Origin of the sequence: Burkholderia sp. JP2-270 (assembly GCF_003233675.1) — a bacterium.
GTDB classification, from domain to species: domain Bacteria; phylum Pseudomonadota; class Gammaproteobacteria; order Burkholderiales; family Burkholderiaceae; genus Burkholderia; species Burkholderia pyrrocinia_C.
Map to the genome: position 1 here is coordinate 1,023,875 of NZ_CP029824.1, position 450,081 is coordinate 1,473,955.

General features: G+C 67.6%; 414 protein-coding genes, 2 tRNA genes, 6 pseudogenes and 1 riboswitch (1 of these 423 running past the window's edge). Of the genes and pseudogenes, 231 read left to right on the forward strand and 191 right to left on the reverse strand.

Features of this window, described 5'->3' with window-relative positions; translation table 11 throughout:
• Positions 1-291: 291 nt before the first annotated feature.
• Positions 292-516: a hypothetical protein gene (locus tag DM992_RS42600; protein ID WP_072437498.1), complete on the reverse strand. Its 225-nt coding sequence runs from the start codon at positions 514-516 to the stop codon at positions 292-294.
• A gap of 413 nt (positions 517-929) precedes the next feature.
• Here DM992_RS42600 and DM992_RS04905 point away from each other — a divergent pair, with 413 nt between their 5' ends.
• Positions 930-1,481: a cupin domain-containing protein gene (locus DM992_RS04905; protein ID WP_034179449.1), complete on the forward strand. Its 552-nt coding sequence runs from the start codon at positions 930-932 to the stop codon at positions 1,479-1,481.
• 83 nt (positions 1,482-1,564) lie between these two features.
• The gene (locus tag DM992_RS04910; protein ID WP_111015942.1) at positions 1,565-3,055 is read left to right on the forward strand and encodes an aldehyde dehydrogenase; all 1,491 of its coding nucleotides are present in this window, start codon (positions 1,565-1,567) and stop codon (positions 3,053-3,055) included.
• Positions 3,056-3,118: 63 nt separating this feature from the next.
• On the opposite strand, the gene DM992_RS04915 is transcribed toward DM992_RS04910, so the two are convergent.
• Entirely contained in the window at positions 3,119-3,319 is a 201-nt protein-coding gene (locus DM992_RS04915) for a heavy-metal-associated domain-containing protein (protein WP_021162112.1), read from the reverse strand.
• A gap of 347 nt (positions 3,320-3,666) precedes the next feature.
• Between DM992_RS04915 and DM992_RS04920 the strand changes: the two genes are divergently transcribed.
• Both DM992_RS04920 and DM992_RS04925 read left to right on the forward strand, forming a co-directional pair.
• Positions 3,667-3,999 carry a cupredoxin domain-containing protein gene (locus DM992_RS04920; RefSeq protein WP_111015943.1) on the forward strand — a complete coding sequence of 111 codons (333 nt, stop codon included), beginning with the start codon at positions 3,667-3,669 and terminating at the stop codon, positions 3,997-3,999.
• Between the two features lie 12 nt (positions 4,000-4,011).
• The gene (locus tag DM992_RS04925; RefSeq protein ID WP_111015944.1) at positions 4,012-4,848 is read left to right on the forward strand and encodes an FTR1 family protein; all 837 of its coding nucleotides are present in this window, start codon (positions 4,012-4,014) and stop codon (positions 4,846-4,848) included.
• Positions 4,849-4,940: 92 nt separating this feature from the next.
• On the opposite strand, the gene DM992_RS04930 is transcribed toward DM992_RS04925, so the two are convergent.
• The 7 genes from DM992_RS04930 to DM992_RS04960 form a co-directional block, all read right to left on the reverse strand.
• Positions 4,941-5,159, reverse strand: a complete 219-nt coding sequence (locus DM992_RS04930; RefSeq protein WP_111015945.1) for a hypothetical protein — start codon at positions 5,157-5,159, stop codon at positions 4,941-4,943.
• Positions 5,159-5,605: a hypothetical protein gene (locus tag DM992_RS04935; protein WP_111015946.1), complete on the reverse strand. Its 447-nt coding sequence runs from the start codon at positions 5,603-5,605 to the stop codon at positions 5,159-5,161. The genes DM992_RS04930 and DM992_RS04935 overlap by 1 nt, the downstream gene beginning before the upstream one ends.
• Positions 5,606-5,663: 58 nt before the next feature.
• Positions 5,664-7,481 carry a glutamine--fructose-6-phosphate transaminase (isomerizing) gene (glmS, locus tag DM992_RS04940; protein ID WP_111015947.1) on the reverse strand — a complete coding sequence of 606 codons (1,818 nt, stop codon included), beginning with the start codon at positions 7,479-7,481 and terminating at the stop codon, positions 5,664-5,666.
• 54 nt (positions 7,482-7,535) lie between these two features.
• A complete protein-coding gene (glmU, locus tag DM992_RS04945; RefSeq protein ID WP_111015948.1) occupies positions 7,536-8,897 on the reverse strand; it encodes a bifunctional UDP-N-acetylglucosamine diphosphorylase/glucosamine-1-phosphate N-acetyltransferase GlmU in 1,362 nt (453 codons plus the stop codon).
• A gap of 135 nt (positions 8,898-9,032) precedes the next feature.
• Positions 9,033-10,025 carry a tRNA 2-thiocytidine(32) synthetase TtcA gene (ttcA, locus tag DM992_RS04950; protein WP_111015949.1) on the reverse strand — a complete coding sequence of 331 codons (993 nt, stop codon included), beginning with the start codon at positions 10,023-10,025 and terminating at the stop codon, positions 9,033-9,035.
• A complete protein-coding gene (locus DM992_RS04955; protein ID WP_111015950.1) occupies positions 10,022-10,426 on the reverse strand; it encodes a dihydroneopterin aldolase in 405 nt (134 codons plus the stop codon). The genes ttcA and DM992_RS04955 overlap by 4 nt, the downstream gene beginning before the upstream one ends.
• Positions 10,427-10,501: 75 nt before the next feature.
• Positions 10,502-11,245 carry an SDR family oxidoreductase gene (locus DM992_RS04960; RefSeq protein ID WP_111015951.1) on the reverse strand — a complete coding sequence of 248 codons (744 nt, stop codon included), beginning with the start codon at positions 11,243-11,245 and terminating at the stop codon, positions 10,502-10,504.
• Between the two features lie 13 nt (positions 11,246-11,258).
• Here DM992_RS04960 and DM992_RS04965 point away from each other — a divergent pair, with 13 nt between their 5' ends.
• Both DM992_RS04965 and DM992_RS04970 read left to right on the forward strand, forming a co-directional pair.
• Positions 11,259-12,455, forward strand: a complete 1,197-nt coding sequence (locus DM992_RS04965; RefSeq protein WP_111015952.1) for an SAM-dependent methyltransferase — start codon at positions 11,259-11,261, stop codon at positions 12,453-12,455.
• A gap of 7 nt (positions 12,456-12,462) precedes the next feature.
• Entirely contained in the window at positions 12,463-12,657 is a 195-nt protein-coding gene (locus DM992_RS04970) for a DUF2905 domain-containing protein (protein ID WP_006484654.1), read from the forward strand.
• Between the two features lie 25 nt (positions 12,658-12,682).
• Here DM992_RS04970 and DM992_RS04975 read toward each other — a convergent pair whose 3' ends face one another.
• From DM992_RS04975 to DM992_RS05000, 6 genes are all read right to left on the reverse strand, one after another.
• Positions 12,683-12,904 (reverse strand): hypothetical protein, encoded by a 222-nt coding sequence (locus DM992_RS04975; protein WP_096471929.1) that lies wholly within the window; start codon positions 12,902-12,904, stop codon positions 12,683-12,685.
• Between the two features lie 111 nt (positions 12,905-13,015).
• Entirely contained in the window at positions 13,016-13,924 is a 909-nt protein-coding gene (locus DM992_RS04980) for a carbohydrate kinase (RefSeq protein WP_111015953.1), read from the reverse strand.
• The gene (locus DM992_RS04985) at positions 13,921-15,201 is read right to left on the reverse strand and encodes an AGE family epimerase/isomerase (RefSeq protein WP_111015954.1); all 1,281 of its coding nucleotides are present in this window, start codon (positions 15,199-15,201) and stop codon (positions 13,921-13,923) included. Before DM992_RS04985 ends, DM992_RS04980 begins: the two co-directional genes overlap by 4 nt.
• Positions 15,198-16,217 (reverse strand): LacI family DNA-binding transcriptional regulator, encoded by a 1,020-nt coding sequence (locus DM992_RS04990; RefSeq protein WP_111015955.1) that lies wholly within the window; start codon positions 16,215-16,217, stop codon positions 15,198-15,200. The genes DM992_RS04985 and DM992_RS04990 overlap by 4 nt, the downstream gene beginning before the upstream one ends.
• Before the next feature lie 367 nt (positions 16,218-16,584).
• A complete protein-coding gene (locus DM992_RS04995; protein ID WP_111015956.1) occupies positions 16,585-18,435 on the reverse strand; it encodes a phosphodiesterase in 1,851 nt (616 codons plus the stop codon).
• Positions 18,436-18,686: 251 nt separating this feature from the next.
• Entirely contained in the window at positions 18,687-19,721 is a 1,035-nt protein-coding gene (locus tag DM992_RS05000; RefSeq protein WP_111017806.1) for a bile acid:sodium symporter family protein, read from the reverse strand.
• A gap of 348 nt (positions 19,722-20,069) precedes the next feature.
• On the opposite strand from DM992_RS05000, the gene DM992_RS05005 reads away from it, so the two are divergent.
• From DM992_RS05005 to DM992_RS05015, 3 genes are all read left to right on the forward strand, one after another.
• On the forward strand, positions 20,070-20,564 hold the full coding sequence (locus DM992_RS05005) for a peptide-binding protein (protein ID WP_111015957.1): 495 nt from the start codon (positions 20,070-20,072) through the stop codon (positions 20,562-20,564).
• 344 nt (positions 20,565-20,908) lie between these two features.
• Positions 20,909-21,985 carry a porin gene (locus tag DM992_RS05010; protein ID WP_111015958.1) on the forward strand — a complete coding sequence of 359 codons (1,077 nt, stop codon included), beginning with the start codon at positions 20,909-20,911 and terminating at the stop codon, positions 21,983-21,985.
• A gap of 187 nt (positions 21,986-22,172) precedes the next feature.
• Entirely contained in the window at positions 22,173-23,135 is a 963-nt protein-coding gene (locus DM992_RS05015; RefSeq protein WP_111015959.1) for a LysR family transcriptional regulator, read from the forward strand.
• Between the two features lie 123 nt (positions 23,136-23,258).
• Here DM992_RS05015 and DM992_RS05020 read toward each other — a convergent pair whose 3' ends face one another.
• Entirely contained in the window at positions 23,259-24,218 is a 960-nt protein-coding gene (locus DM992_RS05020) for a nitronate monooxygenase family protein (protein ID WP_111015960.1), read from the reverse strand.
• A gap of 279 nt (positions 24,219-24,497) precedes the next feature.
• Here DM992_RS05020 and DM992_RS05025 point away from each other — a divergent pair, with 279 nt between their 5' ends.
• Positions 24,498-25,394 (forward strand): alpha/beta hydrolase, encoded by an 897-nt coding sequence (locus DM992_RS05025; RefSeq protein ID WP_111015961.1) that lies wholly within the window; start codon positions 24,498-24,500, stop codon positions 25,392-25,394.
• A gap of 30 nt (positions 25,395-25,424) precedes the next feature.
• Here the strand turns inward: DM992_RS05025 and DM992_RS05030 are convergent, their stop codons facing one another.
• Positions 25,425-25,916 (reverse strand): Lrp/AsnC family transcriptional regulator, encoded by a 492-nt coding sequence (locus DM992_RS05030; protein WP_111015962.1) that lies wholly within the window; start codon positions 25,914-25,916, stop codon positions 25,425-25,427.
• A gap of 112 nt (positions 25,917-26,028) precedes the next feature.
• Here DM992_RS05030 and DM992_RS05035 point away from each other — a divergent pair, with 112 nt between their 5' ends.
• Entirely contained in the window at positions 26,029-26,931 is a 903-nt protein-coding gene (locus DM992_RS05035) for a DMT family transporter (RefSeq protein WP_111015963.1), read from the forward strand.
• Between the two features lie 244 nt (positions 26,932-27,175).
• On the opposite strand, the gene DM992_RS05040 is transcribed toward DM992_RS05035, so the two are convergent.
• From DM992_RS05040 to DM992_RS05055, 4 genes are read right to left on the reverse strand one after another with little or no spacing between them, the layout of a single operon-like run.
• Positions 27,176-27,382, reverse strand: a complete 207-nt coding sequence (locus DM992_RS05040; protein ID WP_111015964.1) for a DUF1289 domain-containing protein — start codon at positions 27,380-27,382, stop codon at positions 27,176-27,178.
• Positions 27,379-27,885 carry a YbaK/EbsC family protein gene (locus DM992_RS05045; RefSeq protein ID WP_034179210.1) on the reverse strand — a complete coding sequence of 169 codons (507 nt, stop codon included), beginning with the start codon at positions 27,883-27,885 and terminating at the stop codon, positions 27,379-27,381. Before DM992_RS05045 ends, DM992_RS05040 begins: the two co-directional genes overlap by 4 nt.
• Before the next feature lie 26 nt (positions 27,886-27,911).
• Positions 27,912-28,844, reverse strand: a complete 933-nt coding sequence (locus DM992_RS05050; protein WP_111015965.1) for a hydroxymethylglutaryl-CoA lyase — start codon at positions 28,842-28,844, stop codon at positions 27,912-27,914.
• Positions 28,845-28,868: 24 nt separating this feature from the next.
• The gene (locus tag DM992_RS05055) at positions 28,869-29,810 is read right to left on the reverse strand and encodes a glyoxylate/hydroxypyruvate reductase A (RefSeq protein WP_111015966.1); all 942 of its coding nucleotides are present in this window, start codon (positions 29,808-29,810) and stop codon (positions 28,869-28,871) included.
• Between the two features lie 294 nt (positions 29,811-30,104).
• On the opposite strand from DM992_RS05055, the gene DM992_RS05060 reads away from it, so the two are divergent.
• On the forward strand, positions 30,105-30,728 hold the full coding sequence (locus tag DM992_RS05060) for an alpha/beta hydrolase (protein WP_111015967.1): 624 nt from the start codon (positions 30,105-30,107) through the stop codon (positions 30,726-30,728).
• Positions 30,729-30,779: 51 nt separating this feature from the next.
• Here DM992_RS05060 and DM992_RS05065 read toward each other — a convergent pair.
• From DM992_RS05065 to DM992_RS05075, 3 genes and pseudogenes are all read right to left on the reverse strand, one after another.
• A pseudogene (locus DM992_RS05065) lies at positions 30,780-31,136 on the reverse strand (phospholipase domain-containing protein); the annotation flags it as partial.
• A 22-nt stretch (positions 31,137-31,158) separates the two neighbouring features.
• Positions 31,159-31,443 carry a hypothetical protein gene (locus DM992_RS05070; RefSeq protein WP_111015968.1) on the reverse strand — a complete coding sequence of 95 codons (285 nt, stop codon included), beginning with the start codon at positions 31,441-31,443 and terminating at the stop codon, positions 31,159-31,161.
• A gap of 160 nt (positions 31,444-31,603) precedes the next feature.
• Entirely contained in the window at positions 31,604-32,524 is a 921-nt protein-coding gene (locus DM992_RS05075; RefSeq protein ID WP_111015969.1) for a LysR substrate-binding domain-containing protein, read from the reverse strand.
• Positions 32,525-32,635: 111 nt separating this feature from the next.
• Here DM992_RS05075 and DM992_RS05080 point away from each other — a divergent pair, with 111 nt between their 5' ends.
• Positions 32,636-33,274, forward strand: a complete 639-nt coding sequence (locus DM992_RS05080) for a glutathione S-transferase N-terminal domain-containing protein (RefSeq protein WP_111015970.1) — start codon at positions 32,636-32,638, stop codon at positions 33,272-33,274.
• 56 nt (positions 33,275-33,330) lie between these two features.
• Here the strand turns inward: DM992_RS05080 and DM992_RS05085 are convergent, their stop codons facing one another.
• A complete protein-coding gene (locus tag DM992_RS05085; RefSeq protein ID WP_111015971.1) occupies positions 33,331-34,602 on the reverse strand; it encodes an MFS transporter in 1,272 nt (423 codons plus the stop codon).
• A 97-nt stretch (positions 34,603-34,699) separates the two neighbouring features.
• Between DM992_RS05085 and DM992_RS05090 the strand changes: the two genes are divergently transcribed.
• Positions 34,700-35,767 carry a LysR substrate-binding domain-containing protein gene (locus DM992_RS05090; RefSeq protein WP_111015972.1) on the forward strand — a complete coding sequence of 356 codons (1,068 nt, stop codon included), beginning with the start codon at positions 34,700-34,702 and terminating at the stop codon, positions 35,765-35,767.
• Between the two features lie 181 nt (positions 35,768-35,948).
• Here DM992_RS05090 and dapA read toward each other — a convergent pair whose 3' ends face one another.
• Positions 35,949-36,842, reverse strand: coding sequence for a 4-hydroxy-tetrahydrodipicolinate synthase (gene dapA, locus DM992_RS05095; protein WP_111015973.1), 894 nt, complete (start codon positions 36,840-36,842; stop codon positions 35,949-35,951).
• Between the two features lie 452 nt (positions 36,843-37,294).
• Here dapA and DM992_RS05105 point away from each other — a divergent pair, with 452 nt between their 5' ends.
• Both DM992_RS05105 and DM992_RS05110 read left to right on the forward strand, forming a co-directional pair.
• Positions 37,295-38,314: a sulfate ABC transporter substrate-binding protein gene (locus DM992_RS05105; RefSeq protein ID WP_047899176.1), complete on the forward strand. Its 1,020-nt coding sequence runs from the start codon at positions 37,295-37,297 to the stop codon at positions 38,312-38,314.
• Between the two features lie 190 nt (positions 38,315-38,504).
• Entirely contained in the window at positions 38,505-39,467 is a 963-nt protein-coding gene (locus tag DM992_RS05110) for an ion channel (RefSeq protein WP_111015974.1), read from the forward strand.
• A 37-nt stretch (positions 39,468-39,504) separates the two neighbouring features.
• Here DM992_RS05110 and DM992_RS05115 read toward each other — a convergent pair whose 3' ends face one another.
• Positions 39,505-40,119 (reverse strand): glutathione S-transferase, encoded by a 615-nt coding sequence (locus DM992_RS05115; RefSeq protein WP_111015975.1) that lies wholly within the window; start codon positions 40,117-40,119, stop codon positions 39,505-39,507.
• Between the two features lie 414 nt (positions 40,120-40,533).
• Between DM992_RS05115 and DM992_RS05120 the strand changes: the two genes are divergently transcribed.
• Both DM992_RS05120 and DM992_RS05125 read left to right on the forward strand, forming a co-directional pair.
• Positions 40,534-41,091 (forward strand): sugar O-acetyltransferase, encoded by a 558-nt coding sequence (locus tag DM992_RS05120; protein WP_111015976.1) that lies wholly within the window; start codon positions 40,534-40,536, stop codon positions 41,089-41,091.
• Between the two features lie 1,735 nt (positions 41,092-42,826).
• Complete coding sequence (locus DM992_RS05125) at positions 42,827-46,399, forward strand: indolepyruvate ferredoxin oxidoreductase family protein (protein ID WP_111015977.1); 3,573 nt, start codon at positions 42,827-42,829, stop codon at positions 46,397-46,399.
• 84 nt (positions 46,400-46,483) lie between these two features.
• On the opposite strand, the gene DM992_RS05130 is transcribed toward DM992_RS05125, so the two are convergent.
• Positions 46,484-48,151, reverse strand: a complete 1,668-nt coding sequence (locus DM992_RS05130) for a Na+/H+ antiporter (RefSeq protein WP_105389578.1) — start codon at positions 48,149-48,151, stop codon at positions 46,484-46,486.
• Positions 48,152-48,447: 296 nt separating this feature from the next.
• On the opposite strand from DM992_RS05130, the gene DM992_RS05135 reads away from it, so the two are divergent.
• From DM992_RS05135 to DM992_RS05150, 4 genes are all read left to right on the forward strand, one after another.
• Positions 48,448-49,734 carry an EAL domain-containing protein gene (locus DM992_RS05135; RefSeq protein WP_111015978.1) on the forward strand — a complete coding sequence of 429 codons (1,287 nt, stop codon included), beginning with the start codon at positions 48,448-48,450 and terminating at the stop codon, positions 49,732-49,734.
• 174 nt (positions 49,735-49,908) lie between these two features.
• The gene (locus DM992_RS05140; RefSeq protein ID WP_111015979.1) at positions 49,909-50,295 is read left to right on the forward strand and encodes a hypothetical protein; all 387 of its coding nucleotides are present in this window, start codon (positions 49,909-49,911) and stop codon (positions 50,293-50,295) included.
• Positions 50,292-50,696 (forward strand): hypothetical protein, encoded by a 405-nt coding sequence (locus DM992_RS05145; RefSeq protein WP_111015980.1) that lies wholly within the window; start codon positions 50,292-50,294, stop codon positions 50,694-50,696. Before DM992_RS05140 ends, DM992_RS05145 begins: the two co-directional genes overlap by 4 nt.
• An 83-nt stretch (positions 50,697-50,779) precedes the next feature.
• Positions 50,780-51,505: a copper homeostasis protein CutC gene (locus DM992_RS05150; protein WP_111015981.1), complete on the forward strand. Its 726-nt coding sequence runs from the start codon at positions 50,780-50,782 to the stop codon at positions 51,503-51,505.
• Positions 51,506-51,646: 141 nt separating this feature from the next.
• Here the strand turns inward: DM992_RS05150 and bioB are convergent, their stop codons facing one another.
• From bioB to aceK, 9 genes are all read right to left on the reverse strand, one after another.
• Positions 51,647-52,666 (reverse strand): biotin synthase BioB, encoded by a 1,020-nt coding sequence (bioB, locus tag DM992_RS05155; protein ID WP_111015982.1) that lies wholly within the window; start codon positions 52,664-52,666, stop codon positions 51,647-51,649.
• 41 nt (positions 52,667-52,707) lie between these two features.
• On the reverse strand, positions 52,708-53,427 hold the full coding sequence (bioD, locus tag DM992_RS05160) for a dethiobiotin synthase (protein ID WP_111015983.1): 720 nt from the start codon (positions 53,425-53,427) through the stop codon (positions 52,708-52,710).
• On the reverse strand, positions 53,424-54,614 hold the full coding sequence (gene bioF / locus DM992_RS05165; RefSeq protein ID WP_111015984.1) for an 8-amino-7-oxononanoate synthase: 1,191 nt from the start codon (positions 54,612-54,614) through the stop codon (positions 53,424-53,426). Before bioF ends, bioD begins: the two co-directional genes overlap by 4 nt.
• A complete protein-coding gene (gene bioA, locus DM992_RS05170) occupies positions 54,614-55,957 on the reverse strand; it encodes an adenosylmethionine--8-amino-7-oxononanoate transaminase (protein ID WP_111015985.1) in 1,344 nt (447 codons plus the stop codon). Before bioA ends, bioF begins: the two co-directional genes overlap by 1 nt.
• Before the next feature lie 496 nt (positions 55,958-56,453).
• Positions 56,454-57,728 carry a prolyl oligopeptidase family serine peptidase gene (locus DM992_RS05175; RefSeq protein ID WP_111015986.1) on the reverse strand — a complete coding sequence of 425 codons (1,275 nt, stop codon included), beginning with the start codon at positions 57,726-57,728 and terminating at the stop codon, positions 56,454-56,456.
• 107 nt (positions 57,729-57,835) lie between these two features.
• The gene (locus tag DM992_RS05180; protein ID WP_111015987.1) at positions 57,836-58,273 is read right to left on the reverse strand and encodes a YchJ family protein; all 438 of its coding nucleotides are present in this window, start codon (positions 58,271-58,273) and stop codon (positions 57,836-57,838) included.
• A gap of 39 nt (positions 58,274-58,312) precedes the next feature.
• Positions 58,313-58,990 carry an SDR family oxidoreductase gene (locus tag DM992_RS05185; RefSeq protein WP_111015988.1) on the reverse strand — a complete coding sequence of 226 codons (678 nt, stop codon included), beginning with the start codon at positions 58,988-58,990 and terminating at the stop codon, positions 58,313-58,315.
• 90 nt (positions 58,991-59,080) lie between these two features.
• Complete coding sequence (gene can, locus DM992_RS05190; RefSeq protein ID WP_111015989.1) at positions 59,081-59,848, reverse strand: carbonate dehydratase; 768 nt, start codon at positions 59,846-59,848, stop codon at positions 59,081-59,083.
• A gap of 56 nt (positions 59,849-59,904) precedes the next feature.
• Entirely contained in the window at positions 59,905-61,722 is a 1,818-nt protein-coding gene (gene aceK, locus DM992_RS05195) for a bifunctional isocitrate dehydrogenase kinase/phosphatase (RefSeq protein WP_111015990.1), read from the reverse strand.
• 304 nt (positions 61,723-62,026) lie between these two features.
• Between aceK and DM992_RS05205 the strand changes: the two genes are divergently transcribed.
• Complete coding sequence (locus DM992_RS05205; RefSeq protein WP_111015991.1) at positions 62,027-63,109, forward strand: MBL fold metallo-hydrolase; 1,083 nt, start codon at positions 62,027-62,029, stop codon at positions 63,107-63,109.
• A 13-nt stretch (positions 63,110-63,122) separates the two neighbouring features.
• Here DM992_RS05205 and DM992_RS05210 read toward each other — a convergent pair whose 3' ends face one another.
• The 6 genes from DM992_RS05210 to argS all read right to left on the reverse strand — a co-directional run bounded on the left by DM992_RS05210 (position 63,123) and on the right by argS (position 71,255).
• Positions 63,123-64,751, reverse strand: coding sequence for an ATP-binding cassette domain-containing protein (locus DM992_RS05210; protein ID WP_111015992.1), 1,629 nt, complete (start codon positions 64,749-64,751; stop codon positions 63,123-63,125).
• Positions 64,752-64,940: 189 nt separating this feature from the next.
• Entirely contained in the window at positions 64,941-66,536 is a 1,596-nt protein-coding gene (locus DM992_RS05215) for an ABC transporter substrate-binding protein (protein WP_111015993.1), read from the reverse strand.
• A 437-nt stretch (positions 66,537-66,973) separates the two neighbouring features.
• Positions 66,974-67,747 carry an SDR family oxidoreductase gene (locus tag DM992_RS05220; protein ID WP_111015994.1) on the reverse strand — a complete coding sequence of 258 codons (774 nt, stop codon included), beginning with the start codon at positions 67,745-67,747 and terminating at the stop codon, positions 66,974-66,976.
• Positions 67,748-67,766: 19 nt separating this feature from the next.
• Entirely contained in the window at positions 67,767-68,405 is a 639-nt protein-coding gene (locus tag DM992_RS05225) for a thiol:disulfide interchange protein DsbA/DsbL (RefSeq protein ID WP_111015995.1), read from the reverse strand.
• A gap of 69 nt (positions 68,406-68,474) precedes the next feature.
• Positions 68,475-69,368: an SPOR domain-containing protein gene (locus DM992_RS05230; RefSeq protein WP_111015996.1), complete on the reverse strand. Its 894-nt coding sequence runs from the start codon at positions 69,366-69,368 to the stop codon at positions 68,475-68,477.
• A 105-nt stretch (positions 69,369-69,473) separates the two neighbouring features.
• The gene (gene argS / locus DM992_RS05235; RefSeq protein ID WP_111015997.1) at positions 69,474-71,255 is read right to left on the reverse strand and encodes an arginine--tRNA ligase; all 1,782 of its coding nucleotides are present in this window, start codon (positions 71,253-71,255) and stop codon (positions 69,474-69,476) included.
• A gap of 201 nt (positions 71,256-71,456) precedes the next feature.
• Here argS and DM992_RS05240 point away from each other — a divergent pair, with 201 nt between their 5' ends.
• Complete coding sequence (locus tag DM992_RS05240; protein WP_111015998.1) at positions 71,457-71,780, forward strand: DUF1840 domain-containing protein; 324 nt, start codon at positions 71,457-71,459, stop codon at positions 71,778-71,780.
• A 112-nt stretch (positions 71,781-71,892) separates the two neighbouring features.
• Here DM992_RS05240 and metH read toward each other — a convergent pair whose 3' ends face one another.
• The 6 genes from metH to DM992_RS05275 form a co-directional block, all read right to left on the reverse strand.
• Complete coding sequence (metH, locus tag DM992_RS05245) at positions 71,893-74,610, reverse strand: methionine synthase (RefSeq protein ID WP_162631592.1); 2,718 nt, start codon at positions 74,608-74,610, stop codon at positions 71,893-71,895.
• Between the two features lie 42 nt (positions 74,611-74,652).
• Positions 74,653-75,720: a homocysteine S-methyltransferase family protein gene (locus DM992_RS05250; protein WP_034179166.1), complete on the reverse strand. Its 1,068-nt coding sequence runs from the start codon at positions 75,718-75,720 to the stop codon at positions 74,653-74,655.
• Between the two features lie 201 nt (positions 75,721-75,921).
• The gene (locus DM992_RS05255; RefSeq protein WP_006477667.1) at positions 75,922-76,179 is read right to left on the reverse strand and encodes a DUF3567 domain-containing protein; all 258 of its coding nucleotides are present in this window, start codon (positions 76,177-76,179) and stop codon (positions 75,922-75,924) included.
• A 241-nt stretch (positions 76,180-76,420) separates the two neighbouring features.
• Positions 76,421-77,689 (reverse strand): DUF3108 domain-containing protein, encoded by a 1,269-nt coding sequence (locus DM992_RS05265; RefSeq protein ID WP_111015999.1) that lies wholly within the window; start codon positions 77,687-77,689, stop codon positions 76,421-76,423.
• Positions 77,690-77,799: 110 nt separating this feature from the next.
• Complete coding sequence (locus DM992_RS05270) at positions 77,800-78,666, reverse strand: IclR family transcriptional regulator (protein WP_162631593.1); 867 nt, start codon at positions 78,664-78,666, stop codon at positions 77,800-77,802.
• A 140-nt stretch (positions 78,667-78,806) separates the two neighbouring features.
• Positions 78,807-79,859: an RNA-guided endonuclease TnpB family protein gene (locus tag DM992_RS05275; protein ID WP_111017809.1), complete on the reverse strand. Its 1,053-nt coding sequence runs from the start codon at positions 79,857-79,859 to the stop codon at positions 78,807-78,809.
• Positions 79,860-79,946: 87 nt separating this feature from the next.
• Here DM992_RS05275 and DM992_RS05280 point away from each other — a divergent pair, with 87 nt between their 5' ends.
• From DM992_RS05280 to rfaE2, 6 genes are all read left to right on the forward strand, one after another.
• The gene (locus DM992_RS05280; protein ID WP_111016001.1) at positions 79,947-80,939 is read left to right on the forward strand and encodes a fumarylacetoacetate hydrolase family protein; all 993 of its coding nucleotides are present in this window, start codon (positions 79,947-79,949) and stop codon (positions 80,937-80,939) included.
• A gap of 109 nt (positions 80,940-81,048) precedes the next feature.
• Entirely contained in the window at positions 81,049-81,876 is an 828-nt protein-coding gene (locus DM992_RS05285; protein ID WP_047899145.1) for an enoyl-CoA hydratase/isomerase family protein, read from the forward strand.
• Positions 81,877-81,958: 82 nt separating this feature from the next.
• Positions 81,959-82,708 (forward strand): PhaM family polyhydroxyalkanoate granule multifunctional regulatory protein, encoded by a 750-nt coding sequence (locus DM992_RS05290; protein WP_111016002.1) that lies wholly within the window; start codon positions 81,959-81,961, stop codon positions 82,706-82,708.
• 24 nt (positions 82,709-82,732) lie between these two features.
• The gene (locus DM992_RS05295) at positions 82,733-83,959 is read left to right on the forward strand and encodes a patatin-like phospholipase family protein (RefSeq protein WP_111016003.1); all 1,227 of its coding nucleotides are present in this window, start codon (positions 82,733-82,735) and stop codon (positions 83,957-83,959) included.
• Between the two features lie 474 nt (positions 83,960-84,433).
• Entirely contained in the window at positions 84,434-85,312 is an 879-nt protein-coding gene (locus tag DM992_RS05305; protein ID WP_011353352.1) for a diiron oxygenase, read from the forward strand.
• A gap of 172 nt (positions 85,313-85,484) precedes the next feature.
• Complete coding sequence (rfaE2, locus tag DM992_RS05310; RefSeq protein ID WP_034179159.1) at positions 85,485-85,970, forward strand: D-glycero-beta-D-manno-heptose 1-phosphate adenylyltransferase; 486 nt, start codon at positions 85,485-85,487, stop codon at positions 85,968-85,970.
• Positions 85,971-85,986: 16 nt separating this feature from the next.
• Here the strand turns inward: rfaE2 and DM992_RS05315 are convergent, their stop codons facing one another.
• The 3 genes from DM992_RS05315 to DM992_RS05325 all read right to left on the reverse strand — a co-directional run bounded on the left by DM992_RS05315 (position 85,987) and on the right by DM992_RS05325 (position 88,159).
• On the reverse strand, positions 85,987-86,229 hold the full coding sequence (locus DM992_RS05315; RefSeq protein WP_111017810.1) for a hypothetical protein: 243 nt from the start codon (positions 86,227-86,229) through the stop codon (positions 85,987-85,989).
• Positions 86,230-86,453: 224 nt separating this feature from the next.
• Positions 86,454-87,242, reverse strand: a complete 789-nt coding sequence (locus DM992_RS05320) for a type III pantothenate kinase (protein WP_111016004.1) — start codon at positions 87,240-87,242, stop codon at positions 86,454-86,456.
• A complete protein-coding gene (locus DM992_RS05325) occupies positions 87,239-88,159 on the reverse strand; it encodes a biotin--[acetyl-CoA-carboxylase] ligase (protein WP_111016005.1) in 921 nt (306 codons plus the stop codon). Before DM992_RS05325 ends, DM992_RS05320 begins: the two co-directional genes overlap by 4 nt.
• A 244-nt stretch (positions 88,160-88,403) precedes the next feature.
• On the opposite strand from DM992_RS05325, the gene DM992_RS41505 reads away from it, so the two are divergent.
• Both DM992_RS41505 and DM992_RS05330 read left to right on the forward strand, forming a co-directional pair.
• Positions 88,404-88,913: a hypothetical protein gene (locus tag DM992_RS41505; protein ID WP_162631594.1), complete on the forward strand. Its 510-nt coding sequence runs from the start codon at positions 88,404-88,406 to the stop codon at positions 88,911-88,913.
• Positions 88,914-88,945: 32 nt separating this feature from the next.
• Positions 88,946-89,455 carry a hypothetical protein gene (locus DM992_RS05330; protein ID WP_111017811.1) on the forward strand — a complete coding sequence of 170 codons (510 nt, stop codon included), beginning with the start codon at positions 88,946-88,948 and terminating at the stop codon, positions 89,453-89,455.
• 41 nt (positions 89,456-89,496) lie between these two features.
• On the opposite strand, the gene DM992_RS05335 is transcribed toward DM992_RS05330, so the two are convergent.
• On the reverse strand, positions 89,497-90,342 hold the full coding sequence (locus DM992_RS05335; protein WP_111016006.1) for a tetratricopeptide repeat protein: 846 nt from the start codon (positions 90,340-90,342) through the stop codon (positions 89,497-89,499).
• Between the two features lie 8 nt (positions 90,343-90,350).
• Entirely contained in the window at positions 90,351-92,414 is a 2,064-nt protein-coding gene (locus DM992_RS05340; RefSeq protein WP_111016007.1) for a bifunctional 2',3'-cyclic-nucleotide 2'-phosphodiesterase/3'-nucleotidase, read from the reverse strand.
• A 282-nt stretch (positions 92,415-92,696) separates the two neighbouring features.
• Here DM992_RS05340 and DM992_RS05345 point away from each other — a divergent pair, with 282 nt between their 5' ends.
• The 10 genes from DM992_RS05345 to DM992_RS05395 all read left to right on the forward strand — a co-directional run bounded on the left by DM992_RS05345 (position 92,697) and on the right by DM992_RS05395 (position 101,984).
• Positions 92,697-93,821 carry an ABC transporter permease gene (locus DM992_RS05345; protein ID WP_111016008.1) on the forward strand — a complete coding sequence of 375 codons (1,125 nt, stop codon included), beginning with the start codon at positions 92,697-92,699 and terminating at the stop codon, positions 93,819-93,821.
• Positions 93,818-94,777 carry an ATP-binding cassette domain-containing protein gene (locus DM992_RS05350; protein WP_204356102.1) on the forward strand — a complete coding sequence of 320 codons (960 nt, stop codon included), beginning with the start codon at positions 93,818-93,820 and terminating at the stop codon, positions 94,775-94,777. Before DM992_RS05345 ends, DM992_RS05350 begins: the two co-directional genes overlap by 4 nt.
• A gap of 27 nt (positions 94,778-94,804) precedes the next feature.
• The gene (locus DM992_RS05355; RefSeq protein WP_105389601.1) at positions 94,805-95,734 is read left to right on the forward strand and encodes an MlaD family protein; all 930 of its coding nucleotides are present in this window, start codon (positions 94,805-94,807) and stop codon (positions 95,732-95,734) included.
• Positions 95,735-95,822: 88 nt separating this feature from the next.
• Positions 95,823-96,446, forward strand: coding sequence for an ABC-type transport auxiliary lipoprotein family protein (locus DM992_RS05360; protein WP_111017813.1), 624 nt, complete (start codon positions 95,823-95,825; stop codon positions 96,444-96,446).
• Between the two features lie 19 nt (positions 96,447-96,465).
• The gene (locus DM992_RS05365) at positions 96,466-97,617 is read left to right on the forward strand and encodes a VanZ family protein (protein ID WP_111016009.1); all 1,152 of its coding nucleotides are present in this window, start codon (positions 96,466-96,468) and stop codon (positions 97,615-97,617) included.
• 150 nt (positions 97,618-97,767) lie between these two features.
• The gene (locus DM992_RS05370; protein ID WP_011694422.1) at positions 97,768-98,085 is read left to right on the forward strand and encodes a ferredoxin; all 318 of its coding nucleotides are present in this window, start codon (positions 97,768-97,770) and stop codon (positions 98,083-98,085) included.
• Between the two features lie 13 nt (positions 98,086-98,098).
• Complete coding sequence (locus tag DM992_RS05375) at positions 98,099-98,743, forward strand: alpha/beta hydrolase (protein ID WP_111016010.1); 645 nt, start codon at positions 98,099-98,101, stop codon at positions 98,741-98,743.
• Positions 98,744-99,372: 629 nt separating this feature from the next.
• Entirely contained in the window at positions 99,373-100,701 is a 1,329-nt protein-coding gene (locus tag DM992_RS05385) for a D-alanyl-D-alanine carboxypeptidase family protein (RefSeq protein WP_111016012.1), read from the forward strand.
• A gap of 48 nt (positions 100,702-100,749) precedes the next feature.
• On the forward strand, positions 100,750-101,676 hold the full coding sequence (locus DM992_RS05390; protein WP_111016013.1) for a D-amino acid aminotransferase: 927 nt from the start codon (positions 100,750-100,752) through the stop codon (positions 101,674-101,676).
• A complete protein-coding gene (locus DM992_RS05395; RefSeq protein WP_011546305.1) occupies positions 101,676-101,984 on the forward strand; it encodes a YbeD family protein in 309 nt (102 codons plus the stop codon). The genes DM992_RS05390 and DM992_RS05395 overlap by 1 nt, the downstream gene beginning before the upstream one ends.
• Here DM992_RS05395 and DM992_RS05400 read toward each other — a convergent pair.
• Positions 101,981-102,946 carry a transcriptional regulator GcvA gene (locus tag DM992_RS05400; RefSeq protein ID WP_111016014.1) on the reverse strand — a complete coding sequence of 322 codons (966 nt, stop codon included), beginning with the start codon at positions 102,944-102,946 and terminating at the stop codon, positions 101,981-101,983. The genes DM992_RS05395 and DM992_RS05400 overlap by 4 nt on opposite strands.
• A gap of 102 nt (positions 102,947-103,048) precedes the next feature.
• Here DM992_RS05400 and DM992_RS05405 point away from each other — a divergent pair, with 102 nt between their 5' ends.
• The 7 genes from DM992_RS05405 (at position 103,049) to DM992_RS05435 (ending at position 109,969) form a co-directional block, all read left to right on the forward strand.
• On the forward strand, positions 103,049-103,375 hold the full coding sequence (locus DM992_RS05405) for a DUF2917 domain-containing protein (RefSeq protein ID WP_034179443.1): 327 nt from the start codon (positions 103,049-103,051) through the stop codon (positions 103,373-103,375).
• A gap of 83 nt (positions 103,376-103,458) precedes the next feature.
• Complete coding sequence (lipB, locus tag DM992_RS05410) at positions 103,459-104,205, forward strand: lipoyl(octanoyl) transferase LipB (protein ID WP_111016015.1); 747 nt, start codon at positions 103,459-103,461, stop codon at positions 104,203-104,205.
• Positions 104,198-105,190 (forward strand): lipoyl synthase, encoded by a 993-nt coding sequence (lipA, locus tag DM992_RS05415; RefSeq protein ID WP_111016016.1) that lies wholly within the window; start codon positions 104,198-104,200, stop codon positions 105,188-105,190. Before lipB ends, lipA begins: the two co-directional genes overlap by 8 nt.
• Before the next feature lie 254 nt (positions 105,191-105,444).
• On the forward strand, positions 105,445-106,461 hold the full coding sequence (gene tauA / locus DM992_RS05420; protein ID WP_111016017.1) for a taurine ABC transporter substrate-binding protein: 1,017 nt from the start codon (positions 105,445-105,447) through the stop codon (positions 106,459-106,461).
• A gap of 36 nt (positions 106,462-106,497) precedes the next feature.
• Positions 106,498-107,295 (forward strand): ABC transporter ATP-binding protein, encoded by a 798-nt coding sequence (locus tag DM992_RS05425; RefSeq protein ID WP_111016018.1) that lies wholly within the window; start codon positions 106,498-106,500, stop codon positions 107,293-107,295.
• Entirely contained in the window at positions 107,292-108,260 is a 969-nt protein-coding gene (locus DM992_RS05430; RefSeq protein ID WP_111016019.1) for an ABC transporter permease subunit, read from the forward strand. Before DM992_RS05425 ends, DM992_RS05430 begins: the two co-directional genes overlap by 4 nt.
• Positions 108,261-108,553: 293 nt before the next feature.
• Positions 108,554-109,969, forward strand: a complete 1,416-nt coding sequence (locus DM992_RS05435; RefSeq protein ID WP_111016020.1) for an amidase family protein — start codon at positions 108,554-108,556, stop codon at positions 109,967-109,969.
• Positions 109,970-110,007: 38 nt separating this feature from the next.
• Here DM992_RS05435 and DM992_RS05440 read toward each other — a convergent pair.
• Both DM992_RS05440 and DM992_RS05445 read right to left on the reverse strand, forming a co-directional pair.
• A pseudogene (locus DM992_RS05440) lies at positions 110,008-110,115 on the reverse strand (gamma-glutamyltransferase); the annotation flags it as partial.
• Positions 110,116-110,189: 74 nt separating this feature from the next.
• Positions 110,190-110,372, reverse strand: a pseudogene (locus tag DM992_RS05445) (YadA C-terminal domain-containing protein); the annotation flags it as partial.
• A gap of 20 nt (positions 110,373-110,392) precedes the next feature.
• On the opposite strand from DM992_RS05445, the gene DM992_RS05450 reads away from it, so the two are divergent.
• Entirely contained in the window at positions 110,393-111,052 is a 660-nt protein-coding gene (locus tag DM992_RS05450) for a pyridoxal-phosphate dependent enzyme (protein WP_239511324.1), read from the forward strand.
• Between the two features lie 38 nt (positions 111,053-111,090).
• On the opposite strand, the gene DM992_RS05455 is transcribed toward DM992_RS05450, so the two are convergent.
• Positions 111,091-111,726 carry a LysE family translocator gene (locus DM992_RS05455; RefSeq protein ID WP_111016021.1) on the reverse strand — a complete coding sequence of 212 codons (636 nt, stop codon included), beginning with the start codon at positions 111,724-111,726 and terminating at the stop codon, positions 111,091-111,093.
• Between the two features lie 160 nt (positions 111,727-111,886).
• Here DM992_RS05455 and DM992_RS05460 point away from each other — a divergent pair, with 160 nt between their 5' ends.
• The gene (locus DM992_RS05460; RefSeq protein ID WP_239511312.1) at positions 111,887-112,342 is read left to right on the forward strand and encodes a ParB N-terminal domain-containing protein; all 456 of its coding nucleotides are present in this window, start codon (positions 111,887-111,889) and stop codon (positions 112,340-112,342) included.
• Positions 112,343-112,473: 131 nt separating this feature from the next.
• Here DM992_RS05460 and ggt read toward each other — a convergent pair whose 3' ends face one another.
• Both ggt and DM992_RS05470 read right to left on the reverse strand, forming a co-directional pair.
• Positions 112,474-114,348, reverse strand: a complete 1,875-nt coding sequence (ggt, locus tag DM992_RS05465) for a gamma-glutamyltransferase (RefSeq protein ID WP_111016022.1) — start codon at positions 114,346-114,348, stop codon at positions 112,474-112,476.
• Positions 114,349-114,419: 71 nt separating this feature from the next.
• Complete coding sequence (locus DM992_RS05470) at positions 114,420-115,382, reverse strand: LysR family transcriptional regulator (protein WP_111016023.1); 963 nt, start codon at positions 115,380-115,382, stop codon at positions 114,420-114,422.
• A 154-nt stretch (positions 115,383-115,536) separates the two neighbouring features.
• On the opposite strand from DM992_RS05470, the gene DM992_RS05475 reads away from it, so the two are divergent.
• From DM992_RS05475 to DM992_RS05515, 9 genes are all read left to right on the forward strand, one after another.
• On the forward strand, positions 115,537-117,663 hold the full coding sequence (locus tag DM992_RS05475; protein ID WP_111016024.1) for a 3-hydroxyacyl-CoA dehydrogenase NAD-binding domain-containing protein: 2,127 nt from the start codon (positions 115,537-115,539) through the stop codon (positions 117,661-117,663).
• Between the two features lie 29 nt (positions 117,664-117,692).
• Positions 117,693-118,901, forward strand: a complete 1,209-nt coding sequence (locus tag DM992_RS05480) for an acyl-CoA dehydrogenase family protein (RefSeq protein ID WP_111016025.1) — start codon at positions 117,693-117,695, stop codon at positions 118,899-118,901.
• A gap of 14 nt (positions 118,902-118,915) precedes the next feature.
• On the forward strand, positions 118,916-120,055 hold the full coding sequence (locus DM992_RS05485; protein ID WP_111016026.1) for an acyl-CoA dehydrogenase family protein: 1,140 nt from the start codon (positions 118,916-118,918) through the stop codon (positions 120,053-120,055).
• 30 nt (positions 120,056-120,085) lie between these two features.
• On the forward strand, positions 120,086-121,291 hold the full coding sequence (locus tag DM992_RS05490; RefSeq protein ID WP_111016027.1) for a CaiB/BaiF CoA-transferase family protein: 1,206 nt from the start codon (positions 120,086-120,088) through the stop codon (positions 121,289-121,291).
• Positions 121,292-121,579: 288 nt separating this feature from the next.
• A complete protein-coding gene (locus tag DM992_RS05495; protein WP_014895931.1) occupies positions 121,580-121,885 on the forward strand; it encodes a DUF485 domain-containing protein in 306 nt (101 codons plus the stop codon).
• 11 nt (positions 121,886-121,896) lie between these two features.
• Entirely contained in the window at positions 121,897-123,582 is a 1,686-nt protein-coding gene (locus DM992_RS05500; protein ID WP_111016028.1) for a cation acetate symporter, read from the forward strand.
• Between the two features lie 350 nt (positions 123,583-123,932).
• The gene (locus DM992_RS05505; RefSeq protein ID WP_111016029.1) at positions 123,933-125,222 is read left to right on the forward strand and encodes a dicarboxylate/amino acid:cation symporter; all 1,290 of its coding nucleotides are present in this window, start codon (positions 123,933-123,935) and stop codon (positions 125,220-125,222) included.
• Between the two features lie 4 nt (positions 125,223-125,226).
• Positions 125,227-127,236 (forward strand): ATP-binding protein, encoded by a 2,010-nt coding sequence (locus DM992_RS05510; protein WP_111016030.1) that lies wholly within the window; start codon positions 125,227-125,229, stop codon positions 127,234-127,236.
• 80 nt (positions 127,237-127,316) lie between these two features.
• Positions 127,317-128,672 (forward strand): sigma-54 dependent transcriptional regulator, encoded by a 1,356-nt coding sequence (locus tag DM992_RS05515; protein ID WP_111016031.1) that lies wholly within the window; start codon positions 127,317-127,319, stop codon positions 128,670-128,672.
• A gap of 97 nt (positions 128,673-128,769) precedes the next feature.
• Here the strand turns inward: DM992_RS05515 and DM992_RS05520 are convergent, their stop codons facing one another.
• Positions 128,770-129,306, reverse strand: a complete 537-nt coding sequence (locus tag DM992_RS05520) for a TlpA disulfide reductase family protein (protein ID WP_111016032.1) — start codon at positions 129,304-129,306, stop codon at positions 128,770-128,772.
• 168 nt (positions 129,307-129,474) lie between these two features.
• On the opposite strand from DM992_RS05520, the gene DM992_RS05525 reads away from it, so the two are divergent.
• The gene (locus DM992_RS05525; RefSeq protein WP_111016033.1) at positions 129,475-130,047 is read left to right on the forward strand and encodes a hypothetical protein; all 573 of its coding nucleotides are present in this window, start codon (positions 129,475-129,477) and stop codon (positions 130,045-130,047) included.
• Between the two features lie 335 nt (positions 130,048-130,382).
• Here the strand turns inward: DM992_RS05525 and DM992_RS05530 are convergent, their stop codons facing one another.
• Positions 130,383-131,987: a YifB family Mg chelatase-like AAA ATPase gene (locus DM992_RS05530; protein ID WP_111016034.1), complete on the reverse strand. Its 1,605-nt coding sequence runs from the start codon at positions 131,985-131,987 to the stop codon at positions 130,383-130,385.
• A gap of 247 nt (positions 131,988-132,234) precedes the next feature.
• Positions 132,235-132,486 (reverse strand): accessory factor UbiK family protein, encoded by a 252-nt coding sequence (locus DM992_RS05535; RefSeq protein WP_034179125.1) that lies wholly within the window; start codon positions 132,484-132,486, stop codon positions 132,235-132,237.
• Positions 132,487-132,841: 355 nt separating this feature from the next.
• On the opposite strand from DM992_RS05535, the gene DM992_RS05540 reads away from it, so the two are divergent.
• From DM992_RS05540 to ptsP (DM992_RS05570), 7 genes are all read left to right on the forward strand, one after another.
• Positions 132,842-133,180, forward strand: coding sequence for a P-II family nitrogen regulator (locus tag DM992_RS05540; protein ID WP_006398175.1), 339 nt, complete (start codon positions 132,842-132,844; stop codon positions 133,178-133,180).
• Between the two features lie 37 nt (positions 133,181-133,217).
• Positions 133,218-134,732: an ammonium transporter gene (locus DM992_RS05545; RefSeq protein ID WP_111016035.1), complete on the forward strand. Its 1,515-nt coding sequence runs from the start codon at positions 133,218-133,220 to the stop codon at positions 134,730-134,732.
• Positions 134,733-134,975: 243 nt separating this feature from the next.
• Positions 134,976-136,265, forward strand: coding sequence for a glutamate--cysteine ligase (gene gshA / locus DM992_RS05550; protein WP_034179123.1), 1,290 nt, complete (start codon positions 134,976-134,978; stop codon positions 136,263-136,265).
• Between the two features lie 27 nt (positions 136,266-136,292).
• A complete protein-coding gene (gene gshB, locus DM992_RS05555) occupies positions 136,293-137,249 on the forward strand; it encodes a glutathione synthase (protein ID WP_111016036.1) in 957 nt (318 codons plus the stop codon).
• A 233-nt stretch (positions 137,250-137,482) separates the two neighbouring features.
• The gene (locus DM992_RS05560) at positions 137,483-137,953 is read left to right on the forward strand and encodes a PTS fructose transporter subunit IIA (protein WP_034179121.1); all 471 of its coding nucleotides are present in this window, start codon (positions 137,483-137,485) and stop codon (positions 137,951-137,953) included.
• 74 nt (positions 137,954-138,027) lie between these two features.
• Positions 138,028-138,297 carry an HPr family phosphocarrier protein gene (locus DM992_RS05565; RefSeq protein WP_031401331.1) on the forward strand — a complete coding sequence of 90 codons (270 nt, stop codon included), beginning with the start codon at positions 138,028-138,030 and terminating at the stop codon, positions 138,295-138,297.
• Between the two features lie 201 nt (positions 138,298-138,498).
• Complete coding sequence (ptsP, locus tag DM992_RS05570; protein WP_111017815.1) at positions 138,499-140,277, forward strand: phosphoenolpyruvate--protein phosphotransferase; 1,779 nt, start codon at positions 138,499-138,501, stop codon at positions 140,275-140,277.
• Between the two features lie 88 nt (positions 140,278-140,365).
• On the opposite strand, the gene moeB is transcribed toward ptsP (DM992_RS05570), so the two are convergent.
• The 3 genes from moeB to gpmA all read right to left on the reverse strand — a co-directional run bounded on the left by moeB (position 140,366) and on the right by gpmA (position 143,805).
• Positions 140,366-141,118: a molybdopterin-synthase adenylyltransferase MoeB gene (gene moeB, locus DM992_RS05575; RefSeq protein ID WP_111016037.1), complete on the reverse strand. Its 753-nt coding sequence runs from the start codon at positions 141,116-141,118 to the stop codon at positions 140,366-140,368.
• Positions 141,119-141,239: 121 nt separating this feature from the next.
• A complete protein-coding gene (locus DM992_RS05580) occupies positions 141,240-142,790 on the reverse strand; it encodes a S41 family peptidase (protein WP_111016038.1) in 1,551 nt (516 codons plus the stop codon).
• Positions 142,791-143,058: 268 nt separating this feature from the next.
• Complete coding sequence (gene gpmA / locus DM992_RS05585; protein ID WP_111016039.1) at positions 143,059-143,805, reverse strand: 2,3-diphosphoglycerate-dependent phosphoglycerate mutase; 747 nt, start codon at positions 143,803-143,805, stop codon at positions 143,059-143,061.
• 134 nt (positions 143,806-143,939) lie between these two features.
• Here gpmA and DM992_RS05590 point away from each other — a divergent pair, with 134 nt between their 5' ends.
• From DM992_RS05590 to DM992_RS05610, 5 genes are all read left to right on the forward strand, one after another.
• Positions 143,940-144,362, forward strand: a complete 423-nt coding sequence (locus DM992_RS05590) for a rhodanese-like domain-containing protein (protein ID WP_057926481.1) — start codon at positions 143,940-143,942, stop codon at positions 144,360-144,362.
• A complete protein-coding gene (gene grxC / locus DM992_RS05595; protein ID WP_034179116.1) occupies positions 144,359-144,619 on the forward strand; it encodes a glutaredoxin 3 in 261 nt (86 codons plus the stop codon). Before DM992_RS05590 ends, grxC begins: the two co-directional genes overlap by 4 nt.
• A gap of 107 nt (positions 144,620-144,726) precedes the next feature.
• Complete coding sequence (gene secB / locus DM992_RS05600) at positions 144,727-145,206, forward strand: protein-export chaperone SecB (RefSeq protein ID WP_034179115.1); 480 nt, start codon at positions 144,727-144,729, stop codon at positions 145,204-145,206.
• Between the two features lie 25 nt (positions 145,207-145,231).
• Positions 145,232-146,230 (forward strand): NAD(P)H-dependent glycerol-3-phosphate dehydrogenase, encoded by a 999-nt coding sequence (locus DM992_RS05605; RefSeq protein WP_111016040.1) that lies wholly within the window; start codon positions 145,232-145,234, stop codon positions 146,228-146,230.
• A gap of 92 nt (positions 146,231-146,322) precedes the next feature.
• A complete protein-coding gene (locus DM992_RS05610) occupies positions 146,323-146,847 on the forward strand; it encodes an O-acetyl-ADP-ribose deacetylase (RefSeq protein WP_111016041.1) in 525 nt (174 codons plus the stop codon).
• 22 nt (positions 146,848-146,869) lie between these two features.
• On the opposite strand, the gene trmL is transcribed toward DM992_RS05610, so the two are convergent.
• Together trmL and DM992_RS05620 are read right to left on the reverse strand one after the other, a co-directional pair.
• Positions 146,870-147,340 carry a tRNA (uridine(34)/cytosine(34)/5-carboxymethylaminomethyluridine(34)-2'-O)-methyltransferase TrmL gene (gene trmL / locus DM992_RS05615; protein ID WP_111016042.1) on the reverse strand — a complete coding sequence of 157 codons (471 nt, stop codon included), beginning with the start codon at positions 147,338-147,340 and terminating at the stop codon, positions 146,870-146,872.
• 107 nt (positions 147,341-147,447) lie between these two features.
• Positions 147,448-148,251: a phosphoribosyltransferase family protein gene (locus DM992_RS05620; RefSeq protein WP_111017816.1), complete on the reverse strand. Its 804-nt coding sequence runs from the start codon at positions 148,249-148,251 to the stop codon at positions 147,448-147,450.
• An 83-nt stretch (positions 148,252-148,334) separates the two neighbouring features.
• On the opposite strand from DM992_RS05620, the gene DM992_RS05625 reads away from it, so the two are divergent.
• The 8 genes from DM992_RS05625 to DM992_RS05660 all read left to right on the forward strand — a co-directional run bounded on the left by DM992_RS05625 (position 148,335) and on the right by DM992_RS05660 (position 155,390).
• Complete coding sequence (locus tag DM992_RS05625; protein ID WP_111016043.1) at positions 148,335-149,300, forward strand: methyltransferase domain-containing protein; 966 nt, start codon at positions 148,335-148,337, stop codon at positions 149,298-149,300.
• 195 nt (positions 149,301-149,495) lie between these two features.
• On the forward strand, positions 149,496-150,020 hold the full coding sequence (locus DM992_RS05630) for a DUF2244 domain-containing protein (RefSeq protein ID WP_111016044.1): 525 nt from the start codon (positions 149,496-149,498) through the stop codon (positions 150,018-150,020).
• Between the two features lie 56 nt (positions 150,021-150,076).
• Entirely contained in the window at positions 150,077-151,672 is a 1,596-nt protein-coding gene (coxB, locus tag DM992_RS05635) for a cytochrome c oxidase subunit II (protein WP_111016045.1), read from the forward strand.
• Between the two features lie 43 nt (positions 151,673-151,715).
• Positions 151,716-153,323, forward strand: a complete 1,608-nt coding sequence (gene ctaD, locus DM992_RS05640) for a cytochrome c oxidase subunit I (protein WP_111016046.1) — start codon at positions 151,716-151,718, stop codon at positions 153,321-153,323.
• Positions 153,324-153,392: 69 nt separating this feature from the next.
• Entirely contained in the window at positions 153,393-153,533 is a 141-nt protein-coding gene (locus DM992_RS42230; protein ID WP_006760728.1) for a cytochrome oxidase small assembly protein, read from the forward strand.
• Positions 153,534-153,568: 35 nt separating this feature from the next.
• Positions 153,569-154,177 carry a cytochrome c oxidase assembly protein gene (locus DM992_RS05650; RefSeq protein WP_072437278.1) on the forward strand — a complete coding sequence of 203 codons (609 nt, stop codon included), beginning with the start codon at positions 153,569-153,571 and terminating at the stop codon, positions 154,175-154,177.
• Between the two features lie 16 nt (positions 154,178-154,193).
• A complete protein-coding gene (locus tag DM992_RS05655; RefSeq protein WP_047899090.1) occupies positions 154,194-154,394 on the forward strand; it encodes a DUF2970 domain-containing protein in 201 nt (66 codons plus the stop codon).
• Positions 154,395-154,532: 138 nt separating this feature from the next.
• Positions 154,533-155,390: a cytochrome c oxidase subunit 3 gene (locus DM992_RS05660; protein WP_111016048.1), complete on the forward strand. Its 858-nt coding sequence runs from the start codon at positions 154,533-154,535 to the stop codon at positions 155,388-155,390.
• A 193-nt stretch (positions 155,391-155,583) separates the two neighbouring features.
• Here the strand turns inward: DM992_RS05660 and DM992_RS05665 are convergent, their stop codons facing one another.
• A complete protein-coding gene (locus DM992_RS05665) occupies positions 155,584-155,793 on the reverse strand; it encodes a twin transmembrane helix small protein (RefSeq protein WP_034179103.1) in 210 nt (69 codons plus the stop codon).
• A gap of 84 nt (positions 155,794-155,877) precedes the next feature.
• Here DM992_RS05665 and DM992_RS05670 point away from each other — a divergent pair, with 84 nt between their 5' ends.
• From DM992_RS05670 to DM992_RS05690, 5 genes are read left to right on the forward strand one after another with little or no spacing between them, the layout of a single operon-like run.
• Positions 155,878-156,588, forward strand: a complete 711-nt coding sequence (locus DM992_RS05670) for an SURF1 family protein (RefSeq protein WP_239511313.1) — start codon at positions 155,878-155,880, stop codon at positions 156,586-156,588.
• 60 nt (positions 156,589-156,648) lie between these two features.
• Complete coding sequence (locus DM992_RS05675) at positions 156,649-157,275, forward strand: cytochrome C oxidase subunit I (RefSeq protein ID WP_111016050.1); 627 nt, start codon at positions 156,649-156,651, stop codon at positions 157,273-157,275.
• 25 nt (positions 157,276-157,300) lie between these two features.
• Positions 157,301-158,413: a COX15/CtaA family protein gene (locus DM992_RS05680; protein ID WP_034179100.1), complete on the forward strand. Its 1,113-nt coding sequence runs from the start codon at positions 157,301-157,303 to the stop codon at positions 158,411-158,413.
• A gap of 8 nt (positions 158,414-158,421) precedes the next feature.
• Positions 158,422-159,324, forward strand: a complete 903-nt coding sequence (gene cyoE, locus DM992_RS05685) for a heme o synthase (protein ID WP_111016051.1) — start codon at positions 158,422-158,424, stop codon at positions 159,322-159,324.
• Positions 159,325-159,342: 18 nt separating this feature from the next.
• Positions 159,343-159,960 carry an SCO family protein gene (locus tag DM992_RS05690; protein ID WP_111016052.1) on the forward strand — a complete coding sequence of 206 codons (618 nt, stop codon included), beginning with the start codon at positions 159,343-159,345 and terminating at the stop codon, positions 159,958-159,960.
• A 126-nt stretch (positions 159,961-160,086) separates the two neighbouring features.
• Here DM992_RS05690 and DM992_RS05695 read toward each other — a convergent pair whose 3' ends face one another.
• The gene (locus DM992_RS05695; protein WP_034179097.1) at positions 160,087-160,377 is read right to left on the reverse strand and encodes a YciI family protein; all 291 of its coding nucleotides are present in this window, start codon (positions 160,375-160,377) and stop codon (positions 160,087-160,089) included.
• Between the two features lie 210 nt (positions 160,378-160,587).
• On the opposite strand from DM992_RS05695, the gene DM992_RS05700 reads away from it, so the two are divergent.
• Together DM992_RS05700 and DM992_RS05710 are read left to right on the forward strand one after the other, a co-directional pair.
• The gene (locus DM992_RS05700) at positions 160,588-162,225 is read left to right on the forward strand and encodes a methyl-accepting chemotaxis protein (protein ID WP_111017817.1); all 1,638 of its coding nucleotides are present in this window, start codon (positions 160,588-160,590) and stop codon (positions 162,223-162,225) included.
• Positions 162,226-162,434: 209 nt separating this feature from the next.
• Positions 162,435-163,250, forward strand: a complete 816-nt coding sequence (locus tag DM992_RS05710; RefSeq protein WP_034179096.1) for a MetQ/NlpA family ABC transporter substrate-binding protein — start codon at positions 162,435-162,437, stop codon at positions 163,248-163,250.
• Between the two features lie 110 nt (positions 163,251-163,360).
• Here DM992_RS05710 and DM992_RS05715 read toward each other — a convergent pair whose 3' ends face one another.
• Positions 163,361-163,669: a VF_A0006 family four-cysteine protein gene (locus DM992_RS05715; protein ID WP_105393575.1), complete on the reverse strand. Its 309-nt coding sequence runs from the start codon at positions 163,667-163,669 to the stop codon at positions 163,361-163,363.
• A gap of 333 nt (positions 163,670-164,002) precedes the next feature.
• Between DM992_RS05715 and DM992_RS05720 the strand changes: the two genes are divergently transcribed.
• The 11 genes from DM992_RS05720 to nagE all read left to right on the forward strand — a co-directional run bounded on the left by DM992_RS05720 (position 164,003) and on the right by nagE (position 180,186).
• Positions 164,003-164,968 (forward strand): ABC transporter substrate-binding protein, encoded by a 966-nt coding sequence (locus DM992_RS05720; protein WP_111016053.1) that lies wholly within the window; start codon positions 164,003-164,005, stop codon positions 164,966-164,968.
• A gap of 142 nt (positions 164,969-165,110) precedes the next feature.
• Positions 165,111-166,007, forward strand: coding sequence for an ABC transporter permease (locus tag DM992_RS05725; RefSeq protein WP_111016054.1), 897 nt, complete (start codon positions 165,111-165,113; stop codon positions 166,005-166,007).
• Between the two features lies 1 nt (position 166,008).
• A complete protein-coding gene (locus DM992_RS05730) occupies positions 166,009-166,803 on the forward strand; it encodes an ABC transporter ATP-binding protein (protein ID WP_111016055.1) in 795 nt (264 codons plus the stop codon).
• 303 nt (positions 166,804-167,106) lie between these two features.
• Positions 167,107-167,814, forward strand: coding sequence for a translesion DNA synthesis-associated protein ImuA (imuA, locus tag DM992_RS05735; RefSeq protein WP_111016056.1), 708 nt, complete (start codon positions 167,107-167,109; stop codon positions 167,812-167,814).
• Entirely contained in the window at positions 167,747-169,234 is a 1,488-nt protein-coding gene (locus tag DM992_RS05740; RefSeq protein ID WP_111016057.1) for a DNA polymerase Y family protein, read from the forward strand. The genes imuA and DM992_RS05740 overlap by 68 nt, the downstream gene beginning before the upstream one ends.
• 5 nt (positions 169,235-169,239) lie before the next feature.
• Positions 169,240-172,458: an error-prone DNA polymerase gene (locus DM992_RS05745; RefSeq protein WP_111017818.1), complete on the forward strand. Its 3,219-nt coding sequence runs from the start codon at positions 169,240-169,242 to the stop codon at positions 172,456-172,458.
• 327 nt (positions 172,459-172,785) lie between these two features.
• Positions 172,786-173,520: a GntR family transcriptional regulator gene (locus tag DM992_RS05750; protein ID WP_047899075.1), complete on the forward strand. Its 735-nt coding sequence runs from the start codon at positions 172,786-172,788 to the stop codon at positions 173,518-173,520.
• A 98-nt stretch (positions 173,521-173,618) separates the two neighbouring features.
• Positions 173,619-174,722 (forward strand): N-acetylglucosamine-6-phosphate deacetylase, encoded by a 1,104-nt coding sequence (nagA, locus tag DM992_RS05755; RefSeq protein WP_034179088.1) that lies wholly within the window; start codon positions 173,619-173,621, stop codon positions 174,720-174,722.
• Positions 174,715-175,731 carry an SIS domain-containing protein gene (locus DM992_RS05760; protein WP_096471829.1) on the forward strand — a complete coding sequence of 339 codons (1,017 nt, stop codon included), beginning with the start codon at positions 174,715-174,717 and terminating at the stop codon, positions 175,729-175,731. The genes nagA and DM992_RS05760 overlap by 8 nt, the downstream gene beginning before the upstream one ends.
• A 15-nt stretch (positions 175,732-175,746) precedes the next feature.
• Positions 175,747-178,329, forward strand: a complete 2,583-nt coding sequence (gene ptsP / locus DM992_RS05765; RefSeq protein ID WP_111016058.1) for a phosphoenolpyruvate--protein phosphotransferase — start codon at positions 175,747-175,749, stop codon at positions 178,327-178,329.
• Between the two features lie 87 nt (positions 178,330-178,416).
• Positions 178,417-180,186, forward strand: a complete 1,770-nt coding sequence (nagE, locus tag DM992_RS05770; protein WP_111016059.1) for an N-acetylglucosamine-specific PTS transporter subunit IIBC — start codon at positions 178,417-178,419, stop codon at positions 180,184-180,186.
• Between the two features lie 166 nt (positions 180,187-180,352).
• Here the strand turns inward: nagE and DM992_RS05775 are convergent, their stop codons facing one another.
• From DM992_RS05775 to rpoH, 6 genes are all read right to left on the reverse strand, one after another.
• Positions 180,353-182,836: a family 20 glycosylhydrolase gene (locus tag DM992_RS05775; RefSeq protein ID WP_111016060.1), complete on the reverse strand. Its 2,484-nt coding sequence runs from the start codon at positions 182,834-182,836 to the stop codon at positions 180,353-180,355.
• Positions 182,837-183,401: 565 nt separating this feature from the next.
• Positions 183,402-183,524 carry a cytochrome bd-I oxidase subunit CydX gene (gene cydX, locus DM992_RS05785; protein WP_034179083.1) on the reverse strand — a complete coding sequence of 41 codons (123 nt, stop codon included), beginning with the start codon at positions 183,522-183,524 and terminating at the stop codon, positions 183,402-183,404.
• A 54-nt stretch (positions 183,525-183,578) separates the two neighbouring features.
• Complete coding sequence (cydB, locus tag DM992_RS05790) at positions 183,579-184,715, reverse strand: cytochrome d ubiquinol oxidase subunit II (protein ID WP_111016062.1); 1,137 nt, start codon at positions 184,713-184,715, stop codon at positions 183,579-183,581.
• Positions 184,716-184,746: 31 nt separating this feature from the next.
• The gene (locus DM992_RS05795; protein WP_111016063.1) at positions 184,747-186,327 is read right to left on the reverse strand and encodes a cytochrome ubiquinol oxidase subunit I; all 1,581 of its coding nucleotides are present in this window, start codon (positions 186,325-186,327) and stop codon (positions 184,747-184,749) included.
• A complete protein-coding gene (gene cydP, locus DM992_RS05800; RefSeq protein WP_204356110.1) occupies positions 186,317-186,601 on the reverse strand; it encodes a cytochrome oxidase putative small subunit CydP in 285 nt (94 codons plus the stop codon). Before cydP ends, DM992_RS05795 begins: the two co-directional genes overlap by 11 nt.
• A gap of 357 nt (positions 186,602-186,958) precedes the next feature.
• Positions 186,959-187,894: an RNA polymerase sigma factor RpoH gene (rpoH, locus tag DM992_RS05805; protein ID WP_111016065.1), complete on the reverse strand. Its 936-nt coding sequence runs from the start codon at positions 187,892-187,894 to the stop codon at positions 186,959-186,961.
• Between the two features lie 360 nt (positions 187,895-188,254).
• Here rpoH and DM992_RS05810 point away from each other — a divergent pair, with 360 nt between their 5' ends.
• Positions 188,255-188,824 carry an acyloxyacyl hydrolase gene (locus tag DM992_RS05810; protein ID WP_111016066.1) on the forward strand — a complete coding sequence of 190 codons (570 nt, stop codon included), beginning with the start codon at positions 188,255-188,257 and terminating at the stop codon, positions 188,822-188,824.
• 45 nt (positions 188,825-188,869) lie between these two features.
• Positions 188,870-189,253: a nuclear transport factor 2 family protein gene (locus DM992_RS05815; RefSeq protein ID WP_072444707.1), complete on the forward strand. Its 384-nt coding sequence runs from the start codon at positions 188,870-188,872 to the stop codon at positions 189,251-189,253.
• A 131-nt stretch (positions 189,254-189,384) separates the two neighbouring features.
• On the opposite strand, the gene leuA is transcribed toward DM992_RS05815, so the two are convergent.
• The gene (leuA, locus tag DM992_RS05820) at positions 189,385-191,034 is read right to left on the reverse strand and encodes a 2-isopropylmalate synthase (protein ID WP_111016067.1); all 1,650 of its coding nucleotides are present in this window, start codon (positions 191,032-191,034) and stop codon (positions 189,385-189,387) included.
• 380 nt (positions 191,035-191,414) lie between these two features.
• Positions 191,415-192,389 carry a DNA-binding protein YbiB gene (gene ybiB / locus DM992_RS05825; RefSeq protein WP_111016068.1) on the reverse strand — a complete coding sequence of 325 codons (975 nt, stop codon included), beginning with the start codon at positions 192,387-192,389 and terminating at the stop codon, positions 191,415-191,417.
• A 193-nt stretch (positions 192,390-192,582) separates the two neighbouring features.
• Between ybiB and maiA the strand changes: the two genes are divergently transcribed.
• Positions 192,583-193,227, forward strand: a complete 645-nt coding sequence (gene maiA, locus DM992_RS05830; RefSeq protein WP_111017819.1) for a maleylacetoacetate isomerase — start codon at positions 192,583-192,585, stop codon at positions 193,225-193,227.
• 71 nt (positions 193,228-193,298) lie between these two features.
• Here maiA and ftsY read toward each other — a convergent pair whose 3' ends face one another.
• A complete protein-coding gene (gene ftsY / locus DM992_RS05835) occupies positions 193,299-194,453 on the reverse strand; it encodes a signal recognition particle-docking protein FtsY (protein WP_111016069.1) in 1,155 nt (384 codons plus the stop codon).
• A 216-nt stretch (positions 194,454-194,669) separates the two neighbouring features.
• Between ftsY and rsmD the strand changes: the two genes are divergently transcribed.
• The 3 genes from rsmD to DM992_RS05850 all read left to right on the forward strand — a co-directional run bounded on the left by rsmD (position 194,670) and on the right by DM992_RS05850 (position 196,219).
• Positions 194,670-195,284 carry a 16S rRNA (guanine(966)-N(2))-methyltransferase RsmD gene (gene rsmD, locus DM992_RS05840; protein WP_111016070.1) on the forward strand — a complete coding sequence of 205 codons (615 nt, stop codon included), beginning with the start codon at positions 194,670-194,672 and terminating at the stop codon, positions 195,282-195,284.
• Between the two features lie 111 nt (positions 195,285-195,395).
• Positions 195,396-195,893, forward strand: a complete 498-nt coding sequence (gene coaD, locus DM992_RS05845; RefSeq protein ID WP_006398238.1) for a pantetheine-phosphate adenylyltransferase — start codon at positions 195,396-195,398, stop codon at positions 195,891-195,893.
• 59 nt (positions 195,894-195,952) lie between these two features.
• A complete protein-coding gene (locus DM992_RS05850; RefSeq protein ID WP_111016071.1) occupies positions 195,953-196,219 on the forward strand; it encodes a YfhL family 4Fe-4S dicluster ferredoxin in 267 nt (88 codons plus the stop codon).
• Between the two features lie 81 nt (positions 196,220-196,300).
• Here DM992_RS05850 and hisC read toward each other — a convergent pair whose 3' ends face one another.
• The 8 genes from hisC to DM992_RS05890 form a co-directional block, all read right to left on the reverse strand.
• Positions 196,301-197,368: a histidinol-phosphate transaminase gene (hisC, locus tag DM992_RS05855; protein ID WP_111016072.1), complete on the reverse strand. Its 1,068-nt coding sequence runs from the start codon at positions 197,366-197,368 to the stop codon at positions 196,301-196,303.
• A 118-nt stretch (positions 197,369-197,486) separates the two neighbouring features.
• Positions 197,487-198,086 (reverse strand): aminoacyl-tRNA hydrolase, encoded by a 600-nt coding sequence (gene pth / locus DM992_RS05860; RefSeq protein WP_034179071.1) that lies wholly within the window; start codon positions 198,084-198,086, stop codon positions 197,487-197,489.
• 120 nt (positions 198,087-198,206) lie between these two features.
• On the reverse strand, positions 198,207-198,815 hold the full coding sequence (locus tag DM992_RS05865; RefSeq protein WP_034179070.1) for a 50S ribosomal protein L25/general stress protein Ctc: 609 nt from the start codon (positions 198,813-198,815) through the stop codon (positions 198,207-198,209).
• A gap of 161 nt (positions 198,816-198,976) precedes the next feature.
• Positions 198,977-199,933: a ribose-phosphate pyrophosphokinase gene (locus tag DM992_RS05870; protein ID WP_034179069.1), complete on the reverse strand. Its 957-nt coding sequence runs from the start codon at positions 199,931-199,933 to the stop codon at positions 198,977-198,979.
• A 44-nt stretch (positions 199,934-199,977) separates the two neighbouring features.
• A tRNA-Gln gene (locus DM992_RS05875) sits at positions 199,978-200,054 on the reverse strand.
• 55 nt (positions 200,055-200,109) lie between these two features.
• A complete protein-coding gene (ispE, locus tag DM992_RS05880; protein ID WP_111016073.1) occupies positions 200,110-200,991 on the reverse strand; it encodes a 4-(cytidine 5'-diphospho)-2-C-methyl-D-erythritol kinase in 882 nt (293 codons plus the stop codon).
• A gap of 28 nt (positions 200,992-201,019) precedes the next feature.
• Positions 201,020-201,640 (reverse strand): lipoprotein insertase outer membrane protein LolB, encoded by a 621-nt coding sequence (lolB, locus tag DM992_RS05885; protein WP_111016074.1) that lies wholly within the window; start codon positions 201,638-201,640, stop codon positions 201,020-201,022.
• Positions 201,640-203,463: a tetratricopeptide repeat protein gene (locus DM992_RS05890; RefSeq protein WP_111016075.1), complete on the reverse strand. Its 1,824-nt coding sequence runs from the start codon at positions 203,461-203,463 to the stop codon at positions 201,640-201,642. Before DM992_RS05890 ends, lolB begins: the two co-directional genes overlap by 1 nt.
• Positions 203,464-203,549: 86 nt before the next feature.
• On the opposite strand from DM992_RS05890, the gene mutM reads away from it, so the two are divergent.
• The gene (mutM, locus tag DM992_RS05895; protein WP_111016076.1) at positions 203,550-204,377 is read left to right on the forward strand and encodes a bifunctional DNA-formamidopyrimidine glycosylase/DNA-(apurinic or apyrimidinic site) lyase; all 828 of its coding nucleotides are present in this window, start codon (positions 203,550-203,552) and stop codon (positions 204,375-204,377) included.
• Positions 204,378-204,401: 24 nt separating this feature from the next.
• The gene (gene mutY, locus DM992_RS05900) at positions 204,402-205,508 is read left to right on the forward strand and encodes an A/G-specific adenine glycosylase (RefSeq protein WP_111016077.1); all 1,107 of its coding nucleotides are present in this window, start codon (positions 204,402-204,404) and stop codon (positions 205,506-205,508) included.
• 97 nt (positions 205,509-205,605) lie between these two features.
• Here mutY and DM992_RS05905 read toward each other — a convergent pair whose 3' ends face one another.
• The 11 genes from DM992_RS05905 to kdsD form a co-directional block, all read right to left on the reverse strand.
• Complete coding sequence (locus tag DM992_RS05905) at positions 205,606-206,241, reverse strand: LON peptidase substrate-binding domain-containing protein (protein WP_111016078.1); 636 nt, start codon at positions 206,239-206,241, stop codon at positions 205,606-205,608.
• Between the two features lie 27 nt (positions 206,242-206,268).
• Positions 206,269-207,177: an RNase adapter RapZ gene (gene rapZ, locus DM992_RS05910; RefSeq protein ID WP_111016079.1), complete on the reverse strand. Its 909-nt coding sequence runs from the start codon at positions 207,175-207,177 to the stop codon at positions 206,269-206,271.
• Between the two features lie 75 nt (positions 207,178-207,252).
• Positions 207,253-208,221, reverse strand: coding sequence for an HPr(Ser) kinase/phosphatase (hprK, locus tag DM992_RS05915; RefSeq protein WP_006483133.1), 969 nt, complete (start codon positions 208,219-208,221; stop codon positions 207,253-207,255).
• 129 nt (positions 208,222-208,350) lie between these two features.
• Entirely contained in the window at positions 208,351-208,863 is a 513-nt protein-coding gene (locus tag DM992_RS05920) for a PTS sugar transporter subunit IIA (RefSeq protein ID WP_034195643.1), read from the reverse strand.
• Positions 208,864-209,060: 197 nt separating this feature from the next.
• Entirely contained in the window at positions 209,061-209,420 is a 360-nt protein-coding gene (raiA, locus tag DM992_RS05925) for a ribosome-associated translation inhibitor RaiA (protein ID WP_006477786.1), read from the reverse strand.
• A gap of 159 nt (positions 209,421-209,579) precedes the next feature.
• On the reverse strand, positions 209,580-211,085 hold the full coding sequence (locus DM992_RS05930) for an RNA polymerase factor sigma-54 (protein ID WP_111016080.1): 1,506 nt from the start codon (positions 211,083-211,085) through the stop codon (positions 209,580-209,582).
• A 160-nt stretch (positions 211,086-211,245) separates the two neighbouring features.
• Positions 211,246-212,022, reverse strand: coding sequence for an LPS export ABC transporter ATP-binding protein (lptB, locus tag DM992_RS05935; protein WP_111016081.1), 777 nt, complete (start codon positions 212,020-212,022; stop codon positions 211,246-211,248).
• Positions 212,019-212,684, reverse strand: coding sequence for a lipopolysaccharide transport periplasmic protein LptA (gene lptA, locus DM992_RS05940; RefSeq protein WP_111016082.1), 666 nt, complete (start codon positions 212,682-212,684; stop codon positions 212,019-212,021). Before lptA ends, lptB begins: the two co-directional genes overlap by 4 nt.
• 20 nt (positions 212,685-212,704) lie before the next feature.
• Positions 212,705-213,319: an LPS export ABC transporter periplasmic protein LptC gene (gene lptC, locus DM992_RS05945; RefSeq protein WP_111016083.1), complete on the reverse strand. Its 615-nt coding sequence runs from the start codon at positions 213,317-213,319 to the stop codon at positions 212,705-212,707.
• A 3-nt stretch (positions 213,320-213,322) separates the two neighbouring features.
• Positions 213,323-213,859, reverse strand: coding sequence for an HAD family hydrolase (locus DM992_RS05950; RefSeq protein ID WP_111016084.1), 537 nt, complete (start codon positions 213,857-213,859; stop codon positions 213,323-213,325).
• Positions 213,859-214,842 carry an arabinose 5-phosphate isomerase KdsD gene (gene kdsD / locus DM992_RS05955; protein WP_111016085.1) on the reverse strand — a complete coding sequence of 328 codons (984 nt, stop codon included), beginning with the start codon at positions 214,840-214,842 and terminating at the stop codon, positions 213,859-213,861. The genes DM992_RS05950 and kdsD overlap by 1 nt, the downstream gene beginning before the upstream one ends.
• Before the next feature lie 126 nt (positions 214,843-214,968).
• Here kdsD and DM992_RS05960 point away from each other — a divergent pair, with 126 nt between their 5' ends.
• From DM992_RS05960 to purU, 5 genes are all read left to right on the forward strand, one after another.
• On the forward strand, positions 214,969-216,975 hold the full coding sequence (locus tag DM992_RS05960; RefSeq protein WP_111017820.1) for a monovalent cation:proton antiporter family protein: 2,007 nt from the start codon (positions 214,969-214,971) through the stop codon (positions 216,973-216,975).
• Positions 216,976-217,052: 77 nt separating this feature from the next.
• Positions 217,053-217,619: an adenine phosphoribosyltransferase gene (locus DM992_RS05965; protein ID WP_040141994.1), complete on the forward strand. Its 567-nt coding sequence runs from the start codon at positions 217,053-217,055 to the stop codon at positions 217,617-217,619.
• A gap of 65 nt (positions 217,620-217,684) precedes the next feature.
• Positions 217,685-218,299 (forward strand): LysE family translocator, encoded by a 615-nt coding sequence (locus tag DM992_RS05970; protein ID WP_111016086.1) that lies wholly within the window; start codon positions 217,685-217,687, stop codon positions 218,297-218,299.
• A 5-nt stretch (positions 218,300-218,304) separates the two neighbouring features.
• Positions 218,305-219,159 (forward strand): DUF4743 domain-containing protein, encoded by an 855-nt coding sequence (locus DM992_RS05975; RefSeq protein ID WP_111016087.1) that lies wholly within the window; start codon positions 218,305-218,307, stop codon positions 219,157-219,159.
• A gap of 74 nt (positions 219,160-219,233) precedes the next feature.
• A complete protein-coding gene (purU, locus tag DM992_RS05980; protein ID WP_034179051.1) occupies positions 219,234-220,118 on the forward strand; it encodes a formyltetrahydrofolate deformylase in 885 nt (294 codons plus the stop codon).
• Between the two features lie 98 nt (positions 220,119-220,216).
• On the opposite strand, the gene DM992_RS05985 is transcribed toward purU, so the two are convergent.
• Entirely contained in the window at positions 220,217-221,299 is a 1,083-nt protein-coding gene (locus tag DM992_RS05985; RefSeq protein ID WP_162631595.1) for an AI-2E family transporter, read from the reverse strand.
• A gap of 252 nt (positions 221,300-221,551) precedes the next feature.
• On the reverse strand, positions 221,552-224,437 hold the full coding sequence (gene uvrA / locus DM992_RS05990; RefSeq protein ID WP_072444665.1) for an excinuclease ABC subunit UvrA: 2,886 nt from the start codon (positions 224,435-224,437) through the stop codon (positions 221,552-221,554).
• Positions 224,438-224,702: 265 nt separating this feature from the next.
• Here uvrA and DM992_RS06000 point away from each other — a divergent pair, with 265 nt between their 5' ends.
• The 5 genes and pseudogenes from DM992_RS06000 to DM992_RS06020 all read left to right on the forward strand — a co-directional run.
• A complete protein-coding gene (locus DM992_RS06000) occupies positions 224,703-225,890 on the forward strand; it encodes an MFS transporter (protein ID WP_111016088.1) in 1,188 nt (395 codons plus the stop codon).
• 102 nt (positions 225,891-225,992) lie between these two features.
• On the forward strand, positions 225,993-226,544 hold the full coding sequence (locus DM992_RS06005) for a single-stranded DNA-binding protein (RefSeq protein ID WP_111016089.1): 552 nt from the start codon (positions 225,993-225,995) through the stop codon (positions 226,542-226,544).
• Between the two features lie 584 nt (positions 226,545-227,128).
• Positions 227,129-227,452 (forward strand): hypothetical protein, encoded by a 324-nt coding sequence (locus DM992_RS42235; protein WP_204356103.1) that lies wholly within the window; start codon positions 227,129-227,131, stop codon positions 227,450-227,452.
• 308 nt (positions 227,453-227,760) lie between these two features.
• Positions 227,761-227,940, forward strand: coding sequence for an MbcA/ParS/Xre antitoxin family protein (locus DM992_RS42605; RefSeq protein WP_239511325.1), 180 nt, complete (start codon positions 227,761-227,763; stop codon positions 227,938-227,940).
• A gap of 40 nt (positions 227,941-227,980) precedes the next feature.
• Positions 227,981-228,457: pseudogene (locus DM992_RS06020) on the forward strand (FAD-dependent oxidoreductase); the annotation flags it as partial.
• A gap of 134 nt (positions 228,458-228,591) precedes the next feature.
• Here DM992_RS06020 and DM992_RS06025 read toward each other — a convergent pair.
• The 5 genes from DM992_RS06025 to DM992_RS06040 all read right to left on the reverse strand — a co-directional run bounded on the left by DM992_RS06025 (position 228,592) and on the right by DM992_RS06040 (position 233,415).
• A complete protein-coding gene (locus tag DM992_RS06025) occupies positions 228,592-230,205 on the reverse strand; it encodes a hypothetical protein (protein WP_111016092.1) in 1,614 nt (537 codons plus the stop codon).
• A gap of 9 nt (positions 230,206-230,214) precedes the next feature.
• Entirely contained in the window at positions 230,215-230,412 is a 198-nt protein-coding gene (locus tag DM992_RS41510) for a hypothetical protein (protein WP_155638018.1), read from the reverse strand.
• Between the two features lie 264 nt (positions 230,413-230,676).
• Positions 230,677-231,021, reverse strand: coding sequence for a DUF6527 family protein (locus tag DM992_RS42610; RefSeq protein ID WP_083265922.1), 345 nt, complete (start codon positions 231,019-231,021; stop codon positions 230,677-230,679).
• Positions 231,011-232,384 carry a ThiF family adenylyltransferase gene (locus tag DM992_RS06035; protein WP_239511314.1) on the reverse strand — a complete coding sequence of 458 codons (1,374 nt, stop codon included), beginning with the start codon at positions 232,382-232,384 and terminating at the stop codon, positions 231,011-231,013. Before DM992_RS06035 ends, DM992_RS42610 begins: the two co-directional genes overlap by 11 nt.
• A gap of 20 nt (positions 232,385-232,404) precedes the next feature.
• Positions 232,405-233,415 (reverse strand): multiubiquitin domain-containing protein, encoded by a 1,011-nt coding sequence (locus DM992_RS06040; protein WP_111016094.1) that lies wholly within the window; start codon positions 233,413-233,415, stop codon positions 232,405-232,407.
• A gap of 1,054 nt (positions 233,416-234,469) precedes the next feature.
• Here DM992_RS06040 and DM992_RS06050 point away from each other — a divergent pair.
• The 5 genes from DM992_RS06050 (at position 234,470) to DM992_RS06070 (ending at position 239,851) form a co-directional block, all read left to right on the forward strand.
• Entirely contained in the window at positions 234,470-236,149 is a 1,680-nt protein-coding gene (locus tag DM992_RS06050; RefSeq protein WP_162631596.1) for an AAA family ATPase, read from the forward strand.
• Positions 236,142-237,218 carry a hypothetical protein gene (locus tag DM992_RS06055; protein WP_111016097.1) on the forward strand — a complete coding sequence of 359 codons (1,077 nt, stop codon included), beginning with the start codon at positions 236,142-236,144 and terminating at the stop codon, positions 237,216-237,218. The genes DM992_RS06050 and DM992_RS06055 overlap by 8 nt, the downstream gene beginning before the upstream one ends.
• 605 nt (positions 237,219-237,823) lie before the next feature.
• Complete coding sequence (mug, locus tag DM992_RS06060) at positions 237,824-238,375, forward strand: G/U mismatch-specific DNA glycosylase (RefSeq protein WP_111016098.1); 552 nt, start codon at positions 237,824-237,826, stop codon at positions 238,373-238,375.
• On the forward strand, positions 238,362-238,985 hold the full coding sequence (locus tag DM992_RS06065; RefSeq protein ID WP_111016099.1) for a DNA-3-methyladenine glycosylase: 624 nt from the start codon (positions 238,362-238,364) through the stop codon (positions 238,983-238,985). Before mug ends, DM992_RS06065 begins: the two co-directional genes overlap by 14 nt.
• Positions 238,986-239,086: 101 nt before the next feature.
• On the forward strand, positions 239,087-239,851 hold the full coding sequence (locus DM992_RS06070; RefSeq protein ID WP_034179044.1) for a ParA family protein: 765 nt from the start codon (positions 239,087-239,089) through the stop codon (positions 239,849-239,851).
• Between the two features lie 72 nt (positions 239,852-239,923).
• On the opposite strand, the gene DM992_RS41515 is transcribed toward DM992_RS06070, so the two are convergent.
• Entirely contained in the window at positions 239,924-240,076 is a 153-nt protein-coding gene (locus DM992_RS41515; RefSeq protein WP_162631597.1) for a hypothetical protein, read from the reverse strand.
• A gap of 288 nt (positions 240,077-240,364) precedes the next feature.
• On the opposite strand from DM992_RS41515, the gene phaP reads away from it, so the two are divergent.
• From phaP to DM992_RS06095, 4 genes are all read left to right on the forward strand, one after another.
• Positions 240,365-240,952 carry a TIGR01841 family phasin gene (gene phaP / locus DM992_RS06080; RefSeq protein WP_111016100.1) on the forward strand — a complete coding sequence of 196 codons (588 nt, stop codon included), beginning with the start codon at positions 240,365-240,367 and terminating at the stop codon, positions 240,950-240,952.
• Between the two features lie 303 nt (positions 240,953-241,255).
• The gene (locus tag DM992_RS06085) at positions 241,256-242,437 is read left to right on the forward strand and encodes an acetyl-CoA C-acetyltransferase (protein WP_111017822.1); all 1,182 of its coding nucleotides are present in this window, start codon (positions 241,256-241,258) and stop codon (positions 242,435-242,437) included.
• A 217-nt stretch (positions 242,438-242,654) separates the two neighbouring features.
• Positions 242,655-243,398, forward strand: coding sequence for an acetoacetyl-CoA reductase (gene phbB, locus DM992_RS06090; RefSeq protein WP_111016101.1), 744 nt, complete (start codon positions 242,655-242,657; stop codon positions 243,396-243,398).
• A gap of 109 nt (positions 243,399-243,507) precedes the next feature.
• Positions 243,508-243,714 (forward strand): hypothetical protein, encoded by a 207-nt coding sequence (locus DM992_RS06095; RefSeq protein WP_111016102.1) that lies wholly within the window; start codon positions 243,508-243,510, stop codon positions 243,712-243,714.
• A 90-nt stretch (positions 243,715-243,804) separates the two neighbouring features.
• On the opposite strand, the gene DM992_RS06100 is transcribed toward DM992_RS06095, so the two are convergent.
• From DM992_RS06100 to DM992_RS06145, 10 genes are all read right to left on the reverse strand, one after another.
• On the reverse strand, positions 243,805-244,134 hold the full coding sequence (locus DM992_RS06100; protein WP_111016103.1) for a hypothetical protein: 330 nt from the start codon (positions 244,132-244,134) through the stop codon (positions 243,805-243,807).
• Positions 244,131-244,634, reverse strand: a complete 504-nt coding sequence (locus DM992_RS06105; RefSeq protein WP_111016104.1) for a hotdog family protein — start codon at positions 244,632-244,634, stop codon at positions 244,131-244,133. The genes DM992_RS06100 and DM992_RS06105 overlap by 4 nt, the downstream gene beginning before the upstream one ends.
• Positions 244,634-245,449, reverse strand: a complete 816-nt coding sequence (locus tag DM992_RS06110) for a beta-ketoacyl synthase chain length factor (RefSeq protein ID WP_111016105.1) — start codon at positions 245,447-245,449, stop codon at positions 244,634-244,636. The genes DM992_RS06105 and DM992_RS06110 overlap by 1 nt, the downstream gene beginning before the upstream one ends.
• A gap of 8 nt (positions 245,450-245,457) precedes the next feature.
• A complete protein-coding gene (locus tag DM992_RS06115) occupies positions 245,458-246,669 on the reverse strand; it encodes a beta-ketoacyl-[acyl-carrier-protein] synthase family protein (RefSeq protein ID WP_111017823.1) in 1,212 nt (403 codons plus the stop codon).
• A 63-nt stretch (positions 246,670-246,732) separates the two neighbouring features.
• A complete protein-coding gene (locus tag DM992_RS06120) occupies positions 246,733-247,623 on the reverse strand; it encodes a polysaccharide deacetylase family protein (protein WP_111016106.1) in 891 nt (296 codons plus the stop codon).
• Positions 247,620-250,091: an MMPL family transporter gene (locus DM992_RS06125; RefSeq protein ID WP_111016107.1), complete on the reverse strand. Its 2,472-nt coding sequence runs from the start codon at positions 250,089-250,091 to the stop codon at positions 247,620-247,622. Before DM992_RS06125 ends, DM992_RS06120 begins: the two co-directional genes overlap by 4 nt.
• Positions 250,091-250,726: an outer membrane lipoprotein carrier protein LolA gene (locus DM992_RS06130; protein ID WP_111016108.1), complete on the reverse strand. Its 636-nt coding sequence runs from the start codon at positions 250,724-250,726 to the stop codon at positions 250,091-250,093. The genes DM992_RS06125 and DM992_RS06130 overlap by 1 nt, the downstream gene beginning before the upstream one ends.
• On the reverse strand, positions 250,723-251,700 hold the full coding sequence (locus DM992_RS06135) for an acyl-CoA synthetase (protein ID WP_111016109.1): 978 nt from the start codon (positions 251,698-251,700) through the stop codon (positions 250,723-250,725). The genes DM992_RS06130 and DM992_RS06135 overlap by 4 nt, the downstream gene beginning before the upstream one ends.
• Entirely contained in the window at positions 251,697-253,451 is a 1,755-nt protein-coding gene (locus DM992_RS06140) for an acyl-CoA synthetase family protein (RefSeq protein WP_111016110.1), read from the reverse strand. Before DM992_RS06140 ends, DM992_RS06135 begins: the two co-directional genes overlap by 4 nt.
• Before the next feature lie 64 nt (positions 253,452-253,515).
• Positions 253,516-254,169, reverse strand: a complete 654-nt coding sequence (locus DM992_RS06145) for a hypothetical protein (protein WP_111017824.1) — start codon at positions 254,167-254,169, stop codon at positions 253,516-253,518.
• Positions 254,170-254,739: 570 nt separating this feature from the next.
• Here DM992_RS06145 and DM992_RS06150 point away from each other — a divergent pair.
• From DM992_RS06150 to DM992_RS06170, 5 genes are all read left to right on the forward strand, one after another.
• Positions 254,740-255,000: a phosphopantetheine-binding protein gene (locus DM992_RS06150; protein ID WP_034179433.1), complete on the forward strand. Its 261-nt coding sequence runs from the start codon at positions 254,740-254,742 to the stop codon at positions 254,998-255,000.
• 110 nt (positions 255,001-255,110) lie between these two features.
• Positions 255,111-255,827 (forward strand): 3-oxoacyl-ACP reductase FabG, encoded by a 717-nt coding sequence (gene fabG, locus DM992_RS06155; protein WP_111017825.1) that lies wholly within the window; start codon positions 255,111-255,113, stop codon positions 255,825-255,827.
• Between the two features lie 87 nt (positions 255,828-255,914).
• Complete coding sequence (locus DM992_RS06160; protein WP_204356104.1) at positions 255,915-257,234, forward strand: endoribonuclease L-PSP; 1,320 nt, start codon at positions 255,915-255,917, stop codon at positions 257,232-257,234.
• A 125-nt stretch (positions 257,235-257,359) separates the two neighbouring features.
• Positions 257,360-258,142 (forward strand): glycosyltransferase family 2 protein, encoded by a 783-nt coding sequence (locus tag DM992_RS06165; protein ID WP_111016112.1) that lies wholly within the window; start codon positions 257,360-257,362, stop codon positions 258,140-258,142.
• A gap of 199 nt (positions 258,143-258,341) precedes the next feature.
• Positions 258,342-259,103, forward strand: a complete 762-nt coding sequence (locus DM992_RS06170) for a M48 family metalloprotease (protein ID WP_111016113.1) — start codon at positions 258,342-258,344, stop codon at positions 259,101-259,103.
• Between the two features lie 97 nt (positions 259,104-259,200).
• Here DM992_RS06170 and DM992_RS06175 read toward each other — a convergent pair whose 3' ends face one another.
• Genes DM992_RS06175 through DM992_RS06190 form a run of 4 tightly spaced genes read right to left on the reverse strand, consistent with a single transcriptional unit; the run spans position 259,201 to position 263,944 of the window.
• Positions 259,201-260,907, reverse strand: a complete 1,707-nt coding sequence (locus DM992_RS06175) for a lactate permease LctP family transporter (protein ID WP_111017826.1) — start codon at positions 260,905-260,907, stop codon at positions 259,201-259,203.
• A 57-nt stretch (positions 260,908-260,964) separates the two neighbouring features.
• Entirely contained in the window at positions 260,965-262,410 is a 1,446-nt protein-coding gene (locus DM992_RS06180; RefSeq protein WP_111016114.1) for a LutB/LldF family L-lactate oxidation iron-sulfur protein, read from the reverse strand.
• Entirely contained in the window at positions 262,407-263,147 is a 741-nt protein-coding gene (locus tag DM992_RS06185; protein ID WP_111017827.1) for a lactate utilization protein C, read from the reverse strand. The genes DM992_RS06180 and DM992_RS06185 overlap by 4 nt, the downstream gene beginning before the upstream one ends.
• A complete protein-coding gene (locus DM992_RS06190; protein ID WP_111016115.1) occupies positions 263,144-263,944 on the reverse strand; it encodes a (Fe-S)-binding protein in 801 nt (266 codons plus the stop codon). The genes DM992_RS06185 and DM992_RS06190 overlap by 4 nt, the downstream gene beginning before the upstream one ends.
• 134 nt (positions 263,945-264,078) lie before the next feature.
• Between DM992_RS06190 and DM992_RS06195 the strand changes: the two genes are divergently transcribed.
• From DM992_RS06195 to DM992_RS06215, 5 genes are all read left to right on the forward strand, one after another.
• Entirely contained in the window at positions 264,079-264,795 is a 717-nt protein-coding gene (locus DM992_RS06195; protein ID WP_111016116.1) for a FadR/GntR family transcriptional regulator, read from the forward strand.
• A gap of 245 nt (positions 264,796-265,040) precedes the next feature.
• Entirely contained in the window at positions 265,041-266,666 is a 1,626-nt protein-coding gene (locus DM992_RS06200) for a phospholipase D family protein (RefSeq protein ID WP_111017828.1), read from the forward strand.
• Positions 266,667-266,811: 145 nt separating this feature from the next.
• The gene (locus DM992_RS06205; protein ID WP_111017829.1) at positions 266,812-267,585 is read left to right on the forward strand and encodes a class II aldolase/adducin family protein; all 774 of its coding nucleotides are present in this window, start codon (positions 266,812-266,814) and stop codon (positions 267,583-267,585) included.
• A 399-nt stretch (positions 267,586-267,984) separates the two neighbouring features.
• Positions 267,985-268,419 (forward strand): CHRD domain-containing protein, encoded by a 435-nt coding sequence (locus DM992_RS06210; RefSeq protein ID WP_111016117.1) that lies wholly within the window; start codon positions 267,985-267,987, stop codon positions 268,417-268,419.
• 89 nt (positions 268,420-268,508) lie between these two features.
• The gene (locus DM992_RS06215) at positions 268,509-269,471 is read left to right on the forward strand and encodes an alpha/beta hydrolase (protein WP_111016118.1); all 963 of its coding nucleotides are present in this window, start codon (positions 268,509-268,511) and stop codon (positions 269,469-269,471) included.
• Here the strand turns inward: DM992_RS06215 and DM992_RS06220 are convergent.
• Positions 269,441-270,283, reverse strand: a complete 843-nt coding sequence (locus DM992_RS06220; protein WP_111016119.1) for an EcsC family protein — start codon at positions 270,281-270,283, stop codon at positions 269,441-269,443. The two genes, DM992_RS06215 and DM992_RS06220, sit on opposite strands and share 31 nt — an antisense overlap.
• A 109-nt stretch (positions 270,284-270,392) precedes the next feature.
• On the opposite strand from DM992_RS06220, the gene DM992_RS06225 reads away from it, so the two are divergent.
• On the forward strand, positions 270,393-271,988 hold the full coding sequence (locus DM992_RS06225) for an MDR family MFS transporter (protein WP_111016120.1): 1,596 nt from the start codon (positions 270,393-270,395) through the stop codon (positions 271,986-271,988).
• A gap of 34 nt (positions 271,989-272,022) precedes the next feature.
• Positions 272,023-272,469: a MarR family winged helix-turn-helix transcriptional regulator gene (locus DM992_RS06230; RefSeq protein ID WP_111016121.1), complete on the forward strand. Its 447-nt coding sequence runs from the start codon at positions 272,023-272,025 to the stop codon at positions 272,467-272,469.
• A gap of 106 nt (positions 272,470-272,575) precedes the next feature.
• On the opposite strand, the gene DM992_RS06235 is transcribed toward DM992_RS06230, so the two are convergent.
• Together DM992_RS06235 and DM992_RS06240 are read right to left on the reverse strand one after the other, a co-directional pair.
• Complete coding sequence (locus DM992_RS06235; protein WP_034179017.1) at positions 272,576-273,157, reverse strand: DJ-1/PfpI family protein; 582 nt, start codon at positions 273,155-273,157, stop codon at positions 272,576-272,578.
• A gap of 167 nt (positions 273,158-273,324) precedes the next feature.
• On the reverse strand, positions 273,325-274,605 hold the full coding sequence (locus DM992_RS06240; protein WP_111017830.1) for an amino acid deaminase: 1,281 nt from the start codon (positions 274,603-274,605) through the stop codon (positions 273,325-273,327).
• 119 nt (positions 274,606-274,724) lie between these two features.
• Here DM992_RS06240 and DM992_RS06245 point away from each other — a divergent pair, with 119 nt between their 5' ends.
• The 3 genes from DM992_RS06245 (at position 274,725) to DM992_RS06255 (ending at position 277,665) form a co-directional block, all read left to right on the forward strand.
• Positions 274,725-275,663 carry a MurR/RpiR family transcriptional regulator gene (locus DM992_RS06245; protein ID WP_111016122.1) on the forward strand — a complete coding sequence of 313 codons (939 nt, stop codon included), beginning with the start codon at positions 274,725-274,727 and terminating at the stop codon, positions 275,661-275,663.
• A gap of 2 nt (positions 275,664-275,665) precedes the next feature.
• A complete protein-coding gene (locus tag DM992_RS06250) occupies positions 275,666-277,147 on the forward strand; it encodes a D-aminoacylase (protein ID WP_111016123.1) in 1,482 nt (493 codons plus the stop codon).
• 131 nt (positions 277,148-277,278) lie between these two features.
• Positions 277,279-277,665 (forward strand): Rid family hydrolase, encoded by a 387-nt coding sequence (locus DM992_RS06255; RefSeq protein WP_006751946.1) that lies wholly within the window; start codon positions 277,279-277,281, stop codon positions 277,663-277,665.
• Positions 277,666-277,764: 99 nt separating this feature from the next.
• Here DM992_RS06255 and queF read toward each other — a convergent pair whose 3' ends face one another.
• The gene (queF, locus tag DM992_RS06260; protein WP_111016124.1) at positions 277,765-278,589 is read right to left on the reverse strand and encodes an NADPH-dependent 7-cyano-7-deazaguanine reductase QueF; all 825 of its coding nucleotides are present in this window, start codon (positions 278,587-278,589) and stop codon (positions 277,765-277,767) included.
• Positions 278,590-278,601: 12 nt separating this feature from the next.
• Positions 278,602-280,125, reverse strand: coding sequence for a threonine ammonia-lyase, biosynthetic (ilvA, locus tag DM992_RS06265; protein ID WP_111016125.1), 1,524 nt, complete (start codon positions 280,123-280,125; stop codon positions 278,602-278,604).
• Positions 280,126-280,702: 577 nt separating this feature from the next.
• Here ilvA and DM992_RS06275 point away from each other — a divergent pair.
• The 23 genes from DM992_RS06275 (at position 280,703) to DM992_RS06385 (ending at position 308,475) form a co-directional block, all read left to right on the forward strand.
• Entirely contained in the window at positions 280,703-284,728 is a 4,026-nt protein-coding gene (locus tag DM992_RS06275) for a DUF3683 domain-containing protein (RefSeq protein ID WP_111016127.1), read from the forward strand.
• An 85-nt stretch (positions 284,729-284,813) separates the two neighbouring features.
• Positions 284,814-285,257, forward strand: a complete 444-nt coding sequence (locus DM992_RS06280; RefSeq protein WP_111016128.1) for an HIT family protein — start codon at positions 284,814-284,816, stop codon at positions 285,255-285,257.
• The gene (locus tag DM992_RS06285) at positions 285,254-285,667 is read left to right on the forward strand and encodes a DUF971 domain-containing protein (protein WP_034179009.1); all 414 of its coding nucleotides are present in this window, start codon (positions 285,254-285,256) and stop codon (positions 285,665-285,667) included. The genes DM992_RS06280 and DM992_RS06285 overlap by 4 nt, the downstream gene beginning before the upstream one ends.
• A gap of 52 nt (positions 285,668-285,719) precedes the next feature.
• A complete protein-coding gene (gene ubiE, locus DM992_RS06290) occupies positions 285,720-286,451 on the forward strand; it encodes a bifunctional demethylmenaquinone methyltransferase/2-methoxy-6-polyprenyl-1,4-benzoquinol methylase UbiE (RefSeq protein WP_111016129.1) in 732 nt (243 codons plus the stop codon).
• Positions 286,452-286,492: 41 nt separating this feature from the next.
• Positions 286,493-287,533 carry a TIM44-like domain-containing protein gene (locus DM992_RS06295; RefSeq protein ID WP_111016130.1) on the forward strand — a complete coding sequence of 347 codons (1,041 nt, stop codon included), beginning with the start codon at positions 286,493-286,495 and terminating at the stop codon, positions 287,531-287,533.
• A 163-nt stretch (positions 287,534-287,696) separates the two neighbouring features.
• On the forward strand, positions 287,697-288,323 hold the full coding sequence (locus DM992_RS06300; RefSeq protein ID WP_162631598.1) for an SCP2 sterol-binding domain-containing protein: 627 nt from the start codon (positions 287,697-287,699) through the stop codon (positions 288,321-288,323).
• A gap of 12 nt (positions 288,324-288,335) precedes the next feature.
• Entirely contained in the window at positions 288,336-289,913 is a 1,578-nt protein-coding gene (ubiB, locus tag DM992_RS06305; RefSeq protein ID WP_072443505.1) for a ubiquinone biosynthesis regulatory protein kinase UbiB, read from the forward strand.
• Positions 289,914-289,930: 17 nt separating this feature from the next.
• Positions 289,931-290,557: an SAM-dependent methyltransferase gene (locus DM992_RS06310; protein ID WP_111017831.1), complete on the forward strand. Its 627-nt coding sequence runs from the start codon at positions 289,931-289,933 to the stop codon at positions 290,555-290,557.
• Positions 290,558-290,652: 95 nt separating this feature from the next.
• The gene (locus tag DM992_RS06315; protein ID WP_111016132.1) at positions 290,653-291,000 is read left to right on the forward strand and encodes an FmdB family zinc ribbon protein; all 348 of its coding nucleotides are present in this window, start codon (positions 290,653-290,655) and stop codon (positions 290,998-291,000) included.
• 61 nt (positions 291,001-291,061) lie between these two features.
• Positions 291,062-291,712 carry a DUF502 domain-containing protein gene (locus DM992_RS06320; protein WP_162631599.1) on the forward strand — a complete coding sequence of 217 codons (651 nt, stop codon included), beginning with the start codon at positions 291,062-291,064 and terminating at the stop codon, positions 291,710-291,712.
• 67 nt (positions 291,713-291,779) lie between these two features.
• Positions 291,780-293,582 (forward strand): aspartate--tRNA ligase, encoded by a 1,803-nt coding sequence (gene aspS, locus DM992_RS06325; RefSeq protein WP_034179002.1) that lies wholly within the window; start codon positions 291,780-291,782, stop codon positions 293,580-293,582.
• A gap of 158 nt (positions 293,583-293,740) precedes the next feature.
• Complete coding sequence (nudB, locus tag DM992_RS06330) at positions 293,741-294,235, forward strand: dihydroneopterin triphosphate diphosphatase (RefSeq protein WP_034179429.1); 495 nt, start codon at positions 293,741-293,743, stop codon at positions 294,233-294,235.
• Positions 294,232-295,506: a cardiolipin synthase ClsB gene (gene clsB / locus DM992_RS06335; RefSeq protein ID WP_111016133.1), complete on the forward strand. Its 1,275-nt coding sequence runs from the start codon at positions 294,232-294,234 to the stop codon at positions 295,504-295,506. Before nudB ends, clsB begins: the two co-directional genes overlap by 4 nt.
• Positions 295,507-295,706: 200 nt before the next feature.
• A complete protein-coding gene (locus DM992_RS06340; protein ID WP_034179000.1) occupies positions 295,707-296,306 on the forward strand; it encodes a TetR/AcrR family transcriptional regulator in 600 nt (199 codons plus the stop codon).
• 58 nt (positions 296,307-296,364) lie between these two features.
• Positions 296,365-298,152, forward strand: coding sequence for an acyl-CoA dehydrogenase C-terminal domain-containing protein (locus tag DM992_RS06345; RefSeq protein ID WP_111016134.1), 1,788 nt, complete (start codon positions 296,365-296,367; stop codon positions 298,150-298,152).
• 113 nt (positions 298,153-298,265) lie between these two features.
• A complete protein-coding gene (locus tag DM992_RS06350) occupies positions 298,266-300,701 on the forward strand; it encodes a 3-hydroxyacyl-CoA dehydrogenase/enoyl-CoA hydratase family protein (protein WP_111016135.1) in 2,436 nt (811 codons plus the stop codon).
• 22 nt (positions 300,702-300,723) lie between these two features.
• Positions 300,724-301,923: an acetyl-CoA C-acyltransferase gene (locus DM992_RS06355; protein ID WP_034178997.1), complete on the forward strand. Its 1,200-nt coding sequence runs from the start codon at positions 300,724-300,726 to the stop codon at positions 301,921-301,923.
• Between the two features lie 93 nt (positions 301,924-302,016).
• Positions 302,017-302,784, forward strand: coding sequence for an enoyl-CoA hydratase (locus DM992_RS06360; RefSeq protein WP_111016136.1), 768 nt, complete (start codon positions 302,017-302,019; stop codon positions 302,782-302,784).
• A gap of 563 nt (positions 302,785-303,347) precedes the next feature.
• Positions 303,348-304,238, forward strand: a complete 891-nt coding sequence (cyoA, locus tag DM992_RS06365; RefSeq protein ID WP_111016137.1) for a ubiquinol oxidase subunit II — start codon at positions 303,348-303,350, stop codon at positions 304,236-304,238.
• 3 nt (positions 304,239-304,241) lie between these two features.
• Entirely contained in the window at positions 304,242-306,260 is a 2,019-nt protein-coding gene (cyoB, locus tag DM992_RS06370) for a cytochrome o ubiquinol oxidase subunit I (protein ID WP_111016138.1), read from the forward strand.
• Positions 306,260-306,871 carry a cytochrome o ubiquinol oxidase subunit III gene (gene cyoC / locus DM992_RS06375; RefSeq protein ID WP_111016139.1) on the forward strand — a complete coding sequence of 204 codons (612 nt, stop codon included), beginning with the start codon at positions 306,260-306,262 and terminating at the stop codon, positions 306,869-306,871. Before cyoB ends, cyoC begins: the two co-directional genes overlap by 1 nt.
• Complete coding sequence (cyoD, locus tag DM992_RS06380) at positions 306,872-307,204, forward strand: cytochrome o ubiquinol oxidase subunit IV (protein WP_111016140.1); 333 nt, start codon at positions 306,872-306,874, stop codon at positions 307,202-307,204. It begins immediately after the preceding gene.
• A gap of 95 nt (positions 307,205-307,299) precedes the next feature.
• Complete coding sequence (locus DM992_RS06385; protein WP_111017834.1) at positions 307,300-308,475, forward strand: fatty acid desaturase; 1,176 nt, start codon at positions 307,300-307,302, stop codon at positions 308,473-308,475.
• On the opposite strand, the gene fdhD is transcribed toward DM992_RS06385, so the two are convergent.
• Positions 308,460-309,296, reverse strand: coding sequence for a formate dehydrogenase accessory sulfurtransferase FdhD (gene fdhD / locus DM992_RS06390; RefSeq protein ID WP_111017833.1), 837 nt, complete (start codon positions 309,294-309,296; stop codon positions 308,460-308,462). The genes DM992_RS06385 and fdhD overlap by 16 nt on opposite strands.
• 126 nt (positions 309,297-309,422) lie before the next feature.
• On the opposite strand from fdhD, the gene DM992_RS06395 reads away from it, so the two are divergent.
• Positions 309,423-309,905 (forward strand): nitrate reductase associated protein, encoded by a 483-nt coding sequence (locus DM992_RS06395; protein WP_047898989.1) that lies wholly within the window; start codon positions 309,423-309,425, stop codon positions 309,903-309,905.
• A gap of 37 nt (positions 309,906-309,942) precedes the next feature.
• On the opposite strand, the gene DM992_RS06400 is transcribed toward DM992_RS06395, so the two are convergent.
• A complete protein-coding gene (locus tag DM992_RS06400; protein ID WP_111016141.1) occupies positions 309,943-310,338 on the reverse strand; it encodes an acyl-CoA thioesterase in 396 nt (131 codons plus the stop codon).
• Between the two features lie 11 nt (positions 310,339-310,349).
• Positions 310,350-310,514: an acyl-CoA hydrolase gene (locus tag DM992_RS06405; RefSeq protein ID WP_111016142.1), complete on the reverse strand. Its 165-nt coding sequence runs from the start codon at positions 310,512-310,514 to the stop codon at positions 310,350-310,352.
• Here DM992_RS06405 and DM992_RS06410 point away from each other — a divergent pair.
• The gene (locus tag DM992_RS06410) at positions 310,513-312,384 is read left to right on the forward strand and encodes an ABC transporter ATP-binding protein/permease (RefSeq protein WP_111016143.1); all 1,872 of its coding nucleotides are present in this window, start codon (positions 310,513-310,515) and stop codon (positions 312,382-312,384) included. The two genes, DM992_RS06405 and DM992_RS06410, sit on opposite strands and share 2 nt — an antisense overlap.
• Positions 312,385-312,477: 93 nt before the next feature.
• Here DM992_RS06410 and murU read toward each other — a convergent pair whose 3' ends face one another.
• Together murU and DM992_RS06420 are read right to left on the reverse strand one after the other, a co-directional pair.
• Complete coding sequence (gene murU / locus DM992_RS06415) at positions 312,478-313,197, reverse strand: N-acetylmuramate alpha-1-phosphate uridylyltransferase MurU (protein ID WP_111016144.1); 720 nt, start codon at positions 313,195-313,197, stop codon at positions 312,478-312,480.
• A 22-nt stretch (positions 313,198-313,219) separates the two neighbouring features.
• On the reverse strand, positions 313,220-314,269 hold the full coding sequence (locus DM992_RS06420; RefSeq protein ID WP_111016145.1) for a phosphotransferase: 1,050 nt from the start codon (positions 314,267-314,269) through the stop codon (positions 313,220-313,222).
• Positions 314,270-314,492: 223 nt separating this feature from the next.
• On the opposite strand from DM992_RS06420, the gene DM992_RS06425 reads away from it, so the two are divergent.
• The 4 genes from DM992_RS06425 to rsmA are packed head-to-tail and all read left to right on the forward strand — an operon-like array spanning position 314,493 to position 320,138.
• Positions 314,493-316,853: an LPS-assembly protein LptD gene (locus tag DM992_RS06425; protein ID WP_111016146.1), complete on the forward strand. Its 2,361-nt coding sequence runs from the start codon at positions 314,493-314,495 to the stop codon at positions 316,851-316,853.
• 51 nt (positions 316,854-316,904) lie between these two features.
• Positions 316,905-318,263, forward strand: coding sequence for a peptidylprolyl isomerase (locus tag DM992_RS06430; protein ID WP_111016147.1), 1,359 nt, complete (start codon positions 316,905-316,907; stop codon positions 318,261-318,263).
• Between the two features lie 11 nt (positions 318,264-318,274).
• A complete protein-coding gene (gene pdxA, locus DM992_RS06435; protein ID WP_111016148.1) occupies positions 318,275-319,261 on the forward strand; it encodes a 4-hydroxythreonine-4-phosphate dehydrogenase PdxA in 987 nt (328 codons plus the stop codon).
• Positions 319,262-319,310: 49 nt separating this feature from the next.
• Positions 319,311-320,138 (forward strand): 16S rRNA (adenine(1518)-N(6)/adenine(1519)-N(6))-dimethyltransferase RsmA, encoded by an 828-nt coding sequence (rsmA, locus tag DM992_RS06440; protein ID WP_111016149.1) that lies wholly within the window; start codon positions 319,311-319,313, stop codon positions 320,136-320,138.
• 108 nt (positions 320,139-320,246) lie between these two features.
• Here the strand turns inward: rsmA and DM992_RS06445 are convergent, their stop codons facing one another.
• Positions 320,247-321,182 carry a DMT family transporter gene (locus tag DM992_RS06445; protein WP_111016150.1) on the reverse strand — a complete coding sequence of 312 codons (936 nt, stop codon included), beginning with the start codon at positions 321,180-321,182 and terminating at the stop codon, positions 320,247-320,249.
• A 390-nt stretch (positions 321,183-321,572) separates the two neighbouring features.
• Here DM992_RS06445 and gloA point away from each other — a divergent pair, with 390 nt between their 5' ends.
• Positions 321,573-321,962, forward strand: a complete 390-nt coding sequence (gene gloA / locus DM992_RS06450) for a lactoylglutathione lyase (RefSeq protein ID WP_031401084.1) — start codon at positions 321,573-321,575, stop codon at positions 321,960-321,962.
• A 107-nt stretch (positions 321,963-322,069) separates the two neighbouring features.
• Here gloA and DM992_RS06455 read toward each other — a convergent pair whose 3' ends face one another.
• Genes DM992_RS06455 through glyQ form a run of 5 tightly spaced genes read right to left on the reverse strand, consistent with a single transcriptional unit; the run spans position 322,070 to position 327,512 of the window.
• Positions 322,070-322,957 (reverse strand): SprT family zinc-dependent metalloprotease, encoded by an 888-nt coding sequence (locus tag DM992_RS06455; protein ID WP_034179426.1) that lies wholly within the window; start codon positions 322,955-322,957, stop codon positions 322,070-322,072.
• Between the two features lie 46 nt (positions 322,958-323,003).
• The gene (locus DM992_RS06460) at positions 323,004-323,768 is read right to left on the reverse strand and encodes a lysophospholipid acyltransferase family protein (protein WP_111016151.1); all 765 of its coding nucleotides are present in this window, start codon (positions 323,766-323,768) and stop codon (positions 323,004-323,006) included.
• A gap of 43 nt (positions 323,769-323,811) precedes the next feature.
• A complete protein-coding gene (gene gmhB / locus DM992_RS06465) occupies positions 323,812-324,375 on the reverse strand; it encodes a D-glycero-beta-D-manno-heptose 1,7-bisphosphate 7-phosphatase (protein ID WP_111016152.1) in 564 nt (187 codons plus the stop codon).
• 10 nt (positions 324,376-324,385) lie between these two features.
• Positions 324,386-326,485: a glycine--tRNA ligase subunit beta gene (glyS, locus tag DM992_RS06470; RefSeq protein WP_111016153.1), complete on the reverse strand. Its 2,100-nt coding sequence runs from the start codon at positions 326,483-326,485 to the stop codon at positions 324,386-324,388.
• Between the two features lie 22 nt (positions 326,486-326,507).
• Positions 326,508-327,512: a glycine--tRNA ligase subunit alpha gene (gene glyQ / locus DM992_RS06475; protein WP_111016154.1), complete on the reverse strand. Its 1,005-nt coding sequence runs from the start codon at positions 327,510-327,512 to the stop codon at positions 326,508-326,510.
• A gap of 322 nt (positions 327,513-327,834) precedes the next feature.
• On the opposite strand from glyQ, the gene DM992_RS06480 reads away from it, so the two are divergent.
• On the forward strand, positions 327,835-329,490 hold the full coding sequence (locus tag DM992_RS06480) for a hypothetical protein (RefSeq protein ID WP_111016155.1): 1,656 nt from the start codon (positions 327,835-327,837) through the stop codon (positions 329,488-329,490).
• 78 nt (positions 329,491-329,568) lie between these two features.
• Here the strand turns inward: DM992_RS06480 and lnt are convergent, their stop codons facing one another.
• The 8 genes from lnt to DM992_RS06515 all read right to left on the reverse strand — a co-directional run bounded on the left by lnt (position 329,569) and on the right by DM992_RS06515 (position 337,888).
• Positions 329,569-331,260: an apolipoprotein N-acyltransferase gene (gene lnt / locus DM992_RS06485; RefSeq protein ID WP_111016156.1), complete on the reverse strand. Its 1,692-nt coding sequence runs from the start codon at positions 331,258-331,260 to the stop codon at positions 329,569-329,571.
• 52 nt (positions 331,261-331,312) lie between these two features.
• Positions 331,313-332,200 carry a transporter associated domain-containing protein gene (locus DM992_RS06490; protein ID WP_034178974.1) on the reverse strand — a complete coding sequence of 296 codons (888 nt, stop codon included), beginning with the start codon at positions 332,198-332,200 and terminating at the stop codon, positions 331,313-331,315.
• 306 nt (positions 332,201-332,506) lie between these two features.
• Positions 332,507-332,656 (reverse strand): hypothetical protein, encoded by a 150-nt coding sequence (locus DM992_RS42240; protein WP_175962013.1) that lies wholly within the window; start codon positions 332,654-332,656, stop codon positions 332,507-332,509.
• Positions 332,657-332,726: 70 nt separating this feature from the next.
• Positions 332,727-333,359 (reverse strand): gamma-glutamylcyclotransferase, encoded by a 633-nt coding sequence (locus DM992_RS06495; RefSeq protein ID WP_034178973.1) that lies wholly within the window; start codon positions 333,357-333,359, stop codon positions 332,727-332,729.
• Between the two features lie 12 nt (positions 333,360-333,371).
• Positions 333,372-334,148: an rRNA maturation RNase YbeY gene (ybeY, locus tag DM992_RS06500; RefSeq protein WP_111016157.1), complete on the reverse strand. Its 777-nt coding sequence runs from the start codon at positions 334,146-334,148 to the stop codon at positions 333,372-333,374.
• A 143-nt stretch (positions 334,149-334,291) separates the two neighbouring features.
• On the reverse strand, positions 334,292-335,335 hold the full coding sequence (locus DM992_RS06505) for a PhoH family protein (protein WP_034178971.1): 1,044 nt from the start codon (positions 335,333-335,335) through the stop codon (positions 334,292-334,294).
• A gap of 30 nt (positions 335,336-335,365) precedes the next feature.
• A complete protein-coding gene (miaB, locus tag DM992_RS06510; RefSeq protein ID WP_111016158.1) occupies positions 335,366-336,739 on the reverse strand; it encodes a tRNA (N6-isopentenyl adenosine(37)-C2)-methylthiotransferase MiaB in 1,374 nt (457 codons plus the stop codon).
• Between the two features lie 216 nt (positions 336,740-336,955).
• Positions 336,956-337,888, reverse strand: coding sequence for a LysR family transcriptional regulator (locus tag DM992_RS06515; RefSeq protein ID WP_111016159.1), 933 nt, complete (start codon positions 337,886-337,888; stop codon positions 336,956-336,958).
• 146 nt (positions 337,889-338,034) lie between these two features.
• On the opposite strand from DM992_RS06515, the gene DM992_RS06520 reads away from it, so the two are divergent.
• The 3 genes from DM992_RS06520 to ribB all read left to right on the forward strand — a co-directional run bounded on the left by DM992_RS06520 (position 338,035) and on the right by ribB (position 341,275).
• A complete protein-coding gene (locus DM992_RS06520) occupies positions 338,035-339,210 on the forward strand; it encodes an MFS transporter (RefSeq protein WP_111016160.1) in 1,176 nt (391 codons plus the stop codon).
• 217 nt (positions 339,211-339,427) lie between these two features.
• Positions 339,428-340,111 carry an XRE family transcriptional regulator gene (locus DM992_RS06525; RefSeq protein ID WP_111016161.1) on the forward strand — a complete coding sequence of 228 codons (684 nt, stop codon included), beginning with the start codon at positions 339,428-339,430 and terminating at the stop codon, positions 340,109-340,111.
• 186 nt (positions 340,112-340,297) lie between these two features.
• Positions 340,298-340,446, forward strand: a riboswitch (FMN riboswitch).
• 118 nt (positions 340,447-340,564) lie between these two features.
• Positions 340,565-341,275 carry a 3,4-dihydroxy-2-butanone-4-phosphate synthase gene (gene ribB / locus DM992_RS06530; RefSeq protein ID WP_006489272.1) on the forward strand — a complete coding sequence of 237 codons (711 nt, stop codon included), beginning with the start codon at positions 340,565-340,567 and terminating at the stop codon, positions 341,273-341,275.
• 52 nt (positions 341,276-341,327) lie between these two features.
• On the opposite strand, the gene DM992_RS06535 is transcribed toward ribB, so the two are convergent.
• From DM992_RS06535 to DM992_RS06555, 5 genes are all read right to left on the reverse strand, one after another.
• On the reverse strand, positions 341,328-342,014 hold the full coding sequence (locus DM992_RS06535) for an HAD family hydrolase (protein ID WP_111017835.1): 687 nt from the start codon (positions 342,012-342,014) through the stop codon (positions 341,328-341,330).
• A 185-nt stretch (positions 342,015-342,199) separates the two neighbouring features.
• Entirely contained in the window at positions 342,200-343,186 is a 987-nt protein-coding gene (gene iolG, locus DM992_RS06540; protein ID WP_111017836.1) for an inositol 2-dehydrogenase, read from the reverse strand.
• A 132-nt stretch (positions 343,187-343,318) separates the two neighbouring features.
• Entirely contained in the window at positions 343,319-344,146 is an 828-nt protein-coding gene (locus DM992_RS06545; protein WP_111016162.1) for a TIM barrel protein, read from the reverse strand.
• Positions 344,147-344,184: 38 nt separating this feature from the next.
• Positions 344,185-345,219, reverse strand: coding sequence for a xylose isomerase (locus tag DM992_RS06550; protein ID WP_111016163.1), 1,035 nt, complete (start codon positions 345,217-345,219; stop codon positions 344,185-344,187).
• A gap of 146 nt (positions 345,220-345,365) precedes the next feature.
• Positions 345,366-346,430: a LacI family DNA-binding transcriptional regulator gene (locus DM992_RS06555; protein WP_111017837.1), complete on the reverse strand. Its 1,065-nt coding sequence runs from the start codon at positions 346,428-346,430 to the stop codon at positions 345,366-345,368.
• Positions 346,431-346,608: 178 nt separating this feature from the next.
• Between DM992_RS06555 and DM992_RS06560 the strand changes: the two genes are divergently transcribed.
• Genes DM992_RS06560 through DM992_RS06570 form a run of 3 tightly spaced genes read left to right on the forward strand, consistent with a single transcriptional unit; the run spans position 346,609 to position 349,291 of the window.
• Complete coding sequence (locus tag DM992_RS06560) at positions 346,609-347,691, forward strand: fatty acid desaturase family protein (RefSeq protein WP_111016164.1); 1,083 nt, start codon at positions 346,609-346,611, stop codon at positions 347,689-347,691.
• Between the two features lie 36 nt (positions 347,692-347,727).
• The gene (locus tag DM992_RS06565; RefSeq protein ID WP_111016165.1) at positions 347,728-348,036 is read left to right on the forward strand and encodes a non-heme iron oxygenase ferredoxin subunit; all 309 of its coding nucleotides are present in this window, start codon (positions 347,728-347,730) and stop codon (positions 348,034-348,036) included.
• 4 nt (positions 348,037-348,040) lie between these two features.
• Positions 348,041-349,291, forward strand: coding sequence for an FAD-dependent oxidoreductase (locus DM992_RS06570; protein WP_111016166.1), 1,251 nt, complete (start codon positions 348,041-348,043; stop codon positions 349,289-349,291).
• Between the two features lie 77 nt (positions 349,292-349,368).
• Here DM992_RS06570 and DM992_RS06575 read toward each other — a convergent pair whose 3' ends face one another.
• The 3 genes from DM992_RS06575 to glpD form a co-directional block, all read right to left on the reverse strand.
• Positions 349,369-350,085: an MIP/aquaporin family protein gene (locus tag DM992_RS06575; protein WP_034178959.1), complete on the reverse strand. Its 717-nt coding sequence runs from the start codon at positions 350,083-350,085 to the stop codon at positions 349,369-349,371.
• Between the two features lie 81 nt (positions 350,086-350,166).
• Complete coding sequence (glpK, locus tag DM992_RS06580; protein WP_111016167.1) at positions 350,167-351,669, reverse strand: glycerol kinase GlpK; 1,503 nt, start codon at positions 351,667-351,669, stop codon at positions 350,167-350,169.
• 105 nt (positions 351,670-351,774) lie between these two features.
• Positions 351,775-353,298: a glycerol-3-phosphate dehydrogenase gene (gene glpD / locus DM992_RS06585; protein WP_111016168.1), complete on the reverse strand. Its 1,524-nt coding sequence runs from the start codon at positions 353,296-353,298 to the stop codon at positions 351,775-351,777.
• 162 nt (positions 353,299-353,460) lie between these two features.
• Here glpD and DM992_RS06590 point away from each other — a divergent pair, with 162 nt between their 5' ends.
• On the forward strand, positions 353,461-353,829 hold the full coding sequence (locus DM992_RS06590) for a hypothetical protein (protein WP_204356105.1): 369 nt from the start codon (positions 353,461-353,463) through the stop codon (positions 353,827-353,829).
• 97 nt (positions 353,830-353,926) lie between these two features.
• Here DM992_RS06590 and DM992_RS06595 read toward each other — a convergent pair whose 3' ends face one another.
• Both DM992_RS06595 and DM992_RS06605 read right to left on the reverse strand, forming a co-directional pair.
• Positions 353,927-354,124 (reverse strand): hypothetical protein, encoded by a 198-nt coding sequence (locus DM992_RS06595; protein WP_034179421.1) that lies wholly within the window; start codon positions 354,122-354,124, stop codon positions 353,927-353,929.
• 314 nt (positions 354,125-354,438) lie between these two features.
• Entirely contained in the window at positions 354,439-355,218 is a 780-nt protein-coding gene (locus DM992_RS06605) for a DeoR/GlpR family DNA-binding transcription regulator (protein ID WP_006493999.1), read from the reverse strand.
• A 230-nt stretch (positions 355,219-355,448) separates the two neighbouring features.
• Between DM992_RS06605 and DM992_RS06610 the strand changes: the two genes are divergently transcribed.
• From DM992_RS06610 to DM992_RS06620, 3 genes are all read left to right on the forward strand, one after another.
• Entirely contained in the window at positions 355,449-357,089 is a 1,641-nt protein-coding gene (locus tag DM992_RS06610) for a gamma-glutamyltransferase family protein (protein WP_111017839.1), read from the forward strand.
• A gap of 313 nt (positions 357,090-357,402) precedes the next feature.
• Positions 357,403-358,230, forward strand: coding sequence for a ferritin-like domain-containing protein (locus DM992_RS06615; protein ID WP_111017840.1), 828 nt, complete (start codon positions 357,403-357,405; stop codon positions 358,228-358,230).
• Between the two features lie 77 nt (positions 358,231-358,307).
• Entirely contained in the window at positions 358,308-358,814 is a 507-nt protein-coding gene (locus DM992_RS06620; protein ID WP_072443440.1) for a hypothetical protein, read from the forward strand.
• Here the strand turns inward: DM992_RS06620 and DM992_RS06625 are convergent.
• From DM992_RS06625 to DM992_RS06635, 3 genes are all read right to left on the reverse strand, one after another.
• On the reverse strand, positions 358,808-360,259 hold the full coding sequence (locus DM992_RS06625) for a DEAD/DEAH box helicase (RefSeq protein WP_111016170.1): 1,452 nt from the start codon (positions 360,257-360,259) through the stop codon (positions 358,808-358,810). The genes DM992_RS06620 and DM992_RS06625 overlap by 7 nt on opposite strands.
• 127 nt (positions 360,260-360,386) lie before the next feature.
• Positions 360,387-361,685 carry a cytochrome c gene (locus DM992_RS06630; protein WP_111016171.1) on the reverse strand — a complete coding sequence of 433 codons (1,299 nt, stop codon included), beginning with the start codon at positions 361,683-361,685 and terminating at the stop codon, positions 360,387-360,389.
• Positions 361,686-361,704: 19 nt separating this feature from the next.
• Positions 361,705-362,469, reverse strand: a complete 765-nt coding sequence (locus tag DM992_RS06635; protein WP_111016172.1) for a c-type cytochrome — start codon at positions 362,467-362,469, stop codon at positions 361,705-361,707.
• A 378-nt stretch (positions 362,470-362,847) separates the two neighbouring features.
• On the opposite strand from DM992_RS06635, the gene DM992_RS06640 reads away from it, so the two are divergent.
• Complete coding sequence (locus tag DM992_RS06640; protein WP_111016173.1) at positions 362,848-363,780, forward strand: CopD family protein; 933 nt, start codon at positions 362,848-362,850, stop codon at positions 363,778-363,780.
• A 166-nt stretch (positions 363,781-363,946) separates the two neighbouring features.
• Here DM992_RS06640 and dgoD read toward each other — a convergent pair whose 3' ends face one another.
• On the reverse strand, positions 363,947-365,095 hold the full coding sequence (gene dgoD / locus DM992_RS06645; protein WP_111017841.1) for a galactonate dehydratase: 1,149 nt from the start codon (positions 365,093-365,095) through the stop codon (positions 363,947-363,949).
• A gap of 155 nt (positions 365,096-365,250) precedes the next feature.
• Here dgoD and DM992_RS06650 point away from each other — a divergent pair, with 155 nt between their 5' ends.
• Positions 365,251-365,934, forward strand: a complete 684-nt coding sequence (locus tag DM992_RS06650; protein WP_111016174.1) for an FCD domain-containing protein — start codon at positions 365,251-365,253, stop codon at positions 365,932-365,934.
• Between the two features lie 18 nt (positions 365,935-365,952).
• On the opposite strand, the gene DM992_RS06655 is transcribed toward DM992_RS06650, so the two are convergent.
• Entirely contained in the window at positions 365,953-366,201 is a 249-nt protein-coding gene (locus DM992_RS06655) for a DUF1272 domain-containing protein (RefSeq protein WP_111016175.1), read from the reverse strand.
• Positions 366,202-366,353: 152 nt separating this feature from the next.
• On the opposite strand from DM992_RS06655, the gene DM992_RS06660 reads away from it, so the two are divergent.
• Positions 366,354-366,701, forward strand: a complete 348-nt coding sequence (locus DM992_RS06660) for a GFA family protein (RefSeq protein ID WP_111016176.1) — start codon at positions 366,354-366,356, stop codon at positions 366,699-366,701.
• A gap of 34 nt (positions 366,702-366,735) precedes the next feature.
• Here the strand turns inward: DM992_RS06660 and DM992_RS06665 are convergent, their stop codons facing one another.
• Entirely contained in the window at positions 366,736-369,843 is a 3,108-nt protein-coding gene (locus tag DM992_RS06665; protein WP_111016177.1) for a transglycosylase domain-containing protein, read from the reverse strand.
• 420 nt (positions 369,844-370,263) lie between these two features.
• On the opposite strand from DM992_RS06665, the gene DM992_RS06670 reads away from it, so the two are divergent.
• Positions 370,264-370,656, forward strand: coding sequence for an MAPEG family protein (locus DM992_RS06670; protein WP_111016178.1), 393 nt, complete (start codon positions 370,264-370,266; stop codon positions 370,654-370,656).
• Positions 370,657-371,014: 358 nt separating this feature from the next.
• Positions 371,015-371,299 carry a PAAR domain-containing protein gene (locus tag DM992_RS06680; RefSeq protein WP_111017842.1) on the forward strand — a complete coding sequence of 95 codons (285 nt, stop codon included), beginning with the start codon at positions 371,015-371,017 and terminating at the stop codon, positions 371,297-371,299.
• Between the two features lie 25 nt (positions 371,300-371,324).
• On the opposite strand, the gene DM992_RS06685 is transcribed toward DM992_RS06680, so the two are convergent.
• Together DM992_RS06685 and DM992_RS06690 are read right to left on the reverse strand one after the other, a co-directional pair.
• On the reverse strand, positions 371,325-371,636 hold the full coding sequence (locus DM992_RS06685; RefSeq protein ID WP_111016179.1) for a cupin domain-containing protein: 312 nt from the start codon (positions 371,634-371,636) through the stop codon (positions 371,325-371,327).
• Positions 371,637-371,694: 58 nt separating this feature from the next.
• Positions 371,695-372,378 carry a DJ-1/PfpI family protein gene (locus DM992_RS06690; protein WP_111016180.1) on the reverse strand — a complete coding sequence of 228 codons (684 nt, stop codon included), beginning with the start codon at positions 372,376-372,378 and terminating at the stop codon, positions 371,695-371,697.
• A 116-nt stretch (positions 372,379-372,494) separates the two neighbouring features.
• Here DM992_RS06690 and DM992_RS06695 point away from each other — a divergent pair, with 116 nt between their 5' ends.
• Positions 372,495-373,466, forward strand: a complete 972-nt coding sequence (locus DM992_RS06695; RefSeq protein WP_111016181.1) for a GlxA family transcriptional regulator — start codon at positions 372,495-372,497, stop codon at positions 373,464-373,466.
• A gap of 174 nt (positions 373,467-373,640) precedes the next feature.
• Complete coding sequence (locus tag DM992_RS06700; RefSeq protein WP_111016182.1) at positions 373,641-374,615, forward strand: LysR family transcriptional regulator; 975 nt, start codon at positions 373,641-373,643, stop codon at positions 374,613-374,615.
• A gap of 183 nt (positions 374,616-374,798) precedes the next feature.
• Here the strand turns inward: DM992_RS06700 and DM992_RS06705 are convergent.
• The 4 genes from DM992_RS06705 to DM992_RS06720 form a co-directional block, all read right to left on the reverse strand.
• Positions 374,799-374,875, reverse strand: a tRNA-Met gene (locus tag DM992_RS06705).
• A gap of 158 nt (positions 374,876-375,033) precedes the next feature.
• Complete coding sequence (locus tag DM992_RS06710) at positions 375,034-376,692, reverse strand: MFS transporter (protein ID WP_111016183.1); 1,659 nt, start codon at positions 376,690-376,692, stop codon at positions 375,034-375,036.
• Between the two features lie 226 nt (positions 376,693-376,918).
• A complete protein-coding gene (locus DM992_RS06715; protein ID WP_111016184.1) occupies positions 376,919-378,466 on the reverse strand; it encodes a sensor histidine kinase in 1,548 nt (515 codons plus the stop codon).
• A 17-nt stretch (positions 378,467-378,483) separates the two neighbouring features.
• Positions 378,484-379,212 carry a response regulator transcription factor gene (locus DM992_RS06720; RefSeq protein ID WP_034178938.1) on the reverse strand — a complete coding sequence of 243 codons (729 nt, stop codon included), beginning with the start codon at positions 379,210-379,212 and terminating at the stop codon, positions 378,484-378,486.
• Positions 379,213-379,402: 190 nt separating this feature from the next.
• Here DM992_RS06720 and recA point away from each other — a divergent pair, with 190 nt between their 5' ends.
• The 9 genes from recA (at position 379,403) to DM992_RS06765 (ending at position 388,593) form a co-directional block, all read left to right on the forward strand.
• Positions 379,403-380,473 carry a recombinase RecA gene (gene recA, locus DM992_RS06725; RefSeq protein WP_111016185.1) on the forward strand — a complete coding sequence of 357 codons (1,071 nt, stop codon included), beginning with the start codon at positions 379,403-379,405 and terminating at the stop codon, positions 380,471-380,473.
• Positions 380,473-381,333, forward strand: a complete 861-nt coding sequence (recX, locus tag DM992_RS06730; protein ID WP_111016186.1) for a recombination regulator RecX — start codon at positions 380,473-380,475, stop codon at positions 381,331-381,333. The genes recA and recX overlap by 1 nt, the downstream gene beginning before the upstream one ends.
• 146 nt (positions 381,334-381,479) lie before the next feature.
• Positions 381,480-382,118 (forward strand): DUF2889 domain-containing protein, encoded by a 639-nt coding sequence (locus tag DM992_RS06735; RefSeq protein WP_111016187.1) that lies wholly within the window; start codon positions 381,480-381,482, stop codon positions 382,116-382,118.
• Positions 382,119-382,186: 68 nt separating this feature from the next.
• On the forward strand, positions 382,187-383,353 hold the full coding sequence (gene sucC / locus DM992_RS06740) for an ADP-forming succinate--CoA ligase subunit beta (RefSeq protein ID WP_034178934.1): 1,167 nt from the start codon (positions 382,187-382,189) through the stop codon (positions 383,351-383,353).
• 64 nt (positions 383,354-383,417) lie between these two features.
• Positions 383,418-384,299, forward strand: a complete 882-nt coding sequence (sucD, locus tag DM992_RS06745) for a succinate--CoA ligase subunit alpha (RefSeq protein ID WP_034178933.1) — start codon at positions 383,418-383,420, stop codon at positions 384,297-384,299.
• A 156-nt stretch (positions 384,300-384,455) separates the two neighbouring features.
• Positions 384,456-385,160: a TerC family protein gene (locus tag DM992_RS06750; protein ID WP_111016188.1), complete on the forward strand. Its 705-nt coding sequence runs from the start codon at positions 384,456-384,458 to the stop codon at positions 385,158-385,160.
• A 97-nt stretch (positions 385,161-385,257) separates the two neighbouring features.
• Complete coding sequence (locus tag DM992_RS06755; RefSeq protein WP_111016189.1) at positions 385,258-385,854, forward strand: pilin; 597 nt, start codon at positions 385,258-385,260, stop codon at positions 385,852-385,854.
• Positions 385,855-386,007: 153 nt separating this feature from the next.
• Positions 386,008-387,786 (forward strand): Wzy polymerase domain-containing protein, encoded by a 1,779-nt coding sequence (locus tag DM992_RS06760; protein ID WP_111016190.1) that lies wholly within the window; start codon positions 386,008-386,010, stop codon positions 387,784-387,786.
• Between the two features lie 456 nt (positions 387,787-388,242).
• Positions 388,243-388,593: a TonB family protein gene (locus tag DM992_RS06765; protein ID WP_034178929.1), complete on the forward strand. Its 351-nt coding sequence runs from the start codon at positions 388,243-388,245 to the stop codon at positions 388,591-388,593.
• Positions 388,594-388,690: 97 nt separating this feature from the next.
• On the opposite strand, the pseudogene DM992_RS43490 reads toward DM992_RS06765, so the two are convergent.
• From DM992_RS43490 to moaC, 3 genes and pseudogenes are all read right to left on the reverse strand, one after another.
• Positions 388,691-389,873: pseudogene (locus DM992_RS43490) on the reverse strand (hypothetical protein).
• A pseudogene (locus DM992_RS06775) lies at positions 389,803-390,512 on the reverse strand (phage late control D family protein); the annotation flags it as partial. The pseudogenes DM992_RS06775 and DM992_RS43490, both read right to left, overlap by 71 nt.
• Positions 390,513-390,625: 113 nt before the next feature.
• Positions 390,626-391,114, reverse strand: a complete 489-nt coding sequence (gene moaC, locus DM992_RS06780) for a cyclic pyranopterin monophosphate synthase MoaC (RefSeq protein WP_111016191.1) — start codon at positions 391,112-391,114, stop codon at positions 390,626-390,628.
• Positions 391,115-391,292: 178 nt separating this feature from the next.
• On the opposite strand from moaC, the gene DM992_RS06785 reads away from it, so the two are divergent.
• Positions 391,293-392,987 carry a M48 family metalloprotease gene (locus DM992_RS06785; protein WP_111016192.1) on the forward strand — a complete coding sequence of 565 codons (1,695 nt, stop codon included), beginning with the start codon at positions 391,293-391,295 and terminating at the stop codon, positions 392,985-392,987.
• Positions 392,988-393,026: 39 nt separating this feature from the next.
• Here the strand turns inward: DM992_RS06785 and DM992_RS06790 are convergent, their stop codons facing one another.
• From DM992_RS06790 to DM992_RS06815, 6 genes are all read right to left on the reverse strand, one after another.
• Positions 393,027-393,614, reverse strand: a complete 588-nt coding sequence (locus DM992_RS06790) for a DUF2946 family protein (protein ID WP_111016193.1) — start codon at positions 393,612-393,614, stop codon at positions 393,027-393,029.
• Entirely contained in the window at positions 393,607-394,644 is a 1,038-nt protein-coding gene (locus tag DM992_RS06795) for a hydrolase (protein ID WP_111017843.1), read from the reverse strand. Before DM992_RS06795 ends, DM992_RS06790 begins: the two co-directional genes overlap by 8 nt.
• 34 nt (positions 394,645-394,678) lie before the next feature.
• Positions 394,679-395,125 carry a nuclear transport factor 2 family protein gene (locus DM992_RS06800; RefSeq protein ID WP_034178922.1) on the reverse strand — a complete coding sequence of 149 codons (447 nt, stop codon included), beginning with the start codon at positions 395,123-395,125 and terminating at the stop codon, positions 394,679-394,681.
• Between the two features lie 115 nt (positions 395,126-395,240).
• Positions 395,241-396,278: a lipopolysaccharide heptosyltransferase II gene (gene waaF / locus DM992_RS06805; RefSeq protein WP_072442744.1), complete on the reverse strand. Its 1,038-nt coding sequence runs from the start codon at positions 396,276-396,278 to the stop codon at positions 395,241-395,243.
• A 139-nt stretch (positions 396,279-396,417) separates the two neighbouring features.
• The gene (locus DM992_RS06810; protein WP_006749970.1) at positions 396,418-396,612 is read right to left on the reverse strand and encodes a zinc-finger domain-containing protein; all 195 of its coding nucleotides are present in this window, start codon (positions 396,610-396,612) and stop codon (positions 396,418-396,420) included.
• A gap of 50 nt (positions 396,613-396,662) precedes the next feature.
• Positions 396,663-397,586, reverse strand: coding sequence for a branched-chain amino acid transaminase (locus DM992_RS06815; RefSeq protein ID WP_111016194.1), 924 nt, complete (start codon positions 397,584-397,586; stop codon positions 396,663-396,665).
• Between the two features lie 194 nt (positions 397,587-397,780).
• Between DM992_RS06815 and DM992_RS06820 the strand changes: the two genes are divergently transcribed.
• The 3 genes from DM992_RS06820 to DM992_RS06830 all read left to right on the forward strand — a co-directional run bounded on the left by DM992_RS06820 (position 397,781) and on the right by DM992_RS06830 (position 400,333).
• Positions 397,781-398,536, forward strand: coding sequence for an AzlC family ABC transporter permease (locus tag DM992_RS06820; RefSeq protein ID WP_111016195.1), 756 nt, complete (start codon positions 397,781-397,783; stop codon positions 398,534-398,536).
• Positions 398,533-398,856, forward strand: a complete 324-nt coding sequence (locus tag DM992_RS06825) for an AzlD domain-containing protein (RefSeq protein ID WP_111016196.1) — start codon at positions 398,533-398,535, stop codon at positions 398,854-398,856. The genes DM992_RS06820 and DM992_RS06825 overlap by 4 nt, the downstream gene beginning before the upstream one ends.
• A gap of 280 nt (positions 398,857-399,136) precedes the next feature.
• Entirely contained in the window at positions 399,137-400,333 is a 1,197-nt protein-coding gene (locus tag DM992_RS06830) for a phosphoglycerate kinase (protein WP_111016197.1), read from the forward strand.
• Positions 400,334-400,490: 157 nt separating this feature from the next.
• Here DM992_RS06830 and DM992_RS43355 read toward each other — a convergent pair whose 3' ends face one another.
• A complete protein-coding gene (locus DM992_RS43355) occupies positions 400,491-400,619 on the reverse strand; it encodes a hypothetical protein (RefSeq protein WP_275427574.1) in 129 nt (42 codons plus the stop codon).
• On the opposite strand from DM992_RS43355, the gene pyk reads away from it, so the two are divergent.
• The 6 genes from pyk (at position 400,618) to DM992_RS06860 (ending at position 407,402) form a co-directional block, all read left to right on the forward strand.
• A complete protein-coding gene (gene pyk, locus DM992_RS06835; protein ID WP_111016198.1) occupies positions 400,618-402,054 on the forward strand; it encodes a pyruvate kinase in 1,437 nt (478 codons plus the stop codon). The genes DM992_RS43355 and pyk overlap by 2 nt on opposite strands.
• 307 nt (positions 402,055-402,361) lie before the next feature.
• Positions 402,362-403,426 carry a class II fructose-bisphosphate aldolase gene (gene fba, locus DM992_RS06840; RefSeq protein ID WP_034178916.1) on the forward strand — a complete coding sequence of 355 codons (1,065 nt, stop codon included), beginning with the start codon at positions 402,362-402,364 and terminating at the stop codon, positions 403,424-403,426.
• 229 nt (positions 403,427-403,655) lie between these two features.
• The gene (locus DM992_RS06845) at positions 403,656-404,546 is read left to right on the forward strand and encodes a phosphoribosylaminoimidazolesuccinocarboxamide synthase (protein WP_027785305.1); all 891 of its coding nucleotides are present in this window, start codon (positions 403,656-403,658) and stop codon (positions 404,544-404,546) included.
• 16 nt (positions 404,547-404,562) lie between these two features.
• Positions 404,563-405,084, forward strand: a complete 522-nt coding sequence (gene purE, locus DM992_RS06850) for a 5-(carboxyamino)imidazole ribonucleotide mutase (protein WP_006763511.1) — start codon at positions 404,563-404,565, stop codon at positions 405,082-405,084.
• Between the two features lie 81 nt (positions 405,085-405,165).
• Positions 405,166-406,362 carry a 5-(carboxyamino)imidazole ribonucleotide synthase gene (locus DM992_RS06855; RefSeq protein WP_111016199.1) on the forward strand — a complete coding sequence of 399 codons (1,197 nt, stop codon included), beginning with the start codon at positions 405,166-405,168 and terminating at the stop codon, positions 406,360-406,362.
• Between the two features lie 11 nt (positions 406,363-406,373).
• On the forward strand, positions 406,374-407,402 hold the full coding sequence (locus DM992_RS06860) for an L-threonylcarbamoyladenylate synthase (protein ID WP_111016200.1): 1,029 nt from the start codon (positions 406,374-406,376) through the stop codon (positions 407,400-407,402).
• A 122-nt stretch (positions 407,403-407,524) separates the two neighbouring features.
• Here DM992_RS06860 and DM992_RS06865 read toward each other — a convergent pair whose 3' ends face one another.
• The 3 genes from DM992_RS06865 to dacB form a co-directional block, all read right to left on the reverse strand.
• On the reverse strand, positions 407,525-408,664 hold the full coding sequence (locus DM992_RS06865; RefSeq protein ID WP_111016201.1) for an SGNH/GDSL hydrolase family protein: 1,140 nt from the start codon (positions 408,662-408,664) through the stop codon (positions 407,525-407,527).
• A 94-nt stretch (positions 408,665-408,758) separates the two neighbouring features.
• The gene (locus DM992_RS06870) at positions 408,759-409,673 is read right to left on the reverse strand and encodes a sterol desaturase family protein (RefSeq protein WP_111016202.1); all 915 of its coding nucleotides are present in this window, start codon (positions 409,671-409,673) and stop codon (positions 408,759-408,761) included.
• Between the two features lie 386 nt (positions 409,674-410,059).
• On the reverse strand, positions 410,060-411,595 hold the full coding sequence (gene dacB, locus DM992_RS06875) for a D-alanyl-D-alanine carboxypeptidase/D-alanyl-D-alanine-endopeptidase (RefSeq protein WP_111016203.1): 1,536 nt from the start codon (positions 411,593-411,595) through the stop codon (positions 410,060-410,062).
• Positions 411,596-411,796: 201 nt separating this feature from the next.
• Between dacB and DM992_RS06880 the strand changes: the two genes are divergently transcribed.
• The 6 genes from DM992_RS06880 (at position 411,797) to DM992_RS06905 (ending at position 417,176) form a co-directional block, all read left to right on the forward strand.
• On the forward strand, positions 411,797-412,459 hold the full coding sequence (locus DM992_RS06880) for a response regulator (protein WP_009691805.1): 663 nt from the start codon (positions 411,797-411,799) through the stop codon (positions 412,457-412,459).
• 3 nt (positions 412,460-412,462) lie between these two features.
• Positions 412,463-413,809 carry an ATP-binding protein gene (locus DM992_RS06885; protein WP_111016204.1) on the forward strand — a complete coding sequence of 449 codons (1,347 nt, stop codon included), beginning with the start codon at positions 412,463-412,465 and terminating at the stop codon, positions 413,807-413,809.
• A gap of 111 nt (positions 413,810-413,920) precedes the next feature.
• Positions 413,921-415,405 carry a DegQ family serine endoprotease gene (locus DM992_RS06890; protein WP_111016205.1) on the forward strand — a complete coding sequence of 495 codons (1,485 nt, stop codon included), beginning with the start codon at positions 413,921-413,923 and terminating at the stop codon, positions 415,403-415,405.
• Between the two features lie 104 nt (positions 415,406-415,509).
• Positions 415,510-415,947, forward strand: coding sequence for a carboxypeptidase-like regulatory domain-containing protein (locus tag DM992_RS06895; RefSeq protein WP_111016206.1), 438 nt, complete (start codon positions 415,510-415,512; stop codon positions 415,945-415,947).
• Between the two features lie 136 nt (positions 415,948-416,083).
• Positions 416,084-416,440 carry a DUF427 domain-containing protein gene (locus DM992_RS06900; protein ID WP_111017844.1) on the forward strand — a complete coding sequence of 119 codons (357 nt, stop codon included), beginning with the start codon at positions 416,084-416,086 and terminating at the stop codon, positions 416,438-416,440.
• A 28-nt stretch (positions 416,441-416,468) separates the two neighbouring features.
• The gene (locus DM992_RS06905) at positions 416,469-417,176 is read left to right on the forward strand and encodes an SRPBCC domain-containing protein (protein WP_111016207.1); all 708 of its coding nucleotides are present in this window, start codon (positions 416,469-416,471) and stop codon (positions 417,174-417,176) included.
• Between the two features lie 57 nt (positions 417,177-417,233).
• Here the strand turns inward: DM992_RS06905 and DM992_RS43360 are convergent, their stop codons facing one another.
• The gene (locus tag DM992_RS43360) at positions 417,234-418,241 is read right to left on the reverse strand and encodes a helix-turn-helix domain-containing protein (protein ID WP_111016208.1); all 1,008 of its coding nucleotides are present in this window, start codon (positions 418,239-418,241) and stop codon (positions 417,234-417,236) included.
• A gap of 152 nt (positions 418,242-418,393) precedes the next feature.
• Between DM992_RS43360 and DM992_RS06915 the strand changes: the two genes are divergently transcribed.
• Complete coding sequence (locus DM992_RS06915) at positions 418,394-419,059, forward strand: cysteine hydrolase family protein (RefSeq protein WP_111017845.1); 666 nt, start codon at positions 418,394-418,396, stop codon at positions 419,057-419,059.
• A 107-nt stretch (positions 419,060-419,166) separates the two neighbouring features.
• Here the strand turns inward: DM992_RS06915 and DM992_RS06920 are convergent, their stop codons facing one another.
• Positions 419,167-419,808: a TetR family transcriptional regulator gene (locus DM992_RS06920; protein ID WP_111016209.1), complete on the reverse strand. Its 642-nt coding sequence runs from the start codon at positions 419,806-419,808 to the stop codon at positions 419,167-419,169.
• A gap of 397 nt (positions 419,809-420,205) precedes the next feature.
• Between DM992_RS06920 and DM992_RS06925 the strand changes: the two genes are divergently transcribed.
• The 3 genes from DM992_RS06925 to DM992_RS06935 are packed head-to-tail and all read left to right on the forward strand — an operon-like array spanning position 420,206 to position 426,222.
• The gene (locus DM992_RS06925) at positions 420,206-421,483 is read left to right on the forward strand and encodes an efflux RND transporter periplasmic adaptor subunit (RefSeq protein ID WP_111016210.1); all 1,278 of its coding nucleotides are present in this window, start codon (positions 420,206-420,208) and stop codon (positions 421,481-421,483) included.
• A gap of 15 nt (positions 421,484-421,498) precedes the next feature.
• On the forward strand, positions 421,499-424,699 hold the full coding sequence (bpeB, locus tag DM992_RS06930; RefSeq protein WP_111016211.1) for an efflux RND transporter permease BpeB: 3,201 nt from the start codon (positions 421,499-421,501) through the stop codon (positions 424,697-424,699).
• Positions 424,699-426,222, forward strand: coding sequence for an efflux transporter outer membrane subunit (locus DM992_RS06935; protein ID WP_111016212.1), 1,524 nt, complete (start codon positions 424,699-424,701; stop codon positions 426,220-426,222). Before bpeB ends, DM992_RS06935 begins: the two co-directional genes overlap by 1 nt.
• Positions 426,223-426,354: 132 nt before the next feature.
• On the opposite strand, the gene DM992_RS06940 is transcribed toward DM992_RS06935, so the two are convergent.
• Positions 426,355-427,731 (reverse strand): nucleobase:cation symporter-2 family protein, encoded by a 1,377-nt coding sequence (locus DM992_RS06940; RefSeq protein ID WP_162631600.1) that lies wholly within the window; start codon positions 427,729-427,731, stop codon positions 426,355-426,357.
• Positions 427,732-428,180: 449 nt separating this feature from the next.
• Between DM992_RS06940 and DM992_RS06945 the strand changes: the two genes are divergently transcribed.
• The 3 genes from DM992_RS06945 (at position 428,181) to fghA (ending at position 431,831) form a co-directional block, all read left to right on the forward strand.
• Complete coding sequence (locus DM992_RS06945) at positions 428,181-429,617, forward strand: FGGY family carbohydrate kinase (RefSeq protein ID WP_111016214.1); 1,437 nt, start codon at positions 428,181-428,183, stop codon at positions 429,615-429,617.
• A gap of 242 nt (positions 429,618-429,859) precedes the next feature.
• A complete protein-coding gene (locus DM992_RS06950) occupies positions 429,860-430,966 on the forward strand; it encodes an S-(hydroxymethyl)glutathione dehydrogenase/class III alcohol dehydrogenase (protein ID WP_006406473.1) in 1,107 nt (368 codons plus the stop codon).
• 16 nt (positions 430,967-430,982) lie between these two features.
• Positions 430,983-431,831, forward strand: a complete 849-nt coding sequence (gene fghA / locus DM992_RS06955) for an S-formylglutathione hydrolase (RefSeq protein WP_111016215.1) — start codon at positions 430,983-430,985, stop codon at positions 431,829-431,831.
• A 127-nt stretch (positions 431,832-431,958) separates the two neighbouring features.
• On the opposite strand, the gene DM992_RS06960 is transcribed toward fghA, so the two are convergent.
• From DM992_RS06960 to DM992_RS06975, 4 genes are read right to left on the reverse strand one after another with little or no spacing between them, the layout of a single operon-like run.
• Positions 431,959-432,741 (reverse strand): metal ABC transporter permease, encoded by a 783-nt coding sequence (locus tag DM992_RS06960; RefSeq protein ID WP_111016216.1) that lies wholly within the window; start codon positions 432,739-432,741, stop codon positions 431,959-431,961.
• A complete protein-coding gene (locus DM992_RS06965) occupies positions 432,734-433,621 on the reverse strand; it encodes an ABC transporter ATP-binding protein (RefSeq protein ID WP_111016217.1) in 888 nt (295 codons plus the stop codon). The genes DM992_RS06960 and DM992_RS06965 overlap by 8 nt, the downstream gene beginning before the upstream one ends.
• A gap of 14 nt (positions 433,622-433,635) precedes the next feature.
• Positions 433,636-434,550, reverse strand: a complete 915-nt coding sequence (locus tag DM992_RS06970) for a zinc ABC transporter substrate-binding protein (RefSeq protein ID WP_111016218.1) — start codon at positions 434,548-434,550, stop codon at positions 433,636-433,638.
• Between the two features lie 46 nt (positions 434,551-434,596).
• Entirely contained in the window at positions 434,597-435,058 is a 462-nt protein-coding gene (locus tag DM992_RS06975; RefSeq protein WP_011546084.1) for a Fur family transcriptional regulator, read from the reverse strand.
• 328 nt (positions 435,059-435,386) lie between these two features.
• Between DM992_RS06975 and DM992_RS06980 the strand changes: the two genes are divergently transcribed.
• The 8 genes from DM992_RS06980 to ugpC all read left to right on the forward strand — a co-directional run bounded on the left by DM992_RS06980 (position 435,387) and on the right by ugpC (position 443,725).
• Complete coding sequence (locus DM992_RS06980) at positions 435,387-436,163, forward strand: L-iditol 2-dehydrogenase (RefSeq protein ID WP_111016219.1); 777 nt, start codon at positions 435,387-435,389, stop codon at positions 436,161-436,163.
• A 96-nt stretch (positions 436,164-436,259) separates the two neighbouring features.
• Positions 436,260-437,216, forward strand: a complete 957-nt coding sequence (locus DM992_RS06985) for a sugar kinase (protein ID WP_111016220.1) — start codon at positions 436,260-436,262, stop codon at positions 437,214-437,216.
• A complete protein-coding gene (locus DM992_RS06990; protein ID WP_111016221.1) occupies positions 437,204-438,565 on the forward strand; it encodes a D-tagatose-bisphosphate aldolase, class II, non-catalytic subunit in 1,362 nt (453 codons plus the stop codon). The genes DM992_RS06985 and DM992_RS06990 overlap by 13 nt, the downstream gene beginning before the upstream one ends.
• 61 nt (positions 438,566-438,626) lie before the next feature.
• Positions 438,627-439,952 (forward strand): sugar ABC transporter substrate-binding protein, encoded by a 1,326-nt coding sequence (locus tag DM992_RS06995; protein ID WP_111016222.1) that lies wholly within the window; start codon positions 438,627-438,629, stop codon positions 439,950-439,952.
• A gap of 114 nt (positions 439,953-440,066) precedes the next feature.
• On the forward strand, positions 440,067-441,014 hold the full coding sequence (locus tag DM992_RS07000; protein ID WP_111016223.1) for a sugar ABC transporter permease: 948 nt from the start codon (positions 440,067-440,069) through the stop codon (positions 441,012-441,014).
• Positions 441,011-441,862 (forward strand): carbohydrate ABC transporter permease, encoded by an 852-nt coding sequence (locus tag DM992_RS07005; RefSeq protein ID WP_111016224.1) that lies wholly within the window; start codon positions 441,011-441,013, stop codon positions 441,860-441,862. Before DM992_RS07000 ends, DM992_RS07005 begins: the two co-directional genes overlap by 4 nt.
• On the forward strand, positions 441,859-442,557 hold the full coding sequence (locus DM992_RS07010; protein WP_111016225.1) for an HAD family phosphatase: 699 nt from the start codon (positions 441,859-441,861) through the stop codon (positions 442,555-442,557). Before DM992_RS07005 ends, DM992_RS07010 begins: the two co-directional genes overlap by 4 nt.
• 58 nt (positions 442,558-442,615) lie before the next feature.
• Positions 442,616-443,725: a sn-glycerol-3-phosphate ABC transporter ATP-binding protein UgpC gene (gene ugpC, locus DM992_RS07015; RefSeq protein WP_111017846.1), complete on the forward strand. Its 1,110-nt coding sequence runs from the start codon at positions 442,616-442,618 to the stop codon at positions 443,723-443,725.
• A gap of 13 nt (positions 443,726-443,738) precedes the next feature.
• Here the strand turns inward: ugpC and DM992_RS07020 are convergent, their stop codons facing one another.
• A complete protein-coding gene (locus DM992_RS07020) occupies positions 443,739-444,623 on the reverse strand; it encodes a LysR family transcriptional regulator (protein ID WP_111016226.1) in 885 nt (294 codons plus the stop codon).
• 114 nt (positions 444,624-444,737) lie between these two features.
• Between DM992_RS07020 and DM992_RS07025 the strand changes: the two genes are divergently transcribed.
• Both DM992_RS07025 and DM992_RS07030 read left to right on the forward strand, forming a co-directional pair.
• Complete coding sequence (locus DM992_RS07025; protein WP_111016227.1) at positions 444,738-445,934, forward strand: serine hydrolase domain-containing protein; 1,197 nt, start codon at positions 444,738-444,740, stop codon at positions 445,932-445,934.
• A complete protein-coding gene (locus DM992_RS07030; protein ID WP_111016228.1) occupies positions 445,931-447,142 on the forward strand; it encodes an MFS transporter in 1,212 nt (403 codons plus the stop codon). The genes DM992_RS07025 and DM992_RS07030 overlap by 4 nt, the downstream gene beginning before the upstream one ends.
• Before the next feature lie 16 nt (positions 447,143-447,158).
• Here the strand turns inward: DM992_RS07030 and DM992_RS07035 are convergent, their stop codons facing one another.
• The 3 genes from DM992_RS07035 to dalD form a co-directional block, all read right to left on the reverse strand.
• The gene (locus tag DM992_RS07035) at positions 447,159-448,166 is read right to left on the reverse strand and encodes a sugar-binding transcriptional regulator (RefSeq protein ID WP_111016229.1); all 1,008 of its coding nucleotides are present in this window, start codon (positions 448,164-448,166) and stop codon (positions 447,159-447,161) included.
• A gap of 57 nt (positions 448,167-448,223) precedes the next feature.
• Positions 448,224-449,705, reverse strand: coding sequence for a xylulokinase (xylB, locus tag DM992_RS07040; RefSeq protein WP_111016230.1), 1,482 nt, complete (start codon positions 449,703-449,705; stop codon positions 448,224-448,226).
• A gap of 104 nt (positions 449,706-449,809) precedes the next feature.
• Positions 449,810-450,081, reverse strand: partial view of a D-arabinitol 4-dehydrogenase gene (gene dalD / locus DM992_RS07045; protein ID WP_111016231.1) — the 3' end only. It continues 1,123 nt past the right edge of the window; only the last 272 of its 1,395 coding nucleotides appear in the window; its start codon lies beyond the right edge, outside the window — the gene reads right to left on this strand; its stop codon occupies positions 449,810-449,812.

Sequence of the window (450,081 nt, forward strand, 5' to 3'; positions counted from 1 at the left end):
ACGTCAATCAGTAATCCATAGGGCTGTGGCGTGCGTCGGGTCGGATACCGCAAAACGCAGGCACGACACGGCCCCGCAGCCTGGCGCAGAGCGCAAGGCCGCTGATGAATGGGCGCAGCGGGATGACGTGGCGATCCGCGCTGCGCGCGACGATCAGGCCGTCGTTCGTTTTGTTGCGATACGTGACGCGAGCGACGCGGCAACGAATGCGCGAACGCGTTCCGTCACCGCATGGACGATGCGGTTGGCGAATCGGCAAACGAAACGAACGACGTAAAGAAAGGAGAGGCGCTACGGCAGCAGCGACGCCACTTCGTCGGTATCGACGGCGACGAATGCGCGTGCGGAAACGGCGTTGTGGCGCCGAACGGAACGACGAGAAAGGATTGTGTAGATCGACAGATGCTGCAGGCGAGGACTATGCCAGCCGCAACTGCCATCGGAAGGGGACGCCGCGCTGCGCGAACTTCGCGCCACGCTTCGATCCCACCTCACCAGAGGGCCACGGACTCTCACGATTACACTCGACTGGGTTGTTGAAAGTATTGAACACCTGACCGTTTCAACGCGCTGAGCGTTTAAAATAATCAAGGCGCCGGTCCCGCGTCATTTACATTGACGGGCATCAATTTTTGCGTTGCGGTAACGCGTTTTGCTGCCTGTGAAAGCCAAATGACGCTGACCTGAGAGCCAGCATATACGAGCCAAAAACGGCGTCAAATGTTTTTTAACGGTCCTGTATCAGGGCTTTCCCGAGCAATGCGAACAAAAGATTCGCAAAAGGAATAGTCGGCGAGGTGTTCATTATTTCGAACGCCTTTCAGGGTTTTCCCCGCTGATGCACGGCATAAAGTGATTAGAATATTCAACGGCTGTCCACCGCGTCGTTTCACTTTGTCATCGCACTTATCGTGTCCGAAACCGAATCGATGTCCACCGAAGTCGCCGAGCGCCTGCGTTTCGTGCGCAACAAGCATGGCCTGTCGCAGCGCGAACTCGCGAAGCGCGCCGGCGTGACCAACGGCACGATCTCGCTGATCGAACAGGGCCGCGTGAGCCCGTCGGTCGGTTCGCTGAAGAAGTTGCTCGAATGCATTCCGATGAGTCTCGCGGAATTCTTCACGTTCGAGCTCGTCGAATCGCGCACGGTCGTCTCGCGTCGCGACGAGATGCCGAACCTGGGCAACGACACGCTCGCGTTTCATCTGGTCGGCGCGAGCGTGAAGGACCGCAACATGTGCATCCTGCGCGAGATCTACCAGCCGCACGCCGATACGGGGCCCGAGATGCTCGTACACGCGGGGCACGAGGGCGGCGTCGTCGTATCGGGCCGGCTCGAGCTGACCGTCGACGGCGCGACGTGGCTGCTCGACCCCGGAGACGGCTACTACTTCGAAAGCCGTTTGCCGCACCGTTTTCGCAATCCCAGCGCGGAACAGATCTGCGAGGTCGTATCGGCCAATTCGCCGGCAACCTTCTGACCGCGCGTCACCGCATTCGCGGCCGGCCGCGCATGATGCGCGCGGCGCGTCGCACCGCGAATGCCACAACATAAGGCATCCTGATGAACAAGTTGACTTTGGCTGACTGGCAGGACAAGGCGGCGTCGCTCGCGATCGAAGGGCGCGCATTCATCGACGGCGCGTTGCGCGACGCGCAGGGCGGCAAGACGTTCGACTGCGTGAGCCCGATCGACGGCCGCGTGCTGGCGAAGGTCGCAGAATGCGGCGAAGCCGACGTGAATGCGGCGGTGGCGGCCGCGCGCCGCGCATTCGACGCGGGCGTGTGGGCCGGCCTGAATCCGCGTGCGCGCAAGGCCGTGCTGCTGCGCTGGGCCGCGCTGATGCACGAGCATCTCGACGAACTGTCGCTGCTCGAGACGCTCGACGCGGGCAAGCCGATCGGCGACACGACGACGGTCGACGTGCCGGGCGCCGCGTACTGCGTCGAGTGGTTTGCGGAAGCGATCGACAAGGTCGGCGGCGAAGTTGCGCCGGCCGATCATCATCTCGTCGGCCTCGTCACGCGCGAGCCGGTCGGCGTGGTGGCGGCCGTCGTGCCGTGGAACTTCCCGATCCTGATGGCCGCGTGGAAATTCGGCCCCGCGCTCGCGGCAGGCAACAGCGTGGTGCTGAAGCCGTCGGAGAAATCGCCGCTGACCGCGATCCGCGTCGCGCAGCTCGCATACGAAGCCGGCATCCCGGCCGGCGTGTTCAACGTCGTGCCGGGCGCAGGCGAGCCCGGCAGGCTGCTCGCGCTGCATCGCGACGTCGACTGCATCGCGTTCACCGGGTCGACGGCGGTCGGCAAGCTGATCATGCAGTACGCCGCGCAATCGAACCTGAAGCGCGCGTGGCTCGAACTCGGCGGCAAGTCGCCGAACATCGTGCTGCCCGATTGTCCCGATCTCGACCGCGCCGCGCAGGCTGCGGCCGGCGCGATCTTCTACAACATGGGCGAGATGTGCACGGCCGGCTCGCGGCTGCTCGTGCATCGCGACATCAAGGACGTATTCATCGAGAAGCTCGTGGCGGCCGCGCGTGCTTACGTGCCCGGCAATCCGCTCGACCCGTCGGTGTCGATGGGCGCGATCGTCGACGGTATCCAGCTCGAGCGCGTGCTCGGCTATATCGAGGCGGGGCGCAGCGAAGGCAGGCTCGTCACGGGTGGTGCGCGCGTGAAGGAGGAAACGGGCGGCTTCTACGTCGAGCCGACGGTGTTCGAGGTGAAGCCCGATGCGAAGATCGCGCGCGAGGAGATCTTCGGGCCCGTGCTGTCGGTGATCGTGTTCGACGACGTCGACGAGGCCGTGCGGATCGCGAACGACACCGAATACGGGCTGGCCGCGGCCGTATGGACGTCGAACCTGACGACCGCACACGACGTGTCGCGCCGGCTGCGCGCGGGCACGGTGTGGGTGAACTGCTACGACGAGGGCGGCGACATGAACTTCCCGTTCGGCGGCTACAAGCAGTCGGGCAACGGCCGCGACAAGTCGCTGCATGCGCTCGAGAAGTACACCGAACTGAAGTCGACGCTGATCCGGCTGCGCTGACGCGATGCCGTGGGCGCAGCGCCGCTCGGCGGTGCGCCCGCGGCCCGCAGCCGGAAGCCCGCGTTATGCGGTGCGCAGCGCGGGGTGGAAGCCGGCGGCTTCGATGATCGACTGCACGCGCTCGGCGCCTTGCGCCGATTCGACCTTGACGATCTTTGCCGCGACGTCGATGTCGAGCTTCGCGGCGGGATCGGCGGCCGTCACCGCGCGCGTGATTGCATTGGCGCAGCCGCCGCAGGTCATGTCCTGGACTTCGAATTCCATCGTGTTCTCCTGAGTTGACGATTGACGAGCAGGGCCAGCATGAAGCTTGCCATGGTGGGAAGGTCAAGCACATTCATGCAGCCCGATGCATGCGTTGTCGCCCGGCGCGGCGAAATGATTCGTCAGGGTGAGGTCAGACGAATAAGAGGGCAGTCGCATGTGTCAGTCGGAATCTTTCCCGATTGACGTCGATGCGCGGCCGCCGCCGTGCGATGAGCGCCTTGCCTGGCAACGCGCGGCACGTGCTTATGAAGCGCTATCTCCATAACGCAAGTGAGGGTACGCGATATGGAAATGCGAATCGATCTTAGTATCAATATTCTTCGAAATTTCATTTCATTACATACATGAACCGTTTCGCACTGGGTTTCGCCGCTGTCCTGCTGGGCGCGTCGGCCGCCACCGCATTCGCCGCCGATGACGTCGTCAACCTGACGCTGAAGGACCACAAGTTTTCGCCCGATGGCGTGACGATTCCGGCCGGCAAGAAAGTGAAGTTCGTCGTGAAGAACCTCGATGCGACGCCCGCGGAATTCGAGAGCGACGACTTCAAGGCCGAGAAGATCATTCCCGCCGGCAAGTCGGTCGAAATCCTGGCCGGGCCGCTGAAGGCCGGCACCTACGAGTTTCACGACGAGTATCACGAAGCGCAGTCGAAGACCCACCTGACCGTCAAGTAAGCGAATCCCGCCATGCTGTCTACCGCGCTGATTGTCTTTCGTGAAGTGCTCGAGGCCGCGCTGGTGGTCTCGATCGTGATGGCCGCCACGAAGGGCGTGCCGCGGCGCGGCTGGTGGGTCGGCGGCGGGCTCGTCGGCGGCGTGGTCGGCGCGGGCCTGATCGCGGCGTTCGCCGACGTGATCTCGCAGTGGGCGTCCGGCATGGGGCAGGAAGTATTCAACGCGGGCGTGATGTTCGTCGCGACGCTGATGCTGGCCTGGCACTGCATCTGGATGAGCCGGCACGGCCGCGAGATGGCGCTGCACATGGGCGAAGTCGGACGGGCCGTCGCGGCCGGCAGCCGGCCGCTGACGGGGCTGGCGATCGTGGTCGCCGTCGCGGTGCTGCGCGAAGGCTCCGAGGCCGTGCTGTTCCTGTACGGTATCGCCGCGGGCGATCCGGGGCAGACGCCGCAGATGATCGTCGGCGGGCTGCTCGGCGTGCTCGGCGGGGCCGGGCTCGGCTACGCGATGTACGCGGGGCTGCTGCAGATTCCGCTGAAGCGCCTGTTCTCCGTCACCAACGGGCTGATCGTGCTGCTGGCGGCCGGGATGGCGAGCCAGTGTGTCGGTTTCCTGCTGGCGGCCGGCCTCGTGCCGTCGTGGGGCGATGCGATCTGGGACACGTCGTGGCTGCTGAAGGAGTCGAGCATCGTCGGCAAGGCGCTGCATACGCTGATCGGCTATACCGCGCGTCCGGCGGGCATCCAGATCGCCGTGTACGTCGCGACGCTGGCGGCGATCGTCGTGCTGATGCGGCTCGTCGGCCGTCCGCAGGCGACGATGAGGCCGCCGCGGCCTGTCGTGTGAGTTTTCCGGGGTTCGAACGAAAGAAGGGGCGTCCATGACGCCCCTTCTTTCGTTTGCGGTTCGCGGTCAATCCGCGGTCGGCTGCGCGCCGGTCAGCGGTGGCTGTCGATCCACGCGCGGGCCCATTCGAGCCCGGCCTCGCGCGCGTCATCTTCGGTGTCGAATACGCCGAGCACGCCGGACGCTTCGACGAGCCGGTTGTTCTGCGTGATCGTGCCGCTCGCCGCGAAGCGTTCGGGCTGCAGGATCTCGTCCTGCTGCAGGATCGCGTGGCCCCAGATCTGGTAGCCGTGGTAGGTTTGCGCTTCCATTATCGAGTCACCTCCGCGGAGCGGTTGTGCGTGCCGACTCGCAGCACGTTGCCGTCCGGCGTGTATTGCCGCGGAATGTCGGAGAAATTGAGCGCGTGCGTCGCGTCGGGGCCGGCGGGCTGCATCACCGTGAGACGGCCCGGCGCGGGCTGCGCGACGGGGCGCGGTGCGGCCGGCGCCTCGGCAGCGGCGGGCGGGCGACGCGAGGCGGCTTTCACGGTTTGCGCGACACGACGCTTGTGCGGCTTCGCGGCGGCTTTCGGCGCTGCGCTCGCGTGCTTCTCGGCGCCCTTGCCCGCGTGCGCGGCTGGCGTACGGGCTTCCGGCGTGCGTGCCGCCGGCTGTCGCGCCTCGGGCGGGTTCCAGACCTCGACGTAGTGCTCGGCGGCCCAGCCCGTCGACGCGAACGTCAGCGCCAGCAATCCGCATCCAAACAGTCTTACCATTGTCTCTCCGTCTGTTTCGTTGGTGCGCCGGGCCGGCTGCGCCGATCGGTCTCTTGCCTTACTCCACCGTCACCGATTTCGCGAGGTTCCGCGGCTTGTCGACGTCGGTGCCGCGCGCGCACGCGGTGTGATACGCGAGCAGCTGCAGCGGCACGACGTGCAGGATCGGCGACAGTTGCCCGTAGTGTTCCGGCATCCGGATCACGTGCAGACCGTCGTCGTTGACGATCTGCGTATCGGCATCGGCGAATACGTACAGCTCGCCGCCGCGTGCCCGCACTTCCTGCATGTTCGACTTCAGCTTCTCGAGCAGCGTGTCGTTCGGCGCGACCGTGACGACCGGCATCGCTTCCGTGACGAGCGCGAGCGGCCCGTGCTTCAGTTCGCCGGCCGGATAGGCCTCGGCGTGGATGTACGAGATTTCCTTAAGCTTCAGCGCGCCTTCGAGCGCGATCGGATAGTGCAGCCCGCGGCCGAGGAACAGCGCGTTTTCCTTGCGCGCGAATTCCTCCGACCACGCGATGATCTGCGGCTCGAGCGCGAGCACGCTGTTCAGCGCGGCCGGCAGGTGGCGCAGCTGCTTCAGGAATTCGGCTTCCTGCGCGGCGTCGACGTGCCCGCGCAGCTTGCCGAGCGTCGCGGCCAGCACGAACAGCGCGACGAGCTGCGTCGTGAACGCCTTCGTCGACGCGACGCCGATCTCGGTGCCCGCGTGCGTCAGGAACTGCATCTCGGTGAGGCGCACCATCGCGCTCGTCGCGACGTTGCAGACCGCGAGCGTATGCGTGTGGCCGAGCGACTGCGCATGCTTGAGCGCCGCGAGCGTGTCGGCCGTCTCGCCCGACTGCGAGATCACGAGCACGAGCTGGCGCGGGTTCGGCACCGACTCGCGGTACCGGTATTCGCTTGCGATCTCGACCTGGGTCGGGATTTTCGCGATCGATTCGAGCCAGTACTTCGCGGTGAGGCCCGAGTAGTAGCTCGTGCCGCACGCGAGGATCAGCAGGCTGTCGATGTCCGCGAACGCGGCGGGCGCGGCGGCGCCGAACAGCGTCGCGTCGAACGCGTCGGTTTGCGGCACGGTATCGCCGATCGCGCGCGGCTGCTCGAAGATTTCCTTCTGCATGAAGTGGCGATAGGGCCCAAGCTCGACCGCGCCGCCGTATGCGCTGACGACGCGGATTTCGCGCTGCACGGTGGCGCCGTGGCGATCGACGATCTTCACGCCGTCGAGCGACAGCTCGCACACGTCGCCTTCCTCGAGGAACGTGAAGCGGTCGGTGCTGCCCGCGAGCGCAAGCGCATCGGATGCGAGGAAGTTCTCGCCTTCGCCGTGGCCGACGACGAGCGGCGAACCCTGGCGCGCGCCGACGACGGTGTGCGGCTGGTCCTTGTGGATCACGGCGATCGCATACGCGCCGTGCAGCTGCTGCACGGCTTCGCGCACCGCGTCGAACAGGTTGCCGCGATACAGGCTGTGCACGAGGTGCGCGATCACTTCGGTGTCGGTCTGCGACACGAATTCGTAGCCCTTCGCGCGCAGCGCTTCGCGCAGCGGCTCGAAGTTCTCGATGATGCCGTTGTGGACGAGCGCGAGCGCGTCCGACGAGAAGATCGGGTGCGCGTTGTGCGTGACGGGCGCGCCGTGCGTCGCCCAGCGCGTGTGCGCGACGCCGGTCGTGCCTTCGAGGTGCGATTCGCGCACCTGCGCGTCGAGATCGGCGACGCGCGCGACGCTGCGCGCGCGCTTCGGCGCGCCCGGCTCGAGCACGGCGACGCCGCACGAGTCGTAGCCACGGTATTCGAGGCGCCGCAATCCTTCGATCAGCACCGGAACGATATTACGCTGCGCAACTGCGCCGACAATGCCGCACATGAATGGTCAGTCCTGTAAGTCGACGCGGGCGCCGCCGGGGCGCCCGCAAAGGGTTCAGCTCTTCTTCTTGACCGGGCGGACGTAGCCGCTCTTCGTCGTCTGGGTCTTCTCGTTCAATACGAGCAGGCCGTCGGCAACGTCCTTCCAGATCGTCGTGCCGGCCGCGATCGTCACGCCGCGGCCGACGCGCACGGGCGCGACGAGCTGCGTGTCGGAGCCGACGAACACGTCGTCGTCGATCACGGTGCGGAACTTGTTCGCGCCGTCGTAGTTGCAGGTGATCGTGCCCGCGCCGATGTTCACGCGCGCGCCGATGTCGGCGTCGCCGATGTACGTGAGGTGGTTCGCCTTCGAGCCGTGGCCGATCACCGCGTTCTTCACCTCGACGAAGTTGCCGACGTGCGCTTCGTCCGCGAGCTGCGCGCCGGGGCGCAGCCGCGCGTACGGGCCGATCACGGTGTTCGCGCCGAGCTCGGCGCCGTCGATGTGCGAGAACGCGTCGATGCGCGTGCCGGTGCCGACCGACGCGTTGCGGATCACGCAGTTCGCGCCGATCGTCACGTTGTCCGCGAGCGTCACGTTGCCCTCGAACACGCAGTTCACGTCGATCGACACGTCGCGGCCGCAGCGCAGCGTGCCGCGCACGTCGACGCGCGCCGGATCGGCGAGCGTGACGCCGTCGACGAGCAGCGCTTGCGCGACATTGCGCTGGTGGATGCGCTCGAGTTCGGCGAGCTGCGCCTTGCTGTTCACGCCGAGCGTTTCCCATTCGTCGTCGGGCTGCGCCGTGACGACCTCGAAGCCGGCCTCGATCGCGAGCTCGACGACGTCGGTCAGGTAGTACTCGCCCTGTGCGTTTTCGTTCTTCAACGCGCCGAGCCACATCGACAGCTGGGCCGTGGGCGTGACGATGATGCCGGTGTTGATCTCGGCGATCTTCAACTCTTCCGGCGACGCGTCCTTCTGCTCGACGATGCGCGTGACGAAGCCGGCCGCGTCGCGCACGATGCGGCCATAGCCGGTCGGATCGTCGAGCGTGACGGTCAGAATTCCGTAGCGGCCGTCGCGCGCGGCGTCGACGAGTTGCCGCAGCGTCGACGCGCGGGTGAGCGGCACATCGCCGTACAGCACGAGCGTCGGCTGCGCGGGATCGAGCAGCGGCAGCGCCTGGCGCACCGCGTGGCCGGTGCCGAGCTGCTCGGCCTGCACCGCGAACTGGACGTCGGGCGCGGCGACGGCAGCCTGGACCCGCTCGGCGCCGTGACCGACGACGACGACGAGCCGGGACGGCTGCAGCGTGCGCGCGGTGTCGATGACGTGGGAGAGGAGCGGCCTGCCGGCCAGGGGGTGAAGCACTTTCGGCAGCGCGGAACGCATGCGCTTGCCGGTGCCTGCCGCCAAAATCACGATATTCATGGCGCCAGCTTGTCAGAGGAGTTCGAAGCCGTCCATTTTAGCATGCGGCCCCTGTCGTTCCGGGCCTGTCGCGGCGGGGCGACAGCGCCGGAAAAGGGCTGGGCGGCCCCGTTCCGGCGGGTCTTCCGACCCCGCTTACAGATCGTCGAACTGGACGATCGAGATCGGTTGGGCGGCGCCCGGCGCCGCTGCGTCGTCGCCCGACGCGCACGGCTCCTCGTCGAACGCGATGTCGCCCTGCGGATCGGCAACGCCTGTCGCGCGCAGCGACGTGAACGGGAACAGCGTCGTATCCATCAGGTGCGACGGCACGACCTTCGCGAGCGCGTTGAACATGTTGTCGACGCGGCCCGGGAAGCGCTTGTCCCATTCGCGGATCAGCGCCTTCATTTCCGCGCGCTTCAGGTTCGGCTGGCTGCCGCACAGGTTGCACGGGATGATCGGGAATTCGCGCAGCTCCGCGTATTTCTCGAGATCGGTTTCCTTCACGTACGCGAGCGGGCGGATCACGATGTTCTTGCCGTCGTCCGACTGCAGCTTCGGCGGCATCCCCTTCAGCTTGCCGCCGTAGAACATGTTGAGCAGCAGCGTCTGCACGATGTCGTCGCGGTGGTGGCCGAGCGCGATCTTGGTCGCGCCGAGCTCGCCGGCCACGCGGTACAGGATCCCGCGGCGCAGCCGCGAGCACAGCGAGCAGGTCGTCTTGCCTTCGGGCACGAGCCGCTTGACGATGCTGTAGGTGTCCTGGTTCTCGATATGGAACGGCACGCCGACCTGCTTCAGGTATTCGGGCAGCACGTGCTCGGGGAAGCCAGGCTGCTTCTGGTCGAGGTTCACCGCGACGATGTCGAAGTCGATCGGCGCGCGCTCGCGCAGGCGCAGCAGCACGTCGAGCATCGCGTAGCTGTCCTTGCCGCCCGACAGGCAGACCATCACCTTGTCGCCGTGCTCGATCATGTTGTAGTCGCCGATCGCCTGGCCGACCTGGCGCGCGATCCGCTTGAACAGCTTGTTGTTCTCGTACGCTTCCTTCTGCTCGCGGCGCGTCAGCGCCTGGCGGCCGGCCGGGGCGGCGGCGTCGAGGGGGGCGGCGTCGGCCGCCGTGTCGTTCATGTGGGGGGCGTTCATGCGCGCTCCTCTTCCTTGATGCGAAAGACTTCGACGCCGACGGCGTCGCAGTCCGGATAGGCGTCCGGTTTCTCGGTACAGACGCGTACCGCGCGCACGGCATCGTGCGCCAGCAGGTGCGCGGCGATCGCGTCGCACAGCGTCTCCTGCAGGTGGATGTGGCCGCGCGCGATGCATTGCGCGACGCTCTGCTTCATCAGGTCGTAGTCGACGACTTCATGGAGACGATCGTCGACGGGGGTGGACAGCGCGAGCGGCACGAACAGGTCGACGTTGATGACGACGCGCTGCTCGCCGCGCTTCTCGTGTTCGAAGGCACCGATGTTGATGTGCACCTCGTAATCGCGCAGGTAGAGCCTGCGGCAATCCGCGAGGCGGGGGTGCAGGAGAGCGGAAAACATGGTCGTCCCAGTCAAATTGGCGTGCGCGCACGCAAAGCGGCGCGGGCGGCGGCAGTCAGGCCGCGCGCCCGCGGTTCATTCATTCGGGCCGGCGGCGGGCGGCACGAGGTGCTCGCCGCCGTCGACGGTCAGCGTCGCGCCCGTGACGCCGGGCGCGCTCGCGAGATAGCAGGCGGCTGCCGCGATGTCGTCCGCGTGCGCCGCGTGGCCGCGCACCAGCGCCGCGACCCGCACCTGCGGCGCGAGCGCGAGCGCCAGCGCCGACGTCGCGCGGTTCAGCGCGGCCTGCATCAGCGCGTGCGACAACTGCCCCGGCGCCGGGTGAAACAGCGCCTGGTCCAGCACGTGGATCGCGCACGCGCGCAGCGCTTCGTGCTCGCGCGCGGCGTCCGGCGTCGCATCGGCGAGCGCGCGGGCCAGCGCGAGCGGCGCCGTCACGTTGCGCGCGAGCGCGCCGGCGAGCGACGCGCCGTCCACCGTGTGCGCGTCGTCGGCGCCCGCACTGGTGCTCACGAACACCGCGCACGCGGGCCGGCCGAGCGCCGCGCCGCACGCGGCGACCAATGCGGCCGCGTCGGTTTCCAGGGCCAGATCGGCGTCGAGCGCGGCGGCGCGTCGGCCGAGCGCCGCGACTTCGGCGACGATCGCATCGGCGGCCGCGCGCGGCGCGCCGTGGCAGCGCTGCAGCGCGACGTCCCAGCCGCGGCGTGCGAATTCCGTTGCGAGCGCACGACCGATCGACGCGGCGTCGGCCGCGCTGCCCAGGGCGCCCGCGACGAGCACCACGCGCGGGGTCGACGTATCGGCTGAAACGGTCATTTACAATGCCGGGATGAACCCGAAAGCTCACGAACCCGCTAGTTTACCTGCTCCCGGCCCTGACGCGCTCGCGCAGTCCGAAACCCTTGCCGCGCAACTGCGCGACGAGATCGCGGCGGCCGGCGGCTGGCTGCCGTTCGACCGCTTCATGGAGCGCGCGCTGTACGCGCCGGGCCTCGGCTATTACAGCGGCGGCGCGCGCAAGTTCGGGCGCCGCGCCGACGACGGCAGCGACTTCGTCACCGCGCCCGAGCTGTCGCCGCTGTTCGCGCAAACTCTGGCGCAACCGGTCGCCGAAGCGCTCGCGGCGAGCGGCACGCGCCGCGTGATGGAATTCGGCGCCGGCACGGGCAAGCTCGCGGCCGGGCTGCTCGCGGCGCTTGACGCGCTGGGCGTCGAACTCGACGAATACCTGATCGTCGACCTGTCCGGCGAACTGCGCGAACGGCAGCGCGACACGATCGCCGCCGCCGCGCCGGCGCTCGCCGCGAAGGTGCGCTGGCTCGACGCGCTGCCCGAGCGGTTCGAGGGCGTCGTGGTCGGCAACGAGGTGCTCGATGCAATGCCGGTGCGGCTGTTTGCGAAGGCAGGCGGCGCATGGCACGAGCGCGGCGTCGCGCTCGACGCGCGGCAGGCATTCGTGTTCGAGGATCGGCCGGCCGCGCCGGCCAGCCAGCCGCCGGTGCTCGCGGGGCTCGCCGCCGATGTCGCCGACGGCTACGTGACCGAGACGCACGAGGCCGCGCTGGCGTTCACGCGCACCGTCTGCACGATGCTCGCGCGCGGCGCGGTGCTGCTGGTCGACTACGGCTTTCCCGCGCACGAGTACTACCATCCGCAGCGCGACCGCGGCACGCTGATGTGCCACTACCGCCACCACGCGCACGACGACCCGTTCCTGTACCCGGGCCTGCAGGACATCACCGCGCACGTCGAATTCACCGGCATCCACGACGCGGCCATTGCCGCCGGCGCCGACCTGCTCGGCTACACGTCGCAGGCGCGCTTCCTGCTGAATGCGGGCATCACCGACGCGCTGGCCGCGATCGATCCGTCGGATATCCGGCAGTTCCTGCCGGCCGCGAACGCGGTTCAGAAGCTGATCTCCGAAGCCGAGATGGGCGAGCTGTTCAAGGTGATCGCCTTTTCGCGCGGCATCGACGGCACGCTCGACGCGTTCGCGCGCGGCGACCGCTCGCACGCGCTCTGAGGCCGCCATGCTGCGCTGGCTGATGGCGTCGTTCGTCGCGGTGATGATCCTGACGCGCTGCTGGCCGTGGCTCGGCAAGCTCGGCATCGGGCGGATGCCGGGCGACGTCACGCTGACGCTCGGCGGGCGGCGCTACCCGTTCCCGTTCATGTCGACGCTGGTGCTGACGATGCTGGTATCGATGGTGGCGCGGCTGCTCTGAGCCGCGCCGGAAAGGGCGGTGCGCGTTACAGCTCGATTTCGCCGAGGATCCGGTGCGCGAGCGCTTTCGCCTCGTCGAACGCTTCTTCCTCGCTGGGGCTCGTCGAGTGGACGTCGTAGCGCGTGTTCTCGGTGTCGTCCCCGTCGTCCCGCGCGAGGATCACGTAACCCTGGAACTGCCCGTTGGCCGAATGCTGGGTATGCGCCTTGGCCGTGTAGATGCCCTTCGTGAACGTGTTCGTGTCCATCGTGCCTCTCCCGCAAAAGGACACTTCATCGTAGCACTGCGGCGCAGCATGTACAGCGCGGCTTATCGGTGACCGAACGGTGTCGGGTCGCGGCGTTCGGTCACCGTTCTATCAGCCCTCGATCAGCGCGACGACCTCGTCGAGTGTCGGCGCGTGTGCGCCCGTATGCCGGCACGCGGCGGCGCCCGCCGCCAGCGCGAACGCGAGATGCTCGCGCCACGCTCGCTGCGGCGCGGCCATCAGGCTGAACAGCATGCCGCCGATCGACGCGTCGCCCGCGCCGACGGTGTCGGCGACCTCGACGCGTGGCGGGCTGGCCTCGTGCACGTCGCCGTCCGCGTAGAGCGTCGCCGCCTGCGCGCCGCGCGTGACGAGCACGGCCGCGCGCGGGTTCAGTGCGCGCACCGCCGCGACCGCGTCGGGGCCGTCGCCGCCGAACAGGTGCCGCAGGTCCTCGTCCGACACCTTGATCAGGTCGGCGAGGGCGGCCATCTTCGCGAGCGTCGGCCGGTACGCGGCCGTCATCAGGTTGCGGACGTTCGGGTCGAAGCTGATCTTCACGCCGCGCGCGTGCAGGTCGGCCGCGAGCGCGGCCAGCGTGCCCGCGAGCGGTTCGCGCACGAGGCTGATGCAGCCGAAATGCGCCCATTTCACGTGGTCGGTCCAGCCGGCCGGCAGCCGCGCGGGATCGAACGCAAGATCGGCGCTCGCTTCGCCGATGAAGAAGTACGCGGGCGGGCGCGTCTCATGGACGATCGCGAGCAGCGGCGGCCGTGCGACGCGCTGCAGGAAGCGCAGGTCGAGCCCGGCCGCTTCGCTCGTGCGCCACAGCACGTCGGAGAAGCAGTCCTCGCCGATCGAGCCCGCGAGCGCGCTCGGCACGCCGAGCCGCGCGACCGCGCGCGCGACGTTCCAGCCGGCGCCGCCCGGCACCGACGTCCACTGCGCATCGCCCGCGCGCACCATGTCGGTCAGGATGTCGCCTGCCGACACGAAAGCCGGAAACGTGCCGCCGCTCATTGCGTCGGCTCGCTGCGCGCCGTGCGCGCAAGGGTCGCGAGCACGTCGTAGCACGCGCCCATCGTGTGATAGTCGGTCTTGCCGGCCGGGCTCTTCTCGTCGCTGTACTTGCGGTTGTCGCAGGTGAGGATCCGGTACCACGCGCCGTAGCGATGATCGACGAAATGCGCCCAGCTATAGCGCCAGATCTCGTCGTACCAGTCCCAGAAGCGCTCGCTGCCGGTGCGCGCGCCGAGCATCGCGGCCGCCGCGAAGGTTTCCGCCTGCACCCAGAAGTACTTGTTGTGGTCGCAGATCGTGAAGTCGGGGCCGAAGCCGTAATACAGGCCGCCATGATCGGCGTCCCATGCGTGCGTGAGCGCCGCGTCGAACAGTTCGGCCGCGCGCGGCACGAGCCAGTCGAGCGGGCGGTGCCGCTCGAGGATCAGCAGCAGCTTCGCCCATTCGGTCTGGTGCCCGGGCTGGAAGCCCCACGGACGGAAGATGTTCGAGCTGTCTTCCTTGTTGTAGTCCCAGTCGACCGACCAGTCCGCATGGTAGTGCTCCCATACGAGCCCGCCCGACAGCGCGGCCTGGCGCTGCGTGATGTGGCTTGCGAGCTTTTCCGCGCGATCGAGGTACGTGAGGTGGCCGGTCGCCTCGTAGGCCGCGAGCAGCGCTTCCGTCATGTGCATGTTCGCGTTCTGGCCGCGGTACGACGACACGATCCAGTTCGGCGTCGCCTCGTCCGCATACAGGCCCGCGGCCGCATCCCAGAAGCGGTGCTCGGCCAGCTCGTAGGTCGCCGCGATCAGCGGGCGTGCCTCGTCGATGCCGGCCATCGTCGCGTGCGCGGCCGCCAGCAGCACGAACGCGAGCCCGTAGCAGTGGCGCGTGCCGTCGAGCGTCGCGCGCTTCGCGCCGTCGCGCCAGTCGAGTTCCCAGTCGTAGCCCTGCAGTTCGTCGTCCCAGTGCGCGTCGCGCAGGAAGCGCAGCCCGTGGCGCGCGTAGTCGAGGTGACGCGGATCGCCGAAATGCCGGTACGCCATCGCGTAGTTGAAGACGAACCGGCAACTGCTGACGAGGTGGCGCGACGTGCGGTTGTAGATGCTGCCGTCGTCGCGGAAGTAGTGATAGAAGCCGCCCGTTGGGTCGAACGCGTTCGTCGCGTAGAAGCGCAGCGTGTCTTCGATATGCGACAGCAGGAACGACGGATCGCGGAAATTCGCGACGAGCGGCGCGGCTTGCGTGTGGGCGGCCGGCGCGGCCGTGCAGGGTTGGACCGGGGGCATGTTCATGATTCGGTGACCGTGGCGGTATCGAGTGCCGGAGAGCCGGCGGGCTGGCTGCTGGCCCGTACGATCAGCTCGACGGGCAGGGAGATCTCGGTGCGCTCGGGCGCCTCCGCGAGCAGCAGCTCGACGCCGCGGCGCCCGAGCGCTTCCTTGTCGACCGACAGCGTCGTGAGCGGCGGGCTCGCGTGCGCGGCGGCCGGGATGTTGTCGAAGCCGACGATCGCGATGTCGTCCGGAATCCGCAGGCCGCGTGCGATGCACACGCGCTGCGCGGCCAGCGCGGCCGCGTCGTTGTATGCGAAGACGGCGTCGGGGCGCGGGCCCGGCGCGTCGAGCAGTTGCTCCATCGCACGCGCGGCGCCGGTGTCGGGATCGAGCCCCGCGTCGATCGTCACTTCGTACGCGGGATCGAACAGCCGCCCGGCCTCGAAGAACGCGCGCCGGTAGCCGATCGCACGCTGCGCGATGCTGTAGTGCGCGGGCGAACCGCCGATGAACGCGATCCGCGAGCGGCCGGTGGCGAGCAGGTGGCGCATCGCGAGCGCGGCGCCCGTTGCGTTGTCGATGTTGACCGAGCGCAGCCCGGGCGCCCACAGGTCGATCAGCACGAGCGGCCGGCCGGTCGCGGCGAGCGCCTCGATCGTCTCGGGCTCGATGAAGCCGGCCACCGCGATCGCGTCGGGCGCGTGCGGGCGCATCTGGCGCAGCACGTCGTCATTCGGGCCGACCGTGAGCAGCGTCGGCACGATGCCGCGCTCGCGGCATGCGTCCTCGACGCCGTGCAGCACGTGCGAGAAGAACGGGCTCGCGGGGAAGCGGTTGTGCTGGCGGTGCAGCAGGAAGGTGAGCCGGCGGATGCGCGGCCGCAGCTGCGCGGGATCGTAGCCGAGCTGCTGCGCGATCTCGACGATGCGCGCACGCGTTGCTTCCGACAGGCCCGGCTGGTTTTTCAGCGCGCGGGAGACGGTGCCGATCGAGACCTCTGCCGCCCGCGCAACATCGCGAATGGTGGTGCCCATCGTTCGGGGTTCGGTTTGTTTAGGGTGAAGACGATTGTATAGTAAAACATGCCCCGAAATTTGGGCCGGATAACCGGGGAATACCCGAGAATGACGGGTTTTTAAGCGCTAATCTGCGAAAACGCCGTTACTAAAAATACTAAACAAAGCGCGAAAAAGGCAAGGTGGTCGTGCGGGTGCGCGGCGGCGCGGGAAAGGGGCGGAGAGAGGCCGGAAAGCGGGACTGTTTCGAGCGTCCGCGCAGTGTGCTCGGCAGCCTGCACGGGTGGCCGTAAGCTGACGCGCAACGATCGGCCGGTTGACGGCTGAACGCTCGTCCCCGTCGCCCGGAGCGCAGCCGTGTCCGCGCTCGACGATTGCCCGCGGTTCAGTCCGCCGCCACCGTCACCGCTACCGCCGGCGGTTCGCCGCGATTGCGCAGCGCGGCGCGGCCCGCATCGAGATCGACGACCGCGAGCCCGCCCGGCTGCTGTTTCGCGCGCCGCTTCGCGAGCGCCGCGACCGATGCGATCTCGTCGCTGCCGTAGCGTTTCGCGCCGTGCGCGCCGGCCGGCACGCCGACCGCGCCGATCGCCATCGTCACGAAGCCGAAGAACGCCGGGTTGCCGTGGCGGTCCTCGCCACGCAGCCCGCCCGCCTGCCGGTCGGCCTGCGTGTAGAAGCGCTGCGCGCCGTCGTTGAAGCGCGCGATCGCGTCGGTCGCGCGCACGTGCCAGTCGTCGCGCTGGAACAGCACGAGGAAATCGTCGCCGCCGACGTGCCCGAGAAAGTCGCGCTGCGGGTCGCACACGCCGGCCAGCACCGTCGCGGCGAACTTCAGCACCTCGTCGCCCTGCCAGTAGCCGTACTGGTCGTTGAACGGCTTGAACTGGTTCAGGTCGACGTAGCATGCATGAAAGCCGGCATCGCGCTGGAGCAGGCGGTCGATATGCGCGCTGATCGGGATGTTGCCGGGCAGGAACGTCAGCGGGTTCGCGTAGCGCGCGGCTTCGATGCGCATCTCGGTCACCGCGCGCACGAGGCTCTCGCCGGTGCCGAGTCCGACGTAGCGGCCGTGTTCGGTGATCACGAAGCCGTCCGCGAGATAGCGCTGGTCGTGGCTCGCGAGCAGCATCGCGAGCTGCTCGAACGTCGTCGCGTTGTCGATCATCAGCGGCGCGTCGTTCGCGAACTGCAGGCACGGCTTCTTCCCGAACACCTCGCGGTGATACGGCAGCGCGAAGCGGTCGATGAAGCCGCGGCGATCCACGAGCGCGACGGGCCGCCCGCGCTCGACCAGCGCGACCGCGTGCAGGTCGGGCATCCGGTTGAACAGGTCGAGCACGTCGTTGCTGGTCGCGTCGCGCGGCAGTGCCGGCGCGGGGACCAGCATCTTCGCGGCGATCGTGCCGGCCGGCCGCGCGGTGCGCGTCGCGCCGGGAAACACCGCGATGTGCGGCGCTCGGATCGCATCGCGCGCGGCCGGCGCGACGACCCGCGACGGCTGCGCGTCCGGCCGGCCGAGCAGGAAGCCCTGCACGCAGCAGATGCCCATGTCGCGCACGACGATCAGGTCGCATTCGTTCTCGATGCCTTCCGCGATCAGTTGCGCGCCGCTCGCCTGCGCGAAGTGCTGCATCGCCCTCACGGCCTCGAACTTGAGCGGGTCGCGCGCGATGTCGTGGATGAAGAAGCGGTCGATCTTCACGACGTCCGGATGCAGGCGCAGCCACAGGTTCATGCTCGCGTTCGCGGTGCCGTAGTCGTCGAGCGCGAACTGGATGCCCGCATCGCGCAGCGACGCGACCGCCGGCCCGATCTGCGCGACATCCGGTATCGCGTTCTGCTCGGTCAGCTCGATCACGATGCGTTCGGCGCCGACCCGCGCGCGGCCAAGGAACTGGCGCGCGCGTTCGCGTTCGCGGGCGAGCTGCAGGATCGTGCCCGCGCTGAAATTGAGGAACAGCTTGCCGTCGCAGCCGAACGCGGCGAACGCGTCGAGGCAGGTGAGCGCGGCGGCCTGTTCGAGCACGATGGTCGCGCCTTCGCGCGCGGCCTGCGCGAACAGCGCGGCGGGCGGCTCGAGGTCGGTGCCGCGCGGGCCGCGTATCAGGCCTTCGTAGCCGACGACCGTCCCCGACCCGAGATCGACGATCGGCTGGAAAACGGCGGCGAGCGCGCGATCCGCGATCAGGCGCGTGATGCTGGCGGCAGCGGAGTCGGGGTGGAGCGCGGGCATGGGCGAGGGCAGCCGAATCGACGGGACGCCCGGCTTAACGGCAGCGCTCGCGGGGAATTGAATGAAGATTTTGTGACGCGATGGGCACTGATGGTGCATCGCGTCGGGCGCGCACCGGTGCGCGTTTGGAAGGCGGAAAGGCGGAAAGGCGGAAAGGCGGAAAGGCGGAAAGGCGGAAAGGCGGAAAGGCGGAAAGGCGGAAAGGCGGGAGAGCGGGCGCGCCACCAATGACCGTCCCGCCTCCCGTCCCGTCAGCGCTTGCCCGCGCTCAGCGCGCCGGGCGCCGATGCCGCGCCGTCCTGCCCGCCGCGCTCGCCGCTCGTGTCGCGCGCGCCCCAGCGCTGCGCGAGCGCCGCGCACGCCATCAACTGGATCTGGTGGAACAGCATCAGCGGCAGCACGATCGCGCCGACCGCGTTCGCCGAGAAGATCACCTTCGCCATCGGCACGCCGGCCGCGAGGCTCTTCTTCGATCCGCAGAAGATGATCGTGATCTGGTCGGCCCGGTTGAAGCCGAGCCGCTTGCTGACGAACGTGGTCAGCAGCAGCGCGATCGCGAGCAGCACGAGGTTGACGATCAGCAGGCCGCCGAGCGCGCGCGCCGGGATCTGGTGCCACAGACCCTCGTTGACGGCCTCGCTGAACGCGACGTACACCACGAGCAGGATCGAGCCCTGGTCGACGAAGCGCAGCACGCCGCGGTTGCGTTCGATCCAGCGGCCGATCACGGGCCGCAGCAACTGGCCGGCAATGAACGGCACGAGCAGCTGCATCACGATGCTGCCGACGGTGCTCCACGGCGACGCCGCGGCGGCCGACTGCGACGTGATCATCAGCCCGACGAGCGCCGGCGTGACGAAGATCCCGAGCAGGCTCGACGCCGATGCCGCGCACACGGCGGCCGGCACGTTGCCCTTCGCGATCGACGTGAACGCGATCGACGACTGGACCGTCGACGGCAGCGTGCACAGAAACAGCACGCCCGCGTAGAGCGCCGGCGTGACGAGCGGCTGCAGCACGGGTTTCAGCGCGAGGCCGAGCAGCGGGAACAGCGCGAACGTGCTGAGCAGCACGACCGCGTGCAGCCGCCAGTGGGTTGCGCCCGCAACGACAGCTTCCCGCGACAGCTTCGCGCCGTGCAGGAAGAACAGCAGGCCGACGGCGATGTTGGTCGCCCAGTTGAACGCGTGGGCGGCCGGGCCGCGGCACGGCAGGAGGCTCGCGAGCACGACGGTGCCGACCAGGGCGAGCGTGAAGTTGTCGGGAAGAAAACGGGGACGGGCCATCGGGAACTCGATTCGGAAACGACGGAGGCGCGCGTCGCGCGCGCGGATGGCGCTATTGTCCCGGTTGGCCATTCACTACACAAATTCATTGTGAGAATCGATTGATGAATCGACTGCATGCGACAACGGTTGTCGTAGCCGCCCCGGACATGCGCTAAACGGCAGAAGAATGTTCTGTCGCGTTCGCGCCCTGAAGTGAAAAAACCTAGCAGTAACATGGTGTTACACCGATGCCGGCGACCTAACACTTTTTGGCTCGACACAGTTTCGGGCCGCTCATAAATTACTGCTGAAAGCCTTGCGTCGGCTGAAAGGAGCCGGCGGCGGGCATGGACAGGCAACTGAACGATGACGGAACGGGTGAAACGGAAGATCGGACGATGGGTGGCAGGCGTGCTCGGCGCGCTGCTGATGCCGCTTGCGCTCGCGCAGCCGCCACACGGCGGTCATGGGTTCGGCGGCCACGGTTTCGGTGGCGGCGACATGCGTGCGTACGGTCAGCAGGCTGGCGGCGGGTTCGGTGGCGGGCCCGTCTGGCGCCGCGTTCCGCCCCCCGCCGGTGCACGCGCCGGCGGCGTGAGCAACTACGGCTCCCGATGGGGGCTGCGGCCGACGCCGTCGTACGGTCATTACGCCGCGCAAAGCCCGTATCGCCCGATCAGCGCCGACGCGCGCCAGATGCCGCGCCCGCCGGGTGGCGGCAACGTGCCGCTGCGCGCCGGTTCGATCCGCGCCGACGTCGCGCGCTACAACGAGGAGCGCGGCGGCCGTCCGATGCCGCCGCCCCGCTCGCAGGAAGAGCCCTCGCACTCGCCGTATTTCTCCCCGTTCTACCGAAACTGAGCGCCCACGCGCTCGTCCTATGCCGGCTGATGCGAATTCGCCACAGTCGCGCGCAGATTTCCGCTGATTTTCCCGTCGCATTGCGCTATCTTTCGCGCCCGGCTCGCGTGCGCCACGCCGCCGTCCCGTCGCGCAACCGCTTTCGCGCGGGGCCGCCGCAGTGCATCCGGCCACGTATCGATTCCGCGAAGTTAATGCTGGCGCTATACCAGCAATAAGTGTGCGCAATTTTGACCGGACAAATGATCCGTAAAGATGGCTGCGCCCCATACGACGCAAGCACTCGGCTCCAAAAAACAACGCTCGCGCCACTTATCGACTATCCGACAAAACCTGGAGATCCCATGAAAGCATTCGCTCGCCGTGCGTCGCGCACGTCCGTCAAGCTGATCGCCGCGGCCGCCTGTGCGGCGGCGGCCGCACCCGTTTATGCGCAATCGAGCGTGTCGCTCTACGGGCAGGTAGACGAATGGGTCGGCGCGACCAAGTTCCCGGGCGGCGATCGCGCATGGAACGTGTCGGGCGGCGGGATGTCGACGTCGTACTGGGGCCTGCACGGCGCAGAGGATCTGGGCAACGGCTACAAGGCGATCTTCACGCTGGAAAGCTTCTTCCGTGCGCAGAACGGCCAGTTCGGCCGCTTCCAGGGCGACACGTTCTTCGCCCGCAACGCGTACGTCGGCATCAGCTCGCCGTACGGCACGGTGACGGCAGGCCGCCTGACGACGCACCTGTTCCTGTCGACGATCCTGTTCAACCCGTTCTACGATTCGTACACCTTCTCGCCGATGGTGTACCACGTGTTCCTCGGCCTCGGCACGTTCCCGACCTATCCGAGCGACCAGGGCGCGGTTGGCGATTCGGGCTGGAACAACGCGGTGTCGTACACGTCGCCTTCGTTCGGCGGACTGAATGGCAGCGCGATGTACGCGTTCGGCAACCAGGCCGGCGACAACGGCTCGAAGAAGTGGAGCGCGCAGTTCAACTATGCGAACGGCCCGTTCGCGGCGACTGCCGTGTATCAGTACGTGAACTTCAACAACGGCCCGCGCGACCTGAGCGCGCTCGTCGCCGGGATGAAGAGCCAGGGCATTGCGCTGGTCGGCGCGACCTACGACCTGAAGCTGGTGAAGCTGTTCGGCCAGTACATGTATACGAAGAACGATCAGGTCGCGGGCAGCTGGCACGTGAACACCGCGCAGGGCGGCGTGTCGGTGCCGCTCGGCGTCGGCAACGCGATGGCGTCGTACGCGTATTCGCGCGACGCGGGCGGCCTCGACCAGACGCGCCAGACCTGGGCCGTCGGCTACGACTATCCGCTGTCCAAGCGCACGGATATCTACGCCGCGTACATGAACGACCACATCAGCGGCCTGTCGACCGGCAATACGTTCGGCGCAGGTATCCGCGCGAAGTTCTGACGCGCACGCGCGATCGGCGCGCCGGACGCGCGCGGAAATCGCGCGTTCCCGCTGCATGTTTTCCCGCCCGAAACGGCGCCGCCACCCGCGGCGCCGTTCGTTTTGCCTTTGTTGACCTTTCTGTTTCCTCGCCTTTGTTACCCTATCTCGTAATTGGACCATTCCCCCGTCATTACGAGCTAGTTCGATGGATACCCTCGTCAGCATGAATGTGTTTCGCTACGTCGTCGAAGTGGGCAGCTTCGTCGGCGCGGCCGAGCGCATGCAGATGTCGGCTGCGATGGCGAGCAAGCATGTGATGCATCTCGAGCAGCAGCTCGGCGCGCGGCTGCTGCATCGCACGACACGACGCGTCGCGCCTACCGAGGCGGGACGCGAATATTACGAGCGCCTCGTGCAGGCGCTGTCGGAACTCGACGAAGCCGGGCAGGCCGTCGGCGCCGCGAGCGTGGTGCCGCAGGGCCGCCTGCGCGTGACGTCGCTGTCCGCGTTCGGGCTGCGGCACGTGATGCAGGCCGTCACCGATTACGCGGGCCGGTTCCCGGACGTGACCGTCGACATGACGCTGTCCGATCGCGTGGTCGACCTGATCGAGGAAGGCTACGACGTCGCGGTGCGCGCGGCGCCGAACGGACTGAAATCGTCGTCGCTGGTCGCACGGCAGATCGCGACCGCGCACATCCTGCTCGTCGCGTCGCCCGAGTATCTCGACAAGCACGGCACGCCCGCGACGATCGCCGATCTCGCGCACCACAACTACCTGCGGCGCGACTCGAATTCGTCGATGCTCGACTCGCTCGTGATCGACGCGGCGGCCGCGTCGCGCGTGACCCTCAACGGCAACCTGATCGTGAACCATCTCGAAGGGCTGCGTGCGGCCGTGCTCGCGGGCGCGGGCATCGCGCTGCTCGGCACCGAGGTGGTCGGCGACGACATCGAATCCGGCCGGCTCGTGCCGGTGCTGCTCGATTCGGTGCCGCCGCACGAGGCGCCGATCTATGCGGTGTACGCGAGCCGCCGTCACGTATCCGCGAAGGTGCGTTCGTTCGTCGATTTCCTCGCGGCGCGCTTCGAAGGCCAGTCGCTGTGTCCGTCGATCGAGTCGCGCCTGCGCGTGCTGCCGATCACGCGGATCAAGCGCGCAGGCTGAGCCGCGTGTTCCGCCGCGGCGGGCGATAAAAAAGCGCGAACCGCAGCGGTTCGCGCTTTTTGTTTTGTCCGACGGCATTTGCGGCGGCGGTCGCGCATGCGGCCGCAACGACCGCCGCATCCGTCAGCGTGCGATGCCGAGCCGCGCCTTCGCGTCGTCGTACTCGCGCTTCAGGCGCTCGACGAGCGCACCCACGCTCGGCAGGTCGTCCATCAGCCCGACGCCCTGGCCGGCGCCCCAGATGTCCTTCCACGCCTTCGTCTTGTCGCCGCCGAAATTCATCTTCGTCTTGTCGGATTCCGGCAGCGCTTCCGGATCGAGGCCGGCTTTCTCGATGCTCTCGCGGATGTAGTTGCCGTGCACGCCGGTGAAGAGGTTCGTATAGATGATGTCGGACGATTTCGCGTTCAGGATCGCGTGCTTGTAGTCGTCGATCGCGTGCGCTTCCTGCGTTGCGATGAAGCGTGTTCCCATGTACGCGAAATCGGCGCCCATCGCCTGCGCGGCGAGGATCGAGCCGCCGTTCGCGATCGAGCCGGACAGCACGATCGGACCGTCGAAGATCTTGCGGACTTCGCCGACGAGCGCGAACGGCGACGTCGTGCCCGCGTGGCCGCCCGCGCCGGCCGCGACGAGGATCAGCCCGTCGACGCCGGCTTCGAGCGCCTTCTGTGCGTGGCGCAGGTTGATCACGTCGTGCAGCACGATGCCGCCGTAGCTGTGCACCGCGTCGACGATCTCGCGCGCCGGCGCGCGCAGGCTCGTGATGAAGATCGGCACCTTGTGCTCGACGCATACGCGCACGTCGTGCTCGAGCCGCGCGTTCGACTGGTGGACGATCTGGTTGACCGCGATCGGGCCGATTACCGCTTCGGGGTGTTTCGCCTTGTGGTCGGCGAGCTCCGACTGGATCTGCGTGAGCCACTCGTCGAGCAGTTCGGCCGGACGGGCGTTGAGCGCAGGGAACGAACCGACGATGCCCGCCTTGCATTGCGCGAGCACGAGTTCGGGGTAGCTGACGATGAACATCGGCGACGCGATGACGGGCAGCGTCAGGTTCTGCAGGACGGTGGGCAATGCCATGTGATGTCTCCAGTCTCCAGGGAGGGCCGGCATCCGCGCGATCGCGTTGACGCCGACACCATGCTTTGCGGTCGAACGATGATTCGAGTGTAGCTGCGGAACGAGATCGTTCATATTAATACGAACGGTCGTGCGATTCTACGCGAGCTTAACAAAATGCGCGGTGTGGCCGCAATCGAGTGAGTGTTCTCTTTCTACGGATTCTGGCTGCTGCCCCGCTGTGAAGATGCGCGAGCGCTCCTAAAATAGCCGCCATAACAAACCAACGAGAAACAAACCATGTCGTTTGAGGCGTTTGCACCGTTTCGCGTGATGGTGCAGGACACCGACATCTTCGGTGTCAAAGGAGGCGCGGGCCCGCCGCTCCTGTTGCTGCACGGGCATCCGCAAACCCACATGATCTGGCATCGCGTTGCCGCGACGCTCGCGAATCACTTCACGGTGATCGCCACCGACCTGCGCGGATACGGCGCGTCGGGCCGGCCGCCGAGCGACGCGCAGCACGCGCCGTATTCGAAACGCGCGATGGCGGCCGACCAGGTCGCCGTGATGCGGCATTTCGGCTTCGAGCACTTCCATGTATGCGCGCACGATCGCGGCGCGCGTGTCGCGCACCGGCTCGCACTCGATCACGCGGATGCCGTCGAGCGGATGATGCTGCTCGACATCGCGCCGACGCTCGCGATGTACGAGAAAACCGATCGCGCGTTCGCGACCGCGTATTTCCACTGGTTCTTCCTGATCCAGCCGGAGCCGCTGCCCGAGACGCTGATCGGCGGGCATACCGATGCGTACATCGAGCGTGTGATGGGCAACCGGTCCGCCGGGCTCGCGCCGTTCGCGCCCGAGGCGCTCGGCGCGTACCGCGCCGCGCTCGCGCAGCCGGGCGCCGTGCACGCGATGTGCGAGGACTACCGCGCATCGGCGACGATCGACCTCGAGCACGACCGTGCGGATCTCGAGCGCGGCAACAAGATCGCGTGTCCGCTGCGCGTGCTGTGGGGCGAGAAAGGGATCGTCGGTCGCTGCTTCGATCCGCTCGACGAATGGCGTCGCGTCGCGCGCGACGTCAGCGGCCGTGCGCTCGAATGCGGGCACTACATTCCGGAAGAGGCGCCCGTCGCGTTGATCGACGAACTGCTTGCGTTCTTCGAGGCGCGCGACCCGTCCGCATAAGGGAGCGTGCGGGCGGCGCGGGCCGGCCGCTCAGCGGTGTGCGCTGTCGTCGTCGGCGAGCGGCGGCAGGCGGCGCGGCACGGGCGTCGATTTCACGATCGCGGTGCTCGTCTCCGCGCGCTCCGTCACCTTCGACAGGATGTCGTCGAGGTGCGCGATCGTGCGCAGGTAGAGCCGGCAGATGAAGCAGTCGTCGCCCGTCACCTTGTCGCATTCGACGAATTCGGGAATCCGCCGCAGCAACTCCTCGACCAGGTGCAACTGGCCGGGCAGCGGCTTCACCCGGACGATCGCCTGCAGCGTGTAGCCGAGCGCGCGCGGGTCGAGCTCGACGGTGAACGCGGCGATCACGCCTTGTGCCTCGAGCCGCCGCACGCGGTCGGCGGTCGCGGGCGCCGACAGCCCGATCTGCCGCGCGAGCTCGCTGGTCGCGATGCGCGCGTCGTCGGCCAGCGCGGCGAGGATCGCGCGGTCGGTCGCGTCGAGCGACGCGACGGCGGGTGTGGAAAGGCGTTTCGGCATGATCGCTTTGCTTTCGAAGGTGAATCGGCTGATTCACTTCAGTTTAGCCGTGGTTTCGGCGAAAGCAAATTTCTAGAATCGAAGTCATCCACTCTCATCGACGGAGTTCATGATGGCTTCGAATGAAATTCGCCGCGGCGCCGCCGAGATGGTTGTCGCGATGATGATGTCCGGCACGATCGGCTGGCTCGTGATGTCGTCGCAGCAGCCGCTGACGAACGTCGTGTTCTTCCGCTGCCTGTTCGGCGCCGCGACGCTCGCGCTCGTCTGCGCGGCGTTAGGCTTCCTGCGCCGCTCGCTGTTCTCGCCGCGGATGCTCGCACTCGCGACGCTCGGCAGCGTCGCGATCGTCGCGAACTGGCTGCTGCTGTTCGCCGCCTATTCGCGCGCATCGATCTCGATGGCGACCGCCGTCTACAACACGCAGCCGTTCATGCTCGTCGCGCTCGGCGCGATCGTGTTCCGCGAACGGGTCACCGCGTCGACGGTCGCGTGGCTCGCGCTCGCGTTCGCCGGGCTCGTCTTCGTGGTGCGCGTCGAGCCGGCCGTGCTCGCGGTGCCGGGCGAATATCTGGAAGGCGTCGCGCTGTCGCTCGGCGCGGCGTTCCTGTACGCGATCTCGTCGATCGTCACGAAGCACCTGAAGGGCACGCCGCCGCATCTGCTCGCGCTGCTGCAGGCCGGCCTCGGGATCGTGCTGCTCGCGCCGTTCGCGCACTTCGATACGCTGCCCGCGACTGTCGGGCAATGGCTCGACCTCGTCGTGCTCGGCGTCGTGAACACGGGCCTGATGTATGTGCTGCTGTACGGCGCGATCCAGAAGCTGCCGACCGCGATGACCGGAGCGCTGTCGTTCGTCTATCCGGTCGTCGCGATCGTGGTCGATCGCGTTGCGTTCGGGCAGACGCTTGCGTGGACGCAGGTGTTCGGTGCGCTGCTGATCCTGCTCGCGGCGGCCGGTGTGAATCTCGGCTGGCGCATCGTACCCGCGCGTCGCGAGGCGGTCGGCAACTGAAACGGTCGTACGATTTGGCGCCGCGACGGGGGCGCCGCCGCGGGGATTTCAGGAACGCGGATTGCGTTTGGATTGCGTTCGAAACGGGCCCGCGCGCACGCGCGAAAGATGCTGTAAGAAGTTGTAGGGAAACACCCGATGCGATGCGGCCGCGTCGCTCGTATGATGCGGTCTGTGACGTTGATCACGTTCACAGGATTCCGATCTCGACGCCGTTCGCCCGTGAGGCTGAACGGCTCTTTTTTTATGTGCCGCTCCCGGCGAGCATGCGCCGCCGCGCATCGAGCCGCGCGAGCAGCGCGCGCCTCGCATCGTCGTCCGACGCGCGCCATCCCTTGATCTCGTCACGCGTGCGCAGGCAGCCCGCGCACCAGTCGGTGCGCGGATCGATCCTGCATACGTCCGTGCACGGCGATGCGACCGTGCCGACCGGCACCGGCACGCCGCTCATGCGTTGTCCCGCAACGCGACGTCCGCGACCGGTGCGCCCGTCAGCGACACGAGTTCGTGCGGCGACAGGTTGAACACCGCATGCGGATGGCCGGCGGCCGCCCACAGGCTGTCGAGCTCGAGCAGGTCGGCATCGATCAGCGTGACGGGTTCGACAAGATGGCCGATCGGGCAGACGCCGCCGATCGCATAGCCTGTGTTGTCGCGCACGAACTTCGCGTCCGCGCGGCCCACCTCGCCGACCTGCGCGGCAACCTTTTTCTCGTCGACGCGATTGACGCCGCTCGCGACCACGAGCACGGGCGCGCCGTCCGACTGCCGGCGAAACAGGATCGACTTCGCGATCTGCGCGACCTCGCAGCCGAGCCCGGCCGCGGCTTCGGCCGACGTCTTGCCGGTTTCGGCGAGCATCACGATGCCTTTTGCATGACCGCGCTCGCGCAGCAGCAGCGCGACTCTTCGCGCGGAATCGGGGAGGGAATCGAATGAAGCAGGTGTCGTCATGTTGAGCAATCCATGGAGTGCAGGGGTCAGACGCAGTTCGCGGCGTCGTCCGCGCTCTGCGCCTTGGCGAGCAGAGCGCGACCGGCGCGCGACACGTTCGTGCGGCCGATCGCGTTCGAGATGAAGTCGCCGGCGGCGACGACCTGCGCGAGATCGACGCCGGTGTCGATGCCGAGGCCCTGCATCAGGTACAGCACGTCCTCGGTCGCGACGTTGCCGGTCGCGCCCTTCGCGTACGGGCAGCCGCCGAGGCCGGCGACCGACGCGTGAAAGATCTCGATCCCTTCGAACAGCGCAGCGTAGATGTTCGCGAGCGCCTGGCCGTAGGTGTCGTGGAAATGGCCCGACAGGCGTTCGCGCGGGAACACGCGCGTGACGGCCGAGAGCACTTCGCGCGTGCGCTTCGGCGTGCCGACGCCGATCGTATCGGCGATGTCGATCTCGTCGCAGCCGAGCGCCGCGAAGCGTTCGACGACGTCGACGACCGACGCGACCGGCACCTCGCCCTGGTACGGGCAGCCGAGCGTGCACGACACGCTGCCGCGCAGCCGCAGGCCCGCGTCCTTCGCGGCCTTCGCGACGGGCTCGAAGCGCGCGATGCTCTCGGCGATGCTGCAGTTGATGTTCCGCTGCGAGAACGCCTCGCTCGCCGCGCCGAAGATCACGACTTCGTCGGCGCGCGCGGCGAGCGCGTTCTCGAAGCCCTTCAGGTTCGGCGTGAGCACCGAGTACACGGTGCCCGCGCGACGCTCGATGCCGGCCATCACGTCGGCGCCGTCGGCCATCTGCGGCACCCATTTCGGCGACACGAACGACGCGGCCTCGATGTTGCGGAAGCCCGCGCGCGACAGGCGGTCGACGAGCGCGATCTTCACGTCGGTCGGCACGAAGGTCTTCTCGTTCTGCAGCCCGTCGCGCGGGCCGACTTCGACGATCTTGACGGCGGTGGGGAAGCTCATGGTTGTCTCCGGTTTTGTCTGTATTCAGTAGCCGCGCGCGTAGTCGACGATGCCGCCGACGCGCTCGCCGCGCTCGAATGCGCGGATCTTGCCGGCGATCTGCTCGACGGCCTCCGCGCGCAGCGTTTCGGCCGAGCTGTGCGGCGTGATCGTGATGCGCGGCGCGCGCCAGAACGGATGGTCGTCCGGCAGCGGTTCGTGCTGGAACACGTCGAGCGTCGCCGCGGCGATCCGGCCGCTCGCGAGCGCGTCGAGCAGGTCGGCCTCGACGAGATGTGCGCCGCGCGCGACGTTGACGACGTACGCGCCGGGCGCGAGCCGCGCGAACGCGCGCGACGACAGGATGCCGTCGGTGTCGGGCGTGCTCGGCAGCAGGTTGACGAGCACTTTCGCACCGTCGATGCACGCATCGAACGCGCCGTCGCCGGCGAAGGTCGCGATGCCGTCGAGCTGCTTCGCGCTGCGGCTGTAGCCACGCACGGGCAGGCCGAGCGCGGCGAGCGCGAGCGCGACCTGCGCGCCGAGCACGCCGAGGCCGAGCACGGCAACGGTGAACGTTGCGCGCGGATGCGGTTCGAGCGGGTGCCAGCGGCGCTCGCGCTGCTGCGCGTCGTATTCGTCGAAACGGCGCAGGTAGCGCAGCACCGCGTGCGTCACGTATTCGACCATCTGCTGCGCCATGCCCGAATCCTCGAGCCGCACGAGCGGCACGTGCGCGGGCAGCGTGCCCGGATGCGTGCGGTCGAGCGCGAGCAGCGCGTCGACGCCCGCGCCGAGGTTGAAGATCGCGCGCAGGCCGTCGCGCGGCGCGAAGAACTCGCGCGGCGGGCGCCATACGAGCGCGTAGTCGGCGGCGGCCGTGTCGCCGGGCTGCCATGCGCGTAGCTCGGCTTCCGGCAGCGCGTGCGCGATCTCGTCGCGCCACGCGCCGGCTTCCTGGTGCGGCGAATAGAACAGGATCTTCATTGCGTGACTTCGCGCGCGCCGGCGAGGCTCGTCACGGGAACGGCGAGAGGGAGCAGGCGCAGCGCGCAGGCGGGCGTAGCGGACATCGGGCGTCTCCTGACGACCGGGCCCGGCGCGTCGGCGCCCGGCCCGCTTTCGTATGAAGCTGACGGGAAGCCCACATTCTACGGTTTCGACGCGAATTGCGCCGTCGCGCGGGCCGGCCCGCGCAAAAGCAAAGCACAAAATATTGGTTCGGCCGCCGGGCGCCGCGCGCCACAATCGAAACTCGTCTTCAAGCAAGCGAGGGCAATCATGCGCGCATGCAGCAAATCGGCGTGGCCGCCGCGGCTCGTCACCGTTCCGGGCCTGCACGGCAGCGAAGGCGCTCACTGGCAGACCTGGCTCGAGCGGCAGTTCCCGCGCTCGCTGCGCGTCGAGCAGGACGACTGGGACGCGCCCGATCTCGCGCGCTGGGCGCAGTCCGTGCGCGCGCTGCTCGATCGCGAGCGCGGCCCGTTCGTGCTCGCCGCGCACAGTTTCGGCTGCCTCGCGGCCGCGCATGCGCTCGCGCAGTGGCCGCGTACGGGCGATGTCGCGGGCGTGCTGCTCGTCGCGCCCGCCAGTCCGAAGAAATTCACGTTTGCCGGGCCGTTCGACGCGTGCCGGCTTGCGGTGCCGTCGATCGTGATCGGCAGCGAGACCGATCCGTGGATGCCGCTCGCCGATGCGCGTACGCTCGCGCAGCGCCTGGGCAGTGCGTTCGTGAACCTCGGCGATGCCGGGCACATCAATACGGCGGCCGGCTTCGGGCCGTGGCCGCGCGCCAAGTACTTCGTCGACACGCTCGTCCATTGCGCGGCGCCGCTGCGCTTTCGCGATGCGGACGACGGCTTCGACGCCGCGCTCGTCGACCGCGCGCTCGCGCACGCGGTCTGACGGGCGGCATGCGCTGCGCGGCGGTTGCCGCGCCACGCAGCGCCGTCGCGGTTACGACGCGGAGACGGGCCGCACCGCGGCCGGGTCCGAATAGCTCGGACGGCCGTTCTCGACGTGACCCTCGAAACGGCGCGAGAACGTGCCGTTTGCGCCGTCGCTTACCGTCACGTCATACCATTGGTGGTTCGATGCGGGCACCCACTGCTCGATCTGCTCGTCGCCGCCGTGCAGCGTCACCTGCCGCGATGGCGCGCCGTACGCGTTGTCGGTCAGCGTCACCTGCCGCGATGGCGCGCCGTACGCGTTGTCGGTCAGCGTCAGCGTGACGTGGGCTGCGCCGTGGTTGCGCAGCCTCACGTACAGGTTTCCGCTCGCGACGTCGTAGCCGGCCTTCACCTCCGGCTGCGCCGGGTTGCGGTGACGAGCGCGATCAGCCTGGCGACGAAGCGGCGGTGGCCGATGCGGCCGCGTTCGACGCGGGCTTCGCGTCGTCGTCGTCATCGGGCGGATAGTGCACGACGGGCGGTGCGAGCGGCGCGGCATCGGACGCGGCGGCGTTCGCGGTCGCATTGCTGTTGAACGCGCTGGCGGAGCCGCTCGATGCGCCGGCTTGCTGCGAGGCGTCGGCCGCGTGCGCGTCGTGCGGCGCGTCGTCGCTGCAGGCGGCGATCAAAGCGGCGGCACAAAGAACGACGACGACGGAAACGCGACGCATGACTTCTCTCCTGGCAGGCTGATCGGGAAACGCTTTCGAGTATGCCGATACGATGCGACGTTTCGGTGAATCGTTTGCGACCGGTGTGTGATCGCGAAACGCTTTCGTCAAACTAACGAACTACTTTTGCGTGCGTGCCGCCATTGCCGACCGCCGCCTGTCAGCGCCGCGGCGTCCTGCGCCGCACTTCGCTGCGCAGCCAGTCGAGCCAGGTGCGGATCGCCGCTTCGTGCGGATGGCCGGGGCGCCACACGACGTAGTGCGCATACACGTCGGTCACGCGCACCGTCGACACGCGCACGAGCGTGCCGGCCGCGAGTTCGGGCTCGATCAGCGAGCGGCGTGCGAGTGCGACGCCGCGCCCTTTCAGCGCCGCGTTGATCAGCGCGTTTGCGTCGGTGAAGCGCGGCGCGCGCGCGGATTCGGTGAGATCGAGCCGCGCGGCCTGGAACCACGGTTCCCACGGCTGCGCGGGATGGCGCAGCAGCGTCGCGCGCACGAGATCGGCCGGCGCGCGCGGTGCAACGCCGTCGCGATTGCGGTACACGGGGCTCGCGACCGGGAAGATCGTCTCGTTCATCAGCTTCTCGGCGACGACGCCCGGCCACGTGCCGGGCCCGTAGCGCAGCGCGACGTCGATGCGGTCGCGCTTGCGCAGCGGCGCGAGCGTCGCGTCCGGGTGCAGCGCGATCGCGATGTGCGGATGCGCGGCCGAGAAGCGCGGCAGGCGCGGCGCGAGCCAGCGCTCGGCGACGCTCGGCAGCACGCTGACGTTCAGTGTGACGTCGCAGGTGCGCGGGCGGCTGCGCACGGCGAGCGTCGGCTCGAATGCGCGTTCGAGCACGCTCAGGCCCTGGCGCACCTGCAGCGCGAGCGTGTGCGCGGCGTGCGTTGGTGTCGCGCCGTTGCGCTCGCGCGTGAAGAGCGGATAGCCGAGCTGCGCCTCGAGCGTGCGGATGTGCTGGCTGACCGCGCCTTGCGTGAGTGCGAGTGCGTCGGCCGCGCGCGTGAAGCTCTGCAACCGCACGGCAGCCTCGAACGCGCGCAGCGTCTGCAGCGGAGGGAGGTGGATGCGTCGCATGCGGGTATTAGTAACACTAATGTCCGAGCACGACAATTCATCGTTTGCGGCGCCCGGCCACGCGTTCCTACACTCGGTTCCGTCTTCCACAGCCCGGTCGGGCCCACCATCATGAACGCATACCGTCTCTATCTTTCGCCGGGCGCCTGCTCGCTTGCCGCTCACATCGCGCTGGAGGAAACCGGCGCGCCGTTCGACGTCGAGATCGTCTCCGTGCAGAAACAGCAGAACCTCGAAGCGCGCTATCTCGCGATCAACGCGAAGGCGCGCGTGCCCGTGCTCGCGATTCCGGGCGAGCCGCGCGTGCTCACCGAAACGCCCGCGATCCTCACGTATCTCGCACGCCGTTATCCGGATGCGCGATTGCTGCCGCTCGACGACCCGCTGCGCGAGGCGCGCTGCCACGAATGGCTCGCCTGGCTGGTCGGCTGGGTGCATGGCGTCGGCTACGGCGCGCTGTGGCGGCCGGGCCGCTTCATCGGCGACCCGGCCTTGCACGGTGCGGTCAGACCGCACGGGCGCGGCACGATCGATGCCGCGAACGAGACCATCGAAACCGCGCTTGCCGACGGTCGCACGTGGGCCGAACCGGGCGGCCATTCGATCGTCGATCCGTTCCTGCTCGTGCTGTATCGCTGGGGCGTCGCGATCGGACTCGACATGACGCGGCATCCCGCGTGGACGGCCCATGCGCAGCGCGAGGCCGAACGGCCGGCCGTGCGGCGCGCGCTGGCGCGCGAGGCGGGCTGACGGATGCGCGGGCGTCGTTGCGTGCGCGGCGACGCCCGGCGTGCAACATGCGGCCGCTATCGCGCGGCGAACAGCGGATAGGTCGCGCCGGCGACCAGCGCGGCCGCGAGCCAGACCACGCTCCACGAACTGACGGCGAGCAGCGGCGGAATCGCGAGCGGCGTCGCGAACAGCCCGAGGTAGACGATCGTGTTCGCCATCCCGAGCGCGGTGCCCGCATGGTTCGCGCCTGCGAGCGTCGCGAGCTCCGTGTACGCGACGCCGTGCCACGCCGATACGCAGATGCCCGCGAACACGAGAATCGCGACGATCGCCGCGAGCGGCACGTGCGGGCTGCCGGCCGTCGCGGCTGCAAGCAGCGCGAACGACCCGGCGGCGACGAGCACCGAACCGCGCAGGTACGCGCGGCGGTTGCCGTGCCGGTCGGTATGGCGGCCGCTCCAGACGCGCATCACCATCGCGCCGAACTGCAGCGCGACCATCGCCGCGCTGATGCCGGGGAGACCGAGCCGGCCGAAGTCGTGCAGGAACACCGTCGCGAACGTGAGCACCGCGAACTGCGGCGTGCACAACAGGCCCATGCCGAGCACGATGCGCCACACGCGGCCGCTCGCGAGCGGGCCGCGCGCGTGCCGGGCGGGCTGCTGCTGTTCGACAGGACGATGCACGGTGCCGTGCACGGCGGCCGGCACGGCGGGCGGTTCGTGCAGCCAGCGCCAGGTCAGCGCGGCCGATCCCGCGCACAGCAGCATCAGCGCACCGAACACCGCGGCGAAACCCAGGTGCGACGCGAGCGACGGCAGCAGCGCCGCGCCGACGCCGCCGCCGAGCGGCACGGCCGTCTGGCGGATGCTCATCGCGAGGCCGCGTTCGCGCTCGCCGAACCAGCGCATCACCGCGCGCCCGCTCGATCCGTTCACGCTGCCGCCGAGCAGGCCGACGCAGCTCATCATTGCGACGACGCGCATCAGCGGCGGCACCGCGTGCGCGGTCGGGGCGATCGTGCACACCATCAGCGCGAGCATTGCGGCTGTCGCGACGAGCCCGGTCAGCAGCACGCGGCGATCGCCGAAGCGGTCGGCGGCGATCCCCCACGGCAGCTCGGACAGCGCGACGCCGAAGCCGAGCGCGCCGAGCACGAGGCCGAGCGCGCCGTTGTCGAGGTGATAGGCCGTGCGCATCCACACGGCGGTGGTCGGAATGCCGGCCGCCGCGGCCGAAAAGCTCATGTTCGCGGCGACACCGGCCGCCAGCACGCGCCAGCGGTGAGCCGGCCCGCGCGCGTCGCGCGCGGGCGAGGAGGGGGAAGCGATGCAGGTGGTATCCATGGCGGCAGGCCCGGTTGGAAATTGACATCGACAGTCTGGCGGCCTACATTCATCCTGAAAATCGGAAAGTTTTTGATGAATCGTTCGATAAATCAGGATGGTTGACGTGCCCAGACAAGACATTCCGCTCGCAATGCCCGATGCCGCGCAGGCCCGCCCCAATTTCGACGTGGCGGCGTTGCGCAGCCTCGTCGCGGGCGTGGATCTCGGCAGTTTCGCGAAGGCGGCCGAACGCGTCGCGCGCTCGTCGTCGGCGGTGAGCGCGCAGATCCGCAAGCTCGAGGAGCAGGCCGGCACACCGCTGTTCGTGAAAGCCGGGCGCGGGCTCGCGCTGACCGACGCCGGCGACGCGATGCTGCGCTATGCGCGGCGGCTGATCGAGCTGAACGACGAGGCAGCCGCGGCCGTGCGCGGCGTGAATCTCGACGGCTGGGTGCGCGTCGGGCTGCAGGAAGATTTCGGCGAGGCGATCCTGCCCGACGTGCTCGGGCGGTTTGCGCGCGCGCATCCGAAGGTGCGGATCGAGGCGCGCGTGGCGCGCAATGCCGAACTGCTCGACCGGCTCGACGCGAACCAGCTCGATCTCGCGCTCGTGTGGGGCGACCCGGCGTCGGCGGCGCTCGTGTCGCGGGCAGGGATCGACAGCGAAGCGATCGCGCAGGTGCCGATGCAATGGATCGGCGCGGTGGGCGCGGGCGGTTTCGGGATACCGGACGGCGGCGGGGAGGGCGCGGAAGACGGTGCGGCACCGGTTGCGCGCGGCGAAACGGGCAGCGAAGCGGGCGGCCGTGCCGTGCGCGCGCCTGGCGAGCCGCTGCCGCTCGTCGTGTTCGACCGGCCGTGCCGGTTCTTCGGTGCGGCGACCGATGCGCTCGACCGCGCGGGCGTGCCGTGGCGCGTCGCGTTCACGACGCCGAGCCTCGCCGGGCTATGGGCGGCGGCGGCGGCCGGCCTTGGGCTGACGGTGCGCTCGCACTACGGGCTGCCCGCGTCGGTGCGCGTGCTCGACGCGGCGTCGTCCGGGCTGCCGGAGCTGCCGAGCCTGCCGCTGATCCTGCTGCGGCGCACGTCGTCGGCGACGCCGACCGTCGACCGGCTCGCGCGGATCGTGACGCAGGCGGTGCGGGATGCGACGGAGGGGGCGGTGGCGGCGCTGGCGGCCTGACGAAACGTTCGATTGCCGCAGCGGGCGGCGACTCGGCAGCCCGTCGGCTGATCGGCCGAATGGATCGATCAGGCGAACCTGACTATATTGCACGGTACGGCCTGTCTCTGGTTCTGACAGTTTGAAATAATCCGTCGGGTTGAATTTCATCTGTCGCCAGCGCCTCACGCGGTGTAGAGCCTTATGCTGCCGCGAGGTCAGGCTCGATTTCGTCGAGTGCCGTGCAGATGGCTGCCAACCGCTCCCGCAACCCGTCGCTCGCTGGTACGAACGGCAGCCGCAACCCGTCCTCGCACCATCCTTGCGCAGCCAGCACGGCCTTCACCGGCGCCGGGTTCGGCTCCGCGAACAGCGCCGCGACGAGCGGCTGCAGTGCGACCGACAGGCGCCGCGCATCGGCGAGCCGCCCGTCGCGCAGCAGTGCATGGATGCGCACATGCCATTCAGGCAGCACGTGCGCGCTGCTCGCGATCGCACCGTGCGCACCGGCGCACAGTGCCGCGAAGTTCTGGTTGTCGTCGCCGGACAGGATCGCAAGCGGCGTGTCGTGCACGAGCCGGCTCATCCGGTCGAGCGTGCCGCCGCATTCCTTGATGCCCGCGACGCGCGGGTCGCGCGCGAGCACCTGCAGCGTTTCCAGTTCGACGGTTACCCCGGTGCGGTACGGGATGTTGTAGACGAGCACCGGCAGGTCGGCCGCGTCGACGATCGCCTCGACATGGCGGCGGATGCCGTCCTGCGTCGGCCGCACGTAGACGGGCGGCGTGACGAGCAACCCGTCGGGCCGCAGCGCGGCGAGTTCGCGTGCGCGTGCCGCCGCGAAATGCGTTGCGCTCGCGGTCAGCCCGACGACGATCGGCAGGCCAGGCGCCGCGTCGCGCAGCGTCGCGAACACGGCGTCCTGTTCGCGCGCGTCGAGCAGCACGCCTTCACCGGTCGTCGCGCCCGCGACGAAACCCGCGATGCCCGCGGCCGCATAGTGGCGCGCGAGCCGCGCGAGTGCCGCATGATCGACTTCGCCGTGGTGGAACGGCGTGATGATCGGCAGCCAGATACCTTCGAAACGTGTGTGCATGCAAAGCCTCATGGTGGAAACGGAGTGGGAAGGAACCGTTCCGCCGGCGGAGCGCCGGAGCGAGGCATGCGGGCAAGGAGAAACAAACGACCTGCGGGCATCCCGTCCGGCATTCGCCTGACGGGACGCGACGTCCCCGTCAGTCGAGGAGTCGTTTTTTCAGTTTCAGCCCGGCCGCGCGCGCACCTGCCGCGACGGCGGCGAGGATCGAGAGCGAGCGCAGGGCAGCGGACATGGATGAACCGTGAAGTGGGCTGAACGGCGATCTTAACACCGGATCGGACCCGCACGCGAGCGTCCGCCGCCGTTTAGCAGGATTCGAGATTTGCTTTCCACGACTGATTGGAAAGCGCGCCGCGGCCGGCCGCTAGAATGCCCGCTTACGTTTCGATGACAGCGCGCACGCGTGCCGTCACGCACATTCACCACCACTGGAAACGGGGCATATCACGATGGCAAGCATCAAGGGGATCGGCCGCTGGCTGCACACGGGCGCGGCGGCGGCGCTGGTCGTGGCGGCGACGGCTGCGCACGCGGATACGTCGATCCTGAACGTGTCGTACGACGTGACGCGCGAGCTGTACAAGGACATCAATGCGAGCTTTGCCGCCGCGTACAAGCAGAAGACCGGCGAGACGGTCGCGCTCAAGCAGTCGCACGGCGCGTCGAGCGCGCAGGCACTGTCGGTGCTGCAAGGGCTGCAGGCCGACGTCGTGACGATGAACCAGCCGAACGACATCGACCTGCTCGCCGAGCGCGGCCAGCTGCTGCCGAAGGACTGGCGCGCGCGCTTCCCGGACAACAGCTCGCCGTACTCGACGACGATGGTGTTCCTCGTGCGCAAGGGCAACCCGAAGGCGATCAAGGACTGGAGCGATCTCGCGAAGCCGGGCGTCCAGGTGATCATCGCGAACCCGAAGACGTCGGGCAACGGCCGCTACGCGTATCTCGCCGCGTGGGGCTTCCAGAAGCAGAAGGGCGCGACCGACCAGCAGGCGCTCGACTTCGAGAAGGCGATCTTCCGCAACGTGCCGGTGCTCGACTCGGGCGGCCGAGGCGCTACGACGACGTTCACGCAGCGCGGCATCGGCGACGTGCTGGTCACGTTCGAGAACGAAGTCGCGCTGATGGACACCGGCGCGTCGGGCGCGCAGTTCGACGCCGTGTATCCGTCGGCCAGCATCCTCGCGGAGCCGCCCGTCGCCGTCGTCGACAAGGTCGTCGACAAGAAGGGCACGCGCAAGGTCGCGCAGGCGTATCTCGACTACCTGTACACGCCGGAAGCGCAGGAGATCATCGCGCAGCACCATCTGCGCCCGCGCGACGCGAACGTGCTGAAGAAGCATGCGGCCGAGTTCAAGTCGCTGAAGACATTCAGCGTCGAGCAGGTCTTCGGCAGCTGGGCGAACGCGCAGAAGACCCATTTCGCCGACGGCGGCACTTTCGACCAGGTGATCGTCGACCGGAAGTGATAGTGGCGCGCACCGCGCGTCCCACACGATGACGATGCAGCCGGCTGCTTTCATGCGGCCGGTTTTGTTTCAACGCTGCGCGGCCGCACGCGTCCGGCCGCGCGGCAAATTTCCATTCCGAATCGGCACGCATTCCCGGCCGCCGCCGCGCGTGCTACGCTCATCGCCTTCCTGCAACCGGCACCGCGCGATGAACGTCGATTCGCCCTCCCCCGCCTCCCGCGGCCGTGGCCGCAAGATCTGGTCGGGCACCCGCCCGGTGATCGCGTACGGGATGCCGCCGCTCGGCTGGCGCGACTTCTATCACCGCGCGCTGACGGTGAGCTGGCCCGTGTTCTTCCTGTCGCTCGCGGTGCTGTTCCTGCTGCTCAACGGCGGTTTCGCGATGCTCTACATGCTCGGCCACGCGCCGATCGCGAACCAGTCGCCGGCCGGGTTCGGCGGCGCGTTCTTCTTCAGCGTCGAGACGCTCGCGACCGTCGGCTACGGCGACATGCATCCGCAGACTACTTATGCGCACCTGGTCGCGACATTCGAGATCTTCGTCGGGATGTCGAGCATCGCGCTGGCCACGGGGCTCGTGTTCGCGCGGTTTTCCCGGCCGCAGGCGAAGATCCTGTTCGCGCGCTATGCGATCGTGCGGCCGCTGAACGGCCGGATGACGCTGATGGTGCGCGCCGCGAATGCGCGCCAGAACGTGATCGCCGAGGCGCAGGCGAAGTTGCGGCTGATGCGCGTCGAAGGCACGCACGAGGGCTACTCGCTGCGCAAGATCCACGACCTGCCGCTCGTGCGCAGCGAGCATCCGATCTTCCTGCTCGGCTGGAACCTGATGCACGTGATCGACGAATCGAGCGCGCTGTTCGGCGAGACGCCCGAATCGCTCGCCGCGCGCGACGCGTCGCTGCTGATCACGATCGAGGGCTCGGACGAAACGACCTCGCAGGTCATGCAGGCGCGTCACTCATGGGCGCATGGGGAGATCCGCTGGCGTCACCGCTATGTCGACCTGATGCACGACGAAGACGGCATTACGCACATCGACTACACGCATTTTCACGACATAGTGCCGGTCGACGCCGACACCGACGAGCGCGGTTCGCCGGGCGTGGTGGTCGAAGCGGGCGCCGCGACGCAGGGGCCGGCTGCGTAGGTGTGCTCGCGGGGCGGCGGGCGCCGCCCCGCATGCGTCACGCGTGCAGCAGCCGCGCCGCTTCGCGTTGTTCGATCGCGACCGCGCGGCGGAACGCGTCGCGGTCCTCGGCTCGTGCGACGTAGTCGCCGAGCACGCCTTCGTGCGGCAGCAGATGCGCGTCGAACGCGATCTTCAGCGTGCTGGCGAGCAACAGGTCGGCCGCGGTGAAGCGGTCGCCGACGAGCCAAGGGCAGTGGGCGAGCGTCTGCGCGAGCGCGCGCTGCACGCGCGCGATGTTGCCCCAGCCGAACGCGACCGGATTGCCCGACGCGCCCGTGAATTTCTCGGCCATCGCCGGTTCGAGGCAGGTCGGCGTGAAGAACATCCACTGGAGGAAACGGCCGCGCAGCGGATCGTCGGGTGCGATGCCGAGCCCGGCGCCCGGGCAACGGTCGGCGAGATAGAGCAGCACGGCGCCCGATTCGGCGAACGGCGCGCTGCCGTCGTCGAGCGCGGGCAGCTTGGCCATCGGGTTGACCTGCACGAACGCGTCGCTGCCCTGTTCGTGCGAGCGCAGGTCGATCGGCACGAGTTCGTACACGACGCCGATTTCCTCCAGCATCCACAACGCCCGGAATGCCCGGGTCTTCGGCCAGTAGTAGAGCTTCATCGCGCCTCCGCGTTTGGGTGCAGGCAGGGTCCGGTGGATGCTCAAGCGTACCCGAGCGCAGGAGGTTCGGACAGGGGCGCCCGGCCAGGGGCGCCCGGCCAGGGGCGGCCCGCTGTATGTCTCGTCCGGTATGTTGTGTCGGACATGAATCGGGTGGAGGGCCGGGGCGAAGCCCGTTGTTACAAGAGTTTGGTGAATAACTAGTTATATATAAACTAGTTATGAATAGAGTTGAAAAATCCCGGCGTAAGCCCGCATTACTACAATGCACGACCGATCCCGCGGCACTTGCGCACATGGCAGTGCAAGCATTCATTCGTGATCGCAACGCTTCGCGAAACGCGGGAATCTTCAACCCGGCGCCGCTGCCGCGCGCCCACCGCCGGTTCCACCGCGCATGGAGACAAGCAACGAATGGCAAACGACGATCGCACCACGATCATTCCGCGAAGAACGCCGGAATCGGTCGCCATGGTGGCCGAGGTCAAGCGAGCGATGGCGATCACCGCGCGGCTCAACCGTCTGACGTTCGACGATGCGGCAGAAGTTCGCGCATTGTTCAGTGAACTGATCGGCACGCAGGTGGACGACGGCTTCATGTTGATCCAGCCGTTCCATGCGACGGGCGGCGCCGGCATGAAGATCGGGCGCAACGTGTTCGTTAACCAGAACTGCACGTTCTACGACCTGGGCGGGCTCGAGATCGGCGACGACGTGATGATCGGGCCGAACGTCAGCCTCATCACGTCCGGCCATCCGGTCGAACCTTCCCGGCGGCGCGATTTCGTCGTCGCGAAGCCGATCGCGATCGAACGGAACGTGTGGATCGGCGCGGGTGCGACGATCATCGGCGGCGTGACGGTGGGCGAGCATTCGGTCGTCGCGGCCGGGGCCGTCGTTACCAGGGACGTCCCGCCGAATACGCTGGTCGGCGGCAATCCGGCAACGGTCATCCGTTCGATTGCCGAGTGAGGTTGCCCGGAGCGCGTGCCGGCTTGAGTCAGCGCAATGGGGCGGATGTGGACAACTCACCCCCAAGGCGACTCGAAACGCTGTGCAATTGAATGGTGAGGGTGCCGCCAAGGCTGTCTGGACAAGGCTTTCCGGCTATCGCCCGATTGTTGCGCGTCGATGCGCAGACCGCTTTCGCTGATGTGTCGATGAAGGTTCCTTCGCGCGATCCGTTGTGGATATCCGCGCACGGAAACGACTCGCAGCCCTGTGCATTTCACCGGTGAGGATGACCGGATGCCGCGTAATGCATCAAGAGGGTTGTGGATAACCGATCCACTCAACGACGCGAAATGCTGTGAAATTCAGCGGTGAGTGTCGGCGCCTGATCGCGCGACGCGCCTGCTCCGGCGTGGTTTCCCGACCCTTGGTGCGATTCGGAGCGCCGCGCATTCTAGCCGAACGCGCGCACGCGTGACCGAACCGCTAATGCGTCGCGGAGTGGATATCCGGTCCCGGAAGTCACTCGAAGGGCGGTGCATTCTAACGGTGAGAGCGGACGTGTGGTCCGCAACGAGCAGATTTCAATGCGCGTACCAACCTTCTCAAGCGACTCGAAGCGCTGTGCAATTCAATGGTGAGCGTGAGTGCGCCATCGGCGGACAGCCGGTCAAGACGCGGCCGTTCGGCTGACAACGCCGTCTGAAGTGCCGCGCAATTCAGGCCCGGAAGCGAGCATGCTATCGAGGGCAACGCGGATTCCCGTGTGGATGTCCGGCCAACCAAACGATTCGCGGCACTGTGTATTTCGAAGGTGAGTGTCGACGCCCGATCGGACAGCGTGCCGATGCCTGCGTGGACTTCCGGTCGTCGTGGCACCCGGAAACGTACTTCGCCGGCCGACTCACGGAGTCTCGTCCATGTGGATATCCGCCTCTCAAAGTCACTCGAAGCGCTGTGGTTTTCAACGGTGAGGGTGCGTGCGAGACCGGACGGCAGCGTCGGTTCGAGCATGGACAACCGCCGCCGCAACCACTCGAAGCCCTGTGGTTTTCAACGGTGAGTGCAGGCCTGCGATTGCGCAGCGGACGTGTTCCGGTGTGAATATCCGGCCAACGAACCCACTCGCGCTCCTGTGTATTCGATCGGTGAGGGTGAACGGCGGATCGACGAAACGAGCCGATCCCGATGTGGATATCCACCGCCGAAATCCACTCGCCGCGCTGTGAATCTCAACGGTGAGCATCGGCGCCCGAGTGAACCGGATACCGATTTCGGATGTGGACATCCCGGCCCCAACGCCACTCGAAACGCTGTGCATTCGAACGGTGAGCGCACGAGCCCGATCGGCCGAAGGGCGCAGCATTGTGGACATCCCGCGCTCCCGACCAATCGGAATGCTGTGCATTTCAATGGTGAGAGTGACGCCTGCGGCCCCCGAAACCCTTGTCACAAGGGGCGCGAGCGCCCGCCCGCCGCGCCGGCCGGTTGCCTTCGGACCCGCACCGGTTGTTCCACCAAGCCGCCCGACCGTCCCGACCCCCCGCCCATCCCGCTGCGCCACCGCGCGCGAAAACTCTCTCAAATCCCGATAAAAAGCTGCACAGTTTTTCTCGCTGAGGGCCCGCCCGAGCAAGAAGAGAAAAAACATTCTCGTCTGCGCGCGAAAAAATAGAGCCATTCGCTGCCGCCGATCACGCGTCATCCGACGCCCCCGCCGCGCAGCCCAGAACAGCACAATCAGGAGACTTCCCCCATGACCGCCCGCTTGCCCGTCGACGGCCCGCCCGCCCTGTCCGACTACCGCCTGACCGACAACCTGACCGCGACGCGTGGCCGGATCTTCCTGACCGGCACGCAGGCGCTGGTCCGCCTGCTGCTGATGCAGCGCGCGGTCGACACCGAACAGGGGCTCAACACGGCCGGCTTCGTCAGCGGCTATCGCGGCTCGCCGCTCGGCATGGTCGACCAGCAGCTGTGGAAGGCGAAGAAACTGCTCGACGGCAGCGACGTGCGCTTCCTGCCCGCGATCAACGAGGAACTCGGCGGCACGGCCGTGCTCGGCACGCAGCGGGTCGAGGCCGATCCCGAGCGCACGGTCGAGGGCGTGTATGCGATGTGGTACGGCAAGGGCCCGGGCGTCGATCGCGCCGGCGACGCGCTGAAGCACGGCAACGCGTACGGTTCGTCGCCGCACGGCGGCGTGCTCGTCGTCGCGGGCGACGACCACGGCTGCGTGTCGTCGTCGATGCCGCACCAGAGCGACTTCGCGATGATCGCGTGGCACATGCCGGTCGTGAACCCGGCGAACATCGCCGACATGCTCGAATTCGGCCTGTACGGCTGGGCGCTGTCGCGCTACTCGGGCGCCTGGGTCGGCTTCAAGGCGATCTCGGAAACGGTCGAGTCGGGCTCGACCGTCGACCTCGACGGGCTGCAGACGCAGTGGCCGGCGCCGGCCGGCTTCACGCCGCCGGCGGGCGGCCTGCACAACCGCTGGCCCGACCTGCCGAGCCTCACGATCGAGGCGCGTCTCGCCGCGAAGCTCGACGCGGTCCGCCATTTCGCGCGCACCAACAGCATCGACAAGTGGATCGCGCCGAGCGCGCAGGCGAACGTCGGCATCGTCACCTGCGGCAAGGCGCACCTCGACCTGATGGAAGCGCTGCGCCGTCTCGACCTGACGGTGGCCGACCTCGACGCGGCCGGCGTGCGGATCTACAAGGTCGGCCTGTCGTATCCGCTCGAGATGACGCGCATCGAGACCTTCGTCGACGGGCTCGCCGAAGTGCTCGTGATCGAGGAGAAAGGCCCGGTCATCGAGCAGCAGATCAAGGATTACCTGTACAACCGCACCGAAGGCGCGCGCCCGCGCGTGCTCGGCAAGCATGACGCGGCCGGCGCCAGCCTGCTGTCCGAACTCGGCGAGCTGCGCCCGTCGCGGATCCTGCCGGTGTTCGCCGACTGGCTTGCGCGGCACAAGCCGGCGCTCGACCGCCGCGAACGCGTCGTCGAACTCGTCGCGCCGCAGATCCTGTCAAACGAGGCCGACGCGGTGAAGCGCACGCCGTACTTCTGCTCGGGCTGCCCGCACAACACGTCGACGAAGGTGCCGGAAGGCTCGATCGCGCAGGCCGGCATCGGCTGCCACTTCATGGCGTCGTGGATGGAGCGCGACACGACGGGGCTGATCCAGATGGGCGGCGAGGGCGTCGACTGGGCCGCGCATGCGATGTTCACCAACACGAAGCACGTGTTCCAGAACCTCGGCGACGGCACCTACTTCCACTCGGGCATCCTCGCGATCCGCCAGGCAGTCGCCGCGAAAGCGAACATCACGTACAAGATCCTCTACAACGACGCGGTCGCGATGACGGGCGGCCAGCCGGTCGACGGCAGCATCTCGGTGCCGCAGATCGCGCGGCAGGTCGAGGCGGAAGGCGTGTCGCGCTTCGTCGTCGTGTCCGACGAACCGGAGAAGTACGACGGCCATCACGGGTTGTTCCCGAAGGGCACGACGTTCCACCACCGCAGCGAGCTCGACACGGTGCAGCGCGAGTTGCGCGAGACGCCGGGCGTCACCGTGCTGATCTATGACCAGACCTGCGCGGCCGAGAAGCGCCGCCGCCGCAAGAAGGGCGAATTCCCCGACCCGGACAAGCGCCTGTTCATCAACGACGCGGTGTGCGAAGGCTGCGGCGACTGCGGCGTGCAGTCGAACTGCCTGTCGGTCGAGCCGCTCGAGACGCCGCTCGGCCGCAAGCGCCGCATCGACCAGTCGTCGTGCAACAAGGACTATTCGTGCGTGAACGGCTTCTGCCCGAGCTTCGTGACGGTCGAAGGCGCGGCGCTGAAGAAGGCCGCGGGTGCCGCGTTCGACGAAGCGGCGCTCGCCGTGCGTGTCGACGCGCTGCCGGTGCCGGCGACGCATCTCGATGCGGCGCCGTTCGACATGCTCGTGACGGGCGTCGGCGGTACCGGCGTCGTGACGGTCGGCGCGCTGATCAGCATGGCCGCGCACCTCGAAGGCAAGAGCGCATCGGTGCTCGACTTCATGGGCTTCGCGCAGAAGGGCGGCTCGGTGCTGTCGTTCGTGCGGATCGCCGCGAGCGACCGCTGGCTGAACCAGGTGCGCATCGACACGCAGCAGGCCGATGTGCTGCTCGCGTGCGACATGGTCGTCGGCGCGAGTGCGGAAGCGCTGCAGACGGTGCGTCACGAGCGTTCGCGGATCGTCGTCAACACGCACCGGATCCCGAACGCGTCGTTCGTGCAGAACCCTGATGCGAACCTGCATGCGGACGCGCTGCTCGAGAAGATGCGTCACGCGGCCGGCGACGGCTATCTGTCGAGCTGCGACGCGCAGGCGCTCGCCGCGAAATTCCTCGGCGACTCGATCGGCGCGAACATCCTGATGCTCGGCTACGCGTGGCAGCTCGGCCTCGTGCCGGTGTCGCTCGCCGCGATGATGCGCGCGATCGAGCTGAACAACGTCGCGGTGCCGATGAACAAGCTCGCGTTCTCGATCGGCCGGATGGCGGCCGGCGACGCGGCGGGCCTCGACGCGTTGTGGAACGCGCGTCACGCGGTGGCCGCGCACGCCGTGCCGGAGACGCTTGCCGAACTGATCGCCGATCGCGAAGCGCGTCTCGACGCGTACGGCGGCGCCCGCTACGTCGAGCGCTACCGGGCGCTGGTGAACGCGGCGCGCGCGAAGGGCGACGACGCGCTGACGCGCGCGGTCGCGACGACGTTCTACCGGCTGCTCGCGGTGAAGGACGAATACGAGGTCGCGCGGCTTTACGCGGACGACGCATTCCGCACCGCGCTCGAAGCGCAGTTCGAAGGCGTGCCGGGTCACGCGTATCGCGTGAAGTTCAACCTCGCGCCGCCGACGATCGCAAAGGCCGGCCGCGACGGCGGCGTGCCGAAGAAGCGCGTGTTCGGCCAATGGATGTGGCCGGTGTTCGGCATGCTGGCGCGCGTGCGCAGCCTGCGCGGCACGTGGCTCGATCCGTTCGGCCGCACGGTCGAGCGCAGGATGGAGCGCGCGCTCGCCGACGACTACGAGACGACGCTCGCCCGAGCGCTCGCCGCGACGACGGCCGGCAATGCGGCGCAGGTCGTGCAGCTGGCCGACCTGCACGCCCGCGTGCGCGGCTTCGGTCACGTGAAGGTGCGCAATCTGGCCGGCGTGAAGCGCGCGGAGCGCGAGCTTGCGCTGCAGCTCGGCATCGACGCGGCGACGAGCGCGGCCGTGCAGCACGCGCTCGACGAGATGAAGGGTGCGGGCATGCTGAAGGGAATTCCCGTCGTCGTCGCGAAGTAACGCGAACGCGGGCGGATGTGAAAACGGCGACGCTTCGGCGTCGCCGTTTTTATGGGCGGTTGCTTCCGGGCATCGAGCGGCCCGTCAGAGAATGCCTTTCTTGCGCGTCGACAGCGCGGTTTCCGACAGGTCGATCTCGCGGATCAGCTTCGTCAGCGTCTCGTCGGAAATCTTGCTCTCGCTGCGCAGCCGATACAGCACCGAGCGTTCCGCGCGCACGGCCGCGATCCGCATCTGCAGCTCCATCGTCTCGGACTGCTTCGCTTCCGCGCGCGGCGTGGGGCCGTCCTCGGCGAGCGCGGTGAGCCGGCGGCGATACTGGTCCATCACGCGCGCCGAGATGTCCGCGCAGCGCGCGGCGCCCGATTCGTCGAGATCGGCCGAGATCGCGTCGTGCGACGAGTCGATCGCGCGGATCGCGGCCTGCGCGGCGGCTGCGCGCGCGGCGCGCTCCTCGTCGGCGAGCGGGTTGCGCGACGAGCGCACGCCGCGCAGCAGCAGCGGCAGGCCGATCACCGCGACGACGAGCGAGCCGAGGATCACGGCCGACGCGACGAAGATCGCGGTGTCGCGCCCCGGCAGCGGCGCGCCGTCGGCGAGTGCGACCGGGATCGACAGCACGCCGGCGAGCGTGACCGCGCCGCGCACGCCGCCGACCGTCATCACCGCGATCGTGCGCACGCCGGCCATCGTGCCCGCGAGGCCCTGGCGCGCCGCGCGGCGGCTCGCGAACCAGCGCAGCAGCCAGACCCACAGGAAGCGGATCGCATACAGCGCGAGCATCATCGCGCACACGTTGAAGATCATCCGGCCGACCAGCGCGTCGCTCGTATGGTGCGCGTCGACGAGCGCGCGGCCGATGATGTGCGGCAACTGCAGCCCGAGCATGATGAACACCATGCCGTTGAACACGAACTCGATCATCGCCCACGTGCTTTCGGCACGCACGCGCGACGCGACGGTGCTTTTGCGCGAGAAGCTCGTGTAATTCATCATCATCCCGGCCGACACGGCCGCGAGCACGCCCGACAGGTCGAGATGCTCGGCGAACAGGTAGGCCGCGAACGGCACGAGCAGCGTCATCACGATGCCGGGGGCCGGGTCGCCTTCCTGCTCGGCGTTCAGGAAGCGCGTCGACAGCGCGCTGAACACCCACGACACGATCGCACCCGTCGCGAGCCCGCCGGCGGCGACGATCACGAACGTGACCGACGCGGCGCGCAGCGAGAACACGCCGGTCAGCGCGGCCGCGATCGCGAACTTCAGCGCGACGAGGCCCGACGCGTCGTTCATCAGCGCCTCGCCTTCGAGGATGTGCATCAGTTGCGGCGGGATTCTGCCGCGGCCGGCGATGCCCGACAGCGCGACCGCATCGGTCGGCGACAGCACGGCCGCGAGCGCGAACGCGATCGGCAGCGGCAACTCGGGAATCAGCCAATGCGCGAAGTAGCCCACCGCGAGTACCGTCATGAACACGAGCCCGAATGCGAGCATCAGGATCGCGCGGCGCTGCAGGTAAAGCTCGCGTTTCGGAATCCGCCAGCCGTCCGCGAACAGCAGCGGCGGAATGAACAGCAGCATGAAGATTTCGGGATCGAACGTGACGTGCAGGTTGAACTTCGGCCACGCGAGGATCGCGCCGAATGCGATCTGCATCAGCGGCAGCGGCAGTTGCAATGGCAGGTTGCGCGTGACGGCGCCGGACAGTGCGACGGTCAGCAGCAGGATCAGGACTGTAAAGACGATTTCCATCGATACGGCGAATGCGGGGAATGAAACGATCGTACGGAGTGTAGCGTGCCGCAGTAACGGTTGCGCTCAAGCGGCCGGTGCGTGCGCACGAAAATGGTGCGTCGGACGCGCGCCACGCTGGTGCGGCAGCCCCGCTCACCCGCGCGGCGCATGGGTTGTTCGCCCCTTGCACGGAGCTTGCTTGATGCTGGGCAGCCGTCCGGCACCGACCGGACAACCGAGGGTCCAACCAAGACATTGCACGCGCCGTCCGTTTCGTCGGTCGGTGCGTTCGAGTGCTTCACCAGGAGGAAGGTATGACGATCGTGCAACAGGAGCGTCCGGCCGCCGCGTCGCCGTACCGGTTCGAGCGGGAGATGAGCTCCGGCCTCGAGCGTCTGGCGACGCAGCATCGCGACCTGACGCTCACGACCGTGTTCCAGCCGATATTCAGCCTGTCGCACCAGCGTGCGGTCGGCTACGAGGCGCTGTTGCGCGCGCACGATGCGCTCGACCGCCCCGTGTCGCCGCTCGACGTGTTCGGCGAAGCCGCGCGCCAGGGCGAACTGCTGCAGCTCGACCGGCTCGCGCAAGCGCTGCATCTCGAGAACTTCGCGCTGTTCGGCGCCGAGCGCGAGTGGCTGTTTCTCAACGTCCATCCGGGCGTGCTCACCGACCCGTTCCAGGCGGCCGCGCTGCTCGCGAACCTGAAGCGGCTCGGCATGCCGCCGCGCCGCGTCGTGCTCGAGGTGCTCGAACAGCGCGCGGACGACGTCGAGCGGCTCGCCGAGGCCGTGCGCGAATTCCGCACGCACGGCTTCCTGATCGCGCTCGACGATTTCGGCGCGGGACACTCGAACCTCGAGCGGATCTGGCAACTGAACCCGGACATCGTGAAGCTCGACCGCATCATGCTGTCGCACGCGGCGCACCGCACGGGGCTCACCGCGATCCTGCACGGGCTCGTGACGCTGCTGCACGAGGCCGGCAAGCTCGTGCTCGTCGAAGGGATCGAGACCGAGCACGAGGCGCAGATCGCGCTGTCGTGCGAGGCCGATTTCGTGCAGGGCTACTACTTCGGCCGCCCGGCGCCGGGGTTGCCCGACAGCGCGGCTGCGACGAGCTGCATCGGCGAGCTGACCGAGCGCTTTCGTCAGCAGACCGAAGTGCGCGAGCGGCGCGATGCGCAGCGAATCGCGCCGTACCTGCGCGCGTTCGAGCGTGCGGCCGAGCGCCTCGCGGCCGGCGAGCCGCTCGACGAGGTGTGCTGGAACTTCCTCGCGCTCGACGCGGCCGCGCGCTGTTTCCTGCTCGACGCGCACGGCCGGCAATCGGGCCGCAACGTCGTGCTGCGCGCCGATCGCGCGCTGAGCGAGGCGCGGTTCTCGCCGCTGGCGGACGCGCAGGGCGCGAACTGGCTGCGCCGGCCGTATTTCCGCTCGGCGATCGCCGAGCCGGGGCGCGTGCAGGTCACGCGGCCGTACCTGTCGATCAACGAGGCGCAGCCGTGCGTGACGCTGTCGGTGGCCGTGCGCGTCGGCGATGCGCAGCGCGTGCTGTGCGGCGATATCGACTGGGTCGATGACGAAGCGGACGCCGGCTAGCGCTGCGCGCACCGCATGCGGCGATTTCGGTGATTTCGGTGATCGGGACGCGGCGGCGCCGGCCGGCCGTTGCGTTCCGCGCGTGCTTCCCCGAAAATGGCGCGATCGCGGCCGTCGTGACCGCGATCGCGCCGTCCCGGGGGCCACCATGGCGGCGAATAAAAGGACAACACAATGAAAAGACCGATTTCGCTGACCATCCTCGCATGGGTCATCATCGTGACCAACGCGATCACGTGCGTCTATACGCCGTTTTCGATCGGCATGCCGACCACCCAGGCGCTGCTGTCGCACTACCTGCTGCCCGTCTGGGCGACGCTCGGCATCAGCGTGATCATCGAAGCCGCGAACGTCGTGATCGGCATCGCGATCCTCAAGGGCCGCGAATGGTCGCGCAAGGCGTACATCGCGACATCCGTGCTCGGCTTCGCGTTCTCGTTCGTCAACATGCCGCCGTCGATGTTCGCGATGCTGATTCCCGGCTTCCTGCTGTTCGCGCTGTTCGTCTACCTGCTGTTCCGGCGCCCCGCGACCGCGTATTTCCGCCAGGCACTCGCGTGAGCTTCGTGCGCAACGCGCTGGCGGTCGTGCTGTTTACGATCGCGGGCATGTGCGTGATCGCTGCGCAGATGGTCGCGTTCACGAAGATCGGCCATACCGGTGCGATGTTCGTCTTCGTTGCCGTGCTGTTCGCGTTTTCGGCCGCGCTCCTCGCCGCGGGCGCGTTCGCCGGAGCGTTCCGGCCGCGTGCGCGGGGCGCGGGCATCGCGGTGCTCGTCGCGACCGCCGCCACCGCATTCGGGATGATGGGCTGGGCGTCGCTGCTGCTGTCGCCCGGGATCGTCGACGTGATGCAGCAGCAGGGCGTGGAAGTGAACGCGCGAATGTTCCGGTTCGCGCCCGGTGCCGTGGCGACGGCGTTGTCCGCGCTGGCCGGCGTCTGGCTCGTGCGGCGCGGCTGATACGCGCGGCGGCCGGCACGCTGGCGCCCGTCGCGCCGCTCGGCTAGGATGCGCGAATTGTCCTGACGAATCGCGAGCCGCCGATGAACCGAAACGCCGCTTCTTCCGTCCTCCTCGAAGTGATCGCCACGACCGTCGGCGATGCGAAGGCCGCCGCCCGCGCGGGCGCCGACCGCCTCGAACTCGTGACCGCGATCACCGAAGGCGGGCTGACGCCGAGCGTCGGCCTGATCGAGGCCGTCGTGGCCGCCGTGCCGATTCCCGTCAACGTGATCGTGCGCCCGCACAGCCGGTCGTTCGTCTATGACGCCGACGATCTGCGCGTGATCGAACGCGACGTGCGCGCGGCCGTTGCGGCCGGCGCGAACGGTGTCGTGTTCGGCGCGCTCGACGCGCGCGGCGACGTCGATCTCGGCGCACTGGCGCGCATCGCCGCCGCCGCGGATGGCCGCGCGCTGACGTTCCATCGTGCATTCGACGTGTCGCGCGACCTCAACGCCGCGTTCGACGCGCTGCTGCGCGTGCCGGCCGTCACGTCGGTGCTGACGTCGGGCGGCCATCCGTCGGTGCTCGACGCGGCCGCGACGATCGCGCGGATGGTGCGGCAGGCCGAAGGGGCGACATGCACGGTGCTGGCCGGCTCGGGGCTCACCGTCGATGCGGTCGGCGATTTCGTCCGGGCCACCGGCGTGCGCGCGGTGCATTTCGGCTCGGGCGTGCGGCCGCGCGGCGAGGTGCTGGCGCCCGTCGACGCACAGCTCGTCGAGCGGGTGCGCGCGGCGCTCGACGGCGCGGCGTCGCACGTGTGACGCTCGACGGCGTGCGCAGGCGCGTCGCGAAGACCGTGACCCGAGCCACGAGAACCAACGCGGTGCAGACGATCGGGTGAAAAAAAGCCGGGGCACGCCCCGGCTTTTTCGTTTGCAGGCGCGGCCCGCCGGCCGTTTCGCTTACGCGTTGTCCGACAGCGCGTCGGCCTGGCTCGCGCGGATGCCGAGGCGCTCGAACAGCGCGCGGTCGCGCTGCGTCTGCGGGTTGCTGGTCGTCAGCAGCTGGTCGCCGTAGAACATCGAGTTCGCGCCGGCGAGGAAGCACATCGCCTGCATCGCGTCGTCGAGCTGCTCGCGGCCGGCCGACAGGCGCACGACGGCCTTCGGCATCGTGATGCGCGCGACCGCGATCGTGCGCACGAATTCGAACGGGTCGAGCGGCGCGGTGCCTTCGAGCGGCGTGCCTTCGATCGCGACGAGGTTGTTGATCGGCACCGATTCCGGATACGGGTTCAGGTTCGCGAGCTGCGAGATCAGGCCCGCGCGCTCGCGGCGCGATTCGCCCATCCCGATGATGCCGCCGCAGCACACGTTGATGCCCGCATCGCGCACGCGGTCGAGCGTGTCGAGGCGATCCTGGTACGTGCGCGTCGAGATCACCTGGCCGTAGAACTCCGGCGACGTGTCGAGGTTGTGGTTGTAGTAGTCGAGGCCAGCGTCGGCGAGCTGCTGCGCCTGTTCGTCCTCGAGCATGCCGAGCGTCATGCAGGTTTCGAGGCCGAGCTCCTTCACGCCGCGCACCATCTCGGTCAGCGCCGGCATGTGACGCTCCTTCGGGTTGCGCCACGCGGCGCCCATGCAGAAGCGGCTCGCGCCGTTCGCCTTCGCCGCGCGCGCGGCGTCGAGCACCGTGTCGACATCCATCAGCTTCTCGGCCTTCAGGCCCGTGTCGTGATGCGACGACTGCGAGCAGTAACCGCAGTCTTCCTCGCAGCCGCCCGTCTTGATCGACAGCAGCGTCGACAGCTGCACCGCGTTGGCATCGAAGTGCTCGCGATGCAACTGCTGCGCGCGGAAGATCAGGTCGTTGAACGGCAGCGCGAACAGCGCGACGACGTCGGCGACGCGCCAGCGCTGCGGGGCCGGTGCGGCCACGGGAATCGCGTCGGGTTGCACGGCGGCGGTCTGGGCTTGGGTCATTTCGTTTTCCTGTCCTGGGCGGGAGTGGGGATTCGGTTAGGTCAATGCTGCGCGGTGCGCAGCGACTCGACGAGCGCGGCGATGTCGAGCATCGCCGCGGCGGATTCGGGAGCGGCCGGCGTCATGTACGGAATGCGGCCGACGAGCGGCGCGCGATGCTCGCGAGCGAGCCAATCGCGGATCGTCGCGACGTTCTCGTCGGCGAACGACATGGCCGGGTCGACATGGTTCGCGACCCAGCCCGCGAGCGTGAGGCCGCGTTGGCGAATCGCGTCGGCCGTCAGCAGCGCGTGGCTGATGCAGCCGAGCCGCACGCCGACCACGAGCACGACGGGCAGGCCGAGCGCGACCGCGAGATCGGCCGTGTCCTGCGTGTCGTTCAGCGGCACGCGAAAGCCGCCGACGCCTTCGACGACGACGATGTCCGCACGCGTCAGCGCTTCGCGGTGGCACGCGACGATCGTGTCGAGCTCGAGCGTCACGCCTTCCTGCGCGGCGACGATATGCGGCGCGGCCGGTGCTTTCAGCAGGAACGGCGTGCGCAGCTCGGGCGGCAGCACGACGTTTGCGGCTGCGTCGAGCTGGTCGGCATCCTCGTTGTGCCAGATGCCGTCGCGCTCGTATGCGCCGGCCGCGACCGGCTTCAGCGCGGCCGCGCGCAGGCCGTGCCGCGCGAAGCCGTGCAGCATTGCGGCCGACACGAAGGTCTTGCCGATTTCGGTGTCGGTGCCGGTGACGAACAGCGAGAGCGGGGCTGTCATGCGGCTGCCTCGCTGGCTTCGATCAGCGCGGTTTCGAGCCGCGCGAGATCGTCGAACGAATGCGCGGCCGACAGCGACACGCGCAGCCGCGACGTGCCGGCGGGCACCGTCGGCGGCCGGATCGCGGGCACCCACAGGCCGTGCGCGTCGAGCGCGCGCATCGCAGCGAGCGTCGCGTCGTTGCTGCCGATCACGAGCGGCTGCACGGCCGTGTGCGAATCGACCGGCTGCCAGCGCGTGTTGCGCAGCAGCGTGCGCGTGCGCTCGATCAGCGCGGCGAGATGCGCGCGGCGCGCGTCGCCTTCGTCGCCCGCGATCACCTTCAGGCTGGCCGATACCGCATGCGCGACGGCCGGCGGCGCGGCCGTCGTGAAGATGTAGCTGCGCGCGCGCTGGATCAGCCATTCGATTACGGTCTCGTGCGCGATGACGAACGCGCCCGCGACGCCGGCCGCCTTGCCGAGCGTGCCGACGTAGACGAGATTCGGCGAACGCAGCGCGGCGGCCGCGAGTGCACCGCGGCCCTGCGGGCCGAGCACGCCGAAGCCGTGCGCGTCGTCGACGACGAGCCATGCGCGGTGGCGTTCGGCCAGCGCGACGAGTTCGGCGAGCGGCGCAATGTCGCCGTCCATGCTGAACACGGTGTCGCTGACGATCAGTTTCGTTTCGGCATCCGACGCTTCGAGCAGCGCGGCGAGCGCGGCCGTGTCCGCATGCGGGTAGACCTGCACGTTCGCGCGCGACAGTCGCATGCCGTCGATCAGCGATGCGTGGTTCAACGCGTCGGAGAAGATCGTCGCGCCTTTGCCGGTCAGCGCCGTCATCGCGGCGAGGTTCGCCATGTAGCCGGTGCTGAAGTACAGCGCGCGCGGCGCGTCGCAGAAGCCGCCCGAGAAGCCCGCGAGTTCGTCCTCGAGCTTTGCGTGCGCGCGCGAATGGCCGCCGAGCAGGTGCGAGCCGCCGCTGCCGGAACCATAGCGCTGCGCGCCTTCGGCGAACGCGGCGACGAGCGCCGGGTGCGCGGCGAGGCCGAGGTAGTCGTTGCTCGCGAAGCCGACGATCTCACGGCCGTCGACGGTCATGCGCGCGTCGCACGCGGTGTCGGCGATGCGGCGCACGCGGCGCAGCCCTTGCGCGTCGAGATCGGCGAGGCCGCGCTGCAGCGTGTCGAGCAGGGATGTCGTCATCACGCAATCTCCGCGAGCGTTGCGTCGAGCGTATCGCGCGTGTGCTGCGCGAGCCACGCGATGTCGTCGTCGCTCATCACGTACGGCGGCATCAGGTACACGGTCGTGCCGATCGGGCGCAGCAGCAGCTCGCGTTCGAGCGCGCGTTCGAAGAAGCGCCGCGAGAAGCCGCGCGCCGCGTCGCCGTCGAGCGCGACGTCGAATGCGAACAGCGTGCCGCGTTCGCGCAGGTGGCGCACCTGCGGGTGTGCGTCGAGCGGCGCGAGCGCGGCGCGCATCGCGGCCGACTTGCGTGCGTTTTGCGCGAGCACGTCGTCGCGCGAGAACAGGTCGAGCGTCGCGACCGCCGCGCGGCACGCGAGCGGGTTGCCGGTGTACGAATGCGAATGCAGGAAGCCGCGCGTCGTATCGTCGTCGTAGAACGCCGCGAACACGTCATCGCGCGTGAGCACGAGCGACAGTGGCAGGTAGCCGCCGCTGATGCCTTTCGACAGGCACATGAAATCGGGCCACACGCCGGCCTGTTCGCACGCGAAGAAGGTGCCCGTGCGGCCGCAGCCGACCGCGATCTCGTCGGCGATCAGGTGCACGCCGAATTCGTCGCACAGCGCGCGCAGCCCGCGCACGTAGGACGGGTCATGCATCGCCATGCCGGCCGCGCACTGCACGAGCGGCTCGACGATCAGCGCGGCGATCCGGTCGCCGCGTTCGACGAACAGGCGCCGCACGTCCGCGAGCGCGCGGCCCGCGACGTCGGCGGCCGTCTCGCCGGGCAGCGCGCCGCGCGCATCGGGCGACGCGACGACGTGCGCATGGCGGATCAGCGGATCGTACGCATCCTTGAACAGCGCGACGTCGGTCACGCCGAGCGCGCCGATCGTCTCGCCGTGATAGCTGTTCGCGACGCAGACGAATTCCTGCTTGTTCGCGCGGCCGCGGTTGCGCCATGCGTGGAAGCTCATCTTCAGCGCGATCTCGACGGCCGACGCACCATCCGACGCGAAGAACGCATGGCCGAGCGTGCGCGCGGTGAGCGCATGCAGCCGCTCGGCGAGCTCGATCGCGGGCTCGTGCGTGCAGCCGGCGAGCATCGCGTGTTCGAGCGTGTCGAGCTGGTCCTTCAGCGCCGCGTTGATGTCCGGGTTCGCATGGCCGAACAGGTTGACCCACCACGAGCTGATTGCGTCGAAGTAGCGACGGCCGTCGCGGTCGTACAGCCACACGCCCGCGCCGCGCGCGACCGGGATCAGCGGCAGGCGCTCGTGGTGCTTCATCTGGGTGCAGGGGTGCCAGACCGCGCGCAGGCTGCGCGCGACCCAGTCGTCGGTGGCTGGCGTACTCAAGGCAACTCCGAAGGGTATAACGGCCGCGCGGCATCGACGGGACGCCGCGCGGCAGATTCCAAAACGCGCTGAGATTAGCGTGTTCCGCGACACGTTGCACTAGAGGTTACAAACGTCGCAAAGCCTTGCGGGGCGGGAGTTCGGCGCAGATCGGGGCTGCTCGGAACGGTACGGTTCAGATGCCCTGAAATGAGAGCAGATGACGACGTTCGAGTGAGCCCCCCCCCCCGACAGAAAAAATCACGGGGGTGGCGCGCGGTGCGATCGCGAAAAATCGGGGATCGAACGGGGCGGCGAAGCGGGGCGATGCCACGCGCGAACCGCGGTGGCGGAATGGCCTGCGGAAATCCGGGGGATCAGGCTGCCGGAACGACAGGCGATGGCGGGATGGCGCGAACGCGCGAATACGGCGACGCGCAATGCGATCGCGCACGGAAGAGTGCGGCGGGACGCGGGAAGGGAGGCGTAAAAGGCGCGGCGTACGGCTCGCCGCGCGTCAGCGCGAAGCCAGCGCGTGCGTATCGGTGTCGGCCGTGCTGCCGTCGCCGTTGTCGGCCGTCTGCGTCGTGTTTGTGTTCCACACGACGCGGTCGTTGACCGCATATAGCCGGCAGGCGCCCGCGCCCTGTTTCGCGCAGTTGTCGAGCGCGAGCGCCATCGGGTCGTCGCCGCCTTCGGCCCACGACCACGCGCCTTCCGACGACACCGCGAACGCGCGGCTCGGATGCTGGTTCAGGAAGCGGCGATAGCCTTCGCGGCCGGCTTCGTCGACGTAGGGCACCGCGTTGACCGCGTCGATGGCCGCATAGCCGGTGGCCTTCGGTTCGTGCGGGTTCGCGACCGCGTAGCGCACCGAGGTCGGCAGGTTCAGCTTCTCGAGGAACGCGTTGACGGCCGGCCACCAGACCGGCACGCCGTCGCGATCGACGATCAGTCGGTGCGCGTCGTCCTTGTAGCGGCCGAAATCGATGAACTGGGCCTGCGTGCCATGTGACACGTACGCGTCGTGCATTTGCGCGACGAGCCCGGGCGTCCACACCGAATCGTTGTCGCCGTACAGCCACAGCGACCGCACGGCCGTGCGTGCGCCGTACTGGTCGAATGCATCGACGAGGTTGCGCTGCCAGCCGTCGCACAGATCCTGGCGCAGCCCGCCGGAGAAATTGATGATGCCGCGCACGCCCGGTGCGGCTTCGGTGCCGTACGCGACCGACGCGAGGCCGCCGTGCGACGTGCCGGCGACGACGATGCGCGACGCATCGACATACGACTGGCGCGACATGTAGCGCACCGTCGCATCGACGTCGGCCGCCTGAGCGAGACCGTTCTTGCCGACGTTGCAGCCTTCCTGCTGGTAGGTGCCGCCCGAACCGGCGAAGCCCTGGCGGTTCGGCGCGATCACCGCATAGCCGCGGCGCACGAATTCGCGCGCGAACGCGAGCGGCCGGCTGCGCGGCTGCAGATGGAGATCGCCGGTGTTCTTGCCGTGGTTGAAGACGACGAGCGGGAACGGGCCGGGGCCGTCCGGCTTGAAGAGCGTCGCCTCGAGCGTGATGGAGCCCGACGCATCGGCCGGAATGCGAAGGATCTGTTCGTTGAGGCCGGCCGCGACCTGCGGAAGGTTCGAGCCGCCGTAATCGAAGCGTTCGGCGTGGGCGAGCGACCCGCTGGCGGTGCCGGCACCCGTATTAGCGTTCGGCAGCGTACCGGCCTGAGCGGCCGACAGCGCACCGGCCGCCATCCATCCCACCAATACTTTGCTGAACGCCATTCGTAAGCCCTGCCATGCAACATGACCAATCTGATGGCCATCCTAGCCTGACAAAATCAGGTTGTGCAATGCGGGAATTACCCGGCGTCTGACACAGCAACTATTTGTCAGCGTTCGCTTACTTCGCCGTCGACATAGCGCCAGAAACCGTGCTCGTCGCGCTCGAAACGGCTCGTCTCGTGGAGCCGGTAAGCGCGTCCGCCAACCTTGTAGCGGGCCACGAATTCGACCTCCGCGTGCCGTTCGCCGAGCGGCACATGGCGTTTTACCGCGAGGCCGAGCCAGCGCGGCGCGTCGGGCGCTTCGGGATCGGTGTCGAGATCGGGCGGGCAGGTCCGCGCGGCCCATGTCGCGCGCAGGTAGCCGGTCGCGCCGAGCACGTAAGCGCTGTACCGCGAACGCATCAAATCGAGCGCCGTCGGCGCGGCTTCGCCGCCGTCGATGAAGCGGCCGCAGCAGGCCGCGTAGCGCGGGGCCGGCGCTTTGCCGGCGGGAGCAGGGGACGCGCCGCCGCACGGGCACGCGTCAGGTCGGTTCAAATTCATGCGGAACGGGAATTAACGACGCTCGGTTGTGACCGCGGCTTACCAGCTCAGCTCGATGCCGTCGTACTGGAAGAAACGGCCGTTCGCCTGCGACACGTCGGCGCCGGCTTCCGCGATCACGCGGCGCATGCCGGTCACGCTGGTTTCCGGATCGATCGCGGCCTGCGCGCCGCCCATGTCGGTGCGCACCCAGCCGGGATGCAGCGAGATGCACGCGGCGTGGCGCGTCTGCAGCGACGCGATGCGCAGCACGTCGTTCAGCGCGGCCTTGCTCGCGCGGTACAGCCAGCCGGTCGTGCCGGTCGCCTCGGCGATGCTGCCCATCCGGCTCGATACGACGGCCAGCACGCCGCGCGCATTCTCGACGAGCGGCAGCAGGATCGGCAGCAACTGCATCGGCCCGCGTACGTTGGTGTGCATCACCGCGTCGAAATCCTCGGCGGTGATCGTCTCCACGCCTTCGGTGCGCGGCCCGTAGACGCCCGACACGAGCACGGCCGCATCGAGCCGTTCGCCGTCGAGCTTCCAGCCGAGCGCCGCGATCTGCTCGGGCTGCGCGATGTCGAGCGCATGCGCTTGCGCGCCGAGCGCGCGCAGCGCGGCGAGCGACGCGTCGTCGCGCGCGGTGGCGATCACGTTCCAGCCGTCGCGCCGGTATTGCCGGACGAATTCGCGGCCGAGGCCGCGCGATGCACCGACGATCAGTACGGTTTTCACGTTCGCCGCTCCTTTGCAGTGCCGTGGTGACGGCGTCAGGTCAGTTCGATGCAGGTTGCCGTTGCGTCGCCGCCGACGCGCAGCGCGTGCTTACTCCGCGTCCGTGCAGGGCTTCAGCGTATCGACCACCGCCTGTGCGACTTCGTTCATTTGCGCGGCATCGGCGGCGACCATGTCGTTGTCGGGCGCATGCTGGCCGCCCGCGGTCAGCGCGGCGACGCAGCGCTTGTAGGTTTCGTCGAGCGCTTCGAAGTTCGACACGGCCATCCCGAGGTTGCGCATCCGGCCGTCGTGCACGCCGTACACGAGCCCGTGCACGGTGAGCGACTGGCCGCGCGCCCATGCGTCGTTGACGATCGTCGTGCGGCACACGTTGACGACCTGCTCGATCGCGTTCAGCTCGATCAGACGGCGATAGCGCGCCTCGCCCACCGGCCATTCGTCGAGCAGCGCCGCATGGCGCGCGCGCACGTCCTGCACGTGATGCAGCCAGTTGTCAGCGAGGCCGACGCGCCGGTTGTGCAGCGCCGCGTTCACGCCCGAGCAGCCGTAGTGGCCGACGACCATGATGTGCTTCACGCGCAGGATGTCGACCGCGAACTGGATCACCGACAGGCAGTTCAGGTCGCTGTGCACGACGACGTTCGCGATGTTGCGGTGGACGAACACTTCGCCCGGCGGCAGGCCGATGATCTGGTTCGCGGGCACGCGCGAATCCGAGCAGCCGATCCACAGATATTCCGGTGCCTGCTGGTCGGCGAGGCGCGTGAAGAACTCGGGATCGTCGGCGAGCTTGCGCCTGACCCAGGCGTCGTTGTTGTCGAACAGGTGCGAGAGCGGGTTGACTGGGGTATTCATCGGTGTGGATTCCGTTTTCGGAAATCGGGTCGATATCGGGTTCGGTATAACCGGTGTCAGGCGGCGCGCTGAGCGTCGCCTTCGCCGTCGTTCTGGTCCGTCGCGCCGAAGCGCGCGGGGTAGCGCACGCAAAAACGCAGCGCCGCGTCGTACGGATAAAAATCGGGCAATTCGCCCTGCAGCAGCTTGTCCTTGCTCGCCTGCCACAGCACGGGATCGAAAAAGTCCGCGTGATGCTTCATGAATACGTTCCGCACGCGCGGGTCGCCGAGCAGGAACGGCCCGTAGGTTTCCGGAAAGATGTCGTGCGGGCCGACGGTATACCACGGTTCGCCGGACAGCTCGTCTTCCTCGTTGCGCGGCGGCGGCACGCGGCGCACGTTGCAGTCGGTCAGGTACTCGATCTCGTCGTAGTCGTAGAACACGACGCGGCCGTGGCGCGTGACGCCGAAGTTCTTGTACAGCATGTCGCCGGGGAAGATGTTCGCCTTCATCAGCTCCTTCACCGCGTTGCCGTACTCCTTCACGCCGTGCTCGATGTCCGCGTCGGTGCCGTTCTGCAGGTACAGGTTCAGCGGCGTCATCCGGCGCTCGATGTACAGGTGCTTGATCACGAGATTGTCGTCCTCGTATTCGAGCAGCGACGGCACTTCCTTCTCGAGCTCGCGCACGAGTGCATGGTCGAGCCGCGCGAGCGGCAGCGCGACGCTCGAATACTCGAGCGTGTCGGCCATCCGCCCGAGGCGGTCGTGGCGCTTCACGAGCTGGTACTTCTCCATGATCTGCGCGCGCGTCGTTTCCTTCGGCGGCGGGAAGTGATCCTTGATGATCTTGAACACGTACGGGAACGACGGCAGCGTGAACACCAGCATCACGAGGCCCTTGATCCCGGGCGCGACGATGAAGCGGTCGCTCGAGTGCGACAGGTGGTGCAGCAGGTCGCGGTAGAACAGGTTCTTGCCCTGCTTCTGCAGGCCGACCGACGTGTAGATTTCCGCCTTCGGCTTGCCGGGCATGATCGTGCACAGGAAGTCGACATACGCGGACGGCACGCCCATGTCGACGAGGAAATACGAGTGCGAGAAGCTGAAGATGATCTGCAGCAGGTCGCGGCGCAGCAGCACGGTGTCGAGCGCGAGCAGGCCCGGGCGCACGTGGCGGATCGGCACCGCGAACGGCAGCACGCGGTCGGCATTGATGATGCGGCCGACGATGTATGCGCTCTTGTTGCGGAAGAACAGCGACGACAGCGCGTGGATCTGGAAATTCGGCGCTGCGTCGAAGTGGCCGAACTCGTCGTGGATCGCCTGCATCACGCACGCGATGTCGCGCTCGAGATCCTCGAACGGCGGCTCCAGCTGAAAATTCGTGACGACGCGCTCGAGCGTGACCGCGAGCCCGTCGGTGCTCGGGTAATACGCGCGGTAGGTCGGTTTCGCGGCCGGCTCGTCGTTCTCGAGATACTCGGTCGAGATCGCCGGGCGCACGAAGATGAAATCGTTGTTGAAATACGAGCGGTGCAGGATCTTGCAGCACACCGAATTGAAGAACGTCTCCGCGCACTCGGGCTGGCGGTGCGACGTGAGCAGGCCGATATAGTGCAGCTTGATCTGCTGCCAGACCTCGTCGTCGATGTTCTCCGCGTCGTATTCGTCTTCCAGCACCTCGACGCACTCCTGCACGCGATCGTCGTACGACGTGATCCGTTCGCGTGCGAGCCGCTGCAGCCCGTGCCAGTCGGCGCGCTCATACAACGTCTTCGCCTCGACGGCCGCTTCGCGGAAGATCCGGTAGTGGCGGTCGAAGTTTTCGAGCATCGTCTGCGCGACGTCGAAACCGATCTGCGACGACAGCAGTTTGGGGAAGTGATTCATTGCGTGCAGGCTCGTTCAGGAGGGGCTGTAAGCACTCGCCATTTTAGCGCCCAAGCGGGCGGATCAAAGACTTTGCGGCGACGCGTGGCCGGCCGGCAAGCTGCGGGTTATCCGTCGTTGAGCGCCGTTCGGTGCATCTTCGCGTAAAGATACGGGTACGGAACCGATTCTGGCACGAACTTTTTTTGACCGCCCTGCGGCTGTCGGGCACGCGTTTCGCGCGACGGCGATAGAATCGACGCGACGCCCTCCGCGGCCTGCCGCCGGCGCGCATTCGCACCGATAACGACGAGACGCCCCACCGATGAACGCACTGGAACACCAACTCGACTATCCCTTCGCCGACACGCTGCCCGCCGCGGGCGACACGTTCGAGGTCGCGCCCGGCGTGCGCTGGCTGCGCATGCCGCTGCCGTTCTCGCTCGACCACATCAACCTGTGGCTGCTGCGCGACGAGATCGACGGGCAGGCCGGCTGGACGATCGTCGATTGCGGGATCTCGTCGGACGCGATCCGTACGCACTGGGAGCAGATCTTCGACACGCATCTCGACGGCCTGCCCGTGCTGCGCGTGCTCGTCACGCACTGCCACCCCGATCACTTCGGGCTCGCGAACTGGCTGTGCGAAGGCGGCGACAAGGGCCGCTGGAACGTGCGGCTGTGGATGACGCTCGGCGAATACATGTTCGGCTGCCTGATGGCGGCCGGCAACGGCTCGAACGCGGGCGGCGCGGCCGCCGCCGATCATTTCGCGCGCCACGGGCTGACCGATCCGGCCGCGCTCGACAAGCTGCGCAACCGCCGCAGCTACTACTCGGATCTCGTGCCGGCCGTGCCGCCGCGCTACCGGCGCCTGCGCGAAGGCGATGCGGTGACGATCGGCGCGCGCACGTGGCGCGTCGTCACCGGCTACGGCCATTCGCCTGAACATTGCGCGCTGCACAGCGAAGCGGACGGCGTGCTGATCTCCGGCGACATGGTGTTGCCGCGCATCTCGACGAACGTGTCCGTGTTCGACCTCGAGCCGGAAGCGAACCCGCTCGCGCTGTACCTGCAGTCGCTCGGCCGCTACGAGACGATGGCGCCCGACACGCTCGTGCTGCCGTCGCACGGCAAGCCGTTCCGCGGCGTGCGCACGCGCATCGCGCAACTGCGCGAGCACCACGACGCGCGGCTCGACGAAGTGCGCGTCGCGTGCGCGGAGAAGCCGATGAGCGCGGCCGACATCGTGCCGATCATGTTCCGCCGCCGCGAGCTCGACATCCACCAGATGACGTTCGCGCTCGGCGAGGCGCTCGCGCATTTGAACCTGCTGTGGCTCGCGGGGGAACTCGTGCGCGAGCAGGGCGAGGACGGTGTGCTGCGGTTCCGCATCACCGGCCAATAGCGCTTCGTTCTCCTCACACGACGGGTTCGTAGCGCCACCCGTCGCGATGCCATTGCATCGTGTGCGTCGGTTCGAGCGCCGCGAGAAACGCGGTGTCGTGCGACGCGACCACGATCGCGCCCGGGAAGCCGGCCAGCGCGGCTTCGATCGCACGTACCGATTCGAGATCGAGGTGATTGGTCGGTTCGTCGAGCAGCAGCAGTTGCGCGGGCGTGCCGCGCCACAACGCGCACGCGAGCGCGGCCTTCAGCCGCTCGCCGCCGGCCGGCTGCGTCGCGCGTGTTGCGTCGAGCTGCAACAGCGCGAGACGGCCGCGCAGGTCGCCTTCGGCGAGCGGCGTATCGAGCAGCCCCAACTGCTCGACGATCGAGCGTTCTGGGTCGAGCATCGCGAGCCGCTGGTCGAGATACGCGGCGCTCACGTGCGTCGTGCATGTGCCTGAACGCGGCGCGAGTTCGCCCGCGAGCATCCGCAGCAAGGTCGATTTGCCGCAGCCGTTCGGGCCCGTCAGTGCGATGCGCACGGCACCACTCGCCGACCACGTGATCGCATCGGCATCGCCGGCCACGCGCCACGGCAGTTGTGCCCGTTCGAGCGTGAACAGCTGGCGGCGCGCGCTGACCTCGGTGCCCGGCAGCGACACGAGCACGGGGGCATCGGCTTCGACGCGCGCGGCCGCCTGCTGCACGCGTTCGTCGAGCGTCGCCTTGAATTCGTCCTGATGGCGCCGGACTTGTCCCATGATGTTGCGCGCCGCACCCTTGCGGCTCTGTTTCGCCATCGACGACAGGTTGGCCGTCTTCGCATCGCGCAGCGAGCCGGCCGCGTGACGCTGGATCGTGTCGTGCTCCTGTTCGAGCCTGCGCCTGACGCGTCCGCGCTCGGTGCGTGCATGATCGAGCGCCGCCTGCGCGGCGTCCTGTTCCACGTCGCGCTGCGTGCGGTAGAGCACGTAGTTGCCGCCGTACGAGCGCACGCGTTGCGGTGTCAGCTCGACGATGCGCTGCACGCCGGCGAGCAGCGCACGGTCGTGGCTCACGATCACGAGCCCGCCGCGCCAGCCGTCGAGCGCCGCGCGCAGCCATGCACGGCCCGGCGCGTCGAGATGATTGGTCGGTTCGTCGAGCACCAGCAGGCCGGCGCCGGACAGCAGTGCGCCGATCAGCGCGACGCGTGCGAGCTGGCCGCCGCTCAGCGCGTGCGCCGGCGTGTCGGGTCGCACGTCGTGCAGGCCGGTCGCGTCGAGTGCCGCGCGCAGCCGCTCGGCGAGATCCCAGCGATCGCCGATCAGGTCGAAGTCGTGCGGCTCCGCGCGGCCGTTCGCGAGACGCGCAAGCGCGCCGAGCGGCGCATCGAGCGCGGCGATCTGCGCGGCGGTCCGTGGGCCGGCCGCAGCGTCGTTGTGCTGCTGCGCGACGTAGACGACCGGCACATGCCGGTCGATCGTCCCCGAACTCGGCGCGCAGCGGCCCGCGATCAGTTGCGCGAGCTGGCTCTTGCCGATGCCGTTGCGACCGACGATGCCCGTCGGCGTGCGATCGATGGAAAGGTCGAGCGAATCGAACAGCGTGAAGCCGTCGTCGAAGCGGAAGGAAACGTGATGAAGCGCGACGAGCGCGCCGGTGGGCGTGGCTGCAGCCATAAGCACCTCCGAAAATGCGTGAAGACCTTCGCGCGGCGTGCGTGGCACGGCGGCGAAAACATTTTGGGAAGGCTTAGTTGTTCACTTTGGCTGGCGTCCGGTATGAGGAATAGGAGCGGAGTGTAGCAAGCGGGGTGCGCGGGCCGCAAGCGAGCGGCGCGAACGCCGTCGCTTGCGCGCCACGCGCTGTTACTGCACGGCGACCGCCGTGAAGTTCTGCCGTCCGAACGGGCTCACGCGATAGCCGCTCACGTTCGTACGCATGAGCGCCGCGGCGGTCGGGTAGCCGAGCGGGATCCACAGCGCCTGGTCGTGGATGATCTTCTGCGCGGTTTCATACAGCTTCGCGCGCTTGGCCTGGTCGGCGGTCGACTTGCCGTCGGCGATCAGCTTGTCGAGCTGCGCGTCGCAGAAGCGCGCGAAGTTGATGCCCGACTTCACCGCATTGCAGCTGAACTGCGGCGACAGGTAGTTGTCCGGATCGCCGTTGTCGCCGGCCCAGCCCATGAACAGCATGTCGTGCTGGCCGAGCTTCGCCTGCTTGATCAGCTCGCCCCATTCGATCACCTTCACGTCGGCCTTCACGCCGATCTTCGCGAGGTCGGCCTGCAGCAGCTCCGCGCCGACCTTCGGGTTCGGGTTCAGCACGCTGCCGGTCGGGCGCGTCCAGATCGTCGTCGAGAAGCCGTTCGGGAAGCCGGCCTGCGCGAGCAGCTGCTTCGCCTTCGCGGGATCGTACGCATACGGCGCGACGTCCTTCGCGTAGCTCCACGTGTTCGGCGGATACGGGTTGTTCGCGGCCGTAGCGGTGTTGTCGAACACGACCTTCAGGTAGGTCGCACGATCGAATGCGAGGTTCAGCGCCTCGCGCACCTTGTTGTTGTCGAGCGGCTTCTTCTGCGTGTTCAGCGCGACGAACGCGGTCATGAACGCGGGTGTCTGCACGACCTTCAGCGCGCTTTCGCCCTTCGCGGCGAGCACGTCCTGAGGTTTCGGCGACAGCGCGATCTGGCATTCGCCGGCCTTCACCTTCTGCAGGCGCACCGACGGGTCGGGCGTGATCGCATAGATCAGCCGGTCGACCTTCGGCTTCGCGCCCCAGTACGTCGGGTTCACGTCGTAGCGGATCAGCGCGTCCTTCGTATAGCTCTTCAGCACGAACGGGCCCGTGCCGACCGGCTTCGCGTTCAGGTCGGCCTGCTTGCCGGCCTTCAGCAGCTGGTCCGCGTATTCGGCCGAGTAGATCGACGCGAAGCCCATCGTCAGGATCGGCACGAAGGTCGCGTTCGGTTCGTTCAGCACGAATTTCACGGTGCTGTCGTCGACCTTCGTGACCGACTTCACGAGCTTCACGAGGCCCATCGACTGCGCGTGCGGGAAGCCGCTCGCGCCGGCCACCTTGTGCCACGGGTTCGCATCGTCGAGCATCCGCGTGAACGTGAACACGACGTCGTCCGCGTCGAGCGCGCGGCCCGGCTTGAAATAGTCGGTGGTCTGGAACGCGACGTTCGGGCGCAGGTGGAACGTGTAGGTGAGGCCGTCGGCGCTCGCTTCCCATTTGTCGGCGAGCGCGGGCACGACCTTTTTCGCGGCTTCGTCGTACGACACGAGCGTGTCGAAGATCACGTCGGCCGATGCGTTGGTCGTGACGAGCGAGTTGTACTGCACGACGTCGAAGCCGTCCGGGCTCGATTCAGTGCAGACGGTGAGCGGCTTGGCGGCGGCGAGGCCGGGGGCGGCGAGCGCGGCGGCGACCGCCGCCGCGGCGAACAGCTTGACGTGCATAGGATCTCCCACGTGGCTTGTGCTTTTTGCTTGGTGACGGGACGCGGGCGCGGCCCGGAAGCGGGCGGGGCCGGCGCGGCTGGCGAACAGCATAACGTCAAAGCGCGCGGCGCGTGAAAAAAGGCGCCGGAACGCGGCGAATTGACCGAAAAACGGCTGCGTTCGCGACGGAACGGCTGTTGGGGCGGCGCAGGCGCCGCAAATGGGGTTGGCCGGGCGCGTGCGTACGGGAGGCGGCGGCCGGACCGGCGAAAGAGGGGCGTGGAGCCGGCACGGGAATCAGGTCCGGCTGCGAACGCGGGGCGGGCGCGCTGCCCCGGGGTGAGCCGGCGGGAAGAAGGCGCGGGGAGGGGGGCAAAGATGTTTGTGCCGCCGGAACCGGAGCGCCTCGCGACGCTCGAATTGCCGAACGAGCCGCGTGGCGGCCCGGCAACCGTTCAGTGCGCGCCGGCCTTCGGCTTGCGCGGCGCCTTCTCGAACAGGCGGTCGTACAGCCAGCGCGGCAGCACGTGCAGCACCTTCGCGACGACGCCCATCTGCCACGGAATCACGCGGAACGCGTGCTGCCGCGCGATCGCTTTCGCCGCGCGCGCGGCGAAGCGGTCGGCATCCATCAGGAACGGCATCCGGTACGGGTTGTGCGCGGTCATCGGCGTGCGGATATAGCCGGGCGCGATCGTCACGACGCCGACGCCGGCCGGGCGCAGCTCGACGCGCAGCGATTCGAGATACTTGATCGCGGCCGATTTCGACGCGCTGTACGCGCCGGAGCCGGGCAGGCCGCGCACGCCGGCGACGCTCGCGACGCCGACCAGCGTGCCGTGGCGCGAGGCCGTCATCGGGCCGACGAACGGCTCGAACGTCGCGACCATCCCGTAGTAGTTGATGTCCATCACGTTGCGGAACGTCGCGAGATCGCCCTGGCCCGTGACGGCGCCCTGGCTGATGCCCGCGTTCGCGATCACGACGTCCGGGCAGCCGTGCGCCGCAATGAACGACGCGGCGGCCGTCGCGAGCGCGTCGGCGTCGCGCACGTCGGCGGAATAGACGGAGATGGACAGCTTGGGGAAACGCCGCGCGAACGCATCGAGCGCCTCGGTGCGTCGCGCGACGAGCGCGAGCGTGGCGCCCTGGCGGGCGTATTCCTCGGCCATCGCGAGGCCGAGGCCGCTCGACGCGCCGGTGATGAAGACCTTCAGCGGAGTAGTCATGCCGGCGCGCGGGCGGGGGTCAGAGCTTCTTGTCCTGAACCTGCTTCACGAGGAAGTCGAGCACCTGGGCGGTACCCGGGATGCTGTTCGCGTAAGCGGGGCCCGTCTTGTACTTGCCCTGGACGACGACCGTCGGCACGCCGTCGATCGCGTAGTTCTTCAGCAGCTCGGCCGACTGCTTCACCTGGCCCTGCACGCTGAACGAGTTGTACGCGTCCATGAACTGCTTCTTGTCGACGCCCTGCGTGGCCAGGAAGTCGGCCTGCGCCTGCGGCGTCAGCAGGTAGTTCTTCTGCTTGTGGATCGCGTTGAAGATCGCCGGCGTGACCTTCTCGGAGATGCCGAGCGCGGCCACCGCATAGAACAGCTTCGAGTGCGGGATGAAATCGTCGCGGAATGCGACCGGCACGCGCTTGAAGTCGATGTTGTTGCCCTGCTTCTTCACCCAGGCCTCGATCGTCGGCTCGAATTCGTAGCAGTGCGGGCAGCCGTACCAGAAGAACTCGATCACCTCGACCTTGCCGGCCGGCGCGGACACCGGCTGCGGCGACTTCATCACCTCGAAGTCCTTGCCGGCGACCGGTGCGGCAGGCGTTGCCTGGGCGAAGCCGGCCGCGAGGCCCAGGGACAGAAGGAGCGTGCTAAGCAGTTTTTTCATGTTGTGAACGTCGAATCAGTTGCTCGGGTTACGAAACGTAACGGGTTCTGCGTGGGCTCGACCGGCTGCCTACTGCTTCGTGAAGCGGATCACCGCCGTGTCGACACCTGCATCGGACAAGCGCTGACGGGCCGAGTTCATATCCTCGAACTTCGAGAACGGGCCGACGCGCACGCGGAAATAGGTCACGCCGCTGACATCGCGCTTCGACACCTTCGATTCGAAGCCCTGGAAGCCGAGGCGCGCGCGCTGCTGCTCGGCGTCGCCTTCCGTCTTGTACGCGCCGACCTGCAGGAAGTAGCCGGTATTCGCGTCGCTCGCGGTCGGCGGCTTCGCTGCCGCGGCGGCGGCCGACGACGTCGGCTTCGGCGTGTTCGCGGCCTGCTGCTGTTGCTGCTGCTTTTGCGCGGCGGCCTGCTGCGCCTGCTTCTGCGCGGCGAAGCGCGCGAGGTCGTCCTCGCCGGCCTGCTGTTGCTGCTGCGGCTGCGTCTTCTTCGGCGGCGTGGTGTCGGCCGGCTTCGGCGCGACGGCGACGCCGTTACCCGACGACGTATTGTTCGACGCGGTCGTGTTGTTCGAGCTGCCGGTGTTGTTCGGGCCGCTCGACCCGTTGGCCGACGGCGGCACTTCGACGATCTGCGGCTCGGGCAACAGGCCGCCCTGGGTCTGGTTCGCGGCCTGGCCGGGCGCGGTGTTGGGCGGCGCGGGCTGCGCGGCCTGCGGCACCGGCTGGCCGGGCGTCTTGCCCTGCAGCGCGCGGTTCGGGTCGAACTGCTGCGGCTGGCTCGCGCCGTTGTCGGCCGGCGGCGGCGCGACCTTCGACACGAACGGCGACGGCGAACGCGTGATGTAGAGCGCCACCACCACGGCGATCGCGAGGCCGACGATCAGGCCCAGCACGATTCCAAGAAATGTCCCTCCGGCTTGTTTCGATTGTTTCGAAGTGCGGCGTGGTTGTGCCATTGCTTGAGTCACCTGCAAAAAGAATCGTGAAAAGGCTGCGGCAGGCGCTCCTGCGGGCGGGCGCTGCCGCGGCCATTCGCTGCCCGGTTCGGGCCGCTTGCGTCCTTACATCTTGGCGGGCGCGGACACGCCGAGCACCGCCAGGCCGTTCTCGAGCACCTGCCGGGTCGCCGCGAGGAGCGCGGCGCGCGCGTTGCGCGGCGCTTCATCGTCGACCAGCACGCGCTCCGCATTGTAGAACGAGTGGAATTCGCCAGCGAGATCGCGCAGGTAGAACGCGACCGCGTGCGGCGCCAGCTCGTTCGCCGCGTGCGTGAGCATGTCCGGATACTCGGCGAGCTTCTGCATCAGCGACGCGGCTTGCGCGCTAGTCAGTTGCGACAGGTCGGCGCCCGGCAGTTGCGCGGCGTCGACGTTGTAGCGCGACTTCAATTCGTTGAGCACCGAGCAGATCCGCGCATGGGCGTACTGGACGTAATAGACCGGGTTCTCGTCGTTCTGTTTCAGCGCGAGGTCGATGTCGAACACGAACTCGGTATCGGCCTTGCGCGAGATCAGGAAGAAACGCACCGCGTCGCGGCCGCGCGTGATGGTCGCCTCGTCGATCAGGTCGGGCGCCGCCTCCTGGCCCGCCGCCGCGCCGCCCGACCATTCGATCAGGTCGCGCACCGTTACGTAGCTGCCCGCGCGCTTCGAGATCTTCACTTCCTGGCCGTCGCGCATCACGGTGACCATCTTGTGCAGCACGTAGTCGGGATAGCCCTTCGGGATCCCGACGTGCAGCCCCTGCAGGCCCGCACGCACGCGCGCGATCGTGCCGTGGTGGTCCGAGCCCTGGATGTTGATCACCTTCGTGAAGCCGCGCTCCCACTTGGTCACGTGGTACGCGACGTCCGGCACGAAGTACGTGTACGTGCCGTCCGACTTGCGCATCACGCGATCCTTGTCGTCGCCTTCGTCGGTCGTGCGCAGCCACAGCGCGCCGTCCTGCTCGTAGGTCATGCCGGCCTTGATCAGCGCGTCGACCGTCTTCTCGACGCGGCCTTCGCTGTACAGCGACGATTCGAGGTAGTACTGGTCGAACTTCACGCCGAACGCCTGCAGGTCCATGTCCTGTTCGCGACGCAGGTAGGTGACCGCGAACTTGCGGATCGCGTCGAGATCCTCGACGTCGCCCGTGCCCTTGACGGGCTCGCCGTCCGACGCGGCGACCGTTTCGCCGTTCAGGTAGTCGCGTGCGATGTCGGCGATGTATTCGCCGTTGTACGCGGCTTCCGGCCAGCCCGCGTCGCCCGGCTTCAGGCCGCGCGCGCGCGCCTGCGTCGAGATCGCGAGGTTGCCGATCTGCACGCCTGCGTCGTTGTAGTAGAACTCGCGGTGCACCGCGTAGCCCTGGCTCGCGATCACGTTCGCGAGCACGTCGCCGAGCGCGGCCTGGCGGCCGTGGCCGACGTGCAGCGGGCCGGTCGGGTTCGCCGACACGAATTCGAGCAGCACCTGCTTGCCTTTCTCGCGATCCGACGTGCCGAACGCGCGGCCCTGGTCGAACACGGCGGCGATCACCGCCTGCTTCGCGGCGGCCGACAGGCGCAGGTTGATAAAGCCGGGGCCGGCGATTTCGGCGGCTTCGACGAGCCCTTGCGCGGCCGGCTGCGCGGTGAGCGCGGCGACGATCTGCTCGGCGAGCTGGCGCGGGTTCGCGCCGAGCGGCTTGGCGAGCTGCATCGCGACGTTGCACGCGACGTCGCCGTGCGCGGCGACCTTCGGGCGCTCCAGCGTGATGGCCGGGGCGACGAACGCTGCGTCGGCGCCTTTCAGCGCGTGTGCGACCTGCTTGACGCTATCCGCGAGCAGGGCTTCGAGGGTCTGTTTGTGTGCTGGCAGCATGCTGGTAGAAGGCTTCGTTGGTGGCGGCCGGAAACGCCGGGCCGCCGGCGCGCTTTTTAAGCGCGCGTTTCAGGGATCGCAGAATTTTAACAGGTGCTAATATGCCGCTCAGGCGCCCCGCGTCCGCGAGGCCGGACGCCGGTCTGCCGGCGTTCCCCCAACCTCGCCGCGCAGGCACAACAAGATGAAAAGGGAATTGTCATGATTACGTTCAAGAGCAAGGCGGCACAGGATCTCGACGTGCTGAAGGATTTCGCCGTGTATGTGCTGGGCCTCGTCGGCAAGCAGCTGGGCGAGCGCGGTGTGATTACGCACGACGAACTGGACCACGCGATCGCGAAGCTGGAAGGCGCAGTCGCGCAGGCGAAGCAGGCGCGCGCCGAGCACGCCGGCCACTTCCACGAGGACGAACACGATCACGCGCACCACGAAGTGCCGCCTAGCCTGGCCCAGCGCGTCGCGCCGTTCCTCGCGATGCTGCGCGAGGCGAAAGCCGGCGAAGCCGACGTGCACTGGGGCTTCTGAGCTTCCTTGCCCGGCAGTACGAAAGGTGAGTAAGGCAGGAAAAAGCCCGCTATCGAGCGGGCTTTTTCTTTTTGTCTGACCAAACGGGCGGTCGGCCGCCCGTCTGCATCGATCAGAGCTGCGGCGCAAGCGCGCGGCGCGCGTCGTCGAGCGACAGCGCCATGCGCCGCGCGTAGTCCTCGAGCTGATCCTGCCCGATTTTTCCGACCGAGAAATAGCGGCTGTCCGGATGCGCGAGGTAGAAGCCCGATACGCTCGCGGCCGGCAGCATCGCCAGCGAGTCGGTCACGCTCATGCCGATCTCGTCCGCGTGCAGCACGTCGAACATGTCGCGCTTCACGAGGTGGTCGGGGCAGGCCGGGTAGCCGGGCGCCGGGCGGATGCCCGCGTACTTTTCGGCGATCAGCGCGTCGTTGTCGAGCGTCTCGCCGCTCGCGTAGCCCCACAGCTCGCGTCGCACCCGTGCATGCATCGCCTCGGCGAACGCTTCCGCGAAGCGGTCGGCGAGCGCCTTCAGCATGATCGCGCTGTAGTCGTCGTGGTCGGCTTCGAACTGCTTTTCCTTCACGTCGACGCCGAGACCGGCCGTCACCGCGAACATCCCGATGTAGTCGGCGACGCCCGATTCCTTCGGCGCGATGAAATCGGCGAGCGAGCGGTTCGGCCGCATCACGCCGTCGACCACCGGGCGCACGCTCTGCTGGCGCAGGTTGCGCCATGTGAGCAGCACTTCCGAGCGCGACTCGTCGCTGTAGATCTCGATGTCGTCGTCGTTGACGGTGTTCGCCGGCAGCAGCGCGATCACGCCGTTCGCGCTCAGCCAGCGGCCCTGGATCAGGCGCGCGAGCATCGATTTCGCGTCGGAGAACACGCGCCGCGCCGATTCGCCGACGATCTCGTCGTTCAGGATCGCCGGGTACGGGCCTGCCAGGTCCCACGTCTGGAAGAACGGGCCCCAGTCGATGTAGTTCGCGAGTTCGTTCAGGTCGTAGTTCTTGAACACGCGGCGGCCGATGAACTTCGGCTTCACGGGCGCGTAGCCGGCCCAGTCGACCTTCGTCTTGTTCGCGCGCGCTTCGGCGAGCGTGACCATCGGCTGCGCCTTGCGGTTCGCGTGCTGGTCGCGGATGCGCTCGTAGTCGGACTTCAGTTCGTCGAGGTACTTCGCCGCGCCTTCGTCCGACAGCAGGCTCGATGCGACCGATACCGAGCGCGACGCATCGGGCACGTAGACGACCGGGCCCTCGTAGTGCGGCGCGATCTTCACGGCCGTGTGCACGCGCGACGTGGTCGCGCCGCCGATCAGCAGCGGGATCTTCTTCACGCGGAAGTAGTCGTCGCGCTGCATTTCCGACGCGACGTATGCCATTTCCTCGAGGCTCGGCGTGATGAGGCCCGACAGCCCGATGATGTCCGCACCCTCGACCTTCGCCTTCGCGAGGATCTCGTTGCACGGGACCATCACGCCCATGTTGACCACTTCGAAGTTGTTGCACTGGAGCACGACCGACACGATGTTCTTGCCGATGTCGTGCACGTCGCCCTTCACGGTCGCGATGACGATCTTGCCCTTCGCGCGCACGTCGCCGCCCGCTTCCGCGAGCAGGCGCTTCTCCTCCTCGATGAACGGGATCAGGTGCGCCACGGCCTGCTTCATCACGCGCGCCGACTTCACGACCTGCGGCAGGAACATCTTGCCCTGGCCGAACAGGTCGCCGACGATGTTCATCCCGTCCATCAGCGGGCCTTCGATCACGTTGATCGGGCGACCGCCGGCCGCGTCGATCTTCGCGCGCACTTCTTCGGTGTCCTCGACGATGAAGGTCGTGATGCCGTGCACGAGCGCATGCGAGAGCCGTTTCTCGACCGGCTGGTTGCGCCACCCGAGGTTCTCTTCCTTCTTCGCGCCGCCCGCCTTGAACTTGTCGGCGATCTCGAGCAGGCGGTCGGTGGAATCCGCGCGGCGGTTCAGGATCACGTCCTCGACGCGCTCGCGCAGCTCGGCGTCGAGGTCGGCATACACGCCGAGCTGGCCGGCGTTCACGATGCCCATGTCCATCCCGGCCTGGATCGCGTGATACAGGAACACGGTGTGGATCGCCTCGCGCACCGGGTCGTTGCCGCGGAACGAGAACGACACGTTCGACACGCCGCCGCTCACCTTCGCGTACGGCAGGTTCTGCTTGATCCAGCGGGTCGCCTCGATGAAGTCGACCGCGTAGTTGTTGTGCTCCTCGATGCCGGTCGCGACCGCGAAGATGTTCGGGTCGAAGATGATGTCTTCCGGCGGGAAGCCGACTTCGTTCACGAGGAAGTCGTACGAGCGCTTGCAGATCTCGGTCTTGCGTTCGTACGTATCGGCCTGGCCCTTCTCGTCGAACGCCATCACGACGGCTGCCGCGCCGTAGCGGCGGATCAGGTTCGCGTGGCGGCGGAACGCTTCCTCGCCTTCCTTCAGCGAGATCGAGTTCACGATCGCCTTGCCCTGCACGCACTTGAGGCCGGCCTCGATCACGTCCCACTTCGACGAGTCGATCATGATCGGCACGCGCGCGATGTCCGGCTCCGACGCGATCAGGTTCAGGAAGCGCACCATCGCCGCCTTCGAATCGAGCATCGCCTCGTCCATGTTGATGTCGATCACCTGCGCGCCGTTCTCGACCTGCTGGCGCGCGACGGCGAGCGCCTCGTCGAACTGGCCGTTGAGGATCATCCGCGCGAACGCCTTCGAGCCGGTGACGTTGGTGCGTTCACCGACGTTGATGAAGAGCGTTCCGGACGTGACGTTGAACGGCTCGAGGCCGGCAAGGCGCATCATGTGATCGGTCATGGCGGTGCGAATTCGTGTAATGAAGGGCGTGGGGCGGTCGGGTCAGGCGTTGTCGCTGTACTGGTTCGGCCAGCGGCGCGGCTTCACGTCGGCGAGCGCCTTCGCGATCTCGGCGATGTGCTCGGGCGTCGTGCCGCAGCAGCCGCCCGCGAGGTTCACGAGCCCGGCCTGCGCGAATTCCTTCAGCAGGCCCGACGTGACGTCCGGCGTTTCGTCGAAGCCGGTGTCGCTCATCGGGTTCGGCAGGCCCGCGTTCGGGTAGCACGACACGTAGGTGTCGCACAGCTTCGCGAGCTCGGCGATGTACGGGCGCATCAGCGCCGCGCCGAGCGCGCAGTTCAGGCCGAACGTGAGCGGCTTCGCGTGGCGCAGCGAATTCCAGAACGCCTCGACCGTCTGGCCCGACAGGATCCGGCCCGACGCGTCGGTGACGGTGCCCGAGATCATGATCGGCAGGCGCTCGCCGGTGTCCTCGAACAGCTCGTCGAGCGCGAACAGCGCGGCTTTCGCGTTCAGCGTGTCGAAGATCGTCTCGACGAGGAACAGGTCGACGCCGCCGTCGAGCAGCGCCTTCGCCTGCTGGTAGTACGCGTCGCGCAGCTCGTCGAACGTGACGTTGCGGGCGCCCGGATCGTTGACGTCCGGCGAGATGCTCGCCGTCTTCGGCGTCGGCCCGATCGCGCCCGCGACGAAGCGCGGTTTGTCCGGCGTCGCGTATTTCGCGGCCGATTCGCGCGCGAGCTTCGCCGATTCGACGTTCATCTCGACGACGAGATCTTCCATCCCGTAGTCGGCCTGCGCGACCGTCGTCGCGCCGAACGTGTTGGTTTCGACGATGTCGGCGCCGGCCGCGAAGTACTGGTCGTGGATCTCGCGGATGATCTGCGGCTGCGTGAGCGACAGCAGCTCGTTGTTGCCCTTGATGTCGCGCGGGAAATCCTTGAAGCGTTCGCCGCGATACGCGGCTTCGTCGAGCTTGTAGCGCTGGATCATCGTGCCCATCGCGCCGTCGAGGATCAGGATGCGCGATTTCAGCAGCGCGGGCAGTGCGGCGCCGCGCGTGTAGGGCGCGTCGAGCGGGACGGAAGCGGCGAGAGGAGTCGCAGACATGGGCGGAGGACCGGCGAAGACGGGAAAACCGTCATTGTAGCCGGTGCGCCTGGCCGCCGCCCGGCCTCGCGCCGCGCCGGGCGGCGGCCAAATGAAAACCCCCGCCGGCGAACCGGACGGGGGCATGATCGGAGTGCTCGCGGGCGCCGCGTCGGTGCGCGGCGAATGGCCCGGCCGCGCGAGGCGGCGGGCCGCGGGTCGTCAGTGCAGCACGACGGGCATCATCATCAGGCTGTCGAATTGCCCGAGGAATTCGTCGACTTCGTCGAGCGACGGTTCATCCTCGATCAGTTGCTTGACGTGCGCTCGAAAGCGTTCGGCAAGTTCGCCGTCGATGAAGATCTCGCGCTGCGCGTTCTTGTCGACGATTTCGTATCCGCCGGCATTCATCAGATGATGGCCGGCCTGCGGCGCAAATTCGACGACGCAGTAGTTGGGGCTGTTGTAGATCATTTGCATGGCGGCACTCCTCTTCGCAGTGGCATCTGGCCTTGTTGTCCCCTAGGTGGGGCGAGCCTTGCCGGTTTCAAGGGGCTTGCGCAGCACACCCCGTTCCCGTTGCGTGGGGTGTATCGGTTAGAAGCCGATGTCTATGAAACGTTTCTTATTGTCTGCCGGTGGACTGAAATAGTTGTTAAAGAATGTCATCGGCCATTTCGCGGAAATCTGTAATCGGTCGAAATTGCCGATCCACGCGCGTTCACTGTGTGACGGGCGACGATGCCGGCGGTGCAGCCGGTTGCGCGGTGGCCGGCGGCGCGGGTTGTGCGGGTTCCGCGGGCGGCGCGGCGGCCGATGCATCGGGCGTCGATGCGCCGGCGGGCGGGTTCGTTGCGCCGCCTGCCGGCGCGGCATCGGACGGCGTGGCCGGCGCCGCGAGCCGGCCGTGCCACAGCAGCTCGATCTGCGCGCCGTTCGGTTCGCTCTGCACGAGCCGCGCGGGCAGCCAGCCGAGCGACGGCGCGAGCCACATGTCGATGCGGCGCGTGTCGCCGTCGCGGCGCGGCAGGCGCATGAAATGCCGCGCGTCGATGATGCCGGCCTGCGTCTGCACCTGCTCGTCGCCGATCACCGTGATCGGCCAGGTCTCGCCGCTGTTGTTGTCGATCACGAAGAACTGCTGCGTGACGCCCGGCTTGTAGGCGGACGGGTTGCCGCGCAAGAGCCCCGACAACTGCATCAGCATGCTGAAGCGGTCCTGCACGCCGTCGGGCAGCGGCGCATTGTTCGGCGTGCGCGTGAACACGACCTGCCGGATCTCGCGGTTGAAGATCGCGATGTCTTCCGGCCGCTTGCCGCGCTTCTCGACGTAACGGTCGGGCGCGACGCCGAACGCGTCGATGCGGCCTTCGCTGCGATAGGCGAACGGGCCGACGAACGGCACCGGCATCGATACCGACAGGTCGTAGGTGTGCCCGTCGGTGCGCCAGTGGATCGTGCCGATCATGTTCTGCATCCCGTTGTAGAACGTGTCGTACTGCAGGTCGCCGGACGGCGGCGCGGCGAACTTCACGCCGTCGGCCGCGGGGCCCGGTGCTGCGGCGCTGCTGGCGCCGGCGGCCGATGCGGCGTGCGCGTCCGATGCGCCCGATGCACCCGGTACGCCGCTCGCCGCGGATGCGGATGCGGCGGCCGGCGGCGGCTCGCCGTGTTCGGCCGTCTGCGTCGACGTGAGGACCGGCTCGGGTGACGGTGCGGGCTTCGGTGCAGCGGCCTTGGGCGCGGCCGGATGCTCGACCGGCTTCGGCGCAGGCGGCGCGGGCTGGCGCTCGATCGGCTGCGGCTTCAGCAGCTCGATCTGCACGGGGACCTCGGCGGACGCGGGCGGCGTGAACGATTCGCGATTGCGCATCAGCCAGATCGCGGCGAGCGCGTGCAGCACCAGCACGACGACGAGCGCGCCGCCCGCGCGCAGCCAGCGGCGGGGCAGGGCGTGACGCGGGCGGATGTCGGCAGGCTGCATGGGCATCGGAACGGGGTCGGGGCGGTCGCGTGATGTTGGACGCGTAGCGCGCCACAGGAATCGGACCGTCGGAGGCGCCGCGCGTTCGCGCCGTGTACCGGGGTGTATCGCGTACGTCAGGCGTCGCGTGCGTCGGGACTATAGCCGAGTTCGTAAGACAGTTTCCGCGCGCACACGCGCAACGCAGTGTCGATCTCGCCGCCCCACGCGATATCGAACGAGCCTTCCTGGCCGAGCGCGACGATCGCGAGCGCGAGTTCGCCGACCGCGTCGAACACGGGCATGCAGAACGCGTGGATCGTCGGCAGCAGCATCCCTTCGACGCGCGCGGCCTCGTGCTCGCGCACGTCGGCCAGCACCGCATCGACTTCGTCGAGCGTGCGCGGGCCGCCGTGATGCGGTGAGCGGCGCGTATCGGCGAGTTCGCGCTCGAGCATCGCGGCGGTCTTGCTGCGCGGCAGGTACGCGGCGAACAGCAGCCCGGTCGCGGAGCCGAGCAGCGGCATCACGTCGCCGAGCTTCAGCGACGCCTTCGCCGGATGGCTCGATTCCATCCAGTGCACGATCGTCGGCCCCTGGTTGCCCCACACCGCGATGCCGACCGTCTGGTCGAGGCGGTCGCGGAATTCGGTCAGCGCGATCCGCGCGAGCTTCACGCCGTCGACGCGCGCGAGCCGCGCGAGCCCCATCTGCAGCGCGAAGCCGCCGAGCTCGTAGCGGCCCGATACGGGATCCTGCGATACGACGCCGAGCCGCGAGAAGCTGACCAGGTAGCGGTGCGCCTTCGCAGGACTCATGCCCGCGCGCTGCGCGAGGTCGCGCAGCATCATCGCGCGCGGCTCGCTCGTCAGCACGTCGAGCAGGCGGAAGCCGACCTCGATCGACTGGATGCCGGAGCGGACCTTCTCGCCGTGCTCGCCGGAAGCGGCGTCGTCGGTGTCGGAGTCGGCGAGATCGTCGTCGGGAAGCTGGCTGGCGGGCATGGGCAGCGGGTGCGGAAATGCGGCAAGGATCGGGCGAAAACGGCGTGCGTGATCGTGCGCGCCGCATGGATTCACCATCGTAAAATAGATTCCCTCCATCGTCACTACAACGCAGATTCCCCTTTGACGTCCTCCCCCCGCTAAAGGCGGGGGATTCCCACTTCTGGCGATGCACGCCCGCATCGGAGAATGTTCAACGCAGCGTTGGTATCACGATCATGCTCGACGCCACTGTCACTGCAGGTCCACTCTCTTACTCGCAGTCCCGCGATACCTTTCGGCGGCGTCGCGCTGTCTGTCGACCCGCACGCCGAACAGGACTGGGTAGAACCGCTTTCGTCGACTTCCTCGAACGTAGCCCCGTGCGCCATCGCCTTGTAACGGAGCTTGTCCCGGAAGGACGACCAGGATGCGTCGTAGACGCTTTTCGCCATCCTGGTCTTGGCGAGCTTAGCGGCCGACACGTTGCCGACCGCGATGTAGTCGAAGCGTCGCACCAGATCGAGTGCGAGCTTGTGCTGGAAGTCCGCGCGAGCGTTTGCCACCTTGGCGCGCAGCTTCGCGATGTGCCGCTTGTGCGTTCGCGCACGCTGCGCTTTCGCCAGTTTTTCGGCCGCGCGCTGGCCGAACCGGTCGTTAGGCAGCTTCTCGCCGGTCGAAAGCGTGGCGAAGTCTTTCAGACCGAGATCGAGGCCGACGCCGGAACGGATCGGGCGCGCCTGAACATCAGGCATCTCGATCACGATGTTGAGAAACCAGTTGCCGCGCGCATCCTGTGCAAAGTCAGTTCCGTCCTTGATCTTCCCTTCGGGAAGCGGCCGGCTACTGAATACACGGAAAGTGTTGCCGGCAAAGCGAAACGCGTCGCCCTCGCGTTTCAGGTCGCGGCCCTTCAGCGGCACCCAGCCAGGCGATTTCCTGCCGCGATAGCGCAGGTAAGGGCGCCGGTGCTGGCTGCGCGACTTCGCGTACTGCTCGCACGTTGCGTTGACCGTTCCCGAGTGAATGCCGAGTTCCTTGCTGCTGCCAGTCGTCAGCACGTTCAGGTCGAAACCCGTCGGCCACTTCTTGCTCCACTTGAGCGCGTGCTTCTGCGTGTCACTGCAGAAGTTCCAGACGTAGTTCACCGCACGGCACTGCTTGTTAAGCAGTCCGTTGAGCGACTTGACTCGATAGCGATAGACAAGAATCATGCCGGTCATTCTAACGATGGAATGACGTTTGCCGACGAGCGTCCCTTTCCTCCTCGCCATGCATGGCGAGGTTTCTAGGAGTAACTGATGAAACTTGCTTCGCTGAAGGACGGCACGCGCGACGGCCAGCTGATCGTCGTGTCGCGCGACCTGCACACCGCGGCGATCGCCGACGCGATCGCACCGACGCTGCAGCGCGTCCTCGACGACTGGGCGTTCTACGCGCCGCAGCTGCGCGACCTGTACGACGCGCTGAACCATGGCCGCGCGCGCAACGCGTTCTCGTTCGATCCGGCCAACTGCATGGCGCCGCTGCCGCGCGCGTTCCAGTGGGCCGACGGCTCCGCGTACGTGAACCACGTCGAGCTCGTGCGCCGCGCGCGCGGCGCGGAGATGCCGCCCGAGTTCTGGACCGATCCGCTGATGTACCAGGGCGGTAGCGACGATTTCCTGGGGCCACGCGACGACGTCGTGTGCCCGTCCGAGGAATGGGGCATCGATTTCGAGGCGGAAGTCGCGGTGATCACCGGCGACGTGCCGATGAGCGCATCGCCCGACGACGCGCTGAAGGCCGTGCGGCTCGTCACGCTCGTGAACGATGTGTCGCTGCGCAACCTGATTCCGGCCGAGCTCGCGAAGGGCTTCGGCTTCTTCCAGAGCAAGCCGGCCACCGCGTTCGCGCCGGTCGCCGTGACGCCCGACGAGCTCGGCGACGAATGGCGCGACGGCCGCGTGCACCGGCCGATGATCGTCCACTGGAACGGCAGGAAGGTCGGCCAGCCCGATGCGGGCACCGACATGGTGTTCCACTTCGGCCAGCTGGTCGCGCACGCGGCGAAGACGCGCAACCTGCGCGCCGGCTCGATCGTCGGTTCGGGCACGGTGTCGAACAAGGATGCGAAGCGCGGCTACTGCTGCATCGCCGAGAAGCGCTGCCTCGAGACGATCGAGCATGGCGCGCCGCAGACCGAATTCATGCGCTACGGCGACACCGTGCGCATCGAGATGTTCGACGCGGCCGGCAAGTCGATCTTCGGCGCGATCGAGCAATCGGTCGCACCGCCCGACGGCGCGGCGTAAGCGAGGCGCGCGAAACCCGGCTCCGGCCCGCGCGCCGGGTTTCGCCTGATGTTTGCCCGCGCGGGCTTGGCTACACTCGATTCAAGAGCCTCGAGCAAGGAGCAGGCGCATGGCTGATCTCGCCGCGTACGGCGGTTATGAAGCACTGAAGGTGACGCGCCGCGACCATGGCGTGCTCGACATCGTGATGAGCGGCGAGGGCGCGAACCGCAGCGGCCTCGCGACCGCGAACGCGCGCATGCATCGCGAGCTCGCCGACATCTGGCGCGACGTCGACCGCGATCCCGACACGCGCGTCGCGGTGATCCGCGGCGAAGGCAAGGGCTTTTCGGCGGGCGGCGATCTTGCGCTCGTCGAGGACATGGCGAACGACTTCGACGTGCGCGCCCGCGTGTGGCGCGAGGCGCGCGACCTCGTCTACAACGTGATCAACTGCAGCAAGCCGATCGTGTCGGCGATGCACGGGCCGGCCGTCGGCGCGGGGCTCGTCGCCGGGCTGCTCGCCGACATCTCGATCGCCGCGAAGGATGCGCGCATCATCGACGGCCACACGCGGCTCGGCGTCGCGGCCGGCGACCACGCAGCGATCGTGTGGCCGCTGCTGTGCGGGATGGCGAAGGCGAAGTACTACCTGCTGCTGTGCGAGCCCGTGAGCGGCGCGGAGGCCGAGCGGATCGGGCTGGTATCGCTCGCGGTCGAGCCGGCCGACCTGCTGCCGAAGGCGTACGAAGTGGCCGAGCGGCTCGCGCACGGTTCGCAGTCGGCGATCCGCTGGACCAAGTACGCGCTGAACAACTGGCTGCGTACGGCCGGGCCGACCTTCGACACGTCGCTTGCGCTCGAATTCATGGGCTTCTCGGGGCCTGACGTGCAGGAAGGCATCCGCTCGCTGCGCGAGCGGCGTCCGCCCGACTTCCCCGGCGACGCGCCGTTCTGACGACGCGCGCTATGATCGAATCACGCGCGGCTGCACGACGCATGGCGGCCGCCTCGCTCCCCCAGTCAACCAGGATGCCCGTATGACGACCGATGCCTCCGGCTCCAACCCTTTCGCCGGCTTTGCCGGCTTCAAGCCCGCCGACATGATGGACCGGATGTGGGACATGATGCGGATGTCGCCGTTCGGCGGGATGACGTCGTTTCCGGGCGCCACGCAAGGGCTGCCGCCGTCGCTGTCGAGCATGTCCGACATGATGGCGCCGCTCACGAGCGTCGAGGAACTCGACAAGCGGATCACCGACCTGCGCGCGGTCGAGCAGTGGCTGAAGCTCAATCTCGGGATGCTGCAGTCCGCAATCCAGGCGCTCGAGGTGCAGCGCGCGACGCTCGCGACGCTGCGGGCGTTCGGCGCGTTCGCGCAAAGCTCGATGTCGGCGGCCGAGGAAGCGGCCGTCGCGGCGGCGCAGGCGGCGAACGCCGCGTCGGCGCCGCCGGGCGATGCAGCACCGGCGACGGACGGTGCGGACGCGCCGCCGGAAGGCGATGCCGCGCAGCAGGCGTTCGACCCGGCCGGCTGGTGGAACCTGCTGCAGTCGCAGTTCAACCAGCTCGCGAGCCTCGCGATGGCGCAGCCGGGCATGCAGCCCGCGGCGCCGGGCGACGCGCCGCCGGACGCGGCCGCCCCGCCGGAGCAGGCCGCGAAGCCGGCACCGGCCGCCGCCGCGCCGCGCAAGCCCGCTGCGAGGCGCGCGAAGCCGGCCGGCTCGGCCGCGGTGCGCGCGGCGGCCGCTTCGTCGCCCGAAACCCGTCCGCCGAAGCGCTCGACGTGACGCGGCGCCGGTAGCAGGTCGATCATGCGGCTCGCGCTCGTTCTGATGGGAGGCGGCGCGCGCGCCGCCTACCAGGTCGGCGTGCTGAAGGCGCTGGCCGAGATCGCGCTCGAGGCCGATCCGGACCGGCACACGCTGCCGTTCGCGGTCGTGTGCGGCTCGTCGGCCGGCGCGATCAATGCGACGTCGATCGCGAGCCACGCGGACGACTTTTCCCACGGCGTGCGCCGCCTGCTCGAATTCTGGGAGCACCTGCGCCCCGACTACGTGTACCGCACCGACTGGCTCGGCATCGCGGCCGCCGGCGCGCGCTGGCTCGCGACGATGACGTTCGGCTGGGCGGCCCGCCGTTCGCCGCGCGGGCTGCTCGACAATACGCCGCTCGCGCACCTGCTGCAGCGCGAACTGAGCTTCCACCGGATCGAGCAGATGCTCGAGGCGCGGCTGCTGCACGCGCTCGCGGTGACGGCGCTCAGCTATTCGAGCGGCCGGCATCTCACGTTCTACCAGGCGGCCGAGCCGATCCAGGCGTGGCGGCGCGCGCAGCGCACCGCGCGGCTCGTCGATCTGTCCGCGTCGCACCTGCTCGCCTCGTCGGCGATTCCGTTCGTGTTCCCGGCCGTGCCGCTCGTGCTCGACGGGCAGATCGAGTACTTCGGCGACGGTTCGATCCGGCAGATCGCGCCGCTGTCGCCGGCGATCCACTTCGGCGCGCACCGGATCGTCGTCGTCGGCGCGGCCGACCCGCGGCCCGAGATTCCGGCCGCGAACGGCGCCGGCCGCGTGCGCGGCTACCCGACGCTCGCGCAGATCGGCCAGCAGGTGCTTGCGAGCGTGTTCCTCGACTCGATCGGCTCGGACATCGAGCGGATCGAGCACATCAACCGGATGATCGAGCACCTGCCGCACCAGGTCGAGGTCGACAGCGGCTGGCGGCACGTCGACGTGCTCGCGATCGCGCCGTCCGAGCGTATCGAGCTGATCGCCGCGAAACACCTGAAGCAGATGCCGGCGGCGATGCGCGGGCTGCTCGGCGCGGTCGGCGGCAGCCAGCCGGCCGGCGCGTCGTTCGCGAGCTACCTGCTGTTCGAGGAGGCGTTCACGCGCGAACTGATCGAGCTCGGCTACGGCGACGGGCGCGCGCAGCGCGACACGCTCGCCGGCTGGATCGCGCAGGCGGACGGCGGCAGCGCACCGGCAGCCGGCGTGCCGCCGGAAGACGGCCTCGCGACGGGCGAAATACGGGTCTGATCACGTGGATGGCGGGCGGTTGCGCGAGGTTGCGTTTCCGCGACGGTCGGGCGCGACCGATCGCCGCACCGGGATTGACGGCGCGCGACCGGGCAGGCGTCTCGGAAGCGTCATGCACGCGTGATATCATGGCCGCCGCCGTATACACCACATCGAGCAGCCCGCCGATCCGGCATCCGCACGGGACCCTACGGGGAACCCGCCTGGGGGCAGGGGACGGGCTCGCCAACGAGCCGGCCAGCGCCGGCCCCAACTCAGGCAAGCGCCGCCGGTTCCGTTCGAACGGAGCGTGGCTGCGGCGAGCCCAACGGCGGCGGCGCGGCCGCCCGGCTGCCGGACACGGAATCAGCGTCCGGCGGGTCGGTTTCACGCGTAAAATTACAGTCTTGGCTGCAAAAAGCGCGCTGGGCGCGCCTTTGTGGCAACAGTCACGTTTAGAGAAGTCGCATTGCGCAGAACAGGGGTGGGACCATCATGAACACGATGCTTTATCCGGAACTTTACAGGTCGCTCGAAGCCGTCCGCTGGGACATGGAGAAGGACATTCCGTGGGACAAGTTCGACGCTTCGCTGCTCACCGACGAGCAGGCGAAGACGATCAAGATGAACGCGATCACCGAATGGTCGGCGCTGCCCGCGACGGAAATGTTCCTGCGCGACAATCAGCACGACAGCGACTTTTCCGCGTTCATGAGCGTGTGGTTCTTCGAGGAGCAGAAGCATTCGCTCGTGCTGATGGAATACCTGCGCCGCTTCAAGCCGGAAATGGTGCCGACCGAAGAGGAACTGCACGCGGTGCGCTTCCAGTTCGACCCGGCGCCGCCGCTCGAGACGCTGATGCTGCATTTCTGCGGCGAAATCCGTCTGAACCACTGGTACCGCTGCGCGGCCGACTGGCACACCGAGCCCGTCATCAAGCAGATCTACGAAACGATCTCGCGCGACGAAGCGCGCCATGGCGGCGCGTACCTGCGCTACATGAAAAAGGCGCTGAACAACTGCGGCGACGTCGCACGTGCCGCGTTCGCGAAGATCGGCGTGCTGATGGCGTCGGCGCGCCGCACCGAGAAGCCGCTGCACCCGACCAACCTGCACGTGAACCAGGCGCTGTTCCCGCGCGACACCGTGCAGTCGCGCCTGCCTGATCCGGAATGGCTCGAGCGCTGGCTCGACGAGCAGATCCGTTTCGACGGCGAGTGGGAGAAGAAGGTCGTCGAGCGCATCCTGCACAACCTGTCGATCCTGTTCGAACGCACGTTCGCGACCGCGCAGGAATTGAACCGCTACCGCAAGGAAGTCACCGGCCGCCTGCAGGCCGAAAGCGGCCCGTCGTCGGCCGCGCAGCCGGCCTGAGGCCGCAACGCGCCGCAGCCGGCGTGAGTCGCGCCGGCCGCATTGCGCCGTTTCGTGTCCGTTGCATGAAGCCCGCCCGGCCGGTCCGGCGGGCTTTTTATCTGGCGCCGCCATCGCATCCCGCCGTCTGGGCCGCCGCGCGCGCCATCGTTCATTCCGTCCGATCGCCATCATGTCCGCCACCTTCGAACGCAAGCTGATCACCCGCGACGCCCTCGTCGCCCTGCGCGCGTCGCTGCCGTCGCCCGTCGTGTTCACCAACGGCGTATTCGACATCCTGCATCGCGGCCACGTCACGTATCTCGCCGACGCGAAAGCGCTCGGCGCATGCCTGATCGTCGGCGTGAACTGCGATGCGTCGGTGCGCATGCTCGGCAAGGGCGATGATCGGCCGATCAACCGCGAGGACGATCGCGCGGCGCTGCTCGCGGCGCTGGAAAGCGTCGACTGGGTCGTGAAGTTCGAGGAAAAGACGCCGGTGTCGCTGATCGAGGCGATCCGTCCGGACATCCTCGTGAAGGGCGGCGACTACGACATGGATGCGCTGCCGGAATCGGCACTCGTGCGCAGCTGGGGCGGCCGCGCGCTGGCGATTCCGTTCGCGCACGACCGCTCGACCACCGCGTTGCTGAAGAAGGTCCGCGCGCAGCAGTCCTGAGCGCAGCCCGGCGCCATCAGGGCGCGGACGCCGCAAGCGGCGCGGCCGTGACGGCCGGCGACGCGATCGGGCCGCCGACGACGGGCTGGTCGGCCGCGTGCGCCAGCGGCGTCACGCGCAGCGCGTCGGGCTGCACTTGTCGCGACAGCACGCCAGGTTCGCGCGGGCCGGCTGCCGGCAGCGGCCCGAACACACCGCGCGCCACCACGAACGCGAGCATGTTGGCGAGAAAGAGAACAGCGATCAGCCAGCGCAGCATCGTCGACACTCCTTTTCGTTCAGTCGGACCCGCCGCATGGCCGGCCTGTTCGTTGTTTCTGTGACAGTTCGCAACAGTCAGGCAATGCACGTGCGAACTTTGCCGCGCGGTGGCCTGCCGTCTGTTCGCCGCGGCGGCGTGCGTTTCCCCACCGTCACCGTGACGAAGCCCTGCATGGGCATTCGCCGATACCGTCAGTGTGGCGCGAAGCCGGCGAATTTCCGTCAATCCTGCGCGGCAGCTTCCGCGGCGATCAGCGCGAGCCCGGACAGGATCAACGCGTCATGCCGCGTATGCGGCAGCGTCAGCGCGCGCGCGACCTCGTCCGCCGCGCCGCCTGCCAGCACGAGCCGCACGGGTGCCTGCCATGCGTCGGCGAGATCGCGCCAGGCGCGTTCGATCAGCCCCGCCTGCGCGTACAGGCAGCCTGCCGACAGCGAGCGCGGCGTGTCGACCTGAAACGGCTCGGCCTGCGCGCCCGCGAGCAGCCCGCTCGCGATGTCGGTGGTCAGCGTCGGCAACTGCGCGGTGTGCGTGCCGAGCGCGCGCATCATCAGCGCCCAGCCCGGCGCGATCAGGCCGCCCGTGAAGCGGCCGTCCGCGCGCAGTGCCTCGAGCGTCGTCGCGGTGCCGAACGTCGCGATCAGCAGATGCTCGCCCGGAAAGGCCGCGCGCGCGCCGATCAGGCCGGCCCAGCGGTCGCTGCCGAGCTGTTCGGGCATTGTGTAGCCGTTCGTCACGCCGCATTGCGCGGGGCGCGAGCGTATCGTCGTGCGCGGCAGGCCGGGCCAGCGCGCGTCGAGCAGCGCGTCGATCCGTGCGGCCACGTCGGCGCCCGCGACGTTCGAGATCCATGCGCCGCGCGGACGCGGCAGGCTCGACCAGTCGGGATCGCCGCCGCCGTCGCGTGCGTGGCCGAACGCGCCGGTCTGGACAAGCGTGCGCTGCGCATCGGCGAGCGCCCACTTGATCCGGCTGTTGCCGGCGTCGATCAGCAGGTACGGCTCGTTCATTGCGCTTCGCGCAGCGACACGTCGCCGGCCGCGATTGCCTGCACGCCGTTCGGCGTGTCGAGCAGCAACTGGCCGGTCGCATCGATACCGGTCGCGATGCCGCGCGCGCGTTCGACGCCCTGTTCGAGCAGCACGACTTCGCGCCCCGCATAGGCGTGCAGCGCGTGCCAGCGCGGCAGGAACGGCGCGAGCCCGTCGGCGCCGAACTGCGCGAGCGCGGGCGTGAGCGCGTTCAGCGACGCGGCGAGCGTATCGGTGAGGTTGGCCGATGCGCACGCAATCGACAGCGCGGCGGGGGGCAGCCCGCTCGCGAGCGTCGCTTCGCGCGCGCGCAGCGCGTCGACCTGCGCGGCGACGGCTTCCGCGCCGCGCACGTTGATGCCGAAGCCAATCACGACGGCGGTCGCATCGGCGGTGGTCCAGACGGTTTCGATCAGGATCCCGGCGAGCTTGCCGACGATGCGCGGCGTGCCGTCGTCGGTGGCCGTCAGCAGCAGGTCGTTCGGCCATTTGAGCACGACGCGCATGCGGGCGTCGAGCGGCAGCGTGGCCAGCCCTTCGGCGAGCGCGACGCCGATCGCGATGCTCAGGCCGCCGAGCGCGTCGACGGCGCGCGGCACGATGCAGCCGACCGAGCACAGCAGCGCATTGCCGGGCTGCGCGAACCACGGGCGGCCCTGCCGGCCGCGGCCGGCCGTCTGCTCGAACGCAACGCGCACGAGCGGCGCGGGCAACGCGTTCGCGCTGCGCGGCAGCGCCTTGAGCCGCGTCGCGACGTCGGCGTTGGTCGAGCCGGTGGCGGCGACGATGTCGAGCGGCCACGCACGCGGCGCGGCGTCCAGGTGCGCCTCGAGCCGGTTGCGCGCGATGTGCGCGTCGCCGGAATCGGGCGTGTCGGAAGAGGTAGGGGCGTTCATGGTGGCTATTGTAGCGACAGGGGGCGGGAGGCGAGTCGGGAAGCGGGGAAGCGGAGCGTAGCGGGGAACAGGTACGTACCGATATGGCGCGTGCCGCGCAAGTTCAGAATCCCGGGATTTCGCGGGACCGAATCAACATCGATACAAAGATCTGGCACAACGATTCGCTCATTCTCCCGAGCCAGTGCAACCGGATCGAGATCGAGTTCATTCCCGCCGGTTCGCGTAGCGGCTGCGAGACCACTTGCGGCACAACCATGCACCGGCAGAAATCTCGACGGTGATGGCCGCGCATCCGGCGCGGCCGTTTGTTTGCAGGCTCGGCTTCACGGACACGCAGGCGCTTGCAGTCGGCGTTCTGCTCGACCACGGGCCTGTTGCAGCTTTCGTCTGCAGAACCCGGCATCGTTGCGCACCGGCGCCAGCCGGCATCTTGATATTCCCGATCGGCGCGACTACGTTCGAAGTATCCGCTCCGGCGACGTGTTTCGACGGGTTTGCCAGCAGCAACGCAGACGAATCGGTGCGCGCCGGCGCGTTCTCGTCGTTGCTGCATCGAGGGAAAAAGGCGATGGGCAAGCTTCATTCATGTTCGAACCTGTCCAGCCTGTTCGAGCGCTTCCACCTCAAGACACCCCGGGTCTCCGACACCGTCGGGCCCCCGATGACGCGCGCCTGTCGCCGGTGGATGGACGCGCTCGCGTCGGCATGGTCTTCGGTGCGCTCGGGTATGTCGCATACGCACCGGCACTGACGCGGCAGCGGACCGTTTTCAAGGAGGTGGCCATGCAACTCCACATGCATTCGCACCATTACGCGCGCCGCATCCCGGTGTGGCGCGCCGCCGTGATCGGCGGGTGCGTGGCCGGTGCGGTTTTCCTCGTCATCCAGGTCGTCGCGGCGGCAATCATCGGACACGACGCGTGGGCGCCGCTGCGCATGATCGCGGCCATCTACTTCGGCGACGACGCGCTCGCGCCGTCGATCACGGTCGAAGTGGGGACGCTGCTGGCGGCGCTGGGCGTGCACTTCGCGTTGTCGATCGTATTTGCGCTGATTCTGGCCGTGATCATCGCGTGTTTCAGCCTGGATTCGAGCGTCGGGATGGCCAGCGTGGCGGGGGCCGTATTCGGCGTGCTGCTGTACGTCGTCAACTACTACGGCATGACTCAGTTGTTCCCGTGGTTCGCCGACGCGCGAGGCTGGGTGAGCGCGCTCGATCACGTTGTCTTCGGACTGATCGTGTCCGACGCGTACATGCGTCTGGAGCGACCCGCGCAGAGCGGTGCCGCCTGACGGGATGCCGCGACGGCGCCCAGCCAGGCGGCAGGGCCGCGTCACGGAGCGACGACCGGATGCTTCAGCGCATGCGCGGTCTCGATCCACTGCGCGTGGAATTCGTCCGCGTCAGGCCGGAGCCCCAGCTCGCCGTTGCGATAGGCCATCGCGAGCGTCTGTACGGCTTCCGGCAGCTCGTGCTCGGCGGCCCGGCGATACAGCGCGAGCGCGCGCGCGTCGTCGCGCGGCACGCCGCTGCCGTCGCGGTACGCGTTCGCGAGCATGAAGTCCGCGGCCGGGATGTCCGCGCGCGACGCGACGTCGAACCAGTGCGCGGCCTGCACCGGATCGGCGGCGATGCCGTAGCCGCTGCGATAGATCAGCCCGAGGTAATACGCGGCGGCCGGGTCGCCCTGTTCGGCCGCTTCGCCGAGCAGGGCGCGGGCGCGTGCGTAGTCCTTCGGGATGTCGCCGCTGCCGAGCAGCAGTGCCTTGCCGAGCGCGAGCTGCGCGCGCCGCGCGGCCGGTGCGTCAGCCTTGCCGTCCGCCTGCGCGGCGGTTTCCAGCCAGCCTCGCCCCTCGTCGCGCAGCCCCGGTTCGCGCGCGTCGACGAGCGCGATGCCGAGCGCCGCCTGCGCGGCGCCCGACCCGCGGCGCGCGAGCGTGCGCAACTGCGCGAGCGCGTGCGGCTCGGTGGCCTGCGTGACCATCGCCTGCCATTCGTCGAGCTGCGCGGCGCTCGGCGCGGGGCCGGCGCCGCGCAAGCCGGTCGCAGCTACCACGGCCGCGACGGTCACGGCCGCCGCCGCGAGCAGCGCGGCCGGCGGGAGTTTCGCGCGCAGCAGGCGCCGCGCGGCGGCGGCGAAGCCGGTTTCGGCCGGCCGCATCGTCCGGATCGGTTGCATCGCGTGTCTCATTGCGTGAGGTCGATCTCGTAGGTGGCGAGGTTCTTGCCCGAACCGTCGTCGGCCACGACCTGCGTGATGCCGGCCAGGCCGGCGGCGGCAGCATCACCGAGACGGTTCGGCGCGGACGCGAACTGCACGTGCGCGACCGAGCTCGCGAGCTTCGTGAAGCGCCAGCTGCGCTGCGCGCCGTCGGCCGTGCGCGTGATCGCGCCGCGCTTCTTGATGAACGAGATCAGCACGTCGCGGTTCGCGTCCGGCGACGCGAAGATCGTCTTGCTGCCGTCGAGGCCCGGGAAGTTGCCGCCGCCGCTCGCGCGGTAGTTGTTGGTCGCGACGATGAACTGCGCGTTCGGGTCGATCGGCGTGCCCTTGTACGTCAGGTTCCTGATCCGGCTGCCGAGCGGCTGCGTGACGTCGATCTCGTACGACAGATCGGCGGACGTGAACATGTCGAAGTTGTAGCCCGGGAAGCTGCTGACGAGCTTCTGCACGGTCGCTTGCGTCGGGTCGATCCGGTTGAAGCGCTTCGCGGCGGTCTCGAGCCAGTTCTTCACGTCGGCGCCGCTCACCTTCACCGCGTACACGGTGTTCGGATACAGGTACAGGTCGGCCGCGTTGTTGATCGCGAGCGCGCCCGGCGCGACGTCGGTGTAGTCGCTGCCGCCGCCGAAGCCGCTCTTGAACGGCGCGCTGACCGACAGCACCGGCAGCGACGCGTATTGCGGCAGGTTCGCCTGCACGTAGGTCTTCACGTAGTCGGCCTGCGCCTCGTTGACGATCTGGATCGCGCCCGGATCGCCGACATCCGCGAAGTACGAGTTCATCCGGTAGTCGGTCGAGCCGATCGGCGTCTTCACGTAGTCGATCGTCGCCTGGTGCTCGGCCGCGATCGCAGCGGATACCGACGGGTCGGCCGCGACATAGGTCTTGTCGGCGTTCTGGATCGGCCGCGCCTCGACGGTCGTCTGCGACTTGTCGACGCTCCACGTCTTGCCGTCGAACTTCAGGCCGAGCTTGATCACGCCGAGATGCTTGCCCCAGTAGTTGGCCATCACGGTCGGCACGCCGTTGACGGTGCCCTTGACCTTGTCGACGCCCGGCAGGTTGAACTGCGATACGGTGCTGTTCGCGTCCGGGAACACCTGGTGCGAGTGGCCGATCAGCATCGCGTCGATGCCGGCTACCGTCGACAGCCACCAGCTGCCGTTTTCCATCGTCGGCGAATACGCGGAATTGTCGAGGCCGCCGTGCGAGATCGCGACGACGAGATCGGCGCCCTTCGCGCGCATCTCGGGAATGTACTTCTCGGCGGCTTCCTTCAGGCCGGTCGTGTAGACCTTGCCGTCGAGCCAGCGCTTGTCCCAGCTCATGATCGCGGGCGGCGTGAAGCCGATGATGCCGATCTTCACGGGTGCGCTGACCGTCTTGCCGTCCGGCGTGGTCGCCGTCACCGTGCGGGTCAGGATCGTGTACGGCGTGAACAGCGGCGCGTTGGTCTTCGCGCTGATCACGTTCGCGAGCACCTGCGGGAAGTTCGGGCCCGCGCACTTCTTCTGCTGGGCCGGAGCAGGCAGGCCGTCGACCTCGAACGTGTTGCCGGTCACCTGCGACAGGTACGGCAGCCCGTAGTTGAACTCGTGGTTGCCGATCCCGCCGCCGTCGAATTTCGCGGCGTTCATCACCTTGTAGATCGCCAGCGTCTGGTCGCAGCCGATCGGCTTCACGAGCGCCTGGTAGTCCGACAGCGCGGTGCCCTGGATCGTGTCGCCGTTGTCGAGCAGCAGCGTGTTCGGGTACTGCGCGCGCGCTTGCGCGATCAGCGTCGACACACGCTCGAAGCCGAGCGAATTGTCGACGGCGAGCTTGAAATAGTCATACGACAGCACGTTGGTGTGCAGGTCGGTCGTCTCGAGCAGCGCGAGCGTGGCCGTCGTGCCGACGGGCGCCTGGGCCTGCGACGGCGGCGGGGCGGTGACGTCGTCGCCGCCGCAGGCGGCGAGGGCAAAGGCCAGACTGGCGAGCGCGGCGGCAGCCGGTACGCGGCGGCGGGAAAGCGGGGGGAAACGCATCGGTTGTCCTGTTTAGTGTTCTGTTCTGTTATGGCGAGGTGCGCAACGAAATGGCGGCGCGGGGCGCCGACGGCCTGAAGTGCGGCGCGTGAGAGTATCGAAAGGAAACGTGACGGAAGAATGAAAGGCGATGACACCGGCAGCGGGCCGCGATGGGCGGCGGCCTCCGGACAGGCCCGGGCCGGGCGCCTTCGGCTGGGCACCCCCACTGAAATCCTCACGTCGCTGCGCCGGGCGGTTCGCTACAATGGCCGCTGTCATCCTATTGCATACAACCTGCCCTTGGACTTCGAGACTCCTCCCGGCCTGTCGGTCGACGCCGGCAGCCAGGGCCAGACGGTGCGCCTGACCGGCCAGTGGACCGCCATCGCGCTTGCGCGCAATCGCGGCGCGGTCGCGCGCCGCGTCGCGAGCATCGGGTCCGGGCGCGTGAGCGAATGGGATCTGTCCGGCATCGAGCGGCTCGACCACGTCGGCGGCCAGGCGCTGTGGCGCGTGTGGGGCCGCAAGCTGCCGGCCGGCGTTGCGCTGAGCGACACGCAGCGCACGATCTTCGAGCGCATCGAGCGGCTCGACAGCGGGCGCGAGGCGCCCGAGCGCGTCGTGCGCGTCGATCCCGTCACGCGGCTCGGCCGGGCGATCTTCACGTTCGGCGAACACCTGCAGGGCGGCATCGCGATGTTCGGCCTCGTGATCCTCGACGCGCTGTCGGTGCTGCGCCGCCCGCAGACCATGCCGTGGAAGGAAACCTCGGCGAACATCTACAGCGCCGGCGCGCAGGCGCTGCCGATCACCGCGCTCGTCGCGTTCCTGATCGGCATCGTGCTCAGCTACCTGTCCGCGCAGCAGCTGCAGATGTTCGGCGCGAACCGCTACATCGTGAACATCCTCGGGCTGTCGGTGATCCGCGAGCTCGGCCCCGTGCTGTCTGCGATCCTCGTCGCGGGCCGCTCGGGCTCGGCGATCACCGCGCAGATCGGCGTGATGCGCGTGACCGAGGAGCTCGACGCGATGCGCGTGATGGGCATTCCGCACGGGCTGCGGCTGGTCCTGCCGCGCGTGCTCGCGCTCGGCGTCGCGATGCCGCTGCTCGTGATGTGGACCAACATCATCGCGCTGACGGGCGGCGCGCTCGCCGCGAAGCTCGTGCTCGGGATCGACGTCAACTATTTCGTGCGCTCGCTGCCGGGCGTCGTGCCGATCGCGAACCTGTACATCGGCGTCGGCAAGGGCGTCGTGTTCGGCATGCTGATCGCGCTGGTCGCCTGCCATTTCGGCTTCCGGATCAAGGCGAACTCGCAGAGCCTCGGCGAAGGCACGACCACGTCGGTCGTGTCGTCGATCACGGTCGTGATCCTCGCCGACGCGGTGTTCGCGATCCTGTTCCAGAACGTGGGGCTAGGATGAACGCATCGAACGAATCGGCGGCCGGTGCCGCGCCGGCCGATGCCGCGCCGGCGGGTGCCGCAGCGGCCCACACCGCGGCAGTCGGCGTCGCCTCGGTCAGCACGCCGCCGGCCGCGGCGGCGGATGCCGGCGACCTCGTGATCGAGGTGCGCAACCTGACCAAGCGCTACGGGCGCAACATCGTTCACCAGAAGCTCGACTTCGACGTGCGGCGCGGCGAGATCGTGTCGGTCGTCGGCGGCTCGGGCTCCGGCAAGACGACGCTCGTGCGCCAGATCCTCGGCCTCGAGCGGCCGACGTCGGGCACGATCAAGGTGTTCGGCGAAGATACCGCGACGATCGACGATGCAAGCGCGCGGATGATGCGCACGCGCTCGGGGATGCTGTTCCAGCAGGGCGCGCTGTTCTCGTCGATGACGGTGTTCGACAACGTCGCGCAGCCGCTGCGCGAGCTCGGCCGCGTGCCGCCGGACCTGCTGCACGACATCGTGATGCTGAAGCTCGAGATGGTCGGGCTGCCGTGCAAGCACGCGTCGAAGATGCCGGCCGCGCTGTCGGGCGGGATGGTGAAGCGGGTCGGCATCGCGCGCGCGATCGCGCTCGAGCCGGAGCTGCTGTTCCTCGACGAGCCGACGGCCGGCCTCGATCCGCAGGCGTCCGACGAATTCGTCGAGCTGATCGCGACGCTGCACCGCACGCTCGGGCTGACCGTCGTGATGATCACGCACGATCTCGACACGATGGTTGCGCTGTCGACGCGCGTCGCGGTGCTGGCCGACCGCAAGGTGCTGGTCGCCGCGCCGGTCGAGGAGGTCGCGAACGTCGACCATCCGTTCATCCACGAATATTTCCTGGGGCTGCGCGGGCGCCGCGCATTGCAGGCGCTGCCGCCCGAGCGGCGCGCGAAGCTGCCGAAGGCGGCCCTCGAACCGGCGCTGTCGAGCGTCGAGCTGTAGGCAACGCAAGGAGCAAGGAACCCGCGAATGGAAAACAAATCACATGCGTTCTGGGCCGGCCTGTTCACGATCGCGCTGACGCTCGCGATCGCGGGCACCGTGTTCTGGTTTAACGTCGACCGTACCGTGCGCGTGCCGTACGACCTGCTCGCGCGCACCAACGTGACGGGGCTGTTCCCGGACGCGGCCGTGCGCTTTCGCGGCCTCGACGTCGGCAAGGTGCAGTCGATCGGCTTCGATCGCACGCACCCGGGCCAGATCCGGATCCGGATTCTCGTCGACCACGACGCGCCGATCACGCAGTCGACCTACGGCAGCCTCGGCTTCCAGGGCGTGACGGGCATCGCGTTCGTGCAGCTCGAGGATACGGGCCGTGACCTGGCGCCGCTGCCGTCGTCGCCTAAGGCGATTGCGCAGATCCCGATGCGGCCGAGCCTGTTCGACCAGATCCAGGAGCGCGGCGACGTGCTGCTGCGGCAGCTCGAACTGGCCGCGAAAAGCGCGAACGCGCTGATGTCGCCCGAGATGCGCGAGCAGTTGCGCGCGACGGCCGAAAGCCTGCAGCACGCGGCCGATGGCGCGACGACGCTGTCGAAGCAACTCGCCCCGGCCGTCGCCGCACTACCGGAAACGATGCACCAGGTGAACCGCACGATGGCGTCGGCGAACACGCTGCTGCAGCCGAACGGGCCGCTCGTGTCGAACCTGAACAAGGCCGGCACGGCCGCCGAGCAGGTCGGCGTCGCGCTGAACGATCTCAATGCGCGCGTGCAGTACGACACGCTGCCGCGCTTCAATGCGCTGGCCGGCAGCGTCGGCGACGCGTCGCAGCAATTGAAGGACGTCGCCGGTGAACTCGGCCGCAACCCGCGCAGTCTGTTGTTCGGTTCGCCCGGCGCGGCGCCGGGGCCCGGCGAAGCGGGCTTCGTGTGGCCGGGTGCGACGGCCGGGAAGTGAAGCAGGCCGGAAACCCGTCGATCGGCTGGCCGGAAACGGCCGGGCAGTGACGTCCATCGAAACCGGAAACATCATGCAGGAACATGCCATGCCACGAATCCTTGACCGCGCGCTGCGTCCGGCTGCGACCGCGCTCGCCATGCTGTCGCTTGCGCTTGCGGCCGGCTGCGCCGGCAACAGCGCGGTGCTGTCGAATGTCCGCTACGACCTGGGGCCGGCCGCGCCGGTCGTGACGGCCGGTGCGGGCCCCGCGCTGAAGGTGCTCGACGTCGCCGCACCCGATGCGCTCGATTCGGACAAGTTCGCGTACCGCCTCGCGTACGCGGATGCGCAGCACGTCGCCGTCTATCGCGACAGCCGCTGGACCGCTCCGCCCGCGCAACTGCTCACGCAGCGGCTGCGCGGCGCGCTGTCGTCGCGCGGCGCGGTGCTCGAAGGGTCCGACGGCGTGCGCGCGCCGACCCTCAAGGTCGACCTGAACGAATTCGAGCAGGTGTTCGACGGGCGGTCGCAAAGCCACGGTGCCGTCACCGCGCGCGCGACGCTGGTGCTCGACGGCAAGGTACTCGGCCAGCGCACGTTCGTCGCGCGCGCGCCGTCGAGCACGCCCGACGCGGCCGGCGGCGCGAGTGCGCTTGCGACGGCGAGCGACGAGCTCGTGGCGCAGATCGCCGCGTGGGTCGGCATGCAGGCGTACGCGGGCACGCCGTGACGCACGCCGCGCAGCCGCGATGAACGCGACCGGCGCGCATCGCGCATCGCCGCTCGCGCGGCAGGCCTTTGCCGCCTACGCGGCGCTCATCGTCTACGCGTCGCTGTATCCGTTCGAAGGCTGGGTGTCGCTCGGCATCGGGCCGTTCGACTACCTGTTCGCGCCGATGCAGCGCTACGTGACCGCGTTCGACGTGGTCACGAACGTGCTCGGCTATTTGCCGTTCGGCGCGCTCGGCGTGCTTGCGCTGCACCCGCGCTGGCGCGGGGTTGCCGCGACGCTGATCGCGGGCGCGCTCGGCGTGCTGCTGTCGGGCTCGATGGAGGCGCTGCAGACCTACCTGCCGACGCGCATCGCGTCGAATCTCGATCTCGCGGCCAACGCGCTCGGCGCGCTGCTGGGCGCGGCGCTCGTCGCGCCGGCCACCGGTGCGCTGCTCGACCGCGGCGCCCTGCGCCGGCTGCGCTTCGCGTGGTTCGAGGCCGATGGCGCGACCCCGCTGCTGCTGGCCGTGCTGTGGCCGTTCGCGATCCTGTTTCCGTCGCCGTTCCTGTTCGGCATCGGCGACTGGCCGGCCGCGCTGTGGGAGCGCGCCGACGCGTCGATGCAGGACACGCTGCTCGCGTGGCTGCCGGCCGCGTGGCACGTGAGCGAATGGCCCGAGCGCGTCGACGGCTGGCTGTCCGATTCCGCGTGGGAGGCCGCGCTCGGCGGGTTGATGCTGTTCGCCGTGCTGGCGATCGCGTCGCTCGCGATGCGGCCGAGTGCGCCGCGCATCCGGCTGCTGATCGCGTTCGTCGCCGCGACGCTCGTGTTGAAGGCGGCCGCGACGTTCATGCAGTCGGCCACCGGCCTCGTCGTCGTGTGGGCGACGCCCGGCGCGCGGCTCGGCATCGAGCTCGGCTTCGCGGCCGCACTCGTCGCGCTGCACGTGCCGGCGACCTGGCGCGCAACGCTGGCGGCACTCGCGCTGCTGGCCGGCGTGGCGCTCGTCAACCTGCTGCCGGTCAATCCGTTCTTCGACTTCACGCTGTCGGGCTGGCGGCAGGGGCGCTACGTGCACTTCAACAGCATCGCGCGCTGGCTCGCCTGGATCTGGCCGTACGCGGCGCTGATCTGGCTCGGCCAGCGCGTCGAGCGCGCGTGGCTGCCGGCCGCGGCGCGCCGCTGACGGTGCAGGCCGGGCAGCGCAGTCCCGGCCGCATCGCGGGCAGCGGCGCGCGCCGGTCGCTATAATCGTCCGGACCATCATCCGTTGCACCGCGCAACGGCTATCGCCCCTCTTTCCGCCCGGCATCGCGCCGGGCCGCTCGTCACCATCATGGATTCCTACTACCAGCACCACGTCTTTTTCTGCCTGAACCAGCGCGAACCGGGCGCCGAGCGTCCGAGCTGCGCGCAATGCGACGCGCAGACCATGCAGGAATACGCGAAAAAGCGCGTGAAGGAACTCGGCCTCGCGGGGCCCGGCAAGGTTCGCATCAACAAGGCCGGCTGCCTCGACCGCTGCGAGGAAGGGCCCGTGATGGTCGTGTACCCGGAAGGCACGTGGTACACGTACGTCGACCAGGCCGACATCGACGAGATCGTCGAATCGCACCTGCGCGACGGCAAGGTCGTCGATCGCCTGAAGATCTGAGCGGGACGGCCGAATGAACGTTCATACGCAGAAATCGCTGATCGCGGGCCCGGTCGGGCAGATCGAAATCGCGGTCGACCTGCCCGACGCCGTGCGCGAAGGCGGCGCCGCGCCGCGCGGCATCGCGCTCGTCGCGCATCCGCATCCGCTGTTCGGCGGCACGATGGACAACAAGGTCGCGCAAACCCTGGCGCGCACGCTCGTGCAGCTCGACTACGTCGTCTACCGGTCGAACTTTCGCGGCGTCGGCGCGACCGAAGGCGTGCACGACAACGGCAACGGCGAGGCCGACGACCTGCTCGCGGTGCTCGCGCACATGCGCGCGCAGCCCGCGTACGCGGACCTGCCGCTCGTGCTCGCGGGCTTCTCGTTCGGCACCTTCGTGCTGTCGCATGTCGCGAAGCGGCTGCGCGACGCGGGCGAGTCGATCGAGCGGATGGTGTTCGTCGGTACGGCCGCGAGCCGCTGGCAGGTCGCCGACGTGCCGGAGAACACGCTCGTGATCCACGGTGAAACCGACGACACCGTGCCGATCGCATCGGTGTACGACTGGGCGCGGCCGCAGGAGCTGCCGGTCGTCGTGATCCCCGGCGCCGAGCATTTCCTCCATCGCAAGCTGCATGTGCTGAAGCGCATCATCGTCGACGCGTGGCGCTAGCCGGCACGCGGGCGCCGGCGTAACGACCGGCGGCTCGCGTTGCGCACCGGCACCCGCCGAATGCGCGATCGACCACACGACATCGCGCCGCACCGCGCGCGCAACCGGACTTGCACACCGCCTGCGCGCCTTTCGCGCGGCTTCGGGCGATTTTCCGCAGCATGCCCGCGCTATCCTCCCGAAGCCGGCGTGCGGCCGCCCGCGATCGTGCGGTGTCCGGCGCCCATCGGCACCGACGTGCTGCGCGTTCGCGCCCGTGGCGGCGCTGCAAATCCTCGCGATGCCGCCGGATATCGCTGCGGTTTGTGCGTTGTCACGAACACGATTGCGCCGGCACGTCGGCGCCGCGCGGCACGGGACACGACACCCGGTTCGCGAAAACGCCGTTCGCGGCCACGTATAATGGCCGCATTTCGCGTCGCCCGCGGCCCGGCTGGGCGCATGCGGCGCTCGTTTCGCCGCCTGTCCGCCCGCTCGCGACGGCCGCGAACCGAACGCGTCCGCACGAGTCCAACCGGCGCGTTTCGCGTCGCCCGACGATGTCGGGCGAGTGACCGGAACGCCCGCCGCCTTGCCGTTCAACCCTGCGCGTTTCGCACCGCACTTTCTGCCATCAGCCTGAATCGATCATGCGTCTGTCTCCCCAAGGCCTCAAGTCCCTCGCTTCCTCCATCGCCTTCGGCACCGCCGCGCGCAACGTCGCGCGCAACGTCGCGCTCGGCGTGATGCTGCCCGTCGCGCTCGCGTCGACGATCGTCGTCGCCGAGGCGAAGCCGGCCGCCAAGGCCAAGGCCGCGCATGCGGCACCGGCCGCCGCTGCCGAGCAGTTCACCGGCGCGCCCGCGGTCTACATGCCGGGCGCGGTGCCGCCGCCGGGCGTGAATGCGCGTTCGTGGGTGCTCGTCGACGCGACGAGCAACACGGTGCTCGCATCGGGCAACGCGGACGAGCGCGTCGAGCCCGCGTCGCTGACGAAGCTGATGACGGCCTACCTGGTGTTCGAGGCGCTCGACAAGAAGAAGATCTCGATGGAGCAGATCGTCACGCCGAGCGATGCGGTGCGCCGCGTCGGCCGCGACGAGTCGCGCATGTTCATCGAGGCGAACAAGCCGGTGTCCGTGCACGACCTCGTGTACGGGATGATCATCCAGTCGGGCAACGACGCCGCGATCGCGCTGGCCGAACTCGTCGGCGGCAGCGAAGGGCAGTTCGTCACGCTGATGAACGACGAGGCGCAGCGTCTCGGCATGAAAGGCACGCACTTCGCCGACGTGAACGGCATGCCGGACCCGAACCACTACACGACGGCCGGCGACCTCGCGAAGCTGTCCGCGCACCTGATCCGCGATTTTCCGCAGTACTACGGCATCTTCTCGGAGAAGGAATTCAAGTACAACAACATCCGCCAGGGCAACCGCAACCGTCTGCTGTGGCTCGACCCGACGGTCGACGGCCTGAAGACGGGCCATACGCAGGCAGCCGGCTACTGCCTGATCGCGTCGGCGAAGCGCGCGATTCCGGGTGTCGACGGCCAGCGCCGCCTGGTGTCGGTGATGATGGGCGAACAGAAGGAAGGCGAGCGCACGCAGGACAGCATGAAGATGCTGAACTACGGCTACAGCGCGTTCGATTCGGTGCGCCTGTTCAAGGGCGGCCAGGCGATCTCGACGCCGCGCATCTACAAGGGCAAGGAAAACACCGTGCAGGTCGGCGTGAAGGGCGACCAGTGGGCGACCGTGCCGCGCGGCCTCGGCGACAAGGTCAAGACGGAAGTCGACGTCAACGCGCCGCTGATCGCGCCGCTCGCGGAAGGCCAGCAGGTCGGCACCGTGAAGATCGTCGCCGACGGCAAGACGCTGTCCGAATTCCCGGTCGTCGCGCTGCAGGCCGTGCCGGAAGCCGGTATCTTCGGGCGTATCTGGGACTCGATCCTGCTGATGTTCAGCAAGAAGAAGTAAGCACGACGGGCCTTTGTTTTTACGACTTCATCCCCATCTGTCATAGCCATGAGCCAAGCCGAATTCGAACCGATCGTCTACCTCAGCGTCTCGTCGCAGGAGGAACTGGTGCCGCTGTCCGAAGCCCGTGTGCCGGTGCTCGACCGCGGGTTCATCTTCGGCGACGGCGTGTATGAAGTCGTCCCCGTTTATGCGCACGACGGCGCGCACGTGCCGTTCCGGATCGAACAGCATCTGGAGCGGCTCGCGCGCAGCCTGAAGAAGATCGGCATCGACAACCCGCACGCCGCCGCCGGCTGGCGCGCGCTGATCGAGCGCGTCGTCGCGGCGAATGCCGAAGGCCTCGGCGACGGCAATGCGCTCGTCTACCTGCAGGTGACGCGCGGCGTCGCGAAGCGCGGCCATGCGTTCCCGGCGAACGCGGTGCCGACGGTGTTCGCGATGACGAGCCCGCTGCGCCTGCCGTCGGAAGAAGAGCGCGCGAAGGGCGTGCGTTGCGTGACGGCGGAGGATCGCCGCTGGCTGCATTGCGACATCAAGTCGATCTCGCTGCTCGGCAACGTGCTGATGGCGCAACACGCGGCCGAACGTGACGCGTTCGAGACGCTGCAGTTGCGCGACGGCTACCTGACCGAAGGCTCGTCGTCGAACGTGTGGATCGTGAAGAACGGCGAGCTGATCGCGCCGCCGCGCAGCAACAAGATCCTCGAGGGGATCCGTTACGCGCTGGTCGAGCAGCTGGCCGTCGAATGCAAGATCCCGTTCACCGCGCGCGAGATCGGCGAAGCGGAGTTGCGCGCGGCCGACGAGATCATGATCACGTCGGCCACGAAGGAAGTGCTGCCCGTCACGTCGCTCGACGATCTGCCCGTGCAGGGCGGCAAGCCGGGCCCCGTGTTCGCGGCGCTGTACGACGCGTACCAGCGTGCGAAGGCACGCGAGTTTGAACAGTTTGACCTAACCCGGAGAAAATGATGAGCGAACCGACCAAAACCGTCGAGGTCACCGGCGCGATCGAGACCCGGAAGGAGTCGCTGCTGGAGTTCCCGTGCGATTTCCCGATCAAGATCATGGGCAAGGCGCACCCCGAGTTCAAGGACACGATCTTCAAGGTCGTCGCCGTTCACGACAACGAGATCGATGTCGAGAAGATCGAGGAGCGCGCGTCGAGCGGCGGCAATTACACGGGCCTCACGATCACCGTGCGCGCGACGAGCCAGGAACAGCTCGACAACATCTACCGCGCACTGACCGGCCATCCGATGGTCAAGGTCGTACTCTAAGCGCCTCCTTCCTGCGCGCACTCGGCGGGGGTCTTCCCCGCCGCGCGCCGCGCGTCCAGTTCGTTGCACAGCCGCTTGTATTCGGCGACCTCCTCGAGCAGCCAGGTCCTGAATGCCTGCACGCGCGGCGTGTTCAGCAGCGGCGGCGGACACACGAAAAAATAGTGCCACGGGCTCGGCCCGTCGATGTCGAACAGGCGCACGATGCGCCCGTCCAGCAGGTCGTGCACCGCGAGCGAGCGGCGCACCAGCGCGATGCCCTGGCCGTCGATCGCGGCCAGCAGCAGGTTCGACGAATCCTGGTACAGAATCCCCCGCTTCGGCTCGGTCAGCGTATCGAGCCCGGCCGCGTCGAACCACGGCCGCCACAGCTCGTCGTCCGAGCGCAGCAGGTTGTAGTGCACGAGATCGGCGGGCGTCTGCGGCAGCTTGCCGCCATTCAGCGTCGGTGAGCACGCCGGAAAAAACACTTCCTCGAACAGCGGCTCGACGTGCAGCCCAGGATAGCTGCCGAAGCCGAAGCGGATCGCGAGATCGACGTCGTCGCGCGCGAAATCGGTGAGCGAATTGGTCGACTGCAGCTCGACGTCGATTTCCGGATGCCGCTCGATGAACGAGCCGATGCGCGGCGTGATGAAGCGCGCGGCGAACGACGACAGCATCGACACCACGAGCCGCCGGTCGCGGTCGCTCGCGCGCACGTCGCGCGTCGCGTCGGCGATCACCATCAGCGCGGTGCGGATCTGCTGCGCGTAGCGCATGCCGGCGTCGGTCAGGCACAGCCGCTTGCCGTTGCGCGTGAAAAGCTGCACGCCGAGCTCCTCCTCGAGCGCGCGCACCTGGTGGCTCACCGCGCCGTGCGTGACGTACAGCTCGTCGGCGGCGCGCGAGAAATTCTCGTGACGGGCGGCGGCTTCGAACGCGCGAATCGCGTTCAATGCAGGCAGCTGGCGGAGGTCCATTTGCTAATTTTCCTCACATCGACGTGAAAATTGGTCGTTTGGTCGGACGCCTTGAAGTGACTACGATTGTAGCCATCGAAGCATTTATTGGCGGAGTCGATCATGCAAGAAATTTCTTCAAGCATCACGTTCGAAATCCCCGCGGGCGAAACCGTGCCGATGAAGGTGCAACGCAGCACGCGGCTGATTGTCCAGTGCGGGCCGATCTGGGCCACGCGCAGCAACGACGTCGACGACTACTTCCTGGTCGATGGCGAGACGCTGAAGCTGCGCCGCGGCGAGCGGCTGTGGCTCAGCGCGGAAGGCCGGGAGGGCGCGTGCGTCGCATTCTCGGTGTCGCGGCCGACCAGGGAAGTCGCGCTCGGCGGGCTGGCACGGCTGCGCGAACGCGTCGCCGCGCTGTTCCACGACGGATGGCGCACGGTTTGACCGCCATTTCCTCCGACGGATACTGACCATCCGTCCCTTTCCCCGGCCGGCGAGACGCATGGGTTTTCGGTAAACTAACGCCCATGTCCGTTTCGCCGGTTTCCATCGTGTCCACGCCTGTCGCCGTCTCCGCATCGCCCGCCGAATCGCCGGATCACCCGGTCACCGTGCGCTGGCGGGGCGTCGAGGCCTACGAGACGAGCTTCGACGCGATGCGCGCGTTCACCGACACGCGCACGGCCGACACCGGCGACGAGCTCTGGGTGGTCGAGCATCCGCCCGTCTACACGCTCGGCCAGGCGGGCGACCCGGCCCACCTGCTGGTGGCCGACAGCGGCGTGCCGCTCGTGAAGGTCGACCGCGGCGGGCAAATCACTTACCACGGCCCCGGCCAGATCGTCGTCTACCTGCTGCTGGACTTGCGCCGGCGCAAGCTGATGGTGCGCACGCTCGTGACGAAGATCGAGGAGGCCGTGATCGAAACCCTCGCGGCGTATAATCTCGCTTCGGTCCGCAAGGCGGGCGCGCCGGGGATCTACGTGGCATCCGGCGTGCACGAAGGCGCGAAAATCGCGGCCCTCGGCCTGAAGATCCGCAACGGCTGCAGCTATCACGGGCTGAGCCTGAACGTGAAGATGGATCTGCGCCCGTTTCTTGCGATCAACCCGTGCGGCTATGCCGGACTGGAAACCGTCGACATGGCGAGCCTCGAGGTTGCCGCCGACTGGAACGACGTCGCCCACACGCTGGTGCGCCGTCTGATCGCCAACCTCGACGGCGCATCCGCAGCCGCCGACAAGCCGCAGGCACTGGAACAATCGAATGACTGACGTTACCGCTTCTCCCGCACCGGCCGATTCGGCCGCGACCGCTGCCTACGATCCGACCGCCAAGCAGAAGGCGCAGGCGAAGACGGCGCGCATCCCGATCAAGGTCATTCCGATCGAGAAGCTGAAGAAGCCCGAGTGGATCCGCGTGAAGGCGGCCACCGGCAGTTCGCGCTTCAACGAGATCAAGACGATCCTGCGCGAGCACAACCTGCACACCGTGTGCGAGGAAGCGAGCTGCCCGAATATCGGCGAATGCTTCGGCAAGGGCACCGCGACGTTCATGATCATGGGCGACAAGTGCACGCGCCGCTGCCCGTTCTGCGACGTCGGCCACGGCCGTCCCGATCCGCTCGACACCGATGAGCCGAAGAACCTCGCGCGCACGATCGCCGCGCTGAAGCTCAAGTACGTGGTGATCACGAGCGTCGACCGCGACGACCTGCGCGACGGCGGCGCCGCCCACTTCGTCGAATGCATTCGCGAAACGCGCGCGCAGTCGCCGGAAACGCGCATCGAGATCCTGACGCCGGACTTCCGCGGCCGCCTTGACCGCGCGATCTCGATCCTGAACGCCGCGCCGCCCGACGTGATGAACCACAACCTCGAAACGGTGCCGCGCCTGTACAAGGAAGCGCGCCCGGGTTCGGACTACGCGCACTCGCTGAAGCTGCTGAAGGACTTCAAGGCGCTGCATCCGGACGTCGCGACGAAGTCGGGCCTGATGGTCGGCCTCGGCGAGACCGAAGAGGAAATCCTGCAGGTGATGCGCGACCTGCGCGCGCACGACGTCGACATGCTGACGATCGGCCAGTATCTGCAGCCGTCCGAGCACCACCTGCCGGTGCGTGCGTACGTGCATCCGGATACGTTCAAGATGTACGAGGAAGAGGCGTACAAGATGGGCTTCACGCACGCGGCAGTCGGCGCGATGGTGCGTTCGAGCTATCACGCCGATCTGCAGGCGCATGGCGCCGGGGTGGTCTGAGCGCCGCGTTGGCGTTACCGCAGCCTTTACGCAGTCGAAAAAGCCCGCAGCGATGCGGGCTTTTTTGCTGGTGCGGCTGAGATCCCTGCATTCGCACGACAATCGCCATCCGACCGGACGGACGATCCGGTTCAGCGTGGAAAGCAAAGCTGAAACGGCATCGATAGCTTCGCAGGATAAGTTCGCTCCCGCCGCGCGCAAAGCTCCTATAGTCGGCTCTCCCGCAGCAATGCCCGCATCCGAAGGAGAGCCGCATGTCCCGTTTCAGCTTCATTCGCCGCGCCGTCGTTGCGCTGACCGCCTTGGCCGCGTTCGGCGCGGCGCACGCCGAATCGCGCGAAGTCGTGATCGCGTACCAGGACATGGTCGTGCCGTGGCGCTACGCGCAGGCGAGCGGTGAAGTCGAAAAGGCGACCGGCTACAAGGTCACGTTTCGCAAGCTCGACAGCGGCGCCGACGTGATTCGCGCGCTCGCGTCGGGCTCCGTGCAGCTCGGCGAAGCCGGGTCGAGCCCGATCGCGGCCGGGCTGTCGCAAGGGCTCGACATCTCGCTGTTCTGGGTGCTCGACAACATCAACGACGCCGAGGCGCTCGTCGCGCGCAACGGCTCGGGCGTCACCAGCATCGCGGCGCTGAAGGGCAGGAAGATCGGCGTGCCGTTCGTGTCGACGTCGCATTTCCATACGCTCGTCGCGCTGCAGGCCGCGGGCGTCAATCCGAACGACGTGAAAATCGTCAACCTGCGTCCGCCCGAAGTCGCGGCCGCCTGGGCGCGCGGCGACATCGACGCGACCTATATCTGGGATCCCGTGCTGGCGAAGGTCAAGCAGTCGGGCACCGTGCTGACGACGTCGGGCCGGGTTGCGAAAGAAAGCGGCAAGGCAACCTTCGACGGCTTCGTCGTGAGCCGCAAGTTCGCGCGCGAGAACCCCGAGTTCGTCACGCGCTTCGTGAAGGTGCTCGCCGCCGCCGATGCCGACTACCGCACGCATGCGGCTGCGTGGAAAGCCGGCTCGCCGCAGGTCGCAGCGGTGGCGAAGGTGTCGGGCGCGAACGTGCAGGACGTGCCGGCCAGCCTCGCGCTCTACGCATTCCCGACGGCGGCCGAGCAGGCGTCGCCGATGTGGCTCGGCGGCGGTGCGCAATCGGGCGCCGCGAAGTCGCTCGCGGCCACCGCCGCGTTCCTCAAATCGCAGGGCACGATCCAGACGGTGCTGTCCGACTATTCGGCCGGCGTCGATCCGCAGTTCGTGCAGAAGGCCGCGCGCTGAGCGCGCGGCCACGCAACGTATCGCGGAGCATCTCTCATGAGCACGCTGGAAGTCCGTCAGGTATCGGTTGCCTATCCGGGCGAGCGCGGTCGGCCGACGACGCACGCGCTCGCGCGCGTCGACCTGCGCATCGATGCGGGTGAATTCGTCGTCGCGCTCGGCGCGTCCGGGTGCGGAAAGACGACGCTTCTGAACTGCATGGCCGGCTTCGTCGCGCCGACCACTGGCGACGTGCGCGTCGACGGCGTGCCGGTCACGGGCCCGGGCGCCGATCGCGGTGTCGTGTTCCAGAAATATGCGCTGTTGCCGTGGCTCGACGTGCTCGACAACGTCGCGCTCGGGCTGCGCTTCGCGCGCGTATCGAAGGCCGAACGCGAAGCACGGGCGCGGGAGATGCTTGCGCTGGTCGGGCTCGACAAGCATGCGCATGCGCGCGTGTACGAACTGTCGGGCGGGATGCAGCAGCGTGTCGGCATCGCGCGTGCGCTCGCGAGCGACCCGCGCGTGCTGCTGATGGACGAGCCGATGGGCGCGCTCGACGCGATGACGCGCGGCACGATGCAGGCGCTCGTGCTCGACGTGTGGGCACGCACCGGCAAGACGGTGTTCTTCATCACGCACGACGTCGAGGAGGCGCTGTTCCTCGCGACGCGTCTCGTCGTGATGACGCCGGGCCCCGGCCGGATCGCCGAAACCTTCGAGTTGCCGTTCGCGCGTCGCTATGTCGAATCGCGCGATGCGCGCGCGGTGAAGTCGTCGCCCGATTTCATCGGGTGGCGCGAGCGGCTGATCGCGTATCTGCATCGCGACGAAACCGTCGGGGAAGCCGCGTGACGCGCGAGCTGGCGCGGCAGGGCGCGTCCGTCGGGCGCGGCCGGATCAGCACTTTGCACAGGCAGGACAGCATGAGCACGCAGGATTCGTGGGCGGCCGATCGCACGGCCGCGGGTTTGGAGCAGGACGAGCGCACGACGCGGTGTCCCGCGGCGGCGCGCCTCGCGCGCGCGTCGCACCGTTACCGCTTGCCGGGGCAGGGAAAGACCGCGGGGCTGAGCGCGGCGATGGTCGCGGCGCTGGCCGTGCTGTGGTGGGTCGCGACGCATCGGCAGTGGCTGCCGCCGCTGTTCCTGCCCGCGCCGGAAGCCGTATGGACGGCCTTCGTCGACGCGTGGCACGGCCGCATCCAGGGCGGCCTGCCGCTGTCCGAGCATCTGCTGTGGAGCGCCGCGCGCGTGTTCGGCGCATTCCTGCTCGCGACCGCGATCGGCGTGCCGGCCGGCATCCTGATGGGTGTGAGCCGCGTCGCGCGCGGCGTGCTCGATCCGCTGCTGGAGTTCTACCGGCCGCTGCCGCCGCTCGCGTACCTGCCGCTCGTCGTGATCTGGTTCGGCATCGACGAAACGGCGAAGCTCGCCGTGATCTTCCTCGCGTGCTTCGCGCCGATCGCGATGGCCGCGCGCGCCGGCGTGCGCGCGGCGACGGTCGAGCAGATCAACGCCGCGTATTCGCTCGGCGGCAGCTTCGCGCAGATCGTGCGGCACGTGGTGCTGCCGGCCGCGCTGCCGGAGATCCTCACGGGGCTACGGATTGCGATCGGCTTCGGCTGGACGACGCTCGTCGCGGCCGAGATGGTCGCCGCGACGGCCGGGCTCGGGCAGATGGTGCTCAACGCATCGAGCTTCCTGCGCACCGACATCGTCGTGATGGGCATCCTGATCATCGGCGTGATCGCGTGGCTGTTCGATCTCGCGATGCGGTGGGTCGAGCGGCGGATCGTGCCGTGGAAGGGCAGGGGCTGAGCGGGCGTCGAGATCGTCCTCGCGTTCCTCGATCCGATCGCGTTGCCGACTGCAGCCTGGCTCGGTGCAGGTTGCGCGCGGCGGCCGGCCCGAATGCCGCCCGCTCCGACCAGCCGCAGCCGTGCCTTCGGTGGCTGGTCCGCGATTCCTCCGTGCAAAACGAACTCGTGGGCGGCAACTGCTGGCTGTCACGCCCAAAAACAAATTGTCTGTCGGTGCGCGCCAATTCTTCATAAGATACTTTTATCTCAAGCAAAGAAGGCGCAGCGCAGCGCATCGAGGAGACGATACGGATGGACAAGGAACTGTGGCGCCTGAGCGCAACGGAGGTCGTGGCAAATCTGACGCAACGCGAATGCCTGGCCCAGGAGGTCGTCGCGAGCTGTCTCGCGCGGCACGATGCCGTCAATCCGCAGACCAACGCGGTCGTCGACGTGCTTGCTGACGACGCGATGCGGGCCGCGGCTGACGCGGACGCGCGGATCGTCCGAGGGGCACGGGTCGGCCCGCTGCACGGCGTGCCGGTGACGGTGAAGGTCAATGTCGACATGACCGGGCGTGCGACGAGCAATGGCGTCGCCGCCTATCGCGACGTCGTGGCGGTCGCCGACAGCCCGGTCGTTGCGAATCTGCGCAAGGCAGGCGCGATCATCATCGGCCGTACCAATACGCCCGCGTTTTCGCTGCGCTGGTTTACCGACAACGAGCTGTACGGCCGGACGCTGAATCCGTGGGTGCCCGGCCTGACATCCGGCGGATCCAGCGGCGGTGCGGCTGTCGCGGTGGCGACCGGCGTGGGCGCGATCGCGCACGGCAACGATCTGGGCGGCTCGATTCGATATCCGGCGTATGCGTGCGGCGTTGCGGGATTGCGCCCGAGCCAGGGGCGCGTGCCTGCGTTCAATCCGAGTCAGGCGCACGAGCGGACTCCGGCCGTTCAGCTTGCGTCGGTGCAGGGGCCGCTTGCACGCACGGTGGCCGATCTGCGTCTCGCGCTGCGGGCATTCGCTGCGCCGGATCTCAACGATCCCTGGTGGGTGCCGGCGCCGTTGAGTGTCGACGCGGGGCCGACGCGCGTCGCGTTGTGCCGGCAGATGGACGGCATCGAGGCCGATCCGGCGGTGCTCGACGCGCTCGATTTCGCCGCCGGCTGCCTCGATGCGGCCGGCTATTCCGTCGTGTACGCGACGCCGCCGGCGCTGCAGGAAGCGGCCGATCTGTGGCTCGCGTTGACGACGGCCGAAATGGCGGCCGGCATGGGCGATGCGATCGATGCCTACGGCGACGACGCGGTCCGGGCCGCTTACGCGAGCATGATGCATCTCGCGACGTCGCTCGACACGGTCGGCTACATGAACGCGCTGTCGCGGCGATCGTCGGTGCTGCGCCATTGGCAGGGCTTTTTCGCCCGTCATCCCTTGCTGCTGATGCCGGTGTCCTGGCAGCGCCCGTTCCCGATCGATGCGGACCGCCGCGGAGACGACGCGATGCGGCGCATTCTGGATGCGCAAAGCCCGATGCTCGCCACCGCGATTCTCGGCCTTCCGGGCCTGTCCGTGCCGGTTGGCGCGGTGGATGGGCTGCCGGTCGGCGTGCAGCTGGTGGCCGGGCGCTTTCAGGAAGGCCGTTGCCTCGCGGCTGGCGAGGTGATCGAGGCGCGTTGCGGTGTGACGACGCCGATCGATCCGCGACGCGGTCCGTTGCACTGAACGGCGCGCCGCGCAGGCAGACGCTGTTGATCGGCATGCGACATCGCCGAGCGCGGCCGCTTGCCGGGCTGCACGCGATTCGCGACCGGCCGGCCGTTGTCGTTCGACACGAACGAGAAATCGGTGAGCTGGTTGTTCAGCATGAACAGAACGGGCCGGGTTTCGTGTCGATCGAAACCCGGCCCGTACTGAATGATGCTGTCGGCAATGCCGCGACGGCTTACCAGCGATAGCCGGCGCCGACTGCCACGGTGCCTCGTGTATTGGTCGACCCGGACGCCTTGGCGACCCAGCGACCGTTGCGGGTAGCGGTCGACAGGCCGAACGCGACGGCCGACTGACCGCTGTACGCGCCGCCGGCAATCGACACCATGCTTTCTCCCGCCAGCGATGCCTGCGGCACTCGGTTCGGTCTTGAATCACGTGCTGTTGCATCAGACGATCGTCGGTCAGGAAGCGCTGATGCAGATGGAAATGGCCGTCGATGATCCAGACGTCATCATTGCATGCACGGGTGGAGGTTCGAATTTCGCGGGCCTGGTTTTCCCGTTCCTCGGTCGGCAATTACGCGGTGGACGAACCCGTCGCTACATCGCGGCAGAACCGTCGGCGTGCCCTTCATTGACGCGCGGACAGTACGCTTATGACTTCGGCGACACAGCCGGCATCACGCCGCTCGCGAAGATGCACACGTTGGGTTCGACTTTCATCCCACCGGGACCCCATGCCGGGGGGCTTCGCTATCACGGCATGGCGCCGTTGGTGTCGCACGTCCGCGAGCTGGGCCTTATCGAGGCCATGGCTTTTCCGCAAACCGAGTGCTTTCGCGCAGGGCAATTGTTCGCGCGTTGCGAAGGCATCATTCCCGCGCCGGAAGCCACGCATGCCGTCGCCTGCGCCATCCAGGTGGCGTTGCGATGCAAGCGGGACGGTCGGTCGGAGAGCATCCTGTTCAATCTGTCAGGGCATGGTCATTTCGACACGAGTGCATATCAGAGCTTCAGCGCGTCGAAGCTGAGTGACCGCGCTCATGATGAAGCCGATATGGCGACTGCGCTCGCCAAGCTGCCGGTCATCGCTTGACGTCGCGCCGACGCGCGGGGCGTCGGCGCGGCATCGTTTCAAGCCGCATTGCCGCGGCGATAGAGGCTGAGGGCAATCGCCAGTCCGGCCAGCATGCTGGCGCAGCCGCGATTGAGCCATTTAAGCGCTTGTCCGGACATTACTTTCATCACGTGGTAACCGCTCACTGCGTAGATACCCATCAACAGGATGTCGATCAGAGCGGTGAGGATCGCTAACGTCGCGTACTGCGTCGAGACGTTCGATTGAGGTTGGATGAACTGAGGCAGAAATGCCGAGAAGAACAGCAGCCCCTTCGGATTCGACAAGGCGACGAGCAGCGAGCGCTTGAATGCGGAGCGGCCGTCCCGCGCACCGTCCGCTCGCACGGCGTCGGTTGATGGCACGGTCGCGGGGGCGTGCCAAAGCACCCATGCGAGATACAGCAAGTATGCGGCGCCTGCCCACTTAAGCATGACGAACAGGTGTTCCGAAGCCTGCATGATCGCGCCGAGCCCGCACCCGACTGCACCGATCAGGATCAAATCGGACAGCGCTGCCCCGGCGATTCCATAAGCCGCGATGCGCATGCCGCGCGTGGCGCCGTTATTCAGCGCCAACAGCATCGTGGGGCCTGGTGTGACCGTGACGGCGGATACAGCAATGACGTACAGCAGGAGTGTCGTCGAATTCATGTCACGGCTCCTGAATGGGGGCACAGATAGCCGGTTTAATGCCGCAAGTTCGGACAGGATACCTTTACTTTGCATCTGCCCGGACTGTCGAGGCGGTGGTGGGTTTTCGAGTCTGGTTGATATCAATCATCGTTGTTATTGCACGAAATGGAGGGGAATCTTGAGCGACATAGTCGTCATGAAGAAAATCATTAAGCGCAGTGACCTTACGCTGTTGCGGCCTGAACAACTGCTGCCCATTGAGGAGTTCATCAAGGCTCGCGTACAAGACGTTTCCCGCGAGATCGAGGCGCTGGGTTGCTGGCGCTATCCATTGCTGATTGAGCAGGACACGCACGTCATCATGGACGGCCATCATCGGTGGGAATTCGCGTTGCGGTCCGCGTTGTCCCGGGTACCATGCCTGTTGCTCGACTATTCCCGCGTGATCCTTGCCTCACGTCGTGCGGAGCTCGCGCTCTCGCCTGCGGACGTGATCGCGCGCGGGCTGCAGCGTCATCCGTATCCCGCGAAGACGACCCGCCACCAATTGCGCACCCCTGTCGAATTTCAATGCGATGTGGCGCATGCCGAGTTGCGAGGCGATGACACCGAGCGCGAGGTTGTCGTCCGGTAGTCATGTTCTGTCGCCACGGTCTTGTCGTGCAACCCGCGTCGCCGATCATTGGTGCGCTTGCGCGATGCGCCGCCGGATCGAACGCCACGCAAGCCAGTCGAACCGGGCGCGGGCCGCGTCGGGCCCGCCCGTCAATCCCCCATCGCAACCCCTTCACGCCGCGGGTCCGCGCCGCCGAACCACACCGTTTGCCCCTGCACGTTCAGCCGCTGGATCCCCTGCAGCCCCGAGTTCATCTCGACGACCTGCACGTCGTGCCCGCGACCCTTCAGCCCGTCGGCAAGCGCATCCGACACGCGGCCGCGCTCGAGCTGCGTCGGCCCGTTCATCGACCCGAAGTTCGGCAGCGCGATCGCCTGCTGCATCGTCATGCCCCAGTCGAGCACGCCGACCAGCGTCTTCGCGACGTGATTGATGATCGCGGGGCCGCCGGCCGAGCCGACGATCATCGTCACCTGCTTCGTCTTCTTGTCGAACACGAGCTCCGGCGACATCGCCGAACGCGGCCGCTTGCCGGGCTGCACGCGGTTGGCGACCGGCCGGCCGTTGTCGTTCGACACGAACGAGAAATCGGTGAGCTGGTTGTTCAGCATGAAGCCGCGCACCATCAGCCGCGAGCCGAACGCGTCCTCGATGCTCGTCGTCATCGACAGCGCCTGGCCGTAGCGGTCGACGATCGCGATGTCGGACGTCGACGGCAATTCGGGGCTGCGGTCGTCGGCCATCGCGAGCGTCGCGCCCTGCGGCGCGCCGGCCTGCACGACGCCCATGCTGCTGTCGCCGATCAGCCGCGCGCGCTGCGCGAGGTAGGTCCTGTCGGTGAGGCTTGCCCAGTTGCCGCCCGGCAGCGGCACGAAATCGGGATCGGCGACATAGCGCGCGCGATCCGCATACGCGAGGCGCCCGGCTTCGCTGAACAGGTGCGCGGCGAACGGCGTCGGCTCGTAGCCGACGTCGTTGCGCACCGGCTTCTGCGCGCCGATCTGCTGCCAGTCGGGCATCGCTTCGAGGATGCCGAGCATCTGCGCGATCGCGAGACCGCCGGACGACGGCGGCGGCATCCCGCAGACGACCGAGCGCCGGTAGTCCGCGCACAGCGGCGTGCGCACCTTCGTCTTGTAGCGTGCGAGATCCTGGAGCGACAGCAGGCCCGGATTGGTCGGGTGCTTGCGGACCTTGGTGACGATGTCGCGCGCGATCGCGCCGGTGTAGAACGCGTTCGCGCCGCGGTCGGCGACCTGGCGCAGCACGGTCGCGAGCGCGGGGTTCTTCAGCACCGTGCCGGCCGCCTTCGGCGTGCCGTCCGGATTGTAGAAGTACGCACGCGCCGCTGGGTCGTTCTTCAGGTACTTGTCGTTCGCGATCAGCGTCGCGAGCCGCGGGCTGATCGTGAAGCCGTGCTCGGCGAGCCGGATCGCGGGCTGGAACAGCCGGCGCCACGGCAGCTTGCCGTGCGCGCGGTGCGCGGCGTCGAGCATGCGCAGCACGCCCGGCGTGCCGACCGAGCGCCCGCCGACGACGCCTTCGTAGAAGCCCATCGGCTGGCCGGTCGGCCCGTAGAACAGGCGGTCGGTCGCGGCGGCCGGCGCGGTTTCGCGGCCGTCGTACGCTTGCGTTGCCTTGCCGTCGAAGTACAGCATGAACGCGCCGCCGCCGATCCCCGACGATTGCGGCTCGACGAGCGCGAGCACCATCTGCGTCGCGATCGCGGCGTCGATCGCGGTGCCGCCGGCCTTCAGCATCTCGTAGCCGGCCTGCGTCGCGAGCGGGTTCGCGGCCGCGATCATGCTGTGCTGCGAGGTCCAGCCCGGCTTGTCGACCCAGCCGGACGACAGCTCGGGCGCATGGAAGCCGGGCAGCGGCACGGCGGCGCCCGATGCGGCGGCCACCGGGACGACGGCGCCCGACGGCGCGGACGGGGACGTGCAGCCGGCGTTGAGAGCGATGAGCGCGACGGCGGCGAGCAGCGTCCAGGGACGCGAATGCGGACGAATCCGGTCGAACATTGAACCCTCGGCAGCAGTGAATTCGAATGAAGCGATGGTGCGGGCGCAACGGGGCTGCGCGCCCCGGCGCGCTATTGTCGCCGCGAGGCCGGCGGATTGTCATCCGACAGGAAACCCTGACGCATCGCGCCGGGCCCGCCCCGGCCGGTCTTTCCGGCCTGTTCGAGGATGAACTCTATGAACGTCGACGTCGCACGCGTGTGGTGCCGGTTCGGCATGTAGAGCATGTACATGTGCGTGCCGAAGATGCTGAGCCGGTATGCGTCGAGCGACGTGACGACGGCGCCGCGCCGCATGTCGTCCTGCATCACGTAGTCGGGCACGATGCCGACGCCGATCCCCGCGAGGATCGCCTGGCGCAGGAACAGGAAGTTCTCCGAAATCAGTGTGGGCTCGAGCAGCACCTCGTGCCGCTCGTCGCCGAGATACGCGGCGATCCTGAGCTGGCGGCCCATCACCGTCGCGGTGACGACCGGCGCGGCGGCCAGCGCGCCGAGGCTCGCGGGCATCCCGTGCGCGGCCGCGAACGCGGCCGACGCACACGCGACGTAGCGCACCGCGCCCATGTCGCGCGCGACGAGGTTCTGCGGCGGCTCGGGCATCACGCGCACCGCGATGTCGATCTCGTCGCGCATCAGGTCCTCCACGCGGTTCTCGAACACGACGTCGAGCACGATGCCCGGATGCAGCCGCTTGAATGCGAGCAGCCATTCGGACATCACCATCTGCCCGTAGCCGCTCGGCACCGACAGCCGCACGCGCCCCTGCAGGTCCTGGCCGAGCGTCGTCACCGATTCCTCCGCGGCGAGCAGCTCGTTGCGGATGCGCCGGCCGTGCTCGTACAGCTTCAGCCCGATCTCGGTCGGCTCGATGCGCCGCGTCGTGCGCCGCACGAGCTGCTGGCCGATCGAGCGCTCGAGCTGGTTCAGCCGGTAGCTGACGTTCGCCCGGCTCATCTTGAGCCGCTGCGCGGCCTTGCTGAGATTGCCGGCGTCGAGGATCTCGACGAGCAGCGTCAGCGCGTTCAGGTCCATGCGTTCGCTCCTGATCCGTCCCGTTTAACGGTCGGAAAGCATTCAGTGTCAAGTCAGATTTGACAGCTTGTAAAGGCGTGCGGGAATTGTCAATGAATCTCGATCAATCGAGAATCGGTGCATGTCTGGTGCATATGACAGGACAGGAGACACCATGAATTCATCTGCAACACCCCAAGCCGGCACGGTCACGCGCGAGCGGCGCGACAAGGTGCTCGTCGTCACGATCGACCATCCGCCCGTCAACGCGCTGTCGGCCGACGTGCGGCGCGGCCTCGCCGACGCACTCGACGCCGCGCAGGCCGACGACGCGATCCGCGCGGTGCTGATCGTCGGCGCCGGCCGCAACTTCATCGCGGGCGCCGACATTCGCGAATTCGGCAAGCCGCCGGTGCCGCCGTCGCTGCCCGACGTGTGCGAGCGGATCGAGTCCGGCGCGAAGCCGGTCGTGGTCGCGCTGCACGGCGCGACGCTCGGCGGCGGCCTCGAAGTCGCGCTGGCCGCGCATTACCGGCTCGCGGTGCCTGGCGCGAAGCTCGGGCTGCCCGAAGTCACGCTCGGCCTGCTGCCCGGCGCGGGCGGCACGCAGCGTGCGCCGCGCCTGATCGGTGCGAAGGCCGCGCTCGACCTGATGCTGACGGGCCGCCACGCGAGCGCGGACGAAGCGCTCGCGCTCGGCCTCGTCGATCGCGTCGCGCACAGCGACGACACGCTCGCCGAAGGCCTCGCGTATGCGCAGGAACTCGTGTCGCTCGGCGCGCCGGTGCGCCGCACGCGCGATGCGCAGGGGCTCGCCGATCGCGCGGCCGCGCAGGCCGCGATCGACGCGGCGCGCGCGGAACTGCCGAAGAAGTCGCGCGGGTTGTTCTCGCCGGCGAAGATCGTCGAAGCGGTCGAGGCCGCGCTCACGCAGTCGTTCGACGCGGGGATGAAGTTCGAACGCAGCCTGTTCCTGCAGTGCATCGACAGCCCGCAGCGCTCGGGCCTCGTGCATGCGTTCTTCGCGGAGCGCGAAGCCGCGAAGGCACCCGAGGTGCGGCGTGCGAGCGCGCGGCCGGTCGAGCGGATCGGCGTGGTCGGCGGCGGCACGATGGGCGCGGGCATCGCGGTCGCGGCGCTTGACGCCGGGCTGCCGGTGACGATGATCGAACGCGACGAAGCGTCGCTCGCGCGCGGCCGCGCGCACGTCGAGAAGGTGTACGACGGCCTCGTCGCGAAAGGCCGGATGACGCCGGCCGCGCACGCGGCGCGGCTCGCGCGCTTCAAGGGCAGCACGTCGTACGACGCGCTCGCGCAGGCCGACGTCGTGATCGAGGCCGTGTTCGAGGACATGACGGTGAAGCAGGCCGTGTTCGCCGAGCTCGCGCGCGTCTGCAAGCCGGGTGCGGTGCTCGCGACCAACACGTCGTATCTCGACATCGACGAGCTGGCCGCGAGCATCGACCGGCCGGCCGACGTGATCGGCCTGCATTTCTTCTCGCCGGCCAACGTGATGAAGCTGCTTGAGATCGTCGTGCCGGCGCGCGTCGGCGCGGACGTCGTCGCGACCGCGTTCGCGCTCGCGAAGCAGTTGAAGAAGACGCCGGTGCGTGCGGGCGTATGCGACGGCTTCATCGGCAACCGGATCCTCGCCGTCTATCGCACGGCGGCCGACTACCTGATGGAAGACGGCGCGTCGCCGTACCAGATCGATCGTGCGGTGCGCGAATTCGGCTTCCCGATGGGGCCGTTCCAGGTGGTCGATCTCGCGGGCGGCGATATCGGCTGGGCGACCCGCAAGCGCCGCGCGGCGACGCGCGATCCGCGCGCGCGCTACGTGGAGATTTCCGACCGGCTGTGCGAGCGCGGCTGGTTCGGGCAGAAGACGTCGCGCGGCTACTACCTGTATCCGGACGGCGCGCGCGTCGGCATGCCGGACCCGGAAGTCGAAGCGATCGTCGCGGCCGAACGCGCGAAGAAGGGCGTCACGCCGCGCACGTTCACCGATGACGAGATCCTGCGCCGCTACCTCGCCGCGATGATCAACGAAGGCGCGAACGTCGTGCACGAGAAGATCGCGCTGCGCCCGCTCGATGTCGACGCGGTGTTCCTGTACGGCTACGGCTTCCCGCGCTATCGCGGCGGCCCGATGCACTACGCGGACACGCTCGGCCTCGCGAACGTGCTCGCCGATATCCGCGCGTTCGCGAAGGAAGATCCGCTGTTCTGGAAGCCGTCGCCGCTGATCGTCGAACTCGTCGCGCGCGGCGCGGATTTCGCGAGCCTGAACCGCGTCGACTGAACGCCAACCGCATTCGCAACGGACCGAAGATGGACCTCAATTTCACTCCCGAAGAGGAAGCCTTCCGCACGGAAGTGCAGCGCTTCCTGCAAGCCGAACTGCCCGAGCGCATCGCGCGCAAGGTGAAGGGCGGCCTGCACCTCACGCGCGACGACATGCGCGAATGGCACGCGACACTCAACGCGCGCGGCTGGCTCGCGAGCCACTGGCCGCGCGAATACGGCGGCCCCGGCTGGAGCGTCGCGCAGAAGTTCCTGTTCGACAACGAATGCGCGCTCGCCGGTGCGCCGCGGATCGTGCCGTTCGGCGTGAACATGCTCGGCCCGGTGCTGATCAAGTACGGCAACGAAGCGCAAAAGCGCCGCTGGCTGCCGCGCATCCTCGACGGCACCGACTGGTGGTGCCAGGGCTACTCGGAGCCGGGCGCCGGTTCCGATCTCGCGGCGGTGAAGACGAGCGCGGTGCGCGGAATCGACGCGCAGGGCGAGCACTACATCGTGAACGGCCAGAAGACGTGGACCACGCTCGGCCATTACGCGAACATGATCTTCTGCCTCGTGCGCACCGCGACCGACGTGCGCAAGCAGGAGGGCATCAGCTTCCTGCTGATCGACATGAACACGCCGGGCGTCGACGTGCGCCCGATCATCACGCTCGACGGTGAGCATGAAGTGAACGAGGTGTTCTTCACAGACGTGCGCGTGCCGGCGGAAAACCTCGTCGGCGAAGAGAACCGCGGCTGGACCTACGCGAAATTCCTGCTTACGTACGAGCGCACCAACATCGCGGGGATCGGCTTCTCGACGGCCGCGCTCGACCGGCTTCGCGCGGTTGCCGCGAAGGTGACGAAGAACGGCAAGCCGCTCGCGGACGATCCGTTCTTCGCGGCGCGTGTCGCGCGCGTCGAGATCGAGCTCGAGAACATGCGCACGACCAATCTGCGCGTGCTGGCCGCGGTCGCGGGCGGCGGCGCGCCGGGCGCGGAAAGCTCGATGCTGAAGATCCGCGGCACGCAGATCCGCCAGGAGATCGCGTCGCTGATGCGGCGCGCGATGGGGCCGTACGCGCAGCCGTTCGTCGACGAAGCGCTCGATGCGGACTACGACGGCGAGCCGGTCGGCCCGGACGAAGCCGCGAGCGCCGCGCAGCAGTACTTCAACAACCGCAAGCTGTCGATCTTCGGCGGCTCGAACGAGATCCAGAAGAACATCATCGCGAAGATGATGCTCGGGCTGTAACGAGGGACGCGACGATGGATTTCCAGCACACAGAAGACCGCCGGATGCTGGCGGACACGTTGAACCGCTTCATCGCCGAACAGTACGCATTCCCGGTGCGCGATCGCATCGCGCAGTCGGCCGAAGGCTTCGATCGCGCGATGTGGCAGCGCTTTGCCGAGCTCGGCACGATCGGCGCGCTGTTTCCCGAAGCAGACGGCGGTTTCGGCGGCGCGGGTTTCGACATCGCCGTGGTGTTCGAATGCCTCGGGCGCGGGCTCGTCGTCGAGCCGTTCCTCGGCGCGCTGCTGGCTGGCCGCGCACTGTCGCTCGCCGGCGGCGATGCGCATCGCGGCAAGCTCGCGGCGCTGCTCGACGGCAGCGCGAGCGCCGCGTTCGCGCACGACGAGCCGGGCTCGCACTACGAACTGACGACCGTGCGCACGCGTGCCGAACGCTCGGGCGACGGTTGGGTGCTGACGGGCGCGAAGGGCGTCGTCGACCAGGCCGCGCAGGCGGCGTTCTTCGTCGTCAGCGCGCGCGTGTCGGGCCATGACGACGATGCGGCCGGCATCGGCCTGTTCGTCGTGCCGGCCGATGCGCCGGGCGTATCGCTGCGCGACTACCGGAAAATCGACGGCGGCCGCGCGGCCGAGGTGCGCTTCGATCGCGTTGCGCTGCCGGCCGATGCCGCGCTCGGCGGGCCGGGCGGCGGCGAAGCGGGCGCGGCGCTGCTCGAACGCGTGCTCGGCTACGGGCTGCTTGCGCTGTCGGCGGAAGCGCTCGGTGCGATGGACGTCGCGAAGGAGCACACACTCGAATACCTGCGCACGCGCAAGCAGTTCGGTATGCCGATCGGCAGCTTCCAGGTACTGCAGCACCGGATGGCCGACCTGCTGCTCGAAGTCGAGCAGGCGCGCTCGGCCGTGATCAACGCGGCCGCGCAGCTCGATGCGCCGCGCGCGGTGCGCGAACGCGCGCTGGCGGCAGCGAAATACAGCATCGGCCGGATCGGCACGCTCGTCGCGGAGGAGAGCATCCAGCTGCACGGCGGGATCGGGATGACGTGGGAGCTGCCGCTGTCGCATTACGCGAAGCGCCTCGTGATGATCGATCACCAGCTCGGCGACGAGGATCACCATCTCGCGCGCTACATCGCGCTGTCGAGACAGTAAAAGCGCACAGCGCGAATGGAGGAGACAAGGATGACGAACGAACCGCGCGCATTGCCGCTGGCCGGCGTGAAGGTGCTCGATTTCTCGCGCGTGCTCGCGGGCCCGTGGTGCGCGATGGTGCTCGCCGATTTCGGCGCGGAAGTGATCAAGGTCGAGCATCCGGCGCGCGGCGACGACACGCGCGACTGGGGGCTGCGGATCGGCGATACCGAGACGACCTACTTCAACAGCGTGAATCGCAGCAAGCGTTCGATCTGCGTGGACCTGCAGACCGAAGCCGGGCAGCGCGTCGCGCGCGAGCTGGCCGCGCAGGCCGACGTGCTGATCCACAACTTCAAGTTCGGCGGCGCGGAAAAGCTCGGCCTCGGCTACGACGCGCTGGCCGAACTGAACCCGCGCCTCGTGCATTGCGCGATTTCCGGCTACGACCGTTCGGGCGCCGAGGCCGCGCGGCCCGGCTACGACCTCGTCGTGCAGGGCGAGGCCGGGCTGATGGCGCTGAACGGCGAGGCCGGCCAGCCGCCGCTGAAGTTCGGCGTCGCGGCGGTCGATCTGTTCACCGGCATGTATTCGGCGCAGGCGATCCTCGCCGCGCTGTACGAGCGCCATGCGACCGGGCGCGGAAGACGCATCGAGATGGCGCTGTTCGACTGCGGGCTGATGATCACCGCGTACTACGGGCTCGACGCGCTGCTGATGGGCGAGGACCCGCCGCGCTACGGCAACGCGCATCCGTCGATCGTGCCTTACGGCGTGTTCGACGCGGCCGACGGCCCGCTCGTGATCACGGTCGGCAACAACACGCAGTTTGCGCGCTTCTGCGATGCGATCGAGCGACCCGACCTCGCGACCGACGCGCGCTACAAGACCAACCTCGGCCGCTCGGAAAACCGCGCCGACCTGCTGCCCGAAATTCGCCGCGAACTCGCGCGGCGGTCGCGCGCGACGCTGCTTGCGGCGCTCGCCGATGCGGGCATCCCGTGCGGCGAAGTGCTCGGACTGCACGAAGCGCTGAGGTCCGAGCGTGCGACCAGCGCGGGGCTCGTCACGCGGCAGCCGCATCCGGTCGCGGGCGGTGTCGACGTGCTCGCGCCGCCGTACCGCTTCGACGGCGCGCGGCTGCCGGTGCGCGGCGCGCCGCCGGTGCTCGGCGCGGATACGGACGCGGTGCTCGGCGGCTGGCTCGGGATGTCGGCCGACGAGGTCGCGCGGCTGCGTGCGGATCGCGTGGTCTGAATCGATATTTGCCGCCGCGGCGCGGGCGGATCGGTTGACGCGCCGGCCATCTACAAAACAATCCTCGCGAAACGACGAGGTCGCCCTGCGGGGACCGGAGTCAGCGCCGAAGCGCTGACCCCGGTCGACCGCGAAGCATGGGACCGGAATAAGCGCTAAAGCGCCAACTCCGGTCGACCGCGAAGCATGGGACCGGAATAAGCGCTAAAGCGCCAACTCCGGTCGACCGCGAAGCATGGGACCGGAATAAGCGCTAAAGCGCTAACTCCGGTCGACACAGGAGACACCATGGAGCTTTCCGTCATCGAATCGGTCACGGCGCGCCGCGACTACCAGCAACTCGTGCGCGCGCGGCGCCGCTTCAGCTTCACGCTGACGGCGCTGATGATCGCGACCTACTACGGCTTCATCCTGCTCGTCGCGCTCGCGCCGCACGTGCTCGCGGCGCCGCTGTACCGTGGCGCGACGACGACGGTCGGGATCGCCGCGGGCGTCGCGATCATCCTGGTCGCGATCGGCCTGACTGCGTGCTACGTGCTGCGCGCGAATCGTGCGTTCGACCGCCGGGTCGACGCGATCCTGCAGCGTTCCTGACGGAGGCCGACATGCGACGCACATCGATCGCGCTCGGCGCGCTTGCCACTCTCGTTTCCTCCGCCGCGCATGCGGTATCGGTCGCGGGCCCGATGCCCGACAAGGTCGAGCTGAACCCGGTCGCGATCGGGATGTTCTTCGCGTTCGTGTTCGCGACGCTCGCACTCACGCGCTGGGCGGCGCGCCGCACGCGCTCGACACGCGACTTCTACACGGCCGGCGGCGGCATCACCGGGCTGCAGAACGGCCTCGCGATCGCGGGCGACTACATGTCGGCCGCGTCGTTCCTCGGGCTGTCGGGGATGGTGTTCATGTTCGGCTTCGACGGGCTCATCTATTCGATCGGCTTTCTGGTCGGCTGGCCGTTCGTGATGTTCCTGATCGCCGAGCCGCTGCGCAACCTCGGCAAGTTCACGTTCGTCGACGTCGTCGCGTACCGCTTCGCGCAACGGCCGATCCGGCTGCTGACTTCAGCGAACGCGCTGACGATCGTCGTGCTGTACCTCGTCGTGCAGATGGTCGGCGCGGGCAAGCTGATCCAGCTGCTGTTCGGGATGTCGTACGGCACGGCGGAGCTGATCGTCGGCATGCTGATGGTGGTCTACGTGTTCTTCGGCGGGATGACCGCGACCACCTGGGTGCAGGTGATCAAGGCCGTGCTGCTGCTGTGCGGCGCGACGCTGCTGGTATTGCTCGCGCTCGGCGAATTCGGCTTCAGCGTCGACGAGATGTTCCGCCGCGCGGTGGCCGTGCATCCGGGCGCGCTCGGCATCATGGGGCCCGGCAAGCTGATCCGCGATCCGGCCAACGCGCTGTCGCTCGGCATCGCGCTGATGTTCGGCACGGCCGGCTTCCCGCACATCCTGATGCGCTTCTTCACGGTGCCGAACGCGAAGGAGGCGCGCAAGTCGGTGCTCTACGCGACCGGCTTCATCGGCTACTTCTACCTGCTGACCTTCGTGATCGGCTTCTCGGCGATCGTGCTGCTCGCGCAGCATCCCGAGTTCTTCAAGCTCGGCGCGAACGGCACGTTCAACCTCACGCACGACCTGCTCGGCGGCTCGAACATGGTCGCGGTGAAGCTCGCGCAGGCGGTCGGCGGGAACTGGTTCTACGGCTTCATCGCGGCCGTCACGTTCGCGACGATCCTCGCGGTGGTCGCGGGCCTGACGCTCGCCGGCGCGACGACGATCTCGCACGACCTGTATGCGCAGATGTGGGCGCGCGGCAAGCCCGACGAGCGCCTGGAGATGCGCATCTCGCGCGCGGCGACGATCGCGCTGTCGGCCGTCGCGATCGGGTTGTCGATCCTGTTCGAGCACGTGAACGTCGCGTTCATGGTCGGGCTCGTCGCGGCGGTGGCCGCGAGCGCGAATTTCCCGGTGCTCGCGATGTCGATCTTCTGGCGCGGGATGACGACGCGCGGCGCGGTGCTCGGCGGCGGCCTCGGCCTCGTGTCGGCGGTGGTGCTCACGGTGCTGTCGAAGTCGGTATGGGTCGACGTGCTGCACCACGCACACGCGCCGGTATTCCTCGACAACCCGGCGCTCGTGTCGGTGCCGCTCGCGTTCATCGGGATCGTCGTCGGCTCGCTCGCGGATCGCGGCGAGCGCGCGCGGCGCGAGCGCGACGCGTTCGCGCAGCAGGAGTTCTACGCGCAAACCGGCCTGCTGGCCGGCGAGGCCGTCCAGCACTGATTCGTCTGATCAAATTGCCCATCCGTCCGGATCGCCGGACGGATATTTTCCGGAAATCCGGAATCCCGGATTTCCTTGTCTGCCGCATTATGAGAAATACAATGAAAACAATGGTTTGAGGGGTTACGGAAACCTGGCATCGACCTTGCGATATAAAACGCACGGCCGCCCACTCGGCCTGACTATTAAACCAAGGAGACAATCGATGACCACAGCCTTCCTCCCCCTCCGGATGTCGTGAGGCATCGCTTGTTGCGGCACGGCAGCCGCGCGGGCGAGTGACTCCCCTGGCATTCGCCCGCGCGCGTGACGCCGTTTCCACCGGCTCATCTACTTCAGCAGGAACCATCGTGAAGAAGAAACCCTTCTACAAAGTGCTCTATGTGCAGGTGATCTTCGCCATCATCGTCGGCGTGATCCTCGGCCACTTCTACCCGGCGCTCGCCACCGACATGAAGCCGCTCGGCGACGGGTTCATCAAGCTGATCAAGATGGTGATCGGTCCGATCATCTTCTGTACGGTCGTCACCGGCATCGCCGGCATGGAGGACATGAAGAAGGTCGGCCGCGTCGGCGGCAAGGCGCTGCTGTACTTCGAGGTCGTGTCGACCTTCGCGCTGCTGCTCGGCCTCGCGGCCACGCACATCCTGCGTCCGGGCGTCGGCTTCAACATCGATCCGGCGACGCTCGACGGCAAGGCCGTCGCGTCGTACGCGGCGAAGGCGCACGGGCAGTCGACGGTCGACTTCCTGATGCACATCATCCCGAACACGATGGTCGACGCGTTCGCGCAAGGCGAAATCCTGCAGATCCTGCTGATCGCGCTCTTGTTCGGCAGCGTGCTCGCGCACCTCGGCGAACGCGGCAAGGTCGTCACCGACTTCATCGACGGGCTCACGCGCGTGCTGTTCGGCATCGTGCACATCGTCACGAAGCTGGCGCCGATCGGCGCGTTCGGCGCGATGGCGTTCACGATCGGCAAGTACGGCGTCGGCTCGCTGGTGCCGCTGCTCAAGCTGATCGGCACGTTCTACCTGACGTCGGTCGTGTTCGTGCTCGTCGTGCTCGGCGCGATCGCGCGCGTCACGGGCTTCTCGATCATCCGCTTCGTGTCCTACATCAAGGAAGAGCTGCTGATCGTGCTCGGCACGAGCTCGTCGGAAGCCGCGCTGCCGCAGCTGATGGAAAAGCTCGAGAAGGCCGGCTGCTCGCGTTCGGTCGTCGGCCTCGTCGTGCCGACCGGCTATTCGTTCAACCTCGACGGCACCAACATCTACATGACGATGGCCGTGCTGTTCATCGCGCAGGCGACCAACATCGAACTGACGTGGATGCAGCAGCTCACGCTGCTGGCGGTCGCGATGCTGACGTCGAAGGGCGCGAGCGGCGTGACGGGCGCGGGCTTCATCACGCTCGCCGCGACGCTGGCCGTCGTGCCGACGATCCCGCTGTCGGGGATGGTGCTGATCCTCGGCATCGACCGCTTCATGAGCGAATGCCGCGCGCTGACCAACATCGTCGGCAACGGCGTCGCGACGGTCGTCGTGTCCGCCTGGGAGAAGGAGCTCGACCGCAACAAGCTGCGCCAGGCGCTGAAGGGCGGCGGCGAAGTCTCGGCGACCGAGACGGCCGGCGTCTGACGTCGTGAAGGAGCAGGCGGCGGCACCGCCCGCCGGCGGCGCGGCACGCGGCGGCCGAGGCGTTGACAGCGAGGCCTATGACACAATAGGCGATCCGCATCGCCAGGAAGCCTCGACCGTGAAGCGCCGCCTGCTCATCCTCGTCGTGCTTGCCGCCGCGCTCGTCGCGGCGTGCGCGCTGACGTGGACGATTACCTGGCAACGCGGCGTCGCCGAGCTGCAGCGCAACGCCGCGGTGCGCGTCGACCGCACCACCAACGCGCTCAAGAGCACGCTCGACCGCTACGAATCGCTGCCCTATCTGCTCGGCAGCCATCCGTATGTGCAGGACCTGCTCGCCGAGCCGAAGCGCGGCGACTACACCGCGCGCGTCAACCGCTATCTCGAAGATCTCAACGAACACGCGCACGCGACCGTCACCTACGTGATCGGCGCGGACGGCCTGTGCGTCGCCGCCAGCAACTGGCGCGCGCCCGACAGCTTCGTCGGGATCGAATACCGTTTCCGCCCCTACTTCCTCGACGCGATGAACGGCCGGGTCGGCCGCTTCTTCGGGATCGGCACCATCTCGCGCGATCCCGGCTACTACATCTCGCAGCCCGTATGGCGCGACGGCAAGATCGCGGGCGTCGTGGTCGTGAAGCTCAATCTTGAATGGTTCCAGGGCGCCGATGCGTCCGAGCCGCTCGTCGTCGCGGACGATCACGGCGTCGTGTTCCTGTCGTCGGTGCCCGCGTGGAAGTACCACACGCTGCGGCCGTTGACGGGGCCCGTGGCCGCGTCGATCTACGAGACGCGCCAGTACGCGCAGCAGCCCGTCACACCGCTGCCGCTGCGCATCGAGCAGACGCTCGGCGCCGATGCGGAGATCGTGCGCCTCGGCGCGGGCCTGCGCGCGCCGCGCTTCCTGGCCAGCAAGCGGCGGATCGGCGAGCCCGACTGGCTGCTCGTCACGCTCGCGCCGATCGCGCCGATCGACGCCGATGCGCGCAACGCGACGATCGTCACGGGCTTCGGTTTCGTGTCGGTCGCGCTGCTCGCGTTCTACTGGCGGATGCGCCGCGCGCGCGTGCGCGAAATGATCCGCGGCCGCGCGCTGCTGCAGCAGGCGTACGCGGAGCTGAACCGGCGCGTCGAGGAACGCACGGCCGACCTGTCGGAAGCGAACGAGCAGTTGCAGAAGGAAGTCGGCGACCGGATCCGCGCGGAGCAGGAGCTGCGCGCCGCGCACGACGAACTGATCCAGGCGAGCAAGCTGGCCGCGCTCGGCCAGATGGCGGCCGGCATCACGCACGAACTGAACCAGCCGCTCGCGGCGCTGCGCAGCTTCTCGGACAACACGCGCGTGCTGCTCGATCGCGGCGAGCAGGCGGCCGCGCGCGAGAACCTCGAGGCGATCGCCGCGCTCACCGAGCGGATGGGCAAGATCACGAACCAGTTGAAGCTGTTCGTCGGCCGCGCGAAGCCGCGCAACGAGCGGGCGCTCGTCGTGCGTGCGCTGCGCAGCGTGCTGGCGCTGCTCGGCGATCGCCTGCGCGGCGTCACGCTCACGCTGACGCTGCAGGACGCGACCGTATCGCCCGTGCACGGCGTGCCGCTCGATCTGGCGCGCGACTACCCCGAGCTCGTCGCACGTTGCGAGGACCTGCGCCTCGAGCAGGTGCTGATCAACCTGCTCGGCAACGCACTCGACGCGGTCGCGGGCATCGCGGCGCCCGCGATCGAAGTGACGATCGTGGTGTCGGCCGCGACGCTCGCGGTCGAGGTGCGCGACAACGGCCCCGGCATCGCGCCCGACCTGTTGCCGCGCCTGTTCGAGCCGTTCTTCACGACCAAGGAAATGGGGCGCGGGCTCGGGCTCGGCCTCGCGATTTCGTCGTCGATCGCGAGCGACGCGGGCGGTGCGCTGACCGCGCGCAACGCGCCGTCGGGCGGCGCGCTGTTCGTCTTGACGCTGCGGCGCGCGCGCACGCATCATCCGGACTCCGTGTCCGAGCCGGCGGGCTCGCACTAGGCCCGGTCGGCGAACGACCGGCATCAACGCCGCCGCGCACGCAACACTGCCGCGCGGCCCGTCAGGAGCAAGTGAGTACGATGGCCAACCGGCTGCAAGTGATCTATATCGAAGACGATGCGCTCGTTCGCCGGGCGAGCGTGCAGAGCCTTCAGCTGGCGGGCTTCGACGTCGCCGGCTTCGAGTCGGCCGAAGCGGCCGAGAAGGCGATCGTCGCGGACACCGCGGGCGCGATCGTCAGCGACATCCGGCTGCCCGGCGCAAGCGGGCTCGACGTGCTCGCGCAGTGCCGCGAGCGCGTGCCCGACGTGCCCGTGATCCTCGTCACCGGGCACGGCGACATCTCGATGGCCGTGCAGGCGATGCGCGACGGCGCATACGACTTCATCGAAAAGCCGTTCGCGGCCGAGCGCCTGATCGAGACGGTGCGCCGCGCGCTCGAGCGGCGCGAGCTCGTGCTCGAGAACCATGCGCTGCGGCGCGAGCTGGCCGGGCAGAACGTCGTCGCGCCGCGCATCATCGGCCGCAGCCCCGCGATCGAGCAGGTGCGCAAGCTGATCGCGAACGTCGCGCCGACCGACGCGTCGGTGCTGATCAACGGCGACACGGGCGCCGGCAAGGAACTGATCGCGCGCAGCCTGCACGAGCTGTCGCCGCGCCGCGACAAGCCGTTCATCGCGGTGAATTGCGGCGCGCTGCCCGAGCCGATGTTCGAGTCGGAAATGTTCGGCTACGAGCCCGGCGCGTTCACCGGCGCCGCGAAGCGGCGTGTCGGCAAGCTCGAATACGCGTCCGGCGGCACGCTGTTCCTCGACGAAATCGAAAGCATGCCGCTCGCGCTGCAGGTGAAGCTGCTGCGGGTGCTGCAGGACGGCGTGCTGGAGCGGCTCGGCTCGAACCAGCCGATCCGCGTGAACTGCCGCGTCGTCGCGGCCGCGAAGGGCGACATGAGCGAACTCGTCGCGGCCGGCACGTTCCGGCGCGACCTGCTGTACCGGCTCAACGTCGTGACGATCGCGCTGCCGCCGCTCGCCGAGCGCCGCGAGGACATCGTGCCGCTGTTCGAGCACTTCATGCTCGACGCGGCCGTGCGCTACGGGCGGCCCGCGCCCGTGCTGACCGACCGGCAGCGCGCGAGCCTGATACAGCGGGACTGGCCCGGCAACGTGCGCGAGCTGCACAACGCGGCCGACCGCTTCGTGCTCGGCGTGGCCGACATGCCGCAGGAAACGGGCGCGGGCGGCGACGATGCCGACAACGAGCAGACGCTGAAGGAGCGCATCGAGCAGTTCGAGCGTGCGGTGATTGCCGAGGCACTGAACCAGACGGGCGGGGCGGTCGCCGCGACCGCCGACCGGCTGCATGTCGGCAAGGCGACGCTGTACGAGAAGATGAAGCGCTACGGGCTGTCGGCGAAAGGCGAAACCGAGCGCTGAAAAGCAAACGGACCGCGGAACCGGGCTGGCCGGTCGTGCGGTCCGTTGTCGGGGAAGGGCGCTGCGCGCGGCCCTTCGAGTTGTTGTCGGGCGGCGCTCAGGCCGCGTTGCTGTCGAGCGCCTTCTTGAGCAGCGCGTCGAGTTCCGCGAACTGCGGTGCGCCGACGTAGCGCTTCAGGATCTTGCCGTTCCTGTCGACGACGAAGGTCGTCGGCGTGAGCTGCACGTTGCCGAACTGCTTCGCGACGCTGCCGTCGTCGAGCGCGACCTTGAACGGCAGCTGGCGCGTCTGCGCGTAGTTCGCGACGTACATCGGCGGATCGTAGTTCATCGCGACCGCGACGAATTCCAGCCCCTGACCCTTGAAGCGGTTATAGGTATCGACCATCTGCGGCATTTCCTGCATGCAGGTCGCGCAGCTCGTCGCCCAGAAGTTCACGAGATAAACCTTGCCCTTCAGGTCGCCGGCGGTCGAGACCTTCTGGCCCGACAGCAGCGTGAACGTCGCGTCCGGCGCGCTGGACTTGCCGTTGAACGCGAAGAAGCCGGCTACGGCGATGGCCGCGACGACGACGGCCGCGACGATGTAGCGGGCGGGGCCGGCGCTGCGGCGGGCGGGAGGCGTGGTGTTCATCTGCGGTGCTCTCGGAGTCGGTCGATGACGCGGATCAATGCAATGCAAAGGACGTCGAAATTCGGCGCCCATTTTAGCGCGAATGCGGCGCGCGCACCGGCGGCTGCCACGCATCCCGGTTTTCACGTTCGGCGGATAATGGCCCTTTTTGCCTGCCCGACCCACGCCATGCCGAAGGAAGTCTTCGATTCGTTGCGCCCCCTGTTTCGTCCGCTGCGACACTTCGCCGCGCTCGCCTGCGCGAGCGCCGTGCTGGCCGCGTGCTCGCCGTCGTACGACTGGCGCACGCTGCACAACGACGCCGGCTACACGATCGACCTGCCGGCGAAGCCGACCGTCGAGGAGCAGCCGGTTGCGATCGGCGGCACGTCGATGCCGATGCGGATGCAGGCCGCGCACGTCGACGGCGCGGTGTTCGCGGTCGGCACGCTGACGCTGCCCGACGACCGCGACGACACGCGCCGCGCGGCGCTCGAGTTCTTGCGCGCCGGGCTGTCACGCAACCTCGAAGGCGCGCCGCAGACGGCTTCGGTGCCCGTGCCGCTCGCGGCCGGCGGCGCGGTGAACGGGCTCGAGCTGCGCATCGCGGGCGCGGCGGCAGGCGGCGATCGCGCGCGCAAGACGATCGTCGCGCGGCTTGCCGCGCGCGGCCGGCACGCGTACCAGGCTGTCGTGATCGCCGACGGGCCGCTCGCCCAGGAGCAGTTCGACCAGTTTTTCGGCTCGTTCAAACTCGACTGACGACGGCCGGAGAGGGCGCTCAGACACTGTGTGACAACTGAAAGTTCATTCGTAGCTTTCGGCGCTAGTCAGCGGATTTTGCGAGTTTTTTTTTCGGCTATCCACAGCGCATGTGGATAACTTTGTTGAAAAGTCGGCCGGATTTCCCGCTGAGCCGCACCGGGTGGCCCTCCGGCCCGTTTTCCTGCTCGTTCTGTTTTTGGGGAAATTCAATAAAAACAAAGGGATACGAATTTTGCGATGGGCGGGCCCCGGCAAGCCATGATCCGCGGCCAGATTAGCTAAATTGTGCATAAGTCAAGTCTTGACAGCCGGATTTTGTCCTCCGAAGGCGCTCAGAGCGACGTAAGCACGCGCCGGTAGCGGATCGCCTCGGCGATCTGCGCGGCCGTCGGCAGCGGGTCGCCGGCCAGGTCGGCGATCGTCCGCGCGACCTTCAGCACGCGAAAATACGCGCGCGCCGACCAGCCGAAGCGCTCGCCGGCTTCGCGCAGCAGCCGCTCGCCTTCGTCGGTCGGCCGGCACAGGTCGTCGGTCTCGCGGCCGCTCAGCATGTGATTCGTCTTGCCCTGCCGGCCGAGCTGCAGCGCGCGCGCCTGAGCAACCCGCGCGGCCACCGCTGCGCTCGGCTCGCCGGGTGTCGACGCGCGCGACGCGAGTTCGGCCGGCGACAGCGCGGGCAGGTCGATCTGGATGTCGATGCGGTCGACGAGCGGCCCCGACAGCTTGCGCAGGTAGCGCGCGGCGACGTCCGGCGTGCAGCGGCAGCGCCCGGACGGATCGCCGTGCCAGCCGCACGGGCACGGGTTCATCGCGGCGATCAGCTGGCACGCGGCCGGGAAGTCGGCTTGCTGCGCCGCGCGCGAGATCGTGATGCGGCCGGCTTCCAGCGGCTCGCGCAGCATCTCGAGCACGTGCCGGTCGAATTCCGGCAGTTCGTCGAGGAACAGCACGCCGAGGTGCGCGAGCGTGATTTCGCCCGGCTGCGGCGGGTTGCGGCCGCCGACCAGCGCGGCGGCGCTCGACGAATGATGCGGCGCGCGGAACGGCCGCCGGCGCCACTGCGCGGGCGAGAAGCCGAGGCGGCTCGCGGAAAGGAGCGCGGCCGACGTCAGCGCCTCGTCGTCGGTCAGCGGCGGCAGGAGGCCGGCCAACCGCGCGGCCAGCATCGACTTGCCCGCCCCCGGCGGGCCGACCATCAGCATGTGATGACCGCCCGCGGCGGCGACTTCCAGCGCGCGCCGGGCACCGCGCTGGCCGACCACGTCCGCGAGGTCGGGCGCGGCCGGTGCCGGCAGGCCGTCGAGACAGGGCGCCGCGACCGGCATCAGTCGCCCGTCGGGCGCATCGGCGAGGTGTGCGCACAGCGCGGGCAGGTCGGGCGCGCCGAACACCGTGACGCCCGGCACGAGCGCCGCCTCGGCCGCGCTGTCGAGCGGCAGGTACAGCTCGGGCGGGCGCGCCGTTGCCGCGGAGCCGGACAGGGCGACCGAATCCGGGCCCGGGCCGGAACCGAGGCCCGATCCGGGTTCGCCCGCGCGCCAGTCCCGTGCCGCGCCGCACGCCATCGCGAACGCGCCGCGCATCGGCCGCAGCGCGCCGGTCAGCGACAGCTCGCCCGCGAATTCGCGGCCGGCCAGCGCGTCGGCCGGGATCTGGCCGTTCGCGGCGAGGATGCCGAGCGCGATCGGCAGGTCGAACCGGCCCGACTCCTTCGGCAGATCGGCCGGCGCGAGGTTGACGGTGATGCGGCGCACGGGGAATTCGAAGCCGCAGTTCTGCAGCGCGGCGCGGACGCGCTCGCGGCTTTCGCGGACTTCGAGATCGGGCAGGCCGACGATCGAGAACGACGGCAAGCCGTTGGCGAGATGGACTTCGACGGTGACGTCCGGCGCGCGGCCGGATGCGGGCGCGCGACTGCGCACCACGGCGAGCGACATGGCGAGGCTCCTGTAAACAGACGGGCGACGGCCGTTCGGGGCCGCACGCCGCGGGAATCGGAGGAATCGGTGCGCGCTTGCCGGCGTGGCGCGGGGAAAGAACGAGGGACTGCGGAACGACGGACTGCGAAGAGCGACGGACTACGAAGAACGACGGACTACGAAGAACGACGGTACGGCTTCGGGGCGGCGGGCGCGGGCCGCGCGAGGCGGCCCGCGCCCGGACCTTGCGGTCGGGTGGCGGGCGTCAGGCCTGCGGTGCCGCGAGCTTCTGCTCGAGCTCCGCGACGCGCTTTTCGAGTTCCTCGAGGCGCACGCGGGTGCGGGCGAGCACCTGCGCCTGCGTGTCGAATTCCTCGCGCGTGACGAGATCGAGCTTCGAGAAGCCTTGCGACAGCATGGCCTTCACGTTGCGCTCGACGTCCTTGGCCGGCGAGTTTTTCAGCAGGTCGCTGACGCGCGACTGCAGATCGTGGAAAACGTCGCTGGGTTGCTTCATGTGATTCCCCTTCCTTGCACAAAAATTGTGCATCTTCAGTTGCGTACGTGCCCATGATGCACGCATGACCGGAAATGGTGCGCCCGGAGCGCGAATTCCGGGCATGGCGCCCGCATGGGTGAATGTCCCGGCGAGCCGGGACGTGCGTGCACTCTAGCAACGATCCTTTCGCCGCGCCAGCAAACCGGGCCATGTTGGCCATTCGGCCGGGCTTCCGCGCCTTACATCACGGGATGCGACCCCGTTACAGAGCCCTTCGAGCCGGCACTCGGACGAACATGGCATGCGAGTTGCTGAGAAGAGTCCGTTACAACATTCCAACCAATTCGACGGGACAACCCAGCGAGAGGACTTCATGAAACTCATTACCGCAATCATCAAGCCGTTCAAGCTCGATGAGACGCGCGAAGCGCTGTCGGCGCTCGGCGTCTCGGGTATCACGGTGACGGAGGTGAAAGGGTTCGGGCGCCAGAAGGGGCATACCGAGCTGTATCGCGGCGCCGAATACGTTGTCGATTTCCTGCCGAAGATGAAGATCGAGGCGGCCGTGTCCGACGATCTCGTCGACCAGGCGGTCGAGGCGATCGAGCGGGCCGCGCGCACCGGCAAGATCGGCGACGGCAAGATCTTCGTCACGCCGATCGAACAAGTGATCCGGATTCGCACCGGGGAGACAGGCGCTGACGCGCTGTAACAGAACAGACAAGACAAGCGACAAGAGGAAACCCAAGATGCGCAAACTTCTGATGTCCCTGCTGATGGCCGGCTCGCTGATCGCGGCCGGCGTCGGCCCCGCGCTCGCCGACGACGCGGCGTCCGCCGCGGCTGCGTCCGCGCCCGCCGCAACGGCTTCCGACGCATCGGCTGCCGCTGCTCCGGCAGCTTCGGCGCCGGCTGCAACCGACGCATCCGCCGCAGCAGCTGCCGCCGCACCGGCTTCGGGCGCCGCCGACGCGTCGGCCGCCGCCGCCGCGTCCGCGCCGGCCGCCCCCGCCGCGCCGACCGCCCCGTTCTCCGTCGATTCGTCGAAGATCAGCGCCGGCGACACCGCGTGGATGCTGACCTCCACCGCGCTCGTGCTGTTCATGACGATCCCCGGCCTCGCGCTGTTCTACGCCGGCATGGTCCGCAAGAAGAACGTGCTCGCGACCGTGATGCAGAGCTTCGCGATCACCGCGGTGATCACGGTGCTGTGGACGGTGGTCGGCTACAGCCTCGCGTTCACGCCGGGCAACGGCTTCATCGGCGGCCTGTCGCGCGTGTTCCTGCACGGGATGAACTACATCAAGGGCGACAAGGCGACGACGCTGACCGTCAGCCACCTGGCGACGACGATTCCGGAATCGGTCTACTTCGTCTACCAGATGACGTTCGCGATCATCACGCCGGCGCTGATCTGCGGTGCGTTCGCCGACCGGATGAAGTTCTCGGCGATGCTCGTGTTCATGACGCTCTGGTCGCTGATCGTCTATGTGCCGATCGCGCACATGGTGTGGGAGCCGACCGGCTGGCTGTCGGCCGACGGCGTGCTCGACTTCGCGGGCGGCACGGTGGTGCACATCAACGCCGGTATCGCGGGCCTCGTGTCGTGCCTGGTGCTCGGCAAGCGCGTCGGCTACGGTCGCGAATCGATGGCGCCGCACAACCTCGTGCTGACGATGATCGGCGGTTCGATGCTGTGGGTCGGCTGGTTCGGCTTCAACGCGGGCTCCGCGGTCGCAGCCGACGGCCGTGCCGGCTTCGCGATGCTGACCACGCAAGTGGCGACGGCCTGCGCGGCGCTCGGCTGGATGTTTGCCGAATGGATCGCGAAGGGCAAGCCGTCGGTGCTCGGCATCGTGTCGGGCGCGGTCGCGGGTCTCGTGGCGATCACGCCGGCCGCCGGCTTCGTCGGCGTGGCGGGCGCGCTCGTGATCGGCATCGCGGCGGGCGTGATCTGCTTCTGGTCGGCCACGTGGCTCAAGTCGAAGCTCGGCTACGACGATTCGCTCGACGCGTTCGGCGTGCACGGCGTGGGCGGGATTCTCGGCGCGCTGCTGACGGGCGTGTTCGCGGTCAAGGACATCGGCGGCTTCGACGGCAGCCTGCTGCTGCAGGCGAAGGGCGTGCTGATCACGCTGGTCTACAGCGGCGTGCTGAGCTTCGTGCTGCTGAAGCTGATCGACCTGACGATGGGCTTGCGCGTGTCCGAAGAGGAAGAGCGCGAAGGCCTCGACGTGATCCTGCACGGCGAGCATGTCGAATAAGTCATAAGGATGCACGGCGGGCAGCCGCGGAGACGGTGCCCGCCACGAATGAGCGCAGCGACTTCGGCCCGCCCACCCGGCGGGCTTTTTTTCTCCTGCCGCGTGCTGCCGTAGCGCATAACCCTTCGCGCTATCGGGTCAATAGCCGAAAACTTCCTCCAAACCCTTGCGAAGCCGGGAACAATCCCCAAATGGACAGGGCAATTGCTCTACAATCTTCATTCTCCCGCTCGCGAGTGATTCATGGTTCCCCACCTCGTTACCGCGCTGAACGGTCCGCTGCTCGAACTCGAGCGGAAGATCCTCGACGCGACGCCTGCGATCGAACGCTGGTTCAGGCTCGAATGGCAGGAACACACCCCGCCGTTCTATTGTTCGGTGGACCTGCGCAACGCCGGCTTCAAGCTGGCGCCCGTCGACGCGAACCTGTTCCCCGGCGCGTTCAACAATCTGCCGTCCGAGGTGCTGCCGCTCGCCGTGCAGGCCGCGATGGCCGCGATCGAGAAGATCTGCCCGGACGCGAAGAACCTGCTCGTGATTCCCGAGCTGCCGACCCGCAACGCGTTCTACCTGGAAAACGTCGCGCGGCTCGCGACGATCATGCGCCAGGCCGGCCTGAACGTGCGCTTCGGCTCGCTCGACCCGAGCATCACCGACATGACGCCGATCACGCTGGCCGACGGCCAGAAGATCGTGCTCGAACCGCTCGAGCGTTCGCAGCGCCGCCTCGGCCTGAAGAATTTCGATCCGTGCTCGATCCTGCTGAACAACGACCTGTCGGCCGGCATCCCGGCCGTGCTGGAAAACCTGCACGAGCAGTACCTGCTGCCGCCGCTGCACGCGGGTTGGGCCGTGCGCCGCAAGTCGACGCACTTCTCGTGCTACGACGACGTCGCGAAGAAGTTCGCGAAGATGGTCGGCGTCGATCCGTGGATGGTGAATCCGTATTTCGCGCACGTCGAGGGTGTCGACTGGCAGGCGCATGAAGGCGAGCAGGCGCTCGCCGACGCGATCGACGGCGTGCTGAAGAAGATCGCGCGCAAGTACCGCGAATACGGGATCAGCGAGAAGCCGTACGTCGTCGTGAAGGCCGACGCGGGCACGGCGGGGCGCGGCGTGATGACCGTGCACGACGCAGCCGAGATCGGCCGCATGTCGAAGGCCGAGCGCGCGCAGATGGCCGAGTCGAAGGCCGGCCTCGCGGTGCGCGACGTGATCGTGCAGGAAGGCGTCTATACGTTCGAGCGCGTCGGCGACGAAGTGGCCGAGCCCGTCGTGTACATGATCGACCGCTACGTGGTCGGCGGCTTCTACCGCACGCACGGCGGCCGCGAGCGCGACCAGAACCTGAACGCGCCCGGCATGCACTACGTGCCGCTCGGCTTCGAGCACACCGCGCTGCCGGATGCCGGCGCCAAGCCGGGCGCCGCGCCGCCGAACCGTTTCTACATGTACGGCGTCGTCGCGCGGCTGTCGCTGATCGCGTCGTCGATCGAACTGGAAAAGACCGATCCCGAAGCCATCCAGGTGTAACGGACCTTCGCTACGTACAGGACCCGCATGGACATTCTCTTTATCGCCGACCCGCTCGAGCGCTTCAAGATCTACAAGGATTCGACCTACGCGATGATGGCGGAGGCTGCGCGGCGCGGGCACGTGATCTACACGTGCGAGCCGCACCAGCTTGCGTGGACGGGGTCGGGCGTCGAGGCGGACGTGCAGCGCGTGACGATCGTCGGCGATACGGCCGACCTGCATCGCCATCCGTGGTACGAGGCGGCCGCGCACGAATCGCGTCTGATGACGTCGTTCGGCGCGGTGCTGATGCGCAAGGATCCGCCGTTCGACATGGAGTACGTGACGGCCACGTGGATGCTCGAACTTGCCGAGCGTGCTGGCGCACGCGTGTTCAACAAGCCGCAGTCGATCCGCGACCATTCGGAGAAGCTGGCGATCGGCGAGTTTCCGCAATTCGTCGCGCCGACGCTGGTCACGCGCGATGCCGCGCGGTTGCGCGCGTTCCACGCCGAGCACGGCGACGTGATCGTGAAGCCGCTCGACGGGATGGGCGGGATGGGCGTGTTCCGCGTGAAGGCCGACGGGATGAATCTCGGCGCGATCATCGAGATGCTCGGCCACGACGGCACGCGCTCGCTGATGATTCAGAAGTTCATTCCCGAGATCAAGGCCGGCGACAAGCGGATCCTGCTGATCGCGGGCGAGCCCGTGCCGTATTCGCTCGCGCGGATTCCGCAGGGCAGCGAGGTGCGCGGCAATCTCGCCGCGGGCGGGCTCGGCGTCGCGCAGCCGCTGACTGCCCGCGATCGCGAGATCGCCGGGACGCTCGGGCCCGTGCTCGCGTCGCGCGGGCTGCTGCTGGTCGGCCTCGATGCGATCGGCGACTGGCTGACCGAGGTGAACGTCACCAGTCCGACGTGTTTCCGCGAGATCATGGAGCAGACCGGCTTCGACGTCGCCGCGATGTTCATCGACGCGCTGGAGCGTGCGGCCGCGTAGGCCGTTTTCCCGCGCAACCCCGGCGGCGGCCCGCGCAGGTCCCCCGTCGCCGGAGCAGCTTGACCGGCCTGCTACAATGCCCGCTTGCCCGGTGCCGTGATCGGCGCACCGAAGGCCCGGCGGTCGGGCCGACACTGTTGCAAGGCTGAACATGAAACGTTTCCCACACTCGCTACGCTCATTGCCCCGCCGCGGGGTATCGGCCCGCCAGGGGCGGCAGGGAGCGATCTGACATGGCCGGGATCCTGATCATCGCGCACGCACCGCTCGCCACCGCGCTGCGGGACTGCATCGCGCACATCTACGGCGGCGTGCCCGCGCGCATCGGCTGTATCGACGTGATGGCGGACAGCGATCCGACCCAGGTGATGGCGTTCGCGCACGCGGAGCTCGCGCGTCTCAAGGAAGAGAACGGCGTGGTCGTACTGACCGACATGTACGGCGCGACGCCCGCCAACATCGCGGGCCAGCTCGCGAAGATCGACAACGTGCGCGTGCTGGCGGGCGTGAACCTGCCGATGCTCGTGCGGGCCGTCTGCTATCGCACCGTGCCGCTCGACAAGCTCGTCGACAAGGCGCTGTCCGGTGGCGCGAAGGGCGTCCACGAAGTGGCGGCCGGCACGCCGCCGCCGCCGACGGAAGCCGGCTGCGGCCAGTGCGCGCCGATTCCGCCCGAACCGCAACCGCGCACCGAATCGCACTGATCACTGCGTTTTTCGTTTTAGACAGCACCGCCGACGCGCACCGCCGGCGGCTCCGACCGACCCGACCGAGAATCATGCTTCAACAAGAAACCACTATCGTCAATAAATTGGGGCTCCATGCGCGCGCATCGGCCAAGCTTACGCAACTGGCCGGCAATTTCCAGTCGGAAGTCTGGATGACACGCAACGGGCGCAAGATCAATGCGAAGAGCATCATGGGCGTGATGATGCTGGCGGCGGGCATCGGCAGCACCGTGACGATCGAGACCGAAGGGTCCGACGAGCGGGAAGCGATGGACGCGCTGCTGAAGCTGATCGCCGACAAGTTCGGCGAAGGCCAGTGATCGTCGCGCGGGATCGTTGCCGTTTCCAGCCAGAATGCCGCGGATTTCGCGGCATTTTTTTCGCCGGAAGCATTGGTGCCGAATGCGCAATGCTGCGCTGCATGCAGTCAACAGGGAGTCGCGGAATTTATAATCGCTAACCGGGGTCATAAGCGCATCGCAGCAGTGTGCCGCGGCTTTACTTGTACAGAGGAGGTGCGCGTGTCCTTCACGCTGCAAGGCATTCCCGTCTCAAGAGGTATCGCGATCGGGCGAGCGTATCTGATCGCGCCGGCGGCGCTCGACGTCGCCCATTACCTGATCGAGGCGAACCAGATCGACGCCGAGGTCGAGCGTTTCCGCACGGCGCTCGAAGTCGTGCATCACGAACTCGAAGCGCTGCGCGCCGACCTGACCGACGATACGCCGAGCGAAGTGGGCGCATTCATCGACGTCCACATGATGATCCTGAGCGACGCGATGCTCGTGCAGGAAACCATCGACCTGATCCGCACGCGCCGCTACAACGTCGAGTGGGCGCTGACCGAGCAGCTCGAGCTGCTCACGCGCCACTTCGACGACATCGAGGACGAATACCTGCGCGAGCGCAAGGCCGACATCGAGCAGGTGGTCGAGCGCGTGCTGAAGGCGCTCGCCGGTGCGCCGTCCGCGTCGCAGGCGCTCGACCGCGCGGCCGCGAACGGCACCAACGAGATGATCGTCGTCGCGCACGACATCGCGCCGGCCGACATGATGCAGTTCAAGACGCAGTCGTTCCAGGCGTTCGTCACCGACCTCGGCGGCCGCACGTCGCACACGGCGATCGTCGCGCGCAGCCTCGGCATTCCGGCCGCGGTCGGCGTGCAGCACGCGAGCTCGCTGATCCGCCAGGACGACCTGATCATCGTCGACGGCGACCAGGGCATCGTGATCGTCGATCCCGCGCCGATCGTCCTCGAGGAATATTCGTACCGCCAGTCCGAGAAGCTGCTCGAGCAACGCAAGCTGCAGCGCCTGAAATTCTCGCCGACGCAAACGTTGTGCGGCACCAAGATCGACCTGTACGCGAACATCGAGCTGCCCGACGATGCGAAGGCTGCCGTCGACGCCGGCGCGGTCGGCGTCGGCCTGTTCCGCTCCGAATTCCTGTTCATGCATCAGAAGGAGATGCCGGAAGAGGAGGAGCAGTTCGCCGCATACAAGCGGGCCGTCGAGTGGATGAAGGGCATGCCGGTGACGATCCGCACGATCGACGTCGGCGCGGACAAGCCGCTCGAGGCGCTTGACGAGGGCTACGAGACGGCGCCGAACCCGGCGCTCGGCCTGCGCGCGATCCGCTGGAGCCTGTCCGAGCCGCAGATGTTCCTGACGCAGTTGCGCGCGATCCTGCGCGCATCCGCGTTCGGCCAGGTGAAGATCCTGATCCCGATGCTCGCGCATGCGCAGGAGATCGACCAGACGCTCGATCTGATCCGCGAGGCGAAGCGCCAGCTCGACGACGCGGGGCTCGCATACGATCCGAACGTGCGCATCGGCGCGATGATCGAGATTCCGGCCGCGGCGATCGCGCTGCCGCTGTTCCTGAAGCGGTTCGATTTCCTGTCGATCGGCACGAACGACCTGATCCAGTACACGCTCGCGATCGATCGCGCGGACAACGCGGTCGCGCACCTGTACGACCCGCTGCATCCGGCCGTGCTGCACCTGATCTCCTATACGTTGCGCGAAGCGAAGCGCGCGGGCGTGTCCGTGTCGGTGTGCGGCGAGATGGCGGGCGATCCGGCGCTCACGCGCCTGTTGCTCGGGATGGGGCTCACCGAGTTCTCGATGCACCCGAGCCAGCTGCTCGTCGTGAAGCAGGAGATCCTGCGCGCGCACCTGAAGGCGCTCGAGAAACCGACGGCCGACGTGCTTGCCGCATTCGAGCCGGAGGAAGTGCAGGCGGCGCTGAAGCGGCTGTCGGTCGCCGAGCCGCGCGCGGATGCGGACGCGGCCGCTTAGGCCGCTTATGCCACGCAGGCGCCCGCGTCGCCGCTAACTGCCGTGAAGTGTCATGCATGTGCCGGCCGGCGCATGCATCCGACGCGCGTCAGTGCCGGCCCCCGCACACGGGGCAGTCGGCCTGGCGCGCGATTTTCATCGTCGTCCATTCCATCCGCAGTGAATCGAGCATCATCAGCCGTCCGCTGAGCGTCGTGCCGATTTCGCCGATCACGCGCAGCGCTTCGGCGGCCTGCATCGCACCGATGATCCCGACCGTCGGCGCGAACACGCCCATCGTCGCGCACGCGACTTCCTCGAACGGCTGGTCTTCCGGAAACACGCACGCATAGCAGGGCGCGGCCGCGTCGCGGAAATCGAACGTGCTGATCTGGCCGTCGAAGCGCAGCGCGGCGCCCGACACGAGCGGCACACCGTGCGCGACGCACGCGCGGTTGATCGCGTGCCGCGTCGCGAAGTTGTCGGTGCAGTCGAGCACGACGGTCGCGCCCGGCACGTGCGCGTCGAGCCACGCGTCGTCGACGCGCTCCGCGACCGCGTTCACCTTCACCTCGGGGTTCAGTTGCGCGAGCGCGTCGCGCCCCGATTCGACCTTGGCGCGGCCGACCGATGCCGTCACGTGCAGGATCTGCCGCTGCAGGTTCGTGAGGTCGACCGTATCGGCGTCGACGAGCGTGATCGTGCCGACTCCCGATGCCGCGAGGTACATCGCGGCAGGCGAGCCGAGGCCGCCCGCGCCGACGACGATCGCGTGCGCATCGAGAAAGCGCTGCTGCGCGTCGATGCCGATTTCATCGACGAGGATGTGGCGGGAGTAGCGAAGGAGTTGATCGTCGTTCATGGGGAGATCGGGCGAAGCATGCCGCCGCCGGCGGCGCGGACGTATCTGCGTATTCTAGGCGCACATGAAAAACGGGCCATCGCGGTCTTCCCGCGATGGCCCGTCGGATGCCGGCCGGCGCTTACTTCGGCGCCGACGCGGGCTTCGGTGCGGAAGCCGGCTTCGCGTTCGCGCCCGATGCCTTCGAGACCGCGGCAGCCTTGCCGGCCGGGCTCTTCGTCGTGCTCTCGGCGAGCAGCGACTTCGATTCCTGGACGGTCTTGCCTTCGAGCTTGTTGAGCGCCTGCTGCATCATGAAGTCGTCGGCGCTGCCGAACTCGATCGGCTTGCGATCGCGATCCTTCTGGCGTTGCTCCGGCGTCTTCTTGTCGTTCTGCTCTTCGAGGATGCGCAGTTGATCCATCCGGCGCTGCTCGCGTTCTTCCTGCTCCTTCTTCTCGTTCGGGTCCTGCGTGTTCGCGAGGTGGTTCGTGTAGTCGACCTCGCGCGTCACGAGCACGTCGTCCGGATCGCCGTCCGCGTACTGATCGACCGGCACGTCGGGCGTGATGCCCTTGTTCTGGATCGAGCGGCCGCTCGGCGTGTAGTAGTACGCGGTCGTCAGGCGCAGCGCGGTGTCGGCCGTCATCGGGCGGACCGTCTGCACCGAGCCCTTGCCGAACGTCGTCTTGCCCATGATCTGCGCGCGCTTCGAATCCTGCAGCGCGCCGGCGACGATTTCCGACGCGGACGCCGAATACGCGTTCGTCAGCACGATCATCGGCACGGTCTTGAAGACCGGCGGCAGGTTCTTCAGCGGATCGCCGTCGAAGGACGGCAGGCGATAGTTGTCGTACGTATCGCGGTAGACCTGCTTCGAATCGGGGATCTGGCCGTTGGTCGACACGACGACGGAGTCGGGCGGCAGGAACGCGCCGGCAACGCCGACCGCGCTCTGCAGCAGGCCGCCGCCGTTGTTGCGCAGGTCGAGGACCAGGCCCTTCAGGTTCGGCTGCTGGCGCGCGATGTCCTGCAGCTTCGCGGCGAGATCGGGCGTCGTGCGCTCCTGGAAGCTCGTGATGCGGATGTATGCGTAGCCGGGGTCGAGCATCTTCATCTTCACGCTCTGGACCCTGATGATCGCGCGCGTGACCGTGACCGGGAACGTGCGGTCGTCGCTCTTGCGGAAGATCGTCAGCGTGACCTTGGTGCCCGGCTCGCCGCGCATCTGCTTGACGGCCTTGTCGAGCGTCATGCCGCGCACCGGCTTGTCGTTGATGCGCGTGATCAGGTCGCCCGGACGGATGCCGGCGCGGAATGCGGGGGTGTCCTCGATCGGCGAGATCACCTTGACGAGGCCGTCTTCCTGCGAGATCTCGATGCCGAGACCCGCGAAGCGGCCCTTCGTCTGCTCCTGCAGCTCGTCATAGTCGGTCTTGTCGAGGAACGACGAGTGCGGGTCGAGGCTCGACACCATGCCCTTGATCGCCGCCGTCAGCAGCTTCTTGTCGTCGACCGGTTCGACGTACTCGCGCTTGATCTGGCCGAATACTTCCGCGAACAGGCGCAGCTGGTCGAGGGGAAGCGGTGCCGTGGCGGTCTGCTCGGCCGACGCGGAAATCTGCAGCGTGGCGAACACGCCCGTGGCGAGGCCCGCGGCAATCAGGCCGATGTTCTTCAATTTCATTCGCATAGAGAGTCTGGTGCGGTCGGGAAGCGCGTGGCGGTAGCGGGGATTTAGCGGACAAGTATAACTGTTCGTCCGATAACTCAGTGGAACGCCGCGAAAAGCGGCGAACAGGTGCCATGAGCCGGGCCCGGAGCAGGCCCGGCGGGGCGCCGCCGGGCGCGCTGCGGGTTCGAAAGCGGATTCGACCGCAGCGGGGCCGCGAAGGTTCGCGCGGCGTGCCGGGCCGGCCGGACGCGCCGCGCCGGACGCGGCCCGCCCGGCGCGACGGGCGTCAGCCCGCCTTGCCCTGCTTCGCGACGGCGGCCTGCGCCTGCGCGATCGCGTCCTGGTCGCCGAGGTAATAGTGCTGGATCGGCTTCAGGTCCTCGTCGAGTTCATACACGAGCGGCACGCCGTTCGGGATGTTCAGGCCGACGATGTCGCTGTCCGAGATGCCGTCGAGGTACTTGATCAGCGCGCGCAGCGAGTTGCCGTGCGCGGCGATCAGCACCTGCTTGCCGGCGCGGACCGCGGGCGCGATCGACTCGTTCCACAGCGGCAGCACGCGCGCGACCGTGTCCTTCAGGCACTCGGTGAGCGGCAGCTGCTCGCGCGGCACCTTCGAATAGCGCGGGTCGTTGAACGGCGCGCGCTCGTCGGTCGGTTCGAGCGCGGGCGGCGGCGTGTCGTAGCTGCGGCGCCAGACGAGCACCTGGTCGTCGCCGAACTTCGCGGCCGTTTCCGCCTTGTTCAGCCCCGACAGCGCGCCGTAGTGGCGCTCGTTCAGGCGCCACGAGTGGACGACCGGCAGGTACATGAGGTCCATCCGGTCCTGCACGTGCCACAGCGTGCGGATCGCGCGCTTGAGCACCGACGTGTACGCGATGTCGAACGTGTAGCCGGCCTCCTTGAGCAATTCGCCGGCCTGGTAGGCTTCGTTGCGACCCTGTTCGGTCAGGTCGACGTCGACCCAGCCGGTGAAGCGGTTTTCCTTGTTCCACGTCGATTCGCCGTGGCGGATGAGAACGAGTTTGTACATGGATCTTGCGGTCGGTAGTGAAGGAAGCGGTGCGCGTCGCGCGGCACCCGACCCGGGCCCGCCATCGCGCAAGGCGGTTATTTTATAATGGCAAGATTGTCCTCATCCGATTTCTCTTTTTCCGGCGGAATTCCGTGACGTTCTTTACCAATTACACGAACCTGGCCCTCATCGCGATCCTGCTGGTATCCGGCGGCCTGCTGGCGTGGCCCGCCCTGCGCCGCGGCCGCGGCGGCCTGTCGGCCGCGGAGGCCACCCAACTCATCAACCGCCGCAATGCGGTCGTGATCGATGTGCGCGCCGCGTCCGATTTCGCCGCCGGCCACCTGCCGTCGGCGCGTCAGGTCGCGGCGGGCGAGATCGGCGCGAAGATCGCGCAGGTCGCGAAGAACAAGAGCACGCCGGTGCTGCTCGTTTGCCAGAATGGCCAGCAGTCGCAGAAGGCGGCGCGCGAGGTCGAGGCGGCGGGCTATGCCGAGGTGCACGTGCTCGAGGGCGGCGTGGCTGCCTGGCAGCAGGCCGGGATGCCGGTCGTCAAACAAGGAGTGGCGAAGTGAACAAGGTTTTGATGTACAGCACGCAGGTGTGTCCGTATTGCATGCAGGCCGAGCGCCTGCTGAAGCTGCGCGGTGTCGAGCAGATCGAAAAGGTGCTGATCGACCGCGATCCGGCGCGCCGCGAGGAAATGATGACGCGCACGGGGCGCCGCACGGTGCCGCAGATCTATATCGGCGACACGCACGTCGGCGGCTACGACGACCTGTCGAAGCTCGACCGCGAAGGCGGGCTCGCGCCGCTTCTGCAAGCGGCCTGATTAGGGCAGAATGGCCGCCGGCCGCGCCGCGGCTTGGGCGCGCAGGATTCATCCGTGGCGGCCGGCGAGAAGCCGGGCCGCTCCGTCACCACTTTTAGGGAAACACCATGTCCGACGTCGAAAACCAACCGTTCTTCAACATCCAGCGCGTCTACTTGAAGGATATGTCGCTCGAGCAGCCGAATTCGCCGGCTATCTTCCTCGAGCAGGACATGCCGTCGGTTGAAGTCGAAGTCGACGTCAAGGCCGACCGCCTCGCGGAAAGCGTGTTCGAAGTCGTCGTGTCGGGTACCGTCACCGCGAAGGTGAAGGACAAGGTCGCGTTCCTGATCGAAGCGAAGCAGGCCGGCATTTTCGACATTCGCAACATTCCGGACGAACAGCTCGACCCGCTGGTCGGCATCGCTTGCCCGACGATCCTGTTCCCGTACCTGCGCTCGAACATCGCCGACGCGATCACGCGCGCGGGCTTCCCGCCGATCCACCTGGCGGAAATCAACTTCCAGGCGCTGTACGAGCAGCGTCTCGCGCAGCTTCAGCAGCAGGCCGGCGCCGCAGGCGCGCCGAACGGCACGACGCTGAACTGACGTTTCACACGGACCGGTGCTGGGTATGAAAGTAGCCGTTCTCGGCGCCGGTGCCTGGGGCACCGCGCTCGCGGGCCATCTGGCCGCGCGGCACGATACGCTTCTGTGGGCGCGCGACGCCGCGCTCATCGCCGGGCTGCAGGCCCGGCACGAAAATTCCCGCTATCTGGACGGCATCGCGCTGCCTGACGCACTGCGCTACGACGCCGATCTCGGCGCCGCGCTCGCGCATGGCGCCGCGGACGACGCGCTGTGCGTGATCGCCGCGCCCGTGGCCGGGCTGCGCACGCTGTGCCGCGCGATGCGCGACGCAGGCTGCGTGCCCGCGCACATCGTCTGGGTCTGCAAGGGCTTCGAGGCCGACACGCATCTGCTGCCGCATCAGGTGATCGCGGCCGAGCTGCCCGAACAGCGCAGCAACGGCGTGCTGTCGGGGCCGAGCTTTGCGCGCGAAGTCGGACAGTCGCTGCCCGTCGCGCTGACGGTGGCGAGCGCGTCCGCCGCATGCCGCGAGCGCACGCTCGCCGCGTTCCATCACGGCGCGATGCGCATCTATACGGGCGACGACGTGGTCGGCGTCGAGGTCGGCGGCGCGGTGAAGAACGTGCTCGCGATCGCGACCGGCATTTCCGACGGCCTCGGCCTCGGGCTGAACGCGCGCGCCGCGCTGATCACGCGCGGCCTCGCCGAAATGTCGCGGCTCGGCGTCGCGCTCGGCGGCCGCGCGGAAACCTTCACCGGCCTCACGGGCCTCGGCGACCTGATCCTCACCGCGACGGGCGACCTGTCGCGCAACCGCACGGTCGGCCTGCAACTGGCGGCCGGCCGCACGCTGAACGACATCCTCGGTGCGCTCGGCCACGTGGCCGAAGGCGTGCGCTGCGCGCAGGCCGTGCTGGCGATCGCGCACGCGCAATCGATCGAAATGCCGATTACCGAAGCCGTGTGCGGCGTGCTGTTCGACGGCATCGCGCCGCGCGACGCCGTCAGCGGCCTGCTGCGGCGCGACGCGCGCGCCGAGTAGCGCGGCCGGGCGCCACCCGGCGCGGTCGCGCCAGGCGCGCGGCGCCAAAGCGCACTACGCTTGAACGGTGTCCGGCGTTTCGGGAGGTCGTCATGCTGCAGATCCGTTCCACCACGCTCGACGCGCAACTCGTCGACATCACGACGCTCGATGTCGACGCGATCGTCAACGCCGCGAACGGCTCGCTGCTCGGCGGGGGCGGCGTCGACGGCGCGATTCACCGCGCGGCCGGCCCCGGCCTGTTCGCCGAGTGCCGCACGCTCGGCGGCTGCGATACGGGCGACGCGAAGCTCACGCGCGGCCACGGGCTGCCGGCGCGCTACGTGATCCATGCGGTCGGGCCGGTGTGGCACGGCGGCGGTCGCGGCGAGCCCGACCTGCTCGCATCGTGCTACCGGCGCGCGATCGAGCTGGCCGAAGAGGTGGCCGCGACGTCGATCGCGTTCCCGGCGATCAGCTGCGGCATCTACCGCTATCCGGCCGGCGAGGCCGTCGACATTGCAGTCGGCACCGTCGTCGAAATGCTGCCACAGGCGCCGAGCCTCGCACGCGTGGTGTTCGCGTGCTTTTCCTCCGACATCTACGACCTGTATCGCGCGCGGCTCGCGCGGGCCTGACGCAGCCGGCGCCGCGCACGCATCATGCGCCGCCTTCGAAGCCGGCCTGGCGCCATGCCTCGAACACGACCACCGCGACCGTGTTCGACAGGTTCAGGCTGCGGTTGTCCGGCCGCATCGGCAGGCGCACGCGCTGTTCGTTCGGGAAGCGTTCGAGCAGCTCGGTGGGCAGGCCGCGCGTCTCCGAGCCGAACACGAACCAGTCGCCCGGCAGGAACGCATGATCGTGGAAGCGGCCCGAGCCGCGTGTCGTGAACGCGAACATCCGTGCGGGATCGGGCGATTCGGCCGCGACGAATGCGTCCCAGTCGCGGTGCACGCGCATCTGCGCATATTCGTGATAGTCGAGGCCGGCGCGGCGCATCCGTGCGTCGTCGAGCGGGAAGCCGAGCGGCTCGATCAGGTGCAGGTGCGCGCCGGTGTTGGCGCACAGGCGGATCACGTTGCCGGTGTTCGGCGGAATTTCGGGAGCGACGAGGACGACGTTGAACATGTTTCGGTTTGGCTGGGCCGGCCGGGGCGGAGCAACGCGCGCTCGTTCCCGGCCGGCCGGTTCGTGACGGCCGCGGCCGCGCTTGGGCGGCCGGCCTCTCTATTTAATTAATCCCTGGCAGTGCGCAGCGCAACCAGATTCGTCACGCGCGCGGCGCCCGCCGCCTTCAGTGCGTGCGCGGCGGCCGCGAGCGTCGCGCCGGACGTCATCACGTCGTCGACGAGCGCGACGTGGCGGCCCGCGACGTCGCCGGCAACCGAGAACGCCGACATCACGTTGTTGCGCCGCGCGCGCAGGGCGAGCCGCGACTGCGGCGCGGTGTCGGCGACGCGCGCGAGCAGTGCCGCATCCGCGCGCACGCCGAGCCGGCGCGCGAGCGGCCGCGCGATCGCCCATGCCTGGTTGTAGCCGCGCCCGACGAGCCGCCGGTGCGACAGCGGCACCGGCGCGATCAGGTCGAAGCCGCCGGTGCCGCGCGTATCGTCGACGAGCCGGGCGAGCCGGGCCGCGAATTCGGCGCCGAGCGCGAGCCGCGCATGAAACTTCAGGCTGCGCGCGAGCCCGTCGAGCGGCGCGCGGTAATCCGCGAGCGCGAGTGTCGCATCGAACGGCGGCATCGCGGTGCGGCACGCGTCGCACCGATACGCGGCCGCGCGGCCGGCGCCGGCTTGCCCGCCACGGAGCGGGCGCGAACGCGGTTGGCCGACACCCAGCGGCAGCGCGCAGACGTCGCAGCGCAGCCGCGCTTCATTCCAGTACGCGGCGTCGCAGGCAATGCAAATCACGGCGTGTGACAAATTGCCGCACAGCGCGCAGCGATTCGGCAGCGCGACCGAGGCGACGCACGCGGCCAGCGCGCGAACCTGCGACAAAACGACGCGCATCGTGCGCGGAGCGGAACTGCGGATCATCGCGAACACTCCTGGCGGCCCCGTCTCGATGAAGCCTGCGGGGCGAGCGAGTATACTTCGGGCTCTTCGCCAGTGTGCCCGACATGTCCCCAGCTTCGACTTCAACCGGCCGTCCGGCCAATGACGCCAGGCGCCTGCGGCGGATCTTCGATCGCCGTGCCGCCACGTTCGACGCGGTCGCGTTCCTGCCGCGCGAGATCGCGCAGCGGATGAACGAGCGTCTCGAATACATCAAGGTGAGCCCCACGGCCGTGCTCGATGCGGGCTGCGGCCCGGGCGACGATCTTCCGGCGCTGCGCGCGCGCTTTCCTGAAGCGCCCGTATTCGGCGTCGACCTGTCCGGCGCGATGCTTGCGCGGGCCGGTCAGCGCGAGGTCGAGCAGGCGAGCTGGCGCCGCTGGCTGCCGGCCTCGCTCGGCCGGGCGCTGGGCCAGCGCGGCCCGCGCGTCGCGCAGGCCGACTTCGCCGCGCTGCCGTTCCCGGGCGGCGCGTTCGACCTGATCTGGTCGAATCTCGCGCTCCACTGGCATTCGCGCCCCGACGCGGTGCTGCCCGAGTGGCAGCGCGTGCTGCGCGTGAACGGGCTGCTGATGTTCAGCACGCTCGGCCCCGACACGCTGCGCGAGCTGCGCGCGGCCTGCGCGGACGCCGAAGCGGCGCTCGGCATCGCGCCTCCCGCCGCGCGCGTGATCGATTTCGTCGACATGCACGACCTCGGCGACATGCTCGTCGAGAGCGGCTTCGAGATTCCCGTGATGGACCAGGAAGTGCTGACCGTCACGTACAAATCCCCCGATTCCCTGCTGGCCGACGTGCGCCGCTGGGGCGCCTATCCGTTCGAGCGGGCGGCGCCGCAGCGCGCGACGCGGCGCTTTCGCGCGACGCTCGGCGACGCGCTGGAAGCGCGCCGGCGCGCGGACGGCACGATTGCGCTGACCTTCGAGGTGATCTACGGCCACGCATGGAAGGCCGTGCCGCGCACGACCGCCGAAGGGCACGGGATCGTGCGCATCGAGGACATCGGAAAGGGGCGTCCGAAGAATCGGTAAAGCGGTAAAGAGGGGTTTTGTTATGTCTGAAATTAGCGGCGCAAAGCGGGGGCGAAGTGGCGCCAAAAATGGCCGGAAAGCTTGTCGCGCTTGGCTTGCGGGGCGATAGGCGCTTGCTTGTGGATGCCATTGAACCCGCCTATAATGCGTCAGCTTGTCGTCCCGGGGTCCCCGCAATACGGGGCGACGAGTCCGATGCAGGCATGCATCGCATGCCATTCGCGTGAGGCGGCGATGGAAGCAGCGAGGGTTTTGGCGGAGACGACGAACGGCGAGCCGGTCCTCGAAGACTGGCTCATGAAACGCAACTGTTCGGCGTCGCCGCGCCAGTTCGTGCTGTTTTACGCGTCGCTCGCAGGCTTCTCGCTGGTGATCGCGACGTTGCTGATGTGGCGGGGGGCTTGGCTCGTCATGCCCTTCACCGGAATCGAGTTGCTGGCTGTGGGTGTCGCATTCGCGATCTATGCTCGCCATGCGGTCGATTACGAACGCATCAGGCTGTTCCCGCACCGGCTCGTGATCGAGCGGATGGATGCGGAGCGGTTCACGCAGATCGAATTCAACCCGCGCTGGGTGCGGGTCGAGCCGGGCGCGACGCCACGCGATCCGATTCGGCTGGTATCGCGCGGGCAGACCGTCGTAATCGGGCAGCATCTCGCGCAGTACAAGCGTGCGCAGTTCGCCGACGAACTGCGCATGTCGCTCAGGCGCTGCGGCTGACGAGGCGCGGGCACCGGCCGGGAACAGGCCGGCGGCTTGCGACGGGGAGGGTTTGAATGGAAATTTTGGGTAAGGATGCTATGAAAACAATCAAGCGAGCCCTCACGGGCGTGCTGGCATGCAGCGGATTGCTCTTTGCCGGTGCCGCCCTGGCGGTCGGTGATAGCCCGGGCGGCCCCCGCGTCAACGAGATCAACTTTCAGCCGCCGGTCACGAAGATCGCCGAGGAGCTCTACGATCTCCACACGATGATGCTGATCCTGTGTACGGTGATCTTCGTCGGCGTGTTCGGCGTGATGTTCTATTCGATCTTCGCGCACCGCAAATCCAAAGGCCACAAGGCCGCCAATTTCCATGAAAGCACGACCGTCGAGATCATCTGGACGATCGTGCCGTTCGTCATCGTCGTGCTGATGGCGCTGCCGGCGACGAAGGCCGTCGTCGCGATGAAGGACACGACGAACGCCGATCTCACGATCAAGGTCACCGGCTACCAGTGGAAGTGGGGCTACGACTACGTGAAGGGCCCGGGCGAGGGCATCGGCTTCCTGTCGACGCTGACCACCCCGCGCGACGAAGTGATGGGCAAGAAGCCGATCACCGACACCTATCTGCAGGAAGTCGACAACCCGCTCGTCGTGCCGGTCAACAAGAAGATCCGCATCATCACGACCGCGAACGACGTCGTCCACTCGTGGTACGTGCCCGCGTTCGGCGTGAAGCAGGATGCGATTCCCGGCTTCGTGCGCGACACGTGGTTCAAGGCCGACAAGGTCGGTACCTTCCGCGGTTTCTGTACCGAGCTGTGCGGCAAGGAACACGCGTACATGCCGGTCGTGGTCGAAGTCCTGTCGGAAGACGACTACGCGAAGTGGGTCACCGCGCAGAAGGCCAAGCTGGCCGGCGCGGCGGTCGATCCGAACAAGGTCTACACGATGGCCGAACTCGTCGCGCACGGCGAGGAAGTCTACAAGGCGAACTGCGCGGCCTGCCACCAGGTGAGCGGCAAGGGCCTCGGCGCATTCCCGGCGATGGACGGCAGCCCGATCGTGAACGGCCCGATCGCCGGCCACGTCGAGCGCGTGCTGCAGGGCAAGGGCGCAATGCCGTCGTGGGCGTCGCTGTCGGACCTCGACATCGCATCGGTCATCACGTACGAGCGCAATTCGTGGGGCAACCACAAGAACGACCTGCTGCAGCCGAAGCAAGTGGCTGACGCGCGCAACGGCAAGATGCCGGAAGACACGGCAGGCGCAGCGGCGCCGGCCGAAGCGGCTTCGGCACCGGCGCAAGCCGCTTCGGGCGCAGCCGAGCAGCCGGCGGCAGCGTCGGCATCGGCCGCGCTGTCGACGATCTACTTCGAGACGGGCAAGAGCGTGCTGCCGGCCGACGCGAAAGCGGCGATCGCCGCCGCGGCCGACTATGCGAAGGCACATCCGGACGCGAAGCTCGCGCTGTCGGGTTTCACCGACAAGACGGGCTCGGCCGACGCGAACGCCGAACTGGCGAAGCACCGCGCACAAGCCGTGCGCGACGCGCTGAAGGCAGCAGGCGTGGCGGAAGACCACATCATCATGAAAAAGCCGGAAACGATCACGGGCGGGGCTGACGCTAAGGAAGCCCGGCGTGTCGAGATCGGTCCGGCGGCTTGACGTGTCGCTGAGTTAGTCGACGTATTCGCATTAGGAGATTCTCATGTCTAGCATCGGGCACGACGTAGCCGCGGACCACGCGCACGACGACCACGCGCACGAAACCCCGCATGGCTGGCGGCGCTGGCTGTTCGCCACCAACCACAAGGACATCGGTACGCTGTACCTGCTGTTCTCGTTCATCATGTTCCTGTCGGGCGGCGTGATGGCGCTCGGCATCCGTGCCGAACTGTTCGAGCCGGGCCTGCAGATCATGCGTCCGGAGTTCTTCAACGAACTCACGACGATGCACGGCCTGATCATGGTGTTCGGCGCGATCATGCCGGCGTTCGTCGGCTTCGCGAACTGGATGATTCCGCTGCAGATCGGCGCGTCCGACATGGCGTTCGCGCGGATGAACAACTTCAGCTTCTGGCTGCTGCCGGTCGCGGCAGTGCTGCTGGTCGGCTCGTTCTTCGCGCCGGGCGGCGCGACGGCCGCCGGCTGGACGCTGTACGCGCCGCTGTCGACGCAGATGGGCCCGGGCATGGACTTCGCGATCTTCGCGGTGCACATCATGGGCGCGTCGTCGATCATGGGCGGGATCAACATCGTCGTGACGATCCTGAACATGCGCGCACCGGGCATGACGCTGATGAAGATGCCGATGTTCGCGTGGACGTGGCTGATCACGGCCTACCTGCTGATCGCCGTGATGCCGGTTCTGGCAGGCGCGATCACGATGGTGCTGTTCGACCGCCACTTCGGCACGTCGTTCTTCAACGCGGCAGGCGGCGGCGACCCGGTGATGTACCAGCACATCTTCTGGTTCTTCGGCCACCCCGAGGTGTACATCATGATTCTGCCGGCGTTCGGGATCGTGTCGCAGGTGATCCCGGCGTTCTCGCGCAAGACGCTGTTCGGCTATAGCTCGATGGTGTACGCGACGGCTTCGATCGCGATCCTGTCGTTCATGGTCTGGGCGCACCACATGTTCGCCACGGGCATGCCGGTCACCGGTCAGCTGTTCTTCATGTACGCGACGATGCTGATCGCCGTGCCGACGGGCGTGAAGGTGTTCAACTGGCTCGCGACGATGTGGCGCGGCTCGATGACGCTCGAAACCCCGATGCTGTTCGCGATCGGCTTCCTGTTCGTGTTCACGTTCGGCGGCCTGACGGGCCTGATGCTCGCGATGGCGCCGCTCGACATCCAGTATCACGGCACCTACTTCGTGGTGGCGCACTTCCACTACGTGCTGGTGGCCGGCTCGCTGTTCGCGCTGTTCTCGGGCTGGTACTACTGGGCGCCGAAGTGGACGGGCTGGATGTACAACGAGACGCGCGGCAAGATCCACTTCTGGGCGTCGATGATCTTCTTCAACCTGACGTTCTTCCCGATGCACTTCGTCGGCCTCGCGGGCATGCCGCGTCGTTATGCGGACTACCCGGCGCAGTTCACGGACTTCAACCAGGTTGCGACGATCGGCGCATTCGGCTTCGGCCTCGCGCAGGTGTACTTCCTGTTCGCGGTCGCGCTGCCGGCCTACCGTGGCGGCGGCGACCTGGAAAAGGCGTCGGACAAGCCGTGGGACGGCGCGACGGGCCTCGAGTGGACGGTGCCGAGCCCGGCTCCGTTCCACACGTTCGAGCAACCGCCGCACGTCGAGTAAGTTTCACAGTGCGCTTAGCCGCTGCCTGCCGTGCAGGCAGGCGCGGCGGGCGCCGAACCGAAGTTTCAGATGAACCGGAATCCACAGGAAAGACGAACGCCCGAGCAGATTCGCGCGGGCAACAAGCGGCTCGGCCTCATCCTGCTCGTCATCGCCGCCGTTTTTTTTGTGGGTGTCGTGATCAAGCAGTGGTGGCTGTCCACTCACTGATGCAGTAACTGACGCAGTAGCGAGGAAGTTGTCGTATGTCGAAGCCGGAAGAGGGCGCCGTCGATCGCGCGTTCAATCGTTCGATGCTGGTGAAGCTCTTCGTCGTGGCCGGGCTGATGTTCGGTTTCGGCTTCGCGCTGATCCCGATGTATCGGGCGATTTGCCAGATCACCGGCATCAACAACCTGGTGCAGCGCGACGTCAGCGAGCGCGAGGTGAAGAACTCGCAGGTCGACACCAGCCGCACGGTGTCGGTCGAGTTCGATGCGAACGCGCGCGGCCCGCTCGGTTTCAAGCCGGAGCACAACAGCCTCGACGTGCACCCGGGCGAACTGACGACGATCGTGTACGACGTGACGAACGGGCAGGGCCGGCCGGTCGTTGCTCAGGCGATTCCGAGCTACGCGCCGAAGCAGGCGACGGAGTTCTTCAAGAAGATCGAATGCTTTTGCTTCACGCAGCAGACGCTGGCCGCGAACGAGTCGCGCAAGATGCCGGTGGTGTTCGTGATCGATCCGAAACTGCCGAAGGACGTGAAGACGATCACGCTGTCGTACACGTTCTTCGAGCTGAATACGCCGGCTGCGCCGGCGCCGGCGACGCGCAGTACCGCGGCGCAGGGCGCGGCGAAGCCGGATGCATGACGACGGAGACGGGGCGATGACGGAGGGCAAGCGGGGCGGGTCGTTCGGCCAGGCGGTGAAAGCGGTGCTGTGGTCGTTCTTCGGGGTGCGCAAGCGGCGCGACCTGGAGGCCGACGCGACGCAGCTCAATCCGCTGCACGTGCTGATCGTCGCGTTGATCGCGGCCGGCGTGTTCATCGGCGTGCTGATCCTGATCGTGCGTGCCGTCGTGGGCTGAGGCCCGCGGCCACGAAAGAATGCAGTGCGCAGCGCCGCGGCGCTGCGTGCAGGAAAGAGCGGTGGCGGTCGCGCCGCGCAAGAAATAAAGCCGGAGCGGTTTCCGGTACACAAATTGGACTGAAGTGGAGAATCAAGCATGAGCGGTCAAAACCAGACCCCGTACTATTTCGTGCCGCATCCGTCGCAGCATCCGATCAGCGCGGCCGTCGGCCTGCTGGTCATGCTCGGATCGGTGGCGCTGTGGATCAACGGTCACGACTGGGCGCCGTTTACGGCGCTGCTCGGCCTGCTGTGGTTGCTCTTCACGCTGTATCACTGGTTCGGCGACGCGATCGCCGAATCGGAAGGCGGCCATTACGGCAAGAACGTCGACAAGTCGTACCGCTGGAGCATGAGCTGGTTCATCTTCTCCGAAGTCATGTTCTTCGGCGCGTTCTTCGGCGCGCTGTTCTATGCGCGTGAAATCGCGCTGCACCAGCTCGGCAGCCTCGACTACAAGCTGATCTGGCCGGACTTCTCCGCCGTGTGGCCGAACGAAGGCCCTGCCGCGCTCGCCGGTCACTTCAAGACGATGGGCCCGTGGCCGATCCCGACGCTCAACACGGCGTTCCTGCTGTCGTCGGGCGTGACGCTGACGATCTCGCACCACGCGCTGCGCGACGATCATCGCAAGAAGGCGATCGCATGGCTGGCCGCGACGCTCGCGTTCGGTATCTGCTTCCTGTTCCTGCAGGGTTTCGAGTACTTCCACGCGTACAACGAACTGAACCTGACGCTGAACTCGGGCGTGTACGGTTCGACGTTCTTCCTGCTGACCGGCTTCCACGGCTTCCACGTGTTCCTCGGCGGCACGATGCTCGCGGTGGTGCTGGTGCGGATGATCCGCGGCCACTTCAAGCCCGATCACCACTTCGCATTCGAAGGCGCCGCGTGGTACTGGCACTTCGTCGACGTCGTCTGGCTCGGCCTGTACGTCGTCGTCTACTGGCTGTAAATGGAAAAACGGCCCGCGCAGCAATGCGCGGGCCGTTTTCATTGGTGTTGGCGCCGCAGCGGATGGCTGCGAGCCGACACCGCCCTGGCGCCGCCGCGACTCAGTCAGGCGGCGCTTTTACTTGGTGGCGCGGCTGTGCGGCGAAATGCCACAGCGGTCACATCGGTTGCAGCGGGCCGCGGGGGCAAATGCGTCAACGCCCGATCGGCAGGCCGGTCGAATGGATCCAGCCCATCCAGTTCGCGAGCAGGATGAACAGGAACAGCGAGACCGACAGCCCGACGCGGGTGGCGAGCGACCAGACCATGCGTTTCGTGTGGCCGCGGTCGTGCATCATGAAGTAGAGCGCCGAGCCCATGCTGGCGATGATGAGGACGAAGGCGATGGGAACGAGTATGTGCATGACGCGAACCGGACGACGGCAATTCGAAAGGAAGAGGATAATTATCGCACTTCGCTTTCGCGAATGTGCCCGGCGGGCCGCACGATGAAGATTCGCTGGCTGCCTGCGCTGCTGATTCTCGTCGTCGTTGCGGTCACGATCCGTCTCGGTTTCTGGCAGCGCGACCGCGCGCACCAGAAGGAAGCGCTGCAGGCGAGCATCGAGCGCTACGAGCATGCGGCGCCGGTCGAGGTCGGCGCGCAGCCGATTCCGCTCGCGTCGATCGAGTTTCATCGCGTGCGTGCGAAGGGCCGCTTCCTGCCCGAGCAAGCGGTGTTTCTCGACAATCGGCCGTATAACGACCAGCCGGGTTTTTACGTCGTGATGCCGTTTAAACTCACGGGCGGCGGTGTCGTGCTCGTCAACCGCGGCTGGCTGCCGCGCAACATCGCCGATCGCACGGCGATCGAGTCGTTCGCGACGCCCGCGGGCGACGTCGAGATCGTGGGCATCGCGCGCGCCGACGCGTCGCGTGCGTTCGAACTCGGCGAAGGCGGCTCGGCGGCGCACCAGAAGATCCGGCAGAACCTGGACGTCGCCGCGTATGCGAAGGAAACGGGGCTGCCGCTGCAGCCGTTCGTGATCCAGCAGACGAGCGACGGCGGCGACAAGCTCGTGCGCGACTGGCCGGTGGCGACGACCGGCGTCGAGCGCAATTACGGTTACATGTTTCAGTGGTGGGCCATGGCGGCGGCTGCGCTCGGCTTCGGCCTGTACGCCGCGCGGCGTGCGGCGAAGAAGTCGGCCGGCGCGTGAGCGCCATGCCAGGACGCGGCGCAAGCGCCGCGGGTTCGTTTCGAGAGGTCTGATTTGTCCATGCAATCTTCCCGTCAGGGTCCGGCCGCTGCGCCGATCTCGCCGGCGGCCCGCAAGCGCGGCCGCTGGATGCTCGTGCTGCTGGGTCTCGTGTGCGCGGCGCCGATGCTCGCGTCGTACTTCACCTATTACGTGATCAAGCCGAAGGGCGGTTCGACGAACTACGGCACGCTGATCGAGCCGCAGCGGCCGATCCCGGCCGATCTGCAGGTCACCGACGAAACCGGCAAGACGGTGCCGCTGTCGTCGCTGCGCGGCGTGTGGCTGTTCGTGATGACGGACCGCAGCGCGTGCGACGACGCGTGCGCGAAGAAGCTCTATTTCATGCGCCAGATCCGCGTCACGCAGGCCGGCGAACGGCACCGGCTCACGATGGTGTGGCTGCGCAGCGATGCGGGCGCGATGCCGCAGAAGGTGCTGGAAGCCTATCCGGACACGCGCCGGCTCGTCGCCGCTCCGGCCGCGGTGGCCGCATGGCTGCCGGCCGACGCCGGCACGAAGGACAGCGACCACATCTATCTGGTCGATCCGAACGGCAACCTGATGATGCGTTTCCCGAAAGACCCGAATCCCAGCAAGATCAAGGCGGACGTGACGAAGCTGCTGAAGTGGTCGAGCATCGGTTAAGGCAAGAGAGCGAGGCACCATTCCGATGTCGTATCTACTGCAACTCGGCCTGATCGGCTTCTGCATCGCGCTGCTGCCGCTGTCGTACGTGTGGGTGAAGGCCGACGACAACAAGTTCCGCAAGCTCGTGTGGATCACCACGTTCCTGACCCTCGACCTGGTGATGTTCGGCGGCTTCACGCGGCTGACCGATTCGGGGCTCGGCTGCCCCGACTGGCCCGGCTGCTACGGCACGTCGTCGCCGTTCATCGCGCATGCCGCGATCACGGCCGCGCACCAGGCGATGCCGACCGGCCCCGTCAGCATGACGAAGGCGTGGATCGAGATGATCCACCGCTATTTCGCGATGGCGATCGGCGTGCTGATCATCGCGCAGGTCGTGATCGCGTGGGCCGCGCGGCTGCGCCGCCGCCCGCTGCACGTGTCGCCGTGGTGGCCGACGAGCCTGCTGCTGCTGATCGTCGTGCAGGGCGTGTTCGGCGCATGGACGGTCACGATGAAGCTGCAGCCGGTCATCGTCACGACCCACCTGCTGCTCGGCCTCGCGCTGCTCGGCACGCTCGGCTGGCTCGCGGCGCGGCAGACGCCGCTGCCGTCTCACGACCCGGAAGCAGGGCGCTATCGCGCGGCCGCGCTCGCGGCGCTCGTGCTGCTGGTCGTGCAGATCGCGCTCGGCGGCTGGGTGAGCACCAACTATGCGGTGCTCGCGTGTACCGATTTCCCGACCTGCAACGGCCAGTGGATTCCGCCGATGGACTTCGGGCACGGCTTCCACCTGTGGCGCGCGCTCGGGATGACGAAGGACGGCGACGCGATCACGCAGGATGCGCTGGTCGCGATCCACTGGACGCACCGCACGTTCGCGTTCGTCGTGGTCGCGTACCTGGTCGCGTTCGCGCTGAAGATGCGCCGCTTCGAATCGCTGCGGCGGCCCGCGAACGGCGTGCTGCTGGTCGTCCTGCTGCAGTTCGTGACGGGCCTGACCAACATCGTGCTGCAGTGGCCGCTGCCGGTCGCCGTCGCGCACAACGGCGGTGCCGCGATCCTGCTGCTGCTCGTCGTCATGTTAAACTTTCGCATCCTTTCAAGCCGCCCCGGCCGTGTCGCGCAGCCTGCGCGCGACGCCGCCCCGGCGTGACCGCCCCCATGCAAAGCACCCTCTCCCAATCGCCCGGTAGCCGCTTTTCCCAGTACATGGCGCTGACGAAGCCGCGTGTCACGCAGCTCGCGGTGTTCTGCGCGGTGATCGGCATGTTCCTCGCGACGCCGGGCATGGTGCCGTGGCATGTGCTGATCGGCGGCACGGTCGGCATCTGGCTGCTGGCCGGCGCCGCATTCGCGATCAACTGCCTCGTCGAACAGAAGATCGACGCGTTGATGCGCCGTACCGCATGGCGCCCGTCCGCGCGCGGCGAGATCACGACGCCGCAGATCCTGGTGTTCTCGGCCGTGCTCGGCAGCGCCGGCGCATGGACGCTCTACACGTTCACGAACCCGCTGACGATGTGGCTGACGATCGCGACGTTCGTCGGCTACGCGGTGATCTACACGCTGCTGCTCAAGCCGATGACGCCGCAGAACATCGTGATCGGCGGCGCGTCGGGCGCGATGCCGCCGGCGCTCGGATGGGCTGCGGTCACCGGCGCGGTGCCCGGCGACGCGTGGATCCTCGTGCTGATCATCTTCGTGTGGACGCCGCCGCATTTCTGGGTGCTCGCGCTCTATCGCCGCAAGGATTACGAGAGCGCGGGGCTGCCGATGCTGCCCGTCACGCACGGCGAGAAGTTCACGCGGCTGCACATCCTGCTGTACACGGTGATCCTGTTCGCGGTCACGCTGATGCCGTTCATCTCCGGGATGAGCGGGGCTGTCTACCTGACGAGCGCGGTGCTGCTCGGCGCGGTGTTCCTCGCGTATGCGTGGAAGATCTACCGCGACTACTCGGACGAACTCGCCCGCAAGGCCTTCCGCTATTCGATCGTCTATCTGTCGCTGCTGTTCGCCGCGCTGCTCGTCGATCACTATGCACGCCCGCTGCTCGGCGTGTAACCGCACGGTTTGAACGAAATGCTCCATACCCGGTTCGGGCGCCGCGCGCGCCAAGGCTGGATGCTCGCGTGCGCATTCACGGCAGCGCTGCTGCTCGCCGGATGCGACAACGCGCCGAAATTCCAGAATCTCGACATCACCGGCAACACGCAGTTCGGCAACGACTTCTCGCTGCCCGATACGGCCGGCAAGATGCGCACGCTCGCCGACTTCAAGGGCAAGGCTGTCGTAATGTTCTTCGGCTATACGCACTGCCCGGACGTGTGCCCGACCACGATGGCCGAACTGTCCGAGGCGCTGAAGCAGCTCGGGCCCGATGCCGCGAAGCGCGTGCAGGTGCTGTTCGTCACCGTCGATCCGGAACGCGACACGCCGGCGCTGCTCGGCCAGTACGTGCCCGCGTTCGATCCGTCGTTCATCGGCCTGCGGCCGGCCGACGAAGCGGCGCTGAAGAAGGTCACGAAGGATTTCCGCGTGTACTACGCGAAGGTGCCGGGCAAGACGCCCGGCAGCTACACGATGGATCACACCGCCGCGAGCTACGTGTTCGATCGCGACGGCAAGCTGCGCCTGTTCGTGCGCGACGGCCAGGGCCCCGGCCCGTGGGTCCACGACCTGAAGCTGCTGGTCGACTGACCGGTATCCGCCGGGCGCCCGGCCCGGCGTTTCGCGTGACGGCCGTCTCGCGCCGTCACGCTGTCTCTCTTCCCTTTTCGTTTGCATGCGCCCCGCCGTGCGGAGCGTCGGCGCGCGCGTGCCGCGTTACGGCAGCGCAGGCACGTTGAAGCCGGATGCGGCGCGCGTGATCCGGAATTCCGTCACGCGATACGTCGCGAGCCCCTCGGTGACGAACGGGTCGGTCTTCAGGATCGCGTCGAGTTCGTCGCGATCGATGCGGGCCGCGAGGATCACGCCGCCTTCGCGCGGCACCTTCGGCCCCGCCGCGATGAAGATGCCCTTGTCGAACAGCGGCTGCAGATACGCACGGTGGCGTTCGAGCGCGTCGTCGATGCGCTCGAGCGATGCGGTGTAGTGGATGTCGATGACGTACATGGATGGCCCTGGAATGGCGCCGGCGCGTCGCGCGCCGGCCAGCCGGTCTTTGTAGCACAGCGGATGCGGGCTGTCGCGCCGAGGCCGTCCGTTGCGCTCCGGCGCGTATTCAAGTTGTAAGCCTCGATGCCGTAAATAAAAGGGCAACCGTTTGCGCGCGGCAGGCCGTTCGCGCGCATCGTGTGCATCGACATCGATAAAGGCACGCAGATGAGCAGAATGAGTTTGAACCGCAAGCTGTGGCTCGCGCTTGCGCTGGTATGGATCGGTCTGCTGGGCGTCGGCGCATGGAGCGCCTACGAGACGCGCGCGACGATGCTCGCCGAACGCCAGGCCGGCATCGCGAATCTCGTCGACTCGGCGGCCGGCATCGTGAAGTCGTATCACGCGCTCGCGCAGAGCGGCACGCTGCCCGAGGCCGACGCGAAGCGCGACGCGCTCGCGAGCCTTGCCGCGATGCGCTACGGCGATTCGGGCTACGTGTTCGTGATGGATTCGAAGCCGGTCGTGCTGATGCATCCGACGCTGCCGAAGCTGGTCGGCACGCAGGTCGGCGACTATCTCGACCCGGACGGCAAGCCGCTGTTCGTCACGATCCTGAACGCCGCGAAGGCGACCGGCAGCGGCTTCGCCGAATATCGCGGGCGGCTGCCGCACAGCGAAACCGCCGTGCCGAAGATCAGCTACGTCACGCGTTTCGCGCCGTGGGACTGGAACATCTCGAGCGGCGTGTTCCTGAAGGACATCGACACCATCTACTACCGCACGCTGCTCGGCCACCTCGCGGTCGTGTTCGTGATCGGCTTCGTGATCAGCACGGCGATGCTGGTGATCATCCGCAACGTGCGCGCCAGCCTCGGCGGCGAGCCCGACGAAGCGGCCGCGCTCGCAACGCGCATCGCGCAGGGCGACCTGACGCAGCCGGTGCTCGTGCGCGCGGGCGACCGCACGAGCATGATGGCCGCGATGCGCGACATGCAGGCTAGGCTGCAGGCGACGATCGGCGGGATTCGCCAGTCGGCCGAATCGATCGCGTCGGCGAGCCGCGAGATCTCGGCCGGCAACGACGACCTGTCGCAGCGCACCGAGGAGCAGGCCGCGTCGCTGGAGGAAACGGCCGCGAGCATGGAGCAGCTGACCGCGACGGTGAAGCAGAACGCCGACAACGCGCGGCAGGCGAGCGGGCTCGCGAACAACGCGTCGGACATCGCGCGCACGGGGAGCGACGTCGTGAACCGCGTGATCGGCACGATGGGCGAGATCGACGACAGCTCGCGCAAGATCGCCGACATCATCGGCGTGATCGAGGGCATCGCATTCCAGACCAACATCCTCGCGCTGAACGCGGCGGTCGAGGCCGCGCGCGCGGGCGAGCAGGGCCGCGGCTTCGCGGTGGTCGCGGGCGAGGTGCGTTCGCTCGCGCAGCGCAGCGCGACGGCAGCGAAGGAGATCCGCGCGCTGATCGTCGACTCGGTCGAGCGCGTGCGCAACGGTTCGACGCTGGTCGGCCAGGCCGGCACGACGATGGGCGAAATCCTGCAGGCCGTCGCGCGCGTGACCGACATCATGGGCGAGATCGCGGCCGCGTCCGAGGAGCAGGCGAGCGGCATCACGCAGGTCGGGCGCGCGGTCACGCAGATGGACCAGGTGACGCAGCAGAACGCGGCGCTCGTCGAGGAGGCTGCTGCAGCCGCCGCGTCGCTGCAGGAACAGGCCGCGCGGCTGCGCGACGCGGTCGGCGCGTTCCGGGTCGGCGGCGCAGGCGGCATATCGTCGCGGCGGGCCGGCGAGCGGGCGGCCGAATCCGCGTTCGGCACGAAGGCGGCCGACGACGCAGTGGTGGCATGACGCGTACGACCGAGGCCGATGCGCGACAGGCGAAAACGCAACTAACGGCCAAGTCGCGCGACATCTGCCAGCACCGCTGCGGTGCATACCCATATGAGCGGGATGTATTTCACTTCCCGCCGATCCTGTGACACCATTTGCCCCTTCCAGCGAGTCGGGGGATACCCGTATCGCGCCCCATTTCCAGTAAGCAAGAAAGCGAGAAACAGATGAAGCGTCGCAGTCTCCTGAAGGTATTTTCCGTGCTGGCCGCCGGTGCAGCGCTGACGCTGTCGGCGGGCGCGCACGCCGAGGACAAGGTGATCAAGGTCGGCACGGTTGCCGGCCCGGATGCGGAAGTGTGGCAGCTCGTGCAGAAGGTCGCGAAGGAGAAGGAAGGCCTGAACGTGAAGGTCATCGAGTTCAACGACTACGTGCAGCCGAACGCGGCGCTCGATTCGGGCGACCTCGACGCGAACAGCTTCCAGCACCAGCCCTACCTCGACAGCCAGGTGAAGCAGCGCGGCTACAAGATCGTCAGCGCGGGCCTGACCTACATCTCGCCGATCGGCGTGTACTCGAAGAAGTTCAAGTCGCTGAAGGACCTGCCGCAAGGCGCGAAGCTCGCGGTGCCGAACGATCCGTCGAACGAGAACCGTGCGCTGCTGCTGCTGCAGACGCAAGGCGTGATCAAGCTGAAGTCGGGCGCCGGCACGGGCGGCAACAACGCGACGGTGCTCGACATCGCCGAGAACCCGAAGAAGCTGAAGATCTCCGAACTCGACGCCGCGCAACTGCCGCGCGTGCTGTCGGACGTCGACGCGGCCGTGATCAACACGAACTACGCGCTGGCCGCGAACCTGCAGCCGACCAAGGACGCGATCGCACTCGAAGCGCTGACGAGCCCGTACGCGAACCTGATCGCCGTGCGCGCGAAGGACAAGGATCAGCCGTGGGTGAAGAAGCTGGTCAAGGCGTACCAGTCGCCGGAAGTGCGGGAATTCATCAAGAAGCAGTTCAAGGGCTCGATGGTCGCGTCGTTCTGAACGCCGCACACCGGTCGGACCGCTGAACGAAAAGGGCCTGCATCGCGCAGGCCCTTTTTCATTGGCACGGCCGGTGGACGGCCGCGCGGTGCGCCGCGTTCAACGCCGGACTACATGTCGCCGCGCCGCGAGCAGATCGCCATGATCTGCTGGATCGCATAGTTGTCGCGCACGCCCGGCAGCGACTGCACGACGCACTCGTGAAAGCGCCGCTCGCGCGGCAGCAGCATCGCGTTGTTGCGGTACAGCGCGTCGCAGGAGCGCTGGATCAGCTGGGCCGCGGCGCCGTTGCGGCTTTCGCGCAGCGCGCCGAGCATGCACTCGTCGTATTGCGCATAACCGTCGGTCAGCGCGAATGCCGCGCCCGGCAGCGCCAGCGCGACGGCGGCGAATACGATTGCACGGACTCCCCGTTTCATGTGCCCTCCGATGGTGTCGCCTGGATCGGCCGACAGCTTAACGTAAAGCCGTCAACGCGGCTGACGCGTTGCGCCGATGCCGGCCGGAGCTGCCGCCGGCCGGGCTTCGCGCGCGGTCGCGGGCGCCGGCGGGCGGCGCAATCCGGCGTGCCGGGCGAAAGCGCGGAGTCAGGCGGTGGTCTGCGGAAATGGTATCCTCGTGCGTTCGCCGCTACGCACCTTCCCGGGGGGCGCGCGGGCCGGCCGCCGCCGAGTTTTACGCGCGGCGGCGCCCGCCTGACGGCGGCGGGAATCCATCATCCAGAACCGACACAATACGGGGGAGACTCACCCATGAAGCGATTCAAGACTTTCGCGATCCGTTCGATCACGGCCGGCGTGGCCGCACTCGCGCTGGCAGGCGCCGCGCACGCGCAGACCGTCAAGGTGCTGTCGATCGTCGACCATCCGGCGCTCGACGCGATCCGCGACGGCGTGCGCGCCGAACTGAAGGCGGAAGGCTACGGCGACGACAAGCTCAAGTGGGAATACCAGAGCGCGCAGGGCAACACGGGCACGGCCGCGCAGATCGCGCGCAAGTTCGTCGGCGACAAGCCCGACGTGATCGTCGCGATCGCGACGCCGGCCGCGCAGTCGGTCGTCGCGGCGACGAAGAGCGTGCCGGTCGTCTATTCGGGCGTGACCGATCCGGTCGCCGCTCAGCTCGTGAAGGGCTGGGGCCCGTCGGGCACCAACGTGACGGGCGTGTCCGACAAGCTGCCGCTCGATCGCCAGGTCGCGCTGATCAAGCGCGTCGTGCCGAATGCGAAGACGGTCGGCATGGTCTACAACCCGGGCGAGGCGAATTCGGTCGTCGTCGTGAAGGAGCTCAAGGAGATCCTCGCGAAGCAGGGGATGACGCTGAAGGAAGCGGCCGCACCGCGTACCGTCGACATCGGCCCGGCCGCGAAGAGCCTGATCGGCAAGGTCGACGTGATCTACACGAACACCGACAACAACGTCGTGTCCGCGTACGAAGCGCTCGTGAAGGTCGCGAACGAAGCGAAGATCCCGCTCGTCGCCGGCGACACCGACAGCGTGAAGCGCGGCGGCATCGCGGCGCTCGGCATCAACTACGGCGACCTCGGCCGCCAGACGGGCAAGGTCGTCGCGCGCATCCTGAAGGGCGAGAAGCCGGGCGCGATCGCGTCGGAGACGAGCAGCAACCTCGAGCTGTTCGCGAACACGGGCGCGGCCGCGAAGCAGGGCGTCACGCTGGCGCCGGATCTCGTCAAGGAAGCGAAGACGGTCATCAAGTAAGCCGCGGCCGGCCGACCGCCGCGCTTGCGGGCCCGATCCGGGCCCGAACGACACCGCCGGACGGGCGGCTCCCACCCGGGGCCGCCCGTTCGCTTCACCCGGCCGTACACGTCCGGCCGGGAAGCAACAGGATTTCCCCATCATGTCTCTGTTCTCGTTTCTGGGCGCGCTGGAGATCGGCCTGATCTTCAGTCTCGTCGCCCTCGGGGTGCTGATCTCGTTTCGCATCCTCAACTTCCCCGACCTCACCGTCGACGGCAGTTTTCCGCTCGGCGGCGCCGTCGCCGCGACGCTGATCTCGGCCGGCCACGACCCGTTCTCCGCGACGGTGCTCGCGATCGTCGCGGGCGCACTGGCCGGCTTCATCACGGGCTGGCTCAACGTGCGCCTGAAGATCATGGATCTGCTCGCCAGCATCCTGATGATGATCGCGCTGTATTCGGTGAACCTGCGGATCATGGGCCGGCCGAACGTGCCGCTGATCACCGAGCCGACGCTGTTTACCGTGCTGCAGCCCGACTGGATGCCCGACTACGTGCTGCGCCCGGCGCTGCTCGCGATCGTCGTCGTGGTCGCGAAGCTCGGCCTCGACTGGTTCTTCTCGTCGCAGCTCGGCCTCGCGATGCGCGCGACCGGCGCGAACCCGCGGATGGCGCGTGCGCAGGGCATCGCGACCGGCCGCGCGACGCTTGCCGGGATGGCGCTGTCGAACGCGCTCGTCGCGCTCGCCGGCGCACTGTTCGCGCAGACGCAGGGCGGCGCGGACATCTCGATGGGGATCGGCACGATCGTGATCGGGCTGGCCGCGGTGATCATCGGCGAGACGCTGCTGCCCGCGCGCCGGCTCGTGCTGACGACGCTCGCCGTCGTGCTCGGCGCGATCGTCTACCGCTTCTTCATCGCGCTCGCGCTGAACAGCGAATTCATCGGCCTGAAGGCGCAGGACCTGAACCTCGTGACGGCCGCGCTCGTCACGATCGCGCTGGTGCTGCCGGCGACGCGCAAGAAGCTGTTCGCGCGCAAGAACGGAGGGGCATGACATGCTGTCCGCACAAGACCTGAAACTCACGTTCAATCCCGGTACGCCGATCGAGACGCGCGCGCTGCGCGGGCTGTCGCTCGAGATTCCCGACGGCCAGTTCGTCGCGGTGATCGGCTCGAACGGTGCCGGCAAGTCGACCTTCCTCAATGCGGTCAGCGGCGACCAGCGCGTCGATGCGGGGCGGATCTCGATCGATGGCGCGGACGTCACGCGCCAGCCCGCGTGGGACCGCGCGCACCTCGTCGCGCGCGTGTTCCAGGACCCGATGGCCGGCACCTGCGAGGCGCTGACGATCGAGGAGAACATGGCGCTCGCGACGGCGCGCGGCGTGCGGCGCGGCTTCCGGGCCGCGCTCGACCGTCCGTCGCGCGAGCTGTTCCGCGACAAGCTGCGGCTGCTGAATCTCGGCCTCGAGAACCGGCTGACCGACCGGATCGGGCTGCTGTCGGGCGGCCAGCGGCAGGCCGTGAGCCTGCTGATGGCGTCGCTGCGGCCGTCGCGGATCCTGCTGCTCGACGAGCACACGGCCGCGCTCGACCCGAAGACGGCCGCGTTCGTGCTGGAACTGACCGCGCGCATCGTCGCCGAGAGCCGGCTGACGACGATGATGGTCACGCACAGCATGCGGCAGGCGCTCGACTACGGCGACCGCACGGTGATGCTGCACCAGGGGCAGGTCGTGCTCGACGTGTCGGGCGACGCGCGCAAGGGGCTCGACGTGCCGGACCTGCTGCAGATGTTCGAGAAGGTGCGGCACGAGCAGCTCGACGACGACGCGTTGTTGCTGAGTTGACGTGACGGGCGGCACGCGGCGAGCCGGCGCGATGTGGTGTTGCGTCGTGCCGGTTTGCGTGAGGGTTGGCGTGCCGATCCGGCCGGGCGATTCGGCCTGCGTGCGTCGCATCGGACCGTATGGCCGTGGCGGCGGGCGTTCGGGCGGCCCGATCCGGCCGCGCCCGATCCGGCGCGCCGCAACATGACGGGCGCGCCGGCTTTCCCCCTGTTTTTCCTCTGACAAAAACCGGTTTCGCACCGGCGCTGTGCGACGCGAGCACATTGCCATATACTGTATATCCATACAGTTGTGGGTGGCGTCATGCTCGCATCCTCCATTTCTCCCGAATCCCTTCATCCGTCGCTCTGGCGCGGCTCGCAGCTCGCTCGCGGCGGCCCGCGCACGATCGATACCGGCTTCGCGCCGCTGTCCGCCGAGCTGCCGGGCGGCGGCTGGCCGGTCGGCGGGCTCGTCGAGCTGCTGGCCGCGCAGCCGGGCTGCGGCGAGATGCGGCTGCTCGCGCCGGCGCTCGCACGCACCGTCAGCGCCCGGCGTCCGCTCGCGCTCGTCGCGCCGCCGCAATCGCCGCATGCGACCGCGCTCGCCAGTCTCGGCGTGCCGGCCGACGCGCTGCTGTGGCTGCGTGCCGGCAGCCGCACGGATGCGTTGTGGGCCGCCGAGCAGGCGCTCAGGACCGGCTGTTGCGGTGCGCTGCTGCTCTGGCAGGACGCGCGGCCCGATGCGCTGCGGCGCCTGCATCTCGCGGCCGCGCGCACGGGCGACACGCTGTTCGTGATGCTGCGCCCGCTGTCGGTCGCGCGGCAGCCGTCGCCGGCCGTGCTGCGCGTCGCGCTGTATCCCGTGCCGGGCGGCGTGTCGCTCGACATCGTCAAGCGTCGCGGGCCCGCGCGCGGCGAGCCGCTCGTGCTCGACCTGCCGTCGCCCATCGTGGAGAGTCGTTATGCGCGTCTTGCTCGGCATCCATCTGCCGCGCCTGCCGCTCGACGTGTGCGTCCCGCAGCCGTCTGACGCAGCGGCCGGCGGTGCCGGCTGCGCGGTGCTCGAGCAAGGCGTCGTGCTGATCGCCGATGCGGCCGCGCGCCGGCAAGGCGTGCGCGCGGGCATGAAGCGCGGCGGCGTGCTGACGCTCGCGCCCGACACGCAGCTCGTCGAACGCGATCCCGCGCGCGAGGCCGATGCGCTGCGCGCGGTCGCGCTCGCGTTGCTGCGCTTCTCGCCGTGCGTCGCGCTCGACGACGAAGCCACGCTGATCGTCGACGTCGGTCCGAGCCTGCGCCTGTTCGGCGGCCTGCCGTCGCTGTGCCGCCAGGTGCGCGCGACGCTCGCGGCGCTCGGTTATGCGGCGCGCCTGTCCGCCGCGCCGACCGGGCGCGGCGCGTGGCTGCTCGCGCGCGTGTCGGCGCGCGCGCGCATCCGGCGCCGCGTCGCCGGCCACGCGTCGCTCGTCCGCTCGCTCGACGGACTGCCCTGTGTGCTGCTGCCCGATGCGCGTCCGTATGCGGGCTGGTTCGACGGCCTCGGTTGCCGCACGCTCGCCGATCTGCGCCGCCTGCCGCGCGCGGGGCTGCAGCGCCGCTGCGGTCCCGCGTTGCTGGCCGCGCTCGATCGCGCGTACGGCGATGCGGTCGAGCCGCTTGCGTGGATGGCGGTGCCGCCCGTGTTCGACGTGCGGCTCGAATTGCCGGAGCGCGTCGAATACGCGGAAGCCGTGCTGTTCGCCGCGCGGCGGCTCGTCGTGCAGCTCTGCGGCTGGCTGGCCGCGCGGCAACTGTCGCTGGCCGCGCTGACGTTCGATCTCGAGCACGAGCGCGGCCGCCAGGCCGTGCCGCCGACGCCGCTCGAACTCGCGTTCGCCGCACCCGTGCGCGACGAGGCGCACTTCATGCGGCTGCTCGGCGAGCGGCTCGCGCGCGTCGAGTTGCCGGCCGCGGTGATCGCGGTGCGCCTGAAGGCCACGCGCGTCGAATCGGTCGCGCCGCCGGTCGACGATCTTTTTCCCGAGCCGGGCGGCACGCGCGAGACGCGCGCGCGGCTGTTCGAGCTGCTGGTCGCGCGGCTCGGCGCGGAGAACGTGCTGCGCGCGGCGCCCGTCGCCGATCACCGGCCCGAAGCCGCGAACCGCTGGCTGCCGCTCGATGCGCAGGCCGGCAAGCCGGCCGCTGGTCCGCCGGCCGTGCCGCCGCGTCCCGCGTGGCTGCTGGCCGAGCCGCTGCCGTTGTTGATGCGCGGGGAGCGGCCGGTATTTCATACGCCGCTCAGGATGATGTCGTCGGTGGAACGGATCGAGGCAGGGTGGTTCGATGGTCAGCTCGCTGCGCGCGATTACTGCGTCGCGCAGGACGAGGCCGGTGCGTGCTACTGGGTATTCAGGGAGCGGGGGGCGAGCGAGTCCGAGCTGCGCTGGTTTCTGCACGGTCTGTTCGGGTGAAGGCGATGGCTATGGAGTACCAGTTTCTTCCCGACTACGTGGAGCTGTTCTGTCGCTCGAACTTTTCGTTCCTGCATGGCGCGTCGCATGCGGAGGAATTGGTCGAGCGTGCGTTCGAGCTCGGCTATCGCGGGATCGCGATCACCGACGAATGCTCGCTCGCAGGCGCGCCGCGCATGCATGTCGCGGCGAAGGCGAAAGGGCTGCCGCTCGTCATCGGTTCGTATTTCGAAGTAACACCGGATGAAGTCGCACCAGGCCACGATCCTGGCCCCGGCGCGTTCGGGCTCGTGCTGCTCGCGCAGAACCGCGAGGGTTACGGCAACCTGTCCGAGCTGATTTCATGGCGGCGAATGGCATCGCCGAAGGGCACGTACCGACTGACGTCGAGGATGCTGTCGGTGCCGCCCGAGGAGTTTGCGCACTTGCGCGGCATGCCCGACTGCTTCGTGATTCTCGTGCCTACGTATCCGGTGCGTGCGGACGTACTCGATGCGCAGGTCGCATGGTTTCGCGCGACGTTCGGCGAGCGTGCGCGGCTCGGGCTCGTGCAACTGCAGCGTGCGCTGGACGGTGCGCAACGCGAGGAGATCCGTGCGGCCGGCGCGCGGCGCGGCGTGCGCATCGTTGCGCTTGGCGACGTGACGATGCACCGGCGCTCGTGCAAGGCGTTGCAGGACGTGATGACGGCGATCCGCGTCGGGATGCCGGTTTCGGAGTGCGGCTATGCGCTCGCGCCGAATGCCGAACAGCACCTGCGTTCGCGACAGCGTATCGGGCAACTGTTTTCGCCGGAAGAGATCGCGGAAACGTGCGCGATTCTCGATGCGTGTCATTTCGAACTCGATTCGCTGCGCTACGAGTATCCCGACGAGATCGTGCCGAAGGGGCTCACGCCGACGAGCTATCTGGAGCAGGAAACCAGGGCAGGGGCGGCCGAGCGCTATCCGCAGGGTATTCCGGAGAAAGTGGAGAAACAGATCCGGTATGAACTCGACCTGATCGCGAAGCTGAGCTACGAACCGTTCTTCCTGACCGTCTACGACATCGTCAAATACGCGCGCAGCCAGAACATCCTGTGTCAGGGCCGAGGCTCGGCAGCGAACTCGGTCGTCTGTTTCTGCCTCGGCATCACCGAGGTCGATCCCGATCAGAGCACGATGCTGTTCGAGCGTTTCATCAGCGAGGAGCGTGGCGAGCCGCCCGACATCGACGTTGACTTCGAGCATCAGCGCCGAGAGGAAGTGATTCAGCACATCTACGAAAAATACGGCAAGGACCGCGCCGCACTCGCGGCCGCCGTATCGACGTATCGTCCGCGCGGTGTGCTGCGCGAAACCGGCAAGGCGCTCGGCGTCGATCCGATGCTGATCGATCGCGTCGCGAAGGGGCATCGCTGGTTCGACGGCAGCCGTGACCTGCTGCAGCAATTCGCGACGACCGGGCTCGATCCGGCGACGCCGATGATTCGCGCATGGGCCGAATTGTCGGGGCGATTGCTCAACTTTCCGCGCCACCTGTCGCAGCACTCGGGCGGCTTCGTGATCAGCCGCGGCAAGCTCACGCGGCTCGTGCCCGTCGAGAACGCGGCAATGGACGGGCGTCGCGTGATCCAGTGGGATAAGGACGATCTCGAATCGCTCAAGCTGATGAAGGTCGACGTGCTCGCGCTCGGCATGCTGTCGGCGCTGCATCGCGCGTTCGACATGCGCACCGCATGGCGCGGGCCGCCGGAACCGGACGGCGAGCCATTCACGCTGAAACACATTCCGCAGGATGACGAAGCAACCTACGACATGATCTGCCGCGCCGACACGGTCGGCGTGTTCCAGATCGAATCGCGCGCGCAGATGTCGATGTTGCCGCGCCTGCGGCCGCGCAACTACTATGATCTCGTGATCCAGGTATCGATCGTTCGGCCGGGGCCGATCCAGGGCGGCGCGGTGCATCCGTACCTGACGCGGCGCAGGATCATCGCTGGCGAGGAAGAGGGCGAGGTGACGTATCCGAGCGAGGCACTCGAGGAGGTGCTCGTGCGTACGCTTGGCGTGCCGATCTTCCAGGAGCAGGTCATGCAGATCGCGATCGTCGCCGCGGGTTTCACACCCGGCGAAGCGGATGAATTGCGTCGCGCGATGGCCGCATGGAAGCGCAAGGGCAATCTCGAGAAGTATCACGACAAGATCGTCCACGGCATGCTAGAGCGCGGCTACACAAGCGAATTCGCCGAGCAGATCTTCGAGCAGATCAAGGGCTTCGGCGAATACGGTTTCCCCGAAAGCCACGCGGCGAGCTTCGCCAAACTGGCCTACGCCAGCAGCTGGCTCAAATGCCACGAACCGGCGATCTTCCTCGCCGCATTGCTGAACAGCCAGCCGATGGGTTTCTACCCGCCGTCGCAACTCGTGCAGGACGCGAAGCGCCACGGCGTGCAGGTCCTGCCGATCGATGTCACGCAAAGCGACTGGGAAGCATCGCTCGAAGCGCTGCCCGGCCAGCCGCCGCCGCACGGCCAGCCTGCCGTGCGGCTCGGCCTGTCGCTCGTGCGCGGCCTCGGCGAAGCCGCCGCGCGCCGCATCGAAGCCGCACGCGCGGCGGGCCCCTTCGAGAACGTCGACACCCTCGCGCGTCGCGCGCAGCTCGAACGCCGCGACCTCGAAGCGCTCGCTGCCGCGAACGCGCTCGCGACGCTCGCCGGCCATCGTCGCGATGCATTGTGGCAGGCCGTCGCCGCGGCGCCGGAGCGCGACCTGCTCGCCGCCGCGCCGATCGACGAAGCGGAGAAGCCCGCGCTCGGCGCGCCGTCGGAGGCCGACGACATCCTCGCCGACTATCACACCACCGGCCTCACGCTGAACCGCCATCCGGTTGCGCTGCTGCGGCCCGCGCTGCGCGCGCGGCGGCTGTCGTCCGCGGCCGAACTGCGCGACCGCCCCGACGGCCGGCTCGCACGCGCGTGCGGGCTCGTGACCGCGCGGCAGATGCCGGGTACCGCGAAAGGCGTGATGTTCATGACGCTCGAGGACGAAACGGGTTGCGTGAACGTGATCGTCCGGCCCGAACTGCTCGCGCGGCAGCGCCGCGAAACCCTCGATTCGCGGCTGCTCGCGGCGTCCGGCGTGTGGCAGGTCGTGAGCGACGTGAGGCACCTCGTCGCGCAGCATTTCGAGGATCTGACGCCGCTGCTCGGCGGCCTGCGCACGTCGAGCCGCGAATTCCACTGACTCCCCCGACGCGTGCCGCCGGCCCGCGCGGCGCTTCGCCCCACGATGCATACCAGTCGGCTCAACTGGTTCTATTTCGGTCTCATATTTGCACCCGAAACCTGGCTGAAACATGCATTGGAACTGTCCCCTTGCATACCACTTCGGGTAAATCCCTATCTCGCACTGCATTGTAAACAAAGGATTTCCCGGTACTAAAACGCTTGCGCAGCAAGGCTTCCGGCGATTTCGGCGCATCTAATACCAGTTCGTTGACTGGTATTATTGTGGTTATATAATGCGTTCACTTTCGACGGCCCGAGATCGTCGTCCGACACCCGGAGGCACATGGAAACCGGCTGGTCCGAACTGGCGCCCGATCCCCTCAGCGATACGCCGCTCTATCTGCAGCTCGCCCGCAACCTGGCGAGCGCGATTCACGGCGGCGCGTGGCGGGCCGGCGAGGCGCTGCCGTCGGAGCGGCTGCTGTCGGTGTCGGTCGGCGTATCGCGGATCACGGCCCGTCGCGCACTCGCGCTGCTGGTCGAGCAGGGGCTGATCACGCGGGCGCGCGGTGCGGGCAGCTTCATCACGCCGCGCGTCGCCGATCCGCTGTCGCGTCTCGTCGGTTTCACCGCGAAGATGCAGCAGCGCGGCTTCATGCCCGATTCGGTGTGGCTGTCGCGCAAGCTGCGCGCCGCGAGCCGCGACGAGATCGTGCATCTCGGCCTCGCGCCGGGCGCGACGGTTGCGCGGCTCGAACGGCTGCGCCGCGCGGACGGCATCGTGATGGCCGTCGAGCATTCGACGCTGCCGGCCGCGGTGGTGCCCGATCCGCAGGCGCTCGGCGCGTCGCTGTACGAATACCTCGAAGCGCGCGGCATGGTCGTCGTGCGCGCGCTGCAGCACTTTCGCGCGGTGAACGCGACGCGCGAGATCGCGAAATGGATGGCGGTGAAGCCGGGCGCGGCGCTCCTCGTGATCACGCGCATCGGCTACGGCGCCGACCAGCGCGCGATCGAAGTGACCGAATCGTATTGCCGCGACGACTATTACGACTTCGTCGCCGAACTGAAACGCTGACGCGCGAGACTGCCCGCGCGCGACATGCGTGAAGCAACGACACGGATTTGCAAATCACGACGCGGATGCCCGCGTCACCAGATCATCAAGAGAACGTCATGCTGACTGGAAACATCCTCACCCCCGACGGCTGGATTCACGGTTCGCTCGATAGCGAGAACGGCCGCATCACCACGCTCGACGGTACGCCCGCCGATCCCGCGCAGAACGACGCGCCGTACATCCTGCCCGGCTTCATCGACCTGCACGTGCACGGCGGCGGCGGCGCCGACGTGATGGAAGGCGGCGACGCGATCGAGACGATCGCCCGCACGCACGCGCAATTCGGCACGACGAGCCTGCTCGCGACGACGATGACCGCGCCGCGCGACGAACTGATGAAGGTCGTCGGCAACCTCGGCAGCGTCGCGCGCACCCGCACGCCGGGCGGCGCGCGCGTGCTCGGCGTGCACCTCGAAGGGCCGTACATCAACCCCGGCAAGCTCGGCGCGCAGCCCGACGCGGCCGTGTCGGCCGTGCTCGACGAAGTGCTGAAGTACCTGTCGATCGCGCCGATCCGCGTCGTCACGCTCGCGCCGGAAATCGCCGGCCACATCGAGATCATCGGCGAGATGGCCGCGCGCGGCGTGCGCGTGCAGCTCGGCCACTCGCTCGCGACCTACGACGATGCCGTCGCCGCGCTCAAGCACGGCGCATGCGGCTTCACGCACCTGTTCAACGCGATGTCGCCGCTGCATCACCGCAACCCGGGCCTGGTGGGCGCGGCGCTTGCGCATGCCGAATACGCGGAAATCATTCCCGACCTGCTGCACGTGCACCCGGGCGCGATTCGTGCTGCGCTGCGCGCGATCCCGCGCCTGTACGTCGTGACCGACAGCACGTCCGCAACCGGCATGCCCGACGGCGAATACCGGCTCGGCAGCCAGCACGTGACGAAGTGCCTCGGCGGCGTGCGGCTCGCGGACGGCACGCTCGCCGGCAGCACGCTGACGATGGACCAGGCGCTGCGCAACCTCGTGTCGCTCGGCCTGCCGATCGCCGACGTGTCGAACCGGATGTCGCGCTATGCCGCCGACTACCTCGGCGTCGCCGACCGCGGCCGCCTCGAGCGCGGCGCATGGGCCGACCTCGCGGTGTTCGATCGCGACCTGAACCTCACTGCGACCTATGTCGAAGGAGAATCGATTGTCGAATATGCTTAAGGAAGCGCGCGAGTCCGCCCAGGTCGTTGCCGCGCAAATCGCCGACACCACGCGCGTCGAAGCGCTCGCCGGCCAATTGCTCGATCACCCGCCGGCCGTCGCGCTGACGGTCGCGCGCGGCAGCTCGGATCACGCCGCGAGCTATTTCGCGAGCCTGACGATGAGCCGCCTCGGCGTGCCGGTCGCGTCGCTGCCGATGTCGGTCGCGACGCTGCAGCAGGCGCCGCTGAAGGTGCAGGATCAACTCGCGATCGCATTCTCCCAGTCGGGCAAGAGCCCCGACCTCGTCAACACGATGGCCGCGCTGCGCGAAGCCGGCGCGCGCACCGTCGCCGCCGTGAACGTGCTGCCGTCGCCGCTCGCCGATGCGTGCGAGCACCAGTTGCCGCTGCTCGCCGGCCCCGAACTGTCGGTCGCCGCGACGAAGAGCTATATCGCGATGCTGTCGCTGTCCGCGCAGATCGTCGCTTACTGGCAGCGCGACGCCGCACTGGTGACCGCGCTGCGCGGCTTGCCCGACGTGCTCGCGCAGGCCGGCCGGCTCGACTGGTCGCAGGCCGTTGCCGCGCTCGCGGGCGTCGAGCGGATGATCGTGATCGGCCGCGGCCTCGGTCTCGCGATCGCGCAGGAAGCCGCGCTGAAGCTGAAGGAAACGTCCGGCATCCAGGCCGAGGCGTTCTCGAGCGCCGAAGTCCGTCACGGCCCGATGGAACTGATCGACCGCGACTATCCGCTGCTCGTGTTCGCGCCGCCGGGGCCGGAACAGGCCGGCCTGCTGCAGCTCGCGCAAGACATGCGCGCACGCGGCGCCGCCGTGCTGCTCGCGGCGCCCGCCGGCACGCCCGGCCTGTCGGGCACGGTGCTGCCGCTCGCGCAGTCCGCCCATCCGGCGCTCGACCCGATCGCCGCCATTCTTTCGTTCTACGTGATGGCGGCGGATCTCGCCGTCGCGCGCGGCCGCAATCCCGACACGCCGCGCCACCTGAACAAAGTCACCGAAACGCACTGATAGCCGAGACAGCCGATGAGACGCGCCGAGGAGTCCCAGTTGAAGAGCCCCACCCACGATCAGATCGTCCTGCTTGCCCCGCTGACGGGGCCGATCGTCGCGCTGGCCGACGTGCCCGATCCGGTGTTCTCCGGCGGGATGTTCGGCGACGGCATCGGCATCGACCCGCTCGCGGGCAAGCTCGTTGCGCCGTGCGCTGGCATCGTGTCGCATCTCGCGCGCACGGGCCACGCGGTGACGATCACGACGCCGCAAGGCGCGGAAGTGCTGCTGCACATCGGCATCGACACCGTCGAGCTGAACGGGCAGGGCTTCGCCGCGCACGTCGAGGCCGGCGCACGCGTCGAAGCGGGCGATCTGCTGATCGAGTTCGACCAGGACGCGGTCGCGCGCAGCGCGCATTCGCTCGTGTCGGTGATCGCGATCGCGAACTCCGACGCGTTCGAGGTCGTCGACCGCGCGAGCGGTTTCGCGACGGCCGGCGAGACGCCACTGCTCGCGCTGCGCGGCAAGGGCGAAGCGGCTGCGCAGGCGGCGCAAGCCGGCGCGGCGGCACACAACGAAGTGCGCCGAGAAATCGTGCTGGCGCAGCCGGGCGGCCTGCATGCGCGGCCGGCCGCGCGTGCGCGTGAGGCCGTGCGCGGGCTCGACGCGACCGTCGACGTGCTGTTCGACGGCCGCAAGGCGTCGATCGCGAGCGTCGTCGGCCTGCTCGGCCTCGGCGCCGGCGAAGGCGCGACGGTCGAACTGGTCGGCCGCGGCGCGCACGCGCAGCAGGCCGTCGATGCGGTCGAGCACGAGCTGCTGCGCGAAGCGCACGGCGAGGTCGAGGAAAAGCCGGCACGGCTGAGGTCGCCTGCGCCGCAGACGGTCGCGCGCAACGTCGGTGCACCGATCGACCCGAACTCGCTCGCGGGCGTATGTGCGGCACCCGGCATCGCGGTCGGCACGCTGGTGCGTCTCGACGATGCGGAAATCGTGCCGCCCGAGCAGGCAGCCGGCACGCCGGCCACGGAAAGCCGCCAGCTCGACCAGGCGCTGAAGGCCGTCGACGGCGAACTCGACGAAACGGTGCGCAGCGCATCGGCGCGCGGCGCGGTCGGCGAAGCGGGCATCTTCGCGGTGCATCGCGTGCTGCTGGAGGACCCGACGCTGATCGACGCGGCACGCGACCTGATCAGCCTCGGCAAGAGCGCGGGCTTCGCATGGCGCGCGACGATCCGCACGCAGATCGACACGCTGTCGAAGCTCGACGACGCGCTGCTCGCCGAACGTGCGGCCGACCTGCGCGACATCGAGAAGCGCGTGCTGCGCGCGCTCGGCCACACGAACGGCGCGGCGCGTGCGCTGCCTGACGAGGCCGTGCTCGCGGCCGAGGAATTCACGCCGTCGGACCTGTCGTCGCTCGATCGCCAGCGCGTGACCGCGCTCGTGATGGCGCGCGGCGGTGCGACGTCGCACGCGGCGATCATCGCGCGGCAGCTCGGCATCCCGGCGCTGGTCGCGGTCGGCGATGCGTTGTATGCGATTCCGGACGGCACGCAGGTCGTCGTCGATGCGAGCGCGGGCCGTCTCGAACACGCGCCGACCGCGCTCGACGTCGAACGCGCGCGGCATGAGCGCCAGCGCCTGGACGGCGTGCGCGAGGCGAACCGGCAGCTGGCAGGCGTTGCCGCCGCGACGGCCGACGGCCGCGCGATCGAGGTCGCCGCGAACATCGCGACGCTCGACGACGCGAACACCGCGGTCGACAACGGTGCGGACGCGGTCGGCCTGCTGCGCACCGAGCTGATGTTCATCCATCGCCAGGCCGCGCCGACGGTCGCCGAACACCAGCAGAGCTACCAGTCGATCGTCGACGCGCTGCAGGGCCGAACGGCGATCATCCGCACGCTCGACGTCGGCGCCGACAAGGAAGTCGATTACCTGACGCTGCCGCCCGAACCGAACCCGGCGCTCGGCCTGCGCGGCATCCGCCTCGCGCAGGTGCGCCCCGATCTCCTCGACGATCAGTTGCAGGGCCTGCTCGCGGTGAAGCCGTTCGGCGCGGTGCGCATCCTGCTGCCGATGGTCACCGACGCGGGCGAGATCGTGCGGCTCAGAAAGCGCATCGACGAGTTCGCACGCGCGCAGGGCCGCACCGAGCCGATCGAGGTCGGCGTGATGATCGAGGTGCCGTCGGCCGCGCTGCTGGCCGACCAGCTCGCGCAACACGCGGATTTCCTGTCGATCGGCACCAACGACCTGACGCAGTACACGCTTGCGATGGACCGCTGCCAGGCCGACCTGGCAGCGCAATCCGACGGCCTGCATCCGGCCGTGCTGCGCCTGATCGACATCGCGGTGCGCGGCGCCGCGAAGCACGGCAAGTGGGTCGGCGTATGCGGCGCGCTCGGTGGCGATCCGCTTGCGGTGCCGATTCTGGTCGGCCTCGGTGTGACCGAACTGTCGGTCGACCCGGTAGCGGTGCCGGGCATCAAGGCGCGTGTGCGCCGTCTCGATTACCAGTTGTGCCGTCAGCGCGCGCAGGATCTGCTCGCGCTCGATTCGGCACAGGCGGTAAGGGCAGCAAGCCGCGAGGTCTGGCCGCTCGACTGAACGTCGAAGGCAGGCTCGCGACCCGTTTCACTACGAAAGCAATTAGGTCAACGACGATTCATGACGAGACAAGGATTGGAGGACTGAATGAACGGGAATCCGTTTCTGAAAATACAGGGCCTGGGCCGGGCGCTGATGCTGCCGATCGCGGTATTGCCGGTCGCCGGCATCCTGCTGCGGCTCGGACAGCCGGACGTGTTCAACATCAAGATGATCGCCGACGCCGGCGGTGCGATCTTCGACAACCTGCCGCTGCTGTTCGCGATCGGCGTGGCGGTCGGCTTCGCGAAGGACAACAACGGCGTTGCTGCGCTCGCGGGTGCGATCGGCTACCTGATCGAAACCGCGATCATGAAGGACATCGATCCCAAGCTGAACATGGGCGTGCTGTCCGGGATCATCGCGGGTGTCGTTGCGGGCTTGCTGTACAACCGCTACAAGGACATCAAGCTGCCGGACTATCTCGCGTTCTTCGGCGGGAAACGGTTCGTGCCGATCATCACGGGGCTGGCCTGCGTGGTACTCGGCATCGTGTTCGGGTACGTGTGGCAGCCGGTCCAGCATGCGATCGACGCGGCAGGCCAGTGGCTGACGACGGCGGGCGCGATCGGTGCGTTCGTGTTCGGCTTCCTGAACCGCCTGCTGCTCGTCACGGGGCTGCACCACATCATCAACTCGCTCGCGTGGTTCGTGTTCGGCAACTTCACGCCGCCCGCCGGCGGCGACATCGTGCACGGCGACCTGCACCGCTTCTTCGCGGGCGACCCGACCGCGGGCACCTTCATGGCCGGCTTCTTCCCGATCATGATGTTCGGCCTGCCGGCTGCGTGTCTGGCCATGCTGCACGAAGCGCCCAAGGAGCGCCGCGCGATGGTCGGCGGCCTGCTGTTCTCGATGGCGCTGACGTCGTTCCTGACCGGTGTGACCGAACCGATCGAGTTCAGCTTCATGTTCCTCGCGCCGGTGCTGTACGTGATCCACGCGGTGCTGACGGGGCTGTCGCTCGCGATCTGCCAGATCCTCGGCGTGAAGCTCGGCTTCACGTTCTCGGCCGGCGCGATCGACTACGTACTGAACTACGGGCTGTCGACGAAGGGCTGGATCGCGATTCCGCTCGGTATCGCATACGGCGCCGCGTACTACGGGCTGTTCCGCTTCTTCATCCGCAAGTTCAACATGGCGACGCCGGGCCGCGAGCCGGCATCGGCCGATGCGGCGGCGGAATCGTACGCATCGGGCGGCTTCGTCGCGCCGGCTGCGGGCGCCGCATCGGCTGCAGTTGCACCGCGCGCGCAGCGCTACATCGCCGCGCTCGGCGGCGCGGGCAACCTGACGGTCGTCGACGCATGCACGACGCGCCTGCGCCTGACCGTCGTCGATCCGGAAAAGGTATCGGAGCCGGAACTGAAGTCGATCGGCGCGCGCGGCGTGCTCAAGCGCGGCGGCAATAGCGTGCAGGTGATCATCGGGCCCGAGGCCGACCTCATTGCCGACGAGATGCGTACCGCGATCGGCAGCGGCGCGACCGGCACGGCGTCGACGGCGACGGCCGCCGCGGCGCAGCCCGTCACGGGCGCGGCCGCCGGCCCGCTCGATCCGGAGCCGGCACGCTGGCTCGCGGTATTCGGCGGGGCGACCAACGTCGCGTCGCTCGACGCGGTTGCGACCACGCGCCTGCGCGTCGTCGTGCGCGATCCGTCGGCGGTCGATCGCGATCGTCTCGGCGCGCTCGATGTCGCATGGGTGTCGCTCGACACGTTCCACATCGTCTGCGGCAACGCGGCGGCACGCTATGCCGAACAGCTCGGCGCACGCCTGCCACCGGCGGCAGGCGGGGCGGCAGCGCAACCGGCATAACGCAATAAGGCCGGCAGGACCCGTGTTGCGGGTTCGGGCCGGTCGGCAGAAACGAAAACGGCTTGCGACGCGTCGCAAGCCGTTTTTCTTTGGTGGGGCGATTGCGCGATGCGTTCGTCCGCATCGCGCATTGCTCAACTGCTCGATCGTACAGTCATCCAGCCGTTCACGGGTTCGTCAGCGTGAAGGTCGGCTTCCGATAGCCGATGCCCGCGCGGTCGAGCTTCGGCAATTCGCGTTGCGTGAGCAGCGTCGCGAAACCGGCCCAGTCGCGCTGCAGCGCGGCCGCGTCGACGTGATGCGTATCGCCGCGCTTGTAGCGCACGCCGGCCGCGTACGGCAGCTCCCAGTCGGCCCGGTGCCACGCGCGCTCGGCGAGCGCGAGCAGCCGCGGGTAGGCCATGTATTCGAGGAAGGTGTCGTTGCGCATCACCTCGCCCCATGCCTGCCCCTGCATGCCTTCGATGCGCGGCGCGGGGCCCGTGCCCGTTGCCTCGAATGCGTTGCCGCCGCGGTCGCCCATCACTTCGGCGTTCTGCGGCAGGTTCTCCGGCGCGAGCGAGAACACCTTGTACTCGTCCGTCGCGTGCGAGCCCCAATAGTAGCCGCGCTCGCGCGGGTTGAGCGTGTACGGGAAGTCGAAGTACAGGTAGTCGGGCAGCGCCAGCACCGTCAGGTAGCCCTTGCCGCTCAGGTCGCGCGCGCTGTCCGATGCGCCCCAGAAGATCGTATCCCACAGCGACACCATCACATGGCGCGTGCCGAAGTCCTGCGGCCCGTTCGCATGCTTGATGCCGTCCTGCCACGCGGCCATCGTGTCGATCCCGTTCGCGTTGACGGCCGCGCTCACCTGTTGCGCGAAACGCGTCGGCAGTTCGTCGATCGATTTGATCTCGCCGCGCTGGAGCAGCGCCGTGCATGCGGGCGAACGCGCCCACGGCTTGTCCTGCGCGGCGAGATCGATGCGGCCCTTGTTCGGGTCGGTGCCGTTCAGCGGCTGGAAGCCCGCGCCGAGCAGGATGTTCTTCGCCTCGTCGCCGCCGTAGTGCCAGATGTGCAGCGGCGCCTGCGCGTCCGCATGCATCGCCGCGATCTCGCGGATCACCTTCGACGCGAAATTGAGCGCTCCCGGCACGCACGGGTTCAGGTCGCTGCGCCGGTCGTAGAACTGCACCGTCAGCAGGTTCGACGTGTCCTGCGGATCGAGCAGCCGGTATGCGTTCGCTTCCTGTTCGCGGCCGGCCGCATGCAGCCGGCGGTAGCGCGCCTCCATCGTCACGACGGCCGCACGCGCGTGCGCGGGCATGTCGATCTCCGGGATGATCTCGACGAAACGCGCGGCCGCGTAGCGCACGAGCGCCACGTAGTCGTCGCGCGTCAGGTAGCCGCCGCCCGAGCGGTTGTCCGGGCCGGAGCCGAGCTGCGGCAGCAGGCAGCGCGTCTCGCTCGGGTCGTGGCAGCGGCGCGAGCCGATCTCGGTCAGCTCGGGCAGGCCGGGAATCTCGATGCGCCAGCCTTCGTCGTCGGACAGATGCAGGTGCAGGCGGTTGAGCTTGTACGCGCTCATCTGGTCGATCAGGCGGCGCAGCGTCGCCGGGTGCTTGAAGTTGCGCGCGAGGTCGACGTGCATGCCGCGATGCGTGAAGCGCGGCGCATCCTCGACCAGCATCGCCGGGATCGGGCCGCCGCCGGCCGGCGCGAGCGAGAAGAGCGTCTGCACGCCGTAGTAGAGGCCTGCGCGATCGTAGGCTTCGATGAACACGCCGCGCGGCCCGATCGCGAGCCGGTAGCCTCCCGGCGTCGCGATGTCGGCCGGCAGCCGGCGCGGCGCGACCGCGCCCCACACCGGCACGCGCGCGCCGTCGAGCCCGAGCGTCGCCGCGCGCTCGCGCAGCGCCGCGACCTGCGCGTCCGGCAGGTTCGGCAACGCGAACTCGACGCCGCGCAGGTCGAGCGTGCCGGGCAGCGGCTGCTCGCGCTTCACGCTCGGCAGCGCACGGCTCGCGTCGGGCCGGGCGGCTACCGGCGGCGCATTGCCGGTCGAGTTGTTCTGCGCGTCGGCCGGCAGCGATTCGACGTAGCGCAGCTCGTCGTCGGTGTCGTTGTAGCGCAGCACGGCGGGCGGCGCGCCGTCGACGACGACGTACGGGCGCGGAATCACGTCGCTGTACCGCAGCAGCCAGTATTCGGCGACGAACGGCAGCTCGATGCGCTCGCCGGGCGCAAGCCGCACCGAGCCCGGCTGCGGCGCCAATTCGTACAGGTCGCCCGTGAGCCGCCGCAGCGCGAAGCCCGGACGATCGATCCGCAGCAGGCGGCGGATGCTATGCAGATAGAGCTTCCAGCCGCCGTCGGCGATCGCCTGGTGGCCGCGGTTCTGCAGGATCAGGCGACCCGTCGCGCAGGCCGCGCCGTCGGCGCCGAGATCGGCGCACGGCACGCCGGCCGCGGCCGCGTGGTTGTTGTCGACGGCGACGCGCAACGCGAGGCCGGTCGACAGCAGCGCCGCGAGACTGGCCGCTTGCGCGGTGGGCTGCGCGATGCCTGCGGTTGCGCCGGCCGCGGCCGACGCCGGCTGGGCGCCGATCGCGGCCGGCGACAGCGCTGCGATCAGCGCGCCGGCAAAGAGGGATGACAAGGTGCGCTTCATTCGAACTCCTGATAAAAAGGGGGCGTGGCGGCGTCGTGGAGCGACGTCGCTGCGATCGGATCTTTCATTGGAGCTGCGGGAGATACCAGCGCGCGGGGCGATGCGGCCGCACCGCGCGTTTTCGGCACGCGGGGGCGTGCGTTACGGAACGGGAGGCGGGCAGGCGTGCCGATCGGATCGGCGGGGCGGTGTACGCGCGTTCATCGGCGGCGCGCGGCAACGGCCGCAATGGCGAAGCGGCCGCGGTCGGCTGCGTTCGTCCGGCCGCGCACACTGGCGACAACAGGCGCCGCCGAACGGCAACCGGCCGCCCGACGACACGGCGCGCAGGCGCGCGCCATAAACGGGATTCGCATGTCTGCCCCACCCAGAAGGATTCGGCCTGTCAGCGACCGTGTCCAACGATCTTATGAAACCTTTTATTGGTATTCAAGTGGTATCAATCTGGCGCTAAATTGGCATCGGCGTGCGGTGCCTGTACGGACGGCCGGGACGAAAAAAAACCTCGCGCGAAGCGAGGTTCGTTCTGGACGGCGGCGGCGCGATCCGCCGCATGCGTCACGCGTCAGTCGCGGCGCACGCGCGCGGGCGCTTCCTGCGTCTTCTGCCGCGCTTCGAGCCACATCGCGTTGACGATGCCGAACGACAGCGCGACGCCGATACCGAGAATCCAGCTGAAATACCACATGATCCGACTCCTTGCGAAACGGTGGACGGGGGCGCCTGCGCGCCCCGGCCCGGTTCAATACATCGAGTGATTGTTCTCTTCGAGCGTCTGGTGCGTGACCTTGCCGCGCATCACGCGATACACCCAGCCCGTGTAGATCAGGACGATCGGCAGGAACACGATCACCGCGAACAGCATCACCTGCAGCGTCTTGTGGCTCGACGTCGAATCCCACACAGTCAGGCTGCTGCGCGGGTCGAGCGACGACGGCATGATGAACGGGAACATCGAGAAGCCCGCGGTCAGGATCACGCCGACGATCATCAGGCCCGTGCAGAAGAACGCCGTCTTCTCCTGCTTCGAGCCGGCGAGCAGCAGCGCCAGCAGGCCGCCCGCGATCCCGACGACCGGCGCCGCGATCATCCACGGAAACTCGCCGTAGTTCGCGAGCCACAGGCCCGAGCCGGCGGCGACGTCCTTGAGCAGCGGATTCGCGACCGTGTCGGTCGGCGCGGCGTTTGTGATGTGGAAGCCGCCGATATACGACGCGATCAGCACGCCGGCCAGCACGAACAGCACGACCGCGAGGAACGACGCCACACGCAGCGCGATCGATGCGCGGCGCGCGATCACGCCGTCGGTCTTCATCTTGATGAACGCGGCGCCGTGCGCGACGAGCATCGTGAGGCTGACGAGTCCGCACAGCAGCGCGAACGGGTTCAGCAGCGCCCAGAAGCTGCCGTAATAGGTCACGCGCAGGTCGCTGTCGAACTTGAACGGCACGCCCTGCAGCAGGTTGCCGAACGCGACGCCGAACACGAGCGCCGGCACGAAGCCGCCGGCGAACAGGCCCCAGTCCCAGCCCGCGCGCCAGCGCGGGTCCGGCCGCTTGCTGCGGTAGTCGAAGCCCACCGGCCGGAAGAACAGCGCGAACAGCACGAGCAGCATCGCGAAGTAGAAGCCGGAGAACGACGCGGCATAGACGAGCGGCCAGGCCGCGAACATCGCGCCGCCGGCCGTGATCAGCCACACCTGGTTGCCTTCCCACGTCGCGCCGACTGTGTTGACGATGATGCGGCGCTCCTCGTCGGTCTTGCCGAGGAACGGCAGCAGCGCGGTCGCGCCCATGTCGAAGCCGTCGGTGACGGCGAAGCCGATCAGCAGCACGCCGACGAGCAGCCACCAGATCAGCTTGAGAGTTGCATAGTCCATAGCGATTCCTTGTTCCGTTTCGGGGGCGTGCTCAGGCCGGGGCGCGCTCGCTGGCGGCCGCGAGTTCGTGGTGATAGCGGCCGGTATGCAGCGACGACGGGCCGAGGCGCGCGTACTTGAACATCAGCTTGATCTCGATGACGAACAGCGCGGTGTAGAACAGGATGAAGCCCGCGAGACTCAGGTACAGATCGGTCGGCGTCAGGCTCGACGCGGACAGGTGCGTCGGCAGCACGCCCGCGATCGTCCACGGCTGGCGGCCGAGCTCGGCGACGATCCAGCCGAATTCGATCGCGATCCACGGCAGCGGGATCGCCCATACCGCATAGCGCAGGAACCAGCGGCGGTTGTCCTGCAGCAGTTCGCGGCGCGCGCAGAACCAGAACGCGGCAACGAACGTCGCGACGAACAGGAAGCCGAGGAACACCATGATCCGGAACGAGAAGAACACGGGCGCGACCGGCGGGATCGTCTTCTTCGCGGCAGCCTTGATCTGCTCCGGCGTCGCGTCGGTCACGTTCGGCGTGAACTGCTTGAGCATCAGCCCGTAGCCGAGATACTGCTTGTGCTGGTCGAACAGTTCGCGCGTCGCGGCGCTCGTGTCGCCCTGCTTGATCTTCTGCAGCGCGCCGTACGCGATCATCCCGCTCTGGATGTGCTCCTCGCTGTGCTTCGCGAGATCACGCAGGCCGATCACCGGCTCGTCGATCGAGCGCGTCGCGATCAGGCCGAGCGCATACGGGATCTTGATCGCGTAGTCGGTACGCTGCTCTTCCTGGTTCGGAATGCCGATCAGCGTGAACGATGCGGGTGCCGGCTGGGTTTCCCATTCGGATTCGATCGCGGCAAGCTTCATCTTCTGCACTTCGCCGGTCGTATAGCCCGATTCGTCGCCGAGCACGATCACGCAGAGCGTCGCCGCGAGGCCGAAGCCGGCCGCGACCGCGAACGAGCGCAGCGCGAAGTCGATGTCGCGCTTCTTCAGCAGGTACCACGACGACACGCCGAGCACGAACATCGCGGCCGACACGTAGCCGGCCGACACCGTATGCACGAACTTCACCTGCGCGACCGGGTTGAACAGCACGTCGAACAGGCTCGTCATCTCCATCCGCATCGTCTGGTAGTTGAACTCGGCGCCGACCGGGTTGTTCATCCAGCCGTTCGCGACGAGGATCCACAGCGCGGACAGGTTCGAGCCCAGTGCGACAAGGAACGTGACCATCAGGTGCTTGACCTTCGACAGGCGGTTCCAGCCGAAGAAGAACAGGCCGACGAACGTCGATTCGAGGAAGAACGCCATCAGGCCTTCGACCGCGAGCGGTACGCCGAAGATGTCGCCGACATAGTGCGAGTAGTACGACCAGTTCGTGCCGAACTGGAATTCGAGCGTGATGCCGGTCGTCACGCCCATTGCGAAGTTGATGCCGAACAGCTTGCCCCAGAACTGGGTCATGTCCTTGTAGACCTGTTTGCCGGTCATCACGTAGACGGCTTCCATGATGACGAGCAGCCAGGACAGGCCGAGCGTCAGCGGCACGAACAGGAAGTGGTAGAGCGCCGTGATGCCGAACTGCAGGCGTGATAGATCGACGACTTCACTACTTATCATGGTGGTCTCCCTCGGTGGGTGCAGGCGCCGGTACCGAGAGCAGCTTCTCGGCGACGGCGGCAGGCGGAAGCGACATGTGCTCGGCCTGCGGATGATTGAAGAATGCGTATTTGAGCGACATCAGGAGGATCAGCTTGACGATCAGCACCAGGGTGATGTCGCGGGCGAGGGTCGGTCCGCGAGCCCACGCGGCGATGCGCGTGCGCCAGCCGATCGTGCCGGCCGGCCGCTGGGGAGGCGGCGCAGGCTCTTTATTGATCGAGATCAAGGCGATTATCCTGAATCGATTTAGGTCGGATTGAGGGCGACTTTACGTCGGATTTATGACGGCCGTGAAGCTGTTTTAATCCTTTTGCGCCTGACATGCCAATTTTAAAAGGACTGCTTTCCGATGCCGAGTGCTGCGCTGCGGCAGACCGTCGCTAACTACGGCCTGAAACTTGAGGCAGATCAAGGTTATGCGGAAGGGGCCCGAAAACGGCCTAATACCTGATGAATCAGGTCAATTAATCGGCGCAGAAACGGGCGGTAAAGCGGATGAAACGCAGCGGGAAAAGCAGAAAAAGCAGACGAAAAAAAACCGCTGCCGGTCGGGCAGCGGTTTTCGATGCAGCGCTCTGAATCGCCGGATTTATGCGTATTCGGCGAGGGCGGTGCGCATCTTTTTCATTGCGCTCGCTTCGATCTGGCGGATGCGTTCCGCGGACACGCCGAACTCGGCGGCGAGATCGTGCAGCGTCGAGCCGCCCGAGCCGTCGTCGTCGACGTGCAGCCAGCGCGCCTCGATGATGCGGCGGCTGCGCGCGTCGAGCGCGTCGAGCGCCTGCGCGATGCCGTCCGTCTGCAGCGTGTCGCGCTGACGCGCGGCAAGCACGGCGGTCGGCTCGTTGTGCGAGTCGGCCAGGTAGGCGATCGGCGCGTACGACTCCTCGCCGTCTTCCACCTGCCCTTCGAGCGCAATGTCGCCGCCCGACAGGCGCGTTTCCATCTCGGTCACGTCTTCGCGCTTGACGTTGAGCTCCTGCGCGAGGCCGTCGATTTCCTCGGGCGTCATCGCCTGCATGCTCTTCTTGTGGCTGCGCAGGTTGAAGAACAGCTTGCGCTGCGCCTTCGTCGTCGCGACCTTCACCATGCGCCAGTTGCGCAGGATGTACTCGTGGATCTCGGCCTTGATCCAGTGGATCGCGTACGACACGAGGCGCACGTTCTGGGCCGGATCGAAGCGCTTCACGGCCTTCATCAGGCCGATGTTGCCTTCCTGGATCAGGTCGCCGTGCGGCAGGCCGTAGCCGAGATAGTTGCGCGCGATCGACACGACGAGACGCAGGTGCGACAGCACGAGGCGGCGCGCCGAGTCGAGGTTGTTGTTTTCGCGGAATTCGGTTGCGTACTGGCGTTCCTCTTCGGCCGTCAGCAGAGGAATGCGATTGACGGCCTGGATATACGCGTCGATGTTGCCAAGCTGGCCCGGCAACATCGATTGAGCTGCGAGCGCCAGCGAGCCTGCCGATTCGGCCTTGGCCGGCGTCGGGCTCAGGGTATTCGGAAGGGTCAGGGCGTTGCTCACTAAAAACTCCTTTGGAATCAGGGACAAACCCCGGGTCTCGGATGAGATTCCGGGGCCAATCTTAGCACTCCCGCAAACCGAGTGCTAATTCCTTAGAGCGGGCGTGGGCATCTGAGTTCCCGATTTTTCTATCGGGATAGTCGAGTCGATAGTCTAATCTGCGACCAAGGCGGCGGATCGAAGTTCCGTAAACCATTGTTTCTGATGGGAATCAGTAGACGATTTCGATTTTTGTCGTTTTAGAAGGAAGCCATTTCGCTTCGTGATGCCGATCCGGAAAGTCCTTTACCATACCATTCAGTTCGCTCGGGCCAGGCCGTCGCGGCAGGCTCCATTCAACCCACAAAGTTGGAGTGTCAGATGAACAATAAGAAGAATCGCCGGCCCCGCAGCCGGCTTGCGCTGCATGCGATGCTGGCGGCGTCACTTCTGGGCGGATCGGGTGCGGCGTTCGCGGATCGATGGGGTATCCAGGCGGGCGGCGGGTTTTCGGATCGTCACGGGATCGACAAGGCCGATCTCGGCGTGGTGTGGGATCCGGGCTGGAACTGGTGGGAAATCGGCGGCTGGCACTTCGCATTCGTGATGGAGGGCCACGTCGGCTACTGGCACACGGGCGGCAACGTCCACGGCAACATCGGCGAGATCGGCGCGCAGCCGATGTTCCGCTTCGTCAAGAGCGCGGGCCAGGTGCGCCCGTTCGTCGAGGCCGGCGCCGGCATCCGGTTCCTGACTTCCCCGACGATCTCCAACAATCTTTCGCTCGCGACGTCGTTCCAGTTCGTGGATGTCGTCGGCGTCGGCGCACAGTTCGGAGAACGGCAACAGTATCAGGTCGGTTACCGTTTTCAACATGTGTCTAACGCGGGTATCAAAGAGCCGAATCCTGGTATAAATTTCCACCAGTTCTACGTGCAGTACAACTTCTGATCCGCATGCCCGCGCACGGCGTGCGCGTTGCCGAGGAGTCAGGCGATGGCGAAGGTGGTCGATGCGATCCGCGCGCTCGAGCGCGATCGGTTCCGGGCGATGGTGGACGGGGACGGCGAGGCGCTCGACGCGCTGCTGTCGGACAAGGTGTTCTTCGTGCACACCAACGGCAAACGTGAAACCAAGCAGCAGTTCATCGACGCCATCGTCGCCGGCCGCCGCCGCTATCGTCAGATCGAAATCCAGTCGCAGGACGTGCTGCCCGTCGGCGGCGATACCTGCGTCGTCACCGGGCGCGCATTGATCGAGATGGAAACGAACAACGGCGGCCTGGTCTTTCCGATTGCCTATACGTCCGTCCACACCGAGGAGCAGGGCCGCTGGTGCCTGCTCGCATGGCAGGCGACGCGGTGCGCGACCGAGACATGAGCGCGCGTGGCGCCCTTTTTCATGTCCCCACCGAAGCGGCCTTATGGGCCGCTTTTTGCTGGCCCGTGCGGCGCGGATCGCGCGGCGCACGGGCGGTCACGCCCTGCTCGCTGACTGTCGAACCCTGAGCGTCAGGCTGCCGCGCGCCGGTCCGTGCAATACCATGCCGAACGGTTGATTGCGCTGACGATTGCATCGAGCGCGGCGCTCGCCGCATCGGCGTGCAGGCCGACGCCGTGGCGCAGCGGCGCATCGCCGACCCGGCAGCCGACCGATACCGCGATCCGGCCGTCCGTCGTGCGCGCGTGTTCGTACGATGCGATGTCGATCGCGGCGCCGGCGGCCGCCGCGAATGCCGCGGCCAAATGTCGCACGGCGTCTTCGGGCGTCGCGTCGGCCGCTGCCGGCGCTGCCGCGATCTCGCGGTTCTGCCAGCGCGCACCGCTGCCATGGCGCGCGGCCGGGCCGTCGGTCTCGAAGAATTCGCGGGCGAACAGTGCGCAGATCGCGTCGCCCGTCACTTCCTCGCCGGACGCGTCGGCGAGCGTCTGTACCGCGTGGCTGAATTCGATCTGCACGCGGCGCGTCGGCGTGAAGCCCATCCCGCGTTCGAGCAGGAACGTCGCGCCGCCCTTGCCGGACTGGCTGTTCACGCGGATCACCGCGTCATAGCTGCGGCCGAGGTCGGCCGGGTCGATCGGCAGGTACGGCACTTCCCAGACCGCGTCGGGGCGCTGCTGCGCGAAACCCTTGCGGATCGCGTCCTGGTGCGAGCCCGAGAACGCGGTGAACACGAGGTCGCCCGCGTACGGATGGCGCGGATGCACGGAAATCTGGTTGCAGCGTTCGACGACGCGGCGCACCGCATCGATGTCGGAGAAATCGAGGCCCGGGTCGATGCCCTGCGTGTACAGGTTCAGCGCGAGCGTGACGAGATCGACGTTGCCGGTGCGCTCGCCGTTGCCGAACAGGCAGCCCTCGATGCGATCGGCGCCCGCGAGCAGCGCGAGTTCGGCCGCCGCGACCGCGGTGCCGCGATCGTTGTGCGGATGCACGGACAGTACGATGCTGTCGCGATACGCGAGGTTGCGGTCCATCCATTCGATCTGGTCGGCGAACACGTTCGGGCTCGCGGCCTCGACGGTGGCCGGCAGGTTGACGATCATCTTGCGGTCGCGGGTCGGCCGCCAGGTTTGCGCGACCGCATCGCAGATCTCGCGCGCGAACGTCAGCTCGGTCATGCTGAAGGTTTCCGGCGAGTACTGGAAGGTCCAGTGCGTGTCGGGGCGCGCGGCGGCGTGTTCCTTGATGATGCGCGTGCCGTCGACCGCGAGCGCCTTCACGTCGTTCTTCGACATTCCGAACACGATGCGGCGGAACGACGGGCACACCGCGTTGTACAGGTGCACGATCGCGCGCGGCACGCCTTCGAGCGCGTCGAACGTGCGCGCGATCAGGTCTTCGCGCGACTGCACGAGCACCTCGATCGTCACGTCGTCGGGAATCCGCTTGTCGTCGATCAGCTTGCGGACGAAATCGAAGTCGGTTTGCGACGCCGACGGAAAACCGACTTCGATCTCCTTGAAACCGATCGCGACCAGCATCTCGAAGAACTCGAGCTTCTGCTCGATGCTCATCGGCTCGATCAGCGACTGGTTGCCGTCGCGCAGGTCGGTGCTCATCCAGACGGGCGCGCGCTCGATGGTGCGGGTCGGCCAGCGGCGGCCATTGATGCGGACGGGCTCGAACGGACGGTACTTGTCTTGCGGATTGCGCTTCATCTTCTGGACCTCGGGTCTCAAGTCGCGAGCGAAGACGGGCGGCAGGGGCGACGGTTGGCGCTGCCTCGCACCGCGGCGCGCGATCGCGCTGCGGATGCGGATGATCTTCGCGAATCGACCGACGGATAGACGGACGAATGCTGACGACTTCGGGTTGTAAAAACTGCGAGAGGGGTACTGCGAGGAACTGCTGGGAGGGACCGTGCGGACAGCACACGGCGCTACGACAGCCTTAGGCTAGTCGTAGCGATAGCGGCCGCGCTAGGCGGCCGGAGGTAATTCGGAGGGTGTTCGGAAAGGAACGCATGACGGCAACTCTATGCCAGGATGCGGGTGCGTGTCAAATGGTCGGGCCGCGGGGGCGGGTCGTCGCCGCGCCGTCAGCGCGTGGTGCGGGCGATCTGCACGATCGTTGCGACTTGCCGCGCGACCGTGTCGGGCACCGGCACCTCGCCGCGCAACACGGCGTCCGTCCACGCGGCCGTCGTCGCTGCATCGCGCGATTCGGGCAGCGCGACGGGCGGCGTATCGGCCGACGAACGCTCGGCCTCGATCAGCGTGTCGCATACGCCGTCGTGCAGCCAGTCGACCTGCACCTGGCGCCGCGTATCGGCGACGGCCTCGCCCTCCGTGCCGCGCGCGAGCAGCGCGCCGCCGAGCGCGGCGTCCGGATGGTCGCGGAACAATTGCGCGAGGCTGTCGCGGTACGGCGGATGCGTGTAGTTGACGAGCCGCAGGCCGGCCGGCGCGAACGGCTGCAGGATCTTCACGAGCGTATGCGTCGAGTTGCGCACGCCGAGCACGCTGCGCATCGACAGCAGGTGCGCGATGCGCGGCGCCAGCGCCTCGATCGGCGCGAACGCGACGCGGCGCTCGGCGAGCATGTCCTCGATCGCATCGTGCGACGTCGACGGCGTGAGCGACAGCGCCGAGAAGATCTCCGCGCTCGTCACGCGGCCCGGGTCGCGCTCGACCCCGTGCACGAGCACCGGCACGCCTTCGCGCGCGAGCAGCAGCGCGAGCAGCGGCACGAGATTCGGCTGCTTGCGCGCGCCGTTGTAGCTCGGGATCGACACTGGGCGGAACGCGGCGTCCTGCACGTGCACGGGCTCGAACGACGCCTGCGCGGCGGCGAGCATCGCGGCCAGTTCGTCGGACGTTTCGCCCTTCAGCCGATAGGCGATCAGGATCGCGCCGAGTTCGACGTCCGACACGCGCGCGTCGAGCATCGCGCGATAGAGCTCGAACGTTTCCTCGGCGGACAGCGCGCGCGCGCCGTGCGGGCCGCGGCCGATCTCCTTGATGAAGCGGGCGCAACGGAACGGAACGGCGGCGGGATCGTGGGAAGCGGTCATCGGGATGTGGGGCGGGCGGCCGGCATCTGGCCGCGCGGTGAGCGTAAGGAATGCCCCGAGTATCGCACGGGTGCGGCCGGCGCAAGCGCGGCCGCGCATCGCGTCGCGCTACACTCTGGTTACCGGCGGTGGGCGCGCCGGCTGCGCCGCGCCTGTGCCGTTGCCGGCCGAATACGACTACGAGAGACATCCCATGAAGCTCTACAGCTATTTCCGCAGTTCTGCGTCGTACCGCGTGCGGATCGCCCTGAACCTGAAGCAGCTGCCGTTCGACTATGTCCCCGTGCACATGCTGCGCAACGGCGGCGAGCAACTGAAGGACGAGTACCGTGCACTGAATCCGGATGCGGTCGTGCCGACGCTGACCGATGGCGACGCGACGCTGCAGCAGTCGCTCGCGATCATCGAATATCTCGAAGAAACCCATCCCGAGCCCGCGCTGCTGCCGAAGCAGCCGGTCGACCGCGCGTATGTGCGCGCGGTCGCGCTGCAGATCGCGTGCGAAATCCATCCGCTCAACAACCTGCGCGTGCTGAAGTATCTGAAGCACATGTTGCAGGTGCCTGAAGAGGCAAAGAACGCGTGGTACCGGCACTGGATCGAGGCGGGCTTCGAAACGCTCGAGACGCGCCTCGCGAACGATCCGCGCACCGGCAAGCTGTGCTTCGGCGACACGCCGACGCTCGCCGACCTGTGCCTCGTGCCGCAGGTGTTCAACGCGAACCGCTTCTCGATCGACACGACGCGCTATCCGACGATCCAGCGGATCGTCGACCATGCATCGACGCTCGACGCGTTCAAGGCCGCCGAGCCCGGCGCGCAGCCCGACGCCGAATGAGCGCGGCGCGCCCCGGGCGCGCATGAAAAAGGGCGCCCGAAGGCGCCCTGGGCGATGCGGGCCGGCGGCGTTCAGCCGAGCAGCGCGTCCGCGAATTCCACGGCGCTGAACGGCTGCAGGTCCTCGACCTTTTCGCCGACGCCGATGAAGTAGACGGGCACCGGGCGCTGCCGCGCGATCGCGGCGAGAATCCCGCCCTTCGCGGTGCCGTCGAGCTTCGTGACGATGAGGCCCGTGAGGCCGAGCGCGTCGTCGAATGCCTTCACCTGCGTGAGCGCGTTCTGGCCGGTGTTCGCGTCGATCACCAGCAGCACTTCGTGCGGCGAGCCGTCGTGCGCCTTCGAGATCACGCGCTTTACCTTCTTCAGCTCTTCCATCAGGTGGAGCTGCGTCGGCAGGCGGCCGGCCGTGTCGGCCATCATCACGTCGATCTTGCGCGCGCGCGCGGCGCTGACCGCGTCGAAGATCACCGCGGCCGGATCGCCGCTTTCCTGCTGCACGACCGTCACGTTGTTGCGCTCGCCCCAGACCGCCAGCTGTTCGCGCGCGGCCGCACGGAACGTGTCGCCCGCGGCCAGCAGCACCGACTGGTCGAAGCTCTGCAGATGCTTCGCGAGCTTGCCGATGCTGGTCGTCTTGCCCGCGCCGTTCACGCCGGTGATCATCATCACGAGCGGCTGCGCGCGGCCGAGCATCAGCGATTTCTCGAGCGGCTTCAGCAGCTCGACGAGCAGGTCGTGCAGCGCACTCTTCACCTGCTGCGGGTCGGTCAGCCGGCCGGTGCGCACCTTTTCGCGCAGTGCGTCGAGCAGGTACTCGGTCGCGTCGACGCCCGCATCGGACATCAGCAGCGCGGTTTCGAGCTCCTCGTACAAATCCTCGTCGATCTTCGTGTTGACGAATACGCCGGTGATGCTGGAGCCCGTTTTCGCGAGCCCCGTTTTCAGGCGCGCAAGCCACGATTTCTTCGCGGATGCGTCCTGCAGCGGCGGCGGGACGATCTCGACCGTCTCGACGACTTCGTCGCGACCGTCGTTGGTCGGCGTGACCGTCATCACGACGGCCGGCGCGGCCGGTTGCACGGGCGCCTGCGGCACGTCGGCCGCGAGCGGAGCCTCAAGCGTGGGCGCATCGGACGGCTCGTCCGTTTGCGACGCGTCGGCCGATTGCGATTCCGCGGGATCGGGCTCCTGCGTTTTCTTGAATCGTTTGAAGAAGCTGAACATGGTCTGACGTCGGGAAGAGGGTGGGCCGCCGCCAGGAGCGGGGCGCCGGACGGGCCGTTTTGCGTTCGCGCGGGCGCGGCGCACGGCGGCCGAAACCGTGCATTTTATCAGTGCGGCGTGGCGCTCGCGTCAGTGCGCGTCGCCGCTGTGGTAACGTGCGCCTGTTTGGCGATGCGCCCCGGTGCGCGTCCGCTCCCTCCGTTGCCTATATTCCGTATGTCCCGTTCCTCTTCCGGCCGCCCGGCGGCCCCCCCTGGCCGCGGCAAGCCGCACACGATCCGCATCATCGGCGGCGACTGGAAACGCACGCCGCTCGCGGTGCTCGATCTCGACGGCCTGCGGCCGACGCCAGATCGCGTGCGCGAGACGCTGTTCAACTGGCTCGGTCAGGATCTCGAAGGCCGGCGCTGCCTTGACCTGTTCGCGGGCACCGGCGCGCTCGGCTTCGAGGCCGCGTCGCGCGGCGCGGCGAGCGTCGTGATGGTCGAGCGCCATCCGCGCGCCGCGCAGCAACTGCGTGCGATCAAGGACAAGCTCGGTGCCCGCACGGTCGAGGTCGCGGAGGCCGATGCGCTGCGGCTCGCGGCCGGGCTCGCGCCGGGCGCGTTCGATATCGTGTTTCTCGATCCACCGTTCGGCGATCCGGCCGCGCTGGAGCGCGCGATCGCGCTGTCGGCGCCGCTCGTCGCGGCGGACGGCGCGTTGTACGTCGAGACGGGGGCGGAACTCGATCCGGCCGCGCACGACGCGCTCGCGGGCTGGCAGGTCGTGAAGCACGGCAAGGCGGGTGCGGTTCACTATCATTTGCTGCGGCGCGAAAATGATGAATAATGCGCGTTCCATACGAGGCGGCGCGCCGCAAAGGCGACGCATGCCCATCTCGGCAGCGGCGTGCGTGTCGCACGGCTGCCTCCCCGTTTGCGTGATGACAGGAGGAGCGACATGGTAGTCGCCGTGTATCCCGGTACGTTCGATCCGCTGACGCGCGGGCACGAAGACCTCGTGCGGCGTGCGTCGAGCATTTTTGATACGCTGGTGGTCGGCGTCGCCGACAGCCGCGCGAAAAAGCCGTTCTTCTCGCTGGAAGAACGTCTGAAGATTGCGAACGAGGTGCTCGGCCATTATCCGAACGTGAAGGTGATGGGTTTCAAAGGCCTTCTGAAGGACTTTGTCCGCACCAACAACGCACGCGTGATCGTGCGCGGCCTGCGCGCCGTGTCCGATTTCGAGTATGAGTTCCAGATGGCGGGGATGAACCGCTATCTGCTGCCCGACGTCGAGACGATGTTCATGACGCCGTCCGATCAGTACCAGTTCATCTCGGGGACGATCGTGCGCGAAATCGCGCAGTTGGGCGGCGATGTCAGCAAGTTCGTGTTCCCGTCCGTCGAGAAGTGGCTGACCGAGAAAGTCGCTGCGATGGGAGGCCCTGCCGCGTGACGCGGCGCCGGCCGGTTTCGTTGCGAAGCCGGCCGCCGGCCTGAAGAAGTGAGATCAGTATGGCTTTGATGATTACCGACGAGTGCATCAATTGCGACGTGTGCGAGCCCGAGTGCCCGAACGGCGCGATTTCGATGGGCCCGGACATCTACGTGATCGACCCCAGCAAGTGCACCGAGTGCGTCGGCCATTTCGACGAACCGCAGTGCCAGCAGGTGTGTCCGGTCGAATGCATTCCGCGCGATCCGCAGCATGACGAATCGCACGCGCAATTGATGGAGAAGTATCATGCGTTGATCGCCGGGAAGGGCGACGACGCGTCGTGACCCTGCGGTGACGCGCGCGCTTTGGTTTATCGGCGCACGCGACACGCTTCCCGAGCGGCGCCGTCCGGCGCCGGTTCTTCGTTAGACAAGCAGCTCGCGCAGCGCCGCGACGAGCGCGTCGCATTCGGCGTCGGTGCCGACGGTGATGCGCAGATGCTGGTCGATCCGCGGCAGCCGGAAGTGCCGCACGAAAATTTCCCGTTCCTTCAGCTTTGCCGCAATCGCGCCCGCATCGTGCGCGGGATGGCGCGCGAACACGAAATTCGCGGCTGACGGCACGACGTCGAAGCCGAGCGTGTCGAGCGCGTGCGTGAGCCGCGTCCGGCTGTCGATCACGCGCCGGCAGGTCGCGTCGAAATAGTCGGTGTCCTCGTACGCGGCCTGCGCGGCGACCTGCGCGAGCCGGTCGAGCGGATAGGAGTTGAAGCTGTCCTTCACGCGGTTCAGCGCGTCGATCAGTGCCGCATCGCCGAACGCAAAGCCGACGCGCATGCCCGCGAGAGAGCGCGCCTTCGACGTCGTGTGCACGACAAGCAGGTTCGGATGGCGGTCGATCAGCGTAATCGCGGACTGCGCGCCGAAATCGACATAGGCCTCGTCGATCACGACGACCGACGACGGATTCGCGGCTGCGATCCGCTCGACATCCGCGAGCGGCAGCGCGCGCCCGGTCGGCGCATTCGGGTTCGGAAACAGCACGCCGCCGGCGTCGTCGAGATAGTCTTCGACGCGGATCGAGAAGTCGTCCGCGAGCGGCACGACCGTGGTCTGTACGCCGTACAGGCGAGCGTAGGTCGGATAGAAGCTGTACGTGATGTCGGGAAACCGCAGCGGCCGGTCGTGCTTCAGCAGCGCCTGGAACGTGTGCGCGAGCACCTCGTCGGAGCCGTTGCCGACGAACACCTGTTCTGGCTTGATGCGGTGATGGGCCGCGACCGTCTCGCGCAGCGCGCGCGCGACCGGATCCGGATAGCGGCGCAGCGTGTCGCCGGTCTCGCCGAGTTCGCGTGCGATCGCCGCGACGACGCGCGGCGACGGCGGATAGGGATTCTCGTTGGTGTTCAGCTTGACGGGGTGCGCGAGCGCGGGCTGTTCGCCCGGCACGTAAGGCACGAGTTGCTGAACGACGTCGCTCCAGTAACGGCTCACCGCTTGGCTCCTGTCGGGCAAAACGACGAGATTACCGCATGTGCGCGTCAAGGTGGGGAGGGCGGTGCCGCCCGGCGGCGCCGGACGGCCCGATGCACCGGGCCGGTGCGATGTGCGGTCAGTTGCGATGCAGTTGCATCGTCGCGCGGTCGAGTTCGCCCTTGACGACCATCGGCATCACGGCGAGCGCGCGTTCGATCGACGCGTCGATCACGTCCTGTTCCTCGCGGCGCGGCGGCTTCAGCACGAAGTTCGCGACGTCGGGCTTCGCGCCCGCGCGCGCGCTTTCCGGAATCAGGTCGCGCGGATGGCCGATGCCGATCCGCAGTCGCCAGTAATGCTGCGTCGACAGGTGCGCGGAGATGTCCTTGAGGCCGTTGTGGCCGCCGCTGCCGCCGCCGAGCTTCAGCTTCACGGTGCCGGGCGGCAGGTCGAGCTCGTCGTGCGCGACGAGAATCTGGTCGGGCAGGATCTTGAAGAATTGCGCGAGCGCGACGACCGACTGGCCGGAGCGGTTCATGTAGGTCTGCGGCTCGAGCAGGTGGACTTCCTCGCCGTGCAGGCGCGCTTTCGCGTAGAAGCCGTGGAAGCGGCGCTCGTCGCGCAGCGTCGTGCCTGCTTCGCGGGCGAGCTGGTCGATCAGCCAGAAGCCGGCGTTGTGGCGCGTCGCGGTGTATTCCGCCCCGGGATTGCCGAGGCCGACGATCAGTTTGATCATGACGTTTCGAAGGCGGCGGCTGCCGCCTGGGCGCAGAAAAAGAAAAACCCGCCGGGCAAGCCGCGGCGGGTTGCGTCGACCGTTTCGTGAAACGGATCGATCGGGCGCGTAGGCAGCCGCTTAGGCAGCCGGCGTTTCGCCTTCGCCTGCTGCGTCCGACACGGCACCAGCCGGGACCGTCGCCGATGCGACAACCGGGTTTTCCGCATCGATGTGCGCGACCAGCGCGACGCCCTTCGGCAGCGCGATGTCCTTCGCGTGCAGCGACTGACCGGCTTCGATCTTCGACAGGTCGACTTCGAGGAACTCCGGCAGCGCAGCCGGCAGGCACTCGATTTCGATTTCCGTCGCGACGTGCGAAACGACCGCGCTCGACAGCTTCACGGCCGGGCTGACTTCAGCGTTCAGGAAGTGCAGCGGCACCTTCGTGTGCAGCTTCTTCTTCGCGTCAACGCGCTGGAAGTCCACGTGCAGCACCAGTTGCTTGAACGGGTGGTATTGCACGTCGCGCAGCAGAACCTGCTGCGACTGGCCGGCCACTTCGAGGTCGAGGATCGACGAGTGGAAGGCTTCCTTCTTCAGCGCGTGCCACAGGGCGTTGTGATCGAGTTCGATCTTTTGCGGGGCTGCTTCGCCACCGTAAACGATACCCGTGGTCTTACCGGCGTTGCGCAGGCGGCGGCTCGCACCCGTACCTTGCTGTTGGCGCTCGAAAGCGACGACTTTCATGTGATTCTCCAATGGCTGCCCGCGACCAGGCAGTAAAACGGGGCCGTCAAACGGCGGCCCCCGATGAAACGGCCGGGGTTTCGTCTATCCCGTCCGATTGTGCAAAAAGCGAAGCGTTGCCGCTTCGCTTTCTGCGCATGCTTTGTTGTGTCGACTCGCGATCAGGATTCCGCGAACAGCGACATCACCGAATCGCCGCGGCGGATCCGCGAGAACGTCTCTGCCAGCAGGCTCGCGCTCGTCAGCGAGCGGATCTTCGAGCACGCCAGCGATTCGGCCGACAGCGGGATCGTATCGGTGACGACCAACTCGTCGAGCGCCGATGCGGCGATGCGGTCGGCGGCGCCGCCCGACAGCACGGGGTGCGTCGCGTATGCGAACACCTGCTTCGCACCGCGGTCCTTCAACACTTGCGCGGCCTTGCAGAGCGTGCCGGCCGTATCGACCATGTCGTCCATGATCACGCAGGTGCGGCCTTCGACTTCACCGATGATGTTCATCACTTCGGCGACGTTCGCCTTCGGACGACGCTTGTCGATGATCGCGAGATCGCAGTTGAGCTGCTTCGCGAGTGCCCGGGCACGTACCACGCCGCCGACGTCCGGCGACACGACGAGCAGATCCGAGTAGTTCTGCTTGCGCAGGTCGCCCAGCAGGATCGGCGTTGCGTAGATGTTGTCGACCGGGATGTCGAAGAAGCCTTGAATCTGGTCGGCGTGCAGATCCATCGTGATGATCCGCTCGACGCCGGCGATTTCCAGCATGTTCGCGACGACCTTCGCCGAGATCGCGACGCGCGCCGAACGCGGGCGGCGATCCTGACGGGCGTAGCCGAAGTAGGGGATGGCTGCAGTGATCCGGCCGGCCGATGCGCGCTTGAGCGCGTCGACCATGATCATCAGTTCCATCAGATTGTCGTTCGCCGGCGCGCACGTGGATTGCAGGACGAAGACGTCCTTGCCACGCACGTTTTCCTGGATCTCGACCTGGATCTCGCCGTCGGAGAAACGGCTGACCATTGCTTTGCCGAGGGGGATTCCAAGAATGTTGACGACTTCCTGGGCGAGCGCGGGATTCGCGTTGCCAGTAAAAACCATCAGGCCGTCATGGCTGCTCATCGTGCACCTGCTTCAGGCTTAGGCGGGAAATGCGGGAAAATTTTTGGCAGGGGAGGAAGGACTCGAACCCTCGCATGCCGGAATCAAAATCCGGTGCCTTGACCAACTTGGCGACTCCCCTACACTTAACTGATAACTTCACCGGACTCGTGTAGGCCATCCGGCAAAGTAAAACTTCATGACGCGAAAGCGAAGAGCGGATGCTCGTTCAGACTCTCGGCAACTGCGCCGTTCCAACTGGCGGGCAGTCTGGCTTTCGCCGCTTCTGCCTCATGCTTGCTGCGAAACGCTGCAAACACGCTTGCTCCGGAGCCGGTCATCCTCGCGGGGGTCACATCATACAACCATTTGACCACCTGCGCAACTTCCGCGTACTTACTTGTCACAACTTGCTGCATATCGTTCCGGCCGAAGCTGTCTGGCCATCCCGCATCGCTGTTTTGCTGTGCAAGAAAGTCAGCAATTGTGACGGGCTTCGAATCTCTTGTCAACAACTCATCTGAAAATATTTCAGCGGTCGGGACATGAACGCGTGGCGTCACAACCAAGAACCAGCGAGTCGGCAATTCTACCTCAGCTAATTCTTCTCCGATACCCTCTGCGAACGCATTTTTTCCAAAAATAAAAAACGGGACGTCTGCGCCGAGTTTCACCGCGAGCGACTGAAGCTCCGTGCGCGGCAGGTCGAGTTGCCACAGGCGGTTCAGCGCGAGCAGCGTCGTTGCCGCGTCGGAGCTGCCGCCGCCGAGGCCGGCGCCCATCGGCAGGCACTTGTCGATCTCGATGTCGACGCCGAACGCGGCGCCCGTGTGCGCCTTCAGCAGGTTGGCTGCACGCACGACGAGATCGCTTTCCTCGGGCACGCCGGGCACGTCGGTGACACGCGCAACGCGGCCGTCGTCGCGCAGCGTGAAGTGCAGCGTGTCGCCCCAGTTCAGCAGCTGGAACACGCTCTGCAGATCGTGATAGCCGTTGGGGCGGCGGCCGGTGATGTGCAGGAACAGGTTGAGTTTCGCGGGCGCAAGGCAGTTGCGCAGCGAGCGGGTCGAATCGGTCATGCGTATGTCGGGGCTAGGCGCTCGTGCTTCACTGATCGAGCACGAGCTTGATGTCGAGCGGCGGTGTCGCGCGCACGAGGTTGACGCGTTTGACGCCCGTGGCCGGAGCGTCAGCGTAGGCAAGATAGTCGATCGTCCAGCCGTCCTGGCGGATCTGCTTGACGTGCGTGTCGTCGGCCGGATCGCGTACCGTCTCCGCCGGCGTCGCGGGCGCGGGTGTCGGCAGCAGCCAGTAGCGCAGGCCCGCGAGCGGCAGTGCGAAGCCGAGCGTTCGCTGCATCAGGTCGCCGACGTCCGTCGCAAATTGCGTCGGACGGTTCGGCAGCTCGAGCGACGCCGCCTGCGGCGTCGATTTCACGACCGCGAGCGTCTGGCCGAGCGGGCTGCGCAGCTCGAGCGACACGTCGTCGCCGTGCTCCTGCCAGTCGAAGTTGCCGTACACGTTCTGCTGCTTGCCGAGACGGTCGTCGTACTGCACCGCGAAGCGGCCATGGTAAGCGTGCGTCGCGGCGGTCTGCAGCACCGCGCCCGTCGGTGCGCTTGCCGACGGCGGCGTGCTCGCGCAGCCGGCGAGCGCGAGCGCCGCGCCGGCCGCGGCCAGCGTGCGCTGCGCGCGGGAGGACAGGGAAAGCATCGGGAACATCTGCATCAGAGGCCGTTGATCTGCAGGCGCTTCAGCGTCTGCACGAGCGTTTCGTTGTCGGGCTCGAGCTTTTGCGCGGCACGCCACGCGGAACGCGCGTCGTCCTGCGCGCCGCTCTTCCACAGCACTTCGCCGAGGTGCGCGCCGATTTCGGCGTTCGGCTGCAGTTCGTACGCGTGCCGCAGGACCTTCGCCGCGCCGGCCGTGTCGCCCATCCGGTACTTCACCCAGCCGAGGCTGTCCATGATGTAGGCATCGTTCGGCGCGAGCGTCATCGCCTTGTCGATCAGCTTGCTGGCTTCGGGCAGGCGCTGGTTGCGGTCGGCAAGCGAATAGCCGAGCGCGTTGTACGCCTGCGGGTTGTCGGGCTGCGTGCGGATCAGCTCGCGCAGCTGCTTTTCCATCGTCGTGTAGTGGCCGGTCTTTTCGGCCGCCATCGCGTAGTCGTAGCGCAGGTCGGGATCGTCCGGGAAGTCCTGGACCGCCTGCCCGAGCCGTGCCTCGGCTTCCGGATAGCGCTTCGCGGTGAACAGGATCGACGCGTCGGTGCGCGCGACCACGGCCGCGTCGCGCGGATCCGTGATCGGCAGGTCGTCGAGCACCTTGCGCGCCTCGTCGGTCTTGCCCTGTTTCTGCAGCAGCTGCGCGCGCGTGATCTGCGCGGGGAGATAGTGCTGGCTCGTCTGGTCGACCTTGTCGAGCCATTGCGACGCCTGCGCATCGTTGTTCTGGTCGATCGCGATCTGCGCGAGGTAGATGTAGCCCTGGCCGACGTCGAGGTTCTGCTGCTTGTCGCCGAGCTGCACGTACTGCTTCAGGTAGGCGGTCGCTTCGTCGAGTTTCTTCTGCTGAATCTTGATCAGCGCGAGCGCCATCAGCGGCGTCGGATCCTTCGAGTCGAGCTTGCGCATCGTCTCGAACTGCTTCTGCGCGTCGTCGAGGCGATCGTCGGCGAGGTAGAGCTGCGACAGCGCGAGCCGCGCGTCGCGCGACTTCGGATTCTGCTGAACATATTTCTCGAACGACGCGATGCCCGCCGCGCGTTCCGCCGGCCCCATCTGCGACAGCATCAGGGCCGCCGGCAGGTAGTCGGGACGGAGCTGCAGCGCCCGCTTCAGCGATTGCGCGGCGCCGTCCTTGTCGTCGACCGCGAGCTGCTGCCGCGCGATCGCGAGCTGCGCCTCGGGCCGGTTCATGTCGTTCTTCAGCATGTCCTTCAGCACCGCGAGGCCGCCGACGCGGTCGGAGCCGCGCACGAGCAGCGCCTGCAGCGCGAGGATCGCGGGCCCGCGCGTCTCTCCGGTTGCGCGGGCCAGCTCGCGCGCAAGCATCGGCTGCGCGTCGGCCGGCTTGCCGGCGAGCACCAGCAGCGCGGCGTCGACCTGCGACGCCCGGTTCGAATCCGGTGCGTACTGGCGCCACAGGTTCGCGGCGGACAGCGCGTCGGCCGGGCTCTGCGCGCCGAGCGCGATCTCGGTCGCACGCTGCGCCATGCGCGGATCGCGCGTGTCGCGGGCGAGCGCGAGGTAGGTCTGGTACGCCGGCGCCGGCTGGTTGCGCTGGAGCGCGACCTCGGCGGCGAGCACCTGGTAGACGATCTGGCTCGTCAGCGGGACACCGGGGAGATTCTTCTGCTCATCCGGCATCACATGCTCGAACGCGCCCTGCGGCTCCGCGTCGTCCGATGCCGGATCCTGCGCGTGAGCCGGGAAGGCGGTGAGGGTCCAGGCGGCAAACAGCGCAGCGCCGAGTGCACGACGGACCGGGAAGGCGCGCGCGCCGCGCGCGGCGGCGGGGCGCTTCTGAAGCAGCTTCGAGGGCAGAGTCATGGAAATCCGTTCGATGTTTCAACCGATTGTAACGCGCTCGCTACAATACACGCACGATCGTGAATCCAGTCTCAGACCCGCTTAACATGCCAGAGTTGCCAGAAGTCGAAGTCACGCGCCGGGGCATCGAGCCCTTTGTCGCGGGCCGCCGCGTCGAGCGTGTCGACGTCCGTACCGCGATGCTGCGCTGGCCCGTGCCGGCGGGGCTCGCCGAGCAGTTGCGCGCGCGCGAGGTGCTCGCGGTCGAGCGTCGCGGCAAGTACCTGCTGTTCGAGGTCGACGCGGGCTGGTTCATCGTCCATCTTGGCATGACGGGCACGCTGCGCGTGCTGCCCGCGGCCGGCGTGCCCGTTGCCGCGAAGCACGACCATATCGACTGGATCTTCGACGAATTCGTACTGCGGTTCCGCGATCCGCGCCGCTTCGGCGCCGTGCTGTGGCACCCGCGCGAAGCGGGCGACGTGCATATGCATCCGCTTCTCGCGAGCCTCGGCGTCGAGCCGTTCTCGCCGGCGTTCACCGGTGCGCTGCTGCACGCGCGCACGCGCGGCCGCACGGTGTCGGTCAAGCAGGCGCTGCTCGCGGGCGACATGGTCGTCGGCGTCGGCAACATCTATGCGTCGGAGAGCCTGTTTCGCGCCGGCATCCGGCCGACGACGGCCGCCGGCAAGGTGTCGCTGCCGCGCTACGAGCGACTCGCCGACGCGGTGCGCGCGACGCTCGCCGATGCGATCGAACGCGGCGGCAGCACGCTGCGCGATTTCGTCGGCAGCAACGGCGAAAGCGGTTATTTCCAGCTCGACTGCTTCGTCTACGACCGTGCCGGCCAGCCTTGCCGCATATGCGGCACGCCGATCCGCCAGATCGTGCAGGGCCAGCGGTCGACCTATTTCTGTGCGACCTGCCAGCGTTGAAACCTTTTTCCGCGATTAGATAACTTGAAGCCGCCCCGCATCGCCCCCGCTCCGTTCCCCGTCACGCCGCTGCACCGCACGTTCGCCACGCGCCTGATCGCGTGGCAGCGCGAGCACGGCCGCCACGACCTGCCGTGGCAGAACACCCGCGATCCGTACCGGATCTGGCTGTCGGAAATCATGCTGCAACAGACCCAGGTGTCGACCGTCATCCCGTATTACGCGCGCTTTCTCGAACGCTGCCCCGACGTCGCCGCGCTCGCGGCCGTGCCGGTCGACGACGTGATGGCGCTGTGGGCGGGGCTCGGCTACTACTCGCGCGCGCGCAACCTGCACCGCTGCGCGCAGGCCGTCGTCGCCGAGCACGGCGGTGCGTTTCCGGCGACACCCGACGCGCTGGCCGAACTGCCGGGCATCGGCCGTTCGACGGCCGCGGCGATCGCGTCGTTCGCGTACGGCGCGCGCGCGACGATCCTCGACGGCAACGTGAAGCGCGTGCTCGCACGGGTGTTCGGCGTCGAGGGCTTTCCGGGCGAGAAGCGCGTCGAGAACGACATGTGGGCGCTCGCCGAATCGCTGTTGCCCGACGCCGCGCATGCGGCGGACGTGAGCGCCTATACGCAGGGGCTGATGGATCTCGGCGCGACACTGTGCGTGCGCGGCAAGCCCGATTGCGCGCGTTGCCCGTTCGCGGGCGACTGCGTCGCGCAATCGACGGGTCGGCAGCGCGAATTGCCGGCCGCGCGGCCGAAGAAGGCCGTGCCGACGCGCAAGACCTGGATGCTCGTGCTGCGCGATGGCGACGCCGTGCTGCTCGAGCGGCGGCCGCCGGCCGGCATCTGGGGCGGCCTGTGGAGCCTGCCGCAAGCCGACGGCGACGCGGCGCTCGCGGAGCTTGCGCAGGGCTTCGGCGGCGGCGGCCCGGTGCCGCTTGCGCCGTTCACGCATACGTTCACGCATTTCCGGCTCGAGATCGAGCCGCGGCTGAGCGATATGGCGGACGGCGGCGGCCTGCCGTCGCAGGCACGGGACGCTGAGACCGCGTGGGTGCCGCTGAGCCGGCTCGATGCGTACGGCGTGCCGGCGCCCGTGCGCAAGCTGCTCGATGCACTGAGCGGGCCGCTGCTGTAACGAAGAGGAAAGGGCGCGGCGCAGACCGCGCGCTCGAGAAAACGCCGGGCCGTCCGGGCTTTCCGCACCGAAGGACGCCCCGCCCGGAGGGAGGCGCCTACAGCCAGCCGTGCCGGTCGAGCACGTGGTGCACGGCGTCGATGCGCGCGCCGACGTCCGGAAACTCCATCAGCTTTTGCCGCGCGCGTAGGTCGAGCGGCAGCAATTCCGCGAGGCGGTTCGACACCCAGCTCGGATCGTCGAGGCGGAACGGTTCGCCGAACGGCAGCTTGCCCGGCTCGGATTTCTTCAGCGCGTCGATGATGCGCTCCAGCACCTCGGCGCACGAGCCGAACTGCGCGAGCGCCTGCTCGCCCTCAAGCGGGATGTCGTCGGGCAGCGGCTCCGCGATGCCGACCAGCAGCCCGTTGCCTTCGACGCGATACGACAGCAGTTCGAAACGCTGCGTGCCGACCGCCTGCAGGTACAGCATCCCGAATTCGCCGGTATCGCACTCGGTGATGCGTGCCATGCAGCCGATGGTTTCGGGCACCGACACGGCGCCGTCCTGTGCGACTTCGGGCCCGCTCTTCAGCAGGCACACGCCGAACGGCGCGTCGTCGCGCAGGCACGCGCGGGACATGTCGAGGTAGCGTGCCTCGAACACCTTGAGCGGGAGCAGCCCCCCCGGAAACAGCACCGTGTGCAGCGGAAACAGCGGCAGGTCGATCAGGGTAGTCGATAGGGAGGACATGGCGCGCTGACGAAGGGGCGGGTGTCGCTAGGGTCGGTCGACCTCGGAGACGAGCCGCGACGACGCGTCGACATCCACTGGCGCGTCACGATGCCGCACGATCACGTTCGCCTCGTGCGCGAGGCGCGCGGCGAGCGTTTCCGCGATGAACACCGAGCGATGCTGGCCGCCGGTGCAGCCGATGGCGACGGTCAGGTAGCTGCGGTTGTCATCGCGAAAGTGCGGCAGCCATTTCAACAGGAACGCATGGATGTCGTCGATCATCTGGTGGACGATCGGCTGTGCGTCGAGAAAGGCGATGACCGGCTGGTCGAGCCCGGTGAGCGGGCGCAACTCGTGGTCGTAGTACGGATTCGGCAGCGCGCGCACGTCGAACATCAGGTCGGCGTCGAGCGGTACGCCGCGCTTGAAGCCGAACGACTCGAACATCACCATCAGGTCGTTGTTCTTCTGCTCGATGAAGCGCTTGACCCACGTGCGCAGCACGTTCGCGCGCAGCGTGCTCGTATCGATCTGGTGGCCGAACTCGGCGAGCGGCGCGACGAGGTCGCGTTCGCGCTCGATCGCTTCCTCGAGCGACGACAGCAGGCCTACGTCCGCATCGTGCGACAGCGAGCCGGACAGCGGATGGCGGCGGCGCGTTTCTGAGAAGCGCTGGATCAGCGCCTGGGTGCTTGCGTTGAGGAACAGCACGCGCACGTCGTGATCGCGCGACAGCTCGCGGATCAGGCCGGGCATTTCGTCGAGCGATGCGCTCGAGCGCGCGTCGATCGCGACCGCGAGCAGGCGCTTGCCTTCCTCGGCGAGGTAGCGGGCGAGTTCGGGGAGCACATGCGGCGGCAGGTTGTCGACGCAGTAATAGCCTGCGTCTTCGAGCGCGTTCAGCGCGACGGATTTGCCTGAGCCGGAGATGCCGGTGATAAGGACGATGCGCATGGGAAGCAGAGAATCCTGACGTTTCATCATAGCACCGGCTCGACGCGTCGGCGTTGCGCAGCCGGCGCGTGCGGCTTACACCAGTTTGCCGGGGAACTGACTGTCGGGATCTTGCATCGCGAGTCGTTGCCGATCCATGAAATCGCGCAACGTGTCGATTCCGCGCAACTGCAGGATCGTGTTCCGGACGGCGGCCTCGACGAGCACCGCGAGGTTGCGGCCGGCCGCGACCTGGATCGTGACCTTGCTGATCGGCAAACCGAGCACGTCGACGGTCTGGCTTTCGAGCGGCAGGCGCTGGAATTCGCCGTCGGGGCGCCGCACGAGCTGGACGATCAGCTTCAGCTTCATTTTCCGCCGCACGGCGGTCTCGCCGAAAATCGTCTTGATGTCGAGCAGGCCGAGGCCGCGCACTTCGAGCAGGTTTTGCAGCAGCGGCGGGCAGCGCCCTTCGACGAAATCGGGGCCAAGACGGACGAAGTCGACCGCGTCGTCGGCGACGAGGCCGTGGCCGCGGCTGATCAGTTCGAGGCCGAGCTCGCTCTTGCCGAGGCCCGAATCGCCGGTCAGCAGCACGCCCATCCCGAGGATGTCGAGGAATACGCCGTGCAGCGTCGCGCGCGGCGCGAGGATGCGGGACATATACAGCCGCAGGCTGTCGATCACCGCGGCGGCCGACATCGGCGTGGTGAACAGCGGGGTCGACGAGCGCGTGCAGCGCAGCACGAGTTCGGGCGGCGCCGCGGCGCCGCCGGCGACGACGAGGAACGGCGGTTCGAGCGCGATCAGCTCGGCCATGTGGCGCGAGCGGTCTTCGTCGGTCTGGCGCTGGTAGTAGTCGATTTCGGCTTCGCCCAGCACCTGGATCCGGTTCGGGTGGATCAGGTTCAGGTGGCCGACGAGGTCGGCGCTCGACGTCGCGTTGCCGACCGTGTCGGCCGAAAAGCCGCGCTCCCAGCCTTCATGCCCCGTGAGCCAGCTCAGTTTCAGCGTGGCCGCGTTGTCGTCGAAGATGCTCTGGGCGTTGATGCTGGACGTATCCATGACTCTCGTCACTCCAATGGGCCGGTGCGTGCGCGCGGCGACGGACGTCGCCATGCCGGGCCGGCGCCGGGCGGCCCTGGACGGCAGCGCGTGCCGCCACGTACGGGAAAATATTCCGCCCGGATCAACTCAAGGTTGCCACTGAGTGAGCAGGCGATGCAACTCGGCGATATCCGTTTCGTTGTGCAGACGCTCGCGCGCGTCGCGATCGGACAGCAGTTGCGCGATTTCCGACAGGATTTCGAGGTGCTGCTGGGTGGCTTGCTCGGGGACGAGCAGGAAAATCAGGAGGCCGACCGGCTGGCCGTCGGGCGCTTCGAACGGGATCGCATCGGCGAGCCGGACGAACGCGGCGAGCGGATGCTTGAGACCCTTGATGCGCCCGTGCGGAATCGCGACGCCTTCGCCGAGCCCGGTCGAGCCGAGGCGTTCGCGCGCGAACAGGTTGTCCGTGACGGTGCTGCGGGCGATGCCGTTCTGATTCTCGAACATCAGCCCGGCTTGTTCGAACACGCGTTTCTTGCTGGTGACCGAGAGGTCGATGACGACGTTCTCTATGGGCAGGATTTTGGCTAGGCGATTCATGTTGGCAGGCGATTGGGCGGCCTGGGGTCTCCTTGCGGCGGCAGACTGATTTTCCATGTTCGGCGATATCAAGGTATTTGGTATCGGCAACCTGCAACGCAGCTACCGCACCCAACGCCCCCCCGGCGATAACCGGGACATTATAGAGCACAGCCGCGTGCGTGGCGCAGCATGGACGGACCGGTCGCACCACGGGCGCGGAGTCGCAAAAAAAACGCCCGGCGAACCGGGCGGCGTGCGTGTTGCGGTGACGGTTATTGCGGCGGAAGTTCGATCTGGTCGATCGACGGTTGAAGTTTGATCGGGTCGTGCGCGTGCGTTTGCAGGCGCTCCATGTGCTTGACGACCTGGCGATCCAGCTTGTCGATCAGCAGATCGATCGCGGCGTACAGGTTGCCGTTCGCGCTTTCGACGAAGATGTCCTTGCCCTTCAGGTGCAGATTGATTTCCGCGCGCTGCTGCTTGTCCTTTTCCTTGTGGTTGTCGACCGAGAGGATCACAGTGCCATCGATCACCTGATCGCTATGCCGTAGCACCCTGTCCAGCTTGGTGATCACGTATTCGCGAATTGCAGGCGTGACTTCGAGATGATGTCCACTGATCTTCAGGTTCATAGTGCTTCTCCAAGCGAGTGACCACCCGGCCGCATCGAGGCGGCGCTCCGGTCGACTTGCCCGTACCGCATAGAGGCGGTGTATCGCGGACAGGTCGCCCGGCCTGTTCCCCGTGTGCGCGGTGGCCGGAACACGCCTGCCGCCGGGCAGGCAGCAGGCCTAAAGAGACTTGCGCAGATTCACTGCCGGGATCTTGAGGGCTTCGCGATATTTGGCAACCGTGCGGCGCGCGACCACGAAACCCTGTTCTGCCAGCAGCTCGGCAATGCGGCTGTCCGAAAGTGGCGATTTTGGGTCTTCAGCTCCTATCAGTTGCTTGATGAGGGCTCGGATGGCGGTCGACGAGGCGGCGCCACCGGTGTCGGTCGAAACGTGAGATCCGAAGAAGTACTTAAATTCAAGCGTCCCGAACGGGGTCAGCATGTACTTCCCGGTTGTCACACGGCTGACAGTCGACTCGTGTAGGCCCAGCGTATCAGCTATTTCCCGCAAAACCAAGGGGCGCATGGCAATTTCGCCATGTGCAAAGAAATTCTTTTGACGCTCGACAATAGCCTGCGCGACACGCAGGATCGTGTCGAAACGCTGCTGGATGTTCTTGATCAGCCAGCGTGCTTCCTGAAGCTGCTGTTTCAGCGAACCGGTCGACGGATCGCCGCGGCTGTTGCGCAGGATGTTCGCGTAGAGGTTGTTGATCCGCAGGCGCGGCACGACCTCCGGATTGAGCTCCGCGAGCCATCCCTGGCCGGCCTTCTTCACGATGATGTCGGGCACGACGTAGTCGGCCTCGGCCTTGCCGTACGCGGCGCCGGGGAACGGCTCGAGCGAGCGGATCAGCGCGTGCGCGTCTCGCAGCGCGTCGTCGCTCGCCTTCAGGTGCTTGCGCAATCGCGTGAAGTCGCGTGCGGCGAGCAGTTCCAGATGCTGCGACACGATCTCGAGTGCGAGCGTGCGCGTCGGGGACGGATCGAGGCGCAGCAACTGCAGCTTCAGGCATTCCGATGCCGAGCGGGCGCCGACTCCGGCCGGGTCGAAGCTGTGCAGCAGCGCGAGCGCCGCGTTCAGTTCGTCGCAGTCGATCTCCAGCTCGGGCGGCAGGTCGGCGAGCACTTCGTCGAGCGTGGCGGTCAGGTAGCCGTCGTCGTCGAGCGATTCGATCAGGAACATCACGAGCGCGCGATCGCGCGGGCCGGCCTGCGTGACGCGCAACTGCGCGGACAGGTGGTCGCGCAGCGACGTCGCGGCTTCCTGCACCTGCAGCGGCGGGAGGTCGTCGTCGTCGGACGCTCCGCTCGAGCGGCCGAATTCGTCGAGATTCCATTGCGGGCCGTCGTTGCCGTCGCCGGACGCGTAACTGTCGTATTCGTCCGCGCCGGCCGGTTCGTCGCGCTCCGCGCGATCGCCCGACGTGCTGCTGTTGTTTGCCGGGGCCGGCTCGGTGTTCTGGCCGGAAGGTGTCTGCGCGATCAGCGATCCGTCCGCAGCGACGCGCAGCGGGCTCACGATCCATTCGTCGTCGTTCTCGAGCAGCGGGTTCTGCGCGACTGCCATCGCGACTTCCTGCTGCAATTCGAGCGTCGACAACTGCAGGAGCCGGATCGACTGCTGTAGCTGCGGCGTCAGCGCCAGATGTTGCGACAGGCGGAGTTGAAGGCTGGCTTTCATGGCAAGGAGGGAGTCATACCGGCAGTTTGCCACGACCCAGGCGCGTTGAGCCATCCGCGATTACGCGCGGCGCGCCGCCCGGCCGCAGGCATGGCCGCGAAGCGGGGCGCGGCCCCGCACGGCGATGCCGGGCGGGGGGCAGCCAGCCACGAGGAGGAAGTTACATGCGGAAGTGTTCGCCGAGATACACGCGGCGCACGCTTTCGTTTTCGATGATTTCGCTCGGCGCGCCGGCGGCGAGCACCGAGCCGTCGCTGATGATATAGGCGTGATCGCAGATGCCGAGCGTTTCTCGGACGTTGTGATCGGTAATCAGCACGCCGATGTTGCGCTGCTTCAGGAACTTGACGATCTTCTGGATCTCGAGCACCGCGATCGGGTCGACGCCGGCGAACGGTTCGTCGAGCAGGATGAAGCTCGGGTTGGTCGCGAGCGCACGCGCGATCTCGACACGGCGTCGTTCGCCGCCCGACAGCGACAGCGCCGGGTTCTCGCGCAGGTGGCCGATCTGCAGCTCGTCGAGCAGCGCTTCGCTGCGCGACGAGATCGCGTCCTTCGACAGCCGCTTGCCGTCTTCGCCGTATTGCAGCTCGAGCACCGCGCGGATGTTTTCCTCGACGGTCAGCTTGCGGAACACGGACGCTTCCTGCGGCAGGTACGACAGGCCGAGCGACGCGCGCTTGTGGATCGGCAGCAGGCTGATCGAGCCGCCGTTCAGCGAGATCTCGCCCGCGTCGAGCGGCACGAGGCCGACGATCATGTAGAACGACGTGGTCTTGCCGGCGCCGTTCGGGCCGAGCAGGCCGACGACTTCGCCGCTCTTCACGTCGAGCGACACGTCCTTGACGACCGTGCGCGAGCCGTAGCGCTTCTTCAGGTTGCGGACGACGAGCGAACTCGTGGTGCCGGCCGGCTGGCGGTTCGGTAGCGCGTTCATTGGCCCGGCGCTCCCTGGATCGTGGTCGACGGCGACAGCTTCGCCGGCGCGCCGGTCAGCGGCGCGGGGCCGCCGTTCTTCGGCGACAGCATCGCGCGCACGCGGCCGTTCGGGTTGCCCGGCGCCGCCACGTCCTTGCCGCCCTTCGCGGTGTAGAAGTCGCGCTGGCCGTCGTACGTGATCACGCTGCCGTGCACGGTGTCGGCGACGGTCGACGTGCCCTGCAGGCGGCGCACGGTCGCGGCGGTCGTCAGCGTGGTCAGGTCCTGCTTGCCGTCGTAGTCGATGCGCTCGGCGTCGCCGTCGATGTATTCGTCGAGGCCTTCGCGCTTCTGGCGGAACGTCGCGTGCTTCTTGCCGCTGCCGAACGACGTCGCGTACTGATAGCCTTCCGGATCCTGGCGCACTTCGACGCGATCGCCCTTGATGATGATCGTGCCCTTCGTGATCACGACGTTGCCGGTCGCGACCGTGACCTGCTTCAGGTCGTCATAGGTCAGGTTGTCGGCCTCGACGTTGATCGGCTTGTTCTGGTCGGCCTTCTCGGCATGGGCGAGCGGCGCCAGCCCGATCAACGGGAGCGCCACGAGCGTCGCGGCGAGCGCGGCGCGGACGGCGCGCGCAGCGCCGCCGGAAATCTGTCGAGGGAACGGTTCGTTCATGCAGTCACGTGAGGGAAGCGTCACTTGGGTTGACCTTTCGAGCCGCCGGACGTGTCCGCCGCGGCGATCGTGCCGCGCACGTTGCCGTAAAGCTCGATGACCCGGGTGACGTTGTTGTACTTCATGCCGTCGGTCGCGTTGACGAGCGACAGGCCGCGCTGAAGTTTAACCGGCTTTTCGGTCTGGATCACATCGTCATTGACGAAGATCCGGAAATGCTGGGAATCGGCCTGCATTTGCGGATCGCCGCCGCCGGCCGCGCGCAGGATGCGCGCATCGTCGTACAAATCGACGATCGACACGTCGCCGTTGACGGTGCCGCGCTTCGCGGTGGTCGTCACGACCGGCTTGCCGGGCTGGAATGCGCGCATGGCCGGATCGGTCAGGTCGCTGTTTTCGGTGTCTTCGTAATGGACCAGCTTCGCGGCCGTCAGCCGGTACTGGGTCGTGCCGGACTGGTCGAGCTCGGTGACCGAGAAGTTGTCCGCGAAATAGTCGGGCGTATGGCGCTTCGGCTGCGCGGTGCCCTCGCCGGGCGGCGGCAGCGTCGCCTGCAGCAGCCACCACGTGATGCCAGCGAGCGCGGCGACCGCGGCGAGCGGCAGCAGATGGGTCCAGCGGAAATGCGTATTCATCCGTCAGGCTCCGCAGGCGGCTGCGAGCAGCGCGTCATAGCGGCGCTGAGCGCGCAGGATCGCGTCGCAGACTTCGCGCACGGCGCCGTGGCCGCCGCGAGCCTCGGCCACCCAGTGCGCGCGGGCAATCACGTCGGGGTGCGCGTTCGCGGGCGCGGTCGCGAAGCCGCAGCGCAGCATCACCGGCAGGTCGGGCCAGTCGTCGCCCATGTAGCCGCACGCGTCGGCGGTGAGGCCGAGCGATGCGATCAGGTCGGCGAACACCGCGAGCTTGTTCTCGACGCCCTGGAACAGGTGCGCGATCTTCATTTCCTTCGCGCGCGCCGCGACGATCTCCGAGCGGCGGCCCGTGATGATCGCGGTCGCGATGCCGGCTTCGCCGAGCAGCTTCACGCCGTGGCCGTCGAGCGAATTGAACGACTTCATCGCGTCGCCGGCCGCGGTAAACAGCAGGCCGCCGTCGGTCAGCACGCCGTCGACGTCGAAAATCATCAGCTTCACGCGGTTCGCGCGTTCGGCCGCAGTCAGCGCTGCGCTCATCAGATCACCTTCTTCGAAAACAGGTCGTGCATGTTCAGCGCACCGATCAGCGCGCCGTCGGCATCGACCACCAGCATCTGGTTGATCCGGTGGCGCTCCATCAGTTCCACGGCCTCGACCGCCAGGTGATCCGGCCCGATCGTGCGCGGGTTGCGCGTCATCACGTCGGTGATCGGCAGCGTGCGGAAGTCGCCGTCGCGCGCGAGCACGCGGCGCAGGTCGCCGTCCGTGAAGATGCCCGCGACCTTGCCGTCGGCGTCGACCACGGCCGTCATGCCCAAGCGCTTCGCGGTGATCTGGAACAGCGCGTCCGACAGCGTCGCGTCGAGCCCGACGGACGGGACGTCGTCGCCCGCGCGCATCACGTCGCGCACGTAGGTGAGCAGGCGCCGGCCGAGCGCGCCGCCCGGGTGCGAGCGCGCGAAATCTTCCGAACCGAAGCCGCGCGCGTCGAGCACCGCGACGGCGAGCGCGTCGCCGAGCGCGAGCGCGGCGGTCGTGCTCGCGGTGGGCGCGAGGTTCAGCGGGCACGCTTCCTTCGAGACCGCGGCGTTCAGGTTCACGTCGGCGAGCGTGCCGAGGCTCGACTCCGCGCGGCCCGTGATCGCGATCAGCTTCGCGCCGATCCGCTTGACGAGCGGCAGGATCGCGACGAGCTCTTCCGATTCGCCTGAATAGGAGATGCCGATGAAGACGTCGTTGGAGGTGACCATCCCGAGGTCGCCGTGGCTGGCCTCGGCAGGATGGACGAAAAAGGCCGGCGTGCCGGTGCTGGCCAGCGTGGCCGCGATCTTGCGGGCAATGTGCCCCGATTTGCCGATACCGGACACCACCACGCGGCCGCGGCAGCCGAGCAGCAGCGCGACGGCCTGGACGAAGCCGCCGTCGAGCTGGTCGCGCAGTGCGCGCACGGCGTCCGCCTCGATGTCGAGCACGTCGCGGGCGAGCGCGAGCGCCCGATCATCATTGATTTTCGCTATCATGCGCGGAGTATAGCAAAGGCGTTTGTTCGCCGCGCCGGGCCTTCGGACTCGTCCGATGTCGCCTATCCCACGCTACGCCATCGCGCCCGCTTCGCGGTGGCCCCGACGAACGAGGACGCTCCGCCCGTGATTTCCCCGCTCGAAATGACGCTCATGCTGCTGCTGGCTTCGGTGGTGGGCGTCGTCGTATTCCGCTCGCTGAACCTCCCGCCGATGCTCGGCTACCTGACCGTCGGCATCCTGGTCGGCCCGCACGCGCTCGGGATCGCGGCGGATCTCGAGCGGGCCGAGCATCTCGCGGAATTCGGCGTGGTGTTCCTGATGTTCTCGATCGGCCTCGAATTCTCGCTTGCGAAACTGAGGTCGATGCAGCGGCTCGTGTTCGGCCTCGGGCTGCTGCAGGTCGTCGCGACGCTTTTGCTCGCGCTGTTGCTCGGCGCGCTGTTCGAGCGCTGGGTGCACATCACGTGGCAGGGCGCCGTCGCGCTCGGCGGCGCGCTCGCGATGTCGTCGACGGCGATCGTGTCGAAGATGCTTGCCGAACGTCTCGAGATCGAGACCGAGCACGGCCGCAACATCTTCGGCGTGCTGCTGTTCCAGGATCTCGCGGTCGTGCCGCTGCTGATCGTGATCGCCGCGTTCGGCGCCGAATCGTCGAAGGACCTCGCGCTGACGCTTGGCTTCGCGGCGGTCAAGATCGTGATCGCGCTCACGCTGCTGCTGGTCATCGGCCAGCGCTTCATGACGCGCTGGCTCAACGTCGTCGCGCGGCGCCGCTCGCAGGAGCTGTTCGTGCTGAACCTGCTGCTCGTCACGCTCGGCGCCGCGTTCATCACCGACAAGTTCGGCCTGTCGCTCGCGCTCGGCGCGTTCATCGCGGGGATGCTGATCTCCGAGACGCCGTTCCGCCATCAGGTGGAGGAGGACATCAAGCCGTTCCGCGACGTGCTGCTCGGCCTGTTCTTCGTGACGACCGGGATGCTGCTCGATCCGCGCGTGATCTGGGAGCATCCGTTGCTCGTGCTCGGCTTCTTCGTCGGGCAGATCCTGTTCAAGGGGACGATGATCGCCGGGCTCGCGCGGCTGTTCGGCGCGACGCCGGGCGTCGCGATGCGCACGGGCATCGGCCTCGCGCAGGCCGGCGAATTCGGCTTCGTGCTGCTGAACCTGATCCTCGACCGGCATCTCGTCGATTCGACGCTGCTGCAGGCGATCCTCGCGTCGATGCTGCTGTCGATGCTCGCCGCGCCGTTCCTGATCCAGAACGCCGACCGGATCGTGATGCGGCTGTCGTCGACCGAATGGATGCAGCAGTCGCTGCAGATGACGCGGATCGCGACGCAAAGCCTGAAGCAGCGCGGCCACGTGATCATCTGCGGCTACGGCCGCGCGGGCCAGAACCTGGCGCGCATGCTCGAACAGGAAGGCATTTCGTATGTTGCGCTCGACCTCGACCCGGACCGCGTGAGCGCGGCCGCGGCGGCCGGCGAATCGGTCGTGTTCGGCGATGCGGCGCGCCGCGAGTCGCTGCTCGCGGCCGGTATCCACCGCGCGGCGGCAGTCGCGATCACCTATGCGAACACGCCGTCCGCGCTGCGCGTGCTGCATCACGTGCACGAGCTCGAGCCGACGCTGCCGGCGATCGTGCGCACCGTCGACGATGCCGACCTCGAGAAGCTGCTCGCGGCCGGCGCGACCGAGGTGATTCCGGAGATCGTCGAGGGCAGCCTGATGCTCGCGTCGCATACGCTGGTGCTGGTCGGCGTGCCGATGCGCAAGGTCGTGCGGCGCGTCGAGGAAATGCGCGACGAGCGCTACAGCCTGCTGCGCGGCTATTTCCGCGGCGCGGACGACGCGGACGACGACGACCACGAGCAGGTGCGGCTACAATCGGTGCCGGTCGATGCGCGCGCGGACGCGGTCGGGCGCTCGCTTGAGGAACTCGGGCTGTATGCGCTCGGGCTGGAAGTCACGGCGATCCGCCGGCACGGCATCCGCGGCGTCGAACCCGATCCGCAGACCAAGCTGCGCGCGAGCGACATCGTCGTGCTGCGCGGGCTGCCCGAGGCGCTCGCGCTCGCGGAGGAGCGGCTGTCGCGCCATCGGCGCGATCCGCCGGCCGCGGCCGCGTGAGCGCCGATTCAATAACCTGACCCGTATTTTTCGAAACGGTGCCCGATCTTCGCGCACCGTTTTTTTCGGAGAGTTTCATGCCGCATTCGTCGTCGGGCGCGCCGCTCGATCCGGTCGCCTTCATCCACAGCCAGATCCGCACGGTGCCCGACTGGCCGCAGCCGGGCGTGATGTTCCGCGACATCACGACGCTGCTGCAGAGCCCGAAGGCGCTGCGCATCCTCGTCGACCTGTTCGTCGAGCGCTATGTCGATGCGAAGCTCGACTACGTCGCGGGCCTCGACGCGCGCGGCTTCATCATCGCGCCGATCGTCGCGTACGAGCTGAGCGTCGGCTTCGTGCCGATCCGCAAGGTCGGCAAGCTGCCGTACAAGACGCGCTCGGAATCGTACGACCTCGAATACGGCAGCGCGACGGTCGAGATTCACGAGGATGCGTGCCGCCCCGGCGACCGCGTGATCATCATGGACGACCTGATCGCGACCGGCGGCACGATGATGGCGGGGCGCAACCTGCTGCAGCGGCTCGGCGCGGTGGTCGTCGAGGGCGCGGCGATCATCGACCTGCCCGATCTCGGTGGCTCGGCGCTGCTGCGCAACGCGGGACTGCCCGTCTATACCGTTACCGAATTCGCCGGCCACTGAACGCCGGCCGGGCTTGCTTGCCAGCCTTACATACCGCCTTATACACGTTACGCAGCGAGGTCACGATGCCCAACTTCATGCTGTTTCTCGCCACGTCGATCGCGATCACGTTCGCGCCGGGGCCCGACAACCTGCAGGTGCTCGCGCGCGGCATCTCGCAGGGCCGCGCGGCCGGCTTCGTCGCCGCGCTCGGCTTCACGGCCGGGATCCTGTTCCACACGACGCTCGCGGCGCTCGGCGTCGCGGCCGTGCTGCGTTCGTCGCCGGTCGCGTTCGAGATCCTGAAGCTCGCGGGCGCCGCGTACCTCGTGTGGATCGGCATCAGGGCGCTGCGCAGCCAGGGCCTCGCGAACGCGCACGCGCGCCCGCCGCAGCCGCTCGGCACGATCTTCCGGCAGAGCGTGATCGGCAACCTGATGAACCCGAAGGTCACGCTGTTCTTCGTCGTGTTCCTGCCGCAGTTCGTCGATTCGCACGGCGCGCAGAGCGTGACGCTGCAGATGTTCGAGCTCGGCGCGCTGTTCATGCTGCAGACGGCCGCGATCTTCTCGCTGTTCGGCGTCGGCGCCGGCATGATCGGCGCATGGCTGAAGCGCCGCCCGAAGGCCGGCGTGTGGCTCGACCGGATCGCCGGCGCGACGTTCATCGCGATCGGCATCCGCGTCGCGCTGAAGGACTGACGGCGATGACGTTTCCGTGCATCGCGGCCGCGCGCCGCTTCGATCCGGCCGCGCACCTGCGCTTCGAGATCGCCGGCCAGGCGGTCGGCTGGGTGCGCCGCCAGGATGTCGCGAAGCTTGCGCGCTGGCCCGACGTGTTCGAACTGACCGCCGAGCGCGTCGTGCTGTCGGCGCGCTACGACTCGGTCGACGCGCGCAGCATGGCGCTGGCGAGCGCGATCGGCGCGCTCGCGGCCGAAGGCGCGATTCCCGGCTGGCGCGACGAGATCTATGCGATTCGCAACCGCTTCGACGATGCGCCGCTCGCGTATATCGAGCGCGCCGCGTCGCGGTTCTTCGGGACGCAGACTTATGCGGTGCATCTGAACGGCATCGTAGAATATGCGGCTGCGCCCGCCGCGGCCGTGCCGCAGATGTGGCTCGGCCGCCGCAGCGCGACCAAGGCAACCGACCCCGGCATGCTCGACAATGTCGTCGCGGGCGGCATCGGCTGGGGCCTGGGCGTTCACGAGACGCTCGCGAAAGAGTGCTGGGAAGAAGCCGGCATTCCGGCCGAACTCGCGGCGCGCGCGATCGCGGGCCGCGCGGTGCAGGTGCTGTGCTCGCTGCCGGAAGGCACGCAGTCCGAACTGATCTTCGTGTACGACCTGCCGCTGCCGCACGACTTCGCGCCGCGCAACCAGGACGGCGAAGTGGCCGAGCATCTGCTGGCCGGCGTGCCCGAGGTGATCGGCTGGCTGCGCGAGGGCCGCGCGACGATGGACGCGAGCCTCGCGACGCTCGACACGCTGCTGCGCCACCGCTGGCTTGCTGCGGCCGACGCGGCAGGCATCGACGCGCTGTTCGCGCCGGCCGCGTGACGCGCGCGGCGACGCGCAGCCCGGCGGCGCGAACGGGCAATTTGACGAATACGGAAACAAAGGGAGTAGCGGTCATGCCGACCGATCACAGCTTTATCTTGAAACTGTCGTGCCCCGACCGGCACGGCATCGTCCACGCGGTCTCGGGCTTCCTGTTCGAGCGCAGCAACAACATCCTCGATTCGGCGCAGTTCGGCGACAGCCGCACCAGCGAATTCTTCATGCGCGTGCACTTCGAGCAGGACGGCAACGGCACGGATGCCGCGTCGGCGCTCGACACACTTCGCAAGGAATTCGCGCCGCTCGCCGAGCAGTTCTCGATGCGCTGGGAACTGCACGATGCGGCCGTGAAGCCGCGCGTCGTGATCATGGTGTCGAAGATCGGCCACTGCCTGAACGACCTGCTGTTCCGCTATCGCACCGGCCAGCTGCCGATCGAGATCCCGGCGATCGTGTCGAACCACAAGGAGTTCTACCAGCTCGCCGCGAGCTACAACATCCCGTTCCATCACTTCCCGCTGATCGGCGGTTCGTCCGATGCCGCGAAGGCCGCGCAGGAAGCGCGCGTGCTGGAAGTGATCGACGAGCACCAGGCCGATCTCGTCGTGCTCGCGCGCTACATGCAGATCCTGTCGCCGAACATGTGCCAGCAGCTCGCCGGGCGCGCGATCAACATCCACCACTCGTTCCTGCCGAGCTTCAAGGGCGCGAAGCCGTACTATCAGGCGTTCGACCGCGGCGTGAAGCTGATCGGCGCGACCGCGCACTACGTGACGACCGATCTCGACGAAGGCCCGATCATCGAGCAGGAAGTCGAGCGCGTCGACCACAGCATGACGCCCGACCAGTTGACCGCGATCGGCCGCGATGTCGAGTGCGTGACGCTCGCGCGCGCGGTGAAGTGGCACGTCGAGCACCGGATCGTGCTGAACGGGACGAAGACGGTCGTGTTCCGCTGATCTGAATCGGCCGGCCGCCGGTTGGCCGGCTCCCGGAAACAAAAACGCCGCGCCTCCTTTCCGGGGCGCGGCGTTTTTTGTCGCCTGAGACGCGGGTTTCAGATCAGCCGCAACAGGTACAGCTCTCGTTTCAGATACGCGTAGAAGATCGGCGCGGCGATCACGCCCGGCAGCCCGAACGCGGCCTCCATGATCAGCATCGCGAGCAGCAGCTCCCACGCGCGCGACTCGATCTGGCCGCCGATGATCTTCGCGTTCAGGAAGTATTCGAGCTTGTGGATGATCACGAGAAACGCGAGCGACGCGATCGCGGTGCCCATGCTGACCGACAGCGACACGGCGACGATCAGCGTGTTGGAGATCAGGTTGCCGATCACGGGCAGCAGGCCGACGATGAACGTGACGAGCACAAGCGTCTTCGACAACGGCAGCCGCTGGTGGAAGATCGGCAGAGCGACGAGCAGGTAGACGGCCGTGAACGCAGCGTTGATCGCCGAGATCTTGATCTGCGCGAACACGATCCGGCGGAATGCGTCGGAGAAGCGCGACACGCGCGTGACGAGCGCGGTCGACAATGGCCGGCGCACCTTGCCGTGCTCGACGCCGATCGCGATCATCGCGCCGATGATCATCCCGAACAGCACGTGGCCGAAGCCGCGCGCGACGCTCTTGCCGCTCTGCTGGAGCTGGTCCATGTGCGAGTGCATCAGCAAGGCCGCCTTCGTCTTCATCTGCTCGACGTCGACCGGCAGCAGGTTCGCGATCCACGCCGGCGTGCGCGCGCGGGTTTGCTCGACGATCTGCATCAACTGGCCGAGCAGGCTCTGCAGGTTCGGTACCGTGTGCTCGAAATGCTCGATGATGCCGATCGTCAGGCCCGTGAGCCCGCCGACGATCGCGATCGCCAGCAGCACGACGGCGACCCAGCGCGCGCGCATGCTCGTCGTGTGGCGTTCGATCACGGGCGCGATCGTGTGGATCAGCTGGTAGACGAGCAGGCCGGCCAGCAGACCGCCGAGTAGCTTGAGGTCGAGAACGAGCCACATCATGACGATCGTGAGGAAATAGCTGCCGATCTCGAGTGCCGACAGCTTCGGCAGGCTGAAGTCGCTCGTCAGCCGCACGCTGCGCAGGTGCAGCTCGCGGCTCTGCGCATCGCGCGACTCTTGTTGCTTCTCCATCGTGGATTCCTGTCGTTCGTGTGTCATGCCGCGCAGCGCTCGGCAGAGCCGGGGTCGCCCGGTGCCGCACCGGATTGGTGCAGAAGGCGAACCTTACGACCGTAAAGTATAGCCGCCATTATGGTCCGCAAACGGGCCGTTTGGCGCGTGGTGTAAACGCAGAAGGGAAAACGAGGGGGCGGGCGGCACTGCGGAAGGACGCGCGCGGCCGGGCGGCCGCGCGCGGGAAGGGTCGGGAGGGCCGAAAGCGCGTCAGCCGGCGGCGACTTTGCGGGTCGGACGCTTGAGCAGCGGCGCGAGGTACTTGCCGGTGAAGCTCGCCTTCGTCTTCGCGACCTGCTCGGGCGTGCCCTGCGCGATGATCTGGCCGCCGCCGGCGCCGCCTTCGGGGCCGAGGTCGATCACCCAGTCGGCCGTCTTGATCACGTCGAGGTTGTGCTCGATGATCACGACCGTGTTGCCCTGGTCGCGCAGCCGGTGGATCACCTCGAGCAGCAGCGCGATGTCGTGGAAGTGCAGGCCGGTGGTCGGTTCGTCGAGGATGTACAGCGTGCGGCCCGTGTCGCGCTTCGACAGCTCCAGCGACAGCTTCACGCGCTGCGCCTCGCCGCCCGACAGCGTCGTGGCCGACTGGCCGAGGCGGATATAGCCGAGGCCGACGTCGAGCAGCGTCTTCAGCTTGCGCGCGATGACCGGCACCGCGCTGAAGAACTCGTACGCATGCTCGACCGTCATGTCGAGCACTTCGCTGATGTTCTTGCCCTTGTACTGCACTTCGAGCGTTTCGCGGTTGTAGCGCTTGCCGTGGCACACGTCGCACGGCACGTAGACGTCCGGCAGGAAGTGCATCTCGACCTTCAGCACGCCGTCGCCCTGGCACGATTCGCAGCGGCCGCCCTTCACGTTGAACGAGAAGCGGCCCGGATCGTAGCCGCGCTCCTTCGAGGTCGGCACGCCCGAGAACAGCTCGCGGATCGGCGTGAACAGGCCCGTGTACGTGGCCGGGTTCGAGCGCGGCGTGCGGCCGATCGGCGACTGGTCGACGTTGATCACCTTGTCGAAGTGCTCGAGGCCCTCGATCGCCTCGTGCGGCGCCGGCTCGGCCGACGAGCCGTACAGGTGGCGCGCGACTGCGTGGTACAGCGTGTCGTTGATCAGCGTCGACTTGCCGGAGCCCGACACGCCGGTGATGCAGGTCAGCAGGCCGACCGGCAGCTCGAGATCGACGTGCTTCAGGTTGTTGCCGTGCGCGTCGACGATGCGCAGCATCCGCTCGGCGTCGGGTGCGATCCGCTCGTCCGGATACTCGATCGTGCGCTTGCCGAGCAGGTACTGGCCCGTCAGCGACTGCGGGTTCGACTGCACCTGCTTCGGCGTGCCTTCGGCCACCACCACGCCGCCGTGCTCGCCCGCGCCGGGGCCCATGTCGACGACGTAGTCGGCCGTGCGGATCATGTCCTCGTCGTGCTCGACGACGATCACCGAGTTGCCGAGGTCGCGCAGGTGCTTGAGCGTCCCGATCAGGCGGTCGTTGTCGCGCTGGTGCAGGCCGATCGACGGCTCGTCGAGCACGTACATCACGCCCGTGAGGCCAGAGCCGATCTGCGACGCGAGCCGGATCCGCTGCGCCTCGCCGCCCGACAGCGTTTCGGCGCTGCGTTCGAGCGACAGGTAGTCGAGGCCGACGTTGTTCAGGAACGTCAGGCGCGCGACGATTTCCTTGATCACCTTGTCGGCGATCTCGCGCTTCGCGCCTTCGAGCGTCAGCCCGTCGAAATAGCCGAGCGCATCGCGCAGCGGCCAGCCGCTGATTTCATAGATGCCGCGCGCGTAGTCTCCCGTGCCGATCCGCACGTGGCGCGCCTCGCGACGCAGGCGCGTGCCTTCGCACGACGGGCACGGCTGGTTGTTCTGGTACTTCGACAGTTCTTCGCGCACCGCGACCGAATCGGTTTCGCGGTAGCGGCGCTCGAGGTTCGGGATGATCCCCTCGAACACGTGCTCGCGGATCGTCGTGCGGCCGCGCTCGTTGATGTACGAGAACGGGATCGTCTGCTTGCCCGAGCCGAACAGCAGCACCTTCCTGATCTTTTCCGGCAGATCCTCGAACGCGGCGTCGATGTCGAACTCGTAGAACGCCGCGAGGCTCTGCAGCATCTGGAAGTAGAACTGGTTGCGGCGGTCCCAGCCCTTCACGGCGCCCGCGGCGAGCGACAGCGACGGGTGCGCGACGACCCGCTTCGGGTCGAAGAACGTGATCTGGCCGAGGCCGTCGCATTCCGGGCACGCGCCCATCGGGTTGTTGAACGAGAACAGGCGCGGCTCGAGCTCCTGCAGCGAGTACGAGCAGATCGGGCATGCGAACTTCGAGCTGAACAGGTGCTCGTGGTCGGTATCCATCTCGAGCGCGATCGCGCGGCCGTCGGCGAGGCGCAGCGCCGTCTCGAACGATTCGGCGAGGCGCTGCTTCATGTCCGGGCGCACCTTCAGGCGATCGACGACGACGTCGATCGTATGCTTGTCGTTCTTCTTGAGCTTCGGCAGCGACTCGACCTCGTAGATCTTCGCGACGCCTTCGTTCGCGGTGCCGCCGCCCGAGCGCACGCGAAAGCGCACGAAGCCCTGCGCCTGCATCTCCTCGAACAGCTCGACGTGCTCGCCCTTGCGGTTCGCGACGACGGGCGCGAGGATCATCAGCTTGGTTTCCTCGGGCAGCGCGAGCGCGGCGTCGACCATCTGCGACACGCTCTGCGCCTCGAGCGGGATGTCGTGGTCGGGGCAGTACGGCGTGCCGACACGTGCGTACAAAAGTCGCAGGTAGTCGTGGATTTCCGTGACCGTGCCGACGGTCGAACGCGGGTTGTGGGATGTCGCCTTCTGCTCGATCGAGATCGCGGGCGACAGGCCCTCGATCAGGTCGACGTCCGGTTTCTCCATCAACTGCAGGAACTGGCGGGCATATGCGGACAGGCTTTCGACGTAGCGGCGCTGGCCCTCGGCATAAAGGGTGTCGAACGCAAGCGACGACTTGCCCGACCCTGACAACCCGGTAATCACGATCAGCTTGTGGCGCGGCAGGTCGAGATTGACGTTTTTCAGGTTGTGGGTACGTGCCCCACGGATACGGATCTGTTCCATGAACCTGGCGAAAATGGAGGGAACCAAACCTGCTACTATAACGGCTTTTCGAGACCGTCGTTCGGGGTCCCCAGCCTTTACAGCAGGTGGCAACAAGGCGGCGCCTGCGCCGGGGAAAGCGGTCGCGCCGCGCGGTTCCGGCGGCCTGCAGGGCCGCCAGCATCCTGCCCCGACGTGTCGCCCGTCAGGCCTCCCGGGCCGCCGGTCCTGATCTTCCGCCGCCCGCTGCCGGGCGGACATTCCGATCATTCGAAATTCATTCCCGATGTCCAATCCGTCTGCCACGTCTTCCCGCATGACTGCGCCCGAGCTGCGCGCGACCACGTCGCTCGCGGCGATCTTCGCGCTGCGCATGCTCGGCCTGTTCATGATCATGCCGGTGTTCTCGGTCTACGCGAAAACCATCCCGGGCGGCGACAACGTGCTGCTCGTCGGCATCGCGCTCGGGGCCTACGGCGTCACGCAGTCGCTGTTCTACATTTTCTACGGCTGGGCGTCCGACAGGTTCGGCCGCAAGCCGGTGATCGCTGCGGGCCTCGTGATCTTCGCGCTCGGCAGCTTCGTCGCCGCGTTCGCGCACGACATCACGTGGATCATCGTCGGCCGCGTGATCCAGGGGATGGGCGCCGTGTCGTCCGCGGTGCTGGCGTTCATCGCCGATCTGACCTCCGAGCAGAACCGCACGAAGGCGATGGCGATGGTCGGCGGCTCGATCGGCGTGTCGTTCGCGGTCGCGATCGTCGGCGCGCCGATCGTGTTCCACTGGGTCGGGATGAGCGGGCTGTTCACGATCGTCGGCGTGCTGTCGATCCTCGCGATCGGCGTCGTGCTGTGGATCGTGCCCGACGCGGCGAAGCCGGTGCACGTGCCCGCGCCGTTCGCCGAGGTGCTGCACAACGTCGAGCTGCTGCGCCTGAACTTCGGCGTGCTGGTGCTGCATGCGACGCAGACGGCGCTGTTCCTCGTCGTACCGCGCCTGCTCGTCGACGGCGGACTGCCGGTCGCCGCGCACTGGAAGGTCTACCTGCCGGTGATGGGGCTCGCGTTCGTGATGATGGTCCCGGCGATCATCGTTGCGGAAAAGCGGGGCAAGATGAAGCCGGTGCTGCTCGGCGGCATTCTGGCTATCCTGATCGGCCAATTGCTGCTGGGCAGCGCGCCGCATACCATTCTGATTGTGGCGGCGGTCCTGTTCGTGTACTTCCTCGGGTTCAACATCCTGGAAGCGTCGCAGCCGTCGCTCGTGTCGAAGCTCGCGCCGGGTTCGCGCAAGGGCGCGGCCACGGGCGTCTACAACACCACGCAGTCGATCGGGCTCGCGCTCGGCGGCATCATGGGCGGCTGGCTGCTGAAGCACGGCGGCGCGAACACCGTGTTCTACGCGTGCTCGGGGCTCGTTGCCGCGTGGCTTATAATCGCGGCCAGCATGAAAGCGCCGCCGCGCAAGGCCTGAACCTATTTTTCGGGCAGGCACCGGCGGCGTTCGCCGGCTTGCCCGGCGGGCCGCTCCGACGCATGCGCGGGCGGCCCGGCATCGAATTTACTGGAGAAACACATGGCATCCGTCAACAAGGTCATCCTCGTCGGCAATCTCGGCGCCGATCCTGAAGTCCGTTACCTGCCGAGCGGCGACGCGGTTGCGAACATCCGTCTCGCGACGACCGACCGCTACAAGGACAAGGCAAGCGGCGATTTCAAGGAAATGACCGAGTGGCATCGCGTCGCGTTCTTCGGCCGTCTGGCGGAAATCGTCAGCGAATACCTGAAGAAGGGTTCGTCGGTCTATATTGAAGGCCGCATCCGCACGCGCAAGTGGCAAGGCCAGGACGGCCAGGATCGTTACTCGACCGAAATCGTCGCCGACCAGATGCAGATGCTTGGCGGTCGCGGCGGTGCGGGCGGTGGCGGCGGCGGTGGTGACGAAGGCGGTTACGGCGGCGGCTACGGTGGTGGCGGCGGCCGCGGCGAGCAGGCGGAGCGCGGCGGTGGTGGCGGCGGTCGTGCCGGCGGTGCGGCGCGCGGCGGTGCCGGCGGCGGCGCGCAGAGCCGTCCGAGCGCACCGGCAGGTGGCGGCTTCGACGAGATGGACGACGATATTCCCTTCTAGGAGGAACGTTAGTTCCTAGTGTAAGGATAGACCCGAATTTTCGAGCTAAATCAACGATTTAGCTTGGATCTTCGGGTCTTTTTTCGTTTACACATTTTTCGATCTAGGCGGAACATGCCTAATCAGTAAAAAATGGGTTCCATTCGTCGAATGGAGCCTAGTGTGACCCGATACGCAATTCGTGAAGTTCGTTTTGAGAACGGCGAACGCTTACCCCTCTTGGTGCACGGAGACCCACTGGGTTTGCCAGTTCCAGAGATCGTGGAATATTCCATTGCGAAGCTACGTGCGCGTGGGCTTCGACTAAGGAGCATTCACCATCGAGCCGAAGCGCTCGGGCTCACGACCCGAAGCTTAGTACCCTCATGTTGAGGGGTTCGGTCGACGTTTGGTGCCACGGCGAATACATCGCTGTTCCGTTTCATCGGCTTCCTGAATGGTTTAGAGACCCAACGGCCCTCGCGGCCGAGCATTACCGGATCAGCGAAGCTACGTTTCGGCGGTGGGTCGATCAGGAATCCGATGGCGGTGTCGGCGTGATATCGCTACCGTGCAATCATCGCAACTGTCGGCAGACACGGACATTGACCTTCTACGATCCGCGCGAGATGCAAGTTGCGGAATCCAAAGCAACCTCTGGAATTTGGTATTGTCACCACCATCGGATGTCGGCGTGGCAGACAGAGGAAGCTCTTGGCGATGAGCATTTGGGGATCCTTCAGCGTGTACACAACACACCCGGTTGTACCCGACAACGGCTCGGAGCAAAGAAGGGCGATACGGACTTCCTCATTTCGATTGGTTTGCTGTCGGAAAAATTGCCTGGAACAGGCGGGAATGGTCGCGCGCTCGCTTTTCACTTAACAGACGAGGGGCAAAGAGTCGCCATCGAACGGTCTGACAAATGAGGGATCGCCTGCGCCGTACTACCCGATCTTGATCCCCTGTGATATTCGGCAACGCTGCGTCGACCGGCAGCGCACCATGCGCGGATTCAGCCGTATGTGTTGGAAGAACGACTTTTTGCGAAGAGATTGATGTTGCGCCGCGTTCAGCTTTGGATCGGGCATAGACGTGCGACCTGCGCCAAAACGGATGGGAGGTGTATATGCTTATCACTAGGAGAGGCGATAGCAGGGACTTGACACTATTGGGTTCATATCCACCAGACATCTCCCGTGCAGTCATTGAAATGCTTGCCATTCAGGTGCAGAGCATGGTCGACGAATCCGGGAATCCGGATGGCTTTGACGTGCAGTCGTGGCTATTCGACTGGCTTCGTTCACCAGTTCCGGCTCTCGGAGGTCAGCGTCCAGTAGACTGCCTTCACACTCCAGAAGGAATAGATCTAATCTCGAGACTGCTAGCGAGTGCTCAAACCGGGGCGTACTGGTGAACCTTTTGAACAGGCAGTGGTACTAATAAATTCCGTCGTGATGCTGCGGAACTGCACGGCGGAGCGCTATGCGGTGAACAAAGCGCGCATGGTTCGCCTGGCCGAGTACAGCCGTGACTGCTTGCAGGCACTGCGTGCCGACGCCGGGATCGAATACGAGGGTCGCGCCGGCGGCACGCTGCAGGTGTTTCGGACGCAACAGCAGCTCGACGGTGCGGCGAATGATATCGCCGTGCTGAAGGCGGCGAACGTGGCGTATCAACTGTTGATGCCGGCGGATCTCGCGCGGGTCGAACCCGCACTTGCGGCGACGTCGCACAAGCTGACCGGTGGACTGCGCCTCCCGGGAGATGAAGCCGGCGACTGCCAGCTCTTCACGACCCTCCTTGCAGAGCAGCTCGGCGTGACATTTCGATACAACACCGTTATCGATAGCCCTGTCGTCGAAGGCGGGCGTGTCATCGGTGCACGGCATGGCAGCAAGCTCGTGCATGCAGACGCATTTGTTGTCGTGTTGGTGGGACTTCGGCATTTATCCCGCGAACTTGATTGAGAAATATATCGCCGGTTGTCTCGTATGCGAAGATGCGGTGCGAACTCAGGCACGGCAGTGATCCGCTCTGATGCAAGCTTGCGGGGCACTTGCAGTTATCAGCCCGGTGCCCCTGCTTGATCTGGCTGCTGTGGGATCGGTGAGTATGAAAATCTCTTGAGAATCGCGCGAACTTGAGGCCGGGCAATCTCGCCTGGCAAAGTGGTCGCTACTAGAGCGAGTACAGCGAGGAGTTGCGAATAACCAGTCTTGGCGGAAACAGCGTGGACGAGCAAATCATCGTGCGCGACACCCGTGGCATCGAACAGAAAGTCGAGTTGCAGCAGGCCGTCGACGCGCGCAATGACTCGCCATACAAAACGTGGGAGATCGGCCAAGAGCGACGGCATAATATCGACATCGAGGTGCGCATAATCTTCGGACGCGGTAGCCTTATATTCGTCTGATGTCGTGAGGAAAATGTCCCACTCCGCACGATTCACGGCGGCTAACTGTGACCTCAATCCCTCCAACCCCGCGTCCAGCGCGAGCATTGCATCGTGAATATCGATGAAGGGAATGCGAATCTTGTGATATAGAGGCAGCAAGATGTTGGCCGGATTTGCGCAGATATCGCCACTCCAAGATGTCTTGAGCGTATCGATAGGTGGCTCCGCTGTACCGTTCGCGGGATCAACTGGTAAATGCCTTCGCTCCCACACCATTCGTGCAAACGGGCCAACTTGGTCATCATGCCCATACACGCGGCCAATACGACTGGCGCGAAGCAGAAACCCTGTTTCGCCATAGGGTACAGCCGGCACGTTCTCGAGCGAGAATCCCGTAAGGGCGATAGCATGCGCCCCCATAAATTGCTCGGTAGGGGTACCAAGCTCTGATACGAGCGACACGACGAGGATCGAGGGGATTTTCCCTCGCAAGTACCCGTACATCGCACCGTTCAGACTATATCGGGTGCTTGCCTTCACCACAAACGGTTCAAGGCCAACCTGCTTAACCGCATGCGCCATTTGCGTAAGCGTCAATCCGGCGTTCGGAAAGGGGCGCGCGCTTGCAAGGAGCAGGTTTTCCGGCAAGTGGTCGCCAGCCCACTTTGTAATTTCCACGGGCGGAGGAATGACATGTTGAAACAACATGCCCGTGCCCTGAAAGCATGACCAAAGCGCACTTGTCGCGCAAGCTGCAACTACCGTGTCTTGTTCCTGATAGGCCAAACTACGAACCTTGAGCTCGAGTCCATAAAGATGGACATGATAGGTTCGCAGGCTCGGAAATTGCCGCCGACCATTGTCGGCCGGATAGGTACTCAGGCAGGTCCGACCAATGATTGTCTGAGGAAGCGGCTTGACGACAATGAATCCGAGATAAGAATCAACAAGATGATCCCGGCGGACTGGCCCATCCTGCGCGCGCAGCACGCTCTCGAATTGGCCACGGTCAAACTGTGTCGTAAAGAAATGAAGGCGGGTGGTGCGCCGCTGATAGCTCTTAAAGCAGCGATCGTAGTAGGAGGCGTAATCCCCGAGATAGTCTCGGTCGATATAGTCACGCTCGACGACAATGGTCGCAGCAGCCAGTTCGCGAAAATACTCTTCGAAGTAGACGCGATGGCGCTTCGCCTCGATTGCATCTTTCCTGGTCTCACGCGATGCTGCCGCGAAGCAGGCAACCAGATTCTCAACGCTGTACGGAAGAACGTCGAACGTCGACAAACTTCCCCCTTACAGCGTGACCGGTTGATGCAACTCCTCGCGCGTGACTTCCCGCTCCTTGTTCAGGTCCGCGATTGCACGTTCCGCAGCATCGGCCGCTACGCCAATCGCTCGACGTCCCTCTGCCGATTGAGCCCAATCGACGAGGTTCTGAGGAACGGCGGTGAAAAGTGTCACGTAAGCACCTTGGGAGGGAGCAGGTTTCATTTTTTCTCCGAAAAAACACTCGGAAAAACGTACCGATCGCCACGTTCGATGCTCTCGGTAGGGCTCCGGGCGGGCGGGGGCGATGTTACTACATAACGGCGCGCGACGATCAAACTTTATGCGGTTCCGCATAAAACTTCAATCAGGTGCTCAAATTCGATGAATTATGGCGGAACCATGAAACATCGGACAAAATTTTCAATCGAAAAAAGGGCCGCTTGATGCGACCCTTTTTGAGCTTCGATGGAGATGTTGCTTGAGTGCCTACTCACACCATCTGATGCGTCCATCGCGAACGAAGAAATGCGATCGACATCCGTCGGCCAGCCAAACTGACGGAGCGAGTGTGACGGGCGCGTTGATGTCTGACACAAGCGTCCAGCGAGGCTCGGCCTCCTCGATCAGCAGTAGCTCAATCTTACGTCCACAGCCGCAGGGGCAGAGAAACCCTACGCACCAGTTTTCATCATCGTCGCGTGCCAAGATAACACGTCTTCGTGGCAACTTGAGCGGCAAACTGTCGCCGTGAATGACTCGCAGTCGTCGGCGAGGCAACACATATTCCAACACTTCAAGCACTTTGCGCTTCCACGAACGATCAAGCCACATGGCTCACCTCCGTTGTGGGGGAACGGAGCGAAGGCAACCCCAGGAGAGGCTCTTCATCACCTCGTGCCAAGGCGATGTTCGTGCTGCGCGAAAAGCTACTTTCCGCAAATCGTTCCTCTTCGCCATCGGCGAGACTAAAAGCAGTACGAACGTATTCGGAGTTTGGGTCGTGCCGAAACGGATAGGCCCTCGCAACAAATTCCATCACACATGCGGAGGCGGCTCGCATGTTGAGGGTGATAACCGACGGTGCCTGTTCAACCACACCCTTCAAATACCCGTTCTGAACCTCCTCTTCATGACTCTGTGGCGAGACCGAGGATAGGTACTCTGCGCGTAGTGTCTCCGGCGTGTACACGCCCCGGTCCTGCAGCGTGCAGCCCCCCGGCCTCACATAATCGATTCGGCCGCATACGTCAGCAATAGCCGAGCCATTGCCGTGTCGTCGCGTAGGTATCGCGACCCCCACATCAAAAAATGGGATGAGGAACGAGGCAGCGATCAGATCGCAAATGTACCGAGCCTCAAGGGTGTCCACGCAACAAAATAGAACGTCTGCTTGGCTCGCTAGCGCTACGGCGTCGCGACTATTGATGCTGCTTGCCAACGGAATCGCAACCTGATCTCCGCGGTAGCTAGCGATCGCATTTGCGAAGACGTCGACCTTCAGGCGTTCGCTCGTAGCATCAGCGGACGTGGCATTGATAATTCGATTCAGATTGCGTGCCTCGACTCGGTCGAAGTCGATCAGTTGCACTTGCCCAAAGCCAAGCCGCGCGAGTTGTTCCGCGACAAGTGACCCCGTCCCGGAAACACCCACGACACACGCAACCAGTCGAGAGAGCTCTTCCTTTGTCTCGTTAGTAAAGGCGAGCGGCCGTTGTTTATGTTTGCCGTCACTCCACCACCAACGCAGGTCATCGCCTGCCACTGACACAACATCCAGCACTTCGGGCGACATATCGCACCCGTAAACACGCGCTAGCATTGCGCCGTCAGGGGTCATGATCGCCGAGCCGTGATGCGTACCGTGCGAATGAAAAATATTCGGTATCGTTAGTTGATCACTTCTGTCGTCCAAGTCGGAAAATTCGAACATTCCACCGGGATGCGAATGAACCAACATCAGCGTTAGGTCTTTCGAGTCGGCTCTATCGATTGCCTCCTCGATTGCACTACCCGGCCAGACGATCTGATCGGGCTCGCGCACGGCACACTCTGCGTACGGTACGAGCACGACATCTTGTACAAGGAGTCGCAGCCGCGACGCAGGCACCTTTGTACAGATGATCACTGCTGCGGCCTCCAGGCCATCACCTGGAAACAGATGACGGTATATGCGTGCGTAGTGCTCAGCGCTCATGCTCAACGCCGTGGCGGGGATCATTGCTGTACCTCTTTCAGAAGACACGACTCCACCAACGCCAGATGCGTGACAACACTGTCGACACCAGGTCGCCACTGCGATTCGATTCCGCGATGACGGGACCACCGCTGATATTGGACGGACTGAATGGTTTCGCGGGCCTCCGTATTCGGCAGCGGTCCCCCGGACAACAACTGCACCACCGGCGCTACATAAAACATATCGATCTGGGCTCCCGGGTACAACGGAGGTACCTCGAGCGCAAGTTGCACGGACCGAGTGGTGTAACCATCCGGAAGAGGGTAATTGTGGATCAGCAACCATCGACGTCCACCTTCGAGGACTGTTTCCCAGTCGGGGTGATTCTGATCGAGGTACCGCTCATCCGAGTCGAGGAGAGCGAACGACTTGCGCAGCAGCGTGCTAGCCTCCCCATTGTTCACGTCGCGCGGAGTGAGGCGCAGCTTCTCGATTCCCGGTGCGCGAAGGTCAATGATTGTTGCGAGATCCACGGCCCTTTTCGGTTGACCGACGATCTTCAGGAAAATGTGCCATCCCTGGTCCGGATTGAACCCAGCCAGAATGAGCGCCTGGCGTACAACGATGGTCGGCTCTTCAAGTTCAAGTCGAACACCTTGGACGTTGAGGAACCAGTGCTCCTTTCGGCTGTAGAAGTGTTCGACTCCAGGCTCGCTGAGGTCAATTACGGTATGGTCGTGAACAATCTCATCGGGTTGGTGATGTCGCTCGATGAGGAGCACCTTATCCGCCGGAATGCGACCAAGACGTCGGATGATCTCCCCCGATATTTTTCGTGCGGGCCAGTCGATGCGGACGCCGTCGATCACGCAGCGATAGCTGGCGTCACTTTCGGCTACGATGAAGTGTCCACGACGTCGCGAGAGATCTACTACCTCCGTCGGACGAATGTCCTCCAGCTCGCCAGTCGGGAGCAGCAACAGGACGCTGGCGTCATCAATGCGGTGGAAACCAGCAGCCTGAGCGATCTGCGCGCCGGTGGGCGTCATATCGTCGATACTGATGGTGCGAAAAACCAGATCTGCCCCAGCGATCTCAATTTCGATCGGAGAGCAGTCGGGGCGGATGCTGCAAGGGTGTTTGTGGTGTTCATGCTGTGCGTCTCAGAGCGAGTTGATTGAGATGTAGGACTTGCTACATCGACCTGTAATTGCTATAAAGCAACCACGGGAGCAACTGTACTCCTCCGTTTGCCAACAAGCAAACAATTGCTCATGAGCAATTGTTACTAAATGTTACTGCTATGAGCGCGAAAGAATTTGATGGAGACGGCTTCTATGCCGCTCTCGAGAGAACGGTACGAGCGAGGGGCTCGTCTTGGAAATCGGTGAGTCAAGCCACTGGCGTGAGCCAAACGACGCTCACACGCATGGGGCAGGGCCGACGACCTGACGCTGCAAGTATGGCCAGCCTGTCAGCTTGGGCGGGCATCAACCCGGCTGACTATGTTGTCGGGGCGAAACCCGTGGACACGGCCGCCCCTCAGCTGTCGCCTGACACGTTAGGGATGATTGGCAAAATCCTGAGACAAGACCCAACTCTGTCGCCGGATGGCCGCCAGAAGCTCGAAACCATTGTGGCGTCGGCCTATACCGCGTTGAAGGGCTAGACCTCAGCCCATGAGGAGACTGATAGGCGACAGCCGTAGAATAGTCAGAGCCTGGATAACAATTGTGGACGGGTTCAACAGCCTGCAACCCCTACTAGGGCTGAAATCTGCGAAGGCAATTCAGCGTTAAATCAAGCCCCACGGATTATAGAAGCTCGTGTTGAATTGGAGCGGAGTTGGGCGTGCAGCCATCGGCTATCGTTTTGTCGATTGTGGACGGCGAGACGCGTGCTGGAGTGTTGATGGGGCCGGAGAGTTGCAGTCTATGTTAGATGACGAGGTGGCTGGCGTAGTCCGCAACGTTGGGGATGCCTGCGGGCTTCAAGAGAAGTGCTTAATCTTCGACCGCAACGTGCCCGGGAAGCTAAGGCCACTTCGAGAATACGAAACGCGAAAACCGTCGCGGCGCAGAAAAAAATAAAGCGGGAATGCTAATGAAGATCTTATATATCTGGGCGGACAAGTATAAAAATCTAGACGGATTCGGCGTCAATCTTGGAAGCGATATCAAGTTTATCTATTCGCGCGGTGAAAATCGCCTGAGTCAGGTCTTCAAGTCTTCATTGCCGGATGATTTTTTTCCGAAAAACATTGTCGATGTTGCCGCCATCGTTGGGGAAAACGGCGTCGGGAAGAGCAATGTTCTAGAGATGATCTGTCGGGCGTTAGGTGGTGTAGGGCGCAGCGGCCTGCGCTCGGATTTTCTCGTGGTCTATGAGTCAGAGGGCGAAATTGTCTGCAAGTATAGGTTTTTAGAATATTCTCGCCCGGACGTTGCACGTGGTATCCGTCTCGTTGCCATTGAAAAGGGCGCGCCCGTTCAGGAAATGCGGATAGTTTACTTCTCGAATGTAGGCGTTAATAGACCTCGGAATCTCGGGCCACACGTCACGGATATTTCCCCCGAACAAGGGTACCCAGGTGATCGCTTTCGGGCGCCTAAGATTACTGAATTCGAAAAGCAGCTATTTTTTATCCTGAACACAAAGCGATTGGATGAGTTGGACGTCGAGGCTCCGACACATGTCTCAATTAGTTTTAGGGACGTCGCTAGAATGGAGCTTCTGAACAAATATGTGGTTGGTAATGATATAGAATCTAGGAAGATCGTTCGTTCATATTTACGCGATTGCGAGCGGGTGGTTTCTCGTTTGAGTGGATCGGAAAAATTTGTTTTTCTGATGGCGCACAATTTTCTGTTTAGCGTCATGAAGAGGCGGATTGATTCCCGACTGCTTGAGGAGAAGTTTTTCTTTCGGTCGATTGATGCGGACAATGCTATGTCGTCCGTGAATTTGATGCTTGATTTCCTGAGGCGCGAAATAGAAATTCGCGAGATGGAGGGGGAGGGATATCAAGAAATTGGAGTGGATCGAGGGAGTCTGAGGCAGAAGGTAGATTTATTGGAGAGGTTGTGTGAATGGGGGCACATTATAGGTGTTGAGGAGTCTCGGGATAATTATTCCGAGAGTCGCACACATATGTTTAATATCGATTTGAAAGTAGCAAGTCACCGCTACATCGAAGATATTCTCTTTGCATTTCGTGATGTAAGCTCGGTAGTGGTGGAGTGGATTGGCATGAGCTCAGGGCAGCGTGCTTACCTCAATCTTTTCTCGCTGATTTCTTTCGAGCTGATGGGTTCGTCTGATGTCCCTGTCCTCCTCTGTATTGACGAGGGCGATCTTTATCTGCATCCGCGCTGGCAGATCGAATTTCTCAATAGACTCCTCAATAAGGTATCAGTGCTCTCCGAAGCTGGGGTGCAACTGGTGCTTACTTCGCATTCCCCATTCCTTGTGGCGGATCTGCCCAAACAGAGTCTCACCGTAATGACGAAAGGCGAGCAGCAGCCATCGCAGGACGGTTACAAGCTTGAACGCGAAACGCTCGCGGGAAATCTTTATCGGTTATATCAGAGTCCATTCAACGTAGATATCTTCGAAACGAGCGCATTCGCGTCTCGCAAGATTGCCGCACTTGCGAAGCGAATCGACCAGCGTTCTGATTCGGGGGGGGAGCGTGAGGCGCTACTCCGTGAGTTGAATCTCATCGGAGACGAGATGATTAAGCAGGCGCTGCTGAGTGAGCTGAAGGGGCCCAAAGATGATTAAAATTCAGCGGCATATTGACTCGGACCCCAAGGTGGCACTTCGGAAAATTCGAGCGTTGGCGGAAGGTCATTGGCTATTTATGAATAAAATAAAAAATGCTGGCGATCCGCTCGATAAAAATTCGCTGGTCGAGCGTTGTAAAAGCATGCGCGACGATCTGGCGAATAAAAAATTTCTCACCGATAACAAGTTGTCTGCGGACGATGCGCTTAAGGCGAAAAGCCTACTCGACATTCTGTTGAGAGGGAATTCTCATTTGTTGAGGCGGCTTGTCGTAGATTCCCCAGAAAACTTAGATAAACTGCGTAAACAGCTCGAGCGTGTGGTCCCGCCGCCTGTTCTTTGGAAGCTCGAAAATGGCGTAGTAGCGCAAACAAAAATCGGAAAATTGTTCACTTCGCGAGTATTTCGTTACGAATGGTTCAGGGAGAGCAAGTATTGTGCTGAGCTTTATGATAAAGCCATGAATTCAAATTTATTTACTTGTGTGTACTGCAATCTCGAGAAGATTTACGTTGCCGATATCTCAAGTGTTGGTGATCCGGTAGTGAGGAGGCGGGCTTATATGGATATCGATCATTTTTTTCCGAAATCAAAATATCCATATATGGCAATCTCATTCTTTAATTTGATTCCGTGTTGTCATAATTGCAACTCTCGTGCGAAGTTGGTCAAGGAGTTCACGTTGACCGATCATGTGCATCCGTACGTAAAGAACTTCGATGATTTATACGAATTTTCATACGATCATGCAAAGCTCGCGAGTGGAGAAAAGCAGTTCCTCAGAATCCGTCATCGAAGTGTGTCGAGTCAAGTCGACAAGACTGCGGGTGATTTAAATTTGCTCAATCGATATAATTCTGACACAACTGATTTCCGGGAAATGATTGAGCAGTATCATGTTCATCGGGCGTTGTTTTCTAAAAATCTGGGGGCATATGAGAAAATGTTCCAGACTTGGTTTCCTAAAAATGGTGATCATATTCTCAGGAAATCTCAGAGCAAGGCTTTGCGCGATGTCTTTATCTCAATCGATGGGGAGAATCTGCTAAAATCGCAATTGATTTAGTGGTGATTCGAAGTTTTATTCTTGTCGTTTACGCAATAGACTTGGTGATGAAGGCAAACGGACGAAGGCGTCAAGTATGCGTGTGGATTGGGACCAGAGCTCTTTGCAAGCAGCGCTTGACGACCAGGCGGCTAGCGTCGCCTGCGACAAGGGGATACCGTTGTGAGCCTCTGCAGGAGTGTTTGATCTTCCGCTGAACTCAATCACGAAGCAATCGCTGCGCCGAGAGTATGATGCGCTTGTTATCGTATACAGCTGCCTATAGGATATGAACCTTGAGCGACGTAGTCGATTCGGTGGTGAACAGCCCACCGTTCGAGGCGCGAGGGTTCACGATTCCGACCGCATCGGTCAGCATACAAAGGGCTTGCCAAGGCTTTGCTGGAAGGCTCGTTACATGTGGCCACCGTCGGTCATTGGAATTTGTGGCGCTTCAAGAGGTTGGCAGATTTTTTTACGGTGGCATGTTCCGCTAACCCTTCTGACCGGCAAGTCGGCATCCCGCATCACGATGGGCCCGAATGTCCGAGTCAAGCCAGTCGCTTGGCCCGGGTATTCGGGCCTTGCTTCGTTTACGTTCTTGTACGTCGCACTCCAGATGAATCGTGGCTGACGAACTCCCCGACCTCATCGCTCCGCATCTCGACGTGCTGTTCTGCGGGATCAACCCCGGCATGACCGCCGCCGCGACCGGGCATCACTTCGCGGGGAGAAGCAACCGCTTCTGGCGCGTGATTCATCTCGCGGGTTTCACGCCAACGGAAATTCCTCCGCAGGACGATCGCGCGATACTCGGGTACGGCTGCGGCCTGACGGCGGTGGTGAAGCGGCCGACCGCGAGTGCCGGTCAGCTTTCGCGCGCGGAATTCCTCGCCTCGGCCGCGGAGTTCGAACGGAAGGTAGCGCGTTACGGGCCGCGCTTTGTCGCGTTTCTCGGCAAGGCGGCGTACTCGGCACTTTCGGGGCAACGTGAAGTCGCGTGGGGATTGCAGCCGGCCCGCATGCAGCGCGCGAGCGTCTGGGTGCTGCCCAATCCCAGCGGGAGAAATCTTGCGTTCGGCCTCGACGATCTGGTCGATGCGTACCGTCAGCTTTATCTGCACGCGCGGACCGCTTCCGGTCGTCAGCCGGAGGGGCAGCCGGATGCGACTCGGTAAGACGGCATCCCCGTGGCCGGGCACCGTATTGCCGCGTGCGTTCTTCGATCGCGCAGCTACCGACGTCGCGCCGCAACTGCTCAACAAGATTCTCGCGGCAGCTGACGGCCGGGCGGGCCGCATCATCGAAGTGGAGGCCTATGCCGGCGCGATCGACCCGGCGGCGCATACTTATCGCGGCAAGACGCCGCGCAATGCGACGATGTTCGGGCCGCCCGGGCACCTGTACGTCTATTTCACGTACGGCATGCACTGGTGCTGCAATTGCGTGTGCGGCCCCGACGGAGCGGGAACGGGCGTGCTGATCCGTGCGCTGGAACCGCTGCACGGGCTCGAACGGATGCGCGCGGCACGGCCGCCGCTGACGCGCGATCGCGATCTGTGCCGCGGGCCGGCGCGGCTGACCCAGGCGATGGGGATCGGCGGCGCCCAGGATGGCGTCGATCTGGTCGGCGCGCGCGAAGGGTTCGCGGTCGTGGACGACGGCATCGCGCCGCCCGCGGATCTGGCGGGCGGGCCGCGCATCGGCATTCGCGTCGGCAGGAATTTCCCGTGGCGGTGGAGCGTGCCCGGCAACCGATATGTGTCGGGGGCGCTGCCGCGCACCTGATGCGTGCCGTCCACAATCGCGCGTAATTCGATCTGCGTCACGCAGCCGCCATTATTGACCGGCTAAGCTGATCCTTTCGACGTTTCGATCGAGGAGACACCATGCGGCGGGTCGTATTCAACCAGAAGGGCGGCGTGGGCAAGTCGACGATCGTCTGCAACCTGGCGGCGATCAGCGCGAGCGAAGGGCTGCGCACGCTGGTCATCGACCTCGATGCGCAGGCGAACTCCACGCGCTACCTGCTCGGCGACGCCGCGGCCGACGCGCAACCGGGTGTGGCCGGCTTCTTCGAAACCGCGCTGACCTTCAACTTCCGTCCGGTCGACGTCGCGTCGTTCATCCATCCGACCCCATTCGAAGGGCTCGACGTAATGCCCGCGCATCCGGACCTCGACACGCTGCACGGCAAGCTCGAATCGCGCTACAAGATCTACAAGCTGCGTGACGCGCTGAACGAGCTCGACACCTACGACGCCGTGTACATCGACACGCCGCCCGCGCTGAATTTCTATACGCGCTCGGCGCTGATCGCGGTGGAGCGCTGCCTGATCCCGTTCGATTGCGACGACTTCTCGCGCCGCGCGCTGTACACGCTGCTCGAGAACGTGAAGGAAATCCAGCAGGACCACAATGCGGCGCTCGAGGTGGAAGGAATCGTCATCAACCAGTTCCAGCCGCGCGCGAGCCTGCCGCAACGGCTGGTCGACGAACTCGTCGACGAAGGGCTGCCGGTGCTCGCGTCGAGGCTGTCGGCGTCGGTGAAGATCCGCGAGTCGCATCAGCAGTCCAAGCCGGTGATCCATCTCGAACCCGGGCACAAGCTCGCGCAGGAATTCCGCGCACTGCATCGCGAACTGGCTGGCTGATCCCCCCGCACGCCGGCGCCGGCCGCGGCCGTTTCATACGGCCGCGCCAGTTTTTCCGTTGCGACCCGCAATTCATCCGATCATTGATTTTGTCATTAATAATCCCGGAAACGATTTCATAATAAATCCAGGAAAAACGATTACATAAGTGCCTGCTCCATTTTCAATGACCGCCGGTTTTCTAATAAACGGAATAACGAATGGGTAAATGTTGAGCGGCGTCACGATGCGCTATGCTGTAAAAAGGTAAAAGGAAAATGCGGGACAGAGTGCCGCGGTATTTTTTTCTATGTGATGTCGGTGCGCCGCAGGCTTAGGCGGCCGATCGAAATGAAATAAGGGTTTACACCTATCATTAATGCCATTTTATTGACAATTAATCGATCTAGAATGACGTCCTTCAACTTCCCGTGCTCAAAATGAGTGGCGGGTTGTCAATAAGTAAGCCGGCTTTCGATCTGGCTTCTATTTTTCTTTACGTCGTCTCTCGCATTGCCAACAGGAGCGTGCCCGATGTCCGTATTTGCCCCCGAAAAATTCGCCGCCGATTATCAAGCCGGTATCGCTGCGTGGTTCGCGATCGCCCGTCCGGCGATCAAGGGTTTCGAGGCTGTCGTCGAACTCAACCTGCAAGCGGCCCGGACGGCGCTCGAGGAATACGAAGACAAGCTGAAGAACGCCTTCAACAGCAGCAATCCGGCCGCGGGTTTCGCGCAGCAGGCGGCCGTACCGCAGGAAGCGGCCGGCAAGGTCGTGTCGTACGGCCGCCATCTGTTCGACATCGCGGTGTCGACGCAAGCCGAATGGGCGAAGGTCGCGCAGGCGCAATACGAACAGAACGACAAGCGTCTGAAGGACGTGATCGGCGAACTGTCGAAGCATGCGCCGGCCGGCTCGGCGCCGGTGGTGGCCGCACTGAATTCGGCGCTGTCCGCGGCGACGGCAGCGGCCGACTCCGTGCGCGCAGCGACGGGGCAGGCGATCGAAGCCGCACAGAGCAGCTTCGATGCGGTCAGCGAAACGGCCACGCGTGGCGGCAAGCAGACGGCTGCCGCCGCACGCAAGGACGCAGCTGCGGCTGCGCGCGAATCGGCCGCATAACGACGTAACCGCGGACGCAACCGCGAACGTGAGCGCGTGTCGCGCGCAGGCGCGACACGATTGATCGGCGTCGGATGGCGCCGTGTGCCGCGCGGTGCACGGCGGCCCTCCGGTTTGCCGCAAGGTGCCGGTGCATGTGCGGGCCCTGCCGGTGTGCCGCCGGCGCGTCCCGCACTGCTCGTGGCGTGTCGGCGTGCGACCTGACCTTTATCGCGCCGAATGGCCCGACGTGCGCCATCGCCAATTGCAGCCGGCTCGTGCCGGCGTCAGAACGACGAACTGATTTCGATGCAGGAACTGAACATGACGGACGTAGTGATCGTATCGGCCGCGCGGACCGCGGTCGGCAAATTCGGCGGCTCGCTTGCGAAGATTGCGGCGCCTGAGCTGGGCGCGACGGTGATCCGCGCGGTGCTGGAGCGTGCGGGCGTGAAGCCCGAGCAGGTCAGCGAAGTGATCATGGGCCAGGTGCTGACGGCCGGCTCGGGGCAGAACCCGGCGCGGCAGTCGCTGATCAAGGCCGGGCTGCCGACGGCAGTGCCGGGGATGACGATCAACAAGGTGTGCGGCTCGGGCCTGAAGGCCGTGATGCTGGCGGCGAACGCGATCGTCGCGGGCGACGCGGAGATCGTGATCGCGGGCGGCCAGGAGAACATGAGCGCGTCGCCGCACGTGCTGCCGGGCTCGCGCGACGGGTTCCGGATGGGCGACGCGAAGCTGGTCGACACGATGATCGTCGACGGGCTGTGGGACGTGTACAACCAGTACCACATGGGCATCACGGCGGAGAACGTCGCGAAGGAATACGGCATTACGCGCGACGAGCAGGACGCGTTCGCGGCGCTGTCGCAGAACAAGGCTGAAGCGGCGCAGAAGGCCGGGCGCTTCAACGACGAGATCGTTCCGGTGTCGATTCCGCAACGCAAGGGCGAGCCGCTGCAGTTCGCGACCGACGAGTTCGTGCGTCACGGCGTGACGGCGGAATCGCTGGCGGGGCTGAAGCCGGCGTTCTCGAAGGACGGTACGGTGACGGCGGCGAACGCGTCGGGCCTGAACGACGGCGCGGCGGCGGTGCTGGTGATGTCGGCGCAGAAGGCGGCGGCGCTGGGTCTGACGCCGCTGGCGCGGATCAAGGCGTATGCGAACGCGGGCGTGGATCCGAGCGTGATGGGGATGGGCCCGGTGCCGGCGTCGCGGCGGTGCCTGGAGCGCGCGGGCTGGACGCCGGGCGACCTGGACCTGATGGAGGTCAACGAGGCGTTCGCGGCGCAGGCGCTGGCGGTGCACAAGCAGATGGGCTGGGACACGTCGAAGGTGAACGTGAACGGCGGGGCGATCGCGATCGGTCACCCGATCGGCGCGTCGGGCTGCCGGATCCTGGTGACGCTGCTGCACGAGATGGCCAAGCGCGATGCGAAGCGCGGGCTGGCGTCGCTGTGCATCGGCGGCGGGATGGGCGTCGCGCTCGCGGTCGAGCGCGTCTGAGCCGGGTCTGAAGACACGACCCGCCTGGGGCGCCGGCCGGCGCCCCAGGCGGGCGAAGCGAGTGTCGCGCACGACAAGCAGCCAACAACAAGCGCGATGTTCCGGTGCGTGCCGCGCCCGCGACGCGGGCGGCTGCGCATCGAAGCGGTGGGGCGGCAGCATGTGCGATGCCGTCGCCCTGCATTCATCGATTACTTTTTTGTCGGTAATTTATAGGATGACTAAGCGAATTGCAGTTGTGACAGGTGGAATGGGCGGTCTCGGCGAAGCGGTCAGCATCAGGTTGAACGACGCGGGCCACCGGGTAGTCGTCACGTATTCGCCGAACAACACCGGCGCCGACCGCTGGCTGACCGAGATGCACGCGGCCGGCCGCGAGTTCCATGCGTACCCGGTGGACGTGGCCGATTACGATTCGTGCCAGCAATGCATCGAGACGATCGTGCGGGAAGTCGGCCCGGTCGACATTCTCGTGAACAACGCGGGCATCACGCGCGACATGACGCTGCGCAAGCTCGACAAGGTGAACTGGGATGCCGTGATCCGCACGAACCTCGATTCCGTGTTCAACATGACGAAGCCCGTCTGCGAAGGCATGGTCGAGCGCGGCTGGGGTCGCATCGTCAACATCTCGTCGGTGAACGGCTCGAAGGGTTCGGTCGGCCAGACCAACTACGCGGCCGCGAAGGCCGGCATGCACGGGTTCACGAAATCGCTCGCGCTCGAGGTCGCGCGCAAGGGCGTGACGGTAAACACGGTGTCGCCGGGCTACCTCGCGACGAAGATGGTCACGGCGATCCCGCAGGACATCCTCGACACGAAGATCCTCCCGCAGATTCCGGCGGGCCGGCTCGGCAAGCCCGAGGAAGTCGCGGCGCTGGTCGCTTACCTGTGCTCGGAAGAGGCGGGTTTCGTGACGGGCTCCAACATCGCGATCAACGGCGGCCAGCACATGCACTGACGCGCGGCGGCCCGGACCGCGTTCGCGTGCGGGTGGGGCCGCGTTCCGCTGTATCCAGTGCCGGAGCGGCGGCAGGCGCGCCGCTTCGGCCTCGCATTCCGGAGAAGGCATGGGTGAAACCTGGATGGGACTCTTGATCGGCGGCTCGGCACTGGCCGTCGCGCTGACGATGGCGATCTTGCTCTACTGGCTGGAGCGGCGCCGCGCGCGGTTGCTGCGGAACTTCGATCATCGCGATTGCTGGTTCGTCGCGTACGGCAAGTGCTTCGCGCGCAGGACGGCGAGGCCGGCACGCCGCATGCGCGGCGCGCGCTGACGGCCGCGACGCCGTGGTAACGCGGCGTCGCGATTGGCGGACGGTCACGCATCGCGCGCATGCAGTCGGTGATGCGCGCGATGCGCGTGCTCAATCGCTCTTTTCGCTCTTGCTACCCGACTCGCCCGAGTCGTTCTTGTGGAAGATCCGCTTCGTCGTGCGCTTGGTGGCATCCCAGCCTTCGCGCGACGCGTGTGCAACCCCGTGCCCGACCGCCTTCGCGGCGCTCGCGGTTGCGTGGCCGAAGCTGCGCGCAGCTTCGCCCGTCTTGTGCGCGGCTTCCTTCGAATCGCGCTTGATGTCCTGCTTCACTTCCGACATGTCCGCATGCGCGATCGGGCTGAGCAGCGCCAGAACGAGTGCGGTGCCCATGAACTGACGAACTTTCACGACCTGGTTTCCTTGTATAAGTCTCTTCATCGAGGATTCGAATTGCCGGCGGGCGGCGGGGCAAACGCTCCGGCCGCCGATGCGTCGAGCATCACCGCGGCGCGGCCGGTCAGCAGCACGCGATCGCCGCAGCTCAGCGCGAAGCCGTACAGCACCGAGCGGCCGTCGCCGCTCATGCGTTCCGCGTCGACGGTGAGCGGCAGGTCGAACGCGTCGAGCCGGTCGACGAACGCGTCGACGTTGCGCACGCTCGCCAGATAGCCGACGCGCGGGCGTTCTTCTTGCGCACCGAGCAGCGCGCCGTGCACGGCCATCGCCTGCGCCGCGTATTCGATGCCGCAGACCGACGCGAGCCGGCCGTGCGAGCGCAGCGGGTTGTGCGGATCGCGGTGGCTCGTCGCGGTGCAACGGATGCGTTCGGCGTCCCACGCATCGACCGTATCGAGCACGCACATCGTGCCGCCGTGCGGAATGTGCGCTGCGATCCACGCGTGGTCGAGCGGCGGCGTCAACGCGATCGTCGTGGCCATCATGCGCGCTCCGCGAAGGCATCCGGGATCGCGACGTCGACCTGCACGCGCGTATCGGCCAGGTAGTCGAGCACGACGCGCGTCGAACGCCGTGCGGCCAGCGCGTCGAGCAGCGGCAGCACGCGCGCGGCCGGATTGCCCGCGCGAAGTGCGTCGAGCTCGGCATTTGCGAGCGTCGTGGCGGGTGCGTCCGTGAGCTGCACGTCGATGCGGGCGAGCGCGCGCGCGCTCGCTTCGGGTGCGAACACGAGCGCGACGCCGAATGCGTCGTCGATCGGCCGCACCGCGCGCAGCGGCTCCGGATAGTCGGTGTCGTACGCGATCAGCAGGGTCGGCACGCGATCGACCGCGACCTGGCACAGGCTCTCGAGCAGGCCCGCGGCAAAGCTGCCGTCGTGCGCGCACAGCACGTTCGACGTCGCCATCGCGCGGGTCGCGATGCTCCAGTAGCCGGCCGGTGCGTTGTGCACGGAGTTGTGGAAGCGCGTAGGCGACAGCTGGCGATCGTCGCCAGCGAGGGTTTCGCAGATCGCGTGGCAGTTCTGGCCGTCGCCGCCGGACGCGCTGAACACGGTCGCGAGCGTGGCCGCATCGCGTCCGCTTGCCGCGACCGCTTCGTGGCCGACCGCGAGCGCGACGCGCACGACGGGGCTCGTGCGGCGCCGCTCGGCCGACGGCAGGCCGGCCGGCGGCGGCGGCACGGTGCGTGCGCTTGCATAGGCCGCGCGGCCCGCGAGCACGTCGGCCGCGTGCGGCCAGTCGTTCAATCCCGGCCCGACGAGGCCGATGCTTTCGATGAAGGCGGTGAGCGTCATGTCGGGCCTCAACGGCGTACGTGGCCGGCGCGGCCGAGGATCAGGCTGCAATTCGTGCCGCCGAAGCCGAACGAATTGGAAAGCACGGTACGCACGCGCATATCGCGGCTCGCGAGCACGTAGTCGGCGGCGAGCGCCGGGTCGGGCTGCGTCGTGTTGACGCCGGCCGGCACGAACTGCTCGCGCAGCGCGAGCGCGGCGACGACCGCTTCGAGCGCGCCGGCCGCGCCGAGCGTATGGCCGGTCGCGCCCTTCGTCGAGCTGCACGGCGTGCGCGCGAGCAGCGCGCCGACCGCGCGGCTTTCGGCCGCGTCGTTGCTCGGCGTCGCGGTGCCGTGCAGGTTCACGTAATCGATGTCGTTCGCGTCGAGGCCGGCGGACGCGAGCGCCTGCTCGATCGCGATGCGAGCGCCGAGCCCGTCCGGATGCGGCGACGACATGTGGTGCGCATCGCTCGATTCGCCGATGCCAAGCAGCAGGACCGCGTTGCCGTCGAGCGCGGCGGGCGGTTCGGGCACGCGTTCGACGAGCGCGAATGCCGCGGCCTCGCCGATCGAGATGCCGTCGCGTGCGACGTCGAACGGCCGGCACGGTCGGCGCGACAGCAGTTCTAGCGAGTTGAAGCCGTACAGCGTTGTCAGGCACAGCGAATCGACGCCGCCGACGACGGCCGCGTCGATCAACCCGGCCTCGATCATGCGGCGCGCGGAGCCGAACACCTTCGCGCCGGACGAGCACGCGGACGAGATCGCCATCGCCGGCCCGCGCAGCGCGAAATACGCTCGCACGAACGCGGCCGGCGAATACGGGTTGTGCGTGTGCGCATAACGAAAATCGGCGGGCAGTGCGCCGCTCGCCGGATCTCGATGCTGGTACGCGAGTTCGGTCTCGAGGATGCCGGCCGTGCTTGTGCCGACGAACACGCCGACGCGTGCGGCGCCGTAGCGCGCGACGGCTGCCGCGACGCGTGCCGCGAAGCCGTCCTGCGTGAGGGCGAGTTGCGCGAGGCGGTTGTTGCGGCACTCGAAGTCGGCGAGGTCCGCGCGCACGGGTTGCTCGTCGACGCCGTCCACCGCGCCGATCCACGTGTCGAGATCCGCACGCTCGAAGTCGCACGGCGCGAGCCCGCCGCGGGCGTCGCGCAGCGCGTCGAGGGTCGCATCGAGGCCGCGGCCGATGCAGCTGGTGGCGGTGAAGTGCGAGAGCAGGAGAGGTTTCACGAGGGTCGCATCCGGTGGCCGGAACGGGCGCCGCAGCAAGGCTGGCAGGCGCGCCGTTCGAGTTCAGATTTTATCAAACGGGGGTGCCGGAACGCCCGGCTGGCCGGGCGGTTCGGGCGCGAGCGCCGCGCGCAGCGTGGTCCAGTGCAGTTGCGCATCGGCGGCTGCGCGCAGCACCGCTTGCAGTACGTCGAGCACGATCGGTTCGCCGCGCGCGTCGCGTGCCGCATGACCGTCGTGCACGAGCAGGATGTCGCGCGGCGCGAGGCCGTGCAGCAGGCGGCGCGTGACGGTCGCGGCGCCGTGCGCGCGCGTGTCGAAGCCGCGCCGCGTCCAGCTCGCAAGCTGCAGGCCGAGTTCGCACAGCACCGGTTCGAGAAACGGATTGCGCAGGCCGGCCGGCGCGCGGAAGAACAGCGGGCGCGTGCCGGCGATCTCGGTCAGTGTCTGCTGCGCGGCCGCGATCTCGCGCCGCAGCGCGGCGGGCCCCGACAGCGAGAACGTGTGCCGGTGCCGCTGGCTGTGGTTCTCGATCGCGTGACCGCGCGCGACGATCGCTTCGACCCACCGCGGATGACGGCGCGCCAGATCGCCGATGCAGAAGAACGTTGCGCGCGCGTCGTAACGGTCGAGCAGGTCGAGTACGCGCGGCGTGACGTCCGGGTCCGGGCCGTCGTCGATCGTCAGCGCGATCCGGCGGCCGGCGCCGGCCGGCAGGCGCGTCCAGTTCGGGCCGAGCAGCGTGCTGCGCGGCCACAGGCCGGCAGCGGTCAGCGCGAGATGCGACGCGACCACGCTGCCGACGGCCCACGGCCACGCGGCTGGCTGAGCGACGGCGGCGGCCGCCGCGCCCGCGTGCAGCGCGGCCGTGCCCGCGATCAGCGGCGTCGGTTTCCAGCGGCGCACGCCGGATTGGCCGGGCTGTCGAGGCGGAGCGGACGACGGTGCGTTCATGCCTGGCTCCGTTGACGACGACCGCCGGCCGCCGCGGCGCGCGGCGCGAGTATCGCCGCGAACGCGAGCGCGAGTATCGCGCCGGGGCCGACGGTCAGCCCGAAGGTTTCGAGCAGCGGCACGCGCGACAGCGCCAGCAGCCCGAAGCCGGCGACCGTCGCGAGGTTCGCGACCAGCAGCGACACGAGCGTGTACGGCGTGACGGGCTGCGCGTCGTCGCGCTTGCAGAAGAACAGCGCGTAGTTCGAGCCGACCGCGACGATCAGCAGCATGCCGACCAGGTGCAGGATCGTCAGTTGCACGCCGGCGAGCGCGAAGCCGGCCGTCACGACCAGCACGGCCGCGACGAGCGGCGCGAGCGCGCGCACGGCACGGCGCGGCGAGCGCAGCGCGATCAGCAGCAGCACGGTGATCGCCGCGAAACCCGCGAGCGACAGCCGGATGTCCTCGTGCACGTAGCTCACGTACAGGCGGTCGGCTTCGGCCTTCATGTCGACGAACAGCGCATCGGGCACGCCCGCGCGCGCGACGGCCGCGCGTATCGGCGTGGCGTCGATCCCTTGCGCCGATTGCGCCGCGCGTGCGGCGTCCGGCGCGCGCAGCGACAGCATCGCGTTCCAGCGGCCCTCGCGTTCGGTCAGCAGCGCATCGACCGCGAGCGCCATCGACGTGCCGCGCAAGTCAGTGCGCGTCAGCAGCGGCGCGTGGCGCGCGGCTTCGACATCGGCGATGAACGGCGCGAACAGGTCGGGTTTCACCGCGATCGGCTGGTTCGCGACGGCGTCGCGCATTCGCGCGGCGAGCACGTCCGCATCGGGCAGGCTCGCCTGGCGCGCGCGCTGCGCGGCGTCGCTCGGCAGGTAGCGCGCGGGGCTTTCGAAACCCGCGAGCGCGCCCCGGTCGACGAGCGGCTGCAGTTGCGCGGCGACCTTTTCGGCGCCTTCGAGCGCGGCCTGCGCGGTCGGTGCGGAAATCACGACGAGGTAGCGTACGTCGGGCGCGCCGACATCGGCGCGCAGCCGTGCGTCGAGCGCCTGCGCCTGCGCCGGCACGGGGCTGAGCGAGGCGAGCTCGCGGCTCCACAGGCCGTCGCGATGCAGCACGAGCGTCGCGCACGCGGCGACCACGAGCATGGCGAGCGGCCAGCGCAGCCGCGGCGCGGCGTCGGCCGCGCGCGCGAGCACGGCGCCGACGCGCGACACGTCGCGGATCGCGACATGCTCGCCGCGCAGGTGCGGCAGCACGAAGCGAGTGACGAGCGCGGCGGCCGTGAGCCCGGCGATCGAATACAGCCCGAGTTGCACGAGGCCCGGGAATCCGGAGAACAGCATCGACGCAAACCCGCACACGGACGTCAGCACGCCGAGCCGGATCGTCGGCCAGTACGCAGCGAGCCATGCGCGCGTCGCGTCGGCCGGGTGCGCGGCGCCGCGCGTGCCGGCCTGCGCCGATTGCACGAACAGGTAGATCGAATAGTCGACGGCTTCGCCGATCAGCGTCGTGCCGAAGCCGAGCGTCAGCCCGTGGACCGTGCCGAACGCGACGCTGACCGCCGCGATTCCGGCCGCGACGCCCGTCAGCACCGGCAGCAAGCCGAGCGCGAGCGTGCGCGGCGAACGGTACAGCGTCAGCAGCAGCGCGACGATCAGCACGACACTCGCCGTCGACAGCCGTTCGACGTCGTGCCGGATCGTGTCGCGCATGTCGACCGAGAACACGCCGGGGCCCGTCATCGCGAGCGTGGTCGCGGCCGCGTTCGGCACGGCCTGCGTCGCGGCGGCGAATGCGCGGCGCACCGTGTCGATCGCGCGCGCCTGCGCGTCGGTGTCGGAGCCGGCCGCGGCCGTCTGCACGACGAGCACCGCGCGCGTGCCGTCGCGCGACGCCCACACGCCGTCGCGGTTCGCCGGCTGCGCCGCGCTGTCGAGCTGGTCGACGAGCGCGGTGACTTCGCCGGTCGGGTCGCGCGGCAGCATCGCCTTGGCGACGAGGCCGGCCGACGAGCTCAGCAGGTCGAGGCTGTCGCCGAGCGCCTGATGCAGGCCGTCGGCGCTGAAGCGTTGCGGCGTGACGGCCGGGCTCAGCAGGTAGCGGTGATCGAAGACGAACTGCCGGTCGCGCGCGTCGTTCGCGGCTTCGCCGTTGTGAACCGCCGCGAACTGCGGATCGGTGCGCAGCGTGCCGGCGATGCGCCGCGACATTGAGGCGCGCGTATTTGCATCGCCGCCGTCGATCGAGACGAGGATCAGCCGCGACACGATGCCGTCGCGCAACTGGTCGACGAGCACGCGCTGCCCGGCGCTCGGCGAGCCGGGCAGGAACGCGGACAGGTCGGCCGTGAAGTGCGCGCGGCCGATCGCGACGCCGCACGCGACGAGCGCGAGCAGCCACACGAGCACCGCGCGCTGCCGCAACGCGTGCAGGCGGCGCGTGACGGGTGACGATGAAGGTCGCGTGCGCTCGTCCATCAGTTCGGATTCGCCGGAACGGGTTGCAGGCGCATCACCGAATGATCGCCGTCGGCCTGCCGGATCGCGACGCCGCGCAACACGTCGCGCGTGCCGTCGAGCGTGATCGTGCTGACCACCTTCAGCATCCGCGAGTCGAGCGGCGTGAGCGTCAGCGTCCAGTCGTCGCCGCGCCCGGCGAGCGCGACCTTGTACACCTGTTCGAGCGCGAAGCGGTTGCCGGCGAGCGTCGCGCGGATGCTGTCGATGAACGCGCCGAGTTCCGGATAGCGCGCGAGCGCGAGCGTGTACTTGCGGTCGTTGCGCTCGACGGTGAGCATGTCGCCGTCGACGACGAGGTGTTCGGGCTTCGGGCTCAGCGTGTGCTTTTCCAGATGATCGGGCGCGACGAAGACGAGTTCGCCGGACGATTCGACCGGCTGCGTGGCGATCGACAGGTACTTCGTTTCGGTGAACGTCGCACGCCCCGACTTGTGCTGCGCGAGCGTCGACATCAGCCGATCAAGGTTCCAGGCCGAACCCGTGTCGGCCGCATGCGCGGGCACGGCCAGCGCGATCGCGGCGGCGGTTGCGGCGAGCAAGCGGGCGCTGCGGTGCAGCGCGAGCGGGAGCAGGAGGCGGCGAACGGCGGTCATGCGTCGGAATCCCTCGTGGCGGGCAGGTCGGCGGCGGCGCGCGCAACGTCGCGGCGCGCGGCCGCGGCGTTGCCGACTTGCCAGAAATCGAAATAGTTGAACCAGTTGTACGGCGCTGCTCGGCAATACTTGTCCAGCAGCGCGACGTAGCGCGCGAGTGCCGCGTCGACGGCAGCCGCGCGTGCGTCGCGCCGCACGTCGGAGAAATCGGCGAGCGTTTCGAAGTGCACATCGTAGCGATTGCCGTCGCGATAGAGGCCCGTCATGAAGATCACCGGACGCCGCAGCATCGCGGCCATGTAGAGCGGGCCGAGCGGGAACGCGGCCGGCGTGCCGAGCAGCGGCAGCCGCCGCAGCGACGCGGCCGCGTCGTCGCGCAGCGTACGGTCGGCGAGCATGCCGACCATGCAGTTCGCGTCGAGGCGCTCGCGTACCTTCAGCATCGAGTCGACCTGCCCGAGCGGAATCACTTCCGGCGTCGCGGCCGGATTCACCGCGGCGAGCGTCGCGTTGATCTTGCGCGCATTGTTCTCGTACATCGTGACGACGACGCGCAGGTCCGGGTGCGTGCGGCCGATCGCGCGCACGACCTCGAAGCTGCCGAGGTGCGCCCCCATCAGGAACGCGCCGCGTCCGCCCGCGAGCGCATCGTCGACGAGCGTTTCGCCGTGCAGCCGGATGTCGAACAGGTCGAAGCGCCCGTTCATCAGATAGATGCGGTCGTGGATCGTCGCCGCGAATGCGAACACGTGCCGGTACACGTCGCGCCAGCGTGCGGGGCGGCCGAGCACGCGACGCAGGTAGTCGCGCGACGCCGCGCACGCGACCGGCGAGAACAGCACGAAATACGTCGCGATCAGATGCAGCACGATGCGCGCGCGCTGCCGGCCGAAGCGCAGCGAGATCCACGTCATCGCGCGCAGCAATCCCGCGTTGCTGCGCTCCTGGCGCTCGGCCCACGCGGTGCGCTTCATGGCTGGGCACCGTCCGGCACGGCGGGCGGAGCGGACAGCACGCCGGTCGCGACATCGCGCGACCCGGCGCGCAGCGTGAAGCGGATTGCGCCGCTGGCCGAGGCGTCGAACGCGAGATCGAGCGGTTCGCCGGGCGCGACGGGGCTGAGGAATTTCGCGGAACCGAGCCGCCATGCGTGCAGCGGGCGGTTCAGCGCGGCGCCGATCGCGTGGATCGCGTGATCGAGCAGCACGACGCCCGGCACGACCGGATGGCCGGGGAAGTGGCCGGGCAGCGCCGGATGGTCGGCGGGAATCGTGAACGCGAGCGCGGGTGTGCGGGCCGCGTCGCGCGCGGGCAGCGGTGCGGCCGCGGCGCGTGCGTGTCGTGCGACGAGCGCGGCCAGCACATCGCGCGGCAGCTTGCCCGTTTCGTTGCGCGGCAGCGCGTCGACGAACACGAGCGGGCGCGGCATGAATGCGGGATCGATCCGCTCGCGCAGCGCGCGCTGCAGATCGGCGGCGGCGAGCGTCGGCGCGACGACGAGCGCGACGAGGCGCGTGACCGGTTCGAGGCCGGTGTCGGCGTGCGCGGCCGCGGTTTCGTCGGGCATGAAGAAGACGCCGTCGACTACATCCGGAATCGCGTTGAGTTGATGGTTCAGGTACGCGAGCGACGTGCGCTTGCCGGCGATGTTGACGAGGTCGGCCTTGCGGCCGTGCAGCAGGAAGCGGCCGCCGCCGAGCAGTTCGAGCGCATCGCCCATCGGCACGGGCGCCTCGACGTGCCCGCCCGACACCCAGACGGTCGGCCCGCCGTCGTCGCCCGCGCCGTCGCTTGCGGGCTCGTCGCGCGCGTCGAGCCGGATGCCCGGGAACAGCTGCCACGCTGCGCCCTGCGACGTGCGGCGGGTCGCGATCTGGCCGGTCTCGGTGCTGCCGTAGATCTCGACGAGCGGTGCGTCGAGCTCGGCCTCGGCTTCGCACGCGAGCTTTTCCGACAGCGGCGCGGTGGCCGACAGCACGAGTGCCGCGCGCGGCAGTGCATGGCCGGCCGACAGCAGCGCACGCAGGTGGATCGGCGACGTGACGAGCACGCGCGGCTGGGGGATCGCGTCGAGTTCGTCGCGAATGTCGACCGGGTAGAACGGCTGGCGGTTGCTGAACGCGAGGCCGCCGATCAGCGCGAGCAGCACCGTCGATTCGAAGCCGTACATGTGCTGCGCTGGCACCGTGCCGATCAGCGTGGCCGCGCGGCCGTCGAGCAGCCCGAGGCGGTCGGCCGCCGCGCGCACGCAGCCGACCAGGAAGCCCCAGGTCTTGCGGTGCGGCACCGGCGCGCCGGTCGAACCGGACGTAAACACGTACGCCATGATCCGCGCCGCATCGATCTGCGGCACGGCGAACGGCGCATCGTCGGCGAGGTCGCCGGGGGCGGCGTCGGGATACGCGAACCGCGGCAGGTCGATCGCGCAGTCGGGCGCGTCGTGCAGGCAGAACGCATCGGGCGCGAACGACGCGAGCTGGCGGACCATTTCCGGCGTGTGCGTCGACGGCAGCAGGCTGATCCTGCCGGCCACGAGCGCCGCGCACAGGCTGACCGCGAAACGGTAGCGGTCGCGGCACACGTTGAACACGTGGCCGCCGGCGGGCAGCGCGGCGGCGACGCGCGCGACATCGGCGACGAACGTGCGCACGGTGACGGGCGCGCCGTCGCGCCAGGCGATCGTCTGGTCCGGCGACGAATGGAATACCAGCGGATGAGTCGGCATAAATCGGTAAAAGCGGGAGCGAAGGCCGGCGCGGCCGCGTTGCGGCGCCGCGCCGGCCGTGAATTCATCGTGACGCCTGCGACGCGTGGGTTGTCGCGCGATACGCGCGCACCGCGTCGACCATCCGCGGCTGCGGCTCGTGCGGCAGCGCGAAGCGCCGGCAGGCATGCTCGGCGGCGAACATCACGGCGACGAGCGGCAGCGACAGATAGTTCGCGAACGTCGACCACGTGACGATCGGCGCGGTCGCGAACAGCAGTGTCGACACGGCGGCGATCGCGACGAAGAACAGCGTCCACGCGAGCGTGATCTGCCGCGTATAGCGCGCGACGGCCGGCGTGACCGTGCCGTGGATCATCGCGGCGAAACGCGTGCACAGCGGCACCTCGCCGGCCGCGAGCGTGCGGCCGAACAGCAGCGCCATCGCGACGTTGAAGCTCGCGTGCTCCAGATACAGGCCCCATTCGAAGTGCTGCGCGAGCGGCACGCGCGCAGCCCACAGCACGGCGGCGGCCAGCAGCCACGCCGGCACGAACCATGCATGTCGCGGCGAGCGCAGCGCCGCGCCGAGCGCGAGCAGCAGCGGCGGCACGAGCGCCATCGCGAGGCCGAAGCCGTGTGCGCCGGGCGTTGCGGCCGCGTAGTGCGCGCCGGCCTGGTAGGCTGCGACGGCGCCTACCGCGGCGACGCCGCGCGCGATGGACGGCAGCCTGCTCATCGGCGGCCTCCGTGCGGGCGCGGGCTCGCGTCGCCGGCGGCCGCCAGGCGGCAGCAGGCGGACGGGCGAACCGGAACGGAGCGGAAGGACGGACGCGGCATGACTGGAGACATCGGGCGGATCGTGGCCGAACGCGGTGGTCGGGCCGTCAAACATCATATGAATGGCGGCCGGGATGCGGGTCCGGGCCGGTAGTCGAGTGCGCCCATTTTAGGGCCGCGGCACGGCGTGTTCGGGGCGGGCGTGTGCGGGTTTTGTAACCGATTGTATGGCACCGGACGAACGGTTTCGCGGGGTCGGTCCATTTCCATCCAAAGCGGCTCAAGCGTCTCGTGCATTCGTGTCACGAAACGGGCCGCGGCGCCGGCCCGCCAGTCTGTAACCATTCCCCGTATACGGCCCGATACCCATCGTCTAGAATCCGCGTAACTTTTACAACGATCCCCAAATAACGCAGGCGGGGACGCCGGCAGACGCCGGAGGGACGGAGATTTGCACGCGCCGGGCGTGCACGACGGTTGCCGTTTCCGGGCGCCTCCCGCTGCCGTTGGCCGCCTGCTCGCACGCATGATGAACGCACTGGAACAAGAGCTCGCCACGCTGATCATCGGCGAACTGAATCTCGAAGACGTCCCGCTCGAAACAGTGACGGTCGAGACCCCGCTGTACGGCGAAGGTTTCGGGCTCGACTCCATCGACATCCTGGAAATCGCGCTGCTGATCTCGAAGAAATACGGCTTCGAACTGCGCTCGGACAATCCGGATAACCAGAAGATCTTTGCGACGCTCGGCGCGCTGGCCGCATACGTCGCCGCGCATCGTACGAAGTGACGGCGCGGCGCACGGGCGCGGCGCGCAGGTGATGACGGTATGCGGCGGCGATCGGCAGACGATGCGCCGCCGCGTCGATCGAGGTGAAACGCGATGAACGGAGCAATTCGATGCGCTCGCTCGTGACGGGCGGCAGCGGCGCACTCGGGCAGGCGATCTGCATGGCGCTCGCGCAGGCCGGCCATGAAGTTTGGGTCCATGCGAACCGCCATCTCGCGCAGGCGGAGGCGGTCGCGCAGCAGATCGTCGCGGCCGGCGGCACCGCGCGCGCGATCGCGTTCGACGTGACCGATGCCGACGCGACGCTCGCCGCGCTCGCGCCGCTTGCCGACGAAGCGCCGGTGCAGATTCTCGTCAACAACGCCGGCATTCACGACGACGCGCCGATGGCCGGCATGTCGCGCCGGCAGTGGCACAGCGTGATCGACGTGACGCTCAACGGTTTTTTCAACGTCACGCAGCCGCTGCTGCTGCCGATGATTCGCACGCGACGCGGGCGGATCGTCAACATCGCATCGGTGGCCGGCGTGACCGGCAATCGCGGGCAGGTCAATTACGCGGCCGCGAAGGCGGGGCTGATCGGTGCGACGAAATCGCTGTCGCTGGAGCTCGCGTCGCGCGGCATTACCGTGAACGCAGTCGCGCCCGGCATCATCGAATCGCCGATGGCCGAACAGGCGTTTCCCGCCGACCGGATCAAGCAGCTTGTGCCCGCGCAGCGCGCGGGCCGGCCCGACGAAGTCGCGGCGATGGTCGCGTATCTGGTGTCCGACGCCGCGGCCTATGTGACGGGGCAGGTGATGTCCGTCAACGGCGGGCTCGCATGACGAAACGCGCGGCGTCGGCCTGACGTCGTGCAACGCGATGCTGACCGCGATGTCGCGCGGCCTGCATCGCATAGTGAGGAAATCGAAGTGTCCGTGCATCCAGTCGACGCCGAACGGCGCCCGTGTTCCCCGTCGTCAGCCACCGCGCCGGTCGCGCGCGGGCAGGCGGCCGGCGGGCCGGGCGCATCGCGATCGGGCGCGCCGCTCGCGCACGGCCGCGACCGCGCACTGCAGCTCGTCCAGATGAGTCATGCGCGGCTCGCTGCGTTGCTGCACGATGCGCGCATGCGTGGCGATGGAATCGACCGCGCGTTTCCGGGCGCGTTGGGCGCGGTGTGCATCGGCGCGGCAGGATTGCAGCACCCATCGTGCACAGAATCGCGGGCCGAATCGCACGCCGATGCGGCGGCACGAATGCTGGCCGATGCCGCCCCCGACCTGCCGGTTGCACCGGTGCAGATGGCGCTGCTCGGCGCCGGCGCCGCACCGGGCGATGCCGTCTGCGAAATCTGGCAGTGCAATGCGCGCGACCTGCGCAGCGAGCGGCGCGGTGCGCTGCACTATCGCTACAGCGAAGCAGCGGGGCTCGTGTTCGGCAGCATCGTCGTGCACGAAACGCACGAAACGCACGAAACGCAGCGCGACGGCGGCACGCCGCTCGAACGCGCGACACACGATGCATACCGCACGCTGTTCGACGTGCTCGATACGCTCGGCATGCCGCATCCGCTGCGTATCTGGAATACCATGCCGGCGATCAATGCCGTGCAGTTCGGGATCGAACGCTATCGTCAGTTCAATATCGGCCGACAGCACGCGTTCGATGCGTGCCGCCGCGCCCTGACGGGCGGTGTGCCGGCCGCGTGCGCGCTCGGTTCGGCCGTGCCGGTCGCGGGCGACGCGTTGCCGGCCGCGTCGCTCGCGATCCATTTCATCGCGAGCCGCACGCCCGCAGATCCAGTCGAGAACCCGCGCCAGGTCAGCGCGTATCACTATCCGGCGCAATACGGCCCGCGTGCGCCGACGTTCGCGCGTGCAGCCGCCTGGGCGGACGGCGGTGCCGCGCCGGTGCTGTTCGTATCGGGCACCGCGAGCATCGTCGGGCACCGCACCGTGCATCGCGGCGACGTCGTCGCGCAAACGCGCGAGACGGTCGCGAATCTCGCGGCGGTGCTCGAGCAGGCCGCGCGGCAGGGGCATGGCCCGTTCTCGCTGGCCGACCTGAGCTATCGCGTCTACGTGCGCGACGCCGGCGATGCCGCGGCGCTTGCCGAGATCGATCGGGTGCTGCGCGATGCGGCCGGCCCCGGCGTGCGGCCGCTTTTCGTCCACGCGGACGTATGCCGCGACGACCTGCTGGTCGAGATCGAGGCGAGCGCGGGTCATGCGATGGAGCGGCTGTCATGAAGCGGGAGAACTTCACGATCCGGCAACCGGCACCGCATCCGGGCGGCGTCGACGACGCCTGCCGCCAGTCGCCGGCAAGTCATAAACTTTTGTCAGGATCCCTGTCTTCGCAATCGGCCGTTCCCATGTCCAAGCTGCACGCCTCGTCCACCCATCTCGTCCTGATTCCGAGCTACAACCCGGGCGCCAAGGTCGACACGACCGTGCGCAATGCCCGCGCGCAGTGGAATCCGGTGTGGGTCGTCGTCGACGGCAGTACCGACGGCAGCGCCGAGCGGCTGCAGGCGATGGCCGAGCACGACCCCGGGTTGCGCGTGATCGTGCTGCCGGAGAATCGCGGCAAGGGCGCGGCAGTGCTCGCGGGGCTCGACGCGGCTGCCGCGAGCGGCTTCACGCACGTGCTGACGATGGATTCCGACGGCCAGCATCCGGCCGACCTGATTCCCGCGTTCATGGCCGCGTCGCAGGCCGCGCCCGATGCGATGGTGCTCGGCGTGCCGAAGTTCGACGCGAGTGCGCCGCAGCTGCGCGTGCAGGGACGCCGGCTGTCGAACGCCTGGGCCGACCTCGAGACGCTGTGGGCCGGGATCGGCGATTCGCTGTACGGCTTTCGCGTGTATCCGGTCGCACCGCTCGCCGCGATCATGCGGCGCCAGCCGTGGATGCGCGGCTTCGACTTCGATCCCGAAGCGGCCGTGCGGCTGTGCTGGGCCGGCGTGCGTCCGATCCGCATCGACGCGCCGGTGCGCTACTTCGGCCGGCACGAGGGCGGCGTGTCGCATTTCCACTACGGCCGCGACAACGCGCTGCTTGCATGGATGCACCTGCGGCTTTTCACCGGCTTCGCGGTGCGGCTGCCGATGCTGGTCGCGCGGCGGCTGACGCGCCGCCGCGACCAGGCGGCCTGAGCGGCGCGCCCGTTTTTCCGTCCCGATCGTCGCCCGCCCGCGGCGATTGCTTCGGTTTTGACCTTCAATTCCGCTGAAAATCGCCGCTTCGCGTCAATCCTATGAGTAATTAAGGTGTCATCGGATGTAAACATCTGGTAATTTTCTGCCGGATTATGCAAAATCGCCGCTCCCAAATACAACTATCGAGGGATCCGGGATGCAACTCAAGAAAGCGGTGGCAGCGTGTGGCGTGGCGTGTCTGTTGAGCGCGTGCGGCGGGGTACAGAGCCTCGACGCGAACAGCCTGACGTCGGCGGGGACGAACCTGTTCAAGGCAGCGACGCTGTCGGATTCGGACATCGCCGCGCTGTCGAACGACTCGTGCAAGTCCAGCGACGCCGAATCGAAGATCGCGCCGGCGAACAGCGCGTATTCGAAGCGCCTGACGAAGGTGATGAAGGGCTTCGGCGACATGACGCTGAACGGCCAGAAGGTCAACTACAAGGTCTACGTGACCAAGGACGTCAACGCGTGGGCGATGGGCAACGGCTGCGTGCGTGTGTACAGCGGCCTGATGGACATGATGAACGACGACGAACTGCGCGGCGTGATCGGCCATGAAATGGGCCACGTCGCACTGGGTCACTCGAAGAAGGCGATGCAGACGGCGTACGCAGTGAGCGCGGCGCGCAGCGCGGCCGGCGCGGCATCGCCGGGCGTGGCGGCGCTGACGAGCTCGCAGCTCGGCGACATCACCGAGAAGTTCATCAACGCGCAGTTCTCGCAGACCCAGGAAAGCGCGGCGGACGACTATTCGTTCGACCTGATGAAGCAGAAGGGCATGAGCCAGAAGGGCCTCGTCACCGCATTCCAGAAGCTCGCGAAGCTCGATGGCGGCCAGAGCTCGATGATGAGCTCGCACCCGTCTTCGACGAGCCGTGCGCAGCACATCGAGGATCGCATCGCGAAGGGCAGCTGATCGCGCAGCCGCTCGCCGGCCGGCGAGCGGCAGGCGAAATGAAAAACCCCACGCTCTTCCGGGCGTGGGGTTTTGTTTTTTGGGGACGGCGTGCCGCTTACGGCACCATCCCCGGCAGCACGTACGCCTGCACCAGCGTGATCAACCCGACGATCACCGCGAACAGCAGGCTGTGCCGCACCGTGAAGCGGAACAGCGCCGACTCGTTGCCGACGAGGCCCGTCGCCGCGCACGCGACCGCGATCGACTGCGGCGAGATCATCTTCGCGGTCACGCCGCCCGTCGTGTTCGCGGCTACCGCGAGCGTCTCGGGCACGCCGAGCTGATGGGCCGTAGCTTGCTGCAGCGAGCAGAACAGGGCGTTCGACGACGTGTCCGAGCCGGTCAGGAACACGCCGAGCCAGCCGAGGAACGGCGAGAAGAACGGGAACGCGGCGCCGGTCGCGGCGAGCATCAGCGCGAGCGTCGACGACATCCCCGAGTAGTTCGCGACGAACGCGAACGCGAGCACGAGGCCGATCGACAGGATCGGGCGCGTCAGTTCCTTCAGCGTTTCGCCGAACGTGACGAGCGCGTCGCGCGGCTTCATCCGCAACAGTGCCATCGAGATCAGCGCGGTCACGAGGATCGCGCTGCCCACCGCCGACACCAGATCGATCTTCAGCACGGCTTCGAGCGCCTTCGGCGTCGCGGCGATCGGTGCGGTCTTCACGACGAGCTGGTCGAGCCCCGCCACGTGAAACTTCAGCACGGTCGACGCGAGCGCGCCGTGCGCGGCGAACAGCGCCTTGAACGGCGCGATGCTCCACACGGTGACGACGGCCGTCAGGATCAGGAACGGCGACCACGCGCGCACGGTCTGCACGAGCGTGTACGGCGACGCCTGCCGGCTCGTGCCGGTGCCGAAGCCGTTGCCACCCGCGCCGAAGCCGGCCAGCGCCGCGCCGCCGCCGGTCGCGACGATGCCGCCGGCCGGCTGCTGCGCGGTGCGCGGCTGCCACACCTTCAGGAACGCCGCGAGCGCGACGAGGCTGACGAGCGACGACGTGATGTCCGGCAGCTCGGGCCCGATGTGGTTCGACGTGAAGTACTGCGTGACGGCGAAGCTGCCGCCCGCGACGAGCGCGGCCGGCCAGGTCTGCCGCACGCCGCGCAGCCCGTCCATCATGAACACGAGCCAGAACGGCACCGCGAGCGACAGCAGCGGCAGCTGGCGGCCGGCCATCGCGCCGATGTGGAACGGGTCGATGCCCGTCACCTGTCCGGCGACGATGATCGGGATGCCCATCGCGCCGAACGCGACCGGCGCAGTGTTCGCGATCAGGCACAGCCCGGCCGCGTGCAGCGGCTTGAAGCCGAGGCCGACGAGCAGCGCGGCCGTGATCGCGACGGGCGCGCCGAAGCCGGCCGCGCCTTCCAGGAACGCGCCGAACGAGAAGCCGATCAGCAGCATCTGCAGGCGCTGGTCGTCGGTGATCGACAGCACGGACGCGCGGATGACGTCGAACTGGCCCGTCTTCACGACCATCTTGTACAGGAACACGGCCGCGACGATGATCCACGCGATCGGCCACAGGCCGTATGCGAAGCCGAAGCCGGCCGCCGCGAGCGCCTGCGGCACGGGCATCCCGTACGCGAGGATCGCGACGCCGAGCGACAGCAGCAGCGTGATCGCGGCCGCGACGTGGCCCTTCATCCGCAGCGCGGCCAGCGCGACGAAAAAGAAGATGATCGGGATCGCGGCGACGAACGCCGACAGCCCGAGGCTGCCGAGCGGGGTGTAGATCTGATGCCAAACCTGCATGGTTGTCTCCTCCATCTGTGTCTGTATCTCTATGGGTACGGTCGGGAAAGCGGTGTCTTATTCGGGCTGGCCGCGTGCGCGCAGCAGGTCGGACAGGCTGCGCGGCGCCGGTTCGAGCGGCGTGCGGTGCTGCGTCCAGCCCATCTGTTTCGCGGGCGTCAGCGCGCGCAGGCGCGTCGCCGTCCAGCGGAACGCGCGGTACGCGCGCGGATGCGCGAATGCGCCCGACCAGAAGCGCCACACGAGGTCTTCCGCGCGGTTGTAGTTCGCGCCCTGGCCGCGCAGCGGATGCGCGACGGGTTCGTCGGGCTTGCGGTTCGCCTCGGTGCGCAGTCGCACGAGCAGTTCCGGGATCGGGATCCGGACCGGGCATACCTCGCCGCATGCGCCGCACAGCGTCGACGCGGTCGGCAGGTCGGCCGTCGCGTCGAGGCCGAGCAGGTGCGGCGAGATGATCTTGCCGATCGGCCCCGGGTAGGTCGTCCCGTACGCGTGGCCGCCGATGCGCGTATAGACGGGGCAGTGGTTCATGCATGCGCCGCAGCGGATGCACTGCAGCGTCGTGCGCAGCTGTTCGTCCGCGTAGGCCTGCGTGCGGCCGTTGTCGAGCAGCACGAGATGCAGTTCGCGCGGGCCGTCGCGTTCGTCGCCGCGGCGCGGGCCCGAGATCAGGTTGAAGTAGGTCGTGATCGCCTGCCCGGTGGCCGAGCGCGTGAGCAGGCTCGACAGCGGCACGATGTGCTCGAGCTTCTCGACGACCTTCTCGATCCCCATGATCGCGATATGCGTGTCGGGCACCGTCGTCGACAGGCGGCCGTTGCCTTCGTTCTCGACGAGCCACAGCGTGCCCGTGTCGGCCGCCGCGAAGTTCACGCCCGACAGGCCGATGTCCGCGTCGGCGAACGCGCGGCGCAGCGCGCGCCTGCCGGTCTGGATCAGCTCGTCGACGTCTTCCGTGTAGCGCGTGCCGGGGATGTGTTTCTCGAACAGTTCGGCGATGTCGCCGCGCGTCTTGTGGATCGCCGGCATCACGATATGCGACGGCTTCTCGCCCGCGAGCTGCACGATGAACTCGCCCATGTCGGACTCGATGCAGTCGACCCCATGATCCGCGAGGTAATGGTTCAGCTCGATTTCCTCGCTCGCCATCGATTTGCCCTTGATCACGCGGCGCGCCTTCTTCGCCTGCGCGATGCCGAGCACGATCGCGTTCGCGTCGGCGGCCGTCTCGGCCCAGTGCACGTGCACGCCGGCTTCGGCGAGCTTCGCCTCCAGCCGCTCGAGCAGCGCGGGCAACTGCGCGAGCGCGTGCTGGCGCACGGCTTCGCCGAGATCGCGCAACTGCTGCAGCTCGGCGTCGTCGGGGAATTGCGTCGCGCGCTTGCCCTGCAGGAAATCCATCGCGCCGCGAAAACTCCGGCGCAGCGCGGGATCGTCGAGCGCGGCGCGCGCGCGGGCCTTGAAGTCGCCGGGGGCGACGAATTGCAGCGTGTGGTCGCTCATCGCGGCAGGTCCTCGCAAGCGGTTGCGGCCGGCCGGGCGGCCGCCGTATTGGCAGCCGGATCGGTGACGATCACGACCCACAGGCGGCGCGGGCCGTGCGCGCCATAGGCGAGCGTCTGCTGGATATCGGACGTCTTCGACGGCCCCGACACCAGCACGAGGTTGGTCGGCATGCCGGCGTGCCAGCGCTCCGCGTGCACGGCGGCGTGCAGGTCCGCATGCAGCGTGTTCGCGTGGACGAGCGCGACATGCAGCGGCGGCACCAGCGACACCGTGCGCGGCGTGCCGGCATCGGGTGCGAGCACGACGGTGCCGGTTGCCGCGATGCCCGAGCGGGCGACGGTGAAGCCCGCGTCGATCGTGTCGAACAGTTCGGTCTTCCACGCGTCGATCGGCCGGTCGAACGGCACGGGCGCGACCGCGTCGGGCAGCGCGCGCGCGAGCGCCGCCGATTCGGCGCGGGCCGGGTCGAGCAGCAGGCGACGCACGCCGGCGTCGGCGAGGCGCGCGGCAAGCTGCGCGGGCCATTCGTCGTCGGTCGCGCACCAGGCTTGCGCGTGCGAGGCGGCGAGCGCGGCCTGCAGCGCCTGGGCGAGCGCGTGCGGATCGCGCGCGGCCGATGCGCGGCGCGTGTCGTAATGCGTGTCGATGCGTGCGTCGAGCGCGGGGGCGGCCGTCGCGGCGACGCCCGGGGCGGCGCCGCGCAGGCGCGCAAGAATCGCGGCGCGCGCGCTCATCGCTTGTCTCCGCGCAGCGACGCGGCGCCGGCCGTGCGCCGCCACAGGAAGCTTGCCAGATGCTCGACCGGCAGCCGCGCGCCGGCCTTGGTCGCAGCGTGGCCGATGTTCAGCAGGCAGCCGCAGTCCGCGGACACGAGCCGGTCGCAGCCGGTCGCGCAGGCCGACGCGACCTTGTCGCGCACCATCGCGCCGGAGATGTCGGGATGCTTCAGCGAGAACGTGCCGCCGAAGCCGCAGCATTCGGATTCGCGTTCGTGTTCGATCCGCGTCACGCCCGGCAGCGCGTCGACGAGCGTGACGCCGTGCCCGCGCGTGCCCATTTCGCGGCGCGCCGCGCACGACGTGTGCAGCACGACGCGCTCGTCGGGCCCGGCGCTTGCCGCGGCCGCGTCGAGCTGCACGTCGAGCACATGGACGAGGAATTCGGCGAGTTCGTAGGTCCGCTCCGCGATCGCGCGCGCCTTCGGGCCGTGGACGGGATCGTCGGCGAACAGCGCCGGCCAATGGTGACGGATCATGCCCGCGCACGAGCCGGACGGCACGATCACGGGCCACGGTTCGGCGAACAGGTCGAGCTGCGCGGCCGCGACGCGGCGGGCTTCGTCGGGATTGCCGCTGCTGTAGGCCGGCTGCCCGCAGCAGCTCTGGCCGCGCGGATAGTGGACGGTCAGCCCTTCGCGCTCCAGCAGGCGGACCGCGTCGAGCCCCGCTTCGGGGACGAACAGGTCGACCAGGCAGGTCGCGAACAGATAGACGTGCGCGGGGGCGGCGGCGGGGTACTGCCTTTCGTTCATGTCTCGCTCCAGTGGCGACGGCCCGGCATGCGGATGCGGGACGACGTTTTCGCTGCATAATTCCCGCGACGGCGCCGTAGCTCAAATTGGTTGGGCCAATCGGCGCGACGGGCATTCCGAGGGGAGACGCGACGATGGCAGCGATGACGGCACGGGGCCGGACCGAGGTGGTGATGCGCAAGATCGAGACGGCGCTGCTCGACGGCACCTGGCCGGCCGGCGCGCGCCTGCCGGCCGAGCGCGTGCTCGCGCAGCAGTACGGCGTCGCGCGCAACACGGTGCGCGAGGCGACCCAGCGGCTAGTCGCGCGCGGGCTGCTGCAGAGCCGGCGCGGTGCGGGCGTCTACGTGACGGATCAGTTGCGCGCGGGCATCGCATCGCCGTGGGGCCAGCTGGTCGCCGATCATCCGGCGCTGCGCGACGACATCCTCGAATTCCGCCGCGTGCTCGAAGGCGCGACCGCGTATTTCGCCGCGCTGCGGGCCGATGCGAACGACCGGCGCCGGATCCGTGCGCTGCTGCGCGAACTCGAGACCGCGCATGCGAACGACGACGCGGCCGTCGAAGCCGCGACCGACGCGAAGCTGCACGAGGCGATCGCGCTCGCGTCGCACAACACGATGTTCCTGCACCTGCATACGAGCGTGATCGGGATGCTGCGCGAGCACATCTCGATCAACGTGGCGGGCATGACGACGCACGACGAGCAGGCGTCCGAGCTGCTGTTGCTGCAGCACCGTGTCGTGTGCGACGCGATTTGCGCGCATCGGCCCGAAGAGGCGCGCACCGCGATGCAGACACATATCGATTATGTGCGCAGCCATTTCGAGCGCAGCGGCGACGGCGCATGAGATTGGTCGGACCGTTTGGGTGCGCGGGCCGCCCGGCGGGCGGATCCGGGGCGGTCGGACCTCGACGTCAGGTACGCGGCCGATCGCCGGCCACCCGCGCCCCCCGCTGCCGCGGCAGGGCGCGGCCTGCGCCACCCGCGCGATTGACCGGTTTATCGGGCGCCCACTAGAATCGGTTGGAACCGCCCGCCAGCCGCGCGCCGCGGCGAATGCGGACCGTTGTTCCGCCAGTCGAGGAAGCTTCCGTGCTCACGTCTTTCATCCGGCGCGCGCCGGCCGCGCTGTCGTGGCGCGCCGCATGCGGCCCGGCCCGTGCGCTGGCCGTCTGCGTGCTGCTGTCGCTCGTCGCCGCGTGCGCGACGCATCCGCCCGCCACCACGCTCGATCGCCCGGTTTCCCATGCATTGTCGTCCGGTATCGCGACGCCGCTGCGCGATGCGCTGGCCGCACCCGAGGCCGCGCATCCGGGCCAGTCGGGCTTCCGGTTGCTGGCGGACGGCGCCGAGGCGCTGCAGATGCGCATCGCGCTCGCGCGTGCCGCGACGAAGACGCTGGACATGCAGTACTACATCGCGACCGAGGACACGACGGGCAAGCTGCTGCTTGCCGCGGCGCTGTACGCCGCCGATCGCGGCGTGCGCGTGCGGATGCTGGTCGACGACCTGAACTTCCGCGACATCGACCGCATCATGGCCGCGCTGAACACGCACCCGAACATCGAGATCCGCGTGTTCAACCCGTTCGGCGCGTCGCAGCAGGGCATGGTCGAGCGCACGACGAATTTCTTCACGAGTCTCGACGGCTTCACGCGCCGGATGCACAACAAGGCGATGATCACGGACAACCAGATCGCGATCGTCGGCGGCCGCAATCTCGGCGACGAATATTTCAGCGCGAGCCCGACGCTGCAGTTCCGCGATCTCGACGTGCTCGCCGCCGGCCCCGTGACGCACGACATCTCGGCGAGCTTCGACACCTACTGGGCGAGCGCGAGCAGCTATCCGCTGCGTGTGCTGAATCACCAGTCGTTCGATCCGAAGGATCTCGACGCGATGCGCGACGAGCTGCGCAACCACTGGCGCCAGAACGCCGATCCGTACAACGCGAAACCGCTGAACGCGACGCCGCTCGCGCAGCAGATCGCGCGCGACGAGCTCGCGCTCGTGTGGGCGCCGGCCGAGTTCAAGGCCGACGCGCCCGACAAGGTCGCGCAGCCGACCGACGCGTACGTGAGCCCGCCGATGCGGCGCCTCGTCGAACTGACGCGCGGCGCGCAGCAGGAATTCCTCGCGTTCTCGCCGTATTTCGTGCCGCACGACGCGGGCGTGAAGATTCTCGGCGACACGACCGCGCGCGGCGTGCGCGTCGCGATCCTGACGAATTCGCTCGCCGCGACCGACGCGGTTGCCGTGCAGGCCGGCTACGGGCCGTACCGCGTGCCGCTGCTGCGGCACGGCGTCGAGCTGTACGAGTTCAAGGCGCAGCCCGGCCGGCAGCGCGCGCGCCTGTTCGGGTCGCGCTCGCGCGCGAGCCTGCACGCGAAGGCGTACGTGATCGACCGGAAGATTCTCGTGATCGGCTCGATGAACCTCGATCCGCGCTCCGCGCACCTGAATACCGAACTGGCGCTCGTGATCCACAGCCCGGCGCTCGCGCAGCAGGTCGCGACGATCTTCGCGCGCGTGACGCAGCCGGACGAAAGCTATCGCGTGAGCCTCGCGACGCCGGCGGGCGGCGGCGCGCCCGAACTCGAGTGGACGGGCACGGACGACGGCCGGCCGACCATCTATCACGTCGATCCGCACGCGGGGCTGCTGCGCAACCTGATGACCGGCATCTTCACGCTGCTGCCGGTCGACGACCAGCTTTAGGGACGGAAGCGCTCCGGCTAAACCCGCGTTACCGGGGCGCGGGGGAAAGTGATATGGTTGTGCGCGCAACTATCGTGGCAGCGTGATGGTGCCGCCGGACGGCCCGCGCCACGCGCACCGTTCACACCTGCAACCGGAGTTCCCCATGCAACGTGTCCCGAACCAGCCGTTCACGCGTCCCGCCCGCTTCTCCGAAGCCGAATGGCAGGCGCGCGTGCAGCTCGCGGCGGCCTACCGCATCTTCGATCATCTCGGCTGGACCGAGTTGATCTACAACCATATCTCGCTGCGCGTGCCGGGCGAGGACGGGCATTTCCTGATCAATCCGTTCGGGCTCCATTACCGCGAGGTGTGCGCGTCGAACCTTGTGAAGATCGACATCGACGGCAATGTGATCGGCCATTCCGACTGGCCGATCAATCCGGCCGGCTTCACGTTCCACAGCGCGATCCATGCGGCGCTGCCCGACGCACACTGCGTGATGCACGTGCACACGACACCCACGATGGCCGTGTGCTGTTCGCGCGACGGGCTGTCGTTCTCGAATTTCTATTCCGCGCAGTTGTACGGGAAGATCGCATATCACGACTTCGAGGGCATCACCGTGCATCTGGATGAGGGGCGGCGCATCGTCGAGAGTGCCGGCGGGCGGCCCGTGCTGCTGCTGCGCAACCACGGGCCGGTGACGATCGGCACGACGCTCGCGCAGACGTTCTCGCTGATGTGGCTGCTCAACCGTGCGTGCGAGGTACAGGTTGCCACGCACGCGATCGGCGACGCACTGCCGATCGCACCGCCCGTGCTCGAAGCGTGCGTGCGCGATTCGCTGAATTTCGATCCGAAGCATGGCGCGGGGCAGGACGCGTTCGACGCGCTGCAGCGCATCGTCGATCGCATCGATCTCGGTTATCGTGCGTGACATCGAAGTGCTGTTGTGCCGCGAGCGGTGGCGGACTCGCTTCGTCATGCTCGGGACGGCGCGAACCGGATCCGGCCACACACGCAAAAAAAACGCGGCCGGGTGGCCGCGTGAATACTCGCAGACTCCTTCGGACGAAGGAAACAAGCAACTGTGAGACGAAGTGTAGCGAAAGGCCGCGCGCGGATTCAGGCGTCAGGCTGGAAAGGTCTGTTCCAGGTTGACGCAGACTGACGCGACCTGCGTCGCGCGAGATGACCTGCCGCGCGCGGCGCGCCGATGGGCATGCGGCGATTCGCGGCATGGCCGTTCGGCGGACTCCCGGATCAGCCACGATCGACTACCATCATGTGTAACGCTCCCGTTCGGGCGGCGTACAACGTCGTGCAAGGAGAGTCCATGCTCAAGCTGCGTTTGCTCCAGGTCGCGTTACTCGCGGGCGTGCTGGCTGCCGGCAGCGCCGCCGCCGAAACGGTGCGCCTGTCCGCCAGTCTCCAGCCGTCGAGCGAAGTGCCGCCGACGGCGACCAAGGGCTCGGGCGCCGTCGACGCCACCTACAACACGGCCAGCCGCACGCTGCAATGGATGGTGACTTACGAACACCTCACCGGCCCGGCGACGGCCGCGCACTTCCACGGGCCCGCGCCGGTCGGCCAGAACGCCGGCGTGCAGGTGCCGATTCCGAAGGACGAGCTCGCGAGCCCGATCAAGGGCTCGAAGGTGCTGACCGACGCGCAGGTCACCGACCTGATGGGCGGCAAGTGGTATTTCAACGTCCATACGAAGGAGCATCCGGCCGGCGAGATCCGCGGCCAGCTGATGCCGGCGAACTGAGCGCCGGCGTTTGATATAGAGGCTCCGTTCGAGCGGCGCCGGAACGATCGCACGTACCATCGTCACACTGTGATTACGGAGCGCGTCCGATGAGTTGGCAAAGCAAGTTCGCCTGCTGGCTGCTGCGCTGGCAGTTCCGTCCCGAGACCACGCGCGAGCTGCTCGATCCCGCCCGCGCACGGCGCTTTACCGACCTGCGGATGGTCGTGCCGCGCCGTGCGCCGTCGGGCTACCGGCTGCGCGAATGCCATGGCGCGGGCGACGCGCCGTTGCGCGGCGAATGGCTCGAACGCGCCGACGCGGGCGCGGGTCGCGGGCCCGGCCGCACGCTGCTGTACTTTCACGGTGGCGGCTATTACTTCTGTTCGACGAAGACCCACCGGCCGCTCGTGTTCGGCCTGACGAAGCGCGCGGGCGTGCGCTCGTTCTCGCTCGACTACCGGCTCGCACCCGAAAACCGCTTCCCGGCCGCGCTCGACGATGCGCTGGCCGCTTACCGACAACTGCTGGCGCTCGGCACGCCGCCCGAGTCGATCGTGCTCGGCGGCGATTCGGCGGGCGGCGGTCTCGCGCTCGCGACGCTCGTCGCGCTGCGCGATCGCGGCGAGCCGTTGCCGGCCGGCGCGATCCTGTTCTCGCCGTGGACCGACCTGGCCGGCACGGGCGATACGATGCGCACCAACGACGGCGCCGATCCGATGTTCGCCGGCGCCGCGCTGCCGAAGGCCGCGAAGCTGTACCTCGGCGACGCGCCGGCGACGAATCCGTACGCATCGCCGCTCTATGCGGATTTCGCGGGCCTGCCGCCGCTGTATATCCAGGTCGGCAGCACCGAGGTGCTGCTGGACGATTCGCGCCGTGTCGCGGAGAAGGCGAAGGCGGCCGGCGTGCCGGTCGAGATCGAGGTGTGGCCGGACATGCCGCACGTGTGGCAGCTTTACGCGCCGATGGTGCCGGAAGCGCGCGATGCGCTCGACCGCGCTGCCGCGTTCCTGCGCCGCGTCGCGGTCGAACGGGCGGTTCAGCGCGTCGGCGAGGCGTCGATCGCCTGATAGGCGGCCTGGACGGCCGGCGGGCCGTACTTGCGCTCGAGGCGGCGCACGGTGAAGTGGCCGTGCGCCATCTGCTGGAAGTGGTCGATGAACAGCGTGTTGACGGTCGCGCCGAGCACGGCGCCGATCGCCGGGATCGACTTCGCGGCCATCTGCTCGGTCACCTGCACCGAGAACCGCGATGCCACGGTCTGCACGAGCTTGAACACTGCCGCCGAGCTGTGCGCGGCGATGCCTTTCGTCGTGATGTCGGAAGACGCCTTCGAGATCGCCTGCGCGAGCGCGCCGCGCAGCACGAAATAGCCGAGATCGGCGTCCTCTTCCTGCTTGTCCGGGTTGCCGCCCATGCCGAGCACGGCCAGGCATTGCAACTGCGACTCCACCGACGCGAGATCTTCGCCCTCGCTGCGCGCGATGTCGCACACCGAGCGGAAGATCAGCGTGGTCGTCACCGGCAGCTCGACCGGCAGTGCGAGAAAGCCGAAGGCGCCGCCCGCCGCGCCGGTTGTCGCGACGGCGAGCTTGTGCAGCAGGTTGCTGGGTTTCTCGGGCTCGGCGTCCGGCGCCTGCGGCTTGCCGAGCGTGCGCAGCGCGATGTTCAGGCACTTGCGCAGCGCGAGCTGCGTCGCATCGTTGATCTTGCCGGTCGCGAAATCAGGCAGCCGCGCGATCATCTTCTCGACCGGCGCGCCGAGCACGCCCGTCAGCTTCATCGTCAGCGACGGGCTTTCCAGCACTTGCTTCGCGCGCCGCAGCGCGTCCCGGTCCTCCGGCGACAGCATCGTCGCGGGGGTGATTGAAATCGGTTCCATCTTTCTCCTTGGCGGCCGGGGGGGGCGGTTTGACCGCGCCGGCCTAGATTACTCCGACATGCTAGAATTTTACGATTGATTGACTCGTCAAAAGTTGCATCAACAAAAAATGGCCGTCCATACTGCCGCCCACCATTCGAGCGGGCAAGTCTTGCCGTTCCGCGAATCGCTGCTGGCGATGATCGGGATCTCGTTCGTCACCATGCTCGTCGCGCTCGACCAGACCGTCGTCGGCACCGCGCTGCCGACCATCGTCGCCGAGTTGAGGGGCTTCGACCTGTACGCGTGGGTCGCGACCTCGTACCTGCTCAGTTCCGTGATTACCGTGCCGATCTTCGGCCGCCTCGGCGACTATTACGGCCGCAAGCCGTTCGTGATCGTGTCGATCGTCGTGTTCACCGGCGCGTCCGTGCTGTGCGGGATGGCCAACGACATGCTGACCCTCGTGCTCGCGCGCGGACTGCAGGGGATCGGCGGCGGCATGCTGGTCGGCACCGCGTTCGCGTGCATTCCCGATCTGTTCCCTGATTCCGTCGTGCGGCTGCGCTGGCAGGTGCTGATGAGCTCGGCCTTCGGCATCGCGAACGCGGTCGGCCCGTCGCTCGGCGGCGTGCTGACCCAGTCGTTCGGCTGGCGCTCGGTGTTCTACGTGAACCTGCCGGTCGGCCTGCTGTCGCTGCTGTTCGTGTGGCGCTACCTGCCGCACCTGCGCCACGTCGAGCACGATCGCAAGATGCGGCTCGACTGGCCGGGCGCGCTGCTGATCGCGCTGTCGCTCGGCGCGCTGCAGCTGTTCGTCGAATGGCTGCCAAAGTACGGCGTCGCGAGCTGGGCGTCGCTGCTGCTCGTCGTCGCGGTCGCGGCCGGCATCGGCCTGTGGCACTGGGAGAAGCGCTGCGCGCAGCCGATTCTGCCGTTCGACATGTTCGGCAACCGCGCGCTGTCGGCGCTGTTCGTGCTCGCGATCCTCGCCGGCTTCTCGATGTTCTCGCTGCTGTTCTACGCGCCGCTGCTGTTCCAGGGCGGGTTCGGGATGTCGCCGAAGGAGGCCGGACTCGTGATCACGCCGCTCGTCGTGTTCATCACGATCGGCAGCATCATGAACGGCCGCGTCGTCACGCGCATCCGCAATCCGAACGCGATGCTGCACGTCGGCTTCGTATTGTTCGCGATCGCATGTGCGGGCATCGTCGTGTCGACGCACACGACGCCGACCTGGATGCTGATGGCGCTGATGGTCGCGGGCGGCATCGGGCTCGGCTTCGTGCTGCCGAACCTCACCGTGTTCGCGCAGCAGGCGGCCGGCCGCGAGCATCTCGGCATCGCGACGGCGCTGCTGCAGTCGCTGCGGATGGTCGGCGGGATGATCGGCACCGCGCTGACGGGCACGCTCGTCAACCAGATGTATTCGGGCGGCGTGCGCAATGCACTCGCGGCCGACCATGCAATGCAGTGGCATGCGCAGCTCGCCGATCCGCAGATCCTGATCGACCGCACAGCGCAAAGCGGTCTCGTCGCGGAGCTGACGCGTGCCGGGCATAATGGCGCGCTGCTGCTGGAAGCGGCCCGCGAATCGCTCGTCGGCGCGATTCACCTGGGCGTCGCGATGGCGGCCGTCGTCGCCGTGGTGTCAGTGTGGCAGTGCCGCCGCGTGCCGCCAATCGCGCTGCGGCGCAAGATCGAGCCGCACGTCGCGGCCGATTAACGGTTCAACGATTCACCGGAAACGAAATCAGCGCATGGAAGAACAGGACCGCATCGCGATCTTGCAGCAATTCGGACGCACGTATCGTGCGTTCATGACCGCGTTCGAAGCGCACGTCGGGCAGCCGATGCCGCGCTGGCGCATCATGGTCGCGTTGCACGCGATGGGCGGGCATTCGTCGCAGAAGAAGCTCGTCGAAGTGCTGCGCATCGATCCAGGCGCGCTCACGCGCCAGCTGAAGTCGCTCGACGCGCTCGGCTGGATCGAGCGCGAATCCGACGCACGCGACAACCGCGTGACCAACGTGACGCTGACGGACGACGGCCGCGCCGCGTTCGACGCGTGCCTGCCGCGCCGCAAGGCGTTTCTCGAGCAGACGGTGGCGCAGGTGCCGGACGACGTGCTGAATGCGCTGTCGGGTGCGCTGGCGATGCTGGAATCGCGGATCGCGGACGTCGGTTCGACGCCGGCCGCGCGCTGAAGCGCGGCGCGGGCACGCGCGCACGCCGCGCCCGATCGCGGCCGGCAAGCGGGCATGAAATCCCGCCGCCGGCCGGCGCTTCGTCTCATGTCAATTCACATCACGTTCACAGCTCGATGCGCGTGCCCAGCAGCGCGAGGAACTGCGCGAGCCATGCCGGATGCGCGGGCCACGCGGGTGCGGTGACGAACGGTGCGTCGGTCACGGCCGCATCGACCGGGATGTCCGCATATTCGCCGCCCGCGAGCTTCACCTCGGGCGCGCAGGCCGGGTAGGCCGAGATGCGCTTGCCGCGGATCACGTCGGCGGCCGCGAGCAGTTGCGCCGCGTGGCAGATCGCGGCGATCGGCTTGCCGGCCGCAGCGAACTCGCGCACGAGCGAAATCACCTTTGGGTCGAGTCGCAGATATTCGGGCGCACGGCCGCCCGCGATTGCGAGCGCGTCGTAGCGCGATGCGTCGACGTCGTCGAACGCCGCGTTCAGCGTGAACTGGTGGCCGGGCTTCTCGGTGTAGGTCTGGTCGCCCTCGAAGTCGTGGATCGCGGTCTTGATCTTGTCGCCCGCGCGCTTGCCCGGGCAGACTGCGTCGACGTGATGGCCGACAGCCTGCAGCGCCTGGAACGGCACCATCGTTTCGTAGTCTTCGGCGAAATCGCCGGTCAGGAACAGGATCTTCTTCGCGGCCATGGCTTTCTCCAGTGAAGCAGCGTTGAGGGCCCGTTCGCGCCGCGTGCGGCAGACCGACGCAACGGCCGCGAGGGGCCCCGGGGACGAAAGCGCAGTGTACTCCGGCAGATTGAAGCGCGCGTGACGGCCGCCCCGCGCGAGCGGCGGGGCGGCGCGCGCAACGTGCGTCAGAAGAAGGTTTCGACCACTTCCGTCACGCGGAACTGCGGATCGAGCACGAGCACCTGGCGCCACTTGTCGAACGTCAGGCACGGGTGCGAGATGTCGAACGCGACCATGTCGCCGACCTTCACGTCGGCGCCCGGCGGAATCTGCAGGTATGCGTGCTGGTCCATCATTCCGGTCACGGCCCAGCCTTCGGTGGCGGCGACGTCGCGCGGCGCGGTGTCGCGGCCCGGGCGGAAGTGGCGCGCCGGCTCGGGCAGGCCCGCGTCGAATGCCGCGTCGCGCTTGCCGAGCGCGACGATCGCGCGATTTTGCTCCGGCACCGACTGCACGTACGCCCACAGCTGCAGCGCGGGCAGCAGCCCTTCGCCCATCTTGCGTGCGATCGGGTTGCGCGCGAACACGTCGGTCTGCGCCTTCTTGTAGATGCCGACATCGTGCGTCAGGTAGCAGCCCGGACGCAGCACGACTTCCGCGAAGCCCGCGTCGGACGCGTTCGCGAATTCTTCCGCGACCACGTCGTACCATGCCGAACCGGCGCCGGACAGGATCGCCGGCGTGCGCGCGAAGCGGCCGGCGTCGGCCAGCTCGCGCGTGAGCGCGACCGCGTCCTGCAGGAACGCGCGGATCTCGCCTTCCTCCTTCAGCACGCCTTCGTAGAGTTCGATGCCGGCCAGCTTCAGTGTGTCCGGATAGCGCGCGAGCGCGGCGAGCACGGCCTCGCGCTGCGCGGCGTCGCGCACGCCCGCGCGGCCGCCCGGCACGCCGAGCTCGAGCAGCACGTTCAGCGTTTTTTTCGCGTCGCCGAAGAAGCGGCCGAGCTGGTCGACGCTCTCGGCGGAATCGACGAGACAGAAGAATTCGAAATCGGGATCGGACAGCAGCCCGGCGATGATCGTCATGTTCTGGCGGCCGACGAGCTGGTTCGCGAGCAGCACGCGCCGCACGCCGCCGTGATACGCAGCCTGCGTCTGGTGCGCGGTCGCGAGCGTGATGCCCCACGCGCCCGCATCGAGCTGGCGGCGGAACAGTTGCGGCGCCATCGTCGTCTTGCCGTGCGGCGCGAACTTGACGCCATACTGCTGGACGAACGCCTGCATCCAGTTCAGGTTGTGTTCGATGCGGTCCTCGTAAAGCACGGCAGCCGGCAGGCTGACGTCTTCCGCGAGCAGGTTCCACTCGAGGCGGCCCGCATCGCCGAGCGGCACGCTGGCGCTCGGCAGGTTGCCGAGGCCCTTGCCGAAAGGATCGATCGTCGCTTCCTGATAGTTTGTAACTTTCATGTCATCCCGCTCCATCATCACTATGCATTGCACTGAAGTTGACATGCCGATGGTACAGAAAGTAGCATCGGCGCGGTGATGTTATTTAGTAACATCGAGCTTCGAGCCCTTTTCCGCAGATGAATACGCCCGCCATCCCTTCCGCTCCGCTCGCGGCCGAGCCCCATCCGGCTACGGCCGCCCCGCCGGTCCTCGACATCGTCGCGAGGATCGCCGAATGCGCGCCCGAGCTGCGCGAAGCCGAGCGCAAGGTCGCCACGTTCATCCTCGCCGATCTCGCCCGCGCTGCGCACGCGAGCATCGGCGCGCTCGCGCGCGACGCGGAGGTCAGCGTCGCGACGGTCACGCGTTTCGCGAAGGCCGTCGGCTGCCGCGACGTGCGCGAATTGAAGGTGCTCGTCGCGCAGGCGGCGGCCGTCGGCCAGCGTTTTCTGGTGCCGTCCGACGACACGCCGACCGCCGACGCGAGCCCCGCGTCGGTCGTCTACGACGAGATCCGCGTGGCGCTCGCGCACAACCACCAACTGCTGCGCAACACGTCGTTCGACCCGGCTGCCGACCTGCTCGCCGGCGCGAAGATGATCTACGTGTACGGGCAGGGCGGCGGCTCGACCATGCTCGCCGACGAGCTGCGCTTCCGGCTCGTGCGCTTCGGCCGGCCGGTCGCGAGCTACCAGGACAGCCTGCTGCAGCGGATGGTGTCCGCGACGCTGTCGCGCGACGCGGTCGTCGTCGCATTGTCGGTGAGCGGGCGCGTGCCCGAGCTACTGGAGAGCTGCCGCCTCGCGAAGCGCTACGGCGCGAAGCTGATCGCGATTACCGCGCCGGCTTCGCCGCTCGCGAAGCTCGCCGATCACCTGATCCCGGTCGTCGCGTTCGAAACCGATTTCATTTACAAGCCGTCGACATCGCGCTACGCGATGATGATGGCGATCGACGTGCTCGTCACCGGAGTCGCGCTGCGGCTCGGCGACGTGGGCCGAGAATCGCTGCGCCGCATCAAGCATGCGCTCGATGCGCATCGCGGCGGCGGAGACCGTCAACCGGTAGGAGACTGACCATGCATTCGCATCCCGAAGCCGCCGATACGCTGATCGTCGGCGCGCAGCTTTACGACGGCACCGGCGCACCGCCCGTCACGCGCGACGTCGCGATCCGAAACGGCGTGATCGCGGCGATCGGCAACCTGTCGAACTGGCTTGCCGAAACCGTCGTCGATGCGAACGGCCGCGCGCTCGCACCGGGCTTCGTCGACGTGCACACGCACGACGACACGCACGTGATCCGCGCGCCGCAGATGCTGCCGAAGATCTCGCAGGGCGTGACGACCGTGATCGTCGGCAATTGCGGGATCAGCGCGTCGCCGGTGACGCTCGCGGGCGATCCGCCCGACCCGATGAACCTGCTCGGCGAGCGCGGCGCGTTCGTGTACCCGACCTTCGCCGACTATGTCGCGGCCGTGAACGACGCGCGTCCGGCCGTGAACGTCGCGGCGCTCGTCGGCCACACGGCGCTGCGCAACAACCAGATGGACCGCCTCGACCGCGCGGCGACCGGCGGCGAGATCGCCGCGATGCGTGCGCAGCTCGAGGAGGCGCTCGCGAACGGCGCGCTCGGCTTGTCGTCGGGCCTGGCGTACGGTTCCGCGTTCGCGGCGCCGACCGAGGAGGTGATGGCGCTCGCCGAGCCGCTCGCGAATGCGGGCGCGCTGTACACGACGCACATGCGTACCGAGTTCGACGCGATCCTCGACGCGATGGACGAGGCGTATCGCGTGGGCCGCCATGCGCAGGTGCCGGTCGTGATCTCGCACCTGAAATGCGCGGGTCCGTCGAACTGGGGGCGCAGCACCGAAGTGCTCGAGTCGCTCGAAGGCGCGCGCCGCTACCAGCCGGTCGGCTGCGACTGCTATCCGTACAGCCGCAGTTCGTCGACGCTCGACCTGAAGCAGGTGACGGGCGACATCGACATCACGATCACGTGGTCGGAGCCGCACCCGGAAATCGCGGGCAAGCTGCTGAAGGCGATCGCGGCCGACTGGGGCGTGACCGAGCAGGAAGCCGCGCAGCGCATCCGCCCGGCGGGCGCCGTGTACCACAACATGTCCGAGGACGACGTGCGGCGGATCCTGTCGCACCCCGCGACGATGGTCGGCTCGGACGGCCTGCCGAACGATCCGCTGCCGCACCCGCGGCTGTGGGGCGCGTTTCCGCGCGTGCTCGGCCATTACGTGCGCGACACGAACCTGCTGCCGCTCGAGGAAGCGATCCGCAAGATGACGTCGCTGTCCGCGCGCCGCTACGGGATCGCGCGGCGCGGCGAAGTGCATGTGGGCTACCACGCGGATCTCGTGCTGTTCGATCCGGCGCGCGTGATCGACGCCGCGACGTTCGAGAAGCCGCAGCAGCCCGCACACGGGATCGACGCCGTATGGGTGAACGGCGTGCTGACCTACGAGAACGGCCAGCCGACCGGCGAGCGCGCCGGCGGCTTCGTCGCGCGCGGCGAGCGCGTGCCGGCGAGCGCCGAAGCTGCGTTCTGAGTCCGGACGCGGCGATTGTTCCGGTCTTCGCGCGCGCCGCTGCCGGCGCGCGCATCCGCAACCGAGCGTTGCACGGGATCCGGGGCGGTGCGGAAGCGCCGGCCCGGGTCGACAAAACAAGGAGTGAAACGATGAAGCGATATGGCGTAGGCGAAGCGAAGGGTACCGGCGGCCAGGTGATGCCGTTCGCACGTGCGGTCGAGGCCGACGGCTGGCTGTACGTGTCGGGCCAGACGCCGATGGTGAACGGCGAGGTCGTCGAGGGCGGGATCGTCACGCAGTCGAAGCAGACGATCGAGAACGTGATTGCGATCCTGAAGGAAGCCGGTTACGGCCTCGAGCACGTCGTGCGCTGCGGCGTGTGGCTCGACGACGCACGCGATTTCGCGTCGTTCAACAAGGTGTTCGTGTCGTACTTCGGCGAGCATCCGCCGGCACGCGCGTGCGTGCAGTCGAGCATGGTCATCGACTGCAAGGTCGAGGTCGACTGCATCGCGTACAAGGCGCCGGCGAAGTAACGCGGCTGCGCTTCCCCGCGCACAGGAGAACAGCCCGTCCGGCGCGAGCCGAACGGGCTGTTCTGTTTGGGGCTCGCGTCTGCCGCTCGCCGGCCGCCGTTACTGCCGCGCAGTCCGCGCGTTGTCCGGCATCGGCTGGTTGTAGTTCGTGCGGAACGGGTTGATGTCGAGCCCGCCGCGGCGTGTGTAACGCGCATACACCGCGAGCTTCACCGGTTTGCACGCATGCAGGATGTCGAGGAAGATCCGCTCGACGCACTGCTCGTGAAAGCCCGTGTGATTGCGGAACGAGATGATGTAGCGCAGCAAGCCGGCATGATCGATCTGCGGCCCGACGTAGTGGATCTGCACGCTGCCCCAGTCGGGCTGGCCCGTGACCGGGCAGTTCGAGCGCAGCAGGTCCGACACGAGCGTCTCCTCGACCGGCGCTTCGTTCTCGGCGGCCGACAGCAGCGACGGATCGGGTTCGTACACGTCGGTGTCGAGGTCGAGCCGGTCGAGCGACAGCCCGTCGAGCTCGTCCATTTCCAGCTTGCCGAAATCGTGCGCCGACACGAGCTGCACGGAGACGCTCGCGCCGCATGCGGCCGACACGTCGCGCTTCAGCGTGTCGCGCACCGCGTCGATCGAGTCGAACTTCGACTGCGCGAACGAGCCGAGATACAGCTTGAACGACTTCGATTCGACGATGTTCGGCGATTCGGCCGGCACGTAGAAGGTCGCGACCGCGACCTGCGGCTTGCCGCGCGCGTTGAGCCACGACAGCTCGTACGCGTTCCAGATGTCGGTGCCGAAGAACGGCAGCGCCGACGCGATGCCGAGCTGCTCGCGCGCGCCCGCGCGCGGGATCGGGAACAGCAGCGACGCATCGTACTGGGCTGCGTAGACGGTGGCCTTGCCGAGCGGGGAATGTTCGGGATTCATTGCGTGACGCCTTTACGACAGGAAGAGGCGGTAAGCCGGGTTGGCGCTCTCTTCGACATACGGATAGCCGAGTGCCGCGAGGAAGCCCTCGAACTCGGCGTGATCGGCCTGCGGCACCTGCAGCCCGACGAGGATCGAGCTGTAGTCCGCGCCCTGGTTGCGGTAGTGAAACAGGCTGATGTTCCAGTCCGGCGCCATCGACGACAGGAACTTCATCAGCGCGCCCGGCCGCTCCGGGAATTCGAAGCGGAACAGGCGCTCGTCGAGCGCGAGCGGCGAGCGGCCGCCGACCATGTAGCGGATATGCTCCTTCGACAGCTCGTCGTGCGTCAGGTCGACGGTCTTGAAGCCGTGCGACTCGAAGTTCGCGGCGATCTCCGCCGATTCGCCGCGCCGGCGGATCTGCACGCCGACGAAGATGTGCGCGGACTGCGCATCGGCGATCCGGTAGTTGAACTCGGTGACGTTGCGGTCGCCGACGAGCGAGCAGAAGCGCTTGAAGCTGCCGCGCTCCTCGGGAATCGTGACCGCGAACACGGCTTCGCGCGCCTCGCCGACCTCCGCGCGCTCGGCGACGAAGCGCATCCGGTCGAAGTTCATGTTCGCGCCGGACGTGACCGCGACGAGCGCCTGGTTCTCGATCCCCTCGCGTTCCGCGTACAGCTTCGCGCCCGCGACCGCGAGCGCGCCGGACGGCTCGAGCACGCTGCGGGTATCCTGGAACACGTCCTTGATCGCCGCGCACAGTGCGTCGGTGTCGACGGTCACGACGCCGTCCAGGTATTCGCGGCACAGCCGGAAGGTTTCCTCGCCGACGAGCTTTACCGCGGTGCCGTCCGCGAACAGGCCGACCTCGGTCAGCTCGACGCGTTCACCGGCCTTCAGCGACTGCGCCATCGCGCACGAATCCTCGGCCTGCACGCCGATCACCTTGATCTCCGGGCGCACGGCCTTCACGTATGCGGCGACGCCGGACGCGAGACCGCCGCCGCCGATCGGCACGAAGATCGCGTGGAGCGGGCCCTGGTGCTGCCGCAGGATCTCCATCGCGATGGTGCCCTGGCCGGCAATCACGTAAGGATCGTCGAACGGGTGGACGAACGTGAGGCCGCGCTCTTCCTGCACCTTGACCGCATGCGCGTATGCGTCGCTATACGACTCGCCGGCCTGGATCACCTCGACGCCCGGGCCGCCGTGCGCGCGCACCGCGTCCACTTTCACCTGCGGCGTCGTGACGGGTACGACGATCACGGCCTTGATGCCCATCCGGGCCGCCGAGAACGCGACGCCCTGCGCGTGGTTGCCGGCCGACGCGGTAATCACGCCGCGCGCAAGCGCGTCGGCCGGAATGTGCGCCATCTTGTTGTACGCGCCGCGCAGCTTGAACGAGAACACCGGCTGGTTGTCCTCGCGCTTCAGGTACACGGCATTGCGCAGCCGGGCCGACAGGTTGCGGGCGGGTTCGAGTTCCGTCTCGATCGCGACGTCGTAGACGCGCGCGGTGAGGATTTTCTTCAGGTAATCGTGGGATGCCATGGGCGCTCGCGTGCAGTGCGGAAGCAGATGGTAAAGGATCAATGATAGCGCCAAGGGTCCGCCCGAATGCAAGCGGCATGCCGGGCGCGCGGTCGCGGGGCTGCGCGGGCGGCGCATTTGCGACGCCGGGCGTCCCGTTTTTACCGGTTTAACCGCGCGGTTACCGACCGGACGGGCGGCGAATGATCGCACGAATCCGCGCCGAACCAGGCCTGGCGCGGCTGGCGGGGATAGCCCCACGACCTGTCCGGCGTGTCACGCATGGCCCGATCATGGGTTAGAATTCCGTTTTGAATCAAGGATCGGAAGATGCAGAGGCACCCTCGGATCGCCCCGTTGAAGCCGACGCCGCGCGCAGCCAGCCCCGCGGCCGAACGGCATGCGCGCCGCGCGCGATCGTGCTGATGGTTCCGAGTGCCGCCAGGCCCTGTCGCCGGCCAGGAGGGGCGAGTCAACGCCCGCTCCGGCCCCATGAAGGACAGCCGCGCGCCTGGTAATAGAACAGATTTCCCAAGATTGCGCCCACGCGCTTGCCGACGCCCGTGCATGGGGTATCGGCCCTCCGAGTCGTCCGAACATGAACGCACCACAAGTTTTCGATCCGAATGGCGCGGCCGCCGCCGTCGCCGCCGACCCCGCGCCCCGGTTGCGCGAGATCCCCTACAACTACACGTCCTTCTCGGATCGCGAGATCGTGATCCGCCTGCTCGGCGAAGAGGCGTGGTCGGTGCTCGACGAACTGCGCGCCGAACGCCGTACGGGTCGCTCGGCACGGATGCTGTATGAAGTGCTCGGCGATATCTGGGTCGTGCGCCGCAATCCGTACCTGCAGGACGACCTGCTCGACAACCCGAAGCGCCGCGCGCTGCTGATCGAGGCGCTGAACCACCGCCTGACCGAGATCGGCAAGCGCCGCAGCGCGGATCTCACCGAACACCGCGACGACGCGGGCCGCGAGCGCGCGGTGCGCGTCGAGATGCTCGAAGCCGCTGCGCAGCGGGCGGTCGACGAGTTCGCCGACGAATTCGGGAAAATGGCCGAACTGCGCCGCCGCGCGACCAAGGCGCTCGGCCGCTGCACGCAGAAGGACAACATTCGCTTCGACGGGCTGTCGCGCGTGTCGCACGTGACCGACGCGACCGACTGGCGCGTCGAATACCCGTTCGTCGTGCTGACGCCCGATACCGAAGCCGAGATCGCGGGCCTGATCAAGGCCTGCTTCGAGCTCGGCCTGACGGTAATCCCGCGCGGCGGCGGCACCGGCTACACGGGCGGCGCGGTGCCGCTCACGCCGTTCTCCGCGGTGATCAACACCGAGAAGCTGGAACAGCTCGGCGCGGTCGAGCTGACCGAGCTGCCGGGCGTCGCGCACAAGGTGCCGACGATCTTCTCCGGCGCGGGCGTCGTCACGCGCCGCGTGACCGAAGCGGCGGAAGCGGCCGGCTACGTGTTCGCGGTCGATCCGACGTCGCTCGACGCATCGTGCATCGGCGGCAACGTCGCGATGAATGCGGGCGGCAAGAAGGCCGTGCTGTGGGGTACCGCGCTCGACAACCTGGCCTGGTGGCGGATGGTCGACCCGGACGGCAACTGGCTCGAAGTCACGCGCCACGAGCACAACCAGGGCAAGATCCACGACATCGCGGTCGCGCGCTTCGAGCTGAAGTGGTTCGACGGCGCGTATGCGCCGGGCGAGAAGCTGCTGCGCACCGAGATGCTCGAGATCGAAGGCCGCCGGTTCCGCAAGGAAGGGCTCGGCAAGGACGTGACCGACAAGTTCCTCGCCGGCTTGCCGGGCGTGCAGAAGGAAGGCTGCGACGGGCTCATCACGTCCGCGCGCTGGGTGCTGCACAAGATGCCCGCGCACACGCGCACCGTCTGCCTCGAATTCTTCGGCCAGGCGCGCGAGGCGATCCCGAGCATCGTCGAAATCAAGGACTACCTGTTCGAAACGTCGAAGCAGGGCGGCGCGATCCTCGCGGGCCTCGAGCACCTCGACGAGCGCTACCTGCGCGCGGTCGGCTACGCGACCAAGAGCAAGCGCAATTCATTCCCCAAGATGGTGCTGATCGGCGACATCGTCGGCGACGATGCAGATGCGGTCGCGCACGCGACGTCCGAAGTGATCCGGATGGCGAACGGCAAGAGCGGCGAAGGCTTCGTCGCGGTCAGCTCGGAGGCGCGCAAGCGCTTCTGGCTCGACCGCAGCCGCACGGCCGCGATCGCGAAGCACACGAATGCGTTCAAGATCAACGAGGACGTCGTCATCCCGCTGAACCGGATGGGCGAGTACACCGACGGCATCGAGCGGATCAACATCGAGCTGTCGCTGAAGAACAAGCTGCAGCTCGTCGACGCGCTGGAAGCGTTTTTCCGCGGCGGCAACCTGCCGCTCGGCAAGACCGACGACGCGAACGAGATCCCGAGCGCCGAGCTGCTCGAAGACCGCGTCCAGCAGGCGCTGGAGCTGCTCAGGCGCGTGCGTGCCCGCTGGGAATTCGTGCGCGACCGGCTCGACCAGCCGCTGCGCGAGGCGCAGCACTACCTCGTGCAGCTCGGCTACGAGGCGCTGGCCGAGAAGTTCGCGGATCGCGCGGACGAGCAGCCGGGCGCGACCGTGTTCCACATCACGCAGGACCGCACGGTCCGCATCTCGTGGAAGCAGGAGATCCGCGCGGAACTGCGTGCGATCTTCAACGGCGGCGCGTTCAAGCAGATCCTCGACGAAGCGCAGGCGATCCACAAGCAGGTGCTGCGCGGCCGCGTGTTCGTCGCGCTGCACATGCACGCGGGTGACGGCAACGTCCACACGAACATCCCGGTCAACTCCGACAACTACGAGATGCTGCAGGACGCGCACGCGTCGGTTGCACGCATCATGAAGCTCGCGCGCTCGCTCGACGGCGTGATCTCCGGCGAGCACGGGATCGGCATCACGAAGCTCGAGTTCCTGACCGACGACGAGATCGCCGAATTCCGCGCGTACAAGCAGCGCGTCGACCCGAACGGCCGCTTCAACAAGGGCAAGCTGCTCGACGGCGCCGATCTTCGCAACGCGTATACGCCGAGCTTCGGGCTGATGGGCTACGAGTCGCTGATCATGCAGCAGTCCGACATCGGCGCGATCGCCGATTCGGTGAAGGACTGCCTGCGCTGCGGCAAGTGCAAGCCGGTGTGCGCGACGCACGTGCCGCGCGCGAACCTGCTGTACAGCCCGCGCAACAAGATCCTCGCGACATCGCTGCTGGTCGAGGCGTTCCTGTACGAGGAACAGACGCGCCGCGGCGTGTCGATCAAGCACTGGGACGAGTTCAACGACGTGGCCGACCACTGCACGGTGTGCCACAAGTGCGCGACGCCGTGCCCGGTGAAGATCGACTTCGGCGACGTCACGATGAACATGCGCAACCTGTTGCGCAAGATGGGCAAGAAGAAGTTCAACCCGGGCAGCGCGGCGGGCATGTTCTTCCTGAACGCGACCAATCCGCAGACGATCAACGCCGCGCGCAGCGTGATGATGGGCGTCGGCTACAAGGTGCAGCGCTTCGCGAACGACATGCTGAAGAACGTCGTGAAGAAGCAGACGCAGCACCCGCCGGCGACCGTCGGCAAGCCGCCCGTCGTCCAGCAGGTGATCCACTTCGTCAACAAGAAGATGCCGGGCAACCTGCCGAAGAAGACGGCGCGCGCGCTGCTCGATATCGAGGACAACAAGATCGTGCCGATCATCCGCAACCCGAAGTCGACGACCGTCGATTCGGAAGCGGTGTTCTACTTCCCGGGCTGCGGCTCCGAGCGCCTGTTCTCGCAGGTCGGTCTCGCTACGCAGGCGATGCTGTGGGAAGCCGGCGTGCAGACGGTGCTGCCGCCGGGCTACCTGTGCTGCGGTTATCCGCAGCGCGGCGCGGGGCAGTACGACAAGGCCGAGAAGATCGTCACCGACAACCGCGTGCTGTTCCATCGCGTCGCGAACACGCTGAACTACCTCGACATCAAGACGGTGGTCGTGTCGTGCGGCACCTGCTATGACCAGCTCGCAGGCTACGAATTCGACAAGATCTTCCCCGGCTGCCGGATCATCGACATCCACGAGTTCCTGCTCGAGAAGGGGATGAAGCTCGACGGCGTGACGGGCACGCGCTACATGTATCACGACCCGTGCCACACGCCGATCAAGACGATGGACCCGGTCAAGCTCGTCAACGAGCTGATGGGCACGGAGAAGGACGGCTACAAGATCGAGAAGAACGACCGTTGCTGCGGCGAATCGGGCACGCTCGCAGTCACGCGCCCGGACGTGTCGACGCAGGTCCGCTTCCGCAAGGAAGAGGAGATTCGCAAGGGCGCCGCGAAGCTGCGCAGCATTCCGGTCGTGGCCGACGGCGCGAGCGCACCTGCGCCGGCTGCGAACGCCGGCCCGGACGTGAAGATCCTGACGAGCTGCCCGTCGTGCCTGCAGGGCCTGTCGCGCTACAACGAGGATGCGAACATCGAGGCCGACTACATCGTGGTCGAGATCGCGCGCCAGGTGCTCGGCGAGAACTGGATGGCCGATTATGTCGCACGTGCGAACCATGGCGGGATCGAGCGCGTGCTGGTCTAATGCGGGCATGACGACCGCCCGGCCGGGCTTGGGATGAGCGGGCGCCGGCGCCGATGAGCGGGCGCCCGCCCACATGGGAGCGACGATGGAATGCGTGTTTTGCCGTGAAGACGGCGGCGAGGTGCTCTGGCGCGACGACGCGCTGCGCGTCGTGCTGGCGACGGGCGAGCACGACTACCCGGGCTTCTGCCGGGTGATCTGGGGCGCGCATGTGGCCGAGTTTTCCGATCTCGGCGAACCCGAGCGGGCACACCTGATGCGCGTGGTCTACGCGGTCGAGCGGGCCGTGCGCCGCGTGATGCAGCCGAACAAGGTGAATCTCGCGAGCCTCGGCAACATGGTGCCGCACGTGCACTGGCACGTGATCCCGCGCTTCTCGAACGATGCCCATTTCCCGCAGCCCGTGTGGGCGCCGCGCCAGCGCGGCGTGTCCGAGGCGCTGCTGCGCACGCGCGCCGCGCAGGCCTCGCTGCTGCACAATGCGGTGCGCGAGGAAATTCAACGAACGACCGATTCGAGGCAGCCATGAGCGGTTTGACTTCCACGACGCCGATTCCGTCCGGCGTCGTCGTGCACGCGGTGTCGCGCGTGCTCGAATTGCAGTACCCGAACGGCGACAGCTACCGGATTCCGTTCGAGCTGATGCGCGTCTATTCGCCGTCGGCCGAGGTGCGCGGCCACGGGCCCGGCCAGGAGACGCTGCAGACGGGCAAGCGCGAGGTGACGATCACCGCGCTCGAAGGCGTCGGCAACTATGCGCTGCAGCCGACGTTCTCCGACGGCCATTCGACCGGCATCTACTCGTGGGACCTGCTGTACGAACTGGCGACGCAGCAGGACGCGCTGTGGCGCGACTATTTCGACAAACTGAAGGCGGCGGGCGCCGATCGCGACGCCCCGATGCAGGCGGCCGCGGCGCCGCACGGCCACTGCCACTGAAATCGACGGCGCCCGTTCGGCGCCGTCTTGCCATTTACTGAGGATCAACGCGATGAGCAAAACCCACTTCGGCTTCGAAAGCGTCGAGGAAAATGAAAAAGCGAAGAAAGTGGCGGGTGTGTTCCATTCGGTCGCGAGCAACTACGATCTGATGAACGACCTGATGTCGGCGGGCATGCACCGCGCGTGGAAGGCGTTCACGATCGCACAGGCGAATGTGCGCCCCGGCTTCAAGGTGCTCGATATCGCGGCCGGCACCGGCGACCTGACCAAGTCGTTCGCGAAGGCGGCCGGGCCGACGGGCGAGGTCTGGCATACGGACATCAACGAATCGATGCTGCGCGTCGGCCGCGACCGGCTGCTCGACAAGGGCATCGTGACGCCGTCGCTGCTGTGCGACGCGGAGAAAATTCCCTTTCCGGACAACTACTTCGATGTCGTCACGGTCGCGTTCGGGCTGCGCAACATGACGCACAAGGACGCCGCGCTGGCGGAAATGCGCCGCGTGACGAAGCCCGGCGGCCGCGTGATGGTGCTGGAATTCTCGAAAGTCTGGGATCCGCTGAAAAAAGCGTACGATCTGTATTCTTTCAAAGTATTACCGTGGCTTGGCGACAAGTTCGCGAAAGATGCTGAAAGTTACCGGTATCTTGCTGAATCTATTCGGATGCACCCCGATCAGGACACGCTGAAGACGATGATGGAACAAGCGGGCCTCGATGCCGTCAAATATTACAATTTGTCAGGTGGCGTGGTAGCTTTACACATGGGAACCAAGTACTAAGGGGTTCTTTCCATACATTCGCCTTACATCTGGAGAAAGTGATGTCCGAATCGCGTTCGTTGTTCAACCGTAGCAAGCCGTCGAAGCCGTGGGCTCGACGGGTCGGCACGCTGCTGATGGTCGGCCTGCTCACGGCCGGCACGTTCGCGTCGCTCGACGCCGAAGCCAAGCGTATGGGCGGCGGGCGCAGCATCGGTCGCCAGAACTCCACCGTCACGCAGCGCCAGGCCACGCCGCCCGCGCAGCAGCCGATGCAGCAGGCCGCGCCGTCGCAGGCGCAGCGTGCGAACCCGGCCGCGCCCGCGCCGGCCGCGCAGCCCAACCGCTCGCGCTGGCTCGGGCCGATCGCCGGCCTCGCGGCCGGTCTCGGCATCGCGGCGCTGCTGTCGCACTTCGGTCTCGGCGAAGCGTTTGCCGGCATGATGTCGAACATCATCGTGATCGCGCTGCTCGCGATGATCGGCATCTGGCTGGTGCGCAAGTTCATGAACCGCCGTCGCTCGCAGGAGCCGGCGTATTCGGTCGGCGGTTCGGCGTCGTCGTCGGGCGGCTACTCGCAAAGCCCGTCGTTCCAGCAGGGCAACACCGGCAGCAACCAGGCGGGCAGCGGCAGCAGCTATGCGAACGAAGCGCAAGGCGTGTTCGGCGGCGGTGCCGCGGCTGCCGGCGCGGCAGCGGGTGCGATGGCCTCGGCCGCACCGCTCCAGGTGCCGGCCGGCTTCGACACCGAAGCGTTCCTGCGCAGCGCGAAGGTCTATTTCGTGCGCCTGCAGGCTGCGTGGGACCAAGGTAACCTGGCCGACATCCGCGAGTTCACGACGCCCGAAATGTTCGCCGAGATCAAGATCGACCTCGATTCGCGCGGCAGCGAGTCGAACCAGACCGACGTCGTGCAGCTCGACGCGGAACTGGTCGCGATCGAGGATCGCGGCATCGAGCAGTCGGCGAGCGTGCGCTTCCACGGCCTGATCCGCGAATCGGCGAATGCGTCGGCCGCGCCGTTCGACGAAGTGTGGAACCTGTCGAAGTCGGGCAGTCAGGGCTGGCTGCTCGCGGGCATCCAGCAGCTCAACACGCACTGAGCGTGACCGGCGTCCCGCGCCGCGGGACGCCCGGGCGAGCGCCGCCGCACTGCGACCGCTTGCCGCCCGGGTGTACGGTCGGGCGCGGTCTGCCGACGATCCGACGTTACAATAGAAACCCGCGTGGGCGCCCGGCCTGCGCGGGTTTTTCTTTCCCAGCCCGATGACCTTTGCCGCCAAGCCTTTTGCTGCTGCTGTCAATCACCTGCTCGCGCGCGAATCGTGGGCGCGCGACCGCCTGATTCCGTATGCGGGCAAGACTGCCCGGATCGACGTGCCCCCCGTCACGCTCACGCTGCTGGTGGCGCCCGACGGCTATCTGTCGGCTGTCGACGCGCACGATGCGCAACAGGTCGACGTGTCGATCGCACTCGCGGGCGACACGGTCGCCGCGTTCCTGCAGGGCGGCCAGGCGGCCGTGATGAAGCACGTGAAGATCGACGGCGATGCGGAGTTCGCGACGCAGATCGCGAAGCTGGCCGAGCACCTGCGCTGGGAACCGGAAGAAGATCTCGCGAAGCTGGTCGGCGACGCGGCGGCGCACCGGATCGCGACGGTCGTGCGCGACGCCGGCGCACGCGCGCGACGCACTGGCCGCAACGTGCTCGATTCCGTCGCCGAGTACTGGCTCGACGAGAATCCGCAAGTCGTCCGGCGCACGGCGCTCGGCGGCTTCGACGCCGAACTGGCGCGCGCGCGCGATGCGCTCGCGCGGGTCGAAAAGCGGGTCGAGCGACTCGAACAAAAAATCGGCGCGCGCACGGGTTCAGGCCCGCGCGGCGCGCACTGAGGGCCGCAGGGCATGCGCATTTTCCGTTTCATCAAGATTGTTTACACCGTCATCCGCTTTGGTCTCGACGAAGTGATGCTGTCCCGGATCGACGACCGTCGCGTGAAGCTGCTGCTGCGGATCACGACGATCGGCCGCCGCTATTCCGATCCGCCCGCCGTGCGGCTGCGTCATGCGCTCGAAAGCCTCGGCCCGATCTTCGTGAAGTTCGGCCAGGTGCTGTCGACGCGCCGCGACCTGCTGTCGGTCGATTTCGCGAACGAACTCGCGAAGCTGCAGGACCAGGTGCCGCCGTTCGATTCGGCGGTCGCGATCGCGATCATCGAGAAGTCGCTCGGTGCGCCGGTCGACGAGCTGTTCGACGAATTCGAGCGCGAGCCGATCGCGAGCGCGTCGATCGCACAGGTGCATTTCGCGAAACTCAAGCAGGGCTTGCACGCGGGCAAGGCCGTCGCCGTGAAGGTGCTGCGCCCGAACATGCTGTCCGTGATCGATTCGGATCTCGCGCTGATGCGCGACATCGCCATCTGGACCGAGCGCATGTGGGCCGATGGCCGGCGCCTGAAGCCGCGCGAGGTCGTCGCCGAATTCGACAAGTACCTGCACGACGAGCTCGATCTGATGCGCGAGGCCGCGAACGGCAGTCAGTTGCGCCGCAATTTCGCGGGCCTCGACCTGCTGCTCGTGCCCGAGATGTTCTGGGATTTCTCGACGTCGCAGGTGCTCGTGATGGAGCGCATGACCGGCGTGCCGATCAGCCAGGTCGAGACGCTGCGATCGGCCGGCGTCGACATCAAGAAGCTCGCGCGCGAAGGCGTCGAGATCTTCTTCACGCAGGTGTTCCGCGACGGCTTCTTCCATGCGGACATGCATCCCGGCAACATCCAGGTGAGCCTCGACCCGAACACGTTCGGCCGCTACATCGCGCTCGATTTCGGGATCGTCGGCGCGCTGTCCGATTTCGACAAGAATTACCTCGCGCAGAACTTCCTCGCGTTCTTCAAGCGCGACTATCATCGCGTCGCGACGCTCCACCTCGAGTCGGGCTGGGTGCCGCCCGAGACGCGCGTCGAGGAGCTCGAAAGTGCGATCCGCGCAGTGTGCGAGCCGTATTTCGACCGTGCGCTGAAGGACATCTCGCTCGGCCAGGTGCTGATGCGCCTGTTCTCGACGTCGCGCCGCTTCAACGTCGAGATCCAGCCGCAACTCGTGCTGCTGCAGAAGACCATGCTGAACGTCGAAGGGCTTGGCCGCTCGCTCGACCCCGAACTCGACCTGTGGAAGACCGCGAAGCCTTACCTCGAGCGCTGGATGACCGAGCAGATCGGCCTGCGCGGCTGGTACGAGCGCTTCAAGGTCGAGGCGCCGCAGTGGAGCAAGACGCTGCCGCAACTGCCGCGCCTGATCCATCACGCGATGGCCGCGCGTCATGACGCGCCGCGCGCCGCGAGCGAGGACCTGATGCGCCAGGTCCTCGTCGAGCAGAAACGTACGAACCGGCTGCTGCAGGCGCTGCTGATCTTCGGCCTCGCCGTCGGCGTCGGGGCGCTCGTCGCGCGCGTGCTGCTGGCGCTCGCGTACGGCGCATGACCGAAAGGAGCAGCGCGATGTCCGATCCGAAGCAACCGGCCGCGCCGGCCGCCGCCGATTTCGCGACGCGCGACCCGGGCAGCGCATCGTTCTGGGACGAGCGTTTCGAGCGCGGCGTGACGCCGTGGGAATTCGGCGGCGTGCCGGACGGCTTTCGCGTATTCGCGCACCGGCTCGAGCCGTGCGCGGTGCTGATTCCCGGCTGCGGCAGTGCGCAGGAGGCCGGGTGGCTCGCGCAAGCCGGCTGGCCCGTGCGTGCGATCGATTTCTCCGCGCAGGCGGTGGCTTCCGCGAAGGCGCAGCTCGGCGCGCATGCGGACGTCGTCGAGCAGGCCGATTTCTTCACGTACCGGCCGCCGTTCGACGTGCAGTGGGTGTACGAGCGCGCGTTCCTGTGCGCGCTGCCGCCGAGCCTGCGCGCCGGCTATGCAGCACGGATGGCCGGGTTGCTGCCCACGGACGGATTGCTGGCCGGCTATTTCTTCCTGACGGCGAAACCGAAGGGGCCGCCGTTCGGGATCGAGCGTGCCGAACTCGACGCGCTGCTTGAGCCGCACTTCGAACTGCTCGAGGATTTGCCCGTGACCGATTCGCTGCCGGTGTTCGAAGGGCACGAGCGCTGGCTCACATGGCGCCGCCGCTGATGCCCGGGCGTCACGGCCATTGCCGGGGCGCGCCAGGGTTTCGGCTATAATTCAAGGTTTTGCAAGCCGTTTCCAGTTTCTGCGGGAAAAATATCATGCCGATCTACGCCTATCGATGCGAAGCGTGTGGTTTCGCGAAGGACGTGCTCCAGAAGATGAGCGACGCGCCGCTGTCGCAGTGCCCGGAATGCGGGAAGGATGCGTTTCGCAAGCAGGTGACTGCCGCGGGCTTTCAGCTGAAGGGTTCGGGTTGGTATGTCACCGATTTTCGCGGCGGCTCGGGCGGCGCCAGCGCACCGGCGACGGCGTCGGGCGACGCGGCGCCGGCAGCCGCTGCGGCGGCCACGCCCGCAGCAGACGCGCCGGCTGCATCGAGCAGTTCCGAAAGCACGACGACGAGCGCAGCGCCCGCCCCGGCCGCAGCGCCCGCCGCCAGCAGTTGACCGTCGCGGCCCGGCCGGGTCGCGACCACCCCGCGCCGCCGGCGCGGTTCATTGACGGCAGATGATGAAAAAGACGACCCTGAAATCGGTGTTTCTGACCGGCCTGCTGGTTCTCGTCCCGCTCGCGATCACGCTGTGGGTGCTCGGCCTCATCATCGGCACGATGGATCAGACGCTGCTCCTGCTGCCCGAATCGTGGCAGCCCGAGCGGCTGCTCGGCTTCCACCTGCCGGGGATCGGCGCGGTGCTGACGCTCGCGTTCATCTTCGTCGTCGGGCTGGCCACGCGGAATTTCATCGGCCAGAAGCTCGTCACCTGGTGGAATGCGGTCGTGCGCCACATCCCGGTCGTCGGGCCGATCTACACAAGCGTCAAGCAAGTATCGGACACGCTGCTGTCGAGTAGCGGCAACGCGTTCCGCAAGGCGCTGCTGATCGAATACCCGCGCCGCGGCTCGTATACGATCGCGTTTCTGACCGGCACGCCCGGCGGCGACGTGCTCAATCATCTGACGGAAGAATACGTGAGCGTGTACATCCCGACGACGCCGAACCCGACGTCGGGCTTCTTCCTGATGCTGCCGAAGAGCGAAGTCATCGAACTCGACATGTCGGTCGATGCCGCGCTGAAGTACATCGTCTCGATGGGCGTCGTGGCGCCCCTGGCGCCGGCTCCGGCGCCCGCCCGCCGCCCCGTCGAGCCGCCGCTGTAAGTAAAGAATCATCGCCCGGGCCGCGCGTTGCGGCGCCCGTTGATCAAACCGAACGAAAGCAAACATCATGTCGATGCGTACTGAATACTGCGGTCTCGTGACCGAACACCTGCTGGGCCAAACCGTGTCGCTGTGCGGCTGGGTGCAGCGCCGCCGCGATCATGGCGGTGTGATCTTCATCGACCTGCGCGATCGTGAAGGCCTCGTGCAGGTGGTGTGCGACCCGGATCGCGCGGAGATGTTCGCGACCGCCGAAGGCGTGCGCAACGAGTTCTGCGTGCAGATCAAGGGCCTCGTGCGCAACCGTCCGGACGGCACGGTCAACGCCGGCCTGAAGAGCGGCAAGATCGAAGTGCTGTGCCACGAACTGAACGTGCTGAATGCGTCGGTTACGCCGCCGTTCCAGCTCGACGACGACAACCTGTCGGAAACGACGCGTCTCACGCACCGCGTGCTCGACCTGCGCCGTCCGCAGATGCAGCACAACCTGCGCCTGCGCTACCGCGTCGCGATCGAGGCGCGCAAGTACCTCGACGAGCAGGGCTTCATCGACATCGAAACGCCGATGCTGACGAAGAGCACGCCGGAAGGCGCGCGCGACTACCTCGTGCCGTCGCGCGTGAACGCCGGCCAGTTCTTCGCGCTGCCGCAGTCGCCGCAGCTGTTCAAGCAGCTGCTGATGGTCGCGAACTTCGACCGTTACTACCAGATCACCAAGTGCTTCCGCGACGAAGATCTCCGTGCCGACCGTCAGCCGGAGTTCACGCAGATCGACTGCGAGACGTCGTTCCTCGGCGAACAGGAAATCCGTGACCTGTTCGAAGACATGATCCGTCACATCTTCAAGACGACGATCGACGTCGAGCTCGACGCGACCTTCCCGGTGATGCCGTACTCGGAAGCGATGGCGCGTTTCGGTTCGGACAAGCCGGACCTGCGCGTGCAGCTCGAATTCACCGAGCTGACCGACGCGATGAAGGACGTCGACTTCAAGGTGTTCAGCACGCCGGCCAACGCGAAGGACGGCCGGGTCGCGGCGCTGCGCGTTCCGAAGGGCGGCGAGCTGTCGCGCGGCGACATCGACGGCTACACGGAATTCGTGCGCATCTACGGCGCGAAGGGCCTCGCATGGATCAAGGTCAACGAGAAGGCGAAGGGCCGCGACGGCCTGCAAAGCCCGATCGTCAAGAACCTGCACGACGCGTCGATCGCGGCGATCCTCGAGCGAACCGGCGCTGAAGACGGCGACATCATCTTCTTCGCGGCCGACCGCGCGAAGGTCGTCAACGACAGCCTCGGCGCGCTGCGCCTGAAGATCGGCCATTCGGAATTCGGCAAGGCGAACGGCCTCGTCCAGGCCGGCTGGAAGCCGCTGTGGGTCGTCGATTTCCCGATGTTCGAATACGACGACGAAGATGCGCGCTACGTCGCTGCGCACCACCCGTTCACGAGCCCGAAGGACGAGCACCTCGAGTACCTCGAGACCGACCCGGGCCGCTGCCTCGCGAAGGCATACGACATGGTGCTGAACGGCTGGGAAATCGGCGGCGGCTCGGTGCGTATCCATCGCGAGGAAGTGCAGAGCAAGGTGTTCCGCGCGCTGAAGATCGGCGCGGAAGAGGCTCAGCTGAAGTTCGGCTTCCTGCTGGACGCACTGCAGTACGGCGCGCCGCCGCACGGCGGTATCGCATTCGGCCTCGACCGGATCGTCACGATGATGGCCGGCGCCGACTCGATCCGCGACGTGATCGCGTTCCCGAAGACGCAGCGTGCGCAGGATCTGCTCACGCAGGCGCCGAGCCCGGTCGATGAGCGTCAGCTGCGCGAACTGCACATCCGCCTGCGTCAGCCGGAGCAGCCGAAGGCGTAACGCGCTGCTCGCAGGTCGTGTGTGCGGCGACGCGCACACGACACAACTGAAAAAGGCGCCGCGATGCGCCTTTTTCATTTTTTGCGGTACAGTCGCAGCACTTGCCGCACGTTCGGAGCACATGCCCGGCGCGCGGCCCCGTGCCGCATGAAACCAAGATGACGAAGCCGCCGAAAATCCCCGAATCCGTTCTCGTCGTGATCTACACGCCCGACCTCGATGTGCTGGTGATCAAGCGTGCCGACCAGCCCGATTTCTGGCAATCGGTGACCGGATCGAAGGATGCGCTCGACGAGCCGCTCGCGGTCACGGCCGCGCGCGAAGTGGCCGAGGAAACCGGCATCTCGGTCGGCACGCCGGACGTGCCGGCCACCGCGCTGGTCGACTGGCGCCACCGGATCGAATACACGATCTATCCGCAATACCTGCACCGCTACGCACCCGGCGTCACGCGCAACACCGAGCACTGGTTCGGCCTGTGCGTGCCGCGTCGCGTCGACGTGACGCTGTCGCCGCGCGAACATGTGGATCACGCATGGCTGCCGTTCCGCGAGGCGGCCGCACGCTGCTTCTCGCCGTCGAACGCGGAGGCGATCCTGCAATTGCCCGTGCGCGTCGCACTCGCGCGCACGCCGCACGGCTCGTCCGCATGAATGCGGAGACCCGCAAGCGCTTCGCGCAATTGCGGCAGATGTTCCTGCAGGAACGCGGCTCCGCGTCGCGGCTCGCGTTCACGGCGGGTAACACGGTGCGGCTGTGCGAGGGCGGCGGCGAATTCTTCCGGGCGCTGATTGAACGGATCGATGCCGCGCGCGAGCAGGTGATGCTCGAAACCTATATCTTCTGCGACGATGCGGCCGGCCGGCCGGTATCGGACGCGCTGATCCGCGCGGCGCAGCGCGGCGTGCGCGTGCGCGTGATCACCGACGGCGTCGGCACCGCGCGCCTGCCGCTGTTCGACACGTGGGCAGAGGCCGGCGTCGAGCACTGCATCTACAACCGTTTCCTGTTCGGCCGCTTCGGCTTCTCGCGCACGCACCGCAAGCTCGCGGTGATCGATCACGCGGCCGCGTTCTGCGGCGGCATCAACATCATCGACGACTACGCGCAAAACGGCACGACGCTGCCGTTTCCGCGCTGGGATTTCGCGGTCGAGATGGCGGGGCCGGCAGTGTCCGACGTGCGCGCCGCTTTCGAGCTGCAGTGGCACCGGATCCTGTTCGGCCACAAGCCGTACGCACAGTACGCGGCCGGGCTGCATGGCGGCGAAGCGTTTCCCGACATGTTCCGGCGCTGGATACGCAGCCACCGGTGGATCAAGGCCGGCGCGCTGCGGGTCGTGACGGAGCCGAGCGTCGCGTTTGTCGCGCGCGACAACATCGTGAACCGCCGTGCGATCGAAAAGGCCTATCTCGCGGCGATCGGCCAGGCGCGTCAGCGGATCCTGGTCGCGAATCCGTACTTCATGCCCGGCCGCAAGCTGCGCCGCGCGCTGACGGGCGCCGCGCGACGCGGCGTCGACGTGCGGATTCTGATCGGCCGCAAGGAGTTCGCGGCGCTCGATACGGCCGTGCCGTTCCTTTATCACACGCTGCTGCGCGCGGGCGTGCGCGTCGCCGAATACGACAAGACGATGCTGCACGGCAAGGTGGCCGTGATCGATGACAACTGGGCGACAGTCGGCTCGTCGAATCTGGACGCGCTGAGCCTGATGCTGAACAATGAGGCGAACGTCGTGCTGGTGCGCTACGATTCGGTCACGAACGAACTGCGCGACGCGATCGCGGCCGCGTTCGCCGACGGCCGGGAGATCGACGCCGCGCGATTCGCCGCGCGCCCGCGCATCGAGCGTATGCTGAACTGGCTCGCCTATACCGTGTATCGCGTCGTGATGAAGGCGCTGACGGTCGGCAGTTACGACTGACGCAGACTAAGCATTCGCTTCAAAAAATCTGTCCGCACGTTCGTGCGGAAAAGCCGCTCCGGTCCCGCCGGAATCGCGCAAAATAGCGGCTCGGTTAGACACCGGTTTCTAATAATTTCCTTGTTTCGCGAGCGGCCGCACTCAATAATAGTACGGCCGTTCGATTTTATTCGAACCCCCGAACGGTTACAGAAATAGCTATGCGAAAAGGCGAACAGACGCGTGCCGCGATACTTGAAGCTGCTTTGGACCTCGCCAGCCGTGACGGGCTGGAGGGGCTGACGATCGGCCTGCTGGCCGAGCGCATGCAGATGAGCAAGAGTGGCGTGTTCGCGCACTTCGGATCGCGCGAGGACCTGCAGGTGGAGGTCGTCCGCGAGTATCACCATCGTTTCGAAAACGAGGTGTTCTTTCCGAGCCTGCGCGAAGCGCGCGGTCTGCCGCGTCTGCGGGCGATGCTGGCGCGCTGGATCGAGAAGCGCATCCAGGAGGTGACGACTGGATGCATCTACATCAGCGGCGCAGTGGAGTACGACGACCGGCCGGACAGCCCCGTGCGCGAGCAGTTGATCGCGAGCGTGACGGCCTGGCGTGCCGCGTTGCTGCGCGCTATTTCGCAGGCGATGGAAGAGGGGCATCTGCGCACGGATACCGATCCGGACCTGATGCTCTTCGAGTTGTACAGCTTCACGCTCGGCCTGCACCACGACGCACGTTTCCTGCATTCGCCGGATGCCGTGCGCCTCACGTGGGCCGCGCTGGAAAAGACGATTGTTTCGTATCAGAGCGAGAGCCGTTAGCGGCGCGTGATCCGCCCGCCAGGAGCTCGAGCCGTTTTGCCCACCTTTGGAGAGAGTCATGGGACAGTACGCCGCGCCGCTGCGCGACATGCAATTCGTGTTGCACGAGCTTCTGAACGTCGAAGCCGAAGTCAAGCAAATGCCCAAGCATGCGGACCTCGACGCCGACACGATCAACCAGGTCCTCGAGGAGGCGGGCAAGTTCTGCTCCGAGGTACTGTTCCCGCTGAACCAGGTCGGCGACCGCGAAGGCTGCACGTATGAAGGCGACGGTGTCGTGAAGACCCCGACCGGCTTCAAGGAAGCCTACCGGCAATACGTCGAGGCCGGCTGGCCGGCTCTCGGCTGCGATCCGGACTACGGCGGCCAGGGCCTGCCCGCGTTCGTGAACAACGCGCTCTACGAGATGATGAACTCGGCGAACCAGGCATGGACGATGTATCCGGGCCTGTCGCACGGCGCGTACGAATGCCTGCACGCGCACGGCGCACCGGAACTGCAGAAGGCCTACCTGCCGAAGCTCGTGACGGGCGAATGGACCGGCACGATGTGCCTGACCGAGCCGCACTGCGGCACCGACCTCGGCATCCTGCGCACCAAGGCCGAACCGAACGGCGACGGCTCGTACTCGATCAGCGGCACGAAGATCTTCATCTCGAGCGGCGAACACGACATGGCCGAGAACATCGTCCACCTCGTGCTCGCGCGCCTGCCGGACGCGCCGCAGGGCACGAAGGGCATCTCGCTGTTCATCGTGCCGAAGTTCATTCCCGATGCAGCGGGCGAGCCGGGCGAGCGCAACGGCATCAAGTGCGGCTCGATCGAGCACAAGATGGGCATCCACGGCAACTCGACCTGCGTGATGAACCTCGACAACGCGAAGGGCTGGATGGTCGGCGAGCCGAACAAGGGCTTGAACGCGATGTTCGTGATGATGAACGCGGCCCGTCTCGGCGTCGGCGCGCAGGGCCTCGGCCTCACGGAAGTCGCGTACCAGAACTCGCTCACGTATGCGAAGGAGCGCCTGCAGATGCGCTCGCTGACGGGCCCGAAGGCGCCGGACAAGCCCGCCGACCCGATCATCGTGCACCCGGACGTGCGCCGCATGCTGCTCACGCAGAAGGCGTACGCGGAAGGCGCGCGCGCGTTCACGTACTGGTCCGCGCTGCAGATCGACAAGGAGCTGTCGCACGCCGATGAAGCGGTGCGCAAGGAAGCGGCCGACCTCGTCGCGCTGCTCACGCCGATCATCAAGGCGTTCCTGACCGACAACGCGTTCGAGTGCACGAACCACGCGATGCAGATCTACGGCGGTCACGGCTTCATCTCCGAGTGGGGCATGGAGCAATACGTGCGCGACGCGCGGATCAACATGATCTACGAAGGCACGAACTCGATCCAGTCGCTCGACCTGCTGGGCCGCAAGGTGCTCGGCGACATGGGCGCGAAGCTGAAGAAGTTCGGCAAGCTCGTCACGGAATTTGCGGAAGCCGAAGGCGTGAAGCCGGAAATGGCCGAGTTCATCAACCCGCTCGCCGACATCGGCGACAAGGTGCAGAAGCTGACGATGGAAATCGGCATGAAGGCGATGCAGAACCCCGACGAAGTCGGCGCTGCCGCCGTGCCGTACCTGCGCACCGTCGGCCATCTGGTGTTCTCGTACTTCTGGGCACGGATGGCGCGCATCGCACTCGACAACGAAGCGTCGGGCGATCCGTTCTACAAGTCGAAGCTCGCGACGGCCCGTTTCTACTTCGCGCGCCTGCTGCCCGAAACGGCATCGACGATCCGCGCCGCGCGCGCCGGCTCGAAGACGCTGATGGAAGTCGACGAATCGCTGTTCTGACGCGAGTCCGGGCGGTGCGCGATGCGCGCCGCCCGAACGCAACGGTTCCTGGTACTCACTTCTCCGTGCAGCCCTCACAACCCGCGCTGCACGACACTATCCGGAGACATCCCGTGAGCAATTTCCTGATTCGCAAGGTCGCCGTGCTGGGCGCCGGCGTGATGGGCGCGCAGATCGCCGCGCACCTCATCAACGCGCGCGTGCCGGTGCTGCTGTTCGACCTGCCGGCCAAGGAAGGCCCGAAAAACGCGATCGCGCTGAAGGCGATCGAGAACCTGAAGAAGCTGTCGCCCGCGCCGTTCGGCGTGAAGGACGACGCGAAGTACCTCGAGGCGGCGAACTACGAAGACGACATCGCGAAGCTGGCCGAATGCGACGTCGTGATCGAGGCGATCGCCGAGCGGATGGACTGGAAGCACGACTTGTACAAGAAGGTCGCGCCGCACATCGCGCCGAACGCGATCTTCGCGACCAACACGTCGGGCCTGTCGATCACGAAGCTGTCCGAAGGTTTCTCGGACGAGCTGAAGGCGCGCTTCTGCGGCGTGCACTTCTTCAACCCGCCGCGCTACATGCACCTCGTCGAGCTGATCCCGACCGCGCATACGCGCCCGGAGATCCTCGACCAGCTCGAGACGTTCCTGACGAGCATCGTCGGCAAGGGCGTCGTGCGCGCGAAGGACACGCCGAACTTCATCGCGAACCGCGTCGGCATCTTCTCGATCCTCGCGGTGATCACCGAGGCCGCGAAGTTCGGCCTGCGCTTCGACGAAGTCGATGACCTGACGGGCAGCCGCCTCGGCCGCGCGAAATCAGCGACGTTCCGCACCGCGGACGTGGTCGGCCTCGACACGATGGCGCACGTGATCAAGACGATGCAGGACAACCTCGCCGACGATCCGTTCTTCCCGGTCTACCAGACGCCTGCCGTGCTCGCCGAACTGGTGAAGCAGGGCGCGCTCGGCCAGAAGACGGGCGGCGGTTTCTACAAGAAGGAAGGCAAGGCGATCAAGGTGCTCGACGCGAAGACGGGCGCCTACGTCGATTCGGGTGCGAAGGCCGACGAAACGGTCGGCCGCATCCTGAAGCGTCCGCCGGCCGAGCGCCTGAAGCTGCTGCGCGAGACGGACCATCCGCATGCGCAGTTCCTGTGGTCGATCTTCCGCGACGTGTTCCACTATATCGGCGTGCATCTCGAGTCGATCGCCGACAACGCGCGCGACGTCGACCTCGCGATCCGCTGGGGCTTCGGCTGGAACGAAGGCCCGTTCGAAGGCTGGCAGGCTGCCGGCTGGAAGCAGGTCGCCGAGTGGGTGCAGGAAGACATCGCGGCCGGCAAGGCGCTCGCGAACGTGCCGCTGCCGTTGTGGGTGCTCGAAGGCCCGGTCGCCGAGCAGGGCGGCGTGCACACGGCCGAAGGCTCGTGGGCGCCGGCAGCGCAGCGCTTCGTGCCGCGTTCGGACCTCGCGGTCTACAACAAGCAGGTGTTCCGCGCGCCGCTGCTCGGCGAAACCGGTGCCGATCCGAAGACCTACGGCAAGACGCTGTTCGAAACCGACGCGGTGCGCGCCTGGGTCGACGACCGTGCGGGCGAGGACGACGTCGTGATCGTGTCGTTCAAGTCGAAGATGAACACGATCGGACCGAGCGTGATCGACGGTCTCGTGCAGGCGATCGAGCTCGCGGAGAAGGACTACAAGGGCGTGGTGATCTGGCAGCCGACGTCGCTGAAGCTCGGCACGCCGGGCGGCCCGTTCTCGGCCGGCGCGAACCTCGAGGAGGCGATGCCCGCGTTCATGATGGGCGGCGCGAAGGGGATCGAGCCGTTCGTGAAGAAGTTCCAGGAAGGCATGCTGCGCGTGAAGTACGCGAACGTGCCGGTCGTTGCGGCCGTGTCGGGCATCGCGCTCGGCGGCGGGTGCGAGCTGATGCTGCACAGCGCGAAGCGCGTCGCGCACGTCGAGAGCTACATCGGTCTCGTCGAAGTGGGCGTCGGCCTCGTGCCGGCGGGCGGCGGCCTGAAGGAAGCGGCGCTGCGCGCGGCGGATGCCGCAACGGCCGCGAACGCGACCACCGACATCCTGAAGTTCGTCACGAAGTCGTTCGAGAACGCGGCGATGGCGAAGGTGTCGGCGTCCGCGCACGATGCGCGTGCGATGGGCTACCTGAAGCCGTCCGACACGATCATCTTCAACGTGTTCGAACTGCTCGACACCGCGAAGAAGGAGGCGCGTGCGCTGGCCGCAAGCGGCTACCGCGCACCGCTGCGGGCGAAGGACGTGCCGGTCGCGGGCCGCTCGGCGATCGCGACGATCAAGGCATCGCTCGTCAACATGCGTGACGGCCGCTTCATCAGCGAGCACGACTACCTGATCGCGAGCCGCATCGCCGAAGCCGTGTGCGGCGGCGACGTCGAAGCCGGCAGCCTCGTTGACGAGCAGTGGCTGCTCGCGCTCGAGCGCCGCGCGTTCGTCGAGCTGCTCGGCACGCAGAAGACGCAGGAACGGATCATGGGCATGTTGCAGACCGGCAAGCCGGTGCGTAACTGAGCGAGCGGACAAGGAGTCTGAAATGAGCAAACAATTGCAAGACGCATACATCGTCGCCGCCAGCCGCACGCCGATCGGCAAGGCCCCGCGCGGTGTATTCAAGAACACGCGCCCGGACGAGCTGCTGGTCCACGCGATCAGGTCGGCGGTCGCGCAGGTGCCCGGCTTCGACACGAAGCTGATCGAGGACGCGATCATCGGCTGCGCGATTCCGGAAGCCGAGCAGGGCCTGAACGTCGCGCGGATGGGCGCGCTGCTCGCGGGCCTGCCGCAGACGGTCGGCGGCGTGACGGTCAACCGCTTCTGCGCGTCGGGCATCACGGCGCTCGCGATGGCGGCCGACCGCATCCGCGTCGGCGAGTCGGACGCGCTGCTCGCGGGCGGCTGCGAATCGATGAGCATGGTGCCGATGATGGGTAACAAGCCGTCGATGTCGCCGCACATCTTCGATCGCAACGAAGACTTCGGCATCGCTTACGGGATGGGCCTGACGGCCGAGCGTGTCGCCGACCAGTGGAAGGTGAGCCGTGAAGACCAGGACGCGTTCTCGGTCGAGTCGCACCGGAAGGCGCTCGCCGCGCAGCAGGCCGGCGAGTTCAACGACGAGATCGCCGCGTACACGCTCACCGAGCGTTTCCCGAACCTCGCGACCGGCGAAGTCGACGTGAAGACGCGCGAGATTGCGCTCGACGAAGGCCCGCGCGCGGACACGTCGCTCGAAGGCCTCGCGAAGCTGCGCACGGTGTTCGCGAACAAGGGCTCGGTGACGGCCGGCAACAGCTCGCAGACGTCGGACGGCGCGGGTGCGCTGCTCGTCGTGTCGGAGAAGGTGCTCAAGGAATTCAACCTGACGCCGCTCGCGCGCTTCGTGAGCTTCGCGGTGCGCGGCGTGCCGCCGGAAATCATGGGCATCGGTCCGAAGGAAGCGATTCCGGCCGCGCTGAAGGCCGCGGGCCTGAAGCAGGACGATCTCGACTGGATCGAGCTGAACGAGGCGTTCGCCGCGCAATCGCTGGCGGTGATCCGCGATCTCGGCCTCGACCCGTCGAAGGTCAACCCGCTGGGCGGCGCGATCGCACTCGGCCACCCGCTCGGCGCGACCGGCGCGATCCGCGCGGCGACCGTCGTGCACGGCCTGCGCCGCCGCAACCTGAAGTACGGGATGGTCACGATGTGCGTCGGCACCGGCATGGGTGCCGCGGGCATCATCGAACGCCTGTAAGCGGGACGCGACGAAAAGCGACGACGGTGCGCGGGCCACGAGCTCGCGCACCGTTTTTTTCATTCCGATAGAGGAAAGTCAAAGGAGACGGTTGTGGCCGAAATTCAAGTGGAACGCGCCGACGGCGTGATGACGATCACGATCGCGCGCCCGGCGAAGAAAAACGCGCTGACGGCGGCGATGTACCAGACGATGGCCGATGCACTCGCCGAAGCGCAGGAAGACAAGGCGGTACGCGTGATCCTGCTGCGCGGCGGCGACGGCAATTTCAGCTCGGGGAACGATCTCGAGGATTTCGTGAAGGCGCCGCCGAAGGACGAGAACGCACCGGTGTTCCAGTTTCTCGCGCAGATCAGCAGCGCGCAGAAGCCGATCGTGGCCGCGGTGCCGGGCATCGCGGTCGGCGTCGGCGTGACGATGCTGCTGCACTGCGATCTCGTCTATGCGGCCGACACCGCGACGTTCTCGCTGCCGTTCGCGCAGCTCGGGCTGTGCCCGGAAGCCGCGTCGAGCGTGCTGCTGCCGCGCCTGGCCGGCCATCAGGTCGCCGCCGAGAAGCTGCTGCTCGGCGAGGCGTTCGATGCGCTGGAAGCGCACCGGATCGGCATCGTCAACCGCGTGCTGCCGGCCGCCGAGCTCGACGCGTTCGCGGCGAAGCAGGCGGCGAAGCTCGCGGCGCTGCCGGCGTCGTCGCTGCGCGTGACGAAGGCGCTGCTGAAGGATACGGGCGGCGTGGCGACCGCCGCGCGGATGGCCGAAGAGGCGGGCCACTTCTCCGCGATGCTGCGCGCGCCGGAAGCGCGCGAGGCGATGACCGCGTTCTTCGAGAAGCGCAAGCCGGATTTCCGTCAGTTCGACTGACACCGGGCACACGTGCGTTGCCGCCGCGGATTCCTTCGCCGTCCGAGGCGCCACGCTAGCCCCCGCGAGCCGCCGACCGCGCGGCTTCCGTTCGGTCTTCACGGCCGATGCGTCAATCGACGCGTCGGCTCGAACCTGCGCCGCTGCGCGTTCGGGCGGCGTTCCGCGTTTCCCAGCGCCGTTCTGCGGCCGCACTGCACTCGCAACGCGCGTCGGTGTCGACGATGGCGTGGCGTGATGCCGCGGCCGGCGTCTCTCATGTCCTGGCGCAGCGCCGTCATGTTTCCCGTTCCGCCATTGCCGCCCGCTATCCGCGGTGCCTGAGCGACGGCTCCATATTCGTTGCGCGATAGGCCATCGCCGGCAATCGTGCGGGGGTGCCGGCGCACCGACTCGCTCCGCTCGGGGCGGTTCCGGCTCACCTCGGCAAAGCTTGTCCGCCGTCAAGTTGCACTGCGGCAATTTTCCGTACAGTTCGCGCACAGGTCGCCGCGGCCGGATGCGTCGCGCGATGGCGGCGTACGGCCAGCAGTTCTTCTCAACGACAATCAGGCGAACGAACAATGATCGGACGAATCACCGGCGGAGCGCGTGCGGCGCCCGTCATCGGGCTGCTGGCGGCACTCGCCGGATGCAGCGACCTTCACGTGCTCGATCCGAAGGGCGCGGTGGGCGTCGCCGAGAAATCGCTGATCGCGACGGCGACGTGGGCGATGCTGATCGTCGTCGTGCCGGTGATCCTGCTGACGCTTTACTTCGCGTGGCGTTACCGCGCGTCGAACCGCAACGCAACCTACGCGCCGAACTGGTCGCACTCGACCGCGATCGAAGTCGTGATCTGGACGGTGCCGACGCTGATCATCCTGTTCCTCGGCATCCTCACGTGGCGGACGACGCACGAGCTCGACCCGTACAAGCCGCTCGAATCGTCGGTCAAGCCGATCGATGTCGAGGTTGTCGCGCTCGACTGGAAGTGGCTGTTCATCTATCCGGAGCTTGGCATCGCGTCGGTCAACCAGCTCGCGATTCCGGTGGGTACGCCGGTGAATTTCCGCATCACGTCGGACTCGGTGATGAACTCGTTCTTCATCCCGCAGCTCGGCAGCCAGGTCTATGCGATGGCCGGCATGCAGACGCGCCTGCACCTGATCGCCGACGAGGCGGGCAGCTACGCGGGCGTGTCCGCCAACTACAGCGGCCGCGGCTTCTCCGACATGAAGTTCCGCACGCTCGCCGAGCCGCGCGAGCAGTTCGACGCGTGGGTGAAGAAGGTGAAGGCGTCGTCCGACCGGCTCGACATGACCGCATACGGCGCGGTCGCGCAGCCGAGCGAGAAGGCGCCGGTGCGCTACTTCTCGTCGGTGGATCCGAAGCTCTTTCACAACATCATCGCGAAATACAACAACGGCCACGTCCTCGACCCGAAGGACGCCGCCTGCACGACGAAGGGGTAACGCATGTTCGGCAAACTCACACTATCGGCGATCCCGTTCGATCAGCCCATCATCATGGGGGCGAGCGCCTTCATGGGGCTCGTCGTGCTGGGCATCGTCGCCGCGCTGACGGTCACCGGCCGATGGAAATGGCTGTGGAGCGAATGGCTGACGTCCGTCGATCACAAGAAGATCGGCGTGATGTACCTGGTCGTCGCGGTGCTGATGCTGCTGCGCGGCTTCGCGGACGCCGTGATGATGCGCGTGCAGCTCGCGCTCGCGTACAACGGCCCCGGCTACCTGCCGCCGCATCATTACGACCAGGTCTTCACCGCGCACGGCGTGATCATGATCTTCTTCATGGCGATGGCGCTGCTGGTCGCGTTCTTCAACCTGATCGTGCCGCTGCAGATCGGCGCGCGCGACGTCGCGTTCCCGTTCCTGAACTCGCTGAGCTTCTGGATGACGGCGATGGCCGCGATCCTGATGAACATCTCGCTCGTGATCGGCGAATTCGCGCAGACGGGCTGGCTCGCGTATCCGCCGCTGTCGGAGCTGCAGTTCAGCCCGGGCGTCGGCGTCGACTACTACCTGTGGGCGCTGCAGATCTCGGGCGTCGGCACGCTGATCACGGCGATCAATTTTTTCGTGACGATCATCAAGATGCGCGCGCCGGGCATGACGCTGATGAAGATGCCGGTGTTCACGTGGACCGCGCTGTGCTCGAACGTGCTGATCATGGCCACGTTCCCGATCCTGACGGTTGCGCTCGCGCTGCTCGGCCTCGACCGCTACCTCGACATGCACTTCTTCACGAACGATGCCGGCGGCAACGCGATGCTGTACCTGAACCTGATCTGGGCATGGGGGCATCCGGAGGTGTACATCCTCGTGCTGCCCGCGTTCGGCATCTATTCGGAAGTCATCGCCACGTTTGCGAAGAAGCCGTTGTTCGGCTACAGGACGATGGTCTATGCGTCGTGCGTGATCATGGTGCTCGCGTTCCTGGTGTGGCTGCACCATTTCTTCACGATGGGTTCCGGCGCGGACGTCAACGCGTTTTTCGGCATCATGACGATGGTCATCGCGATTCCGACCGGCGTGAAGATCTTCAACTGGCTGTTTACGATGTACCGCGGACGCATCGAATTCACGGCGCCCGTGCTGTGGACGATCGGCTTCATGGTCACGTTCACGCTCGGCGGCATGACCGGCGTGATGATGGCGATTCCCGGCGCGGACTTCGTGCTGCACAACAGCCTGTTCCTGATCGCGCACTTCCACAACGCTATCATCGGCGGCGTCGTGTTCGGCTACTTCGCGGGCGTGCATTACTGGTTCCCGAAGGTGTTCGGGTTCCGGCTCGACGAGAAGTTCGGCAAGCGCGCGTTCTGGTGCTGGTTCCTCGGCTTCTACGCGTCGTTCGTGCCGCTGTACGTGCTCGGCTTCATGGGCATGACGCGGCGACTCAACCACTACGACAACCCGGCCTGGCATCCGTGGCTGGTCGCCGCCGCGTTCGGCGTCGCGCTGATCGCGATCGGCGTGCTGTGTCAGGTGGCGTCGGTGTGGGTCGGCTGGCGCAATCGCAACCAGCCGCAGTATCGCGATGCGACGGGCGATCCGTGGAACGGCCGCACGCTCGAATGGGCGACGAGTTCGCCGCCCGCCGTCTACAACTTCGCGGTGATCCCGAACGTTCATGAACTCGATGAGCTCGCGTATCGCAAGGCGAAGGGCCTCGGGCTCGGGCTCGGCCTCGGCAAGAACGTCAGGTACCAGGACATCCACATGCCGTCGAACACGAGTGCGGGCTTCTTCGTCGGCCTCTTCAGCCTGCTGCTCGGCTTCGCACTCGTCTGGCACATCTGGTGGCTCGCGATCGCCGCGCTCGTCGGCATCGTCGCGACGGTGGTGCTGTACAGCGCACAGGACAACGACGGCTATTACATTCCGGCGGATACCGTCCGCACGATCGAGGAACAACGCGCGGGCGTGCGGATCGGCACACCGGCGCCGCAAGCCGAACTGGAGGCGAACTGATGTCGTATCAATCTCTCGCGGGCGCCGGCCATCAACCGGCGGCGCACCACCATCCGCCGTCGCATTCGGTGTTCGGCTTCTGGCTGTACCTGATGACCGACTGCGTGATCTTCGCGTCGCTGTTTGCGACGTTCGCGGTGCTCGGCCACCAGTTTGCGGGCGGGCCGATCGCGAAGGACCTGTTCGATATCCCGGGCGTCGCACTCGAGACCGCCGCGCTGCTGCTGTCCAGCATCACGTACGGCTTCGCGATGCTCGGCGCGCAGCGCCGCCGACGCGGCACCGTGTTCGTCTGGCTCGCGGTGACGTTCGTGCTCGGCACAGCGTTTCTCGCAATGGAACTGCGCGAGTTCTCGCACCTGATCGCGGAAGGCGCAGGCCCGCAGCGCAGCGCGTTCCTGTCGGCGTTCTTCGCGCTGGTCGGCACGCACGGATTGCACGTGGCTGCGGGCCTGTTATGGATGGTCGTGCTCGTGGTGCAGATCGCTCGTGGCCCCGGCATGACGGAACGCGACTTCCGGCGCCTCGCCTGCCTGAGCCTCTTCTGGCACTTCCTCGACATCGTCTGGATCTGCGTGTTTTCCTTCGTCTATCTCGCGAGCGTGATCTAAATGGCTCATTCGGAACTCATCCACCACGATGAAGCGCACGGCACGGCCGGCGGCTACATCGTCGGTTTCGTGCTGTCGGTGCTGCTGACGGCCGCGTCGTTCGGCCTCGTGACGGGCGGCGTGCTGGCGCCGAAGGCGGCGCTTATCGCGCTCGCGGTGCTCGCGTTCGTGCAGATTCTCGTGCACCTCGTGTGCTTCCTGCACATGAATACGTCGTCCAGCCAGCGCTGGAACGTGATGGCGTTCAGCTACACGGTGCTCACCGCGCTGATCCTGATCTTCGGGACGCTGTGGGTGATGCACAACGTCAGCATGAACATGATGTCGCGTTAGCCGGCCCGGGCCGTGGTTTGGTCCGACCTTCCGCGCCGTGCCCGCCGCACGGCTTTTTTCCTTTCGGGCGTGCGGTTCGCGCGCCTTTGCGCATCATGATCAACAACGATTCCCAGACCCCGGTACGTGCCGACGAGCCGATCCCGCATCGCAAGGTCATCCGCGCGTGGCTCGTGCCGTTCGCCACGCGCGAGATCGTGCGCCCGATCTCGCTGCTCGTGCTCGACTACCTGCTGCTGTTCGCGGCGTTCGCCGGCGCGCTGCTGATTCCGTCGATCATCGGCAAGATCGTCTGCGGGATGGCCGCCGGCTTCGTCACCGGGCGGCTCTTCATCATCGGGCACGACGCGTGTCACCAGAGCCTGACGCCCGATCGCCGGCTGAACCGCTGGCTCGGCCGCATCGCATTCCTGCCGTCGCTGACGCCATACAGCCTGTGGGAAGTCGGGCACAACGTCGTGCACCACGGTTATACGAACCTGAAGGGCTTTGACTTCGTGTGGGCGCCCCATACCCCGGCGGAATACGCCGCACTGTCGCCGGCGCGCCGCTTGCTGGATCGCGTCTACCGAAGCGGCTGGGCGCCGGGGCTTTACTACCTCGTCGAGATCTGGTGGCTGCGGATGTATTTCCCGACCAGGACCTATATCGGCACGTCGCGGCCCGTGTTCCGGCGCGACTGCCTGCTGGTGACGGGCTTCGCGGCCGTGTGGATCGCCGCCGTCGTCTGGGTGGCGATCGCGACAGGGCAACCCATCGCGCTGCTGCTCGCAACCGCGGTGCTCGTGCCGTTCCTGTTCTGGTGCTCGATGATCGGCTTCGTCGTGTATGTCCACCACACCGATCCGCGCATCGCGTGGCACGCGAACCGCGCGGAATGGTCGAATGCCGCGCCGTTCGTGTCGACCACGCTGCACCTGACGTTCCCGTTCGGTATCGGCGGCCTGCTGCACCACATCATGGAGCACACGGCGCATCACGTCGACATGAGCGTGCCGCTGTACCGGCTCAAGCCCGCGCAGGCAAAACTGGAGGACATGCTGCCCGGGCGGATCGTCGTGCAGCGCTTCAGCTGGCGCTGGTATTTCGATACGGCGCGCCGCTGCAAGCTCTATGACACCGACCGCAAGCTCTGGACGGACTACCTCGGAAACCGGACGAGCGATGCGGCATGCGAGGCGCTCCCGCCGGCTGCCGCGGACGAACTGCCGGGTGCGGTTCCCGAACCGGCGGGCAAGGCGCCCGCCGCGAGCGCTCACGCGGTGCCGTAATCCACGTGGCCGGTTTCGCGGCAGAAGCTGACGAGCCGCAAACCGGCCGCCTTCGCGATCTCGATCGCGAGCGACGACGGCGCGGAGATGGTTGCGACCATCGGGATGCCGACCCGTGCGGCCTTGCGCACGAGCTCGTAGCTCGCGCGGCTCGACAGGAACACGAAGCCGTCGGTCGCGTCGGCGCGCGACAGCACGAGCGAGCCGATCAGCTTGTCCAGCGCGTTGTGGCGGCCGACGTCCTCGAACGCGATCCGGATCGCGCCTGTTGCGTCGCACCATGCGGCCGCATGCAGGCCGCCCGTGAGCTGCGTGAGCGTCTGGTGGGCCGGCAGCGCATGCGCCGCGCGCGCCAGCGCGTCGGGCGCGAGGCGCGCGAGAAAGCCCGTGTCGGGCACGCGTTCGGGCGCGAGGTCGAGCAGGTCGATGCTTTCGATCCCGCATACGCCGCAGCCGGTGCGCCCCGCGAGCGCGCGGCGCCGGTCCTTCAGCGCGGCGAACGCCTGCTGGACGACTTCCAGATGAACTTCCGCGTGCGGCAACGGCGCGTCGGCGTGCAGGATCACCTCGATGTCCTTGATGTCGCTGCCGCGCGCGACGATCCCTTCCGAGATCGCGAAGCCGACCGCGAACGCTTCGAGGTCGCACGGCGTGCACATCATCACGGCGTGCGAGATGCCGTTGAAGACGAGTGCGACGGGCCATTCCTGGCCCACGTAGTCGTGCGCGGTTTCGACGGCGCCGCCGCGCGTGCGGCGCACGGACAGTTCGATCGCGCCGCGCGGTTCGTCGCGCGGTTCGCCGGATTCGGTCGGATTCACGAGCACTCCCGTTGATTCGAGGCACGGCCGGCGGACTATCAATCGCGTCCGCCGCCCGCGCGCAGAGGTTCTAAAATACCCCAGGCAGGCCGGCCGCGCCGGCAACCGTCACGTCAGGTAACGACCATGGGACTCAGCGACGCTCCGTTGCTATTCAACTTCGAACACGATTCGTCGGAAAACTTCACGTACATCCCGATGATCGTGCGTTTCAACCTCGACCGCTTCGGTTTGCGGATTTCGCTTGAGCAGTGGCAGTTGCTGCCGCTCGAGGACCGCAAGCTGCTCGCGCGCTTTCCGGCCGACGACGACACCGCGATCGAGCCCAACTTCGATCATGCACTGTTCGAGATGCTGCGCACGCACGCCGATCTGGAACCGTCGTGGTTCCAGCCGGACGAGCAGCCGACCTGGCGCGCCACCGACACGGTGCCGGAGTCGCTCGTGCAGCAGAGCGCGCTGGCCGGGCTGTCGGCGCCGGCGCTCGCACAGTGGCAGCGGCTCGCGCCGTTCCAGCGCTACGTGCTGGTGAAGCTGTCGCGCAAGCCGAAGCTGAATCACGATTTCCTGCCCGCGATGCGGGAGTTCGGGCTGACGGCCACGCACTGACGGGCCGCATGCCGCGCCGCAGCGCGGCGCTCGCCCGTCAGAGCGGCGGCAGTTGCCGCGGCTTGCGGTCCGCGCCGGTCGCGACGTACGTGAGCGTCGCTTCGGTGACCTTCACGATTTCGCCCATCAGGCGCATGCGCTGTGCATACACCTCGACGTCGACCGTGATCGACGTGTTGCCGGTGCGCATGATGGTCGCGTAGAAGCTCAGAAGATCGCCGACGAACACCGGCTGCTTGAACACGAACGAGTTGACCGCGACCGTCGCGACGCGGCCGTTCGCGCGCTGGCTCGCGGGGATCGAACCGGCGATATCGACCTGCGACATGATCCAGCCGCCGAATACGTCGCCGTGGACGTTTGCGTCGTGCGGTTGCGGGACGACGCGCAGCGCGGGCTGCTTTTGCGGAAGTTCGAGGGTCGAATCGGTCATGGCGGGAGCTTTCATCCTGTAATAAATTCGCCGCCGCGCGCAGGCTGGCCGGCAAGGGCGCCGGCAGCGGCGCGAAGCGGCTTCTGCGACAATACAACGTTCGCAAATTGTACGAGAAAGCGGGCGAGCCGGCCGCCGATGCACGCGTCCGGCACCGCCGCCGATCCTTCCCCCATGCGCCGATTTCCTGCTTCCGGCGAGCCCGCGCCGGCTTCGACCGGGCACCGCAACGACTGGCAGACCATCCGGTCGCTGCTGCCGTACCTGACCACCTACAAATGGCGCGTCGCGCTCGCGCTCGCCTGCCTGATCGGTGCGAAGGTTGCGAACCTCGGCGTGCCGGTCGTGATGAAGCGCATCGTCGACCACCTGTCCTACGTGCAGCAGCTCACCGCGCTCGGCCGCGCCGAGCAGTCGGCTGGCATCGTGCTCGCGGGCGGCGTCGGCCTGCTGGTCGTCGCGTATGCGCTCGTGCGGCTGTCGACGTCGCTGTTTACCGAGCTGCGCGAGATCCTGTTCTCGAAGGTCACCGAGAGCGCGGTGCGCCAGCTCGCGCTGCAGGTGTTCCGGCACCTGCACGGGCTGTCGCTGCGATTTCACCTGGAGCGCCAGACGGGCGGCATGTCGCGCGACATCGAGCGCGGCACGCGCGGCATCCAGCAACTGATTTCGTATTCGCTGTACAGCATCCTGCCGACGCTCGTCGAGGTCGGGCTCGTGCTCGGCTTCTTCGTGATCAAGTACGAGGCCTATTACGCGTACGTGACGTTCGCCGCGCTGGTCACGTACATCGTGTTCACCGTGAAGGTCACCAACTGGCGCACGCACTTCCGCCGCACGATGAACGAACTCGATTCGCGCGCGAACGCGCGGGCGATCGATTCGTTGATCAACTACGAGACGGTGAAGTACTTCGGCAACGAGGAGTGGGAAGCGCAGCGCTACGACGAGAACCTGAAGCGCTACCGCAAGGCCGCGATCCGCTCGCAGAACTCACTGTCGGTGCTGAACTTCGGCCAGCAGGCGATCATCGGCACGGGGCTCGTGTTCATCCTGTGGCGCGCGACGCAAGGCGTGCTCGCGGGCAAGCTGACGCTCGGCGATCTCGTGCTGATCAACACGTTCATGCTGCAGCTCTATATCCCGCTGAACTTTCTCGGCGTCGTCTATCGCGAGCTCAAGCAGAGCCTCACCGACATGGACCGGATGTTCGGGCTGCTGTCGGCCGCGAAGGAAGTCGCGGACCTGCCCGACGCACGGCCGCTCGCGGTGGCCGGCGCGCAGGTGCGCTTCGAGCACGTGAACTTCGCGTACGAGCCGGCGCGGTCGATCCTGCACGACGTGACGTTCACGATCGACGCGGGCACGACGACCGCGGTGGTCGGTCACAGCGGTTCCGGGAAGTCAACGCTGTCGCGCCTGCTGTTCCGCTTCTACGATCTCGACCGGCAGGCGGGCGGCGCGATCCGGATCGACGGCCAGGACATTCGCGACGTCGCGCAGGATTCGCTGCGCGCATCGATCGGGATCGTGCCGCAGGACACCGTGCTGTTCAACGACTCGATCTACTACAACATCGCGTACGGCCGGCCGACCGCGACCCGCGACGAGGTGGTCGCGGCCGCGCGCGCCGCGCATATCCACGATTTCATCGAAAGCTTGCCGAAGGGCTATGACACGCCGGTCGGCGAGCGCGGACTGAAGCTGTCGGGCGGCGAGAAGCAGCGCGTCGCGATCGCGCGCACGCTGCTGAAGGATCCGCCGATCCTGCTGTTCGACGAAGCGACGTCGGCGCTCGATTCGCGTTCGGAACGCGCGATCCAGCACGAGCTCGACCAGATCGCGCGGCATCGCACGACGCTCGTGATCGCGCATCGGCTGTCGACGGTCGTGCATGCGCAGCAGATCCTCGTGATGGATCACGGACGGATCGTCGAGCGCGGCACGCACGACGAACTCGTGCGCGCGGACGGGCTGTATGCGCAGATGTGGGCGCTGCAGCAGCAGCGCGCGGCGGCGGGCGGGGAGGAGGCCGAGGCCGCGTGAGCGGCGATGCTGCGCGCGGTGGCGCGTAGCGGTCCGTTGGGAGGGCGCGCGGACGGCACGATGCGGCGTCGTGCCGTGCCGTCCGTCGTCCGGTCAGCCCGCGGCGCGCAGCCGCGCGTCGAGCTCGCCGAGTTGCGCGGGCGTGCCGACGTTCTCCCAGATGCCTTCGTACAGTTCGCCGCTCGCGCGGCCGGCTTCGATCGTCGCGCGGAAGTACGGCGTCAGTGCGCGTCGCGTGCCGGGCGCGAGATCGCGGAACATCCGCGTGTCGTACAGGCCGATGCTGCCGAACGTGACGCGCTCGCCGCCGTCGAGCGACAGGCGCCCGTCGCCACCGAGCACGAAGTCGCCGGACGGATGGAATGACGGATTCGGCACCATCACGAGATGCATCGCGGGCGCGTCGAGCGCCGACATGCGCGCGGCGGGGGCGGCGAGCTTCCCGTAATCGAACTCGGCGAACACGTCGCCGGCCACCGCGACGAACACCGTCGAGCGCCCGTCGTGTTCCAGCAGCGGCAGCGCCTGCGCGATGCCGCCGGCGGTCTCCAGCGCTTCGCCCTCGGCCGAATACGCGAGCCGCACGCCCCAGCGCGAGCCGTCGCCGAGCGCGGCCTCGATCCGTTCGCCGAGCCACGCATGGTTGATCACGATCGTCGCGATGCCCGCGCGTGCGAGCGCTTCGATCTGCCAGACGATCAGCGGCTTGCCGCCCGCTTCGAGCAGCGGCTTCGGGCGGGTGTCGGTCAGCGGGCGCATCCGTTCGCCGCGCCCGGCGGCGAAAATCATCGCCGTGGTCAGGGTGTCGCTCATGTTCGGCCGGGTATCAGGACAGTCAGAACGTATAGCCCACGTCGGCCGGCGCGTTGCCCTCGAGTTCGTCGAGCAGCTTCGCGAACGGCACGAGCGGGCGGTAGCGCAGCGCGACCTTGCGCGCATATGCGAGGAAGCGCGGCAGGTCGTTCAGGTAGTGCGGCTTGCCGTCGCGGTAATTGATGCGCGCGAACAGGCCGAGGATCTTGATATGGCGCTGCAGCCCCATCCATTCGAGCTGACGGTAGAACTCGCCGAAATCCGGATCGACCGGCAGGCCGGCCTTTTTCGCCTTTTCCCAGTAATACGCGAAGCAGTCGAGCTCGAACTCCTCGTCCCAGCTGATGAATGCGTCGCGCAGCAACGACACGACGTCGTACGTCAGCGGCCCGTAGACGGCGTCCTGGAAATCGAGCACGCCCGGGTTCGGCTCGCAGACCATCAGGTTGCGCGGCATGAAGTCGCGCAGCATGAAACCCTGCGGCTGCGCGTGCGCGCTGGCGACCAGCAGTGCGAAGGTGCGCTCGAGCGTGCCGCGCATCGCGTCGGTGACCGGCTTGCCGAGGTGGCGGCCGACGAACCATTCGGGCAGCAGCTCCATTTCGCGGCGCAGGAACGCTTCGTCGAACGGCGACAGGACGTCGGGCTTCGACGTGAGCTGGAAGCGGATCAACGCGTCGAGCGCGTCGCGCATCAGCGGCCGCGCGGCGGCCGGGTCGGCCGGATCGAGCACCGAGATGTACGACGTGCGGCCGAGGTCCGTCACGAGCATGAAGCCCGCATCGAAATCGTGGGCCAGGATGTCCGGAACGTGATCGCCGGCCGCGGCGAGCAACTGCGCGACCTGGACGAACTCGCGGCACTTCTCGGGCGGCGGCGCGTCGACGGCGATCAGCGTGCCGCCGGCGCTCGTGGCCGACGCGACGCGGAAATAACGACGGAAACTGGCGTCCGACGACGCTGGCGCGAGGGTCGACAGGTCAAGGGCGTAGCGCCCGGCGAGCGGGCGCAGCCACGCGGTGAGTGCTTCGAGGCGGGCGTCGGGCTGGGATGCGGCGGATGGGGGCGTCATGAAACTCGGGGGAGGGGGGAACGTCTTGCCATATAATACCCCACGACTTTTTTGACGCGCCCTGCGTCAGCTTCCGCCGTACAGGCCCGCTGCCTGTCGCGCCGTCCGCCCGATCGCCTCCCCGGTTTGCGCTCAGCCGCAGTCGCGGTTCGACGGCGCGGCCCGCCGTGCGCGAGTGTGCCGTGAAGGCGCGGTTGACAAGGGGCGATTCGCCAAACGATAGATGCCGCCCAAACCGCTATTCCCGAATGTTTTCCCCGGTGACGGGGCGCCGCGCAAACGGCGGCTCGCGCTCGCGCTCCTGGCCGTGCCCGGCCTCGTGCCGGCCGTGTCGTACGCGCAGCTGTCGGGCGCGGCTGCGCAGCCGCAGCCGCTCGACTCGCCGTGGGATCTGCGTCTCGCACCCCAGCTCGAGGATCATCCGCTGAAGGACGGCGCGAAGCCGGCCGCCTTCGTGATCGCCGACCACACGAGCGGCACGGCCGAGCAGGATCTGGCCGCGAAGGGTTCGGCCGAACTGCGGCGCGGCGACGCCGTCGTGAAGGCCGACGCGATCCACTACGATCAGGATACCGACATGGCCGATGCGTACGGCCAGGTCAGGATAGTCAATGGCGGCACGTCGTTCGCGGGCCCCGAGGCGCATCTGAAGATCGAGGCGAACCAGGGCTTCATGACGGCGCCGAAGTACCACTTCAACGTGACGGGCGGGTCGGGCAGCGCTGAGCGCGTCGACATGGTCGACAACGAGCGCTCGGTGTTCGTCAACGGCACGTACACGGCGTGCCAGTGCTCGACGAACCCCGCGTGGTACATCAAGGGCAGCCGCTTCGACTTCGATACGGGCGCCGACGAAGGCACCGCGCGCAACGGCGTGCTGTTCTTCCAGGGCGTGCCGATCTTCGCGAGCCCGTGGCTGACGTTCCCGCTGTCGGGCGAGCGGCGCAGCGGCCTGCTGCCGCCGACGTTCTCGATGAACTCGAACAACGGCTTCGAGCTGTCGCTGCCGTACTACTTCAACATCGCGCCGAACCGCGACCTGACGCTTACGCCGCGCATCATCTCGCGGCGCGGCGTGATGGCCGAAGCGACGTTCCGCTACCTGTCGCCGTCGTATTCGGGCACGCTGACGGCCAATTACCTGCCGGATGACCGGCTCGCGCACCGCAACCGCTACGCGATCTACTGGCAGCACCAGCAGAACTTCGGCGGCGGCTTTGGCGGCTACGTCTACTACAACAAGGTCTCGGACAACACCTATCCCGAAGATCTCGGTTCGGCGAACCAGTTCATCAACGGGACGCAGACGCTGTACCAGCAGGAAGCCGGCCTCACGTACAACAACGGCCCGTGGTCGGTGCTTGCGCGTTACCAGCACTGGCAGACGCTGCCGCCGTCGATCGCGCCGTACAGCCGCGAGCCGCAGTTGAACGTGAAGTACACGAAGTACAACGTCGGCGGCTTCGACTTCGGCGCGGAAGCCGACTATTCGCGGTTCCGCATCACGACGGCCGATGCGACCGAAGGCGACCGGATCGTCTTCAACCCGTACATCGCATACGGCGTGTACGGCCCCGGCTACTTCGTCGTGCCGAAGGTCCAGTACCACTTCGCGTCGTACGACCTGAGCCACCTGTCGTCGGGCACGCCGAACAATCCGAAGCGCTTCACCGAGTCGATCCCGACCGTGACCTTCGACTCGGGCCTGATCTTCGACCGCTCGGTGCGCCTGTTCGGGCAGGACTTCATCCAGACCCTCGAGCCGCGCCTGTACTACGTGTACACGCCGTATCGCGACCAGTCGAACGCGCCGCTGTTCGACACCGCGGAATCTGACTTCGGCCTCGCGGAGATCTACCAGCCGAACACGTTCGTCGGCAACGACCGGATCGCCGATGCGAACCGGATCACGGCCGGCCTCACGTCGCGCTTCATCGATCCGCGCACCGGCGACGAGCGTGCGCGCTTCGTGATCGCGCAGCAGTACTACTTCGCCGATCAGCGCGTCACGCTGAATTCCGGGCAGACCGCGGTGCAGGCACGCCACTCGGACCTGATCGTCGGCGCCGCGCTGAAGCTCGGCTCGGGCTTCATGTCGGAGACGGCGTTCCAGTACAACCAGAACAACAACCAGCTCGTGAAGTCGAGCATCGGTTTCGGCTACAGCCCGGGCGAGCGCCGCGTGATCAACGTCGGCTACCGCTACACGCGCGCGAACACCACGCTCGACAACCAGCCGATCAACCAGTTCCTGGTGTCCGCGCAGTGGCCGCTCACGCGCCGCCTGTATGCGATCGGCCGCTTCAACTACGATCTCGCCGGCGATCGCGTGGTCGACGGTCTGCTCGGCTTACAATACGACGCGGATTGCTGGGCGCTCGGGGTCGGGGTGCAGCGGGCGGCGAACGGCATAAATTCGTCGGGACAGCAGAACTCGTCGACGCGCTTCATGATGCAACTGACGCTCAAGGGCTTGTCGACGGTCGACAACGGCCTCGTGTCCGCATTCCGCGCCGGGGTGCCGGGTTATACGCCGCTGCCGCCGCCGCCGCCGCCGATGTCCCGCTTCAGCAACTACGAGTAACGCCGGCTTGTCTGCACCGGTCAGCACGATTTCAATGGAGTATCAGTGGCAATGAAGAAAACCCTTCGTTTCGCGGCAGTCGTGTCCAGCCTCGCCGCGTCCGCCGCGCTGCTCGCCGCCGCGCCGGCCGCGGCTCAGGCGCTCGGTTCGCGAGGTGCGCAGCTCGCCGACGAAGTCGTCGCGGTCGTCAACAACGACGTGATCACGGGCCGCGAACTCGACCAGCGCGTCGGCCTGATCGCGCGCCGTCTGCAGCAGCAGAACGCGCCGGTGCCGCCGGCCGACCAGTTGCGCGCACAGGTGCTGAACCAGATGGTGCTCGAGCGGATCCAGGTGCAGAAGGCCAAGGACGACGGGATCCGCGTCGACGATGCGACCGTGCAGTCGACGCTGCAGCGTCTCGCGCAAGCGAACGGCATGACGCTCGAGCAGTACCGCGCGCGTCTGGAGTCGCAAGGCGTGCCCTGGAGCATCTTCACGAGCGATGCGCGTACCGAGCTGATGCTGTCGAAGCTGCGCGAGCGCGAGGTCGACGGCAAGATCACCGTGTCGGACGCCGAGGTCGCGAACTACATCGCGAGCCAGCGCGGGCCGAACGCGGCACAGCAGCAGGACCTGCGCTTCCAGCACATCTTCATCAAGGCGCCGACCAACGCGCCGCAGGCCGACATCGAAGCCGCGCAGAAGAAGGCCGATGCGCTGCTGCAGCAAGCGAAGTCGGGCGCCGATTTCGAGCGGCTCGCGAAGAACAACTCCGAAGCGAACGACGCGAAGAAGGGCGGCGACCTTGGCTTCAAGGCGCCGAGCGCGCTGCCGGCCGAAGTCGTCGATGCCGCGTCGAAGCTGCGCCCGGGCCAGGTCAACCCGACGCTGATCCGCGTGCCGGACGGCTTCGAGATCGTGCGTCTCGTCGACCGCCGCCAGAGTCAGGGCGTTTCCGCAGCGGCGCCGAAGATCGTCCAGACGCACGTGCGCCACATCCTGCTGCGCGTGGGCGAAGGCAAGTCGGAAGGGCAGGCGCGCCAGCAACTGGCCGACATCCGCAACCAGGTCGAGGCCGGCGGCGATTTCGCGAAGTTCGCGCGCACCTACTCGCAGGACGGTTCGGCGTCGCAGGGCGGCGATCTCGGCTGGATCAGCCCGGGTGAAACCGTGCCGGAATTCGAGCGTGCGATGAACAACCTGCAGGACGGCCAGATCAGCCAGCCGATTCGTACCGAGTACGGCTACCACCTGATCCAGGTGCTGAGCCGCCGCGAGGCGGAAGGCTCGGTGCAGCAGCAAATGGACATCGCGCGTCAGGCGATCGGCCAGCGCAAGGCCGAGCAGGCATATGCCGACTGGCTGCGCGAGCTGCGCGACTCGTCGTACGTGCAGTACAAGATCGGCGGCGCCGGCCCGGCGAACTGAACGAGCTTCCGATGACCACGCCCGCGCTGCAGATCGCGATCACGACCGGCGAACCCGCGGGCGTCGGCCCTGAGCTGACTGTGCAGGCGCTGCGTGATGCCGCGCAGCGCTGGCCCGACGCGCATTTCACCGTGCTCGGCGATGCTGCGCTGCTCGACGCACGGGCGGCGGCGGTCGGCGCGGACCCGGCAACGCTCGCCGGCGGGCAGGTGTCGGTCGCGCATCACGCGCTCGCCGCTCCCGTGCAGGCGGGCAAGCTGGACGCAGCGAACGGCCGGTACGTGCTCGACTTGCTCGACGCGGCGATCGACGGTGCGCTGGCAGGCCGGTACGACGCGATCGTTACCGCGCCGCTGCAGAAGAGCACGATCAACGATGCGGGCGTGCCGTTTACCGGCCATACCGAATACCTGGCCGAGCGCACGCATACGCCGCGTGTCGTGATGATGCTGGCGGGCACCGGCGCCAAGCCGCTGCGCGTCGCGCTCGCGACTACGCACCTGCCGCTGAAGGACGTGTCGGCCGCGCTGACGATCGACGGGCTCGTCGAGACGCTCGCGATCATCGATCGCGACCTGCGGCGCGACTTCGGCCTCGCCGCGCCGCGCATCCTCGTGACGGGCCTGAACCCGCACGCGGGCGAGAACGGTTATCTCGGCCGCGAAGAGATCGACGTGATCGCGCCGGCGCTGGCCCGCGCGAACGCGCAGGGTATCGACGCGCGCGGCCCGTATCCGGCCGACACGCTGTTCCAGCCGCGCCATCTGGCCGATGCCGATTGCGTGCTCGCGATGTTCCATGACCAGGGGTTGCCCGTGCTGAAGTACGCGACGTTCGGCGAGGGCATCAACGTGACGCTCGGGCTGCCGATCATCCGCACGTCGGTCGATCACGGCACCGCGCTCGATCTGGCCGGCACGGGCCGCGCGGATCCGGGCAGCATGGTCGCCGCGCTCGATACGGCCGTCACGATGGCGCGCCATCGCCGCGCGGCCTGACGCGGCCCGACCTCACCCCATTCGTCGTATTTTTCGTTTTACTGAGTCGATGTCGAACAGCAGACAGCACCAAGGCCACTTCGCGCGCAAGCGCTTCGGGCAGAACTTCCTCGTCGATCACGGCGTGATCGATTCGATCGTGTCGACGATCGGTCCCGCGCGCGGCCAGCGCATGGTCGAGATCGGCCCCGGGCTCGGCGCGCTGACCGGGCCGCTGATCGAGCGTCTCGCGACGCCCGAGGCGCCGCTGCACGCGGTCGAGCTCGATCGCGACCTGATCGGGCGCCTGCAGCAGCGCTTCGGCGCGCTGCTCGAACTGCACGCGGGCGACGCGCTCGCGTTCGACTTCGGTTCGCTCGCGGCGCCCGGCGGCAAGCCGTCGCTGCGGATCGTCGGCAACCTGCCGTACAACATTTCCAGCCCGCTGCTGTTTCACCTGATGACGTTCGCCGACGTGGTCATCGACCAGCATTTCATGCTGCAGAACGAAGTCGTCGAACGGATGGTCGCGGAGCCGGGCACGAAGGCGTTTTCGCGGCTGTCGGTGATGCTGCAGTACCGCTACGTGATGGAAAAGATGCTCGACGTGCCGCCGGAATCGTTCCAGCCGCCGCCGAAGGTCGATTCGGCGATCGTCCGGATGATTCCGTACGAGCCGCACGAACTGCCGGACGTCGATCCGGTGCTGCTCGGCGAAATCGTCACCGCCGCGTTCTCGCAGCGCCGCAAGATGCTGCGCAATACGCTCGGCGACTACCGCGAGACGATCGATTTCGATGCGCTCGGCTTCGATCTCGCGCGCCGTGCGGAGGACGTGAGCGTGGCCGAATACGTCGGCGTCGCGCAGACGCTCGCGGCGGTGCGCAAGGCCGGGTAACGCGCATGGCGCGGGCCGGACCACCGGATGTCGCGACGAGGCTGCCCCGCGGGGCAGCTTTTTTATTGCGCTCGTGCCTTTCTTCGCATGTGCGGCTGCCGCCTGCCGTCACGCCCGCTTGCGCGGCGGCGCGTTGACGAGCGCGATGCCGGTCAGCACGAGCGCGGCCGCGGACATGAAGCGCCAGCCGACCGATTCGCCGAGCAGCAGCACGCCGAACGCGACGCCGAACAGCGGCGACAGGAACGTGAATACGGACAGCCGCGACGCGCTGTAGCGCGTCAGCAGCCAGAACCACGACAGGTAGCTGACGAACGCGACGATCACCGACTGGTACGCGAGGCTTGCCACCGCGACCGGCGTCACATGCGCGAACGACATCTGGCCGAACAGCGCGGCGAGCGCGACCAGTACGACCGCCGACACCGCGAGCTGGTAGAACAGCGTCTTGCTCGCACTTGCGCGCGCGAGCGCCGTCGAACGCACGACGACCGTCGTCGCGGCCCACATCGCGCCGCCGAGAATGCCGAGCGCGTCGCCTGCCAGCCCCGCCAGCATGGATGCGCCGGGCGCGCGCGGCGTCAGGAAGCCGTCCGCGAAAGCGAGTGCGATGCCGGTGAACGCGAGGCCGACGCCGGCCCATTGCGCGCGCTGCAGCCGTTCGCCCGGCGCGAACAGGTGCAGACCGAGCGCGGTGAAGCAGGGTGCCGTGTACAGGAAGATCGCCATGTGCGATGCGCTTGTCAGCGTCAGCCCGAAGAACACGCAGACGAATTCGCCGGCGAACAGCGCACCGGCAGCGAGGCCGGCGCCGAACGTGCCGTCCGCGTGGAACAGCGGCGTGCCGCGCGCGCGGGCCCAACCCCACAGCAGCAGCGCGGCGATCACCGAGCGCAGTCCGGCCTGGAACATCGGCGCGATGGCGGCATTCGTGCTCTTGATCGCGACCTGCTGGAAGCCCCAGATCGCGCACAGCAACAGCATCAGGCCGACCGCGCGCATGTCGAGCGCGCGGCGCATGGGCGTGGCGGCAAGCGTGGTCATCGGCGGGCCTCGCTGATTCGATGCGGCAGCAGCAGCGAGATCGGGGGGGCGGCGCGTTCGGCGCGCTCGAATCGGCGGTTTCGCACGGCAGTGTGGCTGGTTGGGAGAGTGGTCGCGTTCGGGCGGCGGGCCGCATGCCCGATTTTGGTGCGAAGTGGCAGGATGTTACCCGATCGGCCGGCCTGAAGGGGGCGCGTCGAGTGTGCGGCCGGTTCTGCCGGCGTACCCCCGTGCTCGGGTATAGGATCGATGCCCTGTATCGGCCGCCCAGGCACGGCGTCCCCGACTGGGCGTCCCCGACTAGGCGTCCCCGACTGGGCGTCCCCGACGAGTTTCACCCGACTCTGGTAGAGTTTCCGGTTCTGGAAAGTCCCCACAGGAGTACATAACATGCGTTTGCTGCATACGATGCTGCGAGTCGGCGATCTCGACCGCTCGATCAAGTTCTACACCGAATTGCTCGGCATGAAGCTGCTGCGTCGCGAGGATTATCCGGAAGGCAAGTTCACGCTCGCATTCGTCGGCTACGAAGACGAAAGCACGGGCACCGTGATCGAGCTGACCCACAACTGGGACACGCCGTCCTACGATCTCGGCAACGGCTTCGGCCACCTGGCGGTAGCGGTGGAGGATGCCTACGCGGCGTGCGAGAAGATCAAGGCGCAAGGCGGCAAGGTCACGCGCGAAGCGGGGCCGATGAAGCACGGCACGACCGTGATCGCCTTCGTCGAGGATCCGGACGGCTACAAGATCGAGTTCATCCAGAAGAAGGCGCACTGAGCGCCGGATGAACAGGCCGCGGCGCGCGATGCGCGCGGCGGCGGTGCGAACGGGCGGTGCGGGGTGACCCGCATCGCCCGTTCGCGTTGATGGGGCAACGCTGCGCGTTACAGCGACGGCAGCAGCTCGGGCGGGTGATGCTTGAGCGTGTGCCGCGCTTCGCGGAACTCGGGGAAGATCGATTCGACGGTCTGCCAGAAGGCCGGGCTGTGGTTCATCTCGCGCAGGTGTGACAGTTCGTGCGCGACGACGTAGTCGACGATCGACATCGGGAAATGGATCAGCCGCCAGTTCAGGCGGATCTTGCCGTCGCTCGAGCAGCTGCCCCAGCGCGTCGCGGCCGACGACAGCGCGTACATCGAATACGTGACGCCGAGCTTTTCCGCGTAGACCGCGAGGCGTTCGCCGAAGATCCGCTTCGCCTCGCCCTGCAGCCAGCCCTGCACGCGGTCCTTGATCTGCTGCATGTCGGCCTGCGCGGGCAGCGGCAACGACAGCCGCAGCGCATCGGCGTCGAACCCGACGGCGCCCGCGCCGAGCGCGATCGTCACCGTCTTGCCGAGATACGGAAGCTGCGCGCCGTCGCGCCAGTCGATCTGCGGCAGCGCGCGCTGCTCGGTGCGCGTTTTCCACTCCGCGAGCTTCGCGAAGATCCAGCGTTGTTTCTCGGAGATCGCGGCTTCGATATCGGCGAGCGTGACCCAGCGCGGGGCGGTGATCGACAACCCGCTGCCGTCGATCGTGAAGCCGATCGTGCGGCGCGCCGAGCGCTTCAGGCGGTATTCGAGCACGCGGCTGTCGAGTGCGAACGTGCGCACGCGCGAGCGGTCGGGCGCCGGGCCCGGATCGAGCGGTGCGGCGGGCGCCGCCTCAGGCGGGGCCGGCGGCGTGGCGGGCGCCGACGGTGCGGCGGCCGGCCCGTCGAAGAGCGGCAGATCCATCTGGCGATGATCGAGAGCCACGACGGCTGGCCGTGGCCGCGGACGCTGTTTCATCAGTTCGCTTCTTTTTGACGTACGCAACGGCTGCAATCCGCGGGATTCAGACTCGCGCGGCATCGCGCGTGCCGGCATTGCCCGCCTGACGATACGCATCGGGATCGATACGGCGCATTTCCGCTTCGATCCATGCTTCGACCTGCGAGTTCAATGCGTCGGGAGTCAACCCGTCGACGGGAATCGGCTTGCCGATCGACACGGTAACGACGCCCGGGAATTTCATGAACGAGTTGCGCGGCCACACCCGTCCTGCATTGTGCGCGATCGGCACGACGGGCGTGCCGGTTTCGATCGCGAAGCGCGCGCCGCCCGTCTTGTACTTGCCCTGCTTGCCGACCGGCGTGCGCGTGCCCTCGGGGAACATGATCATCCATGCGCCTTCCGACAGCCGCTTCTTGCCCTGGCGGATCACCGAGTTGAACGCGTTCTTGCCTTCCTTGCGGTTGATGTTGACCATGTGCAGCAGCCCGAGCGCCCAGCCGAAGAACGGCACGTACAGCAGCTCGCGCTTGAACACGTAGCAGAGCGGCTTCGGCATCAGCGCCGGAAACGCGAGCGTCTCCCACGCGGACTGGTGCTTCGACAGCAGCACGGCCGGCCCGTCGGGCAGGTTGTCCATCCCTTCGATCCGGTAGCGGATGCCGTTCAGCCAGCGCACGACCCACAGCGTCGACTTGCACCAGCCGGCCGCCATCCAGTAGCGCGCATCGGGGCGCATGAACGGGAATGCGATGAAGCACGCGGTGGCGTACGGCACCGTATACAGGATGAAGTAGATCAGCAGCAGCAGGGAGCGGACGAAGCGCATCGGCGTGAGTCTGGTGTTGGGGAGGATGCGCGCGGCAGCCGCATCACTCGTGTTCGTGTGAAAGGAAATCGAGCGCAAACGCGCGCAGGTCGTCGTGGACCTTCGTGCCGGGCGGCAGATTGCCGGCAGCGAGCGTCTTCTTGCCCTTGCCGGTCAGCACGAGGTGCGGCTGGAAGCCGACCGCGATACCGGCCTGCAGGTCGCGCAGCGAATCGCCGACGGCCGGCGTGTGACCGGGATCGATCTCGAAGCGCTCGGCGATCATCTGCATCATGCCGGGCTTCGGCTTGCGGCAGTCGCAGTGATCCTCGGCCGTATGCGGGCAGAAGAACACCGCGTCGATGCGCGCGCCGACCGCGGCCGCCGCGCGATGCATCTTCAGGTGCATCTCGTTGAGCGCGGCCATGTCGAACAGCCCGCGACCGATGCCGGACTGGTTGGTCGCGACGACCACGCGGTAGCCCGCATGATTGAGCCGGGCGATCGCCTCGAGGCTGCCGGGCAGCGCGATCCATTCGTCGGGCGTCTTGATGAACGCATCCGAATCGACGTTGATCACGCCGTCCCGGTCGAGGACGACGAGCTTTCGGGTGGGGCTGGTCGGCATCGTGCGGCCCTTATGCGGCGAGCTTCGAGATGTCGGCGACGCAGTTCATCTGCTGGTGCAGCGCCGACAGCAGCGCGAGTCGGTTCGCTCGCAGCGCGGGATCTTCCGCGTTGACCATCACGTCGTTGAAGAACGTGTCGACCGGCGCGCGCAGCGCGGCGAGCGCCGACAGCGCGCCCGTGTATGCACGCGCCTCGAGCTGCGACTGCACGTGCGGCGTCACGGCCGCGAGCTGTTCGTGCAGCGCCTTCTCGGCGGCTTCGACGAGCAGCGCCGGCTGTACCGCGCCGTTCACGCCGCCTTCCGACTTCTTCAGGATGTTCGAGATCCGCTTGTTCGCGGCCGCGAGCGCTTCGGCTTCCACGAGAAGCGTGAATTCGCGCACCGCGTCGAGGCGTGCGACGAGATCGTCGACGCGTGTCGGGTTCAGGCTCAGTACCGCGTCCACTTCGCCGGCCGAATAGCCGCGCTCGCGCAGCAGGCCGCGCAGGCGATCCATGAAGAACGCGAAGATCGCATCGGTCGCTTCGGCGACGCCCGGCACGCCTTCGAAGCGCGCGTGGGCCGTGCGCAGCAGCGACACGAGATCGAGCGGCAACTGCTTCTCGAGCAGCAGGCGCAGCACGCCGAGCGCATGGCGGCGCAGCGCGAACGGATCCTTTTCGCCGGTCGGCGCGAGGCCGATGCCCCAGATGCCGACGATCGTCTCGAGCTTGTCGGCGAGCGCGACGGCGGTCGATACGGGCGTGGTCGGCAGCGCGTCGCCGGAGAAGCGCGGCTGGTAGTGCTCGGCGCACGCGAGCGCGACGTCGTCGGCTTCGCCGTCGTGGCGCGCGTAGTACGTGCCCATCGTGCCCTGCAGTTCCGGGAATTCGCCGACCATGTCGGTCAGCAGGTCGGCCTTCGCGAGGCGCGCGGCGCGCTTCGCGTGCACGGCGTCGGCGCCGATCGCGGGCGCGATCTCGCCGGCCAGCGCCTCGAGGCGCTCGACGCGCGCGAGCGCCGAACCGAGCTTGTTGTGATAGACGACGTTCGCGAGCAGCGGCACGCGGTCGGCGAGCGGCTTCTTCTTGTCCTGCTCGAAGAAGAACTTCGCATCGGCGAGGCGCGGGCGCACGACGCGCTCGTTGCCTTCGACGATCTCGTCCGGCGTCTTCGTCTCGATGTTCGACACGATCAGGAAGCGCGAGCGCAGCTTGCCGCCGATATCGGTCAGCGCGAAATACTTCTGGTTGGTCTGCATCGTGAGGATCAGGCATTCCTGCGGCACCTGCAGGAATTCGTCCTCGAAGCGGCACGGATAGACGACCGGCCATTCGACCAGCGACGTCACTTCGTCGAGCAGCGATTCGGGCATCACGACCGTGTCGCCGTTCGCGTGCTCGTTCAGTTGCGTGCGGATCGTTTCGCGGCGGTCGGCGAAGTGCGCGATCACGCGACCCTTGTCGCGCAGCGTGTCGGCATAGGCGCGCGCATGCTGGATCGCGACGAGGCCGTCGGACAGGAAGCGGTGGCCGAGCGTGGTGTCGCCGGCGTCGATGCCGAACGCGGTGACGGGCACGATGCGATCGTCGTGCAGCACCGTCAGGCGATGCACGGGGCGCACGAACTTCACGTCGGAGCCGTCCGGGCGCTGGTAGGTCATGAACTTCGGGATCGGCAGCTTCGCGAGCGTTTCGTCGAGCGCGGCCTGCAGGCCGTCGGCGAGCGTCGCGCCGGCCGCCGAATAGTTGATGAAGAACGCTTCGGCCTTGCCGTCCTGCGCGCGCTCGAGATCGGCGATCGACAGGTTCGGGTGGCCGAGCGCCGCGAGCTTCTTCGCGAGCGGGGCCGTCGGTTTGCCTTCGGCGTCGAGCGCGACCGACACGGGCAGGACCTTTTCGCGGACCTGTTTTTCAGGTGCGACGGCGCGCACGTTCTGCACGACGACGGCGAGGCGGCGCGGCGTGGCGTAGCGTTCGAACACGAGTTCGCCTTCGACGAGGTCGCGCGCCGCGAGGCGTTGCGCGAGACCTTCGGCGAATGCGTCGCCGAGGCGCGCGAGGGCCTTCGGCGGCAGCTCTTCGGTCAGCAGTTCGACGAGCAGGGAAGCGGGATGATTGTGCGTCATGTTTGGAAGAAATCTCGTCTCGTCAGTCTTGGTCGATCTTGCGTTCGACCTTGAGCGGCGGCGCCCATGCCGGCTGCGCGGCGTCCTGGGCGTCGGTGGTGAGGCCCGGCACGCCCGGCGGGTTGCCGAGCATCGGGAAGCCGAGCTTCTCGCGCGAGTCGTAATAAGCCTGCGCGACGAGACGCGACAGCGCGCGGATGCGGCCGATGTACGCCGCGCGCTCGGTCACCGAGATCGCGCCGCGCGCATCGAGCAGGTTGAACGTGTGGCCGGCCTTCAGCACGAGCTCGTACGCGGGCAGCGCGAGCTGCGCGTCGATCATCTTCTTCGCTTCCGCTTCGTAGCTGTTGAAGAACGTGAACAGCAGGTCGACGTTCGCGTGCTCGAAGTTGTAGGTCGACTGCTCGACCTCGTTCTGGTGGTAGACGTCGCCATACGACAGGCGGCGGAGCTCGGGGCCGTTCGGGCCGTGCTCTTCCCACTCGGTCCACACGAGGTCGTACACGTTCTCGACCTTCTGCAGGTACATCGCGAGGCGCTCGAGGCCGTACGTGATTTCGCCGAGCACGGGCTTGCATTCGAGGCCGCCGACCTCCTGGAAATACGTGAACTGCGTGACTTCCATCCCGTTCAGCCACACCTCCCAGCCGAGGCCCCATGCGCCGAGCGTCGGGTTTTCCCAGTCGTCCTCGACGAAGCGCACGTCGTTCTGCTTCAGGTCGAAGCCGAGCGCTTCGAGCGAGCCGAGGTACAGGTCGAGGATGTTCTCCGGCGCCGGCTTCAGCACGACCTGGTACTGGTAGTAGTGCTGCAGGCGGTTCGGGTTCTCGCCGTAGCGGCCGTCCTTCGGGCGGCGCGACGGCTGCACGTATGCGGCGCGCCACGGCTCCGGGCCGACCGCGCGCAGGAACGTGTGGACGTGCGACGTGCCCGCGCCGACTTCCATGTCGATGGGCTGGAGCAGGGCGCAACCCTGCTTGTCCCAGTAGGACTGCAGCGTCAGGATGATTTGCTGAAACGTAAGCATGAAGAGCCTTCGAGGCGCTGGCGCTCCGTTGCGGGCGGCGCTCCGGGCGGGGCCCGGAGGGTCGGCTCGCGCGGCGGCGCGGCTTGTTAGTGTGCTGAAACGCGTAATTTTACCGGATCGGCGACCGGATGCGGCCGGAACGCGGGCGAGGCCGCCGCCGGCCCGCTCCCTGCGGCCTGCGCAAGCGTGGCCCCGTGCGCTCCGCGCGGGCGCATACGGCCCGTCGCGGCGCGCGTGCCGCGCCGCTTCGCGCGGGCGTTAAGATGCGCGTATTGCGGTTCGCGCGACGCGTGCCGCGTCACCGCTTGCAGGCTCCGATCGCATGGACGACCCGACCGACATCCTCATTCCGCTGCTTCCGCCGTTTCTCGCGCTGCTCCGGCAGGCCGCCGATGCGCAGGCGCGCGGCGAGCGCGCCGCGCACGATCTATGGCTCGCCGCAGCCGCCCATCTGCATGCGGTCGACGCCGATGCGCTCGCGCAGCTCACATCGACGCTCGTTGCGCGGCAGCGCACGGCCGATGCGCTCGCGCTCGCCGAATGTGCGGCGCGCGTGCAGCCGGGCGCGGCCGCGCACTTCAGTCACGGCTATACGCTGCAGATGGCCGGCCGTCACGCGGACGCGGTCGCGCCGTACCGTGCGGCGCTGGCGGCCGATGCCGGCTGGCCGTCGCTGCGCAACAACCTCGCGATCGCGCTGCGGCTGTCGGGCGGCGACCGCGCGGAGGAGATCGCGCTGCTCGACGCGGCCGTGAACGCCGATCCGCGCGACGTGCAGGCGTGGATCAACCTCGTCGTCGCGCGGCTCGCCACGCACGACCTCGATGGCGCGCTCGCGTGCGCCGCGCGGCTCGCCGACCTCGCACCCGACAACGCGCTCGCGATGAACAACGTCGCGATGGCGATGAAGGAGGCGCAGCGCTGGGACGACGCCGAGCGTTATGCGGCGCGTGCGTGCGAGCTGGCGCCCGACGACGCGTCGTTCCGTTTCAACCTCGCGATCATCCAGCTCGTGCGCGGCAACCACGCGGCCGGCTGGCGCGGCCACGAGGCGCGCTGGGACGGCGCGGGCGAGCTGCGCGGCCGCCGGCCGGCGCTGCCGGGCCCGCGCTGGCAGGGCGAGCCGCTCGCGGGCAAGACGCTGCTCGTGTGGGGCGAGCAGGGGCTCGGCGACGTGCTGCAGTTCTGCCGCTTCGTCACGCCGCTCGCCGAGCGCGTGCATCGCGAGGGTGGCCGGCTCGCGTGGAATACGTTCCCGCAGGTGGGCACGCTGATGCAGCGCAGCCTGGGCGCGCAGGCGGACGCGTTCGGTGCGGGCGGCGGTGTCGACGCGCTGCCTGCATTCGATTACGAAGTGCCGCTGATCGGCTTGCCGCTGATGCTGGGCATGGAAGCGTCGACGCTGGCGTCGTCGGTGCCGTACCTGCGGGCCGATCCGGATGCGCGCGATGCATGGCGCGCGCGGCTCGCGGGCGACCGCCGGCTGAAGGTCGGGCTCGTGTGGACGGGCAGTGCGGGCCACCAGCGCAATCCGTTCCGGCGCGTCGGGCTCGAGCGCTATGCCGACGCGTTCCGCGGGATCGACGGCGTCGCGTTTTATTCGCTGCAGCCTGGCGCGGATGCGGATGTCGCGGCGGCGCGTGCAGCCGGCTTCGCGATCGAGGACTTCACGGCGGAACTGAAGAGCTTCGACGATACGGCCGCGTTCATCGGCGCGCTGGATCTCGTGATCACCGTGTGCACGTCGGTTGCGCACCTGTCTGGCGCGCTCGGTGCGCGCACCTGGGTGCTGCTCGACGTGAATCCGCACTGGCCGTGGCTGCTCGAACGCAAGGACAGCCCGTGGTATCCGACCGCGATGCTGTATCGGCAGCGGACCTTCGGCGCGTGGGAGCCGGTGATGGCGGAAGTGAGCCGCGATCTGCGGAGCCTGGCCGTGCAGCCGGCTCGGTCGGACCGATCGGCCCGGCAGGCCTGAGCGGCCGACCGCGTTGCGGTTGCGGGCCGCGTCGCGCGGCGGCGGCCTCCGCGCAGCGCGACGCGGCCGCCTGTTGCGTCATGCGTGCCGGTCGTCGTCGTGTTTCGGGCCGTTGCGCCGGCGCAGCCCCGGCCCGAACGTGAAGCCGAACGCGAGCAGCACGAACGACACCGCGAGCACGATGTTGTTGCCGCTTGTCACATACGGCGTGAAGCCGCTCGTGCCTTCGATCCGCACGTCGAGCGAGCCGATCGTGAACGGCTTCAACTGGCCGAGCACGCGGCCGTGCGCGTCGATCGCGGCCGTCATCCCGGTGTTGGTCGAGCGCAGCATCGGCCGGCCCGTTTCGAGCGAGCGCATCCGCGCGATCTGCAGGTGCTGGTCGAGCGCGATCGTGTCGCCGAACCATGCGAGGTTCGTCACGTTGACGAGCACGCCCGGCGGCTGCGGATTGTCGCGGATCGTCGCGGCGATTTCCTCGCCGAACAGATCCTCGTAGCAGATGTCGGCCATCACGGGCTGGTTGTGCACGAGGAACGGTTTCTGCACCGGCGCGCCGCGCGCGAAATCGCCGAGCGGCATCTTCATCAGGTCGACGAACCACCGGAAGCCCCACGGGATGAATTCGCCGAAGGGCACGAGGTGGTGCTTGTCGTAGTGATAGATGTCGCGCGAGTTCGGCGTCACGCCGTACAGGCTGTTCGTATAGTCGACGTAGCGGCCGTCCTCGGTCACCGACGCGCCGACCGCACCGAACAGCACGGCCGAACCCGTCGTGTCGCTGAACTTGCGGATCGCGACGGCGAACGGCTCGGGCAGCTCCTGGATCATCACCGCGATCGCGGTCTCGGGCGTGACGATCAGGTCGGCCGGCTTCTCGACGATCATCTGCTGGTACATCTTGATCGCCGCGTCGATGCCTTCCTGCTCGAACTTGATGTCCTGCTTCACGTTGCCCTGCAGCAGCCGCACGGTGAGCGGCGCGTTCGCGGGCACGGTCCACGTGACCTGCGACAGCCCGAGGCCGGCCGCGACGAGCGCGACGGCGACGCCGGCAGGCGCGGCGATGCGCACGCGCGCGTTGCCGGCGGTGCTGCCTTCACGCGCGGGCGACGGGCGCGCGGCGGCGAGCGCCTGCACGACCAGCGCGGCGAACAGCGCGAGCACCCACGCGATCCCGTACACGCCGACGACCGGCGCGAAGCCCGCGAACGGGCCGTCGACCTGCGGGTAGCCGCTCGCGAGCCACGGGAAGCCGGTGAACAGCGTGCCGCGCAGCCATTCGCCGAAGGCCCATGCGCTCGCGAACGCGAATGCGCCGTGCCAGGTCGGCGAGAACGGCCGCGGGTCGGGCGCGCGGCGATGCCACGCATGGCCCGCGCAGAACGACCACAGCCCGGCCGAGAACGCCGGGTACAGCGACAGGTACAGCGAGAACAGCACGAGCGCACCGCCCGCGAGCGGCGCGGCCATCTCGCCGTACACGTGCATGCTGATATAGAGCCACCAGACGCCGCTGATGAAGTTGCCGAAGCCGAACGCGCCGCCCGTGAGCGCGGCGCCGCGCCAGCTCGACGTGCGCGTCAGTTGCGCGAAAAACCAGACGAATACGGCGAGCTGCAGCCAGCCGCCGTGCGGCGTCGGGGCGAAGCTGAGCGTATTGGCCGCGCCGGCGAGCAGCGCGGCCGGGTAGTGCCAGCGCGGCAGCGCACGGCCGGGTGCCGGCGCGAGAAGGCCGCCAGCCGGGCGGGACGGGATCGGATCGTCCATGTGAAGCGGAAGTGGGCGAGCGGTTGAAGGAGACGCGGCTGGCGCGGGACGGTCAGTCCTCGTGCGAGGTTTCGGCGCGACGGCTGGCGAGCGGGTTGCGGCGTACCAGCAGCACATGAACCTGGCGCGCATCGCCGCGCTGGATCTCGAATACGAGGTTGCCGAGCTGCAGCTTCTCGCCGCGGTGCGGCACGCGTCCGAAATGATGGGTGATCAGGCCGCCGATCGTATCGACTTCGTCGTCGGGGAAATCTGTGCCGAACGCCTCGTTGAACTGTTCGATCTCGGTAAGCGCGCGCACGCGGTAGCGGCCGTCCGGCCCCGCGATGATGTTGCCGGCTTCCTCGTCGAAGTCGTATTCGTCCTCGATGTCGCCGACGATCTGCTCGAGCACGTCCTCGATCGTGATCAGGCCCGCGACGCCGCCGTATTCGTCGACGACGATCGCGAGGTGGTTGCGGTTCACGCGGAAGTCGTGCAGCAGCACGTTCAGGCGCTTCGATTCGGGAATGAACACGGCCGGGCGCAGCATCCCGCGCACGTCGAACTCTTCTTCGGCGTAGAAGCGCAGCAGATCCTTCGCGAGCAGCACGCCGATCACGTTGTCGCGGTTCTCCTCGAACACGGGGTAGCGCGAATGCGCCTTTTCGAGGACGAACGGGATGAAATCCTCGGGTTTGTCGGCGATGTTGATCGCGTCCATCTGCGCACGCGGCACCATGATGTCGCGCGCGCACAGGTCGGATACCTGGAACACGCCTTCGATCATCGACAGCGAATCGGCGTCGATCAGGTTGCGTTCGTGGGCGTCCTGGAGAATTTCCAGCAGCTCGCCGCGGGATTCGGGCTCGGGCGAGATGAAGTCGGTCAGGCGCTCGAGGAGCGAGCGCTTTTCTTGCGGTTTGTCGGTTGGCTTACGACTGGGATACGAATCGTTCATGGTGGTGCGCCCGGGTCGTGCCGGGGCGCGCTGTCACGGAGTAGGCAAGGATACACCAAGGGCACGACGCGACCGTGTCACCCCGGCCGACCGGCCAGGGTGCGCAGCCCGCGCGAGCCTGCTCGCGGACGGCCGCGCCGGGCGCGGCATCGTCCTCGTGTCCATCCTATCCCAGAAAAGGGCGGCGGCGCAGCCGCGGCAAAAATCGGGTGTGGGCAGGGCGGGGGCGGCGCGTAAAGGCGACCGGCCGGCCGGTCGGTACCGGGGGCGGCATTCTGCCGCATGCGATCGCGCCCGGCGCGCGGCTCAGAACCGCATGCCGGTCGAGCAGCCGCCGGCGGCCGCGCCGTTGGTCGCGGCGCCGCCGCAGCCGAGTATTCCGCAGCCGGACAGCGCGACGCTTGCGGCGACGATCAGCGCGGCGACCTTGCAGCGCGACCAGTGTGACGGTTTCATCGGCAGGAGCCTCGTTCGAATGCGCAGGGAGCGCGGTTTCGCGCAGCGGCAAGCCGGGCGTCGCGTTGCGTCACCGGCATCGCGCGAGCAGCCCTTCCAGCGCGCGATCGGGGATGCCGCTCGCGCGCAGCGCGTCGACCGTGCGGCTCACGTAGTCGAGCGTCGTGCCGTAGCGGCCGGCCGCGCAGCCGAACACTTCCTTCACGACGGAGTCGGACAGCTTGCCCGTATAGGTCGGCGCGTCGCGGCGCATCACGAACGCGAGCGCGTTCACGCGTTCGCCGTTCTCGAGCGAGCACGGCAGCCACGCGGGCCGGTACGAACCCATCGGCATCTCGCGCTTCCACAGCGTCTCGAGGTGCGGCTGCGCGGTCGGGCCCGAGAGCCGGAACGCGATGCCCGAGCACGAGCCGCCGCGATCGAGCGCGAGCACGAGGCCCGGACGTTCGGGTGTGCCGCGGTTCACGCGTGACCACAGATAGAGCCCGCGATGATAGCCGTGCACCTTGCCGCGCACGGCGGCGACGGTCGGCAGCCCCGGGTTCCAGATCAGCGAGCCATAGCCGAACAGCCAGAGGTCCTGCCGGCCGTCCCAGTCGCGCATCGTGTGCGCGAGCGACGCCGCGAGCTCGTCTTCCGTCAGCAGCCGCCCGTCGCCGATCGACGGCGGGTAGGCGGGCGGGAGCATCGCGGCGTTGCGCATCGTGCGGCTGGCTTACTGGTACGGGTTCGGGAAGCCCAGCTTCGCGAGGATGTCGACTTCGAGCGCTTCCATTTCGGCTGCGTCCTCGTCGCTCGTCTCGTGGTCGTAGCCCTGCGCGTGCAGCGCGCCGTGCACCAGCAGGTGCGCGTAATGGGCCGTGAGCGGCTTGGCCTGGTCGTGCGCTTCCTGCTCGACGACCGGGCAGCACAGCACGAGGTCGCCGATCACGGTGCCGTCGGGCGCCGCGTCGTACGCGAAGGTCAGCACGTTGGTCGGGTAGTCCTTGTGGCGGTAGCCGGCGTTCAGCGTGCGGCCTTCGTTTTCGCCGACGAAGCGCACGGTGAGCTGCGCGTTGGCGAACAGCGCCGGCTCGATCCATTCGGCGATCAGCTTGCGCTTGGGCAGCGTCTTGCGCACGGCGCTCGTGATTTCGTCGCCGTATTGCACGGACAGGTCGAGTTCCGGCTCGCGCAGTGCGTCTTCGATTTCGTCTTCGCGCGGCGCGGGCTCGGCGCCCACGTGCAGCGTCACGCTGTCGTAGTGCTCGGGCTGCAGCGCCAGCTTGGCGCGCATCGCCGGATCGTTGTGCTGCGCGACGATCGCGACGGCTGCCTCCCCCGAGCTGCCCGACAGGTCGAACATCAGGCTGCGGCCGTCCGGAAAGTCGATTCGCAGCCCCTGCGCGTTGACGGTCCGGGCCTTGCCCTTCGCATCGAACAGCGAAAGACGGGGGGATTCGGGCGCGGCGGACTGGGCGCGCCCGGACTTGCGGGAACGGGAGGATTTCATGACGCGTGCGGCGATTGGAACGCGTTGAGGATACACCAAACGGCCGATCGCGCCCGAATTCGCGCGGGCGAAAAAAAAGCCCGGCGCGCCGTCTGGCGGGCCGGGCCGGCAGGCCGGGGCAGCGCGCGGGCGCTGCCGGCCGGTCAGCCGTCCTGGTGCTGCGCGTGGAACTCGTCGTACGCCTCGACGATGCGCGCGACGAGCGGATGGCGCACGACGTCCGCGCTCGTGAAACGCGTGAGCGCGATGCCGCGCACGCCGCTCAGCACCTGCTGCGCCTCGACGAGGCCGCTCTTGTGGCCGCGCGGCAGGTCGACCTGGCTCGTGTCGCCGGTCACGACCGCCTTCGAGCCGAAGCCGATCCGCGTGAGGAACATCTTCATCTGCTCGGGCGTGGTGTTCTGCGCCTCGTCGAGGATGATGAACGCGTGGTTCAGCGTGCGGCCGCGCATGTACGCGAGCGGTGCGATCTCGATCATCTGGCGCTCGAACATCTTCGCGGTCTTGTCGAAGCCGAGCAGGTCATACAGCGCGTCGTACAGCGGACGCAGGTACGGGTCGACCTTCTGCGCGAGATCGCCCGGCAGGAAGCCGAGCCGCTCGCCGGCCTCGACGGCCGGGCGCGTCAGCACGATCCGCTTGACCTGGTCGCGCTCGAGCGCGTCGACCGCGCACGCGACCGCGAGGTAGGTCTTGCCGGTGCCGGCCGGCCCGATGCCGAGCGTGACGTCGTGCGACAGGATCTGCTTCAGGTATTCGCGCTGCGCGGGCGTGCGGCCGCGCAGGTCGGCGCGCCGCGTGTAGAGCTTCGGTCCCTGCTCTTCGAGCGCCTCGTCGTCGAGCTGCACGACAGGCTCGTCGAACGGATGGTCGGGGTCGCCGCGAAAGCGCACGTCGAGCGTGTTCTCGCGGCCGTTGCCGGCGGTATGGCGCACTTCGACCAGCGCGAGCTGGATGTCGTCGACCGACAGCGGATCGCGCGCTCGGTTGTAGAAGTTATCGAGCGCCGCGAGCGCGAGCTTGGCGCCGCGCCCGCGGATCGTGATCCGGTGGCCGCGCCGCGCGAGCGTCACGTCGAGCGCCTGTTCGATCTGCCGCAGGTTTTCGTCGAGCGGGCCGCAGAGATTGGCGAGGCGCGCGTTGTCGTCGCGCGGCGCGATGAATTCCAGGGGGTGGGCGGGCTTCAAAGTGGCGTCGGGCTCCGGTGGATGCGTCGGTCAGTGGGTGGACGCGCTCGCGTCGTCGCTGACGAGCACGAGCTCGCCGCGCAGCGAGTGCGGGTACGCATGGTTGATCTTCACGTCGATCATCTGGCCGATCAGGCGCGGGTGCGACGCGAGCGGCGCCGGGAAATTCACGACCCGGTTGTTCTCGGTACGGCCCGCGAGTTCGTTCGGGTCCTTGCGCGACGGGCCTTCGACGAGGATCCGCTCGACCTTCCCGACCATCGACTGGCTGATGCGCGCGACGTTCTCCTCGATGGTCGCCTGCAGATGTTGCAGGCGTTTGAGCTTCACTTCGCGCGGCGTGTCGTCGTGCAGGTTCGCGGCCGGCGTGCCGGGGCGCGGGCTGTAGATGAACGAGAAGCTCGTGTCGTAGCTCATGTCGTGCACGAGCGCCATCATCTTGTCGAAATCCTCCTCGGTCTCGCCGGGGAAGCCGACGATCATGTCGGTCGACAGTGACAGGTCGGGGCGGATCGCGCGCAGCTTGCGGATCACCGACTTGTATTCGAGCACCGTGTAGCCGCGCTTCATCGCCATCAGGATGCGGTCGGAACCGTGCTGCACGGGCAGGTGCAGGTGGCTCACGAGCTTCGGCACCTTCGCGTAGGTGTCGATCAGCCGCTGCGTGAATTCCTTCGGGTGCGACGTCGTGTAGCGGATCCGCTCGATGCCGGGGATGTCGGCGACGTATTCGATCAGCGTCGCGAAATCGGCGATCTCGGATGCGCCGGCCGTCAGCGCGCCGCGATACGCGTTCACGTTCTGGCCGAGCAGCGTGACTTCGCGCACGCCCTGGTCGGCGAGGCCGGCCACTTCGGTCAGCACGTCGTCGAGCGGGCGCGACACTTCGTCGCCGCGCGTGTACGGCACCACGCAGTAGCTGCAGTACTTCGAGCAGCCTTCCATGATCGACACGAACGCGCTCGGCCCCTCGACGCGCGCGGGCGGCAGGTGGTCGAACTTCTCGATCTCGGGGAACGTGATGTCGACCTGCGCGCGGCCGCTCGCGCGGCGCGCGTCGATCATCTGCGGCAGGCGGTGCAGCGTCTGCGGGCCGAACACGAGGTCGACGTACGGCGCACGCGACACGATCGACGCGCCTTCCTGGCTCGCGACGCAGCCGCCGACGCCGATCAGCAGGCCGGGCTTCGCTTCCTTCAGCTCGCGCACGCGGCCGAGATCGGAGAACACCTTCTCCTGCGCCTTTTCACGCACCGAGCACGTGTTGAACAGGATGACGTCCGCGTCTTCGGGGTTGTCGGTCTTTTCGAGGCCTTCGGCCGCATTGAGCACGTCCACCATCTTGTCCGAGTCGTACTCGTTCATCTGGCAGCCGAAGGTCTTTACGTAAACTTTCTTGGTCATGGGGATTCGCCGTTCGCAGTGGTTGACCTGGGGGCGTCGTCAAGAGTGAATCGGGACGGCCGTGCGCTGCACGCAGGTTGCGCGCGTCAAGCATGAAAGGCCGTCGGGAAAGCTTTCCATTATAGCTTTTCGCGCTGCGCCGGACGGCCGGCGGGTTGCGGCCGCGCGACGTCGGTCGTCAGGTTTGGACCCTTTAACGGGTCAGTGCACCGGCCGTCAGCGGCACGCGTTCAGCAGGTCGTCGAGCGCGGCTTCCTCGCGCGCGAAGCGTTCGGCGAGAAAGTCGAGCAGCACGCGCACGCGCGGCGCCATGTAGCGCTTGCTGTGATAGATCGCGTGCAGCGGCGCGTCCTGGTGCCGCCAGTCGGACAGCAGCACGCGCAGCCGGCCCGCGCGGACGTCGTCGGCGATGTCCCACAGCGATTTCAGCGCGATGCCGTGGCCGCGCAGCGTCCATTCGCGCGTGAGGCCGCCGTCGTTGGTCTCGAATGCGGTCGCGACCGGCACCCGGTGGATCTGCACCTCGTCGCCGCGCGTGAAGTGCCAGACGTTCATCGGCCCGGACGCGATCGTGATCACGTTGCACGGAAAGCGGGCCAGATCGTGTGGATCGGTCGGCACGCCGTGGCGCTCGACGAACGACGGCGCCGCGCACAGCACGCGCCGGTTCGTCGCGAGCCGGCGGGCGATCAGCGCGCCGTCGGGCGGCGCGGCGAAGCGGATCGCGAGGTCGATCTCGTCCTGCCACAGGTTCGACGACGAATCGGACGCCGTCAGCGAAAACGTGACGTCCGGATGGCGCGTCGTGAACTCGTCGAGCCAGTCGAGCAACTGGTTGCGGCCGAAATCGGACGTCGACGACAGCCGCACCTTGCCGCCGACGACGTTGCGGCCTTCCTGCAGCATCGCGTCCGCGTCGTCGAGCGCCTGCAGCGCCTGGCGGCAGCAGTTCAGGTACAGCCGGCCTTCGTCGGTGAGCCGCAACTGCCGCGTCGAACGTTCGAAGAGCCGCGTCGCGGTCTTCGCCTCGAGCTTCGCGAGGCGCGCGCTCGCGGCGGCCGGCGTGAGGTTCAGCTTGCGCCCGGCAGCGGACAGGCTGCCCAGTTCCGCCGCCTCGACGAACAGCCGGATATCACCCAGTCGATCCATTCGATTTTCCAGAATTTTTTGAAAATGGTTCAAATGCCACGCCAATTATCAAATATAGGCGTATTCGGGACAATGCGCGCACATCCCGCTTCTTGTGCGGTGCGGCACCGACCGGGCGCCGCGTCCGCCGCCTTCCGGAGAACGTCATGCCCATTCCGTTACTGGCGCTCGCGATCAGCGCCTTCGCCATCGGCACCACCGAATTCATCATCATGGGCCTGCTGCCCGAGGTCGCGCACGATCTCGCCGTTTCGCTGCCGTCGGCCGGCCTGCTCGTCACGGGCTACGCGCTCGGCGTCGCGGTCGGCGCGCCGCTGCTCGCGGTGCTGACGAGCCGCATGCCGCGCAAGGCCGCGCTGCAGTTGCTGATGGCGATCTTCATCGTCGGCAACGTGTTGTGCGCCACCGCGTCCGGCTACGCGATGCTGATGGTCGCGCGCGTGGTCACGTCGTTCGCGCACGGGTCGTTCTTCGGGATCGGCGCGGTGGTCGCCGCGTCGCTCGTGCCGGCCGACAAGCGCGCGAGCGCGATCGCACTGATGTTCACGGGGCTCACGCTGTCGAACGTGCTCGGCGTGCCGTTCGGCACGTTCGTCGGCCAGCTGCTCGGCTGGCGCGCGTCGTTCTGGATCGTCGCCGCGCTCGGCGTGCTGGCGCTCGGCGGCGTGGCCGCGCTCGTGCCGAACCGCCACGACAGCGGGCCGGTCGGCCTCGGCCACGAGGTGCGCGTGCTGAAGGAGCCGCAGGTATGGCTCGCACTGCTGATGACCGTGCTCGGCTTCGGCGGCGTGTTCGTCGTGTTCACGTATATCGCGCCGATTCTCGAAACCGTATCGGGCTACTCGCCGCGCTCGGTCGCGCTGATCCTCGTGCTGTTCGGCGCGGGGCTGACGATCGGCAACACGATCGGCGGCAAGCTCGCCGACCGCACGCTGATGCCGTCGCTGATCGCGATCCTCGTCGCGCTGATGGCCGTGATGGCCGTATTCGCCAAAACGAGCCACCTGCCGGTCGCGGCCGCCGTCACCGTATTCGTGTGGGGGATCGCCGCGTTCGCGACGGTGCCGCCGCTGCAGGCGCGCGTGGTCGAGAAGGCCGCGAGCGCGCCGAATCTTGCGTCGACGCTCAATATCGGCGCGTTCAACGTGGGCAATGCGGGCGGCGCGTGGCTCGGCGGCCTCGCGCTGGAACACGGCTTCGCGCTCGATGCGCTGCCGTGGGTCGCCGTCGCGGTGACGTTCGCGGCGCTCGTCGTCACGTGGCTCGCGATGCGGCTCGATGCGCGGGCGCCGGCACGCGGCGCGGCGCCCGCGCCGCAATGAGCGGCGCGATCGCGGCATGACGGCGACGCCATAGCGGCAGGAAAAGGTTCGCGAGAAACGCATTCCTCCGCGATGCTGATAACGGTGTGAAGATAACTTCGTTTGCCCGCGCAAGGCCGGGTGATAGCGTCTCGATACGCGCCGTTGCAGGCGCAACCCGATTCCGATCCCGGCTTACCCCATACGCAGGGCCGCGCGGCGGCCCGGAGGCAATGCTATGTCTTCATCCCTGGCGCTGGTGCGCGACGTGTCTTCCTTCGAGTCCGGCAACGCCGCCGACACGCGGGCATCCGCGTCGCTCGATGTCCTCGAACAGGTCGTCGGCGTGAATCTCGCGCGCTTGCGCGCCGAGCGGCAACTGTCGCTCGATGCGCTCGCGCGGCTGTCCGGCGTGTCGCGCGCGATGCTCGCGCAGATCGAGTCGGCGCGCAGCGTGCCGTCGATCAAGGTGCTCTGCAAGATCGCCGCAGCGCTGAAGGTGTCGGTCGCCGCGTTCCTGCGCCGCCACGCGGTGAACGGCTTCGAACACCTGGCGGCCGAGCGCGCGTCGCGCGTCGTCAGCTCGAACGGCCGTTTCTCGGCACGTGCGCTGTACCCGGAAGGCGAGCCGGCCGCGGCCGAATTCCACGAGCTGCGGATCGCGCCGCTGCATACGGAACCCGGCACGCGCCGCGCGCCCGGCACGACGGTCAACCTGGTCGTCAGCGAGGGCACGCTCGAAGTCAGCGTGCATGATCGCCGCCAGTTGCTCGCGACCGGCGACGCGATCGTGTTCGATGCCGACCAGCCGTACAGCCTGCGCAACCCGGGCGACAGCGAAGCGCGCGCGTTCCGCGTGACGGTGAGCCCCGAGGTGCCGCCGCGCTGGCTCGTGCCCGACGCGGCGCACGCGGCCGGCTGATCGTGCGGGCCGCACGGAACGGTCGCCGTCCCCGTCTCGGGCGGGATCGCTGCGCGGCCGTCGGCCGTTTGGACGATGCCGTTAGACGGAGTCGTCAGTAAGGTTTTAGGTGTTGTTGGCTGCGCGATGCGCGCGGCTGTTGTATGCTTGGCCCGCCGGTGATGGGCAGCCCCCATCCGGCAATCAGTGCGTCTTCAGGGCGGGGCGAAATTCCCCACCGGCGGTAGGCTGGCGTAAGCCGGCGAGCCCGCGAGCGCCCGCGCCACCGCGCGGGGTCAGCAGATCTGGTCGAATGCCAGAGCCGACGGTCACAGTCCGGATGAGAGAAGATGTGCAGATAGTCATGTCCGCCAGGGCCGCTTCGCGATGCGTGCGAAGCGGGTTGTCGTTCTGTCTGTTTGCAATGCCCTGAAACGTTTTTCGCCCAAATCGTATTTGCGAGGAGCGTTTCACATGTCCTTGATGTCCGTTTCGTCGGCTCCCGCCGACGCCTTTGCCGATCTCCCGTTGCTGGATTCCGAACCGGTGCCGCCGCGCATCGCCGCTGCGCTCGATGCCATGCGCGCGGGCCGCGCCGTCGTGTTGCAGGACGACCACGACCGCGAGAACGAGGCCGACCTGATCGTCGCCGCCGAGCGCATCACACCCGAGACGATGGCGCTGCTGATCCGCGAGTGCAGCGGCATCGTATGCCTGTGCCTGACCGACGACACGGTGCGCGCGCTCGAGCTGCCGCCGATGGTGCAGACCAACGAGAGCCGCAACGGCACCGCGTTCACCGTATCGATCGAGGCGCGCGAAGGCGTGCATACGGGCGTATCGGCGGCCGACCGCGTGACGACGATCCGCGCGGCGATCGCCGACGGTGCGAAGCCGCACGACATCGTGCGTCCCGGCCACGTGTTTCCGCTGCGTGCGCAACCGGGCGGCGTGCTCGCGCGCCGCGGTCATACCGAAGGCACGGTCGACCTGTCGATCCTCGCGGGCCTGAAGCCGGCCGGCGTGCTGTGCGAGCTGATGAATCCGGACGGCACGATGACGCGCGGCGACGACGTCGAGCGTTTCGCGCAACGGCACGGGCTGCCGATGCTGACGATCGCGGAACTCGTCGAATTCCGCGAGGCGCTGGCCGCGGCGCGCGAGCGTTGCTGCGAGCCGGCCTGAGCGAGGACGGAGCGGGCGCGTTCGCGCGCCCCTGCCTGATACGGCCTTGAAGTCAGGACTGCACGTCGCCGAATTCGCCGCGCATGCCGGCTTCGACGAGCGCCGGCAGTTCGTCCATCTTGCGCATGATCCGCGTGATGCCCATCGCGCGCAGCGCATCCGCGTAGTTGTCGGGGATGTGGCTCGCGCCGACGAACGCGATCGTCTTCATCCCTGCCGCACGCGCGGCATTCAGTCCCGATACGCTGTCCTCGACGACGATGCAGCGCGCCGGCGCCACGCCGAGCGTTTGCGCCGCATGCAGGTAGACGTCGGGGTAGGGCTTCGGCCGCGACACCTGCTCGGAACTGAACACGCGCTCGCCGAAGATCTCGGTGAGCGACGCGCGCTTCAGCGAGCTGCGCACGCGCACGAGCCGGCTGTTCGACACGACGGCTGCCGGCAGGCTGACCTTCAGCAGCGCGTCGCGCACGCCGGTGATCGGCGCGAGCGACTGCGCCAGCGCGATCTCGATGTTGTGCTCGATGGTCTCGATGAAGTCGGCAGGCATCTCGACGCCGAAGCGGGATTCGAGCCCCGCGAGGAAACGCGACGTCTGCTGGCCGAACGCCGACTTCGCGGCGGCTTCGAAATCGATATGCGGGAAGGTGGCGGTCAGCGTGTCGAGCAGCACGCGGTCGGCGATGACTTCGCTGTCGACGAGCACGCCGTCGCAGTCGCAGATGAGGTGATCGAGCATGATGGTGAACAAGCGGGATATCGGCGACGCCGATCGATTCGCCATGATACGTGCTTTCACGCGCATGCCGCGCGACGTTTCGGCAAATCTGCCCGATGCGGCCGTACCGTCGCAGCATTTCGTACAGGTGTGCTGCCGATCGTGCGACGGCGGCGGCCCGCTTGCACGGACCGCCATCGCTTGCGTCACACCTCGATCACGCGCCCCGTTTTCCACGACGTCATCGCGGCCTCGGCCAGCTCGAGCGCGGCGAGCCCGTCGTCGATCGTCGTCCTGACCGGTGTGCCGTCGCGCAGCGCGTCGACGAAGTGCGCGATCTCGGCCGCGTACGCATGCCGGTAGCGCTCGAGGAAGAACGGCTCCGGCACGTCCGTCGCGATGCCGCCGGCCAGCCACGCGCTCACCTCGGTCGGCCGCACGTTGCCGGCCTGCAGCATCCCGTTGCTGCCGAGCAGCTCGAAGCGCTGGTCGTAGCCGTAGGCCGCCCGCCGCGACGTGTTGATCTGGCACAGCAGCCCGCGCCGCGTGCGGATCGTCACGGCGGTCGAATCGATGTCGCCGGCATCGAGCACGGCCGGGTCGGTCAGGCAACTGCCGGTCGCGTGCAGCGTCTGCGCTTCGTCGCCGAGGATCCAGCGGAACACGTCGAAATCGTGGATCAGCATGTCCTTGAAGATGCCGCCCGAGCTGCGGATATAGTCGACGGGCGGTGCGCCCGGGTCGCGGCTCGTGACGACCAGCATCTCCGGCGTACCGATCTCGCCGCGTTCGACGCGCGCCTTCAGTGCGGCGAAGGTCGGGTCGAAGCGGCGCTGGAAGCCGATCATGCAGGTCACGCCGGTGTGCCGCACGACCTCCGCGCATTCGCGCGAGCGCTCGACGGTCAGGTCGACCGGCTTCTCGCAGAACACGGCCTTGCCCGCGTTTGCCGCCGCGACGATCAGGTCCGCATGCGTGTCGGTGCTCGACGCGATCACCACCGCCTGCACGGCCGCATCGCCGAGCGCGCGTTCGATATCGGCGACCTGCGCGCCGTATGCGTGTGCGAGCGCTTCAGCCGACGGCGTATGCCGGTCGATCACGTATTTCAGTTTCGCGCCCGGATGGCGCGCGAGATTCGCCGCATGGATCTTGCCGATTCTTCCCGCGCCGAACAAAGCGAATTCGATCATCCTGTTCTCCTCTTCCATTGAGTTCGTTGTCTTCTTCCTGTCGGGCCCGCGCATGGGGGGCATATCGAGTGCGTGGCCGCACGCGTCGTCACGTGTACGGGTCGTCACGCCGGCCGCGCACCGCGGCGACGCTCAGCAATCCGCCAGTTCACGCCGCACGTATTCGATGCTCGCGCGCAGCCGGTCTTCGATGTCGTCGGCTTCGGCGATTTCGTTCGCGAACGGCTCGAACGAGAACGCGCCGCGGTAGCCGCGCGCGAGCAGTTCGCGCAACTGCCGGATGTTGCCGAGCCGGTCGGCGCCGCCGACCAGCACGCGATGGCCGTCGCGCATCCGGTCGACCGGCAGGTCGTCTTCGTCGACGCCCGAGATGTGCACGAGGCCCGTCAGGTTCGGGAAGAAGATGTCCTCGCCCGACAGATGATGGTGGAACGTGTCGTGCACGAGCCGGAAGACCTGTTCGCCGGCCGCGTCGCAGATGCCTTTCACCGCGTCCGACTTGCGGCGCAGCGCGCACTCCTCGAAGCCGAGCGGCTCGATGAAGCCGAGCAGGCCGCGCGCTTCGAGGATCGGCTTGAGCGCCTTCAGCGCTTTCACGAGATCCGCATGGCGCGCGTGAGCGCCGCGCGTGTCGCCGCGGCTGTTGGTCGGGCACAGCACCAGCGCGCGCGCGCCGCATTGCGCCGCGTAGTCGGCCAGCACGGTGGCTTCGTCCGCACGCTCGGCGTTCCATTGCTCGAAGCGCTGCAGCGCATTGATCGTCAGGATCGTCGCGCCGCCGGCTTCGGCCGTCGCACGCACTGCGGCGGCCGGCGTGCCGTCGGCGATCTCGACGCCGTCGAGATCGTTGCGGATCTCGATCGTGTCGATGCCGAGGCGCCGGCACAGCGCGACATAGCGGTCGAGCGGCAGGCGCGGCGCGCTCATCCGGTTCAGCGAAAAGTGGAATGCTTGCGTCATCGTTCTGTCCTTGCGTGTCGAGTGGAGCTGGGTCCGGATCAGGTGCCGGTGCGAGCGGTGCCACCGGCCGGCGGGTTTGGCGGCGGCGCGGCGAGTGCGTGCCACGTGTCGCGCAGCCAGTGCGCGCACGCGACGTTGTTGTCGACGATCGAATAGCGTGCGCCGCCGCCGTAGTCGGGAAACGGGATGAACTCGCAACTGATCTGCTCGAGCCGCGTCGGCCGCGCGTGAACCTGCGATTGCAGCAACTGGCGCAGCGCGGTTTTCCACGTGTCGAGCAGCGCCGCGCGCCATTCGCCGTGATAGGTGCCCGGTGCCGGCGCGACGAACGGGTACTGGATGCCGCGGCCGGGCCGGCCGTCCGCGCGGCGCATCCAGCGGTTCTCGGGATTGTTCGGAATCACGCTGCGCGCATGCGCATGCCGGACCCAGCCGCGCGCGATCCAGTCGGTGTAGATGGCCGCAGGCGATGCGGGGTCGAGCATCAGGCTGCCGCTGTCGACCCGTTCGCGAATGCCCGATGCGTCGAGTTCGGCGCGATTGCCGATCTTGAACAGCAGGTGCGAATGATCGAGCGTGATCCGGAACGGCGCACCGGCCTGCTCGACATGCCGCGCGACACGCGCGACGCGCGTGAAATCCTCGCTCCACATGTCGACGTGCACTTCGAGGCTCGGCAGGCATCCGACCGGTTCGCCGCGTTCGTACGTACGCAGGTAGAAATCGGCGACTTCGCGGTCCGACAGCGGATGGCCGTCCGCGTGATGCGCATAGAGCTGGCAGTTGAGCACCGTGCTGCCGAACCGCGCGCCGGCATCGACGATTTCGGCGACATGCGCTTCGTCGCGGCCCGCGCACCAGATGCCCCCGATCACGCGAATCGGCAGCGCGTGGCGTTCGACCAGCGCGAAATACGGCGACAGATCTTCGCCGCGCGACGGGTTCTTTTCGACGTAGTCGAACACGCCGGCGCCGGCGATCATCCGGAAGCGTTCGGCTGGCGTGGGCAACGGCAGGCCGTCGTGTTCGAGCACGCCGTCGAGGTTCACGCCGATGAGGATCGGTTCAGCCATCGTCTCCTGTCCGTGGTTGTGCTGGGGATGGCTGTCCAATGTACGGATGCGCCGCGCGCGCTGCATGACAAACGTTGACGAAAAATCGCCAATGCGCCGGTCGATTTTTTTTCGGCACGCGCATGCGCCGCGATGCGCGGCGACATTCAGGGCCGCAGGTAGGCGCTCGTCCTCACGTTCGCCGCACAGAACACGCGGAATTCGACCGGGTCGCCCGGCGGCGGCTGTTCGACGATCCCGCACGCATGCAGCACGTGCTGCAGCGCGGAAATAGCCTGTCCGTCCGGATCCTGGTCGATCGCGAGATCCATTGCGCCGGCGTCGATGAAGGTGCGGTGCTCGTCGAGCATCTCGTGTCCGATCCAGACCACGCGCCCGGTCGCGCCGGCCTTGCGCAGCGCCGCTTCGATGCCGGCCGAGCCGGCGCCGCTGTTGTAGATCGCGACCACGTCGTCGTGCGCCTGGAGTGCGTTCGTCACCGCGCGGTAGCAGCGGTCGTCCTGGTCGAGCGTCTCGACCGGCTCGCCGTCGCAGCGAAGCGACGCGAACGCATCGGCGAGCTGGTCGCGGCAGCCGGCCATCCGGTCGACGTGCGCGCGGTAGCCCATGCGGCCGCCGAGCAGCAGCACGCGGCCGGGGCGTGCCGTCAGGCGGCCGATGTAGTAGCCGGCCGTGCGCCCGGCGCGGTAGTTGTCGATGCCCGCGTAGTGCACGCGGTCGACGCCGCCGATGTCGGTGACCATCGTGACGACGGCTTCGCCGCGCGCGATCGCGCCGGCCAGCGCAGCGCGCACGCGGGCGGTGTCGCGTGCCGTGACGATCAGCGCTGCGCGCCGGTATGCGGGCCGTTCGATCAGCGCGGCGGCCCGTTCGTCGTCCGCGGCGGGCAGGATCGTCCGGTGCACGACTACGCGCCGGTCGAGCATCTGCAGCGAGCGCTGCAGCGCCTGCTGGAGCCGCCGGAAGAACGGCGCGTCGGTGTCCGGCAGCAGCACGTCGACGTGAAGCAGCCCGTGCCGCGTGTCGGGCAGCTGCCGCGGCACGCCGAGCTGCCGCGCCGCCGCGACCACGCGCTCGCGCGCCTGCGCCGACACGCTGCCGCGCTCGTTCAGCACGCGGTCGACGGTGGTCGTGCTGACGCCCGCGAGCGCCGCGATCTCGTCGAAGCGCGCGGTGCGCTTGCGCCAGCGCGGCCCGGATTCACCTGCCATGGTCGTCTCCATCGTTGTAGTCGCCATCATCGGGGGCGTGGCGCTGTCGGGAACGCTAAAACGATGGCGAAATTTCGTCAATGTTTCGATTGAGCAGGGGCGGCCAGTCGCCTAATTTTGGTTCCATGGGGGAAGCGCTTGCCGCACTTCCCGCGCACAAGCAAACCAGGAGACACGAGTGGTCCATACCGACGACCAGGCGCACGATCGCACGGCGGCGCGCCGTCAGGAATACCGAATGATCGGCGGCGCCGGCGAGCGCGCGCACGCGGCAGGGCTCGTCAACGCCGAGTGGTACCGGTGCGCGGTGCCGCGGCCGCTGATGAAGCAGTTGATGCAGCGCGGCGACGCGCGTGCGATCCGCGACACGCTGATCTGGTACGCGGCGATCGTGGCCAGCGGCGTGCTCGCGTGGTTTGCGTGGCGTGCGCATTCGGCGTGGGCGATCCCCGCGTTCTTCGTGTATGGCACGCTCTACTGCAGCCCGGCCGACTCGCGCTGGCACGAATGCGGGCACGGCACCGCGTTTCGCACGCGCTGGATGAACGACGCGCTGTACCAGGTCGCGTCGTTCCAGGTGTTCCGCCGCGCGACGGCGTGGCGCTGGAGCCATGCGCGCCATCACACCGACACGCTGGTCGTCGGGCGCGATCCGGAAATCGCCGCGCCGAAGCCGACCGACTGGCTCGCGCTCGCGCTGAACGTCGTCGCGCTGAAGCATGTGGCCGGCGAGCTGCGCAAGATGATCGCGGCCGCGTTCACCGGCCGGCTCGACGACGAGGAGCGCACCTACGTGCCCGAGTCGGAATGGCCGAAGGTCGTGCGCGAGGCGCGCATCCATCTGGCGGTCTATGCGCTCGTGACCGGTGCGTCGCTGTACTGGCACACGCTCCTGCCGCTGCTCTACATCGGCTTGCCGAGCCTCTACGGCGCATGGCTGTACCTGTACTTCGGCCTCACGCAGCACGCGGGCATGCCCGAGAACGTGCTCGATCACCGGCGCAATTGCCGCACCGTGATGATGAATCCGGTGTTCCGCTTCCTGTACTGGAACATGAACTACCACGTCGAGCACCACATGTTCCCGATGGTGCCGTTTCACGCGCTGCCGAAGCTGCACGAGGCCGTGAAGGCCGACATGCCGCCGCCGTACCGCAGCACGCTCGCCGCGTATGCGGAGATCGTGCCGGCGCTGGTCCGGCAGACGCGCGACCCGTCCCATTACGTCGTGCGGCCGGTGCCGGACACGGCGCGCGCGTGATCGACATCGAACAACCCAATCAAGGAGACACGCATCATGACGCAATGGATCGACACCGGCGCGCTCGACGACATCGACGACGAGGACGTCGCGCGCTTCGATCACGCAGGCCGCACGTACGCGATCTACCGGATCGACGGCGAGGTTTATGCAAGCGACGGCCTGTGCACGCACGAGAACGTGCATCTCGCGGACGGGCTCGTGATCGACCATGTGATCGAATGCCCGAAGCACAACGGCCGCTTCGACGTGCGCGATGGCCGGCCGCTGTCCGCGCCCGCGTGCGAGAAGCTGCGCACCTACCGCGCGAAGATCGAGGGCGGCCGGATCCTGATCGAGGTGTGATGCGATGACGAACCACCGTGTGATGGCGATCGTCGGCGCGGGCCATGCGGGCGGCCGCGCGGCGCAGGTGCTGCGCGAGTCCGGCTGGCACGGGCGCATCGTGCTGATCGGCGCGGAGTCGCACCTGCCGTACGAGCGGCCGCCGTTGTCGAAGGGCGTGCTGACGGGCGAGCGCAGCGCGGCGCAGTGCCGGTTGCGCGATCCGGACGCATGGGCGGCCGACGGCATCGAACCGGTCGTCGCGACGGTCGAGCGCATCGATCCGAACGTACGCGAAGTGCGCGTATCCGGCGGCCGGGTGTTCGGCTACGACGTGCTGCTGCTCGCGACCGGCGCTCGCGCGCGCCGCCTCGCGATTCCGGGCGCGGCGCTCGACGGGGTGTTTGCACTGCGCACGCTCGACGACGCGGCGGCAGTCGGCGCGCGGCTCGTGCCCGGCGCGCGGATCGTGCTGATCGGCGGCGGCTTCATCGGTCTCGAAGTCGCGGCATCGGCGCGGCTGCGCGGCTGCCGCGTGACCGTGCTCGACGCGGCGCCGCGCCTGCTCGGGCGCGCGGTGCCGGAGTCGATCGCGGCGCGCGTGCAGGCGCTTCACGAGGAGCAGGGCGTGGCGATCCGCGTGAACCGGAAACCCGTTGCGATCGAGCGGACCTCGGGCGGCGCGCTGGCCGTCGCGCTCGACGACGGCGACACGCTGATTGCCGATACGGTCGTGGCCGGCATCGGCATCGAACCGGCCGACGAGCTGGCGCGCGACGCGGGCCTCGTTGTCGATCGCGGCATCGTCGTGAACGCGCGGCTCGAGACGTCGGCGTGCGGCGTCTATGCGGCCGGCGACGTCGCGGTGTTTCCGAGTGCGTTGTCGGGGCGACCGGTCCGGCAGGAGACATGGCACGGCGCGGAGACCCAGGCGCGCGCCGCCGCGCGCAACATGCTCGGCGCTGACGAACCGTATCGAGAAATGCCGTGGTTCTGGTCGGATCAGTACGACGCGCAGTTGCAGGTGGCAGGGGAGCCGGCGCTCGGTGAACGGTCGGTTGCGCGCGTGCCCGGCGACGATGCGGAAATCCGCTTTCATTTCGACGCGGGCGGACGGCTCGTCGCGGCGAGCGGCTTCGGCCGCGCGTCCGGATTCGTCAAGGAGATGAAGCTGGCGAGGACGCTGGTCGAACGCGGCGCCACGGTGGCACCCGCGGCGGTCGCCGACGCGAGCGTGAAGCTGAAATCGCTGCTGCCGGCGTCGGCCGGCGGGTAGGCGGAACGCGCGATGAAAAACAGCCCGCGGCCTTCCGGCGCGCGGGCTGTGTTGCTTCGTCGATGCAATGGGCCGCGTCAGTGCGGCACGTGCAGTTGCAGATAGAGCACGGCTGCGAGCGAGCCGCCGATCAGCGGGCCGACCACCGGAATCCACGCATAGCGCCAGTCGCTGTCGCGCTTGCCGGGAATCGGCAGCAGCGCATGCATGAGGCGCGGCGCGAGGTCGCGCGCGGGGCTCATCGCATAGCCGGTCGGGCCGCCGAGGGAGATGCCGATGCCGAGCACGAGCAGGCCGACGGGCAGCGCGTCGAGCGCGCCGAGGCCGACTTGCGGCGATGCGAGATACAGCACGCCGAGGATCAGCACGAACGTGCAGATCGCCTCGGTCAGCACGTTGTGCCGGACGCTGCGGATCGCGGGCGCCGTGCAGAACACCGCGAGCTTCAGGTCCGCATCGGCTTCCTTCGCGAAGTGCTGGCGATACGCGAGCCACACAAGCAGTGCGCCCGCCATCCCGCCGAGCATCTGCGCGAGGATGTAGCCGCCGACTTTCGACCACGCGAACTTGCCCGCGAGCGCCAGGCTGATCGTCACGATCGGGTTCAGGTGCGCGCCGCTGAACGACGCGGTCACGTAGACGGCGACGAATACGGCCATCGCCCAGCCCCACACGATCACGATCAGGTCCGCGCCCTTGCCCTTGGTCTTGGCAAGCAGCACGTTCGCGACCGCGCCGTTGCCGAGCAGCACGAGGATCGCCGTGCCGATGAATTCCGCAATATAAGGTGACATGGTTGTCTCTCGTATGTCGCGGCGGACTCGCGCGCTGCGCGGTCCGCCGGTGTTGTTGTATTTCGTCTGGATGGCTGACGATTACTGGGTGTCGTCGGCCCACGCCTTCGCGGCGCGCACCGCACGCTGCCAGCCGGCCATGCAGCGTTCGACCTGCTCCTTCGGCATCGACGGCGAGAAGCGGCGGTCGAGCTGCCACTGGTCGCGCACTTCGTCGAGGTTTTTCCAGTAGCCGATCGCGAGGCCCGCGAGATACGCCGCGCCGAGCGCGGTCGTCTCGGTGATCTGCGGACGCACCGCGTCGACGCCGAGCAGGTCGGCCTGGAACTGCATCAGCAGGTCGTTCGCGCTTGCGCCGCCGTCGACGCGCAGCTCGCCGATACTGATGCCCGAATCGGCTTCCATCGCGGCCAGCACGTCGAGCGACTGGTACGCGATCGAATCGAGCGCCGCGCGCGCGAGGTGCGCGGCCGTCGTGCCGCGCGTGACGCCGAACACCGAGCCACGCGCCCGCGCGTTCCAGTGCGGCGCGCCGAGGCCGGCGAACGCGGGCACGAGATAGACGCCGTCGGTGTGCGGCACGCTCGCGGCGAGCGCCTCGATTTCGGCGGCCGTCTTGATGATGCCGACGCCGTCGCGCAGCCACTGCACGACCGCGCCCGCGATGAAGATGCTGCCTTCGAGCGCGTACTGCACGTCGTCGCCGATCTGCCATGCGATCGTCGTGACGAGGTTGTTCTTCGACTCGATCGGCTTGTCGCCGGTGTTCATCATCAGGAAGCAGCCGGTGCCGTAGGTGTTCTTCACCATGCCCGACGTCGTGCACATCTGGCCGAACAGCGCCGCGTGCTGGTCGCCGGCGATGCCCGCGAGCGGGATCTTCGACGCGAATACGGTGGTCTTCGTATGACCGTAGATTTCCGACGACGCCTTCACTTCCGGCAGCATGCTGCGCGGGATGTCGAGCAGTTCGAGCAGCTCGCTGTCCCACTCGCGCGTATGGATGTTGAACAGCATCGTGCGCGACGCGTTCGTCACGTCGGTCACGTGCAGCTCGTGCTTCGTGAAGTTCCACACGAGCCAGCTGTCGACGGTGCCGAATGCGAGCTTGCCCTGGCGTGCCTTGTCGCGCGCGCCCGGCACGTTGTCGAGAATCCAGCGGATCTTCGTCGCGGAGAAGTACGAATCGATCGGCAGGCCGGTCTTTGCGCGCACCTTCGCTTCGAGGCCCTGCTGCTTCAGCGAGTCGCAGAAGTCGGCGGTGCGGCGATCCTGCCAGACGATCGCGTTGTACACGGGCTGGCCCGTCTCGCGATCCCAGACGATCGTCGTCTCGCGCTGGTTGGTGATGCCGATCGCCGCGATCGACGTGCCGTTCAGGCCCGTGCGCGTGACGGCTTCCGCGGCGACGCCGGCTTGCGTCGACCAGATTTCCTGCGGGTCGTGCTCGACCCAGCCGGGTTGCGGGTAGATCTGTTCGAATTCCTTCTGGGCGATCGACACGATATTGCCCTGGCGATCGAACAGCATCGCGCGGGAACTCGTGGTGCCCTGGTCAAGCGCGAGGATGTACTGGTCCTGCATGTCTCTCATCTCCATCCGTGGATTGGCTTAGTTGTGATGCGCGCCGCATGGTGCGCGGCGCGTCGGTGAGTCAACGTCGGTAAGACAACTGCAACTGCTTTCGGATCACGCGTGCGGCGCGTGCGCGGCGGCGAACCACGCGTCGACCGCGGCCGTCACGGCATCGAGCGTGCCCGGCGCGACGTGCAGGCCGAGCTTCGAGCGGCGCCACAGCACGTCCTGCGCGCAGGTCGCCCATTCGGCATCGCGCAGGTAGCGCAGTTCGGCGTCGTAGATGCCCGGCGCGATTTCGGTGCCGAGATCGGCGAGCGACTTCGCGCCGTCGACCACGCGTTCCGCACGCGTGCCGTAGGCGCGCGCATAACGGCGGGCGAGTGCGGCGGGCAGCCACGGATGACGTTTCGCGAACGTGTTGGCGAATACGTCGAACTTCGCGTTCGCGATGTCGCCGCCCGGCAGCGCGACGCCGGCCGTCCAGGTTTTCGCGTCGCGGCCGAGCGCGCGGCACAGCATGTCGCCGGCTTCTTCCGCGAGCTTGCGGAACGTCGTGATCTTGCCGCCGAACACCGACAGCAGCGGCGCGCCGGCGCCGTCGTCCAGCTCGAGGCGGTAGTCGCGCGTGACGGCCGATGCGTTCGCCGCGTTCTCGTCTTCCAGCAGCGGGCGTACGCCCGAATAGGTCCAGTGCACGTCGGCCGGCGAGATCTTGCGCTTGAAGTAGCGGTTGATCGAATCGCACAGGTACTGCGTCTCGTCGCGATCGATCGCGACCTTGGCGGGATCGTTCGTGTATTCGACGTCGGTCGTGCCGATCAGCGTGAAGTCGTGTTCGTACGGAATCGCGAAGATGATCCGCTTGTCCGGGTTCTGGAAGATGTACGCGTGATCGTGATCGAACAGGCGGCGGGTGATGATGTGGCTGCCCTTCACGAGCCGCACGCTGTGCTGCGCGCCGCGGCCGAGCGCGCCATGCAGCACGTCGCCGACCCACGGGCCGGCCGCGTTCGCGATCGCGCGTGCATGCACGACGCGGATCGAACCGTCGGCGTGCTGCAGCCGCGCTTCCCATTCGTCGCCGCGGCGTTCGGCGGATACCAGCTTCGTGCGCGTCAGGATCTCGGCGCCGCGCTCCTTCGCATCCATCGCGTTCAGCACGACGAGGCGCGCGTCGTCGACCCAGCCGTCCGAATACACGAAGCCGCGCTTGATCGAGTCGATCAGCGGCGCGCCGGCCGCATGGCGGCGCATGTCGATGCCGCGCGAGCCGGGCAGCAGTTCGCGTTTCGCGAGGTGATCGTAGAGGAACAGGCCGATGCGGATCAGCCAGGCCGGACGCAGGTTCGGCATGTGCGGCATCACGAAGCGCAGCGGCCACATGATGTGCGGCGCTGCGCGCAGCAGCGTCTCGCGCTCCTGCAGCGCCTTGCGCACGAGTCCGAACTCGTTGTACTCGAGATAACGCAGGCCGCCGTGAATCAGCTTCGTGCTGGACGACGACGTGTGCGACGCGAGATCGTCCTGCTCGCAGAGCATGACCGACAGGCCGCGGCCGGCCGCATCGCGCGCGATCCCCGCGCCGTTGATGCCGCCGCCGACGACGAGCAGATCGTAGCGATTCGGTTGGGTCACCTGCTGTCCTTATCGTCTGATTGAAATGGACGAACACGAAATGTTCGAATTCGAAATTTAACGAACGAAATCGAAAAAGTAAAGTTCGAAAAAGCGGGGCCAGTAGCGCGCGGCGCGATCCCGGACGATACTGGCGCAATCGACCGTTTCGCGAGGTGAATCATGCGTATTGGGATGTGGGCCGGCGTGTGCGCCGTCCTTCTGGCGGGGTGCAGCACCGGCACGCCGCCGCTTGCCGGCAACTGGCGGGCGCCGTCGTTCGCCGACCTGCAGACGTCGTGCGGCGGCACGGCGCGCGACTGGGGCGCGGACGCGCAGCCGGTCTACTCGACGCTGTACGACGCGTACGTGGCGAAACGGTATCGCGGGCTGACCGAGGCGAACTATTGCGCGTTCGTAAACGAACTTTCGACGCGCTATGCGGCGCCCGACGCGGCGGCGCGCGCCGGCTGGATCGCGTATTTCAACGGTGCACGCGCGCAGGCCATCAGCTGGCGGGCGGCGGTCGATCCGACGCTGCGCGGCGGCTGAAGCCGGCCGCGGCCTGGTGAGGCGAACCGGCGGGGAAGCGGAAACGACCGTGCGGCCGGGGATCCGGCCGCACGGTCAGGTCAGGAACAGCGGGGTTTCACGAATAGCGGTACTTGATGGATCGGAGCGCCGCGTCGCCGGTCTCGGTCACGCAGTATTTGCGCCCCGAGCCGAGTCCTTCCAGGCGGACGAGCTGCTGTTCGAGCAGTGTATCCAGTTCATCCCGATCCATGTCGCGCTGATCAGGCGCGTCCTTTACAAGCAATAGCGTGGCGAATTCATGCGGACTCAGCATCGTTCTCTCCATGGCAACCGGACTGCCCGCGCGGCCGGCGCAAACGCCGACGCACGATACCCCGCGGGGTATGGCTTGGGGGGAAAGCTGTATTCGCCGGCCCTGCGGTTTGCACCCGCCCTGGCACAGGCGGATCGGGCGAACGGGCCGGGGAACTGGAGTCTAGTCGAGCGCGCGGGCAACGACAAATCGTGCCCCGTTAATTTTCCGTTTGACAGGAGAATGCGTCGCAAGCGGTCCGCTCGCGGCGCCAACTTCTTGATTTCACTTGAAGTTTCGGGTGCGGTGCAGCATCGCTGGCGCCCTCGCAGGCGTCATTCCGCGACATACACCTGAGTGCCGGCGGCGGCCACCGTGTCGGCCATCTCGGGCGGCAGCGGCTTGTCGGTGAAAAGCGCGTGCACCTGGCTCAGGTGGCCCTGGCGCACCAGCGCCGGGCGGCCGACCTTCGAATGGTCGGTGACGAGGTAGACCGTGCGCGCATGCTGCATGATCGCCTCGGCGACGCGCACCTCGCGCGTGTCGAAGTCGCGCAGCGTGCCGTCGGCCTCGATCGCCGACGTGCCGATGATCGCGTAGTCGACCTTGAACTGGCGGATGAAGTCGATCGCGAGTTCGCCGACGATGCCCTTGTCCCACGGCCGCACGATGCCGCCCGTGATCAGCACCTCGCAGTCGGGGTAGCCGCTCATCATCGACGCGACGTTCAGGTTGTTCGTGATCACGTGCAGCCCGTGGTGGCGGTTCAGCGCGCGCGCGACTTCCTCGGTCGTCGTGCCGAGGTTGATGAACAGCGACGCCTGGTCGGGGATGTGCGATGCCGCGAGCGCCGCGATGCGCCGCTTCTCGTCGTGGAACATCCGCTGGCGCGCCGTGTACGACACGTTCTCCGAGCTGGTCGGCAGGCTCGCGCCGCCGTGGTAGCGGCGCAGCAGGTTCAGGTCGGCGAGCCAGTTCACGTCGCGGCGGATCGTCTGCGGCGTCACCGCGAAGTGCGCGGCGAGATCGTCGACGGTCACGAAGCCGTCGCGCTGCACCCATTCGAGCAGTTCCTGCTGGCGCGCGTTGAGGGTGAGGCGGGGATCTCGGGTCATGGCTCGATGGTCGTGTCGTGAGACGGAGCGGGTATTGTAAGGGCGGCAACGGCGTTCGGCCGGCCTGGCCGGCACGGTCGCCCGAAATTCATGCGGAAATCGCATGGATTCATGTGACAAATGAATTTGTGCGATTGCGCTGATCGCGCTGCAATGGCGGACTGCCCGCGCACGCGGGCACGCGGGCACGCGTTCGGCGCGTTCATTCAGCTTTCGACGAGGTGGCATCGATGACTGGCTTCAACTGGCACAACCCGTATCCGACGACCCGCATCCCGGTATTCGCGCGCAACGTCGTGTCGACGTCGCACCCGCTCGCCGCGCAGGCCGGGCTGCGGATGCTGTGGAAAGGTGGCAACGCGGTCGACGCGGCGCTGGCCGCCGCCGCCGCAATTGCCGTCGTCGAACCCGTGTCGTGCGGGCTCGGGGGCGACGCGTTCGCGCTCGTGTGGGACGGCGAGCGGCTGTCCGGTCTGAACGCATCGGGCGTTGCGCCGGCCGCGTGGAACGTCGACTATTTCCGCAAGCGCCACGGCGAGGATGCGCACGGCATCGCGAACAAGCCGATGCGCGGCTGGGATACCGTCACCGTGCCGGGCGTGATCGCGGGCTGGGAGGCGCTGCACGCGAAGTTCGGCTCGCTGCCGTTCGCGGACCTGCTCGAGCCGGCGATCGAGATCGCGGAGCGCGGTTATGCGGTGCCGCCGATCGTCGCGCACAAGTGGGCGGCCGCCGTGCCCGCGCTGCAGGGCCTGCCGGGCTTCGCGGAGACCTTCATGCCGCGCGGCCGTGCGCCGCTCGTCGGCGAACGCGTGTGCCTGCCGGGCCATGCGCAGACGCTGCGCACGCTCGCGAAGGATGGCGCCCGTGCGTTCTATGAAGGCGCGCTCGCCGAGCGCATCGCCGCGTTCGCCCGCGAAGGCGGCGGCGCGCTGACCGAAGCCGACCTGCGCGCATACCGGCCGGAATGGGTCGAGCCGATCGGCAAGCGCTTCGGCCGTCACACGATTCACGAGATCCCGCCGAACGGGCAGGGCATCGCCGCGCTGATCGCGCTCGGGATCGCCGAGCATGCGGGCGTGACCGATTGGCCGCTCGATTCGGTCGATTCGCAGCACCTGCAGATCGAGGCGATGAAGCTCGCATTCGCGGACGTCTATCGTTACGTCGCCGATCCGCGCGCGATGGAAGTGACGCCCGGGCAGATGCTCGACGATGCGTATCTCGCCGAACGCGCGAAGCAGATCGATCCCGCGCGCGCGACGCACGTCGGCGCCGGCCGCCCGCATTCGGGCGGCACGATCTACCTGTCGGCGGCCGACGAGCGCGGGATGATGGTGAGCTTTATCCAGTCGAACTACATGGGCTTCGGCTCGGGGCTCGTGGTGCCGGGCACCGGCATTGCGCTGCAGAATCGCGGGTACGGCTTCTCGATGGATCCGGCTTCGCCGAACGTCGTCGCGGGCGGCAAGCGGCCGTTCCACACGATCATCCCGGCGTTCGTGACCGAGGAGGTCGACGGCCGCACCGAGGCCGTGATGAGCTTCGGCGTGATGGGCGGCGACATGCAGCCGCAAGGCCATCTGCAGACTATCGTGCGGATGCTTGGCCATGGGCAGCAGCCGCAGGCCGCCTGCGATGCGCCGCGCTGGAAGGTCAACCGCGACTTCACGCTCGACGTCGAATCGACGATGAATCGCGCGACGGTCGACGCGCTGGCCGCACGCGGCCATACGATCAAGTCGATCGACGATCCTTACATGGATTTCGGTTCGGGGCAGTTCATCTGGCGTCTCGATCGCGACGATCGCGAGCGCGGCTACGTGGCCGCGAGCGACAGCCGGCGCGACGGTCTGGCGGCCGGCTTCTGACGGTTCGCCGCCGTTTCATGCGCTCGACGGGCGGCCGAACGGCCGCCCGTTTCGTTTGGTGCGGCCGTTCTGCTGAACGGCTGCAAGCAGTTCGAAGGACTCGTCTAACGAACGGCAACAGACGCCGTGGAACCGCGCCTTTCCGGTATGGTCAGTGCTCTGGAGCACGAACGTCAAAGTCCGGCTAAGATGCCAGGATGGTTCGGCCGGACCAATTCACTAGAAACGCAAGTAATACGCCGCCTGCGGGATGGTCGGCGCCTGTGCCGAAGGCATGGGCCGGCCCCCGCGCGACGACTGGGAGCGCACCACCATGGACACTAAAACGACGCATGTCATGCCGTGGCGAATCGAGGACATCGACCTGAACCGGATCGATCGTCAGCGTGCCGCCGCGAACGAGGATCTGCTGCTGCTGCTGTGCGCGTCGTCGTTCATCGAAAGCGGCTCGGATCTCTACACGAGCAATCTGAGCGAATTCTTCAACGACGATCCTGAAGTATCCGAGTGGCTCAACAATGCATGGGAGCACGAAGAATTGCAGCACGGCCGCGCGCTGAAGGCGTACATCGCGCACGTGTGGCCCGAGTTCGACTGGGATACCGCGTTCGCGAATTTCTTCGCCGAGTATTCGAAGACCTGCAAGGTCGAGGCATTCGAGAAGACCCGCGCGCTCGAGATGGTCGCGCGCTGCGTCGTCGAGACGGGCACGGCCACGCTCTATCGTGCGATCAACGAGTGCTCGGACGAACCCGTGCTGAAGGAAATCACCGACAACATCCGCACCGATGAAGTGCGTCACTACAAGCACTTCTTCAAATTCTTCAAGAAGTACAACAAGCTCGAAGGCAATGGCCGGCTCGCCGTGCTCGGCGCGCTGGCGCGCCGCGTGATGGAAATCAAGAACGAGGATTCCGAGATCGCGCTGCGCCACGTGTTCGCGGTTCGTTATCCGGATCGCGTCGGCGACAGCCAGTACAACCGCGAGCGCGCCGCGCGCATCAGTACGCTCGTGCGGCGCAACCTGTCGGCCGACATGTGCGTGAAGATGCTGCTCAAGCCGCTCGACCTGCCCGCGAAGATCCAGCCGGGCGTCCACTATCCGCTCACGAAGATCACGCGGCACGTATTCCTGCGCTGAGCTTCGCGGCGAGGCCCCGTCTGGCGTATGCTGCCGCATCGTCATCCGATCTTGATCCGCACCGGGGCCACGCCACCATGACCGATACCCATCGCCACGCGCTCGAACAATGGACGTTCGACGCGTGGCCGCCGGCCGTCGTATCGCTGTTCGACGGCACCGCGCTCGAGCGTCATGCCGATATCGCCGCATCGCTGATCGTCGCGACCGACGACGGCCAGTTGCGCACGACGCTGCTCGGCGTCGGCGAGATCTATGCGCACGATGCGCGCACGCTGCTGCTGGCGTTATGGCCGCAATCGCGTGCGGCGCGCGCGCTCGCGCAACGGCGCGCGGCCGCGTTGACGCTCGTCGCGGACGGCGCATTCTTTCAGGCGCAATTGAGGATCGAGCCGCTCGAAGGCGACTTCGGCGGACTGGCCGGATTCGCTGCGACGATCGCGCACGGCGATGCGCAGCGGGTCGGTTATGCGCGTCTCGCGACAGGCGTCACGTTCACGCTGGAAGGGGAGCGCGCCGCGGTGCTCGCGCGCTGGCAACGCCAGGTCGAGCACCTGCGGCGCGCGGCGGCGCGGCTTCAGTGACCGCGCTGGCCGCTGCGCGACGAACGGTTGCGGTTCGGGTGCGCGGCGTTGCCGTTCGCGGGGCGCGCGCTGTTGCCGCCGCCCGCCGGGCGTCCGCCGTTGCTGCCGGCACCGCCTTGCGTGCGCGGCTTCGCGGCCTTCTGCTGCGATGCTTTCGGTTGCGCGCTGCCGTCGCGCTTCGCGGCCGGCTGGCCTGAGCCGCTTGCGCGCGGCTGGCGATTGCCGCCACCGCCGCCACCGCCGCCACCGCCGCGCGGCTGCTGCTGCCCACGGCGCTGCTGGATCGGCTCCGGCTTCGCGTTCGGATCGGGTTCGAAGCCCGGGATCACTTCCTGCGGAATCTCGCGCTTGATCAGCCGCTCGATGTCGCGCAGCAGCTGCTTCTCGTCGACGCACACGAGCGACACGGCTTCGCCGGTCGCGCCCGCGCGGCCCGTGCGGCCGATCCGGTGCACGTAATCCTCGGGCACGTTCGGCAGGTCGAAGTTGACGACGTGCGGCAACTGGTCGATGTCGATCCCGCGCGCGGCGATATCGGTCGCGACGAGCACCTGCAGCGTGCTGTTCTTGAACTCGGCAAGCGCGCGTGTGCGGGCCGACTGGCTCTTGTTGCCGTGGATCGCCATCGCGCTGATGCCGTCCTTCGTCAGCTGTTCGGCGAGCCGGTTCGCGCCGTGCTTGGTGCGCGTGAACACAAGCACCTGGAACCAGTTGTGTTCGCGGATCAGGTGCGTGAGCAGTTCGCGCTTGCGATCGCGGTCGACCGGATGGATCTTCTGCGCGACGCTCTCGGCGGTCGTGTTGCGGCGCGCGACCTCGATCAGCGCGGGCGAGTCGAGCAGGCTGTCGGCGAGCGCCTTGATCTCGTCGGAGAAGGTTGCCGAGAACAGCAGGTTCTGGCGCTGCGGCGGCAGCTTCGCGAGCACACGCTTGATGTCGTGGATGAAGCCCATGTCGAGCATCCGGTCGGCTTCGTCGAGCACGAGGATGTCGAGATCCGACAGGTCGATCGTCTTCTGCTGCATGTGGTCGAGCAGGCGCCCCGGCGTCGCGACGACGATGTCGACGCCGCGCTTGAGCGCATCGATCTGCGGATTGATGCTGACGCCGCCGAACATCACGGTCGAGCGCAGCTTCAGGTACTTGCTGTAGGCACGGACGCTTTCCTCGACCTGCGCGGCGAGTTCGCGCGTCGGCGTGAGGATCAGCGCGCGCACCGCGCGCTTCGCGCCGCGATGCTCGGCGTAGAACGTGTGCAGGCGCTGCAGGATCGGCAGCGTGAAGCCGGCGGTCTTGCCGGTGCCTGTTTGTGCGCCGGCGAGCAGGTCGCCGCCGCCGAGCACGGCGGGGATCGCCTGCTGCTGGATCGGAGTCGGCGACGTGTAGCCGAGCTCGTTGACCGCCTTGACAAGCGGTTCGGCCAGGCCGAGAGATTCGAAAGACATAGATACCACTCTTGAGTTTTATGATCGGCGACACCTCGCGCGGCCCGCGCGGGGACTGGCGTCGCAAAAAGCAAAGGGGCGCGGCTGCGGTTTCCCGCAGCCGCGCCCCGTTTGCGTCACGCGTTATTTAGTCAAGCGGCGCGGAACGCAGGTCGCTCACCTGTTGCGGCGAGATCGGCGTACCGTTGTTGCCCCACGACATCCGGATATACGTTACAACGGCTGCGACTTCCTGGTTCGACAGCGACTGCGCGAACGGCGGCATGCCGTACGGACGCGGATTCTTGAACGTGCTCGGCGGATAGCCACCGTTCAGCACCATGCGGATCGGGTTGACAGCCGATTCCATCATGATCGAATGGTTGCCCGCGAGCGGCGGATAGGCCGGCGGCTTGCCCGCGCCGGTTTCGGCGTGGCAGGTCGCGCAGTTGTCGGCGTAGATCTTCTTGCCCTGATCGAACAGCGCATTGCCGAACTGCTTCGACGGCTCGTACTGCATGTTCTTCGGCGCTTCAGCCTTCTGCGGGATCGACTTCAGGTACGTCGACATCGCACGCGTATCTTCGTCGGTCATGTACTGCAGGCTGTTGTGGACCACGTCCGCCATCGGGCCGAACACCGCGCCCTTCTGCGACACGCCGGCCTGCAGCAGGTCGGACAGCTCCTGTACGTGCCAGTCGCCGAGGCCGAGTTCCTTGTCGTTCGTCAGCGACGGCGCATACCAGTTCTGCAGCGGGATCAGGCCGCCTGCGAACGCCGACGAGTTCACCGGGCCGCCCATCATGTTGATCGACGTGTGGCACATCGAGCAGTGGCCGAGGCCTTCGACGAGGTAGGCGCCGCGGTTCCATTCGACCGACTTCGTCGGATCCGGCTTGTACTCGCCTTCCTTGAAGAACAGCGTGCGCCAGCCGATCAGCAGGTTGCGGTTGTTGAACGGGAACTTCAGTTCGTGCGGACGGCTCGGCACCGACACCGGCGGGACCGAACGCAGGTACGCGTAGATCGCGTCCGAATCCGAGCGCGTGACCTTCGTGTAGCTCGCGAACGGGAAGCCCGGGTAGAGCAGGCTGCCGTCCTTCGAGCGACCCGTGTGCATCGCGCGGTAGAAGTCGTCCGACGTCCACTTGCCGATGCCGTCCTTGTCGTCCGGCGTGATGTTCGGCGTGTACATCGTGCCGAACGGCGTCGCCATCGGCAGGCCGCCCGCGAACGACTTGCCGCCGCGCACGGTGTGGCACGCGATACAGTCGCCGACGCGCGCGAGGTATTCGCCCTTCTTGATCAGCGCGGCCTGGTCGGCCGGCGTGGCCGCGACGGCGGCAGCGCCGTGCAGCGTATCGTTGCCCGGCCACAGGACCGGCACGAGGGCGGCAGCCGCGACGATCGCGACAGCCGAGAGTGCAAACAGGGACTTGCGTTTCATTGTGTCTGTCTCCCTTGCCTTATTGCGGTTCGCTGCCGCAGGCGAGCGGAGTCTTCATCGAGCGCGCCGGGGCCGGCACGGGGTTGGCGGGCGCCGGTTGCGCGGCGAGCCATGCGGTCACGGCCGTCACGTCTTCGTCGGAAAGCTTCGCCGCGATGTCGTGCATGCAGTCCGGTGCCTTCGCGTGGCGGTTGCCCGAGCGCCATGCGCCGAGCTGTGCGCTCAGGTAATCGGCGTGCAGGCCGACGAGGCCCGGGATCGCCGGCTGCATGCCGGTCAGCCCTGCGCCGTGGCAGGCCACGCAGGCCGGCAGCTTGCGGGACGGGTCGCCCTGCGTGACGAGCTGCTTGCCGCGTGCGAGCGTGGCGGCCGGCAGCGTCGGCTTCGCCGGCGCCGGGTACGGCGGACGCTCGGCCGAGAAGTGCTCGGCGATTTCGCGCAGGTAGTCGTCGTTCAGGTAGGTCAGCAGGTAGTTCATCGGCGGGTACTTGCGCCGGCCGTCACGGAAGTTGACGAGCTGGTTGTACAGGTACTCGGCCGGCTTGCCGGCAAGACGCGGGAAGTAGTCGTTGTCCGTGCCCTGGCCGTGGACGCCGTGGCATGCGGTACAGCCGCGCACGCGCTCGGCCATCGTATCGGGTGCCTTGAGCGGCGCCTGCTGGGCGTGCGCTTGCTCCGTGGGCTTGGTCTGCGCTTGGGCAGCGCTCATAAGGCCCGCTCCGCCGATCAACAGAACGGCGAGCAGCGGACGGAAGAGGCGTCTTGAAGACACACGAGACTCCATGATTATTCGTCGGGGACCTTGTCCGGGCTACGATCGGCTCGGCGCATGGACGGCAGGACAGCCGGGCTGCTGCGACGCGGCATTCTATCATCGATGGGTAATGACGGCTATTTGGCAAAAGGACAACGGTTCCTGTCTGTTTGCGACTTGCGACAATTTGACGCGTATTGCACGGCGGCGAAGTGAACCGGCGTGCGCTTTCGCCATCGAAGACCGTACACTCGCGGGTCGCGCGGCGCCGCCTCCGCCGCAGGTCCAGTCATTTCTCCCGTTTCCGGATTCATCGATGACGTTTTCTACCGTGCCGTTGCCTCGTTCCCGCTGTCTGTCCCGTTGCCGCCGCGCCGCCGGCCAGCCGTTTCCGGGAGGGTGCGCGCAATGAAGTTCGACAGCTTGTGGATCGGGCAGGTCGCGCTCGCGGCGCTGATGGACGCCGCGTTCGCGATGGCGGTCGGCTCGGCGCTGCTCAAGGCGTGGCTCGGCAAGGACGGCGCGCGGCCGGTCGTCTCGCCTTCGCATCCCGCGTGGTTGCGCGCACAACATTCGCTGGTCGCGGCGGCGCTGGCGCTCGTGCTCGCGGATCTCGGCTGGCTGCTCTACGAGGCCGCGACGATGAGCGGCGCTGGGCTCGGCGGCGCGTTCGCCGCGATTCCGACCGTGCTGATGCAGACGCACGCGGGTTTCGCGTGGAGCGTCGCGTTCGCCGGCGCGGTGGTGCTCGCGATCGTCGCGCTGGCGAAGCCGGAGGGCCCGGGCGCGCACGCGGTGCTGTGGCTCGCGGTGATCGTGGTCGCGGCCGGCAAGGCATCGCTCGGCCATGCGGCCGATACGGGCGCGCTATCCGCGGCGGTCGGCGTGCAGACGCTGCACCTGCTCGCGACGGCCGTGTGGGGCGGCCTCGTGCTCGCGGGCGGGCTCGCGGTGCTGCCGGCGCTCGGTTCGTCGGTCGCACGCGGCGCGCTGATCCGCATCGGCCAGCAACTGTCGCGTACGTCGATCATCGCGGTCGTATTCTTGCTCGGGACGGGCGTGCTCAATGCGCTGCGTGGGCTCGGCGACTCGCTCGCGCCGCTGGACGGCAGCACGTGGGGGCGCGTGTTGCTGCTGAAGCTGCTGCTCGTCGCGCTCGCGCTCGTGCTCGGCGGCCTGAACCGCTTCTCGGCGCTGCCGCGGCTGCGCCGCACCGCGTCGACCGAGGATGCGCACACGTTCCGCAATATCCTGCATCTCGAAGGGATGACGATGATCGGCGTGTTCGTCGCGGCCGCCGTGCTGTCGTTCAGCGTGCCGGGGTTCGCGTCGCTCGGCTGACGGCGGGTTCCGCGCGGCGCGACGCAAGGCCGCCGGCGCGTGCCCGGCACGTGCCCGGCACGTGCCGCTCGTCGCGCCGCTCACGTAAAACGGCCGCCTGTCGGGCGGCCGTTCCGAAGTCGATGCGTACCGCGCGGGCCGCAGCCGCGCGCGATGCGCATCGCGCTCACCACTCGGCGACGCTGCCGTCCGCGTGGCGCCACACCGGGTTGCGCCAGCGGTGGCCCGTCTTCGCCATCTCGCGCACCTTTTCCTCGTTGACGTCGATGCCGAGCCCCGGGCCCTGCGGGATCGCGACGAAGCCGTCTTCGTAGCGGAACACCTCGGGGTTGCGCAGGTAGTCGAGCAGGTCGTTGCCCTGGTTGTAGTGGATGCCGAGGCTCTGCTCCTGGATGAACGCGTTGTAGCTGACCGCATCGAGCTGCAGGCACGCGGCGAGCGCGATCGGGCCGAGCGGGCAGTGCAGCGCGAGCGCGACGTCGTAGCTCTCCGCGAGCGTCGCGATCTTGCGGCACTCGGTGATGCCGCCTGCGTGCGACGCGTCGGGCTGGATGATGTCCACGTAGCCGCCCGCGAGGATGTGCTTGAAGTCCCAGCGCGAGTACAGCCGTTCGCCGAGCGCGATCGGCGTGTTGGTCTGGTTGACGATGTCGCGCAGCGCCTCGGCGTTCTCCGACAGCACGGGCTCCTCGATGAACATCAGCTTGTACGGGTCGAGCTCCTTCGCGAGCACCTTCGCCATCGGCTTGTGCACGCGACCGTGGAAGTCGACGCCGATCCCGACGTGCGGGCCGACCGCGTCGCGCACGGCTGCGACGTTCGCGATCACCTGCTCGACCTTGTCGTAGGTGTCGACGATCTGCAACTCCTCGGAGCCGTTCATCTTCACGGCCTTGAAGCCGCGCTCGACGACCGCGCGCGCATTGTTCGCAACGTCGCTCGGCCGGTCGCCGCCGATCCACGAATACACCTTGATGCGATCGCGCACCTGGCCGCCGAGCAGCGCGTGCACCGGCACGCGGTGATGCTTGCCCTTGATGTCCCACAGCGCCTGGTCGACGCCCGCGATCGCGCTCATCATGATCGGGCCTCCGCGGTAGAAGCCCGCGCGGTACATCACCTGCCAGTGATCCTCGATCAGCAGCGGGTCGCGGCCGACGAGGTAGTCGGCCAGTTCCTGCACCGCGGCCTCGACCGTGTGCGCGCGGCCTTCGACGATCGGCTCGCCCCAGCCGACGATGCCCTCGTCGGTTTCGATCTTGAGGAACAGCCAGCGCGGCGGGACGACGAAAGTTTCGAGGCGGGTGATTTTCACGATACGAGTCTCCATGGTTGACCGGCGCGGGCGCTCGGGCGCAGCGCACGGTCGCGTGCTTTCTCGGTTATCCTAGCGTATCCCGATAAAAAATAGTATTAATAGCACTATTGTGCAGATAGTGGGCTGCCGGCACGCGGGCCCAACGGAGAACGATCATTCAACACGACCTGCATGGACAGACGGCCTTTCGGCTTGCGACGGCGATCCTGCGCGGCGACTATCCGCCCGAATCGCTGCTCCCAAGGGAGCCCGACCTGATGGAACTGTACGGCGTGAGCCGCACGGTGATGCGCGAGGCGCTGCGCACGCTGACGTCGAAGGGGCTCGTGGAATCGCGGCCGAAGGTCGGCACGCGCGTGCGGCCGCGCCATGCGTGGAACCTGCTCGACGCCGACCTGCTCGACTGGTACGCGCGCGTCGCGCCGCCGCTCGCGTTCGCGCTGAAGCTGCAGGAGATGCGCGAAATGATCGAGCCGTATGCGGCCGCGCTTGCCGCGCGCGCGCATACGCCGGAAGCGTTCGGCGCGATCGACGACGCAGCGCGCGCGATGGCCGATGCACGCAACGTCGACGAATGGGTGCGCGCCGACCTGCGCTTTCACCTGAGCGTGCTCGCGGCCGGCGGCAACGAACTGCTGGTGCCGCTCGGCGCGCTGATCGATCGCACGCTCGAGGCGCAACTGCATCTGAATGCGCGCCGCGCGGACGTGTACAACGCGTCGCTCGCCGAGCATACGGCCGTCAGCGACGCGATCCGCGTGCGCGACGAGGACGGCGCGCGCCGCGCGATGGCGGCGCTGCTCGCGGTGACGCGCGCGCGGATCGAGATGTCGTGACGGGACGGGGCGGCGCCGTCAGGCGGCGTTTGCGCAGCCGCCCGGCTTGTGGATGCGCTCCGTCGATGCCGGGTACTTCGCGAGCAGGCTCGGCGGCCGCCGCGGGCGCACGACCAGGTCGCCGCCGCAGTTCGGGCAGCGGCCTTTCAGCACGTCGTCGGCGCAGGTCGCGCAGAATGTGCACTCAAACGTGCAGATGCGCGCATCTGCCGAATCGGGCGGCAGGTCCTTGTCGCAGCATTCGCAGCCGGGGCGCAGTTCGAGCATGATGGTTTTCCTTGGTTGGGGAGGGTCAGGACGGGCGCTGCCGGACATTGCGCGCGGCGCATGTGCGCGCTACTGTACCCGCTTGAATCGGCCTGGCCAACAGCGTCCGTCCGGGCGCCGTCGACGCGCACGGGCCGCATCGGGAGACGACCATGCTTTATCGCGGAAGCTGTCACTGTGGAGACGTCAAGTTCGAAGTGGAAGGCGACCTGCAGGGCGTCATGGCGTGCAACTGCTCGATCTGCCAGCGCAAGGGTGCGCTGATGTGGTTCGTGTCGCGCGACCACATGAAACTCCTCACGCCCGACGAGAATCTCGCGACCTACCTGTTCAACAAGCACGTGATCAGCCATCGCTTCTGCAAGCGCTGCGGGATGCATCCGTTCGCCGAGGGCGTTCATCCGAACGGCACCGCGATGGCCGCGATCAACGTGCGCTGCCTCGAGGATGTCGACCTCGACACGCTGCCCGTCACGCACTACGACGGCCGCTCGCACTGAGCGGCGTGCCGTCGCGTGAACGTACGTGCCGCGGTCAGGACGGCCGCCCCGCGGCGGCGCCTGGCGCGGGCATTTCCGCCTGCGGCGCGGGGTCCGCGCCGTGCGTGCCGGTGGCGGCCGGACGTTCGATCAGCGGCGCGAGCGCCGGCGCCATCGACTTCAGCAACTGCACGGCCATTGCGCTCGTGAAGTCGTAGCGCGCCGCGTACGGTTCGTGCGCGGTCGCCGTCAGGACCCCGAAGAACCGGTCGCCGATCACGAACACGAACGTGCCGCTGCGGTTCACCTTGCGCGACTCGATCAGCCGCGCGCCGCGCGCGTAGACGTTGAAGCGCTGGTCGCCCGTCCCGGTCTTGCCGTATACCTCGAGCGTCTTGCCGTCGGGCAGCGTGAAGCCGCCCGCGAGGCGGCGCGCGGTGCCGCTGAGCACGACGTCGCGCAGCAGCGTGTGCGCCACGTTGACGATTTCCGGCGACAGCATCGGCTGAGGCTGTGCGGCCGCGCGCACGAAGCGCGTCTCGTACGGTGTGCCCTTCGCGAAGTCGAGCCGCGTGATCGTCTCGGTCGGCGCTTTCTGGCCGCCGTTCGCGATCAGGCCGATCAGTTTCGCGAGCGCGTCGGGCTGGTCGCCCGATGCGCCGATCGCGGCCGCGTAGGACGGCGTGACTTCCGCGAACGGGTAGCCGAGCGCGCGCCACGACTTCGTGATCTCCGCGTACGCGCGCAGCTCGACCATGCGGCGGATGCGGCGGTCCTGGGTCGCGTGGTAGCGCGTCTTGTACAGCCACGAGTACGTGTAGAAACGCGCATCGCGGCTCTCGCGCTGGACCTCGCCGAGCGACGCGCTCGGGTGCGCGCGCAGGTAGTTGAGCGTCCACAGCGCGAGCGGGTGCACGCTCGCGATATAGCCGCGATCGTTGAGGTTGAAGCGGTCGATCGCGTACTTCGCGTAGAGCGCGGCGAGATCGTCGTCGGACAGCGTCGCGGCCGGCGTGCCCTTCAGTTGCGCGCGCATCTGCGCATTGAACCAAGCGAGCGATTCGTTCGGCGCGACGCTGCGCAGCACCGTCGCGATCTTCGGCGGTGACTTGCGCACGTCCTTCAGCATCAGCGCCAGCGCGTCGTCGGGTGCCTTGCCCGCATAGCGCGTGTAGTAGCGCTTCACGTAGACCTGGCTTTCGCCGTCGACGAACTGCTGCAGGTAATGCCGACGTTGTTCGGGATCGCCGAGCCACGACGACGACGGGCCGGCCGCCTGCAGCGTCTCGTAGTGGACGATGTCGCGCATCAGCCGCACGAATACGAGGTTGACCGAATGCTCGAACGCGGTATGCAGCGTCAGGATGCGGCCGTTGTCCGACTTCTCGAAGTTCGAGAACACCTGCGCGCCGCCGCCCGTGTAGAACACGTCGGGGCTCGCCGAATACTTGCGTTCGACGGCCGCGTCGAGCATCGCCTGCAGCGAGCGGTCGCGCGTATGCGACAGATAGTCGAGTGCCCAGCGCGACAGCCCGTCGACCGGGTCGGGCTTCACGCGCGCAAGCTCCGCGTTCGACAGGTTCGCATAGCGCGCATGCAGGTCGGAGACGATCTGCAGGTACGTGATCAGCGTGCGCAGTTTCGCGGTCGAGCCGAGGTTGATGCGGCCGCCGCGATTCACGTCGAACGGCTCGTTCACGCTGTCGGTCTGCACGCGCAGCATGTTCGCGCCGTTGCGGCGTTCGTACAGCGTGAAGCTGTACGTGAGATGCGACGGGTCGTCCTTCGGCGCGAGCATCTCGTAGCCGTAGAGGCCGGCGGCCTGCGCGCCGTCGCGCGTCGATGCCTTCGCGAGCCGCTCGGCGACGGCCTGCTGCACGCCGTTGTCGAGCGTGCTGGTCGCCTCCAGGTCGAGCAGGTCGAGCTGGTACACGTCGCTGATGCCGAGTGCCGACAGCAGCGACGCGCGCGCGGACGTCACGGCCTTGCGCGACACGAACGACTGCACCCGCGCGGCGGCAGGCGGCGCACTGCGTTCGATCTGCGCGGACAGCGCGGCATCGCGCAATGCAGGCGAGATCACGCCGCCGTTCGACAGCAGCCGCAGGTAGCTGTCGGTCAGCCGCTGCAGCGCCGGATAGCCGCGGTTGAGGAAGTACGACGGCGCGCGCTGCGCGATGATCAACGACAGCACCTCGCGGAACGTCTTGCCCTGTTCGTCGACGTTGTCGCCGGTCGTCGGCGCGGACAGGATCCGGTTCACTTCGTTGAAGTCGCGGCCGTACCAGGCGGCGAGACCGTCGCCGATGCCGGTGATTTCGCCGATATGCGGCCGCGCGGCGAGCGGCACCGAGTTCAGGTAGCGCACGACGATCGTGCGGCGCGCGAGCATCGTCTGCGGGCCGTTCAGATACGCGCGAACCGACGCCGACGCGATCTGCCGCAGCTTCTCGGGCGGCGTCGCGGTGCGGCCTTCGGGCGAATGGCGGAACTTCTCGATCTGGGTCGCGAGCGTGCTGCCGCCCGGGCGCGCCTGGTGACGGTTGACGACGTGCAGCGCCTGGTCGGCGAGCGCGCGGCTGAAGCGCCCCCAGTCGATCGCCGGGTTGCGGTTCGGTTCGTTCGCGTCGAGCAGGTAGCGATCCTCGATGAACAGCAGCGAATCGACGACCACGCGCGGCACCGTGTCGAAGTCGGCATAGACGCGCTGCGGGAACACGGTCGCGAACAGCGGCGCGCCGGTCGAATCGAACAGCATCAGGCCCGTCTGGTCCTTTTCTTCGTAAGGGAGGAACAACCCGCGCTCGCCGAGCGACAGCATCCGTTGCGAATCGCGCGCCTGCTTGCCGACGACGAAGCCGCGCGCGAGCAGCCGCTCCTGGAACGACGGAATCATCGCGTAGCCGAGGCGCTGGTCGTAGGGGCCGTTCGCGGGGAAGCGGATGTGATCGCTCGGGCCCGTTTCGACCGTATAGCCGACATCGCGGGTGAGCTCGGACAGGTAGCGTGCCTGCAGCCGGGATGTTTCGATCTCGGTCTGCACGAGCCGCGCGACGATCGCGAGCGCGATCAGCAGCGCGGCCAGCAAAGACCATTTGACCCACGTCCAGACCGATGCGAGACCGGTCACGCGCGGAAGGATACGATTAAGCGGCCGATTCATGACGGCATCTCCCTGAGGGGAGGGCTCCGGCCGCACCCCATTAAGGATTAGTGTAGTCCTCAACCGCGTGCTGCCAAGGGCGGTTCACTACCGAGATGCGCCGATGCAACGCACGTACCTGTGACGTGCGGCAGCCGGCGTTGCGGTGCGGCGGCGCGCGCCGTCGCGGGCTAACGTTTGCGCGTTCCGCCACCGAAGCGTCCGCGTGACAAGGGGGCGGCCGGCAGGCTCGGGCGGCCGGGCAGGCGGTCGATGCACCGGTTTCGTGCGCTGCGGTATCGCAGCAAATCGGGCCGTATCCTGTTCGCGAAATCGTGGCCGGCGCGCGGCGACGCTACGGGTTTCCGCGATAGTCGTGCATGCCGGCAGAGGATAGGATCGCCGGATCTGCGGCGCATTTCCGCTTTCGCCGGGTGTCCCATGCCGATCCATCCCGTCGCGCTCGTTTGCACGGCCATCCTCGGGCTGCTGTTGTTCGGGCTCGGGCTCGTCGTGTCCGTCTCGCGCTTCCGGCACACCACCGGATTCGGGTGTGCGCCCGATCCGACGAATGGCTTGCACAAGGTCGTGCGCGCGCACGGCAACACGGCCGAATACGCGCCGTTTCTCGCCGTGTTGTTTCTCTATTTCGGCGCACACGATCCGTCGCGCGCGATCCTGTCGCTGATCGTCGCGGCAACCGCATGCCGCTGCCTGCTCGTGATCGGATTGCTTGCGTGGCCGACGATGGCCAGGCCGAATCCCGTGCGTTTCACCGGCGCGCTCGGCACGTATCTGTGCGGTGTCGCGCTGTGCATCGCGCTGTTCGTTTGAACGGCGACGATGGCGCGACGTTTCGCCGGGTCGCGGCAGGGCTCGATTACTTCCTGTCGAAGTGCGCCGACGTGTATCTGACCGCCGTCTACCGGCGCGCATTGGGCACCGACTCGACGGGGGCGGGCGGCGGTCGCCGCGATCAACGGCCCCGGCGCATCCGCGAACGACGGCCAGTTCGACGCGCGGTTCGGCATGCGGCACAAGTTCTGACGGGGGCGGCTGAGGCGATCCGCAGGCGGCCGCCGCGAGCGGTGATATGCTCGCGGGACGCCCGCGACCGACGGGCGGTATCCGATTGCCCGTGCGCGGCCTCGCTGCCGCGTGGCGCGGCGTTTCCGAGGGAAGAACCGACATCATGAGCCGCAAATTCATTCTGAAGGGCGACACGACCGACCACGGCGGCGTGGTGCTCGAAGGGATCGCCAATTCGTCGTTCGACGGACGCGAACTCGCCTATCTCGGCGCGCCCGTGTTCTGCGCCACGTGCAAGACGACAGGCGTGATCGTGTCGGACGGCGGCGAGCGGACGATGACCGTGATGGGCAAGGTCGTCGCGCTCGAACACGACCTGTGCCAGTGCGTGTGCACGCCGCAACCGAAACTGATCCCGTCGCAGGGCACGGGGACGATCTCGGGGTAAAACCACGCCGCGCGGCGGCCCGCCGTCACACGCTGCCTTCCGTCTCGATCACGAGGATGCGCGCTTCGCCGAGCGGATGCGCGACGTGCTCGGTGCCGGCCGTCGCATGGAAGACGTCGCCGGTTTCGAGCACCGTCGCGTGCTCGATGCCTGCTACGCGATAGCGCATCTCGACGCGGCCGTCGAGCACCGCGAACACTTCATCGCCGTCGTTCACATGCCATCGATACGGCTGGTCGGTCCAGTGCAGGCGGACCGTGATGCCGTTCAGGTTCGCGATGTCGAGCGCGCCCCACGGGCGGTTCGCGGTGAACGCGGCGCTGCGGATGATGTTCATCGATGTGTTCCCCGGCGCGAATGCGCGTCGTTTCCAGTCAATTTTCCCGCACCCGAATTCAACGCGACATCGCGCGCAGCGCCTGCTCGATCGTCTGCCTGCGCTTCGCGAAGCCGGCCGCCGAACGTTCGGTGACGCGCTTCACGACCGATGCCGGCGCGGTGTCGGGCGAGCCGGCGTCGAACGGCGGCGCGGGTGCGTATTCGAGCTGAAGCTGAATCGCCTGCGCTTCTTCATCGCCGGCCAGTTCCGCGGCGATCGTCAGCGCGAAGTCGATGCCGGCCGTCACGCCGCCGCCCGTGATCAGGTTGCCGTCGCGCACGACACGCTCGCGCACGGGCACTGCACCCAGCGGTTCGAGCAGCGCGTGGAACGCCCAGTGCGTCGTCGCACGCCGACCGCGCAGCAGGCCGGCCACGCCGAGCAGCAGCGCGCCCGTGCAGACCGACGTCACGTAGCGCGCGGCGGCTGCGCGCTGCTGCACGAACGCGATCGTTTCGGCGTCGAGCAGCAGATCGTTGATCCCGATGCCGCCCGGAACGCAGATCACGTCGAGCGGCGGGCAGTCGTCGAACGTACAGGTCGGCGCGAGCGCGAGGCCGCTGCTCGACGCGACGGCGTCGCGCGACTTCCAGACCAGGTGGACGGCCGCGTCGGGCAGCGACGCGAGCACGTCGTGCGGGCCGGTGAGATCGAGTTGCTGGACGCCGGGAAACACGAGAAGGCCGATATGCAGGGTCATGCGAGGACTCCGGGGGTAGAGGAACGCGCCGTTGCCGGCACACGATGGACAGATCGATTCTAGGCGCGTAGTGTTTGGCGAAATTGCCATATCACCCACGTTTTCAGCCAATCGCCATGCCTGCCGCCCCGCGCTCGATCCTGGTCCTCGCGTTCCCCCGCGCGCAATTGCTCGACGTGTCGGGGCCGCTGCAGGTGTTCGCGTCCGTCAACGAACTCGCGCTGGAGCGCGGGCAGCCAGCGCCGTATGCGCCACGTGTCGTCGCGGCCGATGCCGGGCCCGTCGAGACGTCGTCGGGCCTCGTCGTGATGGCCGAGTCGCTGCGCTCGGCCGCGCGCCGTCCCGATACGGTGATCGTCGCGGGCGGCAAGGGCGTGTATGCGGCATCGCAGGATGCCCGGCTGGTGCGCTGGGTGCGGCAGCAGGCCGAGCGCGCGCGGCGCGTTGCGTCGGTCTGCACCGGTGCGTTCCTGCTCGCCGAGGCCGGCCTGCTCGACGGGCGGCGCGCGGTCACGCACTGGGCGCGCTGCGACGAATTCGCCGCGCGCTACCCGAACGTGCGCGTCGAAGCGGATCCGATCTTCATCCGCGAAGGCGCGCTGTGGACGTCGGCCGGCGTGACGGCCGGCATCGATCTCGCGCTCGCGCTGGTCGAGGAGGATCTCGGGCGTGCGACCGCGCTCGACGCCGCACGCGAACTTGTCGTGTTCCTGAAGCGCCCGGGCGGACAGGCGCAGTTCAGCGCGATGCTGTCGATGCAGCGCACCGACGACCGGTTCGGCGAACTGCATGCGTGGATGGCCGAGCACCTGACGGCCGACTTGTCGGTGCCTGCGCTGGCCGAGCGCGTGCGCATGAGCGAGCGCAGCTTCGTGCGCCACTATCGCGCGGGAACCGGCCGCACGCCCGCGCGCGCGGTCGAGCAGATCCGCGTCGAGGCCGCACAGCGCCTGCTCGGCGAAACGACATGGCCCGTCAAGCGGATCGCCGCGCGGTGCGGATTCGGTTCGGAGGAGACGTTGCGGCGCAGCTTCGTGCGTGTGCTGGGCGTGTCGCCGCAGGCATATCGGGAGCGGTTCGTGCGGTAACGCGCGGCGCGCGATCGGGGCCGGAGCGATTGCCGTCTGGAACTGAACGAAAATCGATCGCTTTCCAGTGCGAAATGCCGAAACTATTCAGGATGAGGGAACAATAGACGGGGGCTTGTGCCGCGCCCGCCGCGCGCTCTATTCTGTTCCGTTGGCGATTCGAAGGGGGGCAGCATGGACCGAATCCAGGCAATGGAAGTTTTTACCCGTGTGGTCGACGCGAACAGCTTTACGCGCGCGGCCGACACGCTCGCGATGCCGCGCGCGTCGGTGACGACCATCATCCAGAATCTCGAGGCGCTGCTCGGCGTGCGCCTGATGCACCGGACGACGCGCCGGTTGTCGCTGACGCCGGAAGGTGCCGCGTACTATGAGCATTGCATGAAGATCATCGCGGAGATCGCGGAAGCCGACGCGAGCTTCCAGACCGGCAACCGCAAGCCGAGCGGCGTGCTGCGCGTCCACATGCCGAGTTCGCTCGGGAGGCGCATCGTGCTGCCGTCGCTGTCGATTTTCCGGCAGCGCTATCCCGACATCACGCTCGAGCTGGGGCTTTCCGACCGCTATGTGGATCCGATCGAGGAGGGCATCGACTGCATGATCCGGGTCGGGCCGCTCGAGGATTCGTCGATGGTCGCGCGGCGCATCGGGATGCTGAAACGCGTGACCTGCGCGTCGCCGGATTACGTCGCGCGTCACGGCGAGCCGCACGAGATTGCCGATCTTGCCGAACATCATGCGGTGAATTTCCGTTCGAGCCACGGCGCGCGTGCGATTCCGTGGGTGTTCATGATCGACGGCAAGCCGGTCGAGGTGCGGATGAGCGGGGAGGTCACGGTCAACGATTCGGATGCCTACGTGACGTGCGGGCTCGAAGGGTTCGGGATGATCCAGCCGACGCTGTTCATGGTGCTGCCGAACCTGCTCGACGGATCGCTGGTCGAGGTGCTGCCGGACTGCAATCCGAAGCCGAAGCCGATTTCGATCGTCTATCCGCACAACCGGCATTTGTCGCAGAAGGTGCGTGTGTTCGCCGACTGGATCGCGGAGGTGTTCGAGTCGACACCGGCGCTGGAAGGTGGGGAGAACTGGCGCGGGAAGGTGCTTGCGCACGCGGCGAAGCTGGAGAGAGGGTCGGTGGCGGCGTGATGGGAGCGGTGCGGCCTGTCGTTGGCTGCGCCGGTTTCATTGGAATCGTCAAACGCCGTCGACTGGTTTGCCTTACCGCATCATCGCGGCTGCAAAGCTGATGATGTTGACGCCGACCGCGACCGGAGCGTTTTTTCCGAGCAAAGAAAAAGGGCCCAGCTTGCGCTGGGCCCTTTTTGCATTTGGTGGCGAATCAGGGATTCGAACCCCGGACCTGCGGATTATGATTCCGTCGCTCTAACCGACTGAGCTAATTCGCCGAAGAAATGAATTATGGAGATCGTCCGTCGGACTGTCAACACCTTTTTTCATCTTCCGTGAAAAAAGTTGCCGGCGGCCCGAGCCGGCGTCGGCGCGGAGCCGGTTGCCGGTCACCGGAGAGCAAACCCGGCAACCGGCGCCAGCCCGCGCTTCGACATCAATCCTGCGCGTAGATGTTCGAGTCCTTCGTTTCCTTGACGAACAGCAGGCCGATCACGAACGTGGCCAGCGCGATCACGATCGGATACCAGAGCCCCGAGTAGATGTTGCCCTTCGCCGCGACGATCGCGAATGCGGTCGCCGGCAGGAAGCCGCCGAACCAGCCGTTGCCGATGTGGTAGGGCAGCGACATCGACGTATAGCGGATCCGCGTCGGGAACATCTCGACCAGCATCGCGGCGATCGGCCCGTAGACCATCGTCACGTAGATCACGAGGATCGTCAGGATCACGATCGTCATCGGCCAGTTGAGCTGAGCCGGGTCGGCCTTCGCCGGGTAGCCTGCCCCCTTCAGCGTCGATGCGAGCGTCTTGTCGAACGCCGCGCCCTGCGCCTTCGCGTCGGCCGCCTTGCCGTCGTATGCCGGAATCACCGTATCGCCGACCTTGATCTCGGCCATCGTGCCGGCCGGTGCCGCGACGTTCTCGTAGTTCAGGCCGGCCTTCGCGAGCGCGCTCTTCGCGATGTCGCACGAGTTCGTGAACTTCGACGTGCCCACCGGGTTGAACTGGAACGAGCAGGTGGCCGGATCGGCGACGACCGTGATCGGCGCCTTCTGCGTGGCGATCTCGAGCTGCGGGTTCGCGTAGTGCGTGAGCGCCTTGAACAGCGGGAAGTAGGTCAGTGCCGCGATCAGGCAGCCCGCGAGGATGATCGGCTTGCGGCCGATCTTGTCCGACAGCGACCCGAAGAACAGGAAGAACGGCGTGCCGATCAGGAGCGCGATCGCGATCAGGATGTTCGCGCTCGCGCCGTCGACCTTCAGCGTCTGCGTGAGGAAGAACAGCGCGTAGAACTGGCCCGTGTACCACACGACGGCCTGGCCGGCGGTCAGGCCGACGAGCGCGAGGATCACGATCTTCAGGTTCTTCCACTGGCCGAACGCTTCGGTCAGCGGCGCCTTCGACGTCTTGCCTTCCGACTTGATGCGCAGGAACACCGGCGATTCGTTCAGTTGCAGCCGGATCCACACCGACACCGCGAGCAGCGCGATCGATGCGATGAACGGCACGCGCCAGCCCCAGTTGCCGAACGCTTCCTCGCCGATGAACGTGCGCACGCCGAGGATCACGAGCAGCGACAGGAACAGGCCGAGCGTCGCGGTCGTCTGGATCCACGCGGTGTAGAAGCCGCGCCGGTTCGCCGGCGCATGCTCGGCGACGTAGGTCGCCGCGCCGCCGTACTCGCCGCCGAGCGCGAGGCCCTGCAGGAGCCGCATCGCGATGAAGATCACCGGCGCGGCGATGCCGATCGACGTATAGCCGGGCAGGAAGCCGACCACGAACGTCGAGAGGCCCATGATCACGATCGTCACGAGGAACGTGTGCTTGCGTCCGACCATGTCGCCGAGCCGGCCGAACACGATCGCGCCGAACGGCCGCACAGCGAAGCCGGCCGCGAAGCCGAGCAACGTGAAGATGAACGCTGCGGTCGGATTGACGCCGGAGAAGAAGCTCTTGCTGATGTAGGCCGCGAGTGAGCCGGCCAGGTAAAAGTCGTACCACTCGAACACGGTCCCGAGTGACGACGCGAAGATCACCTTTTTCTCTTCGCCCGTCATCGGCGCGTGCGAAATTTGCCCGCCTAACGTTGCCATGAATCGTCTCCAAGTCCCTTGATATAGATATGCGGCCGCCTTGGGTGGGCGGGCCTGTCGACGATTATTGGCACGGAAACTTACGGCGCACTGACTCGCGCGCACAAAACGACTGCGCGTTAACCCGCGCCGAATCGGGTGCTTCGCGTGACGATCGTGGTGCGAACGTCCGGCAAAACGCCGGCTTCGGCGCGATCGCGGCGCGTTGCCGCGGTGCGCGTCAGGGTTAATCCGGAGCAGTTTCCGCCAGCGGCAGGCTGATGCGCACGAGCGTGCCGGCGAGGCGCGGCGCCTGCTGGTAGACGTGATCGTCGAGCGTCAGCGTGCCGCCGTGCTGCGTGGCGATCTCTCGCACGATCGCGAGCCCGAGGCCGCTGCCGTCGCCTTCGCGGCCGAGAATCCGGTAGAAGCGCTCGACGACGCGTTCGCGTTCGGCGACCGGGATGCCGGGGCCCGTGTCCTCGACTTCGAGATGCACGAGCCGCGCCGCGCGCTCGGCGCGTACGCGCACCGTGATGCGGCCGCCTTCCGGCGTGTAGCGGATCGCGTTGTCGATCAGGTTGCCGAGCATCTCGCGCAGCATCACCGGATTGCCGTCGACGTCGAGCGGCGCGTCGTCCGGCGGGCCTTCGTAACCGAGATCCATCCGCTTCGCGAGCGCGGCCTGCACCCAGTCGCGCACTGCGCGCCGCGCGAGCGCGGCGATCTCGACCGGCTCGAGCGTGAGCCCGCTCGCGCGGTTCTCGGCGCGCGCGAGCGCCAGCAGTTGCGTGACGAGCCGTGCGGCCTGCTCGGAGCTCGTCGCGATCTGCTCGAGCGAGCGCTGCACGTCGGGCGGGACGGGGTGGCGCAGCGCGAACTCGGCCTGCGTGCGCAGGCCCGCGAGCGGCGTCTTCATCTGGTGCGCGGCGTCGGCGATGAAGCGCTTTTGCAGCGCCATGTTCTGTTCGAGACGCGCGAGCAGGTCGTTGAACGACGTGACGAGCGGCTCGATTTCGGGCGGCGCGCGCTGCGCCTCGACGGGCGACAGGTCGTCGGGCCGCCGCGCGCGGATGTGCGCCTGCAGCGCGTTGAGCGGCGCGAGCCCGCGCGACAGCCCGAACCAGACGAGCAGGATCGCGAGCGGCAGGATCACGAACTGCGGCAGGATCACGCCCTTGATGATGTCGTTCGCGAGCGCGTTGCGCTTGTCGAGCGTCTCGCCGACCTGCACGAGCACGGGCTGCGTGCCGCTCGCCTGCGGCAGCGCGACCGTCGTATACGCGACGCGCACGTCGTTGCCGCGCAGCAGGTCGTCGCGAAACACGACGACGCCCGGCGGCGGGCGGTCCTCGTCGCGCGGCAGCGGCATGTCGGCTTCGCCCGCGACCAGCTCGCCGCGCGCGCCGAGCACCTGGAAGTAAACGCTGTCGACGTTGTCCGCGCGCAGGAAGTCGCGCGTCTGCTCCGGCAGCGTCAGCTCGGCGACGCCGTTCACCGGGTGGATCTGGCGCGCAAGCACGTATGCGTTGGTCTCGAGCGCGCGGTCGAACGGGCCGTTCGCGATCGTCTTCGCGACGAGATAGGTGACGGCGATGCTCATCGGCCACAGCAGCAGCAGCGGCGCGAGCATCCAGTCGAGGATTTCGCCGAACAGCGAGCGCGGGCGCGGAGCCTCGGGCGCATCGGTTTCGTCGGGCGGCGCGAACGGGTTCTCGTAGCGCGCGTCGCGCGCATCGTCGGCGGCCGACGACGGCGCGCCGGTCGGGGGGCGGGAATGGGCCGGCGTGGCCATCGCGGCGACGCCCGGCTTCAGCGCAGCGGCGTGCCGGCCGTCGCGGGCTGGGGCGCTGTGGTGTCGGCCGGCGCGGCGGGCGCGACCTTTTCGAGGCAATAGCCGAGGCCGCGCACGGTCGAGATCCGGACGCCGCTCGGTTCGATCTTCTTGCGCAGCCGGTGCACGTAGACTTCGATCGCGTTGTTGCTGACTTCCTCGCCCCATTCGCACAGATGGTCGACGAGCTGCTCCTTCGACACGAGCCGGCCGATCCGCTGCAGCAGCACCTCGAGCAGGCCGAGTTCGCGCGCGGACAGATCGAGCACGTGATCGTTCGCGTACGCGATGCGGCCGACCTGGTCGAACGCGAGCGAGCCGTGCCGCACGACGGTCGGGCCTCCGCCCGCGCCGCGCCGGGTCAGTGCGCGCACGCGCGCCTCGAGCTCGTTGAGTGCGAACGGCTTGGCCATGTAATCGTCCGCGCCGAGGTCGAGGCCCTTCACGCGCTCGTCGACGCTGTCGGCGGCGGTCAGGATCAGCACGGGGAGGTTGGAATTGCGGGCGCGCAGGCGCTTGAGCACGTCGAGCCCGGACATTTTCGGCAGCCCGAGATCGAGGATCAGCAGGTCGAATGTCTGCATCGACAGCGCCGTATCGGCATCGACGCCGTTCTTCACGTGGTCGACCGCATAGCCCGATTGGCGGAGTGACCGGGTGAGGCCGTCCGCGAGTATGCTGTCGTCTTCGGCGATGAGAATTCGCATGTTGCTGACCGATGGCCGGCAGGGTGTTCGCGCCGGCGCGGCTGTCTCCGAAGTTATTCGTGTACAACGCAGCCTGCATTGCGGGCTTGCATAAAACACTGTTTTTTTATACAGTGTCTGCATTCGTGGGCGGCGCTTGAAAGCGGGCGCGCCTTTAACAGACGCTGCTCATCATAGCAAAGGACGATTCATGGAAGAAAGCAAGAAGGGCTCCGGGATGACCGCCGAGAAGAGCAAGGCGCTGGCGGCCGCACTCGCGCAGATCGAAAAGCAGTTCGGCAAAGGGTCGATCATGCGGATGGGCGACGGTGAGGTGGCCGAGGACATCCAGGTCGTCTCCACGGGGTCGCTGGGGCTGGACATCGCGCTCGGCGTCGGCGGCCTGCCGCGCGGCCGGGTGGTCGAGATCTACGGTCCGGAATCGTCCGGTAAAACCACGCTCACGCTGCAGGTGATCGCCGAACTGCAGAAGATCGGCGGCACGGCCGCGTTCATCGACGCCGAGCACGCGCTCGACGTCCAGTACGCGGCGAAGCTCGGCGTGAACGTGCCGGAGCTGCTGATCTCGCAGCCGGACACCGGCGAGCAGGCGCTGGAAATCACCGATGCGCTGGTGCGCTCGGGCTCGATCGACATGATCGTCATCGACTCGGTCGCGGCGCTCGTGCCGAAGGCCGAAATCGAAGGCGAGATGGGCGATTCGCTGCCGGGCCTGCAGGCCCGCCTGATGTCGCAGGCGCTGCGCAAGCTGACCGGCACGATCAAGCGCACGAACTGCCTCGTGATCTTCATCAACCAGATTCGTATGAAGATCGGCGTGATGTTCGGCAACCCGGAAACCACGACGGGCGGTAACGCGCTGAAGTTCTATGCGTCGGTGCGCCTCGACATCCGCCGGATCGGCTCAATCAAGAAGAACGACGAGGTGATCGGCAACGAAACCCGCGTGAAGGTCGTCAAGAACAAGGTATCGCCGCCGTTCCGCGAAGCGATCTTCGACATCCTGTATGGCGAGGGCATCTCGCGTCAGGGCGAGATCATCGACCTCGGCGTGCAGGCGAAGATCGTCGACAAGGCGGGCGCCTGGTACAGCTACAACGGCGAGAAGATCGGCCAGGGCAAGGACAACGCGCGTGAATTCCTGCGCGAGAATCCGGAAATCGCTCGCGAGATCGAGAACCGCATCCGCGAATCGCTCGGCGTCGTCGCAATGCCCGATGGCGCAGGCAACGAAGCCGAGGCGGTGGACGAAGAAGAGTGATGGTCGGGCGCCGAGGTCACGCTGGCGAGCCGGAGGAGAGCGACGCGCCCGAAGCGGCGGGTCGCTCCGGCCGGCGAGCCGGATCCTCGGGCGCCGACCGGCGGGTCGCTGGCGGCAACGCCGCGAACCGCACCGCGACGAGGGCATCCGACGATGCCCTCGTTTCGTTTGAGATTGCCGCGCCGGACGATCCGTTCGACGACGGTGAATCGTTCGACGCGCACGACCGGTCCCGCCGTCGCGTGTCCGGCGTCAGCTTCCCGGGCGAGCGCGCATCCGCTGCGTCGGCACCTGCCAGGGAAGACGTCTATACGCGCAGCAGCCAGCATCCGCGTCGCACGCGCGGCGCTTCTTCAAGCGCTGCTTCCGGCGACGATCCGGGCGCCGGCAAACGCAAGTCGTCGAAGCCGCCGCGTTCGTTGAAGGGCCGCGCGCTCGGCTATCTGTCGAGGCGCGAATACAGCCGCACGGAACTCGCGCGCAAGCTCGCGCCGTATGTCGGCGAAGACGAGTCCGTCGAACCGGTGCTCGATGCGCTGGAGAAGGAAGGCTGGCTGTCCGACGCGCGTTTCGCCGAGAGCCTCGTGCATCGTCGCGCGTCGCGCGTCGGTGTCGCGCGCATCGTCAGCGAGCTGAAGCGTCATGCGGTCGGCGACACGCTCGTCGAGGAAGTGAACGCGCAGCTGCGCGAGACCGAATGGGCGCGCGCACAGGCGGTCTGGCGCAAGAAATTCGGTGCATTGCCGCAAACGCCGGCCGAGCGTGCGAAGCAGGCGCGCTTTCTCGCCGCGCGCGGCTTCTCGAGCGCGACCATCGTGAAGTTGCTGAAGGTCGGCGACGATTTCCCGATCGACGATTGAGCGCTCCGGTCGCGCGCGTGGCGCGCGATTTTGCTGCAATGCAACCGCTTCCGGACAGGCGGGAATACCCGCCGTCGCGTCAAACTGTCTCAAATACCCAATATGCTAAAATTCGTGGGTTTTCCTCTTCGGCCTCAACCTCCAGCATGCCGCTATCCGAGCCCGTGCCCCGTCAGTTGCGACATCGACGCGCAATCCGAGCGGAAGCTTACGAGCGCGGCGACGGCTTGTGGGACATCGAAGCCTGCCTGACCGACCACAAGCCGCGCGATGTCGCGCTTGCGTCGGGCATCCGGCCCCAGGGCCTGCCGATCCACGAACTCTGGCTGCGCGTGACTATCGATCGTGAACTCAATGTCGTCGACGCCGAAGCGTCTTCGGAATGGGTGCCCTATCCCGGTCAGTGTCAATCCGCCCCTCCCGCCTATCGGGCCCTCATCGGGCTCAATCTCTTCCGCCACTTCCGCCGCGATGCGAACCGACTGCTGTCCGGTGTCGCAGGCTGCTCCCATCTCACCGAACTGTGCGCCGTGCTGCCGACGGCAGCGATCCAGGCATTCGCCGGTGACGTATGGAGCGTGCGCGAGGAGGGTGGCGAAGGGTCGGATCACGACGGCGCGCGCGACGAACCGCCGTTCCAGCTCGGCCGCTGCCGTGCGCTGCGGTTCGACGGCGAGGTCGTGCGGCAGTACTACCCGCGCTGGTATGGCGCGAGCCGGCCGGACGTGCCTGTCGGGGACATGCCCGTCGGGGACATGCCCGTCGGGGGCAGCACGAAGGAATGAACGGAAATCATTCGAAGAAGCGTCTTAAGCGACTTTTCATCCAACTCTCAGACTGAAGGGAATCACGCATGAAGATTCACGAGTACCAGGGTAAGGAAATCCTGCGGAAATTCGGAGTCGCGGTACCGCGCGGCAAGCCGGCGTTCTCGGTGGACGAGGCCGTCAAGGTGGCGGAAGAACTCGGCGGCCCGGTGTGGGTCGTCAAGGCTCAGATCCACGCGGGTGGTCGCGGCAAGGGCGGCGGCGTGAAGGTCGCGAAGTCGATCGAGCAGGTCCGCGAATACGCGAACCAGATCCTCGGCATGCAGCTCGTCACGCACCAGACCGGTCCGGAAGGCCAGAAGGTCAACCGTCTGATGATCGAAGAAGGCGCCGACATCAAGCAGGAACTGTATGTCAGCCTCGTCGTCGATCGCGTGTCGCAAAAGATCGTTCTGATGGGTTCGAGCGAAGGCGGCATGGACATCGAAGAAGTTGCCGAAAAGCACCCGGAACTGATCCACAAGGTCATCGTCGAGCCGTCGACCGGCCTGCTCGACGCTCAAGCCGACGACCTCGCCGCGAAGATCGGCGTGCCGGCTGCTTCGATTCCGCAAGCGCGTGCCATCCTGCAGGGCCTGTACAAGGCATTCTGGGAAACCGACGCGTCGCTGGCTGAAATCAACCCGCTGAACGTCTCCGGCGACGGCAAGGTCATCGCACTCGACGCGAAGTTCAACTTCGACTCGAACGCGCTGTTCCGTCATCCGGAAATCGTCGCGTACCGCGATCTGGACGAAGAAGATCCGGCTGAAATCGAAGCGTCGAAGTTCGACCTCGCGTACATCTCGCTCGACGGCAACATCGGCTGTCTCGTGAACGGCGCAGGTCTCGCGATGGCGACCATGGACACCATCAAGCTGTTCGGCGGCGAACCGGCGAACTTCCTGGACGTCGGCGGTGGCGCGACGACCGAGAAGGTCACGGAAGCGTTCAAGCTGATGCTGAAGAACCCGGACCTGAAGGCGATCCTCGTGAACATCTTCGGCGGCATCATGCGCTGCGACGTGATCGCGGAAGGCGTGATCGCCGGTTCGAAGGCCGTGAACCTGAAGGTGCCGCTCGTCGTGCGCATGAAGGGCACGAACGAGGACCTCGGCAAGAAGATGCTGGCCGACTCGGGCCTGCCGATCATCTCGGCGGACAGCATGGAAGAAGCTGCGCAGAAGGTCGTCACGGCTGCCGAAGGCAAGTAACGCTATCGAATACGCATGGCGGCGCGGCAGATACGCGACGCCAATCGAACAGAGGTCAAAATACATGTCGATTCTGATCAACAAGGACACGAAGGTCATCACGCAGGGCATCACCGGCAAAACCGGTCAGTTCCATACGCGCGCCTGCCGTGAATATGCAAACGGCCGCGAAGCATTCGTCGCGGGCGTGAACCCGAAGAAGGCCGGCGAAGATTTCGAAGGCATTCCGATCTACGCAAGCGTCAAGGAAGCGAAGGAAGAAACCGGCGCGACCGTGTCGGTCATCTACGTTCCGCCGGCAGGCGCAGCCGCTGCGATCTGGGAAGCGGTCGAAGCCGATCTGGATCTCGCGATCTGCATCACGGAAGGCATCCCCGTGCGCGACATGATCGAAGTGAAGGACCGCATGCGCCGCGAAGGCCGCAAGACGCTGCTGCTCGGGCCGAACTGCCCGGGAACGATCACGCCGGACGAACTGAAGATCGGCATCATGCCGGGTCACATCCACCGCAAGGGCCGCATCGGCGTCGTGTCGCGTTCGGGCACGCTGACGTATGAAGCCGTGGCGCAGCTGACGGCACTCGGCCTCGGCCAGTCGTCGGCAGTCGGCATCGGCGGCGACCCGATCAACGGTCTGAAGCACATCGACGTGATGAAGATGTTCAACGACGATCCGGATACGGACGCAGTCGTGATGATCGGCGAAATCGGCGGTCCGGACGAAGCCAATGCGGCCGAGTGGATCAAGGCCAACATGAAGAAGCCGGTCGTCGGCTTCATCGCCGGCGTCACGGCGCCTCCGGGCAAGCGCATGGGTCACGCCGGCGCGCTGATCTCGGGCGGTGCGGACACGGCCGAAGCGAAGCTGGAAATCATGGAAGCGTGCGGCATTACCGTCACGCGCAACCCGTCGGAAATGGGCCGCCTGCTGAAGGCAGCGCTGTAATATTTCCGCCTGGGTTCGTCCTGCAGAAAACGCCGGCTTTGCCGGCGTTTTTTGTTATGCTCGCGCAATGAATTCGTAAGCACCGGGCATGCATCGCGCATGTGCCGGCGATGAACCGCGCCGCCCGCCGGGTGGCCATATTCTGCACATCCCCCCATGCTCGAATTCCTGACGTCGCTGCACTGGGGCGCCGTTCTCCAGATCGTCATCATCGACATCCTGCTCGGCGGCGACAACGCGGTCGTGATCGCGCTCGCGTGCCGCAACCTGCCGGCGAACCAGCGGCTGCGCGGGGTCGTCTGGGGCACCGCGGGGGCGATCCTGCTGCGCGTCGCGCTGATCACGTTCGCGGTCGCGCTGCTCGACGTGCCGTTCCTGAAGATCGGCGGCGGGCTGCTGCTGCTGTGGATCGGCGTCAAGCTGATGGCGCCGGCCGCCGATGCACACGATCACATCAAGCCGGCCGACCGGCTGTGGGGCGCCGTGAAGACGATCGTGATCGCCGATGCGGTGATGAGCCTCGACAACGTGATCGCGATCGCCGGCGCGGCCGAGCAGGCCGACCCGTCGCACCGGATCGCGCTCGTGATCTTCGGGCTCGTCGTCAGCGTGCCGATCATCGTGTGGGGCAGCACGCTGGTGCTGAAGCTGCTCGACCGCTTCCCCGTCATCGTCACGCTCGGCGCCGCGCTGCTCGGCTGGATCGCGGGCGGGCTGATCGTGAACGACCCTGTCGGCGATCGCTGGCCGGTGCTCGACACGCCACCCGCGCTCTACGGCGCGAGCATGGTCGGCGCACTATTCGTCGTGGCGGCCGGTTACGCGCTCAGGCGCCGCCGCGGCGCACCGGGCGCGCACTGACATTGGCCGTCCGGCCGACTGCCGGAATCGCGGTCCGCTGGCTACGATCGAGACGCCTGCCTTTACCGGCAGGCGTTTTTCGTTTCCGGAGCCTGCCATGTTCGAAGCCTTTTCCGTTTCACTGTTCCGTCGCGTTGCCGCCGATCTGCGGCGCGCGAACCGGCCGTCGCCGCGCTGGCGGCCGGCCGGCTTCACGCTGATCGAGCTGATGATCGTGCTGGCGATCGTCGGCGTCGTCGCGGCCTATGCGATTCCTGCGTACCAGGATTACCTCGCGCGTTCGCGCGTCGGCGAGGGGCTCGCGCTCGCGTCGTCCGCGCGGCTCGCGATCGCCGACAACGCGGCGAGCGGCGCGAGCCTCGATGGCGGCTACAGCCCGCCGGCCGCGACCCGCAACGTCGAATCGGTTGCCATCGACGGCGAGACCGGCCAGATCACGGTTGCGTTCACGACCCGCGTCGCCGCAGCCGGCACGAATACGCTGGTACTCGTGCCATCCGCGCCCGACAAGGCCGATGCGCCCACCGCGCGCGTGGCACTCAAAAAGGGCGCGATGCAAGCCGGTGCAATTGCGTGGGAGTGCTTCGCCGCCGGCAAGGATGCGTCGTCGCTGCCGGCACCGGGGGCCGGGCCGCTGCCGGGCACGGCCGCGACGCTGCCTGCGAAATATGCGCCCGCGGAGTGCCGCGCGTAGCGCCGGCGGAGGACGGCGGCGGCGCGCGTGGCACGCCGGCCGTCGCTTCGGCCGGCCGGATCGGTCGCGCCGAATCGGATGGTTGCGCGACGGCCCCGCACAGAGGGGGGAAAGTTTTGTATAGTGCGCCGGTTGCTGACATCCGGTTCGCTCATGCCTTCTACTTTTTCCCGTTCTTTGTCGCTCGTTGCGCTGGCTGTCGCCCTGATCGTGCCGTACGCGATCACGAATCACACGTATCCGATCCCGACCTTCTATTCCGAATTTTCCGCGCTGGTGCTGTATCTGCTGGTGGGGCTGTCGGTCGTCCTGCTCGCGCGGACGAGCCGTGCGGCCGAGCCGTTTGCCGCGCCGGCCGCGTTCGTCGTACCGCTCGGGTTCGCCGCGGTGCTGATCGCGCAAGTCGCGCTGATGTCGCTCAAGGTGCCGTCGATGAACTGGCTGGCGCTCGGCTATCTCACCGCCGCGCTGGTCGCGATGCAGGCCGGCTACGCGCTCGCGCGCGACGGGTTGGCCGAAGTCGTCTCGCGGATGATGGCCGGTGCGCTGCTCGTCGGCGGGGTGTTCGCGGTCGGAACGCAGATCGTGCAGTTGTTTCACCTCGAGTCGGCCGTATCGCCGTTCGTCGTGATGTACAACATCGCGGTCGATCGCCGCCCGTATGGCAACATGGCGCAGGCGAACCATCTGGCCACCTACATCGCGTTCGCGCTCGCGGGTGCGCTGTATCTCGTACAGACACGCCGGCTCGCGGTATGGGCGTGGTTCGTGCTGTCGATCGTGCTGTCGGTCGGTCTCGCGCTGACGGTGTCGCGCGGACCCTGGCTGCAGGTCGCGGTGATGGTCGTCGCGGGCTTCTGGATGGCATGGCTCGAATCGCGCCGTGCGCCGGGCAATACGCGTGCGTGGCTGATGCCGGTCGTGCTCGCGGTTGCGTTCATCACGGTGAACGTCGCGGTGCGCTGGACCAACGTGCACTATCACCTGAATCTCGCGGAATCGGCGGCCGACCGGATGCGCGATGCGGGGCAGATCGCGCCGCGCCTCGCACTGTGGAAGTACGGGCTCGCGATGTTCCGCGAGCATCCGCTGCTCGGCGTCGGCTGGGGCGAATTCCCGTCGCACCAGTTTGCGCTCGTGCGCACGCTCGGCGGCGTCGAGATCGCGAACAACTCGCACGACATCTTCATCGACCTGCTCGCGAAGTCCGGTCTCGCCGGCCTTGGCGTGCTTGCCGTCACGCTCGTGATGTGGTTCGTGCGTGCGCTACGCGCGCCGCAGTCGAGCACGCGCGTGTTCGGCTTTGCGCTGATCGGCATCCTGCTGATGCATGCGCTCGTCGAGTATCCGCAGCAGTACATGTTCTTCCTGCTACCGGCGATGTTCGTGATCGGGCTGCTCGACGTGAAGCCGCTGCGCATCCTGCCGGGCCGCGCGGCGTTCGGGCTGTTCGCGGTGCTGTCGTTCGGCGGCGTGCTGGCGGCGGTGCCCGTGCTGCGCGACTACCAGCGCGCGGAAGTGCTGTATTACGGCAGCGACCCGGCGGCGCAGTATCGCGATGCGCCATCGCTGCTGTTCGGCGCGTGGGGCGATTATGGCGCGGCGACGCTGCTGACGATTTCGCCGGAAGACTTGCCGGCCAAGCTCGCCGCCCATGAGCGTGCGATTGCGCTGCTGCCCGGCGAGACGGTGCTGCGCCGCTATGCGGCGCTGCAGGCGCTGGCAGGCCGCGAGGCCGACGCGCTCGATACTGTCGCGCGCCTGCACGTGTTTGCGAAGGAGTTGAAGGACTGGCCGCAGCAACTGGCCCTGCTGTACAAGCTGTGCGACCAGCAGCCGGCGCTGAAGACGTTCAAGGCGGCCGTTGTCGCGAAGTACGGGGAAGTGCCGGCCGATGCGGCCGACGACTCGGACGACGACGACTCGGATTAACACGTGCAGCGGACGCCGGAACGGGGAATTCCGGCGATTGCCGCGTCGTGGCGCACGACAGGGGCAGCCGTCGGACAGATCGGCCCTGCGTGAACCGCGTGAATTCGGTCGGGTTTCGATTACCTCGCGAATGGCGTGGATTCCGGCCGAAGGCGCGTCGATTCGCGTCAACCATTGTCAAATCGGCGCCGCTGACCGCGTGGCGCGTGCACAATGCGCGCAAGCGCTCGCGAGCCGGCCCGCATATGGCACGGGGCCCGGCGTGAGCACGGGCCCACCTTGGCTATCCGGGAACCCCGCCAGGCAGGATCGCGGCCGAGCATCGATCGGCCGTGCGGCCGTAACGGGGCGCCGGTCCGATGGCCGCGGCGCAGTGCGACGCACGTGATGCGGAAGCGAGGTCTTCCGGTGCGCGGCGCGTTCGTCCAGAACAGTGATGAAGAACGATATTCGACCATGGCCATTCGCTCGACCTACCTGATCCTGCCCGCTGTCGCGATGCTGTTTTCCGGCTGCGCGATGCTGTCGTCGTCGCAGGAAAGCAAGCTGACCTGCCACATTCCGCGTGCCGTCTATCCGGACACCGCGAAGCCGCTCACGCGTCCGGCGACCGTGCTCGTGCGCGCGCTGATGACGACGTCAGGCGAAGCGCAGAACGTCACCGTGACGACGAGCAGCCGCAATGCGGCCGCCGATCGTGCGGCCGTCGACGCGATGACGCATGCGACCTGCGCGCAGACGGGCGCGACCGCGAATCCGTTCCTGCTGACCCAGCCGTTCGTGTTCGAGCCGCGACGCGGCGAGTGATGTCGGACGGCGTGCCCTGCACGCCGTTTTCCGTCCGGTTTTGCCGCAGGCCGGCCGCACCGTTGCGCGCGGCCGTTGCGCCGCGCGCGCCCGATGTTCAGTGCTGCGGCATCAGGTTCGCGCCGCGGCAGGCCGGTTCGGCCGAATTGCGCAGCCCGAGCATCGTGAATCCGATGCGCTCCTGGCGAATCCGCGCATAGCGCCGCGCGACTGTTTCCCCGCTCTTGCCCGTCAGATCCAGTTCGGCCTGAAAGCGGTCCTTGCTGTCCGAGCAGCCGCGCACGGGGCCGTACGCGAAGCCGGTATCGGGCGCCTTGCTTTCCGCAGTGAACGCCTGCCGGGCTTTCAGCACGGCCGCTGCGGCGGCGGGCTCGCTCCATTCGCGCGCAAGCGCATCGTCCACCTTCAGCCATTCGTCGACAAAATCCCGGCCGTTGAGCGCCGCGGGCTGCACGCGTTGCACGGTGTCGCCGTCGGCGCGGTAGCGGAAGATGCCCGGCGAGTCATGACTTCGCTGTCGAGCGAGCCGACCGTCGTGCGCAGCTCGAAGCCGTCGGGGCGTACCTTGAACCGGATTGCGTCGTCGTCGATCACGTAGCCGTGTTCGGTATGGAACACCGTGCGTTGCGTAGTCGAGCCGTTTGCCGGCGCGACCACGTTCGCGCCGAACCGGCTCCAGCGCGACGAGCACCACGGCGTGCCGTGGACGACCGCGACCTGCCCGCCGGGCAGCGCGGAGAACCAGAAGCCGCCGCCGTAGGCGCCGCCGATGTCCTTGCAATCGTCGGCCTGCCAGCGCAGCACGCGCCGCCAGCCGCCGTTTTCCCATGCGTACGCGGTGAGCAGGTTGTCGTCGCCGCACGCAATGTCGAAGCCGGCGCGCACGAAGAGGAGCGGGCGGGACGTACCGCCGCGTTCGACGTCGACGTCCGGATTGCGGCCGAACGCCGATTCGCCGTTTTTCGGCGCGGCCGACTGGGCCGACTGGGCCGGCACGCCGAGCGCGGCCGCGAGCGTGCGTTTCAGTGCAGCCGGTTCGACGTGTTCGTCGCTGCACGCGAGCCGCGCGTCGATCGCGCCGGCGAGTGCCTGTTTGTATGCGCGAAGCGCGTCGCGCAGCGGCGGCGAGATATCGACGTTGCCGCTACCGTCGCCTTGCGGATTGCGGATTGCGGACCTGCTGGACGCAGTGCTGCGCGCGGTGCGCTCGACGCTTCGCAGCATGCGCGTACCGGAGAACTGGACGAGCGTGTCGGCTTCGTCGCCCGTGCCTGCGTGATGAAAGCGCACGGTTCGCGGCGACAGCGCGGGCAGTGCCTCGATACGGTCGACGATGACGAGCCGATGCGACTTGCCGTCCTTGTCCTGTTCCCAGAAGCCGTACAGGCCTTCCGATTCCATCAGGCGATGCACGAAATTCCAGTCGTCTTCGTATTGCATGCAGAACGAGCGGGACGGCAGCGGCTGGTAGAGCTTGAAGGTGAAGCGCCCCTGGGCCTGCGGATGCTGGTTCAGCACGTCGGTGATGATGTCGTCCGCGGACCGGTCCTGCCAGATGCGCTGATCGCGGCGGAACTTCAGGAAGTGCAGGAACGACGCAAACACGATCTGATAGTGCGTGACGCCGCTGTCCGATCCGAGCCGGCGAGCGGCATGCACGTAGCCGTGGTGAGGCGCATACGACCGGTCGGCCTGCTGGATCCACAGCGTCGCCGGCTGTGCGATCAGTTTCTTGAGTTCGAGGTTGTCCGATACCGAGACGGTATCGACGGTGAACTCGAAATGGCGCCCGAGCCGCGATCGTCCCTTGACGCGATGCGGCAGCAGGACGTGGGGCCGAGCGGCGTATCCAGTTTGACAAGCCGCTCGTGCTGAACCGGTCCGGCCAGCAATGCGCTTCTTAACGCTTGCGAATTCATCACCAGCGCTCGCTTTTTTTTGTGCGGGTTCGCACGCTCTCCCGTGCGGAATCCGGTAATTGTATGAGAAAACCGGTCCTATCTCGAATTTGCAGGCGGGCGGCTACCTGGCTTTAACCCGCCGCGTCCTCCGCCTTCCAGTCCCCCGACTTCCCGCCGCGCTTTTCCCGCACGCTCACATCGGTGATCACCATCCCGCGATCGACGGCCTTGCACATGTCGTAGACGGTCAGCAGCCCGACCTGCACGGCGGTCAGCGCCTCCATCTCGACGCCGGTCCGGCCGAACGTCTCGACCTGCACGCGGCAGTGGACGCCGGGCAGCGCATCGTCGAGTTCGAAGTCGACGGCCACGCGCGTCAGCGCGAGCGGGTGGCACAGCGGAATGAGGTCGGCCGTGCGCTTTGCGCCCTGGATGGCTGCGATGCGCGCGACGCCGAGCACGTCGCCTTTCTTCGCCTTGCCGTCGCGGATCAGCGCGAACGTGGCCGGCAGCATCCGGATCGTGCCGCGCGCGATCGCGATGCGCCGGGTTTCCTGCTTGCCGCCGACGTCGACCATGTGCGCATGGCCGGCGGCATCGAAATGGGTGAGTCCTGACATGTCTTGCTCCGTGTCGACGGGCGCTTATCATAGCAGCGGCGTTCGCGTCGCCGGGGGCGCAGATCACGCATGCGCGGCACGAGACAGTCGCGCATGCGCCGGTACAATGACCCGAATATTCAGACCAAACGCCGCGATGCGCGCCCGGCGCGCGGGACGGCGTCGTTTTCATCCTGCCATGCGTGTCAAACAGTTGCTTGCCATGTCGCTGTCGGCGGCGCTCGCGTTGCCGCCGAGCGGCCATGCGCAGAGCGCGTCCGCGCCGCCGCTCGAGCCGGCGGCCGGCGGCTCCGCGCCGATTTCCACCGTGCCGCCCGGCATCGCGGCCGGCGTGTTCGGCACGTACGGCGGCGCGGAGAGCCGGTTTTCAGGCGCGGGCGGCGCGTCGGCGCCGGCTGCGAGCCTGCGTGCGCCGCTGCGCGCACTCGAGCTGCCCGACCTCGGCGACGGCTCCGGCGGTTCGCTGACGCCGCGGGCCGAGCGACGGCTCGGCGAGCGCGTGATGCGCGAAGTGCGGCGCGATCCCGACTATCTCGACGACTGGCTCGTACGCGACTACCTGAACGCGATGGCAGCGCGCCTCGCAGCCGCGGCGGCCGCGCGCTACATCGGCGGCTACACGCCGGATTTCGACCTGTTCCCGGTGCGCGATCCGCAGATCAACGCGTTCTCGATGCCGGGTGGCTTCATCGGGATCAACAGCGGGCTCGTGGTCACGACGCAGACGGAATCGGAGCTCGCGTCGGTGGTCGGCCACGAGATGGGCCACGTGCTGCAGCGGCACATCGCGCGGATGATCGGTGCTAGCGAAAAGGGCGGCTACACGGCGCTCGCGACGATGCTGCTCGGCGTGCTGGCCGGCGTGCTCGCGAGAAGCGGCGATCTCGGCAGCGCGATCGCGATGGGCGGGCAGGCGTATGCGGTGGACAACCAGTTGCGCTTCTCGCGTTCGGCCGAGCGCGAGGCCGATCGCGTCGGCTTCCAGCTGCTCGCTGGCGCAGGCTACGACCCGTACGGGATGCCGGGTTTCTTCGAGCGGCTCGAGCGCGCGTCGATGGGCGATGCGGGCGTGCCGGCCTATGCGCGCACGCACCCGCTGACCGGCGAGCGGATCGCCGACATGGAGGATCGCGCGCGCCGCGCGCCGTACCGGCAGCCGCGCCAGTCGGCCGAGTACGGGTTCGTGCGCGCGCGGCTGCGCGTCCTGCAGAACCGCGCGCCGACCGACATCTCGGCCGAGGCGCGCCGGATGCAGCTCGAGATCGACGATCGCACGGCGCCTAACGTCGCGGCGAACTGGTACGGCATCGCGCTCGCGAACACGCTGCTCGGCCAGTACGACGCGGCGGACAAGGCGCTCGCTGCGGCGCGCGGCGCGTTCGATGCGCGCGAGCGGCGCGAGGACGACCCGGCGACGAGTTCGCCGAGCCTCGACGTGCTGGCTGCCGACATCGCGCGCCGTGCGGGCCGGACCGACGACGCGGTGCGGCTCGCGGCGCTCGCGCAGCGGCGCTGGCCGGCGTCGCACGCGGCGATCGTCGCGCACCTGCAGGCGCTGATCGCCGCGCGCCGCTTCGCCGAAGCGCAGGCGCTCGCACGCGCGCAGGCGCAGGCCGATCCCGAGCAGCCGGACTGGTGGGACTACCTCGCGAAGGCGAGCGACGGCAAGGGCGACGTGCTCGCGCGGCGCCGCGCGCTCGCGGAGAAACTCGCGCTCGACGGTGCATGGCCGTCGGCGATTCGTCAGTTGAAGGAAGCGCGCGATGCGAAGGACGTGTCGTTTTACGAGCAGTCGATCATCGGCGCGCGGCTGCTGGAATTCGAGGCGCGCTACAAGGAAGAGCGCGACGACGAGAAGAATGGCCGCGGGTAGCGGCCGGCGCGCGGCGAACGCGGGAAGGGCGGGGGCGGGTCAGTTGTCGCTGTCGGCCGCGTCGCGTGCCTGTCGCGCCGGACTCGCGACGTAGCCGAACCGTGCGGGCACGTCCGCGCAGACGATGTTGCCGAGCGGCAGCGCGCGGCCGTCACGCCAGCGCAGCACGGGCGGCGCGGCGTCGAAATCCGCGTGATCGGCGAACAGCCCGAGATCGTGGTCGTGCAGCGCCGCGATGCGCGGCGGCACGCCCGCATCGCGAAACAGCACGCCGCCCCCATCGTCGAGCCATGCTTCGTCCGGTTCGAACGCGGCGCCCGTCTGGTCGGTGAGCGTGAGCTGTCCGTCGCGCTCGGCGAGCCGGACGACCCACGGCGTATAGGCGAGCTCGACGTACACGCGCTGCGGCCCGTTCTGGAAGAACCACCGGCCCCGCGCGTCGCATTCGTAGTTGCGGCCGATGAACGCATTCAGCGCCGCATGCCGGATCGGCGAGCCGAGCTCGCCGGCCGCCTGCGCCGCGTCGTCGCGCAGCCGCCATTCGCCGCGCCGGTCGAGCAGCAGCCAGCCGGTGCAGTGCGGCACGTTCGGCCATTTGGCGAGCGCCTGCCTGACGATGTCATCCATGGTCGACGAATTTCGAGCAATAGCCGAACACCCGCGCCGACAGCCAGTCGAGGCGGCCGGGGAACGGCCCGGTCATGAATCCCGCGTGCCCGCCGGCCTCGGGCTGGTCGAGCTCGACGGCCGGCGATACGTCGGCCGGGCCCGGCAGTGCCGATTCGGGCAGGAACGGGTCGTTGCGGGCGTTGAGGATCAGCGTCGGCACGTCGATCGCGGGCAGCAGCGGCCGCGTCGTCGCCTTCGTCCAGTAGTCGTCGGCGTTTGCGAAACCGTGCAGCGGCGCTGTCACGGCTTCGTCGAAGTCGCGCATCGTCACGGCCTGCAGCATCGCGTCGCGGTCGAACAGCCCCGGGTACTGGTCGAGCTTCGCGAGCGCCTTGCGCTTGAGCGTCTTCAGGAAGCTGCGCGTATAGACCATCGCGAACCCCTGCGACAGCGCGCGGCCGCCCGCATGCACGTCGATCGGCGTCGAGATCGCGGCGGCCGCCCGCAGGATCGACGTGTCGCTGCGATGCTCGCCGAGCCAGTGCAGCAGCACGTTGCCGCCGAGCGATACGCCGGCCGCGACCAGCGGCCCGCGATGCTGCGCGGCGAGCCGGCGCAGGATCCAGTCGACCTCGGCGCTATCGGCGAGATGGTAGAAGCGCGGCTGGCGGTTGATCTCGCCGCTGCAACTGCGAAAGTGCGGCACGACGGCGTGCCAGCCCTTCGCGCGCGCGGCGGCCATCATCTCGAGCGCGTAGTGCGATCCGGAACTGCCTTCGAGGCCGTGGAACAGCACGAACAGCGGCGCATCGGGCGGCGGCGCCGCACTGTCGAGATGGGCGACCCAGTCGAGATCGATGAAGTCGTGATCGGGGGTTTGCCATCGCTCTCGTCGGTAGGCGACGGCCGGTCGTCGCGCGAACAGCGCGGGCACGATGGTTTGCGCATGGCTGTTCGGCAGCCAGCGCGGTGCGCGATAGCGCAGTGTGTCGTCGTCCGGGGCCGGGGCCCCGGCGAGCGGCGAGGTGGGCGGAGAAGCCGTACTCATGATCGCCCCGCGTATGCGTTGCTTCGTCTTTTCGTCAGTGCAGCGGGCCCTGCCCATGACGGATCTTCGCGGCGAACTGCCCGGCCGCTTGTTCGGGAATCGGGCTCGCGTGGATATGCGCGATGCGCCACTCGCCGCGTTCGTGAATCATCACGTACGTGGCGAAAACCATGTCGGGTTCGGCCGTCAGGTCGGCCTGCTGATGCGCTTCGGCGATCGTGTAGACGACCGTGCCGAGGCTGTCGTAGACGCGGATGTCGAGCGGTTCGATCGTCACCGGGCGCGTCGCGAGCCGGTTGGCGAGCCCGCTGCGGATCTGGTCGAGGCCGTGCAGATGCTCGCCGTCCGCCCACACGCAGCTGGCGAAATCCTCGTCGATCCACAACGCCAGCAGCGCGTCGAGATTGGCATCGGCGACGGCCTGGTAGTAGGCGTTCAGCGTATCGGCAGCGGCTTCGAAGAGGCGGGCAAAACGTGGCATCGGGGTTGTCTCTCGCGCGCGTCGCGCGCCGTATTCAGCGCGGCGGCCCGGATGGGGCCGCCGCACACCGGTGAATCGGATTGCCCGGCGCGCCGTGCGACGCTGCCGGCCAGGGTCAGCGCTGCCCGACGAGCATGCCGCGCAAATCGCCGAATACCTGCTCGGGACCGAGTTCGCGCAGGCACTTCAGGTGGCCGAGCGGGCACTCGCGTTCGAAGCAGGGACTGCATTCGAGATGCAGCCATTGTACCTTCGCCAGGTCCGACAGCGGTGGGGTGTGGCGCGGATCGGTCGATCCGTACAGCGCGACGAGCGGCCGGCGCAGCGCGGCGGCGACGTGCATCAGCCCCGAATCGTTGGTGACGACCGCGTTCGCGCGCGCGATCAGCGCGCACGCCTCGGACAGCGACGTCTGCCCGCACAAGTTGCGCACGTTCGGCGCGTGGTCGGCGATCGCCTGCGCGGCCGCGGCGTCCTTCTGCGAGCCGAGCGCGACGATCTGCGTGTACGGGAACGACTGGTGCACGATCGTCGCGAGCGACGCGAAGTGCTCGGGCGGCCAGCGCTTGGCCGGGCCGTATTCGGCGCCCGGGCAGAATACGACGAGCGGCTTGCGTGTATCGAGATTGAAACGTGCGGACACGCGCGCCGTCTCGTTCAGGTCGGCGTCGAGGCGCGGCGCGGGCAGCGTCTTCATCGATTCGGGCAGCTTCGCGCCCGGCGCGTACGCGAGCGCCGCGTAGTGGGTCGTCATCGGCGGCCGCTCGCCCGACTTGTCGGGGTTCGCGTGCCGCACGTTCAACAGCCCGTAGCGGTGCTCGCCCGTGTAGCCGATCCGCAGCGGGATGTTCGCGAGCCACGGGATCACCGCGGACTTCAGCGAATTCGGCAGCACGTACGCCGCGTCGTAGCCGACGTCGCGCAGGTCGCTCGCGAGCTGCCAGCGGCGCAGCAGCTGCAGCTTGCCGTGCGCGAGATCGGTCGCGTAGACATCATGGATCTCGGGCATCCGCTCGAGCACGGGCGCGACCCACGAGGGCGCGACGGCATCGATCGCGATGCGGGGATGGAGCTTCTTCAGCAGCGCAAAAAGCGGCTGCGCCATCAATGCGTCACCGATCCAGTTCGGTGCGATAACCAGCGCTCGACGCATCAGGTGGACTTCCGATGTCGTAATGAAGCACGGCGCGCGGGCGCCGCGTTCGGGTTGCCAGAATGGGGAAGGGCGGCGCGCCGGGCATCCGGCTGCGCCGCCTCGCGAGCGGCGGGCCCGCGGGCCCGGCCGCCCGGGCTCAGTGGCCCTTGACGACTTCGCCGTCGCGCAGCTTGTAGCGCGTGCCGCAGTACGGGCAGCGCGCCTCGCCGTGCGAGACGTCGATGAACACGCGCGGGTGCGCGCTCCAGCGCGCCATGGCCGGGTTCGGGCAGTAGGCGGGAAGATCCTTGGCCGTCAGCTCGACCAGCGGCATTTCCTTGATTTCGCTCATGAGACTTTCTCTTATCACTCTTTTGTGGGGCGGTCGGAGGCGCGGCGCGCTCAGACCTTCGTCAGCCAGTGCGCGTACTTCGCGTTCTTGCCCGACACGATATCGAAAAACGCCGACTGGAGCTTTTCCGTGACGGGGCCGCGCGCGCCGCTGCCGATCGTGCGGTTGTCGAGCTCGCGGATCGGCGTGACTTCGGCGGCCGTGCCGGTGAAGAACGCCTCGTCGGCCGTGTAGACCTCGTCGCGCGTGATGCGCTTCTCGATCACCTCGATGCCGGCGTCCTTCGCGAGCGTGATGACCGTGTCGCGCGTGATGCCGTCGAGGCACGACGACAGGTCGGGCGTGTACAGCTTGCCGTTGTTCACGAGGAAGAAATTCTCGCCGGAGCCTTCCGACACGTAACCGTCGACGTCGAGCAGCAGCGCTTCGTCGTAGCCGTCGGCCGTCGCTTCCTGGTTTGCCAGGATCGAGTTCACGTACCAACCCGACGCCTTCGCGCGCACCATCGATACGTTCACGTGGTGGCGCGTGAACGACGACGTCTTCACGCGGATACCCTTCGCGAGGCCTTCCTCGCCGAGGTACGCACCCCACGGCCACGCGGCGATCGCGACGTGGATCGTGTTGCCCTTCGCCGACACGCCGAGCTTTTCCGAGCCGACCCAGATGATCGGGCGCAGGTAGCACGACTCGAGCTTGTTCTCGCGCACGACTTCGAGTTGCGCGGCTTCGAGCGTTTCGCGGTCGAACGGCACGTCCATCTGGAAGATCTTCGCCGAATTCAGCAGACGTTTCGTGTGCTCGCGCAGGCGGAAGATCGCGGTGCTGCCGTCGGCCGTCCGGTACGCGCGCACGCCCTCGAAGACGCCCATGCCGTAGTGCAGCGTATGGGTCAGGACGTGGATCTTGGCGTCGCGCCAGTCGATCAGCTTGCCGTCCATCCAGATCTTGCCGTCGCGGTCGGCCATTGACATAGGATTCTCCTGGGATGCGGTTGTATGCAGCGTTGAGCCGGAAAGACGCTTATTTTAGCGTCATTTGGCGACGATCCGGTCGGTCGGCGCGGGGCCGGCGCTATAATCGTCCGGCACCGATTCCAATAACGACGGGTCGTGCCGGCAGGAGGCGCCGGCGTCCCGACGAACCGCCCGCTGCGGCCCGCTTTCCCATGCTCGCTCGATTGTCCGCCACCGACCGCTTCGCGCTGATCCAGGGCGCGCGCGACTATTCCCCGACACTGATGGCGATCCTCTCCTGGGGGCTCGTCACCGGCATCGCGATGAGCAAGTCGGTGATGACGCTCGGGCAGGCGAGCGCGATGTCGCTGCTCGTCTACGCGGGCTCGTCGCAGCTCGCGGTGCTGCCGCTCCTCGCCGCGAAGCTGCCGATCTGGACCGTGCTGCTCACGGCCGCGATGGTCAACACGCGCTTCGTGATCTTCAGCGCCGGGCTTGCTCCCCATTTTTCCTACCTGCCGCTGTGGCGGCGCCTCGCGATCGGCTATTTCAACGGCGACGTGATCTACCTGCTGTTCCAGAAACAGGGCTTCGCAAACGGCCACGTGCCGGGCAAGGAAGCGTATTTCTGGGGGATGGCGCTGGCGAGCTGGGCGTCGTGGCAGGTGTCGTCGCTCGCGGGCATCCTGCTGGCGAGCTTCTTTCCCGCGAGCTGGGGGCTGGAACTGGCCGGCACGCTCGCGCTGATTCCGATCATGGTGTCGGCGGTCGCGAACCGCTCGACGCTCGCGGCCGTCGCGGTCGCGGGCATCGTGTCGCTCGTCGCGTTCGATCTGCCGTACCGGCTCGCGCTGCCGCTCGCGGTGCTCGCCGCGCTCGCGGCCGGCAGCACGGCCGATTTCTTCATCGAACGGGCCGACTGGCGGCGCATCCGCACCGAAACCGTGCACGAAAAGGAAATCGAATGAGCGCGACGGAGATCTGGATCGTCATCATCGGGATGACGATCGTCACGGCCGTCACCCGCGCGCTGTTCCTGATCGGCGGCGAGCGCACCGTGCTGCCCGAGCGCGCGCAGCGCGCGCTGCGCTACGCGCCGGCGGCCGCGCTCATCGCCGTCGTGCTGCCCGACGTGCTCGAAACGCCGGCCGGGCTGTCGTTCGCGCTGTCCAACCATCCGTTCTACGCGGCGCTCGCCGGGCTCGGCTGGTTCTTGTGGCGGCGCAGCATGCTCGGCACGATCGTCGTCGGGATGCTCGTGTTCACTGCACTGCGCGTGATTTTCTGATGGGCCGCCGTTCCGGCCGGCCGGGCATCGGCCGCTCGCGCGCGTGGATTGCTGCGCTGCGGCAACGGGGCCGTTGCCGCGCGCGATCCCAAATAGGCGGAATTCGCCGCCGCACGGGTCAGTCTGCCGGGTGGATCGGCTAGAATGCCCGTTCGAGATTTTTTACCCGTGCGCGTCATGCGAACCGCCAGCCACGGCCGCATCCGGCGCCCTTTCGCGGCAGCCCGCGCACGTCCAGCGTGAACCCCCTTTCCCCATCCACTACTTCAATCTGTTCAACATGAGCCAAGTCAAGCGTCTTACCGACCTGATCGCCGCCGGCCAGCTCGCCGGCAAGCGGGTGTTCATCCGCGCCGACCTGAACGTCCCGCAGGACGATCACGGCAACATCACCGAGGACACGCGCGTGCGCGCGTCCGTGCCGGCCATCCAGGCCGCGCTCGACGCCGGCGCGGCCGTGATGGTCACGTCGCACCTCGGCCGTCCGACCGAAGGCGAATTCAAGCCGGAGGATTCGCTCGCGCCGGTCGCGAAGCGCCTCGCCGAGCTGCTCGGCCGCGACGTGCCGCTCGTGTCGAACTGGGTCGAGAACGGCGTGAACGTCGCGCCGGGCCAGGTCGTGCTGCTCGAGAACTGCCGCGTGAACAAGGGCGAGAAGAAGAATTCGGACGAGCTCGCGCAAAAGATGGCGAAGCTCTGCGACGTGTACGTGAACGACGCGTTCGGCACCGCGCACCGCGCGGAAGCGACCACGCACGGGATCGCGAAGTACGCGCCGGTCGCGTGCGCGGGCCCGCTGCTGGCCGCCGAACTCGACGCGCTCGGCAAGGCGCTCGGCAACCCGGCGCGCCCGCTGGTGGCGATCGTCGCCGGCTCGAAGGTGTCGACCAAGCTGACGATCCTGAAGTCGCTGGCCGGCAAGGTCGACCAGCTGATCGTCGGCGGCGGCATCGCGAACACGTTCATGCTTGCGGCCGGTCTGCCGATCGGCAAGTCGCTCGCGGAAGCCGACCTCGTCAACGAGGCGAAGGCGATCATCGACGAGGCGCGCGAGCGCGGCGCGTCGGTGCCGATCCCGACCGACGTCGTGACGGCCAAGGAATTCTCGCCGACGGCCGCGGCCACGGTGAAGCAGGTCGCCGACATCGAAGCGGACGACATGATCCTCGACATCGGCCCTGATACGGCCAGGGCGCTCGCGAGCCAGCTCGAGAAGGCCGGCACGATCGTGTGGAACGGCCCGGTCGGCGTGTTCGAATTCGACCAGTTCGGCAACGGCACCAAGACGCTCGCCGAAGCGATCGCCAAATCGTCCGCGTTCTCGATCGCGGGCGGCGGCGACACGCTCGCGGCCATCGCGAAGTACGGCATCCACGACCAGGTCAGCTACATCTCGACGGGCGGCGGCGCCTTCCTCGAGTTCCTCGAGGGGAAGAAGCTGCCGGCGGTGGAAGTGCTCGAAACGCGGGCGGCCTGAGCGTGGCGGCGCGCGCAGGGGTGACGAAGGCCGCGCGCTCCGCGAAAGCGGAGCAGCCGGCCGGCGCGGGCAAGCGCAAACGCGCGCCCGCGCGGGCGAACACCGCCCCGCGCGCACCGGCGGCCGCCGGCGACGCGGCTGTGCAGCACCACGAGATTCAGAACAAAGCGATGCCGGGCGCAAGCACCGGCACGCCCCCCGGAGCGGCCGCCGCTGGGCCCGCCGTGTCCGGCTCTCGCAGCGTTTCACCCAGCGCATCCACCTTGATCCAGATGAGGAGTTTCATGCAGCGCGCCACCAAGATAGTCGCCACGATCGGCCCGGCTTCCAGTTCGCCGGAGATTCTGCTGCAGATGATGCAGGCGGGCCTCGACGTCGTGCGGCTCAATTTTTCGCACGGCACGGCCGACGATCACCGCCAGCGCGCCGAGATGGTCCGCGAGGCCGCCCGCAAGGTCGGGCGCGAGATTGCGATCATGGCCGACCTCCAGGGTCCGAAGATCCGCGTCGGCAAGTTCGAGAACGGCAAGACCACGCTCGTGCCCGGTCAGCCGTTCATCCTCGACGCGGGCTGCGAGCTCGGCAACGACGAGCGGGTAGGCCTCGACTACAAGGAACTGCCGCGCGACCTGAAGCCGGGCGACCTGCTGCTGCTGAACGACGGCTTGATCGTGCTGACCGTCGAGCGCGTGCTCGGCGACGAGATCCACACGATCGTCAAGGTGGGCGGCGAGCTGTCGAACAACAAGGGGATCAACCGCCAGGGCGGCGGCCTGTCGGCACCCGCGCTGACCGCGAAGGACATGGAAGACATCCGCACCGCGATGTCGCTCGGCGCGGACCTGGTCGCGGTATCGTTCCCGAAGAACGCGACCGACATGGAAATGGCGCGCCAGCTCGCGAATATCGCGGGCGCGCCGTACGGCATCAAGCCGAAGATGATCGCGAAGATCGAGCGCGCGGAGGCGATTCCGGCGCTGCAGAGCATCCTCGACGCGTCCGACGGCATCATGGTCGCGCGCGGCGACCTCGCGGTGGAAGTGGGCAACGCGGCCGTGCCGGCGCTGCAGAAGCGGATGATCCGGATGGCGCGCGAGTCGAACAAGCTCGTGATCACCGCGACGCAGATGATGGAATCGATGATCTACGCGCCGGTGCCGACCCGCGCGGAAGTGTCGGACGTCGCGAACGCGGTGCTCGACGGCACCGACGCGGTGATGCTGTCGGCCGAGACGGCCGCCGGCAAGTACCCGGTCGTCACGATCGAGACGATGGCGGCCGTGTGCATCGAGGCGGAAAAGTCGGAACACGTCGAGCTGGACAAGGATTTCCTCGACCGCACGTTCACGCGGATCGACCAGTCGATCGCGATGGGCGCGCTGTTCACCGCGTACCACCTGGGCGCGAAGGCGATCATCGCGCTGACCGAATCGGGCGCGACCGCGCTGTGGATGTCGCGTCACTACACGCACGTGCCGATCTTCGCGCTGACGCCGCGCGTCGGCAGCGAGCGTACGATGGCGCTGTACCGCAACGTCACGCCGCTGCACGTCGATTTCAACAGCGACCGCGACTCGGCGCTGCAGGCGGCGCTCGAGCTCGTCGTCAAGCAGGGCTACGTGCAGCACGGCGACATGGTCGTGCTGACCGTCGGCGAACCGATGGGGCAGGCGGGTGGCACCAACACGCTGAAGATCGTGCGCGTCGGCGAGCACTATTGAGTCGAGCGTTCGCCGGGCACCTGGCCGGCGAACGAGTCGATCGAATTCGATCAGGCACCGTTTTTTTCGCGCGAAAGCCGCGCGGGGTCCGAAGCCCCGCGCGGCTTTTTTTCTCTTTTTTGCCCGCTTTGTGCCGTGCGAACGTAACAAATTGCGAGTGGGCGCCACCGGGCGGTCGGAATCGGAGGCGCTTCGCGATAAAATGCGGCTATTCGACGCTCAGCCGCGCCGCGCCGCCCCGATTCGAACGAGGGCGGGTGCCGCGCCGGCGTCAGGGCGCACCGGTTTTCATTCAAGGAGTTCCACAATGCCTCTCGTATCAATGCGTCAATTGCTGGATCACGCGGCAGAGCACGGTTACGGCCTGCCGGCCTTCAACGTGAACAACCTGGAGCAGGTCCAGGCGATCATGGCGGCAGCGGACCAGGTCGGCGCGCCCGTGATCATGCAGGCATCGGCCGGTGCGCGTAAGTACGCGGGCGAGCCGTTCCTGCGCCACCTGATCGAAGCGGCGGTCGAGTCGTATCCGCACATCCCGGTCGTGATGCACCAGGATCACGGCCAGTCGCCGGCGGTCTGCATGGGCGCGATCCGCAGCGGCTTCACGAGCGTGATGATGGACGGTTCGCTCGAAGCCGACGGCAAGACGGTCGCATCGTACGAGTACAACGTCGACGTGTCGCGCAAGGTCGTCGAGATGGCTCACTCGATCGGCGTGACGGTCGAAGCCGAACTCGGCGTGCTCGGCTCGCTCGAAACGATGAAGGGCGACAAGGAAGACGGCCACGGCGCGGAAGGCACGATGACCCGCGAGCAGCTGCTGACCGATCCGGAGCAGGCGGCCGATTTCGTGAAGCTCACGCAGTGCGATGCGCTCGCGATCGCGATCGGCACGTCGCACGGCGCGTACAAGTTCTCGAAGAAGCCGACGGGCGATATCCTGTCGATCCAGCGCATCAAGGAAATCCACGCGCGCATCCCGAACACGCACCTCGTGATGCACGGTTCGTCGTCGGTGCCGCAGGAACTGCTGGAAGAAATCCGCCAGTTCGGCGGCGACATGAAGGAAACCTACGGCGTGCCGGTCGAGGAAATCCAGGAAGGCATCAAGCACGGCGTGCGCAAGATCAACATCGACACCGACCTGCGTCTCGCGATCACCGGCGCGATCCGCCGTTACCTGTTCGAGAACCCGGGCAAGTTCGATCCGCGCGACTACCTGAAGCCCGCGCGCGAAGCGGCGAAGCAGGTCTGCGTCGACCGCTACCTCGCGTTCGGCTGCGAAGGCCAGGCCGCGAAGATCAAGCCGGTGTCGCTCGACAAGATCGCCGAGCAGTACAAGTCCGGCGCGCTCGCGCAGGTCGTGCGCTGAGACTGTAGTACGATTGCCCCGCCCGATTCTTCCGCGAGGCAGGGGCGGGCAGCCAGGCCGGATATGATCCGGCCCCAGGCAGCCGTTCCGTCCGGCCGAACGAGGGCCGGCCGGCAACCGCCCGGGCCACGTCCGGCCGGTTCGCCGACGTATTGCAAGACCGCCGTTCCCGCCTGCCGCGGGGAACGGCGTTTCCCTTTTTGTTTGGCTCCTTATCTGCGAAAAGACGATGTCTACCCTTTACGAATCCACGCTCCGCTCGCTGCCGCTCCTCGGTCGCGGCAAGGTCCGCGATAACTACGCGGTCGGCAACGACAAGCTCCTGATCGTCACGACCGACCGCCTGTCGGCATTCGACGTGGTGATGGGCGAGCCGATTCCGAACAAGGGCCGCGTGCTGAACCAGATGGCGAACTTCTGGTTCGACAAGCTCGCGCACATCGTGCCGAACCACCTGACGGGCGACGCGCCGGAAGCGGTCGTCGCGGCCGACGAGGTCGAGCAGGTGAAGGGCCGCGGCGTGGTCGTCAAGCGCCTCGAGCCGATCATGATCGAAGCGGTCGTGCGCGGCTACCTGGCCGGCAGCGGCTGGAAGGAATACCAGGCGTCGGGCGCCGTGTGCGGCGTGCAGCTGCCGGAGGGCCTGCAGAACGCGCAGAAGCTGCCCGAGCCGATCTTCACGCCGGCCGCGAAGGCCGAGATGGGCGAGCACGACGAGAACATCACGTTCGAGGAAACCGAGCGCCGCATCGGCACCGAGCTGGCCGCGACGATCCGCGACATCTCGATCAGGCTGTACAAGGAAGCGGCCGACTACGCGGCGACGCGCGGCATCATCATCGCCGATACGAAGTTCGAATTCGGCCTCGACAACCACGGCAAGCTGTACCTGATGGACGAAGTGCTGACGGCCGATTCGTCGCGCTTCTGGCCGGCCGACCAGTACGAAGTCGGCACGAACCCGCCGTCGTTCGACAAGCAGTTCGTGCGCGACTGGCTCGAGGCGCAGCCGTGGGGCAAGACGGCGCCGGCGCCGGCGCTGCCGGCCGACGTCGTCGAAAAGACGGCCGCGAAGTACCAGGAAGCGCTCGAGCGCATCACCGGCCAGTCGCTCGCCTGAGCAAGGAACCGACGAAATGAGCGAAGTCCAGACTGCCCACACGCACAGCGCGCCGCTCGTCGGCGTGCTGATGGGTTCGAGTTCCGATTGGGACGTGATGAAGCACGCGGTAGCGATCCTGCAGGAATTCGGCGTGCCGTACGAAGCGAAGGTCGTGTCCGCGCACCGGATGCCCGACGAGATGTTCGACTATGCGGAGAAGGCGCGCGAGCGCGGGCTGCGCGCGATCATCGCGGGCGCCGGCGGCGCCGCGCACCTGCCCGGCATGCTGGCCGCGAAAACCACGGTGCCGGTGCTCGGCGTGCCGGTCGCGAGCAAGTACCTGAAGGGTGTCGATTCGCTGCACTCGATCGTGCAGATGCCGAAGGGCGTGCCCGTCGCGACGTTCGCGATCGGCGAGGCCGGCGCCGCGAATGCCGCGCTGTTCGCAGTGTCGATCCTGTCCGGCACGTCGGCCGATTACGCGAACCGGCTCGCCGCGTTCCGCGTGCGCCAGAACGAAGCCGCGCACGCGATGGTGCTGCCGCCGCTGGAATGACGGCGCACCGGCGGCCGCGCGTCGCGGCTGCATGATACTCCCCACTGCGGCGGGCAGCGCCCGCCGCGACCGACCACTGACATGACCGCAACTCCTGATTCCGTTTCCCCGATCCTGCCCGGCGCGTGGCTGGGCATGGTCGGCGGTGGCCAGCTCGGCCGCATGTTCTGCTTTGCCGCCCAGTCGATGGGCTATCGCGTCGCCGTGCTCGATCCCGATCCGACGAGCCCCGCCGGCGCGGTTGCCGACCGCCACCTGCGCGCCGCCTACGACGACGAAGCCGCGCTCGCCGAACTGGCCGACCTGTGCGACGCGGTGTCGACGGAGTTCGAGAACGTGCCGGCCGCGAGCCTCGATTTCCTCGCGCGCACGACCTTCGTCGCGCCGGCCGGCCGCTGCGTCGCGGTCGCGCAGGACCGGATCGCGGAGAAGCGCTTCATCGAGGCGTCGGGCGTACCGGTCGCGCCGCACGTCGTGATCGAATCGTCGGCGGCGCTCGCCGCGCTCGACGATGCCGCGCTCGACGCGGTGCTGCCGGGCATCCTGAAGACGGCCCGCCTCGGCTACGACGGCAAGGGCCAGGTGCGCGTGCGCACCGCGCAGGAAGCGCGCGACGCGCATGCGGCGCTCGGCGGCGTGCCGTGCGTGCTCGAGAAGCGCCTGCCGCTGAAATACGAAGTGTCGGCGCTGATCGCGCGCGGCGCGGACGGCCGCTCGGCCGCGTTCCCGCTCGCGCAGAACGCGCATCACAACGGCATCCTCGCGCTGACAGTGGTGCCCGCGCCGGCCGCCGATGCCGCGCGCGTCGAAGAGGCGCAGCAGGCGGCCGTGCGGATCGCCGATACGCTCGGCTACGTCGGCGTGCTGTGCGTCGAATTCTTCGTGCTGGAAGACGGCTCGTTCGTCGCGAACGAGATGGCGCCGCGCCCGCACAACTCCGGCCACTACACGGTCGATGCGTGCGCAACGAGCCAGTTCGAGCAGCAGGTGCGCGCGATGACGCGCATGCCGCTCGGCAACCCGCGCCAGCATTCGCCGGCCGCGATGCTGAACATCCTCGGCGACGTGTGGTTCCCGAACGGTGCGCAGGCCGATGCCGTCACGCCGCCGTGGGATACGGTCGCGGCGATGCCGGCTGCGCACCTGCACCTGTATGGCAAGGAAGACGCGCGCGTCGGCCGCAAGATGGGCCACGTGAACTTCACGGCCCCGACGCGCGACGAAGCCGTCGCCGCGGCCACTGCGTGCGCACAGTTGCTGCGCGTGCCGCTCGACTGAGGCGCCAGCCGATGTCCATCGATCTCCCGAACTCCGTGACGCCCGCGCAGATCGACGCGGCCGCCGCGCTGCTCGACGCGGGGCAACTCGTCGCGTTCCCGACCGAAACCGTCTACGGGCTCGGCGGCGACGCGGCGAATCCCGAGGCCGTCGCGCGCATCTACGCGGCGAAAGGGCGGCCGGCGAACCATCCGGTGATCGTGCACCTGCCGCCCGGCGGCGATCCGGGCTACTGGGCCGAAGACCTTCCCGACGATGCGCGGAAGCTGATCGATGCGTTCTGGCCGGGCCCGCTGACGCTGATCCTGAAGCGCCATGCGCGCATTCCGGCCGCCGTGAGCGGCGGGCAGGATTCGGTCGGGCTGCGCTGCCCGTCGCATCCGGTCGCGCAGGCGCTGCTGGCCGCGTTCAGCGCGCGGCGCGGCGGCCACGGCGGCGTGGCCGCGCCGTCCGCGAACCGGTTCGGCCATGTGAGCCCGACGACCGCGCAGCACGTACGCGACGAATTCGGCGACACCGTGCACGTGCTCGACGGCGGCGCATCCGAAGTCGGCATCGAATCGACGATCCTCGATTTGTCGCGCGGCTTCCCGGCGCTGCTGCGCCCGGGCCACGTGACGCCGCAGCAGATCGCCGACGTGCTCGGCCGCGCGCCGCGGCTGCCGGACGGCAGCGACGCGACCGCGCCGCGCGCGTCCGGCACGCTGAAGGCGCATTACGCGCCGCGCACGCCGCTCGCGCTGCTGCCGTTCGATCAACTGGAGCCGCTGCTCGCGGCCGCGCAAACCGACGGCGAGCGCGTCGCGCTCGTCGCTCGTGCATCGCGCGCGGGCCGCTGGGCGCAGGCCGACGGCGTGCATTTCGTCGCGGCACCGGAAGATCCGCAGGCCTATGCGCGCGACCTGTACGGGATGCTGCGTGCGCTCGACCGCGCGCAGGTCGCGCGCATTCTCGTCGAGAAGCTGCCCGACACCGTCGAATGGATTGCCGTCAACGATCGCCTCGGCCGTGCCGCGGCCGCGTTCGAAGCGCGCGACTGACGACCGGCGCAAGCCGCGGCCCATGAATGAAAAACGCCCGACCGGCGAACCGGTCGGGCGTTTTTTCTGGAGATCGCGCCGGCTGCGCGTTGCGCGTGCCGGCCGATCCGTTGATGCGTCGCTTACTTGCCGACGCCCGAAGCCGCGATCTGCTTTTCCACGAACTGCGCGAACAGCGCGTGCAGGCGCGTCGTCGGGTGGACCGTGTCGGCGAACATGTAGGTCTGGTCCGCGTTCGGGACCGTGTAGGTCTGCGGCGAGCAGAACAGCGACGAGCCGAATGCGGTCGCGTTCGCGACGCCGTACTGCGTCGCGGCCTGGACCATCGCCTTCAGGTTGCAGGCGGTGTCGGTGTTCGACACGCTGAAGCCGTTCGCCTGGTAATTGGCCGCGATGCCGTCCTGCCACGTGAACGTATCGAGCAGCGCGACCTTCGTCGTGTCGACCTTCAGCGCGGCCAGCGTGCCGGCGAGCGTCTTGTTGAACAGCCCCGACAGTTGCGTGAACGCGGCCTGCGTGCCGCCCTGCAGCGCGAGCGGCGTGCCGCCGATGTCCGGCACGTTCGACACGAACACGTGCGTTGCGCCTGCCGCGACGATCTGCTGGACGATCCCGCCGAGCTGCTGCGCGGCCAGGCCGATCGCCTGCGCCGCCGCGAGTTGCGCGGCCGGCGTGTTGCCTTGCGCCTGCGCGACCTGCGCCTGGTAGAAGATGTCGTTCGCGCCGCCGTTGACCAGCACGATCTGGCCTGCGTTGAAGCTGCCGTGCTGCGTCAGGTACTGCTTGACCTGGTCGGCGATCGGCGTCGTGGTCGCTTGCGCGAAGTCGGCGTTCGGCACGCTCGCGTCGGCATGGCCGATGCCCGGCTGCAGCGTCACGCGCGAGCCGCCTTGCGCGTAGCCGAGGCCGCCGGTGGCCTGCAGCGGAATGCCGAAGCCGCCCTGGTTCGCGGGCTGCAGCGTGTCGCCGTAGTACTGCGCGACGTTCTGCGTCCATACCTGGCCGGGGTTGGTCGTGAAGCGGCCGCCGCCGAAGCCGAGCTTGATCTGCGAATAGGTGCCGGCGTCGGACAGGCTGTCGCCGAACGACACGATCTGCATCTTCACGCCGGAAGGCGGCGTGTTCGACGCGCTGCTGCTGTTGTTGTCGTCACCGCCGCCGCATGCGGCGAGCAGCGCGAGCGCGGCGCCCGCGATTACGGCCTGCGCGGTGCGCAGCAGGCGTTGACGGGCATGCGACGGGAATTGTTGTTGTGACTGCATCGTTCGATCTCCTCGTAGATATGGCCTGATGTGTTTCTCATCTGCCGCGTGCCTGCTCGGAACCGGGCTGCGCGGCGGCCGTTGGCTGAAACGGTTATTGGTCGCGCGCAGCCGCAAGCGGCACGGTGCGCGGATCCTGGTTCGCGGCCTCGACAACCTGCGCATGATAAGCGCTCGCCCATTCGGGCGGGCCGAAAATCGCGCGCAGCTTGTTGCGCCATCCGTCGACGCGCAACGCGTCGGCCGCCATCGACACCCACTCGTGGAACGTCGCGACGAGCGGGTTGTTCGAGTCGAGCCGCTCGACGATCCCGTACTGCGGCGGGTCGTCCGGCGTTTCCTCGACATAGCTGCCGAACAGGCGATCCCAGATCACAAGCACGCCTGCGTAATTGCGGTCGATGTAGCGCGGGTTGCGCGCATGGTGAGCGCGGTGGATCGACGGCGTGTTGAGCACGTACTCGAGCCAGCCGAGCTTGCCGATCGCCTGCGTGTGCACGAAGAACTGGAACGCGAGGTTGATCAGCACGATGCCGACGACCTGCTGCGGCGGAAAGCCGGCGAACGCGAGCGGCAGCCAGAACACCCACATGCCCGCGACGGGGTACATCAGGCTCTGGCGGAACGCGGTCGAGAAGTTCATCCGCTCGGACGAGTGGTGCACGACGTGCGCGGCCCACAGCCAGCGCACGCGATGGCTCGCGCGATGGAACACGTAGTAGAGGAAATCCTGCGCGACGAACAGCACCGCGAACGACAGCCAGCCGTCGTGCCACGTGAACAGGCGATAGTGCCGGTAGCAGTACGCATAGACGGGGATCACGAAGAGCCATGCGATCTTGTCCGCGCCCTGGTGCATCAGCGCGAGCGCCGCATTGCACAGCGTGTCGCGCCACGCATAGACATGGTCCTGCGCACGTGTGCGGGCGAGGTGCCAGGCTTCCCATGCGATGCAGAGCAGGAAGACGGGCGCCAGCGCGAGCAGAAGCAATTCGACGTCGAATCGCATGGGCGTGTCTCCTCCTTTCCCCTGCAAGCCGTGAGGCCGGGCGCGTGGCCCGTTGTAGATATCGGTCAGGCCAACAGCCTACGCAATCGCCACGCGCTAGGCGAGGGGGCAGCGTAGAGGGTTCCCTCTGAGGACAGGGTTTCTACGGAAACCGTGCGGCGCGAGGCCGCGCGGTGCGGCCCCGTTTTACCGGCAGGGCTGGCGTGCGGTGCGTCGCGCGCCGGTGGCGGCGGCCGTTTCAAACCGCGAACGGCGGGATTCCGAGTGCGGGGCGGCGGCAGGTCGCACGGGCCGCCCGCCAGGGCTGCCCGATGCGCGGTGCCGCCGCGTGGCCGGCGCACGCCGACCGAGGGGCGGGGATGCGCCGCGTCGCGGCGCGCGAGCCGTCAGTGCGCGCCCGCGTAGATCCATTCGAGCAGCGTGTCGTGCGCGGCGCGCGCGCCTTCCGCCTGGTCGTTGTTGATGAAGCTGACGACGACGTAGCTCTGGCCGTCGGCACCGGCGACGTAGCCGGCGATCGCGCGCACGTCGCGCAGCGTGCCGGTCTTGATGTGCGCGTTGCCGAGCACGCCGGCGTTGGTGAGGCGGTTCTTCATCGTGCCGTCGATGCCGGCGATCGGCAGCGAATCGACGAACGCCTGCGCGACCGGGCTCGCGTTCGCGGCCTGCAGCAGCGCGGCGAGCGACAGCGCGCTCACGTGCTCTTCGCGCGACAGCCCCGAGCCGTTTTCAAGCGCGAGGTCCGGCATCGCGATGCCGTTCTTCTGCAGGAACGCCTGGATCGCGCGGCTCGACTGTTCGGGCGTCGCGGGCGGCCTGCCGCTGACCGCGCCGATCGTCAGGAACAGGTTGCGCGCCATCACGTTGTTGCTGAACTTGTTGATGTCGTAGACGATGCTGCCGAGCACCGGGCTGTGATGCACGGCGACGGGCCGCGCGGTGGTCGGCACCTTGCCTTCGCTCACGGGCCCCGCGATCGTGCCGCCGTCCTGCTGCCACAGCGCGAGGAAGCCGCGCGCGAAGAACGTCGTGTGATCGAGGATCGCGAGGTTGGTCGTGCGCGCGCCGCAGCGCAGCGGATAGTCGCCGGCGAACGACGCCGTCATCATCCCGCCGCCGGCTGTCAGCGTCGGGCGCGCGGCCGCGGCGGCCGCGCTGCACGAGCCCGTGCCTTCGACCAGCTGGTTGTCGATCGACAGGTCCGCGAGCGGCGGCAGCACGTCGACGGCCACCTTGCCGTCGTCGCCCGGCGTGACCGTGAACGACACGGCCTTGAATGCGTACAACAGCGGATCGGGCCCGACGTTGTACGGCGCGCTCACGTCGTCGTCGAACGACGGCAGGTCGCGCGTCGATGCCGCGAAATAGCTCTTGTCGAGCACGAGGCCGCCGGCCACGCGCTTGATCCCGGCCTTGCGGATCTTGTCGACGAGGTCGATCAGCTCTTCGGGCACGAGCTTCGGATCGCCGGTGCCCTTGATGTACAGGTTGCCCTGCAGCGTGCCGTCGGGGTCGACCGTGCCGTCCGTATAGGCGGTCGTGCGCCAGCGGAAGTCGGGGCCGAGGATCGACAGGCCCGAGAAGGTCGTGACGAGCTTCATCGTCGACGCCGGCAGCATCGGCCGGCTCGCATTCCACGCGATCAGCGGCTCCGGGTCGCCGACGCGCTCGACGACGACGCTCATCGCCGACGCCGGCACCTTCGCGCGCTGCAGCGCGACGAGCACGGATGCCGGCAGGCCGGCCGCACGCGCGGCGGGCGACACGACAGCCGCGTTGCGCGCTTCCTTGTGGAATTTCTTGCGGGCTTGCGCGGGCGGCGCGAAGGCCAGGGCCGTGCAGGTGGCGATGACGGCGGCTGCGCGCAGGCAGATTTGAGCGCTGCGGGGGGCGAACCGGGCGGAAAGGGCAGAAATCGGCATGGACGAATACGGGTAAGCGGGGGCTCGGGCGGCGCGTGTGTCGCGCGCAAGCGCACATTGTAGAGACAAGTGGGCAAATGCCCGCTGAAATCGCGTGTCGTGCCGCATTGCGGCATCACTTTGCTGCGGGCATGTCGCGCGCGCGATTCGCGGCGCTACAATGATCGGCGTGTTTCACCCGACCCATGGATGCCTGTCCCGATGCGGATTCTGCTTGTCGAAGACGACCGAATGATTGCCGAGGGCGTGCGCAAGGCGCTGCGCTCGGACGGCTTTGCGGTCGACTGGGTGCAGGACGGCGACGCGGCGCTGACGGCGCTCGGCGGCGAGACGTACGACCTGCTGCTGCTCGACCTCGGCCTGCCCAAGCGCGACGGCATCGACGTGCTGCGCACGCTGCGCGCACGCGGGCTGTCGCTGCCGGTGCTGATCGTCACCGCGCGCGACGCCATCGCCGATCGCGTGAAGGGGCTCGACGCGGGCGCCGACGATTACCTCGTCAAGCCGTTCGATCTCGACGAACTCGGCGCGCGGATGCGCGCGCTGATCCGCCGCCAGGCCGGGCGCAGCGAGTCGCTGATCCGCCACGGCGCGCTGACGCTCGATCCCGCTTCGCACCAGGTCACGCTCGACGGCGCGCCCGTCGCGCTGTCCGCGCGCGAGTTCGCGCTGCTCGAGGCGCTGCTCGCGCGGCCCGGCGCGGTGCTGTCGAAGAGCCAGCTCGAGGAAAAGATGTACGGCTGGGGCGAGGAGATCGGCAGCAACACGGTCGAGGTCTACATCCATGCACTGCGCAAGAAGCTCGGCTCGGACCTGATCCGCAACGTGCGCGGGCTCGGCTACATGGTCGTCAAGGAAAGCTGACGCGTGAGGTCGATTCGTCATCAATTGCTGATCTGGCTGCTCGCGATCGTCGTCGCGGGCGTCGGCCTCGCCGGCTGGCTGATCTACCGGCAGGCGCTCGCCGAGGCGAACGAGCTGTTCGACTACCAGCTGCAGGAAATCGCCGCGGCGCTGCCGTCCGAGCCGTTCTCGCAGGTATTCGGCTCGCGGACCAACGGCGATGAAGGCATCGTGATCCAGATCTGGAACCGCAACGGCGTGCTGATGTATTTCTCGCATCCGCGTGCGCCGATCGCGCCGCGCGCGGAGCTCGGCTTCTCGACCGAGCGCACCGATCGCGGCGAATGGCGCGTGTACGGCGCGATCGTCGGCGACAACGTCGTGCAGCTCGCGCAGCCGCTGTCGGTGCGCAACCGGCTCGCGGCGAACGTCGCGCTGCGCACGCTGTGGCCGCTGATCGTGCTGCTGCCGTTCCTCGGCGCGGCCGTGTGGGTGATCGTCGGGCGCGGCCTGGCGCCGCTCGGCCGCGTGACGCGCGCGGTCGAGGCACGCCGGCCGGAAGCGCTCGATCCGCTGCCCGACGAGCGCCTGCCGCTCGAGGTGCAGCCGCTCGTGCGCGCGCTGAACGGGCTGCTCGCGCGGCTGTCGGCCGCGCTCGACACGCAGAAGGCGTTCGTGGCCGACGCCGCGCACGAACTGCGCACGCCGCTCGCGGCCGTGCAGATCCAGGCGCAGCTCGTCGCCCGCGCGAAGGACGACGCGTCGCGCCGCGAGGCGGTCGCGGATCTCCAGGACGGCGTCACGCGCGCGACGCGCCTCGCGGAGCAGTTGCTCGCGCTCGCCCGCGCCGAGCCGGACGGCGCGACGATGCGCGAGCCGGTCGACCTGCAGGCGCTGCTGACCGAATGCGTGGCCGCGCATGCACCGCTCGCGCAGCGGCGCGACATCGATCTCGGCTTCGAGGAGACGCGCGCGGCGAGCGTCGTCGCGGATGTCGGCGCGCTGCGCGTGATGTTCGGCAACCTGCTCGACAACGCGGTGAAGTACACGCCGGACGGCGGCCGCATCGACGTGTCGCTGACCTCCGACGCGGCCGGCCGCGCGTGCGTCCAGATCGGCGACAGCGGGCCCGGCATCCCGGCCGACGAGCGCGAGCGCGTGTTCGATCGCTTCTACCGCGACAGCTCCGCGCGGGCGCGTGCCGACTTGTCGGGCAGCGGGCTCGGGCTCGCGATCGTCAAGCGCGTGGCGGCGCAGCAGGGCGCGACGGTGTCGCTCGGCGACGCGGCCGCGGGCGGCCTGCTCGTCAGCGTCGTATTCCGCGACGCCGCGATGCCGACCGAGGCGCCGCGGCAGTCCGAATCCGTGTGAAGATCGGCGCCAGACGCACCCAGGCGGCCGCTTAAGCCCCGCTTAAGGCTGATTAAGCCTCCTTTAAGTCAGGGTCGTTACGCTGCGACCTAACAAAGAGGAGGTCCTACGATGAACACCCGATTCCTTGCACGCGGCGCCGTCGCGGTCGCCGTGGCGGCTGCCCTGTCGGCCGGCTATTTCGCCGGCACCCGACGCGCCGATCCGCAGATCATCACGCCCGCGCAGGCGGCCGCGCTGATGCCGGCCGAAGCGGCCGCGAAGACCGGCATCCCCGATTTCTCCGGGCTCGTCGAGACCTACGGCCCCGCGGTCGTGAACATCAGTGCGAAGCATGTCGTGAAGCAGGTGTCGCGGCGCGCGCCGCAGCCGCAGCTGCCGGTCGATCCGAGCGACCCGTTCTACCAGTTCTTCAAGCACTTCTACGGCCAGGTGCCGGGCATGGGCGGCGACGCGCAGCCGGACGACCAGCCGAGCGCGAGCCTCGGTTCCGGGTTCGTCGTCAGTTCCGACGGGTATATCCTCACCAATGCGCACGTGATCGACGGCGCGAACGTCGTCACGGTCAGGCTGACCGACAAGCGCGAATACAAGGCGAAGGTCGTCGGCTCGGACAAGCAGTCCGACGTCGCGGTGCTGAAGATCGACGCGAGCGGGCTGCCGACCGTGAAGATCGGCGATCCGGCGCAGAGCAAGGTCGGCCAGTGGGTCGTCGCGATCGGTTCGCCGTACGGCTTCGACAACACGGTCACGTCGGGCATCATCAGCGCGAAGTCGCGCGCGCTGCCGGACGAGAACTACACGCCGTTCATCCAGACCGACGTGCCGGTGAACCCCGGCAACTCGGGCGGCCCGCTGTTCAACCTGCAGGGCGAGGTGATCGGCATCAACTCGATGATCTACTCGCAGACGGGCGGCTTCCAGGGCCTGTCGTTCGCGATCCCGATCAACGAGGCGATCAAGGTGAAGGACGAACTCGTGAAGACGGGCCACGTGAGCCGCGGCCGCCTCGGCGTTGCCGTGCAGGGGCTGAACCAGACGCTCGCGAGTTCGTTCGGGCTGCAGAAGCCGGACGGCGCGCTCGTCAGCTCCGTCGATTCGAACGGCCCGGCCGCGAAGGCGGGCCTGCAGCCGGGCGACGTGATCCTGTCGGTCAACGGCTCGCCGGTCGCCGATTCGACGTCGCTGCCCGCGCAGATCGCGAACCTGAAGCCGGGTTCGAAGGCCGACCTGCAGATCTGGCGCGACAAGTCGAAGAAGTCGATCAGCGTGACGCTCGGCGCGATGGCCGATGCGAAACTCGCGTCGAACGACGGCGGGCCGGTCGAGCAGGGCCGCCTGGGCGTCGCGGTGCGTCCGCTGTCGCCGCAGGAGCGCAGCGCCAGCAACCTGTCGCACGGGCTGATCGTGCAGCAGGCCGGCGGGCCGGCCGCCAACGCGGGCATCCAGCCCGGCGACGTGATCCTCGCGGTCAACGGCCGCCCGGTCACGAGCCCCGAGCAGTTGCGCGACGCGGTGAAGGGCGCGGGCAACAGTCTTGCTCTGCTGATCCAGCGCGATAATGCACAGATCTTCGTGCCGGTCGACTTGAGCTGACCGGCGACGGCCGACGGCCGGCCAGGCCGGCCGCGGCGGGCGCCGCCGCCGTCCGACCCCGTGGCGTGGCGCCCCGTATGTGTTCCGACCCAAAGGAGAGAGCCATGCAATATCTACGCAACGTGTCCCGATTTGCCGTCGCCGCGGCGTTGGCCGCCGGCCTCGCAGCCGGCGCGACCGGCGCGTACGCGCAGTCGGACGGCTTGCCCGCCGCGCACCAGCAGGGCGACGTCACCTTCGTGTCCGGCGGCATCGGGCTGGACGAATCGACGGCGTTCCAGCGCAACGAGGCGAAGTGGCCGCTGGCGCTGCGCTTCACCGGCAAGGGCGGCGAATTCCTGGCCGACGTCCATGTGCGGATCGTCGACGGCAAGGGTGCAGAAGTGCTGAAAACCGACACGCGCGGGCCGTACATGCTCGTGCAGGTGCCGCCGGGGCGCTATACGGTGCAGGCGTCGTACCAGGGTAGCGACGAATCCCGGACCGTCACGGTCGGCGCGAAGGGCGGCGCGAAAGCTGCGTTCCAGTGGAGCGCGCAGTAGCCCGCCGCGCGCGGCCCCCGCCCGGGTTGCGCAATCGGACGAAGTTTCGCCCATAATGAAAGCCACGGCATTCGTGCCGTGGCTTTTTTCGTTTCCTGCCACCGGCCTGCCTGCCGGGCCGCCCGAAGGAGAAACGATGTCAGACGCCGCCCCTCACGTTGAAATCGTGCCGAACCGCCATCGCGTGCGCGTGATCCACCGCGGCATCACGTATGCCGATTCGCATGGCGTGCTGACCGTGCGGGAAGCGGGGTTGCCGGACGTTCATTACCTGCCGCGCGGCGACGTCAACATGCGCAGGCTCGTGAAGTCGGGCGTGACGAGCGCCTGCCCGTTCAGGGGCGAAGCCGTGCATTTCGACTTGCAGACGGAAGACGGCGTGATCGAGAACGCCGCATGGAGTTACGAGGAACCGAAGGCGGCCGCTGCCGCGCTTGCGCACTACGTCGCCTTCGATGTCGCACGGATCGACAGTCTCGTCGAGACGTCCTGATGCGGCGCGCGTTCATCGGGGAGACATCATGGAACTGAACGACACGTTACGCGTCCCGCTCGCGCCGTCCGTCGTGCGGGAGGCCTTCGAGGATCCCGCATTGCTGCGGGCGAGCTTCGACCATTGCGAATCGTTCGTGAAGCTCGCGCACGGCGAGTTCGCGCTGACGATCACGGTGCCGCTCGGCCCGCTGCGCGCACGCTACGACGTGCGTGCGCATGCGGCCGGCGAGCAGGGCGACGCGGAAGGGCAGCCGCGCCGCGTGATCAATTTCAAGGCGCGGGCCGACGGCCTCGGCGCGGTGCGCGGCCAGGTCGAACTGCTGCTGCTGCCCGACGACGATGCGAACGCCACGTGCATCGAGTACGTGGTCTGGGCGACGGCGAGCGGGCCGCTCGCCGAGCTGCCGGCGCGGCAGATCGAGAATGCGCTGCGCGAATGGACCGACGATTTCTTCCGCGAGTTCTGCGCGGTCGTGCAGGCGAAGCACGGTCTCGCGCCGAATCGCGCGAACCCGGCCGCACAGCGGCGCCAGCACGTGTTCCTGCGGCCGGCTTCGCTGATGGCCGCGACGAAGCGTCCGCTGCCGCCGCACGGTGGCGGCGCGCCGGCCGGGCGTGCGGCCGGCGTGCTTCATCATCGCGGTGCCGGCACGGTGCCCGTCTGGGCATGGGCGGCGATGATCGTGTTCGTTGCGCTGCTGCTTTATGCGGCGCGCTGGATCAACGGCGGTTGAGCGGCCGAGCGCCGCCGGTTGCGCTTCACGGCCCGCTCGCTCCGCGCGCGGCGGGCATTACTGCCTCGCATCGGCACCGGCTCCGGCGCCGCGGAATTCCCTTCGATACGCAGACGGCGACGTGCCGAGCGCGCCCGCGAAATGCTGGCGCAGCGACACGCTCGACCCGTAGCCGGCCGCCTGCGCGATCGCGTCGATCGATTGTCCGGTGGTTTCCAGCAGATGCTGCGCGCGCGCGAGCCGCTCGGCCTGCAGCCACGCGGTGACGGTCGTGCCGGTGGCCTGGCGGAAGTGGCGCGTGAACGTGCGCCGGCTCATCAGCACGCGCTCGGCGAGCGAATCGACGCTGTGCGCGGCGTCGAGGTGCGCGCGCACCCAGTCGAGCAGGCCCGCGAGCCGTGCATCGCGCGGGTGCGCGGCGATGGGCTGCGGCACGTACTGGGCCTGCCCGCCCTGGCGGTGCGGCGGGATCACGAGGCGGCGCGCGATCCGGTTCGCGGCGTCCGAGCCGAAGCGCCGCCGCACGACGTGCAGGCAGCAGTCGAGCCCGGCGGCCGTGCCGGCCGACGTCATCAGGTTGCCGTCGTCCACGTACAGCACGTCGGGGTCGAGCTTCACGCGCGGAAAGCGTTGTGCGAAGTCGTCGGCCCACGCCCAGTGCGTGGTGGCCGGGCGGCCGTCGAGCAGGCCGGCCGCGGCGAGCACGTACGCGCCGAGGCACAGCCCGACGAGTTGCGCGCCGCGTGCGGCGACCGCACGCACGGCGTCGAGCAGTTCGTCCGGCGGCGCTTCGTCCGGGTCGCGCCACGCCGGCACGATGACGATGTCCGCGTCGTCGAGTGCGTCGAGCCCGTACGGCGCGATGATCGTGAAGCCGCCCGTCGTCGCGAGCGGGCCGCGCTCGGCCGAGCAGACGCGAAACTCGAACGCGGGCGACGCGGCCGCGTCGCGCTCCTTGCCGAACACGACGGACGGCACCGACAGGTGGAACGGGCTGATGCCGTCGTATGCGATCACGGCGACGACGGTCGGGGCGGGCGACGCAGGTGACGCGACGGCGGTCATGACGGGCTCCGGGATGGCGATGGCCCGATTTTATCGAAGAATGGCTATCGGGCCACTGTCCGCGCAGGCGATGCAGCCCGACAATGCATCGCATCGCGCTGCTGGCCGTCTCGTTCCGGGGCGGGGCCGCGCCTCATGACCAGGAGCCCGCCATGTCGAACGCCGCCCCGCATCCCACTTCCAATCACGCTTCCCGTCGCGCGCTGATCGTGATCGACGTCCAGAACGAATACGTGACGGGCAACCTGCCGATCGAGTATCCGCCGCTCGACGTGTCGCTCGCGAACATCGGCCGCGCGATCGACGCCGCGCATGCGGCCGGCGTGCCGGTGATCGTCGTCCAGCACGTCGCGCCGGCCGGCGCGCCGATCTTCGCGCCAGGCACCGACGGTGTCGCGCTGCACGCGGTCGTCGCCGGCCGGCCGTATGCACACCTGATCGAGAAGGCGAAGGCGAGCTCGTTCGCCGGGACCGATCTTGCCGCATGGCTCGACGCGCACGGGATCGACACGCTCGCGGTGGCCGGCTACATGACGCACAACTGCAATGCGTCGACGGTCTATCACGCGGCGCATGCGGGACTGAATGTCGAGTACCTCGAGGATGCGACGGGCGCGTTGCCGTACGAGAATGAAGCGGGCGCGGCGAGCGCCGAAGAGATTCACCGCGCGTACACGGTGGTGTTCCAGTCGAATTTCGCGGCCGTGATGTCGACCGACGCGTGGATCGCGGGACTGGGCGGCGCACCGATGCCGAAGCGCGATTCGGTGGCCGCGTCGAACCGGCGCGCTCGCGCGCATCGCGCGAAGGCAGCCTGAGCCGGCCGGGGAGACGGAGGCGGGCAGCGCATTGCCGCGGCTGTTGCGCGGCCCGGCCCGGCTCGCCGATCGATGAAAATGAAACGGCGCGCGCGGCCGCCGCGCCGTCAGTCGCCTTCCTTCAGCATCGCCGGGCTGTAGCGCAGCATGTCGAAGCAGCCGTCGACGAGTTTTTCCGCATGCTGCTCGGCGTCGATCTCGTCGGGCAGCATCAGCATGTCGCGCACGAAGCCGCTGACGAGCGTGTGCAGCATCAGCGTCGCGCGCCACGTATCGAGCCGCTCGGGCAGCAGCTTGAGCCGCACGGCGACCGCGAGATCGGCGTCGATCGTGTGCAGCGCCTCGCTCATCCCCGCGCGGTTGCGCTGCAGCAGCGGCTCCATGTCCGCGACGTATTCGCACTTCATGAACAGGATGCTGAACACGCGCCGCAACTGCGAGTCGCGCTGCACGCCGAGCAGGCACCAGATCAGGATCTTGCGGATCTTCTCGAGCGGATTGCCGCCCGGTGCGTCGAGCGGCATCCGCTTCAGCTCGTCGATCGGCAGGAACACGCGGTCGAACATCGCGTCGAACAGCTCGCTCTTGTTCGCAAAATGCCAGTAGATCGCGCCGCGCGTGACGCCGGCGTGCTGGGCGATGTCCGCGAGCGACGTGTGCGACACGCCCTTCTCGAAGAACACGTGTTCGGCGGCATCGAGAATGCGATTGCGCGTCTCGAGCGCCTCCTCCTTGGTACGTCTGACCATGTGCAGGCCTGATTGGATCGATCGTAGGTGAATATAGGGTCCGCAACCCTCGTTGCCGTCATGCGGATTGGCTATGCTTTCGACTGGTAATAATTCGTAAGACTGGACAGTCGACGCGATACAAACGGGCTTTTTACATACATTCGTGAATGTATATACAATACCACCCTACGATCGAATGACCCAAGTGGCAATCAGTTAATATCCCACTCTGCTGATTCCCGCCAAAGCACCATCCGCAGTTCGCGGCATCCCGTCGGCATGGAGGTTTCGTGCCGACGTGCTGTATCTAGCAGTCCAGTAATTCAGGTGTTCGATCTGCGCCGAGAGGCGCATCCGTGTTGCGCTCCCGTCGGGTGCTGCACTTATTCCATTGGTTACACACAGAGGTCGCTCCATGCGCGTCGAACGGGTTCCATACCGCTTGATCACTGTCGCGGCAGCCGCGGTTTTCCTGGCTGCATGCGGAAAAAAAGAATCGGCACCGCCGCCGCAAACGCCGGAAGTCGGCGTCGTCACCGTCCAGCCGCAAGCTGTACCGGTCTTCAGCGAACTGCCGGGCCGCACGAGTGCATTCCTCGTCGCGCAGGTTCGCGCGCGGGTCGACGGCATCGTGCTGCGCCGTGAATTCACCGAAGGCACCGACGTCAAGGCCGGCCAGCGTCTGTACAAGATCGATCCGGCACCGTATATCGCCGCGCTGAACAGCGCGAAGGCGACGCTCGCGAAGGCGCAGGCGAACCTCGTCACGCAGAACGCGCTGGTCGCGCGCTACAAGGTGCTGGTCGCCGCGAACGCGGTCAGCAAGCAGGACTACGACAACGCGGTCGCCACCCAAGGGCAGGCCGCGGCGGACGTCGCGGCCGGCAAGGCGGCGGTCGATACCGCGCAGATCAACCTCGGCTACACGGACGTGGTCTCGCCGATCACGGGCCGCGTCGGCATTTCGCAAGTGACGCCGGGCGCGTACGTGCAGGCGAGCCAGGCGACGCTGATGTCGACGGTGCAGCAGCTGGACCCGGTGTACGTCGACCTCACGCAATCGAGCCTCGAAGGCCTGAAGCTGCGCCAGGACGTGCAGAGCGGCCGTCTGAAGACGAGCGGCCCGGGCGCGGCAAAGGTGTCGCTGATCCTGGAGGACGGCAAGACCTATGCGGAGCCGGGCAAGCTGCAGTTCTCGGACGTGACGGTCGACCAGGCCACCGGCTCGGTGACGATCCGTGCGGTCTTCCCGAACCCGGGCAAGGTGCTGCTGCCGGGGATGTTCGTGCGCGCGCGCATCGAGCAAGGCGTGAACGAGAACGCGTTCCTGGTGCCGCAGATCGGCGTTACGCACGACCAGAAGGGCCAGGCGATCGCGATGGTGGTGAGCGCCGGCAACAAGGTCGAGCCGCGTCCGCTGAAGACGACGGGCATGCAGGGCCAGAACTGGATCGTCGAAGGCGGTCTGCAAGCGGGCGATCACGTGATCGTGCAGGGCGGCGAGAAGGTACGCCCGGGTGCGACCGTGAAGTCGGTGCCGGCGCAGCTCGCACCGGCGGCCGATGCCGCATCGGGCGCCGCCGCCGCAACCGCCGCACCGGCTGCCGCCGGTTCCGGCGCCGCCGCCGCTTCCGGTGCCGCCGCATCGGGCGCCGCGCCGGCGAGTGCCGCCGCCGCGTCGAGCGCGCAATAACAGGGAGCCTGTTTCATGGCAAAGTTTTTTATCGATCGCCCGATCTTCGCGTGGGTGATCGCCATCATCCTGATGCTGGCCGGGGTTGCAGCGATCTTCACGCTGCCGATCTCGCAGTATCCGACGATCGCGCCGCCATCGATCCAGATCACCGCGAACTACCCGGGCGCTTCCGCGAAGACGGTGGAAGACACGGTGACGCAGGTGATCGAGCAGCAGATGAGCGGTCTCGACAACTTCCTGTACATGTCGTCGACGAGTGACGACTCGGGCAACGCGACGATCACGCTGACCTTCGCGCCGGGCACCAACGCCGACATCGCGCAGGTCCAGGTGCAGAACAAGCTGTCGCTCGCGACGCCGGTTCTGCCGCAGGTCGTGCAGCAGCTCGGCCTGTCGGTGACGAAGTCGAGCAGCAGCTTCCTGCTGGTGCTCGCCTTCAACTCCGAAGACGGCAGCATGAACAAGTACGACCTCGCGAACTTCGTGGCGTCGCACGTGAAGGATCCGATCAGCCGGTTGAACGGCGTCGGTACCGTCACGCTGTTCGGCTCGCAGTACGCGATGCGGATCTGGCTCGACCCGACCCGCCTGACGAACTACGGCCTCACGCCGGTCGACGTGAGCTCGGCGATCACCGCGCAGAACGTGCAGATCGCGGGCGGCCAGATCGGCGGCACGCCGGCGAAGCCGGGCACCGTGCTGCAGGCAACGATCACCGAATCGACGCTGCTGCAGACGCCCGAGCAGTTCGGCAACATCCTGCTGAAGGTCAACCAGGACGGCTCGCAGGTGCGCCTGAAGGACGTCGCGCAGATCGGCCTCGGCGGTGAAAACTACAACTTCGACACGAAGTACAACGGCCAGCCGACCGCGGCACTCGGTATCCAGCTCGCGACCAACGCGAACGCGCTGGCGACCGCGAAGGCCGTGCGCGCGAAGATCGACGAGCTGGCACCGTTCTTCCCGCACGGCCTCGTCGTGAAGTATCCGTACGACACGACGCCGTTCGTGAAGCTGTCGATCGAGGAAGTGGTCAAGACGCTGCTCGAAGGTATCGTGCTGGTGTTCCTCGTGATGTATCTGTTCCTGCAGAACCTGCGGGCGACGATCATCCCGACGATCGCGGTGCCGGTCGTGCTGCTCGGCACGTTTGCGATCATGTCGATGGTGGGCTTCTCGATCAACACGCTGTCGATGTTCGGCCTCGTGCTCGCGATCGGCCTGCTGGTCGACGATGCGATCGTGGTGGTCGAGAACGTCGAGCGCGTGATGGCGGAAGAGGGCCTGTCACCGAAGGAGGCGACCCGCAAGGCGATGGGCCAGATCACCGGCGCACTCGTCGGCGTGGCGCTCGTGCTGTCGGCGGTGTTCGTGCCGGTCGCGTTCTCCGGCGGGTCGGTCGGCGCGATCTATCGCCAGTTCTCGCTGACGATCGTGTCGGCGATGGTGCTGTCGGTGCTCGTCGCGTTGATTCTGACGCCGGCACTGTGCGCGACGATCCTGAAGCCGATCCCGCAAGGGCATCACGAAGAGAAGAAGGGCTTCTTCGGCTGGTTCAACCGCACGTTCAACAACAGCCGCGACAAGTACCACGTCGGCGTGCACCACGTGATCAAGCGTTCGGGCCGCTGGCTCATCATCTACCTGGTCGTGATCGTCGCGGTCGGCCTGCTGTTCGTGCGCCTGCCGAAGTCGTTCCTGCCGGATGAAGACCAGGGCCTGATGTTCGTGATCGTGCAGACGCCGTCGGGTTCGACGCAGGAAACGACCGCGAAGACGCTCGCGAACATTTCCGACTACCTGCTGAAGGACGAGAAGGAAATCGTCGAATCGGCGTTCACGGTGAACGGCTTCAGCTTCGCGGGCCGCGGCCAGAACTCGGGTCTCGTGTTCGTGCGCCTGAAGGACTACTCGCAGCGTCAGCATGCGAACCAGAAGGTGCAGGCGCTGATCGGCCGGATGTTCGGGCGCTACGCGGGCTACAAGGACGCGATCGTGATCCCGTTCAACCCGCCGTCGATTCCCGAACTCGGTACGGCCGCCGGCTTCGACTTCGAGCTGACGGACAACGCCGGTCTTGGCCACGACGCGCTGATGGCCGCGCGTAACCAGCTGCTCGGGATGGCCTCGAAGGATCCGACGCTGCAGGGCGTGCGCCCGAACGGCCTGAACGACACGCCGCAGTACAAGGTCGACATCGACCGCGAGAAGGCGAATGCGCTCGGCGTGACGGCGGATGCGATCGACCAGACGTTCTCGATCGCGTGGGCGTCGAAGTACGTGAACAACTTCCTCGACACCGACGGCCGGATCAAGAAGGTGTACGTGCAGGCCGACGCGCCGTTCCGGATGACGCCGGAGGACATGAACATCTGGTACGTGCGCAACGGGTCGGGCGGGATGGTGCCGTTCAGCGCGTTCGCGACCGGTCACTGGACGTACGGTTCGCCGAAGCTCGAGCGCTACAACGGCGTCTCGGCGATGGAAATCCAGGGTCAGGCCGCGCCGGGCAAGTCGACCGGTCAGGCGATGACCGCGATGGAAGGGCTCGCGAAGAAGCTGCCGGTCGGTATCGGCTATTCGTGGACCGGCCTGTCGTTCCAGGAAATCCAGTCCGGTTCGCAGGCGCCGATCCTGTACGCGATCTCGATCCTCGTCGTGTTCCTGTGTCTCGCGGCGCTGTATGAAAGCTGGTCGATCCCGTTCTCGGTGATCATGGTCGTGCCGCTCGGCGTGATTGGAGCGCTGCTCGCGGCGACGATGCGCGGCCTCGAGAACGACGTGTTCTTCCAGGTCGGCCTGCTGACCACCGTGGGCCTGTCCGCGAAGAACGCGATCCTGATCGTGGAGTTCGCACGCGAACTGCAGCAGACGGAGAAGATGGGGCCGATCGAGGCCGCGCTGGAAGCGGCGCGCCTGCGGCTGCGTCCGATCCTGATGACGTCGCTCGCGTTCATTCTCGGCGTGATGCCGCTCGCGATCAGCAACGGCGCGGGTTCGGCGAGCCAGCACGCGATCGGTACGGGCGTGATCGGCGGGATGATCACGGCGACGTTCCTCGCGATCTTCATGATCCCGATGTTCTTCGTGAAGATCCGCGCGATCTTCAGCGGCGAGAAGGAAGACGTCGACGAGGCGCTGCGTCTGGCTCAGGAGCACTCGCACCACGAAGAGAAGCCGGGCAACGGCGACGAAGGCAACAAGGGACAGTGATGATGCAAAAACACGCTTTGACTGCAATCGCGGTCGCGCTCTTTGCCACGGGCTGCACGATGGCGCCGCATTACAAGCGGCCCGACGCGCCCGTCGCACAGGCGTACCCGGCCGGCGGCGTCTACGCGACGCAGCCGGGCGCTGCCGGCGCGCGCAGCGCGAACGGCCAGGCGGCGACCGCCATCGGCTGGCGCGAATTCTTCGTCGATCCGCGCCTGCAGCGGCTGATCGAGATCGCGCTGAAGAACAACCGCGACCTGCGCGTGTCGGTGCTGAACATCGAGGCGGCGCGTGCGCAGTACCAGATCACGCGCGCGGGCCTGTTCCCGACGCTCGACGGCACCGGTACGGGCAGCATCCAGCGATTCCCGGCCGGCGTATCGACGACGCGCCAGCCGCTGATCACGCGCACCTACAACGTCGGGCTTTCGGCGTCGTGGGAACTCGACCTGTTCGGCCGCGTGCAGAGCCTGAAGGACCAGGCGCTCGCGCAGTACCTGTCGACCGCGTACGCGCGGCAGGCGCAGGAAATCTCGCTGGTGTCGTCGGTGGCTGACCAGTACCTGACGCTGCTGTCGACCGACGATCTGCTGAAGGTCACGGAGAACACGCTGAAGTCCGCTCAGGCGCAGTACGACCTGACGAAGCTGCAGTTCGACAACGGCACGGGCTCCGAGCTCGAGCTGCGTCAGGCGCAGACGGTGGTCGAGACGGCGCTCGCGAACCAGCAGGCGCAGGCGCGTGCGCGTGCGCAGGCGCTGAACGCGCTGGTGCTGCTGATCGGCGAGCCGCTGCCGGACGATCTGCCGCCGGGCATGCCGCTCGACGCGCAGAACCTGCTGACGGACGTGCCGGCCGGGTTGCCGTCGGACCTGCTGACGCGTCGTCCGGACGTGATGCAGGCCGAGCAGACGTTGCTGGCCGCGAACGCGAACATCGGCGCGGCACGCGCGGCGTTCTTCCCGAAGATCTCGCTGACGGCGGCATTCGGCACCGCGAGCCCGACGCTCGGCGGCCTGTTCAAGGCCGGTACGGCGGCGTGGTCGTTTGCGCCGAGTATTGCGCTGCCGATCTTCGAGGGCGGTTCGAACATCGCCAATCTCGATCTCGCGCACGTGCAGAAGCGCATCGAGATCGCGAACTACGAGAAGGCGATCCAGTCGGCATTCCGCGAAGTGTCGGACGGGCTGGCCGCACGCGGCACGTACGACCAGCAGATCGCCGCGCTCGAGCGCAACGAGCACGCGCAGCAGCGTCGCTTCGACCTGTCGGACCTGCGTTACAAGAACGGCGTCGACAGCTACCTGTCGGTGCTGACCGCGCAGACGGATCTGTACTCGGCGCAGCAGTCGCTCATCAGCGCGCGTCTGGCGCGCTGGACAAACCTCGTCGACCTGTACCGCTCGCTGGGCGGCGGCTGGGTCCAGCGCGCCGGCGAGACGCCGCGCGCGCCGGATGAGCCGGTCGACTACGACAAGGCGGCCGCCCCGGCGCCGGCGTCGTCGGCGGCAACGAACGGATAAGCGCGAAGCAGCGCGGGAGCGGGCGACTGCTCCTGTCCGTCGAACCGGCGGTATGTGGAAACGACAACGCCACGGACGAAAGTCCGTGGCGTTTTTCGTTACTGCGTGGCGCCGTCGTCCGGCGCGGCGCGATCAGTGGTGCACGTCGGCGGGGCGCCCGTCGAAGTCGTGTCCGGCGCGGCGGATGTCGCAGCGCGCATCCTTTTCGCCTTTCACGCCGTTGAACACGATGTTCAGGATCACGGCCGTGGTCGATGCCAGCAGGATGCCGCTGTGCAGGATCGGTGCGAGCGCGGGCGGCAGCTTCGAGAAGAAGTGCGGCGACACGACCGGCACGAGGCCCATGCCGACGCTCACGGCGACGATGAACAGGTTGTGGCTGTTGTTCACGAAGTCGACCTTCGACAGCACCTTGATGCCGTTCGCGGCCACCATCCCGAACATCACGATGCCCGCGCCGCCGAGCACGAACGGCGGCACCGACGCGACGACCTGCGCCATCTTCGGGAACAGGCCGAGCAGCACGAGGATCACGCCGCCCGTCGCGCACACGAACCGGCTCTTCACGCCCGTCACGCCGATCAGGCCGACGTTCTGCGAGAACGACGTATGCGGGAACGAGTTGAAGATGCCGCCGATCAGCGTGCCGAGGCCGTCGACGCGCAGGCCGCGCACCAGGCGCTCCCGGTCGACCGGGCGATCGACCATGTCACCGACCGCGAGGAACATGCCGGTCGATTCGATGAACGTGACGAACATCACCGTGACCATCGTCGCGATCGACAGCGGGTCGAAGTGCGGCCAGCCGAAGTGGAACGGCATCACGAAGCCGACCCACGGCGCGAGCGACACGCCTTCCGTGTTCACGCGGCCGAGGATGAACGCGATCACGAAGCCGGCGACGATGCCGAGCAGTACCGAGATGTTCGCGATGAAACCGCGGCCGAACTTGTTGATCAGCAGGATCAGCGTCAGCACGAGCAGCGACAGGCCGAGATAGACCGGGCTGCCGTATTCGGGATTGCCGACGCCGCCGGCGGCCCAGTTGATGCCGACCTCCATCAGCGACAGCCCGATCACGGCAATCACGGTGCCGACGACCACCGGCGGGAAGAACCGCAACAGCTTGCCGATCATCGGCGCCAGCACGATGCCGATGATACCGGCCGCGATGGTCGAGCCGAAGATGTCGAGAATGCCGAGGCCGGGGTTCGTACCGATGGCGATCATCGGGCCGACGGCCGCGAACGTGCAGCCCATGATGACGGGCAGGCGGATCCCGAAGATCCACAGGCCCAGCGTCTGGATCAGCGTGGCGATGCCGCACGAAAACAGATCGGCGCTGATCAGGAACGCGATCTGGTCTTTCGGCAGCTTGAGCGCGCCGCCGACGATAAGCGGCACGGCGACGGCGCCGGCGTACATGACGAGGACGTGTTGCAGGCCAAGCGTTACCAGCTTGCCGGTCGGCAGCACCTCATCGCACGGATGGACCGTGTTCGATTGCATCTGTCTCACTCCATGATCTTGTTTTCGGGGTGATACGAAGTTATGCGGAATGAATTCGTGCAACAAGAGCACTGGGTACTATTCCGTTCTTTGCTGGTTCGATATGCCATTTCGGCATGAAACAGGGTGTCGATCATCGGGAAACTGCCGCAGGAGTGAGGTTCCCCGGTTTTATAGCCCTTCAAAATAGCGCCGGCCCCCATGTCAAATATCGGCCTCTTTATGGTGTGTATCGGCGCGGCCGCATAGTGGCAAAAAGGAGTGTCGAAAAATCGCGCCGGGTTAACCCGCGAACGAGCGCTCTTGCACGCAAGGTGCAGCGCGGCGAAACCCGGCTGCCGACCGCGGCTTCCGTGCATCGTATTGCGTTGCGGTGACCGCAAAAGCCGGGGCGAGTATCGCGATCCCGTTATCATCGACACCCGTTCATTCGAATTCACCGTCACGTCATGCGCCTGCTCGGAATCGACCTCGGCACCGGCTCCGTCAAACTCGTCACGCTCGATGCCGACGGCGTCGAGCGCGCGGTTGCGAGCGAACCCTATGCGTTGTCGTCGCCGCGGCCCGGCTGGGCCGAGATCGCACCCGACGCGTGGTGGCAGGCGCTCGTGCGCGCGGCCGCGCGGCTGCCGGCCGGCGAGCGCGCGCAGGTCGCGGCGATCGGCTTCTCGGGCCAGATGCATGGCGTCGTGCTGATCGACGCGGCCGGGCAGCCGGTGCGGCCCGCGCTGCTGTGGCCCGACACGCGCGCGGTGCGCGAAGCGGATGCGGCGGGTTGGCCCGCCGCCCCGAACCCCGTCGCGCCGGGCATGGCGGGCCCGCTGTTGCGCTGGCTGGCCGCGCACGAGCCCGATGCGCTGCGCGCCGCGCGCTGGGCCGTGCAGCCGAAGGACTGGTTGCGCATCGCGCTCGGCGGCGACGTCGCGGCCGATCCGAGCGATGCGTGCGCGACCGCGCTCGCGACGCCCGACGGTGCATGGGATACGGCCTTGATCGACGCGCTCGGCCTGCCGGCCGACCGGTTCGCGCCGGTCCATGCGTCGACTGCGCGCTGTGGCGTGCTCGGTGCGCAGGCGGCCGCGGCGCTCGGTCTGCCTGCCGGCGTGCCGCTGGCGACGGGCGCGGCCGACACCGCATGCGCGGCGCTCGGCAGCGGGCTCGCCGCGGCCGGCGACGCGCTGCTGACGACGGGCAGCGGTGGCCAGATCGTCGTGCTCGCGGATGCGCTGCCGCCCGCGCGGCGCGGGCTGCATCGCTATCGCGCGGCGGCCGGCGGCGGCTATTACACGATGGCCGCGATGCAGAACGTCGGGCTCGCGCTCGAAGCCGTGCGCGGCTGGCTTGGTTATTCGGAATGGGCTCACGCGTATGACGACGCGTTCGCGCAACCGCCGTCGGAACGGCTGTGCTTCCTGCCCTACCTGACCGGCGAGCGTTCGCCGTGGATGAACCCCGATGCGCGCGGCGGCTGGCTCGGCCTCGGGCTCGGCGACACGCGCGGCGCAATGATGCGCGCCGCGTTCGAAGGCGTCGCGTTTGCGTTGCGCGCGGGGCTCGATGCGATCCGCGATGCCGATCGTCGCGACCCGGTGACGACGCTGCGTCTGGCGGGCGGCGGCTCGGTCGATCCGCGCTGGCGCCAGTTGCTCGCCGACGCGCTCGGCGCGTCGCTGCACGCGATCGATTGCCCGAACGCCGCGACGCGCGGCGCCGCGCTGCTCGCGGGCGTCGCGATCGGGCACTGGCGGGAAGATGCGTTGCACGCGCTGGCACCGGCCGCGTCGCCGGTCGCCGCGCCGCGCGACGACCGCCTGCTGGCCGCGCGCCACGCCCGCTTCATCGATCTGTATGCGCGCACGGATGCATGGTTCACGACGGGCGTTTAAACTCGGACACTTGTTCTTTTGCGTCAGCAATGACGCATCGTGGCAAGCCGGCGACCGTTTCCGGCTCGCGGTGTGCGGCGGGAGCGGCCATCATGGCGAGCACGAGATGCTTTTGCCGTGTCGCGCGCGCTGTCGCGCGGCATGGTTTCGACAGCTTTGAACGGGGCCCGGTGCGAATGGGACCTGCGTAAGCGCCGAAGCGCCGCCCCGGGGCAACCTAATTGACAGACAGGAGTGACACGATGAAAACGAAAGCCGCGATTGCATGGAAGGCGGGTGCGCCGCTGACGATCGAGGAAGTCGATCTCGAAGGGCCGCGCGCAGGCGAAGTGCTGATCGAAGTGAAGGCGACCGGCATCTGCCACACCGACTACTACACGCTGTCGGGGGCCGATCCGGAAGGGATCTTCCCGGCGATCCTCGGCCATGAAGGCGCGGGCGTGGTGGTCGACGTCGGCCCCGGCGTCGGCACCGTGAGGAAGGGCGACCACGTGATTCCGCTCTACACGCCGGAATGCCGCGAGTGCAAGTTCTGCCTGTCGCGCAAGACCAACCTGTGCCAGAAGATCCGCGCGACGCAGGGCAAGGGCCTGATGCCCGACGCGACGTCGCGCTTCTCGCTCGACGGCAAGCCGCTGTTCCACTACATGGGCACGTCGACGTTCTCGAACTACATCGTCGTGCCGGAGATCGCGGTCGCGAAGGTGCGCGAGGACGCGCCGTTCGACAAGATCTGCTACATCGGCTGCGGCGTGACGACGGGCGTCGGCGCGGTCGTCTACTCGGCGAAGGTCGAGGCCGGTGCGAACGTCGTCGTGTTCGGCCTCGGCGGGATCGGCCTGAACGTGATCCAGGGCGCGAAGATGGTCGGCGCGGACAAGATCATCGGCGTCGACATCAACCCGAAGCGCGTCGAGCTCGCGAAGAAGTTCGGGATGACGCACTTCATCAACCCGAACGAAGTCGAGAACGTCGTCGACCACATCGTGCAGCTGACCGACGGCGGCGCCGACTACTCGTTCGAATGCGTCGGCAACGTGAAGCTGATGCGCCAGGCGCTCGAGTGCACGCACAAGGGCTGGGGCCAGTCGTTCATCATCGGCGTGGCCGCGGCCGGCGAGGAAATCAGCACGCGTCCGTTCCAGCTCGTGACGGGCCGCGAGTGGAAGGGTTCGGCGTTCGGCGGCGCGCGCGGCCGCACCGACGTGCCGAAGATCGTCGACTGGTACATGGAAGGCAAGATCAACATCGACGACCTGATCACGCACACGCTGCCGCTCGAGCGGATCAACGAAGGCTTCGACCTGATGAAGAAGGGCGAGTCGATCCGCTCGGTCGTGCTGTACTGACCGGGAGCGCACCGTCATGCTCGAACTCGTTTCCTCGCATGCGTGCCACGGCGGCGAGCAGCGCTTCTATCGCCACGATTCGGCGGCGATCGGCCTGCCGATGAAGTTCTCGGTGTACCTGCCGCCGCAGGCCGCGCACGGCCGCGTGCCGGCGCTGTTCTATCTCGCGGGCCTCACCTGCACCGACGAGACGTTCGCGATCAAGGCGGGCGCGCAGCAATACGCGGCGCAGCACGGCATCGCGCTCGTGATGCCCGACACGAGCCCGCGCGGCGCGGGCGTGCCGGGCGAGACCGATGCGTGGGACTTCGGCGTCGGCGCGGGCTTCTACGTCGATGCGACCGAAGCGCCGTGGGCCACGCATTACCGGATGGAGTCGTACGTGACGGGCGAGCTGCGCGAGCTCGTCGCGGCCGAGCTGCCGATCGACGGCGCGCGGCTCGGGATCTTCGGCCACTCGATGGGCGGGCACGGCGCGCTGACGCTCGCGCTGCGTCATCCCGGCCTGTACCGGTCGGTGTCGGCGTTCGCGCCGATCGCCGCGCCGACGCGCTGCCCGTGGGGCGAGAAGGCGTTCTCGGGTTATCTCGGCGACGATCGCGACGCGTGGAACGCGCACGACGCGAGCGAGCTCGTCGCGCGAGCCGATGCGCCGAAGTTCGCGGACGGCATCCTGGTCGACCAGGGCCTCGCCGATCAATTCCTCGCGAACCAGCTGAACCCCGACGTGTTCGAGGCCGCGTGCGCGAAGGCCGGCCAGCCGCTGACGCTGCGCCGCCATCCGGGCTACGACCACGGGTACTACTTCATCTCGACGTTCATCGCCGATCACATCGCGCATCACGCGCGCGTGCTTGCACGATGAGCGGGAAGGGAAGCAGGTAACGCACGCATCGCCGCACGCGATTGCGGGCGCATAAAAAAACGCCGGCGCTGCCCTCGGGCACGCCGGCGTTTTCTTTGGCATCGGGCGGCGATCCGTCGGTCGGCGATCAGTGGCGCCGCAACAGGCTCGCGCCGTACACGAGCGCCGACAGCGCGGTGATCCAGAAGCTCGTCGGCCAGTCGGTGTGATACGCGAGCACGATGCCGGCCCACGCCTCGAACAGCGCGAACAGCGCGGCGAGCAGCACGCCCGTCGACAGCCGCGTCGATACGTTCTGCGCGGCCGCGGCCGGCCCGACCAGCAGCGTGAACACGAGCAGCACGCCGACGATCTGCGTCGCCGCGGCGACCGCGAGCGCGCACACCGCGAGGAACAGCATCGACACCGTGCGCAGCGACACGCCCTTGGCCTCGGCCAGTTCGGGCTGCAGCGACGCGAACAGCAGCGGCCGCGCGATCAGCGCGAGCGCGATCAGGCTTACCGTGCCGATGCCGGCCAGTACCGCGAGCGTGTCGTGGCTGACCGCGAGCACGTTGCCGAACAGCAGCGCGGTCACCTGCGTCGCGAACGACGTATAGAAATGCAGGAACAGCAGGCCGAAGCCGAGTGCGCCCGACAGGATCACGCCGATCGCGACGTCGCGGCCCGCGAGCCGTTCGCCGAGCGCGCCCATCCCGATCCCGGCCGCGAGCGTGAAGCCGACCATCCCCCAGATCGGCGAGATGCCGAGCAGCACCGCGCCCGTCGCGCCGGTGAAGCCGACGTGCGACAGCGCATGGCCGGCGAAGGTCTGTCCGCGCAGCACCAGGAAGTAGCCGACGATGCCCGCGAGCACCGCGACGATGCCCGACGCCGCGAAGGCGTTGATCATGAAGTCGTATTCAAACATCGTGCGAATGCCCGGGATGAGCGTGTCCGTGGTGGTGATGGCCGTGTCCGCCGCCGCCGTGCGAGTGGCCGTCGTCGTCCTCATGCTCGTGGTCGTGCTTCTCGATCTCGACGTCGCCCGACATCACGAAGATCTTGCCGTTCACGCGCATCACGTCGATCGGCGACCCGTAGAGGTGCGACAGCACGGGCTTCGTGATCACCTCGTCGACGGTGCCGAGCGCCGCTACGCCGTTGCCGAGATACAGCACGCGGTCGAGCGCGTTCAGCAGCGGATTCAGTTCGTGCGCGGAGAACAGCACGGTGATGCCGAGTTCGCGCTGCACGTTGCGCACGAGTTCGACCACGCCGCGCTGGTGGTTCGGATCGAGGCTGATCAGCGGCTCGTCGAGCAGCAGCAGCTTCGGGCTGCCGAGCAGGCACTGCGCGAGCAGCAGGCGTTGCCGCTCGCCGCCCGACAATTCCGACAGCGGCCGGCGCGCGAGCGTCGGGCCGCCGACGAGGTCGAGCACGCGGTCGACGTCGCGGCGCGTCGCCGCGTTCGCGTGCGGCAGCCCCCAGCGGTGGCCGTCGGCGGCCATCGCGACGAAGTCGTAGCCGCGCATCCGGCGGTTCGCGAGGCCGCTCCTGATCTGCGGCATATAGCCGATCGATGCGTTGCCGCGCACGACCGGCACGCCGCCGACGGACAGCGTGCCGGCCGAGACGGGCACGAGGCCGAGCACGGCGCGCATCAGCGTCGTCTTGCCCGCGCCGTTCGGCCCGAGCACGCCGACGAATTCGCCGGGTTCGATCGAGAAGCTGACGTCGTGCAGGATCGTGCGTCCGCCCAGTTCGAGCGTGACGCGATCGACTGCGAGTGCGTGGGGAGTGGCGGTCATGTCGTTGCAGTCGATTATTTCTTGGCGGCCGAAAGCGCGCTGGAGAGCGCATCGAGCTGGCCGGCCATCCATTGCTGGAAGGTCTTGCCGGCCGGCTGCGTCTCGGTGACGCTGACGGTCGGCACGCCGCCGTCGCGCGCGATCTTCAGCATGCGCTTGGTCATCGGTTCTTCGGCCTGGCTGTTGTAGATCAGCACGCGTACCTGCTTTTTGCGCAGGTCGTTCTCGAACGCGGCGACGTCCTGCGCGCTCGCCTCGGTGTCGTTCATCGTCGCGAGCTGGAAGCGCTGGTTGCGCATGTCGAGCCCGATCGCATCGGACATGTAGCCGAACACGGGCTCGGTGGCCGTCACCGGCACGCCCTTGTACTGCGCGCGCAGCGCGGCGACCTTGTCGTCGACGGGTTTCAGCGACGCGACGAATTTCTGCAGGTTCGCGTCGTAGTCGGCCTTGTTCGCCGGGTCGGCGCGGCCGAGCTCGGCCGCGATCGCGCGCGCGGCCGCCGGCATCGTCGCCGGGGCGTACCACAGGTGCGGGTTGTCGCCGGCCTTCTTGCCGACGAGATCGGAGACGACGATCGTCGCGCGCTTCGCCTGCTTCGATGCGCCGAGCAGCTTGGCCATCCACGGATCGTAGTCGGCGCCGTTGTAGATCACGACCTGCGCGTGCTGGAGCGCGCGGGCGGTCTTCGGGCTCGCTTCGAACAGGTGCGGATCCTGGTCGGGATTGCTGAGGATGCTGGTTACCGCGACGTGGCGGCCGCCGATCTGCGATGCGACATCGCCGTAGAAATTCTCGGCGGCGACGACGTTGACGGTCGCGGCCTGCGCGAATGCGGGCGCCGCGAGCGACAGCGCGGCGGCAGCGGCGGCAAGCCAGCGGACAGGCGACAGGGCGCGCCGCGGCGCGCGCTTCAAGGCAATGGACATGAAACTCCTCGTTGGAAAGGCGGCGCATGCGCCGCGCGATGCGGCGTCAGCGTTGTGCGGGCTTGCGCTTGCAGTGCCCGCACAGGCCGCTCAGCTCGACGACCTGGTGGTGGACTTCGAAACCGTGCGCGGGCTCGCTCGCGGACAACTGCTTCGCGAGGTCGCCGCCGGGGATCTCGACGGTGTCGCCGCACGAATCGCAGATCAGGAACTGGCCTTCGTGCGGCACGCCGATCTCGCAGCACGCGAAAAACGCGTTCTTCGATTCGATCCGGTGGATGAAGCCGTGCTCGACGAGGAAATCCAGCGCGCGATAGACGGTCGTGGGCGGCACGCGGCCGCGCTGCGGTTCGAGCTCGGCGAGCAGGTCGTACGCGCCGATCGGGCGTTGCGCGGCCAGCACGCGTTCGTAGACCTGGCGGCGCAGCGGCGTCCACGCGAGCCCGTGCTCGGCGGCGAATGCGTCGGCCCGGGACAGCCGGGCGTCAATGGACGATGAGGTGGCCATGGTGTGAAGCAGGCAGTGAAACAGAGTACGGCGATGATATAACGTATCGCCGCGCCGTGCAGCGCGAATTCCCCGTTCCGTCCACGCTCCGTCCCCTTCATCGCCGATCCGGCCGCACCGCACCGCGCGCGCCGCGCCTTACCGGGCGTGCGCTGCGGGCCGGCGCGACGCGCCCTTGTGCCGCAGCGCGTCATAGAAAGCCGTCGCGTCGCCTTGACAGCGCGAATCGCGTATCCGATCATTCGATCAACAATAGAGCAATTGATCGGTCGGCGAGCGTTCGCTCACCTCGCGACCGTCGTACAGCAGAACGAACCGGAGACAGCCAGTGAGACTGGAAGACAAGGTCGCGATCCTGACGGGCGCCGCAAGCGGCATCGGCGAGGCGGTCGCGCAACGTTATCTGGACGAGGGCGCGCGCTGCGTGCTCGTCGACGTGAAGCCGGCAGGCGGCTCGCTTGCGCGGCTCATCGAAGCGAACCCCGGCCGCGCGGTGGCCGTCACCGCGGACGTTACGCGCCGCGACGATATCGAGCGGATCGTGGCCACCGCCGTCGAGCGCTTCGGCGGCATCGACATCCTGTTCAACAACGCGGCGCTGTTCGACATGCGCCCGATCCTCGACGAATCGTGGGACGTGTTCGACCGGCTGTTCGCGGTCAACGTGAAAGGGCTGTTCTTCCTGATGCAGGCCGTCGCGCAGCGGATGGTCGAGCAGGGGCGCGGCGGCAAGATCGTCAACATGTCGTCGCAGGCCGGCCGTCGCGGCGAGGCACTCGTTTCGCACTACTGTGCGACCAAGGCCGCGGTGATCAGCTACACGCAGTCGGCCGCGCTCGCGCTCGCGCCGCACCGGATCAACGTGAACGGCATCGCGCCGGGCGTCGTCGACACGCCGATGTGGGAGCAGGTCGACGCGCTGTTCGCGCGCTACGAGAACCGGCCGCTCGGCGAGAAGAAGCGGCTGGTCGGCGAAGCCGTGCCGCTCGGCCGCATGGGCGTGCCGGGCGACCTGACGGGCGCCGCGCTGTTCCTTGCGTCGGCCGACGCCGATTACATCACCGCCCAGACGCTGAACGTCGACGGCGGCAACTGGATGAGCTGACGTGGCGCCGCTCGCACGCGCAACCTGCCGGCCGGCCTTCGACGACGCGGCATCGCCGCACGCCGAGGCCGCCTTCGGACGAAGAGGGCACGCCTGATGGCCGCGATCGTCGTCGCCGGCGAACTGCTCGCCGAATTCGTCGCCGCCGAGCGCGGCCAGGGCTTCGATGCGCCGGGCCTGTTCGCCGGACCGTTCCCGAGCGGCGCGCCCGCGATCTTTGCCGATCAGGCCGCCCGGCTCGGCGCGCGCGTCGCGTATGCGGGCTGCGTCGGTCGCGACGCGTTCGGCGACGCGATCGTCGCGCGGCTCGAACGCGACGGCGTCGATGTCGCGCGCATCCGCCGCGTCGCGCGCCCGACCGGCACCGCGTTTGTTGCGTATCGCGACGACGGCTCGCGCAGCTTCGTCTTCAATCTTTCCACCAGCGCGGCCGCGTGCGTCGATGCGTCCGATGTCGATACGGCGATGTTCGACGGCTGTCGTTATTTCCACGTGATGGGCTCGTCGCTGACGAGCGAATCGGCGATCGCGGCGATCCAGCGCGGCGTGATCGAGGCCGCGCGCGCCGGCGCGAAGGTGTCGTTCGATCCGAACGTGCGCCCCGAGATGCTGAGCTTTCGCCCGATGCGCGCGGCGCTCGACGAGATGCTCGCGGCCTGCCACCTGTTCCTGCCGAGCGAGGCCGACCTGCCGTTCTTCTGCGGGCCGCAGCCGGCCGAGCGCGCGATCGCGGGCCTGCTCGCGACGCATCCGCTGCTCGAGCGCGTCGTGCTGAAGCGCGGCGCCGCGGGCAGCGTCGCGTTCGATCGCGCGAACCGTGCCGAAGCGCCGGCGTTTCCGGTCGACGAAATCGACCCGACCGGCGCCGGCGACTGCTTCGGCGGCACGCTGGTCGCGAGCCTCGTCGCGGGCGTGCCGATCGAGGTCGCGCTGCGCCGCGCGAACGCGGCAGGCGCGATCGCGGTTACGCGGCGCGGCCCGATGGAAGGCAGCAGCAGCGCGGCCGAGATCGACCGCTTCCTGACCGAACGAGGTGTGGCATGTCCGGCCTGACGACCGTCGCAGAACGCCCGCGCACCGCGCACGCGGACGCCGTGCTGCGGATGATTTTCGACGCGAACCGCGCGGACGCGCAGCGCGGCATCTATTCGATCTGCAGCGCGCACCGGCTGGTGCTGGAGGCCGCGTGCGAAGCCGCGCGCGCGGACGGCTCGCCGCTGTTGATCGAGGCGACCTGCAACCAGGTGAACCATCTCGGCGGCTATACGGGCATGACGCCCGCCGATTTCCGCCGCGACGTCGATGCGATCGCCGCGCGCTGCGGGCTCGCGCCGTCGGCGCTCGTGCTCGGCGGCGACCATCTCGGCCCGAACCCGTGGCGGCACCGCCGCGCGGCCGATGCGATGCGCGAGGCCGGCGCGATGGTCGCCGCGTATGTCGAAGCCGGTTTCGAAAAGATCCACCTCGATGCGAGCATGGCGTGCGCGGACGATCCGGCGCGGCTCGACGACCGCACGATCGCCGCACGCGCGGCCGAGCTGTGCCGCGTGGCGGAAGACGCGGCGGCGCGCGTCGGGATCGCGCCCGTCTACGTGATCGGCACCGAAGTGCCGACGCCGGGCGGCGAGGTCAGCGGCAATCCGGACGATGCGAACGGCGCGGCGATCGCTCAGATCGCGGTTACGCGCTGCGACAGCATCGCGGCGACGCTCGACGCGCACCGCAGCGCATTCGCGGCGGCCGGGCTCGACGACGCGTGGACGCGCGTCGTCGCGATCGTCGCGCAGCCGGGTGTCGACTTCGACGATCGCCACGTGCTCGACTACGACAGTGCCAAGGCGGCGTCACTCGGCGCGAGTATCCTGCATACACCGCGCCTCGTGTTCGAGGCGCATTCGACCGATTACCAGACCGAGGGCGCGCTCGCCGCGCTCGTGCGCGACCACTTTGCGGTGTTGAAGGTCGGCCCCGCGCTGACGTTCGCGCTGCGCGAGGCGCTGTTCGCCTTGACGTTCATCGAGGATGCGCTGATCGAAGACCTCGCGCAGCGCTCGCGGCTGCGCGAGGTCGTCGACGCCGCGATGCGCGCGCAGCCCGAGCACTGGGCGCCGTACTACCGCGGCGACGAAACCGAGCAGCGGCTCGCGCGCCAGTTCAGCTACAGCGACCGGATTCGCTACTACTGGCTGCAGCCGGCCGTCGCGGCCGCGGTCGAGCAGCTGTTCGGCAACCTCGCGCGGCAGCCGGTGCCCGAGACGCTCGTCGCGCAGTGGCTGCCGGATGTCTACGCGGCGTGCCGCGCGGGCGGGCTCGCGAAGGAGCCGCGCGCGTGGGTGCGCCACCGGATACGCGACGTGATCGCGCACTATGCGCGCGCGTGCGGAATGCAGCGGCCGGCGTGACGGGCCGCGAAGGGACTGACGCAAGACTGACGACACTTCGAACAATCACAGGAGACATGCCATGCAACGAAAGATGCTCGACGCCGCCGCACGCTGCTTCGCCGGAGCCGCGCTCGCGACGGCCGCCTGCGCCGCGTCCGCCGGCACGCTGACGATCGCGACGCTGAACAACCCCGACATGATCGAGCTGAAGAAGCTGTCGCCGGCGTTCGAGAAGGCGAATCCCGACATCAAGCTGAACTGGGTGATCCTCGAGGAAAACGTACTGCGCCAGCGCGCGACGACCGACATCACGACCGGCAGCGGCCAGTTCGACGTGATGGCGATCGGCACCTACGAGACGCCGCAGTGGGGCAAGCGCGGCTGGCTCGCGCCGATCACGGGCCTGCCCGCCGACTACGACCTGAACGACATCGTGAAGACCGCGCGCGACAGCCTGTCGTACAACGGCCAGCTTTATGCGCTGCCGTTCTACGTCGAAAGCTCGATGACGTTCTACCGCAAGGACCTGTTCGCGGCGAAGGGGCTGAAGATGCCCGACCAGCCGACCTACGACCAGATCGCCGAGTTCGCGGACAAGCTCACCGACAAGTCGAAGGGCACCTACGGGATCTGCCTGCGCGGCAAGGCCGGGTGGGGCGAGAACATGGCGTTCGTGTCGACGGTCGTGAACACGTTCGGCGGGCGCTGGTTCGACGAGAACTGGAACGCGCAGCTCACGTCGCCCGAATGGAAGAAGGCGATCACGTTCTACGTGAACCTGCTGAAGAAGAACGGCCCGCCGGGAGCGAGCTCGAACGGCTTCAACGAGAACCTGACGCTGACCGCGTCGGGCAAGTGCGCGATGTGGATCGACGCGACGGTCGCGGCCGGGATGCTCTACAACAAACAGCAGTCGCAGGTGGCCGACAAAATCGGCTTCGCGGCCGCGCCGGTCGCCGCCACGCCGAAGGGCTCGCACTGGCTGTGGGCGTGGGCGCTGGCCGTGCCGAAGACGTCGAAGCAGCAGGACGCCGCGCGCAAGTTCATCGCGTGGGCGACGTCGAAGCAGTACATCGAGATGGTCGGCAAGGACGAGGGCTGGGCGTCGGTGCCGCCGGGCACGCGCGCGTCGACCTATCAGCGCCCCGAGTACAAGGCCGCCGCGCCGTTCTCGGACTTCGTGCTGAAGGCGATCGAGACGGCCGACCCGAACGATCCGTCGTTGAAGAAGGTGCCGTACACGGGCGTGCAGTACGTCGGGATTCCTGAATTCCAGTCGTTCGGCACGGTGGTCGGCCAGTCGATCGCGGGCGCGGTTGCAGGGCAGATGACGGTCGACCAGGCGCTCGCCGCCGGGCAGGCCGCCGCCGACCGCGCGGTACGGCAGGCCGGCTACAAGAAGTAACGCGCAAGCAGTCGCGCGGCCCGCGCCGTGCGCCGTCGCGCGCGGTGCGGGCCGGCGAAGCCGAAAGGCGGGCAGGCCGTTCGCGCCCGCGCATCAACCGGAGGGACTCCGATCATGCGTCACCTGCGTCTTCCCCTGAGCCACGCGCCGTCGGTCGGCGACGCGTCGTTGCCGCCAGGCGCGCCGCGCCGCGCGCGTGGCGGCGCGAGCTGGCTCGTCTCGCCGTCCGTCGCGGTGCTGCTGCTGTGGATGTCGATTCCGCTCGCGATGACGATCTGGTATTCGTTCTCGCGCTACAACCTGCTGAACCCGGACGTGAAGGGTTTCGCGGGGCTCGACAACTACCGTTTCCTCGCGACCGATCCATCGTTCCTGCCGGCGATCTGGCACACGCTCGTGCTGATCGGCGCGGTGCTCGCGATCACGGTGGTCGGCGGCGTGCTGATGGCCGTGCTGTTCGACCGCAAGTTCTACGGGCAGGGCATCGCGCGGCTGCTCGCGATCGCGCCGTTCTTCGTGATGCCGACGGTATCCGCGCTGATCTGGAAGAACATGATCCTGCACCCGGTATACGGGCTCGTCGCGAGCGCGATGCGCGCGCTCGGGATGACGCCGATCGACTGGTTCGCCGATTATCCGCTCACCGCGGTGATCATCATCGTCGCGTGGCAATGGCTGCCGTTCGCGTTCCTGATCCTGTTCACCGCGATCCAGTCGCTCGACCAGGAACAGAAGGAAGCCGCGCGCATCGACGGCGCGGGTCCGATCGCGATGTTCTTCTACATCACGCTGCCGCACCTGAAGCGCGCGATCGCCGTGGTCGTGATGATGGAGACGATTTTCCTGCTGTCGATCTTCGCGGAGATCTATACGACGACCGGCGGCGGCCCCGGCGACGCCACGACCAACCTGTCGTACCTGATCTACGCGCTCGGCCTGCAGCAGTTCGACGTCGGCCTCGCGTCCGCGGGCGGCATCATCGCCGTCGTGGTCGCGAACGTCGTGTCGTTCTTCCTGGTGCGGATGCTCGCGCGCAACCTGAAGGGGGAGTACGAGAAATGAGCGACCTGACCTTCGAAGGCCGGCGCGCGCCGGCCGTGTTCGACCTCGTGCGGCGCGCGCTGCCCGGCGCGCTCGCGTGGCTGATCGCGCTGCTGCTGTTCTTCCCGATCTTCTGGATGGCGATCACCGCGTTCAAGACCGAGCAGCAGGCGTACGCATCGACGCTGTTCTTCATGCCGACGCTCGACAGCTTCCGCGAGGTGTTCGCGCGCAGCAACTACTTCTCGTTCGCGTGGAATTCGGTGCTGATCTCGGCGGGCGTCACGGTGATCTCGCTGCTGTTCGCGGTGCCGGCCGCTTATGCGATGGCATTCTTCCCGAACCGCCGCACGCAGAAGGTGCTGCTGTGGATGCTGTCGACGAAGATGATGCCTTCGGTCGGCGTGCTGGTGCCGATCTACCTGCTGTGGAAGAACGCGGGGCTGCTCGACACGGTGTCGGGCCTCGTGATCGTCTACACGCTGATCAACCTGCCGATCGCGGTGTGGATGACTTTCACGTACTTCAACGAGATCCCGAAGGACATCCTGGAAGCCGGTCGCATCGACGGCGCGTCGACCTGGCAGGAGATCGTCTACCTGCTGATGCCGATGGCGCTGCCAGGGCTTGCGTCGACCGCGCTGCTGCTCGTGATCCTGTCGTGGAACGAGGCGTTCTGGAGCATCAACCTGTCGAGCTCGAACGCGGCGCCGCTGACCGTGTTCATCGCGTCGTACTCGAGCCCCGAGGGGCTGTTCTGGGCGAAGCTGTCCGCGGCGTCGCTGCTCGCGGTCGCGCCGATCCTGATCGTCGGCTGGCTGTCGCAGAAGCAGCTCGTGCGCGGGCTCACGTTCGGAGCGGTCAAATGAGCGCGGCCGGGCCGGGTGCGAACGTGCTGATCTGCGATTGCGACGGCGTGCTGATCGACAGCGAGGCCGTCGCCGCCGACGTGATCGTGAGCGAACTCGATGCGCGCTGGCCGGGCGTCGATGCGCGGCCGGCCGTGATGCCGCTGCTCGGGCTGCGCATCGAACGCGTGCTGGCAGGCGCTGCCGACGCCGTCGGCCGCACGCTGTCGGCCGACGACGTCGAAGCGATCCGCCGCGCGGTCGAGGCGGCGGCCGTCAATGCGCCGATGGTCGAAGGCATCGACGCGGCGCTCGGCGCGATTCGACTGACGACGGCCTGCGCGAGCAACAGCTACCGCGCATACGTCGAGGCGGCGCTCGCGCGCACGGGCCTCGCGCGCTTCTTCGGCGAGCGGCTGTTCTGCGCGGATTCGGTCGCGCGGCCGAAGCCGGCGCCGGACGTGTATCTCGCGGCCGCGCGCACGCTCGGCGTCGCGCCCGCGCAGTGCCTCGTCGTCGAGGACAGCGTGACCGGCATCACCGCGGCGGCGGCGGCCGGCATGACCGTGCTCGGCTTCGTCGGCGGCGGGCATGCGTCGGCCGCGCAGGTCGACGCACTGCGCGGCATCGGCGCGCGTCACGTATTCGACGACATGCACGAGCTGCCCGGCTATGCCGCGCGCTGGCAGGCGACGGGCGCGGTGCTGCCGAACTAGCAACGATTACGCGCCGCATGCCTGAATGCGGCGCATCACGAACGAACGGAGACAGATCATGGCAAGCGTGCTCCTGCGCAATATCGCGAAGCGCTACGACGAAACCGAAGTGCTGCGCAATGTGAACCTCGACATCGCCGACGGCGAATTCGTCGTGTTCGTCGGCCCGAGCGGCTGCGGCAAATCCACGCTGATGCGGATGATCGCGGGCCTCGAGGATATTTCGAGCGGCGACCTGCTGATCGACGGCGCGAAGGTCAACGACGTGCCGAGCGCGAAGCGCGGCATCGCGATGGTGTTCCAGTCGTATGCGCTGTACCCGCACATGACGCTGTACGACAACATGGCGTTCGGCCTCAAGCTCGCGGGCGCGAAGAAGCCCGAGATCGATCAGGCCGTGAAGCAGGCCGCGAAGATCCTGCACATCGATCATCTGCTCGATCGCAAGCCGAAGCAGCTGTCGGGCGGCCAGCGGCAGCGCGTCGCGATCGGCCGCGCGATCACGCGCAAGCCGAAGGTGTTCCTGTTCGACGAGCCGCTGTCGAACCTCGACGCCGCGCTGCGCGTGAAGATGCGGCTGGAGTTCGCGCGGCTGCACGACGAACTGAAGACGACCATGATCTACGTGACGCACGACCAGGTCGAGGCGATGACGCTCGCCGACAAGATCGTCGTGCTGTCGGGCGGCGCGGTGCAGCAGGTCGGCACGCCGAACGAGCTGTATCACGCGCCGGCGAACCAGTTCGTTGCGGGCTTCATCGGTTCGCCGAAGATGAACTTCCTGAAGGGTGCGGTCGAATCGGTCGACGCGGGCGGCGTGCTGGTGCGTTTCGACAGCGGCGAGACGCAGCGCGTCGCGGTCGAGGCGGCCGGGCTGCAGCGCGGCGCCGCGGTGACGGTCGGCGTGCGGCCCGAGCACCTGCTGGTGGGCACGGCGGCCACGGGCGTCGCCGCGCGGACGATGGCCGTCGAGTCGCTCGGCGATGCCGCGTATCTGTACGCGGAGTCGGCGGTCGCGCCGGACGGGCTGATCGCGCGGATTCCGCCGCTCGACACGTATCGCACCGGCGAGGCGCTGCACGTGCACGCGCAGGCCGAGCACTGCCATCTGTTCGACGAGCACGGGCAGGCGTTCCGCCGGCTCAGCGTGCACGCGAAGGCCGCGTGACGGCTGTATTCGGTCAGAAGCGCAGGTTTGCGGCCATGAAGTCGACGAACGCGCGCAGCTTCGGCGTCGGATGGCGGCCCGACGGCCACAGCACGTAGATCGGCGTGCAACTCGCGACGTGTTCGTCGAGCACCGCGCACAGCGTGCCGTCGTCGAGCGCGTCGCGCACGAAGAACTCGGGCAGGCACGCGATGCCGAGCCCGCGCAGCGTGAAGCGCAGGCGCGCTTCCGCGCTGTTGCTGACCATCGAGACGGGCACTTCGGGCGGCGTGCCCGAGCGCGGCACGCGCAGCGGCCAGGTTTCGAGCTTGCCGCTGCTCGGAAAGCGGTAGTGCAGGCAGCGGTGCAGCGCGAGATCGGCCGGTGTGCGCGGCGTGCCGTGCCGGGCGAGGTAGTCGGGCGACGCGACGAGGTGCTGGCGGAAGTGGCGGAGCAGCCGCGACGACAGCCGTGAATCCGACGGCTGGCCGGTGCGCAGCACCGCGTCGAAACCTTCCTCGACGACGTCGACGAGCCGGTCGCTGAAATCGATATCGAGTTCGATCTCCGGATACGCGGCCATGAAATCGGCGAGCACCGGCAGCAGCAGCGTGCCGATCGTCGGCAGGCTCACGCGCAGGCGTCCGCGCGGCGCTTCGGCACTGTGCGTCAGTTCCTGCTCGGCGGCTTCGATCTCGGCGATCACGCGCCGGCACCGTTCGAGAAAGCGCGTGCCTTCGGCCGTCAGCGTGATGCTGCGCGTGCTGCGGTGAAACAGACGCACGTTCAGGCGCGCCTCGAGCCGCGCGATGCGCTTGCCGATCGCCGACGCCGACAGCCCGAGTGCGCGGCCTGCCGCGACGAAACTGCGCGTTTCCGCGACCTGAACGAACACGACGAAACCGCCGAGATTTTCCATGCAAGTTCCCGATTGCGGACGCCAGCGTCCGGATTGTCCGGAACTCTAACCCGGTTTTTCTTCTTGCGTCGGCTCCCTACGATGAACGTTCGTTCACTGTTGAGAGGTCACGCCATGTCATCCCTGCCTGTCACCGTTTCCCGTGCCGAACCGGACGCTGCGCTGCGCAGCCGGCTCGACGACGCACTCGATCGCGCGCTCGCCGACGAGCGCATCGTTGGCGCGGTTGTGCTGGTCGTGCGCGACGGCGAGCTGCGCTATGCGCGCGCCGCCGGGCTCGCCGATCGCGAAGCCGGTACGCCGATGCGGGAGAACGCGCTGTTCCGGCTCGCATCGGTCACGAAGCCGGTCGTGACGGCCGCCGCGATGCGGCTGGTCGCGGCGGGGCGCATCGCGCTCGACGAACCCGTCGCACGCTGGTTGCCCGAATTCCGCCCGGCGCTGCCCGACGGCGCACCCGCCGCGATCACGTTGCGTCATCTGCTGTCGCATACGGCCGGCCTCGGCTACCGCTTCCTCGAAGCCGACGGCGACGGCCCGTATGCGCGTGCCGGCGTGTCCGACGGGATGGACCGCGCGGGCATTTCGCTCGCGGAGAATGTGCGGCGCATCGCAAGCGTACCGCTGAGGTTCGCGCCCGGCACGTCGTGGGACTATTCGCTGGCGACCGACGTGGTCGGCGCGCTGATCGAGGCGGTCGACGGCCGGCCGCTTGCCGACGCGGTGGCCGCGCTCGTCACGACGCCGCTCGGGATGACCGACACCGCGTTCGTCGCGCACGACGCCGCGCGCGTCGCGACGCCTTACGTGAGCACGCCAGGCGCGCCGCGCCGGATGGCGGACACCGATCTCGTGCCGGTGTTCGACGGCACGATCGGTATCCGCTTCGAACCGGCGCGCGTGTTCGATCGCGATGCGTGGCCGTCGGGCGGCGCGGGGATGGTCGGCACCGCGCGCGATTGCGTGACGCTGCTCGACGCGCTGCGCACCGGCCGCGACGGCTGGCTCGAGCGCGCATGGATCGACGAGATGGCGCGCATCCAGCCGGGCGCGCACGAACTGCAGGATGCGCCCGGTTTCGGCTTCGGGCTCGGCTTTTCGGTGCTGCACGATCCGGCGGCCGCGCAGTCGCCGGAGTCGGTCGGCACGTGGCGCTGGGGCGGCGCGTACGGGCATGCGTGGCTCGTCGACCGAACGGCCGGGCTGACGGTCGTCGCACTGACCAATACGCTGTACGAGGGCATGTACGGGCGGATCGTGACCGACGTGCGCGATGCGGTCTACGGTGTCGATATCGGGAGTGCGGCATGAGCGACTGCACGACGATCGACGACGAGGTTTCCGTCGGGCCGGTGCAGGCGCGCGAGCGCCTGCCGGTCGCGAACCTGCTGGCGCTCGCGACGGCCGCCTTCATCACGATCCTCACCGAGGCGTTGCCGGCCGGCCTGTTGCCGCTGATGAGCGCCGACCTGCGCGTGCCCGACGCACTGATCGGCCAGTTGGTGACCGTGTATGCGCTCGGCTCGATCGTCGCGGCGATACCGCTCGTCGCCGCGACGCGCGCGATGCGCCGGCGCCGCCTGCTGCTCGCGGCGCTGGCCGGCTTCGTCGTGTCGAATGCGCTGACCGCCGCATCGCCGTACTACGCACTCACGCTTGCCGCGCGCTTCGTCGCGGGCATGTCGGCCGGGCTGCTGTGGGCGCTGCTGGCCGGCTATGCGAGCAGGATGGTCGACGCGTCGCTGCGCGGCCGTGCGATCGCGGTCGCGATGCTCGGCGCGCCGGTCGCGATGTCGATCGGCATTCCGGCCGGCACCGCGCTGGGCGCGGCGCTCGGCTGGCGCGTCGCGTTCGCGTTGATCACGCTCGCGGCGCTCGCGCTGATCGGCTGGATCCGCTTGCGCGTACCCGATTACCCGGGGCAGCAGGCCGGTGCGCGCGAACCGGTGCTGGGCGTGATGACGCTGCCCGGCGTGCGGCCGGTGCTGACCGTGATGTTCGCGTACGTGCTCGCGCACAACATGCTGTACACGTACGTCGCGCCGTTTCTCGCGGGCGTGCGGATGGGGGCGCAGGTCGATGTGGTGCTGTTGGTGTTCGGCATCGCGTCGCTGGTCGGCATCGCGCTGACGGGCGCATGGATCGGTGCCGCGCAACGGCGTCTTACGCTCGCCAGTATCGCGCTGTTCGCGCTCGCGGCGGCGATGCTCGGCGCCGGATCGGGGATGGCGATCGTCTATGCGGGCGTGGCGCTGTGGGGGCTCGCGTTCGGCGGCGCGCCGACGCTGTTCCAGACGGCTGCCGCGAACGTGGCGGGGGAGTCGGCCGACGTCGCGCAGTCGATGCTCGTGACGGTGTGGAATCTCGCGATCGCCGGTGGCGGCATCGCGGGCGGGATGCTGCTCGGCGCAACCGGCGCCGGCGCGATTCCGTGGGTGCTCGTGGTGCTGCTGGCGGTCGCGTGGATCGGCGCGTGGCGTGCGCGCCGGCATGCGTTTCCGGCGCCGCGGGCCGCGTGAGCTTGCGGCTGCGGCGTCAGTCTGCGTTCGCGTCGAGCGCCGCCCTCGCGCACGTCTCGTCGGTGACGAGCCCCGACAGCCAGCCGCCGCGCAGCGCGGCGATCACCGCGTCGCGTTTCTTCGGGCCGCCGGCGAACGCGATCGTCGGGCGTTTCGGCGGCGCGGCGAGCGACACGCTCGTCACGCGCGCGCTGGTCGACACGTCGATCATCTTGCCGTGCGCGTCGATCGGCATGCCGAGCAGTTCGGCCACCGCACCGAGCGAGGTCATCTCGTCGAGCTCCTGTTCGGTGATGAAGCCGTCGTCGTAGAGCGGGCAGTGCGGGCCGGTGTTGCCGATCCCGACGAACGCAACGTCGGCCTTGCCCGACAGTGCCTCGACGATCCGGTACAGCCGGTGGTTGCACCACTGCGCGCGCTCGGCCGCGCTGTCGGCGAACAGCGGCGCGGGCAGCAGGAAGTGCTTGCTGCCGGTTTTCTCGGAGATGTACTGCGCGACGTCGTAGCGGTTCGACGAACCGTCGGCCGCGATCGCGCCGACCATCGACACGAGCCGGTGCTGCGGGCGGTCGATCTGCGCGATCTGCGCGACCGCGGCCTTCAGCGTCCGGCCGCTGCTGACGGCGATCACCATCGGCCGCGTCTCGCCCAGGTAGCGCTCCATCACCTGCGCGCCGGCGACCGCGAGCTTGCGGTCGATCGCTTCGGGCGCGTCGGCATCGACGGGCACGACTTCGCACATCGCGAGGCCGTAGCGTTTCGACAGCTGAGCGCCGAGATCGAGACAGTCGGCGAGCTGGTGGTCGACGCGCACGCGGATCAGGTTCTTCTCGACCGCGAACGCGACGAGGCGCTGCGCGACCGGGCGCGACACCTGCAGCTTTTCGGCGATTTCGTTCTGCGTGTCGCCCGCGACGTAATAGAGCCACGCGGCACGCGTGGCGAGATCGAGTTTTTCTGAGGACTTGGACACGATAGCGATTCGGTTCGGATCTTGGCCGGCCGGCGGGCCGCGCGACGGCATCCACTGTACCGCATGTCGTGCGCGCGGCAGACGGCCGCAAGCGCGCCGCGACGGCGCTTACGCGAGCCGCGTGCGCGACGGTTCGTACAGCGGGCGCACGTGGCGGTACAGCGTGCGGAACGCGTCGAGGCGTTCGCGCAGCAACGCATGGCGGGCCGCGTCCGGTGCGTATTCGGCGCGCACCGGCGGCTTGGTCAGCACCGTTTGAGGATCGCCGCCGACGGCCAGCCAGCCGAGCCGCGCCGCGCCGAGCGCCGCGCCCGTTTCGCCGCCGCCGATCTGGCGCGTGCGTACGTTCAGCGCGTCGGCGATCAGTTGTGCCCAGAATGCGCTGCGCGCGCCGCCGCCGATCAGCGACAGCTGGTCGGTTTCGACGCCGGCCGCATGCAGCGCGTCGAGGCCGTCGGCGAGGCCGAGCGTCACGCCTTCGAGCACCGCATAGCCGAGATGCGCGCGTTCGGTCGCGTGCGTCATCCCGAAGAACACGCCCTGCGCATACGGATCGTTGTGCGGCGTGCGCTCGCCGGACAGGTAGGGCAGGAACAGCGGCGCCGTCGCGAGCGCGTCGGCGTCGAGCGCCTCGACTTCGGCGAGCAGCGCGGGCTCGTCGGTGCCCGTCAGCTTGCAGACCCAGCGCAGGCAGCTCGCGGCCGACAGCACGACGCTCATCAATTGCCAGCGCTCGGGAATCGCATGGCAGAACGCATGCACGGCCGACGCGGGATTCGGCATGAAGCGGTCGCCGACCACGCTCAGCACGCCCGACGTGCCGAGCGACACGAAGCCGTCGCCCGCGTGGATCGCGCCGATGCCGAGCGCGCTCGTCGCGTTGTCGCCGCCGCCGCCTGCCACCACGACGGCTTCCGACAGCCCGAGTTCGCGCGCGATATCCGCACGCAGCGTGCCGGACGGTGCGTTGCCCTCGACGATGCGCGGCATCTGGTCGCGCGTCATCCCGCATGCGGCGAGCAGCGCGTCGGACCAGTCGCGGCGCGCGACGTCGAGCCACAGCGTGCCGGCCGCGTCCGACGGATCGGACACCTTCGCGCCGGTCAGCCGGAACCGCAGGTAGTCCTTCGGCATCAGCACGCACGCGGTTGCCGCGAACACGTCGGGTTCGTGCTTCGCGACCCACAGCAGTTTCGGCGCGGTGAAGCCCGGCATCGCGAGATTGCCGGCCAGTGCGTGGAGATCGGGCGCGCGTTCGGTGAGCAGCGCGCATTCGTCGGCGCTGCGCATGTCGTTCCACAGGATCGCGGGGCGCAGCACGCGATCGTCGCGGCCGAGCAGCACGGCGCCGTGCATCTGGCCAGACAGGCCGATGCCGCGCACCTGCGCGAACGCTTGCGGATGCCGTTCGCGCAGCGCCGCGAGCGCGGCGAGCGTGCCTTGCCACCAGTCGTCCGGATGCTGTTCGGCCCAGCGCGGATGCGGCCGCGACACGGTGAACGGCGAGCCGGCGGTGCCGACGACCGCGCCGTCCGGGGCGAGCAGCAGCACCTTCACTTCCGAGGTGCCGAGGTCGATGCCGAGATACATGAGCGATCCGTTCCGTCAGAGAGGAGCCGCTACTTTAGCCGTGCCGCACCGCATGTGCCAAGCGGGTTTGCCCGGCCGCGCGGCCGGGCGCCGGCCGTCGCGCGTCAGCGCTGCGAAAGCCATGCGTCGACGCGCGCGAGCGCGGCGCGCAGCGCCTCGAACAGCGCGGCGTTGCCGGCGAGCGAGCCCCACAGCGGGCGGCTCGCGCACAGCGCGACGACCGGGTCGTCGGCGTCGACGATCGCGCGCGCGGCGGCTTCGTCCATCACGCCGTCCTGGTATGCGTACGGCAGCGTGCCGCGCGCCCAGCGTTCGAGAAAGCGCAGGAACAGCGCGGGCAGCACGGCGGTGGCGACCGGCGCCGCGCCGCGCGCGA

Bases quoted from the DNA above. Each gene is read 5' to 3' on its own strand.
- DM992_RS04905 (WP_034179449.1), top strand. From the start codon at position 930: ATGTCCACCGAAGTCGCCGAGCGCCTGCGTTTCGTGCGCAACAAGCAT.
- DM992_RS04910 (WP_111015942.1), top strand. From the start codon at position 1,565: ATGAACAAGTTGACTTTGGCTGACTGGCAGGACAAGGCGGCGTCGCTC.
- DM992_RS04915 (WP_021162112.1), bottom strand. From the start codon at position 3,319: ATGGAATTCGAAGTCCAGGACATGACCTGCGGCGGCTGCGCCAATGCA.
- DM992_RS04920 (WP_111015943.1), top strand. From the start codon at position 3,667: ATGAACCGTTTCGCACTGGGTTTCGCCGCTGTCCTGCTGGGCGCGTCG.
- DM992_RS04925 (WP_111015944.1), top strand. From the start codon at position 4,012: ATGCTGTCTACCGCGCTGATTGTCTTTCGTGAAGTGCTCGAGGCCGCG.
- DM992_RS04930 (WP_111015945.1), bottom strand. From the start codon at position 5,159: ATGGAAGCGCAAACCTACCACGGCTACCAGATCTGGGGCCACGCGATC.
- DM992_RS04935 (WP_111015946.1), bottom strand. From the start codon at position 5,605: ATGGTAAGACTGTTTGGATGCGGATTGCTGGCGCTGACGTTCGCGTCG.
- glmS (WP_111015947.1), bottom strand. From the start codon at position 7,481: ATGTGCGGCATTGTCGGCGCAGTTGCGCAGCGTAATATCGTTCCGGTG.
- glmU (WP_111015948.1), bottom strand. From the start codon at position 8,897: ATGAATATCGTGATTTTGGCGGCAGGCACCGGCAAGCGCATGCGTTCC.
- ttcA (WP_111015949.1), bottom strand. From the start codon at position 10,025: ATGAACGCCCCCCACATGAACGACACGGCGGCCGACGCCGCCCCCCTC.
- DM992_RS04955 (WP_111015950.1), bottom strand. From the start codon at position 10,426: ATGTTTTCCGCTCTCCTGCACCCCCGCCTCGCGGATTGCCGCAGGCTC.
- DM992_RS04960 (WP_111015951.1), bottom strand. From the start codon at position 11,245: ATGACCGTTTCAGCCGATACGTCGACCCCGCGCGTGGTGCTCGTCGCG.
- DM992_RS04965 (WP_111015952.1), top strand. From the start codon at position 11,259: ATGAACCCGAAAGCTCACGAACCCGCTAGTTTACCTGCTCCCGGCCCT.
- DM992_RS04970 (WP_006484654.1), top strand. From the start codon at position 12,463: ATGCTGCGCTGGCTGATGGCGTCGTTCGTCGCGGTGATGATCCTGACG.
- DM992_RS04975 (WP_096471929.1), bottom strand. From the start codon at position 12,904: ATGGACACGAACACGTTCACGAAGGGCATCTACACGGCCAAGGCGCAT.
- DM992_RS04980 (WP_111015953.1), bottom strand. From the start codon at position 13,924: ATGAGCGGCGGCACGTTTCCGGCTTTCGTGTCGGCAGGCGACATCCTG.
- DM992_RS04985 (WP_111015954.1), bottom strand. From the start codon at position 15,201: ATGAACATGCCCCCGGTCCAACCCTGCACGGCCGCGCCGGCCGCCCAC.
- DM992_RS04990 (WP_111015955.1), bottom strand. From the start codon at position 16,217: ATGGGCACCACCATTCGCGATGTTGCGCGGGCGGCAGAGGTCTCGATC.
- DM992_RS04995 (WP_111015956.1), bottom strand. From the start codon at position 18,435: ATGCCCGCGCTCCACCCCGACTCCGCTGCCGCCAGCATCACGCGCCTG.
- DM992_RS05000 (WP_111017806.1), bottom strand. From the start codon at position 19,721: ATGGCCCGTCCCCGTTTTCTTCCCGACAACTTCACGCTCGCCCTGGTC.
- DM992_RS05005 (WP_111015957.1), top strand. From the start codon at position 20,070: ATGACGGAACGGGTGAAACGGAAGATCGGACGATGGGTGGCAGGCGTG.
- DM992_RS05010 (WP_111015958.1), top strand. From the start codon at position 20,909: ATGAAAGCATTCGCTCGCCGTGCGTCGCGCACGTCCGTCAAGCTGATC.
- DM992_RS05015 (WP_111015959.1), top strand. From the start codon at position 22,173: ATGGATACCCTCGTCAGCATGAATGTGTTTCGCTACGTCGTCGAAGTG.
- DM992_RS05020 (WP_111015960.1), bottom strand. From the start codon at position 24,218: ATGGCATTGCCCACCGTCCTGCAGAACCTGACGCTGCCCGTCATCGCG.
- DM992_RS05025 (WP_111015961.1), top strand. From the start codon at position 24,498: ATGTCGTTTGAGGCGTTTGCACCGTTTCGCGTGATGGTGCAGGACACC.
- DM992_RS05030 (WP_111015962.1), bottom strand. From the start codon at position 25,916: ATGCCGAAACGCCTTTCCACACCCGCCGTCGCGTCGCTCGACGCGACC.
- DM992_RS05035 (WP_111015963.1), top strand. From the start codon at position 26,029: ATGGCTTCGAATGAAATTCGCCGCGGCGCCGCCGAGATGGTTGTCGCG.
- DM992_RS05040 (WP_111015964.1), bottom strand. From the start codon at position 27,382: ATGAGCGGCGTGCCGGTGCCGGTCGGCACGGTCGCATCGCCGTGCACG.
- DM992_RS05045 (WP_034179210.1), bottom strand. From the start codon at position 27,885: ATGACGACACCTGCTTCATTCGATTCCCTCCCCGATTCCGCGCGAAGA.
- DM992_RS05050 (WP_111015965.1), bottom strand. From the start codon at position 28,844: ATGAGCTTCCCCACCGCCGTCAAGATCGTCGAAGTCGGCCCGCGCGAC.
- DM992_RS05055 (WP_111015966.1), bottom strand. From the start codon at position 29,810: ATGAAGATCCTGTTCTATTCGCCGCACCAGGAAGCCGGCGCGTGGCGC.
- DM992_RS05060 (WP_111015967.1), top strand. From the start codon at position 30,105: ATGCGCGCATGCAGCAAATCGGCGTGGCCGCCGCGGCTCGTCACCGTT.
- DM992_RS05070 (WP_111015968.1), bottom strand. From the start codon at position 31,443: ATGCGTCGCGTTTCCGTCGTCGTCGTTCTTTGTGCCGCCGCTTTGATC.
- DM992_RS05075 (WP_111015969.1), bottom strand. From the start codon at position 32,524: ATGCGACGCATCCACCTCCCTCCGCTGCAGACGCTGCGCGCGTTCGAG.
- DM992_RS05080 (WP_111015970.1), top strand. From the start codon at position 32,636: ATGAACGCATACCGTCTCTATCTTTCGCCGGGCGCCTGCTCGCTTGCC.
- DM992_RS05085 (WP_111015971.1), bottom strand. From the start codon at position 34,602: ATGGATACCACCTGCATCGCTTCCCCCTCCTCGCCCGCGCGCGACGCG.
- DM992_RS05090 (WP_111015972.1), top strand. From the start codon at position 34,700: ATGGTTGACGTGCCCAGACAAGACATTCCGCTCGCAATGCCCGATGCC.
- dapA (WP_111015973.1), bottom strand. From the start codon at position 36,842: ATGCACACACGTTTCGAAGGTATCTGGCTGCCGATCATCACGCCGTTC.
- DM992_RS05105 (WP_047899176.1), top strand. From the start codon at position 37,295: ATGGCAAGCATCAAGGGGATCGGCCGCTGGCTGCACACGGGCGCGGCG.
- DM992_RS05110 (WP_111015974.1), top strand. From the start codon at position 38,505: ATGAACGTCGATTCGCCCTCCCCCGCCTCCCGCGGCCGTGGCCGCAAG.
- DM992_RS05115 (WP_111015975.1), bottom strand. From the start codon at position 40,119: ATGAAGCTCTACTACTGGCCGAAGACCCGGGCATTCCGGGCGTTGTGG.
- DM992_RS05120 (WP_111015976.1), top strand. From the start codon at position 40,534: ATGGCAAACGACGATCGCACCACGATCATTCCGCGAAGAACGCCGGAA.
- DM992_RS05125 (WP_111015977.1), top strand. From the start codon at position 42,827: ATGACCGCCCGCTTGCCCGTCGACGGCCCGCCCGCCCTGTCCGACTAC.
- DM992_RS05130 (WP_105389578.1), bottom strand. From the start codon at position 48,151: ATGGAAATCGTCTTTACAGTCCTGATCCTGCTGCTGACCGTCGCACTG.
- DM992_RS05135 (WP_111015978.1), top strand. From the start codon at position 48,448: ATGACGATCGTGCAACAGGAGCGTCCGGCCGCCGCGTCGCCGTACCGG.
- DM992_RS05140 (WP_111015979.1), top strand. From the start codon at position 49,909: ATGAAAAGACCGATTTCGCTGACCATCCTCGCATGGGTCATCATCGTG.
- DM992_RS05150 (WP_111015981.1), top strand. From the start codon at position 50,780: ATGAACCGAAACGCCGCTTCTTCCGTCCTCCTCGAAGTGATCGCCACG.
- bioB (WP_111015982.1), bottom strand. From the start codon at position 52,666: ATGACCCAAGCCCAGACCGCCGCCGTGCAACCCGACGCGATTCCCGTG.
- bioD (WP_111015983.1), bottom strand. From the start codon at position 53,427: ATGACAGCCCCGCTCTCGCTGTTCGTCACCGGCACCGACACCGAAATC.
- bioF (WP_111015984.1), bottom strand. From the start codon at position 54,614: ATGACGACATCCCTGCTCGACACGCTGCAGCGCGGCCTCGCCGATCTC.
- DM992_RS05175 (WP_111015986.1), bottom strand. From the start codon at position 57,728: ATGGCGTTCAGCAAAGTATTGGTGGGATGGATGGCGGCCGGTGCGCTG.
- DM992_RS05180 (WP_111015987.1), bottom strand. From the start codon at position 58,273: ATGAATTTGAACCGACCTGACGCGTGCCCGTGCGGCGGCGCGTCCCCT.
- can (WP_111015989.1), bottom strand. From the start codon at position 59,848: ATGAATACCCCAGTCAACCCGCTCTCGCACCTGTTCGACAACAACGAC.
- aceK (WP_111015990.1), bottom strand. From the start codon at position 61,722: ATGAATCACTTCCCCAAACTGCTGTCGTCGCAGATCGGTTTCGACGTC.
- DM992_RS05205 (WP_111015991.1), top strand. From the start codon at position 62,027: ATGAACGCACTGGAACACCAACTCGACTATCCCTTCGCCGACACGCTG.
- DM992_RS05210 (WP_111015992.1), bottom strand. From the start codon at position 64,751: ATGGCTGCAGCCACGCCCACCGGCGCGCTCGTCGCGCTTCATCACGTT.
- DM992_RS05215 (WP_111015993.1), bottom strand. From the start codon at position 66,536: ATGCACGTCAAGCTGTTCGCCGCGGCGGCGGTCGCCGCCGCGCTCGCC.
- DM992_RS05220 (WP_111015994.1), bottom strand. From the start codon at position 67,747: ATGACTACTCCGCTGAAGGTCTTCATCACCGGCGCGTCGAGCGGCCTC.
- DM992_RS05225 (WP_111015995.1), bottom strand. From the start codon at position 68,405: ATGAAAAAACTGCTTAGCACGCTCCTTCTGTCCCTGGGCCTCGCGGCC.
- DM992_RS05230 (WP_111015996.1), bottom strand. From the start codon at position 69,368: ATGGCACAACCACGCCGCACTTCGAAACAATCGAAACAAGCCGGAGGG.
- argS (WP_111015997.1), bottom strand. From the start codon at position 71,255: ATGCTGCCAGCACACAAACAGACCCTCGAAGCCCTGCTCGCGGATAGC.
- DM992_RS05240 (WP_111015998.1), top strand. From the start codon at position 71,457: ATGATTACGTTCAAGAGCAAGGCGGCACAGGATCTCGACGTGCTGAAG.
- metH (WP_162631592.1), bottom strand. From the start codon at position 74,610: ATGACCGATCACATGATGCGCCTTGCCGGCCTCGAGCCGTTCAACGTC.
- DM992_RS05250 (WP_034179166.1), bottom strand. From the start codon at position 75,720: ATGTCTGCGACTCCTCTCGCCGCTTCCGTCCCGCTCGACGCGCCCTAC.
- DM992_RS05255 (WP_006477667.1), bottom strand. From the start codon at position 76,179: ATGCAAATGATCTACAACAGCCCCAACTACTGCGTCGTCGAATTTGCG.
- DM992_RS05265 (WP_111015999.1), bottom strand. From the start codon at position 77,689: ATGCCCATGCAGCCTGCCGACATCCGCCCGCGTCACGCCCTGCCCCGC.
- DM992_RS05270 (WP_162631593.1), bottom strand. From the start codon at position 78,666: ATGCCCGCCAGCCAGCTTCCCGACGACGATCTCGCCGACTCCGACACC.
- DM992_RS05275 (WP_111017809.1), bottom strand. From the start codon at position 79,859: ATGATTCTTGTCTATCGCTATCGAGTCAAGTCGCTCAACGGACTGCTT.
- DM992_RS05280 (WP_111016001.1), top strand. From the start codon at position 79,947: ATGAAACTTGCTTCGCTGAAGGACGGCACGCGCGACGGCCAGCTGATC.
- DM992_RS05285 (WP_047899145.1), top strand. From the start codon at position 81,049: ATGGCTGATCTCGCCGCGTACGGCGGTTATGAAGCACTGAAGGTGACG.
- DM992_RS05290 (WP_111016002.1), top strand. From the start codon at position 81,959: ATGACGACCGATGCCTCCGGCTCCAACCCTTTCGCCGGCTTTGCCGGC.
- DM992_RS05295 (WP_111016003.1), top strand. From the start codon at position 82,733: ATGCGGCTCGCGCTCGTTCTGATGGGAGGCGGCGCGCGCGCCGCCTAC.
- DM992_RS05305 (WP_011353352.1), top strand. From the start codon at position 84,434: ATGAACACGATGCTTTATCCGGAACTTTACAGGTCGCTCGAAGCCGTC.
- rfaE2 (WP_034179159.1), top strand. From the start codon at position 85,485: ATGTCCGCCACCTTCGAACGCAAGCTGATCACCCGCGACGCCCTCGTC.
- DM992_RS05315 (WP_111017810.1), bottom strand. From the start codon at position 86,229: ATGCTGCGCTGGCTGATCGCTGTTCTCTTTCTCGCCAACATGCTCGCG.
- DM992_RS05320 (WP_111016004.1), bottom strand. From the start codon at position 87,242: ATGAACGAGCCGTACCTGCTGATCGACGCCGGCAACAGCCGGATCAAG.
- DM992_RS05325 (WP_111016005.1), bottom strand. From the start codon at position 88,159: ATGAACGCCCCTACCTCTTCCGACACGCCCGATTCCGGCGACGCGCAC.
- DM992_RS05330 (WP_111017811.1), top strand. From the start codon at position 88,946: ATGCAACTCCACATGCATTCGCACCATTACGCGCGCCGCATCCCGGTG.
- DM992_RS05335 (WP_111016006.1), bottom strand. From the start codon at position 90,342: ATGCAACCGATCCGGACGATGCGGCCGGCCGAAACCGGCTTCGCCGCC.
- DM992_RS05340 (WP_111016007.1), bottom strand. From the start codon at position 92,414: ATGCGTTTCCCCCCGCTTTCCCGCCGCCGCGTACCGGCTGCCGCCGCG.
- DM992_RS05350 (WP_204356102.1), top strand. From the start codon at position 93,818: ATGAACGCATCGAACGAATCGGCGGCCGGTGCCGCGCCGGCCGATGCC.
- DM992_RS05355 (WP_105389601.1), top strand. From the start codon at position 94,805: ATGGAAAACAAATCACATGCGTTCTGGGCCGGCCTGTTCACGATCGCG.
- DM992_RS05360 (WP_111017813.1), top strand. From the start codon at position 95,823: ATGCCACGAATCCTTGACCGCGCGCTGCGTCCGGCTGCGACCGCGCTC.
- DM992_RS05365 (WP_111016009.1), top strand. From the start codon at position 96,466: ATGAACGCGACCGGCGCGCATCGCGCATCGCCGCTCGCGCGGCAGGCC.
- DM992_RS05370 (WP_011694422.1), top strand. From the start codon at position 97,768: ATGGATTCCTACTACCAGCACCACGTCTTTTTCTGCCTGAACCAGCGC.
- DM992_RS05375 (WP_111016010.1), top strand. From the start codon at position 98,099: ATGAACGTTCATACGCAGAAATCGCTGATCGCGGGCCCGGTCGGGCAG.
- DM992_RS05385 (WP_111016012.1), top strand. From the start codon at position 99,373: ATGCGTCTGTCTCCCCAAGGCCTCAAGTCCCTCGCTTCCTCCATCGCC.
- DM992_RS05390 (WP_111016013.1), top strand. From the start codon at position 100,750: ATGAGCCAAGCCGAATTCGAACCGATCGTCTACCTCAGCGTCTCGTCG.
- DM992_RS05395 (WP_011546305.1), top strand. From the start codon at position 101,676: ATGAGCGAACCGACCAAAACCGTCGAGGTCACCGGCGCGATCGAGACC.
- DM992_RS05400 (WP_111016014.1), bottom strand. From the start codon at position 102,946: ATGGACCTCCGCCAGCTGCCTGCATTGAACGCGATTCGCGCGTTCGAA.
- DM992_RS05405 (WP_034179443.1), top strand. From the start codon at position 103,049: ATGCAAGAAATTTCTTCAAGCATCACGTTCGAAATCCCCGCGGGCGAA.
- lipB (WP_111016015.1), top strand. From the start codon at position 103,459: ATGTCCGTTTCGCCGGTTTCCATCGTGTCCACGCCTGTCGCCGTCTCC.
- lipA (WP_111016016.1), top strand. From the start codon at position 104,198: ATGACTGACGTTACCGCTTCTCCCGCACCGGCCGATTCGGCCGCGACC.
- tauA (WP_111016017.1), top strand. From the start codon at position 105,445: ATGTCCCGTTTCAGCTTCATTCGCCGCGCCGTCGTTGCGCTGACCGCC.
- DM992_RS05425 (WP_111016018.1), top strand. From the start codon at position 106,498: ATGAGCACGCTGGAAGTCCGTCAGGTATCGGTTGCCTATCCGGGCGAG.
- DM992_RS05435 (WP_111016020.1), top strand. From the start codon at position 108,554: ATGGACAAGGAACTGTGGCGCCTGAGCGCAACGGAGGTCGTGGCAAAT.
- DM992_RS05455 (WP_111016021.1), bottom strand. From the start codon at position 111,726: ATGAATTCGACGACACTCCTGCTGTACGTCATTGCTGTATCCGCCGTC.
- ggt (WP_111016022.1), bottom strand. From the start codon at position 114,348: ATGTTCGACCGGATTCGTCCGCATTCGCGTCCCTGGACGCTGCTCGCC.
- DM992_RS05470 (WP_111016023.1), bottom strand. From the start codon at position 115,382: ATGGACCTGAACGCGCTGACGCTGCTCGTCGAGATCCTCGACGCCGGC.
- DM992_RS05475 (WP_111016024.1), top strand. From the start codon at position 115,537: ATGAATTCATCTGCAACACCCCAAGCCGGCACGGTCACGCGCGAGCGG.
- DM992_RS05480 (WP_111016025.1), top strand. From the start codon at position 117,693: ATGGACCTCAATTTCACTCCCGAAGAGGAAGCCTTCCGCACGGAAGTG.
- DM992_RS05485 (WP_111016026.1), top strand. From the start codon at position 118,916: ATGGATTTCCAGCACACAGAAGACCGCCGGATGCTGGCGGACACGTTG.
- DM992_RS05490 (WP_111016027.1), top strand. From the start codon at position 120,086: ATGACGAACGAACCGCGCGCATTGCCGCTGGCCGGCGTGAAGGTGCTC.
- DM992_RS05495 (WP_014895931.1), top strand. From the start codon at position 121,580: ATGGAGCTTTCCGTCATCGAATCGGTCACGGCGCGCCGCGACTACCAG.
- DM992_RS05500 (WP_111016028.1), top strand. From the start codon at position 121,897: ATGCGACGCACATCGATCGCGCTCGGCGCGCTTGCCACTCTCGTTTCC.
- DM992_RS05515 (WP_111016031.1), top strand. From the start codon at position 127,317: ATGGCCAACCGGCTGCAAGTGATCTATATCGAAGACGATGCGCTCGTT.
- DM992_RS05520 (WP_111016032.1), bottom strand. From the start codon at position 129,306: ATGAACACCACGCCTCCCGCCCGCCGCAGCGCCGGCCCCGCCCGCTAC.
- DM992_RS05525 (WP_111016033.1), top strand. From the start codon at position 129,475: ATGCCGAAGGAAGTCTTCGATTCGTTGCGCCCCCTGTTTCGTCCGCTG.
- DM992_RS05530 (WP_111016034.1), bottom strand. From the start codon at position 131,987: ATGTCGCTCGCCGTGGTGCGCAGTCGCGCGCCCGCATCCGGCCGCGCG.
- DM992_RS05535 (WP_034179125.1), bottom strand. From the start codon at position 132,486: ATGAAGCAACCCAGCGACGTTTTCCACGATCTGCAGTCGCGCGTCAGC.
- DM992_RS05540 (WP_006398175.1), top strand. From the start codon at position 132,842: ATGAAACTCATTACCGCAATCATCAAGCCGTTCAAGCTCGATGAGACG.
- DM992_RS05545 (WP_111016035.1), top strand. From the start codon at position 133,218: ATGCGCAAACTTCTGATGTCCCTGCTGATGGCCGGCTCGCTGATCGCG.
- gshA (WP_034179123.1), top strand. From the start codon at position 134,976: ATGGTTCCCCACCTCGTTACCGCGCTGAACGGTCCGCTGCTCGAACTC.
- gshB (WP_111016036.1), top strand. From the start codon at position 136,293: ATGGACATTCTCTTTATCGCCGACCCGCTCGAGCGCTTCAAGATCTAC.
- DM992_RS05560 (WP_034179121.1), top strand. From the start codon at position 137,483: ATGGCCGGGATCCTGATCATCGCGCACGCACCGCTCGCCACCGCGCTG.
- DM992_RS05565 (WP_031401331.1), top strand. From the start codon at position 138,028: ATGCTTCAACAAGAAACCACTATCGTCAATAAATTGGGGCTCCATGCG.
- moeB (WP_111016037.1), bottom strand. From the start codon at position 141,118: ATGAACGACGATCAACTCCTTCGCTACTCCCGCCACATCCTCGTCGAT.
- DM992_RS05580 (WP_111016038.1), bottom strand. From the start codon at position 142,790: ATGCGAATGAAATTGAAGAACATCGGCCTGATTGCCGCGGGCCTCGCC.
- gpmA (WP_111016039.1), bottom strand. From the start codon at position 143,805: ATGTACAAACTCGTTCTCATCCGCCACGGCGAATCGACGTGGAACAAG.
- secB (WP_034179115.1), top strand. From the start codon at position 144,727: ATGTCCGACGTCGAAAACCAACCGTTCTTCAACATCCAGCGCGTCTAC.
- DM992_RS05605 (WP_111016040.1), top strand. From the start codon at position 145,232: ATGAAAGTAGCCGTTCTCGGCGCCGGTGCCTGGGGCACCGCGCTCGCG.
- DM992_RS05610 (WP_111016041.1), top strand. From the start codon at position 146,323: ATGCTGCAGATCCGTTCCACCACGCTCGACGCGCAACTCGTCGACATC.
- trmL (WP_111016042.1), bottom strand. From the start codon at position 147,340: ATGTTCAACGTCGTCCTCGTCGCTCCCGAAATTCCGCCGAACACCGGC.
- DM992_RS05620 (WP_111017816.1), bottom strand. From the start codon at position 148,251: ATGATCCGCAGTTCCGCTCCGCGCACGATGCGCGTCGTTTTGTCGCAG.
- DM992_RS05625 (WP_111016043.1), top strand. From the start codon at position 148,335: ATGTCCCCAGCTTCGACTTCAACCGGCCGTCCGGCCAATGACGCCAGG.
- DM992_RS05630 (WP_111016044.1), top strand. From the start codon at position 149,496: ATGCAGGCATGCATCGCATGCCATTCGCGTGAGGCGGCGATGGAAGCA.
- coxB (WP_111016045.1), top strand. From the start codon at position 150,077: ATGGAAATTTTGGGTAAGGATGCTATGAAAACAATCAAGCGAGCCCTC.
- ctaD (WP_111016046.1), top strand. From the start codon at position 151,716: ATGTCTAGCATCGGGCACGACGTAGCCGCGGACCACGCGCACGACGAC.
- DM992_RS42230 (WP_006760728.1), top strand. From the start codon at position 153,393: ATGAACCGGAATCCACAGGAAAGACGAACGCCCGAGCAGATTCGCGCG.
- DM992_RS05650 (WP_072437278.1), top strand. From the start codon at position 153,569: ATGTCGAAGCCGGAAGAGGGCGCCGTCGATCGCGCGTTCAATCGTTCG.
- DM992_RS05655 (WP_047899090.1), top strand. From the start codon at position 154,194: ATGACGGAGGGCAAGCGGGGCGGGTCGTTCGGCCAGGCGGTGAAAGCG.
- DM992_RS05660 (WP_111016048.1), top strand. From the start codon at position 154,533: ATGAGCGGTCAAAACCAGACCCCGTACTATTTCGTGCCGCATCCGTCG.
- DM992_RS05665 (WP_034179103.1), bottom strand. From the start codon at position 155,793: ATGCACATACTCGTTCCCATCGCCTTCGTCCTCATCATCGCCAGCATG.
- DM992_RS05670 (WP_239511313.1), top strand. From the start codon at position 155,878: ATGAAGATTCGCTGGCTGCCTGCGCTGCTGATTCTCGTCGTCGTTGCG.
- DM992_RS05675 (WP_111016050.1), top strand. From the start codon at position 156,649: ATGCAATCTTCCCGTCAGGGTCCGGCCGCTGCGCCGATCTCGCCGGCG.
- DM992_RS05680 (WP_034179100.1), top strand. From the start codon at position 157,301: ATGTCGTATCTACTGCAACTCGGCCTGATCGGCTTCTGCATCGCGCTG.
- cyoE (WP_111016051.1), top strand. From the start codon at position 158,422: ATGCAAAGCACCCTCTCCCAATCGCCCGGTAGCCGCTTTTCCCAGTAC.
- DM992_RS05690 (WP_111016052.1), top strand. From the start codon at position 159,343: ATGCTCCATACCCGGTTCGGGCGCCGCGCGCGCCAAGGCTGGATGCTC.
- DM992_RS05695 (WP_034179097.1), bottom strand. From the start codon at position 160,377: ATGTACGTCATCGACATCCACTACACCGCATCGCTCGAGCGCATCGAC.
- DM992_RS05700 (WP_111017817.1), top strand. From the start codon at position 160,588: ATGAGCAGAATGAGTTTGAACCGCAAGCTGTGGCTCGCGCTTGCGCTG.
- DM992_RS05710 (WP_034179096.1), top strand. From the start codon at position 162,435: ATGAAGCGTCGCAGTCTCCTGAAGGTATTTTCCGTGCTGGCCGCCGGT.
- DM992_RS05715 (WP_105393575.1), bottom strand. From the start codon at position 163,669: ATGAAACGGGGAGTCCGTGCAATCGTATTCGCCGCCGTCGCGCTGGCG.
- DM992_RS05720 (WP_111016053.1), top strand. From the start codon at position 164,003: ATGAAGCGATTCAAGACTTTCGCGATCCGTTCGATCACGGCCGGCGTG.
- DM992_RS05725 (WP_111016054.1), top strand. From the start codon at position 165,111: ATGTCTCTGTTCTCGTTTCTGGGCGCGCTGGAGATCGGCCTGATCTTC.
- DM992_RS05730 (WP_111016055.1), top strand. From the start codon at position 166,009: ATGCTGTCCGCACAAGACCTGAAACTCACGTTCAATCCCGGTACGCCG.
- imuA (WP_111016056.1), top strand. From the start codon at position 167,107: ATGCTCGCATCCTCCATTTCTCCCGAATCCCTTCATCCGTCGCTCTGG.
- DM992_RS05740 (WP_111016057.1), top strand. From the start codon at position 167,747: ATGCGCGTCTTGCTCGGCATCCATCTGCCGCGCCTGCCGCTCGACGTG.
- DM992_RS05745 (WP_111017818.1), top strand. From the start codon at position 169,240: ATGGCTATGGAGTACCAGTTTCTTCCCGACTACGTGGAGCTGTTCTGT.
- DM992_RS05750 (WP_047899075.1), top strand. From the start codon at position 172,786: ATGGAAACCGGCTGGTCCGAACTGGCGCCCGATCCCCTCAGCGATACG.
- nagA (WP_034179088.1), top strand. From the start codon at position 173,619: ATGCTGACTGGAAACATCCTCACCCCCGACGGCTGGATTCACGGTTCG.
- DM992_RS05760 (WP_096471829.1), top strand. From the start codon at position 174,715: ATGCTTAAGGAAGCGCGCGAGTCCGCCCAGGTCGTTGCCGCGCAAATC.
- ptsP (WP_111016058.1), top strand. From the start codon at position 175,747: ATGAGACGCGCCGAGGAGTCCCAGTTGAAGAGCCCCACCCACGATCAG.
- nagE (WP_111016059.1), top strand. From the start codon at position 178,417: ATGAACGGGAATCCGTTTCTGAAAATACAGGGCCTGGGCCGGGCGCTG.
- DM992_RS05775 (WP_111016060.1), bottom strand. From the start codon at position 182,836: ATGAAGCGCACCTTGTCATCCCTCTTTGCCGGCGCGCTGATCGCAGCG.
- cydX (WP_034179083.1), bottom strand. From the start codon at position 183,524: ATGTGGTATTTCAGCTGGATTCTCGGTATCGGCGTCGCGCTGTCGTTC.
- cydB (WP_111016062.1), bottom strand. From the start codon at position 184,715: ATGGACTATGCAACTCTCAAGCTGATCTGGTGGCTGCTCGTCGGCGTG.
- DM992_RS05795 (WP_111016063.1), bottom strand. From the start codon at position 186,327: ATGATAAGTAGTGAAGTCGTCGATCTATCACGCCTGCAGTTCGGCATC.
- DM992_RS05810 (WP_111016066.1), top strand. From the start codon at position 188,255: ATGAACAATAAGAAGAATCGCCGGCCCCGCAGCCGGCTTGCGCTGCAT.
- DM992_RS05815 (WP_072444707.1), top strand. From the start codon at position 188,870: ATGGCGAAGGTGGTCGATGCGATCCGCGCGCTCGAGCGCGATCGGTTC.
- leuA (WP_111016067.1), bottom strand. From the start codon at position 191,034: ATGAAGCGCAATCCGCAAGACAAGTACCGTCCGTTCGAGCCCGTCCGC.
- ybiB (WP_111016068.1), bottom strand. From the start codon at position 192,389: ATGACCGCTTCCCACGATCCCGCCGCCGTTCCGTTCCGTTGCGCCCGC.
- maiA (WP_111017819.1), top strand. From the start codon at position 192,583: ATGAAGCTCTACAGCTATTTCCGCAGTTCTGCGTCGTACCGCGTGCGG.
- ftsY (WP_111016069.1), bottom strand. From the start codon at position 194,453: ATGTTCAGCTTCTTCAAACGATTCAAGAAAACGCAGGAGCCCGATCCC.
- rsmD (WP_111016070.1), top strand. From the start codon at position 194,670: ATGTCCCGTTCCTCTTCCGGCCGCCCGGCGGCCCCCCCTGGCCGCGGC.
- coaD (WP_006398238.1), top strand. From the start codon at position 195,396: ATGGTAGTCGCCGTGTATCCCGGTACGTTCGATCCGCTGACGCGCGGG.
- DM992_RS05850 (WP_111016071.1), top strand. From the start codon at position 195,953: ATGGCTTTGATGATTACCGACGAGTGCATCAATTGCGACGTGTGCGAG.
- pth (WP_034179071.1), bottom strand. From the start codon at position 198,086: ATGATCAAACTGATCGTCGGCCTCGGCAATCCCGGGGCGGAATACACC.
- DM992_RS05865 (WP_034179070.1), bottom strand. From the start codon at position 198,815: ATGAAAGTCGTCGCTTTCGAGCGCCAACAGCAAGGTACGGGTGCGAGC.
- DM992_RS05870 (WP_034179069.1), bottom strand. From the start codon at position 199,933: ATGAGCAGCCATGACGGCCTGATGGTTTTTACTGGCAACGCGAATCCC.
- ispE (WP_111016073.1), bottom strand. From the start codon at position 200,991: ATGACCGATTCGACCCGCTCGCTGCGCAACTGCCTTGCGCCCGCGAAA.
- lolB (WP_111016074.1), bottom strand. From the start codon at position 201,640: ATGCAGATGTTCCCGATGCTTTCCCTGTCCTCCCGCGCGCAGCGCACG.
- DM992_RS05890 (WP_111016075.1), bottom strand. From the start codon at position 203,463: ATGACTCTGCCCTCGAAGCTGCTTCAGAAGCGCCCCGCCGCCGCGCGC.
- mutM (WP_111016076.1), top strand. From the start codon at position 203,550: ATGCCAGAGTTGCCAGAAGTCGAAGTCACGCGCCGGGGCATCGAGCCC.
- DM992_RS05905 (WP_111016078.1), bottom strand. From the start codon at position 206,241: ATGTCCTCCCTATCGACTACCCTGATCGACCTGCCGCTGTTTCCGCTG.
- rapZ (WP_111016079.1), bottom strand. From the start codon at position 207,177: ATGCGCATCGTCCTTATCACCGGCATCTCCGGCTCAGGCAAATCCGTC.
- hprK (WP_006483133.1), bottom strand. From the start codon at position 208,221: ATGGATACGTCCAGCATCAACGCCCAGAGCATCTTCGACGACAACGCG.
- DM992_RS05920 (WP_034195643.1), bottom strand. From the start codon at position 208,863: ATGGAAAATCAGTCTGCCGCCGCAAGGAGACCCCAGGCCGCCCAATCG.
- raiA (WP_006477786.1), bottom strand. From the start codon at position 209,420: ATGAACCTGAAGATCAGTGGACATCATCTCGAAGTCACGCCTGCAATT.
- DM992_RS05930 (WP_111016080.1), bottom strand. From the start codon at position 211,085: ATGAAAGCCAGCCTTCAACTCCGCCTGTCGCAACATCTGGCGCTGACG.
- lptB (WP_111016081.1), bottom strand. From the start codon at position 212,022: ATGAACGCGCTACCGAACCGCCAGCCGGCCGGCACCACGAGTTCGCTC.
- lptA (WP_111016082.1), bottom strand. From the start codon at position 212,684: ATGAACGAACCGTTCCCTCGACAGATTTCCGGCGGCGCTGCGCGCGCC.
- lptC (WP_111016083.1), bottom strand. From the start codon at position 213,319: ATGAATACGCATTTCCGCTGGACCCATCTGCTGCCGCTCGCCGCGGTC.
- DM992_RS05950 (WP_111016084.1), bottom strand. From the start codon at position 213,859: ATGAGCGCAGCGCTGACTGCGGCCGAACGCGCGAACCGCGTGAAGCTG.
- kdsD (WP_111016085.1), bottom strand. From the start codon at position 214,842: ATGATAGCGAAAATCAATGATGATCGGGCGCTCGCGCTCGCCCGCGAC.
- DM992_RS05965 (WP_040141994.1), top strand. From the start codon at position 217,053: ATGCCGCATTCGTCGTCGGGCGCGCCGCTCGATCCGGTCGCCTTCATC.
- DM992_RS05970 (WP_111016086.1), top strand. From the start codon at position 217,685: ATGCCCAACTTCATGCTGTTTCTCGCCACGTCGATCGCGATCACGTTC.
- DM992_RS05975 (WP_111016087.1), top strand. From the start codon at position 218,305: ATGACGTTTCCGTGCATCGCGGCCGCGCGCCGCTTCGATCCGGCCGCG.
- purU (WP_034179051.1), top strand. From the start codon at position 219,234: ATGCCGACCGATCACAGCTTTATCTTGAAACTGTCGTGCCCCGACCGG.
- DM992_RS05985 (WP_162631595.1), bottom strand. From the start codon at position 221,299: ATGGAGAAGCAACAAGAGTCGCGCGATGCGCAGAGCCGCGAGCTGCAC.
- uvrA (WP_072444665.1), bottom strand. From the start codon at position 224,437: ATGGAACAGATCCGTATCCGTGGGGCACGTACCCACAACCTGAAAAAC.
- DM992_RS06000 (WP_111016088.1), top strand. From the start codon at position 224,703: ATGTCCAATCCGTCTGCCACGTCTTCCCGCATGACTGCGCCCGAGCTG.
- DM992_RS06005 (WP_111016089.1), top strand. From the start codon at position 225,993: ATGGCATCCGTCAACAAGGTCATCCTCGTCGGCAATCTCGGCGCCGAT.
- DM992_RS42605 (WP_239511325.1), top strand. From the start codon at position 227,761: ATGGTCGACGAATCCGGGAATCCGGATGGCTTTGACGTGCAGTCGTGG.
- DM992_RS41510 (WP_155638018.1), bottom strand. From the start codon at position 230,412: ATGAAACCTGCTCCCTCCCAAGGTGCTTACGTGACACTTTTCACCGCC.
- DM992_RS42610 (WP_083265922.1), bottom strand. From the start codon at position 231,021: ATGTGGCTTGATCGTTCGTGGAAGCGCAAAGTGCTTGAAGTGTTGGAA.
- DM992_RS06035 (WP_239511314.1), bottom strand. From the start codon at position 232,384: ATGAGCGCTGAGCACTACGCACGCATATACCGTCATCTGTTTCCAGGT.
- DM992_RS06040 (WP_111016094.1), bottom strand. From the start codon at position 233,415: ATGACGCCCACCGGCGCGCAGATCGCTCAGGCTGCTGGTTTCCACCGC.
- DM992_RS06050 (WP_162631596.1), top strand. From the start codon at position 234,470: ATGAAGATCTTATATATCTGGGCGGACAAGTATAAAAATCTAGACGGA.
- DM992_RS06055 (WP_111016097.1), top strand. From the start codon at position 236,142: ATGATTAAAATTCAGCGGCATATTGACTCGGACCCCAAGGTGGCACTT.
- DM992_RS06065 (WP_111016099.1), top strand. From the start codon at position 238,362: ATGCGACTCGGTAAGACGGCATCCCCGTGGCCGGGCACCGTATTGCCG.
- DM992_RS06070 (WP_034179044.1), top strand. From the start codon at position 239,087: ATGCGGCGGGTCGTATTCAACCAGAAGGGCGGCGTGGGCAAGTCGACG.
- phaP (WP_111016100.1), top strand. From the start codon at position 240,365: ATGTCCGTATTTGCCCCCGAAAAATTCGCCGCCGATTATCAAGCCGGT.
- DM992_RS06085 (WP_111017822.1), top strand. From the start codon at position 241,256: ATGACGGACGTAGTGATCGTATCGGCCGCGCGGACCGCGGTCGGCAAA.
- phbB (WP_111016101.1), top strand. From the start codon at position 242,655: ATGACTAAGCGAATTGCAGTTGTGACAGGTGGAATGGGCGGTCTCGGC.
- DM992_RS06095 (WP_111016102.1), top strand. From the start codon at position 243,508: ATGGGTGAAACCTGGATGGGACTCTTGATCGGCGGCTCGGCACTGGCC.
- DM992_RS06100 (WP_111016103.1), bottom strand. From the start codon at position 244,134: ATGAAGAGACTTATACAAGGAAACCAGGTCGTGAAAGTTCGTCAGTTC.
- DM992_RS06105 (WP_111016104.1), bottom strand. From the start codon at position 244,634: ATGGCCACGACGATCGCGTTGACGCCGCCGCTCGACCACGCGTGGATC.
- DM992_RS06110 (WP_111016105.1), bottom strand. From the start codon at position 245,449: ATGACGCTCACCGCCTTCATCGAAAGCATCGGCCTCGTCGGGCCGGGA.
- DM992_RS06120 (WP_111016106.1), bottom strand. From the start codon at position 247,623: ATGAACGCACCGTCGTCCGCTCCGCCTCGACAGCCCGGCCAATCCGGC.
- DM992_RS06125 (WP_111016107.1), bottom strand. From the start codon at position 250,091: ATGGACGAGCGCACGCGACCTTCATCGTCACCCGTCACGCGCCGCCTG.
- DM992_RS06130 (WP_111016108.1), bottom strand. From the start codon at position 250,726: ATGACCGCCGTTCGCCGCCTCCTGCTCCCGCTCGCGCTGCACCGCAGC.
- DM992_RS06135 (WP_111016109.1), bottom strand. From the start codon at position 251,700: ATGAAGCGCACCGCGTGGGCCGAGCGCCAGGAGCGCAGCAACGCGGGA.
- DM992_RS06140 (WP_111016110.1), bottom strand. From the start codon at position 253,451: ATGCCGACTCATCCGCTGGTATTCCATTCGTCGCCGGACCAGACGATC.
- DM992_RS06145 (WP_111017824.1), bottom strand. From the start codon at position 254,169: ATGAGCAGGCTGCCGTCCATCGCGCGCGGCGTCGCCGCGGTAGGCGCC.
- DM992_RS06150 (WP_034179433.1), top strand. From the start codon at position 254,740: ATGAACGCACTGGAACAAGAGCTCGCCACGCTGATCATCGGCGAACTG.
- fabG (WP_111017825.1), top strand. From the start codon at position 255,111: ATGCGCTCGCTCGTGACGGGCGGCAGCGGCGCACTCGGGCAGGCGATC.
- DM992_RS06165 (WP_111016112.1), top strand. From the start codon at position 257,360: ATGTCCAAGCTGCACGCCTCGTCCACCCATCTCGTCCTGATTCCGAGC.
- DM992_RS06170 (WP_111016113.1), top strand. From the start codon at position 258,342: ATGCAACTCAAGAAAGCGGTGGCAGCGTGTGGCGTGGCGTGTCTGTTG.
- DM992_RS06175 (WP_111017826.1), bottom strand. From the start codon at position 260,907: ATGCAGGTTTGGCATCAGATCTACACCCCGCTCGGCAGCCTCGGGCTG.
- DM992_RS06180 (WP_111016114.1), bottom strand. From the start codon at position 262,410: ATGAGCGACCACACGCTGCAATTCGTCGCCCCCGGCGACTTCAAGGCC.
- DM992_RS06185 (WP_111017827.1), bottom strand. From the start codon at position 263,147: ATGAGCGCGCGCGCCGCGATTCTTGCGCGCCTGCGCGGCGCCGCCCCG.
- DM992_RS06190 (WP_111016115.1), bottom strand. From the start codon at position 263,944: ATGAACGAAAGGCAGTACCCCGCCGCCGCCCCCGCGCACGTCTATCTG.
- DM992_RS06195 (WP_111016116.1), top strand. From the start codon at position 264,079: ATGGCAGCGATGACGGCACGGGGCCGGACCGAGGTGGTGATGCGCAAG.
- DM992_RS06205 (WP_111017829.1), top strand. From the start codon at position 266,812: ATGCAACGTGTCCCGAACCAGCCGTTCACGCGTCCCGCCCGCTTCTCC.
- DM992_RS06210 (WP_111016117.1), top strand. From the start codon at position 267,985: ATGCTCAAGCTGCGTTTGCTCCAGGTCGCGTTACTCGCGGGCGTGCTG.
- DM992_RS06215 (WP_111016118.1), top strand. From the start codon at position 268,509: ATGAGTTGGCAAAGCAAGTTCGCCTGCTGGCTGCTGCGCTGGCAGTTC.
- DM992_RS06220 (WP_111016119.1), bottom strand. From the start codon at position 270,283: ATGGAACCGATTTCAATCACCCCCGCGACGATGCTGTCGCCGGAGGAC.
- DM992_RS06225 (WP_111016120.1), top strand. From the start codon at position 270,393: ATGGCCGTCCATACTGCCGCCCACCATTCGAGCGGGCAAGTCTTGCCG.
- DM992_RS06230 (WP_111016121.1), top strand. From the start codon at position 272,023: ATGGAAGAACAGGACCGCATCGCGATCTTGCAGCAATTCGGACGCACG.
- DM992_RS06235 (WP_034179017.1), bottom strand. From the start codon at position 273,157: ATGGCCGCGAAGAAGATCCTGTTCCTGACCGGCGATTTCGCCGAAGAC.
- DM992_RS06240 (WP_111017830.1), bottom strand. From the start codon at position 274,605: ATGAAAGTTACAAACTATCAGGAAGCGACGATCGATCCTTTCGGCAAG.
- DM992_RS06245 (WP_111016122.1), top strand. From the start codon at position 274,725: ATGAATACGCCCGCCATCCCTTCCGCTCCGCTCGCGGCCGAGCCCCAT.
- DM992_RS06250 (WP_111016123.1), top strand. From the start codon at position 275,666: ATGCATTCGCATCCCGAAGCCGCCGATACGCTGATCGTCGGCGCGCAG.
- DM992_RS06255 (WP_006751946.1), top strand. From the start codon at position 277,279: ATGAAGCGATATGGCGTAGGCGAAGCGAAGGGTACCGGCGGCCAGGTG.
- queF (WP_111016124.1), bottom strand. From the start codon at position 278,589: ATGAATCCCGAACATTCCCCGCTCGGCAAGGCCACCGTCTACGCAGCC.
- ilvA (WP_111016125.1), bottom strand. From the start codon at position 280,125: ATGGCATCCCACGATTACCTGAAGAAAATCCTCACCGCGCGCGTCTAC.
- DM992_RS06275 (WP_111016127.1), top strand. From the start codon at position 280,703: ATGAACGCACCACAAGTTTTCGATCCGAATGGCGCGGCCGCCGCCGTC.
- DM992_RS06280 (WP_111016128.1), top strand. From the start codon at position 284,814: ATGGAATGCGTGTTTTGCCGTGAAGACGGCGGCGAGGTGCTCTGGCGC.
- DM992_RS06285 (WP_034179009.1), top strand. From the start codon at position 285,254: ATGAGCGGTTTGACTTCCACGACGCCGATTCCGTCCGGCGTCGTCGTG.
- ubiE (WP_111016129.1), top strand. From the start codon at position 285,720: ATGAGCAAAACCCACTTCGGCTTCGAAAGCGTCGAGGAAAATGAAAAA.
- DM992_RS06295 (WP_111016130.1), top strand. From the start codon at position 286,493: ATGTCCGAATCGCGTTCGTTGTTCAACCGTAGCAAGCCGTCGAAGCCG.
- DM992_RS06300 (WP_162631598.1), top strand. From the start codon at position 287,697: ATGACCTTTGCCGCCAAGCCTTTTGCTGCTGCTGTCAATCACCTGCTC.
- ubiB (WP_072443505.1), top strand. From the start codon at position 288,336: ATGCGCATTTTCCGTTTCATCAAGATTGTTTACACCGTCATCCGCTTT.
- DM992_RS06310 (WP_111017831.1), top strand. From the start codon at position 289,931: ATGTCCGATCCGAAGCAACCGGCCGCGCCGGCCGCCGCCGATTTCGCG.
- DM992_RS06315 (WP_111016132.1), top strand. From the start codon at position 290,653: ATGCCGATCTACGCCTATCGATGCGAAGCGTGTGGTTTCGCGAAGGAC.
- DM992_RS06320 (WP_162631599.1), top strand. From the start codon at position 291,062: ATGATGAAAAAGACGACCCTGAAATCGGTGTTTCTGACCGGCCTGCTG.
- aspS (WP_034179002.1), top strand. From the start codon at position 291,780: ATGTCGATGCGTACTGAATACTGCGGTCTCGTGACCGAACACCTGCTG.
- nudB (WP_034179429.1), top strand. From the start codon at position 293,741: ATGACGAAGCCGCCGAAAATCCCCGAATCCGTTCTCGTCGTGATCTAC.
- clsB (WP_111016133.1), top strand. From the start codon at position 294,232: ATGAATGCGGAGACCCGCAAGCGCTTCGCGCAATTGCGGCAGATGTTC.
- DM992_RS06340 (WP_034179000.1), top strand. From the start codon at position 295,707: ATGCGAAAAGGCGAACAGACGCGTGCCGCGATACTTGAAGCTGCTTTG.
- DM992_RS06345 (WP_111016134.1), top strand. From the start codon at position 296,365: ATGGGACAGTACGCCGCGCCGCTGCGCGACATGCAATTCGTGTTGCAC.
- DM992_RS06355 (WP_034178997.1), top strand. From the start codon at position 300,724: ATGAGCAAACAATTGCAAGACGCATACATCGTCGCCGCCAGCCGCACG.
- cyoA (WP_111016137.1), top strand. From the start codon at position 303,348: ATGATCGGACGAATCACCGGCGGAGCGCGTGCGGCGCCCGTCATCGGG.
- cyoB (WP_111016138.1), top strand. From the start codon at position 304,242: ATGTTCGGCAAACTCACACTATCGGCGATCCCGTTCGATCAGCCCATC.
- cyoC (WP_111016139.1), top strand. From the start codon at position 306,260: ATGTCGTATCAATCTCTCGCGGGCGCCGGCCATCAACCGGCGGCGCAC.
- cyoD (WP_111016140.1), top strand. From the start codon at position 306,872: ATGGCTCATTCGGAACTCATCCACCACGATGAAGCGCACGGCACGGCC.
- DM992_RS06385 (WP_111017834.1), top strand. From the start codon at position 307,300: ATGATCAACAACGATTCCCAGACCCCGGTACGTGCCGACGAGCCGATC.
- DM992_RS06395 (WP_047898989.1), top strand. From the start codon at position 309,423: ATGGGACTCAGCGACGCTCCGTTGCTATTCAACTTCGAACACGATTCG.
- DM992_RS06400 (WP_111016141.1), bottom strand. From the start codon at position 310,338: ATGACCGATTCGACCCTCGAACTTCCGCAAAAGCAGCCCGCGCTGCGC.
- DM992_RS06410 (WP_111016143.1), top strand. From the start codon at position 310,513: ATGCGCCGATTTCCTGCTTCCGGCGAGCCCGCGCCGGCTTCGACCGGG.
- DM992_RS06405 (WP_111016142.1), bottom strand. From the start codon at position 310,514: ATGGGGGAAGGATCGGCGGCGGTGCCGGACGCGTGCATCGGCGGCCGG.
- murU (WP_111016144.1), bottom strand. From the start codon at position 313,197: ATGAGCGACACCCTGACCACGGCGATGATTTTCGCCGCCGGGCGCGGC.
- DM992_RS06420 (WP_111016145.1), bottom strand. From the start codon at position 314,269: ATGACGCCCCCATCCGCCGCATCCCAGCCCGACGCCCGCCTCGAAGCA.
- DM992_RS06425 (WP_111016146.1), top strand. From the start codon at position 314,493: ATGCCGCCCAAACCGCTATTCCCGAATGTTTTCCCCGGTGACGGGGCG.
- DM992_RS06430 (WP_111016147.1), top strand. From the start codon at position 316,905: ATGAAGAAAACCCTTCGTTTCGCGGCAGTCGTGTCCAGCCTCGCCGCG.
- pdxA (WP_111016148.1), top strand. From the start codon at position 318,275: ATGACCACGCCCGCGCTGCAGATCGCGATCACGACCGGCGAACCCGCG.
- rsmA (WP_111016149.1), top strand. From the start codon at position 319,311: ATGTCGAACAGCAGACAGCACCAAGGCCACTTCGCGCGCAAGCGCTTC.
- DM992_RS06445 (WP_111016150.1), bottom strand. From the start codon at position 321,182: ATGACCACGCTTGCCGCCACGCCCATGCGCCGCGCGCTCGACATGCGC.
- gloA (WP_031401084.1), top strand. From the start codon at position 321,573: ATGCGTTTGCTGCATACGATGCTGCGAGTCGGCGATCTCGACCGCTCG.
- DM992_RS06455 (WP_034179426.1), bottom strand. From the start codon at position 322,957: ATGAAACAGCGTCCGCGGCCACGGCCAGCCGTCGTGGCTCTCGATCAT.
- DM992_RS06460 (WP_111016151.1), bottom strand. From the start codon at position 323,768: ATGCGCTTCGTCCGCTCCCTGCTGCTGCTGATCTACTTCATCCTGTAT.
- gmhB (WP_111016152.1), bottom strand. From the start codon at position 324,375: ATGCCGACCAGCCCCACCCGAAAGCTCGTCGTCCTCGACCGGGACGGC.
- glyS (WP_111016153.1), bottom strand. From the start codon at position 326,485: ATGACGCACAATCATCCCGCTTCCCTGCTCGTCGAACTGCTGACCGAA.
- glyQ (WP_111016154.1), bottom strand. From the start codon at position 327,512: ATGCTTACGTTTCAGCAAATCATCCTGACGCTGCAGTCCTACTGGGAC.
- DM992_RS06480 (WP_111016155.1), top strand. From the start codon at position 327,835: ATGGACGACCCGACCGACATCCTCATTCCGCTGCTTCCGCCGTTTCTC.
- lnt (WP_111016156.1), bottom strand. From the start codon at position 331,260: ATGGACGATCCGATCCCGTCCCGCCCGGCTGGCGGCCTTCTCGCGCCG.
- DM992_RS06490 (WP_034178974.1), bottom strand. From the start codon at position 332,200: ATGAACGATTCGTATCCCAGTCGTAAGCCAACCGACAAACCGCAAGAA.
- DM992_RS42240 (WP_175962013.1), bottom strand. From the start codon at position 332,656: ATGAAACCGTCACACTGGTCGCGCTGCAAGGTCGCCGCGCTGATCGTC.
- DM992_RS06495 (WP_034178973.1), bottom strand. From the start codon at position 333,359: ATGCGCAACGCCGCGATGCTCCCGCCCGCCTACCCGCCGTCGATCGGC.
- ybeY (WP_111016157.1), bottom strand. From the start codon at position 334,148: ATGAAATCCTCCCGTTCCCGCAAGTCCGGGCGCGCCCAGTCCGCCGCG.
- miaB (WP_111016158.1), bottom strand. From the start codon at position 336,739: ATGACCAAGAAAGTTTACGTAAAGACCTTCGGCTGCCAGATGAACGAG.
- DM992_RS06515 (WP_111016159.1), bottom strand. From the start codon at position 337,888: ATGGATCGACTGGGTGATATCCGGCTGTTCGTCGAGGCGGCGGAACTG.
- DM992_RS06520 (WP_111016160.1), top strand. From the start codon at position 338,035: ATGCCCATTCCGTTACTGGCGCTCGCGATCAGCGCCTTCGCCATCGGC.
- DM992_RS06525 (WP_111016161.1), top strand. From the start codon at position 339,428: ATGTCTTCATCCCTGGCGCTGGTGCGCGACGTGTCTTCCTTCGAGTCC.
- ribB (WP_006489272.1), top strand. From the start codon at position 340,565: ATGTCCTTGATGTCCGTTTCGTCGGCTCCCGCCGACGCCTTTGCCGAT.
- DM992_RS06535 (WP_111017835.1), bottom strand. From the start codon at position 342,014: ATGCTCGATCACCTCATCTGCGACTGCGACGGCGTGCTCGTCGACAGC.
- iolG (WP_111017836.1), bottom strand. From the start codon at position 343,186: ATGATCGAATTCGCTTTGTTCGGCGCGGGAAGAATCGGCAAGATCCAT.
- DM992_RS06545 (WP_111016162.1), bottom strand. From the start codon at position 344,146: ATGACGCAAGCATTCCACTTTTCGCTGAACCGGATGAGCGCGCCGCGC.
- DM992_RS06550 (WP_111016163.1), bottom strand. From the start codon at position 345,219: ATGGCTGAACCGATCCTCATCGGCGTGAACCTCGACGGCGTGCTCGAA.
- DM992_RS06555 (WP_111017837.1), bottom strand. From the start codon at position 346,430: ATGGCAGGTGAATCCGGGCCGCGCTGGCGCAAGCGCACCGCGCGCTTC.
- DM992_RS06565 (WP_111016165.1), top strand. From the start codon at position 347,728: ATGACGCAATGGATCGACACCGGCGCGCTCGACGACATCGACGACGAG.
- DM992_RS06570 (WP_111016166.1), top strand. From the start codon at position 348,041: ATGACGAACCACCGTGTGATGGCGATCGTCGGCGCGGGCCATGCGGGC.
- DM992_RS06575 (WP_034178959.1), bottom strand. From the start codon at position 350,085: ATGTCACCTTATATTGCGGAATTCATCGGCACGGCGATCCTCGTGCTG.
- glpK (WP_111016167.1), bottom strand. From the start codon at position 351,669: ATGCAGGACCAGTACATCCTCGCGCTTGACCAGGGCACCACGAGTTCC.
- DM992_RS06590 (WP_204356105.1), top strand. From the start codon at position 353,461: ATGCGTATTGGGATGTGGGCCGGCGTGTGCGCCGTCCTTCTGGCGGGG.
- DM992_RS06595 (WP_034179421.1), bottom strand. From the start codon at position 354,124: ATGCTGAGTCCGCATGAATTCGCCACGCTATTGCTTGTAAAGGACGCG.
- DM992_RS06605 (WP_006493999.1), bottom strand. From the start codon at position 355,218: ATGACCCGAGATCCCCGCCTCACCCTCAACGCGCGCCAGCAGGAACTG.
- DM992_RS06610 (WP_111017839.1), top strand. From the start codon at position 355,449: ATGACTGGCTTCAACTGGCACAACCCGTATCCGACGACCCGCATCCCG.
- DM992_RS06615 (WP_111017840.1), top strand. From the start codon at position 357,403: ATGGACACTAAAACGACGCATGTCATGCCGTGGCGAATCGAGGACATC.
- DM992_RS06620 (WP_072443440.1), top strand. From the start codon at position 358,308: ATGACCGATACCCATCGCCACGCGCTCGAACAATGGACGTTCGACGCG.
- DM992_RS06625 (WP_111016170.1), bottom strand. From the start codon at position 360,259: ATGTCTTTCGAATCTCTCGGCCTGGCCGAACCGCTTGTCAAGGCGGTC.
- DM992_RS06630 (WP_111016171.1), bottom strand. From the start codon at position 361,685: ATGAAACGCAAGTCCCTGTTTGCACTCTCGGCTGTCGCGATCGTCGCG.
- DM992_RS06635 (WP_111016172.1), bottom strand. From the start codon at position 362,469: ATGGAGTCTCGTGTGTCTTCAAGACGCCTCTTCCGTCCGCTGCTCGCC.
- DM992_RS06640 (WP_111016173.1), top strand. From the start codon at position 362,848: ATGAAGTTCGACAGCTTGTGGATCGGGCAGGTCGCGCTCGCGGCGCTG.
- DM992_RS06655 (WP_111016175.1), bottom strand. From the start codon at position 366,201: ATGCTCGAACTGCGCCCCGGCTGCGAATGCTGCGACAAGGACCTGCCG.
- DM992_RS06660 (WP_111016176.1), top strand. From the start codon at position 366,354: ATGCTTTATCGCGGAAGCTGTCACTGTGGAGACGTCAAGTTCGAAGTG.
- DM992_RS06665 (WP_111016177.1), bottom strand. From the start codon at position 369,843: ATGAATCGGCCGCTTAATCGTATCCTTCCGCGCGTGACCGGTCTCGCA.
- DM992_RS06670 (WP_111016178.1), top strand. From the start codon at position 370,264: ATGCCGATCCATCCCGTCGCGCTCGTTTGCACGGCCATCCTCGGGCTG.
- DM992_RS06680 (WP_111017842.1), top strand. From the start codon at position 371,015: ATGAGCCGCAAATTCATTCTGAAGGGCGACACGACCGACCACGGCGGC.
- DM992_RS06685 (WP_111016179.1), bottom strand. From the start codon at position 371,636: ATGAACATCATCCGCAGCGCCGCGTTCACCGCGAACCGCCCGTGGGGC.
- DM992_RS06690 (WP_111016180.1), bottom strand. From the start codon at position 372,378: ATGACCCTGCATATCGGCCTTCTCGTGTTTCCCGGCGTCCAGCAACTC.
- DM992_RS06695 (WP_111016181.1), top strand. From the start codon at position 372,495: ATGCCTGCCGCCCCGCGCTCGATCCTGGTCCTCGCGTTCCCCCGCGCG.
- DM992_RS06700 (WP_111016182.1), top strand. From the start codon at position 373,641: ATGGACCGAATCCAGGCAATGGAAGTTTTTACCCGTGTGGTCGACGCG.
- DM992_RS06710 (WP_111016183.1), bottom strand. From the start codon at position 376,692: ATGGCAACGTTAGGCGGGCAAATTTCGCACGCGCCGATGACGGGCGAA.
- DM992_RS06715 (WP_111016184.1), bottom strand. From the start codon at position 378,466: ATGGCCACGCCGGCCCATTCCCGCCCCCCGACCGGCGCGCCGTCGTCG.
- DM992_RS06720 (WP_034178938.1), bottom strand. From the start codon at position 379,212: ATGCGAATTCTCATCGCCGAAGACGACAGCATACTCGCGGACGGCCTC.
- recA (WP_111016185.1), top strand. From the start codon at position 379,403: ATGGAAGAAAGCAAGAAGGGCTCCGGGATGACCGCCGAGAAGAGCAAG.
- recX (WP_111016186.1), top strand. From the start codon at position 380,473: ATGGTCGGGCGCCGAGGTCACGCTGGCGAGCCGGAGGAGAGCGACGCG.
- DM992_RS06735 (WP_111016187.1), top strand. From the start codon at position 381,480: ATGCCGCTATCCGAGCCCGTGCCCCGTCAGTTGCGACATCGACGCGCA.
- sucC (WP_034178934.1), top strand. From the start codon at position 382,187: ATGAAGATTCACGAGTACCAGGGTAAGGAAATCCTGCGGAAATTCGGA.
- sucD (WP_034178933.1), top strand. From the start codon at position 383,418: ATGTCGATTCTGATCAACAAGGACACGAAGGTCATCACGCAGGGCATC.
- DM992_RS06750 (WP_111016188.1), top strand. From the start codon at position 384,456: ATGCTCGAATTCCTGACGTCGCTGCACTGGGGCGCCGTTCTCCAGATC.
- DM992_RS06755 (WP_111016189.1), top strand. From the start codon at position 385,258: ATGTTCGAAGCCTTTTCCGTTTCACTGTTCCGTCGCGTTGCCGCCGAT.
- DM992_RS06760 (WP_111016190.1), top strand. From the start codon at position 386,008: ATGCCTTCTACTTTTTCCCGTTCTTTGTCGCTCGTTGCGCTGGCTGTC.
- DM992_RS06765 (WP_034178929.1), top strand. From the start codon at position 388,243: ATGGCCATTCGCTCGACCTACCTGATCCTGCCCGCTGTCGCGATGCTG.
- moaC (WP_111016191.1), bottom strand. From the start codon at position 391,114: ATGTCAGGACTCACCCATTTCGATGCCGCCGGCCATGCGCACATGGTC.
- DM992_RS06785 (WP_111016192.1), top strand. From the start codon at position 391,293: ATGCGTGTCAAACAGTTGCTTGCCATGTCGCTGTCGGCGGCGCTCGCG.
- DM992_RS06790 (WP_111016193.1), bottom strand. From the start codon at position 393,614: ATGGATGACATCGTCAGGCAGGCGCTCGCCAAATGGCCGAACGTGCCG.
- DM992_RS06795 (WP_111017843.1), bottom strand. From the start codon at position 394,644: ATGAGTACGGCTTCTCCGCCCACCTCGCCGCTCGCCGGGGCCCCGGCC.
- DM992_RS06800 (WP_034178922.1), bottom strand. From the start codon at position 395,125: ATGCCACGTTTTGCCCGCCTCTTCGAAGCCGCTGCCGATACGCTGAAC.
- waaF (WP_072442744.1), bottom strand. From the start codon at position 396,278: ATGCGTCGAGCGCTGGTTATCGCACCGAACTGGATCGGTGACGCATTG.
- DM992_RS06810 (WP_006749970.1), bottom strand. From the start codon at position 396,612: ATGAGCGAAATCAAGGAAATGCCGCTGGTCGAGCTGACGGCCAAGGAT.
- DM992_RS06815 (WP_111016194.1), bottom strand. From the start codon at position 397,586: ATGTCAATGGCCGACCGCGACGGCAAGATCTGGATGGACGGCAAGCTG.
- DM992_RS06820 (WP_111016195.1), top strand. From the start codon at position 397,781: ATGCTCGCTCGATTGTCCGCCACCGACCGCTTCGCGCTGATCCAGGGC.
- DM992_RS06825 (WP_111016196.1), top strand. From the start codon at position 398,533: ATGAGCGCGACGGAGATCTGGATCGTCATCATCGGGATGACGATCGTC.
- DM992_RS06830 (WP_111016197.1), top strand. From the start codon at position 399,137: ATGAGCCAAGTCAAGCGTCTTACCGACCTGATCGCCGCCGGCCAGCTC.
- pyk (WP_111016198.1), top strand. From the start codon at position 400,618: ATGCAGCGCGCCACCAAGATAGTCGCCACGATCGGCCCGGCTTCCAGT.
- DM992_RS43355 (WP_275427574.1), bottom strand. From the start codon at position 400,619: ATGAAACTCCTCATCTGGATCAAGGTGGATGCGCTGGGTGAAACGCTG.
- fba (WP_034178916.1), top strand. From the start codon at position 402,362: ATGCCTCTCGTATCAATGCGTCAATTGCTGGATCACGCGGCAGAGCAC.
- DM992_RS06845 (WP_027785305.1), top strand. From the start codon at position 403,656: ATGTCTACCCTTTACGAATCCACGCTCCGCTCGCTGCCGCTCCTCGGT.
- purE (WP_006763511.1), top strand. From the start codon at position 404,563: ATGAGCGAAGTCCAGACTGCCCACACGCACAGCGCGCCGCTCGTCGGC.
- DM992_RS06855 (WP_111016199.1), top strand. From the start codon at position 405,166: ATGACCGCAACTCCTGATTCCGTTTCCCCGATCCTGCCCGGCGCGTGG.
- DM992_RS06860 (WP_111016200.1), top strand. From the start codon at position 406,374: ATGTCCATCGATCTCCCGAACTCCGTGACGCCCGCGCAGATCGACGCG.
- DM992_RS06865 (WP_111016201.1), bottom strand. From the start codon at position 408,664: ATGCAGTCACAACAACAATTCCCGTCGCATGCCCGTCAACGCCTGCTG.
- DM992_RS06870 (WP_111016202.1), bottom strand. From the start codon at position 409,673: ATGCGATTCGACGTCGAATTGCTTCTGCTCGCGCTGGCGCCCGTCTTC.
- dacB (WP_111016203.1), bottom strand. From the start codon at position 411,595: ATGCCGATTTCTGCCCTTTCCGCCCGGTTCGCCCCCCGCAGCGCTCAA.
- DM992_RS06880 (WP_009691805.1), top strand. From the start codon at position 411,797: ATGCGGATTCTGCTTGTCGAAGACGACCGAATGATTGCCGAGGGCGTG.
- DM992_RS06890 (WP_111016205.1), top strand. From the start codon at position 413,921: ATGAACACCCGATTCCTTGCACGCGGCGCCGTCGCGGTCGCCGTGGCG.
- DM992_RS06895 (WP_111016206.1), top strand. From the start codon at position 415,510: ATGCAATATCTACGCAACGTGTCCCGATTTGCCGTCGCCGCGGCGTTG.
- DM992_RS06900 (WP_111017844.1), top strand. From the start codon at position 416,084: ATGTCAGACGCCGCCCCTCACGTTGAAATCGTGCCGAACCGCCATCGC.
- DM992_RS06905 (WP_111016207.1), top strand. From the start codon at position 416,469: ATGGAACTGAACGACACGTTACGCGTCCCGCTCGCGCCGTCCGTCGTG.
- DM992_RS43360 (WP_111016208.1), bottom strand. From the start codon at position 418,241: ATGACCGCCGTCGCGTCACCTGCGTCGCCCGCCCCGACCGTCGTCGCC.
- DM992_RS06915 (WP_111017845.1), top strand. From the start codon at position 418,394: ATGTCGAACGCCGCCCCGCATCCCACTTCCAATCACGCTTCCCGTCGC.
- DM992_RS06920 (WP_111016209.1), bottom strand. From the start codon at position 419,808: ATGGTCAGACGTACCAAGGAGGAGGCGCTCGAGACGCGCAATCGCATT.
- DM992_RS06925 (WP_111016210.1), top strand. From the start codon at position 420,206: ATGCGCGTCGAACGGGTTCCATACCGCTTGATCACTGTCGCGGCAGCC.
- bpeB (WP_111016211.1), top strand. From the start codon at position 421,499: ATGGCAAAGTTTTTTATCGATCGCCCGATCTTCGCGTGGGTGATCGCC.
- DM992_RS06935 (WP_111016212.1), top strand. From the start codon at position 424,699: ATGATGCAAAAACACGCTTTGACTGCAATCGCGGTCGCGCTCTTTGCC.
- DM992_RS06940 (WP_162631600.1), bottom strand. From the start codon at position 427,731: ATGCAATCGAACACGGTCCATCCGTGCGATGAGGTGCTGCCGACCGGC.
- DM992_RS06945 (WP_111016214.1), top strand. From the start codon at position 428,181: ATGCGCCTGCTCGGAATCGACCTCGGCACCGGCTCCGTCAAACTCGTC.
- DM992_RS06950 (WP_006406473.1), top strand. From the start codon at position 429,860: ATGAAAACGAAAGCCGCGATTGCATGGAAGGCGGGTGCGCCGCTGACG.
- fghA (WP_111016215.1), top strand. From the start codon at position 430,983: ATGCTCGAACTCGTTTCCTCGCATGCGTGCCACGGCGGCGAGCAGCGC.
- DM992_RS06960 (WP_111016216.1), bottom strand. From the start codon at position 432,741: ATGTTTGAATACGACTTCATGATCAACGCCTTCGCGGCGTCGGGCATC.
- DM992_RS06965 (WP_111016217.1), bottom strand. From the start codon at position 433,621: ATGACCGCCACTCCCCACGCACTCGCAGTCGATCGCGTCACGCTCGAA.
- DM992_RS06970 (WP_111016218.1), bottom strand. From the start codon at position 434,550: ATGTCCATTGCCTTGAAGCGCGCGCCGCGGCGCGCCCTGTCGCCTGTC.
- DM992_RS06975 (WP_011546084.1), bottom strand. From the start codon at position 435,058: ATGGCCACCTCATCGTCCATTGACGCCCGGCTGTCCCGGGCCGACGCA.
- DM992_RS06985 (WP_111016220.1), top strand. From the start codon at position 436,260: ATGGCCGCGATCGTCGTCGCCGGCGAACTGCTCGCCGAATTCGTCGCC.
- DM992_RS06990 (WP_111016221.1), top strand. From the start codon at position 437,204: ATGTCCGGCCTGACGACCGTCGCAGAACGCCCGCGCACCGCGCACGCG.
- DM992_RS06995 (WP_111016222.1), top strand. From the start codon at position 438,627: ATGCAACGAAAGATGCTCGACGCCGCCGCACGCTGCTTCGCCGGAGCC.
- DM992_RS07000 (WP_111016223.1), top strand. From the start codon at position 440,067: ATGCGTCACCTGCGTCTTCCCCTGAGCCACGCGCCGTCGGTCGGCGAC.
- DM992_RS07005 (WP_111016224.1), top strand. From the start codon at position 441,011: ATGAGCGACCTGACCTTCGAAGGCCGGCGCGCGCCGGCCGTGTTCGAC.
- DM992_RS07010 (WP_111016225.1), top strand. From the start codon at position 441,859: ATGAGCGCGGCCGGGCCGGGTGCGAACGTGCTGATCTGCGATTGCGAC.
- ugpC (WP_111017846.1), top strand. From the start codon at position 442,616: ATGGCAAGCGTGCTCCTGCGCAATATCGCGAAGCGCTACGACGAAACC.
- DM992_RS07020 (WP_111016226.1), bottom strand. From the start codon at position 444,623: ATGGAAAATCTCGGCGGTTTCGTCGTGTTCGTTCAGGTCGCGGAAACG.
- DM992_RS07025 (WP_111016227.1), top strand. From the start codon at position 444,738: ATGTCATCCCTGCCTGTCACCGTTTCCCGTGCCGAACCGGACGCTGCG.
- DM992_RS07030 (WP_111016228.1), top strand. From the start codon at position 445,931: ATGAGCGACTGCACGACGATCGACGACGAGGTTTCCGTCGGGCCGGTG.
- DM992_RS07035 (WP_111016229.1), bottom strand. From the start codon at position 448,166: ATGCCGTCGCGCGGCCCGCCGGCCGGCCAAGATCCGAACCGAATCGCT.
- xylB (WP_111016230.1), bottom strand. From the start codon at position 449,705: ATGTATCTCGGCATCGACCTCGGCACCTCGGAAGTGAAGGTGCTGCTG.